400 protein-coding genes, 11 tRNA genes, 3 rRNA genes, 7 pseudogenes and 1 riboswitch (1 of these 422 only partly in view) are annotated in these 461,373 nt (G+C 42.1%); of the genes and pseudogenes, 166 read left to right on the top strand and 255 right to left on the bottom strand.

The features are described from left to right. From miaB to CDG62_RS04975, 4 genes are all read left to right on the top strand, one after another. Nucleotides 1–853, top strand: the 3' portion of a protein-coding gene (miaB, locus tag CDG62_RS04990) for a tRNA (N6-isopentenyl adenosine(37)-C2)-methylthiotransferase MiaB (protein WP_087527412.1). The gene continues 605 nt to the left of window position 1, outside the view; 853 of the gene's 1,458 nt are visible here — the last part of the coding sequence; the start codon falls outside the window, past its left edge; its stop codon occupies nt 851–853. A gap of 38 nt (nt 854–891) precedes the next feature. Next, nucleotides 892–1,968: a PhoH family protein gene (locus tag CDG62_RS04985; protein ID WP_087527411.1), complete on the top strand. Its 1,077-nt coding sequence runs from the start codon at nt 892–894 to the stop codon at nt 1,966–1,968. A 57-nt stretch (nt 1,969–2,025) separates the two neighbouring features. Further along, the gene (ybeY, locus tag CDG62_RS04980) at nt 2,026–2,505 is read left to right on the top strand and encodes an rRNA maturation RNase YbeY (RefSeq protein WP_087527410.1); all 480 of its coding nucleotides are present in this window, start codon (nt 2,026–2,028) and stop codon (nt 2,503–2,505) included. Nucleotides 2,506–2,606: 101 nt separating this feature from the next. Next, nucleotides 2,607–3,017, top strand: a complete 411-nt coding sequence (locus CDG62_RS04975; protein ID WP_087527424.1) for a hypothetical protein — start codon at nt 2,607–2,609, stop codon at nt 3,015–3,017. A 250-nt stretch (nt 3,018–3,267) separates the two neighbouring features. Here CDG62_RS04975 and CDG62_RS04970 read toward each other — a convergent pair whose 3' ends face one another. Next, entirely contained in the window at nt 3,268–5,460 is a 2,193-nt protein-coding gene (locus CDG62_RS04970) for a TonB-dependent siderophore receptor (protein WP_087527409.1), read from the bottom strand. Nucleotides 5,461–5,748: 288 nt separating this feature from the next. After that, a complete protein-coding gene (locus tag CDG62_RS04965) occupies nt 5,749–6,606 on the bottom strand; it encodes an energy transducer TonB (RefSeq protein WP_087527408.1) in 858 nt (285 codons plus the stop codon). 260 nt (nt 6,607–6,866) lie between these two features. On the opposite strand from CDG62_RS04965, the gene CDG62_RS04960 reads away from it, so the two are divergent. From CDG62_RS04960 to CDG62_RS04940, 5 genes are all read left to right on the top strand, one after another. Beyond that, on the top strand, nt 6,867–7,544 hold the full coding sequence (locus CDG62_RS04960; RefSeq protein WP_087527407.1) for a hypothetical protein: 678 nt from the start codon (nt 6,867–6,869) through the stop codon (nt 7,542–7,544). A gap of 154 nt (nt 7,545–7,698) precedes the next feature. Then, on the top strand, nt 7,699–8,409 hold the full coding sequence (locus CDG62_RS04955; protein ID WP_087527406.1) for a DUF3108 domain-containing protein: 711 nt from the start codon (nt 7,699–7,701) through the stop codon (nt 8,407–8,409). 91 nt (nt 8,410–8,500) lie between these two features. Beyond that, entirely contained in the window at nt 8,501–9,076 is a 576-nt protein-coding gene (locus CDG62_RS04950) for a xanthine phosphoribosyltransferase (RefSeq protein WP_004691243.1), read from the top strand. Between the two features lie 277 nt (nt 9,077–9,353). Continuing rightward, entirely contained in the window at nt 9,354–10,406 is a 1,053-nt protein-coding gene (locus CDG62_RS04945) for a sensor domain-containing diguanylate cyclase (protein ID WP_228254420.1), read from the top strand. 212 nt (nt 10,407–10,618) lie between these two features. Beyond that, nucleotides 10,619–10,993 (top strand): hypothetical protein, encoded by a 375-nt coding sequence (locus CDG62_RS04940; RefSeq protein WP_087527405.1) that lies wholly within the window; start codon nt 10,619–10,621, stop codon nt 10,991–10,993. Nucleotides 10,994–11,034: 41 nt separating this feature from the next. On the opposite strand, the gene wrbA is transcribed toward CDG62_RS04940, so the two are convergent. Beyond that, nucleotides 11,035–11,628, bottom strand: coding sequence for an NAD(P)H:quinone oxidoreductase (gene wrbA, locus CDG62_RS04935; RefSeq protein ID WP_087527404.1), 594 nt, complete (start codon nt 11,626–11,628; stop codon nt 11,035–11,037). 115 nt (nt 11,629–11,743) lie between these two features. Between wrbA and CDG62_RS04930 the strand changes: the two genes are divergently transcribed. Continuing rightward, nucleotides 11,744–12,994, top strand: a complete 1,251-nt coding sequence (locus CDG62_RS04930; protein WP_087527403.1) for a YihY family inner membrane protein — start codon at nt 11,744–11,746, stop codon at nt 12,992–12,994. Nucleotides 12,995–13,076: 82 nt separating this feature from the next. On the opposite strand, the gene CDG62_RS04925 is transcribed toward CDG62_RS04930, so the two are convergent. Next, the gene (locus tag CDG62_RS04925; RefSeq protein ID WP_087527402.1) at nt 13,077–14,012 is read right to left on the bottom strand and encodes a DMT family transporter; all 936 of its coding nucleotides are present in this window, start codon (nt 14,010–14,012) and stop codon (nt 13,077–13,079) included. A 104-nt stretch (nt 14,013–14,116) separates the two neighbouring features. Here CDG62_RS04925 and CDG62_RS04920 point away from each other — a divergent pair, with 104 nt between their 5' ends. Continuing rightward, complete coding sequence (locus tag CDG62_RS04920; protein WP_087527401.1) at nt 14,117–14,929, top strand: AraC family transcriptional regulator; 813 nt, start codon at nt 14,117–14,119, stop codon at nt 14,927–14,929. A 53-nt stretch (nt 14,930–14,982) separates the two neighbouring features. On the opposite strand, the gene CDG62_RS04915 is transcribed toward CDG62_RS04920, so the two are convergent. The 6 genes from CDG62_RS04915 to CDG62_RS04890 form a co-directional block, all read right to left on the bottom strand. Then, complete coding sequence (locus CDG62_RS04915; RefSeq protein WP_087527400.1) at nt 14,983–15,627, bottom strand: fumarylacetoacetate hydrolase family protein; 645 nt, start codon at nt 15,625–15,627, stop codon at nt 14,983–14,985. A gap of 42 nt (nt 15,628–15,669) precedes the next feature. Beyond that, nucleotides 15,670–16,167 (bottom strand): YcxB family protein, encoded by a 498-nt coding sequence (locus CDG62_RS04910; RefSeq protein WP_087527399.1) that lies wholly within the window; start codon nt 16,165–16,167, stop codon nt 15,670–15,672. Nucleotides 16,168–16,439: 272 nt separating this feature from the next. Beyond that, nucleotides 16,440–16,516, bottom strand: a tRNA-Arg gene (locus CDG62_RS04905). A gap of 275 nt (nt 16,517–16,791) precedes the next feature. Next, nucleotides 16,792–16,868 (bottom strand) — tRNA-Arg (locus tag CDG62_RS04900). A 48-nt stretch (nt 16,869–16,916) separates the two neighbouring features. Beyond that, nucleotides 16,917–16,993: transfer RNA gene (locus tag CDG62_RS04895), tRNA-Arg, on the bottom strand. 14 nt (nt 16,994–17,007) lie between these two features. Then, nucleotides 17,008–17,097: transfer RNA gene (locus CDG62_RS04890), tRNA-Ser, on the bottom strand. A 264-nt stretch (nt 17,098–17,361) separates the two neighbouring features. Here CDG62_RS04890 and rnr point away from each other — a divergent pair. From rnr to CDG62_RS04865, 5 genes are read left to right on the top strand one after another with little or no spacing between them, the layout of a single operon-like run. Beyond that, the gene (gene rnr, locus CDG62_RS04885; protein WP_213070689.1) at nt 17,362–19,800 is read left to right on the top strand and encodes a ribonuclease R; all 2,439 of its coding nucleotides are present in this window, start codon (nt 17,362–17,364) and stop codon (nt 19,798–19,800) included. 56 nt (nt 19,801–19,856) lie between these two features. Next, nucleotides 19,857–20,738 (top strand): VanW family protein, encoded by an 882-nt coding sequence (locus CDG62_RS04880; RefSeq protein ID WP_087527422.1) that lies wholly within the window; start codon nt 19,857–19,859, stop codon nt 20,736–20,738. Nucleotides 20,739–20,790: 52 nt separating this feature from the next. After that, entirely contained in the window at nt 20,791–22,833 is a 2,043-nt protein-coding gene (locus CDG62_RS04875) for a M3 family metallopeptidase (RefSeq protein WP_171405731.1), read from the top strand. Between the two features lie 52 nt (nt 22,834–22,885). Next, nucleotides 22,886–23,098: a YheV family putative zinc ribbon protein gene (locus tag CDG62_RS04870; RefSeq protein ID WP_171054267.1), complete on the top strand. Its 213-nt coding sequence runs from the start codon at nt 22,886–22,888 to the stop codon at nt 23,096–23,098. Between the two features lie 12 nt (nt 23,099–23,110). Beyond that, nucleotides 23,111–23,533: a hypothetical protein gene (locus CDG62_RS04865; protein WP_087527396.1), complete on the top strand. Its 423-nt coding sequence runs from the start codon at nt 23,111–23,113 to the stop codon at nt 23,531–23,533. Nucleotides 23,534–23,952: 419 nt separating this feature from the next. On the opposite strand, the pseudogene CDG62_RS19815 reads toward CDG62_RS04865, so the two are convergent. From CDG62_RS19815 to CDG62_RS04840, 6 genes and pseudogenes are all read right to left on the bottom strand, one after another. Then, a pseudogene (locus tag CDG62_RS19815) lies at nt 23,953–24,492 on the bottom strand (TRAP transporter large permease subunit); the annotation flags it as partial. Between the two features lie 65 nt (nt 24,493–24,557). Continuing rightward, nucleotides 24,558–26,235: pseudogene (locus CDG62_RS04860) on the bottom strand (hypothetical protein); the annotation flags it as partial. A 181-nt stretch (nt 26,236–26,416) separates the two neighbouring features. Continuing rightward, nucleotides 26,417–26,989 carry a rhombosortase gene (rrtA, locus tag CDG62_RS04855; protein WP_087527394.1) on the bottom strand — a complete coding sequence of 191 codons (573 nt, stop codon included), beginning with the start codon at nt 26,987–26,989 and terminating at the stop codon, nt 26,417–26,419. 70 nt (nt 26,990–27,059) lie between these two features. After that, nucleotides 27,060–28,097, bottom strand: a complete 1,038-nt coding sequence (locus CDG62_RS04850; RefSeq protein ID WP_087527393.1) for a hypothetical protein — start codon at nt 28,095–28,097, stop codon at nt 27,060–27,062. Between the two features lie 520 nt (nt 28,098–28,617). Next, nucleotides 28,618–29,004 carry a protein YgfX gene (locus CDG62_RS04845; protein WP_087527392.1) on the bottom strand — a complete coding sequence of 129 codons (387 nt, stop codon included), beginning with the start codon at nt 29,002–29,004 and terminating at the stop codon, nt 28,618–28,620. Nucleotides 29,005–29,009: 5 nt separating this feature from the next. Continuing rightward, on the bottom strand, nt 29,010–29,267 hold the full coding sequence (locus CDG62_RS04840) for a succinate dehydrogenase assembly factor 2 (protein WP_087527391.1): 258 nt from the start codon (nt 29,265–29,267) through the stop codon (nt 29,010–29,012). Between the two features lie 192 nt (nt 29,268–29,459). Here CDG62_RS04840 and CDG62_RS04835 point away from each other — a divergent pair, with 192 nt between their 5' ends. Continuing rightward, a complete protein-coding gene (locus CDG62_RS04835) occupies nt 29,460–30,632 on the top strand; it encodes an acyl-CoA dehydrogenase family protein (RefSeq protein WP_087527390.1) in 1,173 nt (390 codons plus the stop codon). Nucleotides 30,633–30,667: 35 nt separating this feature from the next. Here CDG62_RS04835 and CDG62_RS19585 read toward each other — a convergent pair whose 3' ends face one another. The 32 genes and pseudogenes from CDG62_RS19585 to CDG62_RS04680 all read right to left on the bottom strand — a co-directional run bounded on the left by CDG62_RS19585 (nt 30,668) and on the right by CDG62_RS04680 (nt 47,838). Further along, nucleotides 30,668–31,114 (bottom strand): alpha/beta fold hydrolase, encoded by a 447-nt coding sequence (locus CDG62_RS19585; RefSeq protein ID WP_228254419.1) that lies wholly within the window; start codon nt 31,112–31,114, stop codon nt 30,668–30,670. Continuing rightward, nucleotides 31,066–31,458, bottom strand: coding sequence for an alpha/beta fold hydrolase (locus CDG62_RS19580; RefSeq protein ID WP_228254418.1), 393 nt, complete (start codon nt 31,456–31,458; stop codon nt 31,066–31,068). The genes CDG62_RS19585 and CDG62_RS19580 overlap by 49 nt, the downstream gene beginning before the upstream one ends. 138 nt (nt 31,459–31,596) lie before the next feature. Next, entirely contained in the window at nt 31,597–33,087 is a 1,491-nt protein-coding gene (locus tag CDG62_RS04825) for a flavin-containing monooxygenase (protein ID WP_087527389.1), read from the bottom strand. A gap of 194 nt (nt 33,088–33,281) precedes the next feature. Then, complete coding sequence (gene rplQ / locus CDG62_RS04820; protein ID WP_004691290.1) at nt 33,282–33,647, bottom strand: 50S ribosomal protein L17; 366 nt, start codon at nt 33,645–33,647, stop codon at nt 33,282–33,284. Between the two features lie 18 nt (nt 33,648–33,665). Beyond that, on the bottom strand, nt 33,666–34,673 hold the full coding sequence (locus CDG62_RS04815) for a DNA-directed RNA polymerase subunit alpha (RefSeq protein ID WP_004691292.1): 1,008 nt from the start codon (nt 34,671–34,673) through the stop codon (nt 33,666–33,668). Nucleotides 34,674–34,689: 16 nt separating this feature from the next. Next, nucleotides 34,690–35,316 carry a 30S ribosomal protein S4 gene (rpsD, locus tag CDG62_RS04810; protein WP_004691294.1) on the bottom strand — a complete coding sequence of 209 codons (627 nt, stop codon included), beginning with the start codon at nt 35,314–35,316 and terminating at the stop codon, nt 34,690–34,692. A 12-nt stretch (nt 35,317–35,328) separates the two neighbouring features. Next, nucleotides 35,329–35,715, bottom strand: a complete 387-nt coding sequence (gene rpsK, locus CDG62_RS04805; protein ID WP_001040166.1) for a 30S ribosomal protein S11 — start codon at nt 35,713–35,715, stop codon at nt 35,329–35,331. 19 nt (nt 35,716–35,734) lie between these two features. Then, the gene (rpsM, locus tag CDG62_RS04800; protein WP_087527388.1) at nt 35,735–36,091 is read right to left on the bottom strand and encodes a 30S ribosomal protein S13; all 357 of its coding nucleotides are present in this window, start codon (nt 36,089–36,091) and stop codon (nt 35,735–35,737) included. A 107-nt stretch (nt 36,092–36,198) separates the two neighbouring features. After that, nucleotides 36,199–36,315, bottom strand: coding sequence for a 50S ribosomal protein L36 (gene rpmJ / locus CDG62_RS04795; RefSeq protein WP_000867907.1), 117 nt, complete (start codon nt 36,313–36,315; stop codon nt 36,199–36,201). A gap of 19 nt (nt 36,316–36,334) precedes the next feature. Further along, nucleotides 36,335–37,654 (bottom strand): preprotein translocase subunit SecY, encoded by a 1,320-nt coding sequence (gene secY / locus CDG62_RS04790; RefSeq protein ID WP_171054269.1) that lies wholly within the window; start codon nt 37,652–37,654, stop codon nt 36,335–36,337. A gap of 45 nt (nt 37,655–37,699) precedes the next feature. Continuing rightward, nucleotides 37,700–38,140: a 50S ribosomal protein L15 gene (gene rplO / locus CDG62_RS04785; RefSeq protein WP_087527387.1), complete on the bottom strand. Its 441-nt coding sequence runs from the start codon at nt 38,138–38,140 to the stop codon at nt 37,700–37,702. A 3-nt stretch (nt 38,141–38,143) separates the two neighbouring features. After that, complete coding sequence (gene rpmD / locus CDG62_RS04780) at nt 38,144–38,320, bottom strand: 50S ribosomal protein L30 (RefSeq protein ID WP_004691302.1); 177 nt, start codon at nt 38,318–38,320, stop codon at nt 38,144–38,146. 6 nt (nt 38,321–38,326) lie between these two features. After that, complete coding sequence (gene rpsE, locus CDG62_RS04775) at nt 38,327–38,824, bottom strand: 30S ribosomal protein S5 (RefSeq protein ID WP_004691304.1); 498 nt, start codon at nt 38,822–38,824, stop codon at nt 38,327–38,329. 2 nt (nt 38,825–38,826) lie between these two features. Then, on the bottom strand, nt 38,827–39,177 hold the full coding sequence (gene rplR / locus CDG62_RS04770; RefSeq protein WP_004650473.1) for a 50S ribosomal protein L18: 351 nt from the start codon (nt 39,175–39,177) through the stop codon (nt 38,827–38,829). A 14-nt stretch (nt 39,178–39,191) separates the two neighbouring features. Next, a complete protein-coding gene (gene rplF / locus CDG62_RS04765; protein ID WP_004691306.1) occupies nt 39,192–39,725 on the bottom strand; it encodes a 50S ribosomal protein L6 in 534 nt (177 codons plus the stop codon). A 13-nt stretch (nt 39,726–39,738) separates the two neighbouring features. Beyond that, nucleotides 39,739–40,134, bottom strand: a complete 396-nt coding sequence (rpsH, locus tag CDG62_RS04760) for a 30S ribosomal protein S8 (RefSeq protein ID WP_004691308.1) — start codon at nt 40,132–40,134, stop codon at nt 39,739–39,741. A 12-nt stretch (nt 40,135–40,146) separates the two neighbouring features. Beyond that, nucleotides 40,147–40,452 (bottom strand): 30S ribosomal protein S14, encoded by a 306-nt coding sequence (rpsN, locus tag CDG62_RS04755; RefSeq protein WP_087527386.1) that lies wholly within the window; start codon nt 40,450–40,452, stop codon nt 40,147–40,149. Nucleotides 40,453–40,461: 9 nt separating this feature from the next. Further along, nucleotides 40,462–40,998: a 50S ribosomal protein L5 gene (gene rplE, locus CDG62_RS04750; RefSeq protein WP_087527385.1), complete on the bottom strand. Its 537-nt coding sequence runs from the start codon at nt 40,996–40,998 to the stop codon at nt 40,462–40,464. 15 nt (nt 40,999–41,013) lie between these two features. Then, entirely contained in the window at nt 41,014–41,331 is a 318-nt protein-coding gene (rplX, locus tag CDG62_RS04745; protein ID WP_004691313.1) for a 50S ribosomal protein L24, read from the bottom strand. A gap of 9 nt (nt 41,332–41,340) precedes the next feature. Continuing rightward, a complete protein-coding gene (rplN, locus tag CDG62_RS04740) occupies nt 41,341–41,709 on the bottom strand; it encodes a 50S ribosomal protein L14 (RefSeq protein ID WP_004657680.1) in 369 nt (122 codons plus the stop codon). A 92-nt stretch (nt 41,710–41,801) separates the two neighbouring features. Further along, nucleotides 41,802–42,059 (bottom strand): 30S ribosomal protein S17, encoded by a 258-nt coding sequence (rpsQ, locus tag CDG62_RS04735; RefSeq protein ID WP_004691314.1) that lies wholly within the window; start codon nt 42,057–42,059, stop codon nt 41,802–41,804. Continuing rightward, nucleotides 42,056–42,253, bottom strand: coding sequence for a 50S ribosomal protein L29 (gene rpmC, locus CDG62_RS04730; RefSeq protein ID WP_004650482.1), 198 nt, complete (start codon nt 42,251–42,253; stop codon nt 42,056–42,058). Before rpmC ends, rpsQ begins: the two co-directional genes overlap by 4 nt. Next, on the bottom strand, nt 42,253–42,666 hold the full coding sequence (rplP, locus tag CDG62_RS04725; RefSeq protein ID WP_004691317.1) for a 50S ribosomal protein L16: 414 nt from the start codon (nt 42,664–42,666) through the stop codon (nt 42,253–42,255). The genes rpmC and rplP overlap by 1 nt, the downstream gene beginning before the upstream one ends. After that, nucleotides 42,606–43,422, bottom strand: a pseudogene (gene rpsC, locus CDG62_RS04720) (30S ribosomal protein S3). The gene rplP and the pseudogene rpsC overlap by 61 nt, the downstream one beginning before the upstream one ends. Nucleotide 43,423: 1 nt before the next feature. Further along, nucleotides 43,424–43,753, bottom strand: coding sequence for a 50S ribosomal protein L22 (gene rplV / locus CDG62_RS04715; protein WP_065994096.1), 330 nt, complete (start codon nt 43,751–43,753; stop codon nt 43,424–43,426). A 9-nt stretch (nt 43,754–43,762) separates the two neighbouring features. Continuing rightward, complete coding sequence (rpsS, locus tag CDG62_RS04710) at nt 43,763–44,038, bottom strand: 30S ribosomal protein S19 (RefSeq protein ID WP_004281508.1); 276 nt, start codon at nt 44,036–44,038, stop codon at nt 43,763–43,765. Between the two features lie 19 nt (nt 44,039–44,057). After that, nucleotides 44,058–44,882 (bottom strand): 50S ribosomal protein L2, encoded by an 825-nt coding sequence (gene rplB / locus CDG62_RS04705; RefSeq protein WP_004691322.1) that lies wholly within the window; start codon nt 44,880–44,882, stop codon nt 44,058–44,060. An 11-nt stretch (nt 44,883–44,893) separates the two neighbouring features. Then, complete coding sequence (rplW, locus tag CDG62_RS04700) at nt 44,894–45,214, bottom strand: 50S ribosomal protein L23 (protein ID WP_004691323.1); 321 nt, start codon at nt 45,212–45,214, stop codon at nt 44,894–44,896. Next, nucleotides 45,211–45,813, bottom strand: a complete 603-nt coding sequence (gene rplD / locus CDG62_RS04695; protein WP_004691326.1) for a 50S ribosomal protein L4 — start codon at nt 45,811–45,813, stop codon at nt 45,211–45,213. Before rplD ends, rplW begins: the two co-directional genes overlap by 4 nt. 11 nt (nt 45,814–45,824) lie before the next feature. Beyond that, the gene (gene rplC / locus CDG62_RS04690; protein WP_010327592.1) at nt 45,825–46,463 is read right to left on the bottom strand and encodes a 50S ribosomal protein L3; all 639 of its coding nucleotides are present in this window, start codon (nt 46,461–46,463) and stop codon (nt 45,825–45,827) included. A 60-nt stretch (nt 46,464–46,523) separates the two neighbouring features. Next, nucleotides 46,524–46,835: a 30S ribosomal protein S10 gene (gene rpsJ / locus CDG62_RS04685; protein WP_000070912.1), complete on the bottom strand. Its 312-nt coding sequence runs from the start codon at nt 46,833–46,835 to the stop codon at nt 46,524–46,526. Nucleotides 46,836–47,097: 262 nt separating this feature from the next. Beyond that, nucleotides 47,098–47,838 (bottom strand): type 1 glutamine amidotransferase, encoded by a 741-nt coding sequence (locus tag CDG62_RS04680; protein WP_087527383.1) that lies wholly within the window; start codon nt 47,836–47,838, stop codon nt 47,098–47,100. Nucleotides 47,839–47,999: 161 nt separating this feature from the next. On the opposite strand from CDG62_RS04680, the gene CDG62_RS04675 reads away from it, so the two are divergent. The 8 genes from CDG62_RS04675 (at nt 48,000) to CDG62_RS04640 (ending at nt 57,009) form a co-directional block, all read left to right on the top strand. Further along, complete coding sequence (locus CDG62_RS04675; protein ID WP_087527382.1) at nt 48,000–49,208, top strand: PLP-dependent transferase; 1,209 nt, start codon at nt 48,000–48,002, stop codon at nt 49,206–49,208. A gap of 8 nt (nt 49,209–49,216) precedes the next feature. Beyond that, complete coding sequence (locus tag CDG62_RS04670; RefSeq protein WP_087527381.1) at nt 49,217–50,797, top strand: helicase HerA-like domain-containing protein; 1,581 nt, start codon at nt 49,217–49,219, stop codon at nt 50,795–50,797. Nucleotides 50,798–50,993: 196 nt separating this feature from the next. Next, nucleotides 50,994–51,824: an oxidoreductase gene (locus tag CDG62_RS04665; protein ID WP_087527380.1), complete on the top strand. Its 831-nt coding sequence runs from the start codon at nt 50,994–50,996 to the stop codon at nt 51,822–51,824. A gap of 53 nt (nt 51,825–51,877) precedes the next feature. After that, nucleotides 51,878–52,873, top strand: coding sequence for an AraC family transcriptional regulator (locus CDG62_RS04660; RefSeq protein WP_087527379.1), 996 nt, complete (start codon nt 51,878–51,880; stop codon nt 52,871–52,873). Between the two features lie 340 nt (nt 52,874–53,213). Next, nucleotides 53,214–54,422, top strand: a complete 1,209-nt coding sequence (gene hmpA, locus CDG62_RS04655; protein ID WP_087527378.1) for an NO-inducible flavohemoprotein — start codon at nt 53,214–53,216, stop codon at nt 54,420–54,422. An 88-nt stretch (nt 54,423–54,510) separates the two neighbouring features. After that, nucleotides 54,511–54,960 (top strand): RrF2 family transcriptional regulator, encoded by a 450-nt coding sequence (locus tag CDG62_RS04650; RefSeq protein WP_087527377.1) that lies wholly within the window; start codon nt 54,511–54,513, stop codon nt 54,958–54,960. A gap of 103 nt (nt 54,961–55,063) precedes the next feature. Next, complete coding sequence (gene yihA, locus CDG62_RS04645; RefSeq protein ID WP_087527376.1) at nt 55,064–55,924, top strand: ribosome biogenesis GTP-binding protein YihA/YsxC; 861 nt, start codon at nt 55,064–55,066, stop codon at nt 55,922–55,924. A gap of 140 nt (nt 55,925–56,064) precedes the next feature. Continuing rightward, the gene (locus tag CDG62_RS04640; protein ID WP_087527375.1) at nt 56,065–57,009 is read left to right on the top strand and encodes a metal-dependent hydrolase; all 945 of its coding nucleotides are present in this window, start codon (nt 56,065–56,067) and stop codon (nt 57,007–57,009) included. A gap of 55 nt (nt 57,010–57,064) precedes the next feature. Here CDG62_RS04640 and CDG62_RS04635 read toward each other — a convergent pair whose 3' ends face one another. Then, nucleotides 57,065–58,324 (bottom strand): dicarboxylate/amino acid:cation symporter, encoded by a 1,260-nt coding sequence (locus tag CDG62_RS04635; RefSeq protein ID WP_087527374.1) that lies wholly within the window; start codon nt 58,322–58,324, stop codon nt 57,065–57,067. A 205-nt stretch (nt 58,325–58,529) separates the two neighbouring features. Further along, nucleotides 58,530–59,402 carry an acyl-CoA thioesterase gene (locus tag CDG62_RS04630; protein WP_087527373.1) on the bottom strand — a complete coding sequence of 291 codons (873 nt, stop codon included), beginning with the start codon at nt 59,400–59,402 and terminating at the stop codon, nt 58,530–58,532. 292 nt (nt 59,403–59,694) lie between these two features. Between CDG62_RS04630 and plsB the strand changes: the two genes are divergently transcribed. Further along, nucleotides 59,695–62,268, top strand: coding sequence for a glycerol-3-phosphate 1-O-acyltransferase PlsB (gene plsB / locus CDG62_RS04625; protein ID WP_087527372.1), 2,574 nt, complete (start codon nt 59,695–59,697; stop codon nt 62,266–62,268). Between the two features lie 160 nt (nt 62,269–62,428). Here plsB and CDG62_RS04620 read toward each other — a convergent pair whose 3' ends face one another. Together CDG62_RS04620 and CDG62_RS04615 are read right to left on the bottom strand one after the other, a co-directional pair. After that, entirely contained in the window at nt 62,429–64,348 is a 1,920-nt protein-coding gene (locus CDG62_RS04620; protein ID WP_087527371.1) for an acyltransferase family protein, read from the bottom strand. Between the two features lie 262 nt (nt 64,349–64,610). Beyond that, a complete protein-coding gene (locus CDG62_RS04615) occupies nt 64,611–65,426 on the bottom strand; it encodes an NAD-dependent epimerase/dehydratase family protein (RefSeq protein WP_087527370.1) in 816 nt (271 codons plus the stop codon). 33 nt (nt 65,427–65,459) lie between these two features. Here CDG62_RS04615 and recG point away from each other — a divergent pair, with 33 nt between their 5' ends. Both recG and CDG62_RS04605 read left to right on the top strand, forming a co-directional pair. Next, nucleotides 65,460–67,505, top strand: a complete 2,046-nt coding sequence (recG, locus tag CDG62_RS04610; protein WP_087527369.1) for an ATP-dependent DNA helicase RecG — start codon at nt 65,460–65,462, stop codon at nt 67,503–67,505. Beyond that, on the top strand, nt 67,492–68,139 hold the full coding sequence (locus CDG62_RS04605) for a ComF family protein (protein WP_087527368.1): 648 nt from the start codon (nt 67,492–67,494) through the stop codon (nt 68,137–68,139). The genes recG and CDG62_RS04605 overlap by 14 nt, the downstream gene beginning before the upstream one ends. On the opposite strand, the gene CDG62_RS04600 is transcribed toward CDG62_RS04605, so the two are convergent. Both CDG62_RS04600 and CDG62_RS04595 read right to left on the bottom strand, forming a co-directional pair. Beyond that, on the bottom strand, nt 68,140–68,544 hold the full coding sequence (locus tag CDG62_RS04600) for an NUDIX hydrolase (RefSeq protein WP_087527367.1): 405 nt from the start codon (nt 68,542–68,544) through the stop codon (nt 68,140–68,142). It abuts the gene before it with no gap. Further along, nucleotides 68,541–69,140 (bottom strand): TIGR00730 family Rossman fold protein, encoded by a 600-nt coding sequence (locus CDG62_RS04595; protein ID WP_087527366.1) that lies wholly within the window; start codon nt 69,138–69,140, stop codon nt 68,541–68,543. Before CDG62_RS04595 ends, CDG62_RS04600 begins: the two co-directional genes overlap by 4 nt. Before the next feature lie 152 nt (nt 69,141–69,292). Between CDG62_RS04595 and CDG62_RS04590 the strand changes: the two genes are divergently transcribed. Further along, complete coding sequence (locus CDG62_RS04590; protein WP_086208973.1) at nt 69,293–70,306, top strand: CorA family divalent cation transporter; 1,014 nt, start codon at nt 69,293–69,295, stop codon at nt 70,304–70,306. 102 nt (nt 70,307–70,408) lie between these two features. On the opposite strand, the gene CDG62_RS04585 is transcribed toward CDG62_RS04590, so the two are convergent. The 8 genes from CDG62_RS04585 to dxs all read right to left on the bottom strand — a co-directional run bounded on the left by CDG62_RS04585 (nt 70,409) and on the right by dxs (nt 79,488). Next, a complete protein-coding gene (locus tag CDG62_RS04585; protein WP_087527365.1) occupies nt 70,409–70,696 on the bottom strand; it encodes an STAS domain-containing protein in 288 nt (95 codons plus the stop codon). A gap of 11 nt (nt 70,697–70,707) precedes the next feature. Beyond that, on the bottom strand, nt 70,708–71,343 hold the full coding sequence (locus tag CDG62_RS04580; protein ID WP_087527364.1) for an MlaC/ttg2D family ABC transporter substrate-binding protein: 636 nt from the start codon (nt 71,341–71,343) through the stop codon (nt 70,708–70,710). Nucleotides 71,344–71,363: 20 nt separating this feature from the next. Further along, nucleotides 71,364–72,038: an outer membrane lipid asymmetry maintenance protein MlaD gene (locus CDG62_RS04575; RefSeq protein ID WP_087527363.1), complete on the bottom strand. Its 675-nt coding sequence runs from the start codon at nt 72,036–72,038 to the stop codon at nt 71,364–71,366. After that, nucleotides 72,038–72,817 carry a lipid asymmetry maintenance ABC transporter permease subunit MlaE gene (mlaE, locus tag CDG62_RS04570; protein WP_087527362.1) on the bottom strand — a complete coding sequence of 260 codons (780 nt, stop codon included), beginning with the start codon at nt 72,815–72,817 and terminating at the stop codon, nt 72,038–72,040. The genes CDG62_RS04575 and mlaE overlap by 1 nt, the downstream gene beginning before the upstream one ends. Next, nucleotides 72,814–73,632, bottom strand: coding sequence for an ABC transporter ATP-binding protein (locus CDG62_RS04565; RefSeq protein ID WP_087527361.1), 819 nt, complete (start codon nt 73,630–73,632; stop codon nt 72,814–72,816). The genes mlaE and CDG62_RS04565 overlap by 4 nt, the downstream gene beginning before the upstream one ends. 402 nt (nt 73,633–74,034) lie before the next feature. Further along, nucleotides 74,035–75,897 carry a DEAD/DEAH box helicase gene (locus CDG62_RS04560; protein ID WP_087527360.1) on the bottom strand — a complete coding sequence of 621 codons (1,863 nt, stop codon included), beginning with the start codon at nt 75,895–75,897 and terminating at the stop codon, nt 74,035–74,037. A 742-nt stretch (nt 75,898–76,639) separates the two neighbouring features. Beyond that, the gene (locus CDG62_RS04555) at nt 76,640–77,470 is read right to left on the bottom strand and encodes an inositol monophosphatase family protein (RefSeq protein WP_087527359.1); all 831 of its coding nucleotides are present in this window, start codon (nt 77,468–77,470) and stop codon (nt 76,640–76,642) included. A gap of 116 nt (nt 77,471–77,586) precedes the next feature. Continuing rightward, the gene (gene dxs / locus CDG62_RS04550; protein ID WP_087527358.1) at nt 77,587–79,488 is read right to left on the bottom strand and encodes a 1-deoxy-D-xylulose-5-phosphate synthase; all 1,902 of its coding nucleotides are present in this window, start codon (nt 79,486–79,488) and stop codon (nt 77,587–77,589) included. A gap of 305 nt (nt 79,489–79,793) precedes the next feature. On the opposite strand from dxs, the gene ribA reads away from it, so the two are divergent. Further along, a complete protein-coding gene (gene ribA / locus CDG62_RS04545; RefSeq protein ID WP_086208982.1) occupies nt 79,794–80,396 on the top strand; it encodes a GTP cyclohydrolase II in 603 nt (200 codons plus the stop codon). 61 nt (nt 80,397–80,457) lie between these two features. On the opposite strand, the gene hemN is transcribed toward ribA, so the two are convergent. Further along, complete coding sequence (hemN, locus tag CDG62_RS04540; protein ID WP_087527421.1) at nt 80,458–81,822, bottom strand: oxygen-independent coproporphyrinogen III oxidase; 1,365 nt, start codon at nt 81,820–81,822, stop codon at nt 80,458–80,460. Nucleotides 81,823–82,088: 266 nt separating this feature from the next. Between hemN and hemF the strand changes: the two genes are divergently transcribed. The 3 genes from hemF (at nt 82,089) to aroE (ending at nt 84,412) form a co-directional block, all read left to right on the top strand. Further along, nucleotides 82,089–83,030 carry an oxygen-dependent coproporphyrinogen oxidase gene (hemF, locus tag CDG62_RS04535; RefSeq protein ID WP_087527357.1) on the top strand — a complete coding sequence of 314 codons (942 nt, stop codon included), beginning with the start codon at nt 82,089–82,091 and terminating at the stop codon, nt 83,028–83,030. A gap of 285 nt (nt 83,031–83,315) precedes the next feature. Next, nucleotides 83,316–83,522, top strand: coding sequence for a hypothetical protein (locus CDG62_RS04530; protein ID WP_087527356.1), 207 nt, complete (start codon nt 83,316–83,318; stop codon nt 83,520–83,522). A 101-nt stretch (nt 83,523–83,623) separates the two neighbouring features. Next, nucleotides 83,624–84,412 (top strand): shikimate dehydrogenase, encoded by a 789-nt coding sequence (aroE, locus tag CDG62_RS04525; protein ID WP_087527355.1) that lies wholly within the window; start codon nt 83,624–83,626, stop codon nt 84,410–84,412. Nucleotides 84,413–84,455: 43 nt separating this feature from the next. On the opposite strand, the gene CDG62_RS04520 is transcribed toward aroE, so the two are convergent. Continuing rightward, nucleotides 84,456–86,873, bottom strand: a complete 2,418-nt coding sequence (locus CDG62_RS04520) for a hypothetical protein (RefSeq protein WP_087527354.1) — start codon at nt 86,871–86,873, stop codon at nt 84,456–84,458. A 231-nt stretch (nt 86,874–87,104) separates the two neighbouring features. Between CDG62_RS04520 and CDG62_RS04515 the strand changes: the two genes are divergently transcribed. Next, nucleotides 87,105–88,928, top strand: coding sequence for an acyl-CoA dehydrogenase C-terminal domain-containing protein (locus CDG62_RS04515; protein WP_087527353.1), 1,824 nt, complete (start codon nt 87,105–87,107; stop codon nt 88,926–88,928). A 62-nt stretch (nt 88,929–88,990) separates the two neighbouring features. Here the strand turns inward: CDG62_RS04515 and hchA are convergent, their stop codons facing one another. The 4 genes from hchA to hemW form a co-directional block, all read right to left on the bottom strand. Beyond that, the gene (gene hchA / locus CDG62_RS04510; protein WP_087527352.1) at nt 88,991–89,860 is read right to left on the bottom strand and encodes a glyoxalase III HchA; all 870 of its coding nucleotides are present in this window, start codon (nt 89,858–89,860) and stop codon (nt 88,991–88,993) included. Nucleotides 89,861–90,327: 467 nt separating this feature from the next. After that, a protein-coding gene (locus CDG62_RS04505; protein ID WP_085940648.1) for an IS4-like element ISAba1 family transposase occupies nt 90,328–91,418 on the bottom strand; the annotation gives its coding sequence in 2 pieces (ribosomal slippage) (nt 90,328–90,878 and nt 90,878–91,418; 1,092 coding nt in all). A 566-nt stretch (nt 91,419–91,984) separates the two neighbouring features. Beyond that, the gene (locus CDG62_RS04495) at nt 91,985–93,289 is read right to left on the bottom strand and encodes a DUF1254 domain-containing protein (protein WP_087527346.1); all 1,305 of its coding nucleotides are present in this window, start codon (nt 93,287–93,289) and stop codon (nt 91,985–91,987) included. Nucleotides 93,290–93,586: 297 nt separating this feature from the next. After that, complete coding sequence (gene hemW / locus CDG62_RS04490) at nt 93,587–94,741, bottom strand: radical SAM family heme chaperone HemW (protein WP_087527345.1); 1,155 nt, start codon at nt 94,739–94,741, stop codon at nt 93,587–93,589. 124 nt (nt 94,742–94,865) lie between these two features. Between hemW and CDG62_RS04485 the strand changes: the two genes are divergently transcribed. Both CDG62_RS04485 and CDG62_RS04480 read left to right on the top strand, forming a co-directional pair. Further along, the gene (locus tag CDG62_RS04485; protein WP_087527344.1) at nt 94,866–95,327 is read left to right on the top strand and encodes a DMT family transporter; all 462 of its coding nucleotides are present in this window, start codon (nt 94,866–94,868) and stop codon (nt 95,325–95,327) included. Between the two features lie 101 nt (nt 95,328–95,428). Beyond that, nucleotides 95,429–96,730, top strand: coding sequence for an MATE family efflux transporter (locus CDG62_RS04480; protein ID WP_087527351.1), 1,302 nt, complete (start codon nt 95,429–95,431; stop codon nt 96,728–96,730). Nucleotides 96,731–96,775: 45 nt separating this feature from the next. Here CDG62_RS04480 and CDG62_RS04475 read toward each other — a convergent pair whose 3' ends face one another. Further along, a complete protein-coding gene (locus CDG62_RS04475) occupies nt 96,776–96,985 on the bottom strand; it encodes a DUF1737 domain-containing protein (RefSeq protein WP_087527343.1) in 210 nt (69 codons plus the stop codon). A gap of 193 nt (nt 96,986–97,178) precedes the next feature. Between CDG62_RS04475 and CDG62_RS04470 the strand changes: the two genes are divergently transcribed. Both CDG62_RS04470 and CDG62_RS04465 read left to right on the top strand, forming a co-directional pair. Next, the gene (locus CDG62_RS04470) at nt 97,179–98,477 is read left to right on the top strand and encodes an ABC1 kinase family protein (RefSeq protein ID WP_087527342.1); all 1,299 of its coding nucleotides are present in this window, start codon (nt 97,179–97,181) and stop codon (nt 98,475–98,477) included. A 133-nt stretch (nt 98,478–98,610) separates the two neighbouring features. After that, nucleotides 98,611–98,865 carry a type B 50S ribosomal protein L31 gene (locus CDG62_RS04465; protein ID WP_086208998.1) on the top strand — a complete coding sequence of 85 codons (255 nt, stop codon included), beginning with the start codon at nt 98,611–98,613 and terminating at the stop codon, nt 98,863–98,865. 117 nt (nt 98,866–98,982) lie between these two features. On the opposite strand, the gene crcB is transcribed toward CDG62_RS04465, so the two are convergent. Beyond that, complete coding sequence (gene crcB, locus CDG62_RS04460) at nt 98,983–99,360, bottom strand: fluoride efflux transporter CrcB (protein ID WP_087527341.1); 378 nt, start codon at nt 99,358–99,360, stop codon at nt 98,983–98,985. 221 nt (nt 99,361–99,581) lie between these two features. On the opposite strand from crcB, the gene CDG62_RS04455 reads away from it, so the two are divergent. Continuing rightward, nucleotides 99,582–99,914: a HopJ type III effector protein gene (locus tag CDG62_RS04455; RefSeq protein WP_087527340.1), complete on the top strand. Its 333-nt coding sequence runs from the start codon at nt 99,582–99,584 to the stop codon at nt 99,912–99,914. Nucleotides 99,915–100,126: 212 nt separating this feature from the next. Here CDG62_RS04455 and CDG62_RS04450 read toward each other — a convergent pair whose 3' ends face one another. Next, nucleotides 100,127–100,687, bottom strand: coding sequence for a hypothetical protein (locus CDG62_RS04450; protein WP_087527339.1), 561 nt, complete (start codon nt 100,685–100,687; stop codon nt 100,127–100,129). Between the two features lie 174 nt (nt 100,688–100,861). Between CDG62_RS04450 and CDG62_RS04445 the strand changes: the two genes are divergently transcribed. Then, nucleotides 100,862–101,506 carry a class I SAM-dependent methyltransferase gene (locus CDG62_RS04445; RefSeq protein ID WP_087527338.1) on the top strand — a complete coding sequence of 215 codons (645 nt, stop codon included), beginning with the start codon at nt 100,862–100,864 and terminating at the stop codon, nt 101,504–101,506. A gap of 63 nt (nt 101,507–101,569) precedes the next feature. Here CDG62_RS04445 and CDG62_RS04440 read toward each other — a convergent pair whose 3' ends face one another. Further along, nucleotides 101,570–102,043: a Holliday junction resolvase-like protein gene (locus tag CDG62_RS04440; RefSeq protein WP_087527337.1), complete on the bottom strand. Its 474-nt coding sequence runs from the start codon at nt 102,041–102,043 to the stop codon at nt 101,570–101,572. A 123-nt stretch (nt 102,044–102,166) separates the two neighbouring features. On the opposite strand from CDG62_RS04440, the gene CDG62_RS04435 reads away from it, so the two are divergent. From CDG62_RS04435 to CDG62_RS04415, 5 genes are all read left to right on the top strand, one after another. Beyond that, nucleotides 102,167–102,811 carry a ParA family protein gene (locus CDG62_RS04435; RefSeq protein ID WP_004977991.1) on the top strand — a complete coding sequence of 215 codons (645 nt, stop codon included), beginning with the start codon at nt 102,167–102,169 and terminating at the stop codon, nt 102,809–102,811. A gap of 137 nt (nt 102,812–102,948) precedes the next feature. Continuing rightward, the gene (locus tag CDG62_RS04430) at nt 102,949–104,070 is read left to right on the top strand and encodes an AI-2E family transporter (RefSeq protein WP_162904056.1); all 1,122 of its coding nucleotides are present in this window, start codon (nt 102,949–102,951) and stop codon (nt 104,068–104,070) included. Nucleotides 104,071–104,215: 145 nt separating this feature from the next. Further along, nucleotides 104,216–104,767 carry a superoxide dismutase family protein gene (gene sodC / locus CDG62_RS04425; protein ID WP_087527335.1) on the top strand — a complete coding sequence of 184 codons (552 nt, stop codon included), beginning with the start codon at nt 104,216–104,218 and terminating at the stop codon, nt 104,765–104,767. 215 nt (nt 104,768–104,982) lie between these two features. Continuing rightward, entirely contained in the window at nt 104,983–107,133 is a 2,151-nt protein-coding gene (gene yccS / locus CDG62_RS04420; RefSeq protein WP_087527334.1) for a YccS family putative transporter, read from the top strand. A 133-nt stretch (nt 107,134–107,266) separates the two neighbouring features. After that, nucleotides 107,267–107,566, top strand: coding sequence for a DUF3817 domain-containing protein (locus tag CDG62_RS04415; protein WP_087527333.1), 300 nt, complete (start codon nt 107,267–107,269; stop codon nt 107,564–107,566). A gap of 113 nt (nt 107,567–107,679) precedes the next feature. Here the strand turns inward: CDG62_RS04415 and CDG62_RS04410 are convergent, their stop codons facing one another. After that, on the bottom strand, nt 107,680–108,909 hold the full coding sequence (locus CDG62_RS04410; protein ID WP_087527332.1) for an MFS transporter: 1,230 nt from the start codon (nt 108,907–108,909) through the stop codon (nt 107,680–107,682). Nucleotides 108,910–109,185: 276 nt separating this feature from the next. Next, on the bottom strand, nt 109,186–110,523 hold the full coding sequence (locus CDG62_RS04405) for an MFS transporter (RefSeq protein ID WP_087527331.1): 1,338 nt from the start codon (nt 110,521–110,523) through the stop codon (nt 109,186–109,188). Between the two features lie 435 nt (nt 110,524–110,958). Between CDG62_RS04405 and CDG62_RS04400 the strand changes: the two genes are divergently transcribed. Further along, entirely contained in the window at nt 110,959–111,528 is a 570-nt protein-coding gene (locus CDG62_RS04400; RefSeq protein ID WP_162904010.1) for a LuxR C-terminal-related transcriptional regulator, read from the top strand. 96 nt (nt 111,529–111,624) lie between these two features. Here CDG62_RS04400 and CDG62_RS04395 read toward each other — a convergent pair whose 3' ends face one another. Together CDG62_RS04395 and CDG62_RS04390 are read right to left on the bottom strand one after the other, a co-directional pair. Further along, the gene (locus tag CDG62_RS04395) at nt 111,625–111,996 is read right to left on the bottom strand and encodes a hypothetical protein (protein WP_087527330.1); all 372 of its coding nucleotides are present in this window, start codon (nt 111,994–111,996) and stop codon (nt 111,625–111,627) included. Nucleotides 111,997–112,136: 140 nt separating this feature from the next. Beyond that, the gene (locus tag CDG62_RS04390; protein WP_086209010.1) at nt 112,137–113,546 is read right to left on the bottom strand and encodes an FAD-binding oxidoreductase; all 1,410 of its coding nucleotides are present in this window, start codon (nt 113,544–113,546) and stop codon (nt 112,137–112,139) included. A 364-nt stretch (nt 113,547–113,910) separates the two neighbouring features. Between CDG62_RS04390 and serA the strand changes: the two genes are divergently transcribed. The 3 genes from serA to CDG62_RS04375 all read left to right on the top strand — a co-directional run bounded on the left by serA (nt 113,911) and on the right by CDG62_RS04375 (nt 117,207). Further along, complete coding sequence (gene serA / locus CDG62_RS04385) at nt 113,911–115,143, top strand: phosphoglycerate dehydrogenase (protein ID WP_087527329.1); 1,233 nt, start codon at nt 113,911–113,913, stop codon at nt 115,141–115,143. A 138-nt stretch (nt 115,144–115,281) separates the two neighbouring features. Next, nucleotides 115,282–116,157, top strand: a complete 876-nt coding sequence (locus CDG62_RS04380; protein ID WP_087527328.1) for an EamA family transporter — start codon at nt 115,282–115,284, stop codon at nt 116,155–116,157. Between the two features lie 177 nt (nt 116,158–116,334). Next, a complete protein-coding gene (locus CDG62_RS04375; RefSeq protein ID WP_087527327.1) occupies nt 116,335–117,207 on the top strand; it encodes an EamA family transporter in 873 nt (290 codons plus the stop codon). Between the two features lie 42 nt (nt 117,208–117,249). Here the strand turns inward: CDG62_RS04375 and CDG62_RS04370 are convergent, their stop codons facing one another. The 3 genes from CDG62_RS04370 to truB all read right to left on the bottom strand — a co-directional run bounded on the left by CDG62_RS04370 (nt 117,250) and on the right by truB (nt 119,572). Continuing rightward, entirely contained in the window at nt 117,250–117,708 is a 459-nt protein-coding gene (locus CDG62_RS04370; RefSeq protein WP_087527326.1) for a hemerythrin domain-containing protein, read from the bottom strand. Between the two features lie 157 nt (nt 117,709–117,865). Beyond that, nucleotides 117,866–118,633, bottom strand: coding sequence for a sulfite exporter TauE/SafE family protein (locus CDG62_RS04365; RefSeq protein ID WP_087527325.1), 768 nt, complete (start codon nt 118,631–118,633; stop codon nt 117,866–117,868). A gap of 33 nt (nt 118,634–118,666) precedes the next feature. Beyond that, nucleotides 118,667–119,572 carry a tRNA pseudouridine(55) synthase TruB gene (gene truB, locus CDG62_RS04360; RefSeq protein ID WP_087527324.1) on the bottom strand — a complete coding sequence of 302 codons (906 nt, stop codon included), beginning with the start codon at nt 119,570–119,572 and terminating at the stop codon, nt 118,667–118,669. Between the two features lie 154 nt (nt 119,573–119,726). On the opposite strand from truB, the gene CDG62_RS04355 reads away from it, so the two are divergent. The 3 genes from CDG62_RS04355 (at nt 119,727) to CDG62_RS04345 (ending at nt 122,925) form a co-directional block, all read left to right on the top strand. Next, nucleotides 119,727–120,761, top strand: a complete 1,035-nt coding sequence (locus CDG62_RS04355) for a lipase secretion chaperone (protein WP_087527323.1) — start codon at nt 119,727–119,729, stop codon at nt 120,759–120,761. A gap of 67 nt (nt 120,762–120,828) precedes the next feature. Further along, nucleotides 120,829–121,782, top strand: a complete 954-nt coding sequence (locus CDG62_RS04350) for a lipase family alpha/beta hydrolase (protein ID WP_087527322.1) — start codon at nt 120,829–120,831, stop codon at nt 121,780–121,782. A gap of 171 nt (nt 121,783–121,953) precedes the next feature. Beyond that, nucleotides 121,954–122,925: an esterase/lipase family protein gene (locus CDG62_RS04345; protein ID WP_087527321.1), complete on the top strand. Its 972-nt coding sequence runs from the start codon at nt 121,954–121,956 to the stop codon at nt 122,923–122,925. A gap of 60 nt (nt 122,926–122,985) precedes the next feature. Here CDG62_RS04345 and rplS read toward each other — a convergent pair whose 3' ends face one another. The 12 genes from rplS to ispH all read right to left on the bottom strand — a co-directional run bounded on the left by rplS (nt 122,986) and on the right by ispH (nt 133,819). Further along, a complete protein-coding gene (rplS, locus tag CDG62_RS04340; RefSeq protein WP_004974529.1) occupies nt 122,986–123,357 on the bottom strand; it encodes a 50S ribosomal protein L19 in 372 nt (123 codons plus the stop codon). A gap of 140 nt (nt 123,358–123,497) precedes the next feature. After that, complete coding sequence (gene trmD / locus CDG62_RS04335) at nt 123,498–124,238, bottom strand: tRNA (guanosine(37)-N1)-methyltransferase TrmD (protein WP_087527320.1); 741 nt, start codon at nt 124,236–124,238, stop codon at nt 123,498–123,500. 27 nt (nt 124,239–124,265) lie between these two features. Next, nucleotides 124,266–124,814, bottom strand: a complete 549-nt coding sequence (gene rimM, locus CDG62_RS04330; protein ID WP_087527319.1) for a ribosome maturation factor RimM — start codon at nt 124,812–124,814, stop codon at nt 124,266–124,268. A 28-nt stretch (nt 124,815–124,842) separates the two neighbouring features. After that, on the bottom strand, nt 124,843–125,100 hold the full coding sequence (gene rpsP / locus CDG62_RS04325) for a 30S ribosomal protein S16 (protein ID WP_004718284.1): 258 nt from the start codon (nt 125,098–125,100) through the stop codon (nt 124,843–124,845). Between the two features lie 145 nt (nt 125,101–125,245). Next, nucleotides 125,246–125,704: a type IV pilin protein gene (locus CDG62_RS04320; protein ID WP_087527318.1), complete on the bottom strand. Its 459-nt coding sequence runs from the start codon at nt 125,702–125,704 to the stop codon at nt 125,246–125,248. Continuing rightward, complete coding sequence (locus tag CDG62_RS04315) at nt 125,705–126,178, bottom strand: type IV pilin protein (protein ID WP_087527317.1); 474 nt, start codon at nt 126,176–126,178, stop codon at nt 125,705–125,707. A 13-nt stretch (nt 126,179–126,191) separates the two neighbouring features. Then, nucleotides 126,192–130,106 carry a hypothetical protein gene (locus CDG62_RS04310; protein WP_087527316.1) on the bottom strand — a complete coding sequence of 1,305 codons (3,915 nt, stop codon included), beginning with the start codon at nt 130,104–130,106 and terminating at the stop codon, nt 126,192–126,194. An 11-nt stretch (nt 130,107–130,117) separates the two neighbouring features. Continuing rightward, on the bottom strand, nt 130,118–130,840 hold the full coding sequence (locus CDG62_RS04305) for a pilus assembly protein PilX (RefSeq protein ID WP_171405702.1): 723 nt from the start codon (nt 130,838–130,840) through the stop codon (nt 130,118–130,120). Beyond that, nucleotides 130,840–131,745, bottom strand: a complete 906-nt coding sequence (locus CDG62_RS04300; RefSeq protein ID WP_087527315.1) for a prepilin-type N-terminal cleavage/methylation domain-containing protein — start codon at nt 131,743–131,745, stop codon at nt 130,840–130,842. The genes CDG62_RS04305 and CDG62_RS04300 overlap by 1 nt, the downstream gene beginning before the upstream one ends. Next, the gene (gene pilV / locus CDG62_RS04295; protein WP_087527314.1) at nt 131,745–132,245 is read right to left on the bottom strand and encodes a type IV pilus modification protein PilV; all 501 of its coding nucleotides are present in this window, start codon (nt 132,243–132,245) and stop codon (nt 131,745–131,747) included. Before pilV ends, CDG62_RS04300 begins: the two co-directional genes overlap by 1 nt. Then, nucleotides 132,242–132,703, bottom strand: coding sequence for a GspH/FimT family pseudopilin (locus CDG62_RS04290; RefSeq protein ID WP_087527313.1), 462 nt, complete (start codon nt 132,701–132,703; stop codon nt 132,242–132,244). The genes pilV and CDG62_RS04290 overlap by 4 nt, the downstream gene beginning before the upstream one ends. Nucleotides 132,704–132,868: 165 nt before the next feature. Then, the gene (gene ispH / locus CDG62_RS04285) at nt 132,869–133,819 is read right to left on the bottom strand and encodes a 4-hydroxy-3-methylbut-2-enyl diphosphate reductase (RefSeq protein ID WP_004978047.1); all 951 of its coding nucleotides are present in this window, start codon (nt 133,817–133,819) and stop codon (nt 132,869–132,871) included. Nucleotides 133,820–133,953: 134 nt separating this feature from the next. Here ispH and gmk point away from each other — a divergent pair, with 134 nt between their 5' ends. From gmk to bfr, 6 genes are all read left to right on the top strand, one after another. Beyond that, nucleotides 133,954–134,577, top strand: a complete 624-nt coding sequence (gene gmk, locus CDG62_RS04280) for a guanylate kinase (RefSeq protein WP_087527312.1) — start codon at nt 133,954–133,956, stop codon at nt 134,575–134,577. A 77-nt stretch (nt 134,578–134,654) separates the two neighbouring features. Beyond that, a complete protein-coding gene (gene rpoZ / locus CDG62_RS04275; RefSeq protein ID WP_086209029.1) occupies nt 134,655–134,936 on the top strand; it encodes a DNA-directed RNA polymerase subunit omega in 282 nt (93 codons plus the stop codon). 223 nt (nt 134,937–135,159) lie between these two features. Then, nucleotides 135,160–137,259, top strand: a complete 2,100-nt coding sequence (locus CDG62_RS04270) for a RelA/SpoT family protein (protein WP_087527311.1) — start codon at nt 135,160–135,162, stop codon at nt 137,257–137,259. A 69-nt stretch (nt 137,260–137,328) separates the two neighbouring features. Continuing rightward, the gene (locus CDG62_RS04265; RefSeq protein ID WP_004691470.1) at nt 137,329–137,712 is read left to right on the top strand and encodes a RidA family protein; all 384 of its coding nucleotides are present in this window, start codon (nt 137,329–137,331) and stop codon (nt 137,710–137,712) included. A gap of 154 nt (nt 137,713–137,866) precedes the next feature. Continuing rightward, nucleotides 137,867–138,061 (top strand): bacterioferritin-associated ferredoxin, encoded by a 195-nt coding sequence (locus CDG62_RS04260; protein WP_087527310.1) that lies wholly within the window; start codon nt 137,867–137,869, stop codon nt 138,059–138,061. Nucleotides 138,062–138,314: 253 nt separating this feature from the next. After that, a complete protein-coding gene (bfr, locus tag CDG62_RS04255; protein WP_087527309.1) occupies nt 138,315–138,779 on the top strand; it encodes a heteropolymeric bacterioferritin subunit Bfr in 465 nt (154 codons plus the stop codon). A gap of 191 nt (nt 138,780–138,970) precedes the next feature. Here the strand turns inward: bfr and CDG62_RS04250 are convergent. From CDG62_RS04250 to CDG62_RS04170, 17 genes and pseudogenes are all read right to left on the bottom strand, one after another. Then, nucleotides 138,971–139,899 (bottom strand): annotated as a pseudogene (locus CDG62_RS04250) (IS5 family transposase). A gap of 141 nt (nt 139,900–140,040) precedes the next feature. Then, nucleotides 140,041–141,624 carry a PglL family O-oligosaccharyltransferase gene (locus CDG62_RS04245; RefSeq protein WP_087527308.1) on the bottom strand — a complete coding sequence of 528 codons (1,584 nt, stop codon included), beginning with the start codon at nt 141,622–141,624 and terminating at the stop codon, nt 140,041–140,043. Nucleotides 141,625–141,751: 127 nt separating this feature from the next. Next, entirely contained in the window at nt 141,752–142,231 is a 480-nt protein-coding gene (locus tag CDG62_RS04240; protein ID WP_087527307.1) for a pilin, read from the bottom strand. A 194-nt stretch (nt 142,232–142,425) separates the two neighbouring features. After that, nucleotides 142,426–142,986, bottom strand: a complete 561-nt coding sequence (locus CDG62_RS04235) for a TPM domain-containing protein (protein ID WP_087527306.1) — start codon at nt 142,984–142,986, stop codon at nt 142,426–142,428. Then, nucleotides 142,980–144,053 (bottom strand): TPM domain-containing protein, encoded by a 1,074-nt coding sequence (locus CDG62_RS04230; protein WP_087527305.1) that lies wholly within the window; start codon nt 144,051–144,053, stop codon nt 142,980–142,982. The genes CDG62_RS04235 and CDG62_RS04230 overlap by 7 nt, the downstream gene beginning before the upstream one ends. Before the next feature lie 38 nt (nt 144,054–144,091). Next, nucleotides 144,092–144,682 carry a LemA family protein gene (locus tag CDG62_RS04225; protein WP_087527304.1) on the bottom strand — a complete coding sequence of 197 codons (591 nt, stop codon included), beginning with the start codon at nt 144,680–144,682 and terminating at the stop codon, nt 144,092–144,094. A gap of 149 nt (nt 144,683–144,831) precedes the next feature. Next, entirely contained in the window at nt 144,832–145,710 is an 879-nt protein-coding gene (locus tag CDG62_RS04220; RefSeq protein WP_087527303.1) for a metal-dependent hydrolase, read from the bottom strand. Between the two features lie 223 nt (nt 145,711–145,933). After that, nucleotides 145,934–147,355: an FAD-dependent oxidoreductase gene (locus tag CDG62_RS04215; RefSeq protein WP_087527302.1), complete on the bottom strand. Its 1,422-nt coding sequence runs from the start codon at nt 147,353–147,355 to the stop codon at nt 145,934–145,936. Nucleotides 147,356–147,427: 72 nt separating this feature from the next. Next, nucleotides 147,428–151,903 (bottom strand): glutamate synthase large subunit, encoded by a 4,476-nt coding sequence (gltB, locus tag CDG62_RS04210; protein WP_171405701.1) that lies wholly within the window; start codon nt 151,901–151,903, stop codon nt 147,428–147,430. Between the two features lie 447 nt (nt 151,904–152,350). Continuing rightward, entirely contained in the window at nt 152,351–153,190 is an 840-nt protein-coding gene (locus CDG62_RS04205; protein ID WP_087527300.1) for a hypothetical protein, read from the bottom strand. Between the two features lie 7 nt (nt 153,191–153,197). Beyond that, complete coding sequence (gene aroB / locus CDG62_RS04200) at nt 153,198–154,283, bottom strand: 3-dehydroquinate synthase (protein ID WP_087527299.1); 1,086 nt, start codon at nt 154,281–154,283, stop codon at nt 153,198–153,200. 30 nt (nt 154,284–154,313) lie between these two features. Continuing rightward, nucleotides 154,314–154,796, bottom strand: coding sequence for a shikimate kinase (locus CDG62_RS04195; protein ID WP_265088291.1), 483 nt, complete (start codon nt 154,794–154,796; stop codon nt 154,314–154,316). An 88-nt stretch (nt 154,797–154,884) separates the two neighbouring features. After that, nucleotides 154,885–156,963 (bottom strand): type IV pilus secretin PilQ, encoded by a 2,079-nt coding sequence (gene pilQ / locus CDG62_RS04190; RefSeq protein WP_087527297.1) that lies wholly within the window; start codon nt 156,961–156,963, stop codon nt 154,885–154,887. 18 nt (nt 156,964–156,981) lie between these two features. Beyond that, nucleotides 156,982–157,509 (bottom strand): pilus assembly protein PilP, encoded by a 528-nt coding sequence (locus CDG62_RS04185; RefSeq protein WP_087527296.1) that lies wholly within the window; start codon nt 157,507–157,509, stop codon nt 156,982–156,984. Beyond that, nucleotides 157,509–158,246 carry a type 4a pilus biogenesis protein PilO gene (locus CDG62_RS04180; protein ID WP_087527295.1) on the bottom strand — a complete coding sequence of 246 codons (738 nt, stop codon included), beginning with the start codon at nt 158,244–158,246 and terminating at the stop codon, nt 157,509–157,511. Before CDG62_RS04180 ends, CDG62_RS04185 begins: the two co-directional genes overlap by 1 nt. Next, nucleotides 158,243–158,899 (bottom strand): PilN domain-containing protein, encoded by a 657-nt coding sequence (locus tag CDG62_RS04175; protein WP_087527294.1) that lies wholly within the window; start codon nt 158,897–158,899, stop codon nt 158,243–158,245. The genes CDG62_RS04180 and CDG62_RS04175 overlap by 4 nt, the downstream gene beginning before the upstream one ends. Further along, on the bottom strand, nt 158,899–159,957 hold the full coding sequence (locus CDG62_RS04170) for a pilus assembly protein PilM (RefSeq protein ID WP_087527293.1): 1,059 nt from the start codon (nt 159,955–159,957) through the stop codon (nt 158,899–158,901). Before CDG62_RS04170 ends, CDG62_RS04175 begins: the two co-directional genes overlap by 1 nt. Nucleotides 159,958–160,122: 165 nt before the next feature. Here CDG62_RS04170 and ponA point away from each other — a divergent pair, with 165 nt between their 5' ends. After that, a complete protein-coding gene (gene ponA, locus CDG62_RS04165; RefSeq protein ID WP_087527292.1) occupies nt 160,123–162,651 on the top strand; it encodes a penicillin-binding protein PBP1a in 2,529 nt (842 codons plus the stop codon). Nucleotides 162,652–162,682: 31 nt separating this feature from the next. Here the strand turns inward: ponA and CDG62_RS04160 are convergent, their stop codons facing one another. From CDG62_RS04160 to CDG62_RS04120, 9 genes are all read right to left on the bottom strand, one after another. Then, nucleotides 162,683–163,489, bottom strand: coding sequence for a putative RNA methyltransferase (locus CDG62_RS04160; protein WP_087527291.1), 807 nt, complete (start codon nt 163,487–163,489; stop codon nt 162,683–162,685). 69 nt (nt 163,490–163,558) lie between these two features. Further along, nucleotides 163,559–164,677, bottom strand: coding sequence for a phospho-N-acetylmuramoyl-pentapeptide-transferase (gene mraY / locus CDG62_RS04155; protein WP_087527290.1), 1,119 nt, complete (start codon nt 164,675–164,677; stop codon nt 163,559–163,561). Continuing rightward, complete coding sequence (locus tag CDG62_RS04150) at nt 164,678–166,087, bottom strand: UDP-N-acetylmuramoyl-tripeptide--D-alanyl-D-alanine ligase (RefSeq protein WP_087527289.1); 1,410 nt, start codon at nt 166,085–166,087, stop codon at nt 164,678–164,680. 9 nt (nt 166,088–166,096) lie between these two features. Further along, the gene (locus CDG62_RS04145) at nt 166,097–167,593 is read right to left on the bottom strand and encodes a UDP-N-acetylmuramoyl-L-alanyl-D-glutamate--2,6-diaminopimelate ligase (protein ID WP_087527288.1); all 1,497 of its coding nucleotides are present in this window, start codon (nt 167,591–167,593) and stop codon (nt 166,097–166,099) included. A gap of 7 nt (nt 167,594–167,600) precedes the next feature. Beyond that, complete coding sequence (gene ftsI, locus CDG62_RS04140; RefSeq protein ID WP_010327652.1) at nt 167,601–169,424, bottom strand: penicillin-binding protein PBP3; 1,824 nt, start codon at nt 169,422–169,424, stop codon at nt 167,601–167,603. Between the two features lie 12 nt (nt 169,425–169,436). Continuing rightward, nucleotides 169,437–169,769, bottom strand: coding sequence for a cell division protein FtsL (ftsL, locus tag CDG62_RS04135; RefSeq protein ID WP_058870427.1), 333 nt, complete (start codon nt 169,767–169,769; stop codon nt 169,437–169,439). Continuing rightward, entirely contained in the window at nt 169,769–170,692 is a 924-nt protein-coding gene (rsmH, locus tag CDG62_RS04130) for a 16S rRNA (cytosine(1402)-N(4))-methyltransferase RsmH (RefSeq protein WP_004978100.1), read from the bottom strand. The genes ftsL and rsmH overlap by 1 nt, the downstream gene beginning before the upstream one ends. 187 nt (nt 170,693–170,879) lie before the next feature. Continuing rightward, nucleotides 170,880–171,899, bottom strand: a complete 1,020-nt coding sequence (locus tag CDG62_RS04125) for a sulfate ABC transporter substrate-binding protein (RefSeq protein ID WP_087527287.1) — start codon at nt 171,897–171,899, stop codon at nt 170,880–170,882. 252 nt (nt 171,900–172,151) lie between these two features. Continuing rightward, on the bottom strand, nt 172,152–173,150 hold the full coding sequence (locus CDG62_RS04120; RefSeq protein WP_087527348.1) for a sulfate ABC transporter substrate-binding protein: 999 nt from the start codon (nt 173,148–173,150) through the stop codon (nt 172,152–172,154). Between the two features lie 388 nt (nt 173,151–173,538). Between CDG62_RS04120 and CDG62_RS04115 the strand changes: the two genes are divergently transcribed. The 5 genes from CDG62_RS04115 to CDG62_RS04095 all read left to right on the top strand — a co-directional run bounded on the left by CDG62_RS04115 (nt 173,539) and on the right by CDG62_RS04095 (nt 177,095). Continuing rightward, on the top strand, nt 173,539–173,823 hold the full coding sequence (locus tag CDG62_RS04115) for a hypothetical protein (RefSeq protein ID WP_087527286.1): 285 nt from the start codon (nt 173,539–173,541) through the stop codon (nt 173,821–173,823). Nucleotides 173,824–173,971: 148 nt separating this feature from the next. Continuing rightward, entirely contained in the window at nt 173,972–175,480 is a 1,509-nt protein-coding gene (gene gltX, locus CDG62_RS04110) for a glutamate--tRNA ligase (protein WP_087527285.1), read from the top strand. Between the two features lie 92 nt (nt 175,481–175,572). Beyond that, a tRNA-Glu gene (locus CDG62_RS04105) sits at nt 175,573–175,648 on the top strand. 152 nt (nt 175,649–175,800) lie between these two features. Continuing rightward, nucleotides 175,801–176,142, top strand: coding sequence for a membrane protein (locus CDG62_RS04100; RefSeq protein WP_010327661.1), 342 nt, complete (start codon nt 175,801–175,803; stop codon nt 176,140–176,142). A 149-nt stretch (nt 176,143–176,291) separates the two neighbouring features. After that, complete coding sequence (locus CDG62_RS04095) at nt 176,292–177,095, top strand: DUF4198 domain-containing protein (RefSeq protein ID WP_087527284.1); 804 nt, start codon at nt 176,292–176,294, stop codon at nt 177,093–177,095. A gap of 57 nt (nt 177,096–177,152) precedes the next feature. Here CDG62_RS04095 and ettA read toward each other — a convergent pair whose 3' ends face one another. Beyond that, nucleotides 177,153–178,814 (bottom strand): energy-dependent translational throttle protein EttA, encoded by a 1,662-nt coding sequence (gene ettA, locus CDG62_RS04090; protein ID WP_086209193.1) that lies wholly within the window; start codon nt 178,812–178,814, stop codon nt 177,153–177,155. Nucleotides 178,815–179,110: 296 nt separating this feature from the next. Between ettA and CDG62_RS04085 the strand changes: the two genes are divergently transcribed. The 3 genes from CDG62_RS04085 (at nt 179,111) to CDG62_RS04070 (ending at nt 182,440) form a co-directional block, all read left to right on the top strand. Further along, nucleotides 179,111–180,388 carry an O-acetylhomoserine aminocarboxypropyltransferase/cysteine synthase family protein gene (locus CDG62_RS04085; protein ID WP_087527283.1) on the top strand — a complete coding sequence of 426 codons (1,278 nt, stop codon included), beginning with the start codon at nt 179,111–179,113 and terminating at the stop codon, nt 180,386–180,388. 307 nt (nt 180,389–180,695) lie between these two features. Continuing rightward, nucleotides 180,696–181,583, top strand: a complete 888-nt coding sequence (locus CDG62_RS04080; RefSeq protein ID WP_087527282.1) for an SDR family NAD(P)-dependent oxidoreductase — start codon at nt 180,696–180,698, stop codon at nt 181,581–181,583. Nucleotides 181,584–182,122: 539 nt separating this feature from the next. Further along, the gene (locus tag CDG62_RS04070) at nt 182,123–182,440 is read left to right on the top strand and encodes a hypothetical protein (protein ID WP_087527280.1); all 318 of its coding nucleotides are present in this window, start codon (nt 182,123–182,125) and stop codon (nt 182,438–182,440) included. A 57-nt stretch (nt 182,441–182,497) separates the two neighbouring features. On the opposite strand, the gene CDG62_RS04065 is transcribed toward CDG62_RS04070, so the two are convergent. Continuing rightward, entirely contained in the window at nt 182,498–184,849 is a 2,352-nt protein-coding gene (locus CDG62_RS04065; protein WP_087527279.1) for a Tex family protein, read from the bottom strand. A 337-nt stretch (nt 184,850–185,186) separates the two neighbouring features. Here CDG62_RS04065 and ompR point away from each other — a divergent pair, with 337 nt between their 5' ends. The 4 genes from ompR (at nt 185,187) to CDG62_RS04045 (ending at nt 189,925) form a co-directional block, all read left to right on the top strand. After that, nucleotides 185,187–185,951: a two-component system response regulator OmpR gene (gene ompR / locus CDG62_RS04060; protein ID WP_004691545.1), complete on the top strand. Its 765-nt coding sequence runs from the start codon at nt 185,187–185,189 to the stop codon at nt 185,949–185,951. A gap of 241 nt (nt 185,952–186,192) precedes the next feature. Beyond that, nucleotides 186,193–187,653: an ATP-binding protein gene (locus tag CDG62_RS04055; RefSeq protein WP_087527278.1), complete on the top strand. Its 1,461-nt coding sequence runs from the start codon at nt 186,193–186,195 to the stop codon at nt 187,651–187,653. Nucleotides 187,654–187,859: 206 nt separating this feature from the next. Further along, nucleotides 187,860–189,377 (top strand): acetyl-CoA hydrolase/transferase family protein, encoded by a 1,518-nt coding sequence (locus tag CDG62_RS04050; RefSeq protein WP_087527277.1) that lies wholly within the window; start codon nt 187,860–187,862, stop codon nt 189,375–189,377. 128 nt (nt 189,378–189,505) lie between these two features. Continuing rightward, on the top strand, nt 189,506–189,925 hold the full coding sequence (locus tag CDG62_RS04045; protein WP_087527276.1) for a GNAT family acetyltransferase: 420 nt from the start codon (nt 189,506–189,508) through the stop codon (nt 189,923–189,925). Nucleotides 189,926–189,935: 10 nt separating this feature from the next. Here CDG62_RS04045 and CDG62_RS04040 read toward each other — a convergent pair whose 3' ends face one another. From CDG62_RS04040 to CDG62_RS04025, 4 genes are all read right to left on the bottom strand, one after another. After that, a complete protein-coding gene (locus tag CDG62_RS04040; RefSeq protein WP_087527275.1) occupies nt 189,936–190,688 on the bottom strand; it encodes a class I SAM-dependent methyltransferase in 753 nt (250 codons plus the stop codon). A gap of 142 nt (nt 190,689–190,830) precedes the next feature. Then, nucleotides 190,831–190,906 (bottom strand) — tRNA-Phe (locus CDG62_RS04035). Nucleotides 190,907–191,042: 136 nt separating this feature from the next. Further along, a tRNA-Phe gene (locus CDG62_RS04030) sits at nt 191,043–191,118 on the bottom strand. A 175-nt stretch (nt 191,119–191,293) separates the two neighbouring features. Next, nucleotides 191,294–191,671 carry a GNAT family N-acetyltransferase gene (locus tag CDG62_RS04025; RefSeq protein ID WP_087527274.1) on the bottom strand — a complete coding sequence of 126 codons (378 nt, stop codon included), beginning with the start codon at nt 191,669–191,671 and terminating at the stop codon, nt 191,294–191,296. Between the two features lie 92 nt (nt 191,672–191,763). Here CDG62_RS04025 and hisB point away from each other — a divergent pair, with 92 nt between their 5' ends. From hisB to hisA, 5 genes are all read left to right on the top strand, one after another. Continuing rightward, the gene (hisB, locus tag CDG62_RS04020; protein ID WP_004691554.1) at nt 191,764–192,357 is read left to right on the top strand and encodes an imidazoleglycerol-phosphate dehydratase HisB; all 594 of its coding nucleotides are present in this window, start codon (nt 191,764–191,766) and stop codon (nt 192,355–192,357) included. Beyond that, the gene (hisH, locus tag CDG62_RS04015) at nt 192,357–192,974 is read left to right on the top strand and encodes an imidazole glycerol phosphate synthase subunit HisH (protein WP_087527273.1); all 618 of its coding nucleotides are present in this window, start codon (nt 192,357–192,359) and stop codon (nt 192,972–192,974) included. Before hisB ends, hisH begins: the two co-directional genes overlap by 1 nt. Before the next feature lie 276 nt (nt 192,975–193,250). Continuing rightward, nucleotides 193,251–193,763, top strand: coding sequence for a DUF805 domain-containing protein (locus CDG62_RS04010; RefSeq protein ID WP_086209073.1), 513 nt, complete (start codon nt 193,251–193,253; stop codon nt 193,761–193,763). Between the two features lie 112 nt (nt 193,764–193,875). Next, the gene (locus CDG62_RS04005) at nt 193,876–194,544 is read left to right on the top strand and encodes a 3'-5' exonuclease (protein WP_087527272.1); all 669 of its coding nucleotides are present in this window, start codon (nt 193,876–193,878) and stop codon (nt 194,542–194,544) included. Nucleotides 194,545–194,623: 79 nt separating this feature from the next. Continuing rightward, nucleotides 194,624–195,355, top strand: a complete 732-nt coding sequence (gene hisA, locus CDG62_RS04000) for a 1-(5-phosphoribosyl)-5-[(5-phosphoribosylamino)methylideneamino]imidazole-4-carboxamide isomerase (protein WP_086209075.1) — start codon at nt 194,624–194,626, stop codon at nt 195,353–195,355. Nucleotides 195,356–195,427: 72 nt separating this feature from the next. On the opposite strand, the gene CDG62_RS03995 is transcribed toward hisA, so the two are convergent. After that, on the bottom strand, nt 195,428–195,976 hold the full coding sequence (locus tag CDG62_RS03995; protein ID WP_087527271.1) for a helix-turn-helix domain-containing protein: 549 nt from the start codon (nt 195,974–195,976) through the stop codon (nt 195,428–195,430). A gap of 91 nt (nt 195,977–196,067) precedes the next feature. On the opposite strand from CDG62_RS03995, the gene CDG62_RS03990 reads away from it, so the two are divergent. Then, entirely contained in the window at nt 196,068–196,967 is a 900-nt protein-coding gene (locus CDG62_RS03990) for a DMT family transporter (RefSeq protein WP_087527270.1), read from the top strand. A gap of 71 nt (nt 196,968–197,038) precedes the next feature. On the opposite strand, the gene CDG62_RS03985 is transcribed toward CDG62_RS03990, so the two are convergent. Both CDG62_RS03985 and CDG62_RS03980 read right to left on the bottom strand, forming a co-directional pair. Continuing rightward, a complete protein-coding gene (locus CDG62_RS03985) occupies nt 197,039–198,451 on the bottom strand; it encodes an NAD(P)/FAD-dependent oxidoreductase (RefSeq protein ID WP_087527269.1) in 1,413 nt (470 codons plus the stop codon). Nucleotides 198,452–198,491: 40 nt separating this feature from the next. Beyond that, nucleotides 198,492–199,793, bottom strand: a complete 1,302-nt coding sequence (locus CDG62_RS03980; RefSeq protein WP_087527347.1) for an APC family permease — start codon at nt 199,791–199,793, stop codon at nt 198,492–198,494. A gap of 92 nt (nt 199,794–199,885) precedes the next feature. Between CDG62_RS03980 and CDG62_RS03975 the strand changes: the two genes are divergently transcribed. Beyond that, complete coding sequence (locus CDG62_RS03975) at nt 199,886–200,818, top strand: IS5 family transposase (RefSeq protein WP_087528927.1); 933 nt, start codon at nt 199,886–199,888, stop codon at nt 200,816–200,818. A gap of 174 nt (nt 200,819–200,992) precedes the next feature. Here the strand turns inward: CDG62_RS03975 and CDG62_RS03970 are convergent, their stop codons facing one another. From CDG62_RS03970 to CDG62_RS03960, 3 genes are read right to left on the bottom strand one after another with little or no spacing between them, the layout of a single operon-like run. Beyond that, nucleotides 200,993–201,385: a DUF4870 family protein gene (locus CDG62_RS03970; protein WP_087528658.1), complete on the bottom strand. Its 393-nt coding sequence runs from the start codon at nt 201,383–201,385 to the stop codon at nt 200,993–200,995. 28 nt (nt 201,386–201,413) lie between these two features. Further along, nucleotides 201,414–202,043 carry a DUF1294 domain-containing protein gene (locus CDG62_RS03965; RefSeq protein ID WP_087528659.1) on the bottom strand — a complete coding sequence of 210 codons (630 nt, stop codon included), beginning with the start codon at nt 202,041–202,043 and terminating at the stop codon, nt 201,414–201,416. Nucleotides 202,044–202,056: 13 nt separating this feature from the next. Beyond that, nucleotides 202,057–203,007 carry a homoserine kinase gene (locus tag CDG62_RS03960; protein WP_087528660.1) on the bottom strand — a complete coding sequence of 317 codons (951 nt, stop codon included), beginning with the start codon at nt 203,005–203,007 and terminating at the stop codon, nt 202,057–202,059. Nucleotides 203,008–203,117: 110 nt separating this feature from the next. Here CDG62_RS03960 and hisF point away from each other — a divergent pair, with 110 nt between their 5' ends. Then, on the top strand, nt 203,118–203,879 hold the full coding sequence (hisF, locus tag CDG62_RS03955) for an imidazole glycerol phosphate synthase subunit HisF (protein WP_308463950.1): 762 nt from the start codon (nt 203,118–203,120) through the stop codon (nt 203,877–203,879). Nucleotides 203,880–203,982: 103 nt separating this feature from the next. Continuing rightward, complete coding sequence (locus tag CDG62_RS03950) at nt 203,983–204,444, top strand: hypothetical protein (RefSeq protein WP_087528661.1); 462 nt, start codon at nt 203,983–203,985, stop codon at nt 204,442–204,444. A gap of 343 nt (nt 204,445–204,787) precedes the next feature. Here CDG62_RS03950 and CDG62_RS03945 read toward each other — a convergent pair whose 3' ends face one another. Then, nucleotides 204,788–205,426 carry a hypothetical protein gene (locus CDG62_RS03945; RefSeq protein WP_087528662.1) on the bottom strand — a complete coding sequence of 213 codons (639 nt, stop codon included), beginning with the start codon at nt 205,424–205,426 and terminating at the stop codon, nt 204,788–204,790. A 110-nt stretch (nt 205,427–205,536) separates the two neighbouring features. Between CDG62_RS03945 and CDG62_RS03940 the strand changes: the two genes are divergently transcribed. Both CDG62_RS03940 and aqpZ read left to right on the top strand, forming a co-directional pair. After that, nucleotides 205,537–206,538 (top strand): AraC family transcriptional regulator, encoded by a 1,002-nt coding sequence (locus CDG62_RS03940; RefSeq protein WP_087528663.1) that lies wholly within the window; start codon nt 205,537–205,539, stop codon nt 206,536–206,538. Between the two features lie 131 nt (nt 206,539–206,669). Then, entirely contained in the window at nt 206,670–207,356 is a 687-nt protein-coding gene (gene aqpZ / locus CDG62_RS03935; protein ID WP_087528664.1) for an aquaporin Z, read from the top strand. A gap of 78 nt (nt 207,357–207,434) precedes the next feature. Here the strand turns inward: aqpZ and CDG62_RS03930 are convergent, their stop codons facing one another. Together CDG62_RS03930 and CDG62_RS03925 are read right to left on the bottom strand one after the other, a co-directional pair. Further along, the gene (locus CDG62_RS03930) at nt 207,435–207,680 is read right to left on the bottom strand and encodes a hypothetical protein (protein ID WP_087528665.1); all 246 of its coding nucleotides are present in this window, start codon (nt 207,678–207,680) and stop codon (nt 207,435–207,437) included. Nucleotides 207,681–207,755: 75 nt separating this feature from the next. Then, on the bottom strand, nt 207,756–208,844 hold the full coding sequence (locus CDG62_RS03925; RefSeq protein ID WP_087528675.1) for a DNA/RNA non-specific endonuclease: 1,089 nt from the start codon (nt 208,842–208,844) through the stop codon (nt 207,756–207,758). 257 nt (nt 208,845–209,101) lie between these two features. Here CDG62_RS03925 and CDG62_RS03920 point away from each other — a divergent pair, with 257 nt between their 5' ends. Beyond that, the gene (locus CDG62_RS03920; RefSeq protein ID WP_087528666.1) at nt 209,102–209,713 is read left to right on the top strand and encodes a hypothetical protein; all 612 of its coding nucleotides are present in this window, start codon (nt 209,102–209,104) and stop codon (nt 209,711–209,713) included. A gap of 61 nt (nt 209,714–209,774) precedes the next feature. Here the strand turns inward: CDG62_RS03920 and CDG62_RS03915 are convergent, their stop codons facing one another. Beyond that, entirely contained in the window at nt 209,775–211,652 is a 1,878-nt protein-coding gene (locus tag CDG62_RS03915; RefSeq protein ID WP_087528667.1) for a potassium transporter Kup, read from the bottom strand. Nucleotides 211,653–211,773: 121 nt separating this feature from the next. Here CDG62_RS03915 and CDG62_RS03910 point away from each other — a divergent pair. Further along, nucleotides 211,774–211,864 (top strand) — tRNA-Ser (locus CDG62_RS03910). A gap of 180 nt (nt 211,865–212,044) precedes the next feature. Continuing rightward, nucleotides 212,045–213,211 carry a tyrosine-type recombinase/integrase gene (locus CDG62_RS03905; protein ID WP_087528676.1) on the top strand — a complete coding sequence of 389 codons (1,167 nt, stop codon included), beginning with the start codon at nt 212,045–212,047 and terminating at the stop codon, nt 213,209–213,211. A 65-nt stretch (nt 213,212–213,276) separates the two neighbouring features. On the opposite strand, the gene CDG62_RS03900 is transcribed toward CDG62_RS03905, so the two are convergent. The 5 genes from CDG62_RS03900 to hsdR are packed head-to-tail and all read right to left on the bottom strand — an operon-like array spanning nt 213,277 to nt 222,529. Beyond that, nucleotides 213,277–214,416 carry a hypothetical protein gene (locus CDG62_RS03900; protein ID WP_087528668.1) on the bottom strand — a complete coding sequence of 380 codons (1,140 nt, stop codon included), beginning with the start codon at nt 214,414–214,416 and terminating at the stop codon, nt 213,277–213,279. Further along, the gene (locus tag CDG62_RS03895) at nt 214,416–216,056 is read right to left on the bottom strand and encodes an AAA family ATPase (RefSeq protein ID WP_087528669.1); all 1,641 of its coding nucleotides are present in this window, start codon (nt 216,054–216,056) and stop codon (nt 214,416–214,418) included. The genes CDG62_RS03900 and CDG62_RS03895 overlap by 1 nt, the downstream gene beginning before the upstream one ends. Beyond that, entirely contained in the window at nt 216,056–217,432 is a 1,377-nt protein-coding gene (locus tag CDG62_RS03890) for a restriction endonuclease subunit S (RefSeq protein WP_087528670.1), read from the bottom strand. Before CDG62_RS03890 ends, CDG62_RS03895 begins: the two co-directional genes overlap by 1 nt. Then, nucleotides 217,432–218,994, bottom strand: coding sequence for an N-6 DNA methylase (locus CDG62_RS03885; protein WP_087528671.1), 1,563 nt, complete (start codon nt 218,992–218,994; stop codon nt 217,432–217,434). Before CDG62_RS03885 ends, CDG62_RS03890 begins: the two co-directional genes overlap by 1 nt. Nucleotides 218,995–219,013: 19 nt before the next feature. Further along, nucleotides 219,014–222,529: a type I restriction-modification system endonuclease gene (gene hsdR, locus CDG62_RS03880; RefSeq protein ID WP_087528672.1), complete on the bottom strand. Its 3,516-nt coding sequence runs from the start codon at nt 222,527–222,529 to the stop codon at nt 219,014–219,016. 248 nt (nt 222,530–222,777) lie between these two features. Here hsdR and CDG62_RS03875 point away from each other — a divergent pair, with 248 nt between their 5' ends. Further along, entirely contained in the window at nt 222,778–225,963 is a 3,186-nt protein-coding gene (locus CDG62_RS03875) for a DEAD/DEAH box helicase (RefSeq protein WP_087528673.1), read from the top strand. Between the two features lie 60 nt (nt 225,964–226,023). Further along, nucleotides 226,024–227,934: a hypothetical protein gene (locus CDG62_RS03870; protein WP_087528674.1), complete on the top strand. Its 1,911-nt coding sequence runs from the start codon at nt 226,024–226,026 to the stop codon at nt 227,932–227,934. Between the two features lie 4 nt (nt 227,935–227,938). Here CDG62_RS03870 and CDG62_RS19570 read toward each other — a convergent pair. The 3 genes and pseudogenes from CDG62_RS19570 to CDG62_RS03855 all read right to left on the bottom strand — a co-directional run. After that, nucleotides 227,939–228,160, bottom strand: a pseudogene (locus CDG62_RS19570) (HNH endonuclease); the annotation flags it as partial. Between the two features lie 53 nt (nt 228,161–228,213). Then, entirely contained in the window at nt 228,214–229,146 is a 933-nt protein-coding gene (locus CDG62_RS03860) for an IS5 family transposase (RefSeq protein WP_087528927.1), read from the bottom strand. Nucleotides 229,147–229,681: 535 nt separating this feature from the next. Beyond that, entirely contained in the window at nt 229,682–230,284 is a 603-nt protein-coding gene (locus CDG62_RS03855) for a TetR/AcrR family transcriptional regulator (RefSeq protein ID WP_087526729.1), read from the bottom strand. Between the two features lie 499 nt (nt 230,285–230,783). Between CDG62_RS03855 and CDG62_RS03850 the strand changes: the two genes are divergently transcribed. Beyond that, the gene (locus tag CDG62_RS03850; protein ID WP_004691623.1) at nt 230,784–231,011 is read left to right on the top strand and encodes a hypothetical protein; all 228 of its coding nucleotides are present in this window, start codon (nt 230,784–230,786) and stop codon (nt 231,009–231,011) included. Nucleotides 231,012–231,186: 175 nt separating this feature from the next. Next, nucleotides 231,187–231,262, top strand: a tRNA-Thr gene (locus CDG62_RS03845). Nucleotides 231,263–231,328: 66 nt separating this feature from the next. On the opposite strand, the gene CDG62_RS03840 is transcribed toward CDG62_RS03845, so the two are convergent. From CDG62_RS03840 to CDG62_RS03830, 3 genes are all read right to left on the bottom strand, one after another. Further along, the gene (locus CDG62_RS03840; protein ID WP_087526728.1) at nt 231,329–232,159 is read right to left on the bottom strand and encodes an SAM-dependent methyltransferase; all 831 of its coding nucleotides are present in this window, start codon (nt 232,157–232,159) and stop codon (nt 231,329–231,331) included. A 3-nt stretch (nt 232,160–232,162) separates the two neighbouring features. Beyond that, nucleotides 232,163–233,461, bottom strand: coding sequence for an FAD-dependent oxidoreductase (locus tag CDG62_RS03835; protein ID WP_213070686.1), 1,299 nt, complete (start codon nt 233,459–233,461; stop codon nt 232,163–232,165). A gap of 414 nt (nt 233,462–233,875) precedes the next feature. Then, complete coding sequence (locus tag CDG62_RS03830) at nt 233,876–234,757, bottom strand: pirin family protein (RefSeq protein WP_087526727.1); 882 nt, start codon at nt 234,755–234,757, stop codon at nt 233,876–233,878. A gap of 332 nt (nt 234,758–235,089) precedes the next feature. Between CDG62_RS03830 and ycaC the strand changes: the two genes are divergently transcribed. Next, the gene (gene ycaC, locus CDG62_RS03825; protein ID WP_087526726.1) at nt 235,090–235,716 is read left to right on the top strand and encodes an isochorismate family cysteine hydrolase YcaC; all 627 of its coding nucleotides are present in this window, start codon (nt 235,090–235,092) and stop codon (nt 235,714–235,716) included. Between the two features lie 128 nt (nt 235,717–235,844). Next, nucleotides 235,845–236,768: a LysR substrate-binding domain-containing protein gene (locus tag CDG62_RS03820; protein WP_087526725.1), complete on the top strand. Its 924-nt coding sequence runs from the start codon at nt 235,845–235,847 to the stop codon at nt 236,766–236,768. A gap of 97 nt (nt 236,769–236,865) precedes the next feature. Here CDG62_RS03820 and ahpC read toward each other — a convergent pair whose 3' ends face one another. From ahpC to CDG62_RS03800, 4 genes are all read right to left on the bottom strand, one after another. After that, on the bottom strand, nt 236,866–237,429 hold the full coding sequence (gene ahpC / locus CDG62_RS03815; protein WP_087526724.1) for an alkyl hydroperoxide reductase subunit C: 564 nt from the start codon (nt 237,427–237,429) through the stop codon (nt 236,866–236,868). A gap of 278 nt (nt 237,430–237,707) precedes the next feature. Beyond that, nucleotides 237,708–238,199 (bottom strand): flavin reductase, encoded by a 492-nt coding sequence (locus tag CDG62_RS03810; RefSeq protein WP_162904055.1) that lies wholly within the window; start codon nt 238,197–238,199, stop codon nt 237,708–237,710. An 81-nt stretch (nt 238,200–238,280) separates the two neighbouring features. Continuing rightward, the gene (locus tag CDG62_RS03805) at nt 238,281–239,327 is read right to left on the bottom strand and encodes a methionine synthase (protein WP_087526722.1); all 1,047 of its coding nucleotides are present in this window, start codon (nt 239,325–239,327) and stop codon (nt 238,281–238,283) included. A gap of 36 nt (nt 239,328–239,363) precedes the next feature. Further along, complete coding sequence (locus CDG62_RS03800; protein ID WP_087526721.1) at nt 239,364–240,356, bottom strand: DUF1852 domain-containing protein; 993 nt, start codon at nt 240,354–240,356, stop codon at nt 239,364–239,366. 905 nt (nt 240,357–241,261) lie between these two features. On the opposite strand from CDG62_RS03800, the gene CDG62_RS03790 reads away from it, so the two are divergent. Beyond that, nucleotides 241,262–242,560 carry a dicarboxylate/amino acid:cation symporter gene (locus CDG62_RS03790; protein WP_087526720.1) on the top strand — a complete coding sequence of 433 codons (1,299 nt, stop codon included), beginning with the start codon at nt 241,262–241,264 and terminating at the stop codon, nt 242,558–242,560. Nucleotides 242,561–242,694: 134 nt separating this feature from the next. Here the strand turns inward: CDG62_RS03790 and CDG62_RS03785 are convergent, their stop codons facing one another. After that, nucleotides 242,695–243,585: a LysR substrate-binding domain-containing protein gene (locus CDG62_RS03785; protein WP_087526719.1), complete on the bottom strand. Its 891-nt coding sequence runs from the start codon at nt 243,583–243,585 to the stop codon at nt 242,695–242,697. 134 nt (nt 243,586–243,719) lie between these two features. On the opposite strand from CDG62_RS03785, the gene CDG62_RS03780 reads away from it, so the two are divergent. Next, nucleotides 243,720–245,138, top strand: a complete 1,419-nt coding sequence (locus CDG62_RS03780) for an aspartate ammonia-lyase (RefSeq protein WP_087526718.1) — start codon at nt 243,720–243,722, stop codon at nt 245,136–245,138. Nucleotides 245,139–245,346: 208 nt separating this feature from the next. Here the strand turns inward: CDG62_RS03780 and ssb are convergent, their stop codons facing one another. From ssb to CDG62_RS03765, 3 genes are all read right to left on the bottom strand, one after another. Continuing rightward, nucleotides 245,347–245,931 (bottom strand): single-stranded DNA-binding protein, encoded by a 585-nt coding sequence (ssb, locus tag CDG62_RS03775; protein ID WP_087526717.1) that lies wholly within the window; start codon nt 245,929–245,931, stop codon nt 245,347–245,349. Between the two features lie 51 nt (nt 245,932–245,982). After that, on the bottom strand, nt 245,983–247,347 hold the full coding sequence (locus CDG62_RS03770) for an MFS transporter (RefSeq protein WP_087011846.1): 1,365 nt from the start codon (nt 247,345–247,347) through the stop codon (nt 245,983–245,985). A 159-nt stretch (nt 247,348–247,506) separates the two neighbouring features. Next, entirely contained in the window at nt 247,507–248,586 is a 1,080-nt protein-coding gene (locus tag CDG62_RS03765) for a DUF475 domain-containing protein (RefSeq protein ID WP_058870674.1), read from the bottom strand. 211 nt (nt 248,587–248,797) lie between these two features. Here CDG62_RS03765 and tenA point away from each other — a divergent pair, with 211 nt between their 5' ends. The 4 genes from tenA to CDG62_RS03745 all read left to right on the top strand — a co-directional run bounded on the left by tenA (nt 248,798) and on the right by CDG62_RS03745 (nt 254,572). Continuing rightward, nucleotides 248,798–249,472: a thiaminase II gene (tenA, locus tag CDG62_RS03760; protein WP_087526716.1), complete on the top strand. Its 675-nt coding sequence runs from the start codon at nt 248,798–248,800 to the stop codon at nt 249,470–249,472. Between the two features lie 162 nt (nt 249,473–249,634). After that, the gene (locus CDG62_RS03755; RefSeq protein ID WP_087526715.1) at nt 249,635–250,009 is read left to right on the top strand and encodes a hypothetical protein; all 375 of its coding nucleotides are present in this window, start codon (nt 249,635–249,637) and stop codon (nt 250,007–250,009) included. Nucleotides 250,010–250,333: 324 nt separating this feature from the next. Next, on the top strand, nt 250,334–253,165 hold the full coding sequence (gene uvrA / locus CDG62_RS03750; protein ID WP_087526714.1) for an excinuclease ABC subunit UvrA: 2,832 nt from the start codon (nt 250,334–250,336) through the stop codon (nt 253,163–253,165). Between the two features lie 72 nt (nt 253,166–253,237). Next, the gene (locus tag CDG62_RS03745; protein WP_087526713.1) at nt 253,238–254,572 is read left to right on the top strand and encodes an anti-phage deoxyguanosine triphosphatase; all 1,335 of its coding nucleotides are present in this window, start codon (nt 253,238–253,240) and stop codon (nt 254,570–254,572) included. Nucleotides 254,573–254,755: 183 nt separating this feature from the next. Here the strand turns inward: CDG62_RS03745 and CDG62_RS03740 are convergent, their stop codons facing one another. Continuing rightward, the gene (locus tag CDG62_RS03740; protein ID WP_087526712.1) at nt 254,756–256,465 is read right to left on the bottom strand and encodes a GGDEF domain-containing protein; all 1,710 of its coding nucleotides are present in this window, start codon (nt 256,463–256,465) and stop codon (nt 254,756–254,758) included. 1,085 nt (nt 256,466–257,550) lie between these two features. Here CDG62_RS03740 and omp33-36 point away from each other — a divergent pair. Then, the gene (gene omp33-36, locus CDG62_RS03730) at nt 257,551–258,438 is read left to right on the top strand and encodes a porin Omp33-36 (RefSeq protein WP_087526710.1); all 888 of its coding nucleotides are present in this window, start codon (nt 257,551–257,553) and stop codon (nt 258,436–258,438) included. Nucleotides 258,439–258,488: 50 nt separating this feature from the next. Here omp33-36 and CDG62_RS03725 read toward each other — a convergent pair whose 3' ends face one another. The 4 genes from CDG62_RS03725 to CDG62_RS03710 form a co-directional block, all read right to left on the bottom strand. After that, nucleotides 258,489–260,456 carry a BCCT family transporter gene (locus CDG62_RS03725; protein ID WP_087526709.1) on the bottom strand — a complete coding sequence of 656 codons (1,968 nt, stop codon included), beginning with the start codon at nt 260,454–260,456 and terminating at the stop codon, nt 258,489–258,491. 157 nt (nt 260,457–260,613) lie between these two features. Next, complete coding sequence (locus CDG62_RS03720) at nt 260,614–261,303, bottom strand: ion channel (protein ID WP_087526736.1); 690 nt, start codon at nt 261,301–261,303, stop codon at nt 260,614–260,616. Between the two features lie 236 nt (nt 261,304–261,539). Continuing rightward, nucleotides 261,540–263,255, bottom strand: a complete 1,716-nt coding sequence (locus CDG62_RS03715; RefSeq protein ID WP_087526708.1) for a cation acetate symporter — start codon at nt 263,253–263,255, stop codon at nt 261,540–261,542. Continuing rightward, complete coding sequence (locus CDG62_RS03710) at nt 263,255–263,587, bottom strand: DUF485 domain-containing protein (protein ID WP_058870483.1); 333 nt, start codon at nt 263,585–263,587, stop codon at nt 263,255–263,257. The genes CDG62_RS03715 and CDG62_RS03710 overlap by 1 nt, the downstream gene beginning before the upstream one ends. 186 nt (nt 263,588–263,773) lie before the next feature. Between CDG62_RS03710 and CDG62_RS03705 the strand changes: the two genes are divergently transcribed. Both CDG62_RS03705 and CDG62_RS03700 read left to right on the top strand, forming a co-directional pair. Beyond that, nucleotides 263,774–267,271, top strand: a complete 3,498-nt coding sequence (locus tag CDG62_RS03705) for a PAS domain-containing hybrid sensor histidine kinase/response regulator (protein ID WP_087526735.1) — start codon at nt 263,774–263,776, stop codon at nt 267,269–267,271. A 403-nt stretch (nt 267,272–267,674) separates the two neighbouring features. Beyond that, nucleotides 267,675–268,442 carry a hypothetical protein gene (locus tag CDG62_RS03700; RefSeq protein WP_087526707.1) on the top strand — a complete coding sequence of 256 codons (768 nt, stop codon included), beginning with the start codon at nt 267,675–267,677 and terminating at the stop codon, nt 268,440–268,442. Between the two features lie 58 nt (nt 268,443–268,500). Here CDG62_RS03700 and CDG62_RS03695 read toward each other — a convergent pair whose 3' ends face one another. Beyond that, a complete protein-coding gene (locus CDG62_RS03695) occupies nt 268,501–269,151 on the bottom strand; it encodes a response regulator (protein WP_004691689.1) in 651 nt (216 codons plus the stop codon). Nucleotides 269,152–269,528: 377 nt separating this feature from the next. On the opposite strand from CDG62_RS03695, the gene msuE reads away from it, so the two are divergent. The 5 genes from msuE to CDG62_RS03670 all read left to right on the top strand — a co-directional run bounded on the left by msuE (nt 269,529) and on the right by CDG62_RS03670 (nt 273,433). Continuing rightward, nucleotides 269,529–270,257: an FMN reductase gene (msuE, locus tag CDG62_RS03690; RefSeq protein WP_087526706.1), complete on the top strand. Its 729-nt coding sequence runs from the start codon at nt 269,529–269,531 to the stop codon at nt 270,255–270,257. 27 nt (nt 270,258–270,284) lie between these two features. Beyond that, nucleotides 270,285–271,391, top strand: coding sequence for a dimethylsulfone monooxygenase SfnG (gene sfnG / locus CDG62_RS03685; protein WP_087526705.1), 1,107 nt, complete (start codon nt 270,285–270,287; stop codon nt 271,389–271,391). A 127-nt stretch (nt 271,392–271,518) separates the two neighbouring features. Then, on the top strand, nt 271,519–271,929 hold the full coding sequence (locus CDG62_RS03680; protein ID WP_087526704.1) for a DoxX-like family protein: 411 nt from the start codon (nt 271,519–271,521) through the stop codon (nt 271,927–271,929). After that, nucleotides 271,926–272,759, top strand: a complete 834-nt coding sequence (locus CDG62_RS03675) for an SDR family NAD(P)-dependent oxidoreductase (protein WP_087526703.1) — start codon at nt 271,926–271,928, stop codon at nt 272,757–272,759. The genes CDG62_RS03680 and CDG62_RS03675 overlap by 4 nt, the downstream gene beginning before the upstream one ends. Nucleotides 272,760–272,818: 59 nt before the next feature. Continuing rightward, on the top strand, nt 272,819–273,433 hold the full coding sequence (locus CDG62_RS03670) for a riboflavin synthase subunit alpha (protein ID WP_087526702.1): 615 nt from the start codon (nt 272,819–272,821) through the stop codon (nt 273,431–273,433). 311 nt (nt 273,434–273,744) lie between these two features. On the opposite strand, the gene CDG62_RS03665 is transcribed toward CDG62_RS03670, so the two are convergent. Continuing rightward, nucleotides 273,745–274,452 carry a GntR family transcriptional regulator gene (locus CDG62_RS03665; RefSeq protein WP_087526701.1) on the bottom strand — a complete coding sequence of 236 codons (708 nt, stop codon included), beginning with the start codon at nt 274,450–274,452 and terminating at the stop codon, nt 273,745–273,747. Nucleotides 274,453–274,475: 23 nt separating this feature from the next. Between CDG62_RS03665 and lhgO the strand changes: the two genes are divergently transcribed. Together lhgO and CDG62_RS03655 are read left to right on the top strand one after the other, a co-directional pair. Further along, nucleotides 274,476–275,684, top strand: coding sequence for an L-2-hydroxyglutarate oxidase (gene lhgO, locus CDG62_RS03660; protein WP_087526700.1), 1,209 nt, complete (start codon nt 274,476–274,478; stop codon nt 275,682–275,684). 30 nt (nt 275,685–275,714) lie between these two features. After that, nucleotides 275,715–277,019, top strand: coding sequence for an MFS transporter (locus CDG62_RS03655; RefSeq protein ID WP_087526699.1), 1,305 nt, complete (start codon nt 275,715–275,717; stop codon nt 277,017–277,019). A gap of 80 nt (nt 277,020–277,099) precedes the next feature. Here the strand turns inward: CDG62_RS03655 and acs are convergent, their stop codons facing one another. Beyond that, complete coding sequence (gene acs, locus CDG62_RS03650) at nt 277,100–279,043, bottom strand: acetate--CoA ligase (RefSeq protein ID WP_087526698.1); 1,944 nt, start codon at nt 279,041–279,043, stop codon at nt 277,100–277,102. A gap of 452 nt (nt 279,044–279,495) precedes the next feature. Here acs and CDG62_RS03645 point away from each other — a divergent pair, with 452 nt between their 5' ends. Further along, the gene (locus CDG62_RS03645; RefSeq protein WP_087526697.1) at nt 279,496–280,467 is read left to right on the top strand and encodes a mechanosensitive ion channel family protein; all 972 of its coding nucleotides are present in this window, start codon (nt 279,496–279,498) and stop codon (nt 280,465–280,467) included. Here CDG62_RS03645 and CDG62_RS03640 read toward each other — a convergent pair. The 5 genes from CDG62_RS03640 to prfB form a co-directional block, all read right to left on the bottom strand. Continuing rightward, nucleotides 280,453–281,163: a 16S rRNA (uracil(1498)-N(3))-methyltransferase gene (locus CDG62_RS03640; RefSeq protein ID WP_087526696.1), complete on the bottom strand. Its 711-nt coding sequence runs from the start codon at nt 281,161–281,163 to the stop codon at nt 280,453–280,455. The two genes, CDG62_RS03645 and CDG62_RS03640, sit on opposite strands and share 15 nt — an antisense overlap. A gap of 226 nt (nt 281,164–281,389) precedes the next feature. Then, nucleotides 281,390–282,670: a 3-deoxy-D-manno-octulosonic acid transferase gene (locus CDG62_RS03635; RefSeq protein ID WP_087526695.1), complete on the bottom strand. Its 1,281-nt coding sequence runs from the start codon at nt 282,668–282,670 to the stop codon at nt 281,390–281,392. A gap of 99 nt (nt 282,671–282,769) precedes the next feature. Beyond that, nucleotides 282,770–283,849 (bottom strand): alkene reductase, encoded by a 1,080-nt coding sequence (locus CDG62_RS03630; protein ID WP_087526694.1) that lies wholly within the window; start codon nt 283,847–283,849, stop codon nt 282,770–282,772. A gap of 27 nt (nt 283,850–283,876) precedes the next feature. Beyond that, on the bottom strand, nt 283,877–284,176 hold the full coding sequence (locus CDG62_RS03625) for an ArsR/SmtB family transcription factor (protein ID WP_062031993.1): 300 nt from the start codon (nt 284,174–284,176) through the stop codon (nt 283,877–283,879). Between the two features lie 140 nt (nt 284,177–284,316). Continuing rightward, nucleotides 284,317–285,412 (bottom strand): peptide chain release factor 2 gene (gene prfB, locus CDG62_RS03620; protein WP_119496088.1). Its coding sequence is split into 2 segments (ribosomal slippage): nt 284,317–285,339 and nt 285,341–285,412, totalling 1,095 coding nucleotides; the frame shifts between segments, so codons are not numbered across the junction. A 483-nt stretch (nt 285,413–285,895) separates the two neighbouring features. Between prfB and CDG62_RS03615 the strand changes: the two genes are divergently transcribed. Continuing rightward, a complete protein-coding gene (locus CDG62_RS03615; protein ID WP_087526692.1) occupies nt 285,896–286,672 on the top strand; it encodes a putative porin in 777 nt (258 codons plus the stop codon). A gap of 169 nt (nt 286,673–286,841) precedes the next feature. Beyond that, nucleotides 286,842–287,678, top strand: coding sequence for a putative porin (locus CDG62_RS03610; protein WP_087526691.1), 837 nt, complete (start codon nt 286,842–286,844; stop codon nt 287,676–287,678). Nucleotides 287,679–287,723: 45 nt separating this feature from the next. On the opposite strand, the gene recJ is transcribed toward CDG62_RS03610, so the two are convergent. The 10 genes from recJ to CDG62_RS03560 all read right to left on the bottom strand — a co-directional run bounded on the left by recJ (nt 287,724) and on the right by CDG62_RS03560 (nt 301,244). Continuing rightward, nucleotides 287,724–289,430 (bottom strand): single-stranded-DNA-specific exonuclease RecJ, encoded by a 1,707-nt coding sequence (gene recJ, locus CDG62_RS03605; protein WP_087526690.1) that lies wholly within the window; start codon nt 289,428–289,430, stop codon nt 287,724–287,726. Continuing rightward, nucleotides 289,431–290,087: a pyridoxamine 5'-phosphate oxidase gene (gene pdxH, locus CDG62_RS03600; protein WP_087526689.1), complete on the bottom strand. Its 657-nt coding sequence runs from the start codon at nt 290,085–290,087 to the stop codon at nt 289,431–289,433. A 13-nt stretch (nt 290,088–290,100) separates the two neighbouring features. Next, nucleotides 290,101–291,432: a phosphoglucosamine mutase gene (glmM, locus tag CDG62_RS03595; protein ID WP_087526688.1), complete on the bottom strand. Its 1,332-nt coding sequence runs from the start codon at nt 291,430–291,432 to the stop codon at nt 290,101–290,103. A 122-nt stretch (nt 291,433–291,554) separates the two neighbouring features. Next, nucleotides 291,555–293,021 carry an IMP dehydrogenase gene (gene guaB, locus CDG62_RS03590; RefSeq protein ID WP_004691717.1) on the bottom strand — a complete coding sequence of 489 codons (1,467 nt, stop codon included), beginning with the start codon at nt 293,019–293,021 and terminating at the stop codon, nt 291,555–291,557. A gap of 222 nt (nt 293,022–293,243) precedes the next feature. Further along, complete coding sequence (locus CDG62_RS03585) at nt 293,244–293,609, bottom strand: YkgJ family cysteine cluster protein (RefSeq protein ID WP_087526687.1); 366 nt, start codon at nt 293,607–293,609, stop codon at nt 293,244–293,246. Nucleotides 293,610–293,703: 94 nt separating this feature from the next. Next, a complete protein-coding gene (locus CDG62_RS03580; protein WP_004978265.1) occupies nt 293,704–294,501 on the bottom strand; it encodes an MBL fold metallo-hydrolase in 798 nt (265 codons plus the stop codon). Between the two features lie 182 nt (nt 294,502–294,683). Continuing rightward, nucleotides 294,684–295,259 (bottom strand): TMEM165/GDT1 family protein, encoded by a 576-nt coding sequence (locus CDG62_RS03575; protein WP_087526686.1) that lies wholly within the window; start codon nt 295,257–295,259, stop codon nt 294,684–294,686. A 76-nt stretch (nt 295,260–295,335) separates the two neighbouring features. Beyond that, nucleotides 295,336–295,474: riboswitch (yybP-ykoY riboswitch) on the bottom strand. Nucleotides 295,475–295,616: 142 nt separating this feature from the next. Beyond that, nucleotides 295,617–297,578: a 2-oxo acid dehydrogenase subunit E2 gene (locus tag CDG62_RS03570; protein ID WP_087526685.1), complete on the bottom strand. Its 1,962-nt coding sequence runs from the start codon at nt 297,576–297,578 to the stop codon at nt 295,617–295,619. A gap of 2 nt (nt 297,579–297,580) precedes the next feature. Then, nucleotides 297,581–300,283, bottom strand: coding sequence for a pyruvate dehydrogenase (acetyl-transferring), homodimeric type (gene aceE, locus CDG62_RS03565; protein WP_087526684.1), 2,703 nt, complete (start codon nt 300,281–300,283; stop codon nt 297,581–297,583). A gap of 277 nt (nt 300,284–300,560) precedes the next feature. Further along, the gene (locus CDG62_RS03560; protein ID WP_087526683.1) at nt 300,561–301,244 is read right to left on the bottom strand and encodes a M23 family metallopeptidase; all 684 of its coding nucleotides are present in this window, start codon (nt 301,242–301,244) and stop codon (nt 300,561–300,563) included. Nucleotides 301,245–301,352: 108 nt separating this feature from the next. Here CDG62_RS03560 and CDG62_RS03555 point away from each other — a divergent pair, with 108 nt between their 5' ends. After that, complete coding sequence (locus tag CDG62_RS03555; RefSeq protein WP_058870506.1) at nt 301,353–301,793, top strand: hypothetical protein; 441 nt, start codon at nt 301,353–301,355, stop codon at nt 301,791–301,793. Nucleotides 301,794–301,890: 97 nt separating this feature from the next. Here CDG62_RS03555 and lpxC read toward each other — a convergent pair whose 3' ends face one another. From lpxC to CDG62_RS03510, 9 genes are all read right to left on the bottom strand, one after another. Then, nucleotides 301,891–302,793 (bottom strand): UDP-3-O-acyl-N-acetylglucosamine deacetylase, encoded by a 903-nt coding sequence (gene lpxC / locus CDG62_RS03550; RefSeq protein WP_087526682.1) that lies wholly within the window; start codon nt 302,791–302,793, stop codon nt 301,891–301,893. A 123-nt stretch (nt 302,794–302,916) separates the two neighbouring features. Next, the gene (gene ftsZ / locus CDG62_RS03545; protein WP_087526681.1) at nt 302,917–304,113 is read right to left on the bottom strand and encodes a cell division protein FtsZ; all 1,197 of its coding nucleotides are present in this window, start codon (nt 304,111–304,113) and stop codon (nt 302,917–302,919) included. 163 nt (nt 304,114–304,276) lie between these two features. After that, on the bottom strand, nt 304,277–305,539 hold the full coding sequence (gene ftsA, locus CDG62_RS03540; RefSeq protein ID WP_004691727.1) for a cell division protein FtsA: 1,263 nt from the start codon (nt 305,537–305,539) through the stop codon (nt 304,277–304,279). A 66-nt stretch (nt 305,540–305,605) separates the two neighbouring features. After that, a complete protein-coding gene (locus CDG62_RS03535; RefSeq protein WP_087526680.1) occupies nt 305,606–306,460 on the bottom strand; it encodes a cell division protein FtsQ/DivIB in 855 nt (284 codons plus the stop codon). After that, complete coding sequence (locus CDG62_RS03530) at nt 306,461–307,390, bottom strand: D-alanine--D-alanine ligase (protein ID WP_087526679.1); 930 nt, start codon at nt 307,388–307,390, stop codon at nt 306,461–306,463. A gap of 56 nt (nt 307,391–307,446) precedes the next feature. Continuing rightward, nucleotides 307,447–308,895 (bottom strand): UDP-N-acetylmuramate--L-alanine ligase, encoded by a 1,449-nt coding sequence (murC, locus tag CDG62_RS03525; RefSeq protein ID WP_004691731.1) that lies wholly within the window; start codon nt 308,893–308,895, stop codon nt 307,447–307,449. A gap of 12 nt (nt 308,896–308,907) precedes the next feature. Further along, nucleotides 308,908–309,969 carry an undecaprenyldiphospho-muramoylpentapeptide beta-N-acetylglucosaminyltransferase gene (murG, locus tag CDG62_RS03520; RefSeq protein ID WP_416232138.1) on the bottom strand — a complete coding sequence of 354 codons (1,062 nt, stop codon included), beginning with the start codon at nt 309,967–309,969 and terminating at the stop codon, nt 308,908–308,910. Nucleotides 309,970–310,485: 516 nt separating this feature from the next. Beyond that, nucleotides 310,486–311,430, bottom strand: coding sequence for a glutathione synthase (gene gshB / locus CDG62_RS03515; RefSeq protein ID WP_087526677.1), 945 nt, complete (start codon nt 311,428–311,430; stop codon nt 310,486–310,488). A 216-nt stretch (nt 311,431–311,646) separates the two neighbouring features. Continuing rightward, nucleotides 311,647–312,129 (bottom strand): glutathione peroxidase, encoded by a 483-nt coding sequence (locus tag CDG62_RS03510; RefSeq protein WP_087526676.1) that lies wholly within the window; start codon nt 312,127–312,129, stop codon nt 311,647–311,649. Nucleotides 312,130–312,305: 176 nt separating this feature from the next. Here CDG62_RS03510 and CDG62_RS03505 point away from each other — a divergent pair, with 176 nt between their 5' ends. The 4 genes from CDG62_RS03505 (at nt 312,306) to CDG62_RS03490 (ending at nt 316,439) form a co-directional block, all read left to right on the top strand. Next, nucleotides 312,306–312,749: a MarR family winged helix-turn-helix transcriptional regulator gene (locus tag CDG62_RS03505; RefSeq protein ID WP_087526675.1), complete on the top strand. Its 444-nt coding sequence runs from the start codon at nt 312,306–312,308 to the stop codon at nt 312,747–312,749. A 9-nt stretch (nt 312,750–312,758) separates the two neighbouring features. Beyond that, nucleotides 312,759–312,956 carry a DUF3565 domain-containing protein gene (locus CDG62_RS03500; protein WP_087526674.1) on the top strand — a complete coding sequence of 66 codons (198 nt, stop codon included), beginning with the start codon at nt 312,759–312,761 and terminating at the stop codon, nt 312,954–312,956. Nucleotides 312,957–313,152: 196 nt separating this feature from the next. After that, nucleotides 313,153–315,390: a TonB-dependent receptor gene (locus CDG62_RS03495; protein ID WP_087526673.1), complete on the top strand. Its 2,238-nt coding sequence runs from the start codon at nt 313,153–313,155 to the stop codon at nt 315,388–315,390. Nucleotides 315,391–315,578: 188 nt separating this feature from the next. Then, a complete protein-coding gene (locus tag CDG62_RS03490) occupies nt 315,579–316,439 on the top strand; it encodes a bifunctional transcriptional activator/DNA repair enzyme AdaA (protein ID WP_087526672.1) in 861 nt (286 codons plus the stop codon). A gap of 38 nt (nt 316,440–316,477) precedes the next feature. On the opposite strand, the gene pyrE is transcribed toward CDG62_RS03490, so the two are convergent. Further along, nucleotides 316,478–317,128 carry an orotate phosphoribosyltransferase gene (gene pyrE, locus CDG62_RS03485; RefSeq protein ID WP_004691742.1) on the bottom strand — a complete coding sequence of 217 codons (651 nt, stop codon included), beginning with the start codon at nt 317,126–317,128 and terminating at the stop codon, nt 316,478–316,480. 39 nt (nt 317,129–317,167) lie between these two features. Here pyrE and CDG62_RS03480 point away from each other — a divergent pair, with 39 nt between their 5' ends. Together CDG62_RS03480 and CDG62_RS03475 are read left to right on the top strand one after the other, a co-directional pair. Next, entirely contained in the window at nt 317,168–317,986 is an 819-nt protein-coding gene (locus tag CDG62_RS03480; protein WP_087526671.1) for an exodeoxyribonuclease III, read from the top strand. 449 nt (nt 317,987–318,435) lie between these two features. Further along, nucleotides 318,436–318,786, top strand: coding sequence for a Spx/MgsR family RNA polymerase-binding regulatory protein (locus tag CDG62_RS03475; protein ID WP_087526670.1), 351 nt, complete (start codon nt 318,436–318,438; stop codon nt 318,784–318,786). 50 nt (nt 318,787–318,836) lie between these two features. Here CDG62_RS03475 and CDG62_RS03470 read toward each other — a convergent pair whose 3' ends face one another. Continuing rightward, a complete protein-coding gene (locus tag CDG62_RS03470; RefSeq protein ID WP_005401494.1) occupies nt 318,837–319,274 on the bottom strand; it encodes a DUF2147 domain-containing protein in 438 nt (145 codons plus the stop codon). Nucleotides 319,275–319,429: 155 nt separating this feature from the next. On the opposite strand from CDG62_RS03470, the gene CDG62_RS03465 reads away from it, so the two are divergent. After that, nucleotides 319,430–320,341, top strand: a complete 912-nt coding sequence (locus CDG62_RS03465; protein ID WP_087526669.1) for an alpha/beta hydrolase — start codon at nt 319,430–319,432, stop codon at nt 320,339–320,341. Between the two features lie 72 nt (nt 320,342–320,413). Here the strand turns inward: CDG62_RS03465 and CDG62_RS03460 are convergent, their stop codons facing one another. Further along, nucleotides 320,414–320,980, bottom strand: coding sequence for an FMN-dependent NADH-azoreductase (locus CDG62_RS03460; protein ID WP_087526668.1), 567 nt, complete (start codon nt 320,978–320,980; stop codon nt 320,414–320,416). Between the two features lie 245 nt (nt 320,981–321,225). Between CDG62_RS03460 and CDG62_RS03455 the strand changes: the two genes are divergently transcribed. Beyond that, nucleotides 321,226–322,461: a GGDEF domain-containing protein gene (locus tag CDG62_RS03455; protein WP_171405700.1), complete on the top strand. Its 1,236-nt coding sequence runs from the start codon at nt 321,226–321,228 to the stop codon at nt 322,459–322,461. On the opposite strand, the gene CDG62_RS03450 is transcribed toward CDG62_RS03455, so the two are convergent. The 5 genes from CDG62_RS03450 to CDG62_RS03430 form a co-directional block, all read right to left on the bottom strand. Beyond that, entirely contained in the window at nt 322,458–323,096 is a 639-nt protein-coding gene (locus tag CDG62_RS03450) for a glutathione S-transferase family protein (RefSeq protein WP_087526666.1), read from the bottom strand. The genes CDG62_RS03455 and CDG62_RS03450 overlap by 4 nt on opposite strands. An 18-nt stretch (nt 323,097–323,114) precedes the next feature. Beyond that, nucleotides 323,115–324,875, bottom strand: a complete 1,761-nt coding sequence (gene dsbD / locus CDG62_RS03445) for a protein-disulfide reductase DsbD (protein ID WP_416232137.1) — start codon at nt 324,873–324,875, stop codon at nt 323,115–323,117. 84 nt (nt 324,876–324,959) lie between these two features. Beyond that, nucleotides 324,960–325,730 carry a transporter gene (locus tag CDG62_RS03440; protein WP_087526664.1) on the bottom strand — a complete coding sequence of 257 codons (771 nt, stop codon included), beginning with the start codon at nt 325,728–325,730 and terminating at the stop codon, nt 324,960–324,962. Nucleotides 325,731–325,744: 14 nt separating this feature from the next. Continuing rightward, nucleotides 325,745–326,287, bottom strand: coding sequence for a hypothetical protein (locus CDG62_RS03435; RefSeq protein WP_004978318.1), 543 nt, complete (start codon nt 326,285–326,287; stop codon nt 325,745–325,747). Nucleotides 326,288–326,428: 141 nt separating this feature from the next. Further along, nucleotides 326,429–326,803: an HPF/RaiA family ribosome-associated protein gene (locus CDG62_RS03430; protein WP_004691760.1), complete on the bottom strand. Its 375-nt coding sequence runs from the start codon at nt 326,801–326,803 to the stop codon at nt 326,429–326,431. A gap of 690 nt (nt 326,804–327,493) precedes the next feature. On the opposite strand from CDG62_RS03430, the gene CDG62_RS03425 reads away from it, so the two are divergent. Together CDG62_RS03425 and CDG62_RS03420 are read left to right on the top strand one after the other, a co-directional pair. Further along, entirely contained in the window at nt 327,494–328,225 is a 732-nt protein-coding gene (locus tag CDG62_RS03425) for an outer membrane protein OmpK (RefSeq protein ID WP_087526663.1), read from the top strand. Between the two features lie 96 nt (nt 328,226–328,321). After that, nucleotides 328,322–328,828, top strand: a complete 507-nt coding sequence (locus tag CDG62_RS03420) for a GNAT family N-acetyltransferase (protein ID WP_087526662.1) — start codon at nt 328,322–328,324, stop codon at nt 328,826–328,828. On the opposite strand, the gene CDG62_RS03415 is transcribed toward CDG62_RS03420, so the two are convergent. Continuing rightward, nucleotides 328,817–329,323 (bottom strand): DUF1877 family protein, encoded by a 507-nt coding sequence (locus CDG62_RS03415; RefSeq protein ID WP_087526661.1) that lies wholly within the window; start codon nt 329,321–329,323, stop codon nt 328,817–328,819. The two genes, CDG62_RS03420 and CDG62_RS03415, sit on opposite strands and share 12 nt — an antisense overlap. Nucleotides 329,324–329,677: 354 nt before the next feature. Between CDG62_RS03415 and CDG62_RS03410 the strand changes: the two genes are divergently transcribed. Next, nucleotides 329,678–330,388, top strand: coding sequence for a phospholipase D family protein (locus CDG62_RS03410; RefSeq protein ID WP_087526660.1), 711 nt, complete (start codon nt 329,678–329,680; stop codon nt 330,386–330,388). Nucleotides 330,389–330,468: 80 nt separating this feature from the next. Here the strand turns inward: CDG62_RS03410 and urtE are convergent, their stop codons facing one another. The 7 genes and pseudogenes from urtE to CDG62_RS03375 all read right to left on the bottom strand — a co-directional run bounded on the left by urtE (nt 330,469) and on the right by CDG62_RS03375 (nt 338,935). Next, a complete protein-coding gene (gene urtE / locus CDG62_RS03405) occupies nt 330,469–331,167 on the bottom strand; it encodes an urea ABC transporter ATP-binding subunit UrtE (RefSeq protein ID WP_087526659.1) in 699 nt (232 codons plus the stop codon). 10 nt (nt 331,168–331,177) lie between these two features. After that, entirely contained in the window at nt 331,178–331,996 is an 819-nt protein-coding gene (gene urtD, locus CDG62_RS03400; RefSeq protein WP_087526658.1) for an urea ABC transporter ATP-binding protein UrtD, read from the bottom strand. Further along, nucleotides 331,993–333,066 (bottom strand): urea ABC transporter permease subunit UrtC, encoded by a 1,074-nt coding sequence (gene urtC / locus CDG62_RS03395; protein WP_087526657.1) that lies wholly within the window; start codon nt 333,064–333,066, stop codon nt 331,993–331,995. The genes urtD and urtC overlap by 4 nt, the downstream gene beginning before the upstream one ends. Nucleotides 333,067–333,070: 4 nt before the next feature. After that, nucleotides 333,071–334,585: pseudogene (urtB, locus tag CDG62_RS03390) on the bottom strand (urea ABC transporter permease subunit UrtB); the annotation flags it as partial. A gap of 213 nt (nt 334,586–334,798) precedes the next feature. Further along, on the bottom strand, nt 334,799–336,082 hold the full coding sequence (urtA, locus tag CDG62_RS03385; protein ID WP_087526655.1) for an urea ABC transporter substrate-binding protein: 1,284 nt from the start codon (nt 336,080–336,082) through the stop codon (nt 334,799–334,801). A 382-nt stretch (nt 336,083–336,464) separates the two neighbouring features. Beyond that, nucleotides 336,465–338,345 carry a DNA topoisomerase IV subunit B gene (gene parE / locus CDG62_RS03380; protein WP_087526654.1) on the bottom strand — a complete coding sequence of 627 codons (1,881 nt, stop codon included), beginning with the start codon at nt 338,343–338,345 and terminating at the stop codon, nt 336,465–336,467. Between the two features lie 14 nt (nt 338,346–338,359). Next, nucleotides 338,360–338,935 (bottom strand): YqiA/YcfP family alpha/beta fold hydrolase, encoded by a 576-nt coding sequence (locus CDG62_RS03375; protein ID WP_087526734.1) that lies wholly within the window; start codon nt 338,933–338,935, stop codon nt 338,360–338,362. Between the two features lie 240 nt (nt 338,936–339,175). Between CDG62_RS03375 and CDG62_RS03370 the strand changes: the two genes are divergently transcribed. After that, nucleotides 339,176–340,507 carry a hypothetical protein gene (locus CDG62_RS03370; RefSeq protein ID WP_062031880.1) on the top strand — a complete coding sequence of 444 codons (1,332 nt, stop codon included), beginning with the start codon at nt 339,176–339,178 and terminating at the stop codon, nt 340,505–340,507. Nucleotides 340,508–340,562: 55 nt separating this feature from the next. Here the strand turns inward: CDG62_RS03370 and CDG62_RS03365 are convergent, their stop codons facing one another. Then, the gene (locus CDG62_RS03365) at nt 340,563–341,078 is read right to left on the bottom strand and encodes a disulfide bond formation protein B (RefSeq protein ID WP_087526653.1); all 516 of its coding nucleotides are present in this window, start codon (nt 341,076–341,078) and stop codon (nt 340,563–340,565) included. Between the two features lie 19 nt (nt 341,079–341,097). After that, the gene (gene gshA, locus CDG62_RS03360; RefSeq protein ID WP_087526652.1) at nt 341,098–342,675 is read right to left on the bottom strand and encodes a glutamate--cysteine ligase; all 1,578 of its coding nucleotides are present in this window, start codon (nt 342,673–342,675) and stop codon (nt 341,098–341,100) included. Between the two features lie 225 nt (nt 342,676–342,900). Between gshA and CDG62_RS03355 the strand changes: the two genes are divergently transcribed. From CDG62_RS03355 to CDG62_RS03335, 5 genes are all read left to right on the top strand, one after another. Continuing rightward, the gene (locus tag CDG62_RS03355) at nt 342,901–343,440 is read left to right on the top strand and encodes a DUF924 family protein (RefSeq protein ID WP_087526651.1); all 540 of its coding nucleotides are present in this window, start codon (nt 342,901–342,903) and stop codon (nt 343,438–343,440) included. A 38-nt stretch (nt 343,441–343,478) separates the two neighbouring features. Continuing rightward, nucleotides 343,479–344,048 carry a CC0125/CC1285 family lipoprotein gene (locus CDG62_RS03350; protein WP_087526650.1) on the top strand — a complete coding sequence of 190 codons (570 nt, stop codon included), beginning with the start codon at nt 343,479–343,481 and terminating at the stop codon, nt 344,046–344,048. A 16-nt stretch (nt 344,049–344,064) separates the two neighbouring features. Further along, on the top strand, nt 344,065–345,372 hold the full coding sequence (locus CDG62_RS03345) for a DUF445 domain-containing protein (RefSeq protein WP_087526649.1): 1,308 nt from the start codon (nt 344,065–344,067) through the stop codon (nt 345,370–345,372). 112 nt (nt 345,373–345,484) lie between these two features. Next, on the top strand, nt 345,485–346,642 hold the full coding sequence (locus tag CDG62_RS03340) for a methionine aminotransferase (protein ID WP_087526648.1): 1,158 nt from the start codon (nt 345,485–345,487) through the stop codon (nt 346,640–346,642). A 124-nt stretch (nt 346,643–346,766) separates the two neighbouring features. Next, nucleotides 346,767–348,134, top strand: a complete 1,368-nt coding sequence (locus tag CDG62_RS03335) for an MATE family efflux transporter (RefSeq protein ID WP_087526647.1) — start codon at nt 346,767–346,769, stop codon at nt 348,132–348,134. Between the two features lie 101 nt (nt 348,135–348,235). Here CDG62_RS03335 and CDG62_RS03330 read toward each other — a convergent pair whose 3' ends face one another. Beyond that, the gene (locus tag CDG62_RS03330; protein WP_087526646.1) at nt 348,236–349,075 is read right to left on the bottom strand and encodes an SDR family NAD(P)-dependent oxidoreductase; all 840 of its coding nucleotides are present in this window, start codon (nt 349,073–349,075) and stop codon (nt 348,236–348,238) included. A 203-nt stretch (nt 349,076–349,278) separates the two neighbouring features. On the opposite strand from CDG62_RS03330, the gene CDG62_RS03325 reads away from it, so the two are divergent. From CDG62_RS03325 to phoR, 3 genes are all read left to right on the top strand, one after another. Beyond that, nucleotides 349,279–349,977, top strand: coding sequence for a TetR/AcrR family transcriptional regulator (locus tag CDG62_RS03325; RefSeq protein WP_087526645.1), 699 nt, complete (start codon nt 349,279–349,281; stop codon nt 349,975–349,977). 215 nt (nt 349,978–350,192) lie between these two features. Continuing rightward, entirely contained in the window at nt 350,193–350,903 is a 711-nt protein-coding gene (gene phoB, locus CDG62_RS03320; RefSeq protein WP_004691794.1) for a phosphate regulon transcriptional regulator PhoB, read from the top strand. 9 nt (nt 350,904–350,912) lie between these two features. Next, nucleotides 350,913–352,271: a phosphate regulon sensor histidine kinase PhoR gene (gene phoR, locus CDG62_RS03315; RefSeq protein ID WP_004691795.1), complete on the top strand. Its 1,359-nt coding sequence runs from the start codon at nt 350,913–350,915 to the stop codon at nt 352,269–352,271. Nucleotides 352,272–352,366: 95 nt separating this feature from the next. Here phoR and asd read toward each other — a convergent pair whose 3' ends face one another. The 3 genes from asd to pncB form a co-directional block, all read right to left on the bottom strand. Then, a complete protein-coding gene (gene asd / locus CDG62_RS03310) occupies nt 352,367–353,218 on the bottom strand; it encodes an archaetidylserine decarboxylase (protein ID WP_087526644.1) in 852 nt (283 codons plus the stop codon). Further along, the gene (locus CDG62_RS03305; RefSeq protein ID WP_087526643.1) at nt 353,215–354,063 is read right to left on the bottom strand and encodes a sulfurtransferase; all 849 of its coding nucleotides are present in this window, start codon (nt 354,061–354,063) and stop codon (nt 353,215–353,217) included. Before CDG62_RS03305 ends, asd begins: the two co-directional genes overlap by 4 nt. A 162-nt stretch (nt 354,064–354,225) precedes the next feature. Beyond that, a complete protein-coding gene (gene pncB / locus CDG62_RS03300; RefSeq protein WP_087526733.1) occupies nt 354,226–355,437 on the bottom strand; it encodes a nicotinate phosphoribosyltransferase in 1,212 nt (403 codons plus the stop codon). A gap of 301 nt (nt 355,438–355,738) precedes the next feature. Between pncB and dtd the strand changes: the two genes are divergently transcribed. Then, nucleotides 355,739–356,179, top strand: a complete 441-nt coding sequence (gene dtd / locus CDG62_RS03295) for a D-aminoacyl-tRNA deacylase (RefSeq protein ID WP_087526642.1) — start codon at nt 355,739–355,741, stop codon at nt 356,177–356,179. A 106-nt stretch (nt 356,180–356,285) separates the two neighbouring features. On the opposite strand, the gene CDG62_RS03290 is transcribed toward dtd, so the two are convergent. The 3 genes from CDG62_RS03290 to serB all read right to left on the bottom strand — a co-directional run bounded on the left by CDG62_RS03290 (nt 356,286) and on the right by serB (nt 358,883). Beyond that, on the bottom strand, nt 356,286–356,765 hold the full coding sequence (locus CDG62_RS03290) for an SCP2 sterol-binding domain-containing protein (protein ID WP_078388280.1): 480 nt from the start codon (nt 356,763–356,765) through the stop codon (nt 356,286–356,288). Nucleotides 356,766–356,915: 150 nt separating this feature from the next. After that, nucleotides 356,916–357,251 (bottom strand): ciprofloxacin tolerance protein AciT, encoded by a 336-nt coding sequence (gene aciT / locus CDG62_RS03285; RefSeq protein WP_087526641.1) that lies wholly within the window; start codon nt 357,249–357,251, stop codon nt 356,916–356,918. 411 nt (nt 357,252–357,662) lie between these two features. Further along, entirely contained in the window at nt 357,663–358,883 is a 1,221-nt protein-coding gene (gene serB / locus CDG62_RS03280; RefSeq protein WP_087526640.1) for a phosphoserine phosphatase SerB, read from the bottom strand. 77 nt (nt 358,884–358,960) lie between these two features. On the opposite strand from serB, the gene CDG62_RS03275 reads away from it, so the two are divergent. Continuing rightward, on the top strand, nt 358,961–360,214 hold the full coding sequence (locus CDG62_RS03275) for a hypothetical protein (protein WP_087526639.1): 1,254 nt from the start codon (nt 358,961–358,963) through the stop codon (nt 360,212–360,214). A gap of 54 nt (nt 360,215–360,268) precedes the next feature. Here CDG62_RS03275 and ppk1 read toward each other — a convergent pair whose 3' ends face one another. From ppk1 to pncA, 3 genes are all read right to left on the bottom strand, one after another. After that, entirely contained in the window at nt 360,269–362,332 is a 2,064-nt protein-coding gene (gene ppk1 / locus CDG62_RS03270; protein ID WP_087526638.1) for a polyphosphate kinase 1, read from the bottom strand. 145 nt (nt 362,333–362,477) lie between these two features. Continuing rightward, nucleotides 362,478–363,452, bottom strand: coding sequence for a bile acid:sodium symporter family protein (locus tag CDG62_RS03265; RefSeq protein ID WP_087526637.1), 975 nt, complete (start codon nt 363,450–363,452; stop codon nt 362,478–362,480). Between the two features lie 69 nt (nt 363,453–363,521). Beyond that, complete coding sequence (pncA, locus tag CDG62_RS03260) at nt 363,522–364,160, bottom strand: bifunctional nicotinamidase/pyrazinamidase (protein WP_087526636.1); 639 nt, start codon at nt 364,158–364,160, stop codon at nt 363,522–363,524. A gap of 584 nt (nt 364,161–364,744) precedes the next feature. Here pncA and dapA point away from each other — a divergent pair. The 8 genes from dapA (at nt 364,745) to CDG62_RS03220 (ending at nt 371,419) form a co-directional block, all read left to right on the top strand. Further along, nucleotides 364,745–365,644, top strand: a complete 900-nt coding sequence (gene dapA, locus CDG62_RS03255; protein ID WP_087526635.1) for a 4-hydroxy-tetrahydrodipicolinate synthase — start codon at nt 364,745–364,747, stop codon at nt 365,642–365,644. A gap of 13 nt (nt 365,645–365,657) precedes the next feature. After that, complete coding sequence (locus CDG62_RS03250) at nt 365,658–366,266, top strand: lipoprotein-34 precursor (NlpB) (RefSeq protein ID WP_087526634.1); 609 nt, start codon at nt 365,658–365,660, stop codon at nt 366,264–366,266. 36 nt (nt 366,267–366,302) lie between these two features. After that, a complete protein-coding gene (purC, locus tag CDG62_RS03245; RefSeq protein WP_004691818.1) occupies nt 366,303–367,022 on the top strand; it encodes a phosphoribosylaminoimidazolesuccinocarboxamide synthase in 720 nt (239 codons plus the stop codon). Between the two features lie 242 nt (nt 367,023–367,264). Next, nucleotides 367,265–367,921 carry a YrbL family protein gene (locus CDG62_RS03240; RefSeq protein WP_087526633.1) on the top strand — a complete coding sequence of 219 codons (657 nt, stop codon included), beginning with the start codon at nt 367,265–367,267 and terminating at the stop codon, nt 367,919–367,921. 443 nt (nt 367,922–368,364) lie between these two features. Continuing rightward, complete coding sequence (locus tag CDG62_RS03235; RefSeq protein ID WP_087526632.1) at nt 368,365–369,150, top strand: ABC transporter substrate-binding protein; 786 nt, start codon at nt 368,365–368,367, stop codon at nt 369,148–369,150. A gap of 84 nt (nt 369,151–369,234) precedes the next feature. Then, a complete protein-coding gene (locus tag CDG62_RS03230; protein ID WP_087526631.1) occupies nt 369,235–369,924 on the top strand; it encodes an ABC transporter permease in 690 nt (229 codons plus the stop codon). Then, nucleotides 369,921–370,634: an ABC transporter permease gene (locus CDG62_RS03225; RefSeq protein WP_087526630.1), complete on the top strand. Its 714-nt coding sequence runs from the start codon at nt 369,921–369,923 to the stop codon at nt 370,632–370,634. Before CDG62_RS03230 ends, CDG62_RS03225 begins: the two co-directional genes overlap by 4 nt. 8 nt (nt 370,635–370,642) lie before the next feature. Continuing rightward, nucleotides 370,643–371,419, top strand: a complete 777-nt coding sequence (locus CDG62_RS03220) for an ABC transporter ATP-binding protein (protein ID WP_087526629.1) — start codon at nt 370,643–370,645, stop codon at nt 371,417–371,419. A 134-nt stretch (nt 371,420–371,553) separates the two neighbouring features. Here CDG62_RS03220 and CDG62_RS03215 read toward each other — a convergent pair whose 3' ends face one another. Continuing rightward, nucleotides 371,554–372,012 carry an Lrp/AsnC family transcriptional regulator gene (locus tag CDG62_RS03215; protein ID WP_087526628.1) on the bottom strand — a complete coding sequence of 153 codons (459 nt, stop codon included), beginning with the start codon at nt 372,010–372,012 and terminating at the stop codon, nt 371,554–371,556. Between the two features lie 95 nt (nt 372,013–372,107). Here CDG62_RS03215 and CDG62_RS03210 point away from each other — a divergent pair, with 95 nt between their 5' ends. Continuing rightward, complete coding sequence (locus CDG62_RS03210; protein WP_087526627.1) at nt 372,108–372,722, top strand: LysE family translocator; 615 nt, start codon at nt 372,108–372,110, stop codon at nt 372,720–372,722. Nucleotides 372,723–372,836: 114 nt separating this feature from the next. Here the strand turns inward: CDG62_RS03210 and CDG62_RS03205 are convergent, their stop codons facing one another. After that, nucleotides 372,837–374,111 (bottom strand): replication-associated recombination protein A, encoded by a 1,275-nt coding sequence (locus tag CDG62_RS03205; protein ID WP_087526732.1) that lies wholly within the window; start codon nt 374,109–374,111, stop codon nt 372,837–372,839. Nucleotides 374,112–374,209: 98 nt separating this feature from the next. Continuing rightward, complete coding sequence (locus CDG62_RS03200) at nt 374,210–374,662, bottom strand: YcgN family cysteine cluster protein (RefSeq protein ID WP_087526626.1); 453 nt, start codon at nt 374,660–374,662, stop codon at nt 374,210–374,212. A gap of 201 nt (nt 374,663–374,863) precedes the next feature. Here CDG62_RS03200 and CDG62_RS03195 point away from each other — a divergent pair, with 201 nt between their 5' ends. The 8 genes from CDG62_RS03195 (at nt 374,864) to ahr (ending at nt 380,030) form a co-directional block, all read left to right on the top strand. Then, the gene (locus CDG62_RS03195; RefSeq protein ID WP_004647174.1) at nt 374,864–375,022 is read left to right on the top strand and encodes a DUF1328 domain-containing protein; all 159 of its coding nucleotides are present in this window, start codon (nt 374,864–374,866) and stop codon (nt 375,020–375,022) included. 166 nt (nt 375,023–375,188) lie between these two features. Beyond that, entirely contained in the window at nt 375,189–375,929 is a 741-nt protein-coding gene (locus CDG62_RS03190; protein ID WP_087526625.1) for a dienelactone hydrolase family protein, read from the top strand. A gap of 74 nt (nt 375,930–376,003) precedes the next feature. After that, the gene (locus CDG62_RS03185) at nt 376,004–376,366 is read left to right on the top strand and encodes an HIT family protein (protein WP_087526624.1); all 363 of its coding nucleotides are present in this window, start codon (nt 376,004–376,006) and stop codon (nt 376,364–376,366) included. A 108-nt stretch (nt 376,367–376,474) separates the two neighbouring features. Continuing rightward, nucleotides 376,475–377,509, top strand: coding sequence for an A/G-specific adenine glycosylase (gene mutY / locus CDG62_RS03180; RefSeq protein WP_087526731.1), 1,035 nt, complete (start codon nt 376,475–376,477; stop codon nt 377,507–377,509). An 84-nt stretch (nt 377,510–377,593) separates the two neighbouring features. Continuing rightward, nucleotides 377,594–378,136 carry a M23 family metallopeptidase gene (locus tag CDG62_RS03175; protein ID WP_171405727.1) on the top strand — a complete coding sequence of 181 codons (543 nt, stop codon included), beginning with the start codon at nt 377,594–377,596 and terminating at the stop codon, nt 378,134–378,136. 15 nt (nt 378,137–378,151) lie between these two features. After that, complete coding sequence (locus CDG62_RS03170) at nt 378,152–378,397, top strand: hypothetical protein (protein ID WP_004691836.1); 246 nt, start codon at nt 378,152–378,154, stop codon at nt 378,395–378,397. Nucleotides 378,398–378,416: 19 nt separating this feature from the next. Then, the gene (locus CDG62_RS03165; RefSeq protein WP_087526622.1) at nt 378,417–378,971 is read left to right on the top strand and encodes a DNA-3-methyladenine glycosylase I; all 555 of its coding nucleotides are present in this window, start codon (nt 378,417–378,419) and stop codon (nt 378,969–378,971) included. A 36-nt stretch (nt 378,972–379,007) separates the two neighbouring features. Continuing rightward, nucleotides 379,008–380,030, top strand: coding sequence for an NADPH-dependent aldehyde reductase Ahr (ahr, locus tag CDG62_RS03160; protein WP_087526621.1), 1,023 nt, complete (start codon nt 379,008–379,010; stop codon nt 380,028–380,030). Between the two features lie 29 nt (nt 380,031–380,059). On the opposite strand, the gene CDG62_RS03155 is transcribed toward ahr, so the two are convergent. Further along, entirely contained in the window at nt 380,060–381,511 is a 1,452-nt protein-coding gene (locus CDG62_RS03155) for a PLP-dependent aminotransferase family protein (RefSeq protein ID WP_087526620.1), read from the bottom strand. A gap of 99 nt (nt 381,512–381,610) precedes the next feature. Here CDG62_RS03155 and CDG62_RS03150 point away from each other — a divergent pair, with 99 nt between their 5' ends. Then, nucleotides 381,611–382,012, top strand: coding sequence for a hypothetical protein (locus CDG62_RS03150; protein ID WP_087526619.1), 402 nt, complete (start codon nt 381,611–381,613; stop codon nt 382,010–382,012). A 49-nt stretch (nt 382,013–382,061) separates the two neighbouring features. On the opposite strand, the gene CDG62_RS03145 is transcribed toward CDG62_RS03150, so the two are convergent. Both CDG62_RS03145 and dapB read right to left on the bottom strand, forming a co-directional pair. After that, on the bottom strand, nt 382,062–382,709 hold the full coding sequence (locus tag CDG62_RS03145) for an START domain-containing protein (protein ID WP_087526618.1): 648 nt from the start codon (nt 382,707–382,709) through the stop codon (nt 382,062–382,064). A gap of 59 nt (nt 382,710–382,768) precedes the next feature. Further along, nucleotides 382,769–383,590 (bottom strand): 4-hydroxy-tetrahydrodipicolinate reductase, encoded by an 822-nt coding sequence (gene dapB, locus CDG62_RS03140; RefSeq protein ID WP_087526617.1) that lies wholly within the window; start codon nt 383,588–383,590, stop codon nt 382,769–382,771. Between the two features lie 197 nt (nt 383,591–383,787). Here dapB and CDG62_RS03135 point away from each other — a divergent pair, with 197 nt between their 5' ends. After that, nucleotides 383,788–384,027 (top strand): hypothetical protein, encoded by a 240-nt coding sequence (locus CDG62_RS03135; RefSeq protein WP_087526616.1) that lies wholly within the window; start codon nt 383,788–383,790, stop codon nt 384,025–384,027. 64 nt (nt 384,028–384,091) lie between these two features. Here the strand turns inward: CDG62_RS03135 and dnaJ are convergent, their stop codons facing one another. The 4 genes from dnaJ to CDG62_RS03115 all read right to left on the bottom strand — a co-directional run bounded on the left by dnaJ (nt 384,092) and on the right by CDG62_RS03115 (nt 390,063). Beyond that, nucleotides 384,092–385,210, bottom strand: coding sequence for a molecular chaperone DnaJ (gene dnaJ / locus CDG62_RS03130; protein WP_087526615.1), 1,119 nt, complete (start codon nt 385,208–385,210; stop codon nt 384,092–384,094). 104 nt (nt 385,211–385,314) lie between these two features. Continuing rightward, nucleotides 385,315–385,692, bottom strand: a complete 378-nt coding sequence (locus CDG62_RS03125; protein ID WP_087526614.1) for a hypothetical protein — start codon at nt 385,690–385,692, stop codon at nt 385,315–385,317. 130 nt (nt 385,693–385,822) lie between these two features. Further along, complete coding sequence (locus CDG62_RS03120) at nt 385,823–388,960, bottom strand: efflux RND transporter permease subunit (RefSeq protein ID WP_087526613.1); 3,138 nt, start codon at nt 388,958–388,960, stop codon at nt 385,823–385,825. A 2-nt stretch (nt 388,961–388,962) separates the two neighbouring features. Further along, nucleotides 388,963–390,063, bottom strand: coding sequence for an efflux RND transporter periplasmic adaptor subunit (locus CDG62_RS03115; RefSeq protein WP_087526612.1), 1,101 nt, complete (start codon nt 390,061–390,063; stop codon nt 388,963–388,965). A 150-nt stretch (nt 390,064–390,213) separates the two neighbouring features. Between CDG62_RS03115 and CDG62_RS03110 the strand changes: the two genes are divergently transcribed. The 4 genes from CDG62_RS03110 to CDG62_RS03095 all read left to right on the top strand — a co-directional run bounded on the left by CDG62_RS03110 (nt 390,214) and on the right by CDG62_RS03095 (nt 396,396). Beyond that, the gene (locus CDG62_RS03110) at nt 390,214–390,846 is read left to right on the top strand and encodes a TetR/AcrR family transcriptional regulator (protein ID WP_087526611.1); all 633 of its coding nucleotides are present in this window, start codon (nt 390,214–390,216) and stop codon (nt 390,844–390,846) included. A gap of 195 nt (nt 390,847–391,041) precedes the next feature. Beyond that, the gene (ppc, locus tag CDG62_RS03105) at nt 391,042–393,726 is read left to right on the top strand and encodes a phosphoenolpyruvate carboxylase (RefSeq protein ID WP_087526610.1); all 2,685 of its coding nucleotides are present in this window, start codon (nt 391,042–391,044) and stop codon (nt 393,724–393,726) included. A gap of 301 nt (nt 393,727–394,027) precedes the next feature. Beyond that, entirely contained in the window at nt 394,028–395,329 is a 1,302-nt protein-coding gene (locus CDG62_RS03100; RefSeq protein WP_087526609.1) for a solute carrier family 23 protein, read from the top strand. Between the two features lie 161 nt (nt 395,330–395,490). Further along, a complete protein-coding gene (locus tag CDG62_RS03095; protein WP_087526608.1) occupies nt 395,491–396,396 on the top strand; it encodes a LysR family transcriptional regulator in 906 nt (301 codons plus the stop codon). Here CDG62_RS03095 and CDG62_RS03090 read toward each other — a convergent pair. The 5 genes from CDG62_RS03090 to ilvD (CDG62_RS03070) all read right to left on the bottom strand — a co-directional run bounded on the left by CDG62_RS03090 (nt 396,393) and on the right by ilvD (CDG62_RS03070) (nt 404,776). Continuing rightward, entirely contained in the window at nt 396,393–397,130 is a 738-nt protein-coding gene (locus CDG62_RS03090; RefSeq protein ID WP_087526607.1) for a sulfite exporter TauE/SafE family protein, read from the bottom strand. The genes CDG62_RS03095 and CDG62_RS03090 overlap by 4 nt on opposite strands. Before the next feature lie 161 nt (nt 397,131–397,291). Continuing rightward, entirely contained in the window at nt 397,292–399,394 is a 2,103-nt protein-coding gene (locus tag CDG62_RS03085; protein ID WP_087526606.1) for a TonB-dependent siderophore receptor, read from the bottom strand. Between the two features lie 130 nt (nt 399,395–399,524). Beyond that, the gene (locus tag CDG62_RS03080; protein WP_087526605.1) at nt 399,525–400,823 is read right to left on the bottom strand and encodes a hypothetical protein; all 1,299 of its coding nucleotides are present in this window, start codon (nt 400,821–400,823) and stop codon (nt 399,525–399,527) included. Between the two features lie 71 nt (nt 400,824–400,894). Then, nucleotides 400,895–402,580: a dihydroxy-acid dehydratase gene (ilvD, locus tag CDG62_RS03075; protein WP_087526604.1), complete on the bottom strand. Its 1,686-nt coding sequence runs from the start codon at nt 402,578–402,580 to the stop codon at nt 400,895–400,897. Nucleotides 402,581–402,946: 366 nt separating this feature from the next. After that, nucleotides 402,947–404,776 (bottom strand): dihydroxy-acid dehydratase, encoded by a 1,830-nt coding sequence (ilvD, locus tag CDG62_RS03070; protein WP_087526603.1) that lies wholly within the window; start codon nt 404,774–404,776, stop codon nt 402,947–402,949. A gap of 471 nt (nt 404,777–405,247) precedes the next feature. On the opposite strand from ilvD (CDG62_RS03070), the gene fmt reads away from it, so the two are divergent. After that, nucleotides 405,248–406,207: a methionyl-tRNA formyltransferase gene (gene fmt / locus CDG62_RS03065; protein ID WP_087526602.1), complete on the top strand. Its 960-nt coding sequence runs from the start codon at nt 405,248–405,250 to the stop codon at nt 406,205–406,207. Continuing rightward, nucleotides 406,207–407,511 carry a 16S rRNA (cytosine(967)-C(5))-methyltransferase RsmB gene (gene rsmB / locus CDG62_RS03060; RefSeq protein ID WP_087526601.1) on the top strand — a complete coding sequence of 435 codons (1,305 nt, stop codon included), beginning with the start codon at nt 406,207–406,209 and terminating at the stop codon, nt 407,509–407,511. Before fmt ends, rsmB begins: the two co-directional genes overlap by 1 nt. Nucleotides 407,512–407,597: 86 nt before the next feature. Here the strand turns inward: rsmB and CDG62_RS03055 are convergent, their stop codons facing one another. From CDG62_RS03055 to CDG62_RS02975, 17 genes are all read right to left on the bottom strand, one after another. Continuing rightward, nucleotides 407,598–408,149, bottom strand: a complete 552-nt coding sequence (locus CDG62_RS03055; RefSeq protein WP_087526600.1) for a hypothetical protein — start codon at nt 408,147–408,149, stop codon at nt 407,598–407,600. Continuing rightward, a complete protein-coding gene (locus CDG62_RS03050) occupies nt 408,149–414,163 on the bottom strand; it encodes an SdrD B-like domain-containing protein (RefSeq protein WP_228254417.1) in 6,015 nt (2,004 codons plus the stop codon). The genes CDG62_RS03055 and CDG62_RS03050 overlap by 1 nt, the downstream gene beginning before the upstream one ends. Nucleotides 414,164–414,255: 92 nt before the next feature. Continuing rightward, on the bottom strand, nt 414,256–416,958 hold the full coding sequence (locus tag CDG62_RS03045) for a DUF11 domain-containing protein (RefSeq protein ID WP_087526599.1): 2,703 nt from the start codon (nt 416,956–416,958) through the stop codon (nt 414,256–414,258). Between the two features lie 46 nt (nt 416,959–417,004). Continuing rightward, nucleotides 417,005–417,499 (bottom strand): hypothetical protein, encoded by a 495-nt coding sequence (locus CDG62_RS03040; protein ID WP_004978444.1) that lies wholly within the window; start codon nt 417,497–417,499, stop codon nt 417,005–417,007. 502 nt (nt 417,500–418,001) lie between these two features. Next, a complete protein-coding gene (locus CDG62_RS03035; protein ID WP_087526598.1) occupies nt 418,002–421,805 on the bottom strand; it encodes a DUF11 domain-containing protein in 3,804 nt (1,267 codons plus the stop codon). Beyond that, a complete protein-coding gene (locus tag CDG62_RS03030) occupies nt 421,792–424,449 on the bottom strand; it encodes a DUF11 domain-containing protein (protein ID WP_087526597.1) in 2,658 nt (885 codons plus the stop codon). Before CDG62_RS03030 ends, CDG62_RS03035 begins: the two co-directional genes overlap by 14 nt. Nucleotides 424,450–424,464: 15 nt before the next feature. Next, complete coding sequence (locus CDG62_RS03025; RefSeq protein ID WP_087526596.1) at nt 424,465–427,110, bottom strand: isopeptide-forming domain-containing fimbrial protein; 2,646 nt, start codon at nt 427,108–427,110, stop codon at nt 424,465–424,467. A gap of 310 nt (nt 427,111–427,420) precedes the next feature. Beyond that, entirely contained in the window at nt 427,421–427,564 is a 144-nt protein-coding gene (locus CDG62_RS03020) for a methionine/alanine import family NSS transporter small subunit (protein WP_087526595.1), read from the bottom strand. 9 nt (nt 427,565–427,573) lie between these two features. After that, nucleotides 427,574–429,052 (bottom strand): sodium-dependent transporter, encoded by a 1,479-nt coding sequence (locus CDG62_RS03015; protein ID WP_087526594.1) that lies wholly within the window; start codon nt 429,050–429,052, stop codon nt 427,574–427,576. 962 nt (nt 429,053–430,014) lie between these two features. Then, nucleotides 430,015–430,575 carry a DUF4256 domain-containing protein gene (locus CDG62_RS03010; protein ID WP_162904053.1) on the bottom strand — a complete coding sequence of 187 codons (561 nt, stop codon included), beginning with the start codon at nt 430,573–430,575 and terminating at the stop codon, nt 430,015–430,017. A gap of 141 nt (nt 430,576–430,716) precedes the next feature. Next, nucleotides 430,717–432,075 (bottom strand): MFS transporter, encoded by a 1,359-nt coding sequence (locus CDG62_RS03005; RefSeq protein WP_087526592.1) that lies wholly within the window; start codon nt 432,073–432,075, stop codon nt 430,717–430,719. Between the two features lie 375 nt (nt 432,076–432,450). Continuing rightward, a 5S ribosomal RNA gene (rrf, locus tag CDG62_RS03000) occupies nt 432,451–432,565 on the bottom strand. Nucleotides 432,566–432,765: 200 nt separating this feature from the next. Then, nucleotides 432,766–435,659, bottom strand: a 23S ribosomal RNA gene (locus CDG62_RS02995). Nucleotides 435,660–436,008: 349 nt separating this feature from the next. Then, a tRNA-Ala gene (locus CDG62_RS02990) sits at nt 436,009–436,084 on the bottom strand. 68 nt (nt 436,085–436,152) lie between these two features. Beyond that, nucleotides 436,153–436,229 (bottom strand) — tRNA-Ile (locus CDG62_RS02985). Nucleotides 436,230–436,290: 61 nt separating this feature from the next. Further along, nucleotides 436,291–437,828: ribosomal RNA gene (locus CDG62_RS02980) — 16S ribosomal RNA — on the bottom strand. Together the 16S, 23S and 5S rRNA genes with 2 tRNA genes alongside form the textbook arrangement of a ribosomal RNA operon. A 427-nt stretch (nt 437,829–438,255) precedes the next feature. Further along, nucleotides 438,256–438,825: a peptidylprolyl isomerase gene (locus CDG62_RS02975; RefSeq protein ID WP_087528445.1), complete on the bottom strand. Its 570-nt coding sequence runs from the start codon at nt 438,823–438,825 to the stop codon at nt 438,256–438,258. A gap of 96 nt (nt 438,826–438,921) precedes the next feature. Between CDG62_RS02975 and CDG62_RS02970 the strand changes: the two genes are divergently transcribed. Beyond that, the gene (locus CDG62_RS02970; protein ID WP_087528446.1) at nt 438,922–439,590 is read left to right on the top strand and encodes an acetoacetate decarboxylase family protein; all 669 of its coding nucleotides are present in this window, start codon (nt 438,922–438,924) and stop codon (nt 439,588–439,590) included. A gap of 47 nt (nt 439,591–439,637) precedes the next feature. Here CDG62_RS02970 and CDG62_RS02965 read toward each other — a convergent pair whose 3' ends face one another. Further along, nucleotides 439,638–440,711 carry an alpha/beta hydrolase gene (locus tag CDG62_RS02965; RefSeq protein WP_087528447.1) on the bottom strand — a complete coding sequence of 358 codons (1,074 nt, stop codon included), beginning with the start codon at nt 440,709–440,711 and terminating at the stop codon, nt 439,638–439,640. 198 nt (nt 440,712–440,909) lie between these two features. On the opposite strand from CDG62_RS02965, the gene CDG62_RS02960 reads away from it, so the two are divergent. Beyond that, nucleotides 440,910–441,482, top strand: a complete 573-nt coding sequence (locus tag CDG62_RS02960) for a hypothetical protein (protein WP_087528448.1) — start codon at nt 440,910–440,912, stop codon at nt 441,480–441,482. Between the two features lie 110 nt (nt 441,483–441,592). Here CDG62_RS02960 and CDG62_RS02955 read toward each other — a convergent pair whose 3' ends face one another. Continuing rightward, entirely contained in the window at nt 441,593–441,820 is a 228-nt protein-coding gene (locus CDG62_RS02955) for a hypothetical protein (protein WP_087528449.1), read from the bottom strand. A gap of 925 nt (nt 441,821–442,745) precedes the next feature. On the opposite strand from CDG62_RS02955, the gene grpE reads away from it, so the two are divergent. The 5 genes from grpE (at nt 442,746) to CDG62_RS02930 (ending at nt 447,777) form a co-directional block, all read left to right on the top strand. After that, on the top strand, nt 442,746–443,294 hold the full coding sequence (gene grpE / locus CDG62_RS02950; protein ID WP_087528450.1) for a nucleotide exchange factor GrpE: 549 nt from the start codon (nt 442,746–442,748) through the stop codon (nt 443,292–443,294). Between the two features lie 119 nt (nt 443,295–443,413). Continuing rightward, nucleotides 443,414–445,354, top strand: a complete 1,941-nt coding sequence (gene dnaK / locus CDG62_RS02945) for a molecular chaperone DnaK (protein ID WP_087528451.1) — start codon at nt 443,414–443,416, stop codon at nt 445,352–445,354. Nucleotides 445,355–445,468: 114 nt separating this feature from the next. Continuing rightward, nucleotides 445,469–446,293 (top strand): OXA-211 family carbapenem-hydrolyzing class D beta-lactamase, encoded by an 825-nt coding sequence (gene blaOXA / locus CDG62_RS02940; RefSeq protein ID WP_087528452.1) that lies wholly within the window; start codon nt 445,469–445,471, stop codon nt 446,291–446,293. Between the two features lie 82 nt (nt 446,294–446,375). After that, nucleotides 446,376–447,287 carry a matrixin family metalloprotease gene (locus CDG62_RS02935; RefSeq protein ID WP_087528453.1) on the top strand — a complete coding sequence of 304 codons (912 nt, stop codon included), beginning with the start codon at nt 446,376–446,378 and terminating at the stop codon, nt 447,285–447,287. 115 nt (nt 447,288–447,402) lie between these two features. Next, nucleotides 447,403–447,777, top strand: a complete 375-nt coding sequence (locus tag CDG62_RS02930; protein ID WP_005401765.1) for a hypothetical protein — start codon at nt 447,403–447,405, stop codon at nt 447,775–447,777. 60 nt (nt 447,778–447,837) lie between these two features. Here the strand turns inward: CDG62_RS02930 and erpA are convergent, their stop codons facing one another. The 4 genes from erpA to CDG62_RS02910 all read right to left on the bottom strand — a co-directional run bounded on the left by erpA (nt 447,838) and on the right by CDG62_RS02910 (nt 451,800). Continuing rightward, a complete protein-coding gene (gene erpA, locus CDG62_RS02925) occupies nt 447,838–448,173 on the bottom strand; it encodes an iron-sulfur cluster insertion protein ErpA (protein ID WP_086210890.1) in 336 nt (111 codons plus the stop codon). Between the two features lie 118 nt (nt 448,174–448,291). Beyond that, a complete protein-coding gene (locus CDG62_RS02920; protein ID WP_171405726.1) occupies nt 448,292–449,293 on the bottom strand; it encodes a putative solute-binding protein in 1,002 nt (333 codons plus the stop codon). 230 nt (nt 449,294–449,523) lie between these two features. Then, entirely contained in the window at nt 449,524–450,534 is a 1,011-nt protein-coding gene (locus CDG62_RS02915; RefSeq protein ID WP_087528455.1) for a putative solute-binding protein, read from the bottom strand. 255 nt (nt 450,535–450,789) lie between these two features. Further along, entirely contained in the window at nt 450,790–451,800 is a 1,011-nt protein-coding gene (locus CDG62_RS02910; protein WP_416232133.1) for a putative solute-binding protein, read from the bottom strand. A 231-nt stretch (nt 451,801–452,031) separates the two neighbouring features. On the opposite strand from CDG62_RS02910, the gene CDG62_RS02905 reads away from it, so the two are divergent. After that, a complete protein-coding gene (locus CDG62_RS02905) occupies nt 452,032–453,969 on the top strand; it encodes an ATP-binding cassette domain-containing protein (protein ID WP_087528456.1) in 1,938 nt (645 codons plus the stop codon). Between the two features lie 604 nt (nt 453,970–454,573). Here the strand turns inward: CDG62_RS02905 and CDG62_RS02900 are convergent. From CDG62_RS02900 to dnaA, 5 genes and pseudogenes are all read right to left on the bottom strand, one after another. Continuing rightward, nucleotides 454,574–454,942 carry a hypothetical protein gene (locus CDG62_RS02900; protein WP_086210886.1) on the bottom strand — a complete coding sequence of 123 codons (369 nt, stop codon included), beginning with the start codon at nt 454,940–454,942 and terminating at the stop codon, nt 454,574–454,576. Between the two features lie 170 nt (nt 454,943–455,112). After that, nucleotides 455,113–457,584, bottom strand: coding sequence for a DNA topoisomerase (ATP-hydrolyzing) subunit B (gene gyrB, locus CDG62_RS02895; RefSeq protein ID WP_087528457.1), 2,472 nt, complete (start codon nt 457,582–457,584; stop codon nt 455,113–455,115). A 52-nt stretch (nt 457,585–457,636) separates the two neighbouring features. After that, nucleotides 457,637–458,719 (bottom strand): DNA replication/repair protein RecF, encoded by a 1,083-nt coding sequence (recF, locus tag CDG62_RS02890; protein ID WP_087528458.1) that lies wholly within the window; start codon nt 458,717–458,719, stop codon nt 457,637–457,639. A gap of 15 nt (nt 458,720–458,734) precedes the next feature. Then, nucleotides 458,735–459,883, bottom strand: coding sequence for a DNA polymerase III subunit beta (gene dnaN / locus CDG62_RS02885; RefSeq protein ID WP_087528459.1), 1,149 nt, complete (start codon nt 459,881–459,883; stop codon nt 458,735–458,737). Nucleotides 459,884–459,996: 113 nt separating this feature from the next. Further along, nucleotides 459,997–461,324 (bottom strand): annotated as a pseudogene (dnaA, locus tag CDG62_RS02880) (chromosomal replication initiator protein DnaA); the annotation flags it as partial. Between the last annotated feature and the right edge of the window lie 49 nt (nt 461,325–461,373).

Below are 461,373 nucleotides of genomic sequence, written 5' to 3'. Positions count from 1 at the left end.
AGTGCCCTACACTCGTGGTGAAGAAGTTTCTCGCCCATTGGATGATGTTTTAGCTGAAATTGCCACCTTAGCCGAAAAAGGCGTACGTGAGATTTCTTTGTTGGGTCAAAACGTCAATGGTTACCGCGGTGAAACGTTCGAAGGCAATATCTGTACTTTTGCAGACTTGTTACGTCTTGTTGCAGAAATTCCAGGAGTTGGTCGTTTGCGTTATACCACCTCACATCCACTTGAGTTTAATGATGACTTGATTGAATGCTACCGTGATCTACCACAAATGGTGTCGCATCTACATTTGCCCGTACAAAGTGGCTCAAACGATGTATTGCAAGCCATGAAGCGTAACCACACCATTGATGTGTATATCGACAAAATTGCCAAATTACGCAAAGTTCGTCCAGATATGCATTTATCCAGTGACTTTATCATTGGCTTCCCAGGTGAAACCGATGCACACTTTGAAGAAACTTATCAGTTTATCAAAGATATGGACTTTGACCACTCCTACAGTTTTGTCTATTCAAAACGCCCAGGTACACCAGCATCTGAACTTGAAGACACCACACCTGAGGATGTGAAAAAAGAGCGTCTCAGTAAAGTTCAAAAATGGATCAAACGCTCAAGTATTGACAAGACTGATGCCATGCTTGGCACGATTCAACGCGTTTTGGTCGAGAAAGTTTCGGATAAAGATCCAAATCTACTGATTGGTACGGCGGATAACACTCGCTATGTGAGTTTTATTGGTGATCCAGCATGGGTCGGACGTTTCGCCGAAATCGAAGTGACAGAGATTAAAACTTTGAATTTTGTTTATGGTGAACTCTTGAATCTTGAGCCTGACGTGGCGTAATGTAAGGGAATAGATTCTGACTACTTAAAGGAATTCTCTTGACTGCAGCGATTCGACGTACAGTAACTTTTCCTGGGGTTTCAATAGAACGTTTAAAGAGCATGCTCGGTGCTTATAACGGTCATTTGAAACAAATCGAACAGCGTTTAGATGTCACTATTTCCCATCGAGGTGATGCATTTTATGTCGATGGTGAAATGGATGCAGTTGAGAGAGCAGAAGGTCTGCTCCATCGCCTGCATGAAGAAGCAGAAAATACGGCACAAATCAGTGCTGATACCTTACACCTCATGATTCAAGGCAGTCAAACTGACCGTGAATTGCAAGAAGACTTCGACGGGCAAGAGCACACTGGTTTAGATGAAGTGTGGCTCCAAACCCGTAAAGGTCGTATCAATCCACGCGGTGCCAACCAAAAGCGTTATGTGCAGCGTATTCTACAAAGTGATATTTCTTTTGGTATTGGGCCTGCGGGTACAGGTAAAACTTATCTCGCAGTTGCAGCCGCAGTCGACATGCTAGAACGCAATGAAATTCAACGAATCTTATTGGTTCGCCCTGCTGTTGAAGCAGGTGAAAAACTGGGTTTTCTACCAGGTGATTTAAGCCAAAAAATTGATCCGTATTTACGTCCGCTTTACGATGCCTTGTATGAAATGCTTGGCTTTGAAAAAGTGGCTAAACTGATTGAACGTCAAGTGATTGAAGTGGCACCACTGGCTTATATGCGTGGGCGAACTTTGAACCACTCTTTCGTGATTTTAGACGAAGCACAAAACACCACGCCTGAACAAATGAAAATGTTCCTCACACGCTTAGGCTTCGGTTCACGTGCAGTGATTACTGGCGATATCACACAGGTCGACTTACCGCGTGGTCAGCAATCTGGTCTGGCGCATGCTTTGCGCATCATCGACAAGATCAAAGAAATTCACATCACCCGCTTTCACTCTCGTGATGTGGTCCGTCATCAATTGGTGCAAAAAATTGTTGAGGCCTATGAGGGATGGGATGCAGAACAACATCGCTTAACGGCTGAAGCGCGTGCTGAACGCAAAGCGCGTCAAGAAGCCTTAGTGGCTGAAAATGATGCTGCTGCCGATGCTCAGCATTAAGTTAAAGTCTGCGGGCATTTTAACATGCCCGCAGATGTCATTATTTAAGGATCTATTTTGAAACTGAGTCTTTCTCTACAGCAGGACTTTCAAGCCCCTGAGTTGGTCTTGAAACGTGCATATATTAAAAAGGTTGTAGAAACTGTTTTACGTCATATTGGCACACAGAGTAACTGTGAAATTGGCATTGCGTGTGTCGACCATGATGAAAGTCACAAATTGAATTTAGAATATCGTGGCAAAGATAAATCAACCAATGTGTTGTCTTTCCCTAGCGATTTACCTGATGAAATGGCGCAGATTCTTGACTCATTTCCCATTGGTGATTTGGTCATTTGTATTCCTGTGGTGTTGTCGGAAGCAAAAGAACAAAACAAAGTACCACTGACGCATTTCACTCATATGTTGGTCCATGGCACTTTGCACCTCATGGGCTATGACCATGAAACGTCAGAAGCAGATGCTGAAGAAATGGAAAGTATCGAAATTGAAATTTTGGCTAAACTCGGTTTTGAAAACCCTTATTTAGAACAGTAACTATTAGATTTGAAACAACTTACCCGATTCATTTCGATGTATCGGGTTTATTTATGCTAAAAATAAAGCAAGATGAAAAAATAGATGAAGAGATTATAAAAATGCATACACCAATTTCAAAACTACTCTGCATGATCACCCTATCCTGCACCACGCCACTTTATGCTAATAGCAATACTGAAAATCAAACATCCTGTCAGGAAGTGAAGTTTTTAGACTCGGCTCAGGCTTGGGCTGGACATTATTATTTACACGGCGTGATGGAGGTCGGTTCCGAACTTTTACTAGAGCCCAACGGTAAATTTAAATGGTACTTAGCTGTCGGCTCTTTAGACCAGTATGCCGAAGGGACATGGTGGAAAAATGGCGACTGCATTGGTTTAAAGGCACTGCCGAAATATAGCAAGCAATTAGAAATTTTTCCTAACCGCCTAGATGTGGAAGAGTCTCATTTAAGCGTGACTTGGATGGGTGGACGTCAAGACGGTACCTATATCCGCGCAACCCAATAAACTGAGTTCGCCCAAATAATCAAAGCCTGATTAGAAATGCACAGCTCAAGGCACTTCAAACTCTGCCTCTGCTGGGTCAAAGACCACATAGCATAACAACTGAAAAACAATGACACAGCCATTTAAAGTTGAAGTCTGAAACTTTGAACGTGCTGACTCAAGTCAAAACAGCATGTGAATAAGCCTAGACTTATCCACATTTACAATACAAAACGGCTGTTAATAAGCCGTTTTGTATTTCTCAAGATTTTTAGAATTGATAGCGGAAAGTGAGCGTTGCATTGCGTGGTTCACCGTATACCATACTGTTTGCACCTATACCTTCATAATACTTTTTATCAAATAGGTTATTGATATTTAATTGTGCTTTAATATTTTGATCAATATCATATGCAACCATTAAATTAGCTAAAGCATATGCATCTTGCATAATTTTTTGGCGTCCCTCACCAGTATAGAATGCACTCTTATAGTTTACTCCACCACCAACGCTCCACTTATCCAACGTATATTTGGTAAATAGATTTGCCGTTGTACGTGATGCAAGCGTTTCAACTTTTTTACCGGCTGCATCTTCTGCACTAAAGTGAGTAACACCAAAACTCAGATTCCAGTTTTTTGTAAGTTCACCATCAAGTTCAAATTCAACACCTTTGCTTTCAACCCCATCAACACTACGATAGGCTTGTTCTTTAGTTGGATCGCCATTTGCATCAGGAATAAAGACATTATCAATTGCTTCCGCAACATTGTCTTGCTGTGTTTTAAACACTGCCAAACTGGCATTCAATTGACCATCTAAAAACTCGCCTTTTAGCCCTGTCTCTAAGCTATTACCATTACGTGGATCTAGATACTCACCATTTACATTTCTTTTATCTTCTGGTTTGAAGATTTCGGTATAACTCGCATACCAAGAATAATCATCTAAGAAGTCAAAAACCAAGCCTGCATAAGGCGTAACTTCATTATTAAATTTACGGTTATTTACACCATCTTCACTTTCATACTTCCAATTTGACACGCGCACCCCTGTAATCAACTTTAAGGGGTCAAGCAAAGTAAATTTACCTGCTAAATATGCTCCAGTTTGTGTCGTTTTATTAGGTACCTGATAAAGATTTGAATTAGAAATATCACCCGCTAATGGCATATTGATATTATCAAAATCAATGGTTGCCCCTGAAAGTGTTGGCGAACCCGAATACCAAGTGTCATCTTTACTTTGGTTATACATAAAACCCGCAACGACTTCTTGCTGTAAACCACCCAACGTAAACGGTGCCGAAATAAAGGTATCAATATTATTTTCTGTGGTTTTGGTGCGATCAGACCATGTCGATAATGAACCAACACCTTGATTTGTCGCCTTATCGACTGTTCCAGTATTAGGAACCGTGCCCCCATTAGCATAGCTTGGTCCAAAATACAAAAGCGCAGTTTCTTGCTTTAGTTCTCGATAAGAGTAATTAATATTTAAATTAACATCCTTAAACAACTTTTGTTTCATTGTCGCAAAAGCTGAAATCGTATCAGTGTCCCAATAGGTCCAATCTGAAGAAACAATTTTTGATCGATCAAAATTCGTTCTTGTCCCATCACTGTAGAAAGCTGGTAAGCCGCCCCATCTCACACCATCACGTTCAAGGTTTTGATAGCTTGCCCCCACAGATACATAAGTGCTATCTGTCAAATCCGCATCAATTACACCATAAAGAACATTATTTTCTTTTTCATATCCATCCATGAATGAATCTTTATTTTCATGTTTCACAACTAACCGACCTCGAACATCGCCATCACGAGTTAAAGGCGCAGAAATATCAGCAGTAGAGCTATAATTGTCCCATGAACCAAAAGATGTACTTAAGCGCCCTGTTAATTCTTTTGAATCTGCATGTTTTCGGATCATATTAATGGCAATTGCTGGGTTTCCTGCCCCTGTCATTAAACCATTGGCACCTTTTACCAATTCAACTCGGTCATATATGGTGAGATCTGGGTCACTTGCATCCATACCCACTGTGCTAGGAACACCATCAAATAAGTAATAATCCACGTCAAAACCACGAGCAGTAGGGTATTGACGCTCATCCCAACGATTTGCAGCTAAACCTGTGACAGTATTTAGCATATCTTGGAAAGAATTAATATTTGCATCATCTAAATACTCACGAGTTAAAACTTTAACCGACTGCGGTGTTTCACGAAGTGACAAATTTAATTTGGTCGAAGTACTGGCACTCTTAGCCGTATAACTCTTTGTTCCTTCTGTTACGGCTGGATTCTCTTCCTCAGCCTGAACAGTGATGGTTTCAAGCTGGGTGCTTTCATTGTCTATTGCTGCTGCAGATACCAACGTCGGGAGAAATACTGTTGCTGCCGCCATAGCCAACATCAGTGGGCTAACTTTAAAACGATTTAATGTTGGAGAGTTGTACATAAAACTATGTCCTTATAACAGGGATCGAATATTTAAATGCATGCACGCTCTTACCCCGTCGCTTCGCTATAAAGAAAGATGCTTCTATGCTCAAAAATATTTAACAAAAAACACACTGCAAATGATAATTATTTTTATTATCAATTCAAGTTTAAGGAGGTAAATTTAATTTATTGTTTTTTATAATTTAAAATGATTAAAAAACAAAACAAGAAAATAACAAATTGTTTTTAAAAAACTTATTAATTTAAATTAATTATAATAATTTCGCATAAAGAAGTGCACAGCTCAGTGCACTTCAAATTCTGCCTCTGCTGGGTCAAAACGCCATGTGCGCACAATACGTAGCTCAGAAATATCCTTCATTTTGGCATCAAATCCACCGAATGGTGCTGCCTTACGTACCGAGGCTTTTGCAGCTTCATCGAGCATTTCATGACCTGAACTATCAATCAGGCGTATAGCGCGAATGCCTCCTGACGCATTTAGAATCACCATTAATCGTACTTCACCTGCCAGTCGCTGCTGTTTAGCTGCTTCCGGATAGTAACGATTGCCATAAAATTCTACTTTCTGACGGAACTTTTCAAGATAAGCTGCCGAAATATCTTGCTTGGCTTGAATACCATCGACAGTTTTGATTTTTTGCTGACGACTAAAGTTTTGTTGGCGTTGTAAATATTGTGCTTCAAGACTGGCCACCATTGCAGCTTTAGCTTGAAACTGACTATTCATTTCTTCCATAGCTTTTTTGCGCTGGTTATCCTCAGCTTGTTTTTGCCAACTTAAAGTCGTCATCAACAGCTTTTCTTCAAAATTCAGTTCACGTTTTTGTTGGATCTGTTCTAAAGTCTCACGCTGCTCTTCGCCTGTGCTTTGCTCAAGCATCGGTGCAGGCATATCACTCGACATGCGATGTGACTCACGAAAAGTCCCTGAACCCTGTTGATCGGCTTGTGCCAAAAAATCTGCGTTTTCAATTTTTTGATCAGAAGGGCGCAAAGTAACAGCAATTTCTTTCACTGCCGCATCATTTTCTTGAGGCATAGTAAATTGCAGAGTCAAAATCACGAGATGCAAAAATACCGCCAGTACTACGGTCGCTGTAAAAATTGGGTCTTTCCACCAATTATGAGCCAAAGGCATTACATTTATTTTTCTAAGCATCACACCAAACCGACAATTTGTCTTGTTCTCCAAAGCGCAAGCGCGCAGTATAAAATAGACACAGTCTTCATTTTATTGCGTAGAATGAGACCTTGTGCCCTTTAGATTCACTGTTTCATAAAATCATGAAAATGGTGCAATTAATTTTGCTAAACTGCAAGGTTCATGAGCAGTATTTTTCAAACATTTCGACCAGAGATCTGATCGCTCAAACACGTTGATTAGCTAGGACGCCTCTTATGCAAACGCTTATTTCCAACATTTCTAATCGTTTACGCCAAGTTTATCAAAAGGCGGAAGGATTTATTGAGGATGAGCGCGAGTTTCCAATGTCTCAAGTCTTTTTAAATGCCACTTTTCAACGTTTTGTAACCGACAACGTAAAAATGTTGAAAGACCTGCATGCCGACTTACATGATGATTGGTTGCGTTTATATGCCACGCTCGACTATAACGGACTCAAACTCACGCTTTCGGTAGATTTAAAACTGGCACAAATGGAGTTAAATAAAAAAACGCAGTTAATCGTATTTGAGCAAATCAGCGATACCAGTGTTCTAGATGCTGAATATCCGACGGTTTTTCATAAAATGGGCGTACGCTGTGCTCTATTCTTTTATCAAAAAATCCTGAACCAAGACCCTTTAGGCATTATTTTAGAAAAACTGAATGTGATTAAAGTCAAAGATGATCTACTGCATTTGGATCTGAATCGCTGGTTAGGAAAAAATCGTTCTATTATCGATACCTTAGGTAAAGTCCATGTCAATCATGCCGTGTTGCGTGAAGCAGAATTAGTAGTGATCGGTAATGTCAACTTAACAGCGTTATTTAATAAGTTTTCGCAAACCTCGATCGATGACTTGATTGAACCCAATCTAGACGAAAGCACGGTCTCGCCAATTCGACAAAAATAACTCGGGATGCTGCGACTAAATGTGTCTTAAGGTGGGTAAAAGAAACATAAAACTACAGTTTGCCCTATGTTTCGAATTTTTTCTTCATCATCAACGTGCATAATATTTCTATGCAAAAAATTTGTGCCTACAACTGAATAGGAAACTTTTTCTTATGGCTAAATCAATGTTGAAAACAGTCGCAATGGCAACAGGGGTCAGCACCTTGCTATTTGTCGGTTTCTCAAGTCAAACCTTTGCCATGAGTCCATTCCAAGCCAGTTATCAATTTAACTATAATGGCAAAAACATGGGCTCAGCGACACGCACGTTATCAAAATCGGGCAGCAACTGGAGTTATGTCTTTGTCGCCAAAGCAGGAGGTATCGCCTCTGCAACCGAAAGCAGTCGCTTTAGTTTCAATGGCAAGCAAATTCAGTCCAGCAGTTTTAGCCGTAGTAGTAAAATTTTGGTGCATAACAACACCATGAGTATTAACTTCAATCCAGCAGCAAAAACCATCAATACCAAGAAAGACAAAGAAGCGCGTTCTTTCGCTTGGAAAGCTGGCGTACTGGATGAACTGAATGCTGAATTACAACTTCGTGAAGACATCAAAAATGGCGGTTTAAAATCGACTTATTATTTGGCCGATGCCAAAGAAGTGGAAGCACGTAAATTTGTGAAGCAAGGTTCTGAGTCAATCAAAACCGATTATGGCACCTTTGACACCATTAAAGTGGTTATGAAACATGATAAACCTGGTCGCGAAACCATTTTCTGGTTAGCACCTAAATTGGACTACCTTCCAGTCAAAGTCAGCCATGTGGATAAGAAAACATCCTATGGATTGCTATTAACGAGTTATAAAGGTGCAAGCAATTAGTCATTTTGACGAATTTTACTTGCATTTTTTCAGGTGCTTCCTAAAATACGCTTTTGCTTGAAAAAGCACCTGCCCCCTAGAGGATTCTCCCGTGTACGCACTAGAACAGAAAATCTTAAGCGAAGGTATCGTTCTATCTGATGAAGTTCTGAAAGTTGATGCTTTCTTAAATCACCAAATCGATCCGGTTATGATGCAATTAATCGGTAAAGAATTTGCTGCTCGTTTTAAAGATGCAGGCATCACTAAAATCATCACGATTGAAGCATCAGGTATTGCACCTGCAATCATGGCAGGTTTAGAACTGGGCGTGCCCGTTATTTTTGCGCGTAAATACCAATCTTTAACCTTAAAAGATGACCTTTACCGTTCAAAAGTCTTTTCGTTTACCAAACAAACCGAAAGCACGATTGCGATTTCAAATAAGCACATCAGCTCAGCAGACAAAGCTCTCGTGATTGATGACTTCCTGGCCAATGGTCAAGCAGCCTTGGGTCTGATTGACTTAATTCACCAAGCGAAAGCAGAAGTTGTTGGTGTGGGGATTGTGATTGAAAAATCATTCCAACCTGGTCGTGACATTTTGCTTGAAAAAGGCTACCGCGTTGAGTCTTTGGCACGCGTAAAGTCATTGGCAAATGGTACTGTTGAATTTGTTCGCGACTAATCACGGCATTCAACCTCAAAAAAGAGCACTTTAAGTGCTCTTTTTTTGTCACTCAGATGACCCGCAGGTCATCTACATGTAAATGCCATATTTGCGTTATAAGTTATTTTTAATTTCGAGTAAAAATATATCGTTTTTTTTTCAATTTAATTACACATTGAAGTTGGAGAAATGCAATTTCTATAGCATGATCAAATCTAAAAGGTAATGTCCACTTTCTAAGAGCAAAACAAACGAAGACTAAATTGGATACTATTTTATAGAGATACCGAATTGAATGATAAACAAGAAACAATTAACTGAACGATCATTTACCCCAAGCCAACTATCCGGCTTTGATGGCGTACACTCTATTCAGCTTCCCGTAGACTTCATTCACGATTTGAGTAAAGCAGACTCCTTGCAAGCTGTTTTAGATACCATTGCTTACTGGATTTCTCACGTGTTTGATGCAGATCGGGCCAGTATTACCCTGCAAGATACTGAAGAATACCTCAAGCTATATTCAATCTCAGGCAATCATGCAATTCCAATGGATTTTAAAATTCCGATTGGTCAAACCTTTGTCGGGCGCGTCTTTGCCCAATCGCAACTGATCATTTGCGATGACCTCGCTTTGTCAGATGAACTCGATTGTAAAATGCTTTCAGAGCACGGCATGGGAACCTGCATGGATGCGCCCATGATTCACAATGGCGTGTGTATTGGTACCTTAAATGTGGCAGATCAACGTAAACATCACTACACCCTCCAACAAGCGATTCTTTTACAGAGCCTCGCCACATGGTTAGCTTTAAACATTAAATTGCATTTACAAGTGCAAGAAATGGCGGTCTTAGCGTCTACAGATGAACTCACAGGAACCTTTAATCGTCGGGTATTTGTGCAAGAAAGTAATCAAACCATGCGGCATTTCAGCCATAGTCGCGTGCCATTTACAATAGGCATCTTAGATATTGACCATTTTAAACAGCTGAATGACTGTTATGGACATACCGCAGGTGACCATGTGCTGAAAAAGATGGCCAAACAAATCCACAGCATACTGCGTGACGAAGACTTTTTAGCGCGCATTGGTGGTGAAGAATTTGCGATTATTCTACCTGCCTGCTTAGGTGATGAAGCCATGCGGGTCTTTAAACGAATCTGTTCAACCATTGAGGCGATGGAAGTCCACTATGAACAAGAAGTGCTGTGTTTCACGGTCAGTATAGGGGTCGCTGAAGTCGGTAAACATGACGCTGATGCAGAGGATGTCTTTAAACGCGCAGATAAAGCCTTGTACTGTGCCAAACAAGCAGGAAGAAACCGAATTCACTTTGCCAACTAAACCATATTTAAAAACACAGCATAAAGTCCTTAAGAAAATTACACGTTTAATAAATATTATTGCTACAAGTTCAACTAAGATCTACTCTAGATTTAGTTGTTTAGATCTTTCAAATCAAAGCGCAAAACACGGTTGTTCTGCGCAACGTGTCATCCACACCGTAAAAGGGCGACTAGCTTCAATCACTGGTCATCCGAATAGGCCAATAGACTATGGAAAATACAATTCTCTGCCCCAAATGTGGCTCTAGTGAGGTTGAAAAGCGCAATCACGAGCAGCAACTGACTAAAATTGGAGGTGTATTGCTCAGTTCAGCAGGCGCAACTGCTGGTACTGTCGGTGGTGCAGCATCTGGGGCCTCTATTGGCGCTGCCATCGGCGCAGCGGCTGGGCCTCTTGGGGTGATTATGGGTGGCACCATTGGCACTTTTGTCGGCGCAGTCAGTATTGGGGTAACTGGTGGATTTTTAGGACATCGTTTTGGTAAAAAAGCAGGTGTAATTGTCGATAAAAATGTATTTCTTGACTATAAATGTCTCAAGTGCGGTACAAAATTTAAAGAGCAACATCTGACGCCAGCTCCATAAGAAAAAGCCCATCATTGATGGGCTTTTTTATGTCTCAATGACTAGGCGTGTAGTTTCTTCACAACTTCCCCAAGACGCTTACCTTGAGCTTCACACAGCACTTTTTCATCTTGGCTTAAACTCTGATCATGTCGAGGCCCACTAACATGGCTCGCACCATACGGTGTCCCACCTGTCTTCGTATTTGACAATGCCGGAATGGCATTGTTCAATCCTAAAATCATCATGCCATGATGAAATAACGGTGGCAGCATGGTCAACAACGTGCTTTCTTGACCACCATGCATCGAACCTGATGAGGTAAACACACAAGCAGGCTTGCCATGCAGTGCTCCATTGAGCCAAAGACTGGTGGTCTGATCGAGGAAATATTTCATTTCTGAAGCCATGTTGCCAAAACGGGTCGGTGAGCCTAGCGCCAAACCAGCACAGTTTGCCAAGTCCTCTAAACTACAATAAATATCGCCTTCTGCAGGAATACTCGGCTCTGCTGCCTTCACCACGGTCGCAATATTTGGCACTGTTCGAATTTTAACTGCAACACCGCTGGCTTCAATTCCATTTGCAATCAGATGTGCCATTTCACGGGTACTGCCGTATTTGCTGTAATATAAAACTAAAACATAGGTTTGCATGAATAGAGTTCGGAGACAGAAAAAATAAAACTATACGGTATTTTTCCTATTTTTTGGTTAAGCTTAGAGTGAAAAATGTAGAAAAGATGAAGAAAACAAAAGAGATACTTTGCCTATGTTAGAACAGTACTTAAGAAAACTTCCTTTCTATGAGAAAACTTGGTTTCAGTTCGTTTTATTTGTACTGCGCCGCTTTGAGGCCGATCGATGTCGTGAACAAGCGGGGGCACTAACCTATACCACCCTGTTTGCCGTCGTTCCGATGCTGACCGTTTTTTTGGTGATCATTTCCTCAATCAAAGCGCTTGAACCTGCACGACAGCAATTACAACAACTGATCTATAGTAATTTTTTACCGAAAACCACGATTGCTTTTGATAAGGCCTTAAATGCGTTTACCGATAAATCCAGTAATTTAACCATTATTGGAATCTTATTTTTATTTGTCACCACCGTCATGATGCTGACCAGCATTGAAAAAGTCTTTAACCGTATTTGGCGAGTCCGCGAAACCCGCGGCGGCATTATTGGTTTTATGCGCTATTGGACCATTATTTCTTTGGGCCCTATTCTACTCGGTAGTGCCTTTGTTATTTCATCGACAATGGCTTCCCTCAATGTTTTGAGCAATAATTTTGCAGGCTATGAACTCAATGGCGCATTTGTCCTGTGGTTGATTTCTTTCTTCCTAACTGTTTTAGGCTTTTTTATCCTAAATTGGACTATTCCAAACCGAAGTGTCCCGATTAAATCCGCTTTGATTGCAGGCTTATTTAGTGCCATCGTGTTTGAACTCCTGAAAAATTTGTTCGGCTTTATCATGTCAAACTTCACTAGTTATGAAGTAATTTATGGTGCCTTTGCTGCGATTCCTATTTTCTTATTATGGATTTTTTTGTCGTGGAATATTGTCCTGATTGGTGTTGAAATCAGCTACGCACTCACCGCATTTACTGCCCACAAAGAACAAAAGCGCCATCCTGTGATTATGTTGCTCGACCTGATGGAACTGTTTTATAAAAAGCAACAACACGGACTAAGTGTTTCCGATGATGAAGCTTTAGATGTTTTAGGAAGAGATGAAATTGGACGTTGGCCGAGTTATGTATTGATGCTTGAACAGCAGAACTTAGTTAAACGTACCGATGACAACCAATACGTGCTGGTGCGGAATTTATCCCAAGTCGATTTTTGGAGTTTCTATACTCAGCTTCCCTATCCATTACCGAAGCGCCGCGACTTAAACAACGTGCATCATGACGATCTTTGGATCAAGAAAATTGGTCCAGCATTAGTAGAATCAGATGATTACTTGGCAGCCAAACTTGCCATTCCGCTGTCTACAATTTTTGATGATAAATCTTAATACTTCATATAAAAAAACGTGTCCAAGACACGTTTTTTTATATTCTGAATCAAAGCAGTCTGAGCTCAAGCTTACTCTGTATTTACTGCAAAGCCACTTTAAATGCCTGTACATAATGCTTAATTTTATGATGCAAACTCACCACTACTACCCCCATCAACACAAAGCATGTTCCCACCAAAAAGTTGAGTTCTAACTGCTCATTGAGTAACACCACACCAAAGCACATCCCAAAAATCGGGGTCAAAAAAGAAAAGACGCCCAACTGTGAGGCCAAATATTTTTTCAACAGCCAAAACCAAATCAGATAACTGGCAAATGACACGACAACGGTATGGAAAAGCAAACTTGAAACGGATAATACAGACCAGTGAATCGTCGCTTGTCCCATGAAAAAAGCCACAGGCAATAACACTAAAAATGCGATAAACAGCTGATAAAACAAAGTTTGGGTCGCAGGTGCTTCAGCCAATTTGGTCAGCCGAACAGCGATCGTGGTGGCTGCCCATAAAATCCCTGCTAAAAGTGCCAAGACATCCCCCCATAAAGCCGATGTGACTAAAGCTTGAGAATCAGAAGGATGAAATAAAAAGGCGATTACAATTCCAAAGAATGCTAATCCAATTCCTAACCACTGTATGACCGACAAACGCTCAGACGGCAGTTTCCAGTGTAAACCCAATGCCACAAAAATAGGGGCGGTATACAATAAAACCACGGTATGCGAAGCAGAGGTAAAACGTAAAGCTTGCGCCACTAAAAAAAATTCGGCTGCAAATAATACCCCCACCAAAATGCCTGCAGGTAAGTAGTCTCGCCCCCATAAAGATGTGCCCTTTGCCAACCTAATCATGGGGTAAACCATCAACGCTGAGAGGCCTGAGCGAAGTGCAATTTGCATCACTGCAGAAATATCGGGGGCAGCAAGCTTTAACACCACTTGTTGTAATCCCCACAAAATACACAGCCCAAACATAATCCCTGAAGCCTTACTGTCCAGCACTTGACGACTACTCACGACCTGCTCCGCTGAAAAAGATCAAAGCTCACTATAGATTTGTCTGAAATAAAACATATAATTTAAAACAGACAATAGATCTTCTTATTCAGGCAATTTCAGCCATGCCCCAACGACAACAAAAAAAGAACGCGCCACTTAAACAATTACCGACCAATGACCATATTGATAAATTATTGTGGATCAGCTTCCGCGAGGACCCTGCGCAGTCGGTTTATCCTGTGCATGGACATGCATGGGGCGAATTTGTATATGCCTTTAATGGCGTAATGGAAGTGAATATTAACCAGATTGACTATCTTACCCCACCCCCTTATGGCATTTGGCTCCCACCAAATATAGCCCATAGCGGTTTAAATCGTACCGATGTTTCGCATGGCACCTTATATATCCATGAAAGCTTATGTACTCATCTACCTCAGCAAGCAGGTATTATGCTCAGCTCACCCTTAGTCTCAGCGCTTTTTAAGCACTTGAGACAACATAGCTTGCCAGATGATGCACCTGAGCACATGCGCTTACTCTATGTCTTGCTTGACCAATTACATCATGCAGAATTGGTCAGCAGTTATTTACCCCACTCTGAACACACTGCCCTAAAAAGCATTTTAGATTTTTTACATCTACACCCTGCGGACAACAGTTCTTTACAACAACTGGCAATACAGCACAATATGACTGAACGCACACTGGCACGTTATAGCCAAAAAGAACTAGGCATGTCATTGAATGAATGGCGACAGCGCTTAAAAGTCATGAAAGCCATGAGCATGCTGACGGAAGGAAAAAAGGTCGAAAGTATCGCGCTGGATTTGGGTTATGCCAATGCGTCGGCCTTTATTAATATGTTTAAACGCTGGATGGTATATACCCCCGATCAGTTCCGCAAACTGTACCATAGTCACCAACAACGCTAAAAAAAGATCACCGAAGTGACCTTTTGAATGATGTAGGTTTGAAAGTCTGCAAATTAAGCTTTGACAAAGGTATTCCAAGAATAGTCTTGCTTTTTACCTTTTAGGGTCATTTTCAACTGCTCACCCGCCTGTAGTGCAGCCACCCCAGCAGGTGTACCTGTCATGACCACATCACCTGCTTCCAAAGTGAAGACTTGGCTAATGTCGGCCAGCAAGGTCCCAATATCAAAAATTAAGTGTGCGGTATTGCCCGCTTGACGCAGCTCGTCATTGACATGAAAACTGTAATGCACATCATCCCAGTCCTGTACCACATCGGAAACAGCAACCCAGTCTGCCAGCACACACGAACCATCAAAGGCTTTGGCACGTTCCCACGGCTGACCTTTGCCTTTCAAATCATCTTGCAAATCACGTAAGGTTAAATCTAAACCTAAAGTCACAGCACCCACAGCTTGCAGGGCTTGAGCTGAATCTGTTGCTTTGCTGAGGCGATGGTCAATACGTAAAACCAATTCACACTCATAATGGCAACTACCCCATGCAGGATTCCAAGAAATACCCGCATCTAAACTAAGTAAACTGCTCGGTGGTTTGATAAACAAAACAGGACGATCAGGAATCGCATTGCCTAATTCTTTGGCATGGTCTGCATAGCTACGACCGACACAGACAATTTTAGATGGAATTGTACTCATGATCTTCCTCTGATTTTTTGATGGTGTTATGGAGCAAAATGCTTATTTTTTGAAAGTATTTTCAAATTTTGCTTGATCCGCACTATCGGCCAATGCACGCTTAGGCACAATCACCACAGTACGGTTTTTCAGCTCAAGCATATAAGTCAACTTGCCACTAGCAAACTTTTGTACTTCATTATAATGGACCACTTGCTTGCGACCATTGGCATAAATTTCCGCATAATCTTGGTATAGATCGATGCCTTGCTCACTTTTACCAAATTGATATTTCACAAATTGGCGCTTAAACATCATAGGCAGGAACCAATAGCGCATGAGAATTTGTAAAACCAAGAAAAATATACCCAATGCCACATAGTAACGACCGACGCCTGAGAAGCCGAGCATAAAGCCCCATACAATAATCCCGAAACTAATCAACGGCGTAATAAAACGCGTCATTTGCTTTTTACCAAAAGTCGCTAAGGCAAAACCATCTTGAGATTCTTCTAAAGTAAGGAAATAACGTGTCGATAATGCAGGCTTGTTCTCTGACATAGGGTCATATCAAATAGCTAAAAATATTGTGCTCAATACTACAACACAATCGATCATTTTTTTTAGAACTTTAATAGATCGATGTTGATTCGTTGATTATCAACTCAAGCCAAAGTAATCCCCATATAGCAAAGTAACATCATCAAACAGAGACGCAAGAAACAACTGCATACATACAACAAAAGATCCATCCATGCTATGGATTTTTACTGAACAGAAAGTGCAGGCACAAAAAAACCGCAACATGTGCGGTTTTTCAATATTAATCAAGTTGGTGCGCTCAGAGAGATTCGAACTCCCGACCCCTTAGTTCGTAGCCAAGTGCTCTATCCAGCTGAGCTATGAGCGCGACGTCTTGATGGGGTGAATTATACGTGAATCTTATTTTTTGTTAAGTCTTATTTTCATAAAATCCGATCAACTGCCCAGTTATTAAGCATAGTAGATATAAAACGCTGCATAAACCAACAGATTGATCATTCCATACAAACATAGCTGGGGGAATCACTCAAGAATAGCGCTTTATTTATATCGGATTTTTCTTAAGGAATGTATTACTGAAGTGAAGTACTACATTTTTTCAGACACAAAAAAACCGCAACATGTGCGGTTGATTGTTCAAGTTGGTGCGCTCAGAGAGATTCGAACTCCCGACCCCTTAGTTCGTAGCCAAGTGCTCTATCCAGCTGAGCTATGAGCGCATTACTTGTGTGCCAATTCAGGCGATACGTTACATACAGTTTACTTATTGGTGCGCTCAGAGAGATTCGAACTCCCGACCCCTTAGTTCGTAGCCAAGTGCTCTATCCAGCTGAGCTATGAGCGCGACATAAGTAAAGTTGGCGGTGAGAGAGGGATTCGAACCCTCGGTACAGTTACCCGTACGCATCCTTAGCAGGGATGTGGTTTCAGCCACTCACCCATCTCACCGTAACGTGCGGCCATAATACAAACTTCATGCTAGCACTGCAAGCACAGACACTCAATTTTTTGCATATTTTCGTTCAATTAAATACTTTTTAAACAATTTAGGGCAGATTCATCCGAATTTCTTCTTTTCTCTATATCTGCATGTTGAATAAAACAGCAGATATTCTAAATTACCGACATAAAACACAATATTGCAATCATTTGCGTGCAGTCTGTCTTCGCATGACTTATGCTAATCCTATCTACTGACATACAGCCAAAGACATTATGAAAAATTGGGTCGATCCTGAAGCAAAAGCTGAAGCTGAACGTTATGACAACCCTATTCCGAGCCGCACGCTCATTTTAGAAACCATCGAAGAAAAAAAGACGGCTTTATCACATGCGGACTTGGTCGAATTTTTTGAAATTGCAGATCAAAAAAGCATTGAAGCACTCAGCCATCGCTTAATTGCGATGGTTCGTGATGGTCAACTGATGAAAGATGGCTTCAAGTTTCAACTTGCCGAAGAGCAACCTGAACATGAAGCAACGGTTTACATTAACAGTAAAGGCTTTGGCACGGCGAATATTGCAGGGCATGAAGACTTACTTCTACCTGAACGCGAACTGCGCCAAGTGTTTAATGGTGACCGTGTTAAAGTTCGTCAAACCTCAGTAGACCGCAAAGGAAAAGCTTGGGGCTTTATTACCGAGGTAGTACAACACCGTGTGAAGCAAATCATTGGTAAAGTGTCGATACATGACGGTGAATACTTTATTCAGCCAGCAAATCCCAATGCGCACCAACCAATTACCTTAGAAAAAGAGTTAATCGAACACGCACAAGTCAAAGTGGGTGATTCGGTTCGTGTCGCAATTGATGACTACCCAACCAAAGATGAGTTAGCGACAGGTCATATTGTGCAATCCATGGCAGACAAGGCCGACACTGAAATTATTATTCCGCAAACCATTTTAGAGTTTGGTTTACCGTATGAATTCCCAGAAGAAGTGATTAAAGAAGCAGAAAGCTTTAAAGAGCCTTCAGCGCAGGACCGTGAAGGTCGTATTGACCTACGTGATTTAGCCTTAGTCACTATTGATGGTGAAGATGCACGCGACTTTGACGATGCGGTCTATGCAGAAAAACGTCCAGGTGGCGGTTACCGTGTAGTTGTGGCCATTGCAGATGTCAGCCATTATGTCCGTTCAGGCAAACCGTTGGATGATGAAGCCCAGGAACGCGGTACATCGGTGTATTTCCCGCACTTTGTTTTACCGATGCTACCTGAAGCCCTGTCGAATGGCTTATGTTCACTCAATCCACATGTTGACCGTCTGTGTATGGTCTGTGATTTAAACCTGTCCCGTGCCGGTCGCGTCACCAAGTTTGAGTTCTATCCATCAGTCATGCATTCAAAGGCACGTTTAACCTATACCAATGTTGCTCAATACTTTGAAGGTGACAGCAGCGCCATCCCAGAAGACCGTGATGTGCGCAAATCCTTAAACACCCTGTTCCAACTTTATCAAGTCCTCAAAGGTTTACGTGCAGAACGTCATGCTATGGAATTTGAAACCGTTGAAACCTACATGACCTTTGATGAGCTAGGTGGGATTAAGGAAATTTTACCGCGTACACGTAATGATGCTCACAAGCTAATTGAAGAATGTATGTTATTGGCAAACGTGGCTGCGGCTGAATATGCACTCGAACATGACGTGCCAATGCTATACCGTATTCATGAGCCACCTGAGTTCTCACGCATTCAAAAGGTACGTGACTTTGTCAAACTACTAGGTCTACCGTTCCCAGAACAGCCGACTCAGAAAGACTATCAGGCCGTAATTGATGCAACCAAAGACCGGATTGATGCGCCTAGCATCCATGCCGTGCTATTACGTTCGATGATGCAAGCCTACTACGGTGCGAATAACGCAGGTCACTTTGGTTTGGCTTATGAAGCGTATACACACTTCACTTCTCCAATTCGTCGTTACCCAGACTTGTTGTTACATCGTGCCATTAAAGCCAAGTTAAAGCATAAACCTGCGCCTCTTTCAGGGGCTGCTTTGGATGATGCGGGTCAACATTTCTCAGCAACTGAACGTCGTGCAGATGAAGCGTCTCGTTCTGTCACCACATGGTTGAAATGTCATTATATGCAGCAGCATTTGGGTGAAGAGTTTGTCGGCACCATTTCTGCCGTAGCAGAATTTGGTCTGTTTGTAACGCTCAAAGACTTATATGTTGATGGTATGATCCATGTCAGCCAACTGGGCGATGACTACTTTGTCTATGACCAACCAAGTCAGAGCTTGATTGGGCAAGCACGCGGTCAAAGCTTTAGCTTGGGCGATGAAGTAAAAATCAAAGTTGCAGCAGTGAATTTAGAAGATCGCAAAATTGATTTTGAATTATTGCAACAACTCTCACATGGTGGTCGGCCCATACGAAGTCGAGCACCCCGTGTTGGCAAAGCCAAAACAGCACGAAGCGAAAGTAAAGAAGAAGTCTTTAGCGAGTCGACAAACACCTCTCCCAGTAACAGTGGAGACCAGCCCATACGACGCAAAAAAGATAAATCCCAACCTAGCTCCTACAGCAAAAAGTCTGGTAAAAAATCTTCATCAAAGTCTGAAACAAAGGTTAAAGATAAAGTGAAGAAAAAGTCGAAACCTAAAAAGAAAAAATCCAACGCAAAAGCGAAAACTGAGTAATGGAAATAAAAGGTGCGAGAACGCAATGTTTTCGTACCTTTTTTCATAGGGCCAACATGAATTTTTTGCGTTTATTTTTAAGCAAACCCATCAGCCAATATCATCCCCTACTTTATTTCATGGCTACACGTAGCCGACGTATGATGCGCTATTGGCAGTGGAAAACAGATGGGAAAGACTATGCACATTCATTTTCTAACATTCCTTTGGCTTTTCGCGTCAAAAAGCATCAGTCCGTTCTAATTCGTAAATTAGGCGACAGTGATCAACACTGGCAACACAATAAAGTCATCAATCTCAAAATTGCCAGTCCATGTATTTCTGGGATTTTAGTCCATCCACAACAAACGTTTTCTTTTTGTCAGTTGGTGGGACAACCAACAACTCAAAAAGGCTATGTCGAGGGAATGGAACTTAGCTTTGGGCAAGCTCGTGGTGGTATTGGTGGCGGTATTTGCCAAATTGCCAACCTCATCCACTGGCTTGTCTTGCATAGCCCGTTACAAGTGGTACAACGTTCACAGCATTCCTTTGACCCTTTTCCAGATCATGGTCGAGTACTCCCTTTTGGGAGTGGCGCTGCAATTTTTTATAACTATATTGATTATCAATTTTACAACCCCACCCCACATAGCTTTCAAATTCGGCTTTGGTTTAGTGAGAAATGCCTAGAAGGTGAACTGCGCTGTTCCTCCGATTTAGGCTATGTCTACCATGTATTTGAGCAACAGCATGCCTTCCTTAAAATCGGGACGGATTACTATCGTCAAAACGAAATATGGCGACACCGCAAAGAAAAATATAAAAGCGGTGAAATCTTAGCAACTGAATGCATGACCCGTAACTTTGCCAAAGTGCTTTATCAGCCCTCACGCATTGATCAGCACTATGTATCATGGACTGAATTTCAAGCGACACAAAACATCAAAACCAATTAAAACTTGATTTCCCACGGTATCACCCTTACATCTAGTGATAACTCAACATTTTATTTGGCTTAACAGCATGACATTAGAAAAAGCAACTTTGCCTGTTCCACAGTTTGATCAAATTACCTTAGTACAACTCCAACAACAGATTGAACAAGCCATTCAACAGGGTCAACATTTCTTAAAAGATCTGACCTTGGTTCCTGAGTTAAATGAAGAGCAACTCGCCGTCTTAGCGCAAGTCGATACTCTAGAAAACAATATGAGCGAAGTGTGGGGCGTACTGTCTCACCTCAATGCCGTGATGAACAATACTGAAACCCGCGAGCTCTATCAGTCTTTATTACCTGCATTAAGTGAGTACTATACCGAACTGGGTCAGCACACCGTACTGTATCAAACCTATCAGCACATTCATGATGCTACACAATTTGATCACCTCTCAGAAGCCCAACAAAGCGCGATTAAACTTGCACTGCGCGACTTTAAACTGTCGGGCGTAGCTTTAGAAGGTGAAGCCAAAAAACGTTATGCAGAAATCTCAGCTCGCTTATCACAACTGTCATCGGACTTTTCCAACCATGTTTTGGATGCAACACAAGCCTACTTCAAACCATTAACGGAAGATGAACTGGCAGGCCTCCCCCAAAGCAGTGTTGAACTTTTAAAACAATATGGTCAACAACGCGAACTGGATCAACCCGTTGCCACTTTAGACTTTCCGTCGTATTTGGCGATTATGACCTACGCAGAAAACCGCCCTTTACGCGAAGAGTTATATCGTGCCTATACTACACGTGCATCTGACCAGTCTGAACATGCTGAGTTTGATAATACTGCCGTGATGGAAGAAATCTTAAGCCTGCGTCAGGAAATGGCAGCACTGTTAGGTTTCAACAACTATGCCGAGCTTTCATTGGCCAGCAAGATGGCGCCAAATGTAGCCACAGTCGATCAATTCTTACGTGATTTGGCTGAACATTCACGTGCCCCTGCGCTCAAAGAAGTAGCAGAGCTAAAAGCCATTGCCGCTGAAGATGGCATTGAAGAGTTAAAACCGTGGGACAGCACGTATTATTCGGAAAAACTGAAAGTCCAACAGTTTAATTTATCTCAAGAAGCGCTCAAGCCTTACTTCCCTGCACCTAAAATTTTGCAGGGCTTATTTAGTATTGTGAACCGTCTTTATGGGATTCAAATTGTGGAGCGTGAAGCCCCAGTGTGGCACCCAGATGCGCGCTATTTTGAACTCGAAGATCAAGGCACTGTGGTCGGTGGATTTTACTTTGACCTCTACGCACGTCAGGGCAAACGTGGTGGCGCATGGATGAGTGGTTTCCGCTCTCGTACCCAAACAACGCATGGCCTACAAAAACCGATTTGCTATATGGTGTGTAACTTTACGCCACCTGTAGGGGATCAAGCAGCACTACTGACCCACGATGAAGTGATCACATTGTTCCATGAATTTGGACATGGTTTACATCATATGTTGACAGAAGTTGACAATATTGCGGTTGCAGGCACACACGGTGTGGCATGGGATGCGGTAGAGTTGCCAAGCCAATTCATGGAGTTTTGGGCATGGGATACCGAAAGCTTAGACCTGCTCAGTGCTCATATTGAGACCCAAGAAACCTTACCAGAAAACCTTCTCAAAGCCTTGCTGGACGCACGTTTCTTCCAATCAGGCATGCAAAGTTTACGTCAAATTGAGTTTGCCCTGTTTGACCTCAGCATTCATAAAGCAGCTCCTGCTTTGAAAGCGGATCAAGTCCAGGCCACCTTAAATGAGATCCGTGCACAGTATGCTGTTTTAGAAACTACCCCTTATAACCGCTTTCAACATAGCTTCAGCCATATTTTCGCAGGTGGCTATGCGGCGGGTTATTATTCTTATAAATGGGCGGAGGTTTTGGCCAGTGATGCCTTCGATCGCTTCGAAAATGAAGGAGTTTTTAACACCACCACTGGCAAAGAATTTCGCCAATTTATTCTAGCAGTTGGCGGAAAAGATACAGCGCTTGATGCATTTATCAATTTCCGTGGACGCGAGCCAAAAATAGATGCTTTACTTCGTCATCAAGGTTGGACGAACCGCTAAAAAAGTGAGTAAACTAGGCGCCTAAATTGTTCAGAAGGTAAGTCTAATGACTATTAAACGTCGTTTCATTGCAGGTGCAAAATGTCCTAAATGTCAGGCGATGGATCGCGTTGTTATGCTTACCTCGAATGACGATGAATGGATTGAATGTATCGACTGTGGTTATTCTGAAAATCGTCCAACTCATGTAGACGAGCCTCAGATCCCAGCTATCCCCGACGAAGTTGGGGTCATTCAATTTAAACCACGTCAATCCAAAGAATAAAGGTTGAATCGAATGTCGTCCGCACAACAACACAACAATCCTAAATTACTCTGGGGTATTACAGCAGGTTTGATCGCAATCATTGCGATTTTCGCACTTTATCAGTGGTTGTTTGCTGCACAAGAGCCTGCAACACCAGTGCACCAAGCAGAGTTGATTCAACCAACCGTGAAGGCTCTTCCAGAAGCTGAAAAAGCAGCTTCAACTGCTATGGCTGACAACACCATTAAATTGGTCGAAGAAGATATTTTAAAAGCACCTGTACCTGAAAATGCCACACTTGCAAAAGAAGAAGTCGCGAAACTGGATGATATTCAAAGCCAGTTGAAAGAACAGGAAAAAAGCTTACAAGCACAGCACAAAGATGCCGATGAACTCGTAAAGCTCAAAGAAGAACAAATTAAACTGTTAGAAGCCCAATTGGCTGCTCAGTAAAATACGGTTGTTATTTTTAAGGACGTTAGCCTATCGACAGATACGCTAACGTCTTTTTGCCCTGCTGTTTCAGTCATTTTTACAATCAGCACCAAGCGATTACACAACTCATTATTCTTAGCTACCTCACTCCATGAATGACATTGCATTTGTTATAGACCTACTCCTAGCTATACCAAGAGCTTCTTTTAGAAGGACTTTATGGGCCGATTAATTCGTTTCATTGAGCTTAACTGCGGGCTGATTTTTTAAGATGGGACGCTTAACAATATCGTTGTATGTTGCTTTGATATCCGTGGCATTTTGTATGGGTAACTTCTACAAAAGAAACTATTTTCCTGACCAGCATCGTCAATAAAATCTAAAGTATAAAAAAGCATCCGAAGATGCTTTTTTAATGTTCCAAGTTTATTTAAATCTTAGTGATACCAACCGAATAACTTAAAGAAGTATGGCACATAGGCAATGATCAGCATTGCTGGGAATAGTACAATTAAAGGCAAAATCCAGCGCTCATAACGATAATAGAAAGACAAATGACGCACTTCCTCATCAGCCTCATTCACCTCGGCATCACCAATGGATTGCCTTGCTAAAAGATGATTGAGTGCCACAGGCGGTGTCACATAGCCCAACTCAAAACCAATCAAGGTGATCATCCAGAAATGGACAGGATGAATACCATATTGATAAGCCACAGGTGCAACCGTCGCAGAAATCAAAATCACGGCGCCAAACGGATCCATAATCATCCCAACAAAGACCATCAACCCCAAAATCAGAGTAATAACCAAGAACGTACTGCTAATATCAGTCGGGAAGAAACTCATTGCCTCCGTACGTTCAAGCAATCCCCCCACACTTACCGACAGTGCCATTAAAATGACTAAAGCACCAATATGTCCAACGGTTTCACTGGTCGAGATATGCATCGATTTCCAAAAACCAACTTGGCGTAATACATCCATAGTGCTCGATTGAACCACCCCATGATTCACCACCTGTCCATCATCTACAGCATTGCCATGTAATCCTTCACGGTATTCTGCATGGGTAACTTGCGCACCCGCTAAGGCAGGCTCAGTACTTGAATTATAATTTGCACTGAGTGTCTCATCCCAATGACCAACAGCAGGCAAAGGTGCAGGCTGATGACGCAATTTATCAAACAACACGATCATCAATAAAATAACAGGCATCATGACTGGTGCGGTAAATTCATTTAAATTAGTGTCTAATAAGTATTTATAGAACATCCACGTGAGTACAAAAATCACGATATACGGCACAACCGCTAGAAAAGCACGCCCAGATTTAGGCGCTGCCAAACTCGGTGCCGCGATGCGAAATTTACTCTCTGCAAAGAATAGTGAAACCACTAAAAATAGCGTTGATGTTAGTAGGAACGTATACACACCATATTGATAAAGTAAGTCCGTCGTGACTTCTTTATTTAACGATGCCACTACTACAATCAATAAACACGGACGTAGCACGACACCTAGCGAACCAGACATTGCTGTTGCAGCGAGAGCAAACTGGCGACGACCACCCGCATTCCAGACTTCTTTATAAATAATCGCCCCTGCTGCAATGACAAAGATCCCTGAAGCACCTGTATATGCAGTTGGTAAAGCCGCAGCGATTAAAATCAACCATGTGAGTGTTTCAGGTGCCAAATTCCATGGACGTAAAATATTTAAAAATAAATCCACAACACGGGTTTGTTTCAGTAACATCCCCGCCCAAATAAATAATGCTAAATTTAGGAAAATACTGGAGAACTCAACCAATTGGCCCAAGTAAATTCCTTGCCCCATTGGATAGTCCATGAAGAAAATAAATGCCACACCCGTAATCACCGCCATGTAGGCATACAGAGGGACACTCAAGAAAGCAAAGCCTAGACGTCCGCCAGCTTTAGCCTCTTTCGGTGGGCTAAACAGCTGCCACACACTTATCAAGGTAAGTACCGAAAACAGAATCATCCACAGCCAATAAATCAGCTGAGTTTCCCCATTCATCGGCACACCCGAGTCTTTCACTGAGTTAAATTGACTCATGCTTGAGTAGGTTAATAGACCATTACCCAAAGTCATCAAGAGACTATAAACCCGATAATCCAGCTTGGTTGCAGGACCACGTAAACCAATATGATGGATTTTTAAGGTGGCACTAATCGCAGCTAAGACCACCATGAAAATCAATAGAATGGCGCGATTTTCTGTTCCGAATTTAAAAATACCGAAAAAGGTGGTTTCAAAGTTACGATAGGCACGAATACTTGGGTGTGCATCCATATGTTGCATGGCTTTATCATAAAACTGATACTTTTCTTCACACTGCTGCACACCCGCCAAAATGGACGCACGCACATCCGCTTCCGAAGCCGTACCAAAAAAGTCTGCGAACTCATCTGCAGCGTTGGCTTGCATTTGGGTTTTGACCATAGCATCCACATTAGGCTGACGATTACACTCTGGCTTGGCAGGCTCTGCCCTTAAAAAAGAATACTGCATACCTGTGGCTGGATCGCCATATAAGCGTTCACCCATACGCAACAATTGGCCATGGATCATTTCACCTGTACCAATTAAAAGCGTAAGTAACAGTAAAATCAGAATGACAAAAGTAGAAATCCACTCGGTCCATATATACTTCAGCAGATCGAGTCCTGATCTGCGCTGTCCATGATTCTGCATGTTGTTTCCTATTTTTATTACAGTTCTGTCTAGCGTATACACCGTAGAACATGTCGTATTAATCGGCTCGAGCTTGTCCTTACTCTATGCCTTTAGATTTTTGTTTTGTTTATCTTTGCATCAAATTTATATTTTTGAATATGACAATCTAGATTTTCTTTTTAGAATTTAGGTCAATCCTCTATTCATCAAATAGATTCACCCCGATTAAATATAAAGCTGCAATCACAATCCCCCAGATCACGCCCAACAAATGCGCTTCGACCAAAACAGGACTACCGATCAGTTCAGCCGTCGTGCTCCCACCAAAGGTGTTTTCCCAAATCAGTTTGCCCAAAATGAGAAACAGCACCAAACTCGCAAACATCCGTTCCTTACGGTACAGCAAATGGACAATGGCTATCACAGTAAACATCCCATGCAACACACCAGACAGTCCTGCATAGGCTTCAATATCCGCCAAAAAATAATAAAAACTAAGACTGATCAACGGCGGTAAAATCAGCAATAGCGCCACAAAATGCCAGACGCGTGCGCGTGGAAAAATAAAAGGCAAACACATAAAAGCCAGCATATTGAGTGCAAAATGGATCCATCCCACATGCACCCAGTGCGCTGTCCACAAGCGCCAAATTTCAGGAAAAATATCAACCCGCCAATAAATAAATTGATCTTTAAAAATCTGTAGGCATGCCGAGAGCGACACGACAAACGCAATCAAAATAATTTTTCGAGTCAGAAATTGATCATGCATCACATATCCTTATTGTGTTGCTCATTCATTATTGTTATTTTTTCTGCACTTCAGCTCAGTTTAAAAATGGTTAACTTTCACTAAACAGCTCATCTAGCTCAGAGCGGTCTTCTTTTTCATCCCAGAAATGCGCCATACCACCATCCCCAGTTCGTGTTCCCGTGTGTTCAGTCCAATAACGATCTGAAATCCCTTGGACCATACTCGAGGCCATACTATCAATCAGTTTAAATTGAGGATTGCTCTGCTTTTCCTCGCTATAGGAAGTCGCATAGCTTTTCAATGCATCACGGATTTTGGCATCGTCACCACTGGCTTGAGCCGCTACAGCATACATTGCATGAGATAAACGAACCCCTTTTTGCTCTCCGATTTGCATCGATTGTTTCAAGGTCTGATACGGATCAGGTTTACCCTCACCCGCACCTGGTAATAAGGTCCAAATCACCGCACGTGTTGCATTCGGCGCACCCCAAAATTTTTCATTGTCTAGACATACCATCCCACGCTCAACAATAGCCGCAATGTCTTTAGGAACATTGACTGCACCACCTGAGTTAATATCATTGGTCATAGCTTGTAGCCCACTCAACATTCCCAGCAGATACACAGTCTGATCCAGATCGCTGTTCATTCTTGGACAGCCTTCACCCAATGGTTTCTTATATTTCTTTTCCCAGCGGTTTTGAAAAAGCTGATAGCCAGTATATTGGCGTTGTGCTGCAGTCGCCGCCCAACGCTTTTGTTCAATCCGAGCATCCTGTGCTTCAGAGACATTGCCCGCTTTCGAGGCACGTAAATAACGTAACTCAGCCTCAAGCGCCTGATTTTCCGCACAAATACCTGATGCTGAATAAAGTAGAACGGCAACACGCGTTGGATCTGCCCCCATATCTTTGGTCGACATAATCGCAGGCGTCAAAGCATTGCCTGAGTTACACACCATCTCAGCATCTTCCATGGCTAAGATAGGCGGTACAATATGTTTTTCACTAAACCCGAGCGCAACATTGGCGCCTGTTTTAACCACTTGTGAACAACCCGAAAATAATAAACTTGTAAGCGCTACAACAGCCACACCTTGGCCTATTTTTTGGACTTGCGACATTTTCCTGTCCTCTATTTGTATAATTGTATGTGTCCATGCTGACAAACATAGCAGAAGCATTTTCCGAAGAAAAGAGTATTTACTCTAAATCAGACCACTACTCTGCCATGAAATAAAAAGCGGAAAATTGACTAAAATGACGCCTCAACTTTTTTTTAGGCAAAAAAAAGTAGCATAGCGACGGTTCGGCACATGCTACTTATCAACTGGGAAGCCTAGCTAGGCTTTGTTTGGTGCAAATCGTTCCTTCAGCACAGTTCCTAATCGTCCTATAACAATCGCTAACACAATTGCTACCACTAGAAACATCCAAGTTGGGATCATCATACGATTTTCCTTGTTTGCTGTTGGTGATTTGAATGTACATTTTAAGATCAAAAATCTGTAGAAAAGTTGTCTGACAATCCTAAAAAGCACATCAATTTCTTCAGATATGTCAGACAAAGTGAGATGAGATACGTATATATGTATTATTTTTCAATTAATTAAATAAATTGTGAAAGTTGAAATTGTCCAACAATTATTGCATTTTGGTGAGTATTTTCAGGGCTTTCCATTGTGGGATTGGTAGCTGATCACACCAAACCAACATCGGTTTTGCTCTAAAGTGTTGAAAATAAATCACAATATAAGCGCGATGATCCACAATATGACTGATCTGTACCCGCTGTACATTGGTTTGTTTCTGATGTGACAAAGACCAATCACGACCATCTAAATGCTGAAGCTGAAAATGTTGCGGCCCACGTAGAAAAAACAAATACAGCACAAAGCCAGCAACTAAAGCGATCAGCCACACTCCTAAAGGAAGTAGCTGATACAGGACAAACATTAGAACGGCATAAATCGACAACTGAAACACATAAGCCACACGACTGGGTTTAAGTTGAAAATAACGATGTTCCATTGCACTTATCCGTGTACATAGTGTTTTAATTTTTGAATCAAAGTTTTCATTTCAGAATGCGGTGGCTCAGAGACTTCCATAAACCAATCCAGCAAATCTGGATCTTCCTGTTCAACCAAAGCAGCAAACATGGCCTTTTCCGCAGGATCCGCCTGAAGATAATAATTCTTCACATAAGGGTCAAAATACACATCAATTTCTTTTAAACCACGACGTGCGCGATAGATTACTTTACGTTCTTCCAAGCTCATTTCTTCAGTCATTACATTCCCCAGATGAATTGAAACAGCTTAGTTTAACCGATCACACCTCACTCGCCACTAGTTAAATGTCGCAATTTTAACAACTGGCAAAACTCATCAAAAAATCAAATAGATTTGAGCATTCAGTCCATTGTCGCATGTCCTACTTTTCACTAATCTGTTATCAAAATAACAACATCAGGATGAGCTTCCATGCAATCAGGCGCAATTCGCCCTTTAAACAATATGCTGCCGCGCAACTTATTTAATGCTGAACATGAGGCATTTCGAGAAACAGTTAGAAAGTTTTATGCCAAGGAAGTCGTTCCAAATATTGAAAAATATGAACAACAGCAGCATGTCGATCGTGAGCTATGGAATAAAGCAGGCGCCATGGGTCTACTGTGTGCCACCATGCCTGAAGCTTATGGTGGCTCGGGTGTAGACCGTTTGTACAGTATGATTTTGATTGAGGAACAAGCCTATGCCATGGATTCCTCGACAGGGTTTTCACTACACTCGGACATTGTCGCAAACTATATCAATAACTTTGGCAGTGAAGCACAAAAAAATTATTGGTTAACACGGATGGCTTCAGGTGAAACCGTCACCGCCATTGCGATGACTGAACCTGGCACAGGCTCAGACTTGCAAGCGGTACGCACAACAGCTGTTTTAGACGGGGATGACTATATCATTAATGGTTCTAAAATCTTCATTACCAATGGCTATCTGTGCGATATGGCAATTGTGGTGTGTAAGACGGGCGACAGTGAAAAAGGTTCAGCCAACCTCTCATTAATCATCGTTGAAGCTGATCGTGCAGGCTTCAGTAAAGGAAAACCACTTAATAAAATTGGTATGAAAGGACAAGACACCTGCGAATTATTTTTTGATCATGTCCGAGTTCCCAAAGAAAATTTACTGGGCATGGAAGGCATGGGCTTTATGATGCTGATGAAAGAGCTGGCTTGGGAGCGTATGTTGGTGGCAATTATCTGCCAAGCCGGTGCAGAAGCAGCACTAGCGCATACGGTTCAATATACCAAAGAGCGCAAAGCTTTTGGAAAAACGATTTCAAGTTTTCAAAATACCCGTTTTAAACTGGCGGAGTTACGTACAGAAATCGATTTTTGCCGCACTTACCTCGACCGTTGTATGCAATTACAACTGGAAGATAGTCTCGGTATTGATGCCGCGGCAGCAGCCAAATATAAAATTTCCGAAATGTTTTCTAAAGTTGTCGATGAATGTCTACAACTGCATGGTGGTTATGGCTATATGATGGAATATCCGATTGCACGAGCCTATCTAGATAATCGTGCCAATCGTATTTATGCAGGAACCAATGAAATTATGAAAGAGTTAATTTCCCGTTCACTCTAAGACCAAAAAGCCTATCTAACGATGGGCTTATACTTTTAACACTGTGTTTGATGAAATTCAGCAATCAGAGCAACCACCAATTCTGGCTGCTCCTTATGTGGCATATGATGTAGACCTTCTAAAATATGCAATTCAGCCTGCCCAGACACCCCTTCAAAAATCTGCTGAGGTTGTGCAGTACTGCCGTACTCATCCAGTTCTCCATGAATAACCAACGTCGGACAACGGACACCGCTTATTATCTCAGCCAGATTCCAATCCTGAAAAGCGGGAGCCAACCATGTTTCAGTCCATGCATCAAGCACCCACTGCGCCTTGTCAGGGTGATATTTATCTAAACGTTCCATCTGTCCCGCTTGTTGAAAGCCAGCTTTTGCCTCTCGAATGCCTGCTAGAGCCAGTGCTTCAACCGCATATTGTGCAGAGATTGAAATTAATCTTTGGCAACGCTCTGGATACGCCGCAGCAATCGCAACAGACATCCCCCACCCACGCTATGTCCTAGGATGACAAAGTTCTGAATCGAAAAATAATCCAATACAGATTTAAAGGTCTGCTCTGCTTCAGTGATGACAAAACTATACGCCAGTGGCTGTGTACTCGTATCCGATAAACCAAAACCTAGTCGATCATAGGCATAGACCACGCGCGCAGTCGCTTGTGCCAGACGGGCAGGAAAATCCCGCCACAAAGCCACACAACATAATGAATCGTGCATTAAAATAATCGGAGCTAAAGCATGATCTGTTGCAGCCGTGTGCCATTTTTTGGCATGAATCATATTTGATGCAGATGGGACTTGGTAACTTTGTTCTAAGAAATTCAAAATATTCCCTATTCATTATTTTTTAAGTTTTCAAAATCATCCAATAGTCCTACAGTTTAAGAAAGTAAAAATAGAACACCCTAAAGTCATTTCCTTAAAAAAAGGAGCATTACGCTCCTTTTAAATCAACCCTTCAACCTAAGACACCAGTTTAGGTTTCTGATCCAATGCTGCATCACGTTTAGCAAATTTCAGTACGCCATCCTCAAAAGAAGCACTTTTCAATGTCTTCCGATCCGCAAGATAATTATTGCTCACTTTCCATGGCGCATGTTTCCCCTGTTTTGGCATTACATTGGCAGCACGTGCAATATAACCCGAACTTAAACTGCCCATGACCGTATCTTGCATAAGCTCTGTCGCATCCCCTTGCGGGATTACTTCAGCCCACTGCTTTTGATCCATATAGTTGAGTAAGCGGCAAATGTACTCAGCTGCAATATCCACCTTCAAAGTCCATGACGCATTAATATAGCCAATAATCATCGCCATATTCGGTACATCACTGACCATCACCCCCTGATACAACATATGTTTAGAGGTATCTAACGGTTTTCCATCAATGGTTGCTTGAATGCCGCCCAAAATTTGAATTTCTAAACCTGTCGCTGAGACAACAATATCCGCCTCCAAATGCTGACCAGACTTTAATTGAATACCCGTCTCAGTAAAGCGTTCAATCTGATCTGTTTCAACACTCGCTTGCCCTGAACGAAGAATTTTAAATAAATCACCGTCAGGCACCACACATAAACGTTGATCCCATGGATTATAGTCTGGGGTGAAGTGTTTCATGTCCACTTTACCTTTGAGCTGCATCTTAATCGACTGTAGCAGCAGTCGGCGGAGTAATTTCGGTTGCTTCTGCGCAAGTGCATAAATCCCACGTTGCATCCCAATATTACGTGCACGGGTCAGTTTATAAGCCACATCTTCAGGTAACACTTTACGCATTTTGTCATATACAAAATCGATCGATGGCACTGAAGCAATATAAGTTGGAGAGCGTTGTAACATAGTGACATGCGCCGCCCCACCTTTGGCCATCGCTGGCACAAGTGTAATCGCTGTCGCACCACTACCAATGATCACCACTTTTTTCCCCCGGTAATCTAAACTTTCAGGCCATAGCTGTGGATGAATAAACTCCCCTTGAAAAGCGTGCTGATCTGGAAAATTCGGCTGGAAACCATGGTCATAGTTATAATAGCCTGTACAGCCAAATACAAAATTTGCAATCCAGTTTTCTTTTTTACCTTTTGCATTCTCAATTACCACCTGCCACTTTTTCTGAGCAGAATCATAGTTGGCACTCAGCACTCGATGCTTAAAATGAATTTTTTCTTTGAGTTTCTGTTCTTCAATGACTTCCGCCAAATAGCCCTTAATCGAAGAACCATCTGCCAAAACGCTGGCTTGTTGCCACGGTTTAAAATTAAAACCAAAGGTCGACATATCTGAATCAGAACGAATCCCTGGGTATTTAAATAAATCCCATGTTCCACCAAAGCTGTCACGACGTTCAATGATTTCAAACGAACGTTGTCGGCAATGCTTGATTAAATGTGCCGCAAGACCAATGCCAGAAATACCAGCACCCACAATGAGCAGATCGACGTGCTTATCCATGTTGTTTTTATCCTGTCTTATATTCTGTTCTTATTAAACCATAAAACTGACAATACACAATGTCAAGTTTAAGCAGATATTTTCTAAAATATGTCACTACAGGCCAAAATACAAAGATTGTCGAACAAAACCCATAAAAAAAGACCAGTGAAACACTGGTCTTTTTCTAAGAACAACTGAATAGTTCTACGAAATTATTTAACTTCGCGATCTACTAGTTCAACGTAAGCCATCGGCGCAGCATCACCTGCACGGAAGCCCGCTTTAAGAACACGTAGATAACCGCCGTTACGTTCTTTGTAACGAGGGCCAAGAACGGTAAATAATTTACCAACAGTTGCTGCTGAACGAGTACGAGCAAACGCTAAGCGACGGTTTGCAACAGTATCGTTTTTAGCTAAAGTGATTAAAGGCTCAGCTACACGACGTAACTCTTTTGCTTTAGGCACAGTTGTTTTGATCAACTCGTGCTCAAACAAAGAGTTAGCCATGTTTTGAAACATCGCTTTACGATGGCTGCTTGTACGGCCTAATTTCACACCACTATTACGATGACGCATGGTGATAGTCCTACTTAATTAACGGCTACGATAGGCGAAACGATCGTCCATACGGAGACTAGCTGGTGGCCAGTTCTCTAAACGCATGCCGAGTTGTAAGCCTTTTGAAGCCAGAACATCTTTGATCTCAGTAAGCGATTTTTTACCAAGGTTAGGAGTTTTGAGTAACTCAACCTCAGTGCGCTGTACAAGATCACCAATGTAGTAAATGTTTTCTGCTTTCAAACAGTTAGCAGAACGAACAGTAAGCTCTAGATCATCTACTGGACGAAGCAAAATCGGATCAACTTCTTCACGAGGTTCTTGAGCAACAGGAGCTTGATCTTTCTGAAGGTCAACAAAAATTGCAATTTGTTGTTGCAAGATTGTCGCCGCTTTGCGGATCGCTTCTTCAGGATCAACTGTACCGTTGGTCTCAAGATCAATGACCAATTTATCAAGGTCTGTACGTTGTTCTACACGAGCATTTTCTACTGTATAAGACACACGTTTGATAGGGCTATAAGAAGCATCTAACTGTAAGCGACCTACAGGGCGAGTTTCGCCTTCTGGGAAACGCGAGTCAGAAGTTTCATAACCACGACCTTGAGAAACTTTCAAGCGCATTTTTAATGAGCCTGAAGCACTTAAAGTACCGATCAAATGTTCAGGGTTAACCACTTCAACATTATGAGGTAAACGAAGGTCAGCGGCAGTTACGTCGCCAGGACCTTGCTTCTCTAATGTCAAATAAGCTTCATTTTGATCGAACAGCTTAATAGACAATCCTTTTAGGTTCAGCAAGAGCTCGACGATGTCCTGCTGCAAGCCTTCCAAAGTACTGTACTCGTGCTCGACACCTTCAATCTCAACTTCAACCACAGCAGCGCCAGGTAAAGAAGAAAGAAGGATGCGACGTAAAGCATTGCCCAGAGTATGACCAAAGCCACGCTCTAAGGGTTCTAGAATAACTTTTGCCGAGGTCCCGCTAACCGCTTCGACCTTGATCGCTTGCGGAGTTAGAAACTCATTTGCAGTACGCGTCATATTGCTACCTCAAGGATTATTTAGAATACAATTCTACAATCAAGCTTTCGTTGATTTCAGCAGGTAAATCTGAACGATCTGGTGCAGCTTTAAACGTACCTTCCAGCTTAGAATGGTCGATTTCCATCCAAGAAGGAATACCACGTTGTGCAGCTAATTCAACTGCGTTTTTAATACGCAATTGTTGTTTAGCACCTTCATGCACAGCAATTACATCACCAGCTTTAACTTGGATTGACGCGATGTTAACACGACGGCCATTCAAAGTGATCGAGCGGTGAGATACAAGCTGACGAGCTTCTGCACGTGTAGAACCAAAACCCATGCGATAAACGACGTTATCAAGACGGCTTTCAAGCAGTTTCAACAAGTTTTCACCAGTTGCGCCTTTCACACGAGCAGCTTCTTTATAGTAATTACTAAATTGACGTTCTAAAACACCGTACATACGACGTACTTTTTGTTTTTCACGTAATTGTAGTGAGTACTCAGATTGTTTGCCACCACGCGCTCCGCCATGTTGGCCAGGAGCTTTAGCAGCTTTTTTAGTTTTGACGTCAAATGGTTTAACGCCAGATTTTAATTGCAGGTCTGTCCCTTCGCGGCGAGAGAGTTTGCATTTTGGACCAATATAACGAGCCATGAATGTTTCTCCTTACACGCGACGTTTTTTAGGTGGACGGCAACCGTTGTGCGGGATTGGCGTCACATCGGTAATGCTGTTAATTTTATAACCCACTGCACCTAAAGCACGAACCGCAGATTCACGACCAGGACCAGGACCTTTTACAAGGACGTCCAAGTTTTTCAAACCGTAATCCAAAGCAGCTTTACCAGCAACTTCAGCAGCTACCTGAGCAGCAAACGGTGTTGATTTACGTGATCCACGGAAGCCTTGTCCACCAGAGGTAGCCCAAGCCAGTGCATTACCTTGACGATCGGTAATAGTCACAATGGTGTTATTAAAAGAAGCGTGAATGTGTGCAACACCTTCAGAGACGGTACGAGTGACCTTCTTGCGTGTGCGAGTATCTTTAGCCATCTTTTAGCTTCCAGAAATCTTATTTCTTAATAGGTTTGCGCGGACCTTTACGGGTACGTGCGTTAGTTTTGGTGCGTTGTCCACGGACAGGCAAGCTGCGACGATGACGAAGACCGCGGTAGCAGCCTAAATCCATTAAACGTTTAATGTTCATGGAAATTTCGCGACGTAAATCACCTTCGGTCGGAACCTTAGCAACTTCTGCACGAATCGCATCAAGCTGAGCGTCATCTAATTCACGGATCTTTGTAGTCGGCGCGATACCAACAGTAGCCAAGATATTCTTAGCAGTGTGGCGACCTACACCAAAGATGTACGTTAGAGAGATAACAGCATGCTTGTTATCCGGAATGTTTACACCGGCAATACGAGCCATTCAATTTTCTCCAAAAAGGCAGTTAAGACAATCAACCGCCCCACAAAAATCTTGAGGGGCGGATAATAACCTAATTAGCCTACTGAAATCAACAGGTCTTGATCAGATTAACCTTGACGCTGCTTATGACGAGGTTCTGCGCTACAAATTACGCGAATAACCCCATTACGACGGATAACTTTACAGCTACCACAAATTTTCTTTACAGAAGCTTGTACTTTCATGATGAAACCTCAAGTGCGCTTATCCCTTAGGATGAGCAGTCGTTTTTCTCATTAACGTTTGATTATCGTACTGATGCGAGGTCAGATGAGCTTGCAGCTGAGCCATAAAGTCCATCACTACCACCACAACAATAAGCAAAGATGTTCCACCTAAAGAGAATGGAATACCAAATGAGCTTTGTAAAATCATCGGCATTAAGCAAATGATGGTGATATAAATCGCGCCAATAAATGTCAAACGGTTAAGAATATGATCTAAGTAACGAGCAGTTTGCTCACCTGGACGAATACCAGGTACATAAGCCCCGCTGCGTTTCAAGTTTTCCGATACTTCTTTCGGGCTAAATACAAGCGCTGTATAAAAGTAACAGAAAAAGATAATTAACGCACCAAAGAGCACCAAATACAACGGCTGACCAGGCGAAAGCACCAATGCCAAATCTTGCAAACTACGTTTGATAATACCCGCATTCGGATCTGCACTACCCACCCATTGCCCTAAGCTCGCAGGGAATAAAAGCAATGAACTTGCGAAAATCGCTGGGATCACACCAGCCATATTAATTTTTAATGGCAGATGCGACTGTTGTGCAGTAAATACACGACGTCCTTGTTGTTTTTGAGCATAGTTTACTGGAATACGACGTTGCGCCTTCTCAATAAACACAATTGCAGCTAATACAGCCAGAGACAACACGCCAAAAATAACCAAGCCGATTAGACTGGTTTGACCATTATCTACTGATGATATTGATTGCAGAATTAAATTCGGCAAACCTGCAACGATACCGGCGAAGATGATCATGGAAATACCATTACCCACCCCACGTTCGGTAATTTGTTCACCTAACCACATCAAGAACATTGTACCTGCAACCAAAGAGGTTACAGCTGGTACGTAGAAAGCCAGACCTGCAGTTAAGGTAATCCCTTGACTGATCAGACCAGCACACATCCCAATTGCCTGCACGAGTGCAAGGAACAATGTACCCTGTCGCGTATATTGATTAATCTTACGCTTGCCTTGTTCGCCTTCTTTCTTTAAAGCTTCCAGCGAAGGAATAACTGTAGACATTAATTGCACGATAATCGATGCAGAAATGTACGGCATAATCCCAAGAGCAAGAATGGACATACGCTCTAATGCACCACCTGAAAACATGTTAAACAAACCAAGGATCGTGCCTTGGTTTGCATTAAAAAGATTTTCAAGTGCGGCATTATTAATGCCTGGTACTGGAATATGTGCTCCTAGTCGAAAAACCAATAATGCACCGATGAGAAACATCATGCGGCGAATAATTTCACGGTATTTCACATGAAATGGCTGGCCTTTCATCATATTGACATGACCTGAAGAACTAGGAGACATAGACACTAGCGATTACTCCTCGACTTTACCGCCAGCAGCTTCAACAGCAGCTTTAGCGCCTTTAGTCACAGCAACACCTTGAACAGTGAATGCACGAGTAATTTCACCAGAAAGTACGATACGAGCACGTAACATATCTTTACGTACAACGTTTGCAGCTTTTAAAGTTTCTAGGCTAACGATGTCGCCGTCCACTTTAGTAAGCTCAGATAAACGTACTTCAGCAGTTTTTAAAGCGATTTGGCTAGTGAAACCGAATTTAGGTAAACGACGATATAACGCTGTTTGACCGCCTTCAAAGCCTGGACGAGTACCACCGCTCTTACGTGAATTCTGACCTTTGACACCACGGCCACCAGTCTTACCAACGCCAGAACCGATACCACGGCCTAGACGACGATTTTCACGTTTTGCACCTTCAGCAGGTGCAAGCTCATTTAAACGCAGAGTCATGGCTTATTCCTCTACACTAACCATATAGTAGACTTGGTTGATCATACCACGGTTAGAAGGCGTATCTTGCACTTCTACAGTATGACCAATACGACGCAGACCTAAACCTTGTAGGCTAAGCTTGTGATTTTTCAAGCGATGCGCAGAAGATTTAGTCTGGGTAACTTTAATCGTTTTCATGATTGATTACCCTTGAATTTGTTCTACTGTAAGACCACGTTTCGCAGCAACCTTCTCAGGAGAAGTCATATCACGCAGACCGTTAAAAGTCGCGTTTACTACGTTCGCAGCGTTAGTAGAACCATAACATTTTGTTAATACGTTACGTACGCCTACAGCTTCTAGAACTGCACGCATAGCACCACCAGCGATTACACCAGTACCCTCAGAAGCAGGCTGCATGTAAACACGGCTTGCACCGTGACGCGCGTTAATAGGGTGCTGTACAGTACCGTTAACAAGGTCAACAGTAATCATGTTGCGACGAGCAGCTTCAAGTGCTTTAGAAATAGCAGCTGGAACTTCACGTGCTTTACCACGACCAAAACCTACACGACCATTACCATCACCAACCACAGTCAATGCTGTGAAAGAGAAGATACGACCACCCTTAACAACTTTGGCTACACGATCAACGGCAACCAGCTTTTCAACAAGACCTTCGTTTTGTTCAACTTTAGCCATGATTAGAACTCCAAGCCGTTTTCACGAGCAGCATCAGCCAAGGCTTTGATACGACCATGATATTTGAAACCAGAACGGTCAAATGCAACTTTAGTAACACCAGCTGCTTTAGCGCGTTCTGCGATTAAAGCACCTACTTTAGTAGCTGCTTCAACGTTACCAGTTGTACCAGCACGTAAAGTAGCATCTAAAGTTGAAGCTTGCGCTAAAACTTTGCCACCATCTGCTGAAATAACTTGAGCATAGATGTGACGCGGAGTGCGGTTTACACACAAACGAGTCGCACCCAACGCACGGATGTGCAAGCGTGTGCTTTTCGCACGACGCAAACGGGATTGTTTCTTTTCGTTCATAAGAACCTCGCGCCTTATTTCTTCTTAGCTTCTTTACGAAGAACAACTTCGTCAGAATAACGAACACCTTTACCTTTATAAGGCTCTGGTGGACGGTAACCACGGATATCTGCAGCAACCTGACCTAAACGTGCTTTATCAGCAGATTTAAGAACAATTTCAGTTGCTGTAGGAGTTTCAGCAGTTACACCTTCAGGAAGCGTATAGTCGATCGGGTGAGAGAAACCAAGGTTAAGGTTAACAATGTTACCTTTAACCGCAGCTTTATAACCAACACCGATAAGTTGTAACTTACGTTCGAAGCCTTCGCTCACACCTTTTACAAGGTTGTTAAGCACAGCGCGAGCAGTACCAGCTTGCATCCAAGCGTCTTTCGACTCAGCTTTTGGAGCAATTGCTAAAATACCGTCTTCCTGTTTAAGCTCGACCAGCGCATGCAGGGTGAAAGACAAAGTACCTTTGCTACCTTTCACTTCGACCTGCCGGCCGTTCTGAGTAACTGTTACACCGTTAGGTACAGTTACTGGGGCTTTAGCCACACGAGACATGAGGAATCACCTATTAAGAAACAAAAGCAATAACTTCACCACCGATACCTGCAGCACGTGCAGCGCGATCAGTCATGATGCCTTTGCTTGTAGAAACAATTGCAATACCTAAACCTTGCTTAACGCTCGGAAGTGCATCTTTACCGCGATACTGACGTAGACCTGGACGGCTTACGCGTTTCACAGTTTCGATAACTGGCTTGCCTTCGAAATACTTTAAAGTCAAAGTAAGAGTTGCTTTACCTTCAGCATCAGCAACTTCTACATTTGAAATGTAACCTTCTTGTTGAAGAACGTTTGCAATAGCAACCTTCAACTTAGAGTTAGGCATAGAAACTGTTTGTTTCTTTGCCATTTGCGCGTTACGAACACGAGTTAACATGTCGGCAACGGTATCTTGCATACTCATCTATAGCGCTCCTTACCAGCTTGCCTTAACAACGCCCGGTACATCACCTTGCATTACTGTATCGCGTAATTTGTTACGGCTTAAACCGAACTTACGGAAGTAACCATGAGGACGACCAGTTAAACCACAACGGTTACGTAAACGTACTGGAGACGCATTACGTGGTAATGCTTGGAATTTCATCATCGCTTCGAAACGCTCTTCGTCGCTAGCATTTACGTTTGCAATAATAGCTTTTAATTCAGCACGTTTTGCAGCGTATTTAGCAACAGTAGCTTCGCGTTTCAATTCGCGATTAATCATACTTTTCTTAGCCATATCGACCTCTTATTTGAACGGGAAGCCGAATGCACGCATAAGCGCACGGCCTTCGTCATCGGTGCGAGCAGTCGTAGTGATGGTAATATCCATACCACGAATACGATCAATCTTATCAAAATCGATTTCAGGGAACATGATTTGTTCCTTAAGACCCATTGAGTAGTTGCCACGACCGTCAAATGATTTCGCAGAGAAACCACGGAAGTCACGGATACGAGGGATCGCGATTGAGATCAAACGGTCTAAGAATTCGTACATACGTTCGCCGCGTAAAGTAACTTTACAACCTATCGGCCAACCATCACGGATTTTGAAACCAGCGATTGATTTGCGAGCTAATGTAAGCACTGGTTTTTGACCAGCGATTGCTTGCATATCAGCAAGAGCACCATCAAGGAGTTTTTTGTCAGCAGCAGCTGCACCAACACCCATGTTGATCGTGATTTTAGTAATGCGAGGGATATCCATCACATTTTTAACGCCTAAAGTCTCTTGTAATTGAGCTTTAAGTTCGTCATTGTAACGCGTTTTAAGTCTGGCCATTGCCTTCTCAACCTATTACTTCGCTACCGCCACTGATTCACCATTTGATTTGTAAACGCGAGTTTTCACGCCTTCAGTCACTTGGTAACCAACACGGTCAGCCTTTTGGGTTGTAGCATTAAAAATTGCCACGTTAGAGATATGAAGCGAAGCTTCTTGTGTAACTACAGCGCCTTCAGCACCTGTTGCACGGTTCGGCTTTTGATGCTTCTTAACCAAGTTAAGGCCTTCAACCATAACACGGTCATTTGAAACAGACAGAACAGTACCCTGTTTGCCTTTTTCTTTACCTGCGATCACAATAACTTGATCGCCTTTTTTAATCTTAGCCATGATTGCCTCTTATAGAACTTCAGGAGCCAGTGAAATAATTTTCATGAACTGTTCAGTACGAAGTTCACGAGTCACTGGTCCGAAAATACGAGTTGCAATCGGCGCTTTGTTGTTGTTCAAAATCACAGCAGCATTATCGTCGAAACGAATTACTGAACCGTCTGGACGACGGATACCGAATTTTGTACGAACTACAACAGCATTCATCACGTCACCTTTTTTAACACGTGCGCGTGGAATAGCTTCTTTTACAGTAACTTTAATAATGTCGCCAACAGAAGCATAACGACGGTGTGAACCACCAAGTACTTTAATACATTGTACGCGGCGAGCACCACTATTGTCTGCTACGTCTAGCATACTTTCGGTTTGAATCATTGCCCTACTCCAAAACCGAGCATCACCGGTCACAATTTCGAAAGGCTCAAAGAGTACTCGAAATTAACCGATGATGCAACAGATACGTCTAATTACTCAGCAGCAGCTTCAACAACTTCAACTAGAGTCCAAGACTTAGTTTTAGAAATTGGGCGGCTTTCTTTGATAGTCACAACGTCGCCAGTTTTAGCTGTGTTGTTCTCATCGTGAGCATGTAATTTAGTTGAACGGCGGATTGATTTGCCATACAACGGGTGTTGAACGCGGCGTTCGATAAGTACGACAATAGACTTGTCCATTTTGTCGCTTACTACTTTGCCGGTTAACGTGCGAACTGTTTGTTCACTCATTGTCCGTTCCCCTGTTTTTCGGTAAGGAGTGTCTTAATACGAGCAATTGTCTTACGAGTAAGCGCAACTTCGTGCGATTTACCCAATTGACCAGTTGCTTTTGCCATACGAAGACGGAATTGGTTAAGCTGTTGCTCATCAAGCAAAGCTGTCAACTCTTCTACCGACTTTTCACGTAGATCTTTAGTTTTCATTACATTACCGTCCGAGTCACGATAGTGGTTTTAAACGGAAGTTTAGCAGCTGCAAGCGTAAACGCTTCGCGAGCCAATTCTTCGTTAACACCATCAATTTCGTACAAGACTTTACCTGGTTTGATTTGACAAACCCAGTATTCCACAGAACCTTTACCTTTACCCATACGCACTTCAAGAGGCTTAGAAGTAATTGGCTTGTCTGGGAAAACACGGATAAAGATCTTACCACCACGTTTAATACGACGGCTGATTGTACGACGCGCTGCTTCAATTTGACGAGCAGTCATTTGACCACGCTCAACAGATTTAAGTGCGATTGTACCAAAAGATACCGAGCTACCGCGGTGAGCTAGACCAGTGTTACGGCCTTTCTGCACTTTACGGAATTTAGTACGTTTAGGTTGTAACATGGATTATTCTCCTTTTTCAGCAGAACGATCATTGCGACGACCACGACGCTCTTGACCTTCACCACGACCACGACCGCGTTTAGCTGGACGTTCTTCAGCTGGAGCTGGGTTCATGACTTGTTTCATGCCACCCAAGATCTCACCACGGAAGATCCAAACTTTAACACCAATCGTACCGTAAGTCGTTTCAGCACGCATAGTTGAATAATCGATGTCTGCACGAAGTGTATGCAAAGGTACGCGACCTTCACGATACCATTCAGTACGAGCAATCTCAGCACCACCTAAACGGCCTGATACTTCAACTTTGATACCTTTAGCACCAGCACGCATTGTGTTTTGAACCGCACGCTTCATAGCACGACGGAACATTACACGTTTTTCTAATTGAGAAGCGATAGCTTCAGCAACTAAACGAGCGTCTAAGTCTGGGCGATCGATTTCATTGATACTTACTTGCGCTGGAGTACCCATAATTTGAGTAAGTTCACGCTGTAGTTTCTCAATGTCTTCGCCTTTTTTACCGATAACGATACCAGGACGTGCAGTGCTAATAGTTACTTTAGCAGCGCCCGTAGGACGTTCGATAAGAATATTGCTGATCATTGCATTCTTAAGTTTTTTAGTTAAAAACTCACGAACTTGAAGATCTTTAAGCAAGTATTCAGCGTATTGTTTCGGACTCGCATACCAGTTGGCGTTATGACGTTTTACAACACCAAGGCGGATACCGATTGGATGAACCTTCTGACCCATATCAAACCCCTACCTTAACGGTAATGTGACAAGTACGCTTAGTAATACGATCTGCACGGCCTTTAGCACGTGGCATAATACGTTTAAGGCTCATACCTTCATCAACGTAAATCGTAGTAACCTTAAGGTCGTCTACATCTAAACTGTTATTGTGTTCAGCGTTTGCAATTGCAGATTCCAATGCTTTTTTAACCAAAACTGCAGCTTTTTTGTTGCTGAAGTTAAGAATATTAAGCGCGTGAGCAACAGATTTGCCACGGATTAGGTCTGCAACCAAACGAGTTTTTTGTGCCGAGATAGCGGCACCGCGTAATTTAGCAGTAACTTCCATCATAGCACCTTAACGTTTAGATTTCTTGTCAACACCGTGACCACGATAGGTACGAGTTGGCGCGAATTCACCAAGTTTGTGACCAACCATATGTTCAGATACGATCACTGGAACATGGTTACGGCCATTATGTACAGAAATTGTTAAACCAACAAAATCTGGGAGGATCATCGAACGACGCGACCAAGTTTTGATCGGCTTACGGTTATTAGCCGCGATAGCCGCTTCAACCTTAGCGAACAAGTGCGCATCGACGAATGGGCCTTTTTTCAGAGAACGAGGCATTGTCAGATTCCTTTACTTGTTACTTAACGCGACGGTCGCGAATAATCATCTTAGTCGTACGCTTATTGGTACGTGTCTTGTACCCTTTAGCTTTTTGACCCCATGGGCTTACAGGTTGAATACCTTTGCTACGACCTTCACCACCACCATGCGGGTGATCTACTGGGTTCATCGCCATACCACGAACGGTAGGACGAACGCCACGCCAGCGCGCTGCACCTGCTTTACCAAGTGAACGAAGGTTGCTTTCTTGGTTAGAAACTTCACCAAGAACTGCACGGCACTCAACGTGAATTTTACGCATTTCACCAGAACGTAAACGAACGATAGCGTAAGAACCGTCACGACCCAACAACTGAACTGAAGTACCAGCAGAACGAGCTAATTGCGCGCCCTTACCGATTTTAAGTTCGATGTTGTGAAGAGTAGAACCGATAGGCATGTTGCGAAGCGGCAAACAGTTACCTGGACGAATTGGAGCATCGTTACCAGATTGAACTTTATCGCCAGCGCGAAGGCCTTTAGGCGCAATGATGTAGCGACGCTCACCATCAGCATACAATACTAGTGCAATGTGTGCTGTACGGTTAGGATCGTATTCAATACGCTCTACAGTTGCAGGAATACCATCTTTGTTACGTTTAAAGTCAACTAAACGGTAGTGCTGCTTGTGACCGCCACCAACGTGACGAGTCGTGATGTGACCGTTATTATTACGACCACCAGTACGTTTTTTAGCTTCAACCAACGGAGCATAAGGCGCGCCTTTGTGAAGATGGTCGTGAACGACTTTCTCTACAAAGCGACGTCCAGGAGACGTTGGCTTACATTTTTGAATTGGCATAATTCTCGTCCTTATTCCGCTGCGCTTTCAGCGGTATCGCCCAAGTCAGCCATTTCAACATCTTGGCCAGCTTTCAGGGTGACGTATGCTTTTTTAACATCAGAACGGCGTCCTAATGTTTTACCAAAGCGTTTAGTCTTACCTTTAGTGATCGTTGTGTTAACTTTAACAACCTGAACACCAAACAATTGCTCAACTGCTTTTTTGATTTCAAGTTTGTTTGCATCAAGTGCAACTTTAAAAACTTGAACACCAGCAGTTTCGCCTAAAACTTGTGCTTTTTCTGAGAATACAGGTCCTTGTAGGACTTGATAGATACGTTCGTTGTTCATCCGAGTTCTACCTCAATTTTCTTAGCAGCAGCTACAGACATAACAACTTTATCGAACGCAATCAAGCTAACAGGATCGATAGCAGCAGCATCAACCACATCAACGTGTGGAATGTTGCGCGCTGCAAGGTATAGATTCTCATCTACAGATTCTGTAACGATCAATGCACGAGTAGCATTCAAGTCGTTAAGTTTTGCAAGCAACTCTTTAGTTTTTGGAGCAGCAACAGCAAACTCTTCAACCAATACAAGACGATCTTGGCGAACAAGTTCAGCTAAGATACATTGCATTGCACCGCGATACATTTTGCGGTTAACTTTTTGAGACCAATCTTGTGGGCGAGCAGCAAAAGTTTTACCACCACCTACCCAGATTGGGCTACGAATAGAACCAGCACGAGCGCGACCAGTACCTTTTTGACGGAATGGCTTTTTGCCACCGCCAGAAACGTCTGCACGTGATTTCTGAGCTTTTGAACCTTGACGGCCACCAGCTAAATAAGCTGTAACAACCTGATGTACAAGAGCTTCATTGAATTCACGACCGAACGCAACTTCTGATAATTCAACAGCAGAGCCGGAAACAGTATTTAAATTCACGTTATTTCCCCTCAGGCCTTGATCGTAGGACGAACAGTTACGTCACCACCAGTAGCGCCAGGAATCGCACCCTTCACTACTAAAACTGAACGTTCTGCGTCGATAGATACAATTTCTAGACCCTGTACAGTTACGCGTTCAGCACCTAAATGGCCAGCCATTTTTTTGCCTTTGAACACGCGACCAGGAGTCTGGTTTTGACCTGTAGAACCTAGAACACGGTGAGAAACTGAGTTACCGTGAGTAGCATCTTGCGTACGGAAGTTCCAACGCTTAACACCACCTTGGAAACCTTTACCTTTCGACTGACCAGTTACGTCAACTACTTGACCAACTGTGAACATGTCTACACCGATAGTTCCACCAACTTCACGACCTTCAAGATCAGCTTCTGTTGCACGGAATTCTTGAACTAGACGACCAGCAGCAACACCCGCTTTCGCAAAGTGACCTTTCTGAGCGTTAGTTACGCGAGATTCGCGACGTTCACCAGTAGTGATTTGAATCGCTTGATAACCATCAGTTTCAAGCGTTTTGATTTGAGTGATGCGGTTAGGATCAACCTCAATCACTGTAACAGGCACAGAAACACCAGCATCTGTAAAGATACGTGTCATACCGCACTTGCGACCGACTAAACCAATAGCCATGTGCATAAACCTCTAAAAAAGCGGCCTAATTAACTTAGAGCGTTAATTAACCCGAAAGCCTTAACCCAATGCGATCTGAACATCAACACCAGCTGCAAGATCTAACTTCATCAATGCATCTACAGTTTTGTCTGTAGGTTGAACGATGTCGATCAAACGTTTATAAGTGCGGATCTCGTATTGGTCACGCGCATCTTTGTTAACGTGTGGTGATGTTAAAACGTTAAAACGTTCAATGCGTGTAGGCATTGGAATTGGACCACAAACTTGTGCGCCAGTACGTTTTGCTGTTTCTACGATTTCTTGAGCTGATTGATCAATTAAACGGTGATCAAAAGACTTCAAACGGATACGAATTCTCTGGTTAGACATACCAGTTAACTCCAAGCCAAATATATAAAGAATCACTCCTGACGCATCTCACCCCACTATAAAGGTAAGTGTCAAGAGCAGTGAAATATCACTAAGGTCATGATCGATGCCACGACTGTCACGATGTTAACTACTTTATTCGCAGTTAACCCCCTTTCATTAAAGGGTCGCTCATTATAGCCATTGTTTAATGCATAAGCAAATCCATTTTTGATTTTTTACAATATATTCAATTTGTTTGGATTATCAGTAGCTTAAAAAATCATCGACAGACTGTTTGCCGCAACACATAATCAATTGCACTATTAAGAATCTGATTTCCCTCAATAAAATTTAATTTCGATGATTTTTTCAATTCGGTTTCCGTTGCCACGTATTGACCTGAAAACTTATTCAATTCATCATCATTTTCTAAAAAGAGTGCCAAGGTTTCTGGCACCATCTCTGGGTGAAATTGAAAACCCAATACATTCTTTCCAATTTGGTACATTTGATTACGACAGACTGTATTTTCAGCCAAATGCACCGCACCTTTTGGAATTTCAAAGGTCTCGCTATGCCATTGCATCACATTAAACTGTTCAGGTAACTCAAAGCATTCTGTTGGGACGTGCTGGATTTTACGTACTGTCGCCCAACCCAACTCCTGTTGTTCATTACGACTGACCGCAGCACCGAGTGCATTGGCAATCAGTTGCCCACCCAAGCATAAACCAATCGCAGGTTTTCCTGCAGCCAAGTAACGTCTTAACCAACGCTTCTCAATCTTTAACCATGGAAAATTCGCTTCGTCATTCACACTCATTGTGCCCCCCATAATGATGAGTAAGTCCACATCCTCAATACTCGGTAAGGCTTCTATCTCTAAAGCTTGGTCTACAGGTAAAGCAAAAAACTCTGTTGCACTGATCACTGCACCTTGTTGTTTTAAATACGTATAGCAACTGCCGAACCCTTCACCAGCAATATGCTGAAAATAATGTACTTTTAAATGCGACGTCATGCGCTTATGCCTTCTTTTTACTATCCTTATAGATGATTTAGCAAAATTGAAGCCAACTTTTTATTTTGCTTACCTTTATTCACATTTACTCAATTTTCTCGCCTATTTAGAAACTTTCTCTTAAGCTAAAAACAATTTATCGCTTTATGATGAGTCGATTCGTGAAAAAAAATCCGCAAACCACCTTGGTTCATGCACCAAGACAAGCGCCTCAGTACATTTCAACAGTTCAACCTCCCTTGTATCGTGCATCGACAATTATTTTTGAAGATACCAATGCACTGTTTAATCGCCATTGGACCGATGACTATGACTATAGTTATGGCACCCATGGCACCCCTACAACTTTTACATTGAGCGATAACATTGCACAAATTGAGGGTGGAACCTACTGCTTACTGGCGCCGAGTGGATTATCTGCCATCAATCTGGTGAACTCATGTTTTTTAAGTCATGGTGATGAAGTCTGGGTGGCGGATAATATTTACGGGCCAAACATGGAGCATCTTCGTAATCTAGAAAAACGCTACGGCATTGGTGTTCGTATTTATAACCCTATTGATGTGTCTTCTTTCCAACCGACGAAAAAAGCAAAACTGATTTGGCTAGAAGCCGCAGGATCGGTCACACTAGAGTTTCCAGATTTGGTCGGATTGGTGAAAAAAGCACAAGCGCATCATGTGCTCACTGCTCTAGACAACACTTGGGGCGCAGGCCTTGCCTTTAATGCTTTCGATTTTAGTGATGCGCACTTAAGTGTAGATGTGACGGTACATGCTTTAACCAAGTACCCAAGTGGCGGTGGAGATATTTTAATGGGCTCAGTCGTGACACGCGAGCGTGCTTTACATCATCAACTCTTTCGTACGCATGCCATTCAAGGCATTAGTGTCTCTGGGGATGATGTTGCTCAAGTCCAACGCAGTCTAGCCTCAATGCGCATTCGTTATGCTGCCCAGTCTGAAAGTGCACTACAACTCCTAACATGGCTAAAACAACAACCGGAAATTGTGCAGGTCTTACACCCTGCTGATTTGAGTTCTGCGGGTCATTCATATTGGAGAGACATTTGTGTCGATCAACACAGTGCAGGTTTAGTCAGTGTCATTTTCAAGCCCGAATTTGATCTACAGGATATTCGTCAATTTTGTGATGCCCTGTCACTCTTCAAACTCGGCTTTAGTTGGGGTGGTCCTGTCAGTTTGGTGATGCTGTATGACCTCAAAGACATGCGTACACTTGAGCATACACATTTACAACAAGGTTTATTGGTTCGCTTTTGTATAGGACTAGAACATCCTGTCGATTTAATTCAAGATATAGAAAATGCACTAAAACAACTGAATAACCATCACAAAAAAATTGAATAGGAAGAAGTATGAGCACCCCGATCACCATTGCTAAGAAAACCACGAATACCCAACAAGATATTGTTCTACACTCAAAGTTTGCCAACCGTCATGGCTTAATTGCAGGAGCAACAGGGACGGGTAAAACCGTAACCCTGAAGGTGTTGGCTGAAAGTTTTTCCAGACTCGGGGTGCCCGTATTTTTAGCCGATGCCAAAGGCGATGTATCCAGTATCGCTAAAGCTGGTTCGACCAGCACAAAGTTTGAAGAACGTCTGAAACTTCTTGGTATTGATAGCGTACCATTTGCCGCCTCACCAACTGTTTTTTGGGATTTGTTTGGTGAACAAGGTCACCCGATTCGCACCACCGTATCTGAGATTGGTCCGATTCTATTGGCACAAATGCTCAATCTGAATGATACACAGGAAGGTGTATTATCGGCTGTCTTTCGTGTTGCTGACGATCAAGGCATGCTACTGATTGACTTTAAAGACTTAAAATCCATGCTGACCTATGTCAGTGAAAATGCATCCGAACTCAAAGCAGAATACGGCAACCTCTCTCCTGCCAGTCTCGGGGCGATTCAACGCAATCTACTCGCACTTGGCGATCAAGGTGGCGATGATTTCTTTGGCGAACCAAGCTTAAATATTTTAGATTTTATTCAAACTGATGCTAATGGCTTAGGTTACATCAATCTGCTCGCTGCAGATAAGCTGATGAATACGCCAAAGCTGTATGCCACATTCTTACTATGGATGCTTTCAGAACTGTTTGAACAACTACCTGAAGTTGGCGATATGGAGAAACCAAAACTGGTGTTCTTCTTTGATGAAGCGCACTTATTATTTGACAACGCTAGCCCTGCCTTGCAGGAAAAAATCGAACAAGTGGTTCGTCTCATCCGCTCCAAAGGCGTCGGGATTTACTTCGTCACCCAAAGCCCATTAGATATTCCTGAAAGTGTATTAGGTCAACTGGGTAATCGTGTGCAACATGCCCTACGTGCATTTACACCCAAAGATCAAAAAGCCGTAAAAACCGCAGCGGATACCTTCCGTGCCAACCCTGAGTTTAGTGTCGCTGATGCGATTACCCAGCTTGGTGTTGGTGAAGCATTAATTAGTTGTCTCGATGCACAAGGCACACCGCAGATCGTAGAGCGTGGTTGGATCATGCCACCATATTCAGCATTTAGTCCAATCACACCTGAAGAACGCAAGGCATTCATCGCAAATAGCATCGTTGCAGGCGTTTACGAACAGGTCGTCGACCGTAATAGTGCTTATGAAATGCTCAATAAAAAAATGGCTAAACTCGAACAACAAAAAGCCGCTGATGCAAAAGCTACTGAAAACGCCAAAGCACAAGCTGAACTGGCTAAGCAACAAGCCAAAGAAGCGGAAGCAATTGCCAAACAGCAAGCGCGTGAACAGGAGCGTGTTGCCAAAGAACAGCAAAAAGAAGCTGAACGCTCAGCTAAACAACGGGATAAGCTGATTCAAGACACAGTCGGAACTTTTGCCAAAAGTGCGGCACGTAGTCTTGGTGGCAGTACTGGACAGAAAATTATGCGTGGGATTCTCGGGTCTATTTTCGGTAAGTAATACTCGCCTATCCACTTCAAACCATCATCGAACGTCACCAACTTTTGGTGACGTTTTTTATGTACGACGATTAAATACTCTATTACAACATGACGTCATCCGCATATAACTTGGCACGATCGGATGTCAGAAATCTGGTCTCAATTACTAAAATTCAATCATCAAGTTAGATCAACAAAGTATTGAGGACAGCCAAATGAATAAAGCCCAAGAACAAGTGGTATTAATTACAGGTGCATCATCAGGCATGGGTAAAGCTTTTACACACGCCTTATTACAACAAGGCGCCATCGTATATGCTGTAGCACGTCGTCTTGAAGCAATGAATGAGCTAAAAATGCTCGGCGCTCGCACATTAAAAATGGATATCAGCCGATCTGAAGACATTCATCACGTCATCCAACAGATTGAACAAGAAACCCAAAGTGTCGACATCCTGATTAACTGTGCAGGATTTGGCTTATACGGTGCTATGGAAGATACGTCGATTGCAGACGCCCGCTATCAATTTGAAGTGAATCTGTTTGGCATGGCTGAATTGACACAACAAGTTTTGCCCGCCATGCGCCAAAAAAATAAAGGGCGCATCATCAACATTTCCTCAATGGGTGGAAAAATTTATACGCCGCTCGGTAGTTGGTATCATGCCAGTAAACATGCTGTTGAAGGCTGGTCAGATTGCCTACGTCTAGAACTGAAAGCTTTTAATATTGATGTGGTGGTAATCGAACCCGGTGCGATTAATACTGAATTTGCCGATGTCATGGTCCAACCCATGCTTTCACGTTCAGGTACAGGTGCTTATGCCCACATGGCGCAATCGGTTGCCCATGCTACCAATGAATCGGTGCGTAAAGGTGAGCTCTCAGATGTACAAATCGTGGTGGATATGTTGATAAAAGCCGTTAATGCAAACCAACCAAAGACCCGATATGTGGGTGGCAAGTATGCCAAACTCATGATTTTTGTGCGCAAATGGTTTGGGGATCGTATTTTCGATATGATGGTCATGTCAGTCGTTAAATAAACCCAGCGACTCATTCACATAAAATCGTAATATCTAATGCAGGGGTTGCCACCATGAAATATACAACAAAGTTTGTACTGCAACCTAACTGGAGGCTTTTTTTGATTGATTTAGGCATCCGACCTGAAGATGTAGTGCGACAAGCTGCCCTGCCATTAGATGCGTTTAACCGTGAAAAAATGGAACTTACGCCACAACATTATTTTCAATTTTGGGAAGCTGTTGAACATATTGCAAATATTGAGCATTTACCACTTAAAATCGGGCAAATGCTCTCAGTAGAGCTCTTCGATCCCGCCATTTTTGCGTGTATATGCAGCCCCAATTTAAGCGTTGCTTTGGAACGCATAGCGCTGTTTAAAAAATTGATTGGCCCTATTCATCTAAATACAGCAACCGATGCTCAGCAAATGCGCTTAGAGATTGAATTATATCAAGTCAGTGAAGCCATTCCCCAAAGTCTGATACTGACAGAATTGGTCTTTTTTACGCAGTTAGCACGATTATGCCTGCGTAGTCATATTGTGCCACTAGCAATCACTTTACCCAAACTCCCCGAACAACTCGCACCCTATCAAGACTACTTTGGCATCACTCCAAAGAAAGGCTCAAAAATTTCGATCAGTTTTTCACACGTAGACTGCACCAAACCCTTCTTAACAGCAAACCCAACCATGTGGGCATTTTTTGAGCCCAATCTCAGACAAAATCTGCTGAATTTAAACAATGCGGTGCAAACACAAGAAAAAGTTAAAACGATTTTACTGGAGAATTTACCTGTTGGGTTGAGCCGAATTGAGGATGTCGCAGAAAAACTGGCGCTCAGTAAACGTAGCTTACAACGACTTTTAGAGGAGGAGCAGACCAACTTTCAAAGCATTTTGGATAATACGCGACAAGCTCTCGCCGAACACTATCTCACCCGCTCCTCAATTAGCCCCAGTGAGGTGTCCTATCTACTCGGCTTTCAAGAAGTGAACTCTTTTGCACGTGCATTCAAAAAGTGGACAGGCGAAACGCCCAATGCTTTTCGACATCGCTATTCGTAATCAAATGTTAAAAAGACCTCTTGATAAATTAATACCTCAAGCTTCACAACCACTCAACAATAAAAAAAATCTATTTAAGCCGTTAAAGAAACACTAAATGAAACAGCAATTCCATATAATGTTTCTTTGAAATATAAAAATATCCCTATAGCCGCAATAAGAACGATCTAAAAGGAGAAAATCAACATACTAAAAATATTAAATAATTCATAAACATACCGAAATTTTTTATTATATACCTGAAAATATTTTATCCTTTACTTTAAAGATGTATTTACATTACATCTTTAAAGGTGTATTTTTAATACATCTTATAAATGATAGCCAAGAGAGATCAAAAATGACTCCGCAGCAAATTGAACTTGTAAAAGCAACTGTTCCCGTCCTTCGTGAAAACGGTGTCGCACTCACAGGTTATTTCTATAACCGTATGTTAGGCAATAATCCTGATTTAAAAGAAACTTTCAATATGGGCCATCAACGCAGTGGTGCTCAAGCACAAGCTTTGGCGGGTGCAGTGTTGGCCTATGCAGAAAACATTGAAGACCCTTCAGTATTGCTTCCTGTGGTTGAGCTAATTGCTCACAAACATGTCAGCTTGAATATTCAAGCACCCGACTACAATATTGTTGGGGAAAACCTCCTTCATTCGATTAGTGAAGTTTTAAGTATTTCAATGGAAGATCCGTTGATTGATGCTTGGGCTGCGGCGTATGGTCAATTGGCGGATTTATTCATTAACACTGAAAAAGCGATTTATGAGCAACATCAACAAACCAAAGGGAGCTGGTTAGGCTGGCGCAACTTTAAAATCGCGAAAAAAGTGCTTGAAAGTGAAGAAATCACGTCGTTCTACCTTGCCCCTGTTGATGGTGGTGATTTACCAAAATATGAAGCGGGTCAGTACATTTCAGTACGTGTATTTGTTGAGGAACTTGGTTTAAAACAACCACGCCAATACACCCTTTCAACTAGCCCTCAAGCAGATTATTTACGTATTTCGGTCAAACGCGAAGACGAAAAAGGCGATTTGGCAGGAGGCTGGGTGTCAAATACCCTGCATGGTTTAGCTGAAGGTGCTGAAATTGAAGTATCTGCACCAACAGGTAACTTCTACCTGATTGATCCAAACAAGCGCAATGTCTTTATTAGTGGTGGTGTTGGCCTCACACCTATGGTAGCGATGCTGAATCAGTTAGTGACTTTGGATATGCCAGAGCCTGTGACTTTTATACACGCCTGCCGCAGCAAGCAAGTGCATGCTATGAAACAACACATTCATGACTTAAAAGCCAAATACCCACGTTTAAGCACCTATACTGCATACGAGTTCCCACATCAAAGCGATGTATTGGGTCAAGATTATGATGCGAAGGGTCGCCTTGATTTAAATACTATCGATAGCGCGATTCTACCTGTAGAAGCGGATTACTACTTATGCGGCCCAATGCCATTTATGGCAGAGCAACAAAAAGCCCTGATTGCACGTGGTGTTCCTGCCGAAAATATTCACAGTGAAGCTTTTGGCACAGGTGGTGTCCATCACTAACCCATGCCAGTGGCATAAAATAGAGAGGGTTAGTCAGGTTATGCTAGACTAGCCCTTTGTTTTTTGCTTATCAACGATTAATACCCTCATGCAGCTCAATAAATTTACAGATTATGCTTTGCGAATTCTGATGTATGTCTCTCAGCCGAAAGCGCTGCCACATACCATTGCAGAACTGGCACAAGCACTTCAAGTGTCTGAAAATCACTTGATGAAAATCGTGCATTTTATGGCAAAGCAGCAATGGATTATTACCGCACGCGGTCGTGGTGGTGGGATTCGACTCAACCCAGAAACCCTACATTTAAGACTAGGACAGATTGTGCGGGTTTTACAAGCCGATCAAAACATTGTTGAGTGTAATAGCCCGCCCTGTGTACTCCGCTCTAACTGTGGTCTGAAAGGTATTTTAGATAATGCCTTAGATGAGTTTTACAACAGCTTAGACCAATACACCCTAGCTGATGTGCTTGGTACCTCTTCGCAGAATAAGTTTGCAACACACTCCCCGATTAGCCTAATCAATCTTGTAGATTAAAATCTTTTCTCGACAAGATTGCCGACTTTATGTTGCAAAGGTCGATTGCCTGCCCGACTTCTATTATAATGGCTGATTGTAGATCATAAATTGAAGTTGAGTTATGCACCACAGCCGAGGAAAATCCAAAAACAGTAAGATTGCTGCTGCCCCAAAGCAAAAAATTAGCTATGAAAAAAAGGTAGATTCTGCAGTTACTGAATATGCTGTGCGCGCTCTCAACTGGTTGCGTAAAGCAGAGTTTTTAATGAGTGCTCCGAAGCTCAATCTTTGCGTTGAAGATACAGGCTATGAAATTGCCTTTGCAGGTCGTTCAAATGCAGGTAAGTCTAGTGCTATCAATGCCTTAACTAACCAAAAGCAATTGGCTCGTGCCTCGAAAAAACCAGGTCGCACGCAGATGATTAACTTTTTCAGTCTAGGTAATCCTGACCAGCGTCTGGTCGACTTACCTGGCTATGGTTATGCAGCTGTGCCTGAAGCAATGAAAATCGTATGGCAAAAAGAGTTAGAAAACTATCTGATTCACCGTAAAAGCTTACAAGGCTTAGTCTTATTGATGGATATTCGTCATCCGCTACAACACTTTGACGTGATGATGTTGGAGTGGGCATATTCACGTAAATTGTTTGTGCATGTGCTACTGACCAAGTCCGACAAACTCAACCGTGGCCCTGCCTCTAAAGCATTACAAGAAGTTAAAGCCCAATTGAAAAAGATGAAACTTGATTTCTCAATTCAATTGTTCTCCTCCCTCAACAAGCAAGGCCTAGAAGAACTGGCAAGTGTGATGGGTGGACGCCTGAATTTTACTTTAGATCAAGCCCAACACTTTGACTTAAGCAGCATTCCAGATGCAACAGCCGATGAGCTAGATGCAGAAGAATTCGATGAAGATACTGAAGCCGATATGAATATTGACGCTGAAGACAATGCTCAGGCCAAACCACAGCCCGAGGCATAACTTTTAAACGCCACTCGATAAAAGCATCATCTATTGCTGTATACGTGTCCTCTATTGCTAATTGCGATCGGGGACTTTTTTTTATACTGACTTTATTCAGCTCGTGAAAAAGTTCAACACATATAAAAATAGGTCAGTATATGAAATTATGGTCTCGATTGAAAAAAAACAAAATTCGTTCCTCTATTGCCTACACCATTAAGCCCCGCAAAGTTAAGTTTGAGTGGCAAGACAGTCCGATTGATTGGATTCCCAACCAACCTTTTGCCAGCTATTTCATCAATGAAATTAATATGATCCTGCCTGCAGGCGAGTTCTGGTTCTGCCGCCTCTATAACAAAGTCTTACCGCAAATTAGTGATGAAAAGCTGAAGCAGGATGTACAAGCCTTTATCCGCCAAGAAGCCATGCATGCGCAAGCACACAACTCAGCCAATAAAGAGTATCTCAGCCAAAGAAAGATTGATGTCTCCCGTAATCTAGAATTGATGGATTTCTTATTTGGAAAATTACTGGCCGATAAACCCCTTGATCTAACTGTACCCAAAGCACTTGAACACCAGTGGGATCTGTTTCGACTTGGCATTATTGCGACGGTGGAACACATGACCTGCGTGCTTGGCAAATATGCACTATATAACACTGAATGGGAGAAAATGGGCGCAGACCCTGCCATGCTAGACTTAGTGAAATGGCACGGCGCAGAAGAAATTGAACACCGTACTGTCGCATTTGATTTGTACAGACATTTAGGCGGTGGCTATATTGCACGTTATTATTTGAGTCTCGTCGTAATTGCTGCCGTTCTCGGTTTATGGGTCGATGGTGCAGCCCAGATTATGAAACAAGATGATCGTTTTAAGTCGATTCAACCCAGTCTGTTTAAACCTTGGATTTGGCGTGAATGGTTCTCTATTTCCAAGCGGAATCATCAAGTACTACCAAGCCCGCTCTGGTTAGTGTCACAACAGTTCGGCTATTTGGTGCCATGGTATGACCCTGTACACGAAGCCAAAACAGAAGATGCGATTACCTACTTAGACCAATCCCCAGCAGCTAAACGTGCCATGCTCAAAGTCGCTTAAATTCCAAAATAAAAAAAGCAGCTCAATCGGCTGCTTTTTTATTCTAGAGCAAGACTTAAGATGAATTTGATAAATTCGGTAAAGGTGCATCCATATCTTGGGTATGTCGATCGACCACCACACTAATCATCATGTCACCTTGTACATTCACCACAGTACGCACGGTATCCAGTAAACGATCAATCGGCAATAAAATCGCAATCGCTTCAGCAGGAAGCCCGACAGACTGTAATACCATAATCATGGTGACCATGCCTGCACTCGGAATCCCCGGAGCACCTAAAGAAGCAATCATCGCCGTCAAACACACCACCAACTGTTGACTCAAGGTCAAATCGAGTCCCATCAAGTTGGCAATAAACAAAGCCGCTGCCGCCTCATACAGCGCAGTACCATCCATATTGAGCTGCGTCCCCAATGGAATCACAAAACCCGCCGTTTGCGGACGTACACCGAGATTTTCTTGCGCACATTTCAATGATAAAGGCATAGTCGCCGAGCTTGAACTGGTGGCAAAAGCAGTAATTAACGCCACACGCGTGCCTTTAAAAAAGGTGATCGGATTCATCTTGCCAAAAATCCACAGCAATAGTGGCAAAACCACCAGACCATGAAAAATGGTGGTGCCCGTTACCACAGCCGCAAACTCAGCCAAACGGCTCAATACCGAAATGTCTTCAGTGGCAATCAATTTGGCGAGTAAGGCAAAAATTCCCAGTGGTGCCAGTTTCATCACCCACCCAATCATCAGCATCATGATGTCAAAGAACTGTTGACTGAGCTTACGCACCGTACGAAATTTTTCTCCCCCTTTGACGAGCGCTACACCTATGAACAATGCAAAAACCACCACCGCTAAAACATTACCTTCGGCAAAAGCTTTGAACGGGTTAATCAGCGTATTTTGAATAAAGTTGGTGAAGAAAGAAGATGGCGTGAGGGTATCGGGAGTTTGATGAGAGGCCATGGCATCTTGAAACATGGCAATATCAACCCCTTTGCCGACTTCAAATAAATGCGCGCAACTTAAACCCAATATCAAAGCCAAAGTCGTGGTGGTGACACAGCATGCCAGCGTAATTTTCCAAACACGGGAGAGCTGGCCGCCTGCTTGTAAGTTGGATACTCCCACCACAATTGAGCTAAAAATGAGGGGAATCAGGAGCATTTTTAATAGACCAATAAAAACACTGCTGATCACCCCGATTCCATACAAACTCATTTCTAAAAAAGCGGTTTCAGGAAATAGATTTAAAACAAACCCGAAGATGACCCCGAAGATCGCTGCAATTAGAATTTGCGTGTTTAAGCTCATAGCTTCATGCTTTTCAAAGATTTCTTTGAGAAACTATGCCATGTGAATTGGCTAGAATCGAGGATTTTTTTGTCACAAGTACTGCACATTTCCCCATATGCCTATCACCAAAGGTGAGACCATGACAATGTAGCTCAGCTCTGACCACCTTTCAGTCATAAAAAAAGCTGAGTCATTTCACTCAGCTTTTTCTTATACTCAAGCTTTATTGGGCTTCGATTTCACGGAGCCGAATCAAACCTTCTTGCGTAGTACTACACACCAGCTCACCGTTTTGCCACATCCGACCAAAGTTTAAACCACGTGAACTGGCACTCACTGTGGCGTCCATGTCATATAGCATAAACTCATCTACACGAAATGGTTTATGGAAATACATAGCATGGTCGATACTTGCACACTGCAAACTTGGAGACAAATAGCTTAAACCATGCGGACGCAGTGCCGTAGTCATTAAGGTAAAGTCTGAATAGAATGCCGCAATCGCTTGATGTAACGAAACCTCATCCACCTCAGTTGCAATGCGATCATGCGTACGAATATAGTGTGCATAGACAGGCGCTTCAGGCTGTGGTTGATATGGATTTTGTGGATTGACGGGACGAATTTCCACGTGACGATCCCGCATAAAACTTGCGCGCACATTTTCGGGCACAAATTCTACCATCATCTTTTTCAGTTCTGCCTCAGACTTTAAAGACTCTGGTGCTGGATACTCAGGCTCACCGATTTGATAATTTAGCCCTTCTTCATTGTCAGCAAAAGACACCATGCACATAAAAATGGTTTTACCATGCTGAATCGCGCGTACTTGGCGACTGACAAAACTACGCCCATCTCGAATCCGATCGACTTCATAGATAATCGGTGCGTTCACATCGCCACCAAACAAAAAGTACGCATGTAAAGAATGGGCCGGGCGGTCTGTGGTATATGATGCCGCACGCAGGGCCTGACCTAAGACTTGTCCACCAAAAACACGCTTCCCAACCAAATTACGGCTTTGTCCACGAAAGATATTTTCCTCAATTCTTTCGAGGCTCAGTAATTCAACCAACTCTTGGGTTAAAGCATTCATAAACAACCTACTTAATGGTGAGATACCCAATATTTATGTAAAGTGACAGGTATCATATATAGAGCATAAATTCTATTTTGCCATAAATTCAGACTAAAACCCTATAGATTACTTGACTGAGTTGTCATCAGTTTTTTTCGTTATTTCCGACTAAAAATACGATTTTTAACGATAAAATTCACCATATAAAACAAATTTGTCAGGAAATGACATACGGTTTATGTTTACAATTACGCAAAATAAATACCCCTTCAGACAAACTGCGGGATTGGTCATTTAAGCAGGAGTGTATATGTCCAAAAGTGGCTTTGGTCAAATGTATAGAAAGCTTTCAAGTAAGCTTCTTGACCTCATCGTAACCCCACATGTATTGGGTGAGGTTCCAACAGAACCGACAGCAACCGATGCTGACTCTGCAGCTTCAGGCCATCCAAAAAAAATTGTCTGTTATGTGCTTCAAAATCACTCACGCAGCAATGCGCTGTTGGTGGATGGTGAAACGCGTCGTTTAAAGCTCGCTCCTGCACTAGACCCTTTAGTCTTGGGTACACATCAAGAAAAAGCATCAATCGTGTTTCTACAACATAACGATGAAAATAATTTACTTAACGCTCCATCCCACACCTTTCCACCACGTCTTTTACGTTTGGTGGAAGCTTTAGAAAAACAACCCGACTTAGACGTTGAACTTGTCCCCGTGACAGTGCTTTGGGGGCGTTCACCAGATAAAGAAGACTCTTGGTTTAAATTGTTATTTACTGACACTTGGGCGACACCAAGTACAGTGAAACAGCTGATGAATATTGGTTTACATGGTCGCCAGTCATTTTTAGAGTTCCATGAAAGTCAGTCTTTACGTGCTTTAATTGACTTTGCAAAAACCACCTATCCGAACTTATCGCCTGCAACGTATATTCTAAATACCCTAAATAATCAGCTCGATGCACACCGTGAAGCAGTACTCGGCCCTGACCTTTCAGATCGCCGCAACGTGATGCATTCTTTGATTAAAGCCAATGATGTACAAGATGCCATTCGTCGTGAAAGTATCCGCGGCAAAATTAGCATGTTGGATGCAGAGCGTCGTGCCATTGGTTATGTCAATGAAATCGTATCGGACTATTCACATTCCACCATCCGTTTTGCTGAAATGGCGCTAGCACGTTTATGGACGCAGCTCTATGACGGGGTTGAAGTCCATAACTTCAATACGGTTCGTGAGTTGGCAAAAGATTATGAAATTGTGTATACCCCATGTCACCGCAGCCATATCGACTATTTACTGCTGTCTTATGTTGTGTATAACCGTGGTTTGATGGTGCCTTATATTGCCGCGGGCGATAACCTGAATATGCCATTTGTTGGGCAAATTTTACGTGGTGGCGGTGCATTCTTTATTCGCCGTACCTTCCGCGGTAACGCACTCTATACTTCGGTCTTTAAAGAATACCTATACAGTATTTTGTCGCGTAACACGCCTTTAGAATACTTCATCGAAGGTGGTCGTTCACGTACAGGTCGTCTGCTACCACCGAAGACAGGCATGTTGGCCATGACAGTGCACAGTCACTTGCGTGGTCGTGCCAAACCGATTGTCTTTGTTCCGACCTATATCGGCTATGAACGCTTGATGGAAGGTGCAACCTACGTTGGTGAGATGAACGGTAAACCGAAAGAAGCTGAATCTGTCTTTGGGATTCTGCAAACTTTACGCAAAATTGAACGTATTTTTGGGAAAGTCCATCTCAACTTTGGCGAACCAGTCTTCTTAGATGACATGCTGAAAAAGCATGGCGCTGAGAATGTACAAATTGCTAAAAATGATGATCCGATTCCGCAAGAAGTCTCTGATGCTGTAAATAGTTCTGCACATGCGATTTTAGAAAATATTAACCGTGCCGCTGTGGTGAACCCTGTTTCATTACTGTCTTTGGTTCTATTGGCCACTGAGAAGCATACGCTTGATGAAGAAATCTGTATCAAACAGCTTGATACCTATCGCAAGTTGTTGACCACACTTCCTTATGATGAGCGCCTCTTGGTCACACCATTATCAGGTAAAGAAATCATTGCTTATGGTTTAAAGCTGAAACTGATCAAACGTGTCAATCACGTACTGGGCGACATTATTGCAATTGCGGACAATCAAGCGGTACTGCTAACCTACTTCCGTAATAACATTTTGCATGCCTTTGTATTGCCATCACTCGTTGCCGCTTTGGTTGAACACAATGGAACCATTGGCCGAGGTGATTTAATCAATGTGATTCGCACGCTCTATCCATTCTTAAAAGCAGAATTGTTTTTAAAATGGGAAGATGCTGAACTCAAAGATCAAATCTGTGCCTATGTAGATGGTTTGATTCAAGCCAAACTGATTTCTGAAGATGCCGAAGGCCACTTGATTTCCCCTGCTCCAAACAGTGAAGATCATAACCAGTTGGTGGTATTGGCAGCGCCAGTCATGCAGAGTCTTGAGCGTTACTACATGACGCTTGCGTTAATTACACAGCGTGGTTCTGGGAATATTTCAGCGCGTCAAGTGGAAGAGCTCAGTCATTTGGTGGGTCAGCGTTTGTCTGTCCTATATGAGTTCAATTCACCAGAATTCTTTGATAAAGCCTTGTTCCAGAGCTTTATTAAAGTGCTCACGCAACAGGGTTATATCAGCACCAACTCAGACAACGCGATTGTGTTTGATGAGAACTTCCAAAACGTTGCACAATATGCCAACTTGGTACTAGATGATGTCACACTACAAATGTTGCAACACATCACCACTTTCAGCGATGAAGAGCTGAAAGACACGCTAGACAAAGTGGCTGCTGAACAAGCGAAGAAGCGTTTGAAACGTAAGAAGAAGTAATTTCTTTTTAAAAGCATAGGTATCTACAAAATGTAGGTGCCTATGCTGTAAGTCTATGAATAAAACCTATTTCGCATAAGAGATTTTATGTTAAATGCATAAAAAATAAGAAGCCTAGAAAATCTAGGCTTCTTATTTTATTGAATGAGGAGCCTGTAAATTACTTTTTTAAAGCTTCTTTAAACATAGGTACTAATAATTTATTGCCATACTCACTTAGATGATCCCCATCCCGATAAATAGGTCTGTTTTTATATGTGAAAATGCATTCACCATTTTTACATAAAATTTTAGAAGGATCTAAAACTTGTACATTACATTGATTAGCACTTCTATTAATAATTTTCCGCACTTCTTCAGATCTGCTCAAATAACTATCATATGAGATAGATGTTTTTTTCTTTATCCCCCCAAAAGAATCTTTTACAATTTTTTTCGGAGCATTAAAGCCTAGTTCTGGAACAGGTTGAATAATATAAAGTGGATTATTTATAGAAACTTCACACAAAGTTTTCCTTAGATTCTTCTCAAAAGTATTTAATCTTTTACTTTGAGTCATTTCAGTATTATTTTCAAAATAAATTAAAGGCTTAGGGCCCTCAGGCGGTATGCGGTCTGGATCGTTTTCTCCTATTAGATAGCTAGAGTACCTTCCAGCTAAGATAATCGGAATATTTTGATATTTTTTAGATTTTATGAGATCTAATCTTTGTTGGTTAATTTTAGGACACAGTTGTTTTTTATCATAGTATTGTAAATTTTCAATTAAAGGACATGAAGATGTAGATAAAGCAATAATTCCTTCAGAGTTTAAATTAAAAATAGATGCCAGAGATGTTGTTAGTGACTCAGCATGACTATCTCCTATAATGATTGCTTTAATATTAGATGAATTTCCTATAACACATTCATATAATTCATTTCTTATACATTTATAAGGGTTTGAATTGGATCTTTCTTTCTCTGCTATTTTTGATATTTCCGAAAGACGTGATTCTATTCCATCAGTTTTGCTTATAGTATATCCACAGCATAAAATAACTAAAAACATATATAAAGGTTTAACTTTATATATGTTTTTCCATGATGAATATCTTGGAAAATTAATCATTTCAATGAATTGATAGCTTAAGAATCCAAGTAAGATGGATAGTGGAATGCCATATAACCACCAATTTTCAAATGAAAAATAGAATCCTAAAACGACTAAAGGCCAATGCCATACATAAATAGAATAAGACCATTTCCCTATATAATTAAAAGCGGGGTTATTGATGATGGGATTATTTTTGAAGTTACTTACAATAATTAAATATGCACCAAGTACAGGTATTAGTGCCATATAACCGGGCCATAATGTATCTTTTGACATTAAGAAATATGAAACAAGAATAAGTGTAATGCCTAACAATTGAATTGTAACTTGCTTAATTTTCTTTCGAATATGCCAAGGATATAGGAAAGCCAATCCACCGAGTAGCATCTCCCAAGCTCGGCTTGTTAGTAAGAAATAAGCAGTTTTACTATCTTTGTAGGTTGCATAAAAACAGTAGATAAAACTTGCTAGAAATAAACTTATAACGACACGTTTTAAATTGTTGAGGCTTAAATATTTTTTAAGAGCAATAATTATTATTGGAAAAAAAATATAGAATTGCCATTCAACAGATAAAGACCAAGTGTGAAGAAGCCACTTAGTATGCTCTGCAGTATCAAAATAACCTCCACCTTTTGCAAACAAAAGGTTTGATATAAATAAAGAGCTTTTTTCAACTTGATGGCCTAAGTCACTATAGTCACTTGGAATTAAATAGAACCACCCAAATACGAGTAAAATAGCTGACATTGCAGCTAATACAGGAACTATTCGGTTTGCTCGAGCATTATAAAATTTGAATAAACTAAAAGTCTTTTTTTCTACACCATTAAAAATAATGGATGTCATTAAAAAACCTGAAATAACAAAAAAAACATCAACCCCAGCAAATCCACCCGGTAACCATTGTGGGCTAAAGTGAAAAACAACAACAGCAAGAACGGCTATTGCTCTAAGCCCATTTATATCGTATCTAAATTTCATATAAAACAAGTGGTAAAGTTATAATTTTCACATTTTATTACTTAATGAAATTGAAATCAGAATTAATGATTATTTTAAAAGTTTTCTAAAATTAACATAATACACCCCATACGAAACTATTGAAATTTTTACATAATAATCAATATCTTAGTAAAATCCATTCTAGCATTCAGCGCACTAGAACGGATTTGTCATGAATATTCACGTTCCACAGCCATTTCCCAAACGATGCTTCACATTTTTTATGAGTGAAAGTAAAAAATTATTTTGACTCACGCTCTTCTAACAATGCCAAATAATCATCAAAACAATGTGGATGCTGTAATTCAAAATTCATCTGCTGCATCCGCGTAGCATAAATTTGCTTGCCTGATGGAACATCACTTTTCAAAACCAAAGCTGGTAGTCCTAACTGCTGTTGAAACCATTGAATAATTTCATGCAAAGGCAGTGGTTGGCTATTGCTACAAAGATAAGACTTTTCAGTATGTTCCACGTGAAGCAAGTGCGCTAGAAAACCCACCAAATCCTCAATATGAATTCGGTTTGACCAATGTAGTTTAGGATAAGTTTTTGTGATTTCTGCAAGTTTTATCATACGACTAACTGAGGTTCCATAAATGCCTGTTGGACGTACAATCACACATTCAGATGGATAAGCCTGTTGCCACAAAGTTTCCATATTCAATAACACCTGCCCTTGCGCATCGCTCGGCTGGGGACATGTGTCATCATCAACTCGCTCACCTGCACTTTCACCATAAACGCGTGTGGAAGAAACCACGATCACTTTTTTTAAAGGATGACTTTTTAAGGCGTGTAGCATGGGTGCAATCGAGTCTACAAAAGTTCGCTGATACGCCTCCACCGTACTGCCCTCAGGCGAGAGTAAGACATACACAGCATCAACCGGTGCGATTTGGGACAGATCCAACTGATGAATATCTTGAGTCAAATGCTCAGCCCAATCATCGGATTTCGGACTTCGGCTAATTGTGGTAATTTGGTGGCCTTGCTGAAATAACTGTTTAGCAACACGCTGAGATGTTTTACCATAACCGATAAATAAAATATGCATTTAGCACCAAATCACAGACAAAGTTGAGGGGACATGGCTGCAGTCCATCAGTTGCAGGGGGTCGGAGCTGCCTCTGCTGTACTACTTGAAAAGTTGAATCTCTTCACTACAGATGATCTGTTGTTTCATCTGCCACGAGACTATGAAGATCGTAGCACGATCATCCCCATGAACCAATTGACTGTGGGGCGTAGCTACTTACTCGAAGGCACGATTCAAGGTGTGGACTTTCCACCAGGTAAACGAAAATCAATGGCGATTGGACTGCAAGACGACTTTGGCAAAGTGACTTTACGCTTTTACCATATTTATAAAGGCTTAACGGATCGCGCAAAGGTTGGCAACCGTCTGCGTATTTTTGGTGAAGTCCGTGTGGGCGCGCGTGGTCTGGAAATGTATCACCCTGAAATTCAACTCATTACAGAACATACGCCGCTTCCACAAACTCAACTGACTGCGATTTATCCCAGTACAGAAGGGCTGACTCAACCGAAGTTTCGTGAATACATCAAACAGGCTCTCGCCAAGCACAGTGATGATTTACCTGAACTACTGCCCGCAAAATTTACCAATGGCTATGCACTTAAACAGGCATTGGATTACATTCACCATCCCCCAGTCGATGCCAATATGCTGCAATTGAGTCAAGGTTCGCATCCAGCCCAGCAACGTTTGATTTTTGAAGAGTTGGTTGCGCATCAGGTCAGTCTATTAAGCCGTCGTGCCTATATCCAACAGATTGAAGCCCCACGTATTTCTGCCAGTCGTCAGTTTGCCAAACAACTGCTCAGTAGCCTGCCTTTTGACATGACCAATGCACAAAAGCGCGTCTCCAAAGAAATTGTACACGACTTAAAACTCAATAAACCGATGCTACGTTTGGTTCAAGGCGATGTCGGTGCTGGCAAAACCTTGGTCGCAGGCGTCGCAGCCTGTCATGCTTTAGAAGAAGGTTGGCAAGTGGCGTTAATGGCACCGACTGAAATTTTGGCTGAACAGCATTATCTCAATTTTAAAAAATGGTTTGAGCCTTTGGGACTCAGTGTATCTTGGCTCTCAGGTAAACAAAAAGGCAAAGCCCGTGCCATAGCCGAACAAGCGATTGTCGACGGCACAGCGCATCTGGTGGTGGGTACACATGCCCTGTTTCAAGACAATGTCCGCTTTGCCAAACTCGGGCTCGTGATTATTGATGAGCAGCACCGCTTCGGGGTCGATCAGCGCTTAGCCCTGCGTAATAAAGGTGCGCAGAATATGACCCCACATCAATTGGTCATGACCGCAACGCCGATTCCACGAACTTTAGCCATGTCCGCCTATGGAGACTTAGATACGTCCATGATTGATGAACTTCCACCTGGACGAACGCCGATTCAAACCGTGACCATTCCACTCGACCGCCGTGAAGAAGTCCTGCAACGCATTGCGACCAATTGTACTGAAGGTAAACAGGCCTATTGGGTCTGCACACTGGTCGAACAATCGGAAACACTGGATGCACAAGCCGCAGAAGCCACCTTTCAAGAAATTCGGGAGCGCTTTCCCGAGCTGAATATTGGCTTAGTGCATGGAAAAATGAAAGCCGATGAAAAGCAAGCGGTGATGCAACAGTTCAAAGACAACCAATTACAACTGCTGATTGCCACCACGGTGATTGAAGTGGGGGTTGATGTACCGAATGCCTCGATCATGGTAATTGAAAATGCGGAACGTTTAGGACTGTCTCAATTACATCAATTACGTGGCCGTGTCGGTCGAGGTGCCAAAGCCAGTTTTTGCGCTCTGCTATATAAAAGTCCACTGTCCCAAAATGGGCAAGAACGCTTGCGCATCATGCGTGAAACCAATGATGGCTTTTTAATTGCCGAAAAAGATTTGGAAATCCGTGGCCCGGGTGAATTACTCGGCACCAAACAAACGGGGGATATGGGCTTTCGTGTAGCGAAACTAGAACGCGATGATCATTTGCTCAATCAAGCCCACTTTGTCGCAGCTCAGATTTTAAAAGACTATCCACAAAATGCTGAAGCCTTACTGAAACGCTGGCTGCCTGAAGCACCACGCTATGCCTATGTTTAGTCATTTACTGCACACCGCCAAACAGTTGCTACACAGAGCACAGCCCTGTCAGTTGTGTGGCATTGTCCGTGCAGATCTGCATGCGGTCTGTCTGGACTGCTGGCAACAGCTTCCTCTGCATCCACAAACCATTGAAAAGCAAGCGTTGAGTATTCATGTCGCAGGACAGTATCAATATCCTTTAGATCACCTGATTCAGCAGTTCAAATATGAACAACAACTGCATTGGCAACCTTTACTTTCAGGCATTCTTCAGCAAATACGCTTACCTAAAGTGCAAGCAATTGTTCCGATGCCGATTTCGAGCCAACGTTTAGCGGAACGTGGCTACAACCAATCAATGATCCTCGCCAAAGACTTAGCCAAGCAGCTAAATGTTCCCATTTGGCAACCTGTGATTCGACTGCATCAACATTCGCAAAAAGGACTCAGTCGACTAGAACGCTTAGATCAAATTCAACAACAGTTTAAAATTGATCCACAGCAACGCCAATATGCAAAACGTTACCGACGTGTTTTGATTTTGGATGATGTCGTGACCACAGGCAGCTCGATTCAGGCCCTGACTTTAGAACTTGAACACTTAGGTTGTCATAAAGTCAGCGCCGCGTGTATTGCCTACGCACAGGAATAGTTAAACGACTTCAATCAGCAAATGTTCTCGCACCCAAGGGATGACCACCTCTGTAGTTAACGGTGCAAGTGCAGTCTGTTGATCATCCAAGTTCAGCCACTTCATTTCCGCAATTTCAGCCGCAATCTGTGGCACTTGCTGAAGCTGAACATGGTAAACATAACTGACCAATTTAAAATCAGGCTCGTTAGCTGTGGCTGTTTCAAAACGACCGACAAACTGTTTAATAACCGCATCTGTGCCTATTTCTTCCTCAATCTCACGCAGCATGGTTTGCTCAGGTGCTTCATTTGGCTCAAGCTTACCGCCAACTTGCATAAAACACGTGGTATTTTGCTTGCGCACCAATAAAAGCTGCTGTTGTGCATTTACGATAATGGCTGCAGCAACCGTAATCACCTTCATGCTTTGACATCCAACAACTCAGGATCAACCATGCCCCACTTCGGTTCAGGCGCTTGGAATTGATCCATTTGCTTTAAAATTGTTTTCACTGAGTCTGATACAATCAGGCTGTCGGTAAAACGTGTATGGGTAAAACCTTTGCTGGTTGTCATTTTTAGAAACTTGATTAAATCATCATAAAAGCCATTTACATTCAAAAAGGCATTTGGCTTAAGGTGGATCCCGAGCTGAGCCCAGGTCCATTGTTCAAAGATTTCTTCTAAAGTCCCAGCACCGCCTGGCATTGCAATAAATCCATCCGACAAGGCTGACATTTTCAGTTTACGCTCTTGCATGTCTTTGACTACATATAACTCGGTGAGGCCTTGATGTGCCAATTCACGATCCACCAGCACGTGTGGAATCACACCAATCACTTGACCACCCGCTTCTAAAGCACTATCAGCCACGATACCCATTAAGCCTGAGCGACCACCACCATAGACCAAGGTTTTGCCTTGTTCAGCGATGGTGTGTCCAACCTGACGAGCTGTTTCTGAAAAGATTTGATCTGAACCTAATGCGGAACCACAAAAGATCGCAATTGAATTTGTCATTTTTTACTCTGATATTTAATTGTCATGCAACTTCACTAAAATGAATGGATATTTTTTAGCAATTTAACCATTCGATCAGTGTTTTTATTGCAATCCTTGTCTAAAATACACCCATCCACCTCAACCATTACTGCGCAAAGGAGAAAGACGGCATGCTTGAAGCCTTTTACGCCACAGAGCGCGGTAGCTTAGAAGACATCACCATTAATGGCGATTTCGATCTTCAGCCCGATTTGGTCTGGCTTGACCTCATTGCTCCCTCACAAGAAGAACAACAGTGGATTTTAGATGCATATGAACAAAATTTACCTACGCTAAAATCACTCGAAGACATTTCATCTTCAGCTCGATTCTACCGTGATGATGATGGTATTTTGCATATCAGTACGTATTTTTTAACGAAAAATAAAAATTACCAAGTCGATGGCGAAACTGAAGAAAGCAACGGAGCGCTTGCCACAGTACAAACCGTGGCTTTCATTTTGCATAAAGAACGACTCTTTACTCTTCGTGGTGAAAAATTGGTCGCATTTCGGGCATTTCGTGCGCGTGCACGCCGCAATGACTACGAAATCGACTATAAAGACCCGACATGGATCTTGCTTGGTTTACTTGAAGCCAAATTGGATGAGCTTGCGGATATCTTAGAAGATATCCACAAGGACTTGGAAAAGTATTCCACAGAAGTACTGAATAACCGACATCGTGAGATGATTCTCGACTTAGATGATATGATTACCCGTCTTGCACACTTGGAAGATATGCTTGGAAAAGCACAGCTGTGCTTGATTGACTTACGTCGTGTACTGACCTTTTTATCACGTCCACGTGCTTTGGGCAGTCATATTTATGATGCGGATATTCGAGAGCTCAGCGAAGACGTCCGCTCGCTGGTTGAACACGATGCCTTCTTGTTCCAAAAAGTACGATTCTTGCTCGACACCACCTCGGGCTTCATTAACACCGAGCAGAATGACACAATCCGTCGCTTCTCCATCTTACCGAGTATGCTTGCTCCACCAATGCTGATTGCCAGTATTTATGGGATGAACACCGATGTGTTGCCTTTTGCAAGAGGAACGACCAGTTTTGTGATTGTCAGCTTAATTTTGGTAGCTTTCTTGATTGGCCCGCTGATTTACTTCCGTTGGAAGAAATGGATTTGAACACGTTTTAATACTTTGCTAAAGCTATATACAAAGCAAATATCCTTTCACAAGCTACATTTCTTGAGTCATAAAAAAAGCACCTTAAGGTGCTTTTTTTATTTAAGGGATTAACTTGAGATCATCCTGTAAATGACAGGCTTGAATGATTTTCATCATTTTTTCAGGCACAGCTTTAAAATGCAAACTGTGCGCATTTGGTGTTTGACGCAACCAACGTACTAAAACCGCCAGTGCCAATGTACTACCATGCTCAAGCTGGGCCAAATTCACCACCACAGGATAAGACTGTGACTGCATCACCTTCAAACCTTGTTGATAGTAGCTTTCAGCATTGTCATAGGTAATCTGACCTGAAAGCTGCATTTCCTGATTGCTAAAGTTAATCACCTTTCACCTACTTATTTTTTCTTTTCAACCGCTGCTTCTGCATCAGGTTGGAAGTTTGCAATCGCTTTATCTAGGTCGCCGCCATTACGTTTAACCGTTGCCGCGAACTGATTACGGAACTGTAAACCAAGGTCGATACCCGACACATTGATATTACGGATTTTCCATTGGTTGCCTTTATCCGCCAACTGGAAAGATACAGGAATCTTCTCGCCTTTGTTATTAAAGTCGATCGTCACCACAGGGTTCTTGCTATTGGTTTCTTTATACGGACGGATGGTATATGTCTGATTACTAAACTTCGCAAATGCAGAACCGTAGTTTTCAATTAGTGTTTCACGGAAATTGTTTTCAAATTTCGCGCGTTGTGCTGCTGTACTGTATTGGTTGGTTGCATAAGTCCCCATCACAATACGAGAAAATGCTTGTGAATCCACATATGGGTCTAAGTTTTGACGAACAATCGTTTTCACTGCAGCTGGGTTGTTTTGGAGCTTGGCATGATCTGCTTTTAAACGGGCAATCAAGCCATCTGCCACTTTTTTAACAAAAGCAGGTGGTGCTTCACTTGGTGCTGCAAAAGCAGTACCCGCAAACATTGTAGTTAAAATGCTAGCTGTCAGTGTTTGTTTCAATAAAGTATTCACTACAATTGGTCCTCTTCAAATCATTCAACAAATGACACGTTGGCATCTGCTGTTTCAGCGGTTTCAGGTTGCTCAGTTGTTGCTGAGGTATCTTTCGATTTACCTGCACCGCCCGTAATAAATTTAGTAATTAAGTCTTCTAGGTCCATTGTGCCTTGGGTATTGCCAATGCTTTCACCACGTTTAACGTAGTTCAAACCGCCCCCTGGAACAATTTTCAAGTACTTCTCACCGAGTAGACCATTGGTTGCCACCATAATATAAGCATCTTCATCAATGCTGGTGATGGACTTCATGTTCGCAATAAGTTGCTTTTCCATTTCTTTTTGTTGCGCAGCATCCGCAGCGCTATAGTCACTACTATAACGAAGCTCTTCAAGTGCATTCTTTTCAACTTCTTTGAGTTGTGCTGCATTAAAGGTCGTTAATTTACCATCTAAAGAAAAAGAAACCGTCGCTAAACGTGTCACAGGGTCTAAGCTTATTTGATCGACTTGACCAATTTTCACCCCACTCATCGTCACTTTCGCACGTGGTTTTAAACCATTTACATTATCAAAGGTTGCACTCATTTCATAACGATCACTGAGATTTGATCCCACCAAGCCACTCACTCGCATCGCAATAAAAAACAAAGCGATACCGAATAGAATGACAAATATGCCGACTGCCAGCTCACTTGCACGTGATTTCATTAAACACCTCCAAACATGACCGCAGTCAACACAAAATCAAAACCTAAAACACAAAGCGATGAATACACCACAGTGCGTGTGGTTGATGTCGCAATACCTTCAGATGTCGGTTCACAGGCATAGCCTTGATATACCGCAATCCATGTACAAATTAAAGCAAAAACAAAACTTTTAATGATGGTGCCATTCAGGACATCTTTATAGAACTGTACGCTACTTTGAATGCCACTCCAGTAAGAGCCTTCATCTGCACCCAAGAAGTCCACACCCACCATTTTACCGCCCATAATCCCGACCGCAGCAAAGATGACAGACAGCATCGGCAAACTAAAAATACCTGCCCAAAGTCGCGGTGAGATTACTCGTTTAAGTGGATCAACCCCGATCATTTCCATACTGGACAACTGCTCAGTGGCTTTCATTAAGCCAATCTCAGCCGTCAATGCAGAACCGGCACGACCTGCAAACAGCAATGCCGCAACCACAGGTGCTAACTCACGAAGCAAGGTTAAGGCAACCGCTGTACCCAGCATCGCCTCACTACCAAAGGTCACCAAGATGCTATACATCTGTAACCCGAGTACGGCACCAATAAATAGCCCTGACACCACAATAATGAGCAGCGATAAGACCCCAACACGGTACATTTGGTAAACAAATAACCGAACACCTAAAGCAGTGGGCATCGAAAATAAAATTTGTAATAACATCAGGCTGGCAACACCAATGCCGCGAACCCGTTCAATCACGCGTCGACCTAAGAGGGCTATCGCATTCATGCTTGCACCTCAGTACTTAGATATGCCTTTTGGCTAAATTGATAATCGACAGGCCCTTCAACTGCACCTGTTAAAAACTGTTTAACAAATGGAGAGGCATTCGCTTGTAGTTGTTCAGGTGTGCCTTCACCTTGCACCTTGCCTTCAGCAACAACATAGATATAGTCTGCAATCGATAAAGTTTCAGCCACATCATGTGAAACAATAATTGTTGTTAAATCAAGTGCTTCTCGCAACGATCGAATCAAACGTGTAAGTACACCTTTCACAATTGGATCTTGTCCTGCAAATGGCTCATCGTACATGATCAGCTCAGGATCCAGTGCAATTGCACGTGCCAAAGCTACGCGACGGTTCATTCCGCCTGAGAGCTCAGAAGGCATCATCTGTTCTGCGCCACGCAAGCCGACAGACTCTAACTTTAAAGATATAATTTCTGACAGTAAATGCTCAGGCAGCTTGGTATGTGCTCTTATTGGAAAGGCCACATTTTCATAAACCGACATATCGGTAAACAATGCGCCACTTTGAAAAAGCATACCCATACGCGCACGCGCAGCGAATAACTCTTTGCGTGACATTTTCGCAATATTTTGCCCATCAAAAAGCACTTCACCTTGGTCGGGAGTCAATTGACCGCCAATTAAACGCAGTAAAGTGGTTTTACCTGTACCCGATGGTCCCATAATGCCCGTAATTTGACCCTGTCGAATTTTTAAATTGACCTGATCATAAATGACACGTTCCCCTCGTTTAAAGCTCAGGTCTTTGACCTCAATGAGGGCTTGAGCAGTCAGAGGCGCTTGATTATTCATAGCTGTGCGTTTTCCTGCATTTTTTCAGCATGCATACTATAAAGGATTAAAAAACGATATGTTAGCGTATTCCGTGTCTAATTTTGTGCACGAATTGATTCCAGTTGGTTGTATTTATATTTATTTGAACGGCGAAAACAAGCTACATAAGATGAATTACTTCATCCATAACGACTATAAACAAAGAAAAGGATATTACAAATCAATAAAAAAAAACCGAGATAATGTGCCATATTGACCTCTTTCACGTCAGGGAGTGTGACGATTGGTTCAACCTCATTATTGTGCATCACTATTATCAATACAATTAAAATATGACTCAGTATACATTTTAATTTATTTTTTTACAGCTGTAGACAAAAAAAAACCAGCGTTTCCACTGGTTTTTTTATTTATTCAGAATTAGTCGTTAAACTTACGACGTGGACGGTCAAAACCACCTTCAGTGCGTGGACGATCTGAGTTAAATTCACGCTTAGGACGGTCTTCGCCACCAAAAGTACGCTTAGGACGGTCATCACCGAAAGAACGTTGTGGACGATCACCAAAATCACGCTTTGGACGGTCGCCAAAACCACCTTCGCGACGTTGTGGACGATCACCAAAATCACGTTTTGGACGGTCACCAAAAGAACCTTCACGACGTGGTTTGTAGTCTACACGATTACCGCGGTTGTCATCATTTGAGTCAAAACGCGGCTTATCGTTGAAACCACCTTCGCGACGCGGGCGATCGTTGTTAAATTCGCGACGTGGACGGTCTTCGAAACCACCTTCACGACGTGGACGATCATTGTTAAATTCGCGACGTGGACGATCTTCAAAACCACCTTCACGACGTGGACGATCGTTGTTAAATTCGCGACGTGGACGGTCTTCAAAACCACCTTCACGACGTGGACGATCATTGTTAAATTCGCGACGTGGACGATCTTCACCACCGAATGAACGGCGTTCGCCATCACGACTACCTTCACGACGTTTAAAGTTGCTTTCGCCTTCAAAACGACGACCGCCACCAAACCCGCCACGACCGCCATCACGACGACCACCGCCATTGCGACCACGACCACCATCACGACCAGAACGTGCTGGAGGTGGAGATGGCTCTAAACCTTCAATTTCAGATACTTCTAAACGTGCATCTAAGTAGTCTTCTAAAGCACGGATTTTACCGCGTTCACGGTAAGTTGCTAAAGTAATTGCTTTACCAGTACGACCCGCACGACCTGTACGACCAATACGGTGTACATAGTCCTCATTCTTCATTGGAAGCCCGAAGTTAATGACGTGTGAAATTGTTGGTACGTCTAAACCACGTGCAGCAACATCAGTTGCAACCAAGATTTTTGCACGACCTTCGCGGATGCTACGTAAACGACGGTTACGTACGGTTTGTGGCATTGCACCGTGAAGTGCAACCACTGAGTGACCTGCTTCAGCTAATTCTTCAGCAAGCATGTCTGTGTCTTCTTGTGTAGACGCGAAAACAACTGCTTGATCAAGATCTTCTTCGCTCAACCAGTGAGTTAAAAGTTTTTTCTTGTGCTCGAAACCATCAGTCCAGTGTAAAGTCTGAGTGATGTCTGTATTTGTAGAATGACCTGTTTCAATTGCAATACGTTCAGGATCATTCATCATGCGTTCAGCAAGTGTGATGATACGTGGTGCAAATGTTGCAGAGAACATTAAAGTTTGTTTACGGTTTGCAGCAAGGTCACTAATCGCTTCTAAGTCTTCAGAGAAACCTAGGTCAAGCATACGGTCTGCTTCGTCCACAATTAAAGCATCAACCAAATCAAGTTTGATTTGACGACGGTTCACAAGGTCAAGTAAACGACCTGGTGTTGCAACAACAACTTGCGCGCCCTTTAACTGTTGGATTTGTTTACCAAATGGCATACCACCCATGATCGCTGCAATACGTGCGCCTTTCATGTGGCGAACAAATCCAATTGCGTCTTGGCTGACCTGTTGTGCCAACTCACGTGTTGGGCAAAGAACCAGAATATTCGGTTGAGTAATTGCTTTCATACGTTCTTTGAACGGAACGAAAGTTTCTTGACCTGCAAGTGCATTTAACGTTGGTAATAAAAACGCTGCAGTTTTACCTGAACCAGTTTGGCTCGATACTAAAAGGTCTTTACCGTCTAAAGCTGCAGGAATAGATTGTTCCTGAACTGGCGTAGGGGACGTAAATCCTAGGCTTTGTAGAGCTTGTTGTAACGATTCGTGTAAAGGAAATTCAGCAAAAGTCTTGCTCATAGAGTATTTCACCCGAAAAATGGGTGCTCCATTAAAAATAAAATCAGATGGACATCGGCAAAAAGCGGCACAGCAATAATCGCTGAAAATATAGAATCAGCGGCGATCCGAGAACGACGATGCGTATAACGCACATTTGATTACAGCCGCAACCTGAAGGAATCGCTTAAGCGATTGGGTGGGGCGCGAAATAATGTCCTCTCTTTGGACCGGACGCGCATACACAATGATAGAAGAGAATGTTCAGGTAATGAACGAAATTTAGTGCGTGGGCGGATTATAGCAGGATATTTTCAAAAGTCACCTCTTTTCTTAAAATTGATACAATATTTTTATCAAACATTGAATAAATACAGGTTTTCACTTCAATTTTTTTGACCATCTAGAAAAATATTGAATAGTATTCTTTGCTATTTCCTCAACTTGACTAGCATGAGCTGCAATTCATTTTACGAACACTTATTCTAGTACTATCACGATGTGGCAAGGTAACACAGGTCAGTAATACTGCCTTAAAGAGCAAACTTAATAGGTGCCTTTGGCTGATTCTAAGCTACTTTATTTATAGCGTGATCTCGATTAAGCGCAGATCAGAATTTGGTACTGCCCATGATTTATCATCTAACAGCGGTTAAAGCCATAAAGTAAATCACTACAAAGGCCTTTATTTTTTTCATCCTTATCAAAGAAAAAGCCCTCTTATGAGGGCTTTTTCATGTCTTAAAACACGATCTGCATGCTATTACTTAGCAGCCTCACCCCAAGCAGGTACAACTGCTTTCATTAGAGGCTTCAACAGCTTCATAGAACATGCCAATACTTGGCCATTTTCCATAGATTCGCTACCACCACGTGCATCAACCACGGTACCGCCCGCTTCTTTCACGATCAACTCACCAGCTGCGATATCCCAAGGCTTTAAGCCAAGTTCGAAATATGCATCGAAACGACCCGCTGCCACATATGCCAAATCTAATGCCGCTGAACCTGTACGACGGTATTGCGCACCAGCTTCAGTCACATTTAACAATGATTCAAAATGATTTTTTGCATAAGAAATCACTTCACCATTACGTTTTGCACGATAAGCATGCCCCACAGACATGAATGTATTTTCAAGGCTGTCTTTCACATTTACACGAATACGGCGTTGGTTCATCATGGCACCACGACCACGACTCGCAGAGAACAACTCATCTTTCACAGGGTCATAAATTACACCGTGTTGAGTAATGCCTTTATGTTGAACTGCAATAGAGATACAGAAGTGAGGAACACCGTTAATGAAGTTTAAAGTGCCATCAAGTGGGTCAATAATCCAACACCAATCTGCGTCGTGACCTTTACCTTCTTGGAAACCAAACTCTTCACCAAGGAAGCTGTGATTTTTATAGCTTTTACGTAGGGTATCGATAGCCAATTGTTCCAAATAACGGTCTACACGCGTTACAGGACCATCAATTCCTTTTTCTTCGACTTGTAGATCGAGCTTATGACGATTTTGATGCGCTTTTAAAAGCTCTTGACCGACTAATTGAGCCGCACGCGCAGCCATCACCACCATAGGTTCCATTGAACACCCACTACAATTTGAAGATATTGATAAAGAATAATGCATAAAAGCCCGCGTATCTTACCAAAGATCGGGGCTTTTAGGTAAAAAATGTTTCTAAAATTTAAAAACGGCGCTTAAACCACATGTACAAGTTTCGACCAAGCTTGGCGCACCGAGCTTTCAATGCCTTCCGCATCTAGTCCCGCCTGATGCAACATTTGCGCATGCGTGGCTTGATGCATGAAGGTATCCTCTAAACCGAGATTTAACATTGGTTTCACGATTTGAGCCTGTGCCAAATATTCATTGACTGCACTGCCCGCACCCGCCATCACCGCATGTTCTTCAACTGTGACAAATAAAGCTGTTGATGGTGCTAAAGTCGCTATCATCTTTTCATCAAGCGGTTTCACAAAGCGCATATTCACCACACGAACCGCTAAATCTTGTTCAGCCAATTTCTGTGCTGCCTCTACTGCGGCCTGAACACGACTACCAAAGGCAAGAATGCTAATAACGTCATCTTGGGCATCATTAAAACTCGCGACAATTTCAGCCTGACCAATTTCCATTGGGGTCATCTGTTGTTGAATCTCCACTCCGAGACCATTACCACGTGGGTAACGCACTGCGGCAGGACCATTGTATAAATAAGCAGTATGCAACATTTGACGACATTCATTTTCGTCTTTAGGTGCCATAAGCACCAAATTCGGTACGGTGCGCATGAAGGCATAGTCATAGGCCCCAGCATGAGTCGGCCCATCTTCACCCACTAAGCCTGCACGGTCGATACCAAAAGTGACATCTAGGTTTTGTAGGGCCACATCATGAATCAATTGATCATAGCCACGTTGCAAGAAAGTCGAGTAGATTGCAACCACAGGTTTTAGGCCTTCACACGCCATGCCCGCTGCCAAAGTTACAGCATGCTGTTCTGCAATCGCGACATCAAAAAAGCGCTCTGGATACTGTTTCGCAAAACCTACCATACCTGAGCCTTCGCACATGGCAGGGGTAATCGCTAACAAACGCTCATCTTGTGCGGCTTCATCACATAACCACTGACCAAAGACATCTGAATACTTCGGTGCAGTATTGCTAGATGCTGTAGCATTTATTTTTGTAATTGCATGATATTTAATTTGGTCAGCTTCAGCTGGGGCAAAGCCTTTGCCTTTTTTGGTATAGACATGAATTAAACGTGGCCCTTTACGTTTTTTTAATGCGGTAAAGACTTGTGTCAACTGCTCGACATCGTGCCCATCGAAAGGCCCAAAGTAATCAAAACCAATCGCTTTAAAAACGTTGTCGGCCGCATCTGTGGCTGCACTATGCAGACGCGAGTTATAAGTCCATTCAGGATGTGGCTGCACATAAGCTTCGCCATCATCTGAGATATTAATGGACTGTCCACTTTCCCAAATCGAAGCCAGATGTTTTGCAAAACCACCAGTGCTGCACGAAATCGACATATCGTTGTCATTCAGCACCACCATCACGTCGGCATCATGTGCGACTGCATCGTTCATGGCTTCAAAAGCCATACCTGCAGTCATCGCCCCATCGCCAATGATTGCGACCACTTCACATGGATCATTTTGATAACGACGTGCCAGTGCCATCCCCAAACCTGCTGAAATCGCGGTCGAAGAATGTCCAACACCAAAAGTATCAAATACCGATTCATCACGTGCAGGAAAGGCAGCTAAACCATCTTTGGCACGAATCGTCGTCAGCTGTTCACGACGCCCAGTCAAAGCTTTATGCGGATAGGCTTGATGACCGACATCCCAAATTAAGCGGTCATTTGGTGTGTTAAAACAATAATGCAATGCCACGGTGAGCTCGACCACACCAAGGTTTGCACCAAAGTGTCCCCCACTTTGTCCTGCGGCATACAGAATAAATTGACGTAGCTCGTCTGCCACTTGTGCTAATTGACTTTGCTCAAGCAAGCGAAGTTGTTGAGGATGATCAATCGTATCCAACAACGGTGTTACAGGGCGATGAGCTGGTATTTCTGTATACAACATAATATGGCAAAGCCTTCTAAAGCCTGGCAAATCTAGCTAGGTCAAATGGGTAATTCGATCATATCGTCGAATGCTATCACCTTCAATCAGCCATATTTCTAGCGATGCAGTTTTGAGCAGTGCTCTCACTGGGTGTTCGTTTAGTGCAGGTGATTATCCTGAATAATCTTACTATTTATCAACTATTATCGTTCGCTTTATACAAAAAAGAAAATCTTCTGCATAAATTCATGGATGCAATTCTACCAATGTCGATGCATTACGCTATACTTTAGCCAATTTCTGAACTATTTACAGGTTTAGCTGTGCCGATTGAATTTGTTGCTACATCCCGTTTACCGACTGCTTTTGGTGAGTTTAACATCACCGTATTTCAAGATCCTAAGACCGGTGAAGAACATGTTGCACTCTCAAAAGGTCTCGATCAGCCGATCACAGAACCCGTTTTAGTCCGTGTTCATTCAGAATGTCTCACAGGCGATGCCTTTGCGTCCTTAAAGTGTGACTGTGGCCCACAATTGCAGGCCACTCAAAAACTGATTAATGAAGCTGGACAAGGGGTGATTCTGTATTTGCGTCAAGAAGGTCGTGGCATTGGTCTCACCAATAAAATTCGTGCTTATGCGCTACAAGACCAAGGGCATGACACTGTTGATGCCAATCTCATGCTCAACTTACCTGCCGATGCGCGTCGTTATGACATGGTCAGCATTATGCTGAATCATCTGAAGATTCAACAGGTGCGCTTGATTACCAATAATCCACTGAAGATTGCAGCACTGCAAGAACAAGGGATCAATGTGGTGGATCGTGTACCATTGACGGTTGGTTTAAATCCCTTCAATGAAGAATATTTAAAGACCAAACATGAGCGCATGGCGCACTTGTACAAGAAAGATGATTTTTAAACGTTGAAAACATGCTCTAAGCCTGCTTTTTTAAAGGGCGACTTAGAGCACTCCAATCATATTAGATGGTCATGGAGAAAATACGACTCTCGGGTCGGCGGCGTTTTAAATGCAAATCAAACGCCATACAAATATTGCGTACAAAGGCTTTGCCTTGCTCAGTCACCCGTATACTTTGTGGCTTAATCTCTAATAAACCATCGTCCTGCATTTCTTCCAGTTGTCCCAAGACCTCAACCAATTCTGGAAATTGCATCTCTGGTTCTGCCCACGACGTTTGAAAGCCACACATCAAATTTAAAATATGACGACGAATCATCAGATCTTCGGCACTTAAAATATGCCCACGATAGACAGGAATTTCATTGTTTTCGAGTCTCGCATAATAATCTTCGAGTTTTTTTTCATTTTGCGCAAAGCTATACCAACTGTCGCTGATTGAGGAAAGCCCTAAACCAATCATCACTTGGGTTTTCGAAGCGGTGTAGCCCATAAAATTGCGATGCAAAGTGCCTGCCTGAAATGATTGGTACATCGCATCACTTTCTAAAGCAAAGTGATCCATGCCAATTTCATGATATCCCTGTGCCAGTAATTTATTCTTTCCTTCTTCATAGCACTGGCGTTTTATTTCGTCTTTCGGCACATCATGGTCTTTAAAACCACGCTGTCCATTGCCCTTAATCCAAGGCACATGCGCATAACTATAAAAGGCCAAACGGTCTGGACGTAAACGATTGGTTTGATCAATGGTGTTGAGGACATCATCTAAGTTTTGAAAAGGTAAACCAAAGACCAAATCATGTGAAATTGAGCTATAGCCTATTTCACGTGCCCACTGCGTCACTTGCTCGACATGTTCAAAAGGCTGTATCCGATGAATGGCTTTTTGAACCGTTTCATTATAATCCTGCACCCCATAACTGACACGGCGAAAGCCTAGGTCATACAAGGCTTGCAAATGCGCCCGTGTGGTATTGTTGGGATGCCCTTCAAAGCTAAACTCATATTGTTCAGCAATCTCTGCTTGCGCAAGAATACCTTCAATCAATTGAGTTAAATGCGCTGGAGAAAAGAAAGTGGGCGTCCCTCCACCCAAATGAATTTCTTTAATGCGCGGTTTGTCTTCAAGCAAGTCACAATACAGCGACCATTCCTTTAAAACCGCCTGAATATAAGGCTGCTCCATCTCATGCTTTTTAGTCACACGTTTATGGCAGCCACAAAAAGTACAGAGACTTTCGCAAAAAGGCAGATGAATATACAGACTGATGCCTTCAGTCGAATTCGATTCAACAAACGATGTTTTCAGCGTCTGTTTCCATTGCTCTAAGGAAAACTGCGCCTCTTCCCAATACGGCACCGTTGGATAACTGGTATAACGTGGACCAGGAACATTGTATTTTTGAATCAATGAATCGCGCATATTTACCATCAGCTTTTCCGCATTCAGAAGATGCAGCCCATTCTGCATCGCCAAACTCGGGTCTGTACTTGGGTTATTCTGCTGAGCTTAGAATCAGAATTCAACCTAGCGAATTAGTCAGGTTATTTTTCACATAGCAACATTTCATTTTAAAATGCTTCACGACATCGAATACTGCGGTAGGACTCTTCGGAAAATATTCTTAATCTTTTTGCTATTTTATGTTTTGATGTAGGCAGTTTTCATCTCTTCCCTTGAGGCTTTTCATGCAGCACCCAACGTCTGCGGATATCCAATGTGTTCGCGAATTTCTCCTCGACTTACAGGCTCGTATTTGCTCTGCACTTGAGCTGCAAGAACATACTGGCGGTGGAACAGCGCAATTTGAAATAGATGACTGGGAACGTCCTGAAGGCGGTGGCGGTCGTTCACGTGTTTTACAAAATGGCACAGTGATTGAAAAAGGCGGAGTGATGTTCTCACACATCAACATTTCTAAACTCCCCGCTTCAGCGACTGAACGCCATCCGCAAATTGCAGGTGCTAAAGCACAAGCCATGGGTGTGTCCTTGGTGATCCATCCGAAAAATCCGAATGTCCCGACTTCACATGCCAATGTGCGCTTATTCGTGGCTGAAAAAGAAGGGCAAGATCCGATTTGGTGGTTTGGGGGAGGCTTCGATCTTACCCCATTTTATCCCAACGATGAAGATGTACTGTCATGGCATCAGACGGCGCATGACTTATGTGCGCCCTTTGGCGCTGAAGTCTATGCCGAACATAAACAATGGTGCGATGACTATTTTTACCTAAAACATCGTGATGAACAGCGTGGTGTCGGTGGATTGTTCTTTGACGATCTCAATCAATGGGACTTTGAAACCTGTTTCCAATATATTCAAGCCGTGGGCAATGGCTACCTAGAAGCTATTCTTCCGATCTTCCAACGTAACCAAGACAAGCCCTATAGCGAAGCACAGCGCGACTTTCAAATCTATCGTCGCGGTCGTTATGTCGAATATAATTTGGTTTATGACCGCGGTACACTTTTTGGTTTACAAACGGGTGGTCGAATTGAATCAATTTTAGTGAGCTTGCCAAATTTGGCGGGTTGGTCATATCGACCTGAATGGGAGCTTGATTCTGCTGAGAAAAAACTGACTGACTTTTACCTCAAACCTCAAGATTGGCTCAAGCTGCTCAAATAGACACACAGACTTACAATTCTAAATCCCCCACGCATGCCCTTTTCACCAGATTAGGGCAGCTTATCCATTAAATTTTATATATTTCCTGATCAATTCCCCGTAGAATAACGACTACACAAAGCGTCATTTCTTTGCATTTATTAAAGCATTGTCACAGGTTTAACACAGCTATTGGGTTCTTTTGAATTCACGAAAACCGTAAGCTAAATTAAGTCATTTGCAATACATTCATTTTAATGACATCAATATTTAATATCCTCCTTTGTGTTCTATGAGGCCCCAAACATGTTCGCAAAAAGAGTTAGCTCGACCACCATGGTTCTTTTCTGCTTTGCTATTGTGTTGCTAAGCTCGATCAGTACCACGATTTTTTCGGAAAGTGCGTTTAATGACAATGCATCCATCAGCATCACCGTCCTTGCAGGTATCGGCTTAACCCTGACCGCAGCAAAATTATTGTTTGATACGATTCACAGCATCTGTAATCCGTAAGCCGCTTTTCTTTTCTCTGTTGATAAAAAAACCACTGATTGCTTTAGCCTGCATGTAATTTGCCGTATATTGAACAGCATTTCTCACATGGATTTGGTGCGATGAGCAAACAATTCGCTGTCATTGGCAACCCAATTGAGCAGTCTCGCTCACCTGAACTTCACCATGCCTTTGCACAAAAAATGGGGCTCGACCTCAACTACAGTAAACGTCTTGCACCACTGGATGGCTTCCTTGCCAACATCCAAGAATTCTTCTCGCAGGATGGCATTGGTCTTAATGTCACTGTGCCATTTAAAGAACAAGCCTTTGCCGCCTGCGCAGTCCTCACTGAACGCGCTAAAATTGCAAAAGCTGTGAATACTTTATGGATGGTCGATGGTCAACTGCATGGAGACAACACCGATGGACAGGGCTTAGTCGATGCCATTCATGCTTTAGACTGGAACTTAGAGCAAACTGATGTATTGATCATCGGTGCAGGTGGTGCAACTCGCGGTGTTATTTATCCACTGGTGCAAGCAGGGGTGAAAAAAATTGTGATTGCCAATCGTACCCTTGCCCGTGCAGAACAACTGGTGAGTGACTTAGCGTCGACTGTCCCACAAGCTGAACTCCAAGCCATCGGCTTAGATGCACTCGAAGGTCTGTTTGATTTGGTGATTAATGCAACCTCAGCCAGCCTAAGTGGCGATGTCTTAGTTCTGCCTGAAGCTTTGCAATTTCAACATGCTTATGAAATGGCCTATGGCAAACCTTCGACCTTTTTAGATCAAGCCAAAGCTCGCGGTGTACCCACTTCTGAAGGCTATGGCATGCTCGTTGGTCAGGCGATTGAATCTTTTTCGATTTGGAATGGCGTCAAACCTAATCTTAAAGATTTTTTATAAACGCAAATAAAAAAGAACCTCCGTAGAGGTTCTTTTTTTCAGATTAGTTCATGTGTTTCTGTACAGCCTTATAGGTCTCGTAATAAATCGAGTCGCTAAAGAAGTCATCATGTTCAAGCTTCAAACCTTGCAACGATTTTTCTGTCAATTGACCTTTTAAATCATCTGCAAATGCTTTAGCAAGGACTTGTGCAGTCTGAGTCAAATATGCGCTCTGCTCTTGGTCAATTTCATAAGTATCGGTAAATTTGTCTTGATAAACATGTGCGAAGAGTGCCTGCTTGGTCTTGTATTTTTTAACCAAGTCTTTCCATTGCTGACTTTCTTGTGCTTCGTCTAGGGCATCTTCAACAATATTCGCGACACGTTCGCCCAACTCGTCAAAGTCTTGTTCATATTGTAAAGCATGTTTTTGACGTAACTGATTCAGACGTTTAAGTGCTGCACCCTTCAGCTCTGCAATATCCATGAACTCGTAGGCATACACTTCTGAAATTTCATTGATGGTCGCTGAGCTATAGTAACGAATATATTCTGGACGCTGTGCAGCAAACATCAAAGCAAATACCGCTTGGTACGCTTTGACTTCAGAATGCTGACGTGCATAGCTTTGCTGTGCTGCCTGCTGATAATAATCTGAAATAGACTTAGGTAATTCTGTTATGCTTGATGATGCGCTCTCTGTACTTGATGAATCTGCCCCTAACGGACCCAGCATGCCTTTCACTACATTTTCCAGCAGTGAACCTTTAGACACTTCCTCAATCGATTTCGCATTTCTTAATGCTTGACGGTCAATCGTTGTCGCACTGCCATAATTAAACACCTGATTGGTGCTCTTAATTTGTAGCTTACCAATTTGCTCATCGCTAATCACAATGTTGTAATCCATGTTCTGTGCACGACCTTTTTGATCGAGTCCAACATCCATCACAAACGGTGAACGCTCGCTACCCAGTTGTGCCATTATCGGTGTAATTTCAGCCTGATGTTTTTGCCAAAGCTGTCTAAAGCTTTGTGCATCTACCAGTTGTTCTGTTTGATACGCAGTAAAGAGTGGCTTCAACGCTTCCAAAACATTGGTCGCCGCTTGTCCAAAGCTCTCTTCATCTACAGATTCATTGGTTACTTTAGGTGCAAGTACATCAATATCTTGATAATCACGGCATGCGGTCACTTTACCAATAGGAATGTTCTTGCTGTTGATGAGAGCATCGCAAGCTTCTTCAGACAGTGTATTGGGTGCTGCAGAAGTAGACACTTCAGTTGCTGTATCATCAGCATCTTCTGTCGTGGCTTGCGCATAAGCCACATCTGCTGCTGCATCAACCGTAGCATCGGCGGTGACACCTACAACAATTTCTTGTTCATCACTATGCCCATAACCACTCAGTTTCTGCATTTTTTGGTTTACCAAATGACTAACACGTTCGAGTGAATCATAGGCTGGGTCTTCACTTGCACTACTTGCAGCCATCTCGGCTGCATCAGCCGCTTCTGCTGCCACATCCGCTGCGCTTGGCGTTTTAGCAGCGTCTTCGATCAGACTCTCAGCATCAAAAGCTTGTATCTGTTGGGTATAGTGCAGTTTATTGACGTATTCAAATAAGCCCAATTGTACTTGTGCTGTTTCTAAGTCACCCATATAGCGAATTTTTTTGCTTAGCCCCGCTTCTTTTTCTGACTTGCTTAAATCCACACTATGCACCTGATTTGGCTCTGCCAATGCATAAGGTAAGGCATTCATTTGCTTTAAATATTCTGCAAATTTCTTAAAATCAATATGGCCAAATGCATCTTTATGCTTAGAAAAGTCAATGTAGGCAAAACGATCCTGACTTTCACGGTTCACCATGAACGGCATAAAAGCAAAGTAGTTGGTGTAAAACTTATAATCATTAAAATCAACCACCATCGGCAACTGTGCTTGCACTTGTAGGGTTGGTTTTTGATAACTTAACTGTAAAGTTAATGCCGCCAATTTTTGACGGAAATGCACAGAGCCTTGATAACTAAACTGTAAATCATTGAGTAAATTCACCAATGATTCTGCAATTTGCGTGCGAGCTGAACGTGATTCACCACTGCCATACAGCGATGCATACGGATTTTGTTCACGCGCAAGAGCATCATACAAAGCTTGTTTTTCTTTGGCTGTAAACGAAATCTTTTGATTTTTTAATAATTGATCTAACTGCTTTTTCAACTCTGGGTCTAAATTAGCCCCATTTGACTGAGTATTCGACTTAGAATTTGTCTTGGGTTCATTAAAATTAAAGTCAGATTGAATAGAAAACTGACCTTTAAAATCATAGCTAGCATTTTCAAACATGGCATTAAGGCCATGCGTAGCTTGTTGCCCCAACTGCTGATCTGAAGAGGCATTGGATTTAATGACATGCTGAGTACACCCACTGATACTCAAACCCAATAAACAAAGTGTTATATATTTTAAGCGCATAATACTTGCTGAAAACCTGAGTTAATTATAGTTTATTAAAAAAGTACATGATCAAAAGACCATCGAGTCAGTGTAACAGAACTGTCTTTTTAGATTGATGATTTTATCTACCAATTCGCTTTTCTGACATTTTCTCAAGTCGGATCTATCAATGTATTTTGATACGATGTATGAATAATGAAATGATCGATTTAAATAATCCAATACTATTTCTAAATTAGGATTACACACATGCCTGCATATAAAGCTCCCTTACATGATATTCGCTTCTTAATGAATGAAGTGCTGGACTATCCTGCACATTATCAAACCCTATCGAATGGTGAGGCTGCCGACGCTGATACGGTAGATATGATCTTAGAAGGCGCAGCAGATTTTTGTGAAAATATTTTATCTCCTTTAAACCAATCAGGTGATGAAGAAGGTTGTACCTTCGACAATGGTGAAGTAAAAACACCAAAAGGCTTCAAAGACGCTTATGACCAGTTTGTCCAAGGTGGCTGGCAAGGTTTGTCTTTCCCTGAAGAATTTGGCGGTCAGAACCTACCGCAATCATTAAACCTGATTAAATCGGAAATGATGGGCACAGCAAACTGGTCTTTCCAAATGTATCCAGGTTTAAGCATCGGCTGTATGAACACCATTTTACAGTTTGGTACAGACGAACAGAAAAATCTGTATATGCCGAACTTGGTAGCAGGTACATGGTCAGGCACCATGTGTTTAACTGAGCCACAGTGTGGTACAGACTTAGGGCAAGTGAAGACCAAAGCAGAACCAAATGCTGATGGCACTTATAACATCTCAGGCACTAAAATCTTCATCTCTGCGGGTGAGCAAGATTTAACTGAAAACATCATTCACATCGTACTTGCGCGTCTTCCAGATGCACCTGCAGGCACCAAAGGAATTTCACTGTTCATTGTGCCTAAATTCTTAGTCAATGCAGACAGCAGCCTCGGTGAACGTAACCCTGTGACCTGTGGTTCAATTGAACATAAAATGGGGATTCGTGCTTCTGCAACCGCAGTATTGAACTTTGATAATGCTGTCGGTTACTTGATTGGTGAGCCAAACAAAGGCTTACATGCCATGTTCACCTTCATGAACACCGCACGTATTGGTACAGCAATTCAAGGCATTGCGCATGCTGAGCTTTCTTTCCAAGGTGCACTGCCATATGCCAAAGAACGTATGTCAATGCGTGCACTTTCTGGCAAGAAAGACCCTGAAAAAGTCGCTGATGCCATCATTCACCATGCTGACGTTCGCCGTATGTTGCTCACACAAAAAGCGATTGCTGAAGGCGGTCGTTCAATGATTTATTATGCAGCACAAATTGCCGACAAAATGGCGGATGCGCTTGAGCGTGGCGATACTGCTGCATTTGAAGCACATGATGATCACTTAGGTTTCTATACCCCAATTTTAAAAGGCTTCTTAACTGAATTAGGCTTGGAAGCTGCAAACCACGGTATGCAAGTCTATGGTGGTCATGGCTACATTAAAGAATGGGGCATGGAGCAAATTGCACGTGATGCACGTATTGCAACACTGTATGAAGGCACCACAGGAGTTCAAGCGCTGGACTTAATTGGTCGTAAAGTACTGCTAACCTCTAAAGGTAAAGTGATTCGCGACTACACTGCTGAAATTCTGAAATTCTGTGGTCAACATGCTCGCAACAAATACATGCGTCGTTTTGCTTGGGATTTAACTAAGCTTTGCGCGCAATGGAATGCTTTAACTGTTCGCATCATGCTGGCGGCTCGTAAAGACCGTGACATTGTGTCATCTGCATCTGTGGATTTCTTGATGTTCTCGGGCTATGTAATGATGGCTTACTTCTGGGCTCAACAAGCGGCTGTAGCTTCTGCTAAATTGGCATCAGGTGAAGGCCAAGAAACACCTGAATTCTATAAAGCAAAAATTAAAGTTGCAGACTTCTATTTCGAACGTTTATTACCACGTACCCAAGGACATGCTGAAGCAATGGTCAATCCTTCAAAAACCATGACGTCATTGGCTGCTGAACACTTTAGCTTTGATTACTAATTAACAGTATCAGACCGATAAAAAAGAGCGCCTAGGCGCTCTTTTTTATGAAGCATATAATTTTACTGAACTTCAGCCAAAAGTGCTTGAGCAGCCATTTTACCCAAAGTATTTGAGGCCAAAGGACTATCTCCCGTAATTAACTTACGGTCTTGAATACACTGTCCCGACATCTCTTTATTGACCACTTCAACACCCAACTTTTCTAAGCGATCTGCCAGTAACCACGGTAACTCCCCCGGCATATAACCAATGTCTAGGTTTGCCCCTTGATCGAGTGCATCGGGGAAAACACACATTTTATACCCTTTAAAAATATAGTTCTCGGGGGCTTCATTAACCGCGGCTGCCAATAAGCCGGCTGGCCCATGACACAACGAAATAACAAATTTATCTTTTGCCACCGCCCACTTCAATAAGGTTTTTAAGTCTTCACTGTCAGGTAGACCAATTAAAGCACCATGCCCACCGGGAATAAGAACAGCCAAATAGGGAGAGTCATCACCCAAACTGTTTTTCAGTACATCTACCAGTTTTAAAGGTTTCTTAAATTGGGCTAAGTATTTTTGGAATGTTGCAGGTACGACAGCATCTTCATGGGGCATCGCCCACATTTCAAGTTTAACGGGATTGCCCGAGAGTGTGGCAATATCAATATCAAAGCCCGCACGGTCTAAATGATACATCGGCAGTAAAGTCTCTACAGGGTGGTTGCCTGTGGAGAAGAATTTGCCATTTTTCATCAGTAGATAACGCTCATCGCTTGCGACCATCAAAATTTTTTTATGCCCAATATAGGGTGTTGGATAGTCGGTTCCATCAAAGTCCGTTTTACTGGCGGTGTATTGGGAAAGTGAATAAGGTGATGGAAAAAACGCATTATCTTCAGCTAAATCAGGGCTTGGATTACGGTCTTGGTTGGTCTGTGCCATGCTGATTCTCCTTTATTATTGCTTGGTTATTTTCAGTTTTACAAACCTATAGTTCTGTACTACAGCTCATTTATTCAGCATAACAAAGTTTCAAAATGGCTCTGTTTTAAGATGTAAATATAAACTTGTGCTTATGGCAAGACAAAAAGTCGGACAATAAAAAACCCCGACATCCTGTCGAGGTTTTTCGTATTAAGTGCTGAGGTATAACTCCTGTCCTACCTTCATCCTTGAGCTGATCTTTATTGTTATTCTATTGGAGCATCCTGCTCTCTATGGTTGTATTTTAGAAAACTGACAGGCAGACGTATATACGCAAAAAGCGGGAATTGATGTAAGCCAATTCATACAAATGAATCAAAAATAGTTGACCATTTAACAACTGATGATTACTAACTTACTTAATTCCACACGCAGGTATTCTTTAGCCTTTATGTTTTAATTCATTTCTCTGTACACGACAAATTTCACAGAACCCTTATCCTATCAGGATTCTGCTTTCTTAAAATTGCCAAAATTTCCTTAAACTCTTCTTTTTTCCCAAAACCAATTAAACGCTGAATCGCCATTTGAACATAGTCTAAACCATAGCGAAATAAACTCATTGAGAGTCGTCCATGCTTCTTTATTTTTATCGCTTTTTTTTGATTATGTTGCCATTCACCCGTTAAGTAACACCAACAGAAGCTTATAGCTAACACCGCAATCAATTTTTTCACTCGTCTAGGGTCTGTCAAGCGCGTATTTTCAAGATTAAACCCGCGTCCTTTGAGACAACTGAATAAGGTTTCAATTTCCCAGCGTAATGCATAATCCTGAATAGCATTGGCATTAAACTGAGGAGAAACGACGAGTAAAAGCTCTCCATTTTCTAACTGTAGTGCACTTATATATAGTTTCACCCGACCAACCAAAATCCGTCGTTTACGACATTCAATTTGACCAACTTTAAGATGGCGAAATAAATCACTAATTTTATGATTCTTTCCTAAATGATTGGTGACAATGAAGTTTTTTTAACACGAATGCAGAAGTTGATGTCTTGTTCAATTAACCATGTAAACCACTGCTCACCGATAAACTCTCTGTCTGCGAACACATTCACAATACGGTCTTTACCAAAAATGGCTATAAAGCGTTGAATCAAAGCAATACGCTCTTTCGTATCTGAATTTCCACGTTTATTAAGCAATGTCCAAAGGATAGGTATCGCTATTCCACGATAAACGATTGCGAGCATCAGGATATTAATATTTCGTTTTCCCCATTTCCAATTGGTTCTATCTAAAGTCAGTTGCACTTGGTCGAATGAAAACATATTGAAAATCAACTGAGAAATTTGACGATAATCAAAATACTGACCTGCAAAGAAGCGCTGCATACGTCGATAAAATGATTGTGGTAAACACTTGATGGGCAAGGCTTTAGATGCAGAAGAAAGATTACATGTTTGCTTTAAAATAATCACAAGCATGATGAGCGCAAAGCACTTTAAATGTGACTTGTTCCATTTTAGAGATTTGTTTAAGATAAGATATAACTCATTGAGATGTGTCATAGTATTCGTCGTTAGAAAACAATTATTGTGACATTATTTCAATGAGTTATCTATTTTTGTCGTGTACAGAGAATTCATTTGAATATTTAGCTGGGTTTAAACCTGATGAGAAAGCAATATCATTTTTAAAAAATTTGAAAACGATATTCATATTTGAGATATCAATCGCTTGATCGAACTCGCTCAACCCGTTCAAGTCAAACAAGTTCCGCTATCAAACATCTGGGATAGAAGAAGCTTATTGGTATCCAGATGTCACCCAACCACTCAAGACATTATTGCGCATATGTAACTTCTAGAGGCAGATTTAGCTTACCTCGTCATTTTATGTGCTCAAGGCCGATTAATGGGTGGCACGCATAGAGTGGGAAAAGCAAAATTTTAGGCAAGAAGTATTTTTTTGCGGTTCAATTTGATACAAATCCGTAGCCTGACTTTATCAATATCCATGAAGATGATCTGATCTATGATGATTTAATGAATTAAAAATAGTTGGAATTAATACAAGATTAAAAAAAGCCCAGAACTAAAGTCTGAGCTTTTTAAAAGATTATTAAATAAAAGTCTTATTTCACCACTTGGATGACTGGCATTGGGTACTTACCATCTTTAATGTCTTTATCAGGACCGTACATACGTAAAATGATATAGCTGTCTTTATTCGGAATTGGTAAGTAGTTCGGATTATTGGCATTGGCTTTTTCATCTGAACTTAAATCAATGGTGTACATACCATCTGCACCTGGTTTAAGGGTACGGTCACCACGGCTATGACGGTTCATTTCATTGTGTGCCATGAGTCGGTCATCCGAGCCATAGACAGTGAATGACCAGAACTGGCTCACGTTTGGTGCTTTGAAATGGATTTTGTATTTCTTACCATTTGAGCCATTAATTTTTTTACCATCTGAACCAAGTTCAGTTTTTAAGTAAACGGTTTCATCTGGTGGTAAGCCCCATTGACCTAAATACGTACCTTCAGCAAATAGATCGCGTTGCATATCACTCAATTGTGCACGCGTACCAAGTAATTTACCTGAGTTGGTCATTTTCGGTGCAAGATCCACAATATGCTTCATACCCAACTTTTCACCGACTTTGGCAGCTGCCAGTTGCTCTTGAGTAAACTTATAATTACATGGCGCAATCCCCATCGCCTTGTATTGGCTAACCCATTTCTTGTCGGCTTCTGCCATGGTGCCTTCACATAACATGAAGTTAACACGCTCTAACCATGAAGTTTTGGCAGGGTCTGGATAGGTTCTGACTTTTTGCTCTGGTCCAGCTACACCTAAATACTCAGATAAGGTACGGATGTTCCATTGATCCATGTAGTTAAGGGCTTTTTTCTCATCTTCTTTGTTGGTCGCCATAATACGACCCATCATTTTTTGTAAATCAGATTCAACATAAATCACTTCATCTACGCTGTCTGGTACAGTGCCTTTCCAGTTTTTAAGCGCAAACATGAAACGACCACCTTTGGTACCGCGTGTACGTGCACCAATCATGGCTGTGGTGTAGTGCCCCATATCCATGGTATGTAGAATCCAGTAACGGCCTTTATCAAAATCAGGAATACTCACAATGACAGGTTCTGCACCAACGTCCAACCAGCCCATTAAATGCAGAGTGTCGTTATTAATGGTTGGATGTGCTTTATAGGTATCATCGGCAAGATGGCGAATGTTTTGGAAACGGTTTAATGGTGTTTTGGTTTCAACTGCTGTTTCATAGAAAAATTTATAGGCTTCATCAATTGAGTAACCATATAAATAAGCATCTTCTGCTAATTTGTCAGGAATTGCTGCATTGGACATAGAACTTACCGCTCCAAGCATCATAAGGGAAAGAAGTGCTGTTTTTTTCATGTTATCACCTTTGTTTTATAAATTTTATAGTCAGCTTATCACTTTTTTTTTCTGCTTCACTATCCAAACGAATGGTTTTAAATCTAAATGAAAAGTTTTTCATCCAAGATTTTATGATTTTTCTAAACGTAGTCTTTGCCATTTTCTTCTGTTAAAAGTTCGTATTAAACTTTTGATTAAATGAAAAACGGCATATGTATTCCCTCCATATATGGATGAATAAATATGCCTCATTAAAAAGTAGACTACTTTAAAACTCCTATCATCGTAGATTTGAGTTTTTGGCATGTATAAGGCTTAGATAAATTCTTCCAATATTGAGTTTAAAAATACATGCCCCTGCTCGGTGCACGCTAAACGCGTCACATCATCCACCATTAATTTTCGACTGCGCAGTGCGTCTAACGTTTCAGCCAAACTATCCACATTCAAACCTGTCCGCTGCGCATAATTTTCAACTGCAACCCCATCATTTAAACGCAAAGCATTCATCATAAATTCAAACGGTAATTCATCTGCTTCGATCCTTTTCCACTGCACATGCTCCGCAGGGACTTTAGCCAAATAATCTTTAGGCAAACGAGTTTTTTGGAAACGATAGACCCCATCTGGCCGGGTCACTTTAGCATGTGCACCTGCACCAATCGCCAAATAGTCGCCAAACTGCCAGTAATTCAGGTTATGTGCAGAAGGTAATTCCTTACGCCATGCCGAAACTTCATAGTTGATAAATCCCTGCGCTTTTAAATAAGTTTCACCCTGGGTCTGAATCTCTTCAAGCACGTCATCCGCTGGTAAAATCGGTTGGGTTCTAAAAAACACCGTATTCGGCTCAATTGTGAGTTGATACCACGAAATATGGGTTGCACCATTGTCCACGGCAAGCTTCAAATCAAGTAGAGCTTGCTCTAAAGTCTGCTCAGGTAAGCCATGCATCAGGTCGACATTAATACGTTTAAAACCAGCATCACGCGCTAAACCAATGGCTGAAATAGCATCACTATTGCTATGAATACGCCCCAATTTTTTTAAGTGTTCCGTGTTAAAACTTTGCACCCCAATCGAAAGCCGATTAATGCCTGCTGCCAAATAATCTGCAAAAGGGTCATGTTCCACTGTACCCGGATTGGCTTCTAAGGTAATTTCACAGTTCGTCTCAAACGGCAGTAATGCTTTGAGCTGAGCAAATAACCATTGATACCCTTGCGCTGAAATGAGGGACGGTGTTCCGCCGCCAATGAACACACTATGAATGTGACGCCCTTGAGCAAACTCAAGCTGAGTTTTAAAGTCCTCAACCAAAGCATATAAATATTCTTGCTCTAGATCTAAAGACAGTTTGCCATCTGGGACTGCGTGCGAGTTAAAGTCGCAATAAGGACACTTACGCACACACCACGGCATATGAATGTATAAAGACAACGGAATATTTGCAGGATATAAATCAGTCAAGGAAGGGACTCTAAAGCACAGCGGTAATCTTGCATATTTTAACATGACTGCATCAAGACACTTATGAAATCTGTGTAGATTTGGATTAGACTGATAAAAAGACAAGAAGAATGAATGGTTTAAAATGATGAAAATATCGAGCCAATTGCTGTTTATGTTACCACTGGCCTTTGGTATTGGCATTGCTATGACTTTTCAAACGGCGCTAAATACACAACTCCGAGAATATTTATACTCCCCGCTGCAAGCCGCATTATTATCTTTCTTCATTGGTACCTGCGTTTTAGCGGTTTTGGTTGCACTCCAACCCGTCGATAAACCACAGTTACATGATTTTTCCAATATTCCTTGGTACTTATGGCTAGGTGGTTGTTTAGGGGTTTATGCCATCAGTATAAGCATCTATACTGCGCCTAAATTAGGCTTTCTCACGTTTTCAGGTTTGGTTATTTTTGGACAAATCCTGACTTCGATGATTTTTGACCATTATGGTCTACTGGGTACCGAAAAAACGCCTGTAAATTGGCAGCGTTTACTTGGTGGCGTCGTAATTTTTATTGGTGTGCTTCTCACTTTACAACGCTGAATTTATTTAGACCAAGCACATGATGAATATGAGTAATTTTTGTGTCGACTACAAATAAAATCACCTCCCATCGTTTCGAATTAAAAAAGTTATTGGTGTTAATGCTTCCCATCCTGATCACGCAGTTTTCTCAAGCGGGTCTCGGATTGATTGATACCATCATGGCAGGGCATTTATCTCCGACCGATTTAGCCTCAATTGCTGTCGGGGTCGGTTTATGGATCCCCGTAATGTTGCTGTTCAGCGGCATCATGATTGCCACCACACCATTGGTCGCCGAAGCCAATGGCGCACGTACCCCTGAAAAAATCGCCACTATTGCCCGTCAGTCACTTTGGGTGGCCTTTATTTTGGGAAGTATTGCAGGTTTAATTTTACAAAGCATGCCACTGTTACTGCCCCTCATGGGTGTACCTGCAAACTTACTGCCTAAAGCCAGCCTATTTTTACATGCCATTGGCTTTGGCATGCCTGCGGTAACGATGTATGCAGCACTGCGTGGATACTCAGAAGCACTCGGCCACCCACGTCCTGTGACCGTCATTAGTTTAGCCGCTTTGGTTCTTTTGGTTCCGCTGAACTTTGTGTTTATGTATGGGTTCGGCCCGATTCCAGCGCTGGGTTCGGCAGGCTGTGGATTTGCCACTGCCATTTTACAGTGGATCATGTTTTTCACCTTGGCCACTTACATTTTTAAAGCCTCAGCGTACCAAAAAACTCAAGTATTTAGCACTTGGGAGAAGATGGATCGTTATTGGATCGAGCGTATTTTAAAACTCGGTTTACCCATTGGTTTAGCTATTTTCTTCGAAGTCAGTATTTTTAGTACCGCTGCAATTATTCTCAGTCCACTGGGGGAAACCATTGTAGCCGCGCATCAGATTGCAATGTCAGTCACCTCTCAACTGTTTATGATTCCGATGTCCCTTGCCATCGCCCTGACCATTCGTGTTGGGACTTACTATGGCGAAAAAAACTGGATCGCAATGCGAAAGGTGCAAAAACTCGGACTCGCTACGGGTACAGTTTTGGCGCTGATGACCATGTTGCTGATTGCACTGTTTCGTCCTGAAATTGTGGCAATTTATACCTCTGATCATGAAGTATCAGAAGTTGCGATGTATTTACTGCTGTTTGCACTTGCCTACCAGCTAATGGATGCTTGGCAAATTAGTGCCGCAGGTTGTTTGCGTGGTATGCAAGACACCAAAGGCCCAATGTGGATCACCATGATTGCCTATTGGATTGTGGCTTTTCCAGTCAGCATTTATTTGGCACGTTATACCAACATAGGTGCAGCAGGCGTATGGATTGGGTTGATTGTGGGTTTAAGCGTAGCATGTGCCCTACTCTTGCTTCGACTTTATAACAACAATAAACGTCTCAGTCAGGACTATCACTAAAACCTTGATTTGAATAGGAGGGTTAAATACTCTCCTATTCATCTCTTACAGTTGTGCCAAAGCATCTTTCAGCCCCTGTGGTACTTCACTTTCATTCTCTACTTCTTTGACCACCACCTGCCCTACGATTACCTCATTGCCATTAAAGGTCATGGTGGGTGAACCATACAAACTATAGCCTTCATTCAATGCTTTGGTCACGCGCGCACAAAACTGCACATCATCCTTACCTGTAAAATAACGATAAACTTTCATTTATTTCATACTCAAAATTCTTCGCACAGTGTAACGCGATTTTTAAATATAAAGGCATCCTGTGTACAATTCACTCAACTGACCACTATTATTTAAATAGAAACATCAGCTTAACAATTTAAAGTAGGCAGTTTAGCATTTGTCGCCTATGATCAAATCTGAGATGTAATGAAAATGCCCCGAGGAATATCGCATGGCAAATACGACTCGTACGCCCAGTCGTCGCTTTATGAAACTTGCCAGCATGACGGCAAGTATTGCAACCAAGACTGTGACCAATTCAATTAGAAACTTCAATGCCGATGAAGATAAAAAAAATGCGGCGCGCAGTCAGCTTTTTCAGGACATTGGACTTCAAATTGCAGATACCTTAGGTGAAATGAAAGGTGCTGTAATGAAAGTTGGGCAAATTGCATCTCAGTACAAAGACATTTTCCCACCTGAAGTGGCACGCGCGATTAGTAAATTACAACGCCAAGCGCCAGCGATGCCTTTTAGCGAAATCAAAGCGCAGGTAGAAAAAGAACTGGGTAAACCGCTTAATCAAATTTTTACAGCCTTTGAAGAACAACCCTTTGCCGCAGCCTCAATAGGCCAAGTGCACAAGGCCACTTTGCCGAGTGGTGAACAGGTCGTGGTTAAAGTTCAGTATCCAGGTGTAGAAGAAGCCTGTGAAAGCGACTTAAAACAAGTCCGTTTAGCGCTCCGCTTAATGGGTGTACTCAAAATTGACCGTAAGCTACAAGATCAACTCTTTAAAGAAATTCAGGACAGTTTAGACAACGAACTAAACTATCAAATAGAAGCGCAAAACTTAGAGGTCGCACGCACCTTTCATCAGGCCCTAGACCATAAGATTATTATTCCTCAAGTCTATAAAGATTATTCGAGTCGGCATATTTTGACCTTAAGCTTGGAACAAGGCGAAAGCATTGAAACTGCCAGTACCTGGTCACAAGACACCCGGAATGAACTGGGACGTCGTTTATTCCGTGCCATTGGTCGTGAGATTTTCTTTTTAAAGCGCTTTCACTGTGATCCACATCCGGGCAACTTTGCCTTTCGTGAGGATGGTAGCGTGATCGTGTATGACTACGGCGGTGTCAAAACCCTATCGACTGAAATCGTGATGCATTTTAAACAGCTGATTCAAGCAGCGCGTGACAGTAATATCTTGGCCATGGAACAACAACTGACCGCTTTGCACTCCATGTCTGAACAAGGAAAATTTCCTGCCGAACTGTATGAAGCATGGTTAGAGGTATTGATGCGTCCCCTTACGACCATGTATGACTTTGCTGAGAACTCCGCGCATCATGATGGTATTGAACTGGTCAAACCATCGCTGAAATATTGGGATGTATTTAAACCTTCCCCCGATACGCTGATGGTCAATCGTACGGTGTCTGGACATTACTGGAACCTGATTCATCTCAAAGTCCACGACAACCTTAATGATCTATTCGAAGAGTTGGTACCGCCCACAGCTTAAATAATGACGATAGCTGAGAACAAAGCCAATGCAACTCCAATAAACCCAGTTACATAAAGTCATTGGGTTTATTTTGACTTTAATATTGTTATATTATAACATTTCAAAAATAATAGATTTAAGGAGATGCCGTATGCGTGCCAATATTCATCCAGAGTACCGCGAAGTGCTATTTCACGACACCAATGCCGATGCATTTTTCATTATCGGTAGTACATTACAAAGTAACCAAACCCGTGAGCATGAAGGTAAAACGTATCCTTATGTCAGTTTGGATATTTCAAGTGCTTCACATCCGTTTTATACCGGTGAACAACGTCAAACCAGTAATGAAGGTCGGGTTGCAAGCTTCAATAAACGTTTCGCGCGTTTCAAACGCTCACAATAATTTCATTTTTCTTTAAGCTATACGCGTTATAGTAAAGATATCAAGAAGCCTAAGACCTCCTCCAGCTTAGGCTTCTTTTTTTATGCCTTCAATTGCGACAATGACGGTCTAAAATATTTAAGGCTTAAAAAGGCTGTCGAGTAAATAGAATCCTATTCCAAGTACAATCACGCCCACCACTAAACTTGATAATGCATAACTCAAAGCGAGTAGCATTTGCCCCTGTCTCAGTAATTGAAACGTTTCGAGGCCAAAACTCGAAAATGTCGTAAAACCACCCAATATGCCCACCATCAAAAATAAACGCACTTCTTGTTGAAGTACTGGATATTTTTGACTGAGTGCAAAAAATAGTCCCGCAGTAAAACAACCGATAATATTGATCCACCACGTCGGCCATGGAAAGCTCATATTCGGTTTGAAGAGCAATAAGCCTGCACCATAGCGTAAACAGGCCCCTATTCCTCCCCCCATTGCCACCAAGATCCAATTCATTTAATTGCCCTATTTTTCGCAAAAGCTGTATGGATAAGTCCAAAGTTATCCACAGTTCATCAATACTAGACCTATTAAACCCGAATCAATCTACCAACATCAAGGCTTTTCAAGCTTAAGCCGATTCTTAAAATAAGCTCAAAAGTTTTCTCAAATGCAAAACTCCCAAACATGCAATTTTTGGGTATGATGTGGCCATAAATTTAGTCGGAAATAGACGTATGGCACAGGTATTATTGGCTCAGCTTGCAGCGGGCGAAGCAAAATTTTCAGATGTATTGGCTTTTATTGAAGCAGCCTATACACATACACCAACTGCATTTAAAAATGGTTTGCAGCACAATGCGGCAACTGAAAACCAAGGCAGCGCAAAAGTGTTTTCGTTTGCACAGCTTCACGGTCTCGATCAAGCGCAAACTTTAAGCCTATTTGCAGAACACTATGTTTCTGTTTTAGCGACACCTGATGCAACAGATCATCAAAATATTCGTCAGTTCATGTTGAATGGGTGGGATGGTATTGAGTTTGACGGTACGGCTTTGACTGCAAAATAAAGATGAAAAACCACGTTCAAGCAACTTGAACGTGGTTAAAAAAATATAAAATTAATTTTATTATCAGTTATTTATAAAAACCATTAACATTGATACATCTATAAGCATCCACAGATTTGACAAATAAGTTTCACGTGGAGCAATAATTCTATGGTTATTAATTGCCTAAAAATTAAAACAGCACGATGAAGTAACTCAGCACTACTTCCACATTACCCCTTTACCCGTTCGATCCATTGGATTGAGCTAACCCGAAATACTTCACATGCACCATCGCCCGTATCGGTCGGGGTTAAGGATGAAGTCCAAACCATATCTTTGTCTTTAATTTCAACCAACTCACCTTTTAAACGAACCAAGTCACCACGTTTTACATCCTTAATTTGTTTCGCAATTTCAGGATTGGCTGGAATGATGTGCATATTCGAAACCATCTGCATCGCTTGCTCAGCAGGGACAGGCAGACGATCAATTTTCCAATTGAGATAACGGTCGTATTGATTCACAGTAATATGTCGTGCAATTTCAGGCTCAGCAAATAACCCCCAACTCACGGCATAGTCAATTGGGGAGAACTTCGCTTGCTCATCTTCCGAATAGGTCTTTGAACCCAAAATTCGAAAATCCCCTTTAAACGGTTTCAATACAGAAATAGATTGATCCTTTGATGCTGGTGCAAGACCTTTAGCAATGTTGTAATCTACAGTGGCACTGGCACTAATCGGCAACAGTAAACTTGAGAGTAAACTGAGTAAGATAAATTTAGATTTCATTGCACACCTCATTCCTATCAACCTAGGAAAATACGAACCTATTTTCATCTTAGTCGAGTTTCCTGAAAAGAAGCTTATGAACTTAGTAACATTGTGAACGAATTATGCAGTCTACTTTGAGCCACGGCATTTTTAAGTTAGGCTAGAGCTGAAGACCAGCACTCCAAAATAATCATGCTTTATAAATATTATCAACAACACATTTTTCCACATATATTAAATCAGGTCATGCAAGTGCCCAGTTTAATGGACAAGCGTCGTGAACTACTTTTACCAATTCAAGGAGAGGTATTGGAAATTGGTTTTGGTACAGGGCTGAATCTGCCTTTTTATCAAAATATCGATACGGTCTTTGCCCTTGAACCCAGTCCTGAAATTTATCATTTGGCTTTAGCGCGAGTACAAGCAACAGCCTTTGAAGTACACCATGTACAAGCCCGTGCGGAAAAACTACCTTTTGCTGACCATAGCCTTGAACATGTAGTCAGTACGTGGACGTTGTGTAGTATTGCTGAGCTTGAACAAGCTTTGGCCGAAATATATCGGGTACTGAAACCGGGTGGCACCTTACATGTGGTTGAGCACGTATTAAACACCAATAATCTGTATATTCAGCGCCTACAACAGTTACTCACGCCTGTGCAAAAGCATTTAGCCGATGGCTGCCATCTCAATCGAAATATTGAACAGGCCTTAAAAGCAGCAGGATTTAATATAATAGAACAGCACTACTTTTATGCCAAAGGTATTCCGAAACTCGGACAACTGATGTTTTTTGCACGTGCGCAAAAGCCACATTCAAGCAATAAACTATCTTAGCTATGTAAAAAAGCATCTGCTCTCTCTCAAGCAAGATGCTTTCATTGATAGTCATCACGAAGCTTATTCGACTGTATCGAAGTCAATGCGGACCGTTTCAAAACGAACCCGTCCTGCTTGAATCGCTTGTGCAATGGCCACTTGTCCTTTGGTTAGCCTCGCCCCACCGCTTTTAATATCAATGAGAACAATTTCAATATCCTCTGGTCGCCCCTCACCATCACGTAGGTCGGTATAGCCATCAAACACCACATAGTCGACAGGATCACCCAAAAACTTGGCATCGCTGGGTAAGTATTCAAACTGCGGCATAATCGGTGCCAATTGCTCCGCCATTTTGCCTTTAAGCACCGCACGACTGGTATTGACACTGCGCTTTTGTGCCTGAGCCAAAGCCTGCTGATGCTCTAATTCTAATTCAGCTATGTAGCGCTCATATTCTGCTTTGATGCGTCCATTTCGGCTGTGACTTAAAACAAGGGTGGTCAAAACCACACCAATTACTGCACCGATCAACATTGCCATCCATATGGACATGGTTCTTTCCTAACTTTGTGCTACAGGTAGCAAGATTTAAACTTACGACTTTGGTTTGGTGCCATATGCGACACACAAAAGAATGATATGCTAGGGGTGAGCAGAATAAAATCATTTAAGGTCATGAAAACGATATTAATTGCAAACCAAAAAGGTGGCTGTGGCAAAACGATAACCGCAATTAATTTAGCGTCAGCACTTGCACAGAAAGGTTATAAAGTCGCTTTGGCTGATGCGGATAATCAAAAATCTGCTCGTCAGTGGTTAAAACAACGCCCAGAGCAAGTGGCACATATTCAAAGTTTAGATTGGCGCCATGAAAAATCCATTGGTGAAGTGCCTAAAAATATTGAATATTTAATTATTGATGCGCCAGGCGCACTGTCTGGTGAACATGCCGAACAACTGGTGAGTGAAGCACATGCGATTGTGACGCCACTGCAACCCTCGTTTTTTGATATTGACAGTACCCGTCGGTTTTTAAAGCATTTACAAGACATTAAACGCATTCGTAAAGGCAAAGTGCAAATTTTGCTTTTGGCCAATCGGGTTAAAGCCAACAGCGCCAGTGCCAAAGACATTCAGGACTTTTTTGCAAAAATTGAACAGCAACCTGTTGCATGGATTTCAGAGCGTACTGCGTATGGCCAATTGGCAATGCAAGGTTTAAGTGTATTTGATAAAACACAAAAGAATTACCTCTCTATTCAAAGCCAATGGCAGCCGCTGCTCAACGCCATTGTCGATGACCCAAGTGCTTGGTTCTAAAATATTTTGCTATAGATAAAGCAGAACTATTTCCTATTTAAAGTCGGTTATTCACGAGAACTTACTAAGGGTACGTTCTCGTGCGCATTTTTTTCAGTTAATATGACTTTGACCTTAGAGATATAGCAGTGAATACCGTGCAACGATACGCACCAGCCTTACAAAAAGTATTATTATTTGGACTGATTTTTATTCTGTTCTATTTGAGCTTCCAAGTCCTGAAATACTTTATTGTACCTGTGCTTTGGGCTACGATTATTGCCTACATCACATGGCCTTTATATCACTCAGTACAGAAACTTTGTGGACCACGTCCAACCTTAAGTGCCACCATTATGATCAGTATGGTGGTATTGGTTGTTGGTATCCCACTGACCTTTGCTATCTTTATGTTACAGCATGAAGGCCGTAACCTGTTTTATGAACTACAAAGACAAGTATTCTCAGGTCATTTAGATGTCCCGCAATTTATTCGGGACTTGCCGATTATTGGTAAAGAGGTCACTCGTACTTTAAAAGAAATTAATACCGATCCAAACAGTATTATACAGAATGTCTCAGGCTGGTTCCAAAGCCACTTAAGCTATGGACGTTTGGTGTTGAGTGAAATCAGTAAAAATATTTTTAAACTCTGTTTTGCAGTAATGTCGTTGTTCTTCTTCTATCGTGATGGACAAACCATTTTAAATCAGGTCAGTAAAGCACTCGAAATGGTGATTGGACCACGTATACACCACTATTTAGATACTATTTCCGAAACTACACGTGCTGTAGTCTATGGGGTTGGCCTAACTGCAATTGCGCAAGCACTTTTGGCAGGCATCAGTTACTTTGTTGCAGGCGTTCCCAATCCAATGGTACTGACCATTGTCACCTTCTTATTTGCACTGATTCCATTTGGCCCTCCTGTCGCTTATAGTGCCGTATCACTGTGGTTGTTCTCACAAGGCCAGACCATTGAAGCGATTGGGGTGATGGTGTGGGGAGTTTGTGTCGTCAGCACAGCAGACAATGTGATTCGTCCTTTGGTGATCTCAGGTGCAACGCAAATTCCATTCTTACTCATTATGTTTGGTGTGTTGGGTGGTTTAGCCAGTTTTGGTATGGTCGGCCTATTTGTCGGACCCGTGATTCTAGCGGTACTGTTAGCCATTTGGCGCGAATGGTTACATGAACAAGTCAATGAACCGCTGATGATGCCAAAAGCGACCTTGGCTTATGATCCACCTGAAGAGCCTTTAGATACACCCAAAAAATAAGTGCAGTGAAATGACTTGAACGCATGCTTTTCTCGAAAGTATGCGTTTTTTTATGTCAGATACAAAAACACTCTACGGACAACATTGAACCGAAGCCCTGCCTTTGTTTGAATGGTTCTGAATTTTAAGGAAAAAAGGATCCAACATGTTGTCTTCTGCTTTCAAACTCAGCGCACTTATGACTTTAATCGGTTTAGGGACTGTGGCATGTACGACTACACCCACTGAAACCAACACCATGGTCAAAGACGTCGATGTACACGCCGTTTCAACTGCGGGTGTGGGACAAAAAATTGGTACTATTCGTTTTACTGACAGCCCTGCTGGCCTAGTTATTCAAACCAATTTAAGCCAGCTTCCGCCGGGCCCACATGGTTTTCACATCCATGAAAAAGGCTCATGTGATGTGGCTGAAAAAGAAGGGAAACCAGTTGCAGCTTTAGCTGCTGGCGGACATTTTAACCCCGAAAAAGCACCCAATCACGGTACACCGCTCAACGGTCATATGGGTGATTTACCCATCTTGAATGTCAACTCAGCAGGTAATGCAAAAGTTAATTTACTCGCTCCTCGCTTAAGTTTAGCTGACATTGAGGGCTTGGCTGTGATGGTACATGCGGGTGGCGATAACTATTCAGACACCCCTAAACCACTTGGCGGCGGCGGTGACCGTATCGCATGTGGCGTGATTAAATAAATCTATTGTTCCATGCACTGTGAAAAAAGCAGTGTTTTTCCCTCGTACCTGTGGATAAGTTTCGACTTATACGCAATGCAGCGGAGCCATGCTCTGCTGCATTTTTATTGTCATAGGTGAGTTTTTGATGCAATGGACCACAGCATTAAATTGACAGTGCCCTGAAAAAAGTTCAGGCTAAAACCAAAATAAAACTAAGCCTAGACTATTACATCGTGAACAATCTTCGTCAGTGGTTTCAGTCCTTTCAGTCCAATGCAATTTTTATGTATTGCTTGCAAATCTTGATTGTGCTGAGTGGTACAACCTTAGGGCTCTACTTTTTAGGACTGGGACAACTGATCGTACCGACGACGTTAGGTGCGATTGCAACTGCCTTAACTGACTTCGATGACCGACTTAGTATTCGTCTCAGAAACCTAGTCTATGTCTGCGTGCTGTTCTTTAGTGTCAGCAGTATTTTAGATTTCCTGCATCCCTATAAATTCATATTCATCATTTACTTATCGCTTTCTAGTGCCTGTTTTATCTTACTGGGGGCACTTGGACAACGCTATGCAGCGATGAGCTTTGGCACCATTTTACTCTCCTTATACAGCATGTTTGGCTTAGGAGAATATTCAGTTTGGTACTTTCAACCCAGTTGTTTTGTCTTGGGCGCATTGTGGTATGGCTGTACCGCCATTGTGTTTTATCTGCTAAAACCAACTTTGGCCGTTCAGGACAATCTAGCACGCTGTTTTAATCAAATTGCCGATTTGCTCAACGCAAAAGCACGTTTGTTTGACCCTGATAATCAAAACAATGTTGAAGCATTACTCTACGACTTATCCTTACAAAACAGCACAATTATTCAAAGCTTTAATAGCACCAAAAGTTCGCTGCTCACTCGACTAAAGGCCTCACGTGCCAACCAAAAGACGATTTATTGGCTGAATTTATACTTTCTGGCTCAAGACATTCATGAGCAAGCCAGCTCTAATTATTTACACTATGAACAGCTACATCAGAACTTCAGCCGTACAGATCTTATTTTCCGTATTCAAAAAAATATTCGGCTGCAGGCCCTTGCCTGTCAGGCATTGGCACGCTGTATTCTCAGCAATCAAATCTATGTGTCAGATCCCAATACGAATCAAGCATTGCTGAATTTACACAGTTCCATGCAAGACTGGATTCGAGACAATCCACATAATATTGAAGTCAAAAATCTACAACTGATTTTAAATAACTTAGACAGTGTGCATGAACGCTTTCAACACTTAAATGAACTGCAATTACGCCAAGAGCAACGCTATCAAGAACACATCGACAACCTCAACTTATACGATGATGATATTCATGGTTGGCATGATCTGTGGCTCAAACTCAGCCAACATCTCACCCCGCAGTCGGCACTGTTTCGACATGGGGTACGTATCGCCTTTGTCTTTACTGTAGGTTATGGCATTTCTCTTCTGCCTTTTGCCCAACATGGCTATTGGATTTTGCTCACCAGCTTATTTGTTTGCCAAATGCGTTACTTTGCCACCAAAAGTCGCTTAAAAATGCGAACCTTGGGCACCATTTTAGGGGTGATGTTAGGTATTCCTCTGCTGTATTTCGTCCCAAGTATTGAAGGGCAATTACTGCTGACCATCATTTTTGGGGTGTGCTTTTTCTATCTCAGTTCCAAGAAATATGCTATGGCAACTCTAATGGCAACACTCATGGTACTGCTGATTTTTAATTTAAAAGGTGCAGGTTATGCCATTATTTTACCGCGTATTATAGATACCCTCATAGGCTGTGCCATAGCTTGGTTCGCAGTGAGTTTTATTTGGCCCGATTGGGACTTCCGCAATATTTCCAACACCATTAAAAAAGCATCTGATGCAACCCTCAACTATTTCGATGCCATCTGTGAGCAATATCAACACGGCAAAAATAATAGTCTGGCTTACCGCAGTGCGCGTCGTACTGCGCATAATACCCAAACCGAACTGGCAAATATGATCTCCAGTCTCAGTACTGAACCGAATCCAAACCCAGAACTGATACACCATGCTTTTCGCTACTTGGTATATAGCCACAGTCAACTCAGCTATATTTCTGCTTTGGGCAGCCATCGTGAACTGGTACAAGACAACCAAGTACTGGAACTCATGCTCTGGTGTAAAAACACGCTGAATGACGTACTACTTCAGCATAAGACCTTACCTGAACTCGATATCCAGCAAAAACTGGCAGAGATTAAACACTTAAATACACAAGAAACAATGAGTCAGCACTTGCACTTGGTCCTCAAACAAATCAGCCTACTACTGGAAACCCTACCAGAATTGCTCAAATTGAAAACCGAACTACTCACCCGAGATATTAAATGAGTCATTAAATAATCCATCTCATACGAAGCCCTCAAAATGTTTCAATTTGGCCCAAATGGCTCAGCGTCTTAAATAGTTCATTTTTATTTCATTCTTGAGTACACTCGAGCTTCATTCTCATAGATTTTTGACCATGAACATTCAGACATTACGTGTTGTAGGATTTTTAGAAGGGATTTCTTTTTTACTGTTGTTATTTATTGCGATGCCAATGAAATACATCTTTGATAACCCGATCCTTGTCAAATACGTGGGTATGGGGCATGGCGTTTTATTTATCCTGTTTCTCATCGTGCTGTTTGTAGTCTGTGAAAAGCAAAAATGGTCTTTGAAGATGTTTATTTTAGGTCTGATCGCTTCGATTTTACCTTTTGGGCCTTTCGTGTTTGATGCCAAAATTAAAAAATTAGAACCTGAGCAAGCTGAAGCCTAAGTTTAAAAATACTGGCTTTAAAAGGATTATTTAAAGCCGTAATAAAAAAGCGCCCATTCAAATGAATGTGCGCTTTTTTGATGTGAACTTCGCTAAATTCAGCGAATAAAATCTTAGTAAACACCACTTTCAAGACGGCTTTGCATCACTTTTTTCACGGTCACACATGGAAAGCTAAACCATAACGCAATCAAAATGAAGCAGACCAAACTGTAGGCCCAAAGACCAAATGCCACATACGCCATACGCACCAGTTCAATCACGAAGAAAAACGTAAACATCATCAGTACCGAAACGGCTGCGGCAACTGTTCCTTTAGATACTTCAGATGACATCAACGCAAAGCGGTATAACACTGAAAAACTAATACCTTCACCAAAGCTCACCAAAGTCATCCCTACAATCAGTAACGGCAAGAAATAGCTTTGGAAAATCGTGCCGAGCACCACCAACAGCGTACCGATGAACATCAAGGGCAAACCGAGTAACACGGTTTTACCCAGTGCCATTTTGTCGATGACTTTAATCAGCACAATATTACCTAGAATTAGACCACCCAAGACAGGGAACTGCGCCAAGCCGTATTGCATACTGCTCAAGCCAAGTTCCTCGACCAAGATTACGGGTGACAGTGCAATCCACAACATCAATGGCATGGCCACCATAGGCAAACCAAAGGTGAGCGCCAAAAAAGTCTTATTTTTATAGACCGTTTTATAATCATCCCATATATAACGTAGTGGCTTTTTAGGAATACTGTGCTGTGCCGCAGGCATTTTGGCTTTTAAACCAAACCAACTTAAAAAAGCCAAAAAGGCGATGCCAATAAAACCCCAATGCCATGACACATGGTCAATCATAAACGCCCCGACCACAGGACCAAGTAACGGTGCTAGCAAAGAAATATTCGCCATAAGTGCCATGACTTTAATAGCATCACGCTCTTCAAAACTTTCCTGTACTGCGGCATAACCCACCGCAGAAATCATCGACAGCCCAACACCTTGTAAAAAGCGGAGTGCCAAAAAAGACTCAATATTTTGAGTGAGTAAAATTGCAAGGCAGGTCAGCACAAAAAATGCCACACCCGAGAGCAGCACTTTTTTACGGCCTAAACGGTCTGAAAGTGGCCCAAGCAGCCATGCGACACAGGCACCGCCCAGTAAATAAAAGGACATAGACGATGGTGCCCATGCACTGCTGACCCCAAAATCTTGGGCAATGGCGAGCATGGCAGGTTGGACTAAATCATTACCGATATAGACCGAAAATTCGAATAAAACCAATGCCAAAGGAAACATCAATGTGGCACGGCTTAACTTTAAAGTTTGTACGTTTTGCATTGTTATCTACATATAAAATGCGTACAAGCCTGAGCGAAGTCCGTTGGAGGGAGAGACGACTAAGCCCAATGGCAAGCACTGAGAAATTTATTAAATTACGTTTTTTGAATGCGCTGAGATTTCGCGGCTTAATACACCGTATTCACAAGGTGTCTAAGATAGATCAAACGATTTCAGTTGTGAGATTTTTATAACTCAAACTAATACACCCACTAGTTTAAGTGGGTGTATTTTAGCAGTTTATAACTTGAGAAATTGTAATTTTTCTTACAGTCGCTAAGCTGAGATTTCAGTTTTGACTTTTATCGTGTTTGGTTTACGAGTGAGATGATCTGGCTTCATAAAGAAAGAACAAATGATTGCAAATACAGCCATCCCCACAATATAACCAATGATTAAATGCGGGCTACCATCGCCAATACTCAAAAGTTTAGTGGCAATAAGTGGAGCTAAGCCTCCTCCTAGTACACCTGCAAATTGCACAGAAATGGAAATACCACTATAACGAATCTCGGCGGGAAATTGACGGGCAAATAGCTGAGCTTGTGGCGCATACATAATGGGGAAAACCACCCCAATACCTAACACAATTGCCGTCCAAACCAATATTGGGTCTTTGGTCCCCAACATGGTGAAAAATGGATAGCAATATAATGCCAAGATCAAGAGACCAAACATAAACATATTTCGTTGCCCGACTTTATCCGATAAGTGACCACACAATGGCGTCATCACCATAATTAAGCCTGCACCACAAATCGTTGCAAATAAAATATCCTGACGGGGAATTCCTAACTTGGTGGTGGTATAAGCTAGGGCAAATGTAGAAGCAATGTAAAACCAAGCATTTTCTGCTGCGCGGGCAAAAATAATCGTCAACAACTCACGTGGATGATTTTTAAAAACTTGCATAGCAGGTACTTTAATTTCGTGCGCCTGCTCTTTCACTTTTTCGAAGTCAGGTGATTCAGGCACCTTGACACGAATATACCAACCAACTCCTAATAGCAAAATACTGGCAAGGAATGGTAAACGCCATCCCCAACTAAATAAGCTAGCTTCAGGCAATAGAGAAACAGCGCCTAAAGCAAGAGAAGCCAGTAATAAGCCTCCTCCTGCACTGGCCTGAGGCAAACTTCCCCAGAAACCTTTGCCACCTTCGGGTGCATGCTCAACTGCCATCAAAACAGCACCGCCCCACTCCCCCCCCATCGCCATACCTTGAATAAATCGAAGAATGACCAAACAGAAGGTTGCCCAATAACCAATACTTTCATAAGTCGGTAACAGCCCAATCAAAACAGTTGGAATTCCCATCATAATCAAGGTGGTTAACAACATGGTTTTACGACCAATCTTGTCGCCAAAGTGTCCAAAAACAATCCCACCCAGCGGTCGTCCGATAAATCCCACCGCATAAGTGGCGAAAGCTGCTAATACCCCAGTTAAAGGGTCTAAATTGGGGAAAAACAATTTATTAAAAATCAGCGCCGCAGCGGCACCATAAATAAAAAAATCGTACCATTCTATAGTCGTTCCCACCATGCTAGAGATTCCAGCCAAACGGTGAGAAGACTTTTTATGTGGAAGACCCGATCCTTGTATCTGCTCCATATCCACCTCTTGCAATTCTTAGTATTGTCTGCTTTCTGTCACGTTAAAAATCTGTCCTGATTTTTAAACCACGTGACTATAACGATATTGGTTATGATTTCATGCGCTTTAAAGCTATGACGACTCATAACTTTAAGAAAAATATTATAAAAGTGAACTAAAATTCACTAATTTATTAATGTGGATTAATCTTGAAATAGAGTCAATCTACTTAATTACTTAAGTAGTTTTTATGAACTATTTTCTATTTAAATTACATTCACTTAAAAATAAATTGCTGCTTTTTAAGTGCTGATGAAGCACTTAGCCACCCCAATATTTGAATCAGAAACGCATCATTGAAAACAATAGAAAGGATAAAAAGGTCATTTTTTACAATTGCTAATTCAGCACAATTTACTATATTGCTTCATATACTAAGTATGGATACTTATTATGATTCACTATAATAAATTGGCTTTTGATTTTAGCCCTGCACCTATCGTGGTGCTCAGTAATAGGCATATGGTCGAAATGAATCACGCCTTTACTCAGATGTTTGGTTATGAGCGTGAAGAACTTCTTCATCACTCCATTATTAAAATTTTCCCCAGCATTGAAGACTATGAGAAAGTCGGAAATGATGCTTTGCAAAGCCTATTGCAAAAAAATAGCCTGCATTATTCGGATCAACGCTTTATGCAGCATAAAAGTGGAGAAATTTTCTGGACACATACCCATGGACGTACACTCACCCCTGAAGACCCTTTTCAATTGATGGTGTGGCATTTTGAACGTAAAGAACAGCATCCGCTGACCAGTAAACAGAAGTTAACCAAACGCGAGTCTGAGATTACGCAACTCATTGTAAATGGATTAACCTGTAAAGAAATTGCACGAAAACTTTCCTTGTCACATCGTACAGTCGAGGTTCATAAAGCCAATTTAATGAAGAAGCTAGGTGCTCATTCTAAAAGTGAGCTCAGCTCTAAAATTATTATTCAGAATCGACTGACCCATTTTTAAGACGCCATCTTTGCTTGAATAATTCAACATGACCATATGAAAAGGCGTAAACCGAATACGCCTTTCTATCAACAGTAAAAGAAGTATCTATTTCAATCAAGAACACTTTGCTGTTTGGAAGTTTTTGGTGTTTTTACCGCGCGCACATTGGTAAGAGGTTTTCGTCGCGGTTTTTTCCCAGTCGCCACCAACCAATTTAAAGTTATACACAGTACGCACCGACTTCACTGAGTCATCCAACAAACCTGTTTCTGTCACTTTAACTTCTGCCGCAGTCGGGGACTCAACTGTATTAAAGTATTGACGGATCTCAACCGTAGCTAACTCATTGCGCAAATCTGGACGCTCTTTGAGTACCTGAGCCAACGGTGTATCTGACGAACCGACTTTATTTACTAACTCTTTGGTCGTCGCACAGCCTGACAATAATCCCACACATACGGCTGAAGCTAAAATAAGACGCAACATAAAATCCACCCAAAATTCATTATTTATCAGTCCATCATGCCTTTTTTGTGACCATTACACTATTTAGTAAATGTAATTCGGTCCCATCAACCATAAAAAAGCGCATCACGATGAATGCGCTTTTAAAACCCAATTTGAACTTAAAGGTCGAATAATTTACCCGGGTTCATAATGCCGTTTGGATCGAAAACTTGCTTCAAGGCTTTCATATATTCAATCTCTTCCGCCGAACGGGTGTAGTCAAGGTATGGCTTTTTGGTCATGCCGACACCATGTTCCGCAGAAATTGAACCGTCGTATTTTTTCACGGTTTCAAAGACATATTTATTCACCACCTGACATTTGGCAAAGAACTCATCCTTGCTTAAGTCCGCAGGTTTTAAAATATTTAAGTGTAAGTTCCCGTCACCGATATGACCGAACCAACAGATTTCAAAATCTGGATAGTTGCTTGCCACAATGGCATCAATTTCTTTAATAAATGCAGGTACATGCGTAATCAGAACTGAAATATCGTTTTTGTACGGTGTAAATGGTGCAATTGACTCAGAAATGTCTTCACGTAAACGCCATAAGCTTTCCACTTGATCTAGGCTTTGGCTCAATACACCATCCAGCACCCAGCCTTGTTCCATGCAGTGCTCAAAAATTTCCATCGCCTTGTCCATAATTGGCTCAAACGGCGCTTCAAATTCTAACAATACATAGAATGGACATTCGGTTTCAAATGGACGTTGCACATGACCATTTGCCAACACTTTTTGCATTGCTAGTTCACCAAAGAACTCAAATGCAGTCAGGTCAATTTTGGCTTGGAAAGCATGCAGTACAGGCATTACAGCATCAAAATCAGGTACACCCAATACCATTACTTGAAGGTCTTGCGGTTGGCGTTCCAGTTTGATTTCAGCTTCAGTCACTAAGCCCAGTGTGCCTTCACCACCAATGAACAAATGTTGTAGTGCATAACCCGTTGCGTTTTTGATCATGCCTTTGTTTAGACGCAGCACATCACCCTTACCTGTGACTACAGTTAAACCAAGTACCCAGTTACGCGTCATGCCGTATTTAATGACTTTGATACCGCCAGCATTGGTGCCAATGTTTCCACCAATTTGACTCGAACCCGCAGAAGCAAAATCTACAGGGTAGTACATGCCTTGCTCTTCCGCATAGTTTTGCAGCTGTTCAGTCACCACACCTGCTTGGACACGAACCATACGGTCTGCTGGAAAGAATTCCAAGATTTGGTTCATCTTGTCCATGCTCACCACAATTTCACCATTGGCAGCAACTGCACCAGCAGATAAGCCAGTACGACCACCCGATGGTGTAATCGCAACATTAAACTCATTTGCAAGTTTTACAACCGCTTGCACTTGTTCTGTGCTCGATGGAAAAACGATGACTGACGGGTTTGGATCAAAATGTTTGGTATGATCGCGCCCCCAATTTTCAAGGCTATCCGCATCGGTTTTAATGCGGTTTTCACCTACAATTGCTGTCAATTGGGTCAATAACTCTGGGGTTAAAGCGACTGGAGCATTCATCGTTTTCAGACCTTGCAAGAAGTAAACAAGTTGTTTGTGGCGCTAGGGTTCTCTGCATGAAAAGCGCTTCATTTCAGTCTTTCCATGCCCTAAGGCTCAGGCAGTTCGTGAGGATTTAAGCAGCAGTGTGCAACTGGCTTATTTTCACGGAGTCATATTATAAGGCATTTTTTCTGTTTCCCGCAGAAAAAGCTGTTTTATTCATGATACCTTTGAAATGATTAGTTTAATTAGACCAAAAAGCCTTTTTTACGCACTATAGCGACTAAAAATACCCAATAGAGTCTGTATAAAGGAAATGTATATCGGGCGCGGTACGTGCTATTATATCGCCACTAAATTTGGCCTTTGTAGCGGAGCCGTAATGAGCCAACATCTTTCACTTCCTAAAGATAAAATTCGTTTCTTGTTGTTAGAAGGCGTTCACCAAAACGCAATCGACACACTAAATGCTGCCGGATACACCAACATCGACTATCGTAAAACTGCGCTTGAGGGTGAAGCGTTGAAAGAAGCGGTTAAAGATGCACATTTCATTGGTATTCGTTCCCGTACACAACTCACTGAAGAAGTGTTTGAAGCTGCGAATAAATTAATCGCGGTCGGTTGTTTCTGTATTGGTACCAACCAAGTGAACTTAAATGCTGCGATGGTTCGTGGTATTCCAGTATTTAACGCACCATACTCAAATACACGTTCAGTGGCTGAACTTGTACTTGCTGAAGCAATTCTTCTTCTTCGTCGTGTACCTGAAAAATCAACAGATACACATGCAGGCGGTTGGAACAAATCAGCTGTTGGTTCGTTTGAAACGCGTGGTAAAACTTTAGGGATCGTCGGTTACGGTTCAATCGGTTCACAACTTTCTGTACTTGCTGAAAGCATGGGTATGAAAGTGATCTATTTCGACACAGTGACCAAGTTGCCTTTGGGTAATGCACGTCAAGTCGGTTCAATGGGTGAACTTCTTGCAAATGCTGACGTGGTTTCTTTACACGTGCCAGACGTTCCGTCTACACGCAACTTCTTCGGTAAAGACCAATTTGCACAAATGAAAGAAGGTTCAATCTTCATCAATGCTGCACGTGGTACATGCGTACTTATCGAAGATTTAGCAGATGCCTTGAAATCAGGTCATGTTGCTGGTGCTGCGGTTGACGTATTCCCGAAAGAACCGAAAGCCAATGGTGAAGAGTTCGTTTCTCCACTACGTAACATTCCAAACGTGATCTTAACCCCTCACGTGGGTGGTTCAACCATGGAAGCGCAAGCGAACATTGGTTTAGAAGTGGCTGAGAAATTTGTTTCTTATTCAGATAAAGGCATGACTTTATCTGCAGTAAACTTCCCAGAAATCGCTTTACCATTGACTGAAGGCAAACATCGTTTACTTCACATCCATAAAAATGTGCCAGGCGTGTTGTCAAAAATCAACAACTTGTTTGCTGAACACGGCATCAATATCTCAGGTCAGTCTCTCATGACCAAAGGTGATGTTGGTTACTTGGTGATGGATGTAGATGCAACTGCATCTCAAGAAGCTTTAGATACTCTACAAAACGTTGAAGGCACAATCCGCGTTCGCGTATTGTTCTAATTCGACTCTTTTTAAAAACCACAGCTGCCAAGCTGTGGTTTTTTTATTTTTGAATACTTGTTAAAATTTTATGTGCGACCCAAGCACATTCTCCGCTACTTTTTCCAAGTATTCATTTCTCTATCTAGTATTCTAATAATGCCAAATCTAAAAAGTACTCCCCACCTCCAAGCGACCTTTTTATTGCTGATTGCGATGCTCAGCTTGCAAAGTAGTGGTTCATTGGCCAAGGTGCTGTTCGATCAATTTCCCATTTTAACCGTTTCCGCCATGCGCTTGCTGTTGGGATCAATCATTTTGGCCGTATTGTTTAAAATTTGGCAGGTTGATTTTAAGCAAGTTAAATATAAAGCCATCATCAGCTATGGTTTTGCTTTGGCAGGCATGAACCTATTGTTTTATTTATCCATTGCTCGCCTGCCGCTCGGCATTGCAGTGTCGTTTGAGTTTATTGGCCCACTCAGTGTCGCTCTGTTTTATGCCAAACAACGCTTTGACTTTGTTTGGGTCGGGCTGGCTATTTTAGGCTTAGTTTTACTATTTCCTTTCGACCAAGCAGCTCAACCTTTAGACCCGCTTGGGATCGCATTTGCACTGGGTGCAGGTGCATGTTGGGCCTTATATATCGTAGCGGGACAGCGCCCATCGGGTGTTTCGGGCAACCATACCGTGTGCTTAGGTATGTTTGTCGGCATGCTGATATTAATGCCGCTCGCCCTATTCAGTGGTTTACCCACAAATGTGTTTGAACCCTCAAACCTGATCTATTTCGTGGCTTTGGCAGTTTTGGCCAGCGCTTTGCCTTTTAGCTTGGAAATGATTGCACTACGCAATTTAACTGCTTTAAGTTTTGGGACGCTCATGAGTCTTGAGCCTGCTATCGCAGCACTATCTGGTTTTGTCTTTCTAGGCGAGCAACTATTGTGGTCACAGTGGCTTGCGCTCAGCGTGATTATCATGGCATCTATTGGTTGTACCTATACAGCCCAGAAAAACCGAAAAACTGCAGTTTAAACGATCTAATCCAGCGTTTGAATTTAGTTTTTAAATCCAAAGCTATATCAATTACTTTTAAATTCATGTCGTTGCATTAAAAAAATTCAGCTTATTCAGCATCCAACTTGGGTGCTGAATCGTTATACTAATCCACCGTCTTAAAATAACAGGTCGCTATGACCTGATGTGTGCATGATGCCTAATTCCCAACTGATGGCAGTGATGTTCATGGTCTTGTCCATGCTGTCCTATCAAATCAGTGCTTCTTTTGCCAAGCAGTTGATTTCCGTGCTGGATCCCCTCACCGTGGTGACCCTTAGACTGTGCTTTGCCGCAATTTTAATTGTGCTAATGTTCCGCTCATGGAGCATCATTAAACGCCTTCCGCATTTAAAGTGGAAAGATTTACTCAGCTATACAGCAGCCTTATGCCTTATGAATATTTTATTCTACGCTTCGCTGGGTAAACTACCGCAAGGTATTGCCGTTGGTTTAGAGTTTTTAGGCCCTTTAACTTTAGCGCTACTCTCGATCAAGCAACGTCGTGATTATATTTGGGTCGGATTAGCGATTTTAGGCATTGCACTGATGGTGCCGTGGCATCAAGCCAATGCAACCAACTTCTCCTTCTTAGGTGCAGCATTTGCGGTTTCAGCGGGTGCGTGTTGGGCGCTGTATATTTATTTTGGGCAAAAAGTCGTCCGTCAAAATATCGGCATGCATGCCCTCAGTATTGCCATTACGATCTCAGCCTTGGTACTTTTACCCATTAGTGCCACGCATAACCCAACTGCGCTGATGCAGACAGAATACTGGCCCAAAGCCTTATTGATTGCACTACTTGCCACAACCATTCCTTATGCCCTAGACCTCATGGCTTTAAAACGTTTGAGTAAACTCAGCTATGGTACGCTTTCAAGTTTGTCACCAGCTTTAGCAGCCTTAGCAGGTTGGTTACTACTGAAAGAACAAATTAGTATGTGGCAAACGTTGGCGCTGGTTTGCATTATGATTGCCTCTGTTGGTGTTACCTTTAGAGCCAAACTGCAAAGTGATGACGCGCTTTAAATCACAAAAAATGGTACTCGCCATCTTTTGTTTAAAATGAACTTAAACCAAACTGTCTTTTTCAATTTTTTTGTACTTTTTGTACTCCTGCTGATACTGCTTGGCAAGCGCAGTCTTTTGAGCATCGAGTAAAATTTTTCCTGCTTGCTGGAAGAAACCATGCTCTTCTTCTTGTAAGTGATGATGTACGGTTTCCGATAATTTTTTTGCAATTGCCAACCAGCCCGGATTTGAGAATTCTGTCTCCGTCAATTGTTCCAATAACTCATCCATTTTATGGTGTTCTGCCAAAGCATGGCGGGTAATGTTGAGGCCCGAATCAGTCATCATTAAAGGGATATAAAAATAACGGTCTTCTGCCACAGCATGGGCAAATAATTCATTTTTAAGCCGTTCAAACAGCTCACGGCGCTCAGGTGTATCCCCTGAAGTTTGGAGTAGTTGTTCAGCCAAATTTCGTTGTATAACGTGACTTTCTCTTAAGACTTCAAATATATTCATTCTATGCTCCAGTTAAGTTCAACTTAAAATATCATTTTTTATTGAAAAACTTCTTGGCACAGCATTGAGTGCGCTGCATTGATCATAAATGCAATAAACGAGAAATGAGGTCACAGACTACGCGTTTTTTGTAATGAAGTTTTAAAGGGTCGCACCATTACATTAAAAACATTTGATAGCTCAATCTTACAATCAGAATCGTCACCAAAATAAGAAATAAGATACGAATAAAGCCACTACCATATTTCAGCGCCATTTTTACCCCACAAATAGATCCGATCATATTTGCGACCGCCATCGTACCTCCAACAGCAAAGAGCACATGTCCCGAGGGAATAAAAAAGCTTAGTGCAGCAAGATTGGTCATCACATTGCCAATTTTAGCCAGTGCCGCCGCATGTAAAAAATCAACGCGTAAATAGCGAATAAAATAGAAAATAAAGAAACTGCCCGTACCTGGGCCAAACAAACCATCGTAAAAGCCAATGGCTAAACTTCCGATCCCTGCCAGCAGCAAAATTTTAGGTGTCACACGCTGCGCCATATGCACTTGCCCAAATTGTTTCTTCATGAGGGTATATACCGCCATCACAATCAACATGACCAAGACAAAGGGTTGAAGAACTTCTTTTGGAATCATGGCCACACTGGCCGCGCCCCCAAATGAACTGATCGCTGCGCAAACCGCGACTACTGCTAAAAGTTTCCATTCAAAGCGGACTTTACGTGCAAAGGAAACGGCTGAAGTGGCGGTACCCACCACTGCCGCTAATTTGTTGGTGCCAAATAAAGTGGCAGGTGCCATCGACGGAAATGCACTCATCAAAGCGGGAATTTGAATGAGCCCACCACCACCGACGGCAGCGTCAATTGCGCCTGCACAAAAGGCAAAAAAGATCAGACTGATAATAATGTCAATGTCCACGCCTTGTCCTTTTTACCGAGTGATATATTTTGATTATAGATTTAAAACCCGCTTTGGAACCAATCTTTTCTTATCAGTAATTTCAGCCAAGCCTAAGCATTTTTCCCCATCGAAAACCAAGACCTGTGCTTCCGCTGTATACTCAATATTACTTTCCATACCGCGACTAAAGTATTCACTGCGTCCTTCTGGCACTTGTACTTTAGGAAAATGATCTACAGGTGCATACACAGGTAACAACAGTGCTTCGCGCTCTTGTTCAGACAAGCTTTCCAAATACTCAAGGGTATAACTTGGAATCAGATCAAAATGACCCGTTTTAATGCGATGTAAATAAGTCAAATGACCATAAGTACCCAATGCCTTCGCAATATCTTCGCCTAAGACACGAATATATGTGCCTTTCGAGCAGGTAATATCAAGAGTGACACTGTCTACTGTGAATGAAAGCAGCTCAATCGCAGAGATGGTAACTGGACGTGCTTCACGCTCAATCTCAATCCCTTTACGGGCTAGCTCATATAAAGGGCGACCATCTTTCTTCAACGCGGAATACATGGGCGGTACTTGCTGAATATCACCCATAAACTGAGCCAAAACGGATTGAATCAAATCTTCGGTTAACTCAGGTACAGCCTGCTCTAACAACCGTTCGCCTTCTACATCACCTGTGGTGGTACTGTGACCCAGCTGAATGGTGGTTTGATAACGCTTCACCGAGTCCAACAAAAAGTGCGAAAACTTAGTTGCTTCGCCCAAACAAATCGGCAGCAGTCCTGATGCCAATGGATCGAGCGCTCCTGTATGCCCCGCCTTTTGCGCACGGTATAACCAGCGCACTTTTTGCAATGCCGCATTTGAACTGATCCCCAATGGCTTATTTAATAAAAATACACCATTCACGGCACGGCGTTGGATTTTTGAAGCAGATGATTTCATAACATGGACACGTCTTAAAGCTGCCGCAATACTATCAACCGTCTGTCTAGTTTTACAACTTTTCTGTTGTTTATTTGCCCTTTTGTTTCAGAATAAATCGAGTTCAGTCATATGAACGCAATAAAAAATACAATAGGGATGTTAGGCATAGGATATGCAAAAAAAGAAATTATGGCTCATTTTCGCCGTGATCATCGCTGTCATTCTCGGTTTTCTCATCTGGCTTGCACCCAATGCAACGGTCGGATCAAACACCGCACCCATGACCAACAGCTCTGGGCAGAATAGCTCCAATTTACTGTCTGCTGCATCGGACTTGCCACATGCAGCAGGATTAACTTTCGTCAGTGATAGCCAACAAGACACCGAAGTCAATTGCCAACTGGTGCTCGACCAAAGTAATCGCTTAGTTGTAAATGAGCAGACTCGTAATTGTTTTGAATATTTTATTACTCAATATGGGGAAAAAAATATAGATCAGATCAAGCAAGATTTTAAAGCCTATATCCAGCAAGGTTATAAAGAACCTGCCCTTAAACAAATTCTAGATCTTTGGACTCGTTATTTAAATTATCGTGTGCAATTGGGTAGTCTGAAGGAGCCAAACTTAGATAAAGAAGACCCTGAGTACTATCGTAAAATTTTTGCTTCGATGAAAACCCTACGCAGCCAGTTCTTTTCTGACTATGAAATCGAAGGCCTTTTTGGCACCGAAAATACCTACCATGAATATACCTTAGACCGCATGAGCATCATGGCAGATCAGTCCTTAACTGAAGTACAAAAAGCGCAGAAACTGAAAGAGCTGTTTGCTGAACTACCTGAAGATTGGAAGGAAAACTTAGAACAACTCTCCAAACTAGAAGATCTGCGTAAACTGACCTCAGATATTAAAGCGCGTGGCGGCTCTGCCGAAGAAATTCGCCAAATGCGCCAGAATCTTGTCGGTGCCGAAGCGACAGTACGCCTAGAAAAACTCGACCAAGATCGACGCAATTGGAAATCTCGGGTCAATACTTACTTAGAACAACGCGACAACATTCTCAAAAGCAATATGACCCAAGATGCGCAGCAGCAAGCCATTCAAAAACTACGTGATCAACAGTTTAATAATTCACAAGAACAACTTCGACTAGGAGCCTTTGAAACCACATATGACACGGGAGGAAAACTTCCGTTCGCAGATTAAAGCTATACCGTGTTTGACTTTTTCAGGATGAAAAAAAATGTTTATAACGAAAAAAATGATACAAACAATGTCACTCGTAGGTCTGGTTACCAGCCTTGGACTCAGCGCAACCACAGCCACAGCTGGATTACAGACCGTGACTGCAAGCGTAAAAAGTAATTATGCACAAACCAAATATCCATTGCTATTTACCCATGGCATGTTTGGGTTCAGCAGAGTGGGCGTTGCCGAACTTGGGCTAGATTATTGGTATCAAATTTTACCCGACTTGGCTCGAAATGGCGCAACCACCTTTGCAGCACAAATTTCCCCTCTAGAATCAACTGAAGTACGAGGTGAACAGTTACTACAACAAGTTGAAGAGGTTATTGCCCTGACTGGCAAGCCCAAAGTTAATTTGATTGGGCATAGCCATGGTGGACCAACCATTCGCTATGTAGAAGCGGTTAAACCCCAATACGTGGCCTCACTGACAGGTGTAGGAGCAACGTTTAGAGGTTCAAAAGTGGCAGATCAGCTACTTGCTAATCAAGGCGGAACACAACTACTCAGCCTAGCGGCGGATTATATTATAGGCCCTATGCTGGCTTATGGACAAAGTAACCCTGCATTAAAAAGCAATTTAAAGGCATCACTCACCTCAATTAGCGAACAAGGTTCCCTTGTTTTTAATCAGAAATATCCAACAACAGCACTAGCTTCAGACTGTAACAAGAGCGGTGCAACATCCAGCAATGGCGTGTATTATTATTCGTGGACTGGTACGTCTCAAGTCACGAACATTCTCGATGTTGCAGATAGTGCGATCGCACTATTAGGGCCTTTGGCATATGGCCATTTAGACAATGATGGTTTAGTGGCGCGCTGTAGTACACACTTCGGTAAAGTGATCCGTGATAACTATGATTGGAACCATTTAGATGAGGTCAACCAAGTTATGGGGCTACGTGGTCTATTTAGCGCAGACCCAGTTGATGTCTATCGCCAACATGCCAATCGCTTAAAAATGCAAGGACTCTAGTTCTATTTTCCCTTCGAATCTTTAACGTTTCGGAGGGATGCCTCCTAGAATTATCCAGTTACAAACTGTATTTAATTTAATCGGATTTCTCTACGCTCTTCCCCCCTCACCCTTATACTCATTTTTGACAACTTAAATTGTCGTCATAAAAAATAAAAATGAGGATGATCAATGAAATATGGATTATTGATAGCTGGGCTGCTGTCGACCTGCACACTTGCAGCTACACAAACACAAGCAGCTGCTTCACAAATTAAGTCAAACTACGTTACCTCTAGTTATGCAAAAACCAAATATCCTTTGGTTTTTGCACATGGTATGGGGGGCTGGATTCGAGCAGGAACTGATGAACTTGGAGTGGATTATTGGTATCAAATCTTGCCAGATTTAGCCCGTAACGGTGCAAATGCTTGGGCAACACGTGTTTCTCCATTTAACACATCTGAAGTTCGTGGTGAACAACTGCTGCAACAAGTGGATGAAATCTTAGCAATTACAGGAGCACCAAAAGTCAATTTACTCGGACATAGTCACGGTGGACATAGTATTGCTTATGTCTCGAATGTTATGCCCAATAAAATTGCATCTGCAACAGCCATTTCCAGCCCGTTAAAAGGCTCTCCTGTGGCAGATCTGATTATTTCCGCGCAAGGTACGCCACTAGAACAACCGCTGGTGGGCTTAATCAACTTTGGGTCCAAGGCTATTGTTTGGGCACAACAGCAAAATCCAAACTCACTTCCACATGATGCACTCGGTGCTGGTAAAAGTTTAAGTCAAGCTGGATCAAAGGCTTTTGCACAAAAATATCCATTGGGTATGCCAAAAACAAGCTGTGGTGAAGGCTTAGCAAAAGAGAATGGGGTCTATTTTTACTCTTTCTCTGGCAACTCAACATTAACGAACGTGCTTGATCCAGACTCATTATTGGGTGCAACAGGCTTACTCATGCAAGCCCCCAATGATAACGATGGCTTAGTTTCACGTTGTAGTGCCAAATATGGCAAGACCGTGCGTGATAACTATAATTGGAACCATTTAGATGTGATCAACCAGTTCTTTGGTCTACGTGCGATCTTTGCCCCAGATCCTGTAGATGTTTACCGTCAACACGCCAACCGCTTAAAGCTTCAAGGCCTCTAAAGTTTAGGCATAAAAAATGCGCCATTTGGCGCATTTTTTTGCAAATAAGCAAAGTTAAAATTAACCTTGTTTACGAGCTGGTAACTTTTCACGAATACGTGCAGCTTTACCAGACAATTCACGTAGGTAGTAAAGTTTAGCACGACGAACGTCACCACGACGTTTCACTTCGATTTTAGCAACGATTGGAGAGTGAGTTTGGAAAACACGCTCAACACCAACACCGCTAGAAATTTTACGTACTGTGAACGCAGAGTTCAAGCCACGGTTTTTCTTCGCGATTACAACACCTTCAAATGCCTGAAGACGCTCACGGTCACCCTCTTTTACTTTAACCTGAACGATAACTGTATCGCCTGGTGCAAAAGCTGGAATGTCTTGTTTAAGCTGTGCATTTTCAACAGCTTGTACTAAAGGATGCTTACCGCTCATGGGGTATCTCCAATATGTGCGGGTCAGAAGAGGTCTGATATCCGCTGGGTATAGAGGCTAAATCGCATAGACCCGATTATCTTTCTCTTTATGCTTGACCACTTCAATGCACAAAGAGCCTATTAAAAGAATACTCTGAATTAAGTATTCAAATCTGTTAGCCATTTCCTTTGCTGCTTCGTCAACTCCACATTTTCCACCAACTCAGGTCGGCGTTGTTGTGTTCGTTGATAACGCTGCAAAAACCGCCATTTCTCAATATTGGCATGATGTCCCGACTTCAATACTTCAGGGACATCCAAACCTTCAAAATGGTCTGGCTTGGTATATTGTGGGCAGTCCAAAAGACCATCCACAAATGAGTCTTGCACATGAGACTGTTCATCAGACATTGCACCCGGAAGTCTCCGAATAATACTGTCTAATAAAACCATCGCAGGAAGCTCTCCACCCGATAAAACGTAATCCCCTATCGACCATTCCTGATCAACATATTTTTGGATCAAACGTTCATCAACCCCTTCATAACGACCACACAACACAATCAATCCATCATAGTCGACAAACTGTTGCACTGCTGGCTCATTTAAGGTTTTTCCTTGCGGTGACATATACACCACAGGCACATGAACTGCACCTGCTTGCATGGCAAGCTCTTTGGCATGTTGAATTGCTTTTGCCAGAGGCTCAGCCATCATCACCATACCTGGACCACCACCAAATGGACGTTCATCCACTCGTTTGTAGTTGCCCTCAGCATAATCACGAGGATTAATACAAGTCACTTGCACTAACTCATTTTTTGCTGCACGCCCGCTAATACCGTAGGCTGTAATCGCTTCAAACATTTCAGGAAAAAGCGTAATGACTGCAAAAAACATCGCAGACTCCCGTATTCCCAAAAATAATTAGTAATCTACGCCCCAATTCACGTAGATACGACCAGCTTCGAGATCAACACGTTGCACCACATCTTTATGCCATGGAATCATACGCTCTTCAGTATCAACGCTGTCTGGTGTTGCGTGAACCACCATCACATCATTGGCACCTGTCTCAAACATTTCATGGATTTTTCCGAGATTTACTTCTTGTTCTTCATCATCCAAACCTAACACAGTTAAGCCTTTCAAATCCGACCAGTAAAACTCATCCATTCCTGCTTTAGGAAGTTGCGCTTTTGAAATCCAGACATTTGCGCCAACTAAGCTATCTGCTGCAGTGCGATCAACGACGCCTTTGAGCGAAACAACTAAGCCTTTGCCATGCGGTTTCCAACGTTTTACATCTATGGTTTGCCAACCTGCTTTGGTTTCAATGTACCAAGGCAGATAGTCAAAGATGTTGCTCATTGGTTCTGTATTGGAATAGATCCAGAGCCACCCATTTAATCCATATGCTGAACGTAACTGTCCAATCTGAATACGATCTTCGGGAACATTCTGTGTTGGTGTCATGGGCTACCTACTACTTAATTAGCAAAAATTATGCAGTAGCTGCAGCTTTCTTAGCTTGAGCAGCTAAAGAAGCAACACGTTCAGATGGTTGAGCACCTTGAGCAACCCAGTGTGCAAAACGGTCAGCATCTAAACGAAGTTTTTCTGCTTTACCTTGAGCTGTTGGGTTGAAGAAACCAATACGTTCGATGAAACGACCGTCACGTGCATTACGGCTATCAGTTACAATTACTTGATAGAACGGACGTTTTTTAGCACCACCGCGTGCAAGACGAATAACTACCATGATACAACCTTATAGTTTTTACGGATTATCCCTGCTCCGACCACCGGAACATTTCAAACCCCTTTCATAGAGGGCAGTATTTTACGTTATCTTTACTACGAAAGGAAGATTAAAATTTGTTTATCCACAGTTTTGAATTTGGATTTTATTTGCCGTCCCAGTTGGATGTGCCACTTAGGGCACAAGTCGATGCACCTTTGGTCCAGCATTTTTCCCCGCGGTGATTTAAAATACTAACCCCATCATTTTCCTGAATGCTTCCATTAATAGGAGTCGCTGTTAATGTCCATGTATTTGCCGCAACATTTGTTAAAGATACTTCATACAATGGATCACTACCTTGAGGAATTTCAAGATTATCGTTTGCATTGAGTGTATAACCTAATGTTCCCAATGTGATCGGGTTACCATTCGCCAATAAAAACCTAAAGTTGGATACTTTATAACGCTGAATTTGGTTAGCTAGGGCAACCAGTTCAGCCTGAGCTTCTACACGCTTTGTTTTTCGTACATGCTCTTGATAAGATGGATATGCGATAGCAGCCAAGATACCAATAATTGCAACCACAATCATGAGTTCAATAAGCGTAAATCCTTTATTCATTTACCACTCCTCACTACCATTTGCAGTACTGCCACAGCTCTCAAAGTCAACATTTGCTGTAGTTTTATTCTTACAACGCATCCCTGTACTCGTAAGTAGCATCGTATAATTCTTATCGTCCGAACTCACAGCTTGAATGGCCCAATTCCGACCTGCCGCTTCATCATCTGTTAAATCTAAATCTGGATCATTTCCATCTCTGATCGTCAATGTATATTTAATCGCAGAGCCAGTTGCGCCTACGGGTAATACTGCACTTGTCGTCGTAAATCCTCGATAACTAAAATTACGCGCTTTATGTCGGTCTAATAAAGTCGCTAATCGCTGCACCTCTTGTTGTGCCTGGCTAGCGACCGCGCGGCGCACATACTCTTGGTATGACGGTATAGCAATTGCTGCGAAAATCGCAACAATTACTACAACAACCATTAACTCAATCAATGTAAACCCAGAGGAGTTTATTGTTTGTTTCATAGCTCCTCCTTAATTAACGTCGATCGTACCAACGCTGAGGAATCAGTTTATTCCCAGTATTGTAACGTTTATCTAAAATAGCATTGCCCGTGATCCCTGATGTATCTACGTTTGCAACAATAAGTCGCTGCATCCCACTACCATCACCTGCACCAACAGCACCACCGACAATCCCTGCCCCCATACTTAACCTATAAGAAGTAGATGTCCCGCCATTACATTGACCATATGGCATACAGAATAAAGTCATGAAGCTTTCACCCTTTACCCCTGCTCCACAATCTCCAGACATTCCATTTCGGCTTCCATCAAAAGTGGTTACAAACATGTCATTATTGATAACCAATGGTGTCGACATCACCTTTTCACTCTGTACGAAAGAGGACTTAAATAAGTAGTACCAACCCTGAGTTAAGGCATATGGCGCTCGATACGAGGTAATAGCAAATCTATTCGTATTATCAAGAGCAACAAGTTGATTAATAGAAGTGGTTCCAACACTACTTCCCTCCGCCAATAAGTTCACACCTTTGGTATGTAAATCATTTGACGTAACACTATAGGCATTTGCACTCGTTAAGTTAAATAAATCACTTCTCGCTACGTCTTTATCATATAAGTTAAAAACACCATCGTGTTTATAACTAGTGCCTGTACTATATTCTGCGAGAGGTTGACTTCGGTTTCCACTTCCAATCGATACAACACCAAAAATTGTTCCACCTTCTGAATATGTCGAGAAACCAGGCATTTCGTAGAAACGTGGGCTGTATGCACCATTATTTAAATTAAGAACTTTTGTAGGCTGTTTAGCAAATAATGCTGTATTTGTACCAGCTTTATTATTTAAATCGATACGCCAAACCTGACCACCTAAATCACCAAAGTATAAATGATCACTTAATCCATCAGAGTCTCGATCTACAGCTTTAATCTGACCCACCACACTATATTTCATGTCTACATCGTAAGAGCTAGCTGTACCATTTGTTGGGGCATAAGTCGGGCCAGGGTTTGCTGTTGTTGGTGATGTATGCACTGTTGCATTCGCACTTGCCCACCACAACAAACTACCATTGAGTGCATCAAACATATATACACCAGAACCAATTTTATTGGTTTGAACATAGTCATTGTATTCATAACCACGGTAATATTTGATTTTTGCTTGTTTTGCTGCGCGTTCTGCTGCTGTAGTCTCCGGCATATTACTAATAGAGGTTGGTAACCCTTCAGCATCATAACCACCACCTACTAGCATGACGAGTTTTTTCGTTCCTTTCCAATTGATCCAAGTCAATGTAGGCTTAGACCAACTTTGCCCCATACACGCAAGTGGATTCGCACTCGAACACTGACTTAATGCAGGCGGGGTTATAGTAAACTTAAGTGTTGGATTATTGATATCAGCTAAGTCCAGCGCATAATAATTACGCCCACCCATACGTAAACCGCCATAAACAATCTGTTTACCTGATCGACTATTTAAACCAGCCCCAACAGTTAACATATCATCTGCCGCATTCACATATTCAGTATAAGAAGTCCAAGGACCATCAATGCCATAATACAACTTATCCATACCACCAATCGTGGTATCAAAGTTTAACAATGCATCCTTTTGGTTTTCCACCATACTATTCGGTAAAAATGCGAATTTTTCTTCTCCAGTATCTGCGTCAACTATATGCAAAACACCTTGTGTGGTTCCAAATAAAATATAGTCATCCCGCTCTTCAGAACCCAGAACACCATTTTCATATGTCACTTTCCCTTGATTGGTCAGAAGTAATGGCGACGAATGCATGACAGCACCTACCTGACGCAATTCTTCCGCTTGAGCAATCGACGTATTTGTAATAGTTTGAGGTTGTTTGGCATTTACACGATAACCAAGTAATGAGAGTAAATACCCTCTAGCTGGATCCGTACTGTTGACCAAACTTAAATCCAACGCTCTTAAAGTAGTTGCGTCCAAATATTCATTATTTGTTGCTGTTGCAGGCCTGTCTGTTAATATTTTTCGCTGTATTGCACCATTCGTACTTGAACGTAGTTTTAACCGTGATTTGACACCACCAACCAATCTATTTTTATTGCTACCAAGAATAGATTCATCATCCTGATTTACACCCGTAACCGCATCGGCAGACCATAAATCGTAGTTATCACCAATTTTACCTTGGCTATTGACAAAAATATCATCGTTTTTATCGACCAACGTACCTGTACTCGTCACTTTATACTTTTTCAGGTTACCTGCCCATAATTGATAGCTCTTATCAGGCGTTGGTTGGAACTGTGGATAATACGCATAATTTTGCAATGCAGTAGGATTTAATTGATCATTTGGGATCGTTGATGTTCCTGTTGTTACAGCTGGAATTTCTGTTGACAAGTTATTAATAAAATCGTTTACGCTATCAATAACGTCTTGAGAACTGGTACCCGCATACCAACCACCTTGACCACGAATACCCCAACGTGCTGCACGTTTTTCGTCATTATCATCATTCACCGTGCCTAGTAATGCGATATTTTCTTCTTCAGATAAGTTTTTATTATACGAAGGGATTGAGTTATAAGCTGAACCGAATCCAACAACAGCTGTTTTGAGTTTTAAATCACGTGGACTAGCATTGGTTGTTTGATTCAAGATACGTGTATTAAATTTTTCTACACAATCCCATCCACCACTTGAACCAGAACAGGTAAAAGCACTACTGCCAGCTAACGCAGTTTGCATTAAACTTTGTGCCGAATTATTCCCATTTGGCACACCATCGGTTAGAACATAAATACCCTGACCACTACACTGCTTGGTATCCGCATTTGGCTCTAACTGTGCAGATAAAGAGGTTGGCATTTGATATTTTGAGCGATCTGTTACTAACACTCCGCTACCTGCCGCATATTGACCAGATGCTGAATTATTAGCAGCGTAGTAACATGTAGCACTATAATTATTATTACCAGACCGATATGTACAACTATGCGCACCAAAATATCCACCTGGAGTATTATAATAGTAGCCATCACTTTGGCAGTTGTTTGTTGTACTAGAAGTGGTACATCCATACCAAGTTCGATCATAATATGCGTATTTATACACTCCTCCTGAAGTAGAGGTTCCTAACATATAAGCAGCCGCTTCTGCATAGGCATTTGCTGTTGGTGTTCCCCCACTAGCTTCCAAGTTAGCTACTTCAGTCATTAAATTTTTACGATGTGTTTCAGAAGCTAATGTCGCTTCCGTATCCAAACCCAACCGCTGAACAGGAATTCGGACTTGCCCCCGAGTACCATCACCATTAATAGAATAGGTTGTCAGTCCAAAAAATTTATCTTTACCAATGGCATTTGCACCATATAAAAGCTGGTACATTGCATCTTTAACTAAAGTGATACGATCATAATAAGTAGAGGCTGCTCCATTTCTATAATAGTATTGCGGGTTGCCACCACCATCATCATCAAGTCCAGAAAGACTTGGTTCACTAGTTAGCGCATAAGTACAATCCGTTTTATTTACTGAGGTACTCCCAGTCGCACTTCCTCCACAACGATACCATTTCCGGTTATTTCTCCCACCAGATCGCATGTAATAATATTCACGACTGCTAATTTCACAGTAACGTCGGGTATAAGAAATACCATTCGCGCTGTCTGAAAATGTTGTTGTACTTGCACCACCACTACAACTCGTCAACTCTTGATTATTTGCATCGAAATATCTCATACTTCCTGAAATATCCAACACAAACATCAAAGAGATATTTCCTGAGCGTGCTTGTTGATAAATCTCAATATCACTCGCATACGAAGCAGTTGCACTAAACACAAATCCTGTCATAAGCGCTGATAGGCTCACAGCCAATGCTTTCTTTAAAGGATGAGCTACAAGTTGTTCTTTCTTTTTAATTTTCATTTCATTCACCCTTAAAGAAATGCCTGACCTAACGTATATTCAGTGACATGTGTAGTAAAAGGTACATTTAAATCCGATAGACAATTTGCTACACCATTCGTCGAACTATTACTAATATGACTATCTAAACAGTCATCAATATCATCTGTATCTGCTGAAGTAAGTGTAGGCATCAGTGAAGTCGTGTTCACAATCACTCGATCTGTTTTTTGAATTTTAGACAGTTCTTCATCTGTGCCACGAACTGAGTCTTGGAATGGCGTAGATGATACCGAATTTGTAAAACTGACAGATACTTGAGTCATGACAGCTCTACGTTCGCTGGTAAAAAAGTTTGCATTATTCGCACCTGTTCGACAGAAGCCACTTACTCCTTGATCCGTATTCACGATATTGCCACTGTCATTCACATAGACCATGCTCGCTTGCGACAAAGTAAAGAATTGAGCTCGGCTGCCTCTATAACAAAACACTAACTCTTTACCTTTGTTTTCAGGACCTCTAATAAACCCAAACATGCCATCGGCTGCTAAACTGCGTAATAAATTATTTGTGTCTTCAACGTTAAACGTTGCAGCATCAGAGTTTTGAATCATGAGTTGTTGAGCTTGGCTATTGGTTGCAATATTTAATGACACCATACTTTGACGAATAGCCAATGTACCAATAATAGTGATCGCCAATAAAAGGATTAATACGACGATGAGTGTCGAGCCATGTTGTTGTCTAATCATCAGTCTCTCTCCCCTAACGCATTACGTATTGCAACCTCTTGAGTTACGACCTGACGAATAAAACCCTGTGGATTACCATTGGCTCCAATTGTTACATTTTGATCCAACACGACAAAAGCATTGTTTTGTGCTGTCGACACATCTTGGCCCGTAGACTGGCCTGAGCGTGCGAGCACGCCTAAACTCACTCCTAAAATACGCGGTTTAGTCCCTGTCAATGCCATATATTCGTGGATACCGATATACCGACGGTTACCAACAGCATTACTCACATTCAGCAATACACGAAAATGATCAACGCGTTTCATAATGATTTCACCAGCATCTCCATAGCGAGCAAGATTGGTGTCACTATAGTTACCAGCATCACATGCTAAAGCTAAAGGATTCGCTTCCCCAGCTCCCGCATTTGCATCTGCCCGCAAAAAATAACGCTGAATAATCATCCGATCTACTGTCGTGATTTCACGCCCTTCACAATCAAAACCACCTGTTTGTGCAGGCTTATACTGAATTACAAGTTGATCACTGTTTTGAGTTACATTCGATGCACCAGTCCATTCATCATCGCTACCCACTGCATCACCATTACTTCGGCTTAGTAAAGTAGCATTCACATTTGCTCGAATTCCTGTGGGTAGATTGGATTGACTCAAAACAACACCTCCATGAAGTAAGGCATCATTCATTGCAGCTTCAACAGTATCTAAATTGGCCAATCTAAGATCCTGAGTGATATAGTTAAGACCAAAATTTGCATTGTCTTGTAAGTCCGCCATTCCTTGTTGTACTTGACTACTTTTCACCCCTGTCAAAAACAACATTGCTGCTGCTGCAACTACAATAAGCCCAAGAGCTAGTGCAATCATGAGTTCAATCAGTGTAAAGCCTTTTTGTATTTTCATTAGTAGGCCTCCATGACAACGCAGGTTGATTCATCACGGTAAGCACCTGCTGTGGTACAGTTATTTAAACCATCCGCATTGGTTGCAGCTGTATCGCCCCATGCCACATAAATGCATCTTCGACCATTGCTCACTTCTGGGCAAGTAAACATATTGACTGTCATCCCTACCCGTTGAGCAGACAAATTTGTAAGTGCTGCATCAAAACGCGCCATTTGTGTTGGCGTACAAAATGCTGTGTAACAGTTCGGATTGGTGATATTGGTTGCATTTCCCGCAACAGCCGTAGCATACGCGCCCAACTGCTCACGATTAACACGAATTTTTTCAGCTAAATCTCTTGCCAAATTAATTGCTTGTACACGGTTAGCCCCCTCACTCGATGCCTCAATTGCTCGATATTGCAACGCTACAAAACCAAGCACCCCAACCGCAAGAATCAGCAAGGCAACCAATACTTCTATTAACCCAACACCGGCTTGCTTTTTTATAGTTATCATGAACAATCCCCTTCAACGATCTGCTGGATCGTCCCCATTTTAGATATCGTGACCACTCTGGAATATTTAGGATCAGAAGATGCATCACAAATTTCAAAACTCGTATCTGTAGCAATGATTTGATTTGCTGCTGGATCTCTCACTAGGCCTGTCGGCATAAAAACTATTTCTGTCGCACGACCACTTTTTAAACTCGACTTACCGACTGGCATCCAATTCAACGTATCGTCAGTATTTTCATCCGCAGACAATAATTCAACTGTAATTTCTCTGCGCTCTAAAGCAGCTTTTGCCCTTGCCTGATTTAAAGTAGCAACCAATTCTTTTGTACTTTTATTTAAATTTTGGCGCTGTAACATATCCCCAAAAGAAGGAGCAGCCATCATCGCGATAATTGCCATAATAGCAATCGTCACCATCAGCTCAATTAAGGTGAACCCTTTATGTTTATTTTGCATACTCCCTCCCCAAGGCAACAAAACTTTACCCTATTTAAAATCATATTCTAATTCTTTACACAATCAGCACAATACAGGATAAAAGGCATAAAAAAACAGATGATTGCCAATTTACAATCATCTGTCAATTTTTCAATAAAATTAGAATGTTAACCAATCCACCTTTTAGGCTTGAGTTACCGCAATACGTAACTCTTTTGGCAAACTAAAGGTAATATTTTCTTCCGTTCCAGCAAGCTCTTGCGGTGGTGTTGCCCCCCAATCTTGCAATCGTTGAATTACTTGTTTAATTAAAATTTCAGGCGCAGATGCACCCGCTGTAACGCCAACTTTGGCGATATTTTCAAACCATGCTTGTTGAAGCTCATCGGCATTATCGACCAAATAAGCGGCTTTACCCATTCGCTCAGCCAATTCTCGTAAACGGTTCGAATTCGATGAATTTGGTGAACCGACCACCAACACCACATCGCATTGGGTTGCTAAATCACGCACCGCATCTTGACGGTTCTGTGTCGCATAACAAATATCATCCTTACGTGGTCCTTGAATCTCAGGAAATTTCGCCCGTAAAGCATCAATCACTTTTGCAGTATCATCAATTGATAAAGTGGTTTGCGTAACAAAAGCCACACGCTCAGGATGATGCACCTGAAGCTCAGCGACATCTTGTTCATCTTCAACCAAATAAATCGCACCACCATTTTTCAGGTCATATTGCCCCATGGTACCTTCAACTTCAGGGTGGCCTTCATGACCAATTAAGATGGCCTCAACTCCTTCACGAGCATATTTAGTGACTTCAATATGCACCTTAGTCACCAATGGGCAGGTTGCATCAAAAACTTTTAAACCGCGACGTTCAGCTTCGATCTGTACCGCTTTAGAAACCCCATGCGCACTAAAAATCACAATATTGTCATCGGGCACTTCATCCAGTTCATCAACAAAAATTGCGCCACGTTGACGTAAATCGTCAACCACAAATTTATTGTGTACCACTTCATGCCGTACATAAATGGGTGGATTAAAGCACTCAAGCGCACGATTTACGATGGCAATCGCACGGTCAACACCTGCACAAAAACCACGTGGATTGGCCAATACAATTTCCATATGTTCCTCGATACCACCTTTCAATCAGCGGAAACTAATAAAATAAATGCAAACAAAGTGACGGCTTGCTATTTCGTTTAAACCTTGTCTGCTCTAAAATAGAGAAGATATTTTATCATATCAGGAAAAATATCATGTCGGGTCTCTTGTTTGTCGTTTCTGCAGCTTCAGGAACAGGCAAAACATCCCTCGTAAAAGCCCTCCTTGACCGTGTAACGAATCTTCACGTTTCTGTTTCTCATACTACACGTGGGCAACGTCCCGGCGAACTTGATGGTGTACATTACCACTTTACCGAAAAAGACTCATTTTTAGCCTTGGTTGAACAAGGCGGATTTATTGAATACGCTGAAGTCTTTGGCAATTACTATGGCACAGCACAAGCCACTGTGAAAGAACAACTGGCGAAAGGTCATGATGTTCTATTAGAAATTGACTGGCAAGGTGCACAGCAAGTTCGAAAGCTTTTTCCTGACTCTAAACAAATTTTCATCTTACCGCCAAGCCAGTTTGACTTACGTCAACGTCTGTCTAACCGTGGTACAGACTCGATTGAAGTGATTGAGCGCCGTTTAGGCTGTGCAGTTGAAGACATGCAACAATATGTTAACTTCGACTATGTCATTATTAATGACGACTTTAATAAAGCTTTGCATGATCTTGAGTCTGTGATTATTGCTAATCGTTTAGTCATTACACAGCAAGCGCGCCGTCATCAGAAAATGATTTCTGAACTGATCAGCCCTGTTGAAAAGTGATTAAAACTTGAGTCTACAGACAAAGCACCTTATACTGCACAGTCTGTTTAATTTTAGCCTTTGTAACGAGAATTCTTATGGCACGCGTAACCGTTGAAGATTGTTTAGACCATGTAGACAACCGCTTTGAGCTTGTACTAGTGGCAAGCAAACGCGCGCGTCAATTGGCACGTCAGGGTATTGAACCTACTGTTGAGTGGGACAATGACAAACCGACTGTTGTTGCATTACGTGAAATTGCAGTAGGTCATGTTTCTAAAGACATTTTGAAACAACGTGAGCAAGACTACCAAACTTCGAGTCTTGATCTTGCACTTTCTGCAAACAATTTGAATTTAGATGGTTTTTCTTTCCAATAAGAAAAATTTATCGCTTAAAAGCCTAGTTTTTAACTAGGCTTTTTTATTGGATAACTTTTATATTTGTGCAATACACGTTATAACTAGAAGATAAGCTTCATCGTGGTTTAGGTGTATCTTTTTTGCTTTTCTCTCAATGAATAAATTGACAACTCATGCAATATGTTTTTCATTAGAGGATCAGTAAAATTTTATTGTAATTGCTACGTCTTAAAGGTGTTTTATGCCAGGCCCAATGGTCAGCCAAGCTAAACAACAGCTCAAAACTATTATCGATGCTTACTTAACTGAAAGCGATGTCGAGCGTGTGCTTGCGGCCTGTGATTATGCGGATATTGCCCATGATGGTATTACACGCAAAAGTGGCGAACCGTATATTTTGCATCCGATTGCGGTCAGCTGTATTTTAGCGCATATGCGTCTAGATGCAGAGACACTCATGGCAGCCCTTTTACACGATGTCATTGAGGACACAGACTTTAGCAAAGAGGATATTGCAGAAAAATTTGGAAAAACCGTTGCAGAACTGGTTGATGGTGTCACTAAACTTAGCCAATCCAGTGATAAAGAATATAATAAAGCCGCTTCTTTCCGAAAAATTCTGCAAGCTACACTACAAGACCCACGTGTCATTATTATTAAACTGGCAGATCGCTATCACAACATGACTACCTTGGAAGCACTTCGGCCCGATAAGCGCGCACGCATTGCTCAAGAAACCTTTGATATTTTTGTCCCAATGGCACGTATCGTTGGCATGAATGAGATGGGCGATAACCTCGAACATCTGTGTTATCAAAACCTCGATCTCGACATGTATAACAATGTCCAAGAAGCGCTCCTGCAAACCAAACCCAAACGCTGCGAATACCAAAGTAAGTGGGAACATAATCTAACCGAATTACTGAAAACCCATCAAATTTCAGGTCGTATTAAAAAGAAAAATAACAATATCGAACTGCTTCGACACTTTGTCAAAAATGACATTGATCTACATGAACTCACGCATAGTCATGCCTTTGAAATTATTCTAAATAGCATTGCGGACTGTGACCGCTTAGCCGAAGTGTTACGCGAGAGTTTTAAAGTTTTACACTTTGCAGACCATATTCGTAAACCACTCCCAGGTGGCAACCAATCGTTACTACTGCGCTTAAAAGGTGAAAACACAACACTATCTGTCACTATTCAGACCGAACTGATGCGTAAAGCTGCGCGTTTTGGCGTGGTACTAGGCGACAGTGCACCACAAGCTTGCCGCTCTGCGATTCAAGCCTCGATGCAGAACTTAAATGTCTTGATCGATGGTGCTTGTGCCAAAACCACCTTTAGTGAACTACTCGATTATTTACACCAAGAGAAAATTTGGGTGTACACCCCACATGGTCATTTACACGAATTACCACAAGGGGCAACGGTGGTCGATTTTGCCTATTCGGCCAGCTTATTTTTAGGTAACCATGCGGTAGGTGCGAAAATCAATGGGGAAACCAAACCCCTTTCTACACCATTACACAGTGGTCAGGTGATTGAAATTATTACCGATGTGTTGGCCACCCCAAATCCAGATTGGCTCAGCTTCGTCAACACGCAGAAAGCCCGTCGCGCCTTGCAAAATATACTGCGTGAGCAAGATATCGAAGAACAACGCCTCGTTGGACAGCAAGCTTTAAATCGCGCTTTAAAACTATTCAATGTATCCATTAAAGACTTAACCGAATCAGACTGGTCAGAACTTTTACAATGGCGACATATCGAAAATAAAGACCAATTATTCGAGCAAATTGCTGTGGGCGATTTACTACCACAATTGGTTGCGAATCATTTATTTGCACATGACCAAAGTGCCCAGGAATCTGACCGACTCATTCAAGGTACTGAAGGTGTCGATGTCAAATACGCACATTGTTGTAACCCGGTGTTGGGTGACCCAATTCAAGGGCATTTATCCCGCCGTGGTCTTATTGTGCATCGTGCACGTTGTCATAATCTCTTGCATGAACAACATCTACACCCGGAAAACATCATGCCGTTGCAGTGGAGCAATGAGAACGAAGAAGAAATTAGTTTTACTGCATATTTATTGATTAACATGGCAATGGATGACGAACAAATTTCCGACCTGATTTACCAATGTCGTAAAGAAAAAATCGGGGTCGAAATGGTACGTAATCAAGACGACAAGACTTATGTCAATGTAGTGGTACACAACCGTAAGCAAATTGCAAAAATCATTCGCGATCTACGTATGCATTTTGGCTTCCCGCGTATCAGTCGATTGGCTCAACCAGTGAGCATTACAGAAACATCGATTGCGAGTTAATTGTTTAAATCCGCACCTTTTAATATCAATCTAGGCTATGATTGACGGTGAATATAATAGGAGAACACGATGTCCCGCCAAGTAATTCATACTGAAAATGCCCCTGCTGCGATCGGCACTTATTCGCAGGCAATCTTAGTCGGCAATACACTTTACCTTTCTGGTCAGATTGGTTTAGACCCATACAGTATGGAGTTGGTTGAAGGCATTGAAGCGCAAATTCGCCGCGTGTTTGATAACTTAAAAGCTGTCTGCGAAGCCGCTGGTGGAACACTGGCTGATATCGCGAAGTTGAATATTTTCTTAACCGATCTTTCAAACTTCCAGTTGGTCAACCAAATTATGGGTGAATATTTCGCACAACCTTACCCTGCACGCGCAGCGCTCGGTGTGGCCAGCCTACCTAAAAATGCATTGGTTGAGATGGATGGTATTGTGATTATTAATCAATAAGTTATATTTTTTAAAAAAAAGCCACCGATTGAGTGGCTTTTTTTTATCCAAAACTCCAATAAAGACAAATGAGATTTCAAATGATTTATATTGACAAACGATAACAATTATCAATAATATCACTTATCTTATTCCTTTTATGTGGCTTGCTGAAATGTACGTGTGCTTATGCCGTGGTATTACAGATCAAGATATTAAAGACGCTGTTGAAAATGGTGCGGCTAGTTATCGCGAAGTCCGTGAGATGCTCGACCTCGGCACATGCTGTGGTCGTTGTGCGCCTGAAGCGCGCTCAATCATCAGTGCAGAAGTATCTGCGATTGCCTCACGCTTAGCCATAGCTGCCTAGATATTTGATTCGCTTTTAGAATAACCATAATTATAAATTTACTCTTTATGAGTAACTCCTCCCCCGCTTATGACTCTAGGCGGGTTTTTCTTTTTTAAATTTCTAAAAGTATAATTTCCATCCCGCATGCTTTTGATTGCGATTTTCATTTGCTGTTCTATAAATTACTCGCCAAAAACCACTTTGTTGTTTAAGATATTTCTCATAAGTTATTGATATTATTTTTAAGCCGCAGTTTGAATGGAGTTTTCTCATGAAGGGCAATCGTGATGTAATTAATCAGTTAAATCAGGTGCTTTATCATCATTTAACTGCCATTAACCAAAATTTCCTGCACTCTCGTATGTTTAATGACTGGGGGATTGAGCAACTCGGTTCAGCTGAATATAAAGAGTCCATCCGTCAAATGAAGCATGCTGACAAAATCATTGAGCGCATTCTTTTTTTAGAAGGTCTACCAAACCTACAACACTTGGGTAAACTCTATATCGGTCAACATACCGTTGAAGTCTTGAATTGCGATGTCCGTAAAACCAAAGAGAACATTGAATCCATTCAAGCCGCTGTGAAGCTCGCTGAAGAGCAGCTCGACTATGTCACTCGTGATCTTGTGCAAGAAATCTTAGAAAAAGAAGAAGAATGGTTAGACTGGACGAATACGCAACTCGATTTAGTTGAAACCGTCGGTGTAGAGAATTATATTCAGAGCCACATCTAGAGGCTTATAAATACTAAATTTGTATTACAACACTATATTCGTGTGATCATATCTGAGTCAGACTTGCACATTCAGGTCTTTTTTGCGTAATTATTCAATCGCCGAATGATCAACAAAATAGAATTTTACTCATGCAGACCACTTTATTGCATAAAGACTTTGAAGGTAAAGTTTTCCTAAGTTGCTAAAATTTAGGTTACAACTTGGGTATGAGGTCTGCCTAATTCTGTAAATTTATTTAATACGCCTACACGTGCATAGATCTCATTCACTTGACTGTCGAAATTCCTTGAGCAGAGTTTGTCGCCTAACAATTTTATGCAATGCATCTTGGTTTCGACCAAACTTCGCCGATGATAACCAGACCATTTTTCCAAAGTGTTCTCCCTAGACGCTTAACTGTTTTCAATAATTCATTTCTCTCTAAAGGTCCCAATTTCTTATCTTCCCATGGTCTTGCATTTTTCCTCGGAGGAATTACGGCATGTGCTTGCCTATCTGCAATGATCTGTCGGCATTGTTTCGTGTCATATACTCCATCTGTATAGACAGAATCAATACGTTCATCAGATGGGATTTGATTCAGCAGAATATTCAGGACTTGGAATCACTGACATTATTTGTTGTGAGCTGTACTGCTCGTATTTGCAAAGTTTTAGCATCTATACCAATATGCAGTTTACGCCATTGCCGACGATATTCAGGCTGATGTTTCTTGCGTTTCCCACTCACCTTCGCCTAAAAACCTAAGGCCAGTTGAATCTATCAATAGATGTAATCCTTCATGACTTTTTTGATAGCTGGTCGCAATATCAATCTGCTTTTGTCATCGGCAAAGTGTGGAATAATCCGGTGCTATCCACCTTACACCGAGTTGAATTAGGCTTCGCACAAAACCTGTGACCATACGCAAAGAAACTCGATAGATAGATTTGATCATCAAACAGTACTGAATTGCTGTATCAGAATAGGCCTGATTTCTTCCATGTTTAGCTTGTGGCTGAGCATACCATTTAGTCTGAGGATCGAACCAAATTGAAATATTTCCTCGCTTGATTAGAGCTTGGTTATAAGAGGACCAATTCGTTGTACAATAGATTTTGAGTGTAGGCTTCTTCATCTGGAAATTATATTGATGAAGAAGCCTTTAAGGATAGCTTTGTGCAACAAAGCCGATCCAATTAAATTACCAGAATATAGAATTAAACATAACATTATTCAATAAAAAACATCCAATTTGAAACCTTAATAAATAAAAATATTACTTTAAATAATATTTCATTTTCAAAACATCATCCAAACTATATTGAACAATATATCTACTATTGTATTTAATTAAAAGACTATCACGCTTTTCATACTCACCAATTTTATGATAAAAATAAATTAATTTAAGTATATTATTTGATGATGGTCTTCTTAACAATGCAGTCTCGAAATAATAAATATTATTTACAGAAATATTATTCTTACAATTAATAATAGCTAAATTTTCAAACTCATCAAAAAATATACTTTTATTTTCAACCTCAGCACAATAACCCAAATATAAGGTCCGATAAAAAATCCTGTTTTTTTCAAAATTTTGGATATAAAAGAAACTTAAACCGATAACCAGAAATGAAATAAAATAAAATATAAATTTATTAATTTTCAAATAAAAAAAGTAGCGAGAGTACTTCTTCTCTAAGCTAAAATACAAAACACAAAACACAAATAAAAAATAACTATAAAATAATGGGAACTCAAAAAGAGAATGATTAATCAAAACAGATAACATAAGAAAAATAATCAAGTCATTTGAATTTTCTATTCTAAAAAAAACCAATAACAATTTTATAAATATATATATAAAAAAAAACGCTCCAAATAAACCAAATACCACTATTAAATCTAACAATAAATTATGATAAGAAGAAAGATAGCCTGAAAAATTTTCCCCATACTGAAATTGATAATATTCAATATTTTTCCATCCAACACCAAATAAACCAATATGTGGTAAAACATTGAAAAAATCTTGCCATATAGCTAAACGCTCAAAACCACCATTTATTCGACCAATAACGTCATTTTTTTCATATATTTTACTTAGAAAATGCGCCATTATGATATATAAAAAATTAAGAGAAAATAATATTAATTTTATACTATTAGCTAAAACCCGCCATTTAATACAGGAAATAGTTGTAATAATTATTAATGCAATCATTGCAGATCGAGACTGAGTCAAAACCAAAGAAAAAACCAGTATAGGAATAAAAAATAATACTGGTATTATTTTAAACTTGTTAAAAAAATATATACAGGATAGGACTGACAACAACAATAGAGTTGAAAGATGATTAGGTTGGCCTAAATTTGCGGAGACGCGAGATCCAGTTGATTTGTACAACCAAAAAAACTCTGTCGAAAAATCCATCCATTGATAAATGGATAAAATCGATGATGTTGCCCCAGCTAATACTAACGAAATTAGAATTCCGTCTAATAATTTACCATTTTCATCATGAAAATTACACAATGCAACACATAGGATAATTAAATTAATAAGATATATATTAAATAAAATAAAATATTGATTAAAGTAATAGTATGGATAAGACAAAATTGAACACAACAACAACAACAACAACAACAATAAATTTGTATTTAAAACAACTTTAATCGCATTACTAGAAATAAAATATAAAACAAAAAAAGCTGATAAATAGAAAACATATTTCTCAGAATCATACGTCGTCCATGGATAATAATGATTATAATTTACAAAACTTAAAAACAATAGAAAAATTATCACATATATAAATCTATTTTTTATATAACCATATAATAAATTTTCCATTCAGGCTATTCCTATCGACCTCAAACAGAAATTATAAAAAATAGGATAAATATTATTTAATCAACCATAATGCTTACATGAAAATAGAGGATATTATACCTCTATTTTCACTATATTTTATATACTATTATATAGCTACACAGCTTTTTGGAGCTAAAGATGGTGCTACGTCTGTCTTACACGTCCAAGAACCTGTAGATTCAGAAACAGCCGAAGATGTTGACGTTCCTGCTGATGCATTGGTGTCAGCAGTGCGCTCCCATTGCATTAGCTTTCCTGCAACCTTAGCACTTCCTGCAATAGTACATTCTACTAGAGATGTGCCATCAGCTGCTACTTCAACAGTAATCGCAGAACAAGCACTTGTACTATTTTTAATACCAACAGATTCACCTGTAGTAAGAGCTGCAGCTGCAGCTGCGGTAAGACCTTCTGATAATTTAGCTTCAATATTCACTTTTGCACCACTAATATCGGCTAATGCTACAGATGCTTGAGATTTAGCTGTATAGTTCTGATAAGCAGGAATCGCAATTGCAGCAAGAATACCGATAATTGCAACAACGATCATTAATTCAATGAGAGTGAAACCCTTTTGAGCGTTCATAACATTCTCCACAAATGTTTTGTTAGTTTTTTATAAGCTTTTTAAGCTACTTTGTAATTAGCATGTATTATGCCAACTTTTATTATATTTATTTTCAAATAAAAAACAGCACTTTATTTCACTATTTAAAAATTTATTTTTGAGCATTGTATTTTTATGTAAAAAACTGACAAATATTGTCAGTTTACTTCTTTCTAGTTCAACATAATTGGCGCATTGCTCAATTCATCAGCTTTGTCTTGTATTTTATTGGCATAGAATTGATCCAAAATAGTCCCAATTTGTGTAACACCATCGACTAAAGCTTGGCGATACTGTTGCTGTGCCATTTTTTTAATAATGCTCTGACAGACCTCGTTCCATACCTGCTGTGTGGTGGCTTCCTGTATCCCACGGTCAATCACAATCTCGACTTTACGTTCACACAAATTAAGGTATAACAAAATCCCACTATTCAGCTCAGTATCCCAGACACCAAGTTCAGCGAAAAGCTGTTTTGCACGTCCACGAGTATCTAAATAATAGGCTTCGCGTGCAGGCATGTGTCCTTCAATCACCACTTGAATTTCACCAATGTGCCCATGTTCAGCATCTGATACGGCTTGTGCAATCGCATGTTGATCTTGTTGATTAAAAAAGCGTTTACTCGCTGGCATATGCAGTAAATGCTTTAACCATCGCTTAAAACTCGGTTGCATGACTTCATCCAGCTTGGGTTTCGTGACGATATCCGTCGTTTCAGTTGTTGTTACCATGACCCTGATGCTCCTCCACCGCCGAAGCCGCCGCCCCCGCCACTATATCCACCTCCACCAAAACCGCCGCCGCCACGACCTCCTCGTCCACCGCCCCCACCAGAGGAGAGAAATAGCTGAAAAATCGTTTGGGCTAAGGTCGTGATGAGTAAAAAGAAAATCCCGCCACCAATCAGTAAACTGGTGACTAAACCTGCTCCATTGACCAAACCTGCCACGGTTCCAGCAACTGCAGCCGTCGAGGCACTTAAACGCTTACCCACTACAAAAGATCCAATTGCACCAGCAATTAAGATAAATAAAGCAGTACTCAATGTTTTACTTTTGGCTTCCTGCTCTCGAATAGCTTGCTCTTGGCGCTCTTGTAGTTCTTGTGCCGCTTGGGCTGCAACTTCTGGATCAAGATTTAAAATCCGTTCTATTTCAGTCAGTCCTGCGTTGATCCCTCGGGCATACTGAGCTTGCTTAAAGTACGGTGTGATTTGTTGGTTAATAATATGGTTGGCAATAATATCCGGAATGACCCCTTCCAAGCCATAGCCTGTAAGAATCTGAATACGTCGATCGCTAATAGCAATTGCAATCAGCAAACCATTGTCTTGTTTGGCCGAACCGAGCTGCCATTGGTCTGCAATACGCATGGCAAAACCAAAAATATCCTCTTGACCTGTGGTCGGGACAATCACTACGCCTATTTGGGCTTTTCCTGTGTCATGCAAGGCACGAATTTTTTGGCCAATGGCTTGTTTATCTTCAGCACTTAAAATATGTGCTTGATCGATCACGGGTTCATTTAAGGTCGGTAATGCCCGTATCGACTCGCCCTCTGCCATATCATTCGCAACAAGCGGTTGAGATACAGCATTAGCGCTTTTAGAAGTGACGTTATTGGAGGTCTCTGCTTGCTGATCTTGAATCACCTTTCCAGCGATGACTGTTTCAGTAGCGCTATCTGTTGCAGTCGCAACCTCTGCCCACGTTAATGAACTTAGACACAACAGTCCTGATAAAATGAATGCAACCATCCATTGATACGGAAACCGTTTCCCCTGTTGTGCTCCCTTCATTCATTCACCCTCTATTCATAACTACAGGAAAACCCGACTTAGTTAAATGATACCGTTGGTGCTTTTTGTGCACTTTGCTCCGCACTAAAGTTCGGTTTGGTATCCATACCAATCACCTTCGCGGTCATGACTTGCGGGAACTGACGTGAATAGGAGTTAAAGTCCTGCACCGTAGTAATATAGCGATTACGTGCCACAGCAATACGGTTTTCAGTACCTTCAAGCTGAACCTGTAGATCACGGAATTGCTCATTGGCTTTTAAATCGGGATAGTTTTCTGAGACCGCAATTAAACGCGACAATGCACCCGTCATTTGCGCCTGCGCTTCTTGATATTTTTGGAATAATGCAGGGTCTTCTAATACTTGTTTATCAACTTTTAAACCCGCAACATTAGCACGAGCTTGTGTAACTTCGGTCAGGACTTGCTCTTCATGTTTGGCATAGCCCTTCACCACATTCACCAAGTTCGGCACCAAGTCTGCACGACGTTGATATTGGTTTTGTACTTCTGACCATGCTGCTGTAACCGCCTCATCTTTGACCTGCAAGGTATTATAACCACAGCCCGATAGGGTTAACGTGCTCGCAAGGGCAACAACGACAGCAGTTTTTTTCATAAAATTCATTTAGCTATCCTCTTTCTTTTGTATTTGTTGCAATAACCTGATTGTAAACACATTTGATTATCATTTTGTTGCTTTTAGTTAAAGTATCAAAAAATGAAAAACCGAGTGATCTTCACTCGGTCTTTATCGCTCTTTTCTGATACTCAACACTAAATTACCGCGTACAACTCCTGCTGAAAACTTTCTAATTGATAATCTTCTGCCAAACGCGTTTTCCAGTATTTCAACAATTGGCTGTAATCAATATCTGAGGGATGAAAGTTGCTTTTGTAATAGGACAGATATTCGGGCAGCAATTGCGCAAACATCTTCGCCAGTAAATACAAGCCAAATAGATTCCCACCCAACTTCGGCATACTCTTTTTACGGTCTTGTAAAAATAAACGGCTGGCCGAGTAAAACGTTAAACTGGCAAAACCTGTTGTTACACTGCGCATAATTAAACGGCGAATCTTGTCATCACCATACACATCTTGATAAACATCAAATGCCACCGCACGATGCTCAATTTCTTCAATGGCATGCCAGACCCAGAGTTTCACTGCATCATCATCCAAGGTACTCAACACCTCAGGATGCCTTAAAATATAGCCGCCTAAAAGTGCGGTAAAATGCTCAAAAGCACAGGTAATTGCAAGCTGAATTTTAGGATGCAGGTTTTTCACATAATCATCTTTACGCGCCAACCACGCCTGAAAACGATCGAGATTATAATCATCCCGTCGCCAAGCAGCGTTAAATGCCGTGTGTGCTTGAGAATGCATCGCCTCTTGACCAATAAATGCCGAAATCTGCGCTTGCAGATTTTCATCCTTCACTTGCTCACGGACATTGCGCACACTATGCACAAAGAACTGCTCACCTATGGGAAAGGTCGAAGACAATGCTGTCAGCAAATGCGACATGACTGGTGAATTTGCAAAATAATGCCGACGGATGGCTTTGGGGTTGAATTGCAAACGTCGAATTGTAATACCCTGAGCTTTTGGACGATGTTGATATAATTTTTCTGTCGTCACTTGAGTCATGTCCTTTTCCTAACATTTAACCGAGCGATCTTCAGTATCTAAATTTAAAGGCCGTTCACATATGGCAAAAATGCTTAGTGCATTTGCAAATTCATTCATTTTTATCGGATTCTCCGCCAGATCTTTTTCGATTTATCCCGAACCATCTCATTCATATCATCTCAAGCAAATAGTGATCATAAAAAAACCCGCCGAAGCGGGTTTTTGTGTTGAACGATTTAGATTAAATGTCTAAATAATCCAAAATACCTTCAGCCGCTTGGCGGCCTTCCCAAATCGCTGTGACAACAAGGTCTGAACCACGAACCATATCACCACCCGCAAAGATTTTCGGGTTTGAGGTTTGGAATTTATAGGTTTGCTGTTCAGCTGCAACCACACGACCTGAACCATCAAGGTTAATATTCACATTAGTAAACCAATCCGCAGGACTGGTACGGAAACCAAAAGCCAATAACACCGCATCTGCAGGTAAAATTTCTTCTGAACCCGGAATTGGTTCTGGACTACGACGACCACGGCTATCAGGCTCGCCAAGTTGAGTTGTAACCACTTTTACACCCGTGACTTTGCCATTTTCGCCAACGATTTCGATTGGTTGACGGTTAAACAAGAAGTTCACGCCTTCTTCTTTGGCATTTTGCACTTCACGACGTGAACCTGGCATGTTTTCTTCATCACGACGGTATGCACAGCTCACCACTTCTGCACCCTGACGAATAGAAGTACGGTTACAGTCCATTGCAGTGTCACCACCACCTAGAACAATCACCTTTTTACCTTCAACACTGATGTACTCGCTTGGGTCTTTTTCCCAACCTTGCGTACGGTTGACATTGGCAATCAAGAAATCTAATGCATCATAAACACCATCAAGATCCTCACCTGTGAAGCCACCTTTCATGTAGGTATAAGTACCCATACCCATGAACACCGCATCATATTCTGCAAGCAGTTGATCAATAGTGACATCTGTACCAATTTCAGTATTTAAACGGAATTCCACGCCCATACCTGTGAAAATTTCACGGCGACGCTTCATTACATCTTTTTCCATTTTAAATTCTGGAATACCAAAGGTTAATAGACCACCAATTTCAGGGCGTTTGTCGAATACAACAGGTTTAACCCCGTTACGCACCAAAATATCAGCACAGCCTAGACCCGCAGGGCCTGCGCCAATGATCGCGACTTTTTTATCCGTCCACTTCACATTTGACATATCTGGACGCCAGCCGAGTGCAAACGCAGTGTCATTGATGTATTTTTCAGCGTTACCAATCGTCACTGCACCAAAACCATCGTTTAAGGTACAAGCCCCTTCACATAAACGGTCTTGCGGACAAACACGACCACACACTTCTGGTAGCGTGTTGGTTTGGTGACACAGCTCTGCTGCTTGGAAAATACGACCTTCAGCAATCAACTTTAACCAGTTTGGAATGTAGTTATGTACTGGACATTTCCATTCACAATATGGGTTACCACACCCTAAACAACGGTGGGTCTGATTTGCTGCCACTTCCGCTGTAAAAGGTTTATAAATTTCCACAAACTCTGCTTTGCGGACCTGAATCTCTTTTTTCTCTGGATCTTGGCGTGCTACATCCAGAAATTGAAAGTCATTGTTTAGGCGCTCTGCCATGTCTCTCTCCGTGGGTAGGTACAGCCCGTTTATCTATCGTCTGCACCTGCCTATGTATCAGCAGTAGTGGAATTATTGTGGATCAGCTTGAGTCGTTTTCAACAAAGTCTGTAAATTGGCAGCTTTTGGTTTCACCAACCAGAATTTACGACTGTAGAAATCAAACTCGTTACGGATCTTGTACGCCCAAGCACTACCAGTCTCAGCAATGTGTTCATCTAAGATACGGCTTAAGAACTCTTTATGTTCTTCCATCGATTCAGTCGAAATACGATTCAACTCAATCAGCTCGTGGTTGTAATGATCAACGAAGTCATTATCAAGGTCAAGAACGTAAGCAAAACCGCCTGTCATCCCTGCACCGAAATTGTGACCCACTTTGCCAAGTACAGTCACGATACCACCTGTCATATATTCACAGCAGTGATCGCCCGCACCTTCAATCACGGCAAAAGCACCCGAGTTACGTACCGCGAAACGCTCACCTGCCGTACCTGCTGCGAACAATTTACCGCCCGTTGCACCATATAAACAAGTGTTACCAATAATCGCAGTTTCTTGAGTTTGGAAAGGCGAACCTTTTGGTGGGAAGATCGACACACGACCACCTGCCATACCTTTACCTACGTAGTCGTTCGCATCACCCTCTAAACGAATGTGCAAACCACCTGCGTTCCAAACGCCGAGAGATTGACCCGCAGTCCCCACCAAGTTCATCTTCACTGGGTGCGCTTCCATGCTGAGGTTGCCATAACGACGCGCAATCTCACCTGAAATACGTGCACCAATTGAACGGTCACAGTTGCCAATGGTGAAGTGATATTCACCAGTGGTTCCAGCTTCAATTGCTGGCAACATTTCTGCCACCATTTTCTCAGCAAGCAAGCCTTTATCAAATGGTGCGTTGCCTTCAACTTCACAGTACTGTGCCTTACCTTGCGCAGAAGGATGGGACTCAAGTAATGCGCTCAAATCAAGGTGTGCATGTTTTTCAGTTTCACCAGGAAGCATTTCAAGCAAGTCTGTACGACCAATCAAATCTTTAAGGCTTGAAACACCCAATGCCGCCAACCACTCACGTGTTTCTTCAGCAATAAACGTGAAGAAGTTGATGAGCATTTGTGGCTCGCCAATATAATGTTCTTGGCGTAAATGATCTTGTTGAGTCGCAACACCCGTTGCACAGTTATTTAAGTGACAAATACGCAGGTATTTACAACCCAAAGCAATCATTGGCGTTGAACCAAAACCAAAGCTTTCTGCACCTAAAATCGCTGCTTTCACCACATCCAGACCTGTTTTCAAACCACCATCAGTTTGAACGCGGACTTTACCACGTAAGTCATTGACACGAAGTGCTTGATGCGCTTCAGAAAGACCCAACTCCCAAGGCGAACCTGCATGGTGAATTGAAGACAATGGCGATGCTGCTGTACCACCGTCATAACCTGAAATAGTAATGAAGTCAGCATAAGCTTTTGCTACACCCGCCGCAATCGTACCCACGCCCGGCTCAGACACCAATTTCACTGAGACCATCGCTTGAGGATTGACTTGCTTTAAGTCAAAGATCAATTGTGATAAATCTTCAATTGAATAAATATCATGATGCGGTGGCGGAGAAATTAAGGTCACTCCTGGTACCGAATAACGTAAACGTGCAATTAAGCCATTCACTTTACCGCCTGGTAATTGACCACCTTCACCCGGTTTAGCGCCTTGCGCCACTTTAATCTGTAAGACTTCAGCAGAGGTTAAATACGCAGGCGTTACACCAAAACGACCTGAAGCAATCTGTTTGATTTTCGAGTTACGAATGGTGCCATAACGTGCTGGATCTTCACCGCCCTCACCAGAGTTTGAACGACCACCAATGGTATTCATCGCAATCGCAATCGCTTCATGCGCTTCTGGAGACAATGCCCCCAAAGACATGCCTGCAGAGTCAAAGCGCGGTAAAATCGCTTCTACAGATTCCACTTGATCTAGAGCAATCGAGTTGTCTGTCTTTAACTTTAACAAATCGCGAATTGTCGCCACTGGGCGGTTATTCACCAATTCAGCATATTCTTTAAAGTCTGCGTATTGACCAGAACGCACTGATTTATGCAAAGCATTAATCACATCTGGGTTGAATGCATGGTATTCCTTGTCGAAGACAAATTTCAGCAAACCACCTTGATCGATTGGTTTACGTGTTTTCCATGCAGTTTCAGCCAGTTTCTTCTGATCATTTTCAAGATCAACAAAGGTTGCACCTTTGATACGGCTCGGTACACCAGTGAAGCATTTTGAAACCACTTCTTCAGACAGACCCACAGCCTCAAATAGTTGACCACCACGGTAAGAGGCCACCGTAGAAATCCCCATTTTTGAAAGTACTTTTAACAAGCCCTTTTCAATGCCTTTACGGAAATTCACTTGTGCTTGAATTGGGTCACCCAATAGCTCGCCTTTTGCAACCAAGTCATTGATTACATCATAAGCAAGATATGGATAAATCGCCGTTGCACCAAAACCGAGAATAACTGCAAATTGGTGCGGATCACGTGCCAGCGCTGTTTCAACAATAATATTGGCATCCGTACGCAAACCGACACTAATTAAGTAGTGATGCACAGCACCTGTTGCCATTAACGCATTTGCAGGTAAGAAACCTTGGCGGATTTTCTTATCAGACAATACCAATAAGGTTTTGCCGTCACGAATTGCCTGTGCTGCTTCTTCACAGATACGCGCAATCGCTGCTTCTAGACCTTCAAATTCTGCATAATTTAAATCAATATCTGCAATTTCATAGCCTGTACGACCTAACGTACGAATTTGATGCATTTTCGAATTTGACAACACTGGACTTGAAATAATCAAACGATCTGCATGCTCAGGACCTTGTTCAAAGACGTTCTGTTCACGCCCCAAACAAGTTTCCAATGACATCACAATTGATTCACGCAATGGGTCGATTGGTGGGTTGGTGACCTGAGCAAACTGTTGACGGAAGTAGTCCGACACATGACGTACTTGGCGAGACAAAACTGCCATTGGCGTATCATCACCCATTGAACCTACTGCTTCCTGACCGCTTTCAGCGATTGGACGAAGCAATTGATCACGCTCTTCAAAGGTCACCATAAACATTTTTTGTGATGCTTTCAGGTCATCACCTTTTAAGCCTTGATCACATAAATATTCTTCTAGCTCTGGACTACCTTGTACACGAACTGAGTTTTCGCGTAACCATTCACGATATGGACGCATTTTTTTCAAATGCGTGCTGACATCTTTAGTATCAAGCATTTTACCTGTAAAGGTATCAATCACTAGGATCTGACCTGGACCAACACGACCTTTAGAAATCACATCTTCAGGCTCGTAACCCCATACACCAATTTCAGATGCCAATGTGATGTAACCATTTTTGGTAATCACCCAACGTGCTGGACGTAAACCATTACGGTCCAACATACAAATTGCATGACGACCATCTTGAATCACGAGACCAGCAGGACCATCCCACGCTTCCATATGCTTCGAGTTAAACTCATAGAATGCACGTAAATCTGCATCTAAAGTTTCAACGTTCTGCCATGCTGGCGGAACCAACATACGCAATGCACGGAACAAGTCCATACCGCCACCCACAAGAATTTCAAGCATGTTATCTAAGCTTGAAGAATCCGAGCCAGTACGGTTCACGATTGGGTTTAAATCAGTTAAACCAGGCAACAATGGGTTTTCAAACTTTGGCGTACGCGCCATCGCCCAGTTACGGTTCGCAGTAATGGTATTAATTTCACCATTATGCGCAAGATAACGGAACGGCTGTGCCAAAGGCCAACGCGGCAAAGTATTGGTCGAGAAACGTTGGTGGAACACCACAATATGTGACTCAAGACGCGGGTCTGCCAAGTCTGTATAGAAGTCAGCAATTGCTTCAGGCATCATCAAGCCTTTATAGCTAATCACTGTTGAACATAATGTAGTGACATAAAATGATGAGTCATTGCTGAGCTGCTGTTCTGCACGGCGACGTGCCAAGAAGAGTTTACGGTTAAACTCAACTTCAGAAACGCCCATTGGGCAGTTCACAATAATTTGCTCAAATGCAGGAAGTGACTGCATCGCAATCGAACCCAAAGCATCGTTATTGGTCGGGACCACACGCCATGCCAATACTCGACAGCCTTCAGATTCAATTTCTTTACTTAGAATTTGTTTTGCATGTGCTGCAATCGCTGGATCGAGGCTTAAAAACACCGTACCGACAGCAAAAACTTCACTGAGTGTAATATCACTGAGTTTTTTCGCTTCTTCACGGAAAAACTGTTTTGGCATTGCTAAGAGTAAACCGCAACCATCCCCTGTCTTACCATCTGCAGCAATACCACCGCGGTGGGTCATACAGCTCAGACTGTGCATAGCAGTCTTGACAAGATCATGGCTTGCATCACCCTGCATATGGGCGATTAAACCAAAACCACAGTTATCTTTAAACTCATCCGGTTGGTATAAACCTTGAGCGGGAGCTACAGTATTAGGCGATGGCATGTGCATAGCGTACCCTTCTTTCTACAGGCCCTGTCGGGCGTCTAACAATCTAATTACTTCTTGCCGATTCGTTCAATTGACTCATATTCAGATTCTGATTGAAGTACAGCATTTTTTCTTCACACCCAAGATAGACTGATTTTCGTCTTTATGCATGTCTTAATTGAAAAAATGTATGCAGCAGTCACGCACTTATTTAAGGCACTTGGCCGCTACTATTTCGCTCATAAATCGAATCTTTTTTGCGCCAAAACAGTGACATCAACTCAATTCATGCACCATTAAAGCAAGTTTTATGCCAATTATTTATTTTATGTGTTAAGCGCTTTAGTTTTATTAAGTTTGTGCTTTTTACGTAAAAATTCTGTTCGAATACAATTAAATTATTGCACTATCTTTGTGCATATACCAAAGTTACATTTTTTGATGCGCCATAATGAATCAATTTTAATTAAATGGGTCGGTCACTTCAGGTTCATTTGTTTTATTTTGTGGCGTACTCTCTACGGTCGTTTGTGACTTTTGCACATCAACCACATTTCCATCCGCATCACGACGAGTAACCGTCGTCGATGTTGTCGATTGTTGATTTTGTGCGACTGCCGCACGTGCCGCTTGTTGACGCGCAGCAAGCATGGCTTCATCAATCACGGGTACAGCAGCTGGTTTCAACTGCACGGCATAGAGCTTATTGCTAAGTCCAAGTTCATCAGAACCAAGATCATTGACATATTCAGCATAACTTTCAATTTTTCCAACTTTGGGTTGCACCGACTTTGGCAACGTCAGTTTTAAATCCGCCAATGCTTTTTGCGCCTCATTGGCATTTTTATATACGCCATAAATCAGCACATATTGCTCAATTTGGTTTTCACCCGTCAGTCTTAAGTAACTAAACGCTTGACGATCAGATTGCCTCTGCAAAAAACGCTTAATAATTGCTTCTTCCGAAACTCTAAACAGTTCAATTGTACTGTTCTTTTTATTTTCCTGAATAAACTTAGTACCACGGAATTCAGCTTCATGCTGCGCAATGGCCACCACACGAGTCGTCATATCCAAAGGTTTTACTTCATCGAAGAATGAACCTAAATGGGCGGTGGTTGCGACTTTTTCTGGCTGAATTTGTAACTCAACTTCGGATTCAGCTTTTTTTTCAACTTCAACCACAGTCTCTTGATCTGTAATAGCCCAAAAGACTAAGGCGCCAAACAAGCATGCCCCTCCGAATGCAAGCCAAATATAATTCTGCTTTGTCTGCCACTGGGTTCGAAGGGTTGTTGCCATAATAAAGTTATGCCTGCTCTTGGTTGGCTAAAATCGCCTGTTTCATCAATTCTACATCAAATGATTTGGTAATGATGGCCTGTCCTACCGTTTGCATCAAAACCAAACGCAGTTCCCCGTTCAAGACTTTTTTATCATGAGCCATATACGCCAAAAAGTCATCGAGGGGAATCTGCGGACATACTATCGGTAAATTCGCGCTTTGAATGATATTTTTTGTACGCGCCAAATCTTCTGCACTGATCCAACCCATACGCTGAGAGAGATCCGCCGCCATCACCATACCTGTTGCAACAGCTTCACCATGGAGCCATTCGCCATAACCTAGATAGGATTCAATCGCATGACCAAAAGTATGCCCAAGATTCAATAATGCACGCTCACCTTGTTCTTTTTCATCATTAGCAACAATACGAGCTTTATGGGCACAAGAACGATAAACAGCTTCAGCCAGTGCAGCCTCATCCCCCTGCACCAAAGCATCCATATGTTGTTCCAACCAAGTAAGAAAGTCAGCATCACCCAAGAGTGCGTACTTAATCACTTCTGCCAAACCTGCTGATAACTCACGTGCTGGCAGCGTTTTAAGTTGAGACATATCTGCCAAGACCACTTGCGGTTGTTGAAATGCCCCGATCATGTTTTTACCCAGCGGATGATTAATCCCTGTTTTACCACCGACACTCGAATCCACCTGTGAAAGAAGTGTCGTTGGCACCTGAATAAAATAGACCCCACGCTGGAAGCATGCCGAAGCAAAGCCCGCCATATCACCAATCACACCGCCACCTAAAGCTAAAACTGTACAATCACGGTTGAAGCCTGACGCTAACAATGCATCAAAAATCAGGTTGAGGTGCTCAATATTCTTATATTTTTCACCATCGGGCAAAATACACGTTGCAACTGTTTTTCCCAACGCTTCAATTGCTGCCACGTAACGCGCTAAATACAAAGGCGCGACCGTTTCATTACTCACAATCATCACTTGGCGCCCGTGAATATACGGCTCAAGTAAAGCTTTCGGATCTAGATCACTGCCAATAAAGATCGGGTAACGGCGTTCGCCAAGTTCAACATATAAGGTTTGCATGGATCAAATCACTTCAAAACTGAATCAAAACTACTTTACAAGAATCAAGTTTAAGATACGCTGCGCCAGGTCTCGTGCAGCCCCTTGATTGGTCTCGATAATATAATGGGCAACTTCACGATATAAAGGATCTCGAACGCTAAGTAAGTCACTTAACTTTTGTTCAGGATTCTCCACTTGAAGCAATGGGCGATTTTTATCACGATAGGTTCGCTGTAGTTGAATCTCTACAGGAGTATAAAGATAAACAACGATACCACGTTGTTTAAGAAATGCACGATTTGGAGCCTGAGTCACCGCCCCACCCCCTGTGGCCAAAACCAAGTTAGGTCGAGAGGTTAACTCATCAATCACAACTGTTTCACGACTCCGAAACCCCAGCTCTCCCTCTTTTTCAAAGATCCATGGAATCGTTGCCCCTGTTTTTCGCTCAATCTCATGATCACTATCAAGAAATTCACGCCCTAACAGTTCAGCTAAATGTCGTCCTACCGTTGTTTTTCCAGCCCCCATAGGCCCTACCAAATATATATTTGGTAGGGTGTCAAACTCTTTGCTTGGCAAGGAGTCACCTTTTAGATTTGTTCAAATTGAAAATATATTAATGATTTCTTGAAACACTGTCATTAACAATTCGTGGTGTCACAAAAATCAATAACTCCGTTTGTATCGTCGTTTTGACATTATTCTTAAATAAATTACCTACCACAGGTAAATCACCCAAGAATGGCACTTTTTGATAGTCATTACGCTTCGTATCATCAAAAATACCACCCAATACGACAGTTTCACCATCATCTACCAACACATTGGTTTGTAATTCGCTGGTGTCAATCGCAATACCATCATTGGTAATGTCACCAATTGAGTCTTTCTCAACCATGAGCGCCATTTGAACTTTACCATCTGGAGTAATACTTGGCGTCACTTCTAACTTTAAGTTAGCCGCGCGAAACTCGGTTTTTAAACCTTCTGTCGCACTCCATGTTTGATAGGGAATCTCTGTACCACGCAAGATATATGCTTTCTGTTTATCGCCAGTAAGTACTTTAGGCGCTGATAACACTTCACCATGACCATCCGCTTGAAGTGCACTTAACTCAAGGTTCAACATATAGTCTGAAATTTTCAATAAACCAAAGTTAAATGTACCCGCAGTATTTGTTGCCAAATCTACACCCAAATCAAAACTTGGCTGGAAATCTCCGCCCCAGACTGGGCTATTACCCAGCTTCTTCGCACTCCACTTAATCCCCAATTCACGAGAAAAGTCTGTTGATGCTGTGACGATACGGGCTTCGACCATCACCTGTTTCACTGCGACATCCAACAAGTCAATCATGCGGCGGATCTTGTCAATATTTTGCTGTGTATCATTAATAATTAAGGTATTGGTACGTGAATCAGAAACCGCACTCCCCCGTGAACTCAATAAGCTTTCTAAAGCCAATGACTCTGAACCCGCTGTACGATTCGACACACTCCCCTTACTATCACGAGAGTCTTCTAACAATTTCAATACATCTGCCGATTTTGCATAACTCAATTGAATATAATCGGTTTGAATCGGTGCAAGTTTAATGCTTTGTGCGATGGCTTTGGCTTCATCTTCCTCAGATTTAATCAATTCTGCTACAGGGGCAATCCAAATCACATTACCATTGCGACGCTTATCCAAATTCTTGGTTTTCATAATAATATCAAGCGCCTGATCCCACGGGACATCTTTAAGGCGTAAGGTAATATTACCTTGTACCGTGTCCGAAGCCACCATGTTAACGCCTGTAAAATCAGCCAACAGCTGTAATACACGACGCACTTCAATATCCTGAAAATCTAAAGAAATCTTTTTGCCCGTATAAGCACTTGGTGCTTTAGGCTTCATTGGATTTTTATCTTCAGGACGCTTCAAACTAATGGTGAGCTTATCTTCTGCCTGATAAGCCATATATTCAAAACTACCATTCGATTGAATTGTGATCAGACCATTACTACCATCGTTTTGTGCATCAATGGTCGATACAGGGGTTGCGAAATCATTCACATTGAGACGACGTGATAAATGTGCAGGAATTTTATTCCCCAAAACGCGCACTACAATTTTACTACCTTGCTGTTTTACATCGACAGGGGTATTACTGCCTTTTAAATCAATGACAACTTGGCCTTCTCCATCTGAACCACGCTGGAACCCAATATTTGAAATCCCTTGCTCTGAACGTGCCGCAGCAACAGGTGTTACTGCTGTTGGGCTCGCTGAGTTAATTTTCAGAATAAAAGTATTACCTTCAACACGTGTAGTAAATGCACCTGCATCCGCCAAATTTACAGTTAAACGTGAACGTTGTGCATCTGAAGTCACATCCACAGTACTGGCTTCAGCCGTTGCAACTGCAATACTGCCTTGTTTTAAGCTCTGCTGTGCTTTATCGAAATCTAAAACCAGACGTGATGGCTGTTCCAACTGATAGGCTTGCGGTTGAGGTGGCAAACCGTTGAACATGACCCGAATTTCTGTTCCCTGTCCTGGAATTTGCATCGGCACAATATTCGTAATACTGACTTGTGCACTTGCAGCCTGCATTACCGCCATTGCAATTGCACCCATTGAAAACTGACGGAACATATGGTTCATCGTATTGCCATCCCCAAAAATAAAATCTTTAGCACTATTTTTCATTTTTATTCCTTTTCCTTTTTAAGGCGCCAACCCAATTAATACTAGGCTTCTCGGGCGTTCGACATAGCCCTCACGCCCATCCGGAATAATTTCAATCAAATCAATTTGTGTGGCGGTAATATTAGTCACACGACCATGATTCATTCCCAAATAACTACCGCGCTGCACGCGTTCAATTTCACCATCAGGTGTTTGAATCAACGCCAAAATTTGTCCATTTTGTCCGCGCATGCTGCCTTTCATGTTCAGCGATTCAATCGCATAACTTTCTAAGGGTTGTAATTGGCGAGATAAGTTTGGATAAACACGCTTTCCAGCCATGATTTTCAGTTCAGCAGCTAGCGAACTTGGCATGAATGGGCTCTTTAATTGATGCGCTGCATAATTAAAAGTCGGCACAGGTGGGAAATCTGGCGCAGGCTCAATCGGCAATGGTGGCTGATTGCGAATTTCAGCCATTTGCATATTGACCGCATCAATACGTGAATCACAACCAACAAGGAGTAGTCCTACGCAAAGACTAAGTAAGAGGTTTTGATATTTCATTACTTGGCACCTCCCGCATCGGCTTTCTTATCATTTTTTGTATCTTTTACATCAACATCCGTTGTAGCTGCCGCCCCGACATAACGGTAGGTTTTCGCTTTTACACTGTATGAAATTTGTGGAATATCTGTCTTTTTATCATTGTTACTTGATGCTGAGATATCGAAGTCATGCAAGGTCACAATACGCGGCAAAGCTGCAATTCCACTGACAAATGAACCAAAAGAATGATAATCACCCGTCGCTTCAATAGAAATCGGCTGTTCGATAAAGAACTCTTGTCGAATTTCTGGCTCTAAACGAATATTCTTAAACTTTAATCCAGAATTTACGCCACTCACGTTGATATCTTCAACCAAACCCGGAATTTCAGTTTCTTTCGGCAACTGTTCTAACTGCTGATTGAAATTCGCTTCCATTTCTTGCAACTGTGCTTGATATTGCTGCAAGTTACGTAATTTTGAATCTTTTTCACGAAACTCATTCAGTAAATTTTGTTCTTGTGCATGTGCATTTGAAATCGCATCAAGCTTCGGCTTAATCACGACAAAATAACCCAATGCCCCAATCACTAAAATGATAAAGATCCAACAAGTCAATTTGACTGAAAAGGGCCAACTACCGTAATTGTTTGGATCTAAAGTATTAAACTGTTGAAAAAACTTATCAACTGTCATTTTTTTCTTAGTTACAGCATGGTTTTCTGATGTTAATTCTTCAAATTCATCGCGACTCATTGTGCTGCCCCCGCTGTTGAATTATTAACTGTGCTTGCTGCTTCAGGTGTGGTCGCATCAGGCCCTACTGGCTGAGCAATCTCATCTAAATCTGCTGTTACAACAAAGGTGCCATAGGTTTCTTCAACACGCGGCACAATGGAGCTTGGTGCTTTATCTTTTTTCTCTTCAGCAACCAAGAATGAATTCATAAAGGCATTACGATACCACGCCGATGCCTCTAGGTTACGTAAAAATTCCGCAACTGTATTCGGGCTTTCGGCTTTCCCTTCAATGGTAAATTTATCGCCCGTGCGTACAAACTTAGTAATGTACATATTACTTGGAGTAACACGTACCATTTCATCGACCAAACGAACTGCTACAGGACGTTGACCTTGTAAACCTTGGATCAACTTCATCCGCTCAACAATCGCATTGCGCTGCTCTTGTAGACCTTCCAATGACTTTAGTTGAACATCTAAGTTTTGATTGGTACTCACCACCAACTGATTGGCCTGTTCTTGATCTTCAAGTTTTTGACTGTAAAACAACCAAGCTAAAGCAACAGCTAAAACCCCAACTAATGCAGCCCCAACACAATATGCAATAAATTCTTTTTTTCGTTTCTCTCTTAACGCATCACGCCAAGGGAGTAGGTTTATTTTTGCCATTAATCAAAACTCCTCAATGCCAATCCACATGCCACCATGAGTGATGAAGCATCATTTTCAATTTTTTTAATGTCGATTTGTGGAGAAAAGCCCATTTGTAAAAATGGGTTGGCAATGGTGACCCGATAACCTAATTTTTGTTGTAATAACTTCGCTAGTCCTGGAATATTGGCATTCCCCCCTGCCAATAAAATATGATCGATCTCATTAAATTGAGAGGACGAAAAGAAGAACTGCAAAGAACGTGCTGCTTGTTGCACTACCGCTTCAAGAAAAGGCTCAAGTACTTCAATATCATAGTCGTCAGGCAGGGTACGGCTTTTTTTAGCACGTCCCGCTTCTTCAAAAGACAACCCATAACGGTTTTGAATTTCTTGAGTCAATTGTTTACCACCGAACACCTGTTCACGAGTATAAATGACTTTATTATTTTGCATAACGGACAAGGTGGTCATGGTATGACCAATGTCTAAAATTCCAACGGTGTTTACGCCCATTGGAAGCGTATCTGAAAAGACTTTGAATGCATTTTCAATGGCGAAACTTTCAACATCGGCAATCTTAGGCGTTAAACCACCCAGCTCCAATGCTTCTGCACGCGCCTCTACATTTTCAATGCGGGTTGCAACGAGGAGTACGTTGACACGATTGGGATTGGCTAAACGGTCTGGAAGAACTTCAAAATCCAAACTCGCTTCATCTAATGGGAATGGAATATATTGTTCAGCATCATCACGAATCTGAATCTCACGTTCGTCATCGTTCATATCTGCATCCATTTCAATGATTTTAGTAATCACCATAGACGTCGGAACTGCCAGCGCTACCTCCGTCGATTGAACATTGGCCAAATTTACCGCACGCTCAAGGGCATCACCAACTGCTTCTGGATTCAATATATTTTTTTCGACCACACTTCCTTCTGGTAATGGGACTAGTGCATAGCTCTCCACCCAGTACCGATTGTTTTTAACAGAAAGTTCCAATACCTTAACAGAAGTCGAACTAATATCTACTCCTATTAACCCCTTACTTGGCTTACGATATAACCTGAGCACAGTATCATTCCTATTATTTTTTTATCCCCAAAAAAAGTAACCCACTAATTAGTCCGCGTCTATAATTTTATACGGATACAATAACTCATCTAACATTCCGTATGTGTACAGGATATACTGACCGCTAATTAGTTTGCCATTAGCTCTTATTAAAACTTACTTGTTATGAAAAAGCTATCTTGTTCGGGCCGTGTTCATCCATTTTTTTTGATCATTATTATAATGTTGGTCTCAATTCCAATGGGTTTTTATGGCATGTATCTCTATATTGCCCCATCTTTGCCGCAAATGACAACTCTAAAAAAGGCGCCATTACTAAAACCTTTACAAGTTTATAGTGCGGACAACCAACTCATTTCGGAATACGGTGGCAAGCTATCTGTACCCGTAGATTACGATCAGATCCCACAAAGTTTTATTCATGCCTTTTTAGCAGCAGAAGATTCTTCTTTTTTTGAGCATAGTGGCATCAGTTTTAAAGGCTTAGGCCGTGCTGTGAGTGAGAGCATTACAGGCTCAAATGTACAAACGGGTGGTTCGACCATCACCATGCAAGTGGCAAAAAACTATTATCTTAGTCCAGAGCGTACGTTAAAGCGTAAGCTGACTGAGGTTTTTCTAGCACGGAAAATTGAACAGAATTTAACCAAAGAGGAAATCTTAACCCTCTATGTCAACAAGATTTTTCTAGGTAAAAATGCCTACGGGATCGCAGCAGCAGCTAAAATTTACTACAACAAAAGCTTAGATGAACTCAGCATTGCACAAATGGCGATGATTGCAGGTCTACCTAAAGCGCCGTCTAAATACAATCCTGTGGTGAATCCAGAACGTGCTTTAGAGCGTCGCAACTGGATTTTGGGCCGTATGCTCCAGCTAGGCTATATCAATCAAAGCCAATATGAAAAAGGCATCGCTGAACCGATTAACCTCGATATGCCTGATCGTGGGGTAAGCAACCGATTTCCCTACATCGGTGAAATGGTCCGCAGCGAACTGATCGAAAAGTTCGGCGAGCATGCGATTGACTCAGGTTATAAGGTTTACACCACCATCAACAGTGAACGCCAAGCCTACGCAGAACAAGCGGTACAAGATGGCTTAGAAGCCTATGATCGTCGTCATGGTTGGCGTGGTGCGGAAGCCCATGACAAACCCTTAAGTAGTTTTAGTGCGTTTGCCAACACCTTCCCTGCTGAAGTCACTCGTGTCAATCAAAATAGTTTTGATGCCTTAATGCAAGATGGCTCAACGGTGACCGTGCCATGGTCTGGCATGTCTTGGACACGCCCTTATCGCAATGCGAATGCGGTAGGCGGTGCGCCATCAAGAGCATCCCAAATTGTTCAAGTGAAAGATATTGTACGCCTGCGCCCCAATGACAACAAAACCTCATGGGCTTTGGTACAACTGCCTAAAGTTCAGGGCCAACTGATTGCACTTAACCCAAACAATGGTGCTGTAGAAGCACTGGTTGGTGGTTATAATTTTTATCAATCTAAATTTAACCGAACCACACAAGGCTGGCGCCAACCAGGTTCGATTATTAAACCCTTTGTCTATGCACTCGCTTTAGAGCGCGGTATGACACCATATAGCATGGTCAATGACAGCCCGATCACCATTGGGAAATGGTCACCACGCAATGCTGATGGCCGCTATTTAGGCATGATCCCACTGCGTCGTGCCCTTTATTTATCGCGTAACACCGTTTCAGTTCGACTCCTGCAAACCGTGGGCATTGAACGTACACGCCAATTGTTCATGGACTTCGGCTTAACCGATGAACAGATTCCGCGTAACTACACCATTGCACTCGGAACACCTCAGGTTTTACCAATTCAAATGGCCACAGGTTACTCTGCCTTTGCCAATGGCGGTTACCGTATTCAGCCACACTTCATCAATCGGATTGAAGATGCCTATGGTAAGGTCATTTATCAGAACAACCCTGAATATGCATGTATCAGTTGTATCTCTCAACAAGAATCAAATCCTCAATCTGCTGACACCATCACACCTGATGATGAAGTAATTGAAGTCACCAACCAAGATCTAAACCCCACTGAAAAATCGGAAAATCCTGTTGAGATCAACAGTGACTATCGTCAAGCGCAACGTATTTTAAAATCCAGTTCTGCTTATGATATGGCGAATATTTTAAAAGACGTAATTCAACATGGTACAGGCCGTGCTGCGCTACGTATTGGACGAGATGACTTGGGCGGTAAAACAGGAACTACAAATGATGCAAAAGATGCTTGGTTTGCTGGCTTTAATGGCAAATTGGTGACTATAACATGGGTCGGTTTCGACCAACCTACGACTTTAGGGCGCCGCGAATATGGTGGTGTGGCTGCGCTCCCGATTTGGACAGACTTCATGGGCAAAGCCTTACAAGGCACGCCTTCGGCTTGGGTTCAACTCGATGCCAAAGCCAAAGCACCGATCCAACGCCATCAGAAAGAAGCTCCTCAGAGCAACTTGGGGCCGACCCCACCATTGGCGCAGCCTTTGTATCGCCCTGCACCAGTGGTGGTTCCACGTGCTCCTGAGCGTGACTTTGATGATTTGCCGGGTGAAGAAGAAACGTTGGTTCCAAAGAACAGCACCCCACCCACCATGCAAGCACCCAAAGAACAACCGAAACCTAAAGCGGATGCGCTCGATCATTTGATTGATCAAGTCCAATAATTAAAGCCCGCATCTGCGGGCTTTTTTATACTTATGCTTTTTTCTGAAACAGTAAAATTTGATACTGGGCGTGTAGTTCAAAAGCTGTTTGAGCCTCTAAAGCTTCACGGCGCTCTTGTTTCGCCTTATAGGCATATGGCGTCATCGCAATCAGGTTTTTTAAGTCCTGCTGATTAAGCTTAAGTTCAGCATCGACGACATCATCACTCACCAAGTCAAATGCATCACTCAACTGTTCTACAAATTTGCTTGGTTCATGTGGCTTGACCTCTTCGAACAAAGCCTCACGAATTGCATATAGATGCTGAGGCGCAGGGGTTACCACCAACAAGTATCCTTGCGGCTTGAGCACCCTTAAAATTTCCTGTTTTGGAATCGGACTAAATAAACTGCTACATAAATCAATTGACTGATCCAGTACAGGTAAGGTCGCCCCTGTCCCCACCACCCACGTGATATTTTTATTGATTTTCGCAGCCACTTGCACTGCATTTTTCGCAATATCGACACCAACACATTGCAGCACTTCAACCTGCATCGCGTCTGTGTAATAACCTTCACCACAGCCAATATCCAGTAAGTTTTCAATCCGAAGCTCGCGTACTTTGTTCACCACTGCTTGCTGTAAAGGCGCATAATATCCTGCACTTAAAAATGCACGGCGCGCTTGTACAGACGCTGGTGTATCCCCTGGGTTCTTACTGTGCTTGTGTTGTACGACATGCAGATTGACGTAGCCTTGTTTTGCCACATCATAACTATGTGAATTCGCACAGCGCCATGTTCTTTCGTTTAAAGTTAAAGCCTCACGACACACAGGACACATGAGCAGATTCATTATTTTCTCCAAGACATTACCTCAGGTATAAAAAAAGCCGGCAAATGCCGACTCTTTTCATCCTTTTGCTTAACGCAATTTTAAGGTCATTAGGCCTAAAACTACCAGCATAATTGTGATAATCCAAAAACGAATCACCACTTGGGTTTCACGCCAGCCTTTTTTCTCATAATGATGATGTAATGGTGCCATTAAGAACACGCGTTTATTGCGCATTCTAAGGGAGCCAATTTGCAAGAAGACTGAAATCGCTTCGACCAAAAACACACCAGCCATAATAGCAAAAACAATTTCCTGACGAACCATGACCGCAATTGTACCGAGCATTGCACCCAATGATAATGCACCCACATCACCCATGAAGACCTGTGCAGGATGTGCATTAAACCAAAGGAAAGCTAAACCTGCACCAATCATCGCAGCACAAATCACCACCAACTCTGAAGCAAAGCGCACATAAGGAATATGTAAATAATTGGCAAAACGGACATCACCTGCCAAATATGCAAATACGCCTAAACCAGCTGCAACCAGAACCACTGGCATAATCGCTAAACCGTCCAATCCATCGGTCAGGTTCACGGCATTTGATGCACCATTAATCACCAAATAGGTGAAAATGATAAAACCAATACCCAGCGGAATCACCGATAAAGGAATACTTAAATCTTTAAAAAACGGGATCAGCAAATCCAGCATATTTGCAGTATGCACAGGATTGCCCTGTTGCTGTGCAATCACATACAGTGCAATACCTGCCCCTAATGACGCAACTGATGTCCAAAAGAATTTTTTACGGGCAGGTAAGCCGGCATTGTCTTTATAGCGAATCTTGATCCAATCATCGGCCCAACCTACTGCACCAAAAATCACCATCACTGCCAAGACAATCCATACATATGGGTTGGATAGGTCTGCCCACAACAGGGTGGAGATACCTATCGAAAGCAAGATCAGCACCCCACCCATGGTTGGTGTGCCCATTTTTTTGGCATGATTTTCAGGAGCATATGAACTCACGGCTTGACCATATTTGAGTGCTTGCAACTTGCGAATCATCACAGGACCGAGCACTAGACCAATGGTCAGTGCGGTTAAAACACTGAGCAAAGAACGCAATGTTAAATAACGAACCACCTGAAACGAACTATGGTAGCCCGCCAGTTGTTCAAATAACCATAACAACATTTAGAGTTTCTCCATCAAATCAGCCATCAACGTTTCCATATGGGTATAACGAGAACCTTTAAACAGGAAACTCATAGACTGGGGTTGATGTGTTTCAATTAAACTAAGTAAGAACGGCAAAGCCTGCTCTTGATTCAAAAAAGCCTGCATTTTTTTGCCATATTGGGTGCTGCGTGCGCCTTCTTGTGCCGCAGGTGCAAATTCACCAACAGCCACCACGAAGTTCAGCCCTTTCACTGAGACCAAATCACGCCCCAGCATATAGTGCTGCTGTGCAGCAGAGCTACCTAGCTCACCGATATCACCCATCACCATTACTCGAACCCCCTCTTGCTGTGCAAGCACTTCAGCAGCGGCACGCATAGAGGTTGGATTGGCATTGTAGGTATCATCAATCAACAAATGATGGCCTTGTTGAATAAAGTTCAAACGCCCTTTTGCACCGACCGCTTGCTCAAGGCCAATCACGATATCATCCAAGCTAATACCAATCGCTAAAGCAAAAGCTGCCGCAGCAGTTGCATTCTGAACATTATGCTCACCCGCAAATGGTAAATTCACCTGATGCGCGCCTTGCGGGGTATTTAGCTTAAACGTTGCCGATTGTGCCTGTAACTCAATCTCAGTGGCAAAGATTTCACCCCCCACACCAAAGCTGAGCACCTGTTCAGTTTGTACTGCTTGGCGAATGCTATCAGCAAAATCATCGGCTGCAGGAACAATAGATGTGCCATTTGGAGCAATATGCGCATAAATCTCAGACTTAGCACGGCAGATGCCATCGCGTCCACCAAACTCACCCAAATGTGCTGTGCCAATATTGATAATGCCTGCAACCAAGGGCTGGACCAAATTCGAAGTATAATCAATTTCACCCTGATGGCTTGCACCCAATTCCATCACTGCGTATTGATGCTCAGGACGTAATTCCAGCAACATAACTGGCACACCCAAATCGTTATTCAGATTGCCACGGGTCACCAACGTCGGCGCTATACGTGACAAAATACTGCCTAACATTTCTTTGGTGGTGGTTTTACCACTACTGCCCGTCAGCGCAATCACTTTCAGCTGCGGGTTTTGTGCACGGCGATAAGCCCCCAGTTGCCCCAATGCCAAACGTGTATCGGGCACCACCAACTGACAAATATCTGCATCAATAGGTTGACTCACAATGGCCACTTGGCAGCCTTGTTCAGCAACTTGCATAATAAAAGCATGCGCATCAAAACGTTCGCCTTTGAGTGCCAAGAAAGCATCACCTGCTTCTGCATCACGCGAATCCGTCAAAATACGCTTAATCTCAGTATTTGGCGCTTGATCATTTAGCCAATAACCTTGGGTTGCTTCGAGTAACTGTGCGGCGGTCCATGACACTAAAGGCACTGTGCTAGTTGTTGAGGTATGCATACGACTTCCTTAGTGTGCAGGATAAGCAGAATCAGTAGTGTGGTGCTGTGCATCTATCGAGGATTGCACTTCGACAACATCGTCGAACCAATGCCGAACACCCTCTATTTCTTGATAGTTTTCATGACCTTTGCCAGCAATCACGACAATATCACCCGCTTGGGCATGTTGAACGGCAAACTTAATCGCTTCACGACGATCATGGATTTCATGAACCATACGATTTGAGAAATCAACGCCCGCTTTCATATCAGCAAAAATTTGCTCAGGATTTTCAGTCCGTGGGTTATCTGAAGTCAACAACACCACATCCGCTCCATTTAAAGCTGCTTGGGTCATAAGTGGTCGTTTGCCACGGTCGCGGTCTCCACCACAGCCAAATACTGCCCACAGTTGCTGTTCAACATGGCGCTTTAAGGTACTTAAGACTTGCACCAAAGCATCAGGCGTATGCGCATAATCAACTACAAATAAACGCGCATCATCACGAATCACTTGCATACGACCTGGTGCACCCTTGAGCTGTGCTGTCGTAGCAATCACATCAGCTAATTCAAAACCCGCTTGTTCAACCATAATTAAACTTGCGACCAAGTTTTCAATATTAAAATGTCCCAATAATGGATTCTGTACCTGATATTCCGCCTGTTCCGTACACAAGCTAAAGTTCGCACCCGTCAGGCTATATTGAATATTCTTTACCTGATAGTCAGCAGACTGCGTGGTTGAGTAGGTTAAAATTTTCGGTTGGGCTGGATTATTTTGTGCCGCTTGAATCATGACTCCAGCATGCTCATCATCCAGATTAATCACAGCGACCTTCAATGATGGAAATTGAAACAAACGAGATTTAGCTTCGGCATAAGCCTCAAGCGTGCCATGATAGTCAAGATGGTCGCGACTTAAGTTGCTATATGCAGCAATTTCAATCTCACTGCCCGCTAAACGACCTTGTTCCAAACCATGCGAAGAGGCTTCAATCGATGCAAATTCAGCACCTTGCTGGGCATAAGTATGTAGTGCATTTTGTAAATGTAGCGCATCTAAAGTGGTATGCGACGATGCTTCTAAATTGGGTAAAATGCCATTGCCTGTCGTGCCCATCACCGCACATGATTTGCCTTGGAGCATCAACAGTTCTGCGACCAAACGAGAAATCGTGGTTTTACCATTGGTTCCTGTCACCGCTAAAATACGAGCAGGCTGTACATGACTAGTGGCCAACAAGAATTGCTTTTGCCAGTCTCCCATCAAGTGACGTACATTTGGCACCACAATACTGTTTGCAAGTCCAAGCTCTGTTTCACTCACCACCGCTAAAGCCCCTTTATCCAAGGCTATTTGTGCAAACTGCCCTGTTTTTTCAGGTTGTGAAAGCGATGTCAGCGCAATAAAAACTTGCCCTGTCTGTACTTTACGACTATCAAGAACAAAACCTTGAAATGGCTGCGCCATCCATTCAGCGCTTTGGTTAGCGGCGTAAAGTTGTTGAAATGTAATCGACATTCATCACCTATCTCTTGATTACAGGAGCATCTAAGGGTTTATCTAAAGGCACGTTCATTAAACGTAAGGATTCTTGCATAACACGGGCAAATACAGGCGCGGACACCGTACCACCATAGTAGGTTCCTTGCGGGTTTTCGACCACAACCACCATCGCTAAACGCGGGTCGCTAACAGGTGCTACACCAGCAAAAAGTGCACGATATTCATTGGTTGAGTAGCCTTTACGGTCAGCACGTAACTTATGCGCGGTTCCTGTTTTACCCCCCACACGGTAACCCGGAATAGTCGCACGCGTCGCAGTACCACCGGGTAAGGTTGCCGTTTCCATCATCAACAAAACTTGATCCGCAATTTTTGGATCAATCATTTGTTCACCACGAGGCGGCGCATCTAACTTATACAAACTCAAAGGCATTTTCACACCTTTGTTGGCCAACATGGCATAAGCATCCACCATTTGCAGCACAGTCGCATTTAAGCCATAGCCATATGCCATGGTCGCCACTTCCGATACATTCCATTTACTTGGTGGCAGAATTAAACCACCACTTTCACCTGGGAATTTAACAGCTGAACGCTGACCAAAACCGAGACGTTTGTAAAAAGTCGGTAAAGTTGCATAAGGGAGAGACAATGCAATTTTAGCCACACCCACGTTAGAGGATTTTTGAATAATCCCACCCAAGGTTAGTGGACCATAGTTATGCGTATCTCGAATGGTATGATTACCGACTCGCATCGAACCCGGAGTGGTATTGACCACAGTATTCGGCATATATTTGCCACTTTCCAAAGCCATTGAAATGGTCAAAGGCTTCATGGTTGAACCTGGCTCGAAAGAGTCAACCGCACCACGGTTCCGCATGGCATCTTTATTAGACAAACTGTTTTTATCGTTCGGATTGTACGACGGCCACGATGCCATCGCTAAAATTTCACCTGTTTTCACATCGACCGCAATTGCTGTTGCAGAACGTGCATTATTGGCTACACCCGCAGCGGTCAGTTCACGGTACATAATGTACTGAAGGCGCGAATCAATACTGAGCGTAATATTTTCGCCCGGCTCAACTTCTTTAACCACCTCAGCATCTTTAAAACGATTGCCCTTTTTATCTCGGACAATTTGCTGCTCACCATCAATACCCGACAAGCGTTGATTCAGCTGCATTTCTAAACCTTCAATGCCCGAACCTTCACTGTTGGTCAAACCAATAATTTGCGCATTCGGTTGTGGTTGAGGGTAGTAACGCTTGTAGTTCTTTTCAGTGTAAACTCCTTGGAACTCACGTTTTGCAATCAGCTCCGCTTGCTGAGGTGGCACTTCTTTTTTCAAGACCAAATAACGCGAACGCGGACGTTCATTCAACTTTCGCTTCAGCTCCGCACGATCCATACCTACGGCATCAGCCAGTTCATCCAGATTTAAGTTTTTATCTGGTAATTGACGCTTCAATTTACGATTGTGCGGGTCTTTGGCTAATTCAGCGGTGATTTCATCAAACAGTTTTTTATTATCAAAATAATCACGCGGGTCAATCACCACTTTCATGATCGGCGTACTGATCGCCAAAGGCACACCATGACGGTCATAAATTACACCGCGCATGGCCTTAATTTTTTCAGTTCTTAAAATATTGGCATTGGCTTTGTTTTGCAAAAATTCGGTATTAATAACCTGCACGTAGAAAGCACGTCCAACCAAAGCAATAAAGCAGGCTAAAACCACCGCCCACATAAGATAAAAGCGCCACATTTCAACCTGTAGAGCAGATTTTTCAGTCACCGCTTGCTGTTTTTTTCGAGTGGGTTTACGCTTTTCTACCATGTTACAGCGGCCTTATTTTTTGTCTTCTGAAGTCGTGGGTAAAGAAATCACTACGGTTTGCGCCGCAGGTGGCGAATACATCCGCAGTTGCGTCACCGCGCGCGTTCCAATTTGTGCAGTTGCGCCAAAAGTTTGCTGTTCAATCAACAAACGGCCCCATTCCGCATTTAAATCATCACGCTCGCGCATAAAAGAGCTCATTTCGCGATAGTCATGGCGATATTCAAACACTTGGAACACCACCATCATGGCACTGATAAACACCAGCACCAATAAAATGGCATATGCAATTAGCTTCTTAAACTTTAACTTTGTTGGAATTTTTTCAACGACTTCAGTTTTCATTATTCGCCTTTAAGTGCTAAGCGCTCTGCAACTCTAAGCCATGCACTACGTGAACGTGGATTGGCTTTAACCTCGGCATCACTTGCTTTCACACGTGATACTTTCTTTAAACGACGTGTATCTGGTCGCTGTTGTGGCATCCCCCAACCCATGTCTTCCTCAAGTGTCGACTCTTTTTGAATAAATTGTTTAATTAATCGATCTTCTAAGGAATGGAAGCTAATCACAGCTAAACGACCATTCGGTTTTAATACCTCTACCGCTTGCGGTAGGAAAACTTCAATATCTTCTAATTCTTTATTAATGGCAATACGAATTGCTTGGAAAGTTCGTGTTGCGGCATGTTTATTTTTTTCCCATTTCGGGTGCGCCACTTTCACAATTTCAGCTAACTGCGCTGTGGTTTCAATCAACCCCGCCGCTTTAATGGCTTTGGCAATACGACGGCTATAACGCTCTTCACCATATTGGAAAATAATATTGGCTAACGCTTCTTCCTCAATATTGACCAGCCACTGCGCTGCAGTTGGACCTTTTGAATTGTCCATACGCATATCCAGTGGTCCATCTTTCATAAAACTAAAGCCACGCTCCGCCTGATCAAGCTGCGGTGAAGACACGCCCAAATCGGCCATAACCCCATCGACCAAGCCAATGCCACGTACTTCTAACTCATGTTTAAGGTCAGCAAAGCTGGCATGGATAATTTTAAAACGTGGGTCTTCTTGTTCTAAAATCGCGGCTGTTTCCAGTGCTTGCGGGTCTTTATCAAAACCATAGACACGTGCATTTTCATCCAGCTTAGACAACAGCAAACGCGTATGTCCGCCACGACCAAACGTCCCGTCAATGAAAATCCCTGTATTGCGATCTGCTACCAAAGCATCAACAGTTTCGTGAAGTAATACAGAAATATGCGACATAAAGACTCAATATGATCGGAAGGAAAAATGTAACTGCACATTATTACCTTGTTTTAACAAAGCTCCAAACGACTTTTTGTAGGGAAATATTACTTTTCATAGACAAAACCGTTTTTAAGAGGCTTTCATTATCAAAAAAGCCTCCCAAGGGAGGCTTTTTAAACAATAGCTAAAATAATCAACTGAATTATTTACGACTATTATAGATTTGGTCGAAGGTCGCCCCATTCACAAAGTGGGTCTTTTGGGCATTGGCCCAACCACCAAAGACTTCATCAATGGTGAAAGTTTTTAACGGTGGAAATTGCGCTTTATATTTTTCTAAAACTGTGGCATTACGCGGACGATAGAAGTGCTTCGCTGCCATTTCCTGACCGAGTGGTGAATATAGATAGTTGATATAACCCTGCGCTAACCACTTGTTGCCATTTTTCGCTACAGTCTTATCCACGATTGCCACCGAAGGCTCAGTTAAAATTGAGATCGATGGATAAACAATATCGAATTGATTTTTACCTAAAGTTTTTTGCGTCACTAAGGCTTCATTTTCCCAAGTCAACAACACATCACCAATGCGACGTTCTGCAAAGGTGGTCATAGACGCCCGTGCCGCAGAGTCCATAACTTTCACATTATGGTACATTTTACCCACAAACTCTTTGGCTTTGGCCTCATTACCACCGGGTTGTTTCAGTGCATAACCCCAAGCTGACAGATACACCCAACGTGGTAGACCGCCTGTTTTAGGATTAGGCGTAATAATTTGTACACCCGGTTTGGTTAAATCAGACCAGTCCTTAATTTTTTTCGGGTTGCCTTTGCGTACCATGAACACAATGGTCGACGTATAAGGTGCAGAGTTATTTGGGAACTCTTTTTGCCAACCCGGCTGGATTTGACCTGATTTGACAATTTCTTCAATATCATTGGCTAAGGCCAAGGTCACCACATCCCCTTTTAGACCATCCACGACCGAACGGGCTTGTTTACCTGAACCACCGTGTGACTGTTTAAAATCGACCGTTTGTCCTGTACGACTTTGCCAATAAGCACCAAAGGATTTATTGAACTCATCGTAAAATTCGCGTGTTGCATCATAGGAGACATTGAGCATAGTACGGTCAGCCGCTTGAGCTGATGTCATACTGAATGTCAGGCCTGTTGCCACTACGGCAGCAGCCCAGAGAGATTTCAAATGCGTTTTCATGGCGTATTCAATTAAATATCAAGAATTATGCTAAATATATGAAACAAAATCATAAATCGCAATTCACTTTTGTTTTTTAAATACTCGTTATTTTAGAATCACTGAGACTTAATGAATTGTTTTTATTTAAAATAACAGCAAACACTTTACTTATTCCTATTATATAAATTTTTATGCTTAAAATATAATAAAAGTGGATATACACATATCCACTTTTATGTCCTAACGTGATCTCATCAAACCACAGCACGTTTATTTTTCAGTATAAATCTGATCAAAGATCGCACCATTGACAAAGTGAGTTTTCTGCGCTTTTGCCCACCCTCCAAAGACATCATTAATATTAAAGGTTTTTTGCTTTGGAAATTGTGCAAGGTATTTGTTCGCCACTTGTTTATTACGTGGACGGAAGAAATGCTTCGCCGCCAACTCTTGTCCTTTTGGCGAATACAGATAATTTAAATAGCCCTTGGCTAAATTTCGATTGCCATTTTTATCCACGGTTTTGTCTACAATCGCAACCGACGGTTCCGCTAAAATCGAAATCGAAGGATAAATAATATCGTATTTGTCTTTACCTAGACCTTGGGTCGCCAGTAAAGCTTCATTTTCCCAAGACAACAACACATCACCTATACTTCGTTCAGCAAACGTAGTCAATGAACCTCGCGCGCCTGAATCAAGGACTTTGACATTTTGATAAAGTTTTTTCACCAATTCTTTGGCTTTAGCATCATTACCTCCCGGTTGTTTTAATGCATACCCCCAAGCTGATAAATAGATCCAACGCGGCGCACCGCCTGTTTTTGGATTAGGGGTAATGATCTCAACCCCCGGTTTGGTTAAATCATTCCAGTCTTTAATTTGTTTGGGATTACCTTTACGCACTAGAAAAACAATGGTTGAAGTATAAGGTGCAGAATGATTTGGAAATTCTTTTTGCCAGTTTTTATCAATTTGTCCAGTATTTACAATTTCATCAATATCATTGGCCAAGGCCAAGGTCACCACATCTGCTTGTAGACCCGTTGCAACGGCACGTGCTTGCTTGCCCGAGCCACCATGAGACTGTTTAAAGTTGACCTCCTGCCCAGTTTTGCTTTTCCAATACTGTCCAAAGGCTTGGTTATATTCTTGATAAAACTCACGGGTCGGGTCATAAGACACATTTAAAAAATCTTTTGCCGCATAAGCACTGGCTGCAAAGCCCCCAAGTAATACTAAAATAGATGTCGCTAATATTTTTTTCATTGCTTTATACTCGAACTGAATTTGCCCACTATATAAACAACAAATAACCAACACAATCATATAGTTATAATTAATTATGGCTTTTATATCTGATAAAAAGATATCTTTAAAAGGACTATTTTGTGCAGTTTTAAGGATAAGCCCATATCCATGCTCCACAGATCAAGCTCAAAATCTCCATGCTATCTCCACAGTTATTTGGTACAAAAAGCCAAATGATTTATATTTGATGTTTAAGTGTCAATTTAGCCCAAATTTGTTTATAATTTTGTAAATTGTGTGACACAGTTCTACTTTTTTATTTGTAAAAGCGGTTAATTTGAAACTAGATTACCAACGACTTTAATAAAAATCTGTTCCAATACCATGTTGAGAGGGGGAAAAGGACATGAAAGCAACATTTTTACATACCGTTACGTTAAGTATAGGTTTGGCTTGTTTTAGCCAACTGGGACATAGTGCAGCCATTCAAAGTAATGACAAAGCAACGATGCCTACAGAGAAAACATCATTGATTGAAAAAGCGCTCAGCCAACAAAAAGGCAGTGATCGAACCACAACGACGGATAGTGATTTAAAAATCATGACATCAATCAAAGTTGCACCGACACAAAATTTCTTTGCTACACAAAACCAGCGCTTTAGCCGTTTTGTGCAATCATTGTTCCTCTAAACTAAAAACAAGCAATAGCGTCATAACCTCTCTCAAGTTATGACATTTGCCCATAAAAGCCTGATCACTGAATGTTGAATTAAGCATTAAGTGGCTGGGCTTTTTCGTTATAATAGACCTCAATTTACATTCTGAATCATAATTGGCTATGACTGTTCGTACTCGTATTGCACCCTCTCCAACTGGCTTCCCGCATGTGGGCACAGCGTATATTGCGTTATTCAACTTATGCTATGCCAAGCAACATGGTGGTGAATTTATTCTGCGGATTGAAGATACCGACCAACTTCGTTCGACTCCTGAATCGGAAAAAATGATTTTAGATTCATTGCGTTGGTTAGGACTGAATTGGTCTGAAGGTCCAGACATTGGAGGGCCACATGCGCCATATCGCCAGTCTGAACGCATGCATATTTATAAACAATATGCACTGGATTTGGTTGAAAAAGGTCATGCGTTCTACTGCTTTGCGACGAGCGAAGAATTGGATCAAATGCGTGCTGAGCAGCAAGCCCGTGGTGAAACACCAAAGTATGATGGTCGTGGTTTAAAACTATCTGCCGAAGAAGTTCAAAGCAGACTTGCTGCAGGTGAGCCACATGTGATTCGAATGAAAGTACCTGAAGATGGTATTTGTACAGTCAATGACTTGCTACGTGGCGACGTAGAAATCCCTTGGGCACAAGTGGACATGCAAGTTTTACTGAAAACAGATGGTTTGCCAACCTATCACCTTGCCAATGTGGTCGATGACCATTTGATGCAAATTACCCACGTTTTCCGTGGTGAAGAATGGTTGCCTTCTGCACCTAAACATCAGTTGTTGTATCAATACTTTGGTTGGGAAATGCCTGTTTTGGGTCATATGCCATTACTACGTAACCCAGACAAATCAAAACTGTCGAAACGTAAGAACCCAACCTCTATTAACTACTACAAAAATATTGGTGTCTTGCCTGAAGCTTTGTTGAATTACTTAGGCCGTATGGGCTGGTCTATGCCAGATGAACGTGAAAAATTCACATTGGCAGAGATGATTGAACACTTTGATATTCAACGTGTATCCCTCGGTGGGCCAATTTTTGATGTGGAAAAACTGAATTGGCTCAATGGTCAATGGATCAAAGGCTTAAGCCCTGCTGAACTGTTAGATACTTTATTAGCATGGAAAGCCGATCGTAAGATGCTCGAAGACATCGCAGCAGCGATTCAACCTCGTATCAACTTACTTTCAGAGGCGGTGAACTGGTCTGCACATTACTTTAACCAGTTCCCAAGCTTGACCAAAGAACAATTTGAAAGCAAGAAACTGAGCGAAGAACAAGTTCGTCAAAGTCTTCAATTTGCGATTTGGCGTTTAGAAAGCATGTTCACATGGAACAATGACACTGTAAGTCAAACATTGATGGACTTAGCCAGCCAAATGGAAATTAAGCTCCGTGACTTTATGCCAGCCTTCTTTATTGCCATTGCAGGTTCGACCGCTTCGACCCCAGTCATGCAAACTATGGTCACCATCGGCCCTGACTTAACTTTCGCGCGCTTACGTCATGCCCTTGAAATTGTGGGTGGTCCAAGCAAAAAAGAAGCAAAAGTTTGGGAAAAACTCAATGAAAGTCTAAAATTGCCGAAAAATGACGCAGTTGATGAAGCTTAATTGATTTTTTAGTTGACGCATGAGCGTTATATCCCTAATATAGCGCTCACACAGAGAGACGGTGTTAACCAATCAATGTGATGCCTCAATAAGTCCCTATCGTCTAGAGGCCTAGGACATCGCCCTTTCACGGCGGTAACCGGGGTTCGAATCCCCGTAGGGACGCCATATTTAAGATGGCAACATCTGGTAAAAAACCCAAGCATTATGACTTGGGTTTTTTATTGCCTCAAAATTATCAGCAATTCATTACCACGCTTTTTTGGCTTTCTGCTTTAATCCGATTAGAATACAGCATAGATTCGAATTTTGGAGTTGTAATGCAATATCGTTGTCCTCAATGTCAAAGCCCAAAAATTATGCCGGTTGCTCAAGCAGGAGCTCCAGCAACGCGTCCTGTTGTGCCTAAAAGTCTGGTTTTTTTGGTTCCAGCCATTTTTGTATTATTACTTTTGGTGCTCATTAGCATCGCAATGTGGCTATTTGGGGATGGCGCTGGCTCAACACTACAAATTGCAACGGTTGTCGTGTTTATCGTGTGTGTAATTGCGGGTTTCTTGTTTTACCGAGATCTTCCAGATTTTAAGATTTCAATGCAAGGCTTCATGCAGTCTCAGAAAAAATGGAAATGCCGTGAATGCGACCATGAGTGGGAAATCTAAGTTTTAACTTAGAACCCGCATCCAAAAAGGGAGTCTATGCGCTCCCTTTTTATCTACCTAAATAATAAATAATAATTATTATCACCTGTAAGTTTTTCTCGATATAATCAATAACCACATCTTACGAAATATTTTTAGGCCTAGTCTCTATGAAAAATGCTCTACTCTGCACACTCTTATTCTGTTCAGTGGCTCAAGCGCATGAACCCTATGTCGCTCCACTGGCGTATCACACCGAAAATACCCAAGTCCCTGTATTGAGCGCCTATGCAGAACAAGCCTTTCACCCTGAATATGCCCTAAAAGATATTTCATTCAGCGTTTTCCAGCCAAACCAAACACAGACTACGATTCAAGCACAGAAGCACTTAGAATCTGCAACCGCATTTGATCTTAAGCTAGCTGAAAAAGGCACCTATACCATTTTCGCCAAAACCTCATACCAAATTGAATATGTACAACATAATCATCAATGGAAAATATTTGCCGATGTCGCGGCAGACAAAGTCCCAGCCCTAAGCGAGCGTGACTATGTCATTCCAAGTGACTTTAAAAGAAAAGTGCCAAGCATGATCTCTACAGTTCGCGAATGGAGCATTCAAAGCTATGTGAGTAAAGACAGCACCTCACCTGTTGCTGTAACACCAGCCCCAATTCAAGTCGACTTCAAAACCCATCCAAACCAAATCACGGCGCAACAGCCAGTACAATTACAAATTATGCAAGCAGGCAAAGCTCTTGCACATGCAGAACTTATGGTTCGCGCTCAAGGTGAGTTTGAGCAGCAAGCGAAAAGTACACCTGTTGATGCACAAGGTAATGCCACGCTCACTTTTGAACAGGCTGGACAATACTTGATTGAAGTGAGCGAAAAGGTCGATGCCAAAGCAAAACCTAAAAATCAGTATTACACCATTATCAGCTTACAAGTGAATGCGCCTAAAACACCTTAAGAGGCAATGAATAAGCATAAAAAAACCAGCCCGAAGGCTGGTTTTTATTGGTTGAAATTAACCACCAATCTTTTTGTATTTAGTACGTTTTTGTACTGCATCTTCACCTAAACGCGCCAAGCGATATGCTTCATATTCCGCATAGTTACCTTCGTAGAACTCAGGTTGTTCATTTTCAAATGACAAGATATGCGTTGCAATACGGTCAAGGAACCAACGGTCATGCGATACCACCATCACTGTACCTGGGAAGACTAAAATTGCATCTTCCAATGCACGTAAAGTTTCAATATCCAAGTCGTTCGATGGCTCATCCAGTAGGATCACGTTCGCGCCCATTTGCAGGATTTTCGCCAACTGTAGACGGTTACGCTCACCACCTGACAACTCACCTACACGTTTCTGCTGGTCTTGACCCTTGAAGTTGAAACGACCGATGTAAGCACGCGATGCAATTTCATATTCGCCAATTCTTAAGATATCTAAACCGCCAGAAACTTCTTCCCACACAGTTTTGTTGTTATCTAAAGTATCGCGAATCTGACCGACATACGCCACTTTAACCGATTCACCTAAAGTCACCGTACCTGTATCAGGCTGCTGTTCGCCCGTCATCATACGGAATAAGGTGGTTTTACCTGCACCGTTCGGACCAACAATACCCACAATCGCAGTTGGTGGCACAGTAAAGCTTAAGTTTTCGTACAGTACGCGACCATCAAATGATTTGCTGATGCCTTCAACTTCAACCACTTTATTGCCTAGACGCGGGCCAGGTGGAATATAGATTTCTGAAGTTTCGTTACGTTGTTGGAACTCACGCGAGTTAAGCTCTTCAAAACGCTCCATACGCGCTTTGTTTTTCTTTTGCTGACCTTTCGCATTTGAACGAACCCATTCAAGTTCTTTTTTCAATGCTTTCGCAAAAGATTCTTCTTGCTTCTGCTCTTGCTCTAAACGGGCATTCTTTTGTTCTAACCAAGCAGAATAGTTGCCTTGATATGGAATGCCCATACCGCGGTCAAGCTCAAGAATCCATTCAGCGACGTTATCCAAGAAATAACGGTCGTGCGTAATCGCCACAATCGTGCCCGCAAAGTCTTTCAAGAAGCGCTCTAACCAAGATACAGATTCTGCATCCAAATGGTTCGTCGGTTCGTCAAGAAGTAACATATCTGGTTTAGAGAGCAATAAACGGCACAGTGCTACACGACGGCGTTCACCACCAGAAAGTAGTGTTACGTCTGCATCCCAAGCTGGAAGGTTCAACGCAGCAGCAGCTTGATCCATCTGGTTGCTAAGGTTATGTGCATCCCATGAATGGATAATGGCTTCTAATTTTTCTTGCTCTTTCGCTAATTTATCGAAATCAGCATCTTCAGCCGCATATTCAGCAAACACTTCATCCAAACGTGCTAAAGCATCAAGTGGTTCACGCAAACCATCTTCAACGTTACCACGTACATCTTTATTTGGATCTAAAGGTGGTTCTTGCTCTAGGTAGCCAATTTTGATACCCGGTTGCGCACGAGCTTCACCAGAGAAATCTTTGTCTACGCCAGCCATAATACGAAGCAAGGTTGACTTACCTGCACCGTTTAAACCTAGGACACCAATTTTAGCACCCGGGAAAAATGACAAAGAGATGTCTTTTAAGATTTCGCGCTTCGGCGGAACCATCTTAGACACTCGGTTCATCGTATAAATATATTGGGCCACGTAGGACTCCTCAATAGAAAAACCAAAAAATCGCAAAACAGCGAAAAAATATTTGCGGGCATTATACGATGAATGCGCTGAAAAAATAAGGCATTAAACCGATCTTCAATGCAATGTTACAACTTTCAGTGCGGTTATTTTTTAAACACCCTTTTTATCTCACTTTTCCACAGACAAGAAGCTGTTCGTAATTCATCTTTATGAATTTTTTAGATAAATATTCATTATTTTCACACTTTCACTCATATTCATTGATGGTAGACTGTGCAATATTTAACTCACGCAGATGAAGTCCCATGACCTATAAAGATGAAACTTTGGCTATCCATGCTGGTTATAGCCCCGAAGCCACCACCAAAGCAGTGGCCGTACCGATTTACCAAACCACCTCTTATGCCTTTGATAATACGCAACACGGCGCGGACCTATTTGACCTGAAAGTGCAAGGTAATATTTATACCCGAATTATGAACCCGACCACTGCGGTGCTAGAACAACGATTAGCCGCACTCGAAGGGGGCATTGGTGCGTTGGCCTTAGCCTCTGGCATGGCAGCCATTACTTATGCGATTCAGACGATTACCGAAGCGGGTGATAACATTGCTTCCGTATCGACCTTGTACGGTGGCACTTATAACCTGTTTGCCCACACTCTACCGAAACAAGGTATTGAAGTTCGTTTCTTTGATTATCAAGACCCTGAAGCCCTCCGCGGTTTAATTGATGAAAAAACCAAGTTGGTCTTTGTTGAATCCATTGGCAATCCACTCGGCAATATCATTGACCTAGAAGCGATTGCCAAAATCGCCCACGAATATGGTGTCCCTGTGGTGGTCGATAATACCGTTGCAACGCCTGCACTACTGAAACCCTTTGAATATGGGGCAGACATCGTGATTCATTCCCTGACCAAATATATTGGCGGGCATGGCAACTCGATTGGCGGTGCGATTATCGACAGTGGTAAGTTCCCTTGGGGCAATTATCCTGAGCGCTTTAAAGTGCTAAATACGCCAGATCCAAGTTATCACGGTGTGAATTATGTTGAAGCCTTAGGTGAAGCTGCTTATATCGCGCGTGCCCGCGTAGTGCCATTGCGTAATACTGGCGCTGCGATTAGTCCTTTAAGCGTGTTTTTGATTCTACAAGGCTTAGAAACGCTAAACCTACGTATGGAACGTCATACCTACAACGCACAGAAAGTGGCAGAATATTTACAAGCCCATCCCAAAGTGAAATGGGTCAACTATGCAGGCTTGAAAGATCATCCTCAACACGGCTTGGCACAAAAATATGTCAAAGGTCAGCCCTCTGCGATTTTATCCTTTGGCGTACAAGATGGCCGTGAAGGTGGTACCCGCTTTATTGACGCCCTACAACTCTTCACTCGCTTGGTCAATATTGGCGATGCCAAAAGTCTGGCCTGCCACCCTGCTACCACCACACATCGTCAACTGAATGAAGCTGAATTAAAGTCTGCTGGAGTAAGTCTTGATATGGTGCGTTTATCTGTAGGAATTGAACATATTGATGATTTGATTGCAGATTTAGAACAGGCATTGGCCCAAGTGTAAAATACAGACCGCCAAACTTAAAACCTCAATCACATGATTGAGGTTTTTTATACGCTTGTCTTTTATATTTATACCCTTTCACTTCGCTTGAATTCATGTTAAAAACAAGTAATTAGAACCAATAGAATAGAGTTTTTACTCTAAAATTATTTATTATTTCAATAACTTATGCCGTGATATTTTTAAGCAGTTTAGGTATTATACCGTGAAGGAAAGCCGCTACATTTCTCCGAAAATGTAGCCTAAATAATCGAATACAAAAACAGCCATAACCCTCAAATATTTGACTTAGATCAGGAATGATAACGTGAATTCAAGAATAGATAGACTTTTTAAAGAACGCGTAAATGGAAAAACCGTCTTAATTACAGGTGCTTCAAGTGGTATTGGTTTAACCGTCGCACACAAACTGGCTGATGCAGGAGCACACGTCCTTTTAGTTTCACGCACCAAAGAAACATTAGAAGAAGTTAAAGCAGAAATCGAAGCCAAAGGGGGTTCAGCCTCTGTTTTTCCATGCGACTTAAATGATTTAGACTCGATTGATGAAGTTTCTAAGCAGATTTTAGCATCAGTCGATCATATTGATATTTTAATTAATAATGCAGGTCGTTCAATCCGCCGCGCAGTGCACGAGTCAACGGAACGCTTCCACGACTTTGAACGCACCATGCAGCTCAATTACTTTGGTGCGGTACGTTTGGTCATGAACATCCTGCCGCAAATGATGATTCGCCGTGATGGGCATATTATTAATATTAGTTCGATTGGTGTATTAGCAAATGCCACCCGTTTCTCGGCGTATGTAGCATCTAAAGCTGCTTTGGATGCGTTCAGCCGTTGTCTCTCAGCCGAAGTACACTCACATAAAATTGCGATTACTTCGGTTTATATGCCTTTGGTACGCACCCCGATGATTGCACCGACAAAAATTTATAAATACGTCCCGACCCTTTCGCCTGAACAAGCAGCAGATCTGGTTGCTTATGCGATTGTGAAGCGTCCGAAGAAAGTCGCAACCAACTTAGGTCGTTTAGCATCGATCACTTATTCAATTGCACCAGACATCAACAATAAGCTGATGTCTATTGGTTATAACTTATTCCCAAGTTCTACTGCGTCGGTAGGTGAACCGCAAAAACTCAACTGGGTACAAAAAGCGTATGCACGCTTGTTCCCAGGTGAGCATTGGTAAGTTTTCTTACAATTTACCCAGCCTTTGATTAAAGGTTGGGGAACCAAACTTTCACTACTCTTTTATAGTTCTTAATATTCGCTTAAGAAAAAAAGCCCATCATGAAAGCAATTATAAAAAGGGGGAAAAAGAAATGCGGGCACTTTATTTATTCAAGCTTTTTTGCTTCATCTTTGTGGGAATCACTGCTTTTAATCTGTATACAGAACTTACCCGTTCTTATATTTCAATCTGGCAAGTGCTGATTCATGGCGGTTTGCTTATGATATTACTCGAATTTGGCTTTAAGAGCCAACGTGCGCCGCAACAGACAAGTGAAATACGCTCGCTAGAAACAGAAACTAGGGCAACCTCACACCCCTCAAGCATGTATAGCAATATTTTTTCAAAAATAGGTTTAATCTCAATTTTTTCTAGCCTAATCGCACAAAGCCTAATCAGTTAAGGCTCATACTTTTTTTGTGGGCAAAAGATAAAGACGACGTGACCCTTCTACTTTTTGTGTTATAAACAGCCGTCTTTTTTTATTTTGTGAATTTATGCGCGCTTTTACTTTCGTACTGCAATATGTATGTATCGCTTTTGCGATTTATCTCTGCTACCGAGTAGGCATTAGCCTGTATTTACAAGATTATGTGATGATGGATATCGTGGCCAATGTCGGGACGATTCTAATCTGTATCGATCTTGCTGTTTTTCTGTGGCATAGCCGCAGTACACAAGCCATAAGCCTCAAAGATTATGCGACGAGACTGGAACAACCCGCTCCAACTTTTGTCAAAGTTTGCCGAAAGCTTGGGCACTTTGGCATTATGCTGATTATCACCAGTTGGATCGTGCCCATCATCAACGGATAAAAGTAACCATAAAAAAACCTCCCACTTGGGAGGTTTTTTTTATTCAAATCCTAAAGATTACTTTGAACCTTTAATCCCTGCTTGAAGCAACAATGCACCTAAACCGCCAATTTTATTGTCTTGAGGTTTAGCTGTTTGCGGCTTCTTATTTGTTTGAGCGCGCTCGCCTTGCGGACGTGCTTGTTGTGGACGTTTACCTTGAGGTTTACGTTCACTACGCTCTGTATTTTCACGACGTGGTTGACGCGGAGCTTTAGGCGCTTCAGCACCTTCAGGACGCATCGATAAATTTACACGATTACGCTCTGCATCTACAGTGAGTACACGTACTTGCACAATTTGCCCCGGCTTCACCACTTTATGCGGATCTGCAACGAATTCATTGGCCAATTCTGAAATATGCACCAAACCGTCTTGGTGTACACCAACATCCACAAAAGCACCGAAGTTCGTCACATTGGTCACGACACCTTCAAGCTGCATACCTTCAGCTAGTTGAGCAACTTCTGTAATGTCTTCACGGAATTTTGCTGTACGGAACTCTGGACGCGGATCACGACCTGGTTTTTCCAATTCAGACAATACATCTTGAATGGTTGGTAAACCAAATTTCTCATCAGCAAATTCTTCAGCATTCACTTGACGAATGATTTCCGAGTTACCAATGATGTCTTTCACGGTCGTCGCTTTCGCTTCAACAATTTTACCGACCAGCGCATAAGACTCTGGGTGAACAGCAGAAGCATCCAGTGGCTCTGAACCATCTTGAATACGTAAGAAACCTGCCGCTTGTTCAAAAGTACGCTCGCCTAAACGTGGCACTTTCTTCAAATCTTGGCGGTTGTCAAAACGACCATTTTCTTTGCGGAAATCGACAATTTGCTGTGCAATCGACTTATTCAAACCTGCGATATAACCCAAAATAGCAGATGATGCAGTATTAACATCCACCCCCACCGAGTTCACACAGTCTTCAACCACCGCTTCAAGCGTTTTTGCCAAACCCGTTTGGTTCACATCGTGTTGATATTGACCCACACCAATCGATTTTGGATCAATTTTTACTAGCTCAGCCAATGGATCTTGTAAACGACGTGCAATCGACACTGCACCACGAATCGACACATCTAGCTCTGGTAACTCCGCAGAAGCCAACTCAGACGCTGAATAAACTGAAGCACCCGCTTCAGATACAGAAACACGGGTCAGTTTTAAATCACTGTTTGCAGCCATCATTTCAGCCACAACGCTTTCTGTTTCACGGCTTGCTGTACCATTGCCAATGGCAATCAGGTCAACATTGAACTCGCGACATAAACGCGCCAGTTCTGCAATTGAACCCGCTTTATCTTCTTTAGGTGCAAATGGATAAATCGTGCTATGTGCAAGTACATCACCCGATGCATTCACCACAGCCAATTTCACTCCTGTACGGATGCCTGGATCTACACCTAAGGTTGTACGTGCACCCGCAGGAGCAGACAACAATAAATGACGTAAGTTTTCAGCGAAAACATCCATGGCTTCAGATTCAGCTGCAAGACGTTTTTCAGTGAGTAACGAATGTTCGATACTTGGACGAACCTTGCCTAACCAGAACAATTTAGCTGTTTGTTTTAAGTAATCTTGACGTGCTTGCGGCTGTGCAGTTTCAAGGCTGTATTCAGTTTCAATACGTGCCAATGGTGCATCATCTTCGCCATCAACTTTTAAACCTAAAACGTTTTCTTGACGACCACGTAACATCGCCAATAAACGATGTGATGGGACTTTGTTTAAATTTTCAGAAAAGTCGAAGTAATCACGGAACTTTTTGCCAACTTCTTTTTTCTCATCACTTGCCACTAAACTTTTTAAAGTGGCTGTTTTTGCAAACATTGCCTTAAGTTCAGTTGTCAGTGCAATATTTTGCGCCCAGTCATCAATTAAAATATGTTGAATCGCATCCAATTGGCTTTCCAAATCTGGGTATTCTTCATGACTAAAACCCGCCAATGCTTCACTTGGCTCAACTGCTTCTTGAAAGATTTTTTCTGCAATTGGACCTAAGCCCGCTTCTTTTGCTTTAAACGATTTACTGGTACGCTTTGGGCGATATGGCGCGTAAATTTCTTCTAAAGCATTTTTGGTTTCAGCAGCATTTACACGTGCCAATAAATCATCAGACAATTTGTCTTGTTCTTTTAATGATTCAATTACCTTTTCGCGACGTTCAAATAAGTCACGTAAATAAGCCAAACGTGTATCGAGCTGACGTAACTGCGCATCATCTAAGCCTTGCGTGACTTCTTTACGGTAACGCGCAATAAATGGAACGCTAGCACCTTCATCAATCAACTTGATGGCAGCCTCAATTTGATTTGGACGTACGGCAATTTCTTTTGCCAACTGCTGAACTAAGTCAGTCATCGTATGTGATCCCACAAGGATATGTACTAAAAGCCATGATTATAAAGACCAAGACTATAAAATCCACAACTGTTTTTATTAATTTAATGGCTTAAATGTGACATATTTCAGGCAAATTTCATAAATCCATCTCATTTTCAGTGTTAAATCTTATTTTTAGGTATTCTTTGCCATTTTTTTCTATGGGCTAAGATGTATACATTTGGTATCTATGTCTTGATTTTACCTGCAATATTTGTTGCTTTAGAGCATAGTAAAGACATACAAATGAGTCGTATACTCAAAGACTATCCCGACTTTTGTTTACGATGACAATAAAGAATAAAGGAGCACTTCAATGAGTTTAGTTGTACCTGCTGAAAAAACAGATGCTGTACATAGCGACGCTGATCGCGTTGAACGCATTTTAGTGGTAGATGACGATGTGCGTTTACGTACGCTACTTCAACGCTTTTTAGAAGATAAAGGCTTTGTGGTGAAAACAGCGCATGACGCAACCCAAATGGATCGTCTCTTACAGCGCGAACTGTTTTCACTGATTGTGCTCGACTTCATGCTCCCTGTTGAAGATGGTTTAAGTATCTGCCGTCGTCTACGCCAATCCAATATTGATACACCTATTATTATGCTTACCGCACGTGGCAGTGACTCAGACCGTATTGCAGGTCTAGAAGCGGGTGCAGATGACTATTTACCAAAACCATTTAATCCAAATGAGTTGTTAGCACGTATTCGTGCTGTACTACGCCGTCAAGTCCGTGAAGTTCCAGGCGCACCAAGCCAACAAATGGAAGTGGTCAGCTTTGGGCCATGGTCACTTGATTTATCAACACGCACCCTAACGCGTGAAGGTCAAGTCGTAACCCTAACTACAGGTGAGTTTGCAGTACTGAAAGCCTTGGTACAACATCCACGTGAGCCTTTGACTCGCGACAAATTGATGAACCTTGCGCGTGGCCGTGAATGGGGTGCAATGGAACGTTCGATTGATGTTCAAGTATCTCGCCTACGTCGCCTGGTAGAAGAAAACCCTGCTCGTGCGCGTTATATCCAAACCGTTTGGGGTGTGGGTTATGTCTTTGTTCCAGATGGCGCGGAATAATCAGTTCCAATAATGTAAACGTTCACCGAACTTATTGTCCCTAAAAGCCATTCGTTGCTGTTTGAGCCAATTTAACTTTCAAGGCTCGTCAACTTTAATTGCGAGTTCAGCGAATGGCAAAAGTTTTGGTTACTTTTTAAAAAGTAACAGAACGAGCTCCTTCTATTACTGATAAATACGGTAAGACTCCACCGTGTATATTTCAGTAATATTGATAAAAAATAGTCCACAGGAAGCTGGCGTGAAACTCGAACCCATCGACCCTCAAAAATTTACAGATTACGAAGCTTACTCAGAGAGAAAGCGCACGCGTTGGGAACGGTTTCTCGACAAAATTAAGCCACGCTCTGCTGCCATGCGTACCACTGTCCTTGTTCTGTTTGTGGTGTTCTTTAGCTTGTTCATGTCTTTGTGGTTCTTTTGGCGCACCTTATATCTTCCAGAAATCCAACAACATGCTCGTTATCTTGCTGTTGAAATAGAAATTCTCAACAACCCCGATTTACGGATTTATCATCAAAATACTGAAGTCGATGTCGATGACTGGCTAAGAAGCCGCGTCGGGATTGAATATGTCACCAACCCCAAAGAATATCCAAATGTCAAAGACAAGGTGATTGCTGAATTCTTTACCAACCAAATTGAAGCCAAGCTCGCCAAAGAGCTCAATGTAGAACATGCTACAGTTTATTTTCAATTTAAACCGAGCCCGCGCATTTGGATTCAAACGCCTGAAATGAACGGTAACTGGGTCCGCGAACCACTGAAAACCTATGCCAACTACAGCCCTGAATTAATTTTCGGCTGGTTACTTGGCGTACCGCTTATTGCAGCAGCCATTATTTTAACCTTAGTTCGTCAGCTCAATCGCCCACTGCGTCGTCTGCAAAATGCCGCAAACAGCTATAGTAAAACAGGCACAGCGCCGTATTTAGAGACCAATCACGGCCCTCAAGAAATCCGTGAGGTCAATCAGGCTTTTAACCACATGATCTATACCTTAGATCAAACTGAACGTGACCGTCGAATTATGTTGGCAGGGATTTCCCACGACTTACGTACACCATTGACCCGTATCCGACTTAGTGCGGAAATGATGCCCGATGATGATTTTTTAAAAGAAGGTCTGATTTATGATGTCGAGGACATGGATGCGATCTTAAATCAGTTCATTTCCTATATGCGCGACGGTTCAGATGAGGAAATCCAAGACACCGATTTAAATATACTGTTACAAGAATTGGTGGTGCAGTTCAAACCTCTAGATATTCGTTTTGACGCAACAGAACTTCCCATTATTCAAGCACGCAGTTTATCTCTCAAACGTCTAATCGGTAATCTCATCAATAATTCAAAACGTTATGGTGCTGAACCTATTGAACTCTCCGCAACACTTGAAAATGAACACATTTTAATTAGCGTAGCAGATCATGGCGAAGGGATCCCAGAAGACCAAATTGAAGAGCTCATGCAACCTTTTGTCCGTGGTAATGAAGCCCGAACCGTACAAGGTAGTGGCTTAGGTCTCGCCATTGTGAAGCGAATTGTGGATATTCACCAAGGTCAACTGACTATTCATAATCGGGAACAAGGCGGTCTTGAAGCGATTATTTCGCTGCCACTTCATCACAATCAAGATGCTGAAATTTCAAGCAATAACCCACTCGAAAAATTAAAGCAAACCTTAGTTGAGCATTTTTAAACTTTGTACAATAGTTGATCAAATGATTTTGTTCAACTATTCAACAATTTAATTTTACCAAATATATTTCAAACACTTACAAATCATCAGAAAAGCTTATACCCACATTTTTTCAAAAAATTAGACCTTAGCCTAACAGGTATGCACAATGTCGTTCTTGATCGGTACAATCGGTGCCAGATCCAGAATATTAACGAGAGTAAACCATGTCTTTAGATCGTATCCGTTTAGCTTCACTTCACGATAAAGTCATCAGTGCAGAAGAAGCGTCTGCTTTTATTGAAGATGGCATGACTGTAGGGATGAGTGGCTTCACTCGTGCAGGCGAAGCAAAAGCTGTACCTTTGGCATTGGTTAAACGTGCACACACAAATCCTTTAAAAATCACACTAATTACAGGCGCTTCTTTAGGTAATGACCTAGACAAGCAATTGACTGAAGCGGGTGTATTGGCACGTCGTTTACCATTCCAAGTGGACAACACTTTACGTAAAGCCATCAACAATGGCGAAGTGATGTTCATTGACCAACATTTGTCTGAAACTGTTGAGCAAATGCGTAACCTTCAGTTGAAAAAACCAGATGTAGCAATCATTGAAGCGGTTGCAGTCACTGAAGATGGCGGCATCATTCCAACAACGTCGGTAGGTAACTCTGCAAGCTTCGCAATTTTTGCTGAGAAAGTGATTGTTGAAATCAACACCAACTTAAGCCCAGCATTTGAAGGCTTACACGACATCTATATTCCAACTTACCGCCCAACACGCCAACCGATTCCACTAACTCAAGTCGATGAGCGTATTGGTACACATGCGATCAATATCGACCCTGCAAAAATCGTCGGTATCGTTATCAACAATGACTTGCACGACTCTCCATCAACGGTAACTGCACCAGATGATGAAACTCAAGGCATTGCAGACCACTTAATCGCCTTCTTTGAAAAAGAAGTGGCTGAAGAGCGTTTACCGAAAAACTTAGGCCCATTACAAGCAGGGATTGGCTCAATTGCCAATGCTGTACTTACAGGTCTTAAAGATTCAAACTTCGAAGACCTCGTCATGTACTCAGAAGTACTGCAAGACTGTACTTTCGAATTGATTGATGCAGGTAAAATGAAGTTTGCTTCAGGTTCATCAATTACCCTTTCAGCTAAATATGGCGAGAAAGTATTTAACAACCTTGAAGCCTACAAAGATAAGTTGGTTTTACGTCCGCAAGAGATTTCAAACCACCCTGAATTGGTTCGTCGTTTAGGTATTATCGGCATCAACACTGCACTTGAATTTGACATTTACGGTAACGTGAACTCAACTCACGTTTGCGGTACGAAGATGATGAACGGTATTGGTGGTTCAGGTGACTTCGCACGTAATGCGCACCTTGCGATCTTCGTGACCAAATCAATTGCGAAAGGTGGCGACATCTCTTCAATCGTACCGTTTGCATCGCACATCGATCACGCAGAACATGATGTTGACATCCTGGTAACAGAACAAGGTTTAGCAGATCTTCGTGGTTTAGCACCACGTGAACGTGCTCGTGCGATTATCGACAACTGTGCACACCCAATGTACCGTGATGCCTTAAATGACTACTTTGATCGTTCATGTGCAAAAGGTGGTCATACACCTCACCTTCTACGTGAAGCGTTGTCTTGGCATTCTAACTTTGAAGAAACAGGCCACATGCTTCCTGTTCAAGCAGAAGCAAAATCGGCTTAATTCAAAGCTCTAAAAAACGCCCAGTTGGGCGTTTTTTTATATCTGATGAAAAGTGTAATAAAACGCTTATCAAAATAAAAAAACTCAATTAATCTAAAGGCATCCAAAAAAATAAAAATGCCAAGCTCATGTTCATTATTCGCCCCTATCTCGAAACAGATTTAGAAGACGTCATTGCACTTTGGGAGTTATGCGACCTCACTCGCCCTTGGAACAACCCTGAAATTGATATTTTTAGAAAAACCGCGCAAAAAGATGGTTTATTTTTATTGGCCGTTAAAGATGAACAACTCCTCGCAACCTTGATGGGTGGTTATGATGGCCATCGCGGCTGGATTAATTATTTGGCAGTACATCCACACTTTCAACGCAATGGGGTCGCAACTGCACTCATACAGCAGCTTGAGAAGCGCCTGATTGCGTTAGGCTGTCCCAAACTACAACTGCTTGTACGTAAAGAAAACATCGACGTGCAAAGCTTCTATGAGCAATTGGGCTATGAGGAAATCGAAGTCGTATGCTTTGGTAAACGTCTGATTGCCGATTAAGCTCAGACACTCAATGCGCCGATACAGGTAGGCGACCCAATCTTAAAAAAATTGGAAATTTAAGCTCAAAAACTTGGTTCACGTGATCATCCAACGCAAAAAATGCTTTGAACTCATATAAGGGGTCATCTGAATTTTTCGCTCGATAATGTTTCAGTGCAGACCATGTGCTTAAATAATCTAACAATTGAGCAGCAGACCATTGAAATGACATCGACAATTCAGGTGTTGTTATTTTTTTAAATGGAAAAGGAATGGTTTGATAGCCCTCGTCTATATATCGTCGTTCTGCATCCCAATAGCCCTTCAAAGTCTTAAAATAAAGTCGCTCAATGCAGCCCTGTAACTCAGGATGCTGTAACTGAATTAAACCATAGCCAATGACCGCCAAAATTCCCTCAGGCCGTAAAGTCCGCCGCACTTCTGCATAAAACCCATCAAAGTCAAACCAATGAATGGCTTGGGCCACCGTGATTAAATCAAAACTCTGTTCAGCAAAACTGGTGTGCTCTGCAGACTGGACTTGATAACTGACATTTTCAAAATAAGGTGCATGCTGCAACTGATGCGCACTGATATCTGTCGCCACCACGGCATCAAAATAAGGCACCAACAATTGAGTCAATTGCCCCGATCCTGCACCACAGTCCCATGCGAATTGAGGCGTCGCTACATGCTTGAGTATTTCTTGGATCAAACTCGCTGGATAACGTGGCCGTGCGAGTTGATAAAGCTGACTTCCTGATGAAAAGCGGTCTTTCATAAGCCATTCTCTGTCTTATTTTTGACTCAAAATTAGCACATTATCCAAGAGCCGAAGCGTGATTTTGTCCAACATCTTATATGATCGCACTTTTTATACGACAAAAAAAAGTCTCAAATATTGTTTGAGACTTTTTTAAATATGGTGGCGAGACCCAGGATCGAACTGGGGACACACGGATTTTCAATCCGTTGCTCTACCTACTGAGCTATCACGCCGATGCCGTGTATTAAGCCGTATCTCAGATGAATAGTCAATAAAAATCATCACTTTTTTATTTGATCGGATAAATTTCAGGCAAAAAAAATCCCTGATGGGATCAGGGATTGAAATCTTTAAATAAGATTTTGAATATGGTGGCGAGACCCAGGATCGAACTGGGGACACACGGATTTTCAATCCGTTGCTCTACCTACTGAGCTATCACGCCGATGTCGCGTATTAAACAGTTTAAGCGAAGCAGCGTCAAGTCCGTTTTCAAAAAAATCTTTTGAGTGTTTACTTTTACAGCAAACCTAGCACACTTCGTATAATTTTTGCACTGAAAGCACATCACTATGGCTATTCATGAAAAAAATCAGCCCAAAGTTTGCTTTAAAATAAGCTTAAATTTTACCAATATGCTCTAAGCAACGGTGAATCGCACCACAACCCGGTTCGAATACTTTGACACCTTTTGCTTCTTCCATACGGCAGACTTCTTCAACCAGTCGTTCCGCAACCCCTCGTCCACGGTTTGCAGGATGTACCACGATGTATTCTAAAGTTTTATTTTCACCCTGCCCACTACACCAAAGTGCACCAATGACTTTAGTATTAAATTCTGCGGTATAAAGTAAGGTATACTGAGCCAGATTCTGCTCAAGTTGTTCTACGGCATCATGCCCATCGCCAAATTCAGGACTGGTGTCGTACAGTCGCTCTAGCTGGCTGCGCAACTCTTCTTTTTCTAGTGAAGTATAAGCGTGTACGGTAATAGGCATTGATAAACCCTCCTGAGCAATCTAATATGCGGTGACTTCGTTACGGCGAAACATTTTACATCAATTATTTGACGTCTTTGAGGAACGTGTCTATGACAGAACGTATCAGTGAAGTGGTAAGAAATACCAACGAAACCAAAATTCGAGTTCGTGTAAACCTCGATGGTACGGGTCAAGGCACGCTCAACACAGGTATTCCCTTTTTAGATCATATGATTGATCAAATCAAGCGACATGGCTTATTTGATATTGATATTGAATGTGATGGCGACTTGGAAATTGATGATCACCACACGGTTGAAGACTGTGGTATCACACTTGGACAGGCTTTTGCCAAAGCTTTAGGTGACAAAAAAGGTTTGCGTCGTTATGGTCATTTTTATGCACCTTTAGATGAATCTTTGAGCCGTGCTGTGGTGGACTTATCAGGCCGCCCAGGTTTATTTATGGATATTCCATTTACCCGCGCCATGATTGGTCGTTTTGATGTGGATCTATTCTCTGAGTTTTTCCAAGGCTTTGTGAACCATGCGCTCATGACGGTGCACATTGACAACCTCAAAGGTAAAAACAGTCACCACCAAATTGAAAGTGTGTTCAAGGCTTTTGCCCGTGCGCTTCGTATGGCCTGTGAAATTGACCCACGTGCAACCAACACCATTGCTTCAACCAAAGGTAGCTTGTAATGACCCGTATTGCCCTTCTTGACTATGGTATGGGTAACCTACACTCAGCAGCAAAAGCGCTTGAACATGTCGGTGCAACAGTCGATGTGACCAATGACCCTAAACTGATTGCTCAGGCCGATAAAATTGTCTTCCCTGGCGTAGGCGCCATGCGTGACTGTATGCAAGGCATGCATGAAGCAGGGATTGATGAAGTCGTTCGTCATGCGGCATTTAATAAACCTGTCTTGGCGATCTGTGTCGGCATGCAAGCGCTGATGCAACGCTCTGAAGAAAACGGCGGTGTCGATGCTCTCGGTATTTTTGAAGGATCGGTAAGACTTTTTCCAGATGTAGACGGCTTAAAAGTACCACACATGGGCTGGAACCAAGTTCATCAAGCTGACCCAAGCCACCCAATGTGGAAAGACATTGAACAAGATGCACGTTTTTACTTTGTTCACAGCTTCTATGTTGAACCGAAGAATAGCGACATTGTGGCTGCAACTTGTGACTATGGTTTAGAGTTCTGTACCGCGATTCATCAAGAAAATTTATTTGCAACACAGTTCCACCCTGAAAAAAGTCATACCGCAGGTTTGCAACTGCTAAAAAACTTTGTGGAATGGAAAATTTAATTTATCTCTACATCTGTTGTAGTAAAAAGCTCAACTTCGGTTGGGCTTTTTTATTCACGATTCACTCAACTTCGGTAATACCGCAAAAATGCTGTGCATAAGCTTTCATCTTTTTTACTATCCCCTTAGCCTGTAAATTTTTGATTTAAAACACACTAACATATTCAGCCTTGTCGTAATGACTTTCCATTGTCACCAAATTTGATTATGATTTGCCTGCTTTTTAGACATTTTTATTTATAAAAAATTTAATTTACAACGATAAGGTAAGTCACTATGACTCAATATGTACAAGAATCTGCGCTGAACGCCGCAGGTCGCTTCGGACGTTTTTCATATCTCGCATGGAACTGCCTCCTTGCCATCGTCGCTGTGATTATCATTGGTATTTTTGCCGTGATTTTTCCAACGACTTTCATCAACATGGAAACAGGCAACTTTGGTGGCGGCATGATTTTTCTTGCTGTGATTTATATAGCAATTTTCTATTTCACCTTCGTATTTACCATTCGTCGCCTACATGACCGCAACCATACGGGCTGGTTATCGCTGCTAATGCTGGTACCTCTTGCTAACGTGATCTTAATGCTTTACCTGATTTTTGCACCAGGTGATGATCGTAGCAATAGCTATGGTTCGCCACGCCCAACCGCAGGTTGGGAAACAATTCTAGCGTGGATTTATATCCTGCTATTTGTCGTTGGTATTTTAGCAGCAATTGCTTTGCCTTCTTATCAAAGCTATATACTGCGTGCCAATCAATCACAGATCGAAATGCAACAGCAATAAAAATGCATTCTGTTATCTTGGATTGTACTTAAAACCTGCTTCTTGCAGGTTTTATTTTGCCTTTAAAATCAAAAACCACTAGTCTGAGATAAAAGCATGCCTCAGATATAACATGAATAATTCCCTACCCAGTCTCCCTATCCCCAACAAAGAACACATTCGAATTTTGCCTCGTTTTCAAAATTTGCCAATGCAAGCGATTCATGTCATTCAGAACGTAGAACAGTGTGAAGCCATTCGCACTGAACTGGAACAGATTGCCATCTTCGGTTTTGATAGCGAGTCCAAACCGACCTTTCAAGTGGGAGAAGTCTCTACTGGGCCACATCTCATTCAACTGGCCAGCGTCGAGCGTGCTTATTTGTTTCAAATGAGCCCACCCATTTGGAGTTTTCTTGCGCCATTTTTGGCGAATCCCGTCCAACTCAAAGTGGGTTTTGGTTTAAAAAATGATGCCCATCTGTTCCGCAAAAAAGGCTTTGAGCTAAATGGTATCGTTGAGCTGTCAAAATGCTTTGCCAGCTTTGGGTTGAGCAACCCTGTTGGCATTAAAAATGCCATCGCCCTGCTGTTTCAACTCAACTTCCCGAAAAGCAAAAAGGTCAGCACCTCAAATTGGGCAAGGAAAGTCCTTACGCCTGAACAAATTGACTATGCTGCTGCCGATGCCTATGCCGCATTGTTGGTTTTTGAAGAATTGCGGCATTTAGAACAACTACCGAAAGAGATTTTGCAAAAACTGGAAAATATCATAAAACCTCCTCGTCATGAAAAGCTGTAACAGGTGCTTAGAAAATTGCCAATACTTTGCTAAGATGACGGACATTGATTTTATTTAAGATTTGGCTAGGAGCGAAAGCATGCTGATCATCCCTGCAATTGACCTGAAAGATGGCAAATGTGTTCGTTTAAAACAAGGTCGTATGGAAGACGATACGGTTTTTTCTGATGATCCTGTTGCAACTGCACAGCACTGGGTAAATGAAGGCGCGCGTCGCTTACATTTGGTCGATTTAAATGGTGCTTTCGCGGGTACGCCAATTCATAAACCTGTGGTTGAAGCGATTGCTCGCGCACAACCTGAACTGCCCATTCAAATCGGCGGCGGTATTCGCTCACTAGAAACCATCGAACACTACCTAGAAGCGGGTGTATCTTTTGTCATTATTGGCACCAAAGCAGTTCAAGAACCTGAGTTTGTTGAAGAAGCTTGTAAGAAATTTGCAGGTCATATCATTGTCGGGATTGATGCCATGAATGGCATGGTGGCCACCGATGGTTGGGCCAATGTGACCGATGTGAAGGCAACTGATTTGGCCAAACGTTTTGCCGATGCAGGCGTATCAAGCATTGTCTATACCGACATTGCACGTGACGGCATGATGCAAGGGGTCAATGTTGAACAAACCGTTCAACTGGCACAATACTCTGGCCTACCTGTGATTGCATCAGGTGGTGTGACCAACCTTGATGACGTACGTAACCTCAAAGGTCAACCTGGTATTTTAGGTGCAATTACTGGTCGTGCGATTTACGAAGGCAGTTTAAACCTACGTGAAGCACAATTGCTATTAGATGAACAATCGCTCTAATTGTAGAATTTAAAAAAGAGGTCTATTGACCTCTTTTTTATGCGCTAATTATCAGTATCTAATATCTGCATTTTAATAAATCGCATTACGAATGAACTTTAACGATACATTGCCACGGTTGATATATTGGTATTCAATGGCACTGGAAAAAACGATCGACTCTCCTACACCCAAGACTTTTATGTCGCCTGCCAAATCCAAAGTTAGTTCACCCTCCATCACATAGAGCATCTCACGCCAGCCTTCTGGGTCAGGTTCAGCACTATAGTGTTCATTTGGAGCAAGTACCCATGTCCATAGCTCTACTTTTTGTGTCGCTGCCGCTGAAGCCATTAATTTTGCTTCACTGTGTGCTTGTGTGCCCTGCCAAGCCAAAACGTTTACCACCGCTTGCCCTTGTTGTTCAGGCGCAGCAATAATTTGTACAAAATCGACCTCAAGCACATCGGCTATCAAGCTGAGCTTTGCCAGACTAATATTGTCCTGCCCAGATTCAACCCCAGCTATCATACGACGGCTTAACCCAGCTAAATCAGCGAGTTGCTGCTGACTCAGGCCTTTTAAACTTCGATAATGACGCACATTTTGACTGACGTGTTGTAGCACCGCAGGAGAGTTCATACAGATAAATTAAAAAAATGTTGAGCAATATATTGCACAAAAAAACAAAGCATGACAAGCTATGTGCAGTATATTGCACATTAGTTTTTTTATGTTGAATGCTCAGCTCGGTTCTAAAGCGCCTGTGATTGCGCTGATTCTCATTACTTTTATTTGGGGCGGCACCTTCTTGGCCGTGAAATATGCCTTAAATTTCAGTTCACCTATGTTCTTTGTCGGTTGTCGCTTCGCCTGTGCCGCGACCATTATTGGCTTATTTTCCTATCAGCATTTAAAACACATCACCCAACAGGATCTGTGGGCGGGTGCACTCATTGGCTGTATGGTCACGATTGGCTATGGCACACAAACGGTCGGACTACAAACCGTCAGTAGCAGTGAATCTGCCTTTTTAACGGCTCTGTATGTCCCCCTAGTCCCCGTACTATTGTGGTTGATCTTTCGTAAAGTGCCCCATTTTATGATTTGGATTGGTGCACTCTGTGCGTTTATAGGCTTAGTCCTGCTCACAGGCAATAGCCTGAACTCAATCTCATTGAATTTTGGCCAGACCTTAACCCTGCTCGGTGCAATTGCTATAGCAATGGAAATTATTCTGATTGGTTATTTTGCCCCAAAAGTTGATATTGGTCGGGTGACGGTCATTCAACTGGCGGTTGCCTCCGTGCTCGCCTTTGCATGTATGCCACTGGCTGGTGAGCAACAACTACCTGCTTTTTCATGGCCATTATTAGGCATTGCTTTTGGATTAGGGCTTGCCAGTGCTGTGATTCAATATGTCATGAATTGGGCACAGCGCTCAGTCAACCCATCACAAGCAGCGATTATTTACGCAGGAGAGCCAGTGTGGGCAGCACTATTTGGGCGCCTTGCAGGAGAACGTTTAGCACCACTGGCTTTGTTGGGCGGTCTCTTGGTGGTGTTTGGCATTATGATAAGTGAATGGAAACCCAAACTGTTGAAATCAAAAAAAGAAGCTGAACAGCGCTAATTTAACGTTCAAATGCGGTGTCTGCTGAGCCTAAACATAAATTGTATAGATTCAGCAGCACAAGTTCATGTTTAGAACGATACCATCTTACCCGGATTAATCATTGCTCCTAAACCATACATACTTTTGGCAATTGGAATCACTAACGGCGCCAGTGCACGACCAAAAGGAATGTTCTGATGTTGAATACGGGTCAACATATTAAAATCATCACATTGACCACAGAAATCATCGGCAATGGCTTTACCAATACGCACCGTTTGCGCAACACCATGTCCACTCCACCCCTGAACAGCATAGATTGGATATTGGCTACCAAATTTCCGACTGTCTGCCGCACCATTCACGGTTAAATCTGTCGTTCCACTCCACACAAAGTCAAGTGCCACCTGCTCTAGCTGAGGAAATACATGCTGAATACGTCCCAGCAAATAGTCATGGGTTTGTTCAGGACTCCAACACGAGCCAGTGCCTTCGCCCCCAAATAACAATCGGTTTTTTGAAACTCCACGGTAGTAGTCAATTTGAAATTGCGTATCGTATACAGGCAGATCCGTCGGCAATAGCTCTTTCAAATCTAATGCTAAAGGTGCTGTGGTACACACGTAAGTATAAAAAGGAATGGTGGTTTGATTGCGTTCTTCTAATAGTTTAAATGAGGCATGGTGTACAGCCATCACCACGCTTTTACGTGCTTTAATCACTCCTTGGGCTGTGGTCACATAAATACCATCGGCACGTTCTTGGATTGACTGTACTTCCGTCTGTTCATAAATCGTGCCGCCGTTTTGACAAAAGCCGTACGCTAAACCACGCGTCAGCGCTAAAGGATGAATATGCCCCCCGAGCTGATCCAATTGACCTCCAAAATAGTTATCCGATTGCACATGCTCTCGTAATTCCTCTTGGGTCAGCATTGAGGTATTTTTTTCATCTAAGTACTGGCGTGCTTGCATGCCTTCACGCAAGGCATCTAAATGCCCTGGGTGTACTGCGGCCGTTAGATGTCCACGTTTACGTTGTAAATCTAAATCATATTTTTCAGTAATGTCATCAATCAAAGCCATCGCTTCAGTTGAGGTAAAGTGCCATAACTTTTTTGCCTCTTCAAAGCTGAAGTGCTCAATCATGGTTTCAGCTTCCCAACGGGCCAACCCCGGTGTGAGTTGCCCACCATTGCGCCCTGAGGCAGCACTGCCCACTCGGTTCTTTTCAACCAAGACCGTATCCACACCCTGCTCTGACAAATGCAGTGCTGCCGAGGTTCCCAGTAAGCCACCACCTATCACTACGACATCACATTCGATATCTGCATTTAAAGCATCAAACTCATGCCATACATGCATTGAACTTTCATAGTAATTGGCAGGATGATCAAACAAACCATGTTGCGGGTTTAACCAATTCCACTCTTTGCCACTTTGTACAGCAAAACTGGCTTTGTATTCTACGTCATCTACAAATGTCGGCTTATTCATATTCATTTCATTTACACTCAATTTCTATCTCATTTTCATGCAGGTTTTAATATGCATTTCCAATTACAATGTTTTGCTTTTTCAATTTCTTATAAATAAATAGCCCAATACCAATTGCTAGCCAAGAGCACCCAAAAATCAGGGCATTTCGTTCTAAGTTGACCCACAGGCAAAGCATCACCAATACGGATAACAGAGGCAGGATCAAATTGAGACATTTGTTTTTGAAGCCTTGAGTTTGTTTTTCCAACAGATAAAACTTTACAAAAACCGAGAAGTTCACCGCCGTAAAGGCAATCAATGCACCGAAGCTAATCATGCTGACCACGGTCGCAAGATCTAAGAAAATGGCAGACAATGAGATCAAGCCAATGCTCAATACCGCGTACAAGGGGGTACCCAGTCTTGCATGTAATTGTCCAAAGGTTGCTTTGGGGAAAATGCCATCTTTCGCCATAATATGAATTAGGCGTGAAGCACTCGCATGAGTCGCTAAACCTGAAGCAAAGGTATTCATGATTTGAGCACACAGAAATACGGCTTGGAAAAGTGCTCCCCCCACATAGAGGACAATTTCAGGTAAAGCTTCGTCAGGGTTGTTAAAACGCACATTCGTTGGGAAGTACAACTGAATAAACCATGATGCTGTGATAAAGATGGCGCCCCCTGCCAATGTAGTAAGTAAAACCGCACGCGGAATGTTCTTTTGCGGATCTTTGGTCTCATGCGACATGGTCGTAACTGCATCAAAACCCAAAAATGAAAAACATAAAATGGAGGCACCCGCAATCAAAGGTAAAATAGAGCTGTCCCCATTAAACAATGGCGCTAAAGTCAGTACATGATCATAGCCTTGCGCTGACCCCACCCCTTGAATGACCAAATAAATAAACAGAACCATCAACAGTAAGGGCAACAGCACAAACACCAAACTCAAGTTCGCTAAAATATTGATTCGGAAGCAGTTGATTAGGGTGACTAAACCCGTAAATAAAACCACCCAGACCCAATAGGGCACGCTCGGAATGACAGCTTCCAAATAAATACCCGCCAGTAAAGCATTCACCAAGGGCAACAAAATATAATCGAGCAGTGAACACCACCCAACAAAAAAGCCCGCTTTAGCTCCACAGGACTGTGCGGTGTAGTTATAAGCAGAGCCTGAGTCACCGCTGACCCGACTAAAACGTGCATAACTAAATGCAGTCAGTAACATTGCAAACAACGCCAGAATATACGCCAATGGCACACGACCATCGGTGATCCCAGACACGATACCAAAAGTATCGAACACCACCATCGGGGTCATGTAGGCCACACCAATAATGACCACTTGCCATAGTGACATTTTCTTTAAAGAAAAATCTGCATTTTTCACCGAAATCAGGCTTTGTTGCACAAAGCTGTTCTTAAGGGCTTCTTCAGCAATATAATTTCCAAATGAAGAAGCCTACACACAAAATCTACCGCACAACCAATTGGCCCGCATATAACCGAGCTCTCATTAATCGTGGGAATATTGCCATTTGGTTCGATCCAAAAACACAATGGTATGCAGAACCTCAAGGCAAACAAGGTCGAAGTCAAACCTACTCCGACATAGCGATTCAATGCTGTTTGATGATCAAATCTCTATTTAGACTTACTTTACGCATGGTCACTGGCTTTGTTCAAAGCTTAATTAAACTTTGTGGATTAGATTGGACAGCACCAGATTACAGTACGCTTTGTAGAAGACAAAAGCATATTGATATTGCAATTAGTTATCAGAAAAACAGTGATGGGCTTCATCTACTCGTAGACTCTACTGGCTTAAAGTTTTTGGGCGAAGGTGAATGGAAACGTAAAAAGCATCAGTCTGAATATCGTCGCCAATGGTGTAAACTTCATATTGGTATAGATGCTAGAACCCTGCAAATACGAGCCGTTCAGCTCACGACCAACAATGTAAGTGATTCACAGGTGCTTGGGGATTTACTCAATCAGATTCCATTGGATGAGCAGATTGACTCCGTATATACCGATGGCGCTTATGACACCAAGCAATGCCGACAGGTCATTGCAGATCGGCAAGCACATGCAGTGATTCCACCTAGAAAAAATGCCAAGCCTTGGAAAGATAAAAAAGTTCATTCGCTAGAGCGAAATGAATTACTTCGCACTGTTAAACGTTTAGGCAGGACACTATGGAAAAAATGGTCGGGCTACCATCAGCGAAGTCTGGTTGAAACCAAGATGCACTGCATCAAATTATTAGGCGATAAACTCAGTGCTAGGAACTTTCAAAGCCAAGTCAACGAGGTACATGCTCGTATAGCCATTTTAAATAGATTTACAGAATTAGGCCGACCTCATACCCAAGTTGTCACTTAAATTTGAGCAACTTAGGAAAGCTCTATCTTTAAGGGCTTTATGCAACAAAGCCACGCCTGCGCAAAAATAGAGACACTGCTGTATCAGCTTGGCTCATCTCGGTGCATAAACCTTGTTCTAAAAAATAAAGTCATAAAAAAAGGGCAAGCTGCCCTTTTTAAATCCTATCACTTGTTATTGATACATCGGCTCATTGTCATTTAAACGAATAATGCCTTTAATAGCACGATATACAATCCACACCCAAGACAACCCAATCACAGCCACGCAGAAGGTTGAAGCACCAAGTGCGACACCTGCGAAAGCGGTCGCATTTTCACCCGTAAAGAATAAAAACATAAATGGCACAAAGGCAATCACGTTCCAAATCAAATACCACCAAAAGGTGCGAATCTGCCAAGTAAAATGGCTTTCAAAAATGGAACCACGCACAGCACCACGCTTCACATAATTAATCACTAAAGCAATAATGGCTAAAATCCCTGCTGAAAAAATCGCAACAATATACAAAATATAAAGAATAAAGGTCAGGCTACGATTCGGATCTTGATCGACTGAATAATTCATATTATCCCTCGTGAAGTGGGCTTGAACTTTAAATAGGCAAACTATTAAAAGGAGAAATAAGCCATAAAATTAAAAGAATATTGAAAAATATTGTACAAAAGTAAATCTTTCTAAAGGGTTGTTTTTGTGTTTTATGGCGTAGCTTTTGCTGTGCTAACCATGCTACAGGCCACCCTCCTAAAAATGAAAGGAGATGCAATGTATTTTCAGGTACACGGCGCTGCCCATTTTGTGCAGCTTCTTTATCTTGCGCATAGAACCAATAACTGGCTGCATTCATTAAACTAATAAAGAGCAACACCAATCCACTTAAACGCCCCAGCAACACCAACAGTGCCAAAACAACAATGTACACCACCGACGCAATTTGCATTGGACTCCAGCGCTGACCCGGCTCGGTCTTTTTCAGGGAGACTTTTTGGGTACGACTCTTTTGGGTTTGTGATGCTTTTAAATAACTGACTTGCTGTGCACGATAACGTCCTTGCGCATCCACAATCACGTTGTATTCCAATGCACAGCCTAAAATAGGACGAGGACCTTGCCGAGCAAAGTCCTTGATATGTAAAAACACGCGATCTTTACTGTCATCGTTGGGTTGAATAAAGCCATAGCCTTTTTCATCAAACCATTCAACGAGTCGTCCCTGGTCACGCATTTTTCTTTCCTATTTAAGCAGTTACAAATTTTAAGCGGTCAATCACCATATTACGCATTTCGGCAGGATTTTTCTGCAAAATGTCATCCCCCGTACGGCCTTGTTCTGCATTTTTTTGTGCCACCTGTAGACGCATCATCCAAAAACGTGCAGCAGCCATTGCCAGATACAGCTCTAGGCAAGATTTTTCATCGGCAGTTAAAGGACGAATGCTTTCATAAGCGTTTAAAAATGCGATGGCCTTGTCTTCATTTAAGTGGACACTTGGATATTCGGTACAGAAGTCATTTAACGTAATCGCAATATCAAACAAGAACTCATCTTTATTCAGTTCATAGAAGTCTAAAATGCCTTTAAGCTGATTGCCCTCGAATAAAGTGTTGTCACGGAATAAATCCGAATGGATGAAGCCCTTGGGACGATTCGGATAAACCACCGATAATGCATCATACAGACCCAATAACTTACTCAGCAGTGCTTGATCAGCCTCACTTAATGTCGGTTTCATCTGTAACGCTACAGCAAGCCAGTAGTCATGGTCACGGTATTCTGCACGCTCTAGTGGAAAATCTTGCAGTGCGACATGCATTTTCGCTTGTGCAACCGCAATCGCCTCGGCTTGCTCAAGGGTCGCAGGCATGGGGTGTTTGCCCATCATCCGTGGGGCAATTTGCGCAGGTTTATCTTTTAAACTATGAATGGCTTTGCCTGAGTGACTTAAAGGTACAGGAACCGCTAAACCAGCCTGACCTAAATGCTCAAGTACAGGAACCAACTCACCTGCGCCCTGTTCATCCATTTCTTCAAATACAGTCAATACGTACTGAACAGCATTTTCACACACAATAAAATAGTTCGTATTTTGAATACCGCCTTGAATTGGGATCAGATCGATTACCTCAAGTCCATAAGGTGCTGCAAACGCCTGAACTTCCTGTGAAGTCAAAGTGGTATAAACCGACATATAAAACCTGCAAAAAAACTTACATAAGTTTGATAGAATACCCGCTCCGACTATTAAGGTGTAGCATCTAAGTCGCGAAGTTTCATAATCGGCTGTTATTTTTGGAAAAAATTATGCTAGCTAAACGTATTATTCCTTGCCTCGACGTAGACAACGGTCGTGTAGTGAAAGGTGTTCAATTCCTTGATATTCGTGATGCAGGTGACCCAGTAGAAGTAGCACGCCGATATAACGAGCAAGGTGCTGATGAAATTACCTTCTTAGACATTACCGCAACTTCGAATGGCCGCGACACAACATACCGTACCGTTGAACGTATGGCTGAAACGGTTTTTGTTCCCTTAACCGTCGGTGGTGGGGTACGTAAAGTTGAAGACATTCGTCTCTTACTCAATGCTGGTGCAGACAAAGTGAGTATTAACTCAGCAGCGGTGTTTAATCCTGAATTTGTCCAAGAAGCATCGCAACGCTTTGGCGCACAGTGTATTGTGGTTGCCATTGACGCAAAAAAAACGGGTGAAAATAAATGGGAAATTTTCACTCATGGTGGCCGTAAACCAACAGGCATTGATGCGATTGAGTGGTCAGTAAAAATGGCTAACTTTGGCGCAGGTGAACTGTTGATTACCTCAATGGATGCCGATGGCACCAAAGCAGGATATGACTTAGAGCTGATGCGCCAAATCAATGACCGTGTCACCATTCCAACGATTGCTTCGGGCGGTGTCGGCAACCTACAGCACTTGGCCGATGGTATTTTAAAAGGTGGAGCCGACGCCGTACTGGCTGCTTCAATTTTCCACTTTGGGCAACACACCATTCCTGAAGCGAAGAAATACCTTGCGGAACAAGGCATTGAAATGCGTTTGTAATTGACAGCATCTTTCTGAAATGATTAAAAGAGTATCGAAAGATGCTCTTTTTTTATGACTTAGTTTTTTATAACTATTTAGAACAACAATTAGAGATCAAACAGTGCAAGACTTACAGGTTATTTTACTTATCTTTGGCATCGTTTTCTTATTTCTATTACTGTACATATTAAGAAAATACACAGATCATCCTTTTACCATGTTCGCCATTTTCCCCTGCTTAGGCTTATGCATGTATAGTTATGTGATGTTCTCAGAATACCAACTCACACAGTATTATAAAAAAGCCTTTACCTCTCCTGAACAAATTCGATATTGCGGTATCTTTAGGCAGTGGGTAGAGCTTACACATCAAGGTCGATACGATAATATAACCGAAAAAGTTTTTTATTTTCAAAATGATCGACAAGGCTTTTTATTTAGCAATAGTTCAGAAGCGCAGCAGCGCTTTCCTGAACTCAAAAATTTAGCCATCAACGATCGAATCTGTTTCCAGTTTTCCCCAAAATATAAAGATGAAATGGATCGCTATATTTTAACCGACTTTAAAAAACAGGCGAATTAAAAGGCTCGATCACACTGGATTTAGACACGGCTTAACCAACACGAAGTCGGATAGTACTATCGCTTGCAATACACAATGGATGTGAAAAATGGAGATCATCACTGGTTTTTGACCGAAGTTGCACTCTCAATTTTCGAGATAAAAAAAGGGAGTCTTGCGACTCCCTATAAACCTAGAATAACTACAACATTGTCTTGTTAAACTGAAAAATGAAAAATGACGTACTAGTGTTCATGAGATGATTTCACCTCATCAACAGCTTTACTATAGAATGTTCAAATGACGAAATATTGACAATACATACCAATATTGTTGACAAATCACGACAAAACATCCCATTCCGTTATCTGTCAACCATTTCCGTCGCCTGTGCTGAGTTCAACGTAATCGCTTTTGGTGTCTGAACCCACTTTGCAGGGAAGACCTGATTGACCCACTGGGTAAGCTTATTCGACACCACATGTGGTAACGCAATACCCAATGGATTTTGCTCTTGCAAATCTAGCGAGGAAATGACCCGTGTTCCTAAAATATAATCAAACCACGGTTTGGTCACACACCAGTTGGCATCCTGATTGGAGTTCATATGATGGTCATAATGCCAAGGAATCTTACGCATTGCCCAGTCTGGTTCTAAATGTGCACGGCGGTGGATGTAGTAATAATTTCCTGCACTGTACAACACAGATAAAGTCATGCCTTTGGAGACAGGATAAAATAATGTCCCAAACACACCCGCCACGACAGCGAGTGACACGATTTCATTTTTAGTACGCCAATTGCTCCAACCTTCAACATAACCATGATCGTGAAAGGTGGTTTTCCGTACTTCTCGATGATGCTCCCAATGCGATTTCATGCTGTCAGGCACAGGGCTATAGCGTGGCTTTCCAGCACGGTGTGTTCCATGCAAAATATATTTATGTGCAACCCACTCAAACGCATTGGCAACCACCAATCCTGCAATAAAACCCTTCCACATGGCAAATTCCTCCTATATTCAGATTGAATATAATGTGGAAACTATGCTAAATATTGACCCTAGCATTCAAATTCATTGACAAATTACGACAAGAACAATAGAGCCAATAAATGCAACATTTCAAAGATTACACAGGTTCTGTCTACGGTGGACTGGGACATTTACTCTATGCCTATTGCCAAGCCGTAGGTTATCCAATTTCTGAACAGCTTGAAAAAGCACAAAACTTAGAACGTTTTGATTATGCCCTGTGGCTAGAGTTATTGGGTGATCTTGACAGCCATCTGCACATCCCTGCGCTCGGACTCGAGATTGCAAAATATGTACAGCCCAAGCATTTAGGCATTTTGGGCTATATTGCACTGTCCTGCGAAAATTTAGGCGAAGCGCTCACCCGTTATCATGACTTTCACCGTCTCATTTATGATGGCAGTTCACTATATGTTGCAGTTGAAGGTGAAAATCTATGCTTTGGTTGGGTCGAGATGCCAATTGAACTCACCACACAACTCAGCAATGAAGTGGCGATGGCGCTGATCATTCAGTTTATGAAGCACTTTGTCGCCCATGATGACATCCAGCTCAGCGAGGTTCATTTTACTCACCCTGCACCGAAAAATACGGCACTGTATGAGCAGTACTTTAATTGTAAAGTTCGCTTCTCTCAGAGCCGGCCGATGATGATGATTCCCCTCAGCGAATTATCCATGCCCTTTCAGCAAGGTGATCAAACCCTGCAAAAGCTGCTTTTACAGCAAGCTGAAGCCATACTGGAAAAACTTCCCAACTCCACCCACATCGACCAGCGCTTACAGCATGCGATTTTAACTGGGTTACAAAAAAACCAGTATCAAATTGAACATATTGCTCGGCAACTGAATTTTTCAGTCCGACAGTTGCAACGTTACTTACAACAACAAGGGACGACTTACCAACAGCGGATGCAAGAAGTTCGACGTATTTTGGCGGAGCAATACTTAAAAGATCCACACCTCAGCTTACAGGAAATTTCACTGTTGCTAAGTTACTCTGAACAAAGTGCTTTTCAACGGGCCTTTAAACAATGGACCCAAGTCACACCTCAGCAGTGGCGTATCCAGCATTTTCACTAAAATCTGATCTGTTTGATCCACATCAACAGGATGTCATACTTTTTTTGTTAAATTGATTGAAAAACGAGCACTTTCTCGTTAAATATAAAGTTCTACGCGAATAAAACATCAATAACTACAAAAGGCGCATTATGAATAAATATCTTGCTGAATTCATCGGAACGTTTTGGTTGGTCTTCGGAGGCTGTGGCAGTGCCATTTTTGCAGCAGCTTTTCCTGAGTTGGGCATCGGCTTTCTTGGCGTTGCGCTTGCCTTTGGTTTAACCGTTTTAACAGGTGCCTTTGCACTTGGACATATTTCTGGCGGGCACTTTAACCCTGCTGTCAGTGTCGGCTTATGGGTTGGTGGTCGCTTTGATACCAAAGATCTGATCCCCTATGTGGTCTCCCAAGTGGTCGGGGCAATTTTAGCCGCTTGGGTGTTATACCTGATTGTCCAAGGACAAGCTGATTTTGCCGGCACAGGAAGCTTTGCGACCAATGGTTATGCCGAACTCTCACCAGGAAAATACTCTTTAATCTCCGCTTTAATGATTGAAATTGTACTGACCGCGATGTTCTTGATCGTGATTATGGGTGCCACAGATAAACGTGCGCCTGCTGGTTTCGCGCCAATTGCGATTGGTTTAGCCCTAACTTTGATTCACCTGATCAGTATTCCTGTGACCAATACCTCGGTTAACCCTGCACGAAGTACAGGTGTTGCAATATTTGCTGAAACAGCCGCATTAAGCCAACTCTGGTTGTTCTGGGTTGCTCCGATTGTCGGTGCCATTATTGGTGCTATTATTTATAAAGTTTTAGAAAAAGAGGATTAATGAATCCTCCATTCATTAAAAGAAAAGCCCACACATTGTGGGCTTTTCTTATTGTTCCATGTGGAACATAGGCTTATGTTATAAAAACGGATTGTCAATTTCACCCGATTGCGGATGTTCAATTTTCTCAGGGAGCTGAGCTTCACTTTCAAGCTGTTGCACAATAGCATTCAGATATGCCTGCAATGCTTTGGCCGCAACTAAACCAGCTTGGTCTTTGGTGAGTTGTAAATTGCCATAAATACTGACACAGTCCGTGTCATTTTCAAGGGTCAAGTCATGAATGGCATGGGACTCATTGCCATGTACAAAAGGTTTAAACATTTTATTTTTACTCTTGTTTATTTTTCAGGCATTGGGTAATGCAGTTGAATGCCTACACATCCAACTGCCTAAACTTTAACGTAACAGCTGCAAAATATATTGCAATAAGGCGTCAACTAATTGTTTCACAATCGCATCTTGATCCACCGCATCAATACCCGTGCCCTTTGTTACGGTGCTACCACTACTCGACTGAGTAGAGCCCGATTTAAAGTTTTTTTGTAAGGCTTTGAGCTGATCGGATGAAACCTCTTCTGCACACTGACTTTCCGCATCCCAATGTGAGTATTGAATTGCACTGTTGGCTTTTACCGCCGTTGCTGTCAACGGTAGTTTATAGGTATTACGTTTTTGCTCTTCTGTCAGTTGAGGAAATAAATTCACACCCAACTGCTCTTCCAAATAGCAGACACTGACAATTCTTACCTGCTGTGAATTATCATTCGGTGCGTAATAAGCGCCGATTGCACCCGTTTTTGGCATATAGACCGCTTTGTAAACCGCACTCGGAACAATCACTCCCTGACCAATGGTTTTGAGCTTTTTGCCCTGAAATACAGGCCCAGTTACCACAAAAACATCCAGCTTTTGCTTGGTCACAAGCGCCCGTGTAGCTTCTTCCAATTCACGCCACACTTGCTGATTATTTTTAGGGGCTTGTGGCACCATGTTGGCCAAAGAAAAACTGTCGAATTGTGCGGCTTTGTTGGGCATATCAGCATTCGGTGCCATATGTCCACGGTCATAGCCTGAACCACGGTAGTCCGACAATGTCGCTCGATGTTCGGTTGCAACATTATTTTCTTCGTGAAAACTATCTTCACGTGGAATTTTTTGACTCAGGCGCTGCGGTGTCAGAGCCTCTGCAACCCAGAGGGGGGTTTTGGACACGCCCGAATACATCACATTAAAACCGTTAAAGCACAGTGCATAGCTGTGTTTACTTAAACTTTCTTTGAGTAAATAAGGCGGAATTTCCCGATAAAATTGTTCTAAACAGGATGAATTTGAGCTTGGGCTTAAAGACACGTATTGCTGAATTTTTTCTTGACCAAAGGCAATCGCAAAACTTCCCGTTGCCACCAATCCTAAAATCACTTTCAGGCCATTTTGATTAAACATGTTAAAGACTGACTTACCTGAACTACTTTTCTTCTTCGCCATCACAACTACAATAAACATCGGTTTTTCACGAGCTTAACAATCAGCGTATACGAAGTATATCGCTCGAGTTCTATTCGCATAACAATTAAACAAAACTCTATATTTAGATGATTTTGCATGTAACAAAATGTCTTTTTTGTAGAGTTTTTCTACGGCAACGTGATGCGATTGCGTATCTTTCATTGCTGTCGCTTCAAAAAATATGCCAAGGTAAAAATGAATCGAATGAAATAATACATGTAATTTACGGAGTTCTTATGCATTCTAAGATTTTAGCTTCTCTTGGTTTAATCGGCACAGTGATAAGTGCTTCAGCCTTCGCCGAGCCCCCTATCCAACCGGGTGATACCTTAGAAAGTCTCTCTCAAGCCAAAGTCACTACTACTGTGAATGGTCAACCGGGTTCTATTCAAGAACTCGTAAGCTCAGGGCAAATTAAATTGCTTGATCCAAATGCAGCAGCTATCAGCCCAGCGGGCCAAGGTGTATCCAATGACCAAGCAGTGATGCCAACAGCACCACAGAGTGAAGCCCCTGTTCAACAAGCCGCACCTGATGCCACTGCACAACAAGACGTCGCAGCAACAACTCCAACGGAGCAACATCCGCTGGCACCGAATGCAGAACTCTCAGCACAACAAGCTGAAGCGGCCTTGAATGATGCTGTCGTACCCACGGCCAATGCAGATATGAATACTGCCCCAGCTGCTGCACCTGCGTTAGATTCATCAGCAGAAGCACCCGTCAATGCGGTTGAGCCTGATTCACTTCCATCACCAAATGCCCCTGCACAGGCACTTCCTGACACTTCAGCAGAACAGCCTGTCCAAGCGATGCCTGAAGCACCTATTAATGATCCAATGAACTAAGACTTCAGCTGATTTATCCTCCAAAAAAAACCAGCATATGCGCTGGTTTTTTTTGGAGGTTTTAAATCTCGATCTGACTACCGAGCTCAACCACACGGTTAGGTGGAATCTGATAGAAGTCACTCACAGGACTGGTATTCCTTTGCATCGAAATAAAGAGCTTTTCACGCCACGGCGCCATACCATCCCCCACAGTACTGATAATCCGTTCACGCGATACAAAGAAGCTGATCTGCATTAAGTTATATTCCAGCTCAATCGCTTGATACACCGCTTCAAGCGCTTGTGGAATATTCATTTCATCTTTAAAGCCATAGTACAATTCAAGACGATAAAAATGCTGATTCATGGTTTCGACATGGAAGCGATTGGACTCTTCCACATAAGGGACATCTTGGATTTTAACGGTGAGAATAATGTTCTTTTGATGCAGTACTTTATTGTGCTTCATGTTGTGCAACATGGCATGTGGCACAACAGTTGGTGTCCCTGTTAAAAAGACGGCTTCGCCTTCAACCCAATTGGCTTGTTCACCAATACTTTGTACAAATAAATCGAGTGGCAGCGTATCTTGCTGAAGCTTGGCAAAAGTTAACTCGCGACCTTGTTTCCATGTCATTAATAACATGAATGCAATACCGCCAATCAGCAATGGAACCCAACCGCCCGATAATACTTTAAGTGAGGTTGCACTCACCAAGACCAAATCTAAAACAAGGAATGGAATAATCAACATCACCAATTTTGGCATGCTCCATTTCCATGTATAACGAATAAATACTGCAATCAATAAGGTGTCACATAGCATGGTCATGGTGACCGCCAGACCATAGGCATGTGAAAGCTGTGAGCTGGTTTGGAAGATTAAAATTAAGACAATAATCGATGCCAACAATATCCAGTTCAGTAAAGGTACATAAATCTGCCCCTGTTCCGAATCTGAAGTATGCTTCACATTTAAACGTGGTAAATAACCCAATTGAATGGCCTGACGTGCTAAAGAGAAGACCCCTGAAATTACAGCCTGTGAAGCAATAACGGCAGCCATAGTGGCCAAGAAGATCATTGGGTACAAGCCCCACTCTGGCACCAACAGGTAAAATGGGTTTTCAATCGCAGTCGGATCACGCAAGAGCAATGCACCTTGTCCTGCATAATTGAGCAGTAAACACGGCAAAACCACAATAAACCAAGCCAAACGAATAGGCACAGGGCCAAAGTGGCCCATATCTGCGTAAAGAGCTTCGCCACCTGTGACTGTCAACACCACTGCACCCATAATGAAAAAGGCCATTAAAGGGTTGGTCACGATAAACTGAAATGCCCAATGTGGGCTCAGCATACCCAAAACCAAAGGCGTTTGAATAATGCTCGAAATTCCAAGAAGACCGAGAGAGAAGAACCACAACAAGGTCAGTGGACCAAAGAACTTACCGACAAAGGCCGTCCCATACTTTTGCATGACAAATACAGCAGTGACGATGCTAATCGCAATTGGCACAATATAAGGGTCAAGTGCATCGGTTGCGATGGATAAGCCTTCTACGGCAGATAAGACTGAAATGGCTGGGGTGATAATCCCATCCCCAAAAAATAGTGACGCCCCAATAAAGCCAATCGAAATTAACAGTAATTTTTTCCGATGGCTAAAATTGGTATTGCGCAAGTTCAATGCAAGCAAAGCCATGATCCCACCTTCACCATTGTTATCTGCACGCATGACAATTGCAGAATATTTAATGGTAATGACCATGGTCATGGTCCAGAAGATAATGGACAAAATACCCAATACATTTGCAGGTGTAATGCCCAAGCCATGTGCAGCGTGGAAGGATTCTTTCAATGCATAGAGTGGACTGGTTCCAATATCCCCAAACACGACCCCTAATGCTGCCAAAGTCATCGCAGGCAAGGCGGCTTTTTTTGCAGTACTTTGCATAAGCTTGTCTTCAATTATCGACACTATTTTTGCGAATCATATCATTGAGCTAAAACTTTTGCTCGAATTCAATTGTTTCACCTTGTCGATAGCTATGTTTTTCGATATTATCCTCCGCCATGGTGAAGTGTCCGAGTGGCTGAAGGAGCACGCCTGGAAAGTGTGTAAACGTTTATAGCGTTTCGAGGGTTCGAATCCCTCTTTCACCGCCAAATTCAATTCTTATGGAATCTCATAAGGCCTAAAAAAGCTTAAATCTAAATGGTTTAGGCTTTTTTTACGTCTCATACAATCTACTTGATCTATTGCAAGCTTGATACAATTGGGGGTATAACTGGGGGTATAATATTTTACCCCTAAAATTATACCCCCAATTCTGCGGAATTATTGCCATGCTTACAGATGCTCAAGTCAGAAAAATAAAACCTTTAGAAAAGAAAACTAAATACTCTGATGAAAAAGGCATGTATCTAGAGGTCACTCCTTCTGGAGGAATGCATTGGCGAATGAAATTTCGTTTGAATGGAAAAGAGAATATCTTCAGTATTGGTACATACCCTGAAACTACGCTTGCACAGGCTCGCCGTGCTAGAGATGAAGCACGATTAAAGCTTAAAGATGGGATCAATCCGAATGAAGAGAAAAAACAAAAGAAACAACAAACTGATGAAAGTATTCTTTTCAAAGCACTTGCTATGCAATGGATGGAAGATCGTAAGGCCGTCATTAAAGAAGGGACTTACTTGCGTGACTTATCTGTCTTTGAAAAAGACCTTTTCCCTGCGTTAGGCGATATACCTATTGATCAGATTAAAGGGAAAGATGTCCTTGCTTGTGCTAAGCAAATTGAAGCACGTGGTGCTCAGGAGATGGCTAAACGATCTATTCCTTTAGCTGGGCGTATCTTTCGTTATGCGATCCGTAAAGGACTAATTGAGAATGATCCAACCCCTCACCTTCAAGAAGCTCTCAAACCTCGTAAAGTAAAGCATATGGCCCGTTTAGATATTTCTGAGTTTCCTCCTTTCTTAGAAAGGATGGATCGTTATCACGGTAATATTTTAGTTAAAACTGCCTTACAAGTAATGACTTTAACTTTTGTAAGAACTGCTGAACTTATCAATATGGAGTGGAATGAGATTGATTTTGAGAATCATTTATGGAGAATTCCAGCCTATAAAATGAAAATGGCTTTACCTCATATTGTTCCTTTATCAAGACAAGCTCTTGAACTCATTCAAGCTCTACAGCCACTCACAGGTAACAAGCAATATGTTTTCTATAATCACAGTACTGCAAAACCGCTAAGCAACAACGCCCTATTAAGTGCCATTCGCACTATGGGCTATACAGGTAAAATGACGGGGCATGGTTTTCGTGGACTTGCATCCACTACCTTACATGAGCAAGGCTATATGCATGACGCAATTGAAATTCAATTAGCACATACAGTTGGTAACGCTGTATCTCAAGCGTATAACCATGCCCAATACCTTGAATATAGGACTAAAATGATGCAAGAGTGGTCGGACTTTATTGATGGATTGAGGGGCAAATAACTCAAACTATTCCCAATACTTTTCAAAATAAAGACTATAAAAATCATCGATTTCTTAATATTTTACTAAGAAGGACTATTTGTTTGATTTAAAATATAAAAAGCTCCTTCTTCTGCTATTTTATGAAAAAATCGACTTCTTTCCCAAAAAGCTACTTTATCATCTTCATGAATTGAATCTAATTCACAAAAAAATTTATGATACCAATATGCCCATGGTTTTGATTTAAGAGTTCTTTCACTTATAGATCTAGTACGTCGTTGAACTTGTTGTTGAAAATCATCAAACTCTGTAGGATCTATTTCATTTTCAATAATTTGCTCAATATTACTAAAGTGTCCCTCAGCCCTATTTTTAATTTCATAAACATCATCCCAAGTATCTAATTTATTAACTAAACGACCTTCTCTAGTATTCCATTCTACTTTGACTATAGGGCTAGGATCTCTTAAGTTTTCAATCGTCAATGAGACATAACTATTGGCTTCTTCTGAAAATGGATAAAAACTATATCTGAGACTTGTATCTTCTGCGACAAATAGATTTTTTGCTTTTTTTGCGTCTTGGTTACACACATCGCATAATGGAATCAAATTGTCTGGATGAACAGCGAATAATGGATATTTAGATTTACATAACTGATGATCGTAATCTGCTCGCCATTGATTCTCTACACCAATATTTGCTCTAAATGGTGCAAGTTGTCCCATGCCGCAAGCTTTGCAAATATTACCGTTTAAAGTTCCTAGACGGAAAGCTTCAAAATGTCTATGTATATTTACTCCACCACCAGCATCAATGATTGGCTGTAAATCTTTAGTTGCTCCATATAAATGAGCAGCCAACACCTTAAACGCTTCAAAAGTATTCGGATGAAGAAAGTCTAACAAAGCTGGATTAGGTGTTAGAAAAAATGATGATAAATCTTGATTATCAACTACTATCCGATGTAATTGTTCACGAGTAGCCTCTGTCTCACTTTTTAAATTTTCAAATAATTTTTGAAATTTATCTCGAGTTAAATTATTCTTTTCTGGAGAACTTTTAACATTGCTCCAACAGGCACGACCTACAAGCTTACGACTAAATAACCCTTTCCCAAAAGTCTTTTGCTTAATAGATTTGTTTAAAAAATAAATTAATTCCTGATTTAGAAGTACAAAAACCTGAAATTTAGGGGTATCTGGATGTAATTTAAAAAGCATTAACCACTCAACTTTTTAATCAAATATGCACGTTCAGCTGAAAGACCTAAATTGTCTTCAATCCATTGTTTCGCTTGAGCATCACCAAGTTTTAATTGCTCGCGTATCTCATCAATGACACTATGAGAGATCAAAGACTTCAGCCCAAAATACTTCTTAATAATCACATCAAAAGAAGCGCCATAAGTTTCATCAGCTACTGGCTCTAGATCAATTAAACCATTATGATTTCGCTTAAAGAACAGAACATTTTCCTTTTTTAGTGAGGAAATCATAAAAGGTGAATGTGTTGATAGAAATATCTGAGAATCTTCTGCTCCCCCATCATTTACATTCAATGCATTTTGAAGATAGGTATGGAAATATGTCCGCCACAAAGGATTAAGGTGTGTTTCTGGCTCATCAAATAAAAAGAGAGACTGCCCAAGACCAAAAATCGTTGAAGCTGCTAACACTTGCATAAGTTGAGCTTCACCATCAGAAAGATCATCAAAACATACTTCCTGATTCTTATTATTCAGGAATCTCAGCTCAACCACACTTAAAGGCAACTGAGTTTTTAAGGGTGTTTTGACAGTTCCAATAAAGTCATCTTTTGCTAATTTTCTTCTATTAGTAATAGGCCACTTTTTATTTCCTAATTGTTGTAATTTCAACAATCTTAGGAAAAATGATCTAGGATCATGATAATTAGCTTCTCGTAAATTATTCAAAATATTCGAATTACTAAAATCAAGCTCAATTATACCAGCTAGAAAATTTAACTCATATTGATCAAATTGATCATTAGTCGTTCTATTTCCAATAGGAGTTATATTATTTTCCCCAATAGACCGTACAAGCATTTTTACATCACGGATCGCATCTGTATCAATAACCCCTGATCTCAAATCATAATAGATCTTAGCCTTTATAGGATATTTAAAGCCTAACTCGCCAAATATTTGTTCAACTTTTTCTAAAGGTAATAGAACGAGACTCAACAACAAAAGGCTTGTGCTATCGTAATCCAGATATATAAGATTACTTAGCTGTGGGTTAACTTCTCTAAGGCTTAAATAGTTCTCTTGATCGTAATCTTCAGAATAGAAATTTTTGAATATATGAGGGTATTTCTTAAGAAATTTTTGATTAATTTCAGAAATTTGCTCTTCGTTGATATGCTCAGTTAATTGTTTTTGACGCTGCGCACTTATTCTTTTAATTTCAAAATATTGCAAATAATTTTTCATAAAAGCACGCTGAAGATTTTCATTCAGCCCAGATGCATAACCCACGATATAATCAGGTAATGGAGCCCCTAAAAGCAATAGATGTCGTTCACCATCATTAGTAATCTTATAAGACTTGACATCATCCTTATTAATATTCACCAAAATCATTTCTTCAGTTTGATTCTGATTTTTTATTGCATACTGAATATTTACCCCAAATGGTAATGAGGTACGAGTAACAAAATCTTCACGCTGCCAGCGTTCCAAATAAGCAAAAGTTTCTGCAATTAGTTCAAGAAGCTGTGATTTTCCAGAACCATTCAGACCAATCAAAGCAAGAATATTCCCTTCAGTATTTCGAAAATCAAAATACTGATCTTTTAACCCCTTATATTGCCCAATAAGCTCTAAAGAAAGTAACCGCATTATGCTTTACCTCGACCACGCTTTGTAACAGCTTTAGCTGATCGCTCTGCTTTAATCCTTTCCAATAATGCTTCAGCACTGTTTTCACCACTGATTAACTCTGGATTACTTTCACGCCATTCAGCAGTTAACTCTCCACGGAAAGCTTTGGCTAGGGTAGATTGTGTAAGGTTGTTTACTCGATCTAAAGCTGATTGGACTTGTTCTTCAATTACAACAGTGTATTTAAATAAATTACTGACACGTGAAACGACTAACTCTTGTTCTTGAATTGATGGAAGTAATAGCTCCAATCCCTTGATAGAACCCTGATTAATTGTATTCTGACCAGCACTTGTAGATAGACTGTTCTTTAGATAATGTCGACCATCTCCGTGGTTAGCAACAAATGTCAAATAAGTAGAATTTACTCTGCTCGTATCCAACCGAATACGAATGAAATGATCACAAAATCCCTCCATCTTGTCATATGGAGTGTACTCAATAAATCTTCCAGCTAAATCCACACTTCCATTGACCCGGATAATTAAGATATCCCCTTTCTCTAAAGCGTATTTCTTTTTCTCTTTTTCATCTAGCTTAATAACTCTTTCGTTACCATGTACACGGACTGCATCTTTAAAATCAGCCAATCGTAATATGGTAACTTCATCACCTGAGACGCCAGTCCGTTTTGAAAGCCCATTGGCTGACTCAAGTATTAATGAATCTAAAGTTGTAGTAGCCCAATTTGCTAATTGCTGCTCCTCCCTCCACTCCTCAGTCAATTTCCCACTCACAGCAGCAGCAAGTATGGACTGACGAAATTGTTTAAGAATCTCAGGGATACGTTCTAAACGAGCTTTAATACTTTCTACTTGAGCCAGTAAAGTATCAAGCTTATCTGCAATGACTTTTTGTTCGGCTAGTGGTGGGAGTTGAATCTCCATATTCTCAATAGCTTTTCCCGAAATATTAGGCTGTGCCCCACCATAAGCCTCTTTAAGAATATTCTCGCTTAATGAAGCAATAAGATAGTTCCTAAATCTCGTACTGCCTAATTTATCTGAGCGTAATTTTAAATTACCAACTCGCTGATTCTGGAACGCTGGCTCTTTGCCTTTATATACTCCAATTTTTCCGGTTGTTGCCCCAGACATTGCTATCAGCAAATCGCCTTTACAGACTTCGAACCCAACCACAGGGTCCGAAACGTGTATCGCATCCGCATCTGATGCATACATGCCATCAATATCAGAAATGCGAATAACAGGATATGTCACATCATTAGGTTGAACATAACTATTACTTTTAAAAGCAAACCCATTCTTCAAAAATAAATAATCACCGACCTTCGCTATCACCCATCCATTAGGCAACCATTCTTTCTGACTCATCAATTAACCCCTAAAGCAGCTAATAACGAATCTAGCTCAGCCAATGCAGCTACCAGTTCCTCTTTAGCTTCACGTGCCAAAACCTCTGGTTCAGGCAAATTCGCAGCATCAACACTATCTTTATCTTTTAGCCAGCTAATATCTAATGAATCACTCTTGTTCTTAGCAATCCACTCACGGCTAAAACAGCGCCAACGGCTATGAGCTAACTCTTTATCTACATTTCGGTTTGCATCGTCATTTGCCAACTCTACCGACAAAGCATCAAAACTGTACTCACCTTCTTGTCTTGGGCTCGTACCTTTAGGGTCATCACCATATACCGCTTCAAATGGCTTTAAATGTTGCTCTGTAAATGGTGTACGTTTACCAAAACTTGGCATGTTTGTACGCAAATCATAGACCCAAACTTGCTTAGTACAATTCTCTTCTTGGTGCTTGTCTTCAACACTACCTTTAGTGAAAAACAGCACATTCGTTTTCACACCTTGTGCATAAAAAATCCCTATTGGTAAGCGTAAAATCGTATGAAGATTACACTTGTTCATTAAATCACGGCGAATTTCTGTACCAGCACCAGACTCAAACAAAACGTTATCAGGCAATACAACTGCTGCACGTCCACCTGGTTTCAAACCACGATAAATATGTTGTAAGAATGCTAATTGTTTATTACTGGTTGGATAAGTTAAATCATCACGAGTAATACTTGCCTCACCACCTTTTGATGTACCGAATGGAGGGTTTGCTAAAATAACATCGACTTTCGGCAAATTTGCCCCAATTTGACCTAAAGAGTTCCCTAGGTGAATCACACCTTCATCATCACCTTCCATACCGTGCAGTAAACAGTTCATTAAGGCTAAACGACGTGTACTAGGAACAAGCTCAACACCAACGAAAGCCTTATTCTTTTGAAATTTTTGTTGATCAATAGTTAAATCATACAAATCATCTGTTTGTTCTTTAATATATTGGTCAGCGGCAATTAAAAATCCAGCAGTACCCGCAGCAGGGTCTTGAATTGTTTCTCCAGCTTGTGGTTTTAAACAACGTACCATGCTGTTAATTAATGGACGCGGAGTAAAGTATTGTCCTGCACCAGATTTTGTTTCAGAGGCATTCTTTTCTAATAAACCTTCGTATAAATCACCTAAACCATCTTTCGTGGCACTAAACCAATCAATCTGATCTAGAGTCTTAATCATTTGTTCTAAATGGCGTGGCTCTCGCAAACGTGTCTGCGCATCTGCATAGATAGCAGAAATTAGAGGGTCTTCATGAATCTGCATTCCATCATGGTCTTTACCAGTTGATAGGCTCAATAAAATACGCTTGTAATCATTAAGTAGATTTAAACCAGATTTTCCTTTTAAATCTTCCCAACGACATCCCTCAGGTAAAGGATGACTCCTTAAAGTGCCAGCTTCAGTATTTTCATGAACCATTTTAATAAATAATAATAAAACCAGTTCAGTCACATAATCTGAGTAATTAATGCCATCATCACGCAATACGTCACACAGATTCCAGAGTTTTTGAACAATATCATTATTTGTCATGGTCAATCCAAATTAAAAATTACGCACTTTGCGAAAGCCAAATGGCTTCGCTCAATTGATCTAAAACAGTATCTAGCTGATTACCTAGTACTTTGTCCATCTGTTTAGCACCACCCTGATCACTAAAACGGTTATTAACAAACTCACGATCAATAATGACTTCATGTACAAGTTGTTTTGCTAAACGTTCTAGCCATTTACGTTGGGCTAATGTCCAAGGATGCATACTATAGATTCGCTGCATACCTTGCATTACACGTTGTTCAAATGGAATTAATGCCTCGCCTAAAGCTGCACGGCGTATGTGTCCAACAATACTCGCAGCAATATCTTGATTGGTTTGCTGGAGAACTGCGCTCCGCAAATTGGCTTCATTATATCCGTTGCCATCCAACAACAACTTAACTTCTTTTAACTGCTCTCGAGTTAAATCTTTAGGCCTATTTACCACCACACCTAAAGCAACAGACTGATTCAACTGCTCATTAATAAAGTGATGAAATTGATCTAGATAATCTTCAGGTTTTTGATTTGCCCCATAAGTCTGTTCTCGATTGACCAACTCATCTTGATGCTCTGAAATAATTGGCTTTCTATCAGAGCCGAGGAGTTCATCAACACTAGCTAACTGATTGACCAAACCTGAATGTTGTATCATAAATTCAGCAGCTTTTTTAGGACCAAGGTCATGTAAATACTGATGAAGTTTCTTAGGTTCAACATCCCATTGTTGCTGTAATTCATTCAACTTCTGCTTCAATAATGGCTTATTTTCTGCCTTTTTCTCAGCTTTACGTAAAACTCTCATTAATTTTTGACTTAGCTGGCTAAGAACAACATCCGCATGTGTTTCTCCTTCCTGCTCTCCGGGACTATTTAAAGCTATGCCCAACAGTTCAGGATCAGTTAACTCATCAACAAGCTGCTCTAGAGTTACATTTGGATCTTTGATTAATGGCTTCATGGTATTTACATCCTGCAAAGCGGCATAAATATCCACAGGATCATAGATACGGAAAACAGTTTTACCAATCTCATCGCAACGACGGGTTGCACGACCAATCATTTGTTCATACAAAATACGAGACTTCACTCGGCGCATGAACACAAGATTACAAATTTTGGGTACATCAATTCCTGTAGTAAGCAAGTCAACAGTAACAGCTATACTTGGATACCTCTCATTTTTATATTGACGAATCAGTTGGTTAACCTTATCACTTTTACCTGTAATCTTGGCAACTGCGGCTTGGTTATATTCCCCATTGTAAAGTTCTTTAAATGCGTTCCCTAAAAGATTCACTACCATATCAGCATGAGCATCAGTCGCACAGAAGATCATGGTTTTCTCATCACCAAACGGATCAATTTCTTGGGCTAATTGTTCGCAGATTACTCTATTAAAGTTTTTAGTAATCACTTGACGGTTAAAAGCATCAATTTCGAAATTGACCTCATCCTCTAATTCAGCACTTTCAATTGAGCCTGTTTGTGTATTTATCGCACTAACCATTTCACCCTTGGTAAATTTAATCCCATTTTGGGTCAGCAATGTTTCATAACGGATTGGAGCTTCATGATCAATTAACCAATCTTCTGCAACTGCTTCTCGATAAGAGTAGGTATAAACGGGTTTACCAAAAATCTCGCTAGTATGTTTTGCAGGTGTTGCAGTTAGCCCCACTTTGACTGCATCAAAATAGTCCAATACTCTTCGATAGCTAGATAAATATTGAGCCGCATCACGAGTTGCAATTTCGCCTTCGGTCATTTCCTGATCTAGGGCATACCCCCGATGGGCTTCATCCACAATAATACAATCGAATTGGTCAACTGGAGGTGGGTTATCACTCTTAAATATGCGATTGACCATTGCCTGCACCGTTGCCACTTGTACACGTGTTTCTGCCTCAGCAGTCATATCACCCAGCTCAGCTACATTATAAATTTTAGATAATGTGTAGTTTTGCTCTAATGGTGCTTCATTGAATGTATCAAGAGCTTGTTGTCCTAATGCCTTACGATCGACTAGAAATAAAATACGTTTAAATCTTTCTACTTTTAAGAAACGATACATTAACCCAATGATTGTTCTTGTTTTCCCAGTCCCTGTTGCCATCGCTATCAGAGCTGAACGAACACCTTGAGACAAAGCATTTTCAACTGCAATAATCGCTTTTTGTTGATAATCACGAACTTTTAGATATCCAAATGGCTCATCTTTTAATTTTTGCTGTGCCTCTTCTTTACTTCGTTTGAGAATATCTAATAAACCTTCTGGACTATGAAAGGATTGTAATGGGCGTTTAATGTTACTCAAACTTCGTACATCTCTAAACCAAGTTCCAGACTGCTCTGCCGATTGTTTGAAATATTCACGACCATTACAAGAATATGCGAAAGGAATATGATAGAAGCTATCAACACCATCAGACCAAGGTTGTGATAATCCTTCTAGTAGCCAAGCACCTTGAAGTGGTGCTTCTATAATTAATCCTCGACTGTAGCGCTCAGCTTGAGTGATAGCACCAGCCACATTAAGATTTTCTTTTTTTGCCTCAACCACAGCAATTGGCGTTAATCCTGAAAACAGCACATAATCAGCACGTTCACCTTTAATATTTCCTCGCATAGGCCATTCAGCAATTGCCATATTTCGCCCTTTCTCAGGTCGAGCACCTTTACGATAATCTAGTTCTTGTGTATCGGCATCCCAACCAGCCTCTTGCAACTGCTGATCAATTAAAATACGAGTCAATTTTTCATCTAATACAATAGATTGACTTGCTGTTCTTGCATTACGACCAATCTGTTGTCGTTTGACAGAAACTTCTTTTTCATTCTTACTTAAAAGTTGTTGCTGTAACTCTTTAACCTTTTCTTCATATTCTCGTTGCTGCTTTGCAAGCGCATCTTCATGGGCTTTAGCTTGGATAGCAAATTTCTGAGCAGCCTCATCCATTGCTGAAGCTAATGCTTTAAACTCTGCTTTTTCTTTAGCAATTAATTCATTCAACTGCTGACTAGAATCCACTTGAACATTAGTGGCTTGTAAGTCATTTTTTAATTTAGATATTTCAGCCTGCAACTCTCGCAATTGTACACTAGGATCAACAGGAGGAACAAAAGGTGTTGGTTTGAAATCTGGTCCAGCCTTACCAAAAGATCGATGAAACCAAATTGCTAAATTACGCGCTACAACTAAACCACTAATAGCTTCTTTATGTTTGGTCTTAAATTGGTGATTTGCTTTGTTACCCTCAATCCGTAAAGTATGAAATAAATCACGTACAACTTTATCTAATTTTAGCTCACCGTTTAACTTATAAATTAAGTCTGCCTGAGTGGTTTGCTCACTAAATTCAATACCAAGTGTTGCCGCCATATGTTGTGCGATAGCTTCCCCTAACTGACGAAGCTTAATTAAAGTTGTATTAGGATCACTATAAAAGGCTCTTTCAGCTGCCCCAGCCAATTCAACGAATAAAGGGTCGTACTCAACCAAAAAACCAAAATTTGTCGATTCAAGTGTCACGCTAAATCTCTCAGTCTTATTTTTTATCAAAGGTAATAACTAGATAATCAAATTATAATGACATCAGTTTAAAAGTTTATGCCAAACAACTATCTTTTATATTAGCCTAACAACCACTTATATAGTTCAATAAATTATAAATATTTCCCAGGAGAATAGATCTGATTTCATTTAGAATTTAGGCAAGCAAATTAATTGCTAAGAACTAAATTAGTTGTTAAATTCTATTTTATTTTAATACAAAGAATATGAATTCACATTCTAATACTAATCAATATTTATTGTTTGAAGAAGAATACTCAACTAAAGACTACCTTTTTGTTTCTAAAGAAAAAAGTAAGATAGGCAGTATATCTTGTTTAGCTTTACCTCAAAAAGAAAATATATTTTTTATTCAAAAAAAAGAAAATTGTACCTATACACTAATTCATCAAGAGTCTGGTCTACAATTTGAAGCTGAACTCACAAAGTATAAAAATAGCTATAAAATAAAGAATAATCTTTTATTTCCAAAATTTGAGTATGATAAGAGTTTAACCGACGTACAGCTTTTACCTCAGAATGCAACAGAAAAAAGCCTTCGTCCCGCACAAATTGGAGCCATTCACTCTCTCTTATCACATTGGTCTTTAGAAAATGGGGTAGCCACAGTTGTGCTCCCTACGGGGACAGGCAAAACCGAAACAATGCTCCTAACAAGTATTGTAACGCAAGCTATTAAAACGTTAGTTATTGTTCCAACTATAGATTTAAAAGAACAAATTTTTGAAAAATTTCAAAACTGGGGGATGCTTAGAGAACTTGGGGTAATCCCTTACAATTTTAAAAACCCCAAGATTATCGCACTCGAAAAAATAATAACAACTGATGATGATATAGATGTAATAAATTCGGCCGAAGTTGTTATTACAACACCTGCATTATTGGCTCGCAGCCCAATTAAACTACATAATAAACTTCAAAAACTTTTTAGTAATGTTTATTTTGATGAAGCTCATCATGTCAAAGCACGTGAATGGGATCTGCTAAAAAAATTGTTTAAAAAATCTAGAATTGTTCAATTCACTGCTACACCTTACAGACATGATAGGCAGCCTATAGAGGGTAAAGTAGTTTTCAATTACCCACTTTCCCAAGCTTTAAAAGATAAATGCTTTTCAAAAATTTCACTTATCGCAGTGGATGAAAGACATCCAAAAAAGAAAGATTTAGCTATCGCCCAAGCCGCTGTACAAAAGTTAATAGCAGATCGAAAACAAGGCTGGAAAAACCATAGAATTATGGTTCGAGCTAATAGATTGGAAAAAGCTACCGAGCTTTTAGCACTATATCAAAGCTGTTTTCCAGATGAGAGAATTACACTTGTTCACTCTAACTCCCCCCAAAGAAAAAGAATTATTGAAGATATAAAAAGGGATATGTATGACATTGTAATTTGTGTAGATATGCTTAAAGAAGGTTTTGATTATCCTAATTTTAAAATTGCTGCTGTTCACGGTATGCATAAATCTATCTCTGTCTTACTACAGTTTATTGGTCGTTTTACCAGAACACAGGAGGGACTTGGAGATGCCTCGTTCATTGTAAATTATGCTGAAGAAAACATGTCTCTAGAATTGGAGAACTTATTTCAAGAAGGCACTGGATGGGAACATGTTATTAGCCAAATTGCAGATGCTAGAAAAGCTCAAGCTGAATCTCTCCTTTCATTTTTACAAGGATGTCAACCATATGCTAGCTTTGACTCTCCCGATATCACATTAAATCCCAAGTTAGTATACCCAGCTTTAAGCTGCGTTTGTTTTCATGCGGATAAAGTAGATTGGCTTAAATTTAAAGATGCATTTAACATAAATAAATATGCTATTTCCCAACCCTATTTTAATCAATTAGAAAATGTTTTTTATTTCACCACACAAAGTCGGGACAAAGTAAAATGGGCTCGTTCAGATAAAATTAGGGATCAGACTTGGGGGCTTGTTGTTCTACATTACGACATTTCAACTAAACTTCTTTATTTAGGATACTCAGACAAACTACTTGATATAGAAAATTTAATTAAAAAAATTAGCCTAGATACAGCAGTTCAAATTAAAGATGATAATGTTTTTAAAGCTTTTCACAATATAAAAAGATTAAGTATTGTCCATGCAGGTATCTTCAAACCAGCTAATCATCTACATCGCTACTCTCGACTAAGTGGGGCTGATGTAACTGCTGAGTTAAGCAAATGGAAAGAAGGAAATAGATGCAAGAAATCAGATTTTGTTGGTATCGGTTTTAAAGAAGGTAAACCTATCAGCATAGGAGCATCTATTAAAGGTAAAGTCTGGAGCCCTTCTAAAGCTGCTGATCTAAAAGAGTGGAAAGAATGGTGTATTAATATTGGAAAAGTAATTACAGATCCCAACATTGATGCGAATCAAATTCTAGAGGACTCAGCTGAAAAAATTCAGCTAGAAGAATATCCTGACAATATGATTGTTTTAGGTACAGATTGGGCAGAAGATCTTTATGAAAAAATACATAAGCTAACTTTAGAGGTAGATGGAATTTCTTATCTACTCTCTGAAGCAAAAATTAATTTTATTAATTTTACTACCCAGACAGCTCATTTCAAGATATCTATTTATGAAACTGAAATCTTATTTTCACTTACGTTAGGCGGAGAAAAAGGGTTCCAAATTGAAAGATTAGATGATAAAAAAATATATATTTCAGGTTTAAAAAAAGATGAAATACTATTAAAAAAATTCTTAGAAGACTACCCGCCAACACTTTTTTTAATTAATAGTGATACTATCGCAGGATGTATCCACACAAAATTTAGTGATAAACCAGAATATCGAATTCCAAAAGAAAGAATGGAAGCTTTGGAATGGAATGATGTAAATTTTAAGATTGAATCTATCTATAAAGATGGAGGAATGCGTACAAATTCTATTCAAGAATTTATGATGAAAAAATTTATTTCTGAGGGAGCCAATATTGTCTTTAATGATGATAATTCTGGAGAGGCCGCAGATATTATTGCAATATTCAAAGAGGAAAATCTTATTCGTTTTGAACTTGCTCACTGTAAATATTCTAAAGAAAAGGCTGGAGCAAGGCTATCCGATCTATATGAAGTATGTGGACAAGCAATAATATCTTTACGTTATAAATGGAGACCTGAAGAATTAATACGACATTTATTACGCCGCAATCAAACAGGTGTTCTTGCTGGAAAGAGATTTTACTATGGTGAGCAAGATGAGCTAAACGAGATCAATAAAGCACTAAAGTACACAAATGTTGAGTTCGTTTTCTCAATAGCTCAACCAGGAGTAAACATTTCTTTAATGACTACAGATATGTATGATTTCTTGAGTTCCACCTATTCTACTGTTATTGATATGACTGAGACTAAACTTAAATGTTATTTCAATAAGTAATTCTTCGTGTATAAAATCAAAAAAGGTTAAAAAATATACAATTTTATAAAAAATTAATCTATGAAAAATTATATTCCATTCGATGCTACTGCATTACCATTTACACGACTTACCAGCGAGCAATTTGAACAATATTGCGAATGGTTACTTATTAAAGATAAAAATTTAAATAATGTTCACCGTGTTAAAGGTAATGGACACTATCAGGGTGGGCTTGATATTTGTGCCAATTTTGTAAAATCCCCTAAAAAGCTAGCTGTATATGAATGCAAATGCTGGGGAAATTTATCAATTCAAGAACTAGATAAAACTATAAAAAAGTTCAAACAAAACGACTTACTCCCTAACATAAATAAATATGTAATTATCCTTGCGCAAGAAGAAGTACCTAGAAACATTTCGAAGAAATGGCATGAGATACACCAAGAACTACATGCTTTAGGAATTGAGTCCGAGTTATGGACAGCCGTAACTTTAACCACAATGTCACAACCCTATCCAGACATTGTTAGCAAGTTCTTTCCAATGGCTCCTGAAAGTCAGTTTTACAATGAATGGATGCTTAGAACTCACTTTATTGAGACATTACATAAAGCGTTAATTGATCCTGATGAAAATAATCGAGAAGCGGCTAAAGAATTTCTTGATTTCTCTTCATTAAATTATTCAGATTTTGACGAATCCTTTTTTGAGGATGGCAATTGGAAAATTAAAAAAAAGTGGATTGAAATTTCGGCTTTATTACCTACACAAAACCATGTCGGCTCTGCCACTATTACGGTCAAAACGCATGATGCTCATGGGGTAAGTGTTCTTCTAGAAAACAAATGGTTGTTAGAAAATTTCTTAGGTAACTTAGGACAACCTATCCGCTCTCGGTATAGACCATTTTATATTGATAACCCATCAAATCAATCAGAAGTTATAGACTTACAAAACTGTCGTTTTAATCTACCAATCGAAGTTGTTCAACAAATTACAGAAGTCGCAGACAATCTTACTATCGCATACCTCGGGGCAATACAAAAAATTGAAGCCATATGGAAAGCTTATAATTTTCCTTTTACTTCATGGAACGGTCGAACATATGTTGCGTTATGTACATTGCCCAAGCAAATTTGGGACCTAATGATTAAGTTTACGAACGTTCATGATGTAGATAACGGAAACACTGAATGGCACATATTTTCAGCATCTCGAAATTTCATACAACTATATACTGGTGAAAAATATAAACCTGTAGAAGATGTTTATCACGGTATGTTTTGGGCAGAAAATATTGAAGATATCAACGGTAAAGATGAACTTACCTTGTTATGGGAACCGCCCTTTAGCAAAATCCCTGTATCCGAAGAACAATGGTGGCCTTGTCAAACTTCTTTTGAATGGATAACTGAGAAACTTATTCCTGAAGCTATTAATTGGAATAAAAAGAAGAACTTTTTTTCCTACTTTAGTTACTCAAGCAAAATCAGAAATTTAAAAGATCTAAAGGACTTTGGTTTCATGAGGGATATTCGTAAATTTGCGTTACTCAAAGATCATTACTATCGAAGTTTAGGTGTATTAAACACAATCGAGATCTTGCAAGCTTTTTATATTTCCCCCAAAAGTAGCCGTGCCTATTTCACTACGAATGAGATTTCACAACTATATCTTTGTCTGATTTCTTTGGTCGAAAATGCAAAAGGTTATTTTTCTTATATCTCTTCAAAGCTTGATTTTTATAATGAAGAATTTTCAAATTTTGAGGAACTTCTTAATGCGCTTAGAGGTAGAGTAGAAGAAGAGAGCTTTTTAATGAATAATCATGAAATTGAACTTATTTTCAGAGCCATGGGCGAATGTATCTATCTTGATGATTCATGGATAGATATCAAATTAAAAGAAGAAATTTACTTAGCCCTTAAACCCTTTTTAGAATTTCATGACCATCAACTACTTATAGATAGATACTCTAAATTTATGTAAATGCTTAGGACTTATTTGTCCACAATAAATACCCATTCTCTTCAGCCTGCCGATAGGCCCAGCTCGCAACACGATGTGATCTCTCAATATCAGTCAAAAAACCCAACTTTGATAACTCATCTGTAATGATGCTATTAAAGTTTTGATTTCGCTCTTGCCATTGTAATAAAAATTCCTCTGAGGCTAAAAAATCACTTTTAGCAGAATTGCACTTTTCATCCGCGAGCGGCTTTGTTGCATAAAGCCCTTAAAGATAGAGCTTTCCTAAGTTGCTCAAATTTAAGTGACAACTTGGGTATGAGGTCGGCCTAATTCTGTAAATCTATTTAAAATGGCTATACGAGCATGTACCTCGTTGACTTGGCTTTGAAAGTTCCTAGCACTGAGTTTATCGCCTAATAATTTGATGCAGTGCATCTTGGTTTCAACCAGACTTCGCTGATGGTAGCCCGACCATTTTTTCCATAGTGTCCTGCCTAAACGTTTAACAGTGCGAAGTAATTCATTTCGCTCTAGCGAATGAACTTTTTTATCTTTCCAAGGCTTGGCATTTTTTCTAGGTGGAATCACTGCATGTGCTTGCCGATCTGCAATGACCTGTCGGCATTGCTTGGTGTCATAAGCGCCATCGGTATATACGGAGTCAATCTGCTCATCCAATGGAATCTGATTGAGTAAATCCCCAAGCACCTGTGAATCACTTACATTGTTGGTCGTGAGCTGAACGGCTCGTATTTGCAGGGTTCTAGCATCTATACCAATATGAAGTTTACACCATTGGCGACGATATTCAGACTGATGCTTTTTACGTTTCCATTCACCTTCGCCCAAAAACTTTAAGCCAGTAGAGTCTACGAGTAGATGAAGCCCATCACTGTTTTTCTGATAACTAATTGCAATATCAATATGCTTTTGTCTTCTACAAAGCGTACTGTAATCTGGTGCTGTCCAATCTAATCCACAAAGTTTAATTAAGCTTTGAACAAAGCCAGTGACCATGCGTAAAGTAAGTCTAAATAGAGATTTGATCATCAAACAGCATTGAATCGCTATGTCGGAGTAGGTTTGACTTCGACCTTGTTTGCCTTGAGGTTCTGCATACCATTGTGTTTTTGGATCGAACCAAATGGCAATATTCCCACGATTAATGAGAGCTCGGTTATATGCGGGCCAATTGGTTGTGCGGTAGATTTTGTGTGTAGGCTTCTTCATTTGGAAATTATATTGCTGAAGAAGCCCTTAAGAACAGCTTTGTGCAACAAAGCCTGTTACACCCTCATAAACGAGCATAATTTAGCCACAATTTAGCAAAATAATACTACTCAGTTTAGTTATACGCAATAAAAAATAGAAAATAGTCACAAAAAATCCTTATAAATTTCATTTAATGCAAAAATAAATATAGATTATTTAAACCATATGGTTTAGTATTTATTCTGCGACATCAAATCGCGAACCTCACAGGTTGGGTGCTTTGCTATCCCGACCATTTCGACCATCGTGCTGTAGTTGTCTGGTCCACCCCATACCACATAGGTATGGGGTTTTTTTGACCGAAATATGTAGTCTTCTATAACTAATATTAAGTATTTCAATACGATATCTTTAAACCATATAAATCCCAAAGTCAGCGTTCAAATCTGAATATAGACAAGGCATGCAGGCTTAATCATAAAAAAAAGCCCCTCTAGGGGCTTATATCAAATACAATCATAACTCTTGATAAATCAACTCATAACTGTCGGCACTAAACACCATAAATTTTTAAAAAATGTTTAACGGCTGTTTCCGTCTGTTTATGGATTTCTTCCTCTGTCCACGTCAATTTCTGCCCCCACAATGCCAACTCTTGAAATTCTGCCTCACACAGTGCTTTAAAATACTTTGCCAACACAGATGGGCTTTCATCTTGTAAAACTCTCGTTTTCACTGCTTTTTCCATCACATAAATAAAAGTCGAAACAACTTTCATGACTCCCTGCTCAAAGTAAATTTTAACAATTTCGGGTTGTCGTTTTGACTCACCAATGACCAGTTTATTCAGAGCAATAATATGAGGCGATAAAAGCTTGTTAATATAGGTCAAGCCCAATTGATATAAGGTTTTATCAATTGTGGTGGTAAAGGTGATGATTTCATTTAATTCATTCATAAAATCCTGAGCCGAGTCGATAATATACGCCTCAAACAAATCATCTTTGGACTTAAAATAGTTATAAAACGTGGGTTTTGAGCTTTTCGAAGTCTTTACTATGGCATCGATTGTCACCGAGGCATAATCCTGATTTAAAAATAACTCTTCAGCAGCGGTGATAAAACTTTTACGTTTTTTACTTGTTTTAACGCGCACTCTACACCCCTATTAACATTAAATTAAAGAACTAGAAATAGTCTAATGGATTCAGCCATTATTCACCAAACTTCGCAATGAAGCAGTCAATATCCCGCGCGTCCTATTTCAGGATGAAATATTATTCATCCCTCAGGCTTTACACACACTTGATCAGGACTACAGTTGAATCCACAACACTGCGACCAATCAACATCAATTTGATTCCCATAAAGTGGAATCATCCACTTTATTTGTTGACGAATCCAATCTTGGCACAAAGTCTGCTTATTTAACACTACAGATCAGGTCAAAGGAGAAATGTATCCTCGATTAAATCGATCGATCAGCAAGAAAGACTTGAACCTAGTCCTAAGTTGGGCTAAAACAATTTCTAAGGGAGGTAAAAATAAATCATCCATGATCATCTAGATGCAATGTTTATGAAGCACAATTCATTTGTGGTATATAACTAGCGAAACACCAAATTGACCAATAAAACTGCTATTCGGGAGTCAGAATGAATAACAGCACCAATTATGTCAAACAAATTAAAAACGCTAAACGAGGCGGTTATACCCCAACTCTTGCAAAGGATGTCAACAAACATAAAATTCAAAAAGCAATTCGTCTGATTGAACAATGGAGAACGCTGGCCAATGAACTCAAACCTCAAATGCAACTCGACATGGCTTTTACGTTGGAAGAATGTGCCCAAGACCTCGATCAAATTTTAAGGAGCAAATAAGTTCCATGTTTTCAGTTAACCCTATTTAAAAAAAGTTTCATCAGTCCCCAAATTTTATTCTTAGCTTTCACCCACTCTTTGGTGGGTGAAGTTTGCACAAAAAAATATGTGTATTTCAATCGCTCACTTTTTGGCTTGCGTTTTCAAGAAAATCCGCTATTATTCTCACCACGTTGCCGGCATAGCTCAGTTGGTAGAGCAACTGACTTGTAATCAGTAGGTCCACAGTTCGAATCCGTGTGCCGGCACCATTTTATACTTAGCCTCGCTTTTTAGTGAGGCTTTGTTGTTTCTGGCCTTTTGTTTTTTATTTCATTTTAAACGTCTTTAATTGCCGTAATTTGAACATAGCGCACGACACCCTGTTCAAATAATTTTTGGCAAAGTTTTGCCGTCATTTTAATTTTGAAATGATCCAAGTTTTGAGCAGCCTGTTGGGCTAAATACACATGATAATAATGAGAAAAACCAGCCAAAACTGCATCTGATAAATCTTCAATAGCAACTCGCTGATAGCCTTGTGCTTCTATCGAATGCTCCAAATTGGCTTTTAACTGAAGATGTTCCAAATGAACATTGGCTGCTTTTAACAGCATTTTCAGTTGAAGCTTCTCAAAGCGATTTAAATTCAAAAATGCATCACTCAACATCAAATAATGAAAACCAATCCGCCCTTTTGAATTTAAAACAGAATGAGTTGATCTTAGAAATGAATTTAAATCACTGTGATAAGCGGCATCGAGGCACAACACCACATCAAAAGGTACTGAAAATAGCTTTGAATTTAAATTTAAAAATGACGTTTGAATGATAGGAACATTTGAATTTAAAGTGTGTTGTATGCGCTGAACACATTCTGCTTGTAATTCAACCGCGCAAAGTTGCTGAATATAGTAATGCTGCTGCCACAGCAATAGACTCGCACCCTGTCCACAGCCCAAGTCTAAAACACGGTCATTTGATTTTAGCTCTAACCGATCAGCAAGATGCGTTGCCAGTGTTTGACAAGCCTCAGGATAGGAGGATTGGTTATTTTCCCAATACCCCAAATTGCTCCAAGCCAATACAGCGTGATCTCCCAATTGTTTTGCATCAATTGCATATTTATGTTTGGGTAGATGTCGCTGTAAGCTTTGGAGCCATTTCATGCTTTAGTAGCCGAGTTGTGGGGCAACCTCAACTTTAGGTTTTAATCCAACAAACGGCAATGGTGCACCGAAAATTTCTGCAATATGCATCGCTGAAGTTACGGCAGACTCTAAAATAGGCAGACCATCGCACGACCATGAACCACAGAAGAAGACTTTTCGGTTGACACTTTTATGACGTTGTTGTAACTCTTTATTTAAAGCCACAGTTTGCGAATCTACCACCGCACGTGTCAAAGTTACTGTTGAAATCACTTTTTTCGGGTCAATCTCGGTCACAGGCTGCCACGTTTGGAACACGGCGTTTTTACCAACCAGACTTGGTTCGACTGAATTGAGCCAAACCGTAAACTGTTGGCGGGTAAACTTACGATCCATCATATAACTCAGTACTGACCAATCTTTACGCTTAGGTGGCATCACGGAAGGATCAGTATGGATCACCAGTTGACCTTGCTCAAAACGGAACTGTTTTAACAGCGCAATATCATCTGCAAACTGGACAGGATCTAAAAACTCTTCAATTTTTGTGGTTGGCGTTGCCACCACCACGCGGTCAAACAGTTGTTGTTCGCCCTTGTTATTTTCTACCAAAACCTTGTCACCTTGTTCAGTGACTTTGCGAATAGCCGATCCACTTTGGATATTGATGTTTTCAATCAATTTATCGACTAAAGCAGGTGTTCCACCTTGTATACGCAATAAAGCATCACCATCCGTCAACTGACGTAAAAAGATCAGCAGTGGTTTCGCTGGCCATTCGCCAATCGTTTTTGGATTACAGGTACAGATGGTATAGAGCACAGGCATAACTGCGCCATGCCAAAACACTTCTTCAATGTCATGCTGGTTGATAAATTCAGCCAAGGTAATGTCTTGATCTTTAGATTTGAAGAATTTAGCAATCGCGGTTTTAAGCTGCAACATGCCTTTAACCAAGCGCCATCCATACTGCTGTAGGCCTTTACGGTTATTGATAATTGGGAAATTGCCAATGCGGCTACGCGTCGTAGTTAACCATGTTTCTGTACGGTCTTCAAACAACCAACTACATGCCATGTAGGTGCGTACTGGATAGGTTTTAATGCCTAAATAAGTCGCAAGACTTAAGGTATTTTTCCATAAGTGTGGGTTCATGACACGTAACGGAGCATCAATCAATCCACCTTCAAACTCTGTACTGTGGCTATCCATCCCTCGCCCAGTCAGTGCTTCGAAAATAGTAATATTATGCCCAGCATCCTTTAGAATTCTTGCGGTAGCAAGACCGGCCATGCCGCTACCAATAACTGCAATATCCAAAATTATGATCCGTCAGTCTGACTTATATTGACTGAAATTATGACCCAATGTCGAAAAAATAGGGCTATTAAAAAATACCAGAATCACATTTTTTCATGTGGTGCACCGATAGGAAGATATCTGCTTAAATTACACCTCATTACACTAAAAAACCACTCAAATAAGCACACGTTTTTTATAAATTTTATTTTAAATAAAAATATAAACTGTTTAAAAACAAAGTATATAAATTAACCATTTTTATAATATCTGTTTTACAAACCAACAAAAAGACGCTAAGATACGCCCCACACAAAAACGACAACTACATCACATAATAAACTATGACCAACTATGCAAAACAAGAAGTCTACAGCGCCTAAAAAATCCCTACCCTTGACCGAGTAGGGATTTCTTCTTTTTAGCGACAGGATTTTAGTCCACTACAGCAACGGGGATTTCACCAAACTTGCCACGATTAAAATCGTCAAAGGCCTGCACAATTTCCGCTTTGCTATTCATCACAAATGGACCATAACCTTGAATTGGCTCATTGAGTGGTTCACCAGTCAACACCAAGAACTTAGTGTCTTGCAGCGCTTGTAGTTGAATTGCAGCTTCGCCATCTTGAGCAAACATCACAATGGAACTATCTACCACTTTTTGCGTGCCATTAATTAGTACTTCACCACTGAGCACGACCACAATCGTGTTATGTGTGACTGGCACATGGATAAAAGTTTCATACTCTGCTTTTAATTCACCATCCCAAACATTGACGGGACTATACGTTTGAGCAGGGCCATGATGACCACCAAACTCACCTGCAATCACACGTATGTGTCCAGCATTGTCATCCATTTCAATACGTGGAATATCCGCCACGGTCAAGGCTTGATAACGCGGTGTAGTCATTTTGTCTTTGGCTGGCAAATTCACCCAAAGTTGTACCATTTCAAACAGGCCACCATGCTCAGCAAAGGCTGGAGAATGAAACTCTTCATGCACCACACCTGAACCCGCAGTCATCCACTGTACATCGCCAGTATTGATGGTACCACCGCCGCCGCTAGAGTCTTTGTGTGTCACTTCACCGCTATAGGCGATGGTAACCGTTTCAAAGCCACGATGCGGGTGTGAACCCACACCACGTTGCGATGTGGTTGGATCAAATTTGTAAGGTGCAGCATAGTCCAAAAGTAGAAACGGACTAATCGCTTGTCCTAAGCGGTCATATGAAAAGAGGTTTTTGACAGGAAAACCATCACCCACCCAATGCATGTCTTGATTACGATAAACACCAATTACTTTTTTCATCTTGGAACTCCTATATCGATAGGATGAATATGCAATCTATACTACCCCTTTCCTCAGCCGCCTTATAGCACTGCGCTAACACACACAATCACACAGATAGGACAATTTCGCTAAAATCATCTCATCTTCATAAAAAATAATTTAAAAACAAAGCCATTCTTAATTTTTATGGCATATTTTTGCTCAAATTTTCCTATTTTTAAGATTAAGCATCTCGTTTGAGTTATTTTATTGTCTCATTTTCCTACCTATGATGATGTTCAATCTCAAGGCCATAACCTTCTTACTGATTGCCTTGGGACTCGACTGATAATCACAACGAGGACAGAAAAATGGCTAAACCTTATATTCGTTTAGACAAAGATAATGCAGCGGTTCTTTTGGTGGACCACCAAGCGGGTCTCCTTTCATTGGTCCGTGACATTGACCCAGACAAATTTAAAAACAATGTACTCGCACTGGCTGCTGCCGCGAAATATTTTAATCTTCCAACCATTTTGACCACCAGTTTTGAAGATGGTCCAAACGGCCCTTTGGTCCCTGAATTGGTCGAAATGTTCCCCAACGCACCTTATATTGCACGCCCTGGGCAAATCAATGCATGGGATAATGAAGACTTTGTTCAAGCGGTGAAAGCCACAGGTAAAAAACAATTGATTATTGCCGGTGTAGTGACTGAAGTCTGTGTGGCCTTCCCTGCACTGTCGGCGCTTGAAGAAGAGTTTGATGTCTTTGTGATTACCGATGCATCGGGAACCTTTAACCCCATCACTCGTGATGCAGCATGGGATCGCATGTCTCAGGCAGGCGCACAGCTGATGTCATGGTTTGGGGCAGCTTGTGAATTACACCGTGACTGGCGCAATGATATTGAAGGCCTCGGTTCACTCTTTGCAGCGCATATTCCAGACTATAAAAACCTGATTCAAAGCTATAGCAAAAATACAGCGCAAAAATAATCAGACCTCAGTAAAAGCGATCTTCGGATCGCTTTTTTTGTCGTGTGCAATCGTTAGCGATGATACAGTATCAAATCATCCACCACAGACTGCCTTCGGTCATCAATCAATACAGGCTTGAACTCATCATGCATTCATTTGACGACTATTATTATTTTTATCTTGTGGTCAAGCACGGTGGTTTCAGTGCTGCAAGCGATGCTTCGAACATCACCAAGTCTAAACTTAGTCGCCGCATTTTAGACCTTGAAGCCAAGTACAATGTGACCCTAATTCAGCGTTCAACACGACATTTTAAAGTCACACCTTTGGGACAAGAGCTATTTGAAGAATGTCGTCAAATCATTCAGCAAGTCGAAAGTGCACACAATGTTTTACTGAAACAGAAAAGCGAACCGCAAGGTTTAATCAAGATCAGCTGCCCTTCTGTGATGATGCGCTATCAAGTGCGAGACTTACTCCATCATTTTTTAAAACAATATCCCAAAGTCCAAGTAGAAATGGAGCTGACCAGCCGTCGTGTGGATGTCTTGCATGATGACATTGATCTTGCCATTCGGACCAATTTTAGTGCCAATGAAGACTCGAGCATTGTAGTCCGTGATGTGGTCAAAACCACACATTGTTTGGTGGCCAGTCCTGACCTGCTACAAGGCCATGAAATTCAATTTGCCACCGAGTTGAATGATTTTCCAACGCTGGCTCTAGGAGTACAAAAATCCAATTATCAATGGTTATTGCATCATACCCAGAGTGATGAACAGATTGTGATTCCTTTAGAACCACGGGTCAAAAGTAATGATGTCGCAGGCGTGTATTACTCGGCGCTAGATGGGCTCGGCATTGCCAACCTGCCTTACTTAACGGTAGAGGCAGATATTGCTTCAGGTCGCCTGATTCACATTTTGCCCGACTGGTGTTCCAATATTGGAACCGTACAGCTGGTCTATGCTTCACGTAAAGGACAACGCTTGGTCATGGAAAAACTGATCGAGCATTTGATCCAAGGTTTAAGAAACTTTGCCAGCACCAGCAAGGGTTACTATCTGTAAAAGCTAAAAGAACATTGCATAAAAAATCAGCCACTTGGGCTGATTTTTTACAGGTATCATGCTCATGACTCAGCACAATGCAACCATCGAGGGTGACTTAAATTTTACCAACCAAGTCGATTGACGGCGCAAGCGTTGCTTCGCCTTCTTTCCATTTTGCAGGACATACTTCGCCTGGGTGCGCATGTATATATTGTGCTGCTTTCACTTTACGTAATAGTTCAGATGCATCGCGACCAATCCCGCCAGCATTAATTTCAATAATTTGGATTTTACCTTCAGGATCAATCACAAAAGTACCACGGTCTGCGAGACCTTCAGTTTCAATCAGCACGTCAAAGTTTTTAGACAAAGTCCACGTTGGATCGCCAATCAATGGATATTGAATTTTACCAATCACATCTGACGTGTCGTGCCATGCTTTATGGGTAAAATGGGTATCGGTCGATACGCCGTAAATTTCCACGCCGAGTTTTTGAAATTCAGCATAGTGATCGGCCAAGTCGCCCAATTCTGTTGGACATACAAAGGTGAAATCAGCAGGATAGAAAAATACGACAGACCATTTGCCTTTTAAGTTTTGCTCAGACAACTCAATGAATTCACCATTTTGGTAAGCTGTTGCATTAAATGCTTTAATCTCAGTATTGATTAAACTCATGTATTCGTCCTCAAAAAATTTGTGAGAGTGCTTATGTGATGAAGCAAGAATACGCACAAACCAAAAATTGGTAAAACAGTAAGTTTTTATTATTTTTATCGGATTTTTAGATTTATTATTTCCCAATACTGTTGCCCGATTTTCACCATCTTGTGGTCTAAATGAAAACCTTTCGATTTTTCAAATGAGCCCAATACAGTCAAATCTTGAGTCAAGTCGAGGAAAATCTATGATTTAGGAGGTCATTGCAGCACTTTGATGTTCAATATAAAGTGAATTTAAGCCGTTTCGGTCTGCCCTACCTGATGATAAGCACGATTAAAATAAACCAAACTTTGCTCATGCTGGCTTTGTTGAATCGCGACAATACGACACATAAAAACTGTGTGTGTTCCCACTTCTTGAATGTCATCAATTTCACAGTCAAAATTGACTAAAGCATCCTTTAAAACAGGTGCGCCCGTTTCTAGTTCGGTCCAAACACCATGTTTAAAACGCTCTTCAGACGTCATTTTAGATGCAAAGACATTCGAAATATGCTGATGTTGTGCGCCTAACACATTCACAGTTAAAATTTTATTATCGACAAAATGTGCATGTGAACGCGATGCCTTATTCATACAGACCAATAATGTCGGGGGTGTATCCGTCACACTACACACCGCAGATGCTGTGAACCCATGACGATCAGCCATGCCTGCCGTAGTTACGACACTCACTGCACTGGTTAACAAAGACATTGCATTTCTAAAGTCTATTGCTTCAATCATCATTTTATTCCTCAGTAACGGACACATGCTTGTACTCGGATAAGAGCTCCCGATTTGGTCAAATTGGGGAGCTCTTTCACATCATGCGCTTGCTGCGTATGAAGCCGAGAGTTCTTTACGAATAATTTCTGCACCAGCGCTTAAGGCATTCAGCTTACCGCGAGCAACATGACGCGCTAAAGGCGCCATACCACAGTTGGTTGATGGATATAGTTTATCTGCATCGACAAACTGTAGGGCCTTACGTAATGTATTTGCCACTTCTTCTGGTGTTTCAATGGTATTGGTTGCCACATCAATCGCACCGACCATGACTTTTTTACCGCGAATCAATTCAATTAAATCCATCGGCACACGTGAGTTTTGGCATTCAAGTGAGATGATGTCAATTTTAGACTGCTGTAGTTTCGGAAATGCTTCTTCATATTGACGCCATTCTGAACCTAAAGTCTTTTTCCAATCTGTATTGGCTTTAATACCGTAGCCATAGCAAATGTGTACTGCTGTTTCACATTTCAAACCTTCAAGCGCACGCTCTAAGGTTGCTACGCCCCAGTCATTGACTTCATCAAAGAATACATTAAATGCAGGTTCATCAAACTGAATGATGTCCACACCCGCTGCTTCTAACTCCAATGCTTCTTGATTCAAGATTTTGGCAAATTCCCAAGCCAATTTTTCACGACTTTTGTAGTGACCATCATATAAGGTATCAATCATGGTCATTGGGCCAGGCAATGCCCATTTAATTGGTTGAGTGGTTTGACTGCGTAAAAATTTCGCATCCTCCACAAACACTGGCTTTTGACGTGATACGGCACCTACCACCGATGGAACGCTTGCATCATAACGATTACGGATACGAACCATTTCACGCTTTTGAAAATCCACACCATCCAAATATTCAATAAATGTGGTCACAAAATGTTGGCGAGTCTGTTCACCATCACTCACGATATCAATGCCTGCATGCAATTGTTCTTGCAAAGACAAACGTAAAGCGTCTTGTTTCGCTTCAATCAGTTGCTCACCCTCAAGTTTCCAAGGTGACCATAGTTTTTCAGGTTCTGCTAACCACGATGGTTTCGGTAAACTGCCCGCAGTTGATGTTGGTAATAAAATGGCCATTTTAAATCTCTATTTCAATATTCTATTTCAGTTAAATTAAGCAGCGTTGCTGTTTACGGTGTAATTCGCAGCCCATTGTTCAAGGATGTCTTGATACGGCTTAATAAAGTTCTCTTCCGTCCATTTACCTTGTTTAACCGCTAACTGACCACGTTCAACACGGTCATATACAATTTGTGTTAATGAGTAATCTGGATACTCTAAGCTGGCTTGATACACTTGCGCTGCCGATGAATTTGCATTGTAAATTTCAGGGCGATAAATCTTTTGGAAGGTTTCCATGGTGCTAATCGCGCTGATCAATTCAAGATCGGTATAATCACGCAGTAAATCACCCGCAAAATAGAATGCTAAAGGTGCAGCACTCCCTTTTGGCATAAAGAAGCGAACCTGTAAGCCCATTTTATGGAAATACTCATCGGTACGTGAGTACGCATCTTGTTTATACTCAACGCCTAAAACGGGATGCTCATTGGCAGTACGGTGATACTTCTTCGCGGTTGAAACGCTCAAGCAAATCACAGGTTGTTGATTAAACTCTGCTTTAAATGTTTCCGAGTTCACCAGATACTGATAAAGCTTACCGTGTAATTCACCAAAACCTTCAGGTGCATACGACGTCGAATTCTCTTTATTATGTTCTTTCAACACCACGCTAAAATCGTAGTCACGTACATAAGATGAGAAGCTATTGCCAATCATGCCCTCAATACGTTGATGGGTATGATGATCGGTGATCGTGCTTTTCAGCATTTCAATAATTGGGAAAGATTTTCCATTCCCTTCAACATCTAAATCTGCAGAAATAATATCGATTTCAAGCGAATAACGATCACCATTCGGGTTATCTGTTTGTGCTAAGGCATTGAAGCGATTATTAATCATACGAAGTGTATTACGTAGGTTCTGCTCACGGCTTTCACCACGCGCCAAGTTAGCAAAGTTCGTCGTTAGACGTGTGTTATCTGCTGGTTGATAGTTTTCATCAAAACGAATGCGTTTAATTGAACATGCAAACTCTGTACTCATGGCGATCTGTTACCCTATATTTCTGCGATAAAACTGAATTTCTTTCATGCTCTTTCTAGACGTTCCAATTTTATTTTTGGATCTTTCTAGCGAATCGTTTTTCTAACCTTTTCAGTTTTTTCTGAACATCAGGCTAAGAAGCAACGATGAATATCAACTATCGTTAAGAGCGTGGTTTAATTTATACCTGAATGATCACATGAATAAAAATGATTTAATCTCACACCAAAGTGAACTAAATTCATGTTTTAAAATTTTGTCGCTTTAACAATGGAATGCGCATAGATAATTTTTTATGGGTGTACGAAAGGAAAGGATGAAAGCATAAAGCCCTCGTGCGTGTGCTGTGAAAAATCATGAAATGACTCAACGTTGCTCAGTTAACAACATCAACACGATAGAAATTTAATTTAATTATCTATTTAGATCATAAACTTAAAATCAAAAGCTGATCATTAAAATATTGGATAACACGGACAATTCAATGGTTTTGTCCGTGGCAAAATGAAGAGCACAAGCTCAGTTTTGAGTTTTTGTATTCATTAACTTTCGCTTCACTCTCAGCTCTTCACTCTGCCTCACAGAATCAGAAAATTTAGTATCTTTCCTATCACCCATCAGAATTAAAACAACAAACATTTGGTCTTACTCTCAAGAACAGCGCACCTATATCAAGTAAAACTAAAGAATCATCTCATGCATTTTTTGCATAACTGAATTAAAAATTGCATTGTCGTTTTTTTTAAAAAAAAGTAACACTTGCCACAGTTAAATCCCAACCGACGATTTAGCACTCAATACCTCAAGTAATGCCTCTATAAATTGATCAACATGGAATGTCATCAAGGCCTTGCTACATCAGGTCAAAAGTTGATGAAAAGAAGATTAAAGAAGGAACGATAAGTATGAAACAGAAGAAACTACTGAAATATATTCTGATTGCCATGATCTCTGGAATACTAATTGGTTGGGCTTTTCATAGCACTTTAACAACTGCACAAACCACAGAACTTGCCGCCTATTTTAAAATAGTGACCGATGTATTCTTAAGATTAATTAAAATGATTATTGCACCCTTAGTTTTTGCAACAATCGTTTCTGGTCTGCTCTCAATGGGAAAATCCTCATCGCTGGGATCAATTACCTTAAAAGCCATGAGTTGGTTCATTGGTGCATCATTTATTTCACTTTTACTGGGCATGGGCTTAGCCAATTTATTCCAACCTGGTGCTGGAATGAATCTCACCGTTCCTCAAACAGCGGTTGATATTGGTGTAAGTGCGACAAGTCTGAGCTTAGAAACCTTCATTACGCATATTTTCCCGCGTAGTTTTGCGGAAGCCATGGCCAATAATGAGATCTTACAGATTTTGGTTTTCTCAATTTTCTTTGGTTCTGCACTTGCCTATGTTCAACACCAAAGTGAAGCAACGGTCATTGGTAAAATAATTGATGAACTCTGTAAGGTGATGTTCCGAATTACAGATTATGTCATGGCATTTGCACCTATCGCCGTTTTTGCAGCCATTGCTTCCGCGATTACCATCCAAGGCCCTAAACTGATTATCGATTATAGTATTTTCATTGGGCAGTTCTATGTGGGATTACTGGTACTTTGGACTCTCCTGATTGCATTTGGCTATATCTTCTTGAAAAAAGATATTTTTAGATTGATGCGAATCGTGCGTGAACCCACTATGTTGGCATTTGCGACCGCAAGTAGTGAATCGGCTTATCCAAAAACCATGGAAGCTTTGGATAAATTCGGTGTACCTAAGCGTATTACCAGTTTCGTGCTCCCTCTAGGTTATTCATTCAACCTCGACGGCTCGATGATGTATATGGCATTTGCCGTGTTATTTATTGCACAAGCCTACAACATTGATTTAAGTTTTTCCCAGCAAGCACTCATACTCTTTACCCTCATGATTACGAGTAAAGGGATTGCAGGTGTTTCACGAGCATCCATTGTGGTGATTGCCTCAACACTGGCTATGTTCAAGCTTCCTGAAGCCGGTATTCTATTAATTTTAGCGATTGATCAGTTTTTAGATATGGGTCGTACGGCAACCAATGTGATTGGAAATAGTATTGCAACTGCCGTGATTGCACGTACTGAAGGTAATAAAGATGAACTTATGGAGCAAGAAGGTATCATGGTGAATAACCTTCCTCCCGCAAACCAATTGGCCGATAACAGTTAGAATTATTTATCGAGAAAATATAAGGTGATTTTTAAATCGTAAGTAAAGTCCTTTATTTGCTCTTTATAAAATCACCTTATTTATTATTTAAATATACCTCAGAGCGATTAACTAAAATAACCCATAAAATCCAATTATTTATTTTTATGAATCAATATATTCCAAATATAATTAATTCGATTTGAAAATGACATTTCACGCTTAACCAGATAGACATCTTGAAATAAATAGTACTGCTCACCATCCAGTACTTTTAATTTATTTTCTTGGATTTCTCTTTCAACCAATAATTTAGGCAACCATGCCACACCTAAACCTTGCAGCACTAACTCTTTTAAATCCCCTGCATTATCCGTCTCATATAAAGTTCGATAATCCAACTTATTTTCAATCGCTTCATCCACACAATTTCTTAAATATGCTTGTTTACTATAAGACAACAAAGGAAAAGACTGATCGAGTGAATATTTGGCAGTCCCCTCCTGATCTAGGGCCGTCACAGGGAGTATTTCCATTTCAACAATTTTATGAAATTCGAATAAAGAACGATCGAATTGTTCTAATGTTTTTTGATCACAATAACTGATTAAAAAATCACACGAGCCATCTTTTAATAAGCGCATGCCCTGTTTGAAATTCGACGCAATAATTTCCAGTTTTAAGTCCGTCATATCCATCGATAACTCATGAATAAAGCGGGGGAAAAACTGGGTAATGAGCGAGTGTGACACTGCAAACTTGACGGTTAACTCATCATGTTTCACATTCTTTTCTAAATATTTTATTGTTGCAGTAAGTTGATTTTGTATGTTTTTTGCCGAAGCGAGTAAAACTTGGCCTGCTTCTGTGAAATCAATATTTTTACTATATCTTTTCAAAATTTGGAAACCCAATGAGTTTTCAATGTTCTGAATTCTGCGTGTAAAGGCAGACTGCGTGACATGTCGTAGAGCTGCTGCTTGAGATATCGATTTTTCTTGCTCTAACGCAAGTAAATCTTCAATCCATCGAATTTCTAAAGTCATAACTCATTCTTCACTCATCCTTTGATCAATTATAATCTATTATGCAAAAAATGCATGTAGTAATATTTTTTTACATTAGAAAAAAAACCGTGCCCACCTTAATATCGATTTATTCGAGATTAGAGTCTATTTAAATGAACATTAAGATTAACACACGCGTTGAAAAGGATTTATTAGGACATAAAGAAATTCCTGCGCATTGCTATTATGGTGTACAAACTTTAAGGGCTTTAGAAAACTTTAATTTAAGTCCAAATAAACTCAATCAATTCCCTGTTTTTATTAATGCACTTGCAATGGTTAAAGCAGCATGTGCAGAAGCAAATTTTAAACTCAATAAAATTGAAGAAAATAAATACAATGCAATTCAGTATGCATGTGAACAGATTATTAATTATAAATATCATGACCAGTTTCCAATTGATATGATTCAAGGTGGTGCTGGAACGTCCACCAATATGAATATCAATGAAGTACTGGCTAATATTGGATTAGAACATTTAGATCACTTAAAAGGCGAATATCAATATTTACATCCAAATAATGATATTAATATGTCTCAGTCAACCAATGATGTCTATCCAACGGCAATTAAAGTGGGTTTAATTTTTGCAATAGAGCAATTGAACAGCCCGTTTCAAAATTTAATTGAAAGTTTTAAGAACAAGTCAGATGAGTTTTCGCATATCTTAAAAATGGGGCGTACCCAATTGCAAGATGCTGTTCCAATGACCTTGGGTCAAGAGTTCGGCGCATTTGCAAATACTTTACAAAATGATTTAAACAAGCTCAATGACATCATGCCGTCTGCTTTAAGTGTTGTAAATTTAGGCGGAACAGCTATTGGAACAGGGATCAATACCGAAGTTAAATATCGCGAATATGCCATCGCAGCATTGTCTGAAATTACGCAAAAGCAGATCAGCAGTTCACCCGATTTAATCGAAGCAACCTCAGATATGGGTGATTTCGTTTTATTATCGAGCTTCTTAAAGCGTACCGCGACTAAACTTTCAAAAATTGCCAATGACCTGCGTTTACTTTCTAGTGGTCCTCGTACTGGTCTGAATGAAATTCATTTAGAACCGCGTCAACCAGGCAGTTCAATTATGCCTGGAAAAGTGAACCCTGTTATTCCAGAAGCAATGAATTTAGTGTGTTTTCAAGTGATTGCAAATGATTTAGCCATTACTTTGGCGGCCGAAGCAGGTCAGTTACAGCTCAACGCGATGGAGCCATTAATTGCATTTAAACTGTTCGAATCGATCGATTTGTTAGGTAAAGCTATGCAAATGTTCCAATATAAATGTATTGAAAACATCCGTGCCAATGCTGAACACTGTCAGGCAAATGTAGATAATTCAATCGGCATTATTACTGCACTCAACCCATATTTGGGCTATGAAACAACGACTCGTATTGCAAAACAAGCGAATGAGACTGGTCAAAGTGTATTGGCTTTAATTAAAGCTGAAAACCTATTGTCTGATCAACTTTTGGCTGATGTGCTATCGATCAAAAATATGGTTCATCCTCAGCAATCTTTATCATGATTTATTAGCATTTCGTATTTCTAAAAAGGGATCTCTTCAGAGGTCCCTTTTTTTAGAGAGGAAAAGTATGCTATGTCACTCACATGAGATAAACATTTTTATTCTATAAAGTTCTTTTTTAAAAACAAAGTTTTCCGAGTCAAAAAAAATAAGAACTCAATCTAAATCAAGTTCTTATTTTAAATAAAATATTTACATATTGTACAAGTTAGAATGGAAGATCATCATCCATATCTGCTGGTGCTGTTGCAGGCGCAGACTGAGGTGCTGCTTTTGGTGCAAAACCACTTGGGTTATTGTTCGCATAACCACCTTGTTGGTTGTTGCTATTGCCCGTTGCTGGATTGCCGCCATAACCGCCTTGGTTGTTGTTATTATTATAACCACCACCTTGGTTATTGTTGAAACGTGGTTGTGCATAACCATCATTTCCGCCTTGCATTTGCTCACCTTGCTGACGGTTGTTGTCAAGCATCTGCATTTGCTCACCACGAATTTCTGTGGTGTAGCGTTCTTGACCATTTTGATCTGTCCACTGACGTGTACGCAGTGAACCTTCAATATAAACTTTCGAACCTTTACGTAGGTATTGTTGCGCAATTTCACCTAGACGGTTGTGTAACACAATACGATGCCATTCAGTTTGCTCTTTACGCTCACCTGTACTTTTATCTGTCCAAGAGTCGCTCGTTGCAATTGAAAACTGTGTCAACGAACCACCATTTGGAAAAGTTTTCGTCTCTGGATCTCGGCCCAATGTGCCCACTAAAATAACTTTATTTACACCGCGCATCTGATGTTTACTTCCTATCTATTTCTATTATTTACTTTATAAGAGTTATGCTTAAATGGCTACCTCTTTCCCCAACAACTGCGTTAAATCTTGTCGCGTAGCATCATCTATTTGCTGCTTATCGACTTTTACATACGCTACTTGCTGATCAGACATCACCACGACCTCTTCAATACCACGAATCGCTAAAAGCTGTGAAGTCCATTCGTCTGTTTGTTTATGTTCAGGTAAACGCAACACCATCGAAGACAAATAGCGTGGTTGTGCCAAGCCAAAACTAATCAATAACCAAATAATGGCAAGTCCAGTTAGAATACTCCAACCCAAGGCCGTATTGTTTAATAGCAACAACTGACCACCTGTAACACCACCAAAAAAAGCGCCTAAAAACTGGCTGCTGGCGTTGACGCCCATCGCGGTGGCTTTAGACTGAATTGGTGCGGCTTTCGATAACCATGAGGGCAACAACGCTTCCATGACATTAAAAGCAATAAAGAATAGGCCCAAACCTGTGAGCAAAATATACTTTGACTCAAAACCAAAAATTAGGATGCCTAAGCCTAAAATAATACCGCCAATCGCCGTTAAAAAGATGCCTCGCATTTTGCGATATTTTTCAGCCAATACAATGCTTGGAAAGGCAAAAAATAGGCTAATCACCAACAATGGCAAGTACACCCAACCATGCGAATTGAGTGGAATTTTTGCAAAATCGATGAGTTGCGATGGGACATAAATAAACATTGCTGTCAGCAATAAGTGCAAGCTAAAAACCGACACATGTAGACGGTTCAGATCGCCCATTTTTAAGACTTGTTTGAGCTGGGCCAAATAACCTTGTTGGTAATTACGATGATGACGGGTGACTTTCGGCACCAAAAACAACATCGAAATGGCTGCTAAACCCATGATGGTCGTTACCCAGAATAATCCTGAAATCCCCACGAGACCGGTAAGCCACGGCCCCAAACTAAAGGCTACAGCAAAAGAAACTCCGATACTCATACCCATGGTTGCCATGGCTTTCATTCGGTTTTCTTCACGGGTCACATCTGCCAGTAGAGCCATTACCACCGCAGATACGGCACCACCACCCGCGATGGCGCGACCAATAATCACCCCATAAATGGTGTCTGACATTGCGGCAATTGCACCACCCAAAGCAAACAGGAGTAGCCCAAAAACCACTAAAGGCTTACGGCTATAACGGTCAGCAATCAAGCTAAAAGGAATCTGTAAAATGGCCTGTGTTAAGCCATAAATCCCCACAGCCAAACCGAGCAACGCAGGCGTTGCATATTCATAGGTCTGCCCTGCCACAGAAAAGACAGGGATGATCATGAACAAACCCAACATGCGTAAGGCAAAAATACTGCTTAAGGCAAAAGTTGAACGACGTTCTAAAGCATTCATCATAAACGAGGACAGACTGTATTGAATTAATCTTGGATCAAGATTATAGGCTATTCAATCCGACTAGCGGCATGAATTTTATGTTTAATAAAAGCCTTCCTGATCTGAAAAACAAAAAGCGCAACCTGAGCTGCGCTTTTCTTCGATTTAAAACAATCTGCTTTAAGCCGCTTGATGTTTTTTGTATTGAATGGAAGCAATCACAGCCCAAACAATAAAAGCCACACCAATTAAACCTGTGACGACTTCTGGTACATGTAGACCTGTACCACTTGCCAGCATAATGAATGCTAAAGCACCAATCGCGTAGTGTGCGCCATGCTCAAGGAAGACATAGGCATCCAAAGTACCTTTTTCGACCAAGTAAATCGTCATCGAACGCACGAAGATCGCACCAATCGCGAGACCCAGCATAATAATCACGACATCCGAAGTAATAGCAAACGCGCCAATTACGCCATCAAAACTGAACGATGCATCGAGTACTTCTAGGTAGAGGAAACCACCAATACCTGCTTTGACCACACCTGTGGTTGCTCCATTGGCATCATGCGTAACCGCATTGCCGTCTTCATCAACTTCAGGTTCACCACCCAACAAATGACTCAAGACTTGTACGCCAATATAAACCACAATGCCCCAGATGCCCGCCATGGTTACTACCAGACGTTTGGCTTCATCGACATTGGCCGCCATCACCAAAAGTGCAATCAGTGCAAGGAAGACCGACATTGCAGGAACATTGGCTAAGTTGGTCAAACGGCGTTCTAACCAGCGGAACCAGTGTGTGTCTTTCTCTTCATCTAAGAAGAAATTTAAGAACACAAGTAACAAGAATGCACCACCAAACGCAGCAATTTCAGGGTGGTGATCCATCAGACGTTGTGAGTAGGTTTTTGGATCATTCAAAGCCAATTGTACGACTTCAACAAAGCCCATATCTGCAGTTACAGCTACAATTGCGACAGGGAAGATTAAACGCATACCAAATACAGCGACTAAAATACCCACGGTCAGGAACAACGTTTTCCAGAAATGATCCCAACCACGTAACACAGATGCATTGACCACGGCATTATCAAAAGATAACGAGACCTCCATCACCGCTAAAATTGCAGTAATGGTCAAAGCAGTAAACATGGTCTTTAAGCCCGCTTCTGGTCCATGGGTAAAACCCCAGTACGCAGACAACGCAAGACACACGATCGTAAAAATGATAGAGAAACCAAAATGTTTCATCATGACAGATCGACCTATAAAAAATTTGGAGATGAACGAAAACTTAAAAAACAGGTTGAGTTTTATGGCCGCAATTATGACGCTTTTTGCGCCTGAAACCAAAACATCTTCGTTAATTTTTACTTATCTCACCGATGTACGGAGATAGATTGTTGTTCCGCACAAACTGTTGTTATAGTCTTGCCCATATTTGGGCTTCCCTCAGGATTGAATCATGGCTTTTTCTCAAGACGTTTGGCAACGTAATGTAGATTTATATCAAAAAACACTGACCTTACCTTTTAACCAAGAATTGGCCTCTGGCACACTTAATAAAGAAGCGTTTTGCCATTATGTCATTCAAGATGCACATTACTTGGTCGCTTATGGTCGTGCACTCGCCGTATGTGGTGCCAAAGCGTATGATGCTGATGACATTATTCAGTTTAGCCAAGGGGCCAAAGAAGCAATTGTAGTTGAACGCAGTTTGCACGATGGTTTTATGAAAAACTTTGGTATTTCAAAACAACAATTTGAAGAAACCCCTTTGACTTTAGCTTGTCACCATTACACTTCTTTTTTAACCGCAACAGCATGGTCTGAAAGCTATCCTGTGGTTTTGGCGGCACTCTTACCCTGCTTTTGGATTTATGCTGAAGTCGGTAAAGACATTGTAGGTAACTCTATCGCCAACAACCCGTACCAAGCGTGGATCGATACTTACGCAGGTGAAGAATTCAACCAAGCCGTGCGTAATGTGATTGCAACCATCGATAAAGTGGCTGCGCGTTGCGATGCAGACACCATTGAGAAAATGCATAAAGCCTACCGTAAAGGGGCTGAACTCGAATGGTTGTTCTGGGACAGCGCTTATAAACAGCAGCAATGGCTCGGTTTAGACCACGCTTAAAAGCACAACTGATTCAAAAAGCCCTGAACCCTTCAGGGCTTTTTTATTGACCGAACATCGTATTTTTTTAGATGGTGCAATTGCTATTTTAGGCATTTAAAACTAAACTTCCATAATGATAATAATTATCATTTGCATAATTAACTTTCGAGGGCCATTCTCATGCATCCTGATACTCTAGGTACTGAAGCCATTCGTGCATTTTTTACCGTACAATGTTGCTGGCTAAATAACGAAGAAATTTACCTTGAAAAAGGCTGTTTACACTGCGGTTCTGCCGCGACCTATCTCATTTACTATACCAATCCACACATTCAAAAACTGATGTTGGCATTTATTAAAAAATATCATTGCATTTTAAGTCGAGAACAAGACTTACTCGACCTGCCAGACTTTGAAGATGATTACGATGCCTTCTTACAAACTCTTGAGCATGAGGTTAATTTTTATGCGCGAATTCATCATGACATCGCGCGTCCTTTTGCTTTTGAAACAGTCGATTCAATCTTTGAACATAGCTATGCCATCGCATGTTAGTCGTCGCATAAGAGCATAACTATTACGATCTCACTCAGGCGTATGACAAGCGATATAGACAACAGCATTTTAGCTTTGCCATACACCTGACATTTTTAATGTTTCTTCTATTCCTATTATTTAAATCAAATTTTTCATCCCCAACTCTCAGCCTGTCACTCTACTTTGAGACTTGTCTCGACCATCAAATCTAGCTACAGTCTATCAGCAGCATTTTTCTTCTAGCCGACATAATTTGTCGCTATAAAATCATCTGTAATACTTGAACAAAGCATAAGTCGTTATCATATACCTCCTTCATCTGCACAATTTCGAGATAGTTTTATGAGCCAAAGTCATATCCGTATTCGAGGCGCACGTACCCATAACTTAAAAAATGTGAACCTTGATATTCCCCGCGACAAATTCGTGGTGATCACGGGACTTTCTGGTTCAGGTAAGTCATCACTTGCATTTGATACACTATACGCCGAAGGTCAGCGTCGTTATGTCGAATCGCTCTCGGCCTATGCGCGCCAGTTTCTATCACAAATGGAAAAACCTGAAGTTGACTCAATTGAAGGCTTAAGCCCTGCAATTGCAATTGAACAAAAGTCGACCAGCCACAACCCACGCTCTACGGTGGGCACCATTACTGAAATTTATGACTATTTACGTCTACTCTACGCACGTGTCGGCACACCGTTTTGTCCAGAACATGATTTGCCGATGGTGGCTCAGACTGTGTCGGAAATGGTCGATGCAGTAAAAGGATTAGATGAAGGGACAGCGCTGATGCTACTTGCCCCTGTGGTACGTGAGCGTAAAGGCGAATATTCCAACCTATTTGAACAACTACAAAGTCAGGGTTTTGTGCGTGCCCGTGTCGATGGTGAGATTGTTGATCTCGATCCAATTCCAGAACTCGATAAAAAGAAAAAACACACCATTGAAGTAGTGGTGGATCGTTTTAAAGTCCGTGATGACCTTGGCAACCGCATTGCAGAATCTTTTGAAACGGCTCTACGTCTCGGTGGTGATATTGCCATTCTCTCGTGGATGAACGGTGAACATCCCGATCGGGTCTTTTCAGCTAAACACTCGTGCCCTGAATGTGACCGTGCCGTTGCAGAACTTGAGCCACGTTTATTTTCATTTAACAACCCCTTTGGTGCTTGCCCAACCTGTGACGGTTTAGGGACTCGTAGTCATTTTAGTGCTGAAAAACTCATTCCAAGCCCTGATGTTTCGATTAGCCAAGGCGCGATTCGTGGTTGGGACAGACAACGCCCATACTACTACAGCATGATTGAAAAAGTGGCGGCGCATTTTGGTTTTTCTTTGGATACGCCTTGGAATGAACTAGATGCCGATACCAAAAAGAAATTCCTCTATGGTACAGGCAAAGAAAAAGTTGATCTCAGTTACATAGATGAGCGTGGTCGTAAACATAATCGTGTGCAACCTTTTGAAGGAATTTTGCCACATTTAGAACGTCGTTACCGCGAGACTGAAAGTAACTATGTACGTGATGATTTGTCACAGTATTTATCTAATGCGGCCTGTGATGCCTGCGGTGGCTCACGTCTCAACGAAATTTCACGCCATGTTCGAGTGAAAGACAAAACCATTGCCCAAATTACTAAAATGTCGATTGGCGATGCTGAAAGTTATTATCAGGACTTAAATCTTGGTGGTGCAAAAGGCGAAATTGCCGATAAGATTTTTAAAGAAATTCGTGAGCGACTACATTTCTTAGTCTCAGTAGGTTTAAATTATTTAAGTCTTTCTCGATCAGCAGAAACATTGTCTGGTGGTGAAGCGCAACGTATTCGTTTGGCTTCGCAAATCGGTGCAGGTTTGATGGGGGTGATGTATGTACTCGATGAACCATCCATTGGTCTGCATCAACGTGATAATGATCGTCTATTGGAAACCTTAGTTCGTTTACGTGATTTAGGGAATACAGTGTTAGTGGTTGAGCATGATGAAGATGCGATTCGTGCAGCAGATCATATTATCGACATTGGCCCAGGTGCAGGGATTCACGGTGGTCATGTGATTGCTGAAGGGACGTATGATGAAATTCTCGCGAATACAGACTCGCTCACAGGTCAGTACTTATCAGGTAAACTGAAAATCGAAGTCCCGAAAAAACGTACTGAACCACCAAAGCCTGATGAACAAATTAAGCTCATGGGTGCTGCGGGACATAATCTGCAAAATGTAGATTTAACCATTCCTTTAGGTGTGATGACCTGTGTCACAGGTGTGTCTGGTTCAGGTAAATCAACGCTGATTAACCGGACTTTATTGCCTTTGGCAGCGACTCAACTGAATGGTGCAACCACTTTAACCGCAGAAAAGTTTGACTCGATTGATGGTCTGCAATTCCTTGATAAAGTGGTTGATATTGACCAAAGCCCGATCGGTCGTACACCTCGCTCCAACCCTGCGACGTATACGGGTTTATTTACCCCGATTCGTGAATTATTTGCGCAAACACCTGAAGCCAAAGCGCGTGGTTATGCTGCAGGACGTTTCTCGTTTAACGTGAAAGGCGGTCGCTGTGAAGCCTGTGAAGGTGACGGCATGATCAAAGTGGCGATGCACTTCTTACCTGATATGTATGTGCCTTGTGATAACTGCCATGGTAAACGTTATAACCGTGAAACCTTGGAAGTCGGTTATAAAGGCAAAAATATTTCGGATGTGTTGGAAATGACGGTGGAAGATGCCATGCATTTCTTCGACGCGATTCCTGTCATTCATCGTCGTTTGGAAACCTTAAATCAAGTCGGTTTAGGCTATATTCGCTTAGGCCAGTCTGCAACGACGCTTTCAGGCGGTGAGGCACAGCGTGTAAAACTGGCGCGTGAGTTGGCAAAACGTGATACGGGTAAAACCTTGTATGTACTGGATGAACCGACGACTGGTCTGCATTTCCATGACATTGCCAAGTTGCTCGACATCCTGCATGAGCTACGTAACAAAGGAAACACCATTGTGGTGATTGAGCATAATTTGGATGTGATTAAAACCGCAGACTGGATTATTGACTTAGGTCCTGAAGGTGGTGCGGGTGGTGGTCAGATTATTGCCGAAGGTACGCCTGAAGCAGTGGTGAAAAATAAAGTTTCGCATACAGCAAGGTTCTTAAAACCGTTGTTGAAATAAACAAGAATTATTTCACTTATTATGATAAAAACGGTGATTCATTCACCGTTTTTTATTTTTTAAGAGGGTAAAATGCTAGATCATCAACTATTACAAGAAAGGGTTAACTCCAATGTGTCTAAAGATGAAGATTGGAATTCAGAATCATCCGATACGCCTTACCAAATTGATCGTGCTCGAATAATTCATTCGGCATCCTTTCGACGACTACAGGCTAAAACACAAATCTTAGGTATCGGTGATAGTGACTTTTATCGTACCCGATTAACACACTCTCTAGAAGTTGCTCAATTGGGTTTTGGAATAACAGAAAGTCTAAAATCAAGATATAAAGATGATCCGCTTATCGATTTAATTCCATCTCAAAATGCTATTGAAAGTATTTGTTTAGCACATGACATAGGACATCCAGCATTTGGTCATGGGGGTGAAGTAGCACTCAATTATTGCATGATTAATGATGGTGGTTTTGAGGGGAATGGGCAAACTCTGAGAATTGTGTCTAAACTAGCTGAGTACACTCCTGAAAATGGCATGAACTTAACTAGAAGAACGTTACTAGGCCTCATTAAATACCCTATTCCGTATTCCAAATTTAATCTACCTTACCCTGAAAAAAAGCAAGACCAACACTTAAATATCCCTCTTCAATTAACAGAATACTATCCTCCGAAATGTATTCTAGATACTGAAGCTGATTTATTTACAAAATGGGTCGCAAAAATTTTCTCTGAAGAAGATCTTTCAAAATTCATGACAATCAACCCTAAGAAAAAGACAAAACCACTCTATACGTCTTTTGATTCATCTATTATGGAATTAGCAGATGATATTTCATACGGAATTCATGACCTTGAAGATGCCGTTGCCTTAAAGTTGGTAAATGAAAATCAATGGCGAGAGCAAGTAGTTTCAGCTATTAAAAATATTAATGTAGAACTTAATAATGATTTGGAAGAAATCACCAAACTACTATTTGGTTTAACAAATAGAGACCGCAAACACGCTATTAGCAAACTAATCCGCTACTTTTTAAAGAAGGCACATATCAGCAAACAAAACCTATTTGAACACCCTTTGTTAGACTATAATGCGGGTTTAGAAGATGAAGAAAATACAAAGGCTTTAGAAATAATTAAAACTTTTGTAATCAATAATGTAATTAAACAGCCTGAGATTCAAATTCTAGATTACAAAGGGCAAAAAATCGTGGTTGAATTATTTGAAGTCTTATCTAACAATCCTAAAAACCTTTTACCTTCCTCAACCCTGCAACAATATGAAAAGGCTGAGAATAAAAATAGAATTATTTGTGACTATATTTCGGGTATGACAGATGCTTACGCATCCCGACTTTACCATAAATTATTTACACCTAATATGGGATCAGTTTTTGATCGCCTCTAAATTAAATTTCAAACTGTGCTCAAGGGACTGAGCACCAGCCAAAAGTAAGGCAACTCCTGCCCAATGGAAAGACAAAATATTAAAATGCGCTAAAAACAAAGAATTTAAATGTTCATTAAGTATGAATGTGAGTAAGCCATTTATATTTTTACTCATTATGTGGATATAAATATCTCCGATACATTAACTCGCCACCTTATTTTTCCCCTGTTCTTTGGCTTGAAACAAAGCACGATCGGCTTTCTCCAACAGTTCAGTCCAACTCGCGGCTCCAATCGCAACACCAATACTTATGGTCACACTCAAATCTGGACTACGTGTAGAATCCATTGAAGCTGCCTCATAAATTTCACAGCGAATCTTCTCAGCAATTTTTAAAGCACGTTCCATGCTAATGTTTTCAATGAGTACAATAAATTCATCGCCACCATAACGCACCAGCAAATCGGAAGTCCGAATATTATCTTTTAATTTCTCAGCCACAAACTGAATGACTTGGTCACCCACCAAATGCCCGTGGACATCATTCACTTGCTTAAAATGATCAATATCCATCATCATTAAACACGTCTCTGAAAACTGAGTCGGCTGATTTTCCAAAAGCTTAATGTATTCATTCAGCGCATAACGGTTTGCAACCCCCGTTAGTGAATCCAAATGTGCAATATTTTTGAGTCGAAACTCCAACGCATCTCGCTGCTGAAGCATCTGCTTTAACTGCTGAATCGCTGTAAACAATGTATGTACATTGGCTGGTTGATCTTTGGTATCCATCGAATTGGGGCGAATACTGGAATGGGATAAATCAAACAGAATTTCACGCGCTTCAATAAGTGGACTAAACACTCTCTTGCGTGCATAGATCATGGTAAACAATGCTGCAAAAATTGAAATGAGTGAAATACTTACTGTTGTGAGCAAAATATTTTGTGCTCTACGCTTTTCAATTCTGGCTTTTTCAACACTATATTTGAGTAAATAGTTTTGTAACTCCACCACAGTGGAAAATTTATCAACAATTGCTTCAGTTAACTGTGTCCCTGACAAATAATAGGGTCGATGATAAATACTTTCATTCATCAAACGCTCAACAATTAACAGCCCTTTGGCTAAAAACTCGTTATAGACCGCTTTATGCAGCACTTTAAATTCTTCGGTTTTATCACGCTCTGGCTGTAAAGTATCAATGAGTTCCCACAAGTACATCACTTGCTTACGTGTTTGTAATGAACGTGCTAAATTGGTTTCAGGAATCGGTTGTTCAAAAGCTACATGTGCAATCACATTGGACGCTGCACGACCTGCCTGATCGCGTAAGTCTGCTAATAATAAAATTTGGACATAGAAATTTGAAACAGCTGTGTCTTTACCTTCAGATACAGCGATTACGTCTTTTAAAATATCATGGCTACGATCCCAAGCACTAAACATTTTTAGAATGGCTTGATCCATAGTCTCAGCATTACGTTGCTCACGTGGTAGAGCTGCATAAGCATCTACCTGTTGTCTGCCTTGTGTTAAAGCTTCAGCTAGACGGTCAAATAAACTTAAATCTAAGTTAGGGAGATTGGAATGCTTTAAAACCTCTAAGGTCTTTTGCATCTGCTCATCTACCGTGAGTCGGTACAGTTTTAACTCATGCATATGTTTAGCAAAGTCTTGCTGATTACTCGACATGAGTTTGTTGGCTGGTGCACGCTCTCGTGAAATCTTATTGGCCAAGTCTGCAACAGCTTGTAGGGCTTGTATTTCAGTTAAAGCCTGGTTGGTTTTGATGTAATCGCGATAACTTTTGACCATCAAAGGTATGGATAAGCTACACAATGACAAAATAATAATGCTCATTGCAATATACAGCTTTTGACTCAAATACTCCGAGCGTATTTCTCGCATACTTCAACCACGCCCCCATTTCAGAATAAATGACAATCAAATTAGCTGTTCATTATACAAACAGTATATCGTGTATTTAAGTGATTAATTCGTTGTTTTACATCGTTTTAAGATTTCATCTTCCCTAAATGATTACAAGCAAGATGTCACCTATCTGTTAAAGCTAAGTAAGTCAATCCTTAATAATATTCATGTTTAGTGTGAATTTCATTCAATATTTTCGGATTTTTCTATTTTTTAAAGTACCTATATTTACACATGCAACATTTAGGTGCATAATGCACAGTATTGGGGCGAATTAGAGTATATCCTCAGCAGTTATTCTAATTTTCCCACAAATTTTGGCGAAAAAAACCAACTTCTTCTAGGGGTTGGTTTTTTTTTATCCAAAGAAAAGGATTTTATTAAAAATATAAGTCCATATTTGCATCATTATAATGCATTAAATTTCAATATATTGTTCAAACAAGAAGATATTTCTGAATTTTAAATAAAAAAAAGCCCAACCTTGGGGAAAGTTGGGCATATAAACAAAAACTGTTTGAGGAGAATTAGCTTCTCAGAAAACAACAATATTGTTAAATGATTCGCTAAAATTATTATGAAATAAATCCGTTCACTTGTAAAGCCAACCAAAGCACTATGGATTAATATAATCCTATAATTATTGTGAAAATTATCACAAATACTGAGAGGATATGTACATTATGTAAGCAAAAACCGAGTTTTTTGCTCTAATTTAAGGCGTTTTTTAGACTTAGGACACAAAAACGCCTATATTTGAGATGTCTTATTGAACTTTTTTACCGTTTATACCGACCGATTCAATCTAATTTATCAATTAAAAATCAAGTTCAGTACAATTCGATATCGCGCATTCTCTGTTTTCTAAATAGGTATACCCTATTGTTCTGCTGTAAGTTTTTTTTGGTTGACATGGATACGTTCAATTGACCAATTTTTAACCCATAACATAGTTAGAGTAATTACTCAATAATGTAATACCATTAGAGTTCATTGACTTAATAAATTGTTACAATAGAATAGCCTTAGTTTAATCCAATGTTAACAATCTGGTAAATATCATGAAAAAACTCGGTTTAGCCACTGCTTTATTATTAGCCATGACCGGTGCTCAAGCATACCAATTCGAAGTACAAGGTCAATCAGAGTACGTAGATACGACTGAAAACGACAAAAACTTCACTGGTGCTGTGCAAGGTACTTACTACTTCAAAAACGTTGATTCATCTAAAGGCCCTTTAGCTGAAGCTGCTTTTTTAAACCAAGCATCAAATGTATCTTTAGCTTACCAATATGGCCAGTATGATGCTCCTGTAGATGAAGGTCGTTCTGACATCGAATCTCATGTTTACGGTGCTAAAGCTGAAGCTTATATCCCGACTAAATTCGTGCCTGCTTATGCAAGCGCATCTTATAGCCACACTCATACTGATGGCAAAAATGCAGTAACTCGTGATGACAATGGCGACCGTTATGCATTAGAACTTGGTGCAGTCGTAGCACCTAACTTCTTGGTTGCTGTAGGTTATACTAGCGTTGCTGATCAAACCGCTCTTGATGCATTCGGTATCATGAACAATGGCGTGGTTAAAACTTTTGGCGAAGCAACTACTATTGCTGATGACCAAGACGCGATTACTGCACGTACTAAATACGTAGGTAACATCGACGGTACAAACATGGCGCTTGGCTTAGAAGCTGGTCTTGTTTATGGTGACGAAACTGCTTACCAATTAAAAACTGACCTTTACCTAACGCCTGCATTAAGCGTTGGTGCTTCTTATGCAGAATCTAGCTTTGACGACTTACCAAACAAAGCTTGGGGTGCGAACGTAAACTACTTCATCACTCCAGCGATTGCTGTAGGTGCTAGCTATGTAAATGCTAATGCTGAAAGTGCAAATCTTGATACACAATCTGTTGGCGTAAACGCTAAATTCCGCTTCTAATTCAATTTAGAATCTGAATACAAAAAAAGGACGCTTAAAGCGTCCTTTTTTTAGTTTGTAGCTCTGACTAAATTTAAGAAATGTAAATGACGTTCGTACTGGTCAATAATATCTTGCAATAGATCATCTAAAGTCCAATCCATCACATCATAGTTCTGTCCACCTTCTCTTAAGAAAACTTCAGCTTGATAAAACTGCTGTTCTTCGAGTCTATCTGCCATAAAACTGGGTGGCTGGGTTTCACGGGCAACCACCTGATAGATGAAGTTAATTTCATTATGATGATCCACACGTAACTGCAAACCATGCTCAATTGGTTGAATGGTCACGTCAAGCTGACGGCGCTGAAATTCCTTTTGTACCGCCGAAAAAGCAGCTTGCACCCGCTGTTCAATAAACTGCTCCACCTCAAGCTGAGTATGCGGATAATGCATAATCAGACCTAGACGTTGTTGCCAACTGCGTGGATTCTGAATTGCACGTGGCGTTATTCGTGCATCTTGTAGTGCACGCATTTTGGTAACATCCAAACGCAGTGCTTTCAGTAAACCCCAGCAGACCAACAGCATAATCAAAGTAAAGGGTAAGGCACTCATAATTGTGGCCGATTGTAAGGCCGAAAGTCCGCCTGCCATCAGTAAGATAATCGACAGTAACGCAATCAGAATAGTCCAAAACAACCGTTGCCATAAAGGTGAGTTTTCTGTTTCTGCGGTTAAGTAATCAATGACCAATGAGCCTGAGTCGGCTGAAGTCACAAAGAATAGCACCACCAGAACGGTCGCAATCAGGCTCGATATTTGTGCAAAAGGTAAATGGGTCAAAAATTCAAACAGTGCGACGGATGAATCTTGTTGTACCGCTGAGATTAAAGAAGTGTGTCCATCTTGAATAATACTGAACAGCGCTGCATTCCCCATGAAGCCCATCCAAATCAGGGTAAAACCTGTTGGAATGAACAACACCCCGACAATGAACTCGCGAATGGTTCGACCTTTAGACACTCGGGCAATAAACATTCCAACAAAAGGCGACCACGAAATCCACCAAGCCCAATACATAATGGTCCAACCACCAATCCAACCATTGGGTTGATAGGCATATAAGTTGAAGGTCATCGTGAAAAGATTAGATACATATTGCCCTGCATTTTGAATACTAGTTTGTAATATATAAATGGAAGAACTGGCAAAAAACACAAATAATAGTAAAACCAGTGCCAGCACCAAGTTCAATTCAGATAACCGTTTAATGCCTTTATCCAAACCAAAACCGACCGACAGCGAAGCTAAAAAAGTGACAAAGATAATCAGCCCGACCTGAATACCAATACTTTGCTGGATACCAAATAAATAATTCAGTCCCGAATTAATCTGAGTTACCCCAAAACCAAGTGTGGTCGCAACCCCGAAAATAGTGCCTAAAGTTGCAAAGGTATCGACTGCATCTCCCGTTGCACCATAGATTTTTTTGCCCACCAAAGGATATAAAGCAGAGCGAACTTTTAAAGGCAAATTATGTCTGAAAGAGAAATAGGCCAGTGACAAGCCCACAAGCGCATAAATGGCCCATGCATGTAATCCCCAGTGGAAAAAGGTGATGCGCATTGCCTGTTGTGCGGCATCTACAGTTTGCCCATCGCCCGTGGGCGGGTTGACATAGTGCATCACGGGTTCAGCAACACCGAAGAACATCAGACCAATCCCCATCCCTGCGGTAAACAGCATGGCGAACCAAGAACCACTGCTATATTCCGGCAGACTATGATCAGGACCGAGTTTTATTTTCCCCATATCGGAGAGCGCAATAAAGATCAGCACTATGAGAAATAATGCGACAGATAAAACATAAAACCAGCTAAATGAATCAATAATCCATTGATTTAAATGTTTGGTTAAAGCCTCAAAACCACTTGGGTCAAAAAGAATCAAGGCCAGAAAAAGCACCAGAATCACGACAGTGCTGAGAAATACATTCCGTTTGATGTTTGCAAACAGCGATGGCTTTATGGAAGGCATAATTCCCCCAGAAAATTATTTTTAGTACAAAGATATAACCAAAATGGTTAATTAGACGAATCTAATAAAGAGTGAAGAATGAATAGCTTAAAATTTAACAATTCTGTTTCATCATAATTTATGTTGAAAAATAAGGCAGTGCGAATCCTGTAACAGTTTAATTTTCTTTATGATCATTGGGCCGATGCTGAATATACTGCAAGGCAATCAAGCGTGAAACGACTAAAGCCAAATACATCACCCCACAAAACATCTGTAACATTGCGATCATACGAGTCAGTGGTGTTAATGGCATTAGATCGGACAACCCTGTCGCTGACTGTAGACTAAAGCTTAAAAATAATAAATCGAGCCATGACTGTGCACCTGCTACATTGGGATTTAAAAAGCTATTGGGTTCTAGAATCTGGCAAATGCTATATAAAAAGGCAAACCCCCATGCAATAAGGGTAAACACTGCCCCTGCAGCAAATAGCTCATCTTTGGTCAAATAACGGTCTGCAAACATATAACGCAGCAAACCATAAGCCGCAATAAAATAGGCCATCGCCTCAAAGGCATGACTAATCACCAAAAGTATCGGATTTCGCGCACCCAGCAAAATCAGTAAGGAAAAGAACAATGCGCCACCGACAAAACTCAACCCAAGAATGGTGAACACGGGGGTTTGACGAATGACCTTGGCAATGAGTAACAAGACCAAAACACCTAGGCCCCAAACCAATACACGTAAGGACAGGCTATGGCCGCTCAAAAGCGCCAAAACCAGCATAATAAATTGCAACAGCAGTAACCATGCTGAAGGCAGTAGACGGAAGCCTTTCCAAAATTCGACAAATACTTGCATATGCAGCCTGTTGTTTTTAAAGCCAAGTTTGATTGGTTCTTGTTCTCGCTGTTTTAACTTAGCATGAATGGTCACTGAAACCGATGCTTTTTATTCGTGTCAGCCGATTCATTTTGCCCAACAACTTAAGTACTAAATGTCACTAGGCCTTTCAGCATTCAAAACCAACACCATTAGGATATTTAACACCATAAAAAAAGCCCCAATGAATGGGGCTTTTTTAGTTCAGGTTCAGATTAGTGATCTGAAGCACCTGAGATACCAATACCTGTTTGTGAGCGTACATACTGCGCATCAAATGCTTTACGTTCTGCTTGTGCACGTGCTGAGTTATCAGTCACAGAGAACAACCAGCAGCAGAAGAATGCCAATGGCATAGCAAAGATTGCTGGACCATTGAATGGGTTCACTGGAGTTTCAGAGATTGCGAACGTATCTACCCAAACTGCTTTAGATAGTACAATGAGTACCACAGCAGTCGTTAGACCAACCACGCCACCAATCACCGCACCACGTGTAGTTAAACCTTTCCAGAACATTGAAAGTACAAGTACTGGGAAGTTTGCACATGCTGCTACAGAGAATGCTAGACCCACCATGAAGGCAACGTTTTGCTTCTCGAACAGAATTCCTAAAATCATCGCAAAAATAGCAAGACCTAAAGTCGCGATTTTAGACATACGAAGTTCAGATTCAGGGGTTGTTTGACCTTTCTTGAATACGTTTGCATACAAGTCATGTGAAATTGCTGAAGCACCAGACAATGTCAAACCAGCTACTACGGCAAGAATTGTTGCGAATGCTACCGCTGAAATGAAGCCCATGAACAAGTCACCGCCAAGAGCGTCAGACAAGTGCACCGCAGCCATGTTGTTACCACCTACAAGCTCAAGCTTGCCAGTTACTGCCATTTTCGCAACATCAAGGAACTGAGGGTTATTCGATACATAAAGGATCGCACCGAAACCAATGATGAAGGTTAAAAGATAGAAGTAACCAATGAAACCTGTTGCTACAACCACTGATTTACGTGCTTCTTTAGCATCTTTTACTGTAAAGAAACGCATCAAGATGTGTGGAAGACCCGCAGTACCGAACATCAATGCAAGACCTAAAGAAATGGCATCAATTGGGTTCGCTGCAAGTTTACCAGGGCCCATGATATTGCCCGCTTCTGCTAAAGAAATGTCATGTACTTTAGAGAAAACTTGAATTGACTGTGTGAACATTTCAGAGAAGCTGAAGCCTACGCCTTTCATGACCATGAAAGCCATGAATGTCGCGCCAGACAAAAGCATCACAGCTTTAATAATCTGTACCCAAGTCGTTGCCAACATACCACCGAAGATTACGTAAGCCATCATCAGAAGGCCAACAATCACGACAGCAATATTGTAGTTCAAACCAAATAACAGTTTGATCAACTGACCTGCACCCACCATCTGAGCGATCAGATAGAATGCAACAACAACCAATGAACTTACTGCTGCAAGCGTACGTACTGGTTTTTCCGCTAAACGGAATGACACTACGTCAGATAAGTTGAACTTACCTAAGTTACGTAGGCGTTCAGCCACCAAGAACAATACGATTGGCCAACCGACCATGAAACCCAATGAATACAGTAAGCCGTCGAAGCCAGAACTGAAAACCATTGCGGAAATACCCAAGAATGACGCTGCGGACATATAGTCACCCGCAATCGCTAAACCATTTTGGAAACCTGAGATGCCGCCACCCGCTGTATAAAAGTCAGAAGTGTTGGTGGTTTGTTTTGCTGCCCATTTGGTGATGAGCAAAGTAAATCCGACAAAAATACCGAACATGATAATGGCATGCCAGTTTGTCGCTTGTTGTTGAGCCTCACCCAAATCTGGGCCTGCAAGTGCGAGGCTTGAAGCCAACAGTGCTGTAGCAGCGACTGCAAGCGCTTTCAATGAATTCCATTTCATTAGTGCTGTCCTTTCTCTTGCGCAATGGCTTCGACTTCACGCATTGCTTCTTCATTTAATGCGTCGAGTTTGTTATTCGAAATATACGAATACACACCACATAAAAGGAAAGACAATACAATAATGCTTAGACCCAATGGCATGCCAATTGTGGTCACGCCACCACTAACTGAAGTCATTAAAAATTCTTTGTTGTAGCCGACCAACAACATGAAACCAACGTATACAACCAACATAATGGTTGTCAGTGTCCAGCTCAGTTTACTTTTACGACTAACCATTTCCTTGAATTTGGGATTTTGTAGAATCTGTTCTACTTGTCTCTCATCCATAACCATACTCCTGTCTGTATCCAACCGTAGATACAATTTTTTAATTCGAATTATTACATTTGCTAAAGTAGCAAGCTTCTGTATTGGTTGTAATTTAGACTTTGGTCTGTAAATTTTAAACAAGCTCAGCAGCCACTATCCGAGATGCGCTATGATGGCCGAGAGGAAGGAAAAACTTTAGGTAAAATGAACAGCTGGCTCATTATCGGGGTATTGGCCCTCTATATCGTCTTACTCTTTATCTGCGCGTTTTTTGGTGAGAAACACGCCAGCCGCCTGAGCACGCGTGGGCGCATGCTATTGTTTAGTTTAACTTTAGGGGTCTACTGTTCATCATGGACCTTTTATGGCGCCACAGGTGCAGCAGTTCGTGAAGGCATTATCTTTCTACCGATCTACCTTGGCCCACTACTCTTCGTCGCACTGGGCTATGATATTTGGCGTCGTTTAGGCCGCGTCCGTCAGCACCATGCCATTTCATCAATTGCCGATTTTGTCGCTGCACGCTATGGCAAAAGTGGGCCTCTAGCCTCAATGGTGACTATCCTCGCCGTCATTGCCATTATTCCTTACCTTGCCCTTCAGCTGCGGGCCATTGCCCTCAGTGCCGCGGTAATTTTAGAACCAACAGCAGGCAGCATCGCCTCAACTACTAACGGTGTGCTATTCCTCACTGGTATTTTGGCGATTTTAGCCATGATTTTTGGGACAAGGCAGATTGCCAATACCGAACAACATGGTGGTCTGATGTTGGCGGTAGCCTTCGAGTCTTTTGTTAAACTGTTTGCTTTGCTGTGTGTCGCGCTCTTTTTCGTGTTTGCTGCACCTGAAAACATTCATCAAATCTCTAAGGATGTCGCAGAAACTTTCCATCAAGTACAACTGATTGGTGTGCCCGATACATTTTGGATTCAAACCTTGTTGGCTGGACTAGCGATCATTTGCTTACCGCGTCAGTTCCACGTCGCTGTGGTCGAATTGCGTGATGAAAAACATATTCGTGGGGCACGGCGCTGGTTCGCAGTCTATTTGGTTTTGACCATCATTGCCATTATTCCGATTGCCAGTTGGGCACTGCACGCAACGCCAGGTTACTTAGCGATCCCCGATGTAGCTGTTTTGTCTTTACCCCTAAGTTATGGCCAAGACTGGCTAACCTTATTAGCCTTTTTAGGCGGCTTTTCAGCCTCTACTGGTATGCTGTTGGTGTCTTCAGTGGCCCTATCAATCATGCTCAGTAATGACTTGATCATGCCTGCATTATGGCGTACCAATTTACTGTCCCGCCACGATAAACGCTTACCTTTGGTGCTTAAATTTACCCGTCGGGTCTGTATTTTAGCCGTCATGTTATTGGGCTTTTTGTTCTTCCATTTCTTTAATGACATTGACCAACTTTCAGTCTTTGGCTTGTTGGCCTTTAGTGCGGTAGCCCAGTTCTCGCCTGCCCTCATAGGTGGTTTGTACTGGCGTGGCGGCAGTAAACAAGGTGTCTATGCTGGTTTATTGGCCGGATTTGGTATGTGGGCCTATACCCTGTTGTTACCGACTGTACTGCGTAGTTTACCTGCTGAATATTCACACTTTACCGAAAGTTTTCTTAATGTCGGGCCCATGGGCATCAACTGGTTACGTCCTGAAGCCCTGCTCGGTTTTGAATCCTTTGCCGCACTCACTCATGGGGTAGTATGGGCACTCGGACTAAATATTATTTTATACATTTGGATTTCTCGAATTTTCCGCCCCAGTGTGGCCGAACAAATTCAAGCAGAAAGCTTTTTTTATTATGAAACCAAACCACTACCAACGCAGAGCACCTCTACAGATATCAACTACATTCATCATGATGTTGCACGCTTAAAAGTCGGTGATTTAATCACCTTAGCCAAACGGATTACAGGGGATGGCGCAACTATGCGCGCTTTCCAACAGTTCTGTGCACAGAACAATGTAGTGCTGAATGAAAACAGCAATGCCAACGGCATGTGGTGGCGTTTTACCGAACAATATTTGGCAGGCACTATTGGTGCTGCGTCGGCACGTACCCTGCTCACCACAGCAATGGTCAACAATGGCCTCGCTTTGGGGCAAGTAGCAAACATTTTAGACCAAGCCTCACAGTGGCAACGGTTTAATCAAAACCTGATCATGACCATGATTGACCACATGACCCAAGGGGTGAGTGTGGTCGATGAAAATATGTGTTTGGTGGCATGGAATAACCAATATTTAAAACTGTTTGATTATCCAAAAGACATTGTCTATGTCGGTTGTCCAATTTCCGATTTGATTCGGTATAACGCAGAGCGTGGCGAGTGTGGCCCAGGTTCGGTCGAAGAACATGTACGGAAACGGATGCACTGGATGCAAGTCGGTAGCGCGCACGAGTTTGAACGGATTCGTAAAGATGGTCGTGTGATTCAGATGCGCGGTAACCCAATTGAAGGTGGTGGATTCGTCACCACCTTTGCTGACATTACCGCTTTCCGTGAAAATGAAGCCATGCTAGAGGCACGTGTCCAAGACCGAACTCAACAGTTGGCAGATGCATTGACAGAACAACAACTGGCGCGTGAACAAGCCGACAAAGCCAATATGTCGAAAAGCCGCTTTATTGCCGCGGCCAGTCATGACTTATTGCAACCAATGCATGCCGCGCGTCTGTTCAGTACCGCTTTAGAACAAAGTGTACAAAATGAAGAAGACCGTAAAACGCTACAACAGCTTGATCGTGCCTTACACGGTGCTGAAAGTATGTTATCTGCCCTACTGGATATTGCCCGTCTTGAAGGTGGCACCATTCAACCCAACCGTCAGGCTTATCCACTGCATGATTTACTCAGCGACCTTGAATTGCAGTTTAAATCCATTGCTGCACAGCGTGGTATTCGTTTTAGCGTACATGATGCTCAGTTCTGGATTGATACTGACCCACAATGGATTCGCCGTATCATTCAAAACTTTGTGAGTAATGCCCTACGCTATACCGCCAAAGGCAAAGTGGTGGTGGGTGTACTTCGCTCCACGGACAAACCACGCCATATTCGAATTGGCGTATGGGATACTGGACCTGGGATTGCAGAAGAACAACGGATTAAACTATTCCAAGAGTTTGAGCGCTGTGGCCATACCTCACCGTGGGGTGAGCAAGGGCTTGGCTTGGGTTTGGCCATCGTACAACGGATGACCAGCCTGCTCGACTACCCAGTACATGTCTATTCAGAGTATGGGAAAGGTTCATGCTTTATGATTGAAGTCCCGATTATAGACCCACCAAAAGTCGTAGCAGCGCCTGTACAAGCGGTTCCACTCAAAACCAAAGCCTATAAGATTTTGTGCTTAGACAATGACGAAACCATTTTAGAAGGGATGTCGACTTTACTGACAAAATGGGGCTATCAAGTGTTTAAGGCAACTGAACCTGAACAGGCTTTTGAGATGATTCAACAAGAAAACATTCAGGTCTGGTTGGTCGATCAACACTTAAATCATGACAAAATTGGTTTGGACTTTATTTTGGCCAATCGCCAAGAAAATGTACCTGTCGCTTTGATTACCGCAGACTCAGATCCTGAACTGCCACAACGGGTCAAAGATATGAATATCGTGCTTTTGAAAAAACCATTAAAACCCGCTTCTTTACGTGCATGGTTATCGGGTTTAAAAATTTCAAATCCTGAATAAATTCACTACATTCGCTCACAAAACCCAAGCCACCTGACTTGGGTTTTGTCTTTTTTAGGCTCTGTATATACGGCAAACTGACTAAAGTTTTAAGGGTTTCGACCAAAGTGCTCATTTACAGCGCGTTAAAGCCTAACAATCTTGGCTAAAAATTACACATCTATTTTTGCTATGGCAAAATACACCACTTACATTAGTGAACACTTGTATACTTGGTTACAATTTTTCAAACATTTGTTTTATATAAACTAAATGCACATGAAAATACAAACTACGACTTTAGTCGTATTCATCTCCATAGGGGATTGGCAGATAACTAGGACTAAGAAAAGATCAGTTTTGCCTTAATGTGTGTCTTCAGATCAAGAAACTGATCATCCATATCTCATATTGGAGTTTTACGATGAACATTTCTAAAGCAATGCCACATGGCTCAGATCAGTCACAACAATTTTTGCGTCAGTATAGTGCCAATGCCTTTTTACCCAGTATCGACTGGGCTCAACTCTTTAAACAAAGTAAACTCAGCGAGACACATGTTCAAGCCCTAGATACGCTGTATCACACCGCCATTCCCCTTGCATTACAAGTATTTGAACAACTCGACTTTGATGTGTTTCGACCAGCTGCCTACCAACCACAAGGTTTAGGGCTTTTTGAAAAACTTCAGCAACAAGAACACCCGTTCTTGCTGGCATTGGAAACCGAAGCTAGCGGACTGAGTGAAGATGTACGCCATCAAATTTGGAGCATGCTCCTTCGCGGCGGTGCAGTTTTGGTGTTTAAAGCATGGCTCGGTAAAGTCAAAACCGATCAGGATCAACTCGACACCACCCAGTTTGACCAACTGTCGGATCTGCTCTTTATTAAAACACCACCACAAATCTTGGCGGATCGTTTAAGTATTGATGCCCAAGGGGCACAAGATCATATTTTCCTCATGTACGATAACGAAATCTATTTAGACCGTTTCAATAGCTTGGAAACGGCAGCTTTATTTGTCGATCTTGGGGTATATGATGCGGCCTTTTTAAGTCTACGTGATGACCGCGTTGCCGCTTATTTGAAACAATTGGGCTATGTCTCTGAAGAGCAAATTGATGATCTGCAATGTGCTTTAAATCCTTTATTTTGTACCGATGTCACGAGTAAACAAAACTGCTTGGCTTAAACTTAAGACCGAAAAAAAGCGCTGACCATTCAGCGCTTTTTTTATTCAATAGATCTGGTTACATGCGTTTTTCTTCAATATTTAAAGCATTGATCGCGAGTACCGCTTGAGTTCGGTTTTGCACCCCGAGCTTACGGAAAATCGCGGTCACGTGTGCTTTAATTGTTGCTTCTGAAACATCAAGTTCATATGCAATCTGCTTGTTCAGCAAACCTTCTGCTACCATCATCAATACACGGAACTGTTGCGGCGTTAAGGATTGAATCCGCTCAGCCAGTGCAGTTTCATCGGCGGCACGTGGGTCAAAGTTCATGTTGGCAGGTAAATTTGGTGGCAACCAAATTTCACCATCTAAGACTTCACGAATTGCTTCGCCAATATGACTTGGATGTGCCGACTTTGGAATATAGCCCATTGCACCATGCGCAATTGAACGCTGAATGATCGACGTCTCTTCATGTGCTGAAACGACAATAATCGGTAAAGATGGATACTGGGCACGAACGTGTACCAATGCAGAAAAACCCGAAGCACCTGGTAAGTTTAAGTCCAATAGCACCAAATCAGGTTCAGGACCTTTTTCAAGGCGTTCATAAAACTCGTTTACTGCGGCTGTTTCATGAATTTGAGCTTGCGGTAAGCTATAACGAACAGCTTGGATTAACGCATGGCGAAACAGCGGATGGTCATCAACGATTAATATATTCATAAGCAACGAGAGATTTCGAGTGCACTAGTCTTAGCTATTCTAACCATACAAGTGCCGATAAGGATATGCAAAGTCTAACTTTTTTTCACTTTATCACGCTTTCAGCAGGAAAATAGCCTCAATTCCAAGTCGATCTTGAAATATAAATAACTAATCACATTTTGATATAAAATTTATCAGCACATCGGAAAAGGTTATGTCTTTTAAATATATAATTAAAATACAATAATTTAGTATAAATTTAGACAGCCTTTTTCAAGTTCAACAAATATATCTTAAAATCAGATAACTTAACGCTATTTCTTTATTTTACAGACCAAATGTAGATATTAGATAAATAAGTCCATTCCGAGATACAACATTTTAGGGCTGTCCTTATGTCTACTTTACTGCAAAAACCGCTCAATATTGTCGCTGTGTCAGGCGGTTTAAATACCCCGTCTAAAACTGAGGCGCTAGTACAAGAAATATTGAATGAACTGGGGGAAGCAACCCCAATCAATGTACATTTTATTAAATTCAGCGAAATTGGACATCTACTCGGTGGTGCGATCTATCGCAACCAACTGCCACAACGTGTGCAAGATGACTTAGCTGCGGTTGAAGCTGCCGATGCGTTGATTGTTGGAACGCCAGTTTACCGTGCCTCATTTACTGGTTTATTCAAGCACTTTTTCGACTTTGTTGAGCAAACGGCGCTGGTCGATGTACCAGTACTGCTTGCAGCCTCAGGTGGCAGTGAACGCCATGCACTGGTACTGGAACACCAACTTCGCCCACTCTTCAGTTTCTTCCAAGCGCAAACTTTACCCATTGGCGTCTATGCCACAGACAAAGACTTTACCCCAGCGTATACCATCCACAGTGAATTATTACGAGATCGCATTACTCTTGCGGTAGCTCGTGCTTTACCCATCCTAGAATGGGCACCTGCCAAAGGTCAGCGTGCAGAAGTGGTGAAAGAAAAAACCCAACTTGCCAATCAGAACTTGGGCATCAACACACAAATCGAACAAGACGATGTACTGCCTTCAGCTGCGGTCCCAAATTTAGATGCAGCCGAGTCTCGTTTGCATCAGAAAAAAGCCAAATCACAGGTCGCTTGACGCAAAAAGCATGGAGAGGGTTTTCACATGTCACAACAGAATAAAAATATTACGTTTGCTTATTGGGTTCCCAATGTCAGCGGTGGCTTAGTGGTAAGTAATATTGAGCAGCGCACAGATTGGAGTTATGACTATAACGTCCGTTTAGCGCAGGCTGCGGAAAAAAATGGCTTTGACTATGCTCTAACGCAAATTCGTTTTACGGCAGGTTATAATGCAGAAAACCAACATGAGTCAGTCAGCTTTAGTCACGGTATCTTAGCCAAAACCAGCAAACTCAAAGTCATTGCCGCTATTTTACCTGGCCCGTGGAAACCCGTGCTTGCCGCAAAACAGCTTGCAACCATCGACCATTTAACTCAAGGACGTATTGCGATTAATGTGGTCAGTGGTTGGTTCCGCGGCGAATTTGATGCCATTGGTGAAGCATGGCCTGAACATGACCAACGCTATGCCCGCTCGGAAGAATTTATTCGTGCATTAAAAGGTGTTTGGACCCAAGACAACTATAGTTTCAATGGAAAATACTACCAGTTCAAAGACTACACCTTATCACCCAAACCCGTGCAGAAGCCACACATTGAAATTTTCCAAGGCGGCAGTTCTCGTGCTGCACGGGATATGGCATCGCGGGTTTCAGACTGGTATTTCACCAATGGCAATAGCCCGGATGAGCTTAAAAAGCAGATTGATGATATTCGTGCAAAAGCCCAACAGAATGGCCATCAGGTCAAAATTGGGGTGAATGCTTTTATCATTGCCCGAGATACCGAGGAAGAAGCGAAAAGTGTTCTGCAAGAAATTATTGATAAAGCGAATATTCAAGCGGTTCATGCCTTTGGCGATGCCACCCGTGAAGCGGGTGCAGCAACACTTGAAGGTGAAGGCAACTGGGCCAAATCGACCTTTGAAGATTTAGTTCAATACAATGATGGCTTTAAAACCAATTTGATTGGTACACCACGCCAAATTGCGGAACGTATTGTGGAATTAAAAGCCGTCGGTGTAGATTTAATCCTTTCAGGTTTTTTACATTTTATCGAAGAGGTTGAATACTTCGGTGCCAAAGTGTTGCCATTGGTTCGTGAGTTGGAAGCTCAACAGCAATCCGTTGAGACTGCCCAATCTGCTTAGCTCGGTAAGCAGCAGACACGAACTAAAAAATAATAATGATAGGTGACTCTATTCTTCCCTCAAGGCTCGGCTTGAGGGTTTTTTTATTGGTGTATAATCCGCACAAAGTAAAAAATAACCCCTTGATATGAACAACAACCCACTCTTGAAATTCATCAATCTCTCTTTGGCCTTTTTATGGGGCTATCAGGGTTTAGTCCCTAAAATTCTCTTTATGAATCCCGATGAAATTGCCATTTGGCAAACTTTTGGGTTTTCCTACGCACAGGCCCAACTGGCAGGTCAGCTCTCAGGTATGCTTGAGTGTGTTTTTGCTTTATTGCTTCTGTTTAGCTCCAGTAAATATCTGCATTACCTCAGTATCTTCAGCTTAGTATTTCTCTTCGCATTGGTCACTTTTCTGATCCCAGACAGTCTTGTTCGTGCTTTTAATCCTGTTGTCATGAACCTTGCCATGATCAGTCTATCCATTTGTTATTGTATGCTTCGCAATCAGGAAACGGCTTGCTTTAGTACACAAAATAAAGGTTCAATATGACTTCAAAATCAGGTTGCATCGTCATTACAGGCAGTTCTAAAGGTATCGGCTTGGGTTTAGTTCAAGCCTTCTTAGAACAACAACAAGCCGTGGTAATATCTGGTCGAAATAGCACAGATTTGCACAGTGCCCTGCAACAGTTGCGATATCGCTTTCCCACTGCGCAGATTCATGCCGTCACGTGTGATGTCACGCAGATCCATGAAGTACAAACGCTTTGGGATGAAGCCATTCAACAATTTGGCGCTGTTCAGATTTGGATTAATAATGCAGGCAGTTGTACAGCGACTCTGGACTTTAAAGATCTCGCAGCAGCAGACATACAGACGGTGGTTCAAACCAATATTTTAGGCAGTATGTTCGGCTCACAAGTGGCCTTAAACGGCATGCTGGCACAAGGCTATGGTCAAATTTTCAATATGGAAGGTTGGGGTACTCGCGGCGAGTGGAGTGCGGGTATGACTGCCTATGCCACCACTAAACGTGCCGTAGGGTACTTTAGTCAAGCTCTGTTTAAAGAAACTAAACAGACCAATATTCAAGTCGGTACGCTCAGTCCCGGAATGGTGGCAACTGATCTACTGATATCCTCTTGGCAAAATGGCAATGTGCAGCATTGGAACAAAATGAAACGGCTATTCTTTTTTATTATTGATCCGCCTGAAGTGGTCTGTCGCTATTTGGCCCAACGGATTTTAGAGAATAAGCGTCGCCATAGTCGCATCGTATGGATGACGCCATTACGTCTGTTGCTCCGATTCTTACGACCCTATTATTGGCGTCGAAATCCAATCAAAGATACAGCTTTAGCACATCTCAACTCAAAATAATGCCACATCAAGTTGTAGATCATTTACATTAAACATCCCTCGAATTAGGAAGACTTCTGATGTACACAGGTATCGTACAAGGCTTAGAAAAAATTTTAGATGTCCGTCAAGGTGATGGCTTTAGCACCCTAGTGGTTTCAAATACCCACAACTTTTTTCACGATGTCTTCATCGGTGCAAGTGTAGCCATTAACGGCACCTGCTTAACCGCGACGCATATTGATCTTACCGCCAATCAAGTCCATTTTGATGTCTCGGATTTGACTCAACGTCTGACCACTTTAGGGACTTTACAGGCAGGAGATGAGGTCAATATCGAACGTTCAGCCAAAGTCGGAATGGAAAATGGAGGACACAACTTGTATGGACATATCGAAGGAACGGCTGCGGTAAAGCAGCTGAGCCGTCATGGCGAGACCTTGCATGTGGATCTCCATATTCCAGAAGGCAATATCAAATACTTTTTCTTAAAAGGTTTTATTGGTCTGAATGGTTGTAGCCTTACCGTCAACCGTGTTGATCGTAACAGCCATGAAATTTCAGTTGATTTGATTCCTGAAACCTTACGTTTAACCACGTGGGCATCGGTAAAAGTGGGGGATGCGGTCAATTATGAAATTGATCAAATGACACGGACGATGGTCGATACTTTAGAGAATATCCATCAGCGTTAAGCTGTATTTATTTTTGAAATTATGGCTGAATACAAGCGCCTGACTCAGGCGTTTTTGCATACTTCAAAAAAATAATCTTAATTAAAGTTATATTTATCAATAATATATAAATATTTATTAAATATTATCGTCACTCGACTTGCCGATGCACGAGCCCTTTTAATTCTCCTCAGTGTAAGTTTCTAAGGCCTAAACTCAATATTTCACATCGATAATAGCTGCCAAAAACTACGACTAAAGTCGTATAAAATTTCCTCGTCGTAATCATTGCTCAAAATTTACATGTTGCATGCAACATGCTACCATCAATTTTAGATCCAGTTGAGATAGTCATTGGTACTGTAATCTGACCAGTTTTCACGTTTTTCTGATTCTTGGTTTATCAGTAGCGTTGCGGTATTTATTATGTGAGCTTTCATCAAGTCAGCAGCTTGTTGAGCATCTCCACTCACAAATGCATGATGTAACTTTAAATGGTCATCAAAGGTCTGCATACAATTTCGAGAATGCGGAATAGTTGCAGAACCTGCGATTAACACTTGGTTACGTGTATTACTAATAATATCAATCGCTTTCTGATTACCCACAATTTGTAACAACGCTAAATGATAATCCCGGTCAGCTTTTAGAGTCCCTGTAATGTCATTTGAGGCCGCCTTCACTTTGAACTCCTCAAAAATAGCATTCAAATGTTCAATATCTTGCTCTGTTCTGACCTTAGTTGCACGGTAGACCAGAGGAACCTCCAGCATCAATCGGATTTGAAAGGATTCAATCATTGTGGTGAATGTTGTCGGAATAATACGTATCCCTTTATTTTTCTCAATTTTCACAATACCAATCTTTTCAAGCATTTGTGCTGCTTCACGTACAGGTGTGCGTGAAATGCCGCCAAGCATCTGACCCAATTCGGTTGCTGAGTACAAGACATTGAACTGTAAGTGATTATTGATAATTGCATCCTGCAAAATTTCAAAAGCTTCTTCAGTTAATGTTTTTGGTTTTTGGATCAGTTTCATGAGGTTTTACAAAGGGAATCAATATGCTGAATAAACATTATGCCATCATCGGGGGGGGAATCAATGGATTGGCTGTTGCCCGCCAACTTCTATTGGACTATCCGTATGCCCGTGTCACGGTATTTGAAAAAGAAACTGATGTTGCCATGCATCAATCTAGCCATAATTCAGGCGTGGTACATGCTGGGCTATATTATGAACCGGGGGGCTTAAAAGCCCGTTTATGCCGTCGTGGCGCGACATTAGTTCAACAATACTGCACAGAAAACCAAATTCCCTATGATGAATGTGGCAAGGTCGTAGTTGCGCTCACTCCAGATGAAGAAGGTCGTCTCGACGCAATCTACAAAAAATCGATGGCCAACCAAGTTCCTGATGTCCGTATTCTACAAGCGGGTGAAATTCAAGACATCGAACCGAACTGTATTGGTACCAAAGCCCTCTATTCCCCACGTACCGCAATTGTCAGCTATGGTGCAATTGCCAAAAAAATTGCAGAAGAAATTAAACAAAAAAATGGCACATTGGTATTAGGTCGAAAAGTCATTAATTTGACAGAAAAAAATAATAAAGTCAGCGTGCATTTTGACGATCATGAGGTCTATCCAACCCAATTTGACTACGTCGTGACCTGCGCCGGTTTACAGTCTGACCGACTTGCGAGCAATTCAGGTGATATTGCCACACCAAAAATTGTCCCATTTTTTGGTCAATACTATGTGATTGATGAACAATTCAAAAATCATGTCAAGGGTCTGATTTATCCTGTACCCGATCCTAAATATCCATTTTTAGGGGTGCATTTCACCAAACGCATTGATGGTCAGATGACGATTGGGCCAAATGCATTTATTTCTTTTGGTCGTGAAAACTATACGGGTAATAAATTTAACCTTACTGATATTTACGACTTCCTCACTTACAAAGGATTTTGGAAATTCTCCTCTAAAAATATGCCCGCAGCGGTACGAGAGCTGAGAACGGTCCTCAGCCAAACCAATTTTGTCGCAGAAGCAGCCAAATACGTGCCTTCTCTGGCAAATGTCTCTGTTGAACCTGCAACACGTGGCATTCGAGCTCAAGCTATGGAAGCTGATGGCTCATTGGTCGATGACTTCGTCATTCGCAAACAAGGCAATATCACCCATATTCGTAATGCCCCGTCTCCGGGTGCGACCTCCTCTTTAGCGATTGCCGAATATATTGTGCGCGAAGTCATGTCTCACCACTAATAAAAACTGACTCTCATAAAGGAATATCAAATGAGCAATACTCATGAAACAGAATTAGAAAAAAAGAAGCGACTTAAAAAAGTAGCAACCGCAACGATTGTCGGTTCCATGTTAGAGTGGTATGACTTCTATCTGTATGCCACCATGGCCTCAATTGTCTTCGCTAAAGTATTTTTTGACACTTCAGACCCAGGTAGTGCCAGTCTAAAAGCCTTTGCAACTTTTGCGATTGGCTTTATCGCACGTCCTCTTGGGGGGCTATTCTTTGGTTATTTTGGCGACAAATATGGCCGAAAAAAGATGCTTTTTGTTACCTTCTTATTGATGGGGCTATGCACTACGGCTATTGGACTCATTCCAACTTATGAATCTATCGGCATCTGGGCAGCAGTACTATTGGTAACATTCCGTATTATTCAAGGGTTGGGCGCTGGGGCTGAATTTGCAGGGGCTGCGATTACCTCGTATGAACATGCTTCTGAAGATAAACGCGGCAGTCAAGGGGCATGGCCTGCTTTGGGGCTAAACTTAGGTCTCCTACTCTCTTCACTTACGGTCTTTTTATTAACCTTAAATGGTGATGAGTTCTTAATTAATGGTGGCTGGCGTATTCCATTTATTCTCAGTTTTGTACTGGTGATTGTTGGTTTATGGGTACGTAAGAGTTTGCCTGAAACACCTGATTATGCTGAAGCACACGTCGAAAAATCGACTGAAAATCCTTTTAAACAGATCCTAAAAACCAATATGAAAGGTTTAAGTGTGGTCTTTCTGATTGCAATTGGCTATAACGCCTTGAGTTATATCTTTAAAACCTTCTCTTTGGCTTATTTAACTCAATTCCAAGGTGTAACGGCACATGTCACTTCATTATCCGTGACCATTGCAAGCTTAGTTGCGATTTTTACTGTCCCATTTTTTGGTTGGTTATGTGACAAATGGAACAGCAGAAATGTTCTGATCTTAGGTGGTTTTCTCTCGATCCTGTTCGCCTATCCATTTATGAAATTACTGGAAACTGGTGACAATACTTCAATCTACATCGCTTTAGCGATTGGGACAGGTATTCTTGCCCCAATGATGTTCGCACCACAGGGATCTTTTCTCAGTCGTCAGTTTGCCGTGGAAAACCGTTCTACTGGCGTGAGTACCGGTCGCGAAATTGGAACAGCAATTGCAGGGGGCTTAGCACCTTTAGGTGCCTTGTCATTAGTCGCAGCTTCACCAACCCATTCAACGACAGGCGTGATTCTGATTTTGGCTTTAGCAGGTTTATTTGTGGTCTTAACTGCTCTTTGCGATCAAGGCTATAAATTCTCAAAACATAAAAACTAAATATTCGAACAGCTCTTCGTTCACAAAGACAAAGCCCATGTCTAAAATTTAAGACATGGGCTTTTAACGTCAGCGAGCATTTATCCGTTTGGATACACCTCTTTAATCAGCACTTCGACCACTTGTGGTTCAGCCAGCGTCGATGTATCGCCCAAACTATCTAACTCGTTCGCCGCAATTTTTCTTAAAATACGGCGCATGATTTTGCCTGAACGTGTCTTCGGTAAAGACGGTGCCCAATGTAAGGCATCTGGGGTCGCCACAGGACCAAGTACTTTTCGCACCCACTGAATCAGCTCTGCACGGAGTTCTTCCGTTTGCGGTGTGCCTGCTTGTAAAGTGACAAAGGAACAAATCCCCTGTCCTTTGATGTCATGTGGCATTCCCACTACGGCAGCCTCAGCCACCGCTTCATGTGCCACCAAAGCACTTTCCACTTCGGCCGTACCCAAACGGTGTCCTGACACATTCAGCACATCATCCACCCGTCCCGTGATCCAGTAATAACCATCTTTATCACGGCGAGCGCCATCACCCGTGAAATACGTTCCTGGATAGGTTGCAAAATACGCTTCGATAAACCGCTCAGGATCCCCCCAAATGGTGCGCATTTGTCCCGGCCATGAGTCCTTAATCACCAGATTGCCTTCAGCCGCTCCTTCTAACTCGTTACCTTCAGCATCGACCAAAGCGGGTTGAATTCCAAATAGAGGACGCGTTGCAGACCCGGGTTTAAGTGGAGTCGCACCTGGAAGTGGAGAAATTAAAATCCCGCCTGTTTCGGTTTGCCACCAAGTGTCCACCACTGGGCAACGGCTTTCTCCCACCACCGTGTAATACCAATTCCATGCTTCAGGGTTGATCGGCTCTCCAACAGAACCAATTAAACGCAAACTGCTACGATCACTCTCACGGACAAAGGCATCTCCTTCACGCATCATGGCACGGATCGCTGTCGGGGCCGTGTATAAAATCGTCACATTGTGTTTGTCAACAATATGCCCTGTACGTGCCCAACTTGGATACTGTGGAATCCCCTCAAACATCACGGTCGTTGTCCCATTCGATAAGGGTCCATACAGCACATAAGAGTGTCCCGTAATCCAGCCCACATCGGCGGTACACCAAAACACATCATCTTGTTTTAAGTCGAATACTTCACGGAAGGTGCTATTCACATAGGTTAAATAACCCCCTGTGGTATGCAGTACGCCTTTCGGTTTACCCGTTGAACCTGATGTATATAAAATAAACAGTGGATCTTCTGCATTCATCGGTTCAGGTGGACAGATCTCGTTGACGGTCATGATTTCCATGTGATACCACAAATCACGTCCTTCTTTCAGCGTGATCGGATTACCTGTTCGGTGCACCACAATCACGTTTTGTACCGAGTCTGTCCCAGGTAAATTTAATGCCGCGTCTACATTTTCTTTCAACGGAATGGGTTTACCCCCGCGCATTCCAGAGTCTGCGGTAATCACAATTTTGGCTTGGCTGTCATCAATTCGGCTCGCCAATGAGTCAGGTGAAAAGCCACCAAACACCACACAATGTACTGCACCGATTCGGGCACAAGCCAACATTGAAATGGCTGCTTCTGAAATCATCGGCATATACAACACCACACGATCACCCTTCACCACACCATGCTTTTTCAGGACATTGGCAAAACGACACACTTCGTCATACAGCTCAGCAAAGGAAATAATTTTATGACGCGACGGATGATCACCCTCCCAAATAATGGCGGGTTTATACGGATGCTCTTTCAAATGACGATCAAGACAGTTAGCACTTAGGTTCAACTGACCATCGGCAAACCATTCAATTTTAAAATTATCTTTGTCATAACTGGTGTTTTTAACTTGACTAAACGGCTTGATCCAATCCAGCTTCAAAGCTTGTTCAGCCCAATATTCGTCAGGGTGTTCTATCGATTTTTGATATCGTTCAAAATATTCTTGTTCATTGGTGCGCGCAGTTTTTTCAAATTCAGCAGGTACAGGATAGACTTCTTTCATATCATACTTCCTTATATTCTGACTCTCATCGCGAGAGTTCATGCCACAGTTATTGGTTTTTTATTAGACTGCATAACCACAGTATGACGATTGTTTTTTAGACAGATCAACACGGCTTTGGTCGTATATTATTTCTACAATTTAAAACACATTTTATAGTGATCATTCAAGGAGATCCTGTGTTTAATCCGTAACATAAACAAAGTCTGCCTCAGTAAAGCAGCTCGATCTACGCTTTTTCAAGCATATTATTATACTTCAGTCGGTGCTCTTTCACGTATAAGGAGCATGACCCAACACCTTCAATCAAAAACTAAAGCGTTTAAAAACATAATATTGGTTTTTATCCGCTTATCAATCATTCAGAAGGCGATAATTTCATACGCTTTTCTCTATTAAATGCACACATTTTTCAGGCAAAATATACCAAATTTTCAGCGATTGGAGCACCAGTGTCAGAACAAACCAATACCTTGAGTGAGGTTGCTCAAGGTACGTCAGAGATGCTACATGACGCGACAGCGAAAACCACGCAAAGTGTAATTGCACATACGGCAAAATATAATGACGCCTATTCCACCATCGACAAATTTGTCGATAGTTTTTGGGAGCGTATGCCTTATTTTTGTATTGCGCTGATTACCTTCGTCATTTTTTATTTGCTCTCCAAACTGTTTAAGCTTTTTGTTCGTAAAGCACTGTCTGATCGTTCTTATACCAAGCAAAACCTTGTTCTAGTCCTGAATCGTGTCGGCAGTTCAGCCATCGTCTTTATTGGCTTCCTGATTGCCATGGTGATTGCAATTCCAGGTTTCACACCCGGTCAGTTGATGAGTGCTTTGGGGATTGGCTCGGTTGCCATTGGTTTTGCATTTAAAGATATCTTCCAAAACCTTCTTTCAGGGATCCTGATTTTACTGGGTGAACCGTTTAAGATTGGCGATGACATTATTGTCTCGGGTATGGAAGGCAACGTTGAAGATATTCAAATTCGTGCCACTTACTTACGTGCGCCAGATGGTCGTCGTATCGTGATTCCGAATGCAACCGTGTATACCAGTGCGGTTACTGTCAACACCGCCTATCCACGTCGTCGCTGCGAGTTCTTGGTCGGTATTGGTTATGAAGATGACATCAAAAAAGCCAAAGATATTATTTTAGGCATTTTAGACCGAGATACGACCATTTTAAGTCAACCCGGCTTTAGCGTGAACGTCGCTGCACTTGCAGACTTTTCAGTGAACCTCAAAGTCCAATGGTGGGTCAACACCACAGAAACTACGGTATCTGGCTCGATCAGTTCGGTACAAGAATATGTGGTTCAGGCCTTTGCTGAGCAAGGGATTTCTATTCCTTACCCAGTCCAAGAAGTTCGCGTCGCAAAAAATGACAGCTACCCGACAGAAGCCTCAACCGCTAAATAAGCGTCCTAAAACATAAGGGATCACGGTTTCAGTCCGAATAATACGGTTGCCTAAGCTCATCACTTGGCAGCCGTTTTTTACAAGTAGGTCAACTTCGTAAGGGATAAATCCACCTTCCGGTCCGATCACAACCGTACAGGGATGCTGAATCGCAAAAGGCATTTTGGCATCGCTATAAGGATGTGCCACATAAGCAGGACAATCGGCTGAAATCAGACTTGGCAATTGATCTTCAACAAAAGGCTTAAAGCGTTTATAAATTTCAATTTTGGGTGCAACCGTATCCCCTGCCTGCTCTAGCCCCAAAGTCACATATTGGTCCAACTGTTGTAAAAACGGGGTTTGCCAATAACTTTTATCGACCCGATAGCTGTGTAGCAAAATGATTTTTTCAACCCCTAAAGTCACCGCATCCATCATCAAACGACGCAGAACTTTAGGACGTGGCATCGCGACAATTAAAGTCACTGGTAGTTTGGCTGGTACAGGTTCTTCATATAAAGGTTTTATACGTACAACTGTTTCGGAAACCTCAACCACTTGCGTAAGATGACGCTTTCCGTTTTGTATCCCGACTTTTAAAGTATCACCGACTTTAAGCTCTAAATGACGATGCAAATGTTCAAGCTGACGCTTAGCGCTAATGGACCAGAGTTCAGATTCGGTTTGTCGCGGGTCTAAGAGAACGATATTCATAATTTAAGCAAGCCACTTTAAACTTTGAGAACCCGTGATATTTAACAGCTCGCTCATTCATAGCCGCAAATCACAATATAAATTTAAAGCCATTGTGTAGGCATCACCCAACTTTTGAAAGAGCAAAAGTTGGCAAAACTCTTTGTTAGGCTGATGGTACATCCCTATACCACAGCCTAACGGTGGCATCCCTGCCACCTCACCGTTCCTATTTATTATGAATAGCCTATAAATAACCATCAATCACTTGAATATGCTTGGCTAAAGAACCCGTATTTAACTGCATAATCTTTTGTGCAGATTGATTCAGTGTATTCGCTTGCTCAATATCCTCTAACAGTGTCATCAACACTGCGGCAGCCTGTTCAGCATCATCAACAACTTTCACCGCATCCGCTTGTACAAACTCATCAACAATACTTTGGAAATTAAAATAGTTTTTGCCCAAAACTGTTGGTACATTTAACGCAATCGGCTCTAAAATATTATGTCCACCACCTGGTTCATTCAGCGAGCCACCGACAAAACAGGTATTCGATAAGGCATACCATAACCACATCTCTCCCATTGAATCGGCTAAATAGACTTGAGTTTTTGCTTCTATTCTTTGTCCCGTACTTCTCCGCGTGGTGTTTAAATTTAAACTTTGCGTGACATTAAAGACCTCATCAAAACGCTCTGGATGACGCGGTACCACAATACACAACAGTTCAGGCTGTGCATCCAAATATGGCTTAAACGCACTTAACAATTTTTGTTCTTCAGGTGCATGAGTACTGGCCATAGTAATGATCTTACGTCCAGCCAATGACCATTCTTGCCTGAGCTGAGCCGCCTGTTTAACAAATGATTCAGGCGCATGAATATCAAACTTAATACTCCCCACCACCTGCGTCTTTGACTGAACTGCGCCAAGCTGAATAAAGCGCTCCGCAGTTGCCCGATCTTGTGCCAAAAGCTGATCTAGCCCATGTAACATGGGCTGAGTCAGGCTAGACACTTTGGCATAGCCTTTGGCCGATTTTTCAGAAAGACGGGCATTAATCAAGATACATGGCACTTGACTCTGCCCCGCTTGGGCAATTAAATTTGGCCACAGTTCCGTCTCCACCAAAGCCAAGAGTTTAGGCTGATACAATGCAAAGAATTGACGAACTAAGGGCTTTTGATCTGCAGGTAAATATACTGCTTGGAACAGGTCTAAATAAGGTGCTTTTAAAAAGAGTGATTTGGCCCGTGCCTGCCCTGTTTTGGTGGTATTGGTCACCAAGACTGGATGACCCGCTTTTAAGTAATGTTCGATGAGAGGCTGCGCTGCATTGGTTTCCCCCACAGATACCACATGGAACCAAATCGCTTGGCGATTTTTAACAGGTTGAAATGGCCCAAAACGTTCGAGACATTCTTGTTGAAACTGTTCTGTAGTCTCTGCACGTTTTTTTATTTTAGACTTATACAGCGGTTTGATCAGCGCAAGTGCTGCGTTATACCAAAAAGGAGTAGCCAAATACGTGCTCCAAAAATCAATGCAAAAATAAAACAGCGCAACTCATGCCATGAAATGAATTGCGCTGTTATCTTGTCGCGAATTTAACGGAAAAGCAATTTAAACCGCAGCAGTTTCCATTTCAGCTAAAGTCGGATAGTCCACATAGCCTGCCGCGACATCAGTTCCAATCATATTTTCCAGTTTCAGTTCATTCAGTGGTGCATCTTGTAGTAGACGCTCATATAGGTCTGGATTGGCAATATAGTCTTTACCCCAAGACACTGCATCAGCCTGACCCGATGCCAACAGATCAACCGCATCTTCACGGCTTAAACGCATATTAGCAATCAATGGTACACCACCTGAACGTTGTTTAAGGTAGGTACTGATACTGTCATCAGCCAAATATTCACGGGTAAAGAAGAACGCAATCTGACGTTGACCCAGTTGCTCCAGTGCATAACCAAAGGTTTCACGTGGATCATCATCGCCCATGTCATGCTCATCACCGCGTGGAGCTAGATGCACCCCAACACGACCTGCACCCCAGACTTCAATCAATGCATCCACCACTTGAAGCAACAAACGCGCACGATTTTCTACGCTGCCACCATATTGATCTTTACGTAGATTGGTTGAGCTTTGTAAAAACTGATCAATCAAATAACCATTGGCCGCATGCAGTTCCACTCCATCAAAGCCCGCCGCTTTAGCATAAACCGCTGCTTGCTTGTACTGCTCAACAATGCTTTGAATTTCAGCAATCTCTAATGCACGAGGAACCACATATTCACGTTTTGGACGTAATAAACTGACATATCCCTTTTGTTGTACGCTACTTGCAGAAACTGGGGTTTCGCCATCCAATAAATCAGGGTGAGATACACGACCAACATGCCATAACTGCGCCACAATTAAGCCCGCTTGGTCGTGTACCGCTTGAGTCACCTGTTTCCAGCCTTCAACTTGCGCTTCATTAAATAGCCCCGGTGTATTCAAATAGCCATTGGCTTCTTCAGAAATCACGGTCGCTTCAGAAATGATCAAACCTGCACTTGCACGCTGTGCATAATACTCTGCCATCATGGCTGTTGGCACACGGTCTGCCGTTGCACGACTACGCGTTAATGGAGCCATAATGACGCGGTTTTTTAAGTGTAAATCACCCAAAGTTAAAGGAGTATTCAGTTCAGCCATAGTCGCCTCGATCGCCACTTTTTTCAATTAAAGTGAACGTTGCAAATGTTCGATATATTGCTGAATCAACGCTTCATTGCGCGAAAAATAAGACCATTGTCCATATTTCTCGACTTGAATTAAACCGGCCTGCTGTAACACAGACAAATGGTTCGACATCGTCGATTGCGATACTTTTCCCAACCGTTCGATATGACCTGCACATACGCCCCGTCTAAAGTCACCACATTCGTCACTCGATAAAAATTGTTCCGGTTTTTTTAACCATTCCAAGATTTGGCGACGCGTCGGATTAGCCAAGGCTTTAAAAATTAAATCTATATCCATACTCAAGACACGTTTAATGGGCAGCAAAGCGTTGTCAGCTTGTTTCACTTAATATATCGCATTTTTTCGATTTTAATATCGATTATCTTAGATATATTGTAAAATAACTGATAACACTTTGCTTTCATTCATCATTTAAATTACAAACCCTGTTTTAAGCTTGCTTCAATAAACTTATCAAGGTCACCATCTAGTACTGCACCTGTGTTGGAGTTTTCAACACCTGTACGTAAGTCTTTAATACGCGAGTCATCCAAAACATAAGAACGAATCTGACTGCCCCAACCAATATCCGACTTCGAGTCTTCAAGTGCTTGAGCTGCTTCGTTGCGCTTGCTCATTTCCAACTCATACAACTTCGCACGTAACTGTTTCCAAGCATGGTCACGGTTGGCATGTTGTGAACGTTGGTTCTGACATGCCACCACAATCCCTGTTGGCGCGTGGGTTAAACGGACTGCAGAGTCTGTTTTGTTAATGTGCTGACCACCTGCACCAGAAGCGCGGTAGGTATCGGTACGCACGTCAGATGGGTTGATATCAATTTCAATGTTGTCATCGACTTCTGGCGAGACAAACACCGCAGAGAATGACGTATGACGGCGGTTACCCGAGTCAAATGGCGATTTACGCACTAAGCGATGCACACCCGATTCGGTACGCAACCAACCATAGGCATATTCACCTTCAACACGAATCGTTGCAGACTTAATCCCAGCCACGTCGCCGTCTGACTCTTCCATCAATTCAGCTTTAAAGCCATGACGTTCAATCCAACGCATATACATACGCAGTAGCATTGACGCCCAATCTTGCGCTTCTGTCCCACCTGAACCCGCTTGAATTTCCACATAACATGGATTTGGGTCCATTGGGTTACTGAACATACGACGGAATTCAAGCTTCGCCAACTCTTCTTCAGCAGCAGTCAATTCAGCCTGTACATCAACCAACAGACTTTCGTCATCTACTTCGACTGCCAAATCAAGCATTGCTTGCGCATCTTCAAGCTGTGTCGCCAAACCATCTAATACATTTAAGACGTTTTCAAGTTCGCCTTTTTCTTTCGCCATGGCTTGTGCACGGCTTTGATCATTCCAAATCGCTGGGTCTTCTAATTCACGGAGAACCTCTTCTAAACGCTCTTTTTTCAGATCGTAGTCAAAGATACCCCCGTAGTGTGAGACCACGGTCGTTTAAGTCTTTTAATTGGTTTAGATACGGATTAATTTCCACGTGAATTACTCTCAATCAATATAAAGCGAAAAATAGCCGCTGATTATATCACAGTCGACGGCGGGGATTATTCATCTCAAATTCGACAAAATCACATCCTTCTTTCTAGAGCTTAAAATTGTTTAGTCTCCGAAAAAGCATTCGCTTGATCCAAAATCAAGCTGTATATAAATGCGAACCACCCCACAAAATACATACCTGAGAAGTTTTCCCAACAGACGAATGGACTAAACATTTTGAGTTGAAATTGGTTAAAATAGCGTCAAAAATTATGAAATCCACAGAATCTACACAATTTTAATAAAACAAAACATTATTAAAATGTAATTTACTATCAATTACTTAGATTTAAAAAATTACATTATGTAACCTTGGATACAGAGCATTAACTTTCCTTCAGTTGACGCTTTTTTATTTTGCCCTAAACTGAAGTTGTAACAAAAAATTAATGAAATACGGGTCCACTTACGAGGGGTACATACCATGAAAAAATTAGCAATTGCTTCAGCATTACTTTCCGCTCTAGCGATCACAGGGACTGCACATGCATACCAAGCAGAAGTGGGTGCTTCAGCTGGCCTAATTGATCCAGACAACGGTAGTTCAAGCGGCTCTTTTGGTGTAGATGGCACATACTATTTCAACCCAGTTCAAACCCGTAACGCGCCTTTAGCAGAAGCGGCATTCTTAGACCGTGCCAGCAATGTAAATGCTCACTACGCTTATAACGAAGTCGGTGATGACGAAGTGAATAACTACGGTGCTGGTGTTGAATTCTTCGTACCTAACTCAGATTTCTACTTAAGCGGTAACATTGGCCGCCAAGATATTGAACACCGTTATGGTCGTGACCTAGATACCACACTTTACAGCGCAGAAGTCGGTTACTTACCTGCACCAGGTTTCTTGGTGGCTGCTGGTCTAAAAGGCTATGACAACGACTATGATGATGGCGTAGACCCAACTGTACGCGCAAAATATGTCACTCAACTCAGCAATGGTAAAGACATCAATTTAGAAGCTGGTGCTTCTTTTGGTGACCTAGATGAGTACAACCTTGCTGCAGACTACTTCATTGATAAAAGCTTCAGTGTTGGTGCAGACTACTACAGCAATGACTTGAGCGATGTCAACGAATTCGGTGTGAATGCACGTAAATTCTTTACACCACAAGTTAGCCTTGAAGGTCGTGTAGGCTTTGGTGAAGTCGGCAACAATGACTACAACAAATTTGGTGTCGCAGCGAAATACCGCTTCTAAGACCAGTCAATAAAACCTTACATACAAAAAGCCCATTTTCGAATGGGCTTTTTTCATTTCTATAAAGCATTGTTATAAATAAAGATTGACTCCCTGCTACTTTTTCGTACACTTCGTTACAACTGTCATAGAACAGTCATATTTTTATAACAAAGAGAGAACCTCTAAAATGCTTAAACAACTTGCACTTACTACCGCGCTTATTGCGAGTTTCGGGGCTGCACATGCTTACCAAGCGGAAATCAATGCAAACTACGAAAATACAAGCTTTGATGGTGACAGTGAAGACCTTGATACTTTTGGCATCAGTGGCAAGTACTACTTAAATGGAGTGAACACTAAAAATTCGCCACTTGCAGAGGCTGCTTTTTTAAGCAAAGCAAGCAACATTGGTCTTGGTTATGCGAACTCAAGTATTGATGAAGACGGCGCCGATTTAGAAATTGACACAGTCGGTTTAAATGGTGAATTTTTCATCCCAAACTCTCAATTTTATGTTTCTGGTAGCCTCAACCGCTCTGAAGTAACGGTTGAAAGTGAATTTGGTAAAGCATCAGATGATAATGTGGGTTATGCATTAGAAGCAGGTTACCTGCCTGTCGATGGGCTACTCATTGCGGCTGGTGTAGCCAAAGAAAATCTTGATCCAATGTATGTTTCAAAAAATGGCTTCATTGATACATTCTCAAATATCTCCACAGTAGCAGACGATACAGCTGTGACCTTACGCGCTAAATATGTGACTCAAATTGGTAACCATTTTACCAATTTTGAAGGTGCAACATACTTTGGCGATGAAACTGCTTACCGCTTAGGTGCCGATTTATATATCGATCCAACCTTAAGTGTTGGTGTTTCATTTATGGATACAACATTCGATGACTTTGACACTGTTTGGGCTGTTCGCGCGCAAAAATTCTTTACGCCTGCTATTGCTGTTGGCTTGAACTACACAACAACGGAAGATGCTGATTCATACGGTATCAATGGTACATTCCGCTTCTAATTGAAACAAAAATGTATTAAAAAAACCGCTCTATAGAGCGGTTTTTTAGTGTTGTTCTAAATGCAAAATGCGAAGTTGTACGCTGACATTGCCACGAAATTCATTTTTATCCAGCTCATAGACCAAACGAACGTGATGATTCATCTCGTTGAACTGGTATTTGTCTGCCGCATTAAAAGCAATAGCATCCACGATCTGCCCGTTGTCTAAAGCAACTCGTAATTTTAAATGTACTTCTTTCAGCCAGCGGAAATCTAAAATTTGAAAATTTCCTTCAAAAATAGGCGCTGGAAACTTTTGCCCCCATGGACTAATCTGCTGTAGAAGATCGACCGTTTCAACCTGAATATTTTCTGCGGGGAGCTCACCGTCAGTCCATAAAGTCGCAGTAAATAAACGTTCATCCTGCGCTGCCATCAATGCTTCAAAGGCCTGTTTAAACGCTTCAAAATGTTTTTTTTGAATGGTTAAACCCGCTGCCGCGGCATGCCCACCAAAGTGGCTGACCAAATGGGGATATTGCTCAGCAACACACTCAATAGCATCGCGAATATGCACGCCTTCAATCGAGCGTGCAGAACCTTTGATATGCATCCCATCTTCATCTGCAGCAAACACGATACTCGGACGATGAAACTGTTCTTTTAAGCGCCCCGCAACAATACCTATCACCCCTTGATGCCAATGCGGCTCGAACATGATTAAAGCTGTAGGTAAGGCTGTATCATCTAGTTGAATTTGATCCAAGGCCGTTAAAGCCTCTTGTTTCATCGCCGCTTCCACTTGACGACGCTCCATATTCAACTGATTCAGTTGTTCTGCCAATGGATAAGCAGTAGCAAAGTCCTGTGCCAATAGACATTCAATCCCAATATCCATGGTTTCCATACGACCTGCCGCATTAATACGTGGTCCCAGTACAAACCCCAAATCTTGCGCTTTTAAACTTGCAGCCTCTCGACCTGCAATCTCCAGTAAAGCACTAATGCCGGGACGACATAAATGCTGTTGAATGCGCTTCAGCCCGACATCGACCAAGATGCGATTGTTATAGTCAAGACTCGCAACATCGGCATAAGTCCCCAAGGCCACCAAATCCAGATACTGACTCATGACTGCCGAAGACTTATTCAGCTTTTTACGATAGCTCGATAAGTTGGCTAAAACATAAAAGGCAACCCCCACCCCAGCTAAGGCTTTACTTGGAAAATCACAGCCCAACTGGTTCGGATTCACTACCGCTTGGGCACTGGGAGTTGGCTTGGTTGTCAAATGGTGATCGGTAATAATTACCTGCATACCATGATCTTGCGCTTGTTTCACGCCGTCATGACTGGAAATACCGTTATCAACCGTAATCAATAAATCAGGTGTAAAAGTGGTAAATGCCAAATCCGCAATCGCAGGGGTTAAACCATAACCATATTTAAAGCGGTCTGGCACCAGATACTCTACCTGCGCTCCCATTTCTCGCAAAGCCAAGATCATCAAAGCGGTACTGGTTGCACCATCTGCATCATAATCGCCGACAATGACGATTTTGTGATGCTGATCAATTGCAACATCCATCAACTGAATAGCTTCGTTTAAGCCTTTCATATTAGGTGCTAGTAGATGCTTGAGCTTTAACTCCAGCTCCTGCTTTGACACCATCCCACGACGGGCTAAAATTTCTGCAAGAAATGCAGGAACATCCTGAAATAATTCAGGACGGGTAATGAAGGGTCTTTGCTTAATTTGAATGGATGACATTTAAGGCATCAAACGCTTTAGTGCCCAAACATCGTGCTGTTTTTCATAACTTAAACGATCATGCAAACGGTTCGGACGCCCTTGCCAAAATTCATAATAGTCAGGCTCAAGACGATAGCCGCCCCAAAAGACGGGTTTATTTAGCTCTGACTTACCTTCAACTTGGTTCTGCAATTGCTCAAAACGTTGTTGCAAGACTTCACGGCTTTCAATCACACCACTTTGGGGTGTACTAATATGTGCCGCAATTTGGCTATCTCGTGGACGCTTATGGTAGTAGTCCGTCGATTCTGCTTCAGAAATTTTGACCACTTTACCACCAATGCGAATCTGACGTTCCTGCTCTTGCCAATAGAACAATAACTCTGCATATGGGTTTTCTGCCAGATCATTGCCTTTTTGACTGTCATAATTGGTATAAAAATCATATCCTACTTCAGTTGCACCACGTAGCAATACCGTGCGCACATGTGGACGACCCTGCACACTTGCTGTCGCCAGTGACATGGCATAAGGCTCGTGCAGTTGAGCCTCTAAAGCATGATTAAACCAAAGCAAGAACTGAGCATGCGGATGGGCTTCTACCCGATCTTCACGCAACTCACCTTTTTGGTAACTTAAACGAAGCTCACTGAGATCTTTAATTAAATCAGTCATTTTTCACTCCCAATTAAGCCGCGTTCGCACGTACAGCATCAGCCAATGCATGAGCTAAAGTATTGACTTCATCAGGGTCATCCCCTTCCACCATGACACGAATCACAGGCTCTGTGCCTGATTTACGAATCAACAAACGACCACGACCTTTAAGTTGCTGCTCGGCTTTATCAAATTCAGCCACCAAAGCAGGCACCGCATAAGGGTCAAACATCGCCTCTAAACGTACATTCACCAACACATTTGGTAGAAGCTTAAAGTCAGCAACCAATTCATGTAGCGCTTTCTTCTGCTCGACCATCACAGTAAGCACTTGTAGGGCGGCAATAATGGCATCCCCAGTGGTACTTTTATCCAAGGTTAAGATATGCCCTGATGGCTCACCGCCAATAGCCCAGCCTTTTTCTTCTAGGCCTTGTAGGACATAGCGATCACCCACTTTGGCACGTAATAACGCTACACCAGCTTTTTCTAAAGCCAGCTCTAAAGCCATATTTGACATTAAGGTGCCCACTATTCCAGCAGGCTTTTTAGCGCTCTGTGTTGCCAAGATATATAAAATATGGTCGCCATCAATTAGCTTGCCATCTTTATCCACCAAAATAACGCGGTCTGCATCCCCATCAAAGGCAATCCCCAGATCAGCTTTGTGTTTCACTACGAGTTGCTGCAAATGCTCAGGATAAGTCGAACCACATTGCTCATTGATATTTACACCATTAGGCTCATTATGAATGGCAATGACTTTGGCACCGAGCTCACGAAAAACCGATGGACCCACGTTATATGCAGCACCATTTGCGCAATCCACCACAATGGTTAAATCATTCAAGTCTAAATGGTATGGAAATGTGGATTTACAAAATTCAATATAGCGGCCATTGGCATCTTTTACGCGGACACTTTTACCTAAGTTTGCCGTGTCTTCAATCACTAATTCTTTTTCAAGTTCCTGATTAATTTCTTCTTGGATAGCATCTGGTAGTTTCTTTCCTTCACTGGAAAAGAACTTAATTCCATTATCAAAATAAGGATTATGTGATGCTGAGATCACAATGCCCAAACTTGCATGTAAAGCACGAGTCAAATGCGCAATCGCAGGGGTCGGCAATGGGCCCAATAAATGTACATACACCCCTGCTGCATTTAAACCTGCTTGCAATGCTGACTCCAGAATATAACCGGATAAACGTGTATCTTTTCCGAGTACCACCAATGGTTTTGATTTTTTACTGTGGCGTTTTAAAACTTTCCCTGCGGCAAAGCCTAATTTGAGTGCAAATTCAGGGGTAATAGGGAGGACGCCAAACTTACCGCGAATACCATCGGTACCAAAATAACTCATGTTCTACTCACTTCTTAATGGTGATCTATATCATCACTTTTTTACTCACGACACTTTACACCAAAACGAAAAAGCCGTCATAAAAATGACGGCTTTTACATTCAACAATTCGTATAACTTTATTAGCCAACGCGATAGTTTGGTGCTTCTTTGGTAATCGTTACGTCATGAACATGTGACTCAGACATACCTGCCGAAGTAATTTTCACAAACTTCGCATTTTGGCGAAGATCTTCAATCACAGATGAACCCGTATAACCCATAGAAGAACGTAAACCGCCCATCATTTGGTGCACAATGTTACCCATTGGTCCCTTGTATGGCACACGACCTTCGATCCCTTCAGGAACAAGTTTCTCAGCACCTGCTTTAGAGTCTTGGAAATAGCGATCTGCAGAACCTGTTGCTCCTGCCATCGCGCCCAATGAACCCATACCACGATACGCTTTATAGTAGCGACCTTGGAAGAATTCCACTTCACCTGGTGCCTCTTCAGTTCCTGCAAGGAGTGAACCAACCATAATCGTACTCGCACCCGCGCCAATCGCTTTCGCCATATCGCCAGAGAAACGAATACCACCATCGGCGATCAATGGAATTTGATCTTTCAGTGCATTAGCAACACTATCAATCGCAGAAATCTGCGGCATACCAATACCAGCCACAATACGTGTGGTACAGATTGAACCTGGGCCGATACCGACTTTGACCGCATCTGCACCTGCATCAAGCAATGCCAATGCTGCATCACCAGTTGCAATATTACCGCCAATCACTTGGACTTGTGGGTAATTCGCTTTCACCCAACGTACACGCTCGATCACACCCGCAGAGTGACCATGCGCCGTATCCACGACAATCGCATCTACACCCGCTTCAACCAAAGCTTCGACACGGCTTGGTGTTTCTACACCTGTACCGACTGCAGCACCTACGCGTAAGCGACCAAGGTCATCTTTACAGCTACTTGGATAGCTTTCCGCTTTACGGAAGTCAGTAACTGTAATTAAGCCTTTAAGTTCGTTGTGTTCACCCACAACCAGAACTTTTTCAATGCGATGCTTTTGTAGCAATGCTTGAATGTTTTCTTTCGATTCACCTTCACGAACAGTCACAAGGCGGTCTTGACCAGTCATGATGTTGCTTACAGGTTGCTCAAGGTTGGTTTCAAAACGTGTGTCGCGACCTGTCACAATACCGACCACTTTGCCATCTTTCACAACAGGTACACCGCTGATGTTGTTGGCTTGTGTAATTGAGATCAATTCGCGTACTGTAGTTTCAGGTGTCACAGTGATTGGATCTTTCACCATCCCTGCTTCAAATTTTTTCACACGACGGACTTCTGCAGCTTGTGCAGCAATATCCATGTTCTTGTGCAAAATACCAATACCACCGTTTTGCGCCATCGCAATCGCCATACGTGATTCAGTCACCGTATCCATTGCTGCTGAAACAAGGGGGATATTTAAATTAATGCCGCGCGTGAATCGTGTCTTTAATGAGACATCTTTTGGGAGAACAGTAGAATAGGCAGGGAGTAATAGGACATCATCAAAAGTTAACGCGTCTTGAACGATGGTCAACATGGCAGTCTCACTGGTAATTTCCGTGCGCTATTATAAACAAATATGAACTTAAATTTCATTTCAATTGAAAATTTATTTTTTTATCTTAGAAAATAAAGTGATAAAACCCATATTTTATGTGAGACCTTCACTTTCACCTTTATTTTTTATTTCTTGTTTTAAGATGAATTTGATTTACTTTCAAAAACTATAAAAGCAGAGCCTTGACTCTGCTTTTATCAATTAACACACTTGATCAAAACCTTCATCATTGACGGCAATGCTCGCGTCCAATTGCACAAATGGAATCATATTGTGCGCACGTCGGGCTTTGTTGCACTGATCATCAGCGATTTGAACTTCTTTACATGAAGAGCTACGCTGTTCATACATCCCACAACTAACGTGCTCACCAATGGTGCCTTGCAGTGCGATACAGCGTGGGCTGGCTTGATTGGTTCCAACCATGCATGAATACACAGCCGTCACTGGCTCTGTGTAATGTTCAGGCATGGAGATGCCTTCAGTCCAATAAAATGAGACTCTAAAAAAGGCACAACATGCCCCGCAGCTTAAACAGGCATCTTCCGTTGGAACTTGAGACAACATCCTTTATATTCTCATTTTCAAAAACTTTTTTTGGAAGAAAATATTAAAAAAATTGTGGTTGCCAAACAAGCAAAATTTACGACTATTTTGTCACTTAAGTTGGACAGGTAAAAACACTCTCATCCATCAAGTCTGTACCGCACTCCAAAGTTTCAATCCAGTCTAAAAATTGATGAATCTGCTCGTGACCAATAAATGGTGTCCCATGCTGCGGTACAATCATTTCGACATCCATCGTACGAACCATATTGACCCATAAACGAATCACTTTGTTATTGCACATATAACGCTGATGAAACCCTTTCATTTTAGGAATATGCGCAGCAAAGTTTTCTAAAGGTTTAGATGCATCCTCTACCATCGATGCCCCCATATCGCCTGAAAATAGAATCTTGGCAATTGGGTCATAAAACTGAAAATTACCCACCGAATGTAGAAAATGCGCAGGCACAGCAATAATCGAAGACTGCCCCAACGTAATCACCTGACCGTGGTCAGGCAGCTCCACCAAACGATCCAGCCAGTTGCCTTTCATCCGCTCACTCATAAAAGCAGAGTTCAAGTGGGGTAAAAATCGTGCCCAAAGTTTAGAAGCCACCACTTTCGCTTCGGTATAGACCAACCAACGCGGCATTGAGGTAATAATGTCAGGGTCTTGGTGTGAGGCCATCACAAAATCAAGATTGGTCAAACGGGTATATTTATTCAACTCCATGGTCAGTGGCACATAGGTTAAATCCCCCCCTGGATCTAAGACCGCAGCACGCTCATGGTCAATAATTAAAAACTGATTTGCCTGTACACCCTCGCCTTTGACCAAGCTGGTAAAGCTAATACACTTATGTGTGCCATCATCATATAAAACCTGTGACGTTGTGCGGTCAAATGCCATGCCCATCCCCTCAAAATGCTGTTTTTCTTAAAAGACTTTTTAATACCTACAACATATATGGATTTACACAAACTTACAATGCATTTGCGACCAATATCATTTGATATATCAATAAATTGAAGATCATTATTCAATAAAAAATCCCGATTTTTTAGGTCGGGATTCTTTTTTTCTACAGTGAATTAGAAGAAATAATGCTGGATAAGTGTCGCAACACCAATGACCAAGAAAATGGCAGCACCAATTTTATGAATTAAGGCAATTGGCAACTTGGTCGCCAACTTATCGCCAATAAAGACTGCTGGCGCATTGGCCAACATCATCCCAAAAGTCGTACCCAACATCACCCAAACTATACTGTCAAAACGTGCCGCTAAAGCCACTGTCGCAATTTGAGTTTTATCACCAATTTCGGCCAAGAAGAACAACACAAACGTTGCGCCAAACACCCCAAGTTTCTGCCATTTCTTAATGCTACCAGACTCATCATCCAATTGATCAGGAATCAACATCCAACCCGCCATAGCAATAAAACCAATCGAGAGAATCCAGATCAGCACATCAGGGCTTAGAACCGTGGTAATCCATTGGCCTAAAACAGCTGAGACACCATGGTTAATAATGGTCGCCAGCAAAATAGCCAATAAAATTGGGATAGGTTTACGGAAACGTGCAGCAAGTAACAATGCAAGTAGTTGGGTCTTATCGCCCATTTCAGCTAAAGCCACGATGGCTGTAGAGAGGAGGAATTCATACATGATGTCTTTCTCTGGCTAGCATAACAAATACCAATGACTCACCGCTCCTGCTAGCCAAAAATCTGCAGAGTGGTAAATCAAAGGTCTTGCCAACAAAAGAAAGCTCTTTAGAAGCTCATTTGGTTCTTTGCTATGATGACCATGCTCGTTTTAGAACAAATATGTTGACCATCACCTGTTCTTACGAACAGCGGCTACTCCCCAATGAAGTAATGCCATGTTAGGCGAAAATACGTTTTTTGGCAATCTCTAAATAGAAAAGACCCTGCCGAAGCAGAGTCTTTATCGAAGTATTTTTTCAGAATTTCCAGCCTTTCTCTTTTGATAAGAGAAGCCAGCAGGGTAAAAACTAGATCATCAGATCAGCAAAGTACGGATGTCTTTGAGCAACTTGGTCAGCTTATTGGTAAAGCGTGCGGCATCAGCCCCATTAATCACACGGTGATCATAAGACAATGACAACGGCAACATCAGTTTCGGATCGAAACTTTGACCATTCCATACGGGTTGCATCGTCGCTGGGGAAATACCCAAAATCGCGACTTGTGGCCAGTTCACCAGTGGTGTAAATGCTGTACCGCCAATTGCACCTAAGCTTGAAATCGTGAAGTTTGCACCTTGTAGGTCTTTAGGGGAAAGTTTCTTATCACGTGCTTTCTGACCCAATACACCAAGCTCCACCGCAATGTCTTTAATCGACTTCTGGTCTGGATTCCGTAGTACAGGAACAGTTAAACCATCTGGTGTTGCTACAGCAATGCCCATATGGATTTCGTTACGCAACAGTACAGACTTGCCATCATCAGCCAAGTGACCGGCAAAATCACGTTCTTCTTTGAGTAAATGCGCAACAGCTTTAATAATGAAAGCCATAATGGTCAAGCTAATGCCATCTTTCTTAAAGTTACCTTTAAGATCATTACGCCATGCTTCCAGCTCAGTAATATCCGCCAAATCAAACTGAGTGACTTGTGGAATAAAATTATTTAAAGACAACTGTGGAATAGAGACTTGTTGCAAACGTGTCAGCACTTTCTCTTCTACACCACCAAACGCACTAAAGTCAGGCAGTTTCGGTAAGCCCGCGGCGGCAGCAGCCGTCGCAGCAGGTGCAGTTTGCGGTGCTGTTAAGCGACCTTTCACATAAGCAAAAATGTCATCTTTCATTAAACGCGCATGCGGCCCAGAGGCCTTTACTTCTGCCAGCACTACGCCCAATTCACGCGCCAGTTTACGTACCGCAGGACCCGCGTAGACTTTAGCATTGGCTGCATTTTGCTCTTTGGTTAGCTTATCTGCACCCTGAACTGCTGGTGCAGCCTGTACAGTAGATGCTACCACTGGCACAGTTGCAGCTTGAGCAGCTGTAGGTTTCGCTGGTGTCTGAGTAACCGCTTGTGCCACTGATACAGGGGCTTGGCCCTCAGCTTCAATGGTCACTAAAGCCACACCTTCCGATACATTTTGTCCCAATGCAACATGAATGGCTTTAATCACACCTGCTGTTGTACTTGGTACTTCAACCGTTGCTTTGTCTGACTCAACCACGATGATACTCTGGTCTTTTTCAACCGTATCACCGACTGACACCAAAATTTCAGCAACAGCCGCTTTGTCTACACCCAAGTCAGGCACTGCAATTTCAACCGCACCTACAGGCGTAGCAGCAACTTGTGGTGCCGCTTCAGCAGGCTGAGCTTGAGGTGCTACAACTGGCTTAGGCTCAACAGTCACTGGTGCAACTGAAGCTGCTGTTTTTACAGTCAGAATCACCACACCCTCTTTAACACTATCACCCACTTGAATGCTAATTGATTGCACTGTACCTGAAACCGTACTCGGGACTTCAACGGTGGCTTTGTCTGACTCAACCACAAGAATGCTTTGATCGACGTCAATTTGATCGCCAACTGACACCAAAATTTCACCAACGGTTGCTTTTTCCACACCAATGTCTGGCACTTGCACATCAATCACTTGTGATGCTGTAGTCGCAGCGGGTGTAACTGTTTCAGCAACAGCAGCGGGTGCTGTCTTTTCTTCAGCTTGTACAACTTCAGTCTGTGCTTGTGCTAATGGCGCTTCAGTTTGTCCCTCGGCTTCCAGCTCAATCAGTGCTGCACCTTCGGCAACCGAATCACCTAAGTTCACCAAAATACTCTTCACCACGCCAGTTGAAGTGCTCGGCACTTCAACAGAGGCTTTGTCAGATTCTAGTAAAATAATGCTGTCATCAACACTAATGCGATCACCGACTTTTACTAAGATTTCAGCGACGGTCGCCTTATCTACACCAATATCAGGAGTCGTAATTTGCATGATTATTTCTCCTCTTTGTAGTCTGCAACAGCATGCACTTCAGGTGTTGCTTGCGGTGCCCAAGCCACAGGACGGTCCGTATCTAATTCAAAATTAGAAATAGCATCTTTGACTAAGCGTGCATCTACTTCACCTTCATCAGCCAGCTTCTTCAACGTTGCAACCACAATGTGTGCCGCATCTACACCGAAGTAACTTCGCAGGTTGGCACGCGTATCTGAGCGACCATAACCATCTGTACCCAATGCAACAAATGGGCGACCATCTGGTAGATACGCACGGATTTGTTCGCTATAGGCACGCATATGATCTGTTGCAGAAACAACAATACCAGCTTTGCTACGTAACTGTTGAGACACCCAAGCTTCTTTTACATCTTCAGTTACAGGGTGTAAGCGGTTGTACTCTTCACATGCCATACCATCACGTGCTAACTCGTTGAAGCTGGTCACGCTCCACACGTTTGAGTGAATTTGGTATTCATCACGTAAGATTTTCGCAGCCTTAATCACTTCACGCAGAATTACACCTGAACCCAACAGCTGAACCGTAGCTTTTTCATCTTCTTGGAACAGGTACATACCACGTTTGATGCCTTCCTCAGCACCCACTGGCATCTCAGGATGCTCGTAGTTTTCGTTCATGACTGTTAAGTAATAGAACACACGCTCTTGGTTGACATACATACGTTGTAAACCATCATGCACAATGACCGCTAACTCATAACCGAAACATGGGTCATAAGAGACACAGTTTGGAATCGTGTTCGCAAGGATATGCGAGTGACCATCTTGGTGTTGTAAACCTTCACCGTTTAGCGTGGTACGACCTGCTGTTGCACCCAATAAGAAACCTTGCGCTTGTGCATCGCCTGCTGCCCATGCAATGTCCCCAATACGTTGGAAACCAAACATTGAGTAGTACATGTACATCGGAATCATTGGCAAGTTATTGGTTGAATAACTGGTTGCCAACGCCGCCCATGCACTCATCGCACCCGCTTCGTTGATCCCTTCTTGTAACATATGACCGTCTTTGGCTTCACGGTAATGCATCAATTGTTCTTGGTCTTCAGGTGTATATTTTTGACCGTGTGCGGCATAAATACCCAACTGACGGAACATACCTTCTAAACCAAACGTACGCGCTTCATCAGGAACGATTGGCACAACACGGTCTTTAATCGCTTTTTCTTTCAAGAGTGAAGAAATCAAACGCACCATCACCATGGTGGTTGACTGCTCCTTACCTGCTGAGCCTTTTAACACTGCATCAAACACAGACAGTGCAGGAATAGCCAGCTGCTCGCTTTCTTTACGACGTGCAGGTAAGTAACCACCCAAGGCCTCACGACGTGCCTTCATGTATTTCAATTCAGGGGAGTTTTCGCTTGGGCGATAGAACGGAACTTCTTCTAATTGCTCATCGGTAAATGGCAAGTTGAAACGGTTACGCACGTATTTCAATGAATCAATCTGCATCTTTTTGATTTGGTGCGTTTTATTGACCGCTTCAATTTCTTCAGATAAACCATAACCTTTTACCGTTTTCGCCAGAATTACGGTCGGTTGGCCTTTGGCTTTCATCGCTTCAGCATAAGCTGCAAACACTTTGTATGGATCGTGACCACCACGGTTCAGGTTATCAATATCCTCATCGCTGAGATCTTTGATTAATTCTTTCGCTTCAGGATACTTGCCAAAGAATTTCTCACGCGTGTAAGCACCACCTTTGACTTGGTAGCGTTGATAGTCACCATCTACCGCTTCTTCCATCACTGCTTTTAAAGCACCAGTGCTGTCTTTAGCAAGTAACGGATCCCAATGACGACCCCATACCACTTTAATGACACGCCAGCCTGCACCACGGAATAGAGATTCTAATTCTTGAATGATTTTACCGTTACCACGGACAGGACCATCCAGACGTTGTAAGTTACAGTTCACCACCCAAATCAAGTTATCGAGTTTTTCACGTCCAGCCAGTGAGATTGCACCTGTACTTTCAGGTTCGTCCATCTCACCATCACCTAGATACGCCCAGACTTTACGGTCTTCTTCTTTGATCAAACCACGGTTCATCAAGTACTTTTGAATATGTGCTTGATAAATCGACATAATTGGTCCTAGACCCATTGATACGGTCGGGAACTGCCAATAGTCAGGCATTAAATACGGGTGCGGATACGAAGGTAAACCAATCCCTCCGACTTCGCGGCGGAAATTATTTAAATGTTCTTCAGTTAAACGACCTTCAAGGAATGAACGTGCATAGATGCCTGGCGCACAGTGACCTTGATAATAGATCATGTCCCCGCCAAAATTGTCGTTATTGGCACGGAAAAAGTGGTTAAAGCCGACATCATATAAAGTTGCTGAAGATGCAAAGCTGGCCAAGTGACCACCTAAATCATCACCCGTTTTATTGGCACGGAGCACCATCGCTAGCGCATTCCAACGAATCAACGCACGGATACGACGCTCCATGTCTTGATCGCCTGGCATTGCAGGTTCTTCAGCCACTGAAATTGTATTTAAATAAGGCGTGTTTAAACGCTGAATAGGGACATGTTTAGCGATTGCTTGTTGATACAGTTTTTCCAGTAGAAAAGCTGCACGCTCAGTCCCCATGTGTTGTAAAACGGAGTCAAACGCATCTTGCCATTCTTGCGTTTCTTGCGCGTCAGTATCACCATAAAACGCCATAATTCACCTATTTCGATATCCTAATCTTATACGCTAATATGTATCATACTTTCGTCCTATAAGAGTATCGCTACAGCTGAATATGGCCAAGCCCTACTATTTAGCAACTAAATAGTCATTGACCATTCGTTACCCAAGATAACAAAAAACCGCCAATATAGGCGGTTTTTTATACATTTAATGCTGTTTTTTAATGCTAACTTAGATTTCGTCAGAGCTGTATTCCTTTTTCAAGCATCAGACCAACAGTAAGTTCGGATCATCCGATCAAATCGGATCAAGGCAACATTGCTAGATAAGTTGATGGATTTTTGCGTTGACCATCTTTCACTACTTCATAGTGTAAATGTGGACCAGTACAACGACCTGTACAACCTACATTGGCAATATGTTCACCTGCGTCAACACGGTCGCCAACTCGAGCGATTAAACGTGATGCATGGGCATAGCGTGTGATGTAACCATTGCCATGGTTAATTTCAACATATTGACCATAGCCCGTACCCCAACCTGACTTGGTCACAATTCCCGGACCTGTCGCATAAATCGGTGTACCGCTTGGCGCAGCAAGATCTAGACCTGAGTGGCGCTCAGCACGACCATTCATGGTACGACCACCATAACTTGAGCTCACACGTGCGCTTGGAAGTGGGTGTGTCACTAACCACGAATATGGATTATTTGAAAAACTTTTTGCAGAGGATTCCGAACCGTATTTTTTCGCCAATGAGGCGTTGTTGAGTTCAACCGTTTTTTCACGGAGCTGAACGGTCATTTTCGTTTCGGCAGGAACATCAATATCATTCGATTCAGCATAAGCACCTTCCGATAAAGTGCGTGTCAATTGCTCAATTCGATCCGAAGATGCATTATTTGTATTGAGTTCTACCAAATCTGCGAAGGCTACTGAAGCAGCCGATGCCGCAAAAGAAAAAGCCAACAAAATACGTCGCATATGCATAAAAAACCTCTTAAAACTGTTCTTACGAATGTTTCTTGCGTGATCTCGTCCTTGATATCTACCGAAAGAAGCGCATAAGATTAAGACATTAACATGAAGGAAATATGTATGTCCGAACCAGTGAATCTCTTTCAACAAACCAGAAAACACATAAAAACAGGAAACTTAACGTTTCTCTCAAAGCAAGTGACTGCATGGCAGAAACTTACAAAACTGATTCAACCTATCCTACCGCAACCAGAGCAGTGGCAGGTTGTTTGTTATCAATATGGTATTTTGACGATTACCGGCGAAAATCAAGCGATGATTAGTCAACTTGGTTACCTTCAAAAACAATATATTGCACAACTGTCGGAACTTGATGAGTTTAAAGACCTACAGAAACTCCAAGTTCGTTTGAGAATCCCCTCTCAAACACCCGCAAAGATACAATCTATTTCAAGATCGCTAAGCACCGAAACTCAAGACTTAATTCGAGGTGCTGCTGACTTTGTGAGCGACCCTAAGCTTAGCCAAGCAATGCGCCGTTTGGCAAGCAAAAAAAAGTAACCTTGCCTCGACCTGCTTCAGAATTACATTTTTAAAATGATAAATTCATCACATTTATGTTTGTTACAATATAACATCACGCAATAAAGACAATGACTTAAGTCACACTCACATAAGGAATTGGACACTGATCTTCGTCATTAAATGTTACAATTTCATAACTGCTTGGATCACTTTGGACATTGCGCAATAATTGATTATTTAAAGCATGACCAGACTTATACCCATCAAATTTGGCAATAATTTGGTGACCGAGCAAGTATAGATCACCCACTGCATCTAATATTTTGTGACGAACAAATTCATCTGAGAAGCGTAAACCTTCTTCATTCACCACCCCCGTTTCATCAACGCCAATAGCATTGTCTAAACTTGCCCCCAAAGCGAGATTATTGGCTTTAAGATAGTCCAAATCTTTCATAAAGCCAAAAGTACGCGCTTCGCTGACTTCATAAACAAAGGTTTCAGTTGAAAAATCGATTGTGGCAGACTGATATTCTTTCTTAAAAGCGGGATGGTCAAAGTCAATGGTGAAGTTGAGTTGAAAACCCTCATGCGGGCGGAAAATGGCGCGTTTGTCGTCGATGAGTGCTTCAACAGGTTTGAGTATTTTTATAAATTTTTTAGGAGCATCTAATTCTTTGAGGCCACCTTGCATGAGCAAGTAAATAAACGGACCTGCACTACCATCCATAATTGGGACTTCAGAGGCAGACACTTCAATGATTAGATTATCAATACCTAGACCTGCTATTGCACTCATAACATGTTCAATCGTACCGACTTTAGCATCTTCTTGAACTAGGTTTGAACACATGAAGGCTTCTTGGATCAACATCGCATCTGCCCGAATGTCGATTGGTGGATTGAGATCGATACGACGAAACACAATTCCTCCGTCCGCATGATGTGGCACAAAGTTAATTAAGACTTTTTGACCACTATGCAAACCGATGCCGCTCGCTTTAACGACACGTTGTAGAGTTCTTTGTTTCAACATGTTTCATATCATCTCACCACTAAACCGCTATACGTTAGCATATTTAGCCATTGATAAAAAACAAAAAGGTAGTCATAGACTACCTTTTCTTCACCACATGCAGCTTAACCACATGGACAAATACTACTTACGTTGTTGATTTTTCAAATAATCTTGAATACTCATTGGTGTTGGGCGTGCAGCACTCACTGTCGATACAGAACTCGCTGCAGTAGCCACGTCTTGGTTCTGACGCTGGATAGCAGGCACATCATCATCTTCAACAACCGCTTGCGTTGTATGCCCATGTTGTGCTACCTGCACATGTGCATTTGGACGCTTCACTGGCTCAGCAGAATCTGCTGAATTTCGGGTTAAACCTGTTGCAATAACAGTGACACTGATTTCATCACGCGCATCTGGATCAAATACAGTACCATAGAAGACTTGACCTTCATCTAGATCGACAATTTGGTTCACAACGTCGGTAATTTCTTCAATTTCACCAAAGGTAACGTCATCACCACCAGTCACATTAATCAAAATCCCTTTGGCATTCATAATGGTCACATTATCTAGCAATGGGCTACGGATCGCTTGCTCGGCTGCTTGACGTGCACGGTTTTCACCACGACCTAAACCCGCACCCATCATGGCATAACCACGTGTACTCATCGCAGTTTTCAAGTCAGCAAAGTCAAGGTTAATATGACCTGGGCGTACCACCAGATCAAAGATACTACGCACCGCATTTAGTAAAACATCATCCGCTTTTTTGTAGGCATCTTTCATTGAGATGTCACGGAAAACTTTTAACAAGCGTTGGTTTGGAATGATAATCAAAGAATCAACATGCGCTTCTAATGCTTCAATACCTTGCTCAGCAGACTGAAGACGACGTTTACCTTCAAAGTTAAACGGTGTCGTTACCACGCCTACGGTTAAAATGCCCATTTCTTTGGCAATTTCTGCAACCACTGGCGCAGCACCTGTACCTGTACCTCCACCCATACCGGCAGTGACAAACACCATGTCGGTGCCTTCAAGGTGTTGACGAATCAAGTCACGGCTTTCTTCAGCCGCTGCTTGACCCACATTGGGATTGGCACCTGCTCCCAGACCACGGGTACTTTGCTCACCCAGCTGGATTTTGAATTGTGCATTCATACGGTCTAGCGCTTGCTTGTCCGTATTGGCACATACAAATTTTACACCTTGAATATCTGACTCAAGCATGTGTTGTACGGCATTGCCACCTGCACCACCAACACCAAACACAGTAAAACGGGCTTGACCGTTGCTATCGGTTTGATCATCTTCTAAAAATTCAAATGAGGCCATGACCTATAGATTTCCTAATTCGTTATTGGCAGTCACTTAAGCCCGTATACTGCCTTGATCTTAATAAACAAAATTGCTTTTAAGCATGCTGTGCAAGCCATAGCTTGTCAAGTTTAAGCGATGTGTTGTACAACTTCTTAACAATATTCCAAAAAAATTCAACTTAAAAAACAGATTTCAGCTTTTCATTGAGTCCAGACCAAGCACGTCCAACGCGCTTAATCAAAGAAAGTTTTTCTGTATCTTCTGGTTCCACTATGGTTTCTTGTGTTTCGCTCTGACTAAACATCAACAAACCTGCGGCAGTGGCATACTGAGAGCGACGCAGTGCGGCAATATTTTGCTCATCTGCTGTCACTTGTACAGGCGGATTACCCAAATGCGCAGACACGCCTAACATACGACGGGTCAACGTCACCATGCCTTCGATTTGACTGGCATCACCAGTTAACACCACACCGTGATACAAACCATGAATCGCACCATTACGCTCTAGCTCCTGGCGAACTTGGCCTAAGATTTCTTCATAACGTGCAATCACGATTTCAGTCAACTCAATACGGCTAATCGTTTGTGGACCATCAATCCCTTGGATCTGAATCATATGGTCCGGTTTAACCGACTTAATGTCGACACACCCATAGAGTAATTTAATTCGCTCAGCTTCTTCAGTGGTGGTTTGTAACACAGCAGCAATATCACGCGTCACATGCTCGCCACCACGCTGCAAAGTATGTGTCAACGCCAAACGACCATCCAAATACACCGCAATGTTGGTGGTACCTGCACCAATATCAACCAAACAGACACCATACTCTTTTTCATCTTTGAGTAGGCTCGCTTCTGCCGTTGCCAAACAAGACACCACCAGTTTCTCCACCCCAATGTTCGCCCCCTTCAAGGCCCGATCAAGGTTTTGCATAGTGCTAATCGGTAGCATCATCAACTGATAATGACCAATCATGCTGTGTGCAGACATCCGTATTGGGTTTTGTACCCACTCAGTGGAGTCATCTAGCTCAAAGCCCAGTGGAACAGCACTGACCAAATAATGATCCGAGGTCATGTGGCTGGCTTTAGCCAACTCTAATGCACGAACCACTTCACTTGTTGTAATTGTATGGTCAGTATTTTCAACTGGCGTGCGTCCAGATGCATAAAAGCTTTTTAACTCGGCACTTGGGATTGAGACCCACGCGGAATGGACACGGCATTCAGCCATATCTTCTGCTTCTTGCACGGCATTTTTTATCGCTGTAATGACTTTATCAAGACTTACAATTTTTCCTTTATTCATGCCTCGGTTACGAGCAGTTGCCATTCCTATCACTTGGATATTGTCTGGCGCATGTACCTTACCAATCAAAACTGAAACTTTGTGCGTCCCAATGTCAATCGCAACAACTGAGGGAACCGCTTCATTCATTATTTACTACTACCATCACATGTTTGTTTAATTTATGGCTTTATGCCTCTGTTTTAAAGCCAAGTATTATGGCTTTGCTGCTGCTCCACCTGCAATGCTTGTGTCATCAATCGTTACAACAAAATGACCATTTGCTATCTTTGGTGCAGCAGCATTCTTCCATTGGATGGCCAAGCCATTCCGATAACGCAAATCAATGGCAGATACTTTGGCCCAAACTGGCTTCAAATCACTTTGAGCCAAATAACTCAAACGTTGCAGCTTACTCATAGTTTGATCCTGATCTACGATAACACGTAAACCTGAATCGAACTGCATAAACCAAGTCATACGCTCCGTTAAATATAGTTCTTTTAAACGGAGATTGACTGGCTGGAATAATTGATTAATTTCATTATAACGGCGCATCATCATTTTAGACTGACTGATTGGGCCGTGTAATAAAGGCAAATTCTGATTATTTTTCGGCGTCACTTCGCTAAATACATCACCACTGTCACTTAAGAGACGCCCCGTCCCCCAACGTGCAATTGCATGCCTTGGCATAACACGAACGCGAATCGCATTCGGCCATGCTCGCGAAACCACCACACGATCAATCCAAGCCAACTCTAAAGTTCGATCGCGAATGTCTTCTAAATCTGAGGTGAAATAGTTATGGGTGATGGTCGGTGAAACATGTCCCATTACCTGATTTTTTTCTGCCTCAGAACGTACGCCTACTACATCAAGTTCGGCCACACGTGCATCTGTCATGACTTGATATAAGCCATAAATACCAACCAACAGCACCGCCACGGCAACGACCAACATCACCCAACCACCAAAGTTGGCAAGCTTTTCCTTACGCGTCGGTGGTTTATCGTGTATCGAGGTAATCGCTGCGCGTTTACGGCGCATAGAAGCGGGTAATTGCGCCATTTAGTGAGCCGCACCTGTCAGTGTTTGCTCTAAAATTTGGACACAAAGTGCATCAAAGCTATAACCCACTGCATTTGCTGCTTTTGGCACCAAAGAGTGACTAGTCATACCAGGTACTGTATTCACTTCAAGTAACCAGAAATTGCCTTGCTCATCTTGCATCGCATCAATACGGCCCCAACCACTTGCACCTACCGTTTGGAATGCACGGAGGCACAGCGCTTGTAACTTTTGCTCTTCTTCAGCACTTAAGCCACACGGAATTCCGTATTCCACATCATTACGTTGATATTTCGCTTCATAATCATAAAAAGCCACATCCGCAGGCGGTTGTAGACGAATCACAGGTAACGGTTGACCATTTAAAAATGAAATCGTGAATTCACGTCCCGTAATCCATTTTTCAGCCATCACCACAGCATCGTGTTGGGTCGCTTTGGCAATTGCCGCTGCTAAATCTTCTGCTTTTTCGACTTTACTCATGCCGACACTTGAGCCTTCGTGTACTGGCTTGATAATCAGTGGAAGACCCAAATTCGCCACCACTTCAGCCAAATCTGACTCTTGGCTAATGATGCGATAAGGCGCTGTTGGTAAGTCTGAACCCTGCCAAATTTGCTTGGTTTTAACTTTATCCATACCAATGGCAGAACCCTGTACGCCTGTTCCGGTATACGGGATGTTGAGCCACTCTAAGACACCTTGGATTTGACCGTCTTCTCCACCACGACCATGCAACACAATAAACGCGCGGTCATAACCGACCAATTCGGTCACACTACGCTCTTGCGGGTCAAAAGCTTCTGCATTTACACCCGAACGAACCAATGCTTCAAGTACAGCTGCACCACTATCTAGAGAAACCTCACGCTCAGCAGACTTACCACCAAGCAACACCGCTACTTTGCCGAATTTTGAAGCATTTGACACGTTGATATCCTTAAACTTTATAACTGTTTTATTCATTGAGTAATCACAAAACGTGATTATTTTAAATATAAATGATTGCTTGCAAGCTCAACCGAGATAGCCCCCACATTACCTGCGCCTTGCGTCAATAACAAGTCATCTGCTTGTAACACTTTTTTCAACGCATGCTGCAAATTACCTTCGACTGGATCGATCAAAATCGGCTCTACATCGCCACGTAAACGAATACTACGCGCCAATGAACGACTGTCTGCCCCCACAATCGGTTTTTCGCCCGCAGGATAGACTTCAAGCAACAATAACTGATCGACATGTGACAATACATCCACAAAGTCATCGAAACAGTCACGGGTACGGCTAAAACGGTGCGGTTGGAACATCATCACTAAACGACGGTCTGGATGGCTTGCACGTGCAGCTTTAATGGTCGCTTCGACTTCTTTTGGATGGTGACCATAGTCATCCACCAATTTCACATTGCCACCTTCAATGTCAAATTCGCCCTGTACTTGGAAACGACGACCTACACCACTGAAACTCTCCAACGCACGTGCAATCGCAGCATCAGATACACCTTCATCGGTTGCAATACCGATTGCTGCAAGTGCATTTAAAATATTATGTAAACCCGGCAAATTGATGGTTAAACGCAAAGGCTCACGATCTTTACGCAATACGGTAAAGTGCGACTGCATGCCTTCTTGTTCAATATCCACTGCACGAATGTCATTGTCTTCGTTAAAACCATACGTGATCAATGGACGACCAATGCGCGGCATGATTTCACGAATATTGGCATCATCGCCACAGACCACAGCCAAGCCGTAAAACGGTAGTTTTTGTAAGAACTGTACAAAGGTATCTTTTAAAACATCGAAGCTACCACCATAGGTGTCCATATGGTCTGCATCAATATTGGTCACAATAGTGGCCATCGGTTGCAAATGCAGGAATGATGCATCTGATTCATCTGCCTCTGCCACGATAAAACGACTCGCACCCAGCGCAGCATTCACACCGGTACGGTTCAGCAAACCACCAATCACATAGGTTGGATCGAGATTTTCTTCTGCCAACATGCACGTGACTAGACTTGTGGTCGTGGTTTTACCATGTGTTCCCGCAACTGCAATCCCATGACGATAGCGCATCAGCTCACCCAGCATTTCTGCACGGCGAACCACAGGTGTACGCGTTTCAATAGCCGCTTTAATTTCTGGGTTTTCTGCATCAATTGCAGTCGACACCACAATCACGTTTGCACCCTGAATATTTTCAGCAGTATGCCCGATATAGACTTTGATGCCGTTTTCTTCAAGCTGAGCCGTGGTTTTTGATGCCTTGATATCTGAACCTGAGACTTTATAGCCTTGGTTCTTGAGCACTTCGGCAATACCACACATACCTGCACCACCAATCCCAATAAAATGGATGTGCTTAATACGGCGCATTTCTGGCACTTTAATTAACTTTTTTGCTTGATCAGCAGGCGTAGATGGCGACATAAAATACTCGGTTTACAATGCTTGAATTAAACGAACCACATGTTGGGTTGCATCGGGTTGTGCTTGCTGACGTGCTTTCACTGCCATTTCAGACAATAACTGACGGTTCATCAAGGGTAATAATAATGCTTTTAAACTCTCGGGCGTCATGCTTGCTTGTGGGCAAATTTTAGCTGCACCGATATTGGCTAAAAACTTTGCATTGGCCGTTTGGTGATCATCCACAGCGCTTGGCAGTGGAACAAATACCGCAGCCACACCAGCAGTTGCAATTTCAGTCACGGTTAACGCCCCAGCACGGCAAATAATTAAGTCAGCATCGCTATAGGCTTGAGCCATATCTTCAATAAAAGGTTGAACCTCAACTTGAAGCTGTTCAGGTGCATCGGCATAGCGCGCTTGTGTCGCCTCTGCATGGTTTTGACCACACTGATGATAAACGCTTAAAGGCACATTGAGTTGCTTCAAGGCTTCAGGAATGCGTTCATTTAACGCTTGTGCACCCAACGAGCCCCCCACAATTAACACTCGCAGTGGCAGACCTGTTTTTTCACGTTCTTGATAACGCCAAGACGGATTTAAAATTTCCGTAATCTCTTTGCGGACGGGATTACCCGTGGTCACAATTTTATCTTGTGCAGCAAAGGTATTTGGAAACGCCTGACACACTGTTTGTGCAATACGTGATAACTGCGTATTGGTAAAACCCGCAATCGCATTCTGCTCATGAATAATCACGGGGATACCCAGTGCGCGCGCAGCCAATCCCCCCGGCCCAGCAACATAGCCCCCAAAGCCCGCGACTGCATCAACTTTGAGCTGCTTCATGTAGCGCATTGCGCTTAAAGTAGCTTTTAAAATTTTAAAGGGTGCCAATACTTTGCGGACTAAGCCATTGCCGCGCACACCTTGAATATCAATTTGATAAATCGGGATATCGTGATTTTTAAGCAGACGGTTTTCCATACCTGTAGGCGTAGCAAGCCACGAGACTTGGCAGCCTTGTTTCTGTAATTCCTTAGCCACAGCAAGTGCTGGAAAAACATGTCCACCCGTTCCGGCAGCCATCATCATTACATGTTTCGGCTTTGTTTGTGTTGCTTCGGTCACAGTCTAATTCTTCAATTCTAAAATATGGAAACAAAATTCAATTTTAAGCGATCAATTGTAATCACAAACGCATAACCGCGAAAGATTATTTACTTTTTTTCAACAGGCATTTGATTGTTTTTTTCTACTGATTTTCAAGTTTAAACTAGATTTGTTATCAGATGTGCATTTTTACTCAAACTACAGCACACAATCAGGCTCAACAGCGCAATTGGTTAGATTTAAAAATAAAACAATGAAGATGATTTGAATCAAATACTTAATATAATTCTAAAGCCCAATTTGCGTCATTTTAGCGCTTAGAAATACAATCTGAACTCATACATTGGAGCAAGATGAAAATTTGTAGTATCTGGCAACATAATCCGCTTTATATTCAACCAAATTGATACACTTTGCAGTAAGCCATGTCCTTATTTCAAAACTTCCCTATTCATTGAGATAAAAAAGGAACCTTTTCAGGTTCCTCTTTCTGTCGATTTAGCTGGCTTTACCTGCTTCCAAGACATCAAATAAAGTATCGGCAATCGAAGTACCAAATTGTGCATCAATCTCACGAATACAGGTTGGACTGGTGACATTAATCTCGGTCACATAGTTGCCAATCACATCAAGCCCGACAAAAACCAAACCTTTTTCACGTAAGAAGGGTCCCACTTTTGCGGCAATCGCCTTGTCATTTTCAGTCAAGGGACGGGCTTGACCCAAACCACCTGCGGCCAAATTCCCACGCACTTCACCGTTTTGTGGAATCCGCGCCAAGCAATACGGAATAGGTTCACCATTGACCAGCAAAATACGTTTATCCCCTTCCACTATTTCAGGAATATAACGTTGCGCCATAATCGGACGTGTGCCCATTTCCGTCAACATTTCCAAAGTTGAGCCAATGTTCACACCATCTTGATATAAACGGAAAATTCCCATACCACCCATACCATCAAGAGGCTTCACAATCACATCACCATGTTCTTTGATAAATTCACGAATCAGGCTTTGTTGTGAAGTCACCAATGTAGGGACTTGGAGTTCGGGGAACTGCGTGGCAAACAGTTTTTCATTACAGTCACGTAAGGACTGTGGTTTATTGATAATCCACGCACCTTCACGTTCCGCTTGTTCCAAGATATAGGTGGTGTAGACAAAGTTCATGTCGAACGGTGGATCTTTACGCATCAAGATCACATCGTAATCCGCCAAGGACTCTTTTTGTTGTTCACCTAAATCATAATAATGATCGTAGTCTTCAAACACTTTTAAGGGAGAAATCAGACCAAAGGCTTTGCCTTGATCGATATATAAATCGTGTTGTAATGCATAACCCAGTTCATGTCCGCGACGGCTTGCTGCCCATAACATTGCCATCGTAGAATCTTTTTTTAGATTCACCGTTTCAATCGGGTCCATCACTACCAGTACACGCATAAGTCTCACGCTCATATTTTTAAAACTTGGCAAAAAGTATAGCGAAGTTTTCAGCTTTGGGCACAACAAGTTGTGTATTAATTAAAGATTAAAAAATCTATTTTATTCAATTATCTACAACACATTAACATTATTAAATAAATTCAAAGTGCTTACTTGGTGGAAAGAAACAGTAAATCTACTGCTATTTCCACTTTCCTCGCAAATGGCTTCAACTTAAGCCAAAAGGCGTTGAATATCCTTAGCAATTTTTTCAGGTTTAACGATCGGCGCATAACGTTTCACCACCTGCCCTTTTTGATTAATCAGAAACTTGGTGAAATTCCACTTGATGCTTTGACTACCTAGAATGCCTTTCGCCTCAGACGTTAAATACTGATACAGCGGATGCGCAGCAGGACCATTCACATCAACCTTAGCAAACATCGGGAAAGAAACCCCATAATTACGCTGACAAAAACTGCCGATCTCTTCATTACTCGCAGGGTCTTGCTGCGCAAATTGGTTGCAGGGAAAACCTAAAACTAAAAGACCTTGTGGTTGGTAGTCCTGATATAACTGTTCCAAACCTTCAAACTGTGGGGTTAAACCACATTGGCTCGCGGTATTCACCACCAATAAAACTTTGCCCTGATAGTCGGCTAGATTTTTTTGCTCGCCTTCCAACAGTTCGGCCTGAAAATCATAAATTGTGGTCATTACATCTCTTCCATTCATCAAAATATCATTCGTTAAAGTCGCTTCAAGGGTTGACCTATAGCGGTAAAACAATATTGCACACAATTAACTTGTGTGCAAGTTTATTACGTACAATATACTTCCACCTCCATTTCATTTATACTGTTTCTAACTACCAATCCTCAAGGACATGCAACATGGCTGACACCCCACTTTTAGAAAACCGCGTGTGTTTTGCCATGTATTCCGCAACCAATGCTATGGTCCGTCAATACCGCCCACGCCTACAAGCCTATGATCTGACCTATCCTCAGTTTATTGTTTTATTGACTCTATATGAGCAGGACAATGTGACGTTGACTGAAATTGGACAAAAAACTTTTTTTGACTCTGGCACCTTAACCCCTATTATTAAGAAGCTAGAAGAAAAACAATTTTTAAAGCGTGTCGCAGTCAAGGAGGATGAACGTATGAAAAAAGTCGTACTTCTAGAAAAAGCACTCCTAGCTAAAGACAAAATTATGGCCATTCCATTTGAGCTGGCGTGTTCTTTAAGTCTAGATCCGGATGATTTGGTAGCCATCCATCAACTGTGTCAGCGTTTTTTAAACGGCTTAGAACAGCCTCAACCCGACAGGTGAGATACTTAAGTGCAACAAGCGATTGTCGGTTTTCATCTCGATGCTGAACAGCATTGGGTGGCTGAGCTTGCTTGTGGCCACACACAGCATGTCCGCCATACGCCACCATGGCAAAACCGTCCTTGGGTACAAACTGAGCAAGGACGCCAAGAAAAAATAGGCGTTCTTTTAAACTGTAAAAAATGCGTGGAAAATGCACAAAAATAATTCTTTTGCATTCTCTTCAAATTTTAATGCTTATTTATCAATTTTTTATAAAAATTAAAAAGCCTGTGCAGCTGTACTTTCCAACCAAGTAAAACTATGTAGAAAAAATGAATATTACCGTAAGTCTTGTTCATTTTTAGTAAATGATTATACTTCTCATTTTTATTAGTAATTCAGTCTCTCCGAGCCTTATATCATGATTAAATTTTCACCACAGCCGCCTTGTGGTTCTAACCTATTCAAATATAGCCTTCTCAGCTTTATGATTTTAAATGTACATACAGCCTATGCGGATGAAGTAACGCTACAAAATAATGAGAACCCTTCTTCTCAAGCGACGACAAACAAATCAAATACAACAGCAGTTTTGCCTACCCTAAAAATTGAGGCAATGAGTGAACTTGATCCAATCAAAAGCTATGTCGATTATGATCAGGCCAATGTCACCCGTAATGGCTTAAAGAAAAAAGATATTCCTCAAACCATCGACACCATTGATGTACAGAAATATAAAGTCTATGGGTCTAACGACCTCAGTGTGATGCTACAAGGCACACCGGGAGTATCCACCAGCTACGATACGCGTGGTGATGGCATCACCCTCCGTGGTTTCTCTGCCGACTCGGGTGATATTTACCGTGATGGTATTCGTGAAAGTGGCCAAGTCCGTCGCAGCACATCCAACATTGAGCGGATCGAAATTTTAAAAGGTCCAGCCTCGGTACTTTACGGTCGTAGTGCTGGCGGTGGTGTGATCAATATGGTGAGTAAATACGCCAACTTTGACTCGAAAAGTTCCGTCGGTACTTATGTAGGCTCATATGATAACTACGGTGCAACAGCAGATATCAACCAAGTGCTGAATGACAACTGGGCTGTGCGCTTAACGGGTGAATACGGTGAAGCGGATAGTTTCCGCTCAGGCATTGACAGTAAAATTGAGATGATCTCGCCAAGTTTCACGTATAAAAATGATGATGAAACCCTTACGTGGACCACACAATATACTTACGACAAATTAAATCGAACCCCTGACCGTGGGCCTTCTTATAGTAATTTACCTGCGGGTGTTTCAATCAAGACTGGCTTTGCTCAAGAAGGCGATTTTATTGAAGATGAATTACAAGTTATTCGTACTGATGTGAAATATCAATATGCGCCAAATTGGAAATTCCACTGGGCGCTCAGTTATCGCCAAGCTTATCAGAACTTTGACAACTTCTTTGGTGGCACCTATTGCAACAATAATCTCACTTTAGAAACAACGCCGAAAGCATGTACTTGGAATGGTTACGTACGTCAAAGCTATGCATGGCAAGAAACCATGAATAAAACCATTACCAATACTTTTGATATTTCTGGCTCATTCAAAACGGGAGCTGTAGAACATCAGCTCCTCGTCGGTGCAGATGTCAGCCGTGAAGACCGCTCACCAAAACTAGGAAATTACTCAAGTGGCTCAGGTGTTCCTCGCTACTATGGTTTTATTAACCCCTACAATCCAACAGACCAATATAATACGTTGCCAAGCTCGGAACGCCTCCCTGTAACCTCGGAAAATCATCACGTAGGTGAGTCAATGGGGTTCTTCGCTCAAGATTTAATTAGCCTGACACCTGAACTCAAAATGATGTTAGGTATGCGCTATGATCAGTACAATTTCAAATCGACCAATCATACCCAGAACATTTCAAAACAATATGATGATACGACCTTCAGCCCTAATATTGGCCTTGTATGGCAACCATCAGAACAACACAGTTTTTATACCTCATATAATAAGAGCTTCGCCCCTTATGGAGGTCGTGGCAATATTTCTGTTGATGTTAATACTGATCCTAAATACTATGATGCTGAACCTCAATACAATGAACAATATGAAATTGGGGTTAAAAGTGACTGGTTAGACCAACGTTTAAACACACAACTTTCTGTTTATGACATTCGTAAAAAGAATATTCGTTATCAACCTGATGCCAAAGAACAACCCTTCCTTTGGTCTATTGGTGGTGAACATCAATCTAGAGGCTTAGAATTTAGCTTTATTGGTCGTGTACTGGACAATGTATTTGTCCGTGGTGGTTATGGTTATACCGATACTGAAGTGAAAAAAGATAAGGAAAAACCACAGAATGTAGGGAATGCGCTAGCAAATACCTCTAAAAATACAGGCAACCTATTTGTGCGCTACTTACCTACAGAAAAGCTTTATGGTGAAGTGGGTGTGACCTATGTTGGCTCTTATTACACAAACATCAATAACTTGAACAAAATGGAAGGCTTCAACCGTGTCGATGCTGCCATTGGTTATAGTGCTGACCCATGGAACGTGACTTTAGCTGTCAGCAACCTGACCAATAAAGAATACTGGCGTTCGGACTCTATGCCAGGTACACCACGTAGCTTCCTCATGCGTTTGAACTACCAGTTCTAAACCCCTTCAGTTAAAACGCGATCTCAAGCGGAACAGGTCACTGTTCCGCTTTTTTATGCTTACTAAGGAGTGAATAAGTCAATCGATGCATGCTTCTAACCTTTTCTGATAAAGCGCAAGAAACGGATTTTCAGGCCTGACTGGATTTGTTACTGTTTTCTTAAGTTAAATGATTTCCGCGAGTAATCATGACAGAGCATAGCAATTACGCACGTGTGGCAAAGGCAATTGAATACATTGAACAAAACTTCAAACAGCAACCCAGTTTGACCGAGATTGCAGAACACGTGCATTTAAGTCCTACACATTTTCAGCGTGTCTTTAGCGAATGGGCAGGTATTAGCCCGAAAAAATTTCTGCAATATATTAGTGTGGAATATGCAAAGTCAGTTTTGAGCAATCACACAGAGCATAATATCTTTGCAGCTACCTTTGACACTGGCCTTTCCAGTACCAGCCGATTGCATGATTTATTTGTCCAAATCGAAGGTATGACACCCTCAGAATATAAACAGGGCGGTGAAGCACTCCACATTCACTATAACTTTGCCGAAACCATTTTTGGCTCCGTCATGATCGCCTCAACCCCTAAAGGGATTTGCCATATGGCCTTTACCGAAGCAAATCGGGATGCATTGGCCTATCTAAAAAAACAGTTCCCACGCGCAACATTTATTGAAGGTCAGGATGAATTACAACGCAAAGCACTCGCAATTTTTCAGCAAGATCAAAATGACCTATCAAAGATTAAACTACATCTAAAAGGCACCGACTTTCAGCTCAAAGTTTGGCAAAGTCTGCTTAAAATCCCCATGGGGCGGCTCAGCAGTTATGCAAAGATTGCTCAAGAGATTGGGCAAGAACGTGCCTCACGAGCGGTCGGAACAGCCATTGGTAACAATCCCGTTGCCTTTTTAATTCCCTGCCATCGGGTTATTCTGTCTTCAGGGCAACGTGGTGGCTATATGTGGGGAACAACACGCAAAACTGCAATGATTGGCTGGGAAGGTGCGCATAGCCAAACATCAACCAAAAAAGAGAGCGAATAAAAAAGGAAGCAGTAGCTTCCTTTTTTTTATTTCAACGTTCAGACGCCATATTTCACGCGGTAGGCTTCCATTTTTGCTAAAGCTTCAGTCTCACCTTTAGCCTCTAAATAATTCATCAAATCTTTCATGGTCACCAATGCATGCACAGGAATTTCCAATTCTTTTTGCACTTCTTGGATCGCAGACAGTTCACCTTGACCTTTTTCTTGACGGTCTAATGCCACCAACACACCTGCAATCTGCGCACCTGCATTTTTCAAAATGGTGACTACTTCACGGATCGCTGTACCCGCAGTAATCACATCATCAATAATCCAGACTTTTTTACCTGCAACGGACGCACCAACCAAGACCCCGCCTTCACCATGATCTTTGGCTTCTTTACGGTTAAACCCCCAAGGCACACTCACGCCATGATTTTGTGACAAAGCCACTGCTGTTGCAGCCACAAAAGGAATCCCTTTGTACGCAGGACCAAAGACGACCTCAACATTGTTGCATTCTGTCAGTTTGGCTGCATAGCCAGACGCCAGTAATGACAAGGCTTCACCGTCATTCAGTAGACCTGCATTAAAAAAATAAGGACTCACACGACCCGATTTTAAAGTAAACTCACCAAATTTAAGCACACCACGTGATAATGCGAGTTCGATAAAAGCTTGAGGGTTAAATGTCGCTTGCGTTGTCATGCAGTGCTCCGTATTTTCAAATTGAGGTAAGACTTGCGCATGATACCAAAGAGTAGCTATCCAAGTGATCAAAAAATTTTACGTGTGGTTTCAATTAACGTAAATGGTCTACGTTCTGCAGAAAAAAAAGGGATTTTTGATTGGATTGCCACATCAGATGCTGATGTAATTTGCATGCAAGAATCTCGCATCACCCACGAACAATGGACCGATAAATTTAAACCTGAAGGTTGGCATACCCACCTGTTTCCTGCTGAACGTCCAGGTTATGCAGGCACCGCCATTTATAGCCGTTTGCCCTTTGTTTCAGTCACGGATGGACTTGGTTTTGAATTGGCCGATTCTCAAGGTCGCTTTATTTCCGCTGAGTTTGACTTAGGCTTAGACCAAAACGTACATATTTGTTCACTCTATTTACCATCGGGTTCTTCTGGTGAAGAAGCACAAGTACGTAAAGATCACTTCTTAGAAGAATACAAACAAATTTTGAAACAATGGCATGATGAAAATAAATCTGTGATTGTCTGTGGTGACTACAACATCGTGCATAAACGCATCGACATTAAAAACTGGTCAGGCAATCAAAAAGCCTCAGGCTGCTTACCGCACGAACGCGCTTGGCTCGATCATATTTATGATGAACTTGGCTATGTCGATACTTTCCGTGAAGTGCGTCCAGAGGCTGAGCTTTATTCATGGTGGTCAAACCGTGGACAGGCCCGTGCGAAGAACGTAGGCTGGCGCATTGACTACCAAGCGTGCTCACCTGACTGGAAAGCCCGCACAGTCAATGCTTGGGTCTATAAAGAAACATGGTTTAGCGACCATGCACCTGTCATTATTGACTACAAAATTTAGAAAAATTTAAGCATTTAGCTCCTATTCAGTGAACATTTGTTTACTGAATAGGAGCTTTTAACCTACATTATCTGCCGTTTTTTGAGTCTTTTTCTGATCAATCAATCAGTGCATTATATTTCCACGGCAAAGGGACGATGTCAGGATGACAGCACAAGGACAGGACGCCGTAGGATAAAATTAAAACGAACTATGGAAATAGTTGGTTTTCAAGGATGTGACAATGGACGTTGTAATGAGACCCGCATGATCAGGATGATTAAATGCGGGTTTTCTCTTTTTTAGTCTCTGCCTTTTTAATTCTTCTTTTTATATTCTATTTTTCTTTGATTTGATTCTAAATCGCTTTTATGACAAGACGATGACGCTTTAAGCTTAAATCCAGACACTAGAGCTCCTGTGCTTTTTCCGTTACTCTAAACCCAGCTTAAAATTCAGAAGGGTTTTCCATGTTAATCGTGTATGGCATTAAAAATTGTAATTCAATGAAAAAAGCATTCGACCTACTGAATGAGTTAGGCTTAGCCTATGAGTTTCATGATTATAAAAAACAAGGTATTGATGCTGCGACTGTCAAAACATGGCTCGATCAGATTGGGGCAGATGTGGTTCTGAATAAAAAAGGTACCACTTGGCGTAAGCTGACTGAAGCAGAACAAGACACTGCTTTGGCTTCAGAGCAAGGACTGATTGATGCTCTCACCAAACATAACAGTCTCATTAAGCGCCCCGTGATTGCAACCCCAAATGGTTTTATTGTGGGTTTCAATGAAGATGAAATTCGTGCCCTAAAGGCATAACAAAAACAAAAAAAGCCGAGCAATTGCCCGGCTTTTTTTGTTGGATGGGATTAGTTCGCACGAATCCAAGTTTGGTTACGGCCTAATGCAGCCACACCAATGTAGCCACGAAGCTCTAGTTTTTTACCACCAGCCGCAATGTTGCCTTTTAGTTTATAAGTTTTACCTGTTTGCGGATCTAAAATTGATCCACCGTCATAGCTTGTACCACCCACATTTTTCAGACCATGTACAATCGTTAAACCTTTCAACGATTTATTTTTGTATGGCCCTTCACACTTGGTACATGCATTTTCTTCACCTGGCGTCAAAATACCTTGAATACTTGCAGTTAAAGTTCCATTTTTTTGCTCAGTGAATTTAACCAAGGCTTTCGCTTGTTTAGTTTTGTCATCAATCGTTTTCCAAACAGTGCCATTCAGCGGATCTGCTGCATGAGCTAGAGCGGTTAATCCTAGTACGCTTAACGCAAGTGCAATTTTTTTCATTTTTGTCATTTCCCTAGTCTAGTATAGACGACTATCATTATTAAAAAGTCACAACAATTTTTCAATTTTTCAATGTGACCAATTAGTGTAACCTTGTAAATTATGTTGGTAAATACACAAACTCAAGGTAAAACAAATAACAAAATGGAATAACTATGAAGATTGCCGATCCGTGGAAACAAATCATTACAGAGCAGTTTTTAAAAACCACGATTCGAACCCCTAGTCGCTTTAGTCTCCCACCCAGTAGTCAGCGTTTTTTTCTTGAACAAATGTGTCGTGCATTTCCGCTCAATAAGTCGGTCCAGATTCGCCCTCTACGTCTTGCTGGCCTGCGTGCAGAAGAGTTAAAACCTGAAACTGAAGCCACTCAGCTCATTTTGCATATTCATGGTGGAGCTTTCTTTTTAGGTTCAATGAATACCCATCGCGCTTTTATCTCAGATCTTGCAGCTAGCACACAAATGCAAGTCATTCACCTTGACTATCCTTTGTCACCCGAACATCCCTATCCTGAGGCCATTGACGCACTGTTTGATGTTTATCAGTTATTATTGGAGCAAGGGATACAAGCCAAAGATATTATTTTATCGGGGGATTCATGTGGTGCAAACTTAGCGCTAGCCTTGGCGCTGCGCATTCGTGATGAGCAACGTCCTCAAGTCAGTGGGCTGATTCTGCTTTCGCCATTTTTGGATTTAAGCTTAACCAGTGAATCTATTCGCTATAACAGCAAGCTCGATGCACTGTTATCCATCGAAGCCCTCGAAACAGGCATCGACTATTATGTTCCAAAGCAAATCGACCCCGCCGACCCGCTTGTTTCACCTTTATTTGACGATTTAGCAGACCTCCCACCGACCCTTGTGCAAGTCGGTTCGAAAGAAATTCTCTTGGACGATGCACAGCGGTTTAGAGATAAAGCAATCAAGGCGGGCGTAGATGTAACATTTAAACTATACACAGGCATGTGGCATAACTTTCAAATGTTTAATGCATGGTTTCCAGAAGCTAAAATGGCGTTGGATGATATCGCAACGTTTGCTCAAGCACTCGATCAAGACTAGACCCATCCCGCGTAAAAAAAGGTCAGCTTAACGCTGACCAAATGAGGAATCATGGGACTACAGTTATTGTTATTAAATCGTTTGCACCTGTGCTAAAGCTGCTGCAATGGCTTTGTCTTTCAGCTCTGGACCCATATTCACGCCTTCAGCACGAATGATTTCAACATCTGTCACACCGGTAAAATTAAAGACGGTTTTTAAGAAGCCTTCTTGGAAGTCAACAGGACTATTTTCACCATAGATACCACCACGACTACTGGCAATATAGGCTTTCTTGTCACCAGCCAAACCGACCGGGCCATGTTCAGTATATTTGAAAGTACGACCTGCAACACTAATACGGTCAATCCACGCTTTTAAAGTCGACGTAATCCCGAAGTTATACATAGCTGCACCAATCACCACAACGTCCGCATCTAAGTACTGTTGAATAATACGTTCGCCCAGAGCCAATTGTTCTACATTTTGACCCATTAAAATTTCTGCGTCTAAATGTGGAATCGGTTGCGTTGCCAAATCCAAATATTCAACTTCAACTTGCGCATGCTTTTCACTGAGTTGCGAAACAATAGCTTGGCTCAACTGACGAGACACAGAAGCATCCGCCATAATACTTGAATCAATGTGTAAAACTTTCATGGAGTGTTCCAACATAATCTTTATAGAATAGTTGCATTTTAAAATAAGATTATTCTTAGAATAATAGACCTATTCAAAACACTATGTTCTAAAAATAGAATGGTCTTCCCTACTGAACTACGTACTCAGTTCGTCACCTTTGATACCGTCTTTTTATAAGATTGTGATATGTTGAAAGCAATGTATAAGAAATCAATCACATTATTTAAAAAACAAAGCGGATATATCAAGGATGAAACGTTTGAATGAGTTCGTGGTTCTCAATACCTAAACAGCTAAGCAACGGCAAACTTTCTCGTTATCTACTTGAAGAGGAAGTGATTATGAACTGGGATACCTTGAAAAAGTGTATTTTAATCCTTGTTCTCGGCTGTTGTGTCAATTTGATCTGGTTAGTTTGGGAGACTTTTGTACTATTCAACTCAGAATATTGGCATGTCGTTAATGTTCAGCTTTTGCGCCACAAATTGGTTATTAATTCTATTTTTTTCATCACATTATTGGGTTTGATATACCCTTGCTATGCTCTACAAAAACACACTTGGGTACAACGATTCCTGCCCTATATTGCGATTGGATTTTTAATCATCTCACTTTGCTATAACGGATATATGATTGGGGTGTTTAGCCCTGTCACTATGGTGGTCTATATTTGTCTTATCGCTGTGGGTTTGGTGTTGTTTGAGCGAAAGATTGTGTATGTGATGTTAGTTCCTGCTACAGGCTTCTTAACCTTCTCAGGCTACCTCAGTTTTATTGATGTGATTCCTTATGCTCCTATTTTTCAGATTGATGGCCAACTCTTTCTCAATGGGTTTTGGCTCCTGTCGATGCTGTATTTCGTTATCCCTATCCTAATCACTTGTCTAATTTTATTTGAAATTTTACTTAGCCAATGGCGACATCGTGAACGACTCATTCAACATTTAAGTCAGATCGATCCACTGACCAATACATTTAACCGTCGCCGTATTAGCCAAAGTCTGGAGTATTTGCATCAGCAAGATCCGCATAGTCCATATGCTGTCGTCCTCTTAGATCTCGATCATTTTAAAAGCATCAATGACAAATTTGGACATCATATGGGAGATAACGTGCTCATCGCTGTGAGCCAAGAATTAAATGACCAAATACAAAAACATGACCTAGTGGGGCGCTTTGGCGGAGAGGAGTTTATCCTTATTTTAAAACATGCTTCACTCCCTAAAGCCTATCAAATTGCGGAACGTTGTCGCTCAGCCATCGAGGCTTTAGTCATAAACAATGATGAAGGTCAATCCATCCGCGTTACAGCCAGTTTTGGTATTGCACAATCTCACCATGAACTCAGGCCTCAGCAACTCTTGAGTCAAGCCGACAAAGCACTCTATGCAGCTAAAGCCAGTGGACGCAATCAAGTCAAATGTTATCTGGAAATCAATCCCTGTGAGCTCAAATATAGCGCTGCATGTGGTGACACACAGCACATTTCACCTAACTAAGCGGCTTCTGCCCGTGCCGCGTCGACCCATTGTATGACCGCAAAATGCTGCATAATGTGTTGCATATACTGCTGGCTACGTTCAGATACAGGCAGCGCATAACTCTTGAAACGCATCACTACAGGGGCATAGAAGGCATCGGCTATAGAAAAATCACCAAATAGAAAGAGATGCTCATCCGAACGCTGTACCCAAATCTGTTCAATTCGTTCGACATCTGCTCTTAATTCAGCATGATGCGCCAACAGAGCTTGGCCCTCAGCTATGCTGTACTGTGTTTGAATATGCATTGGACACAATTGGCGTAGTGCCATAAAACCACTGTGCATCTCACCACTGATACTACGTGCTTCTGCTCTCAAATGGTCAAGCTTGGGCCACAGGGCTAAATCTGGATTTTGCTCGGCCAAATACTCACAGATGGCTAAAGAATCCCAAATTTTAAATTCACCCACATCCAATACGGGCACTTTAGCATTAGCATGAATCTGAGACAGTTGCAGTTTAAAGGTCGGGTCTTCTGCATCAAAGCGAATGAGGATTTCTTCAAAATCCAGATCAAATGCAGTCAAGACCAACCATGCTCGCATCGACCAACTAGAGTAATTTTTATTGGCTATATATAAACGCTGCATACCCGCTCTCCCTCAGGTTTAAAAACGTTTTAATTGGGCTAGCAGTTCGGCCTCAGTAAATGCACCCGTTAAACGTAAACCACGAATTTCTTGTTGTGAGGTATCTAAGAATAAATAGGTCGGTGGTCCTAAAATATCCCACTGGTTTAAAAGCACTTGATGGGTTGCATCGTAATGACTCAAATCCAATTTAATCAAATAATACGGCGCAAGCGCTTGCTGTACGGTTGCCGATTTTAATATACGGTGTTCGATTGGCTGACAAGCAACACACCAATCAGCATAGACATCGATAATGATTTTTTGACCTTTGGGTGCTTGTGCCAAGAGCTGCTTAAACTCCGCTGCCGTCGTTGCCACATGCCAACGTGCAGATGCAGCCACTGGTGCTTCAAAGAAGCGCTGACTCTGCTGATATTGGCTATAAACAATATACGTCCCACCAATGACTAAAGCCACGATGTATAGCATACGTAACTGGGTTTTATGCCACATCAAACGATACAATACATAGATAATAAAGCCTAAACCCAGCAGCAGACTCAGTGCTTGCATCCATGTTTCAGAAAGCAAAGGACGCACAAAATACAGCGCCAAAGCCAACATAATGAAAGCAAAGAATACTCGAACCTGATTCATCCACAACCCTGCGCGAGGCAATACCTTAGCACCCAGTACGCTTGCCAATAACAATGGTGTCCCCATACCAAACCCTAAGGTGAACAGCAAAATAGCCCCTTGCCACTGGCTTTGTGTCTGCGAAATAAACAGTAAAGCGCCTGCCAATGGGGCCGTCATACAAGGTCCAACCAACAACGCAGAGATCATGCCCATAATCGCAGCACTGATCAGGCTTCCACCCTTTTGCATAGACTGGATATGATCGAGTTTATTCACCACAGCCTGCGGCAGTTTAAGTTCAAACAAACCAAATAGATTGAGCGCGAATAAAACAAAAAGAATGCTAAAAGCAATCAGGGTGGATGGCTGTTGTAGCCAACGCTGGAAGTTCAACCCTGCAGATGAGGCCACCAAGCCTAAAATGGCATAGACCATGGCCATACTGCTCACAAAGACCAAGGCAATCATCCATGCTTTGAGGCCTTTGCTATCGCGAATAATTAAAGAGGTTAAAATCGGCAACATCGGCAAAGAACACGGCGTAAACGCCAGTAATATTCCGAGGCCAAAGAACAGCAATAAACCATAAGCCAATGAGCTTTTGGCTAACTCTTCAGACCAAATTTGATCTTGCGCAGCAATCGCATCGGAAGCTGTTGTGACGGGTTCAGTAGTGACTGTTGGGTTGATCGGCTCAAATTGCGGATTCGATTGCGTGGCTAAATCTAGCAGTCGTTTTGAGCTACCTGCTTGGTCTTGTAGGCTGACCAAGCCATTGATATCAGTTTTAAACTCAATACTTTGCGGTGGATAGCAAATGCGATCTTTGGCACAACCCTGCCAAGTCACCTGATAAGTTTGCGAAGCTTGTGTATTTAAATCAAATTGTACTTGTTGATAATAAACTTGGGTATGCCCATAATTTTCATCATATAAATCATGGGCTGGAGGTAGCTCTAACTTAAGCGCCTGTCCTGCCTGTTTCACTTCAAATTTGTGCTGATACAAATAATACTGTTCAGGAATATTCCAGTGCAATTGAGCCGTATGCTCAGTTGTGGATTCCACTGTAAATGGAAAAGCCTCTTCAGCTGAAAGGAGTGGAGTTTCTGCATGAACGTTTAGGATACTGGCCCAAATACACAGATTGATGATCAATACTGACAATGCCAAATACCACGTTTTGCCGCTCATCCCCTGTTTCAGATGAAGATGCTTTTTCATAATATGTTCTTTTTCTAATTAAAATAAGTATGAGACGCCAAGGCCTGAATAATAACTTTTATCTGAACCATTTAAGTCGACACCAACACTTGCATCCAACTGCATCCGATTATTCACCGCATACATGACACCTGTACCGAGCGCATATTCATTGTCTTGACTTTCTGCTTTACGGTAAACCAATTCAGAGAAACCACTGAGTTTATCGGTAAATTGGTACTCTAAAGTCGGAATCGCAGAAATGGCCCAATCACTATTTTGTACTTCATAACGCATGGTGATAGATGTCGACACGAGGTCGCTATAATCGTATGCCACCACAGATGACAGGCTATAAATATCATCTTCATTGGTGAAACCATCATTACCTGTGGCAATAATCGCTTCAGCTAACACTGCCATGCTCAAGCGTTCATCATCCAGTGGAATTGCCGCTTTCACCCCCACACTGACATCACCCAAACCATCTGTTTCAGACTTATTGCCTGCCACTTTCACTTGCTGCCACGACGGACCCGCCCAACCCAGTTGCAATTCGATGTTTTCAGCCAACCCTGTGCGCAATAACATATCTGCATTTAAGTTGGTGGTTTTGACTTTTTCACCATCAGCCGTGGTCGATTCAGCATAGTGCGCATTGGCCAAGCCCTGCTCCCAAGCCAACTGCCCCACAGGCGTAATCCCTGTCCCTATGCCCGAACCCGGACGGTCAAAGGAAAAATCTGCGGCCATCACATTCATACTGAACCCAGCGGCTACACATAAACCTAAATGTTTTAATTGCATCATGATGATCTCGCTGTTTAAGCTAATTCTTTTGTCATTTTTGCACCATGCTGACGAAGCAACTCTAAGGTTTGCTTTTCTTCAGCCAATGCTTCGGCCCAATTAATTTCGTCAAACTCACAATCAAAGAATAGATCGCTAATGGAGGATAAAATAGTTAAGCCATCTTCATCTTTGGTGTTTGGATCGACTTTTTCGTCCAACAAACGTTTGACCGCGGGCGCACACGCCGCACTTGCAGCATCCCAAAGTGGGCCATAAATTTCTTCTGTATCCCACAAATGCAAGTTTGCTTTGCCATGAATCAGTTGTTCTAAAATGTCTAAATGTACCGCTAGAGTCTGTTGTTTTTCTTGTTCTGACAGTGGTGCGCCTGCTTCATACGCTTCGCAAATCGCTTCCCACCATTTGAATAAGCCATCTGACCATACAGAAATCACAGGTCCTTTTTCAGGATCGATAAAATTGAGACTTAACCCATCAGTCAATAGACGTTGAACTTGTTGAAGATCTAATTCTTCAAGTGCTTGCACGAAAGCTTGTTGTTGCGCGGTTAACATGGAGATGACGCTCTTCAATTCAGTTTATTCTATTATGCCGAATAAACGGCACATTTGTTATCTGTAATGTTGGATAAAAGTGAGTATACCCAGCATTAAAAAAGCCCCTTAATCAGGGGCTTTTTTTAAATTCGGTGAGGTTTAATCTTCCTCATCATCAACTAGGCCATCATCCTGATCTGCATATACAGGTTGGCCAGCACGTGGTTTATCATTTTTTTCAAAGGTATGTTCTAAACTACGTTTAAGGCGATCGATCGCGCCATGAATCGCGGTATCAACATTATGACCTTTATGATTTACAACCACGGGTTTTAAACCTGCTGGACGTGCTTCAATCATGCATTGAATATCGTCATCTCCGCCTTTATGGCTATTGGCATCACTTAAATGCACTGAAAAATGGGTAATGCGCTCACTGTGACGTTGAAATTCTTGATTCAACTCTTCGCGTATATAACTAATTAAACGGTCACTATTTTGAATGTTTTTATCTGTACGGATTTCTATGTTCATAAAATAACATCCTCTCTCTTTCTTTATTCGACTCTTTTTTGCACGAAGAATTTTATCTCTTGGTACACTTGTAACGTACTGTTTTAACAGTATTCGACCATCTTCAATTGCTTTGGAATGCGACCTCCATCGATTGAATGATGAACACTTTTGAGTCTGCAGATCTGTGTCCTTCTCCTTTGAATATCGGGCCTAACTGAAAATTATGCAAGTGATATTTTTAAAAAAATATGAAAAGGATACTTATTGTGACAAGCCCTTACTTGTATAGCCAAAAACGAATGGATTAGATTCCACCTTCTCGCTATTCGCATGACTTCATTGACGATAATGAACAAAAAAATCTCATGATTATGACAACTTCAATTACAGCAGGAATGACTCCAAACATCGACAACTCATTCTTTGCAAACATCTCCAAATAAGTGCAAAACTTGTTCCATTTTAGGGTTCGCTCGAGCTGTATCATGTCGATATTGCTAAATTTATTATTTAATTACTTACCATTTTCGCCAAGAGAGCTCATATCAAATGTAAGTGTCATGCCTGAAAGGCAACATTAAACCATTTGGTAAAAAAAGTACAAAAAATGACTCATTTTTAAGTTTATTTTCCATGACGTTCGTCAAATTTGGCTTTATTTTTGCTTAATAATCGGTATCCTGTATCCGATTTTTTGGGGAAATATTCATGAAACTGACTCAAATTGCTGCTTTTGTAGCATTATCTTCTGCTGCGGCAATCTCTCAAGCTGCGCCGATTTGGCAAGACTTTAGCTTCACTGGTTTATATGGTGAAAACTACAAATCACCATTTGTGACTCAGGACGAAAAACTTGAGCAAACAACTATTACTGCAGAATATGCAGCAGGTTTCAAATATGGCGATTTTTTCGCTTTTGCTGACCGCACCAACAACGATGCTGATGGCAATGAAACTTACTTTGAAGTTGCGCCACGTTTCAGCTTAGGTGCAATGACAGGGACTAAACTTGAGCTTGGGCCAGTTAAAGACGTGTTAGTTGCAACAACATGGGAAGGCGGTGAAGGTTTCAACAACTACCTCTATGGTATTGGGTTTGCCTTAAACGTGCCATATACACAATATGCAAACATCAACTTTTACAAAGCAGATAACGACCTGACTGAAGATGATTATCAAATGACCATCACCTATGCAGTACCGTTCAAACTGGGTTCTGAAGACTTTTTAGTTGATGCCTTCCTAGACTGGTCAACTGCCGAAGATGACCATGCAAGCGAGTTAAACTGGACTAGTCAGTACAAATGGAATGTAGGTAAACACATTTCTCCAGATACACGCCTTTACGTAGGTATCGAGCACTCAGTTTGGAATAACAAATACGGCTATAAAGGCGTTGACCAAAATGACGTAAGTGCGTTAATCAAATACCACTTCTAATTCACTTTTGTGAATATCCAAAAGCAAGACTTCTGTCTTGCTTTTTTTTATGCAAAAGCAGCATGATAAAGCCCCCAACGATACAACCTTACCGTCATGTCTTTTCTCATTCGTCCAGCCACTGAACGCGATCTGCCCACGATCCAAAATATTTATAATGCAGAAGTTTTACATGGCATGGCCACTTGGAATGAACATGCCTATGATTTAGCGCATTTCCAAAGACAATTACTACACTTTCAACAAAACCAATTTCCATTTTGCGTGGTGGAAGACCAAGAAACGCAGGCCATTGCAGGTTTTGCAGATTATGCCACCTTCCGTAATTTTTCAGGCTATCGTTATACCGTTGAGCACTCGATTTATATTTCACCCAACTATGCCCGTCAGGGCTTAGGTCAACAGCTTTTAGCCTATTTGATTGAACAAGCAAAAATGCAGCAAATGCATGTCATGGTTGCAGGGATTGACCACGCCAATCTGGCTTCAATTGCTTTACATGAAAAGTTTGGCTTTGTACAAACTGGCTATATGCCCCAAGTCGGACAGAAGTTTGGGCAATGGCGTGATCTGGTGTTGATGCAACTGCTGTTAAATCAGTGAGGTCGGGACTAAATTGTCACTGGTGACACTAATTACGGCATAGGTATGCTTGGCCGCATGTTCATAAAAGTTTTTAAGCTGAGCAAAGAGTAAACTTAACTCGGCAAATTGCAATTCAATCGATTCGGTCTGGATGCCATGTTCCTGTTCTAAGCGTTTCAAACACGTGTTTTGCATATGTTTTTTAAAGTCATCGATATCCAGTTTTTCTAAAGCCTCTTGGACTTCAACCACACGAACCGCGGTGTTATAACGCACCTCTGTAAGTTGTTTTTGGCGCTCTGCCAAATAATGCTCGGCTTGCACACTCAAAGCCAGTAATGAAGTGCCAGACTTAAAACTGCCTTGCAATAACGTCTGTAAGATTTTCCAGTTTTTACCTAAAAGCAAATGTGACTCGATGTACTCCGAATTCAGCACATCGTCGACAGAAATCGATTCTAAAATCAACGTTTCCAACGCATTGGGCGGAATACTTAATAATAATGTGTCCATATGGCTGCTCTTATTGTTGTTGCTTTCCATTAGCTTAACGCGTCTAAAAGCACACTGCTCAAACAATTTGTATGAGTAATTTTTCATACAAAGTGAAAGATGACCAACCTTTACTTCAAAATCAAGAACTAGAAAAACACATACTCCAACGGACCAGTCTGAGTAAATATGCATATTGGCGATGAAATCACGGATTTCCCAAGTGCTTTGGCATTTTTGGTTGGATTATGCAGGACGTAATTGTGATATTTTTCAGCTTAGTGGAAAAATTTAAATTGCGGTTCGAGGTCATCCTCAACCCTACCTTTATGCGTTATTATCTTATTTAATTATTCAAAATAATCAGAGGGTTCAATGGCAAAATTTTTAAACACCAGTGGTACAAATTTTTTTCTTGAGGAACTCATTAAAAATGCAAAAGAACGCCTTATTTTAATTAGCCCTTACCTACGGTTAAACGACCGAATTAAAGAATTACTCGAAGATAAAGATCGTCTCAAAATTGATATTCGTATTGTTTATGGAAAAAGTGATTTACATCCAGATGAAATCAAATGGATGCAAAAACTAGATTATGTACGGGTTAGCTTCTGCAAAAACTTGCATGCAAAATGTTATGTCAATGAAAGTGAATGCATTATTTCAAGTCTAAACCTTTATGAATTCAGCCAAGTGAATAACAATGAAATGGGCATCTTGGTTCGTAAATACGAGGATGCTGAAGTATTTAAAGATGCTTATGAGGAAGCGCAGCGAATCATTCGAATTAGTGATGAAGTCCGTATTACTTTAGACGAAGTAAAAGTAGAACCTGCTTCGGCACTAGAAACTAAAGAAAATGAAGGGGAAATTACGACTTTTACTAAGTTAACTACAGCAAAACTTGCTGCCAAAGTTGGTATTAAAACCCCAGACTTATTAGAAAAGTTAGTCAATAAAGGCTATTTAAACCTAACAGACAATGGAAAGCACTTACTTACAGATTCGGGGAAGTCTATTGGGGGTGAATTTAGAACGGGGCAATATGGTATTTATTTCCTATGGGATGAAAATACTGAGATTTAAAAACAGTAAATCCCTCCAAACCTCCCTTTAAAAAGGGAGGCCTTCTCTCTCCCAAAAGAAGTGGGGAGAAGTGAAGCAACTTAAATCGCCACCAATTCTCGAATCCCTTTTGCAGGCATTTCACAGCCTGCACCTTGCGCAATCACTTGCCCACGGGCCATGACGGTATATGCATCGGCCAGCTCCTCGGCAAAATCATAAAACTGCTCGACCAAAACCACCGCCATCTCGCCACCATCCGCCAGTTGACGAATCACTCGGCCAATATCTTTGATAATAGAAGGTTGAATGCCTTCTGTAGGCTCATCCAAAATTAACACCCGAGGCTCTGATGCTAAAGCACGCGCAATAGCCAGTTGCTGCTGCTGCCCCCCTGATAAATCCCCACCTCTGCGGTGCTTCATTTCATCTAAAATTGGGAAAATTTCATACAAATGCTCAGGTACTTTTCGAGTTTTAGCACCTTTAAACTTGGCCATACCAATCAGGATATTTTCTTCAACTGTTAAGGTCGAAAAAATATCACGGCCTTGTGGCACATAAGCCAAACCTGCACGAACACGTTGTTCAGGGCTCATTTTCGACATGTCCTTGCCATCAAGTAAAATCTGTCCAGACTTGATCGGTAAAATTCCCATTAAACATTTCAGTAAAGTGGTTTTCCCTACGCCATTACGCCCCAGCACCACCGAGCACTCTCCCACAGGGGCCTGAAATGAAACATCTCTTAAAATATGACTGCCACCGTAAAACTGATTGACGTCTTTGACTTCTAACATGGTCGGCTCCTTAACGCCCTAAGTACTTCTCAATCACATCTTCATTGGCCTGTACCTCGGCCAATGTACCTTCGGCTAAGATCGCCCCTTGAGCCAGTACCGTCACTTTTTCACTGATGGTGTCGATAAAGCTCATATCATGCTCAACCACCACCAAAGTATGATTTTTCTTCAACTCTAAACACAGCTCAGCCGTACGTTCTGTTTCGGCATCAGTCATGCCTGCCACAGGTTCATCAAGTAGAATCAGCTTAGGACGTTGCATAAGCAACATGCCGATTTCCAGCCATTGCTTTTGTCCATGTGACAACAGCCCTGCCGGTTTATGTACCCACTCTTCTAGCCGAATTTGCGCCAAAGACTCATCTAAAGCCAACTGCGCATCTGGATCCAGTTTACTGAAGAAGCTTTTTTTGACGCGCTTATCTTTTGGTGCCGCGAGTAGCAAGTTTTCCATCACTGTAAAATTTTCAAATACCGTTGGTTTTTGAAATTTACGCCCAATGCCTGCTTCCGCAATTTGCTCGGTACTCATCTTGGCCAAATCATAGTTTTGCCCAAAAAAAGCGGAGCCTTCGGTCGGTCGGGTTTTGCCAGTAATTACATCCATTAGGGTGGTTTTACCTGCCCCATTGGGCCCAATGATGCAGCGTAGCTCCCCTTCTTGAATGTACAGCGACAGATCATTTAAGGCACGAAAAGCATCAAACCAAACACTGACTTTTTCCAAGTACAGTGCAATCCCATGGCTAAAGTCGGCACCTTGTTCTTTGGGACGTCCATAGCCGTCTGAAGCATGGCCACCATGAGGTTGTATTAGCTCACTCATTCGCTACGCTCCTTTTTAAAACGGTCAAATAAACCGATGACACCTTTGGGTAAGAAAATGGTGACCACAATAAATAAAGCACCCAAGATTAATAACCATGCTTCTGGATAAGCCACAGTGAAATAGGTTTTCACGCCATTAATTAACCCAGCACCTAAAATGGGGCCAATCAACGTCCCACGCCCACCCGCAGCCACCCATACTGCCATTTCAATCGAATTGACCGGGTTCATTTCACTCGGGTTAATAATGCCAGCCTGAGGCACATACAGTGCTCCTGCAATACCTGCAATCACTGCGGACAGCACCCATGCAGAAAGCTTGTACCACAGCGTGCGGTAGCCCAAGTACTGCAAGCGGTTTTCACTGTCTCGAATCGCACCTAACACCCGACCGTAGGGTTTATTCATTAAATGACGCAACCCCACAAAGCACAGCATCAACACCAAAGCTGTTAAGGAACATAAGGTGGCACGCATGGGTGCAGACGTGATGTCCATGCCTAAAATAGTCTTAAAGCCTGTAAACCCATTGTTTCCGCCAAAGCCTGTTTCATTGCGAAAGAACAACAGTGCCGCAGCAAATGTCATGGCCTGCGTAATAATCGAGAAGTACACCCCTTTAATTTTGGAGCGAAAAGCAAAGAAACCAAAGATGAAGGCCACTACACCAGGCACCAACACCACCAAGGCCAAAGCCCATAAGAAATGATTGCTACCCACCCAGTACCACGGTAGTTCAGTCCAGCTTAAAAAACGCATAAAGTCAGGCAAGCTGTCACCCGCTGTCTGGCGCATCAGATACATACCAAACGCGTAGCCACCAAGTGCAAAGTACAAGCCATGGCCGAGGCTTAAAATGCCTGCATAACCCCAAACCAAGTCCAGCGCCAAAGCCACCAAAGCCAAACACATGATTTTGCCAATCAAGGTGACCCAATACGCTGAGAGATGAAAGGGTGAATCTACTGGTAGTAAATGTAACCAAGGCAGGATCAACATCACTGCAAAGCAGACCTCAATAGCAAGCGCACTATAAGGTTTATCGGAAAATAAAGAAGTGATTTTCATGCGCTTACTCCACAAAACGGCCTTTGATGGCAAACAAACCTTGTGGACGTTTTTGAATAAACAAAATCACAAGAACCAGTAGAATAATTTTTGCAAGAACAGCCCCCATCCCAATTTCAAGGACTGTACCGCTGATCCCTAAACCAAGCGCCGCCAGCACAGCTCCCCAAACTTGTCCTACACCACCCACCACAACGACCAAAAAAGCATCGATAATATAGTTCTGCCCCAAATCAGGCCCAACATTGCCCACTTGTGCTAAGGCACAGCCTGCTAGACCAGCCAGCCCAGAACCCAGCCCAAAGGCCAACATATCGATACGGCTAGAGCGAATACCAACAGCACGTGCCATTTGACGGTTTTGTGTCACGGCACGAACAAACAGACCAAAGCGGGTTTTATTGAGCAGATAAACCAACAGCAGTAGTACCGCAACTGTAAACACAATAATGGCAATCCGGTTATACGGCAGCATCAAACTTGGGCTTAAGGCAATCCCACCCGATAACCAAGAAATATTCGAGACTTCAACATTTTGTGCGCCAAAAATCATCCGCACCAATTGCATCAAAATCAGACTGACCCCAAAAGTGGCCAACAAGGTTTCAAGCTGACGACCATATAGTGGCCGAATCACCGTCCGTTCAATCAACATGCCAATTAACGCGCTCACCAAAAAGGCTGAAGGAATGGCAGCAATCAAATACCAATCGACATAGCTACCCAAGTAGGTCTTAAACAGACTTTGCACCACATAGGTGGTATAAGCCCCAATCATAATCAGCTCACCATGTGCCATATTAATCACACCAAGCAGGCCATAAGTGATGGCTAAACCGAGTGCCGCAAGCAGTAAAATGCTGGCTGTACTGAAACCTGAAAACACATGTCCAGCCCATTCACTGGCTTGGATGCGGGTTTTGATCTTACTTTTGGCATCCACCAACACAGCTTTGAGTTCTGGGTTCAAATTTGATTGAGTTAAAGCCTGCTCAATCAGTGCCAGCACATCGGGGCGGTTAGAATCGGCAAGAACTTTAGCAGCCTGAATTTGGACTAAAACATCTGGACTTTCAAAGTCGAGGCGCGCTTTAAGCTGTGCCAAGCGCTGTTTGACTTTATTATTTTGTTCATGCAGATAGAGCTGATTAATCTGCGCAACATTCAGTTCAGACAGATTATTTTCTAAAATATCAATGGCTGCTAAACGTTGGGCAGATTCTTCAGATTTTAATTTGGCCTGTGCCTGTCCAAAGTTTAAGGCTTGACGTAAAGTGTTGACCAATGTCACTTGAGACAAATCCACTGGCCAAGTTTCAATCACTTGCTCATCAGGATAACGCAATAATTTTTCATTATTTTTTAAAATATACGTCGTGCCTGCGCTGTCCCGATACAGCTCATCACTGTCGATCAGTGCCACCAGTCGATCAAATTCTTCAATCGTGCCCGGCCATTGGTTGAGCATGGCACGGCGCTCAGCAAATTCAGCTTTCACAAACCGTTGAATCGTATCATTCGATGCTGATACGCTTTGGGTCTGAGCAGAAAGTTGAGCCTCTTCAGCACAAACACTGCTACTCACGAGCTGTGCCATTGCGCACAACAGTGCAGCACAAAAAAATTTAAGATTCATAATATGACTTCCTTAAGCTTGCTTAAAACATCCCACATCGGGACGTGCTTACTGAAAAGCCCACAGCGATCGCAGCAGGCTCAACGCTTAAGAAAATTATTTAGGAATATATGGGCTCCAAGGCTCTGCTTTAATCACACTTGGTGTTTTATAGACCACATCAAACTGACCATCACCACGAATTTCACCAATCATCACTGGTTTTTGTAGATGATGATTTTCAGCATCCATTTTTAAGGTATAGCCTGATGGTGCTTTGAACTCCTGACCAGCCATTGCTTCACGAACCTTATCAACATCGGTCGTTCCTGCTTTTTCAACCGCTTGCTTCCACATATTGATGCCCACATAGGTGGCTTCCATCGGATCATTGGTCACGATTTTGTCAGCATTCGGCAACTTATACTGCACCGCATACTGCTTCATTTTATTGACAAATTCGGTGTTGGTTGGATTTTTCACCGACATGAAATAATTCCATGCAGCCAAATGTCCAACCAATGGTTTGGTATCAATACCACGGAGTTCTTCTTCACCCACAGAGAAGGCCATAACAGGAATATCTGAAGCTTTAATGCCTTGGTTACCCAGCTCACGATAGAATGGCACGTTAGAGTCGCCGTTGATGGTTGAAATCACCGCAGTTTTCTTACCCGCAGCAAATTTCTTCACATTCCCAACAATGGTTTGATAGTTACTATGACCGAAGGGAGTGTACTCTTCCATAATGTCCGCATCGGCCACACCTTTGGACTTCAAGAACGCACGTAAAATTTTATTGGTGGTACGTGGGTAGACATAGTCCGTACCAAGTAGAACAAAACGCTCTGCTTTACCGCCCTCTTCGCTCATCAAATATTCCACTGCAGGAATCGCTTGTTGGTTTGGCGCGGCTCCTGTATAGAAAATATTTTTCGACTGTTCCTGTCCCTCATACTGCACAGGATAGAACAATAAACCATTCAATTCTTCTACCACAGGTAGCACAGACTTACGCGAGACCGATGTCCATGAACCAAAAATGACTGCAACTTTGTCTTGGGTAATGAGTTGACGTGCTTTTTCAGCGAATAAAGGCCAATCAGATGCTGGATCGACGACGACAGGTTCTAATTTTTTACCCAGTACCCCACCATTGGCATTAATTTCATTGATGGTCATTAAGGCCGTATCTTTGAGTGAGGTTTCGGAAATTGCCATGGTGCCTGAGAGCGAGTGCAAAATTCCGACTTTGATGGTGTCACCACTGCTCACTGCCGCTGCTGGCTCAGACGTTGCTGTTTCCGCTTTCTCCGCAGGTTTTGAACAACCTGTCAAAGCAATAGTCCCCATCATTGCAGTTGCAAGGAATGTTTTCATGAGTAATTTTTGTTGGAACATCTTGATTTTCTCCAAACTTGAAACTTAGGGTGCATTTTGAAATGCATGATTGTTATTTGCGCTATGAGTGCCAATTCAATTTCTATGCCAAGCGAGATTTCATGATGTGAAAATAACCATAAAAAAATTTAATTATTTTAATATTTATCAATTATTTATTAATTTTTATATACATTGTATTTTAGATAGATTTATACCCAAATGACCACTTTTCTGCATACAAACTTGTATACATCATGTGTTCCAAATCAATTCATTTCGCCTAGTTCAGTCAATTGATTTGGGAAATTGTGCACAGATTAGGCGCAATTTTATTGCTCATCTGTGCAGCAAAAAGCCCGCAATGTAATGTGCGGGCTTTTTATTTTGTGCTTAACCTTGTTTAAACCACCAGTTCGGCCAAATTACCTTTCTGCTCTAACCATTCCTTACGGTCACTTGAACGTTTTTTTGCCAGTAATTTATCCAATAAACCTGCGGTGAAGTGACTGTCATCCAAGTCTAATTGGACCAAACGACGTGTGTTTGGATCCAGTGTAGTTTCACGCAGTTGGCTAGCATTCATTTCACCCAAACCTTTAAATCGAGTGATTTGCGGGTTCTTGGTTTTGCATTTTTTTAACATGCTTTCGAGTTCGTCATCGTCCAAGGCATAGTGCACATCTTTGGCATCATCAATTCGATACAGCGGTGGCATCGCCACATACAGATGTCCTTCTTCAACCAAGACTGGAAAATGTTTCACAAACAAAGCACACAGCAGCGTCGCAATGTGTAGACCATCGGAGTCAGCATCGGCCAAAATACAGATCTTGCCATAACGTAATTCGGATAAATCATCCGACCCCGGATCGACCCCAATCGCAATGGCGATGTTATGCACTTCTTGCGAAGCCAAGACTTCATCAGAAGAGACTTCCCACGTATTTAAAATTTTCCCACGAATAGGCATGATCGCTTGGAAGTTTTTATCACGCGCCTGCTTGGCTGAACCACCAGCAGAATCCCCTTCCACAATAAACAGCTCAGACTCTTCTAAGGTATGTCCAACGCAGTCTGACAGTTTTCCAGGTAACGTTGGCCCTGCCACAATTTTCTTACGTTCGACCTTTTTCGCAGCTTTCAGACGACGACCCGCTTTTGAGATCGCCATTTCAGCCAACTGCATGGCAATATCGGAGTTTTGGTTCAACCACAGTGCAAAAGCATCTTTAGCAATGTTCTGGACAATGCCCGATGCTTCACGGCTAGATAAACGTTCTTTGGTTTGACCTGAAAACTGTGGCTCTTGGAACTTCAACGATAAAATATAGTTCACACCATCCCAAACGTCTTCAGCCGACAGCTTCATATTACGTGGCAGCAAATTACGCAGTTCACAAAACTCGCGCATCGCATCGGTCACGCCTGAACGTAAACCATTCACATGGGTTCCGCCTTGCGCCGTTGGAATCAAGTTCACATAGCTTTCTTGGACTAATTCGCCGCCATCGACATTCCAACAAATGGCAAATTCGGCACTGGCACGCTCAGCATCTCCTGTTGCCACAAAGGCCGGATGAGGCAGAATCTCACGATCTTCAATTTCATCCATCAAATAATCGACGAGGCCATTTTCAAACTGCCAAACGATTTTTTCGTCATTGATTTGGTCGACGTAATTGATTTGCAAACCTGCCGCCAAAACTGCTTTGGCTTTTAAGTTGTGCTTCAGCGCTTTCAGAGCAAATTTCGGTGAATCAAAATATTTAGCTTCAGGCCAAAAGTGAACGGTGGTTCCTGTCGCACGCTTCGGAGCTTTACCTTCTAATATCGCCAAGGGCGCAGTCGGTTCACCTTGCTCAAACGCCATTTGGTAGAGGTTGCCTTGACGCTGCACTTCTACTTCGACTCGGCTAGATAAAGCATTCACCACGGAAATCCCAACACCATGCAAACCACCTGAAAACTGGTAGTTGTCGGTACTGAATTTACCACCTGCATGAAGTTTGGTCAGGATGATCTCGATCCCGCTTTGACCGTATTCTGGGTGAATATCGACAGGCATACCGCGACCATTGTCTTCCACCGACAGCGAACCATCTTTATACACGGTGACGGTAATTTTGTTGGCATGACCGGCCAGTGCCTCATCGACTGCATTATCAATAACCTCTTGCGCCAAATGGTTTGGCCGTGTGGTATCGGTATACATACCGGGACGACGACGTACCGGATCTAAACCAGATAATACTTCAAGCGATTGAGCCGTATATTGAGACACGTTGTACTGTTTCCTTATTTTAAGCAGTCCGATAAAAACTGTAATGCCATCGGTATTTTGTCTGCGAAATCTTCCATCGCATGATTGCCTTGCGTTTCCGAGATCACGAGCGCTGCGCCATTATAATAGCGCTGTGCTTCACGATAATCCAAAACTTCATCGCCTTGTTGCAATAACACTAAAATTTTGTCTGCATCTTGCACAAATGGCAGCTCAATCTGTTCTAAATAGTCCAATTGCGCATCATCAAGTGTCCAATGCTCATTGACTCTATAGGGCAGTTGCGTCGCACCAAATAGATCTCGGAACAAGTGCCATGGTTGCATAGCCGGATTGATCAGCACAGCTGGTACTGCCAACTTCGCGACCAGTTGTGTCGCATAAAACCCACCTAAGCTACTGCCCACCAGCACCACTTGATCCAACTCCTGAATCAAGGCGGTCAATTTTTCTAAGGCCAAATGTGGCGGCATGTTCAAGTCTGGCAAATGCACATGCCACTGCGGACGAGATTCGCAATAGTGTTTCAGCAATTGACCTTTCATCGATAAAGAACTGCTTTGAAAGCCATGTAAATAAATAATATTCATGCTGTACATTTACTCTTCTACATCATTTTTATTGAACTCAAAAGAGATGGCTTCAGCCGACTGTATTATTTTGTATGGATATAAAAATTGTCAGACAAAAAAATAAGGTCATCTGCTTATTCATCGCTATTGTAAAAGTTGTTCGAGATGAATTAGATAAGCTAGAGTGCTAAGAATTTATACCGTGATCGTTGAAAAAAATAAAGTCCCTTTGGACACAGAAACACAAGGGTAGAAAAAATGCCAAGTTTAACGCCTCTACACGAGACCTATTGTAAATGGGACCGTACTCCTCCCAGCCAAGCCGATCTGCTTGAGGGGATTGCTCAGTTGGTGACAACCCGCTTAGGCGATGTCGTCCACGATTTAATTCAGGCCATTCAGCGTGAAATTTTAATCAGTTTATTTGGGATGAATGAAACCAGTTCCAAGAAGTTTCTGTCGACACGGTCAATTGAAAAAATTTACCAGTTTTCCTTCAATACCCTACAAAACTACGGTAGCTATTTATTGGCGCCAAGTTTGCGTCATATCATTGAAAAATTTCCAAATTTACATCGCAAACCCTTAACTCCAACCATGCATTATTTAGTCGGTGCAATCAATGGTGTTTTGGGCGACTATTTACTGAAATATCACAACCCTGTGGCGCTACCGATGGTGTTTTACGACCATTATGGTGCTATCCAGCAAGGCGAATTGTCTGGTCGCGTGGTGATTATGGTTCATGGTCTATGCATGAACCATTTGTACTGGAGCACGGCGCGTTATGGCGGTATAGGGGAAAAACTGCTAGCGCAACGTGCACAAAATACCATGCTATATCTCAACTACAACACAGGTCGTCGTATTTCAGCCAATGGACGTAGCTTTGCCAACTCACTACAAGACTTACTCAACCGTAACCCGCGTATTAGCTCAATCGATCTGATTGGGCACAGTATGGGTGGACTGGTTTCACGCAGTGCGCTGTTCTACGGCAAACAAAATATGCAAAGCTGGATTCATGTGGTGGAAAACATGGTCTGTATTGGCTCCCCTCATCATGGCGCGGCTTTAGAACGTTTTGGCTTCCATTTACAGGACAAACTAGGACGTTTCCCTTTCGTCAAAATTATTGGGCATATCGTCAACATTCGCAGCAACGGTATTTTAGACTTACGCCATGGCAGTGTGCGGGATGATGACTGGGAACATAATGAAGCACGTATTGGTCATGTTGATGACAACCGTAAGCCAGCCCCGTTACCCTCCCATATCAATACCTTCTTGGTCGCAGGTACCATTGAGTTTGAACATCGCAAATATCGCGCGCTGAATGTGATTGGGGACTATTTGGTCAGTGTGAAAAGTGCCTTAGGCGAGCACATGAATCCACGCTTTCAACTGAAAGTCCCCGATTCACATAAGGCCATTTTCTACGGCTTAAACCATTTTGAGCTACACACCCATGCCAGTGTTGCCGAACAAATCGTCAATTGGTTCTATCCAAATCCAACCGAAACTGAATATGGTCAAGTGCATGAATACATGATCGGGCTGGATGACTTAGAGGGCATTGCGCTCACCTAGGCCCCTCATTCACCTCATAAAAAAAGCCAACATCACGTTGGCTTTTTTTTCTTTATTATTTTTTCTTCGCGTGGCTTGGATATTTACGCAACAGTTGCCATAGGCTAATCAACGCCAGTGCCACAAAAAACACCAAAGACCACACAGGTAAAGACTGACCCAAGAAAGTCCAGTCTACCAGTGCACATTCACCTGAACCTGTCAGTACCTGTTCAAACACAGAACGCAAAGGCAAGGTGTCTAACCAATAATCCAAACCTGGGCCACAGCTCGGCACTTGATCAGGCGGTAAGCTCTGTAACCACACGTGACGTGCTGCCACACCAGCCGACCATATGATCGAGAGGCTGCCTAAAAATGCAGAAAAGCGTTTAAAACCATTCGATGTAGGGTTATGCAAAAAGGCAATCAGCGAAATTAACCCGAGTCCAATCAGCCCCACACGTTGGAACACACAAAGTGGACATGGGTTTAACTGTAGCGGACCATGCTCTAAATACAAGGCAAAGGCCATCCCAATGATACTGGCTAAAACCAAAACACCACTCACGAAGCGATAACTCCATTGCATGGTCAATCCTCTTAACTTTTTATCTAAATTGTGCAAGGTACTGTTCAAAACTCAGTTGACTGTCTTGCTCTAATTGCTGTTGTTGTTGCAGTGATTGTGAGGCTAAATCGTCAAAATAAGCCCATGTCTCTGCACTCAACTGATGACGCTCATAACTCGATGCATGTTGTGCGGCCATTTGGCTACCAAAACCCCATGTCCCACCCGCTTCCAGAGTATCTTCAATCATCTGCGCCGACAAAGTATCATCAACTTCGGCAACTCTCTGTTGCATGACTGTCATCGCCTTGCTATAGAGTGTGGTGTCATAGCACTGATCCAACAATACAACCAATTCTTGCATCGCCTCTAAATGAGACTGGCTCCATGCTTCAATTGGGAACGATTGCTCACCCACAGCAATTGTAGCATTTGGTGCGCGACCACGATTGACCACTTCCGCTTGGTTTTTCTCGATTTGATCTTGCTCTGCAGGTAATAAATCTGGACTATCCAGCAGTAAGCAATACAGTGCCAACACTTCTAAGAAACCTGCGGTATCTTCATTGATCCCAATCGGGCTATACGGGTTCACATCCACCGCACGCAGTTCTACATAACCAACACCTCGATTGCTCAGCGCTTGTGATGGCGTTTCACCTGCTTGCGGTACTTGCTTTGGCCGCACCAAACTGTAGTACTCATTTTCAATTTGCAGGACATGATCATTAATTTGAATCGGTTCGCCCTGCGCATCGTTGAGGCCTAAGCGACTAAACGGCGCATAAGCCGTTTTGACTGCTTTTTGTAGACCTTCGAGATAACCATCGATATTGTTGTAATGAATACCGAGCTGCTTTTGTGCTGAGTTTTGATAACCAAAACGTCCCATTCGCAAAGCAGTCGCATACGGTAAATACAAAGTCCCGCGCAGCAATGGCAACAGATGATGTTCACGTCCTGTCATAAAACACTGGCAGACCGATGGGCTTGCCCCGACCAAAAACATCACCAACGGCGTAAGGCGAATAAAGTTACGGATCAAACCAAAATAGCGGTGACTACGATAGTCTTGTGCAGATAAGGCTTTTAGTACCTCATCTGTTTCATGTTGTTGTAATTGTTCAAACAACTGATCAGGAAAAGATAAATTATAGTGTAAACCTGAAATGGTTTGCATACGGCGACCATAACGTACCCCTAAACCGTGGCGGTACAAAGTCTTGAACTTCCCAATATTTGAGCTGCCATATTGGGCTAAACGAATTTTATCGTCATTATCATCCAACATGCACGGCATCGATAACGGCCAGAGCTTTTCACCATGTTCCAGATGACGATGCGCCACGCTATGAATGTCTTTTAAATAGTGCAATGCCTCAGTAATGCTGGGCTTCGGTGGTGTAATAAATTCTAATAAAGCTTCTGAATAATCCGTCGTGATGTGCGGATGAGTCAGCGCAGAACCCAAAGCTTGAGGGTGGTCGGCTTGTGATAAAAAGCCATCACTTTGCATGCGTAGACTTTCACGCTCAATCCCGCGTAACATCCCTTGCAAAAGTGATGAATTGACCCAAGTCGGTAACACAGCTGTAGATTTAGATGCGGGTTGACCCATTACAATCTCACTTTTAGGAAGAAACAATTACAACGACGAATAAAATAAAATCATCAGTTTATATCAGTATAACGTGATTTTAATTCGGCACATTACACCCAGTCCTATTTTCAAGTAAACCATCTGTTCTATTTTTTCGGAAAATATTTATCACAAAGTTATGCTATTAGACATGTCAAAAGTGTGATTGTATTGAGGAATAAATGCTAAAGAATTGTAAACTTTATGAATTATCAAGAAATTTTAGATTTTTGGTTCGATCCCAAAAACCAAAGTTGGTGGTTTAGCCAAAATGATGCGTTCGATGCATCCATCGAAGAAAAATTTAAGACAATTCATCAACAAGCGGCACATGCTGAGCTGTGGTCTTGGCGCAGTAGCGCTGAAGGCCGTTTGGCTGAAATTATTGTACTAGACCAACTGTCGAGAAACCTGTATCGCAACAGTCCTTTGGCCTTTGCTCAAGACGCTTTGGCCTTGGCTTTGGCGCAAGAAGCTATCACGCTAAAACTGGATGTAGCACTGCCCCCAATTCAACGCAGCTTTTTATATATGCCCTTTATGCATAGTGAATCAAAACTTATTCATCAATATGCTTTAAAATTATTCGAAGACTTAGGTAATCCGATTAACCTCGATTTTGAACAGCGTCACAAAGTGATTATCGATCGTTTTGGACGCTATCCGCATCGGAACCAAGTCCTTGGCCGCAACTCAAGCCAAGAAGAACTGGAATTTTTGACTCAGCCCAACAGCCATTTTTAACTGTTCGGCTTCTCCCTCTGTGCTAAGGAGTCTATCTCATGAAGAAAATTTTAATCGCCTGTGCACTGGCGTCGGGTTTGAGTTTAGTCGGTTGTGCCTCTACCCCTTCAAAGCCCTTAACCTTCGACCAATTGGGTCGCTTTAGTAATACGCCTTTAAACACCTCGACTTATCGCATCAGCTTCCAAGCTCGCCCAAATATGAGCTATGGCACGGCTGAAGAAATTACCCTAGTCAAAGCTGCACAAACCACAGTGCAAAATGGTTATCGCTTCTTTAAAGTGCTGAATGACCCAAGTAACCAAAATCAACCCCCAAGACAAGCCGTAGTCTACTCAAACCCAATGCCTTATTACCCATATGGTTATTATTCTCGCCATCCAGCCTTTTGGCCTGACCCGTTCTACGATGTACCACGTGTCGTCGACATTGACCCCGTGCAAGTGTCATACAGCATTCAATGCTTTAAAGACCAAAAATCGGCACCAAGCGATGCCTTTGATGCTACGCTGATTTTAAAATCACTGGGCGGAAAATACGGTTTGAGTCCTACCGGTGAAGTCCTACCGCCACCCGAACCAAGCAGTCCAACATCGACCAGCAAATAAAGCATAGAGCCTGCCTATGAATGAACCTCAAGCCGCCCCCTCGAGTCTGAAACGCAGTAAACGCTTCGCCACCATTGCCCTGATCACGGCGGTGGTGACATGGCTGCTGCTGATGGTCGTGGCCAAGTTTGTCCCCACAGACAAGGTCTGGATCATTCATATTTTAATGTTATCCGCAGAAGCAGGTGTAGTCGGCGGATTGGCTGATTGGTATGCCATTACTGTGCTTTTCCGTAATCCCTTTGGAAAAATGCCCATTCCAAAGTTTTTACGTGATCACACCGAAATTATTCCCCGTAACAAAGACCGTATCGCAGAGTCTATGGGCCGCTTTGTACAAGAAAACTTTCTTTCTCCGCAAGTGGTGGAGAAAAGCCTGCAAAGTACCGACCTGTCTTTGGCTGTTGGTCAATGGCTCGCCAATCCTCAAAACAATCTGCAAGTCACCCAAGTCATCCAACAAACGGTGCCTAAAGTCTTTGAGTTTGTGGGCCAAGAACAAATCGGACGCTTTATTCAAAGTAACAGCGTGCAATGGGTGCGTAACACTCAGGTCAATCATTTGGCCAGTGAAATGCTGCGTGCAGTACTGGAAAATGATTTCCATCAGGATGTATTACAACGCGGACTCGACTTGGCGCATGACTGGATGACCCAACATCCTGAACAAAGTCGTGAGTTGACCCGAACCTTGTTCAAAGAACTCGGGGTCTGGAAACTGGCCAAAGGAGCCAGTTGGATTGGCATCGATGTGCAGCAAAGAACCATCGACTCACTCATTCAACGGGTCGAGTCAATGTTGGCTGATCCTGATCACCCGTGGCGTCAAAAAATTGAAGCGATGGGACATGCGCTTATGCTTGAACTGGCAGACACCAACAGTAAGGCCAGTCAGCGTTTAAACCAAACCAAAGATGCCCTACTGGATAGCCCACAAGTGCTGAATTTTATTAGCGGTGCAGTGGTCATTTTATGTGATGCTATTAAGCAAGACTTACAAAAACCAGACTCTGGGATTGCTCACAATATCCGTGTATCCATTCAACAAATCGGGGAAAACATCATCTCCAATCAAGCCGTCAGAGACTTGCTCAATCAACGACTCAGTGGCATTGCGGTCAATCTCAGCGACCAATATAGTGAAAAAGTCATTCGTTTTATCAGTGAACGTATTCACGAATGGGACTCCAGTGTGATGATTGATAAGATCGAAAATGAAGTCGGTGGCGACTTGCATATGATTCGGGTCAATGGCGTAGTGGTCGGTGCATTTATTGGTTTAGCGCTGGGGATTATTCGCGCGGCGGTTGAACTGTTCTTATAAAAGCAATCCACAAAAATGCATACTTCCCCCCTGCCCTACATGCAAAATTTGCATAAGTAAAAGGGGATGAATATGCTATTTTGGGCTGATATTTAGACACTTTTAAGCATTCATGATTCAGTTGCCTTCATCTAAACTGCCTGCTCAAGGCGTCACTATTTTCAGCACCATGACTGCCATGGCACAGCGCTTAAATGCCCTAAATCTATCACAGGGTTTTCCAGACTTCGAAGCCCCCGCGGAACTGCTGGATGCTTTAGCACAGGCCACACAAAGTGGTTTCAACCAGTATGCCCCAGGCGATGGGGTCTGGTTGTTACGCGAGCAACTGGCGCAGCAATTTGCACAGCGCGATCAGATTCAGCTCGACCCGATGACTGAAATTACCATCACTCCGGGCGCAACCATTGGCCTTTTTGCCACTATTCAAGTCGTGGTTCATGCGGGCGACGAAGTCATCATTTTTGACCCTAGTTATGACAGCTATGCGCCAAGTGTGGCTTTGGTCGGGGGTAAAGCCATTCATATTGCGCTCCAAGCACCGCATTTTTCAGTCGATTGGGAGCAGGTCAAATCAGCCATCACGACCAACACCAAACTGATCATTATCAACACACCACATAACCCGAGTGGTGCTATTTGGAGCCAGCAAGATTGGCTCACCCTGATTGAACTGATTCGCGACACCAATATTTTAGTCCTGTCTGATGAGGTTTATGAACATCTGGTATTTGATGGTCAACGTCACTATTCGGCTTTGTCTTTTCCTGAACTACGTGAACGCAGTGTAGTGGTGGGTTCCTTTGGCAAAACCTTTCATGTGACGGGTTGGAAAACGGGCTACTGCGTTGCTACACCTACGCTGATGCAACTGTTCCGTCAAGTCTATCAGTTTGCCAACTTCTGCGGAGTCACCCCAGTACAACTGGCTTTGGCCAATTATATGCAGCAACATCCTGAACATATTCAAAACTTAGCGGGCTTTTATCAAGCAAAACGCGATCGTTTTATTGAGGGTTTAACTGGTTCACGCTTTCAATGGCTGCCTTCGCAAGGGACTTACTTTCAAAATGTCGACTACAGCCACATTCGTCCCGATTTAAACGATATTGAATTTTGCCGCTTTCTGGCACAACAGCATGGCATTGTTGGCATTCCAGTTTCAGTGTTTTATCAGCAGGTGCCAGAGGCTTTGCGCATGATTCGTTTTTGCTTTGCCAAGACCGATCAAACCTTGGCTCAAGCAGCTGAAATTTTGCAAAGCGTTTAAACCTTTTTCAACATTTCTTTTGTACAAAAACAGGCCTCGCTTACTGAAATACATCGGCTTTTCAGCACCGAACTATGCTAGGGTAAAACTTAGAAGTGTAATAAAAATAACCTCAGGATGACTTATGTCAGCACACACCCGATTGGTGCAACAGCAAAAGCTATGGAAAGCCTTTTTTATTTTCCTGATGCCTTTGATTGCCACCAATATTCTGCAAAATCTGTCGGGTACAATTAATACCATCTTTGTCGGACAGATGATGGGTGTGCAGGCTATTGCAGCGGTTGCTGTGTTCTTCCCCATCTTGTTTTGTTTAATGGCCTTCGTGATTGGTTTATCTGCGGGATCGACCGTCTTGGTTGGTCAAGCATGGGGCGCACAGAATATTGAAAAAGTCCGTGCTGTGGTCGGCTCCACTATTTTTATGACCCTCATTGGTGGCAGCTTTATTGCGTTTTTAGGGGTGATTTTTGCGCGACCAATTTTATCGGCTTTGGGTATCGATGAAGACGTCATGCATCTCTCTCTACCTTATGTTCAATGGATGTTGGCAGGTAGCCCCCTCCTGTTTGTATATATTATTTATACCTCAATTTTACGCGGTGTCGGAGACAGCACGACACCACTGATTGCATCTGGCATGACCATTTTGATTGGGCTTTGTGTCACACCCGTTCTGATTGCGGGTTATTTTGGCTTTCCCAAATTGGGGATTGTTGCGCCTGCCATTGCGACCATTTTAGGCTTTATTTCCGTGCTGACCTTTTTATATTTCTATTTGAACTATAAACAGCACCCACTCAGGCTCGATGCACAACTGCTACGTCATATTCGCTTTGACCGCCAGCTGAGTAAAATTATTCTCCGCTTAGGGGTTCCAACAGGCATTCAAATGATCACCACCTCGGTTGCAGGTCTTGTGATTGTTGGTCTGGTCAACCGCCATGGTGCCGATGCGACCGCAGCTTATGGTGCGGTCAATCAGGTCCTGAATTATATTCAATTCCCCGCTCTGTCAATTGCCATTGCTGCATCGATTTTTGGTGCACAAGCCATTGGCGCAGGAAAATCCGAGCTATTGGCCAAAGTCACACGTACCGCACTCGGCATGAATATGATCATTACAGGCTTCTTGGTGGTCTTGGCCTATCTTTTCTCCAAATATCTCATGGCACTGTTTATCACTGACCATGCGGTGGTTGAGCTGGGACAGCAGTTGTTGTTTATTGTGCTGTGGTCCATTTTATTCTTTGGTGCCAGTGCCATTTTCGCCTCCATTATGCGAGCCAGCGGTACGGTTACCATGCCTATGGTCATCAATATCATTGCGATTATTGCGATTGAAGTGCCCTGCGCCTACTTATTTAGTGAATGGTGGGGACTGCAAGGTATTTGGTATGCTTATGCGCTGGCCTTTGTCAGCTTATGCATCATGCAAGGGCTTTATTATCAATTTGTTTGGAAGAAAAAGACCATTGAAACGCTGATTTAAAGTTAAACAAATATTTAATAAAACAGTTTTTTGATCATGACACTCTTTAAAATTAAGCAAAAAAAAAACCCGCCAAAGCGGGTTTTTTTTACATCACGACATTAAGACTTTCTTTGGCTTAATTTGGTCGCAAAAGCAGTCACTTTTTGGTAGCCTGTCGGTAAAATACGCTGAATCAAATCTAGCGTTTTCGCATCATTGCCAATCAATAAACGACGCTTGTCTTTTTGCACTGCCTCTAAAATTTGACGTGCCGCTTCTTCGGGTGGGCAACGTAATAATTTATTAAAGGTCTGCGCAGACTTCTCAGGATTCATCCCAATGCTACGCAAGCTGTCATTCACTTTGGCAGCATTGGCAATATTGGTTCGAATCCCGCCTGGATGCACACACAAAGCACTCACACCAGAGTTTTCCATATCCAACTCTTGGCGTAGTGACTCGGTAAAACCACGTACTGCAAACTTAGTGGCATTGTAAGCAGACTGGGTCGGTTGAGCAGTCAAGCCAAATAAACTGGAAATATTGATGATATGCCCATCACCTGTTTTTTTAATATAAGGCAGAAACTCTTTGGTGCCATAGACCACACCCCAGAAGTTGATCCCCACAATCCACTCCAGCTCTTCATAGGATGCACCTTCTACGGTTGACCCCAAAGCAACGCCAGCATTATTAAAAATCATATTCACTGAACCATGATTCTGTACCGTTTCTTCAGCCCATGCTTGCATCGCCAAACGGTCCGAAACATCTAATTTTTTCGTGGTAACACGTACATTGCTGCCTTGCAGCAGTTCAACCGTTTTCGTCAAACCTTGCTCATTGACATCACTCAATGACACATGACAGCCCGCTTGAGCCAATAAAACTGCCAATTGTTGTCCAATACCCGACCCTGCACCTGTAATGGCTGCGACTTTATTTTTAAAATTCTTCATGAGATTGTGGTTATCCTTTATCTTTGTACATCGACTGTAGATGCTTTTTTTATAATTGACAATATCAATTGTCATAAATTTAATAGCCAAAAGTGTCAAGTTCATGAAAACCAGCTAGAGATTAAAGCCTACGCATAGGTAGAGTCGCGGTTTATTGCTAAACTATGCAAAACCTTGGCTTTAAAATAGGGCGATGAAATCTGATGACGGCATCTGAAGCAGTACAACAAAACAGCGATAATAATAAAACCAAAGAACGCCAATTCAAGGGCTTATCACTTTCTGAACGTAAACAGCTCCGTCGTGAAAAACTGATTGAAGCTGGAATTGAAGCCTACGGTACTCATGGCTTCTTTGCCGTGACCGTGAAAGATATTTGTAATGAAGCCAAGCTCACCGAACGTTATTTTTATGAATCATTTAAAAAAAGTGAGCAGCTGTTTCAAACCATTTTTTTAAAACTGATCGATGAGTTACAGCACAATGTCATGCAAGCTATCATGCAAGCCTCTTCAGATCCACACAAAATGATTGATGCAGGACTACGTGCCCTACTCACGACCTTAAAAGACAATCCCCGCATGGCGCGTATCATTTATATCGATGCAATGTTAGTCCAAGAATTACATAACCAAGCCACCATTCATGAAACCATGACCCGTTTTGACCGGATGATTCAAGCCTTTGTGATGCTGATGATGCCGCAAATTAACCGTTCTGAGCGAGAAATTTCTCTGGTCGCCACAGGTCTCAATGGCTATGTCACACAAATTGCGATCCGTTGGGTGGTCAGTGGATTTAAACAATCCTTTGAAGAAGTTTTATCCTCCAGCCGTATTGTGTTTATTTCACTTTTAGAAACCTTTTCGGATCCAAATACACGTGCAAAGCTAGATGTATAAGATGCTCAATTTGAATTCCATCTGCACTTTCTAAATAAATTTTAGATTAAACTTCCATTAATTTTTAATCCCAATATGACGATTTTTTGTCACATTTTTTTGCAAATTTCATCAATCGTCTGTTTTTTGCAATGATACTGTCATAATTAATCTTTGTAATAAGCCTGTCATAAAATTAAAACGGCCTGCCGTTACCTACAATAGGATATTGCGTTGTGAAAGATGACTACATTTTAATCGTCGATGATGAACTTCCCATTCGAGAAATGATTCACACCTCGTTGGATATGGCAGGCTTTCAATGCTTACAAGCAGAAGATGCAAAACAAGCCCACCAAATGATTGTGGATCAGCGTCCTGCTTTGATCTTGCTCGACTGGATGATGCCTGGTGGCGTCAGTGGTGTAGACTTATGTCGCCGTCTCAAGCGCGATGAAAACCTCTCTGAAATTCCCGTCATTATGCTCACGGCGCGTGGTGAAGAAGACCATAAAGTGCAAGGTCTGGATGCTGGTGCAGATGACTACATGACTAAACCATTTTCGACCCGTGAATTGGTTTCACGGATTAAAGCAGTTTTACGCCGCGCTAACGCACTCAGTGGTGAAAAATCAATTGATGCCAATGGCTTAATTTTAGACCCTGTGAGCCAACGGGTGAGCTTTGGCAACAATTTCCTCGACATGGGGCCAACCGAGTATCGTTTACTGGCCTTCTTCATGACACATCCTGAGCGTGCCTACACCCGTGCACAACTTCTTGACCAAGTCTGGGGCGGAAACGTGTATATTGAAGACCGTACCATCGACGTGCATATTCGCCGTTTACGTAAAGTGCTTGAGCCTTATGCCGCAGATCGCTTTGTGCAAACAGTTCGCGGCACAGGTTATCGATTCTCTACACGTGCGGATATCGCCCTAGGTTAATTTTGTTTTATGTATGAACCCTACCCGGTCCCTGAACTCGCACGCGAGCATAAAAAAACGCGATACAGCAGTTTATGGGGCTTTGCCAAACAGGACTTACGTCTCCTTGCCTTTTTCTTGCTGATTGCAAGCTTAATAGGCTTTGGCGTCGGTTATTTTTGGACGTGTATCTCCTTTGCTTTTGCCGTTTTTTTTATTCTGCAAATGCGCTCTTTATATTTGGTCAATGACTGGATTTCCAATCGTCCCTACGAAGTTCCACCCAACCTTGGGGGCATTTGGGGGGCATTATTGTTCAACGTCTATCGGGCACAGCGCCAAGAACGGATTGTGCAAGCGGAAATGGTCGGGTTGATTGATCGGGCGCAGTCCTCATTGGTCGCTTTGCAAGAAGCTGTGGTTCTGATTGACGACATGCAACAAATTGAATGGTGGAACCCTGCTGCAGAACGGTTATTAGGCATTGAACAAAATGACCGTGGCCGTAATATTTTGACTTTATTACGCCAGCCAAGTTTTGTGGATTATTATAATAATATTGATGCTGCACCAGATGGCTTGAAAATGAAGTCATCTAGTTTTGATGAACATTATGTTCAAGTCAAAATGACCCGATTTGGTGGTGAAAGTCGCTTACTGGTCGCCTATGACGTGACCCGCATGCACAATCTCGAACAAATGCGAAAAGACTTTGTCGATAACATTTCGCATGAACTACGCACACCGCTGACGGTACTCAGTGGTTATATTGAGACCTTTACAGACCAAGAAGACCTCAACCCACGTTGGAAGCGAGCCTTTGACCAAATGCAGGCACAGGCCAAACGCATGAATGCCTTAGTGAATGATTTGCTATTACTGTCACGCCTAGAAAATGACAAGCAAATTGCTAAAAATCAAATCATTGATATGCCGAGCTTAATGAACCAACTTTATGACGATGCGCATGCCTATAATATTGATTATGGACATACGCTCAATCTCGATATCGACAGTCACTGTGACTTGATCGGTTCAGACATGGAGTTAGCCAGTGCTTTTAGTAATCTGATTACCAATGCCATCAAATACACACCGAAAGGCGGAACGGTGACCATGGGTTGGCATGACAATGGTGAACAGGCTTATTTTACTGTGGAAGATACTGGCATAGGCATTGATCCTAAGCACTTGCCTCGTTTAACCGAACGCTTCTACCGTGTCGACAGCGCGCGCAGTCGACAAACAGGTGGCACAGGCTTAGGGCTCGCAATTGTGAAACATGTGTTAATGCAACACCAAGCACATTTAGAAATTGAATCCAAAGAAAATCAAGGCTCTATTTTTAAAGTGATTTTTCCCAAAGAACGTACCTACAATCCTGAATGAACCTTTCTTCAAGAGTATGAAAAAAGCACCGATATCGGTGCTTTTTTGTCTCTCACCTTCCGTTTAACAAGGATGGAGATCGAGAGCTGAAACGATTAAAGCGTATGCCCCATCGCTTCACCCATCACCACAGTCGAGTTGGCTTTAAAGGCTGCATCCCATGTCATTTTGTCTTTTTCAAACAGTACCACAGCGGTTGAGCCTAAGTAAAAGCGACCCAGTTCAGCACCTTTGTCCAAGACTAAATGATGCTGATTTAACTCTAAACGCCCAGTAGGTTTCACTTTTCCTGTTGCAACCGTTTCAATCCCCGCCACAATCATGGCACCAACGAGAACCACAGCCATACGACCAATTTCTGTATCAAATAAACAGACCATACGTTCATTGCGGGCAAATAGGCCTGGAATATTTTCAGCCGTGGTTTGATTGACCGAGAACAATTCACCTGGCACATATAAGGTTTCAGTCAATGTGCCTGCAAATGGCATATGCACACGGTGATAATCTTTAGGCGATAAATACACGGTTGCAAACTGACCATTTTTAAACGGTTCCGCCAACTGCGGATCTGCAATTAAATTATCAACGGTGAATTTCTGCCCTTTGGCTTGGAAAATATCACCTTCTACAATTGGACCCAACTGTGAAATTGCACCATCCGCAGGCGATACAATACTGGTCGCATCAGTATCAATATCACGCACACCCTCTTTTAATGCACGGGTAAAGAACTCATTAAAAGACTTAAACTTCAGCGCATTGCTCTGCTCAGCAATCGACATATCAATGCCGTACTGTGCTTTAAACGCAGTGATGACCGCATTTTTCACAATCGGATTTTCGCTGGCTGCGACTTTGCCCACGACACGTGATAACTGATGTTGGGGTACAACACGTTGAGCTTGAATGAAAATTTGTTTTTTTAAGCGTGATGTGAGGCTCAAGACGGCATCTCTCCGGTAATGATAGGACTGTCGAGGCGGTTGCCCCATTCACTCCACGCACCATCATACGCCTGAATATTCCAACCCAATAAACGACCTAAAATATAAGCCAGTCCTGAACGGTGATGTGACTGACAGTACACCACCACAGGTTCATTTAAGTTAAAACCCAATTGCTCTAAGCGTTGCTGCGTGCGTTCTAAAGGGTGCAATCTTAAATGATTTTCACGGTTAAGGGCAGTACTCCATTCAAAATGTAGTGCATTTGGAATGTGACCGCCGCGTCGCGCTGCAAGACGTAGCCCCGTATATTCGTCTTCTGTTCGGCAGTCCCAGAGTTGGACTTGGCTGCTTTGAACTTTCTCTAATAACTCCGCATATTCAATTCGATACTGCTGTATTTTTGCTTGATCGACCTGCACCAAAGTATTGACAGGTTCAAACTGTTCCTCTTCGGAAGTGGTTGGAAGTCCTGCTGCAAGCCATGCATGAATTCCACCATTCAGCAGACTGGTATTTTCAAAACCTAAGCAGTGTAAATTCCAAATCAAGCGCCCTGCCCAAGCGCCACCTTCATCATCGTAAACCACCACATGATGCTCGGGTGAAATATTTAGATAACGAATCAGCTCTTGTAAACCTTCTACATCGGGAAGTAATCCCGTGGCTTGTTCATCTTGGCGCACCAAAAATTTCGGTTTTAAATGCAAAGCATGTGGAATATGTAACTGGTCATAGACTGAGGCTCGGCTTAAATCGACGATGCGTAATTTCTCATTCCCTAAATGAGGAACCAACTGCTCTGTGTCTATCAATAAGCCAAAATCAAAGGCAGAATGTGTCATATTATTTCGTATGCTTTCAGATCATGCTTTGATCTTAGCACAACTCATTTTTACAATTATTCTGATTTTTTGCATTCTTTTAGCAGAATTATAGATATCACTATTCACCAGTTTTTGAATGCACAATGCCAGAACGGATTCTGGCATTACATATGTTATGAACTAATTGGTTTCTGCTTCAGTAATCTCAAAAACCTGACGTAAATACGCCAAAAAGGTATCGTTATCGGTCATGGTTTTGCCTGGACTGTCTGATATTTTCGCAACCGACTGGCCATTACACTCGACCAATTTAAGCACAATATTTAATGGTGTTTGTCCCATATCATTGGTCAAATTGGTGCCAATCCCGAAGCTGACTTGGAAGCGGTCTTTGAAATAATTGTGCAGATCCCATGCTTTCTCTAAATTCAGTCCATCACTAAACGTGAGCATTTTGGTTTTACTGTCAATTTTCAGCTTTTTATAGTGAGCATAGGCCTTATCTCCCCATTCATATGGGTCGCCACTGTCATGACGCAAACCATCGAACAGTTTGGCAAAATACAAATCAAAATCACGCAGGAATGCATCCATTCCCACCACATCCGTCAAAGCAATACCTAAATCACCACGGTACTCTTGTACCCACGTTTCCAACGCTGATTTTTGAAAATTACGTAAACGTACATCCAACGCTTGGAAGGCTTGTAGGAATTCATGCGCCATGGTACCAATCGGGGTTAGACCCAATTGCTTCGCAATTAAGACGTTGCTGGTACCACGGAAAATATGCGGTGCAGCTTGATTAAACACTTCAATCACATGTTTTTGCCACGCCAGACTATAACGGCGACGCGTACCAAAGTCAGAAACTAAAAATGGGGGATCATTTGGCGTTTGCGATGTTTCATAGTGTTTTAATAAGGCCACTTTAGCATGTAAGCGGCGCTCGCCTTCAGCCATGACCTCATCTGTCCGAATACGACGGAAATACAACTCATTGACGATGGCAAGCACAAAGATTTCAAACATCATGGCTTGAACCATCGGTCCTTCAATACGAATATCTAAACGACCTTGCTGATCAATACTGGCCACAATAAAACGACGTTTGAGTTGAAACAACTCTAAATAATCGACAAAGTCACTTTTGATAAAGCGCAAACCGCGTAGATACTGTAGTTCATCGTCTTGAAAACGAAGTTGGCAAAGCAAATCTAATTGGTGATTTAAATCATTCAGAATGTCGACCAAAGGATAAACCGTGTCATCCAAATTACGGCAACGAAACTGGTACACACTATGTGCTTGAGGGAACTTATGCAGGACCACCTGTAGCATCGTAAATTTGTACAGATCAGTATCTAATAAGGATTGGATGATGGCAGACATATCATTTTCGGTTTTTAGCAACTTATTGCATTAAAGCACATTTTTTTAAACTGCATAGCCATGTTTTGGTAATTCGGTCTTTCTATTCGACCAATTACTCGGTATGTCCCTTGTTTCTCTTGATTCAGAATACAAGAGTTGATGTCTATGCTGCCATCGCTCTTGGCTGATATTCTTTTACTTAAACATTGCTATGAATATCAACTCAACGACCTTGTTTTTTCAATCAATGCCTCTCCTGTACTGCACTTGGTTTGCTACAATTCCACTTTGCATAATCAAGCGATAGATCAAATTAATCATGCGAGCCTTATTACAACGCGTTCTAGAAGCCAAAGTGGTCGTCAATGGTGAAACCACAGGCGAAATTCAACACGGTATCTTGGTTTTCTTAGGTCTTGGGAAAGAAGACTCTTTAGACAAAGGCAAAAAACTGATCGACAAGATCTTGAAGTATCGTTTTTTTGACGACGAACAAGGCAAAATGGGCTGGAATGTCAGCCAAGCTGGTGGTGGTATTCTTCTGGTGTCTCAATTCACCTTGATGGCGCAAACCCAAAAAGGCCTACGTCCTGACTTTGGACCAGCCATGCCACCGAATGATGCTGAGGCCTTATACGAACAACTGGTTGAGTATGCCAAGACCCAGTTTGAGCATGTGCAAACTGGTATTTTTGCTGCCGATATGAAAGTACATTTGATCAATGATGGACCCGTGACTTTCAATTTAGAAGTCGAATAAAAACACCATACATAAAAAAAGCCCTCAGTTGGGGGCTTTTTTTATTTCATCACTCTCAATCTCCATTTTATAAAGGAGACGGAATCGAGACGTTTAAAAAATCTTTTTACTTACCCGTTTTTTCTTTCAAAAACGCACGAGCAGCTTTAATTTTTGCTTTCACTGGCTTTGGTAGCTTTGGTGGAACCAATTTTGCAACTTGGTTAAACCACACCAAGAGACCAAAATCACCTTCCATTTTAATGCTGCCGTTTTGCATGCCCGTCATAAATGCGGTTGGGTCACCTTTGATTAAAGTTTTCACACCCTGCTCACTGTCCGCAAACTGTAAAATAAAATCAGCTTTTTCAACATCACCCGAAACGGTATCAATCTGACCATTGTTTACAATAATTTGGCGAGCCATACCCAGATCCGTACCAATTTGAATACGGAACTGGCGTTCATGAACTAATTCAATAAATTTTGGACTGGTACGCGCCAACTGTTTCATACGAAGTGCCAAACCAGTAACCATTAAATCCAGCGGATCCGTGCTGACATCAACCAATGGAAGTTTAACCACAGGAATTGAAGATAGTTTCATGACATGAAAGCCTATTGTAATTGTTGATAAATTGACTGTTTTCAATGCTACCACAAGTTGCCATTTTTACTGCTAGGCTTTGTATAACAATCATGTAAGAACGTAAAAAAGATGCACAGGGCATCTTCTTTTACGGTATGAGGTTATGACTTAGCGGCTAGAGTACTGCTGTTGGTCATCTTCATATACAGGAGTATGTTCAATACAACGGCGCTGCGCCAGTGCACGTTCTGCGCGACGGTCTTCACGTAGAAGTAACATCGTCACAATAAGCATCGCTGAAGTTAAAGCAGTTAAGTAGCTATAAGTGATCGGCATTTCAAACACTGCTTGCACACCTAGGCGAATGACTTCCAAGATTCCCCAAAACACCATACCCGCCACCATAAAACTCAACCAGCGACGATAAGGCGAAAAGAAAACAGCAATTAACGCAGCGGCGACTAAACTTAAGCCAACGATGGTTGCTAAATTCGCTGTTACCATAAAAACCTCCGTCTAAGATAAATTCAAGCACTGAATATGCTGTGCTGAACTCATCCCCGATACCGTTTAAAATTAATGGATTGTGTAGCTTTCAAACTCTATGCATGCATTATGAGTAGTTTTGAAAAGAAAAAAAGGCTTGTATTTTTAGAATGCGACATACGTTGTCGCCATATTATATTGTCATTACATTTTTTTAGATTTGAACTTTTCCAAAACAAAGACGCGCTCAGTCTTGGCGTGTCATTACAAAATAAAACCCGTATTTTCAGCGCTTAAAAATATTTTTTCCAATTCTGTTGATCGTTGTTTTTATCGACATTTTTCACTGACCACTCATCGCTTTTTGCTTAAATTTGCAACAAAAAAAACGCAGCTCAAGGACTGCGTTTTTTATCCTCACAAATGCTATTAGGCACGATTCAAATCTTTATCGTGCACACCCAATAAATACAGAACACCATCTAAACCAACACTTGAAATCGCTTGATTGGCGTTTTGTCTTACCAATGGTTTCGCTCGGAAAGCTACACCTAGGCCAGCAATCGACAGCATCGGTAAATCGTTTGCACCATCGCCTACAGCAATGGCTTGTTCAAGCGAAATCCCCATCTTTTCAGCTAATTCACGCAGCAATAATGCTTTACGAGCACCGTCGACAATGTGGCCTTTCACTTCGCCTGTGACCAACCCATTTTCAACGTCTAAGATATTGGCATGCACTTCATCAATGCCCAGTTTGGCTTGTAAATACTCAGCAAAGTACTGGAACCCACCCGACAAAATCGCGGTACGGTAACCTAATGCTTTTAAAGTTGAGATCAAACGTTCAGCACCTTCTGTGACAGTCAGACGTTCTGCAATTTTAGGTAGGACAGAGGCATCCATCCCTTTGAGCAGTGCGACACGTGCGCGGAAGCTTTGCTGGAAATCCAGCTCACCCTGCATGGCACGTTCTGTGATTTCAGCGACTTGCGCGCCGACACCTGCTTCAATAGCTAACTCATCAATCACTTCTTGCTCGATTAAGGTCGAGTCCATATCAAAACAGACCAAACGACGGTTACGGCGGTAGGCATTATCTTCTTGTACCGCTACATCGACATTCAGTTCGTGTGACAAACGTAAACAAGCTGCACGCATGGCTGCGGCATCCAGCATTTGCCCACTTAAACCAAATTGAACACAGGCGCGTTTCGGCCCATCGACTTCGCCATTTAACACTGGACGACCGGACAAACGGGTCACAGTTTCGATGTTGAAACCTTGGTTGGACACAATATTTGTAACTGCTTGTAAGTGAGACGCCTCAAGCTCTGGCGCTAAAGCTGTGACTATATAGCGCGTCCGTCCACCTTCGCTCACCCACTGGTCGTATTCAGTTGTAGTGATTGGTTTAAAACGTACAGTTAAACCAATATCATGTGCTAAAATTAGAATTTCCTTCATTGCCAAAGCTGTTGCGGTTTGGTCATCTGAAGAAATAACAATACCTAAGGTCAATTGGTTATGAATAACTGCTTGTCCGACATCTAGAATTTGTAATGAATGAGTGGACAATACCTGCATTAATCGAGTGAACTGATTAGGTTGGTCTGGTCCTAAAAATGAAATAAGAATGATTTCTCGCATGAATTGACTCGGGTCTGAGCTACGACTATTGTTAGAATCATAATCGAAATTGAATATATTTTCTTTGGAAGTTTACGTTGAATGCGCCTAGACAAGGGCTATTTGCTAGCCTATTAATTGTAAGTTTTGCTTTACATACCTTTTTATTGGTGTTGGCAACGACTCATCAACTGAATGAAAACCGTGCCAACCAAGGCCAGCTCATGACCTCTCAATTGGTGACAGACAGTCTTGCAGAGCTGGAACCAGCCAACACGGTTTCACTTGCGCTTTTGGTCGATCGCTATGCGACCAATCCAAGCGTAGCTTCCATTCGTATTTTGGATGCCAATAATCAAGTCCTAGCGACAGGTGGCCAAGTTCGAACACGTGATGGCGAAGTGTTTGTCCGTGATGCGCTGCAAAATGAAAAGAAAGTGGGTAGCATTGAAATCACGCTCATTAAACCAAGTATGGGTGAAATTTTACGTACTCAGTGGTTAGCGATTTTATTGTCCTTAGCGATTCATGGTTTATTGTGGCTGGCCTATCGCGCCATTGCGCGACCAAGCCGTACCGAATATTTGGCACGGATCAATAATGAATCTCGCTTAAAACACGAAATTCAGGTGTTAACACAAACACTAGAACAGGAAAAACACCATACAGCAGTCGCGATTGCCCAAGTACAACAACAAATCAAAACCAGTGCGAAGCCTAAAGAACAGAAACCTGTGATCGTGGACAATCATTCGGTTGCGCTCAATATTCAATTTTATGACCCGAAACAACTGATGGACTCGGTGAATACAACCGTGTCTATCCCATACTTTAATTTGTGTCAGATTTTTCTCAATAAAAGCACAGAACTGTGTTTAAAACACTACAAACTCAACAGCGCAGACATCACTACAGTTCAATCCTTTAATGAGCATGGTGCTACCCTCAGTATGTCGACAGACACACCGAATGCGGTACCGTGTTTAATGATGATCAGCAGTGTATTCCAACTGCTTTCTGAGGTTTTGTATAAACGTTACCGCGAAGAAAAGCGCTTTGTTTTGCAAACGCGCTGTGGCATTTCAACCGCAGTCGATGCAATGCAGCTGTCTGCAAATCAAGCTGCTGAGCGTTTGGTCCAACAGTTGTCTGCTAAAGAAAGTGCCATACATTTAAGCAACGAATTATTGAAAGACATTTCTGAAAGTTACCAACTGGTGAATTTACCCAATCCCACCAATGTCTTGACCCGTCATGCCTTTATGGTCAATGGCATGGGTTCAGAGTCTGCAGAGTTGGCACAAAGCTTAAGAACGGAAATTTTAAAAGCAAAACAATCTAAAGCCTCTTAATTAAGTTCAATCATAAAAAAGCCTGACGCATGTCAGGCTTTTTTATGGCAACTGTTAAATTTTGAGTTGCTTTTGTGCAATCAAATGTTGCTGCGCACTATACCTTTGCTCCGGATCGGTACAGGCCACTTTAAGCCAATGACCATTGGCCTGTAGCTCCCAAGCATTCAAACAATCATTTAAGTAACTGATTAATCCGTCTTTATAAATCTGCTTTTTCAAAGTGCGATCCAATATAGGAAAGCAAGTTTCCACACGCGAAAATAAATTACGGCCCATCCAATCTGCGCTGGCACAGTACAGATTTTTCTCACCGCCATGCTCAAAACAATACACGCGGGTATGTTCCAGAAAACGGCCCACAATCGAACGTACACGGATATTTTCAGACATGCCCTGGACCTGTGGAATCAAACAGCAGATCGAACGGATAATCAGATCAACCTGCACCCCTGCTTGTGACGCACGATACAGTGCGGCAATTAACTGAGGCTCCGTCAAGGCATTGACTTTAATGATGATGCGTGCCTTTTGACCAGCTTGCGCAAACTGAATTTCTTGCTCAATCAGTTTTAACAGTTCACTGTGTAAGGTAAAAGGCGCATGTAACAACGCCTTCAATTTGGCCATTTTGCCCATCCCCGTCAGTTCTTGAAACATACGGTGTACATCTTCACAAATATCAGGCTGTGTAGTCATCAGGCCATAATCGGTATACATACGTGCATTACCCGCATGATAATTGCCTGTGCCCAGATGGGCATAACGGATCAGCTGAGCATTTTCACGGCGTACAATCAAAATCATTTTGGCGTGGGTTTTATAGCCGACAATACCATACACCACCACTGCCCCCGCTTCTTGCAAAATATTGGCCACAGTAATATTTGACTCTTCATCAAAACGAGCACGTAACTCAATCACTGCCGTGACTTCCTTGCCATTTCGTGCCGCCTCTGCCAAGACCTGTACAATTTCCGAGTCAGGTCCGCTACGGTAGAGCGTTTGTTTAATTGCCAGCACATTCGGATCTTTCGCAGCTTCTTTTAATAGGCCAATCACAGGCTGAAAAGAATCAAAAGGATGATGCAACAACACATCCTGTGCTTTTAAGGTATCAAAGGTACTTTTTTGTTTGCGCAAAACTTTGGGAATGACTGGGATAAACACGGGATGCTTCAGTTCAGGTCGGTCACAACTGGTACTGAGACGTGAAAGATTGATCGGCCCATTAATACGATAGAGTTCCTGCTCAGTTAAATCAAATTCCTTGAGCAGATAATCAATCACCGCTTCGGGGCAGTCATCCTCAATTTCTAAACGCACCGCGCGACCAAAACGACGTGAAGACAACTCATCTTTGAGTGCCACCGCCAAATCGTCAACATCTTCCGACAAAATCAGATCAGCATTACGTGTCACACGAAAAGCATAACAACCCGTGGCTTTCATCCCTGGAAACAGATCACTGATGTGCTGCTGAATCATTGCGGTTAAAAAAATCTGCGTGTCGATATTGCCTGCCACGTTTTTCGGCATCTGAATTAAACGCGGTAATGAGCGCGGCGCTGGGACAATCGCCATCTCAATGCTTCGTCCAAAAGCATCTTTACCTTGTAAACTCACAATGAAATTCAGACTTTTATTCACGAGGCGAGGAAAAGGATGTGACGGATCTAAGCTGATTGGGGTCAAAACGGGTTGGATTTCTTTGGCAAAATATTCTGCAATCCACGCTTTATGTTTTTCTAAAATATCTTGGAACTGGATGAACTGAATACCTTGCGCTTGTAACTCAGGTAAAATCGAATGATTTAAAATTTCAAACTGTTTTTTGACGGCACAATGAATGGATTCGGACAGGTCTTCTAATATCACTTCAGTGGGAACAGCATCAGGGGTTCGTGCTATCACATTCATATCGCGTTGTTTCATCAAGCCCGCAATACGAATTTCAAAAAACTCATCTAAATTACGTGAAAAAATAATTAAAAAAGTTAAGCGCTCCAGCACAGGCAAACTCGGATCTAATGCTTGTGCTAAAACCCGCTGATGAAACTCAAATAACGATAGCTCTCGGTTAAAATACGTCGCCGATGAATGCTGAAAATTATCCATACCCTCTCAATGCTGTTTGCAACAGTCTGTTATGAAGTGTTTGGCAGGGATGTTAGGTAGTCTTTATGACAGTTTAGTTACAACCTCATGCCAAATAGAAAATTCATCCTGACTTTATGTTTAAAGCTGCAACAGCGTACAGTATTCAAACTGACATATGTTCCTTTTCACTTTTTTCCTTGGCAGTGCCGTCTTCTTTCGCGGCCCAATAACTGGCTAAAATTGGCCCTGAAATATTATGCCACAAACTAAAGATTGCGCTAGGTACAGCCGTAATTGGCGAAGCGGAAAAATGCACAGCAGCCAAAGCCACGCCTAGTCCTGAGTTTTGCATACCGACCTCAATCGAGACCGCCTTACAGTCAGCATGTGGCAAATGAAACATTCGTGCAGCGCCAAAGCCAAGTAAATAACCAATCGAGTTATGTAATGCCACCACAGCTAAAATCAATAAGCCTGATTCTAAAATTTGTGCTTTTGAGCCGCCAATAATCGCTGCCACTATCAGTACAATCGCCACCACAGAAATTAAGGGCATCACCGAAATATAGCTTTCGACTTTCTGTTTCAGCACGGCGCGTACCACCAGCCCTAAAATGATCGGGAACAGGACCACCTGCAAAATTGAACTCAGCATCGACCATGCATTAATTTCAATCCATTGGCTGGCCAGTAGATAGAAAATGGCGGGAGTCAACACGGGTGCCAATAAAGTCGATACCGTGGTACATGCGACAGACAAAGCCGTATTGCCTTTCGCCATGTAAGTAATCACATTGGATGCCGTGCCACCCGGACAGCAACCCACCAAAATCACCCCGATCGCAATTTCAGTCGGCAAGCGAAATAATAAGCACAGCAGATAAGCCACGCTTGGCATCACCACAAACTGAGCCGCTACCCCAATTGCAACCGCTTTAGGACTTTGCATCACACCTTTAAAATCTTCCAGTGTCATGGTCATGCCCATACCAAACATAATCAGGCCCAACATCCACGTGATATAAGCTTTCAGCCAGACAAAAGTTTCAGGGCTCAGGAGCGCAATGCCTGCAAATAACACCACCCACAGGGCAAAGGTTTTTTGAATCCAAGCGGTAAATTTTAAAAAAGTGCCCATGACCTTTCCCTATTGCATGTTTTTATAATGTCGATATGGTGATTAAGATGAGCCGATTGGTTCAGCGCATCAGTTCACAGCATATTGTTGCACAATATCTTTGCAATACAGACGTTTTACACCATGGGCCAGCATCTCTTGCCATGCATGTTGTAAAGAACCGTGTAAATCAATGCCTTTAGTGGCATCGGCAATCACATAAGTTTGGAAACCGAGTTTACAGGCATCCATTGCTGTCCATGCCACACAAAAGTCAGTTGCAATCCCAACAATAAACACGGTATCAATCCCACGCTCTCTTAAATAACCTGCAAGTCCCGTTTGGGTCTTGTGATCCGCTTCTAAAAAAGCAGAATAACTATCAATGTGCGCATGACATCCTTTGCGAATGATCAACTGCGCTTTGGCAAGGTCGAGATCAGGATGCAGTTCAGCATCTTGTGTGCCTTGTACACAGTGACGTGGCCAGAGTACTTGTGTGCCATAGTCCAATTCAATGGTTTGAAAGGCTTGTTGATCGAGGTGATTGTCTGCAAAAGAAATGTGATTTTCGGGATGCCAATCTTGGGTGAGTACAATATGGTCAAAATAATCACCCAACTGATTAATTTTAGGAATAATTTGATCTGACCCTGCTACCGCTAAATTTCCACCAGGCGTAAAACCATTTTGTACATCCACCACAATCAGTGCCACATTCTTCTGCATTCTTCTCTGTCCTTTTTGTTTTTCGCTCGAAGGCCAAGCATAGCTTAATTTATAAAACAGTATTCATCCTCGCGGGTCAAAATTAAATGACTGTATCCTTGAGTGCAATGGGTATTGCGGAAAATTGAATATAGAACAAAATGCTAGATATTGATTTATAACGTTAAATGAATAGTGTCATCGCTGTTTAGAGAAATAGTGTAAGCGTTAAAAGCGCTTCAATCCTGACCTTGCATCCCAATAGTCAGTTTGATCGGGTTCTAAGCCTCAATTGAAATGAAGAGATTCTTTCTTTAAATACCTCAATCCACGGCCATAGGTTATGCAAAACACTCTTTTCAGATGCAAAGTGAAAAGCATTTCTTTGTCTAGCATTTGAACAAGCCGTATTTTTGTAGCGAAAGATAAAGATTTTATACACTTTGACTAAAGCATATTGTTCTTCATGTTGTGTTCGTTCATAATTTGCATAAGCATTATTCAATGCATCAGCGCTTTGAAAATGCTATAAATTAAAATACGCACCCATCCAATCTTATGTTTTTCTGGCCTAACTGGATGGACAAATAGGATATTTTTTTAAAATGACTCAGCAAGCACAGACCATCCAAGGCTCAATTGTCGCAATCGTCACCCCTATGTTTGAAGATGGCAGCGTAGATTGGAAGGGTCTAGAGAAGCTCGTTGAGTGGCACATCGCACAAGGCACAAATAGCATTGTTGCTGTCGGTACAACGGGTGAAGCGTCTACTCTAAGCATGAAAGAGCATACACAAGTGATTAAAGAAATCATTCGTGTCGCGAACAAACGCATCCCTATTATTGCGGGGACTGGCGCGAATTCAACGCGCGAAGCCATCGAGTTGACTAAAGAAGCCAAGGAACTTGGTGCAGATGCTGCTCTTTTGGTTACCCCTTATTATAATAAACCGACCCAAGAAGGACTATATCAGCACTATAAAGCTATTGCTGAAGCTGTTGATCTTCCTCAAATTCTGTATAACGTACCTGGTCGTACAGGTGTCGATATGGCGAATGAAACGGTCATTCGTTTGGCCGATATTCCTCAAATTGTGGGCATCAAAGATGCCACAGGTGATGTACCTCGTGGTCGAGCACTGCTCGAAGGCCTTGCTGGCAAAGCGATGACCGTCTATTCAGGTGATGATGCAACAGCTTATCAACTGATTCTGTCGGGAGCAAAAGGCAATATTTCTGTGACTGCAAACGTTGCACCAAAAGAAATGAGCGATGTTTGTGCGGCAGCACTGGCAGGCGAAGCTGAAAAAGCTGAAAACCTAAATACCCAAGTTGCAAATTTACACGAAATTCTATTTTGCGAATCAAACCCAATTCCTGTGAAATGGGCACTTCATGAAATGGAGTTAATCGAAACGGGTATTCGTTTACCATTAACACCACTTGCAGAACAATATCGCACACCGCTCCGTGAAGCACTCACAACGGCGGGTGTCATTAAATAAAGAGCACATCAATATGCAGTTACGTTTAGGTCTTACTCTCGCACTTTCAGTCGTCAGTTTAGCGGGTTGTAGTTCCCTTGCAGTCAATAACGGTAGTTTGGACTATAAAGAAACCGCAACCTTAGAACCTCTTAAGTACCCTGAAGGCTCTATGGTTCGACCTGCAACGCCGTTGTATCCAGCTCCAACGGTTGAAGCGCTCGCTCGTGAACATGCACCTATACTTGAAAACAAGCGCGGAAACCGTTTTGCAATGCCGCGCCCTCAAGCTGCTCAAGTCATGTCCAATGCAGAATCAACAGAAACAGTTGATACAACTATGAGCCACCCTCAATTGATTATTGACGGAAATAAGAATCCACTGCTCAAAATTGAGGGAAATTCTGCTACAATTTGGCAATATACGCTTGCCACCCTCAGCAGCCTCAACCATCAACTCGTTGGTCAAAGCAAAAATGGTTATGAAGCAACCATTAAAATCGATCAACAGGTCTATGTGTTAAGACTGACCGCGGTTGGCAGCAGCAACAACCTCGCTGTGTTCAATGCCGATAACAGTTTTGCAGCGCCTGAAAAAGCCACAGAATTGTTAACCCAGATTTACCAAAATTGGCCAGCCTAGTCGTACTAGGCATTTTTTTTTGAAAAAGGTTCCCTCATGTTAAAACAAACCTTGCTCTATACTGGTAAAGCAAAATCTGTCTATGAAACAGACAGTGCAGACCACCTGATTTTAGTCTTTCGTGATGATGCTTCGGCATTCAATGGTGAAAAGATCGAACAACTAGATCGTAAAGGTAAGGTGAACAACCGTTTTAACGCCTTTATCATGGATAAATTGGCTGCAGCTGGCATTGAGACTCACTTTGAAAAACTTCTTTCTCCAACAGAAGTTCTAGTGAAAAAACTCAGCATGATCCCTGTTGAATGTGTAATTCGTAATTATGCAGCAGGTTCCTTATGCCGTCGCTTAGGTGTAGAAGAAGGCAAGGAATTAACTCCGCCTACTTTCGAATTATTTTTCAAAGATGATGCGCTTGGTGACCCAATGGTCAATGAGTCTCAAGCAATTGCTTTAGGTTGGGCAACTGCTGAGCAGCTTGAGCAAATGAAAGTCCTCACTTACCAAGTAAACGAAGTGCTTAAAAACTTATTTGACCAAGGTGGCATGCTACTTGTGGACTTCAAACTTGAGTTTGGTGTATTCCACGACCGTATTGTTCTTGGTGATGAGTTCTCTCCAGACGGCTGTCGTCTATGGGACAAAGAAACTAAGAAAAAACTCGACAAAGACCGTTTCCGTCAAGGTTTAGGCGGTGTGGTTGAAGCTTACGAAGAAGTTGCTGCACGTTTAGGTATCGACCTTTCTGATATCTAATCTGTTACAGATTCAAAAAACCGAGTTTAAACACTCGGTTTTTTTATGCTTCACATTTTAGATCAATGCCTTGTTATAGCTGCAACACAAGCCTTTAAGTTCTTTTTAATCCTCCATATACAACATGAATATTAAAGTTTAATGAAATTTTATTTATTTTTTTGTAAAATAGTCATTTCCATCGCATGAAATATCACATTTCTAATGATGTCTTTCTTGTATATCTCCTGATAGAAGGCCCTATGATTTATCAATTAGATGAACTGCAATGTATCGGACAAGGCTGTTCAAAAATGGTGTTTCAGCATCCTGAGGATGAAAACAAAATCATCAAAGTCATGAATCCAAATCGAGTGGATGAAGATGGTGGCTGGAAAGGACATGGCAAACTTAAACGTAGAATGTCGCAAGGCGTTTATCGCCAATTCCGCCGTGAATTATTGCAATATCTACAGCTATGTAAAAATCATTATAAAAATAACATCTTTAGCTTTCCTGTCGAAATGCCTTATGGTTTTGTGAAAACTTCTGTAGGCTTGGGTTTTGTGACTGAGAAAATTGTCTGTCCAAGTGGTGAAGGTATGACTTTATTTGAGTTGTGCAAATCACGTCAATTTGAGGAAAAACACGCCAAAGCTTTAGATAACTTTTTTGAGCTTTGCTGCGACTTACATATTATCTTCGGTGAAGTAAACATCGCAGGGATTATGTATACAGAGCAGCGAAATAATAAGCCCGAATTTGTCTTGGTCGATGGTATGGGTGAAAAATTATTTATTCCAATCCGAGCTATGAGCAAAAGAATTAATGCACATAATGTACGAAAAACTGAGCGAAAAATTCGTGCCCAAATGCAGCAAATGCTGAACTTAAAAGATGAGCTTCTTCCTCTAAGCTAATGCCACTTCTTTAAGTGTCAGTCATTCAAAAAGACCGAGCCTAACTGCTCGGTTTTTTGTTTTCAGCTCCACAGCTATACAGTACTTCAGCTTACTTATAAACTATTCAGCACTGGGGAATAGTCTTGTAAAACATTGATCCACTGTTAAAAAATCATCAATTCTGTACGTCATAGCGCACAAGACTTCAGGTATTTTTCAACTATGTCTCACCTTCATTTTTTCATATGATAAAAATATATGAACAGGACGTTCTCAGATAAAAATTATTCCAACCGAAAAATACCTTTATTTCCTCATCTCTCATGGTGACAAGATCCATCGATCTCCTAAGAGTAGAAAGCTGGTATAGATGTTGCTTTTATTCAAAAGTACTCAGTAGGGTAAATTCTATCTTCGTCTTATTTTCTAGATTTGATTTTTTATGGATGACTATATTTAAAATGAAAAACTGGCAAAAAAAATTACTCCTTTCGACCACATTCGTACTCACTGCGTTGAGCGGTTCTGTTCAAGCCAAAGAATGGAAAACTATTCGTTTTGGTACAGAATCCGCATACGCTCCTTTTGAATATAAAACCCCTGACAATAAGCTGGTCGGTTTTGACATCGACCTGGGCAATGCCATTTGTGCCAAATTAAAAGCCAAATGTGTCTGGGTAGAAAACTCCTTTGATGGGATGATTCCTGCACTCAAAGCGAAGAAATTCGACGGCATCCTGTCTTCAATGACAGTCACTACGGATCGCGCAAAACAAATCGCATTTAGTAATAAAATTTACAACACGCCTACCCGCATGGTCGCGAAGAAAGGTTCTCCTTTACTCCCTACACCAACCTCTTTAAAAGGCAAACGCGTGGGTGTACAGCAAGGCACCATTCAAGAAGGCTACGCAAAAGCTTATTGGGCACCTAAAGGTGTCAATGTGGTTCCTTATCCAAACCAAGACGTGCTTTACCAAGACATGGTTTCTGGGCGTCTAGATGCAACTTTACAAGATGCGATTATGGTCGATGCAGGTTTCCTAAAATCGGCGAAAGGAAAAGGCTTTGCTTTTGCAGGCAATAATGTGGTCGATGCCAAAACACTCGGTGTGGGGGCTGCAATCGGCTTGCGTAAAGAAGATGCTGATCTGAAAAAGAATATTGATAAAGCGTTAGCTGAAATTATTGCCGACGGTACCTATAAGAAACTCGAGAAAAAATACTTCTCCTTCAGCATTTATTAATCTATAGGGTGTTGGTTCAACACCGACACCCTTTACATATTGCTGATTTATAAAATTTTATATTTTTACTCGGAGAAACTGAGTATGTTTCTGTCTGGCTATGGTCCCGTATTACTCAGTGGCACTTGGATGACCATACAGCTTGCTTTGTTATCACTGGTACTTTCGATCATTATTGGATTGTTTGGGGCAAGCGCCAAACTCTCTCGTATTCAAATCTTACGTCATGTGGCAACCCTCTATACCACACTCATTCGTAGTGTTCCTGATCTGGTGATCATGTTGTTGTTGTTCTATAGCCTGCAACTTGGATTGAACTCGATTACCGAATCGATCCATATGGAACAAATTGACATCAATCCCTTTGTGGCAGGGGTGATTACTTTAGCTTTTATTTATGGGGCTTATTTTACAGAAACCTTTCGTGGCGCATTTCAAGCTGTCCCTAAAGGTCAACTTGAAGCTGCATATGCCTATGGCATGACCCCATTTCAAGTCTTCAGGCGTGTCCTCTTTCCACAAATGATGCGTTTTGCCTTACCAGGGATTGGCAATAACTGGCAAGTCCTTATTAAAGCCACCGCCTTGGTGTCCTTAATTGGTTTGACCGACATCGTCAAAATTACCCAAGATGCAGGTCGAAGCAGCATGCAAGTGTTCTATTTCAGTATTGTTGCAGCCGTCATTTATCTGGCCATCACCACCCTTTCGAATTTGATTCTCATGTTGCTGGAACGTCGTTATTCTGCTGGTGTGAAGAAGGGACAACTATGATTGAGATTATTCAACAATATTGGCAGTCCTATTTGTGGACCGATGGTTTTCAAATGACTGGGGTCGCCATGACCGCGTGGCTACTGGCCTTATCAATTGCGATTGGTTTTGTTCTGGCTGTGCCTTTGTCAATTGCTCGAGTTTCTGAGCATGCTTGTGTACGTGGACCTGTTTGGTTTTTTACTTATATTTTCCGTGGTACTCCCTTATATGTACAGCTACTGATTATTTATACTGGGATTTATAGCCTTGAATTTGTCCATGCCCATGAACGGCTCGATGAGTTCTTTAGAGAAGGGCTTAATTGCACCATTTTAGCGTTTGCACTCAATACAGCAGCTTATACCACTGAAATTTTTGCAGGGGCAATACGTTCGATTCCCTACGGCGAAATTGAGGCAGCAAAAGCCTTTGGGATGTCGCCTTGGAAACGCTATACCCGCATTATTATTCCGTCGATGCTACGTCGAGCACTGCCGTTTTATGGCAATGAAGTCATTTTGATGCTGCATGCAACCACCATTGCCTTCACTGCAACTGTACCTGATATTTTAAAAATTGCACGGGATGTCAATGCTGCCACTTATGCCACGTTCGATGCCTTTGGCATTGCTGCCGTGCTGTATGCCTGTCTGGCATTTATCCTTATTTGGATCTTTCGTAAATTGGAACAACGCTGGTTGGCGTTTTTAAAACCATCGAATCATTAGGAGAAACAATGGAAAATTCAGCAAAACTGGTGATTCGAGATCTTTGTAAAAGTTTTGGCGATCATGAAGTTTTAAAAGGGGTTTCCCTAGAGGCACATGCAGGTGATGTAATTAGTATAATTGGTTCCTCGGGTTCAGGTAAAAGTACCTTTCTTCGCTGTATCAATTTTCTAGAGCAACCGAGCCAGGGCAGCATTCAACTTAATGGCGAACAGTTAGAGACTAGCTTGGATAAAAATGGCAATCTCAAAGTCACAAATCCCAAACAACTGCAAAAAATGCGCACCCAACTGATGATGGTCTTTCAACATTTTAATTTATGGTCGCATATGACGGTATTAGAAAACATCGTTGAAGGGCCCATTCATGTCTTGGGGCTAAAGCGGAGTGAGGCGGAAGAGCGTGCACGAAAATATTTAAGAAAAGTTGGGCTTGCAGAAAGTGTCGAAAAGAAATATCCATCTTTTTTGTCAGGAGGGCAACAGCAACGCGTCGCGATTGCCCGTGCCTTGGCGATGGAGCCGGAAGTGATGTTGTTTGATGAGCCGACCAGTGCTCTAGATCCTGAACTAGTGGGGGAGGTGTTGAAAGTGATGCAAAGTTTGGCCGAAGAAGGCCGAACCATGATTGTGGTGACTCATGAAATGGGCTTCGCACGCCACGTGTCCAATCATGTCATTTTCTTAGATCAAGGCAAAATTGAAGAACAAGGTGATCCAAAAGAAGTTTTGATTTACCCGAAAAGTGAACGCCTAAAACAGTTTTTAGAGGGTAACTTTAAATAATTGAATAGCCTTCAAGAGCTTGATTCAACATTCAATGCTTAGTTAAAAAGATAAAGTGTATCCCGTAAAGTGATATGTATTCAGATAAAGACCGAGCAGTTTCGCTCGGTTTTTTTACCTTTCCACTTCAGCTTTTATAGATTGGTATACCGATTTTTAGTGGTATCCATCACTAAAAAGCTGGTGATCGAGCTAATGGCTGGAATCGTTCCCAAAACATCAGTATGAAACTTTTTATAAGACTTAATGTCTGCCACTTCAATCCTAAGCAAATACTCAACCGAACCTGTAATGGTATGGCACTCTGTCACTTCATCCGCAGCAGAAATCACATCCTCAAATTGACTCAAGCTCTCTTTTGAGTGGCAAGACAGCCCGATAGTCACATAAACCGTTAAACCAACCCCCAAAAGCGAACGGTCGATCACCGCTTTATAGCCTCGAATCACACCCATTCTTTCCAACTCTTGCACGCGTCGTAAACAGGCCGAAGGCGACAACCCTACACGTTCTGCCAGTTTAATATTGGTTAAATGTGCATCGCGTTCAAGCTCACACAATATTTTTCGGTCTAAGCGGTCAAATTCAATCATTTATTGCATAAAATTCATTTTTAAAGATCAATATACAATCAAATTGTTCTAGATCAACAATAAAATCATATTTATTTGATTAACCCATCCCCTTTATGAATGCATCACTGCTTGTCTCTTATCTATTGTTCTGTGTCGTGATGACCTGCACACCTGGACCCAATAATGCACTGGTTATGCTGTCTGGTGCACGATTTGGTATCAGTAAAACCCTACCTCTGGTTTTAGGCATTGCCTTTGGTGTGGCTGTGCAACTCTTCGCCATCGGCATCGGATTGAACCAAATTTTCCTTACTCTGCCTCAGCTTCAATTTATTTTAGGTTTTATTGGTTTTATGTATATTCTTTGGCTTGCATGGAAAATTGCATCTAGTGGGCCACTCAACATCGAATTAGAGCAGAAACCATCCATGAGCTTTCTGCAAGGTGCGTTATTTCAGTGGGCCAATCCCAAAGCATGGATCATCTCTATCAGCACAGTCTCGACTTATTTTGCTTTAAATCCTCCTGTCAGCGACATCTTTTATGCTGCCCTGATTTTAATGGGGGTATCCATTCCATGTGTAGGGGTTTGGGCAATCGGTGGCCTTTTCTTACGCCAATATTTGATGAAACCGCGCTTTGCCTGGAGCTTTAATATCACAATGGCAATTGCCTTATTAGCCGCGGTGTTACCTGCCGCATTGAAACTGATGAATATGTACATCTGAACATAAAAATACTACAGCGCTTCAAGAAAATAGCAGTCAAACGATATGACTAAATCCTAAGTCCCAAAAACAAAAAGCCTGATTTTTTTTCATCAGGCTTTTTTACTACTACTACTACTGTTGTTGCTGTTCTTGTTGCCAACGGCGCTGCTGTAACCGCTCACCCTCAACCTCACGCTTATTGCGTGCCGACTCATACAATTTGGTTCCTTTGAGCTCAGGGGGTAAATACTCTTGCATCACAAAATGCTCTGGATAGTTGTGCGGATACAAGTAGTCGACGCCATAACCCTGCTCTTTCATTAACTTGGTCGGCGCATTTCTTAAATGTAGCGGCACAGGTAAATTTGCTGTTTTTTCGGCCAAATCCAACGCTTTGTTAATCGCAAGATAAGTACTGTTACTTTTGGCACTGGTCGCCAAATACACTGCACACTGCCCAAGAATAATTCGGCACTCTGGCATGCCCACCGCTTGAACAGAACGGAAGCATTCTCCAGCCAGCAGAAGTGCATTGGGGTTTGAGTTGCCAATGTCCTCAGAGGCTGCAATCAACATCCGACGGGCAATAAAAACGGGATCTTCTCCGCCTTTGAGCATACGTGCCATCCAATACAGGGTAGCATCGGGATCACTTCCCCGAATCGACTTAATAAAAGCCGACACCAAATCATAATGCTGCTCACCCGACTTGTCATAACGGGCGATATTTTGCTGTGCAACTTTGACCACCATTGCATTGGTCACGATATTTTCAACGTCAGGTTCGAAGGTGCCCGCAATGAGTTCAATTAAATTCAAGGCTTTACGGGCATCACCTGCGGCAAACTGCACCAGTGCTTCAAATTCCTCAATCTGAATATAACGCTCTTTTAAAAACTTGTCGTTCTTAATCGCTTGCAGTAATAAAGTTTGAATCGCATCGGCATCGAGCGCATTTAAAGTATAGACCTGACAACGCGACAACAAGGCACTGTTGACTTCAAAAGAAGGATTCTCGGTAGTAGCACCAATGAGGGTAATTTTGCCTTTCTCCACAGCATTGAGTAAGGCATCTTGCTGTGATTTGTTAAAACGATGAATTTCGTCAATAAACACCACAGGTGGCATTAAATCTCCGCCATCGGCAATGATCTCACGGAGTTCTTTAACCCCCGTATTCAGTGCGGATAAGCTGACAAAAGGTCGATCGATCGCTTGCGCCAACAATAATGCAATCGTGGTTTTACCCACACCTGGCGGCCCCCAAAAAATGATCGATGGCAAATGCCCTTGATCAATCATTTGGCGGAGCGGTGCCTGCTCACCCAATAAGTGATCCTGCCCAATAATTTCAGATAAATCACGCGGGCGTAAACGTTCAGGCAGTGGAATATTGCTATCGGACATAGGGCTAAGACTTAAATGCATTCATCGAATGCTTATGTTATGGCAAATTCAGGCAAATGACACAAGCTTTTCATGCAATTTGATTGTGCTTTTATCGGCTAGCGAACCCAACGCACAATATAGTCTTCGATGTCGTTATCCTGAATATCTTCTTCAGAAATACAACGTCCTGCCGCAGACTTTTTCGCTTTCAGAATACTTTGACGTGAGCCCGTGTTCAGATAGTGCCATCTGGGTAAATTTTTACCTTCATGCAGACGGCGGTAAGCACAGCTCGGAGGTAACCAATGAATTGTGTCTAAAAGTTCTGGCGTAAGCTGGATACAGTCGGGCACATGCTGCTTACGATTCGGATAATCTCGACAACTGGCTGTTTGACAGTCCAGCAGTTTACAGGCCACTTTGGTATAGGCGACTTCTTGACTTTCTTCATCTTCAAGTTTCACCAGACAACATAGACCACAACCATCACATAACGCTTCCCACTCTGCTGGGCTTAGCTCAGTTAGAGCATAATGCTTCCAAAACTCTGGTCGTAATTCGTTGGACATGACGCTTGCCGATAAACACAATAGCGTATTATACCCTATAGTAACCGTACTTTTCAGCACCATATAATTTTCAATATTTACATCATATTCATAAACTTAAAATACAAATAGAACACTTTTTAAACAAAAGCAACACAGTGTGTCTGAACCTTGTTTCTATACTAATAGAGTAATAAATAAGAACATCTATGGAGAAAAATTATGTTTCGTTGGGCGATTATCTTCGCAGTGATTGCACTGATTGCAAGTTTACTTGGTTTTGGTGGCGTAGCTGGTTTATCCAAAGACTTTGCGATTATTTTATTGGTGATTGCTGTGATTCTTGCGATTGTCGGATTTTTATCCCGTGGCAAAGTCTAAAGTACGCGACTCTTAATAAAGAAAAAGAAGGATTCAGATCCTTCTTTTTTTATGTGTGCCTTTAAAAATAATTTCTCACACTTCTCATATACATTGGAATATTTTTCAAATCCTTGTAAAACTTTTTATGCTTTAATCAAAGTAGATCATCTATCAGGATTTGAGCATGACAATCAGTATTCAAACTCGAGAAATTCAATATAACGCCGCCGATGGGCAACGCTTAATCGGTTATTTTGCAGCACCAAGCTCTCAAACACCGCATGCAGGTATCATCGTTGCACCCGAATGGTGGGGCCGAAATGAATATACTGAACAACGTGCTCGCGAACTGGCTGAACATGGTTATGCTGCTCTGGCGATTGATATGTACGGTGACAAAAATGTCACCACAGATGCGAAACAAGCCTATGAATGGATGATGCAAACTTTTGCGGATGCAGACACCATCGTCAACCGGGCTCAAGCAGGTTTAGATACGCTTGTTGCCCAGCCTGAAGTGAATGCCGATCAACTGGCGGCGATTGGTTTTTGTTATGGCGGTAAAGTGGTTTTAGACTTAGCTCGCTCAGGCGCACCACTTAAAGCTGTGACGACTTTCCATGCAACATTGGCACCCAAAGCCCCTGCGGTCGAAGGTCAAATTCAAGGTGAAATTTTAGTTTTACATGGTGAGTTAGACAGCATGGTCACGTTGGATGATGTTGCCAGCTTCCGTGAAGAAATGCATGCTGCCAAAGTGGACCATGAAGTCATTATTTTTGAAGATGCGAAGCACGGTTTTAGCAACCCATTGGCCGATGAGCGTGCCAAAGCCAATGGCGTAGACTTGGGCTATAACCCAGAAGCAGAAAGACAAGGGCTAGATGCAATGTATGACTTGCTAGAACGCAATCTCAGTGCTTAACTAGAGCTGAAAAATCAAATATTTGATTTTTCAGATCCAACAGGATACATAATTAGATTTTAGAGGAGATAACAATGACTGAGACCCACTGCCAATATTGTAATTTTGATGAATATGACGTGCTTGATAAAAATGACTTTGGGGTAATTTTGCCCGAACCCAATGCATTGTCTAAAGGTCACTGTGTCATTATCCCTCTACGTCATGTGAGCTCATTTTTTGACATCACCGACAAAGAACGTAAAAGTTTAATGTCTTTGCTGGAACTGGCACGTAATGAACTCCAATTACGTCATCAACCTTCAGGCTTTCATATTGGTTTTAATGACGGTGAAATATTTGGGGATGTATCTGAACACTTACATATCCATATTATTCCACGCTACAAAGACCAAGAGCTAAAACTCGATGCACGTTGGGGTATGACCAAAGACTAAGTTTTTATGGTTTGAAATGGCGCATAAGCGCCATTTTTTATGTGCAAAAACTCGGGCTCAGAAAAGACATTCAGTTATACTAAGTCGAATTTTTTGCTTGTGCCTCAGATGTCCCCTTTCTCTTTTTCAGATGCATTACTGACTTGGTTCGATGTTCATGGTCGACATGACCTGCCATGGCAAGTAGTCGATGATCCCTACAAAGTCTGGGTGTCGGAAATTATGCTGCAACAGACCCAAGTCAAAACCGTACTGCAATACTTCGAGCGTTTTATCGAACGCTTCCCAACCGTTGCAGCTTTAGGGACAGCATCATGGGATGAGGTCGCACCCTACTGGGCAGGATTAGGCTACTATGCCCGAGCACGTAATCTACATAAAGCTGCAGGAGTCGTGGCACGTCAGGGGCACTTTCCTCAAACTTTAGAGGACTGGATTGAACTGCCAGGCATTGGTCCATCTACCGCAGGTGCGCTGATGTCTTTGGGTTTACGTCAGTACGGCGTCATTATGGATGGCAACGTGAAACGCGTGCTCGCACGCTTTTTTGCCATTGAGGATGATCTGAGCAAACCTGTGCATGAACGCAGCATGTGGCAATTGGCCACTGAACTCTGTCCAACTGAACGCAACCATGACTATACCCAAGCCATCATGGATTTGGGGGCAACCGTCTGTACCCCTAAAAAACCGCTGTGTTTATATTGCCCAATGCAGCAACACTGTAAGGCTCATGCGCAAGGGCTAGAAACTGAATTGCCTTTTAAAAAACCGAAGAAAGCTGTGCCTGTGAAGTCTGCCCAAGTTTTGGTACTGCGTCATCACAATCAGTGGCTGTGGCAACAGCGTCCCAATAGTGGACTGTGGGGTGGTTTATGGTGTTTACCTATTTTTGAAAATCGTGATGAACTCATGCAACTGTGCCAAAGTCTAGGACTGAAACAAGTCTCGCAACGCGCTGACATTTCGCATAGTTTCACCCATTTCACTTGGCAACTGGAAGCGCTTTGCTTTGAGGTCGATGCCGACCAACTCGAACATTTAAGTATAGAATTGGCCAGCACATGGATAGACATACAAAACGTCACAGAAATGGGCATCCCAACTGCGATGAAAAAATTGATCTCAGCAATTCAACTGTGACATAGTTGGGTAATCGATTGGGTTCACCCTAGCACTTTAAAATTAGATCACTGAAATAATAAAGGATTGTTCGTGCGTTATTGTTTGCCTCGCCTTTCTGCGCTTGTCAGTTTAAGTTTTGTGATTCTGTTACTCGCAGCTTGCCGTACCACGCCGCCTGCGCCGAGTGGAAGCCAGTTACCTGCCTCACAAGTTCAACAGCTGAAAAACTTGCGTTTAGCTAAGCAGTTGCCTGTACCTGTTCAAGGCATTAAACGTCATGGACTCACAGATACTTGGGGTGCATCCCGCAGTAGCGGACGAACACATGAAGGCATCGACATTCTTGCTCCACGTGGAACAAAAGTTTTTTCTACCACAGAAGGGCTCGTCGCAGACTTACGCAATAACAATTTGGGTGGTAAAGTGGTTTGGATTATGGGGCCAGCAGGCACTTGGCATTACTATGCTCATCTTGATGATCATAAACGTGGCTTAAGTGTCGGTGACTATGTCAAAAAAGGCGACCTGATTGGCTATGTCGGCAATACAGGCAATGCGCGGCATACAGCCCCACATTTGCATTATGGACTTTATTTACAAGGTAAAGGCCGTGGTGCAGTAAATCCCTATCCTTATTTACGTTAACTTTAGGAATTTTTCATGTCAGAAGCGTTGATCAACCGTCTGGTCGAATTTGCTGAATCAGGCAATCAACAAAAAATCATCTTGGCTGGACAAAACCACCAAGGTTGGATCATGGAAATTACTGAAGATGCACTTTTAATCAGCACTGGATTTGCTGAAAAAACAGGAAAAGATGTCTGGATTAATTTTTCCGACCTCGAACACGCCCAATTGTTTTATTGGGACAATCAACACGACCAATGGGCACCTTTCACCCTATAAAAAGATCAGGAGCATGTTCATGACCACTCAACGCTGCGGATGGTGCTCCTCAGACCCACTTTACATCGACTACCATGATCATGAGTGGGGTAAACCGCTACATGATGAAAAGCAGTTATTTGCAATGCTCTGCCTCGAAGGTCAACAAGCTGGGCTGTCATGGATTACCGTTTTGAAAAAGCGTGAACATTATCATCGCCAGTTTTTTCAATATTCCATTGAACAGATTGCGGCTTTAAGTGATACAGACTTAGCCGAAAAAGTCCAAGATATCGGCTTAATTCGCCATATCGGGAAGCTGACCGCCATTCGTGACAATGCGATTGCATGGCAAGCCCTGAAAAAACAAGGCATTAACCCCGTTGAGTGGCTCTGGAACTTTGTCGAGCAACACGCAATCAACAATGATGTCCCTGACTACCGTACAGCACCTGCACAGACACCTCAAAGCCAAAGCATGTCTAAAACCCTAAAAAAACAGGGCTTTAAATTTGTCGGACCCACTACCTGCTATGCCTTTATGCAAGCGGTTGGTATGGTCAATGACCATGAAAATAGCTGTCATTTTAAATAAAAGTACATCAAAAACAGGAAAATAAGGATATAGAATATGACGGATAACACCATTCGTGCCTATGCAGCCTTGCAAGCAGGCGCAGCGTTACAACCCTATCAATTCGATGCAGGTGAACTGCAACCACATCAGGTCGAAGTGCAGGTGGAATATTGCGGACTGTGTCATTCTGATGTTTCGGTCATCAATAATGACTGGAATTCATCGGTCTACCCTGTGGTTGCAGGCCATGAAATTATTGGTACCATCATTCGCTTAGGTTCAGAGGCCAAAGGCTTAAAACTGGGGCAACGTGTAGGTATCGGTTGGACAGCGGAAAGCTGCCAACACTGTGACCCCTGTGTATCGGGTCAACAAGTGCTCTGTACAGGTGGGTCAACAGCAACCATCGTCGGTCATGCAGGTGGCTTTGCCGACAAAGTTCGTGCAGGTTGGCAGTGGATCATTCCTTTACCAGAAGATCTGGATCCTGAGTCGGCTGGGCCTTTGCTATGCGGCGGGATTACTGTTTTTGATCCAATTTTAAAGCACCAAATTCAAGCCATTCACCATGTTGGCGTGATTGGCATCGGTGGTTTAGGCCATATGGCCATTAAGTTACTTCGGGGATGGGGCTGTGAAATTACAGCGTTCACCTCGAACCTCGACAAAACGGAAGAACTCAAGGCTATGGGGGCAGACCATGTCGTAAATAGCCGAGATGTGGATGCACTTAAAGCACAAAGAGGCAAATTCGATCTGTTGCTCAGTACGGTGAATGTCACGCTCAATTGGCAAGCATATTTAGCAACACTTGCTCCGAATGGTACGGTACATATGTTGGGACTGCCCTTAGAACCGATGCAAATTTCCGCGGGTAGTCTAATTGGTGGAGCCAAATCGATCACAGGTTCACCGACAGGATCTCCGGCGGCATTACGCCAACTCCTCAAGTTCGCTGCACGTAAAAATATTGCGCCGCAAATTGAACTGTATCCTATGTCACAGTTGAATGAAGCACTGGAACGGTTACATTCCGGAAAAGCTCGTTATCGTATCGTCCTAAAAGCCGATTTTTAATCCATAAGCGCCTCAAAAGAGGCGCTTTTTTATACCGCTTGTTTGACCAATGTCGAACTGCTGAGTTGCGCTTTCACCCAATCGGCCAACAAGGTGACTGCCGCACGAATATCTGTTGAAAGTTCATGACCTGCATTGAGACGGATACAGTTTTTATAACGCTGCCCTTCACCAAAGACTTCGCCTGGCACAATATTGATGCCATGCTGCTGAGCAAAATAGTACATGTCTAAACCATCAATACATTCGGGCAACTGTAACCACAGCGCATAACCACCTAAGGGTTGATTAATACGTAACTCAACTCCGTTAAAGGCATGCTGAATCATATGTCGGTATTGCTCAACTTGCTGTTTCAAAATCGGCTTTAACTGCTGTAAATGTTCGCGATAGGCACGACTATAAATGAGATCGGCCAGTGCCAACTGCAAGGGTGTATTCACTGTAATATTTTGCATCAGTAACGTAGTCTTCAAATGTGCTAAACGCTGCGGAATACAGAACCAGCCTACGCGATACGCAGTTGAAAGGGACTTGGAAACCGAACCACAGAAAATCACATAGCCCTGCTGATCCCAATACTTAATCGGCAGCGGACGACTCGAGCTGAAACTACATTCACCATAAATATCATCTTCAATCACATAGCATTGATAGCGCGCCGCCAGTTGTGCAATTTTTTCTTTTTCTGCATTGCTTAAGCAAAACCCCAAGGGATTTTGATAATTGGCCGTGAGTAAACACGCTTTTGCGCCTGAACTCTGCATGACCTGCTCTAAACGCTCAAGATCAAAACCTTGGGTATCGGCTGGAATTTCAAGAATTTTTCGCTTTAACCCTGCCAGCATTTGCAACTGACCATTAAAATTTGGGGTCGGTACAATTACACTGTCGCCTTCCTTACTGAGGTGTTGGATCATTACCGACAGCGCAGGCATACAGCCATTGCTGATGTAAATATCATCCTGTGAAATATAAAAGCCATCTTCAGCCCAATGCTCAGACAAAGCCTGTCGCAAACGAATATGGCCTTGCTTATCACTATATAAAAAATCTTCAGGTTGGCTGTGTTTTAAAGCGCGTTGAATGGAGCGACGGAGCGCTTCTACAGGCACATGTTTTGGAGAAAGCTGAATCGCTCCCAAATGGATAAGGCGGCTATTAATGGAAGACTGTTGAATTTCCAGCTGTAGCTCTAAATTGGAAATATCACGCGCTTGGGACTGAAAATCAGGATGTTGTGGTACAGGAATAGATGGGCTGATATTTTTTTGATAACTGACAAAATAGCCCGACTTATTTTTCACATGAATATGGCCCTGCGACTCGAGTAGCTCATAACAGCTCTTGGCGGTATTCAAGCTGACCTTTTGTAAATTGGCAAACTGGCGTAGCGACAACAGTTTTTGCCCTGCGGGTAATTCAGCATTTTGAATTTTTTCAAGCAACTGTGTAGCCAAGCTTTGATACTGAAATGTCATTCATCTGTACCTATTTTTTTAAATTTTATGTATCTGTATCCATTATGCCAACAGAATTATGCTCCTGTCATTCGTTCACAACCATAAATAGGCACTTTTATGAAAAAAATAATCATATCTCTGTTTTGCTTATTGAGCTTATCGGCTTGCCAACCACCACATGTTTCACAGCAGGTACAGCAGCAGCATTTTATTTGTAAAGCACTGATTGAAGGGTTTCTCAAAACTCAAAATTTAACTGATTATCAGTTTTTAAGTTTAGCGCCGAGCTTGACTGAAACCTCGCCCCAACGAACTTATCAATATCGGTTAAACAATGAACGTCAAATGCAGATGAACTTGCCTCGCCAGAAAAATCTACAGTTTCAATGTGACCAAAGCAGTGCTGAAAACTTCAAGATTTCACTCACTGGTGAAGGACATGCCATGCTCAGTTTAATCCAGTTAGACTTACCTAAGGCTTCAACCTTAGAGCTGCTGAATGCTTATCAACAGCCTTAAATTTTAAAACATAAAAGAAGCCCGCATGTAGGCTTCTTCGTATTTGAAATTAACGTAGGACTGCTGGTAAGTGGGCAGGTGTCCCCTCTTGTTCCAGCAATTGATTTTTCATTTTTTGCAGCATTTGATAGGGTTGTTGTTGGACAAACATATTCACAAACTTCAGTGGTATCGATCCCTCAGGGTTGGCATAACCCGAGGTCGAAACCTTGACTTTATTTGGTCCCAGTTTCTGAAAGACCCAATCGCCCTCATAATGATTTAGGCGCACATAATCTGGATTTTTAAAGATGTTTTTATCAATCGCTTTATTTTTAATGCTAATGATGCCCTGACTGTCCTTGGTCATTTTCCCCTGCACCACCAAGTCACGGTCTTTTAAAGGAAAAGGGAAATCCAGCACCATATACAGTTGAAACTCGCCTTTTTTATCATCACGCGACAAAACTTTCACACTGCCCATATATGGCACCCATTTCACTGCATGGTCAACATCTAAGATCAGTGACACTGCTTTTTCAATCGGCACATCAAACGTGGTTTCTGCCTTATATAAAAAGACTGGGTTCTGCGCATTTTGATAGGTCCAAACTTTAATATTATTCTTATGAATACTGAGTTTGGCTTGATCCATAGGTTTGGCTTGTGCTGTCGTCATCACGGCAACAACACAAGCCATATACATGACTTTTTTCATTCTATTCTTCGTCTTATTTTCGTTTTTTATCTTGTTTTTATGGCGAATGAAACAGGTTCTTAAACTTGAATGTCGTTAAAACCCAGTACATCTTTCATGTCATATTTACGTGCTTCACGTCCTACCACCCAAGCCGCAGCACGTACCGCACCCGAAGCAAAATTCATACGGTTGGTTGCTTTATGAGTAATTTCAACACGCTCACCATCGGCAATAAACATAGCCGTATGTTCACCGACAATATCGCCACCACGAATGGTTTGGAAACCAATACTTTGACGCTCACGTGGTCCTGTATGACCTTCACGGCAATACACCGCATCGGTTTTCAAGTCACGCCCTAAAGCACCTGCAATTGCCTCACCCATCATCAACGCTGTACCTGATGGTGCATCGACTTTATGACGGTGATGCGCTTCAATCACTTCAATATCCACGGTGTCGCCAAAGACTTTCGAAGCTAATTCCAACAGTTTAATCGAAACGTTGACCCCCACAGAATAGTTGGCTGCATAGACCACAGGTGTTTGAGTCGCAGAGTCATCCAAATAGGCTTTTTGTTCGTCATTCATGCCCGTAGTCCCAATGACAATGGCAACTCCAGCTTCACGACAAATTTTTAAATGCTGAACAGTCGCTACCGGTGCAGTGAAATCAATCACCACATCACAATCTCTCACGATCGCTTCAAGACTGCCCACCACCTTCACGCCTAGGCTACCAATGCCTGCAAGCTCACCGGCATCCGCACCAACCAAAGAGCTTTCAGGGCGTTCCACTGCTGCAGTCAGTTGATAGCCTGCTTCATGTACCGCTTGAATAAGGATGCGACCCATACGACCGCCGGCACCTAAAACACCAATGCGTGGAGCTGCTGACATAACATATTCCTAATCTAGCTTCAAAATTGCTCTTACTATAGCAAAACTGATTGCCCAGACTAAGGTTTGTTGGCCATTTTCATCGAAAAAATCGCTTTATTTTCAGGCATGCTTTCTCTAGCTTTTCACAAATTTGCAATCAATCTTACGCAGACTAGGTTCGCGTTTAAAAACTACTTTAAAATGAGGAAAATAGAATGAAAGCAAAGGTACTTTTTCTAGCGATGGCGTTTGGGGGGAGTTGGGCACAGGTTCAGGCTGAACCCGCTGTTCAAGCAGGCGACACCTTAGAAAGTTTGTCACAGGTAAAGATCACCACCAGTACACATCCCAAAGCGCAGGTCGAGCAACAAGTACCAGCCACTGCACCTATGGCAGAAGAAATGGTGTCAGTCGAAGAGATCGATCAACCTGAGCTGCCAGCAGAAGTGCAATAACATAAAAAAAAGCGGGAAAATCTTCCCGCTTTTTTCAATCTTATTTAACAGATATGACGTTTTATCAGTCAAACAGACGGTCAAAGAAAGATTTTTTCTTCGGTGATGATTTGTGATCATCACCATCCAAGGTTTCTTGCAACTCTTTTAACAACTCACGTTGACGTGCTGTTAAGTTGACTGGTGTTTCAATCACGATACGGCAGAGTAAGTCACCTTGCATACTGGTACGTACAGGTTTAACTCCTTTGCCACGTAAACGGAACATTTTACCCGTTTGTGTGCCCTCAGGAATCTTCAAACTCACACGACCTTCAAGTGTTGGGATTTCAATTTCTTTACCCAAAGCAGCATCGGCAATGCTCACAGGGACATCCATATACAGGTCTGCACCATCACGTTGGAAGATTTCGTGCTCACGCACCACCACTTCTACATACAAGTCGCCTGACTGACCATCACGAATCGCTTCGCCTTTACCCGTTAAACGAACGCGGTCACCGTTGTCGACGCCCGCAGGAATCGTCACTTCTAAGGTTTGTTGACGGTCTTTAACACCTGAACCATGACAGGTATTACATGGGTTCTTAATGATTTTACCCTGACCGCGACAGGTGCTACAGGTCTGCTGTACAGAGAAGAAACCTTGCTGCATGCGAACCTGACCTGCACCATGACAAGTTTTACAGGTTTCAACATCGTTCGGGTTTTTAGAGCCCTTTCCATCACAGGTTTCACATGGCGCTGGTGCTGTAAACGTGATGGTTTTCTTCACCCCTTTTACCGCTTCTTCCAACGTCAGTTCCATCACATAACGCAAGTCTGAACCACGACGCGCACGCTGTTGACCACGACCACCGCCGCCGCCAAATGCACCACCGAAAATGTCACCGAATTGACTGAAAATGTCTTCTGCGCTGAAACCACCACCGAAGCCGCCTCCGCCGCCCATACCACCTTCAAAGGCTTGATGCCCCATACGGTCATACATGCTGCGCTTTTCGCTATCCGATAAAACTTCATAAGCTTCAGCCGCTTCTTTAAATTTCTCTTCAGCTTCAGTATTGTCAGGGTTGCGGTCCGGATGATATTTCATCGCCAACTTACGGTAGGCTTTTTTAATTTCATCATCACTAGCGGTTTTAGCAACACCTAAAACCTCATAATAATCACGTTTAGCCATGTCTGGCGATGCTCCTCACGGAATTTATTTAATACTCAACTGTGGTCTGAAATTGGGTTCAAACCAAGTTTTACAAGGGGATGTTTGAAAAAAAATCAGTAGAATTAGAAAACTGCTTTATTTTTCAAAAATTTAGATAGGCCTTTAAACCACGCATTTAGAAGAAAGAGAAATGCGATACAGCTAAAAATCACACCTGCAACCGTGCATCCAGTCACCCACAATGCACTGTCCCAAGTGAAGAAAATAAGAGGAATAAACCACAATGCTGCAAATAACGCCAAAATACTATAAATCACGATATTGCGCATCACCCAAAGTGCTTGCGCTTGTAACCACACTTCAGCATGATCAATTTGCGTGACTTTTCGGGCATACCAATAGGAAAATGCGCCACTAATCACAGTAAACAAAGCCAAAAACATGAAGACATAAGAAATCGCGATAGAACGGCGATACTTGGTTACATTGTCTTGCATCATGCGTTTAACCTCATTTGCCACATCGTTTATTTTTTAATGTGTAGCAAAAACTGCTTTATAAAAATGCCATAAATTTCAGGTGCTACTATATTGAAATTTTCAACGTTTCGCACCTGATATTGGCATAAATTTACAGCTTATGGCTAATTTTTTTTACTTTAAACCACTGCGCGTACAAGGCCGGTAAAAAGAACAGGGTTAAGAGCGTCGCCACAATCAGTCCGCCCATGATCGCAACGGCCATCGGTCCAAAGAAAATACTTCTAGACAATGGGATCATCGCCAAAACTGCTGCCAATGCCGTCAGCACAATTGGACGACAACGTCGCACCGTCGCATCGATGATCGCATCCCATGATTCATGCCCTGCTTGAATGTCTTGCTCAATCTGATCAATCAAGATCAGCGAATTACGCATGATCATGCCCGACAAGGCAATGGTACCCAACATTGCAACAAAGCCAAAAGGCTTATTGAACAACAGCAGGAACAACACCACACCAATTAAGCCTAAAGGTGCGGTAAGCAGTACAATTGTCGCACGCGACATACTGCGCAGTTGAATCATCAGCAAGGTCATGACCACGGCCAAGAACAAAGGCATGCCCGCTGCAACCGATTTACCACCACGTGCAGACTCTTCCACGGTACCACCCACTTCAACCAAATAACCATTTGGCAATTCTGCACGCAGCTGATCCATCTGTTCAGCCATTTCATCCACTACAGTGGCAGGCTGTAATTTGGTTCGAATATCTGCACGCACCGTAATGGTCGGTAAGCGGTTACGGTGCCAGATTAATCCATCTTCAAAACCATAATTAATTTTCGCAATTTGCGCGAGTGGCACTGTGCCACCACTTGAGGTTGGAATAGCCAGACTGGAAAGGGACTCTACTTCAGCCCGTTCCGCTTGGTCTCCGCGTAAGCGGATCTCAATCAGTTCTCGCTTTTCACGGTATTGGTTAATCGTGGCACCCGAAATAGAACTGTTCAAGAAATTGGCTAAATCTAAACTAGACACCCCCATTTGGCGGGCACGGTCTTGATCAATCTCTAAGCTAATCACCTTACTTGGCTCACCCCAGTCAAGGTGTACATTCGTTGTGTTCGGGTTTGTGCCAATAAGCGCAGCTACTTTGTCCGCCCAGGCGCGAACCTGTGTCAAATCTTCACCTGATACCCGATACTGGATTGGATAACCAACAGGTGGCCCATTTTCAAGCAGAGAAACGCGAGTACGAACATCTGGCAGTAACTGACGGATTTGTGTATCTAAAGACTTGCGAATTTCATTTCGATCATCCAATGAAGAGGCCAAAACCACAAACTGTGCAAAACTTGCCTGTGGCAGTTGCTGATCGAGCGGTAAATAAAAGCGCGGTGAACCTGTGCCCACATAAGCCACATAGTTATCAATCCCCTTTTGCTTCGATAGGAACTGTTCGACCTTTTTCACTGCATTTTCAGTTGCGGTTAAAGATGCACCTTCCTCGAGTTTTAAATCGACCAAAATTTCTGCGCGATTCGAAGGCGGGAAGAATTGTTGTGGTACCAATTTAAACATGAGCACCGAGAGCACAAAGATACCAACCGTTGTCGCAATGACCGTTTTTCGATAAGTCACACACAGATTGACCCAACGACGAAAACCTTGATAGAACTTGGTTTGATAGGGATCATGCTGCTCACCAGGATGATGCACCGTTGACTGTGGCTCAGGCTGCTTGCGCAATCGTGCCCACAACCGGCTATACCACGGTGCTTTTTGGATGAGATCCTTATTGAAATCAGGCAATAATTTGTCGCCCAAATAAGGTACAAACAATACAGCCGCAAACCACGACACAATTAAAGCAATGGTCACCACTTGGAAAATAGAACGCGTGTATTCACCTGTACTTGAGGCTGCTGTTGCAATTGGCAAAAAGCCCGCAGCGGTAATCAATGTTCCCGTCAGCATTGGGAAGGCCGTGGTTCGCCACGCATGCCCCGCGGCTTGTAGCCGACTATAGCCCTGCTCCATTTTAATGGCCATCATTTCGACTGCAATAATGGCATCATCAACCAACAGTCCCAGTGCTAAAATCAAAGCCCCCAACGAAATTTTATGCAAGCCAACATCAAAAATATTCATGCCTGCAAAGGTCATCGCTAAGACCAGTGGAATGGAGAATGCCACCACCAGCCCAGTACGGAAACCCAGTGAAAAGAAACTCACTAGCAGGACAATAATGACCGCTTCTGCAAGCACTTTCATAAATTCGTTGACACTGCGCTTCACCGCAACTGGCTGATCTGAAACTTTTTTCAGCTCCATCCCCAAAGGCAAAGTTTTTTGCAGATTAGAAAACTCAGTCTCTAGGTTTTTACCCAAAGCCAAGATGTCGCCACCTTTACGCATCGAGACCGCAATCCCGATACCATTTTCGCCCATAAAACGCATACGGGGTTGAGCTGGCTCACTAAAGCCTCGATAGACATCAGCAACGTCACTAAGCTGGATGGTTTTTCCATTGACCAAGAGTGGCATACGTTGCAGTTCTGCAACGCTTTTAATCTGCCCTGTGACTCTAAGTTGAATGCGGTCAGACTTCGTTTCAAAGAAACCTGCACTGGCCATGGTATTTTGCTGTTGCAACGCTTGTTGAATAGCTGTGACGGGAATACCTAACTGCGCAGCTTTGGTGTTGGAAATTTCAATCCAAATTTTTTGGTCTTGTAAACCAACAAGGTTCACCTTAGCCACATCTTTGACACGTTGTAGTTGTAACTGTAAGCGGTCGGCATATTCTTTCATCACCGCATAGTCAAAGTCTTTACCAGTCAATACATAGATATTACCGAAAGTGTCACCAAACTCATCGTTAAAGAAAGGACCCTGAACACCGTCTGGGAGTTCATGCTTAATATCATTGACTTTTTTACGAACATCATACCAAACATCAGGTATTTCACTCGAGCGCATGGCATCACGTGCCACAAAAGTGACCATGGACTCGCCAGGTCGTGAATACGCCATAATACGTTCGTATTTACCCGTGGTCATCAGTTCTTTTTCAATACGATCTGTGACTTGTTCCGATACCTCACGCGCAGTTGCACCAGGCCAGTATGTCTGCACTACCATGACTTTAAAGGTAAAAGGCGGGTCTTCACTTTGAGCAAGTTTGGAATAAGACACCACCCCAATGATCCCGAGTAACAACATAAAATAGAGGATCAAACCTTTATTTTTAAGTGCCCATTCGGACAGGTTGTAGTTCATGCTTAACTCCCTGCCGCAATCTGGACCGCTTTGTTATCACGGCTAATCGGTTTAATTTTCTGTTTTTCACGTAGTAAATGGACTCCGCCCACCACCACATAGTCTTTTGGCTGTAACCCTGAGCGAATAGTGACCGTATCGCGACCATACTCGCCAACAACCACAGGCACCTTACGAATACTGTTATCGCTGTTTACCACCCAGACATAGGCATTTTTCCCGCTCGCTGAAACACTGGCTAACGGCACACTCAGCACATTGCTTTCAGTTGAGCTGAAAAACACTCGTGCACTCTGTCCCAGTTGGATCGTATTTTGCCCTTCACGCAAAGCCACTTTGACACTAAAAGTTCGTGACTGATCTGCGGCAGGCGAAATTTCGCGGACGTAGGCAGCAAAACGCTCATCGGGTTTAGACCACAAGGTTACGATTGCATCCTGTCCAACTTTAATCTGAGCAATGGCTTGTTCAGGCACACCAATCACCACTTCACGATCGCCTGAAATGGCCAGTTGAAAAGCTGGTTGTCCTGCTGAAATCACCTGCCCAATTTCAATATTACGCTCGGTAATCACACCGTTTTTATTGGCGATCAGTTGGTTATAACTGGTTTGGTTTTGCGTAACGTTATAATTGGCTTGAGCTTGTTTTAAGCTCGACAGTGCGGCTTTGTATTGATTTTCAACGCTGTCATACTGTGAACGACTCACAGCATTACTCGGTAATAATTGTTTAAAACGTTTGAGTTCATCCTGTGCATTTTTTTCAGCCGCTTGGGCACTTTCTAGCTGTGCTTTGGCTGCATTGAGTTGTAACTGAGCATCTTGCACATCTAAACGCGCTAAAACTTGCCCAACTTTGACTTGGTCACCCACATCGACCAGACGCTCCGTGACTTGTCCCCCCACGCGAAAGGACAGCGCCGTTTGTTGGCGGGCTTGCACTTCGCCTGCATAGCTTTTTTGTTCTAGATGCGTGGTATTCGGTTGGCTCACCATCACCAAAGGCACCGACTCTGGTTCGGTCGTGTCTTTGCTACATCCCCACAAGGTGATACTACACACCACCATCATACTTGCCACAAGGGTCTGAATTTTGCTCATGAAGTCTGCTCTTCTTCCATAACCACCAATTAATCAGGCACAATATCCAGGCTTAACTTGGTTATTTTTTAATTAATATACTGCATAGCACACTAATTAAAGATATGCTCAGATGTAAATGACTTTTTGAACTTTTTTTTAGGAAAATGTGTGCAAGCTTCAGCAGGACGTCCCAAGGATTTAGAAAAACGGCAACGTATTTTGGAGGTGGCACGTCAGTTGTTTTTACAACATGGCTACCACGGCTCTAGCATGGACCATATTGCCAAGGAAGCGCACGTCACCAAACTCACGGTGTATAACCATTTTCAGGACAAAGCCAATCTGTTCAGTTGTGCAATTGAGGAAACCTGTGAAAAGCTCATGCTAGGTCGTTCATTTAAATTACAACGTGCCGAAGACTTTGTGCCTATGCTTGAACAGATCTGCGCACTATCAATGCATATTATTAACCTACCTGAGGCCATCAAGCTGGAGCACCTGTTATTACAACTGGCCGCTGAACAAAACCCATTGCTAGAGAACTTCTATAAAGCCTCTCATCTCAAAATGCGGGCGATTTGGGAACAGTTCTTTGAGCAAGCTCAAGCTTTAGGGGTTCTTCGGTTTGAGCAAGTCAACGAGGTCATCACCTTATTAATGTCTTTGCTGTTTGGATATCGTCACCAAGAAATGTTACTGGGAATGAATGAGGTGCCAAATGCTGAACAACGCGAGCAACTGATCCAAGAAGCCATTGCGATTTTTTTATTAAAATACCCCATCCAGCATATGGGATCGTAGCTGACTGGATTTATTTGTAATAATTAATTCAATCACTTGCTATAAACCCTCGTCTTCATGTTAAAAACCATGTCGATATCAGCCGTTTATTTGTTTCAAAATTCAGCAATTAAGCCCCTACTTTTGTCTGTCCCTACTTGGATTGTCATCGAATCGGGGTATAGTCAGATTTAGAACAACGAGGGAATAATAATCATGATTCAACAAATTGATGCTCCACTACGTGAAGATGTCCGATTACTCGGTAACCTATTGGGTGAAACCCTCAAGGAGCATGCAGGACAAGATTTGTTTAATCAGGTCGAGCAAATTCGGGCCTTATCCAAAGGGGCACGGGATGGACAAGTTGAAGCTGAAAAACAGCTCGAACAACTGTTTTTAACCCTTGAAGATGATGAAATTCTGCCGCTGACGCGTGCCTTTACCCACTTTTTGAACTTTGCCAATATTGCGGAGCAATACCATGTGGTCCGTAGCCGTCGTCAAAGTGAGTTTGATGAGACCGCACCTTCTCCAAATCCGCTCGACCACCTCTTTACTAAATTTAAAAATAATGACATTTCAACTGATACGCTGTTCCAGCAAATCTGTGATTTAAATATTGAACTGGTTCTTACCGCTCACCCCACTGAAGTCAGCCGTCGCACCCTGATCCAAAAATATGATGGTATTAACGATGCCTTATTTAAAATGGATCAGCAAAAACTGACCCCTCGTGAGCGCCAAACAGTCCTTGAAGACTTAAAACAACTGATCTGTTCAGCGTGGCAGACCGATGAAATTCGTCAACACCGTCCAACCCCTGTCGATGAAGCAAAATGGGGCTTCACCACCATTGAGCAAACCTTATGGAATGCTGTCCCGAAGTTCATGCGTGAACTAGACGACATGGTGATTGAACACTGTGGCCAACGTCTGCCTTTACATGTGGCACCTGTACGTTTCGCTTCATGGATGGGTGGTGACCGTGACGGCAACCCGAATGTGACACACAACATTACTCAAGAAGTCCTGTGGCTATCACGCTGGAAAGCGGCTGATCTTTACTTACGTGACATTGAAGATTTGCGATGGGAACTGTCAATTCAAAGTTGTAGCAATGAACTGCGCCAAGCCTTAGGTCAAGACCATCCTGAACCGTACCGTGAATATTTACGCGATACCCGCGAACGTTTAAAAGCTACGCGCTATTGGCTCGCAGAAAAACTGCGCGGTGCCGATACCGATGACAGCTTGGTGATTAAAGCCAAAAATGAACTGCTGCAGCCTTTACTGCTGTGTTATCGCTCTTTGATTGCCAGCAACCTGCCTGAAATTGCAAATGGCAAATTGCTGGACTTTATCCATCGGGTGAACTGTTTCGGCATTGAACTACTAAAACTGGACATTCGCCAAGAGTCAGGACGTCATCGCCAAGCGATTTCAGCCATTACTGAATATTTGGGTCTGGGTAATTTTGAAACATGGACCGAACAAGCACGTCAAAACTTCTTATTGCAAGAGCTACAAAGCAAACGTCCACTGTTGCCGAAGCATTTAAATGAGCCTGCACAAAGCTTAATTGAACAACCTGAGGTACAAGAAGTATTTGCTACCATGCGTACTTTAGCGGCGCAGCCTCAAGAAAGTTTAGGTGCCTACATCATTTCGATGGCTGAATATCCAAGTGATGTGTTGGCAGTACTGCTTTTGCAAAAAGAAGCAGGCATCCAACACCCATTACGTGTGGTGCCATTGTTTGAAACATTGAAAGACTTAGATGGTGCTGCAGCCACCATGAATACCCTATTCAATATGCATTGGTATAAACAGCATATTCAGGGCAAACATGAAGTCATGATTGGCTATTCGGACTCGGCAAAAGATGCAGGCTTTATGTCAGCCAATTGGGCACAGTACCGTGCGCAAGAAGAATTAACCGCAATTGCGAAAACGCATGGCATACAACTCACACTATTTCATGGTCGTGGCGGTTCCATCAGCCGTGGCGGTGCGCCAACGCAACAAGCCCTGTTTTCACAGCCACCTGGCTCGATTTCAGGTGCAATTCGAGTCACTGAACAAGGTGAAATGATTCGCTTCAAGTTTGGCCTAGAAGGCATTGCGCTGCAAAACCTAGAGATTTATACCGCTGCCACTTTAGAAGCCACTTTACTGCCGCCGCCCGTCCCAAAACCTGAGTGGCGCGAGTTGATGCACAGTATGACCGATTTGTCAGTACAGGTATATCGTCAGACCGTGCGAGAAAACCCGCACTTCGTCAAGTACTTACGCACCGTCACGCCAGAGCTTGAACTGCAAATGTTACCGCTTGGCTCACGTCCAGCAAAACGTAAAGTCACTGGCGGCATTGAATCCTTACGTGCTATTCCTTGGGTATTTGCATGGACCCAGATTCGTTTGATGCTACCCGCTTGGCTGGGTACAGGCGCTGCAATTAATCAAGTAATTGATCAAGGACATAAAGCCACCTTAGATGAAATGCTGGTGGCTTGGCCGTATTTCCAAACCCTGATTGATATGTTGGAAATGGTGCTCTCGAAATCTGATGCTCATGTGGCGCTGTATTATGAGTCGCACCTGACCGATGATGAGGACTTGAAAGTACTCGGTGAACATCTGCGCCAACGCTTAAAATATGCGGTACAAACCCTCTTAGCGCTTAAAGGTGAGTCTAAGCTCCTCAGCAGTAACGAAGTTTTAGATCAGTCGATGAGAGTGCGCAAACCGTATTTATTGCCCCTGCATTTACTCCAAGCAGAGTTAATGAAACGTCGCCGCCGCTACCTAGAAGAGCGTCAGGAAACAAATACACCTGTAGATCATGCGCTTATGGTCAGTATCGCAGGCATTGCAGCGGGTCTTCGTAACACAGGGTAAAACTTTAAGCCCCCTCCATTTAAAGCACATCAGCATGATGTGCTTTTTTATTGACCGCATGGTCAAACCTTTTATAATTTTTTTTATCAATCTAATCATAAATATTTATGAATGAGCGATTGGCTAAACTTACCAATTAAACCTTGATTTATCATTATTTTTAAAGAAAGAAAGTTTTACCATGCGGTAAAAAGACCTGAAAAGTCATAAGATTAGTTTGAACAATTTTTTGTATCACTGATTAAATCTTCTAAAAAACAAGAGTATGATGTGCACAATTTATCTTTAGAGTGCTCAAAAAATGTCCAATTGGTTTCCCAAATGGCGCCCGTACGAAGGCACTATCGATGCACGCCCTGTTGGCACAAGTGAATATCTCCCTGCTTCACAAAGTGCAATTTTAGGTGTGCAGCATGCCTTTGCCATGTTTGGAGCAACGGTTCTTGCACCTTTCTTGATGGGCTTCGATCCCAACCTTGCCATTTTAATGTCAGGGATTTGTACCATCTTGTTCTTTATTATGACGGGTGGACGTGTTCCAAGTTATTTAGGTTCAAGTTTTGCCTTTATTGGGGTCGTGATTGCAGCAACGGGCTATACCGCCTCTGGCACAGGAGCACTCAATACAAATTTAGCCATGGCGGGCGGGGGTATTATTGCCTGCGGCGTGCTCTATACATTGTTTGGCTTTATGGTTATGGCAACAGGTACCAAGTGGATTGAAAAACTGATGCCACCTGTAGTGACAGGTGCTGTAGTCATGATCATTGGTCTAAACCTTGCACCAGTGACGGTCAAAGGCGTTGCGGGCAATGCCTTTAATATGTGGATGGCACTGGTTACTGTATTATGTATGGGCTCGATTGCAGTCTTTACCCGTGGCTTATTGCAACGCCTATTATTATTAATTGGTTTGTTACTGTCTTACTTGGTCTATTTCATCGTGACCAATGTCATGGGCTATGGCACAGCCATTAATTTTGCACCCATTCAACAAGCCGCTTGGTTTGGTTTACCAACTTTCCATGCGCCTGAATTTAATGCCAATGCCATGATGATCATTGCACCGATTGCGTTAATTTTGGTGGCAGAAAACCTTGGTCACATTAAAGCTGTAAGTGCGATGACCGGTGAAAACCTTGATCCGCACATTGGTAAAGCATTTGTTGCGGATGGTGTAGCAACGACATTAGCAGGCGGTGTCGGCGCTCCAGGCATGACCACCTATGGTGAAAACATTGGGGTCATGGCGGTCACACGAGTGTATTCGACCATCATTTTTGCCATTGCAGGTGTCTTTGCCATTTTCTTGGGCCTGTCGCCGAAGTTTGGTGCCATCATCCATACCATTCCGACCGCCATTTTAACCGGTGCGTCAATTGTGGTGTTTGGTTTGATTACCATCGCAGGTGCAAAAATCTGGATTGAGAACAAAGTTGATTTTTCACAGAACAAGAACCTGATGGTCGCTGCAGTCACCATCATTTTAGGTACAGGTGATTTTGCCTTACAAATTGGTAGCTTTAACCTAGGTGGTATTGGTACTGCAACCTTTGCAGCATTGTTCTTGAACTGGTTCTTCAGCCTAGGGCAAAAAGATTAACCTGCTTTATCTTTTGAGTGTTCATTTTTGATCGCAGCCTTCGGGCTGCTTTTTTTTGGTCGAATACTCTGACTCTGATTACACACACCACTACGCTAAAAGGATGTCTCAAAACACAAAAAGGACTAAGATAAAGCAACATTTTCCGCTTTGACCCTGCCATGCGCCTTGATTTTTTTGATCTGCAATTGTTTATCAATATCCTGAGTACAGGCAGTTTGACCAAAGGTGCAGAACGTTCCGCCATTTCGTTACAGGCCGCCAGTGAACGGATTAAAAAATTAGAACAGCATTTTGAAGTCAGTTTATTTACCCGCCATGCAACCGGGGTGAAAGCGACCCTTGCTGGACAAACCTTTGCGGAACATGTGCAGCACTTACTGCAACAACAGCAGCAATTACAACAGGCCATGTTGCCCTTTGCCCACAGTGCAACGAGCAACATTATATTGTGGTGCAACTCGTCGGCGCAGAGTGAGTACTTACCGCATCTATTGCCACAGTATTTAATGGAAAATCCGAAGCTCCATATTGACTTAAAAGAAGCTGAAACCAATGACATCATTCAGGCCCTCAGTACAGGCACTGCACAGTTGGGGCTGATCTCCGGTTTTTTTGATGTGGGACAGCTTGAAACTCAAGAGTTTGCCGAAGACCCTTTGGTATTGATCTGCCCGAGCCAGCATTCACTTGCCACTGCGGCTCAACTGGAACTGGGTGAATTACTGCAACATCCTTTTGTGGGCCTTATGCAATATCACTCCTTACAACAGTCCATAGAAGCGCAAGCCAAACGCTTAGGCTGTGACATCCACTATCGTCTACGGGTCCCGAACTTTGCCGCGATCGCCCAAGTCGTTGCCAATGGCGTAGGCATTGCAATTATTCCAAAACGGGCAGCCCTGCGTTTAAAAGCGCAGTATGACTTTCAGCAGATTGAACTCTTAGGCAAATGGGCCAACCGCAAGTTGCTGTTGGCAGCACGGTGTTTTGATCAACTCCCTGCAGATTACCAACGCTTTAGTCAATTCCTCTTGAGCCAACATGATCAACTCATGCTGCATTAAAGCCAGCCCAATTGATGTAAAACCATATAACTGCCAAATAGCACTAGGCCCACAAAGAACACCTTACGAAAGGCTTGCTCAGGGATGCGGTAGCGAATTTTAGTGCCCAACCACATTCCAAGCAATGCAGGAAGCAGTGCGATCAACGACAGTTGATAGTCAATTGGGGTGTCTTCAACAGGATTTAGATGTAAATACATGGCCAGACACAAAGTTGAAACGGTAAATGCAAGGCCAAGCGATTGTACCAAATCATCCCGCTTTAAATGCAAAGACTGCAAATACGGCACCACGGGAATCACCACCACTCCTGTAGCCACCGTCAAAGCACCGCCCAAATAGCCCATGATCGGTGATAAATATTTTTCATACGGGGCTAAGTTGGGCATGTTTTTGGCAAACAAACCATATAGACCATAAATGGCCAGCATCCCGCCCAACAGCGCTTCACTTTGAAATTCGCCATGTCCAAGTGTAGGAAAAATACTCCAAACTGAACCAAGGATCATGCCCACAAGCAACGGCCAAAAGCGTTGTACCAGTCGCAGTACACGCCCTTCTGCAAACAATTGCCAAAAGTTCGTGACCATGGAAGGGATAATCAGCAAAGTTGCCGCTTGAAACGGACTAATCACCAAAGATAAAAGTCCCATCGACACGGCGGGCAAGCCTAGGCCAATGGTGCCCTTAATCATACCTGCGACAGCAAAAACAAAAATAACAAAAGCAAGCATGACACTTCTCTCTAAACACTTAGCGCCATGCTATAAAATTTAAATCTGGGCTCATATCACTGTTTTTAGAAGTAAGCCTCAATTAAAGATTGAGGCTTACTGGAAAGCATGCTCTGGACTTAACTGTTATTGAATCCAAATATAGGGCTGTGTGATTCCACTTAGTATTTGAAATTTAGGCTGAAGCGGAAAGTACGTGGATCGCCCCAATTCACCAATTGCGCATTTGGCGTGGTTCCGACTAAATACTCTTTATCAAACAGGTTTTTTACGCTGAATTTTGCGCCCCAATTTTTCGCTTCATAACCTGCACTGACATCGTAGAGTGTATAACTCGATAGTGGCACATAAGAAGTCCCGCGTTGCGCTGTACGCTCGCCTTGATAATTCGCACTGGCACCAATATTCCAGCCCAGTTGATCACCACCAAAGAAATATTGAGTTGATAAAGAGGCCGCATTTTTAGGCACATGGTTAATTCGCTTGCCAATATCACTGCTGGTTTCACTTTCAGTAATTTTGGCTGTAGGAATATAACTATAGGTTGCGGTCAGGTTCCATTGATCCGTCAAAGCTGCGGATAACTCTGTTTCATAACCCTTGGTCTTTTGCTCGCCAATTTGTACAGAATAATCACCTGTTGTATCCGTCTCGGTTACGTTTTGACGGGTTAAATCATAATAAGCTACATAACCTTGCAGTCTTTGATTCAGCCCTTGGAACTTCACACCAACTTCATATTGTTCCCCTTCTTCTGGGTCCAGCAGCGTACCATCTGCACCAGCATCACTCACAGGAAAGAAAGAGGTTGCATAACTCACGTAAGGGGCAAACATATCATTAATCTGATACATCAAAGATGCATTACCCGTAAAGGCATTATCTGAATTTTTTGATTTCGTATCATTGAAAAGATCATCGACCTCTACTTGAGTCCAGTCATGACGACCTGATAAGCCCACGATCCAATGATCATCAATTTTAAAATTATTACGTAGATATACACCCATATATTGGGTATCGGTAATTTGATGAGCAATTGTTGTTGTTGCTTTTGGAATCGCAGTGTAAACAGGATTATTGGCATTAAAAGATGACAAACTATTGCGACGGCGTTCATAATCACTACGCTCATGCATCATGTCCAAACCGATCATCAAATCATATTGTGTTTTGCCCCAATCGAAATGACGCGACAGATTATGATCTAGTGCAAAATTCACATCGTCTTTAATCTGTCTTTCCACCGTCCGTTTGATGGTCGGTAATGTATTATTACTCCCCGCCAATACAGGATTATTATCTGCATCGGTTGTAGTGACTGCAAAATTTTGCTTAAAGGTCCAGCCATTATCAAAATAATGTGCATAGTTCGAACCTAAGCGCAAAACATCAACCGTATTGCTTAAATTCGGCGCGCCAAAAAACAAACTCGGTGAATAATTTTTATAAGCGCCATTGCTATAGGGAACCCCTTGCTGGCGAATAAAATCCCGATGCTGATAGCTGGCAATCACAGACAGTTCGTCTTTTTCGCCTAAATCAAAATTATAAGAGGGCGCAATATAATAATTTTTATAATAAACATAATCTGTTGGATCGTCCTGATCAGAGGCATGACCCACCACACGAAACGCCCCTTTTTCGCTGTCATTTGGTGCATAGTTGATATCAAATGTGCCATCTACAAAAGCATTACTGCCATAGCTCACACTACCCCGAGAAAAAGTTTCAGATTCAGGACGTTTGGTGGTTAAGTTAACTAAGCCGCCCGGTAAGGCAAAGCCAAAACCAGTCGATGTCGGCCCTTTCACCACCTCAATTGACTGTAAACTACTGATGTCTTCTGAACGTAGGGCATTATCAGAAGTTTGAATACGCAAGCCATCGACATAGGTCTGTGCACTGGAAACCTGCCCACGAATAATAAAGTCATCCCAACCACGGCGACCATACTGTCCTGCAGTGACTCCCGCTACGCCCTGCAAAGCTTCAGACAGTGTTTTTGCTTGTTTCTGTTCGAGTTGTTTTTCACTAATCACGCTGATTGATTGTGCTGTTTCAAACAGCGGTGCATCAGAACGTAGCACGGCTGAGGCCGTTTTGGCTGCATATGCCGCTTTTTCATCTGCGTCTTGGGCTTCAAATTGCAAAGTCGGTAAAACTTGGGATGATGCTGTTTCCTGTGTCTCGCCCTGAGCAAACGCTGCTGTAGTCATCACGGCCAAAATGGATAAGCTCAAAGAAGAAATATGAAAACGCATAACATCGATCAACAGACAGAAAGAATGCCAATTATAATCATTTTCATTTGTAAGCCTATTTATTAATAAAATTTAACAATGAATTTAATTGTTAAACATCATTAACATTATTAATAAGCACTTTAATGACTCAGCCTTCGCTTTCATCCACAGGATCGGTTTTATACTGGTCTTCGAGCACATTACTGAAAATACTTTCAATCATCCAGACACGATACAAACTATTAAAGACATAACATTGCCCATCCACGCGCAGTTCAATCACGGGAAAATCAGGCTGGGACTTCATTTCACAGAGCATGTCATTTTCTTGAAGCTTGGCTTCTACATCTTCGGTGATCAATGCTGTGATTTCCAATTCTTGCATCAGTTGATCAAAATGCGACTTAAAGGATACATCTTTGCCTTGGGTCCAAACGGCTTTCAATATCCGATACATAGCATCAATGCGCTGCTCTTCAGGCACGCTATAAAATAACTGCGCCATCGCCAAAGTGCCCGCTTGCGTCGGGCGGCAAAACGGTGTGAATTTGATTTCTGCACGTTTGGATAAACGCGTTGCCAAACTCCAATCAAATCCGTCTCGACCATGATAGCTGAGCGGGTAGACATTGAGCTGAATATTATAATAGTCGGCCAGTTCTTCTTTAATATAAGCCAATAACAACCATGAAATTGGATCTTCCAGCGCAACATATAAATCTAACTCTGGATCGAGCGCCTGAATTTCATTTAACTCTTCAGCATCACTAATCAAATGCTCACGCCAATCAATATGATTGATCAAGAAAATGGGGTTATCGGTAAATAATTTTTGTTGTTTTAAACGGCGCGTTAAACGCAGCAGATCATCGACGGCATGATACTGACGGTCACCGAGCTGGAAGTAACTGGCCAGTACCGCATCATCATTAAAAATACGTTCTGGAAAATGTTGCTCTTGATGGTGACGGCTGGCCATCGCATATAAGGTGCGCAGCTTACCCTCTTGTTTTTGCCACAGCATGTGAAACACATCTTCCAACAAATACAAAAAATCCTGTCCTCGCAGCGGGGTATGTCGCAAGATAGTTTCCGCTTGGCTCAGCGCCTCTGAACTAGGTTGTTCTGGCGTTTCATGAAAGCTAAAACGGTGCTGACGCGACAGAATTTTGGCATCATTTAAACAATAAGTTTGCCACTCCAAAGCCGACATTTGGTTCGGAGGTTCAGCAGCCCGACTGGAAATCACCACCTTCAATGGTTTCAGTTCGTCCGCTAAAATTTCTTCAATTTGTGGTAACTGCTGAACCGCTAAATAGCTATATACATCGTCGAGGCGTAAATGAATACTCAAGCCTTGTTCTGTAGATACGACCGTTTGACGAATCGGTTTTTGGTAAAACCAACGCGATCGAATCGGATCGAACCATCGACGCAACAGTGACATGAGCAAAGCCTCTACATTAAACCCTTGAAAGTACTACAAGGGTTTATATCAATTCACAGCAAAATGATCAATTAGACATCTAAATTTAGATCAGTTACCGCGCCTTTTTCTGCGCCAGTGGTCAGTTTTGCAAACTTGGCCAAGGCCCCATAACGATAATTCGGCTGCGGTTTCACCCAAGCCACTTGACGTGCGGCGATCTCTTCTGCCGAAACATGCCACGTCATTTCGCGGGTTTCTGCATTGATTGAGATTTTATCGCCATTTTGCACTAAACCAATTGGCCCACCTTCATAGGCTTCTGGGGTGACATGTCCAATGACAAAACCATGACTGCCGCCAGAGAAACGACCATCCGTGATCAGGGCCACAGATTTACCGAGACCTTTACCAATAATCGCTGAGGTCGGTTTCAGCATTTCTGGCATGCCCGGTCCGCCTTTAGGCCCTTCTCCACGAATCACCACCACTTCACCCGCTTGAACTTCGCCGTCTAAAATGCCGCGCATCGCACCGATTTCACCTTCAAAGACACGCGCGGGCCCTTCAAAGTACAGGCCTTCTTTACCCGTGATTTTAGCCACAGCACCTGTTGGAGATAGGTTACCTTTAAGCACCACCAAGTGAGAGTCTTTTTTAATAGGCGCGTCGAATGGTAAAATAATCTGCTGGCCTTCAGGGTAATCTTCCACCTCCGCCAAATTTTCTGCCAAGGTCTTGCCCGTTACCGTTAAACATGAACCATCGAGCATGCCAGCATCCAGCATGCGTTTCATCAACGGTTGAATTCCCCCAATCGCAATCAGCTCAGACATCAAATATTTACCAGATGGGCGTACATCTGCCACTACGGGAATATCTTGCCCGATACGAACAAAATCATCCAAACTCAGTTCAACCCCAGCAGTATGTGCCATTGCCAGTAAGTGCAGCACACCATTGGTCGAACCACCCAAGGCTATTAGCACTTTAATCGAGTTTTCAAATGCAGCCTTAGTCATAATGTCGCGTGGCTTCAAGTCCAAGCGTAGCAAATTCATCACTGCTTCGCCTGCCTTTTGACAGTCAATCCGCTTGTCATCAGAAACCGCTTCTTGTGCAGAGGAGCCCGGCAAACTCATGCCCAAAGCTTCAATCGCAGAAGCCATCGAATTTGCAGTGTACATGCCACCACATGAACCTGGCCCCGGCAGTGCCACTTCTTCAATCTGTTTGACTTGAATGGCACTGATTTCACCTTTGGCATGCTGACCCACAGCTTCAAAGACTGAAATCATGTCAGTATGCCCTGCGCCCGGCTTGATTGTCCCGCCATAGACAAACAAACCTGGACGGTTTAAACGGGCTAAGCCCATGATACAACCTGGCATATTTTTGTCACAACCACCAATGGCAATCACCCCATCATAGGCTTGACACCCCACCACAGCTTCTATCGAATCAGCAATAATTTCACGGCTCAGCAATGAATACTTCATGCCTTCGGTACCGTTAGAAATACCATCTGAAATGGTGATGGTATTAAAAATAATGCCTTTGCCGCCAGCTTGATTGACCCCTTTCTCAGCCTCACGCGCCAGTTCATTAATATGCATATTACACGGCGTGACATTGGCCCACGTAGACGCAATACCGACAAAGGGACGGGTAAAGTCGGAATCTTTAAAGCCTGTTGCACGCATCATGGAACGTGCAGGCGCATTTTCAATGCCCTCATAAACAGGGGCTGAATGTTCGCGGATATTGTCTTTACTCATTGTATTTGTCCTTAGCGATGGCTGCGTATTGCTCTACAGTCTTGGCAATTTTTTCTGTTTTTATTGTATAGAAAGCAGGCTACACATGAAAGCGACTCGCTGGGTATTACATGAAACCATTTATTGTTGTTTACCCAAATCAGGTCACCTGATGAAGCGATATGGATGTCGCTGTTTCAATGTATGGCAAGGATGCCATATCAGGGAAACAAAGGCGTTTTGTTACCTTTATGCGGTCAAAAGTAAAACCTCGTCTATGCAATAAAAGTGCAAATCGTACTGTAAAATGTGGCTGCGCTATTTTCATCCATCCATAAAAAAGCACCCCAAATGGAGTGCTCTTTTTAATCATTCAAAGACTAGCGATTAAATTTCACGTACTGCACCTTTCGATGCACTGGTGGTATGCATTGCATACGCCTTTAATGCTTTAGACACTTTACGTGGACGCGGTTCAGCTGGCTGCCAGCCTTTGGCTTCTTGTGCTTCACGGCGCGCTGCCATGGTTGCATCATCTACGGCCAAGTGAATGCTACGGTTTGGAATATCAATCTCGATACGGTCACCATCTTCAACCAAACCAATCGCACCACCTTCAGCTGCTTCTGGCGAAACGTGACCAATAGATAGACCCGATGACCCACCAGAGAAACGACCATCAGTGAGTAAAGCACAATCTTTACCCAAACCTTTCGATTTTAAATAGCTGGTTGGATACAACATTTCTTGCATGCCTGGACCACCACGTGGACCTTCATAACGAATCACCACTACATCACCAGCGGTGATTTTGCCACCCAGAATCGCTTCTACCGCAGCATCTTGGCTTTCAAATACGCGCGCTGTACCGTTGAATTTCAAGATTGAATCATCTACGCCTGCTGTTTTGACAATACAACCATCCAACGCGATGTTGCCGTAAAGTACAGCTAAACCACCATCTTGAGAGAACGCATGTTCAGCATTACGAATCACACCGTTGTTACGGTCGCCATCCAAACGCGAGTAGTAACGGTCTTGTGAAAATGCGGTTTGTGTTGGTACGCCACCTGGTGCTGAACGGAAGAACTGATACACCTCTTCGTCTTCAGTGCGGATGATGTCCCATTTATCCAACGCATCTTTTAAGGTTTTTTCATGTACAGTCGGTACAGAAGTATCTAACAAGCCAGCACGGTCCAACTCACCCAAGATTGACATAATACCGCCTGCACGGTGAACATCTTCCATGTGCACATCTTGTTTTGCAGGGGCAACTTTACACAGTACAGGTACTTGACGTGATAAACGATCAATATCAGTCATGGTAAAGTCAACGTCTGCTTCATGCGCTGCCGCCAACAAGTGAAGAACTGTATTGGTTGAACCGCCCATTGAAATATCAAGGGTCATGGCATTTTCAAAAGCGGCTTTGGTGGCAATTGAACGTGGTAATAAGCTGTAATCGTTTTGTTCGTAATGGCGTTTAGTGATCTCAACGATCAATTGACCTGCTTTTTCAAATAATTTTTTACGATTTGCATGTGTCGCTAAAGTTGAGCCATTACCTGGAAGTGAAAGACCCAAAGCTTCGGTTAAACAGTTCATTGAGTTCGCGGTGAACATGCCTGAGCATGAACCGCAAGTTGGACATGCAGAACGTTCGTATTCAGCCACTTCTTCATCGGTGAAGCTGTCATCTGCTGCCACAATCATGGCATCGACCAAGTCAATCGCGTGTTCATTGCCACGGATTTTCACTTTACCCGCTTCCATTGGACCGCCAGAGACAAACACCACTGGAATATTCAGACGCATAGACGCCATCAACATGCCTGGTGTAATTTTGTCACAGTTTGAAATACAGACCATAGCATCGGCACAGTGTGCATTGACCATGTATTCTACTGAATCGGCAATCAAATCACGTGATGGCAATGAATACAGCATGCCGTCATGTCCCATTGCAATCCCATCATCAACGGCAATGGTGTTGAATTCTTTCGCCACACCACCTACAGCTTCAATTTGACGTGCCACCAGTTGACCTAAGTCTTTTAAATGAACGTGACCCGGTACAAATTGAGTGAATGAGTTGACTACCGCAATAATCGGCTTACCAAAGTCTTCGTCTTTCATCCCCGTTGCGCGCCATAAGCCACGCGCACCCGCCATGTTTCTTCCGTGTGTTGATGTTTTTGAACGATAGTCAGGCATTGTACTTTTCCAACATAGTTGTGCTTGAGATGAATGTCCACATTCACTCTGGCTAAAATCTGAGTTCTGAGAGTGTCAAACTGTCAAAAATTTAAACATAGTATATTCACATTCTGCGTAAATCTCGTTTTGAGGCATCTCGACCTAAAATACGGACGGCAGTATGTTTGCGCGCTACATTTTAACCGATGAGCTGACATTCAATTGCATATGGAAACTACTATAACCCGTTCAATCGCCTTGCAATACAAAACTTCTATGAATAATTTTTAAATTTTGCATGAGTTTTATTTATATGAAATACAAATTTTGAGCGATATGCCATTAAGGATCCTTTCACTATTTTTTGAATAAAACTCTCGTACATGATCCAGTTAGAACTGCTCTATCGGCTTTTTATGCAGGATAAATCTGTAGTTGCTCGAGTTTTGCTATAATTGTTTTAATCTTCTCCTTTTTTCCGAGTATTTCTTGAAAATCATCTTTGCAGGCACACCCGAATTTGCGGCTGTGGCCTTAGACGCTCTCCTAAAAACAGAACATGAAATTGTAGCCGTCTATACACAACCTGACCGTAAAGCAGGTCGTGGGCAGAAACTTACCGCTTCAGCCGTGAAGCAGTTGGCTTTAGCGCATAATATTCCTGTGTATCAACCGCTGCATTTTAAGTCCTCAACTGAAGAAGGTTTAGCGGCTCAGGCTGAATTGAAAGCCTTAAATGCAGATGTCATGGTAGTGGCGGCTTATGGCCTGATTTTGCCGCAAGTGGTTCTGGATACGCCTAAATATGGCTGTTTAAACATTCACGGTTCGCTGTTACCACGCTGGCGGGGTGCAGCACCTATTCAACGTGCAATTTCTACTGGAGATACCGAAACTGGGGTCACCATTATGAAAATGGCCGCAGGCTTGGATACGGGCGATATGATGTATAAAACCTACTGCCCAATTGAAGCCACGGATACCTCTGCAAGCTTGCATGACAAATTGGCACAACAAGGGGCCGAAGCGACGGTCAAGGTTTTAGCCTCTGAAAGCACATTGCAGCACTATTTAGATAACCGTGAAGTGCAAGATGAAGCTCTGACAGTGTATGCACACAAACTCTCTAAAGCTGAAGCACAAATTGATTGGACTTCAACAGCGGTGCAAATCGACCGCAATATTCGCGCATTTAACCCATGGCCTGTCGCATTTATCGCACTGGATGAAAGCAATAATCTACGCGTTTGGGGTTCGATGTTGTCTCAAGAAAATGCCCAAGCTCAAGCTGTAGGCACCATTTTAGCCATTGATAAAAACGGTGTTCATGTCGCTTGTGGCGATGAACACGCGGTGTGTTTAAGCTCTCTGCAATGGCCAGGCGGTAAACCCTTAAATGCCGTACAAATTTTACAAACCCAAAAACTGAATATTGGACAAATTTTATAATGAAACAATCTCTCCACGCCTCAGGTAAGACGCTAAACTTACGTGCTCAGGTTGTTAAAACATTGTTGGCTGTCCAAAATGGTCAATCATTGGCGTCGGTGCTTCAGCAACACATGGCGATTGTGTCTGACAAAGATCGTGCCTTGTACCATGAATTAGTTCTTGGCTGTTTACGCCAATGGCATGCGCTTAAACAAGTGACTTTACCGTTGTTGACTAAGCCATTGGAAAATCAAGTCGTTGAAACCTGTTTATATGTGGGTTTATACCAATTGCTGTGTACCCGTGTTGCAGCGCATGCTGCAATTTCTGAAACTGTAGAAGCAGCCAAACAATTGGGTATGGAAAGCTTAAGTGGTGTAGTGAATGCTATTTTGCGCCGTGCAACACGTGAAACTGAACAGTTCTATGAAGTGCTCGAACAAGCCTCGAATCTGCCAAGTTGGTTAGCGAAGCGTTTGAAAAAGGACTGGGGTGAACAACTAGCTGAAATCAGCTATGAGCTGAAACAAGTTGCGCCCTTAACCTTGCGCGTTAACACCTTACAAGTTAGCCGTGATGAATATCTTGAAATTTTAGAAGATGAAGGCATTGAAGCACACGCGTGTGAACTTTCGAATGTGGGTATTGTGCTGGATGAAAGTCTACATATCCCAAGCCTACCGGGTTTTGAAGTAGGTGGTTTTTCAGTACAAGATGAACATGCTCAACTCTGTGCAACCTTGTTACCTGACTTAAACGGCAAATTCGTCATTGATGCCTGTGCAGCACCTGGCGGCAAGACAGCGCATATTTTAGAGAAGTATCAGCCGAAAAAACTGATTGCGCTCGACCAAGATGAAAAACGTTTAAAACGTGTGTCTGAAAACTTAGAGCGTTTGGCTTTAAGCGAAGAGCCTGTGGAAATTATCACTGCCGATGCAGTGAAATGGACGTCGCCTGAACTGGCAGATTGTATTGTCCTCGATGCACCCTGTTCTGCCATTGGAGTGATTCGTCGCCATCCCGATATTCGTTTACTGCGTCAGTCGAGTGATATTGCCAAAACGGTACAGCTGCAAAAGCAAATTCTTGAAAATATGTGGCAACAGCTCAAAGTGGGCGGCACATTGTTATACATCACCTGCTCGATTTTAAAAGCAGAAAATGAACAGCAAATGGTCGACTTCTTTGCCCAGCATTCTGATGCCAAAGAAATTAAAATTGATGCCGATTGGGGGATTGAGCAGGTTCATGGTCGCCAACTACTCCCACAGGTAGGGCGTGGCGATGGTTTTTATTATTGTCGTATTGAAAAGATTTAAAAATTAAAGGAGCTGAAAGGCTCCTTTTTTCATGTGTGTACTGATTGCAGTTACTGCAATTTTTCTAAAAAGCGAACTGCGTTAAGTTAAAGTGTGCCACAGTTTTCAGATAAATAAGTGGCTTGATCCATCAACCGTTCTGCTGAAGCAAAAATCTCACGCGAATGATGCCAACCTAATTCACGGTATTCAGCAGCCGCCCAAACCAAATTCACTTCAGCTTGTGCAAGTTCTTTATAAGCACACTGAAATCCAGTCTGTGTTTTTATGGTTGCGACACGCGTCCATAAGTCACGGCGCATCAGTTGGGAAAACGGTAGTATTGGTGTTTCTACACTTAACGTTGCACGCTGATCCGCATATACAATGTCTAAGACCTGCTGATAGATCAGATCAATATTTTGACGCTTCGCTTTTTCACTATATTCATGGTCAGCATAACTCAGCCATGTTCGTGCTTTTTCTAATTGGTACTTGTCCCGTACGTCCGTCGCTCGCTCAAATGCAGTGTGTAATTGCTCATGCACCTGTTGCTGCGAAACTCGATAACTTGAACTAACAGGACCCTCTGTAGCATGCGCCACTACAGTACCTAAAGCCAGAAGCGACAACACATGTTTAGTATGGTGTTTCAACATTATTTAGGCTCCAAGGCTTTATTGACTGAAGGCTTATTTTTGTTAAATAAGTTTTCGTCAAATTTGAAGCGGAAACGGAAATATGCACCATCCATCGTTGTATCACTATCGATCAGATCTTTATCTTGATAACCTACAAAGTTATATCCACCTGAAACCCAAAGGTTTGAGGCTAGTAGATAACCCACTTCAACCCCTGCCATCAACTTGGTTCCATCCGAAACACTGTTCCACATCACGCCAGCATTCACCCCTGCATCCCAACGCTCATTAATGTCGTACATAAAACGGCTGTTGAGCATTTGAGTCATACCACTGGTTTGCAATAAATCATAGGTTTCATCCAAATATTTAACCGCATATTGCCCTGATACATGTACCGAACGTGTTGGATGATAATTCATATGATGAGACATGATGTAAACATTGCGCTCATATGGATCATTCAGACTTGTTTCATTTTTCTCGTAGCGATATTCAATTTTGCTCAAGGAGTCAAAACGATTGGTTGCCAAATCACGATATGCTGCACCGAGCTGAACACGGTCAATCACGCGATCACCAGAATCTGCAGACTTATTGTCCGTAATATTCAAGACATTTTTAGCCAATAAAGTCACTTCGTCTGAATACTTGTACGCTGTACCTAAAGTATTTAAATAGCTATCACTTTGATTAGACCAGCGCCCTTCTATACGTGCCACATTTTTCCAACGTGGATTGGAAAGGTGTTCAAAGCCCAAAGTCGCAGCAGTGGACTCTAGTGAATCTTTATTTTCACCTTCAAAGACTTTTACTTTTTCAAAACTGGTATTAAAGAATAGACCCTCTTTAAGTTGCCAACGGTTACGCACACCCATCGCGGCTTCAGCTTCACGAGCACTCATACCATCACGTACACGGTATTCACTAAACACTGAACCATCACGCATATATTCACTGTCTAAACCAAAAACGGTCGTATTACGTTTTTGCGTGTCGTTCAGCTCATATAATCCGCCTATACTTGAAATGAACTCATGGCGCGCATAGGCATGAATATTTTTATAAACTTGTGCATCACCACCTACAGCAAATACACGGCGGTCACTATCCGCGATGTCTTGTTCATATTCAAGGAAAGCACTTGAACCATCAAAAGGAAGTGCAGTTTTTAATTTAGCGCGCACAGTGGTGCCATCATATGGCGTTTCAACATTCTGGGTGGAAGCACTGGCTGCATTGGCTGACTCATTATAATAACGTGCACCCAGCTCTAAACTTACAATACGGTTAATCGCTTTCTCAATCGAAGCGCTCACGCCATGGCGAACACCTTCATTCACGCTATCTTCAGTTCTGACCGCTTCAACACGTAAAATACCAAACTGATCTAAACGTGCATTCAGTTTGACTGCACTTTCTTTGCGCCCTGAACTGATTGAAGACGCTGCATTACGGAAACCTTCATCTGCTTGTTGATGGTAAGCACGTAAATCGACCTTGTCATTTTTGTATTCCAATTCAACACGTGCTGCTGTGCCATCACCCGAGGTGTCTGTACTATTTGATGCATTCACATCAGTCAATTGGTCAAGGTTCAGGGCATCGTGGTCAGAATATGCATATTCTGCAATCAGTTTGGTCTTATCGTTCCAATGAATGACGGTATTAGCACTGGCAATTTTCTCTTGATCCATTGGATCATCATTTTGCACATAAGAACCACCCACTGTCACTTTATCATTGAGCTTATAACGGCCATTCACACCAGCAACGGTATATTCCTGTCCCCCTTGATCCGACTCTACCGTAATCCGTAGATAAACAGGATTCAGGTTTTCATCAATACTGCTCAATGGTGAGGTCAGGTAAATACTGTTGGTATAGGTATCTACTTGGTAGTCGCTGAAGCGATTTAAAGTACGCTGCGCAATAATCAAACCTGGATTGTTACGATCACGAACAATCACTTCCACCTTTTCACTATTTTCTAAAATATCGTCAGTATCGATACCTAAAGAATATGGGCCAGAAACCCCCATTGCACGTAATTCATTCACGATTTGCGTTGCATTGGTTCGTGCTGCGAAGCCCGAAACTTGGTAACGATCCCCTTCAACAGTTGACTTTAGACCTGTCAATGAACGGCTGTATTGCCCCAATGAAAGCCCTTCGTCATTTTCAGTACGTGTAACATAGTCCCCATACATGGCATAAGAACGGCCCTTATCCACGCGTACATACAGTTTACTGGTGGACTGCGCATCAAACCCTTTTGCCGATGCATCACCATACACGGGGTAATATTCATCTGGGCGAATATCACGGAATAGACGCTGATTATTTTCTTTACTTGAGTCATAAGCCAAAGTCAGTAAATAATCCCCACGTACCTTGCCTTTCAGGAACAAGGCTGCACGACCACGAATCGCAGTTTCACCATCGCCTGAACTGGACAAATCATTCAGTTCTTCTTCGAAGCCATCTTGTGTTGAGCTTTGCGATAAATTTTTTGGGTCAAATTTGTTCAATGCAAATGAACCTTCGATAATCCCCGCAACCAACATTGGTCGTAATTCTGCTAAAAAGTGAACTGGAACAGTCTGCTCATAAATACCACTACGAATACGTAGCACACCTGAACCCGCTTCTAATGGTGCAAGAACTGGGATAACCAGTGAGCCACCTTCAGCAAAAACTTGAATACCCGGTTTATCTGGATCTAAATCTTTGAGTTGAATCGTTCCCACCGATGTTTCTATCGTGATAGGGGTACGTGTTGCAACAGCCGTACCATTACGGTCAAGCACCTTAACAACAACTTGATAAACGTCTTTGCCATTGGCATACACCACTTGTTCAACAGGCTGCGTAGCCAATTGACTCATCGCATCAGGTGCGATCACTGTCACTTGCTGTTGGTCACGTAAATTGCCAAAGCTGTCGTACTGGCGAACTGCGACTGTATTTTTACCTGCAAGCAACGGCACACCAATAAAGTCTAAACCTGCAACACCATGCTCCTGATAAGCTGCTTTTTTACCAATACGTTTTTCAGAAATTTGCTCATCATTCACAAATAAACGGATGTCAGTTCCTAAAGCACCTTTCACCTGAATGGTTGCTTGTTGAGCAGGTAGTACTTGCTGTTCATTTAAGTTCAAAATTGCAAGTTGGTTCGACTCAGAACGTTGTAGTTCCTGTTCTAAATCTAATATCGTTGGTGTTTTAACGGGTTCAACTTGAACCGTTTTAACCTCTTTAATCTGTTCTTTTTTATATTCAATATTACAGTTTGCCGAAGCCCCTGAAGCACTAATACAACCACTTGCTGGCTGACCTTGAACATCAGTCACATAACTGCTCAGTGGATCTACCGTTAAGTCCTGACGTAAGGTTTGTTCAAGTGCATCCAGTTGCGCATCTATTTTACTACGGCGTGCATCAATTTGTGTGGCCAAAGCTTGACTACATTCGCCTGCGGTATCTGCAATCGCGAAATCGGCACGGTGCAATTCACCACGTTTTAGGTCCACAAATCGGCTGGCTGGATCACCCGCTTGACGGTTACTAATCAGTACCAATTCGGCATTATTTGGTAAAGTAGTATTGTCAACTTTTAGCACATGCGTAATGGGTTTAATGCCATAGAAGTTATATTTCCCTTCACGGTCAGTGACCACAAAGTTCCCATCTTCCATGTAAATACGAACGCCTGGTACGCCCAGCTCACCTGCATCTTGTACCCCATTGCGGTTACAGTCGGTAAAGACTTTACCCACCACAAAACCATCTGGACTAAATACTCCCGGTGTCACTTTGACTGCCGCTTGCGCTTCATTTGATGTGGTATTTTTATTGTCCTGCGCATAAACGCGGTTAATCCCATCGCCACTTAAAGCATTTGGCCCGACATACACACGGTATTGAACTTTCGCTTCTTGTTTCGGTGTCAGTGTCCCTAAGCCTAAAGTTAAATAAGGACCTTTGCCACCCTGAGGGTCGTTACTCTTTTGACCATTGACCCGTGTAGTGCCTGACACATACACAAAGCCACGTGGCAAAGTATCTTTCATATTGACGTCATACAGTGTTGAATCACCCATATTGGCAACCGTCACCATATAATCTTTAAAGTCACCAATCTCAGCTGTTTTATCGCCCACCACTTCTTTTTTAATGACCAATTTGTCATTGATTGGCGTCACAATATCAACTGGGTCGATTGGGATATCAATATTAAGTGCAGCATCACCTGTTTTTAAAGTGAAGTTTCCGCCATAAGACCATGACGCATCAACCACACGCTGATCAAAATTATTATAAATGGTTTTATCACTGGTAAATTTATAGCGGGTTCCACCTGCAATCGTAGAGGTGTCGATATATAAGCTATAAGTACCGTTTTCGACATAAGGGTAAATAAACTCACCATCACTATTGGTGACCTGCTTTGCAGGAATAACAACTTTGTCCCCTGTGGTTTCATCTAGTTTATAAGCAACATTTTCAGCAGGTTTACCATTGGCATCCAATAGCGTCACGGTTGCACCCGCAACAGGTTGATTGGTTTTGGCATCAAAAACCACGCCATATGGATCAATGAGTACATTGGTGTCCACATCACTGATACTGGTTGTGGAGTTCCCATTTTCATCCAAGCAATCCGTTAAGCTAACAACCACTTGATCGCGCTTAATCGTTTGTAGAATTTGATCATTCTGTTTTGCTGTCGCAGACTCCTGCGTAGGTAATGAAAAACGGAATATGCCTGTGTTGATGCCTGTTTCAACACCCTGTACATATTCAATATCACCGGTTTTCATCGATTGAACTTTGATTTTAACTTTATCTACACTGCTGCGCGTGGCATTACACATGGCGCTATTTGCAGCAATATACAACGGCTTAGTTAAACTGCCAGTCGCTAAAATATTAGAATAATCTTTGCTGTTATTCGTGATGGAAGAGCGCCCACCCACCGTGGTGACCACTTCATTCGACAGCGTCTTTTTAATATTTGAGACTAGGCCGTGCTCTACACTAAACACATTGGAAACCGAAGTATGGTTAATATTCGAGTTCATCGTCACAACCAGTTCGACCGTTTCAGTCGCATTGGCTGCTAACGCTTGCGGATAAGCCACCACTAAAGTATTAATAAGTGATTTATCGTTCGGGATCTGCTGGGTAAATTTATCTTGACCTAATGGGTATAGCACTAAAGCTTTTGAGTTAGTTGCTTTTGCTGATTTAAACGTAGTATTGGCTGGTAACTCGTCCAATAACACCACAGCATTAATGGTTTGACCATCCACTTCAATTGGCTTAGTACCCGAATTACGCGTAGATGTATTTTTTACGTTTAAGGTATAAGTTAAATCGTAAGACTGACCAGCTTTTGGTTCGAAACTACTTTTATCGACAGCTTTGGTTGCCGTTAACTGAGGTAAAAAACTAATTAAGCCATTAACAGCATCTGCAATAGCTGCTGGATCTTGAATAACATATGCACGAAGTGGTAAATCAACTTGTTGACTATCATTTAAAGAGCTCGATGAATCAGCGATGACCCATAGGTCAACTTTTTGACCACTTTCTAAACTCAAATGCCCTGTCACCAATAAGTCTGAACGATCAAACTCGCCATTTTGATTACTGTCGACATAAATTTTTATATTGGATAATTCTGGAACCGAATTTTTATCAATTGCAATATCGGCTTGTGTATTACTGTGATTGGTTAAAGTGTTTAACCAAATAACTTTTGCACCCGCATTAATTTCCTGACGAGCTGGTGAAGTTAAACTAATGACATATAAGGGATTAATCGTGACTTGAACAGTATTGGAAACGGCCTGACCAATCAAACCGTCCTTTTGTACAAAACTTGCATATGCAGTATTGGTGATATTTTGCCCAGCAGCAGGCATCATAGCATAAGCATGATTTACCAAAGCCATAGCGGTTGCTAAGCTTGAGAAAATGAGCTTGATCTTATGATTATATAGCGGCTGAACTCGTTTAATCACGAAAATACCCCAATACCAAGTAAAACAAGGTTAAGGGATAGGCATTTTGACAATGCCTATCCACAAAAATAGTTATTAATGTTATGACTTAATTATTGTCCATCGACCTTAACGCTGAACTTCATTGTGACCGTTTCAGAAGGTGCTAAAGCAAACTCAGTTGATTTCAAATTGTTTGCTGTATTCGATACCGTACCTTTTGATGCAGGATCTAGTGCAGCTGCTGGTGTTGTACCTAAAGTGGTATAACTTGGCACAGCATCCGTGATCACAACTTTAGTTACTGCTTGGTTACCATCATTTACCGCCTTAATTTGGTAAATGATACAAGCACCTGGTTTTGCTTGAAGCGTCGATGTTCCGAAGTTCCCTTCTTCAGCGCCATTACAATCAGCGTCTAGCGCTTGTAATTTTTCCAAACGGACTTGACCAATGTTCACTGTAGTTTTATCAGTTACAGTGACAGCAGCTGGGGCAGCAATACTGTTCAAGTCACCTGTCGGAGTGATGGTTACAATAGATAGATCGGCCTGACCTGCAGTTGCATTACTAGGAGCTTCAACCTTCACCAAGATACTTACACTTTCATTTGGCGAAAGACCATCTTCACCATTCGTCGCTGTTAGCCACGCATTAAGATCAGTGCCAGTAACCAACTCATTCGCGTCAGCAACACCATTATTGTTTTTGTCCACATAAACTGAGGTTACAAAGCCACTATTTGATGGGTCATGCGTGATTGCAAATGGAAGTGTACTTCCCCCTGTCACACCTTCTACAACGTTACCGTTGTTGGTCAAAGTATGCTTATAAACAATCGTACCGCCTGGAGCGACCTGACCTTGTTGATCAGCTAAGAACGACAGTCCACGAACAGCTTCTACAACAAGACGATCTTTCATCTTGTCAGTTAAGCCAGTTGCAGGAGAATTAATCGTGAAGACAATATCTTGGCTATTTGCAGGCGTTGCATTTGCAGAAGGCGTCACTTTTGCACAGAAATAAGCCGTTGCATTTGGCTGAATTGCACCTGTGTTGGTCACTTTAGTTGAAGAACACACACCAGTTGCGTCAGCAACAAAGTACTCAACGGTCCAACCTGATGGTAATGGTTGATCTGTACCAAAGTTATAGTTGTCTGCAGTTGAACCACCATTGGTCACAGCTATCGGGAATGTCCCTGCAACACCAGGTTTAGTCGTTACTGTCGTTACAATATTAGCCGCAACATATGCGCCTTCACCTGTAAGTGCAGTATCATTCTCTATATAGTCTTTATTACCCTTACCATTACTCAAATCGACTTTAGAAGTAGTGATGTCAGTAATACGTAAAGTGATCTTATCTGATAGAGTTCCATGTACAGGTGTAATGGTTAAGATCGTATCTAGGCCAGGAGCTGTAATCGGCCCTGTATACCCATTTGGCAAAGTAATACGTGCAGAAATTTCAAGATGACCACCAGAAGCCAATGGACCACTATCTACACTTGCGTCACCATTGGTATCCGTTAATGGTGTATTACCATCCGACTTTAACAATTCAACAATAGAACCTGCTGGTAACTTAGATTTATCGACTTTAATGTTATATGTCTCAGTCACATTACCTAGGTTATGAATCCAAATATCTTCAGTTGAGCTTGAAGCACCAAATAAGATAGGTGAACCTTGAACAGCAGTGGTAGAGATTAAGTCATCTTTAGAACCCGCGACTTCAGCATCTGAGTAAGGGTCTGTTGCTAAATCATTGATCGTACCAATATAAGTCGACTGAACTGTGACATCATACGGGTTAGTAGGTTGAGGACTTTCTGTACCTGGACCATCCGGGTCAAATGTTGCAATGTTGGTAATTTTACCGGCTGGTGCGCTTGCGTTGACTGTTACTTGGAAAGTTAATTTTCCTGTGCTGTTACGTGGTACTGATGCCAATACCAACTGCGCTTTACCATTGGTAAATTCGTACTTCGCTGCTGTTTCGTCACCAGTAGCATCTGTCAATGCCGCTGTTTGACCACTCCAACGCGCAGACCCCGCAACGTACGTCACACCTGCTGGCAGGATATCTTCAATGGTTAAATTTGTTGCGTCAGCATTACCTGTATTTTTATAGGTCAACTCATAAGTCACCGTATCACCACGAGTTACAGCAGTAACATTGGCAGATTTCGTGACTTGAATCACTGCGCCGCCCACGATTTTCACTGTATCCGTGTTAACTTTGATATCACTTGAACCGATGAACGTACTCTCTGCTGATAAAGTCAATTTACCCAAGTCATTTGCCTGAGCTGTTGATGCCGTTGTACCCACAACAACTAAACCTGCAGACTCACCCGCATTTAAAGTAATAACTTGTCCCATTAAATTGGTGTTGTTATCAGGCACACCGTCTTTGTTCGCATCTAAATAAATCGCAATATTTGAGAAATCAAATGCATCACCAGCGATGTTTGCCAAACTTAATGTGAACTTATCTGTTCCATTACCCGTATTGGTCAAGACGTGTGATAGGGTCACTACACCGTTCGGATTCGCAGTCGCACTACGGTCTTGTTCAAGTGTGAAACTGCCCACTTGTAAAACAGTCGTTTTGACTTCATTCGAAGTGACAGTACGTGTAGTCGACGTACCATCCACATACGATGCTGTTGCAATGTTACTAATATTCGTACCTGCAGCTGGCGCAGCCGCATATGTGGTGCCTGTAGCAAAGAAAGCAAACCCACCTAAGACTGTCGCAATTGACAAATAAAGGTTATTTCGCTTTGTTGTTTTCAAATTCATAGACATGAAAGTCCCCCGACTCCATCGGAATGATGTGTGTAAAATTTAGAAATTAATCGTTTGAAGTATTTACTTTGGCTTGAGCACTAACCGTTACGGACTTTTTCGCTGGTAACTCTGCAATCTGCCACTGTAAAGCACGGTATTCTTTCAATGGAATATTGACCAACTTGCCATCTACTTTTTTCTTTAATGGCATTGCTGCAAAGTTGACACCATCCGTGCTTCCCAGTGCACCAGAAGGCAAACTTGCACCCAAATATTGGGTATCGGCTGGAATCGGTAATGTCGCCTTTAAGCTTTTGATATTACCTGTGGTGTTGTTGGTATAAGTCGCACGATACTCAATCACATCCTGCGGTTTAATTGAGTCTGCAGCTTTGAATTGCGCATTCCCCTTATTGTCTACAACTTTTTTAAACGCTTTAAGCTGAACAGAGACAGGCTCATTATTGGTCGCTGCAGTTGCCACCATCGCACTGGCAGCAACCCCAACAAACATCAAACTAATTGTCATTTTTTTCAGCATAGAATTTTTGTTTAACATGATTTTATCCACTGCGAACCAATGCGATTTTTTTGTGACACTAATCACTTTTTTATAAATTAATGCAACAAATCTCAAAGCAATATTAAACAAAAATCACACAAACAACCATACATTATTTAAAAAAAATGTTAACTAGTTCACCTTAGGTGATTTTCATTAGATACAATAAATCACACAAAATAAATTAAGATGCTGATATATAATATATTTTAAACTTAAGTTAAAATTACATAATGAAACATTTGTAAAAACTACCAAAAATGATAATTCCTAAAAAAAATTTTAATGCTCTTTAAAAGTCCTAAATGTTATTTTTCTGAGAGAACTATCTGGGAAAAATAGGGACTATAACTGTCTTTAAATTATTCAATCCACGCTTATCATTTAATATATTTTTCAAGTAAATACATAAAAAAACTACATCTCCCATTTATAAAAATGAGCAATAAAAAACCCCTTCTTGTAAATCCCAGAAGGGGTTTGCCATATCAAAAATTAACTAATCGGGAATGCGTACACAGAAACCTACCTGTCCCTTTTGTTTCGGTGCCAAGACACCAGGTATTGTCCATTTCAACTGCCCTGCATTTGCCTCAGTTTGACAACCTGTAGCTGTACATGACATCGTTCCATAAACTGTACCCACGGGAACACTATCTTTTAAAACAACATCAACTAAGTTTTTGTTTGAGTTATTGGTATAGGTGATTTGATATTCCAAATAATCTCCTTTCGCAGCTTGGTTTGACACAGTAAATGGCGTCGTATTATTGCTAGGTGCAGGACATGTAGATGTTTTTCGAACCAACTTACTGATGTTTAAACCTGCTGTCCCAATAGTCGTAATGTCATTCACACTATTACTTTCTTTTGCCGTAGCAGCGCTATAAGTTCCTTTTCCATTGACCTTAAAGCTCGCAATAAACCGATCACCACCTTGCGCTGTGGTTGGTGAAACCACTCTCTGAATTAAACAGACTTTTTCATTGGCTTTGATGGTGCGACTCGACAGTAAACTCTCCCCTTGATCTAACTGTGCATTACAGTTGCTATCCACATAAACTAAACTTTGCCAAGGCTGATTATTTGCAGGTTGCTGCTCTTTGCTTTCCGTTAAATTGAGCACATTCATCACACTTTTAGCTGTCAACTCATGTGGATAATCCACCACATCTCCAGCTACAATAGTTTTTTGTCCATTTTGGCTTAAGATCAATTGCAACTCAGCATCACCAAATAAGAATCCCTCATAACTCGTGACATTATTCGCTTTGGGAATAGTGAACTGATCATTGCTACTATCAACGGTCGCTGTGACCGTGCTTGCTTTTGCAGAACTTACTGAATCATAGCCTGTCACATTACGTTGCACGAGACAGACATTACTGCGCCCAGAGAAGACATCCTGTAAAGTCTGTATTCTAAAATCACCATTAGCATTGGATGTTGCCGATGCTAAGACTGCCTGAGTTGAACAATCTTGGAGTTCAACTACACTGCCAGCAATACCTAGTTCACCAACATCTACGCTTCCGTTATATGCCTTTGAAATATCTGAAGATGTACCACCGTTATCATTAAAGACTCGTCCAGAGAATACATAGCCGGCTTTTTTACTATTCGTTACGCGGCATACAAGCTTGGATGCAAATTTCACATTGGCTGCAGGAATGGTTTGAGTCATACCATTTACACCACCCAAATTCCCCGTGCCGTTCCCTGAAATTGAAGCATTAGTATCTGTGCATTCAATGCTTTTAAGAGAATATAAAGTTGAAGCAGACTCAGTAAAGCTAATCGCGGTGTTTGGTATTGCGTAAACTACTGTTGCACCTTGCTCTATAAGCGATGTACTGGTTTTCAAACGCACAGATTGCGCAGCACCAATAACCGTCGTGACCACTTCACCGCTAGTAATGGTTTCAGCGTTGTTATTTGTCAAATTTGAGAACGCGTTAAAGTTAAAGCTATCGGTGCCATTTTCAGATACTTTGTTCATTTGGAACGTTGGCTTTAAACACGCATTCACGTCATTTAAACCAATACCAATATCATCACCTGCTACACCCGAACCCGCATAACTCTGGAATTCGGTACGTACAACTTTGATACTCGTTACAGAAGTAGGTAGTGTAATCGTAAAATTAATACTTCCTGGATCTGTTTGATATGAAGTTAATGAATAATCTGATTGTGAAACTTGAGCACCATTTAAGGAATTGAATGACGCTGTTGTATTTGAACTTTTACCTGGAGTAATCAGCACAGCATAAGCTATTCCATCTACCAAGACACGAATGGTCGCCCCTGTTGTGTTACTGCGCGGGTAACCATAGGACCAACTCAGCCGCCCTCGCACTTGCAAAGCACCATTTGCTCCCGTGCCATACATGACGCTATTCGGAAGTACTGTTGGACTACTCCCCGCTGTTTTTAAATTATTATCAAAAGCTGCCAAAGTATTGTCGGCATCATATTTTCTAAAAGTCATATCAGAAACAAGATTTACCGCTTGACTCGCTGAACACTGATTTTGCGAACTTCCAGTAGTAATTGGCGTATTCTGTGTAATCGTCATGTTTGCTGTGGCACTATTATTAGCAGAGTTTCGATCAAAAACACTAGTAGAAATAGATGCAGTATTGGCAACTGAACCTGCTTTATAAGCTAGGCCCGTTATAATGAACTCTAAATAATTGACATCTTTTCCATTGGCAGGAAGGTTTAACCCAGTTGCGCTGAGACTGTTGCTGCTTTCTGAAGTCACCATATTTGCAGTTGTTGGGCATACTGCCGTCCCATATTTGGCACATGTCCAACTTAAACTCGAAATATTTGTAGGAACTAAATCCGTTAATGTTGCATCGGTAACCGCAACACCACCATTATTCCAAGCCTTAATCGTATATTTCACGACATCACCTGTATTGTATATCGTTTTATCAGAAGTTTTCGAGACTTCCAAATCTGCCGATGCCAATACCGTGTCTTGATCTGTTGTTGTGCAAGCACCAGTGGTTTGGTTAAATGAACGTGTAATACCTCCACTATTTAAAGCCGTACAACTAGCTCCTGTAGAGGAACCTAATGTAGGCACTTCTACTGTCGCTGTATTTGACACAGTACTGCCCACTGTAGCATCCACACGTGCTGTAACTAAAATTTCGTAGAATTCGCCAGAGGCTAAACTCCCTGTGTCAATAGAAGCCAAACTGCTTAAAGCTGGAGCTGTAGTACATTTATTATTGGCAACTGTACTACAAGATACAGCTATCGCCGTTAATCCTGTACCGACCACATCCTTAAGTAATGTTCCAGTATAAGTGTCAGGGCCGTTATTCGAGACACGTACGGTATAAGTGGTTGTCCCACCTGAATAGACTTGGGTTACATTATTCGTTTTAGAAACAACCAAATCGCCAACCATAGAGTCAACGCTAGCTGCACTAAAAACAAAAGCATCGCCAGAACTCCCCCAACCAACCCCAGAACTTGCATCAGAAGCAAGATAAACCCCGAACCTTAATGATGTTATCGTATTCGAATTTTCAACTTGCACACTTCCACTGGCACCACCACTGCCCGTTGTTGCTCCATAACTACCTGCATTATTTCGGATATCACTTCCAGAAATAACTAAATTTCTTCCTGAAAGTAGTCTGATCGTTGTACCAGATGGAGCACTTGATAACCTAAAATTAGCAGTAATACCAACTCCACCAAAAGTTCCCCCCATGCCTGATAAATTAATGACTGGATTTTTAACTGGTCTATTAAAATTTACGACTACGTCACCAAAGTAAACTCCCAATCCACTTGTAACTCGACTAACATTACTTGCCAATATGCTCGAGTTTAAAACAACACGTGTGCCGTAATTATTCGTAATGCTAATTCCTGTCCCCATAGAAGGATTTAGACGACTTGAGGTAAAATCATTGTCTCGGGGAGCACCTTGATCACCTATAGGAATAAAAATACTTCTTTCAGCTGCTGTACCTGTATTATCACCAAAAAAGAGACCGCTATTATTTCCATTTGGATACTGCTGATTTTCAAGTGTGTATGTCACTGTTGTTTTAGGAAAGTAGCTTTGACTAAAGGTATTTGCCGTTGGGTTATCAGCATTAAATAAATATGTATTTGTTTGAGACGCTGTGGTTGGCCCCGTTCCAGCCGTACCACTTGCAGAAGATATCTCCAAAGTGGGTACAGCAGCAATTGCTACCGAATTTAATATCAGCCCCAAACCTAGACTTGCTGAGAATGCAATAATGCGCTTCATTGACTTAGTTCCCCACATATTTCACCCCAAACTCTAAGCTATGACTTTCATTGCTTTTTATTGCAGCAACTGAACCCTTAATTGCACCCGACTGTCCAAGTGCTGGTGCAGTTAATGAACCCACTTCACACGTTGTACAACTTGGCGCTTTACTCATCACCATCGCCTCAGGCGTGTAATCATAAAAATTAAATCGCCCAATGGCCGAAGCCCCCAAGTTCTTCACTGTCAATTGGTACAAAACACATTGCCCCGAACCATCTGCATTACGTGTAATCGGTAACACATTTGAGGTATACGCCGTATCCGCGACACCATCGCAATTATTATCTTTGGCTTGTAACTTGCTCAAACGGACTGGTGCACTGGTTATGGTTGTAATATCTGTTGCCGTATCCAATATCGTACCAGCACTATTTTTTAGGCTAATGATGGAAGTATTCACGACTCCAACAGTGTTATACGCGGTATTTTCCACTTTATTAAAGATACGAAGCTGTGCTTTACTGCTGAGAATTGCAGCACTCACAACCGATAAATTTTGAATGATCGGATCGGACGCATCTAACTGCCCATCGTTATTGGCATCATAATAAAGGGTTGTGGTAAAGCCAATTCGATCATTGGCAACACTGAAATTATCCGTTGCGGACAATGCAGATGTTCCCCACGGCTTTAATGTGTGGGTATACACAATACTGCCACCTGGTGCGATTTGCCCACGCAAATCAGGTTCTAAACTCACACCACCTTGACTCGCATTCGAGTTAATCGTAATGGCATTTTGAATTACATCATAGCCATTGTTTGGTGCTGAGGTAGGCAAACTAGAAGAAGCCACTTTAAAATAAATTGGAATCGGCTGAGTTGTGCTTTTTGCGTCTGCTCGAATTTCCACAACCGCACAATAAAGCTGAGACTCCCCATTATTCAATAACCGCGTTGAAGTAATTTCTGCTCCAAGTACCGAGCAGTCTATGGTTGATGAAGCAAAATAGCGCACAGAACTAACATCGCTTGGCAAAGCAACCGTCGCAAAATTGTTATCAGCATCAGCACTAAAGTTATAACTCGTCGCTTGACCCGTATGGCGTACCGTAAGCGGGAACACCACCGTTTGGTTATTCACCCCCGCCAAGGTTTTCCACGGCGAACTGCCATTCGACACATTGCCATTTCCTGTCCCATTTGCTGTGGTTTCAGGGCTATTGATCAAGTCCACTAAGCGAGAGGCCGCATTTTGTATCAATGAGGTCCGATCTTGTACCGTATCTGTTTTGGTATTGTCTGTTATCGACTGTGCTTTAGGCACAATGTTATATGTGGTATTGGCTGTATCAATATAGTCTGGTGGGAACGTAATTTTCACAATTATCGGAAGCTTAGCACCAGCATCTAGCGTTCCCGTATCAACAATCCCGTCATTATTGCTATCAAATAATGGCGTAACACCATCTGCACGATAGAACTCCAGCACACTCCCTGTCGGTAAATTATGGCTAGCAAAACTTAAATTGAACCGATCTGCCGCTGTTCCAGTGTTCCAGACATAGTTTTCAAAGCTAACTGTACCACCACTACTTACAGCAGATTTAGTCAGTAAGTCTGCACCACTCACACTATTTACATCCGCATTAATCACCACCCCATAAATCGGTTTAATGTTTAATACTGCGGTGTTTGACTGCGTGGTTAAATTTGCTGTAGTAGACAACCCATCATGGTCATAGTCCATATTGGCAAAGTTGGGGATCTCACCTGGTGCAGTACGTGCCACGCGAACACGGAACTCAATATAACCTTGTGCATTCGCAGGCACATTGGTGATTTGTGCACGAATGGTTTTACCATCCGCATCCAGATAATAGTTTATTCCTGTCGGGTCATCATTATTTGATGCAGCATTGAGTGCTTGCCCATTCCAGTTTTCATTTCCCGTCACATAGGTCAACTGTGTGGTATCTAGCAGGTCGCTGATATTCACTACACCACTGGTATTGCCGTTATTAAAATAGGTTAAACGGACTGTTGCGATATCCCCATTTACTACAATTGTTTTATCAAAACTTTTGGTTAAGTTTAAAACTGCCTGATCCGTGATGCGAGATGTATCAATATTATTTTGAGTCAGGCTCGGCTGTTGTGTAGAGGTCGCTGTGAGTTGAATCTGACTGGTGCTATTTACGGCTGCTGTTGAAGGGATGATGGCTTTAATAATCAGTGCAACTGTCTCTCCAGCATTTAAGCCATATTGGCTAATTGGAGTATTACTATCAGCGACACCATTTCGATCGGCATCTAAATAAATTTCAATATTACTATGGTTAAAACTGCCCCCTGCAATTTGACTGCTCACCAAGTTATAAAGATCGCGTTCGTTCCCTGTATTAGTTAAAACATGATGATAGTAAACAGCCTGCCCCGGACGTACATATTCCGTTCGGTTATCTTTCAAACTGAGGTTATACACAGGAATAACAGTGGTTTGAACCAAATTGGAACGTGCCACTTGAACCACAGTAGAACCTTCTTCTTTGTATTCACCCACCGCCATGTTACTGATGACCAGCGCATCAGCAAAAACCCAAGTCGATGCTGTTGCCCCCAATAAGCTCAGCATGGCAATACGCATATTTCGAATGATTTTCTTTTCTGCAAACATTTTCCGAGCCTACTCTTAAGGGTTAACACGAATAACAAAGTAGAAATTGGCTTCTTGGCTTGGATCTAAACTACTCACCAAAGCAGAAACTTTGTCACCAGAAGATAAATTTGTACCTGACGGAACAATGACAGGCGTTCCTACTAGGCTGGTATAAGCTGGAACAACATCATTAAATTGCACATTCTTCACCACCGAACTACCATCATTTTTAAGGGTCAGCTTATACACCACACATTGATTTGGCTTGACCGAAACCAATTGGGTGGAATAGCTCAGAGCTGCTAAATTAGTGGTGGTACAGCTACTATTCGCTGCTTGTGTTTTAACTAACTGTAAATGCCCCGTTGCAACCGTGGTCACATCTGTATTTTTTAAGTTATCTAAATGAATGCCGTTAAAGTCTGACACTTCAACCACGATATCTGCCTGACTCACCACCCCTTCTGTTGCCGAAGGTGCTGCTTGAACTTTGAGTAACAACTGAATATCAGCCTGAGCCACTAAACCTGCACTACCCAAAAGCTGATTTAAACTGGTGGTTGCGCTAATAATTTGGTCTGCACTATCAATCTGACCATTTTTATTCGCATCATAATAAAGGGTATAGACAAAGCCATCATTTTTCAGTGGTACAACTTTTAGATTAACCTGAGAACCTGCATTTGCGCCTTCTGCCATATTGCCCAAATTCTTTAAAGTATGTGCATAGACAATTGTGCCGCCCACACTTACCTGTCCCTGCTGATCATTGGTCAGAGTGAGTAAACGTGCGACATTACTTTCAATTTGGTTCTTAATCGAGTCCGCTTGTTGATTAACAGGTGATTGAATCGCAAACCAAATCGGTGCTGTAAAATTCTGTTGACTGGCGTCAACCTCAATCACCGCACAATAGCTCTTGCTTGCTCCAGCGCCTAAGGTTCCCGTATTGGTAATTTGCTTACCCACCGTTTGACAGCTTGCATCACCTTCATAAAATTTGACGCTAAAACCCGTTTTAGCGGTAAGTGCAATATTGGCTACATCGATCGCGCTAAAGGATGCATACAAATTATAGTTGTTGGCTTGAGTTGAATTATTCTTTGCCACCAAAGGAAAAACCGCTTTTCCCGAAGTAACTTTAACTGTACGTAATGGTTGACCGGCGTTATCCACAATCCCCACACCTAAACCAGATTGGTCAGCATTATATAAATCACTACTGCTAGATGCAGCGGCTAAAGCTGTAATTTGGTTACGAATCGGGTCAGAGGCTGTACTTGAAGCAATGGATGTTGCAACCACATCAATATTGATATTGCTGACACTGCTGGTACAGCCTGTAGAGGCTGATACCCCAACCTGAATTTGTTTTACCGCAGCATTTGAAATCGAGCCTGTATCGACTTTACCGTCACCATTGGTATCCGTAAATAATGTTTTTCCATCCTGCGTGTAAAAATTAACTTTGACACAGCTAGGCAAATTGTTTGAGCTATAACTTAAATTATAAGTATCTGTGGTATTACCAACGTTCCAAACATAGTTATTAAAGAAAACTTCTTGCCCTGGTTTCAAACTGGCTTGAATCACCAAGTTATCAGGACTGTTATTCGGGTTACCAACGTTCGCTGCTGAACTGGATTTATTATTTAAAACCACCCCATAGACAGCAGCCAAACTGTAGATCACGGTATTGGAGAAACTGCTCAGTTTTACCGTGGTATTATCCATGTCATATTGTACAAAACCTGCCGTGTTTGGAATTTTATTGGCAGCACCTTGTTTCACTTTGGCTTTAAAAGCCAATGTGCCTGATGTGAGCGGTGCAACAGCTGTAATACTGGCTTCTAGACTCTTCCCATCAGGTTTAAGCTGGTAGGCAATTCCTGTATTGGCAGATCCTTCTGTATCATTTGCATCGGTGAGTGCTGTGCTATTTTGATTCCAAACTGCTGACCCAGATACATATTCTAAAGAATCATCCAATACATCTTGCAGCACAACACGACGTGTTGCTGTCCCTGTATTCCGATAGGTCAAAGTATAGGTGATCAGGTCACCAATATTACCTTCACTTGCACTTTGCGCTTTAACGAGAGAAATCACAGCATCATCTACAACGCGAATCGTATCTGTGACTTGTGCAGAAAGTGTCGTATTTTGCTGGCTTACAGCTTTGAGATCTAAACTACTGAGCTGATTAAAAGAGACATTGGTCGGGATACTGCCTACAATCACGACTGCTAAAGATTGACCCGCATTGAGCTCAATTGATCCCACCAATAAGTCTTCAGTATTATCTGGTAAACCATTTTGATCGCGGTCTGCATAGACCTTCACATTACTTAAATCAAAATTATCCGTGCTACTTTGCACTAGCCCCAATGTATATCGATCAGCAGTATTACCTGTATTGGTTAACACATGTGGCAGATTCACAGCCCCACCGACCACACCATATTGGTTTTGATTTTGTACTAAAGTCAGTGAGTACGTTTTTTGCACTTCCAATGCCACAGGATTGGAATTGACCAATAAAACATTCCCCATCTCATCGGTATAGTCCCCAGATGCAACGTTAGAAATATAGCTTCCCGGTTGTGGAAATGCATGTGCTTCTAATGAAAAAAAAAATAAAAATGACAGAGCAGAAAATTTCTTTTTGTTAATTTTCATATGAATTAGCCAGCAAAAATACAAACTGTGTCACAATTCTATACTATTTTGTATCATAGTTGTTATTGTGATTGCATATTTATTAGATAAAATTTGTACAGCATACTTTTTGGCCCTTTAAATTCTTATTTATTTCGAGCCAAATGGGCGTGAACAATAACTCCAAATCAATTCATCAAAAAAAGCTTATCGAAACTGCTGAAGATGCCAACTCATCTACCCTTAGAAAAAAATAACGCCCAATGAAGCTCATCGGGCGTTATTTTAAATAGTTAAATACCTATTTCAGGGTTAAATTTTATATCAGGTATTACAACGTATGCTGGTCTTTCACATCGTCAAGAACATCATCGAGCTCTTCTGGATTTTTCATCAAGTGGAGAATAGACAACACAAGTCCTCCCCAAACAAACAACATTGAAATCACCATCATTACGATTGCTGAAGTATTCATTTTTTTCTCCTAGCGATCTTTAACTTTGCTGAGTACGATTGCAATAACGGCACAGAAAATCACACTGCCCCAACCAAATAGCCCTTGCAGACTCATGCTATAGGTATCGTAACCATTTTTCACCAAATTAAATAACGTCATACTCAGCGTCGTTAATAACACGAGTGAAGTAATTACGGTCAAGGTAAATGCCCACCCCTTACCGAGTTGAATTGTGGAAATACGGTTTACGTGATCACGCAACTCAATCAATGCAGAACGCTTAAACCACGTAATACAAAGGATTGAAACAAGCGCGCCACCCACAATGCCAATGTTATTAATAAAGTGATCGACAATATCAACCAATTTAATCGCATTCACACTTGAGAAAAGAATAACTGAAACTAAAGCACTACCACCACCAATAATGGTCACTGCTTTTTTACGGCTCCATTTTAACTTATCCTGCATCGCTGCAATTGGCACTTCCAAGATACTCACCATGGAAGAAATACCAGCAACAAATAATGATGAGAAGAACAATAGACCGAATAAATCAGCACCCGCACCTAGACTTGAAATGATTTTCGGGAAAGCAATAAATGCCAGACCGATACCACCACTTACCACATCTTGGACTTCTTTACCTGCGGCATGCGCCATAAAGCCTAATGCAGCAAAAATACCAATACCCGCCAAAATTTCAGTTGAAGCGTTGGCAAAACCAACGATTAAACCTGAGCCTGTCAAGTTGGTCTTTGGCTTTAAGTAAGATGCATAAGTCACCATAATCCCGAAACCCACAGAAAGTGAGAAGAAGGTATGGCCATACGCCGCTAACCACACTTTATAGTCCATCATCGCAGACCAGTTTGGCGTAAAGAATGCATTTAAGCCTTCTGCTGCACCAGGTAAACGAAGTGATTGCACCACTAAAATGCTGAATAAAACGAATAGCAAAGGCATGAAAATCTTATTTGATAATTCAACACCTTTTTTAACTCCACCAAAAAGGATAATTAAGGTCAGTGCCCAAATTCCCACGATTGGCCAAAATAAATGGCTTACAAACTGTAAATCGAAACCTGTTGCTTTCGAAGTTTGTAAGTAGGTGTTAAAGAAGAAACTTTCAGGGTCACTGCCCCAAGTCTGGCCAATCGAGAAGTAAACATAACTTCCCGCCCACGTCAGTACGCTGGCATAGTACAAACCAATGATGATACACACACAGACTTGCCACCAACCCAGCGTTTCACCGCCTTTAAACAAAGCTCGATAGGCTTTAGGTGGTGACCCAGAACTACGATGTCCCGTTGCATAATCTAAAAATAACAGAGGTAAACCAGCGGTAATTAACGCCAATAAATAAGGAATAAGAAAGGCACCGCCGCCATTTTCATAAGCAACATAAGGAAAACGCCAAATATTACCTAAACCTACAGCCGAACCTACAGCTGCAATAATAAAACCAGATCGTGATGTCCAGTTTTCACGAGTTCCTGACATAAAACACCTAAACCTAGACACTTTTTAACTGCTTTTTATTTGCTTATCTCGCAAGTAAAAAGTGCCATACAATATTAATCTTGAGTGTTTGATTTAGCTTCGACCTTTTGGGTGCAAGGTTCTAAATGACAAACAGAGGAGTTTTCACAAAACCTTGGTTAAAGTGTGTCGATTAAACTTCCCTTTTATATGGTTCAACAATACTCACTTTTATAAAAATATTCTGTAATTTCTACTTCAAATATTCCATTTTTATAATGTGTTCTGATTCAACCGTTCAATTAATCAGCTTATTTATTGTACAAAATTAGTTATAAATTAACAAACTTTTTGGAATGATTTATTGCACCTATTTCGCTACATAAAATTTTAATATCCCTCAACGATGTTCAACCTACTAAAAAAAATAATCTAAGGGATGCTCAAGCCATAAATTGTATGTATAAAACATTACTTTTCACATTTTATTCAAATATTCATTCCATCACAGAATATTGACCATGTTTCTGATGAACATCACATGCATGAATATGGCTTTTAATTTTGTTCTGTATTGATCGCGCAGTCGTATTTACAACTACGCTGTACCAGTGATGCTCTATATTTAAAAGAGAAACTGCTACAACCAGTCATTGCGTAGAACATCAACAGTTTCAGTAGATCAATCCAGCATTTGGCAGGCTACTTAAAAGATGCTGATTTAAAGCGGTAAGCAAAAATTATATAAGCTATTTGGATTTGTCAGCTTAGGCTTACAAATAACGTAGTTAAAATGCTGTATGAACAACAGCCACCGCCATGTATATTTAAATCATTAGGAAACAGGACGTTTCCCAAACTTAAAACAACAATAATCAGTTTGAGCATCAGGACGTGAGATATGACAGGAGTTGTACCTAAGCACTGAAATACAAAGAAACCTCGACAGGATGTCGGGGTTTCTTTTTATCTCTATTTCGCAATTAAAGCTGAATATAAGTCCGAAATCCTCGACTCGAATAGTACGAAGCAGCGCCATTATGATAGGTAAACGTACGACCATAACGCTGATCACAAAAGATCGCCCCACCTTGCTGACGTAATTCAGCTGGCGTCTCAACCCAACTGGATGTTTTCAAGTCGAAATTAAAAATCTGCTGTAAGGCATAATACTGCTTTTCCGTCATTAAGCTTAAGTCATAAGCCTGTACCCAATCTAGTACTGTATTTTCAGGCGGATGGTCTTTACGACTCAATAGTGCCTCTCGGTCATAACACATGCTCCGTCGCCCTTTTGGGGACTCAATTGAACAATCAAAAAAATACACATCTTGTGTATTCGGTAAAGCGACAACATCGGGCTCACCACCACTTATTTCCATTTGTTGTAACGCATATAGTTTTTCAGGAGACTGCAAAAGTTGTTCTCGGACAGAGGCCCAACTAACTTGCATATGACGTTCAGTATGCTGTTGAAACCGTTGTTCTAAGGTATTGAATAAACGTTCAGTTTGCTCAGGTTCGAGTTCTTTCTGCTGCTTAATCATTGTTATTATACTGCCTTATTTAATGCTACCTTTAGCATAGCACTCTCTTTCAAACACAACCAAATATCACCCAGCGGTATACCGATTTTGCAAAAATAAAGGCCCTCAAAATGAGAGCCTTTTATTTTTAGGGTTTGATTAAGAAGATGCTTTGATTGAACTCGAAACTTTCACCTGAGTTTTAACTGCTTCTTCAGCACTATTTAAACGGATAAAAGAAACTGCTATCGCAGCAAGTACCGCAGGAATCGCCACAGCAATAAAATTCAACTTATGTGGTAATTCCATGCCCAACAATACCCCAATGACGATTGGACCCACGATTGCCCCCACACGACCAATCCCCGATGCCCAACCCAACCCCGTTGAACGAACAGCCAATGGATAATATTGCGCCACATAGCTATATAGTAAAATACTACAACCGATTGAAGCGGCTCCTGCAAGTGCAACCAATAAATAAATTACAGGTTGTGGAGAATTAAAACCTAAACCCACCAATGCAAATGCCCCGACAGTCAACATGCTAATAATGACAGGTTTCAAGTGGAAACGATCTGCAAGCACACCACCACCTGCAGTGCCAATCACCGCGCCAATGTTCAAAGAAAGAAGGAACATTAAACTGCTGCCCATCGAATAACCCGCAGCCATCATCAGTTTTGGTAACCAGCTGCCTAGGGCATAAACCATCAATAAGCACATGAAAAAGCAGCACCAAAATAGAACTGTACCCATACCACGACCATTTTTAAACAAAGCAACGACAGATGCATCAGGGACTTTAGCTTCGTTCAGCACTAGAACCGTATCTGAAGTTACAGTCTCTTCAGGTACCAGACGTTGAATAATACTGCGAGCCTTTTCTGTTTGCTGGTCTTTCACTAAAAAAGTGACTGATTCTGGTAAGAATTTCCATAAAATCGGAATAAACAGTAATGGAATACCTGCAATGAAAAACATGATCTTCCAGCCAAAGGTTGGTGTAAACGCAACACCTAGCAGTGCTGCCATAATCCCACCCATCGCATAGCCACTAAACATTGCGGTCACTAAGGTACTACGAAACTTCTGCGGCGCATATTCCGAAGTTAAAGCGACCAAATTCGGTAATACACCACCAATCCCAAGACCCGCGATAAAGCGTAAAATACCGAATTCAGTCGGGTTTGATGCAAAGCCACCCGCAAAAGTGAACCCACTGAACAAGGTGACACAAATAATAATGACTTTTTTACGGCCAATTTTATCAGCCAACATTCCAAATAGCATTGCACCAAACATCATGCCTGCTAAGGCCGTACTGGCTAGCATTCCCGCTTGAACAGCCGTCATACCCCACTCTTTCATTAAAAGCGGTAAAGCCACACCGTTAATTGCTAAATCATAGCCGTCAAACAAGACGACGAATAAGCACCACAAAACAACCGTTAAATGAAAAGGCTTAAACTTAGCCTGATCGATTACAGCATTTACATTCATTGTTGTCGCTGTCATTTTTCCCTCACCTCCAATTGTGAGCTTTATTATAAAAAGTGAATCCAAATTCACTTTTACATAAAATGAATCATAATTCAGTTTTTGTCTATAAATAAAACAATTGAAACGGCTTTTTTTGAGAAAACTAGACTAAAGTTGTATAAAAATAATGCAAATCGATTTGCACTTCTTTGGATTCTTTGATAAATGATAGATGTTTCACATAATTTTAATTTATATAAATCTATTTTTGTATAAATTATCGGCGCATTCTAGGCTTTTCTCTTTTTTGTAGTTATTTTTCCCTCTTAAAATTTCACTTTTTCTTTATTGAATCATTTCATGATAAAAAAACCCCCTCTGCATTAAGCGGAGGGGGTTTTTGAATTAATGAGCTGGCGATGACTTACTCTCACATGGATAACTCCACACTACCATCAGCGCTAAGAGGTTTCACTTCTGAGTTCGGGAAGGGATCAGGTGGTTCACTCTTGCTATTGTCGCCAGCACAACTGTTTATGGATACTCGCTAGGTCTTATGATTGCCTCGCTTTCTACCAAATCTTGCACTCGTTCAAAGCAGTGCTTTGAACATCGTTCATAACAGAACATCTGAGTTAATTTAATTTGCACATTCTACTTAGCTTTATAACTAAATCAAGTTGTTTGCAGTGATTTGAACCACAACACCAACTGTTTGGGTGTTGTATAGTCAAGCCTCACGAGCAATTAGTATTGGTCAGCTTCACATATCACTATGCTTCCACATCCAACCTATCAACGTCGTAGTCTTCAACGGCTCTTTAGAGGACATAAAGTCCTAGGGAAATCTTATCTTGAGGTAGGCTTCCCGCTTAGATGCTTTCAGCGGTTATCCCTTCCGAACATAGCTACCCGGCGATGCGACTGGCGTCACAACCGGTACACCAGAGGTTCGTCCACTCTGGTCCTCTCGTACTAGGAGCAGATCCTCTCAAATTTCCAACGCCCACGGTAGATAGGGACCGAACTGTCTCACGACGTTCTAAACCCAGCTCGCGTACCTCTTTAAATGGCGAACAGCCATACCCTTGGGACCTGCTTCAGCCCCAGGATGAGATGAGCCGACATCGAGGTGCCAAACACCGCCGTCGATATGAACTCTTGGGCGGTATCAGCCTGTTATCCCCAGAGTACCTTTTATCCGTTGAGCGATGGCCCTTCCATACAGAACCACCGGATCACTAAGACCTACTTTCGTACCTGCTCGACTTGTGGGTCTCGCAGTTAAGCGCGCTTTTGCCTTTATACTCTACGCGTGATTTCCGACCACGCTGAGCGCACCTTCGTACTCCTCCGTTACTCTTTAGGAGGAGACCGCCCCAGTCAAACTACCCACCAGACATGGTCCTCGTCCCGGATAACGGGACAGAGTTAGAACCTCAATATTACCAGGGTGGTATTTCAAGATTGGCTCCACCGAAACTAGCGTCTCGGTTTCAAAGCCTCCCACCTATCCTACACAAGTAAGATCAAAGTTCAATGTCAAGCTGCAGTAAAGGTTCACGGGGTCTTTCCGTCTAGCCGCGGGTACACCGCATCTTCACGGCGAATTCGATTTCACTGAGTCTCTGCTGGAGACAGCGCCCCCATCATTATGCCATTCGTGCAGGTCGGAACTTACCCGACAAGGAATTTCGCTACCTTAGGACCGTTATAGTTACGGCCGCCGTTTACTGGGGCTTCGATCAAGAGCTTCGCTTACGCTAACCCCATCAATTAACCTTCCAGCACCGGGCAGGCATCACACCCTATACGTCCACTTTCGTGTTTGCAGAGTGCTATGTTTTTAATAAACAGTTGCAGGGGCCTGGTTTCTGTGGCTGCCAATAGCTCAAGGAGTAAATCCTATCACCGTCGGCAGCGTACCTTCTCCCGAAGTTACGGTACCATTTTGCCTAGTTCCTTCAGCAGAGTTCTCTCAAGCGCTTTGGTCTACTCGACCTGACCACCTGTGTCGGTTTCGGGTACGATTCCTATGTAACTGAAGCTTAGAGACTTTTCCTGGAAGCATGGTATCAGCCACTTCACTGTACAAGTACAGCTTGCTATCAGTTCTCAGCATAGAGTACCCCGGATTTGCCTAAGATACATGCCTACAACCTTCCACCTGGACAACCAACGCCAGGCTGACTTAACCTTCTCCGTCCTCTCATCGCATTACATAGAAGTATTGGAATATTAACCAATTTCCCATCGACTACGCCTCTCGGCCTCGCCTTAGGGGTCGACTCACCCAGCCCCGATTAACGTTGGACTGGAACCCTTGGTCTTTCAGCGTGCGAGTTTTTCACTCGCATTGTCGTTACTCACGTCAGCATTCGCACTTCTGATACCTCCAGCATACTTCTCAATACACCTTCATCGGCTTACAGAACGCTCCCCTACCACTTGCAATAAATTGCAAATCCGCAGCTTCGGCATATAGTTTTAGCCCCGTTACATCTTCCGCGCAGGCCGACTCGACTAGTGAGCTATTACGCTTTCTTTAAAGGGTGGCTGCTTCTAAGCCAACCTCCTAGCTGTCTATGCCTTCCCACATCGTTTCCCACTTAACTATAATTTTGGGGCCTTAGCTGGCGGTCTGGATTGTTTTCCTCTTGACTACGGACGTTAGCACCCGCAGTCTGTCTCCCGGATAGTACTCATTGGTATTCGGAGTTTGCATCGGTTTGGTAAGTCGGGATGACCCCCTAGCCGAAACAGTGCTCTACCCCCAATGGTATTCGTCCGAGGCGCTACCTAAATAGCTTTCGGGGAGAACCAGCTATCACCGAGTTTGATTAGCCTTTCACCCCTATCCACAAGTCATCCCCTGGCTTTTCAACGACAGTGGGTTCGGTCCTCCAGTTAGTGTTACCCAACCTTCAACCTGCTCATGGATAGATCACCCGGTTTCGGGTCTACACCCAGCAACTAAACGCCCTATTAAGACTCGATTTCTCTACGGCTCCCCTATACGGTTAACCTTGCTACTGAATGTAAGTCGCTGACCCATTATACAAAAGGTACGCAGTCACCGAACAAGTCGGCTCCCACTGCTTGTATGCATGCGGTTTCAGGATCTATTTCACTCCCCTCACAGGGGTTCTTTTCGCCTTTCCCTCACGGTACTGGTTCACTATCGGTCAGTCAGGAGTATTTAGCCTTGGAGGATGGTCCCCCCATATTCAGACAAGGTTTCACGTGCCCCGCCCTACTCGACATCATCATATAAGCCCTTTCGTGTACAGGACTATCACCCACTATGGTTGCACTTCCCAGAGCATTCCACTAGAACTTATATGACTTAATGGGCTTTTCCCCGTTCGCTCGCCGCTACTGAGGGAATCTCAATTGATTTCTTTTCCTAAGGGTACTGAGATGTTTCACTTCCCCTCGTTCGCCTCGTATGACTATGTATTCATCATACGATACCTGCCTTATGACAGGTGGGTTTCCCCATTCAGAAATCTCCGGATCACAGGATATTTGCCGCCTCCCCGGAGCTTATCGCAGGCTATTACGTCTTTCATCGCCTCTGACTGCCAAGGCATCCACCACATGCACTTAATTACTTGACTATACAACCCCAAACAGTCGTTAATCCCTACAAGTAGGATTAAGACAGTCTATGATGATTCCTCATCACTTCCTTACAGTTTGTTGCTCTGTGTACTTAAACACTGTACAGCTTCAATTCAATTCACATACCAAAACGCTTGATTCAGTTAATTTCGCTAGTAACTCATTTCTCCAACCTTCATCAATCAGTAATAAATCACTGTTAATGTCGATCTTTAAAACGAGTATGAACAAATTATTTCAACTCAAATATATTCTGTTAATGATTTTTCCAGCCTTCGTCAGGTCAGGAAACTGTGATAAATCACAGAAGTTAATAAGCTTTAACTTACTAAATTCTATAATCTATGGTGGAGACTAGGAGAGTCGAACTCCTGACCTCCTGCGTGCAAAGCAGGCGCTCTACCAACTAAGCTAAGTCCCCAGCTTATCAATAAGTCAATGTTTCTGTTTTTCTGTATTCAGCATTTAATAATACCGGTTAGTCAGATTTGGTGGGTCTGACAAGACTTGAACTTGTGACCCCACGCTTATCAAGCGTGTGCTCTAACCAACTGAGCTACAGACCCTCAGATACATCGTCATGAAGAACAACTTGTTGTGGATTCTTACCAATCGTCAATCTTTCGTTAAGGAGGTGATCCAGCCGCAGGTTCCCCTACGGCTACCTTGTTACGACTTCACCCCAGTCATCGGCCACACCGTGGTAAGCGTCCTCCTTGCGGTTAGACTACCTACTTCTGGTGCAACAAATTCCCATGGTGTGACGGGCGGTGTGTACAAGGCCCGGGAACGTATTCACCGCGGCATTCTGATCCGCGATTACTAGCGATTCCGACTTCATGGAGTCGAGTTGCAGACTCCAATCCGGACTACGATCGGCTTTTTGAGATTAGCATCCTATCGCTAGGTAGCAACCCTTTGTACCGACCATTGTAGCACGTGTGTAGCCCTGGTCGTAAGGGCCATGATGACTTGACGTCGTCCCCGCCTTCCTCCAGTTTGTCACTGGCAGTATCCTTAAAGTTCCCGGCTTAACCCGATGGCAAATAAGGAAAAGGGTTGCGCTCGTTGCGGGACTTAACCCAACATCTCACGACACGAGCTGACGACAGCCATGCAGCACCTGTATGTAAGTTCCCGAAGGCACCAATCCATCTCTGGAAAGTTCTTACTATGTCAAGACCAGGTAAGGTTCTTCGCGTTGCATCGAATTAAACCACATGCTCCACCGCTTGTGCGGGCCCCCGTCAATTCATTTGAGTTTTAGTCTTGCGACCGTACTCCCCAGGCGGTCTACTTATCGCGTTAGCTGCGCCACTAAAGCCTCAAAGGCCCCAACGGCTAGTAGACATCGTTTACGGCATGGACTACCAGGGTATCTAATCCTGTTTGCTCCCCATGCTTTCGTACCTCAGCGTCAGTATTAGGCCAGATGGCTGCCTTCGCCATCGGTATTCCTCCAGATCTCTACGCATTTCACCGCTACACCTGGAATTCTACCATCCTCTCCCATACTCTAGCTTCCCAGTATCGAATGCAATTCCTAAGTTAAGCTCAGGGATTTCACATCCGACTTAAAAAGCCGCCTACGCACGCTTTACGCCCAGTAAATCCGATTAACGCTCGCACCCTCTGTATTACCGCGGCTGCTGGCACAGAGTTAGCCGGTGCTTATTCTGCGAGTAACGTCCACTATCCAAGAGTATTAGTCTCAGTAGCCTCCTCCTCGCTTAAAGTGCTTTACAACCAAAAGGCCTTCTTCACACACGCGGCATGGCTGGATCAGGCTTCCGCCCATTGTCCAATATTCCCCACTGCTGCCTCCCGTAGGAGTCTGGGCCGTGTCTCAGTCCCAGTGTGGCGGATCATCCTCTCAGACCCGCTACAGATCGTCGCCTTGGTAGGCCTTTACCCCACCAACTAGCTAATCTGACTTAGGCTCATCTATTAGCGCAAGGTCCGAAGATCCCCTGCTTTCCCCCGTAGGGCGTATGCGGTATTAGCATTCCTTTCGGAATGTTGTCCCCCACTAATAGGCAGATTCCTAAGCATTACTCACCCGTCCGCCGCTAGGTCAGTTACCGAAGCAACATCCCCCGCTCGACTTGCATGTGTTAAGCCTGCCGCCAGCGTTCAATCTGAGCCATGATCAAACTCTTCAGTTAAAATCATTAGTAGCTTATGGCTACAAATCTTGGCTCATCAATTTTCTGACATTAATTTCTCAAATAAACTTCGAGTAATTTCTACCATTCAATCAATGAAATATTTTCGATCGATCAATCAGTAAAAATCCACACAAGTTGTTCTTCATAATCTCTTAATGATCTTTCTATTACCTCGTCAGTGATAGAAGCTGGACTCAATATACTCAACAACTCAGCACTTCGTGCTTCGTTCGTTTCTGTCTATCTCGTCGGTATGGGGTGCATTCTAGACCATTTCTAAAGCTTTGCAAGTGCTTTTAACTGGTTGTTTTATCGGGTGTTGTATTTTTATGCACTAAAAAGGTTCAAAAACATACAAACATACATTTAACCCCATAATTTTAAAGCAGAAATATAGATTTAATATTTCTGCTCTCTTTTTTCATTACTTTTGCACTGTTGCTGCTTTAATATTCACACTGAGAATTTTAATGGGTTGTTTCGGTACATCTTGATGTGGCCCTGCACGTCCTGTCGGTACTTTAGTGATCTTATCCACCACATCCATACCTTTAGTGACCTGACCAAAAACCGCATAACCTGCGTTATTGGTACTTCTATCTAGAAAGTTATTATCCACCACATTAATAAAGAACTGACTAGTTGCAGAATGCGGTAGGTTGGTTCGTGCCATCGCCAAAGTGCCACGTTTATTCGATAGACCATTGCTTGATTCATTTTGAATGGCTGGTCGTGTTGGCTTTTCCACAAGGTCAGCAGTCATGCCCCCACCTTGCACCATGAAACCTGGAATGACTCGATGAAAGATCGTGCCGTTATAAAACTTAGCTTTCGTGTAGTCTTCAAAGTTTTTTGCTGAGATTGGTGCTTTATCATTAAACAGTTCAATTTCGATGTTGCCCATTGATGTTTTCATTTCAACAATCGTGTTATTTGCCATGACCGCCATACTCATATAAGTAGCCGCCACTGCAACTAAACTCTTCTTTAACATTTCGTTACTCACAGCATTCAGATGTTATTAGATTTCGGTATATTAATCGTTCAGTATAAATAAAACACTACTTCTTCTAAGAAAACGAGAATAACGATGAATGAAGCTTTAACCCTATCCCAATTGAATCAATTTCCACCTTGGCACTTACAAGGTGAAGCCTTTATTTTGAATTATTGGATCAGTCCGCAATTTATCCGACAATATAAAGCGTTTCGTATCGCACCCTCCCCAATTGGTCGTGTGGTTCAAGTTATGTTGGTTCGTTATCATCAATCCCCTGTTGGCCCTTATGACGAACTGCTTTTACTTGACCACCCTTTACTGAGCAAACGGCGGTTAAGTTCAATTCCTAAAATTTATGTATCTACACAGATTTCAGTTGAACATGGTCAACAGCTTTGGGGTATTCCGAAAGAGTTTGCTCAGTTTGATTGGTATACGCAGAATGAAACAACACAATGCCAACTCAGTACTCAAAACCAAACTCTGTGTTTAACACTCACCCAATGTAAAAAGGCACATCCGTTTTATATTAATAGTCATCACATTCCCCGCTCCATGCTCAAAATACAGCAAGCATGGCAAGGTCAACGTTATGAGTTTTCTCCACAGTTTCGCGCAAAGCTAATGAAACTGAAAATATTTGAATGGCAAAACAATACCACCCTCTTTCCAGACTTTGGACAAGCCAAGGCTCTACAAAGTTTTTATGTCCCGAGCTTTCAGCTCATTTTTCCAGAAGCCAAAATCCGCTCTAAATAAAAAAAGAATGTTCCACGTGAAACATTCTTTTGAAAATTCATGCTTTTTTATTTGGCATTCTTATCCCAAAATTTTCTAAAATCCTTTGCCATTTCTATGGTGATTTTTTTTGCTCGACGAGAAATGATGGTGAAGTTCACAAACCCATGGGGTTGATCTAGATAATTCTGATAATAAACCTTATTACCCTGCTGCTTTAATTTGATGGCATAAATTTCACCTTCATCATGCAATAAATCATGACCCGCTGTAATGACATAGGCAGGAGCCAAACCTTTTAGCACTCCATAGGTAGGAGAAACTAGCGGGTCATCTAAAGCCACCTGATGTTGTTCAGCATACACTGATGTCACCCTATCAACATCTTGCTCCGTTAGGGTCAGTCCTTCTTTATATGCAAAGAATGATGGATGGCGACTTTTGAAATCGACCACAGGATAAATTAATAGTTGTGCACTTGGCGCATAAGCTTTTGCAGCAGTTCGCTGCGCCAGCACCGCACAGATATTACCACCTGCACTATCGCCAGCCACCGCAATTCGGTTTTTCAAAATTTTAAGTTGACGTCGGTTTTGATACACCCAAGCTAAAGCGTCTTCACAAGATTGAATCAATAGTTGCGGACTAGCTTCAGGAGCTAAAGGATAATCAATACTGAGCACCTGCACTTTGGCATGGATTGCCAGTAAACGACAGACTTCATCATGGCTATCGAGGCTGCCGACTACAAAGCCACCGCCATGATAAAACACCAGCATCGGAAGTTTCTTGTTTGGTGCAGGATGATAATGCCGCGCAAATACAGTTCCACTTTGTAAAGGTAGACGTAAATCTTCCACTTGTTTTACAGTACTGGATTTCGTGGTCAAAATTTGAATTTGATGATCAAACAATTTACGCGAACGATGGTAATCTTCAAAAATAAAGCCCGATTTGCCCTGCTTATATTGGGCCGCCATTAAGCATTTAATAAAGGGGTCTAATTGTTCAAACTGGTAAGGATAACCCAGTGCTTTAACTAGGCCTTCTTGTGCTAGCGTCGGTAAGTGATCAATCACCCGAGCGGTACTGCCTTGGCCTTGTTCCATCCATTGTTGTAAAGTTTGATTCAAAACGCCCATGTCAATAATATCCTTTTATCGTTCTTCATATTCTCTACATGATCAGCACTTACGTGACCATTCTCTTATATAAGTCTTCACATCAAGATACATAGCAATACGCCCTATACGCTAATCTTCTTTTAAGAGCTTGTCATTGACAATTTTTATGCTGATTTAGGAGTGTTTTGCTACTCCGTTTTATTAAGGAGACCTGTCATGACTAAAAAAATAATATTCCTCTCGCTCATCAGCACCTTGTTTGTTGGTTGTGTGGCTTTTCCTGAGGATAGCTATTATGACGGACGCTACGACCACCGCTATGATTATGATGATCGGCGCCACGACCAGCATGACCGCTATGAACGTGAACGAGACCGCCAACGTTGGGAATATCAACAACGACAAAACCGCATCGAACGTGAACGTCACGAGGCAGACCGAAACCGCCAAAAATATGCTGAATGGGAACGCCAGAACCGCGAACAAGAACGACAACGCATTGAAGCTGAGCGTCAACGGGTTGCCAATCAACGTCATCAAGACTGGCAACAGAAAAAGCGTGAGCAAGAGCGATTAAATCAAGAACGTAAGCGTTATGATACTGAACGTCAACAACGACAAAATGCCGAACGCCAACGTCGTGAGCAAGAGCGTCAACGGACTGAAGATCGACGTAAACAATCCAATAACGATCGTAAGCAACGTCCCGATGATCAACGCCGCGATCAAAACAAAGGTTGGGATAACTCGCGTCAAGATCGAGGAAATCGTTATCGCACATCAGACTGATGAAATAACACGGCTGAACAGTTTGAGTGATTTATCCTCTAAAAAAGCCTTCACGGTATCCTGTGAAGGCCTTTAACAAAGCCAGTGTAAGAGAAGTTCTCTTTTAAGCTTTATTGTTGTGTTGTCGCGGGCGCAGATTGGATGGGTTCAACCTGAGCAGCAGGATCTGCTTGAACCTCTACTCCAGCACTTCCCTCAGCGGTTGCTGTTGCATCTGGTGCAGTGGTCACTTGAGCGGCCTCAGGCGCTGTAGTGGTTTCATTTGAGCTACAGCCCACAATGGCAAAAGCTGAACCTAAAAGCGCTAGAGACAATAATGCAGTTTTCTTATTTAACATTCTTTCATTTCCTTTTACGTCATACAAAAATAGCAAAGCCAAACTTTGCCCTGCCTATCTTTGTCAAATCCGAAAACTTTTACACACGTCCTGAGTTGTAGTTTTTGCAGACTCGAGTACAACTTGTGCAATTTTTTATTAATTGGGCACAAATATCACCTTAGCGCTACATCTCCACAGCAACGTAAGTTAATGTGCTGATTCTTCATTGTTTCTCTCTTTGATTAGCAGCACAAAAGGAACTCTATGCTTAGCCCATCAACTCTTCAGCATTGCAGAACTCCTGTATGCTGATACACGATTAAATAATGTTATTTTTAAATTTGAAGCAAAAAAAAAGCTTAACCCAAGGCGGATTAAGCTCGAAAAAGCATATAGAAATAAAGAAACCACAGTCTTAAAAATCGAATTTTGAGCGCAAAGCTCGAATCATTCTGACAGTATTATACCTTTACACTGAATAAAGTAGTTTTGGGAGACGTACTATTCAAAAACCTAAATCTCTAAATTAGGAGAGTTTCCCTCAAGCTATACAAATAGGTTGCAGTCACCATACTTTACTCTTTCCACAAAGTATGATCACCGCTGATAAATTCATTATGTAGACAATCGAAAAATTAGTAAAACAGATAAATTTAATTAAAATAATTCAATGTAACGATTAGACTTTTTCAACATAAAAAAACTAAAGCTGGATTGGAAATGGACCTTCACACAGAATAAGCGCCAAGAAAGCGTGATTTCAGCAATTTTTCACCAAAAATACATGAATTAATCACTGAAGCCGCTTGAATTTTTGACTGTTGCCCCGACCTTTTGTAGTAATCCTGAATTCAATAACGCATGGCAGTTCAGATTAACCCAGTTAACACTGATGCCTGAAGGACTGTACATGTTTAAGAACCCATTTAAACGGAGTAAATCAATGGCGACTGAGCACAATCAAGACGCTCAAGATCTAGGGCAAGAGCAAGCGGATTCACAAACAACGCAAACTCAAGCTGAAACGGAGCAAGCTGAAGTTTCAGTTGAGGATTTACAAGCTCAAATTACCAATCTTGAAGAAAGCTTAAAGCTTGAAAAAGCACGCACTGCAAATGCTGTATACGAAGCACAAAAAAGTGTAGAGCGTATTCAACGTGAATCAGATAAGCATAAAGACACCGTTCTAGAAAAATTCGCAAAAGAGTTACTTGACTCAGTGGACAATTTAGAACGTGCCATTAGCGCGTCGGGTGAAGAAAAAACACCAATGTTTGAAGGTGTGGAACTGACGTTGAAATCGTTACTGACTGCACTGGAAAAATTTGGTGTGGTTGCAGTTGATACAGCAAATGGTTTCAATGCGGACTTGCATCAAGCAGTCGGGATTGATCCAAATGCAAAAGCCAACGAGATCGGAACGGTATTGCAAAAAGGTTATACCTTAAATGGTCGTTTGCTCCGTCCAGCAATGGTCATGGTTGGCGCATAAGCCCTATAAATTCGAGAGTTTGTAAAATTTTTTCGTGATTATCACTTGAAAAAAATTGAACGGCTCTCATATCGAATAACAAGCAAAAACATTGCAAAAATTTTTGAGGAATCATCCAAATGGCTAAAATCATTGGTATTGACTTAGGTACAACAAACTCTTGCGTCGCTGTACTTGAAGGCGACAAAGTTAAAGTGATCGACAACGCTGAAGGTGCACGTACAACACCATCGATTATTGCGTATAAAGATGGCGAAATCTTGGTGGGTCAGTCTGCAAAACGTCAAGCAGTGACTAACCCTAAAAACACATTATTCGCGATCAAACGTTTGATCGGTCGTAAGTATCAAGACCAAGCGGTTCAAAAGGACATCGGTCTTGTACCTTACAAAATCATCAAAGCAGACAATGGTGATGCTTGGGTTGATGTAAACGACAAGAAACTTGCACCACAACAAATCTCTGCTGAAATCTTGAAAAAGATGAAGAAAACTGCAGAAGATTACTTAGGTGAAACAGTAACTGAAGCGGTGATTACCGTTCCTGCTTACTTTAACGATGCACAGCGTCAAGCAACCAAAGATGCGGGTAAAATCGCAGGTTTAGAAGTTAAACGTATCATCAACGAACCAACGGCTGCTGCACTTGCGTTCGGTATGGACAAAAAAGAAGGCGACCGTAAAATTGCAGTTTACGACTTAGGTGGTGGTACTTTTGACGTATCTATCATTGAAATCGCAGACCTTGATGGCGACCAACAAATCGAAGTGTTATCAACCAATGGTGATACCTTCCTTGGTGGTGAAGACTTTGATAACGCGTTAATTGAATTCTTGGTTGAAGAGTTCAAGAAAGAACAAAACTTCAACTTGAAACAAGATCCACTTGCATTACAACGTTTGAAAGAAGCCGCTGAGAAAGCAAAAATTGAGCTTTCTTCATCAAATGCAACTGAAATTAACTTGCCGTACATCACGGCGGACGCAACTGGTCCTAAACACTTAGTGATCAATGTAACGCGTGCAAAACTTGAAGGTTTAGTGGCTGATTTGGTTGAACGTACAATCGAACCTTGCCGTATTGCACTTAAAGATGCAGGTCTTTCAACTTCTGAGATTTCTGATGTGATCTTGGTGGGTGGTCAGTCTCGTATGCCACTTGTACAACAAAAAGTACAAGAGTTCTTCGGTCGTGAGCCACGTAAAGACGTGAACCCTGACGAAGCGGTAGCAATGGGTGCTGCGATTCAAGGTGCGGTATTGTCTGGTGACAAAACTGACGTACTTCTTCTTGACGTGACGCCGTTGACACTTGGTATCGAAACCATGGGTGGCGTGTTAACAGCAATTATTGAGAAAAACACCACGATTCCTGCGAAGAAATCTCAAGTGTTCTCAACTGCTGCGGACAACCAACCTGCTGTAGACATTTCTGTGTTCCAAGGTGAACGTAAAATGGCACAGCAAAACAAATTGTTGGGTAACTTCCAATTGGGCGACATTCCACCAGCTCCACGTGGTGTGCCACAAATTGAAGTATCGTTCGACATCAATGCTGATGGTATCTTAAAAGTATCAGCTAAAGATAAGAGCACTGGTAAAGAGCAATCGATCCAGATTAAAGCAAACTCAGGTTTGTCTGATGCTGAAATCGAAGCAATGATCAAAGACGCTGAAGCGAATGCTGAAGAAGACCGTAAGTTCGAAGAACTAGCGAAAGCGCGTAACGAAGCAGATGCATTAGTATCTTCTGCTCAAAAAGCAGTGAAAGATCTAGGCGAGCAAGTAACAAGCGACGAAAAAACTGCCATTGAGACTGCAATTGCTGAGCTTGAAACTTCGACTAAAGAAAATGATGTAGAAGACATCAAAGCGAAAACTGAAGCTTTACAAAACATCATTATGCCGATCACGCAACGTGCGTATGAAGCTGCGCAAGGTCAAGGCGGTGCTGAAGGTTTCGACCCAAATGCATTCGGCGGTGACGCTGGTCAACAACAAAAAGCGGACGATGGCGTTGTAGATGCTGAGTTCACAGAAGTAAAAGACGACAAAAAATAATTTGTCTCTTTAATAAAAAACCGCGCGAAAGCGCGGTTTTTTATTACCTAAAGCACGTTGTGTCGTATTCCACTTTTACATTAGCCTGATAAAAAATTTAGAATTTAACCACCCATGAAAACTTTACAGTTGGGCCTCATCGCCCTCATTACAACCTTCGGTTCTGCTTGTACCACAATAAACCCCTCCGTAGAAACAGCTAAAAACCAGCAGCAGCAAGGTGCGCAACAGCAGATCCAACAAGCCTTCAATCAACTCCAAACCACGGGGGTGATTGTCATTAAGGATCAACATGGCTTACACAACTACGGCAATGACCTAAGCCGCGCTCAGACACCGTATGTGCCCGCTTCTACCTTTAAAATGCTGAATGCCTTAATCGGACTAGAACATGATAAGGCAACCATTAACGAGGTATTTAAATGGGATGGTCAAAAGCGTAGCTTTCCTGCTTGGGAAAAAGACATGACTTTAGGGCAAGCCATGCAAGCATCTGCTGTTCCAGTTTATCAGGAGCTAGCACGGCGCATTGGTCTAGAGCTGATGCAAAAAGAAGTGCAACGCATTGGATATGGCAATCAACAGATTGGCACCGTTGTCGATAATTTTTGGTTAGTCGGCCCACTGCAAATTACGCCTGTTCAAGAAGTCCTTTTTGTCGAAAAGCTGGCAAATAAAAAGCTTGCATTTAAACCAGAAGTGCAACAGGCGGTACAAGACATGCTACTGATTGAACAGAAACCGAATTATAAACTCTATGCAAAATCAGGTTGGGGCATGGACATAGAACCGCAAGTTGGTTGGTGGACAGGCTGGGTAGAATATCCCGATCGTGAAAAGGTCTATTTCTCTTTAAATATGCACATGAAAACGGGAATTCCAGCCAGCGTACGTGAGCAACTGGTTAAACAAAGCTTGACTACATTGGGTCTAATTTAAAGCCCTTAATCTGACGCATTTTTATTTAGCAATCATCCTTTTTAAGCTAAAGTAGTTAAAAACAACGATCTATGAATAAAATATGCGTCTCATTGTATTGTTTGCTCTACTTGGCTTTTTAGGGATGATTTTTTATCAAAATCTGCAACATCCTCAACTTCGGCTCAATCCATTGTTAGATCGCATCACCCACCCTTTTGATCAACGTATTCGCTATCGGATTGCAGAAGTTGACCCTCGTTTTAACCTAAGTGAAGTAGAACTAAAACAGATCAGTCAACAAGCCACCGATATTTGGAAACAAGGTCTCGGAAAAGACTATTTTGTTTATGACCCTGATGCTCGGCTCAGTATTCATCTCATTTATGATCAAAGACAAGATGAGTCGGTACAACGCCGTGATCAACTGACTAAACTCACGCATAATGAACAAGGGCTGAGTCAAAAAAATACTGAACTCAAAGCCATGCAAGAAAATCTGGCACGTAACGAAGTAACTTTAGATATGCAAAAACAGAGTCTACAGGAACTTAGCCAAAACTATAATGCAATGATCCGTCAGTATAACCAGCACGGCGGAGTCCCTCCTTCGCAGCAAGCTGCTGTACAACAGAGTTTGGCGCAGTTGCGTCAACAGCAACAAGTTTTAGACCAACAAATTGCCAGCTTTAATCTACAAGTGAATGCCTACAACCAAAAGGTAGATGAGCTGAATCGTTTAGATCAAGGCCATAATCTCGCCATTGACCAGTTCAACCAACGCTTTCAACCCCGACTATTTGATAAAGGACTGTTTAATGGGCGAGAAATTCACATTTATGAGTTCGAGTCAGAAGATGACCTACGCATGACCTTGGCACATGAATTTGGTCACGCCCTCGGCATGAAACATCATAATGATCCGAAAGCCTTGATGTATCCAATGTTAGATGCACAAGATATGCAGCATTTTCGTTTACAAAATGCAGATATTGCGTTGTTTAATACCCGTTAAAATGATGGATTACTAAAAATAATCCCCTATTTTTAATATGTGTATGAAATACAATCAAAGTACGTCTTGACTCAGGTTCGTGTTATTGTAAATAATTGAATATCCACTAGAAGCTTTGGAGACGAATGTGAGTTACTACCATATCTTAATCGAAGTAAATGACCACATCAGTACGATTGAAGAAACTCGTGATATCGAAATCTTTGATATTGTTGAGATTCAACCTTATCTCCATTCTATTCTATTGCCTTATTTCAACGAGCAACTGTTAGAACTTGAAGATGAAAATTTAGAGTTTAAAGATGTTTTACATCTGGAAGTGAAACAGACGCTTTTGCCGATCAATGATTTGATTGAAGAAGAGCAGAAACTGTTACCGAGTGACACTGATGTCACCATTACTGCCTATGAAGTTTTTAATAACCGTGACTTAAGCCAAGATGTCACCACGATTATTTTTGACTTACTCGATGCGATTAAACTCGATTGAAAGTGAATGTTTGCACATAAAAAAACCCTCATCATGAGGGTTTTTTTAATTAGGTCAGGTTTAGATCGAGAAAGATGAACCACAACCACAGGTCGTTGTTGCATTTGGGTTTTGCACAACGAAACGTGAACCTTCCAAACCTTCAATATAATCCACCACTGAACCGACCAAATATTGATAACTCAATGAGTCAACCAACATTTTCACATCACCATTGATAAATTCTGCGTCGTCTTCATTTTGGTTTTCAGCAAAGTTAAAACCATAAGAAAAACCTGAACAACCACCGCCCGTAACATATACACGGAGCATTAAATCTTGATTCCCTTCACTGTCACGTAATTGACGTACTTTATTTGCGGCATTGTCGCTTAGTTCAAGTGCTTGGGCATTCATCTTAGATTCCTCAGTTCGGTTCAGCTGTCTTTCAAATCAAAAAGACCATATTTCGAGTATAGCATACTCAATATATGGTCCCTATTTGAATATTTAAAGTCAAATCAGACTAATTTTATCAAGATTGTTTGTAATTCTCATCTTGTAAGCCACATTCAAAGTTTTTCGCTGCTTGCTTACAACGGAATTGCCATAACAGTTTCATCATTCGCTTATCATAAATACCGCGGTTGGTGAGATCAATCCGAGCTTCACGCATCATCTTTTGATAGCCAGATTGATCGGCTGCAGGCACCTGCATCCAATATTTTTGTGGGATTTCGGCTTTCATTTTACCCAAAATACCAAATGCACGCGGTAACTGTCCTTTGACCCATTCCCGTGATTTTTGTCCATAACCTGCTGGGAATTTATCCGGGCGAATAATGATATTCCCTGTGACCTGTAAAATCGGATAATTCACAATGGCGCCTTTCGTTCCTAAACCTTTATGTAACTCTAAGGGCTTAAAAACCGCAGCAGGCGCACCAATAATGTCGACTTGGCCGTTATTAAACTTTGCGCCAAAGTTAGTGACATCGGCACTGACAGCTTGTGCACCAATTTGCTGAACCATGATCTTCTGCGCTTGATCATAGTCTAAAACGGCAATTTTCTTACCCGCCGCTTTGGCCACGGTATTGATGCTACGGTCATTCACCATTAAAAAAGCGTCTCCAACGGGGATTACACCTGCAACTTCATACTTGCCATTGACCATATGTTTAGCAAAAGTTGGGCTGGCTAAGCCTTGCATGACTTTCACTGCTAAATTGAGGTCGGGAATCGCGCCAATCGCGTCGAGTGAGCCTGTAAACGCGTTAAATTGGCGCCCACGCATACCTGTAACACTAATGGCATCACACTTTCCTGCTTTAAAATCCTCAGCAATCACGGCTTCGTTTTGTCCGACCCGCAGTTCAATATCCGCGCCCCAGTTTTTAGCCGCTAACTGATAATCTTTCATCAGACTATACACATCACCATTTTTACCAACCAAGTCGAATACACAAACCACTTGTTTAGCCTGTGCCATCGCTGTTGCAGAAATGACTAATGTCCCGACACCGAGGCCTTTCATCCACTGTTTCATACATCTTCCTTTTGACTTATTGTTGTTTATTGTGATGAGACACTCACTTGTGCTCTTTGTTATTTTTTAATGCCCCGAATGACACTTCGCTCGGTTCAAAACCACTCATTTCCTACGCACTATACAAATTAGCTGCGTCAAATCCATTTAAATCGGTCAATTAAAATCAAAAAAGAAAGCCCATTTAAACTGAGCTTTCTTTAATTACACTCAGTAAATTACTCACCGCCCAGTGAGCATTCAAAATTGGCTTTATCCACCGAGCAACGGGCTTTCTTCAAGACCGACATCATTGCTGGATCATAAATGCCTCGTTTGGTCATATCCATCCGACCATCACGCAACATTTTTTGATATTTGGTTTTGTCTTCTGCACTGAGATTCATTTTGTATTTTGCAGGAATGCCTGCTTCTAAACGGCCTATCATCGCGATGCTTTTCGGTAGGTTTTTCACAAACCAATCTCGCGATTTTTGCCCAAAGCCTGCGGGAAATTGATCAGGGCGAATCACAAAGTCAGCAGTCACTTGTAATACAGGGAAGTTAAACATGGCACCATTTGTGCCTAAACCTTTATAAATTTCTAGGGGTTTATAAGCATAAGCAGGTGCGCCGACCATATCGACTTGACCATTATTAAACTTCGCCACAAAGTTAGATACATCGGAAATCACTGCTTGAGCACCGACGCGTTGTACCATGATTTTTTGCGCATCGTCATAGCCCAAAACCGCAAACTTTTTGCCCGCCGCTTTTTCAATGGAATTAATGCTTTTATCTCGTACAAAAATAAAAGCCGAACCTAAAGGTGCAATCCCAGCCACTTCGTATTTTTTACCTCCAAGATTGGTCACCATTTTTGTCGCATTACGCTGATCCAATGCAAAAGTAATCGCACGTTGTGCAATGGCATTGCTTGGAGCACCGCCCAATGCATCAATAGAACCGACAAATTTATTGTACTGCCGTGCACGCATAGCGGTCATAAACACGCCATCACACTTACCTGCTTTAAAATCGTTGTCTGCAACGGCTTCATCTTGACGAGGGATTAAATTAATTTCAGCCCCCCAGCCTTTTGCAGCTAGAGCCCATTCTTGCGCCATTTGATAGGACTCACCTGATTTGCCAAGCAAGTCAAATACACAGATGTCCACTTTAGCCGCTTGTGCCGTCGACGCCACACCAAAAGCAGAAAAAGCAGCGAGTGCGAGTGTTAGTTTTTTCATTGTTATGTCCTTGTTCGTTTTGTTGTTTGACAGGTGTCCATACACATGCAAAATATTAAGCAAGTTAAAATTAAAAAAATAGAGCATTTACTCAAAAATAACTGTCAATTGGGCAAATTTTTTTGCTTTTCTCAATCTCTTATTTTCAGATGATTTATAAAACCAATTTAAATTCATCATTTTAGAATAAAAAACCAGTATCATCCGCTTTACATGAATAATGCTTAATATTACAAAGAAATACAGCTTTTCACCTTATTCACCACCCAATGAACATTCAAAGTTGGTACGTTCAACCGTACAACGGGCTTTTTTCAGCACACGCATCATGCCTGGGTCATAGACTCCTTGTTTGGTTAAATCAATGCGTCCTTCCCGTAGCAAGCGCTGATACTTTTCTTTGTCTTCCTTGCTGAGTTGCATTTTGATTTTGTTTGGAATGGCTGCTTCTAGTCGCTGCACCATAGCAAAGGATTGCGGAATCTTTTGTAAAAACCATTGCCGCGATTGCTCGCCAAATTGGGCAGGAAAACGCTCAGGTCTTACAATTAAATCTGCAGTGACATTAACCACAGGAAAGTTAAGCATAGCACCTTTAGAGCCTAGACCCTTTTCAATTTCTAAAGGCTTATACGCATAAGCAGGTGCCGCAACCACATCGACTTCGCCTGTATTAAATTTTTTTATAAAATTGGAAATATCTGACATTACAGGTACAGCGCCCACTCGCTCCACCATCACCCGTTGTGCCCGGTCATAATGCAAAATGGCAAATTTTTTACCTTGTGCTTTTTCGATGGTATTTAGAGTTCGGTCTTTGACAAAAATATAGGCTGAACCAATCAAGCCAATACCTGCCACTTCATAGTTTGCACCTTGTAATGTAGTGGTCATGCGCTTGGTATTTCTAGGATCCAACACATATTCCACCGCCTTTTGTGCAATTTTATTGCTTGGCACTCCGCCTAAAGCATCAATCGAACCTGCGAACTTGTTATAGGTGCGCGCGCGCATTGAGGTCATATACACCGCATCGCATTTATCATTTTGAAAGGCTTTATCGGCCAAGTCTTCATCCTGAAACGAAATCAACTGTACCTGTGCGCCCCATTTTTTACTGACCAAAGCCCATTCTTCTAAAAATTTATAAGACTCCCCTGCTTTACCCAGTAAATCAAAGACACACACCTGCTGCTTCGCTTGCACCATATTGGAGAAAGCACACAGTGCGAGCGTCGATAAAATAAAAAATCCTTTTCTTTTCATTATTATCCCTTCATATTTTTTGTTTTACTGGGAAAATATATCTGCGTACTATTCCTCAATATAGGTCAAAAAAGGTCAATTTTTAGCTTTCCGACCAAAGGTCAAATGGTTTCATCCTCCCGTTATAAAGAAACGCTGAGAGATTTCAGTTCAGATAAATTTTGAATGTTTAGTCTTTTGCTGACGCTTCCATTAGAATAGGCGCACCTTTTTCTGATATTTGATAGTTCCATGATTCAGCTTGATCAAGTTTCATTGCGCCGTGGTGGACGAGTGTTATTTCAAAAAGCCTCCATGCAAATCCATCCGGGTTGGAAAGTTGGTCTTACCGGTGTCAACGGTGCTGGAAAATCAACCCTGTTTGCTGCGCTCTTAGGCTCAATCGTTCCTGATGATGGCACTCTGAGTCGCCCTGCCGTATGGACAGTGGCGCACATGGCGCAGGAAGTAAAAGCCTTAGATATGGCCGCGATTGATTTCGTCCTGACTGGTGATGAAGAATATTGGAACATTCAACAACAGCTCAACCATCCTGAACAGTTAACTGACACTGAACTGGCTGATTTACACGGCCGATTCGACGAAATTAACGGTTATTCGGCACCTGCTAAAGCCGCTCAACTTATGGCGGGTCTAGGTTTTATGGAACATCAAAACCAACTCTTGGTTTCGAGTTTCTCAGGTGGATGGCGAATGCGTTTAAACTTAGCACGAACCCTGATGAGCCGTTCGGATTTATTATTACTCGATGAACCAACCAACCACTTAGATCTCGATGCTATTTTATGGTTAGAAGATTGGTTAAATGCCTATACGGGTACCCTGATTTTAATTTCGCATGACCGCGATTTCTTAGATGCCATTACCAACCGTATTTTGCATATAGAAAATCAAGAACTTACCCTCTATAGCGGCAACTATTCTACCTTTGAAACCACGCGTGCAGAACGTTTGGCACAACAACAACAAGCCTATGAAAAGCAGCTCGAAACACGGGCGCATATTCAAAAATATATTGACCGCTTTAAAGCCCAAGCCACTAAAGCACGTCAGGCACAAAGCCGAATTAAACAACTGGAACGGATGCAACTGCTTGCCCCTGCACATGTCGATACTCCGTTTACCTTTAGCTTCCGTGAACCCACTAAAATGAGTTCACCACTGCTCACTTTAGAGCAGGCTGATATTGGTTATGGCGACAAACTGATTGCCACCAATATCAACCTACAAATCACCCCGACGAGCCGAATTGGCTTATTGGGGATGAATGGTGCAGGTAAATCAACTTTAATCAAATCCTTGGTCGGCGATTTACCTTTATTGGCAGGACAACGCAAAGCCTCAGAACTGCTGAATATTGGCTATTTTGCACAGCATCAAATGGATTCACTGGATGAGTCGGCTAGCCCAATGCTGCAATTGGCACGAATTGCAGATAAAAAAATTAGTGAAGCGACCTTACGTGCCTTTTTAGGCAGTTTCGGCTTTAGTGGCGAACGGATGGATACCCCATGCGAGAGCTTCTCTGGTGGTGAACGTGCACGTTTAGCACTGGCTTTAATCGTGTGGTTACGTCCTAATGTATTGATTCTAGATGAACCGACCAACCATTTAGACCTAGATATGCGCCATGCACTGACCATGGCTTTACAAGACTATGAAGGTGCTGTGGTCTTGGTTTCACACGAACGCCAACTAATTGCCAGCGTATGTGATGACCTCATTTTAGTCCATGCTGGAAAATCGACAGAATTTGAAGGTGATCTACACGATTATGCCAACTGGTTACGGCAAGCGCGCTTAGAGATGATTAAACAAGGTGGAATCGTGGCACCGATCATATCTAAAGTCAGCACGCAAAAAACTATCGTGTCTAAAGTTGATAAAGAAGCACAGCGTAAATTGGCTGCACAGCGCCGTGAACAAACACGCCCGATTCGTAAAAATATCGAAAAATGTGAAAGCCTGCTGGCAAAACACCAGCCACGTTTAGTCGAAATCGAAAGCTTACTCGGTGATTCTGGCCTATATGACGTTGCACGCAAAGATGAACTCATGAAACTGATGAATGAGCAAACCGAACTTAAAAACCAAATCAGTGAAGCCGAAGAACAAATGCTAGAGCTGATGATGGAACTTGAAGAGCTCGAAAGTTCATTCGAAGACTAAAACATTCTATCTAACACAGCTACCACTGCCCGTGATGCACAAGCATCGCGGGTTTTTTTATGCTTTTTCATTTTTATCGGCGGACTTTGGCTGAATGTTTTTCAAACACTCTCCAAACGGACCTCTTTGATATAAAAATCAATCCAGTTTTCCATCAAGAAAATTATATTTTTTTTAAATAAAACATATACTTATAAAAAATAATAACTATTATTTAGATATTCTTAAAAAGTGATTTTTCGATTATTTAGTTCTGCTAAATTAATAGAATATTCAATCATGTAAACTCAAATAAACTTAATTATGCGTGTCCAAAGCACAATTTTCTGTAGCAAAACATCTCGGCCACTAAACAACAACATTTCAAATTATTCAAAAACAGTTTGTTTTGAATTTAAAAGGACAAGGTAAACAGGAAAGCAGTTTTAAATTCAAAAAATACCACAACTTTTAAATTTAGATTCTTCAGACCACATCCATTGTGGATAAAATTATACGTATTTTGACACCTAATATAAAGCGTATTTATATTTTATCCACAGCTTGGTGATGCTTATTTATTCGATTATTTTAGCTAAAGTTAACCCTTTTTAGCCGTTTTTCTTTAATTTAAAACGGCTCTTTTCGCCTTTAAAAAACGTAATTCTTGTATTTTCCAGCCCCGATCAAAGATCCATGTTTCTTGGATTTGTTGGCGATTTTCAACCAAACCAATCAAAACCTGACAGCGTGTTTGGTCTCGGTTAAACTCAAATTCTTCAAATTCGACATCAGGTTTTTGAGGTTTCCAAACCCCATTTTTCACCGCATGTGCGATCTTTTCATAGCGTGTATAGTTGCTTTCTACACGATCAGCTTGTTCATAGACCACTTTAAAATGCTCATCTTCATATTGAGCTAAAACTTCATAATTACCGGTGAAAAATGCATTCACCCAAATGTCGCGTACTTGTTCTAGTTGGTTATCCATCATAATGACCTCACATTTTGCACTGTGCAAAAAGACTTGATACTTACATCATGACATCGCTATAAGTCAGTTTAATAACATTGTACATTGCTTATATTTTATTCAAAAGCATAAAAATGCTGTAAAAAAAAGCACTCTAACGAGTGCTTTTTTCTATGTATTTTGTAATGCGTTTAAGCATCAATATCCGCATTCAGTGCATTCTCTTCAATAAATGCACGACGTGGTTCCACGTCATCACCCATCAAACAAGAGAACATACGATCAGCCTCAATCGCATCCTCAATCGTCACTTGCAGCATGTTGCGGTTTTCAGGATCCATGGTGGTTTCCCAAAGCTGATCCGCATTCATCTCACCCAAACCTTTATAGCGCTGAATCATCATGCCACGACGTGAATCAGACAAAATATGTTGCCAGACTTGATGGAAGTTGGTGACTGCAATTTTACGATCACCTTTTTGCAAGTAAGCACCGTCTTCAAGCAGTGTGAACCAGCTCTTAGAGTTTTTCAGCAAGCGTGCATATTCACCTGAACCCAATAAACCTGCATCTAGTAAATAACTATGCGGTAAATTGTGTACATAAATCGTGATACGAGGCAAATAAGTCTCGATCTTTTGACCATCTGCCAGCTCTTTTTCAAACGTTTCTAAGCTCAGCTCAGGACGCAAGCTTGGCTGAATTTCTGCCACAGCGCTACGCACTTGCTCAGCCCACTGCTCGACATAAGCTCGGTCATGATTGTGATCAAGCTTAAAGCCTTCCACAGAAATCAACGCATCTAGAACACTGGCAGGATAACGAACTGTTAGACGCTGCAAGCTCTTCTGAGACGTTTGATAATCCGCAATCACATTCGCCAAAGCTTCACCACGAATTGCAGGTGCAGCCTCACTAACGTGTAATTCAAGCTCATCAATTGCGTTTGAAATTAAATAGGTTTCAAGCGCATCATTATCTTTAATATATTGCTCTTGTTTGCCTTTTTTCAGCTTGTACAACGGTGGCTGTGCAATATAGATATAACCACGTTCTACCAGCTCTGGCATTTGACGGAAGAAGAAAGTCAACAATAAGGTACGAATGTGCGAACCGTCCACGTCCGCATCGGTCATGATGATGATTTTGTGATAACGCAATTTGTCCGGATTGTACTCTTCACGACCAATACCACAACCCAATGCCGTAATCAGCGTGCCCACGTCTTGAGATGAAATCATCTTGTCAAAACGCGCACGTTCCACGTTTAGGATTTTACCTTTCAATGGTAAAATCGCTTGCATCTTACGGTTACGACCTTGTTTCGCACTACCACCCGCAGAGTCACCCTCGACCAGATACAATTCAGACAATGCAGGATCTTTCTCTTGGCAATCCGCCAATTTACCAGGTAAACCAGCAATATCTAAAGCACTTTTACGACGCGTCATTTCACGCGCTTTACGCGCCGCATCACGGGCACGAGCTGCATCAATAATTTTGCCTGCAATGGCTTTTGCCGCTTGTGGGTTTTCAAGCAAATATTCAGAGAATGATTTATTCATTGCCTGTTCAACCGCCGGTTTCACTTCACTTGAAACCAACTTTTCTTTGGTTTGTGAAGAGAACTTCGGATCAGGCACTTTCACTGAAACAATCGCAGTTAACCCTTCACGTGCATCATCCCCTGAAACGGCTACTTTCTCTTTTTTGAGTAAGTTTTCATTTTCCATGTAGCTGTTTAAGCCACGGGTTAAGGCTGCACGGAAACCTGCTAAATGCGTTCCGCCATCTTTTTGTGGAATGTTGTTGGTGAAGCAACGGACATTTTCTTGATAAGTATCATTCCACTGCAATGCCACTTCAACACCAATGCCATTTTCCGCCTGTACGGTAAAATGAAAAATGTCATTTAGATGTGTTTTGCCTTGGTTAATATATTTCACAAACTCAGACAGACCGCCTTCGTAGTCAAACACATGTTCCGCATGAATACGCTCGTCACGCAAAACAATGCGCACGCCTGCGTTCAAGAAAGACAATTCACGTAAACGGCGTGCCAAAATATCGACATTGAAAATAGTCTGACTAAACGTTTCAGCACTTGGCCAAAAACGGACAGTTGTCCCTGTCGTATCCGTATCCCCCACAACAGTCAATGGATAAACAGGATCACCGTGTTTATATTCTTGTTGGTGAATATGACCTGCACGATGAATCGTCAGTTCCAACTTATGTGACAAAGCATTTACTACCGATACGCCCACACCGTGTAGACCACCTGAAACCTTGTAGCTATTGTCATCAAACTTACCACCCGCGTGCAGAATGGTTAAAATCACTTCTGCGGCAGAAACCCCTTCTTCAGGGTGAATATCGGTCGGAATACCGCGCCCATTGTCAGATACACTTACAGATTCATCTTCGTGAATCGTCACCAAAATTTCATCACAGTGACCTGCAAGCGCCTCATCGATCGCATTATCCACCACCTCAAACACCATATGGTGTAAGCCTGAACCATCATCCGTATCACCAATATACATACCCGGACGTTTACGTACTGCGTCCAATCCACGTAATACTTTGATACTAGAGGAATCATAAGCTTTTTCTGTGGTTTGTTCCGTTTGAGAAGCAGCTTGTTGATCTTCTGAACTCATGGTTTCTCCCTAGCGAAAAATAGGTCTATCCCGTGATGGGTAAAATCTAAAATCATTGTGCGACAACTTGAACTTGACCGTTTTCAACACAGAATAATTGATAAGAAATAGATAAATCATGTAAGTGATTTTTGACTGATTCATACTCTAAAGTGGTAATAAAAACTTGACTACCTAGTTGGCTCAATCGCTCAATTAAACGTTGTTGTGCTGTTAAATCTAATTCTGCTGTCAGATCATCTAATAATACCACAGTTTCCTTATTACAAGCATGTAGCATTGCAATCTGTGACAGTTTTAAGGCTATGATTAACAGCTTTTTTTGTCCACGTGACAGTACAATATCAGCATCGCCAAGGCTTGTTTTTAAACGCAAATCTGCCTTGTGTGGACCATACTCGGTATAGCGCCGTTCAAGGTCTTTTTGATGGTGACTTTGCAGGTCATACAGCAGCCCTAACTCGGTATGAAAACCAGGGCTATATTCTAACTGAACCTCGAGATCTGGTAGCAAGTGTTTTAAATCTTGCTCAAAAAATCCCGTCCACTGCTCGACAATACTAACACGCTGTGAGTGCAGCATTTCTCCATAATCACTGAGCATTTTGTTCCACGGCTCCAAATCTGTCAGACTTAGATTCCGTCTTGTTTTCAGTAAACTATTACGCTGTTTTAATGCCCGTGAATAATACTGCCACGCATGATAAAACTCAGGTTCCACGTGGAACATCAGCCAATCTAACAACTGCCGTCTGGGCTTAGCCCCATGGTCAATAATATCGGTACTTTGCGGATCAATCAGTTGCAAAGGAAGAATTTTAGCTAACTGCCCTTGGGTGGCAATGTTGTCGCCATTAACCTTGATGAGCTGTTCACCAGACAACAGCTTTTGCATCCCAATTTTTTCAGAACTGGATTGGGCAAACACAATCGCGTCTTGGGTATCAGTTTGAATATAGTGTTTCGGAATATGTGTACGAAAGGAACGCCCTGTCGCCAGCAGATGGATTGCTTCTAAAATAGAGGTTTTACCTGAACCATTTTGTCCATAAAAAACATTAAACGGTTGCAATCCATGGAGAGCAACCGTTCTGAGATTTCGAACACGTTCGATGTTTAAACGCGTGATTTGCATGCCTGAACCTAGAGCTTAAACACGCATTGGCATGACTACATAGGTCTGATCTTGATGGGCTGGGTCTTGCACGAGAACCGATTGATTGGCTTCAGTCATCGTCATTGAAACATCATCACCATCCAATGCACCTAAGACTTCCAAGATGTATTGAGCATTGAAAGACATTTCCATTGGCGCATTATTATATTGAATCGCCAAATCTTCTATGGCCTCGTCTTGCTCTGGGTTATTGGCACGTAGCTGCAAAGTATCAGCGGCAAAATTTAAGAACACACCACGTAGTTTTTCATTACTTAAAATCGAAACACGTTGTAAAGATTGTTTAAAGACATCATGTGCAATTAACACATTTTTATCACCACCACGTGGAATCACACGGCGATAATCAGGGAATTTTCCGTCAATCAATTTTGTGGTGAAACGAACAGTCGTATCCCCTTGTTCTTTGTCACGACTGGCAATAGAAATGGTCACATTCAATAGTTCACGACCAATCAATAACGCCAATTGTTCATCTTCAATGCTTAATAGACGTTGTAATTCACCCACTGCTTTACGTGGGACAATTGCTTGAATCAGTTGAGTTGCATTTGAGCTGGCTACAGTTTCACATAACGCTAAACGGTGACCATCTGTGGTCACTGCACGCAGTTGATTATTATCAATTTCAAGCAAGGTTCCCGTGAGATAAAAACGTACATCCTGCACAGCCATAGCAAATGCAGTTTTTTCAAATAGGCGCTTTAATTCACGCTGTGTCACCGCAACTTGCGTGCCTTGAGTGTTCTCTGTGGTCAATAATGGGTAATCTTCAGCGGGTAAAGTACCTAACACAAAACGACTATTACCAGACTTTAAAATACAACGTTGATCTTCAGTAATTTGTAAATCTATCAGCGCTGCAGTCGGTAAAGATTTACAAATATCCATCAACTTACGTGCAGGAACAGTGGTTTCACCCGCTTGTAAACATGCCCCTTCTGCAAGAGGGGTACTTGCAACCAATTCGACTTCCAAGTCTGAACCTGTGATCGTCAACGATGCTTGGCTTACTTGTACTTTAACATTTGAGAGAATATTTAAAGTATGGCGACGTTCAACCGCTCCTACGACATGTGATAGAACATTAAGTAAGCTTTCTTTCGCGATTTTTAAACGCACGATACATTCCTCGAAAAACTGAAGATAAAATAATAAATAAATGTGTTTTTAGCAGTGTACTATGCGGCAGAACATGCCGCATTGCAAGAATAGAATTTGAGCAATTTCGCTTAACTTTGCAGCAAGCGTTGTAAGTTTTTATAGTCCTCATTGAAGATCGGATCTTCATCACGCAGACTTAAAACTTTTTCACAAGCGTGCATGACGGTACTGTGATCTCGACCGCCAAAGGCCATACCAATTTCAGGGAAACTATCTCCCGTTAGCTCACGTGCCAAGCCCATTGCCAATTGGCGCGGACGAGCATAAATACGGGTACGCTTGGGCCCAACCAACTCTTTAAGTGGGATTCTAAAGTACTCACTCACCACACGTTGAATATTTTCCGTGCTGATGGTTCGTGCACGAATGGCCAAGACGTCTTTTAATGACTCACGCACAACATCCAAATCAATGGCTGTCCCCTTAAAACGTGAAATAGCCACCACTTTATTCAGCGCACCTTCTAATTCACGTACGTTTGCAACCACTTGTTGTGCAATAAATAACGCGCAGTTACGCGGTAACTCCACGTCATTGCTTTCCGCTTTTTTCAGCAAAATTTCTATACGGGTTTCAATATCTGGCGGCTCAACCCCAACCGACAATCCCCAAGAGAAACGTGAAACCAAACGTGGATCCAACTCCGTTAATTCTTTTGGATAGCGATCTGAAGTCAGAATAATTTGCTTAGATTCATCTAAAAGTGCGTTAAAAGTATAGAAAAACTCAACTAAACTCGCCTCTTTACCCGCCAGTAAATGAATATCATCAACCAATAATAGATCTAAAGATCGGCAATTTTTCTTAAATTCTTCAACTTTTCCTTGTTGTAAAGAACTAACAAAATCTTGAACAAAGCTCTCAGCCGTCATATACATGACACGTGCATTGGGCTTAGCTTGCAACAAGGCATTCCCCACTGCTTGCATTAAGTGTGTTTTACCCAATCCAGTCGGCCCATATAAAAATAAGGGATTGTGCTGAGAAGCACCTAACTGAGTTAGAACCTTACGACACGTTTCAGCAGCCATTTGGTTTGAACGACCTTCCACAAAAAGTGAGAAGGAAAATAAAGGATTTAACTGGCGTTTACGGCTATTTTTAGAATTAGCTTCTTCTTTTTCTTTTTTCGGACGCACAACAGGCGATGGAGCAGACTCTAAAGCAGCAGTCGTCGTTGCAGGTTGCTCACTCGCAGATAAAATTGCACCCGGGCGTGAATCAACCAAAATTTCAACTTTACGTACGCGCCCTTCAGAGAGCTGCTCCACTAAAATTGTAATCAGTTCTAGGTGATGTTCTTGAATGTAACGTGTCCAATAGGGATTCGGAGCATAAAGACGTAGTGTGTCATGTAACTCTTCTGCAACTAAAGGGCGTATCCACATTGTAAAGACATTCCCAGAGAGCTCTTGTCGCAAGCGAGTTAAGCAGTCCGTCCAAAGCAT

It is taken from the genome of Acinetobacter sp. WCHA55 (assembly GCF_002165305.2).
In the GTDB taxonomy this organism is placed as follows: domain Bacteria; phylum Pseudomonadota; class Gammaproteobacteria; order Pseudomonadales; family Moraxellaceae; genus Acinetobacter.
This window is presented reverse-complemented; position numbering and strand designations above follow the sequence as displayed.

Bases quoted from the DNA above. Each gene is read 5' to 3' on its own strand.
- CDG62_RS03055 (WP_087526600.1), bottom strand. From the start codon at position 408,149: ATGTTGAAACACCATACTAAACATGTGTTGTCGCTTCTGGCTTTAGGT.
- CDG62_RS03115 (WP_087526612.1), bottom strand. From the start codon at position 390,063: ATGAGCAAAATTCAGACCCTTGTGGCAAGTATGATGGTGGTGTGTAGT.
- CDG62_RS03005 (WP_087526592.1), bottom strand. From the start codon at position 432,075: ATGACAGCGACAACAATGAATGTAAATGCTGTAATCGATCAGGCTAAG.
- rpsQ (WP_004691314.1), bottom strand. From the start codon at position 42,059: ATGAGTGAACAAACAGTTCGCACGTTAACCGGCAAAGTAGTAAGCGAC.
- CDG62_RS03930 (WP_087528665.1), bottom strand. From the start codon at position 207,680: ATGTTTAAACCTTTTGTACATGGCAATGAGTCCCATGCCATTCATGAC.
- sfnG (WP_087526705.1), top strand. From the start codon at position 270,285: ATGTCACAACAGAATAAAAATATTACGTTTGCTTATTGGGTTCCCAAT.
- mraY (WP_087527290.1), bottom strand. From the start codon at position 164,677: ATGTTGTTATGGTTATTTGAACAACTGGCGGGCTACCATAGTTCGTTT.
- CDG62_RS03135 (WP_087526616.1), top strand. From the start codon at position 383,788: ATGAAAGCAAAGGTACTTTTTCTAGCGATGGCGTTTGGGGGGAGTTGG.
- CDG62_RS03210 (WP_087526627.1), top strand. From the start codon at position 372,108: ATGAATGCATCACTGCTTGTCTCTTATCTATTGTTCTGTGTCGTGATG.
- CDG62_RS03860 (WP_087528927.1), bottom strand. From the start codon at position 229,146: ATGAAGAAGCCTACACACAAAATCTACCGCACAACCAATTGGCCCGCA.
- CDG62_RS04560 (WP_087527360.1), bottom strand. From the start codon at position 75,897: ATGAGCAAGACTTTTGCTGAATTTCCTTTACACGAATCGTTACAACAA.
- rplX (WP_004691313.1), bottom strand. From the start codon at position 41,331: ATGGCTAAGATTAAAAAAGGCGATCAAGTTATTGTGATCGCAGGTAAA.
- rplR (WP_004650473.1), bottom strand. From the start codon at position 39,177: ATGAACGAAAAGAAACAATCCCGTTTGCGTCGTGCGAAAAGCACACGC.
- tenA (WP_087526716.1), top strand. From the start codon at position 248,798: ATGGCTTTTTCTCAAGACGTTTGGCAACGTAATGTAGATTTATATCAA.
- pdxH (WP_087526689.1), bottom strand. From the start codon at position 290,087: ATGACTGATTTAATTAAAGATCTCAGTGAGCTTCGTTTAAGTTACCAA.
- CDG62_RS03035 (WP_087526598.1), bottom strand. From the start codon at position 421,805: ATGTGGGGAACTAAGTCAATGAAGCGCATTATTGCATTCTCAGCAAGT.
- CDG62_RS04150 (WP_087527289.1), bottom strand. From the start codon at position 166,087: ATGCATACCTCAACAACTAGCACAGTGCCTTTAGTGTCATGGACCGCC.
- CDG62_RS04670 (WP_087527381.1), top strand. From the start codon at position 49,217: ATGAGCACCCCGATCACCATTGCTAAGAAAACCACGAATACCCAACAA.
- CDG62_RS03025 (WP_087526596.1), bottom strand. From the start codon at position 427,110: ATGAAAATTAACAAAAAGAAATTTTCTGCTCTGTCATTTTTATTTTTT.
- CDG62_RS03875 (WP_087528673.1), top strand. From the start codon at position 222,778: ATGAATTCACATTCTAATACTAATCAATATTTATTGTTTGAAGAAGAA.
- CDG62_RS02970 (WP_087528446.1), top strand. From the start codon at position 438,922: ATGAATGAAGCTTTAACCCTATCCCAATTGAATCAATTTCCACCTTGG.
- CDG62_RS04220 (WP_087527303.1), bottom strand. From the start codon at position 145,710: ATGACTCAAGTGACGACAGAAAAATTATATCAACATCGTCCAAAAGCT.
- guaB (WP_004691717.1), bottom strand. From the start codon at position 293,021: ATGTTGACCATCGTTCAAGACGCGTTAACTTTTGATGATGTCCTATTA.
- CDG62_RS03150 (WP_087526619.1), top strand. From the start codon at position 381,611: ATGAAAAAAATAATCATATCTCTGTTTTGCTTATTGAGCTTATCGGCT.
- CDG62_RS03435 (WP_004978318.1), bottom strand. From the start codon at position 326,287: ATGTTAACCGCGCAACAACAAGCTTTCGTGCAAGCACTTGAAGAATTA.
- CDG62_RS03640 (WP_087526696.1), bottom strand. From the start codon at position 281,163: ATGAATATCGTTCTCTTAGACCCGCGACAAACCGAATCTGAACTCTGG.
- CDG62_RS04495 (WP_087527346.1), bottom strand. From the start codon at position 93,289: ATGAAAAAAACAGCACTTCTTTCCCTTATGATGCTTGGAGCGGTAAGT.
- CDG62_RS03585 (WP_087526687.1), bottom strand. From the start codon at position 293,609: ATGTTGTCTCAAGTTCCAACGGAAGATGCCTGTTTAAGCTGCGGGGCA.
- CDG62_RS03985 (WP_087527269.1), bottom strand. From the start codon at position 198,451: ATGAATATGAATAAGCCGACATTTGTAGATGACGTAGAATACAAAGCC.
- CDG62_RS02905 (WP_087528456.1), top strand. From the start codon at position 452,032: ATGATTCAGCTTGATCAAGTTTCATTGCGCCGTGGTGGACGAGTGTTA.
- CDG62_RS03450 (WP_087526666.1), bottom strand. From the start codon at position 323,096: ATGCAGCGTTTATATATAGCCAATAAAAATTACTCTAGTTGGTCGATG.
- rpmC (WP_004650482.1), bottom strand. From the start codon at position 42,253: ATGAAAACTAAAGATCTACGTGAAAAGTCGGTAGAAGAGTTGACAGCT.
- CDG62_RS03710 (WP_058870483.1), bottom strand. From the start codon at position 263,587: ATGGATGAGAGACAAGTAGAACAGATTCTACAAAATCCCAAATTCAAG.
- CDG62_RS02920 (WP_171405726.1), bottom strand. From the start codon at position 449,293: ATGAAAGGCCTCGGTGTCGGGACATTAGTCATTTCTGCAACAGCGATG.
- ycaC (WP_087526726.1), top strand. From the start codon at position 235,090: ATGGCTAAACCTTATATTCGTTTAGACAAAGATAATGCAGCGGTTCTT.
- rplS (WP_004974529.1), bottom strand. From the start codon at position 123,357: ATGAGCGGTAAGCATCCTTTAGTACAAGCTGTTGAAAATGCACAGCTT.
- rpsJ (WP_000070912.1), bottom strand. From the start codon at position 46,835: ATGTCTAACCAGAGAATTCGTATCCGTTTGAAGTCTTTTGATCACCGT.
- glmM (WP_087526688.1), bottom strand. From the start codon at position 291,432: ATGAGTTATTTTGGTACCGATGGTATTCGCGGTAAGTTTGGCGTCCTC.
- ilvD (WP_087526603.1), bottom strand. From the start codon at position 404,776: ATGCCTGACTATCGTTCAAAAACATCAACACACGGAAGAAACATGGCG.
- CDG62_RS03790 (WP_087526720.1), top strand. From the start codon at position 241,262: ATGAAACAGAAGAAACTACTGAAATATATTCTGATTGCCATGATCTCT.
- dnaJ (WP_087526615.1), bottom strand. From the start codon at position 385,210: ATGGCTAAACGTGATTATTATGAGGTTTTAGGTGTTGCTAAAACCGCT.
- CDG62_RS04440 (WP_087527337.1), bottom strand. From the start codon at position 102,043: ATGTCCATATGGATGGCAATGTTGATCGGTGCAGTAATTGGTGTGGTT.
- CDG62_RS04445 (WP_087527338.1), top strand. From the start codon at position 100,862: ATGCTTTATAAATATTATCAACAACACATTTTTCCACATATATTAAAT.
- CDG62_RS04400 (WP_162904010.1), top strand. From the start codon at position 110,959: ATGATTCACTATAATAAATTGGCTTTTGATTTTAGCCCTGCACCTATC.
- CDG62_RS03625 (WP_062031993.1), bottom strand. From the start codon at position 284,176: ATGGATATAGATTTAATTTTTAAAGCCTTGGCTAATCCGACGCGTCGC.
- dtd (WP_087526642.1), top strand. From the start codon at position 355,739: ATGCGAGCCTTATTACAACGCGTTCTAGAAGCCAAAGTGGTCGTCAAT.
- CDG62_RS04465 (WP_086208998.1), top strand. From the start codon at position 98,611: ATGCGTGCCAATATTCATCCAGAGTACCGCGAAGTGCTATTTCACGAC.
- CDG62_RS04650 (WP_087527377.1), top strand. From the start codon at position 54,511: ATGCAGCTCAATAAATTTACAGATTATGCTTTGCGAATTCTGATGTAT.
- rsmB (WP_087526601.1), top strand. From the start codon at position 406,207: ATGAAACAATCTCTCCACGCCTCAGGTAAGACGCTAAACTTACGTGCT.
- CDG62_RS04085 (WP_087527283.1), top strand. From the start codon at position 179,111: ATGACCTATAAAGATGAAACTTTGGCTATCCATGCTGGTTATAGCCCC.
- CDG62_RS04965 (WP_087527408.1), bottom strand. From the start codon at position 6,606: ATGCCTTTGGCTCATAATTGGTGGAAAGACCCAATTTTTACAGCGACC.
- CDG62_RS03895 (WP_087528669.1), bottom strand. From the start codon at position 216,056: ATGCGGTTACTTTCTTTAGAGCTTATTGGGCAATATAAGGGGTTAAAA.
- CDG62_RS04380 (WP_087527328.1), top strand. From the start codon at position 115,282: ATGCCAAATCTAAAAAGTACTCCCCACCTCCAAGCGACCTTTTTATTG.
- CDG62_RS03965 (WP_087528659.1), bottom strand. From the start codon at position 202,043: ATGCGTGACCAGGGACGACTCGTTGAATGGTTTGATGAAAAAGGCTAT.
- CDG62_RS04815 (WP_004691292.1), bottom strand. From the start codon at position 34,673: ATGACGCGTACTGCAAATGAGTTTCTAACTCCGCAAGCGATCAAGGTC.
- CDG62_RS03215 (WP_087526628.1), bottom strand. From the start codon at position 372,012: ATGATTGAATTTGACCGCTTAGACCGAAAAATATTGTGTGAGCTTGAA.
- CDG62_RS03580 (WP_004978265.1), bottom strand. From the start codon at position 294,501: ATGGCATTTGACCGCACAACGTCACAGGTTTTATATGATGATGGCACA.
- CDG62_RS04300 (WP_087527315.1), bottom strand. From the start codon at position 131,745: ATGAAAATACAAAAAGGCTTTACACTGATTGAACTCATGATTGCACTA.
- CDG62_RS04315 (WP_087527317.1), bottom strand. From the start codon at position 126,178: ATGAAACAAACAATAAACTCCTCTGGGTTTACATTGATTGAGTTAATG.
- gshA (WP_087526652.1), bottom strand. From the start codon at position 342,675: ATGGGTCAACCCGCATCTAAATCTACAGCTGTGTTACCGACTTGGGTC.
- CDG62_RS03770 (WP_087011846.1), bottom strand. From the start codon at position 247,347: ATGATGAATGCTTTAGAACGTCGTTCAACTTTTGCCTTAAGCAGTATT.
- CDG62_RS03020 (WP_087526595.1), bottom strand. From the start codon at position 427,564: ATGAATACTTCAGCAATCGTAATGATGGTGATTTCAATGTTGTTTGTT.
- crcB (WP_087527341.1), bottom strand. From the start codon at position 99,360: ATGAATTGGATCTTGGTGGCAATGGGGGGAGGAATAGGGGCCTGTTTA.
- CDG62_RS04660 (WP_087527379.1), top strand. From the start codon at position 51,878: ATGAAATATACAACAAAGTTTGTACTGCAACCTAACTGGAGGCTTTTT.
- CDG62_RS04270 (WP_087527311.1), top strand. From the start codon at position 135,160: ATGCCAGGCCCAATGGTCAGCCAAGCTAAACAACAGCTCAAAACTATT.
- aroE (WP_087527355.1), top strand. From the start codon at position 83,624: ATGAGCAAACAATTCGCTGTCATTGGCAACCCAATTGAGCAGTCTCGC.
- CDG62_RS04395 (WP_087527330.1), bottom strand. From the start codon at position 111,996: ATGTTGCGTCTTATTTTAGCTTCAGCCGTATGTGTGGGATTATTGTCA.
- CDG62_RS03630 (WP_087526694.1), bottom strand. From the start codon at position 283,849: ATGGCTGAACTGAATACTCCTTTAACTTTGGGTGATTTACACTTAAAA.
- CDG62_RS03495 (WP_087526673.1), top strand. From the start codon at position 313,153: ATGATTAAATTTTCACCACAGCCGCCTTGTGGTTCTAACCTATTCAAA.
- CDG62_RS04265 (WP_004691470.1), top strand. From the start codon at position 137,329: ATGTCCCGCCAAGTAATTCATACTGAAAATGCCCCTGCTGCGATCGGC.
- yihA (WP_087527376.1), top strand. From the start codon at position 55,064: ATGCACCACAGCCGAGGAAAATCCAAAAACAGTAAGATTGCTGCTGCC.
- CDG62_RS04920 (WP_087527401.1), top strand. From the start codon at position 14,117: ATGCCCCAACGACAACAAAAAAAGAACGCGCCACTTAAACAATTACCG.
- CDG62_RS04010 (WP_086209073.1), top strand. From the start codon at position 193,251: ATGACTCAATATGTACAAGAATCTGCGCTGAACGCCGCAGGTCGCTTC.
- CDG62_RS03040 (WP_004978444.1), bottom strand. From the start codon at position 417,499: ATGTTAAACAAAAATTCTATGCTGAAAAAAATGACAATTAGTTTGATG.
- hisA (WP_086209075.1), top strand. From the start codon at position 194,624: ATGCTGATCATCCCTGCAATTGACCTGAAAGATGGCAAATGTGTTCGT.
- CDG62_RS03120 (WP_087526613.1), bottom strand. From the start codon at position 388,960: ATGAACTACAACCTGTCCGAATGGGCACTTAAAAATAAAGGTTTGATC.
- CDG62_RS19585 (WP_228254419.1), bottom strand. From the start codon at position 31,114: ATGTCTGTTGCGATTGCTGCGGCGTATCCAGAGCGTTGCCAAAGATTA.
- CDG62_RS03805 (WP_087526722.1), bottom strand. From the start codon at position 239,327: ATGGCCATTTTATTACCAACATCAACTGCGGGCAGTTTACCGAAACCA.
- CDG62_RS03190 (WP_087526625.1), top strand. From the start codon at position 375,189: ATGACAATCAGTATTCAAACTCGAGAAATTCAATATAACGCCGCCGAT.
- CDG62_RS03785 (WP_087526719.1), bottom strand. From the start codon at position 243,585: ATGACTTTAGAAATTCGATGGATTGAAGATTTACTTGCGTTAGAGCAA.
- CDG62_RS04240 (WP_087527307.1), bottom strand. From the start codon at position 142,231: ATGAACGCTCAAAAGGGTTTCACTCTCATTGAATTAATGATCGTTGTT.
- CDG62_RS04435 (WP_004977991.1), top strand. From the start codon at position 102,167: ATGAAAACGATATTAATTGCAAACCAAAAAGGTGGCTGTGGCAAAACG.
- CDG62_RS02935 (WP_087528453.1), top strand. From the start codon at position 446,376: ATGCGTCTCATTGTATTGTTTGCTCTACTTGGCTTTTTAGGGATGATT.
- recF (WP_087528458.1), bottom strand. From the start codon at position 458,719: ATGCAAATCACGCGTTTAAACATCGAACGTGTTCGAAATCTCAGAACG.
- blaOXA (WP_087528452.1), top strand. From the start codon at position 445,469: ATGAAAACTTTACAGTTGGGCCTCATCGCCCTCATTACAACCTTCGGT.
- CDG62_RS03560 (WP_087526683.1), bottom strand. From the start codon at position 301,244: ATGCATATGCGACGTATTTTGTTGGCTTTTTCTTTTGCGGCATCGGCT.
- CDG62_RS04530 (WP_087527356.1), top strand. From the start codon at position 83,316: ATGTTCGCAAAAAGAGTTAGCTCGACCACCATGGTTCTTTTCTGCTTT.
- erpA (WP_086210890.1), bottom strand. From the start codon at position 448,173: ATGAATGCCCAAGCACTTGAACTAAGCGACAATGCCGCAAATAAAGTA.
- CDG62_RS03290 (WP_078388280.1), bottom strand. From the start codon at position 356,765: ATGAAACTATCTTCAATTCCTGTGGTTAAACTTCCATTGGTTGATGTC.
- CDG62_RS04040 (WP_087527275.1), bottom strand. From the start codon at position 190,688: ATGAAAGACCGCTTTTCATCAGGAAGTCAGCTTTATCAACTCGCACGG.
- CDG62_RS03045 (WP_087526599.1), bottom strand. From the start codon at position 416,958: ATGTCTATGAATTTGAAAACAACAAAGCGAAATAACCTTTATTTGTCA.
- CDG62_RS02910 (WP_416232133.1), bottom strand. From the start codon at position 451,800: ATGAAAAGAAAAGGATTTTTTATTTTATCGACGCTCGCACTGTGTGCT.
- aceE (WP_087526684.1), bottom strand. From the start codon at position 300,283: ATGGCGTTTTATGGTGATACTGACGCGCAAGAAACGCAAGAATGGCAA.
- CDG62_RS03470 (WP_005401494.1), bottom strand. From the start codon at position 319,274: ATGAAAAAAATTGCACTTGCGTTAAGCGTACTAGGATTAACCGCTCTA.
- lpxC (WP_087526682.1), bottom strand. From the start codon at position 302,793: ATGTTGAAACAAAGAACTCTACAACGTGTCGTTAAAGCGAGCGGCATC.
- CDG62_RS03695 (WP_004691689.1), bottom strand. From the start codon at position 269,151: ATGAATATATTAATCGTTGATGACCATCCGCTGTTTCGCCATGCGTTA.
- CDG62_RS02900 (WP_086210886.1), bottom strand. From the start codon at position 454,942: ATGATGGATAACCAACTAGAACAAGTACGCGACATTTGGGTGAATGCA.
- mlaE (WP_087527362.1), bottom strand. From the start codon at position 72,817: ATGAATGCGATAGCCCTCTTAGGTCGACGCGTGATTGAACGGGTTCGC.
- serB (WP_087526640.1), bottom strand. From the start codon at position 358,883: ATGCGAGAAATCATTCTTATTTCATTTTTAGGACCAGACCAACCTAAT.
- CDG62_RS03080 (WP_087526605.1), bottom strand. From the start codon at position 400,823: ATGTCACTGTTGCGTCGATGGTTCGATCCGATTCGATCGCGTTGGTTT.
- rpsH (WP_004691308.1), bottom strand. From the start codon at position 40,134: ATGAGTATGCAAGATACCGTTGCCGACATGTTAACTCGTGTTCGTAAC.
- CDG62_RS03085 (WP_087526606.1), bottom strand. From the start codon at position 399,394: ATGCGTTTTCATATTTCTTCTTTGAGCTTATCCATTTTGGCCGTGATG.
- CDG62_RS03225 (WP_087526630.1), top strand. From the start codon at position 369,921: ATGATTGAGATTATTCAACAATATTGGCAGTCCTATTTGTGGACCGAT.
- lhgO (WP_087526700.1), top strand. From the start codon at position 274,476: ATGCTGAATAAACATTATGCCATCATCGGGGGGGGAATCAATGGATTG.
- CDG62_RS03665 (WP_087526701.1), bottom strand. From the start codon at position 274,452: ATGAAACTGATCCAAAAACCAAAAACATTAACTGAAGAAGCTTTTGAA.
- CDG62_RS04940 (WP_087527405.1), top strand. From the start codon at position 10,619: ATGGAAAATACAATTCTCTGCCCCAAATGTGGCTCTAGTGAGGTTGAA.
- CDG62_RS03510 (WP_087526676.1), bottom strand. From the start codon at position 312,129: ATGACCACAATTTATGATTTTCAGGCCGAACTGTTGGAAGGCGAGCAA.
- CDG62_RS03810 (WP_162904055.1), bottom strand. From the start codon at position 238,199: ATGATTGAAGCAATAGACTTTAGAAATGCAATGTCTTTGTTAACCAGT.
- dapA (WP_087526635.1), top strand. From the start codon at position 364,745: ATGACTCAGCAAGCACAGACCATCCAAGGCTCAATTGTCGCAATCGTC.
- CDG62_RS03980 (WP_087527347.1), bottom strand. From the start codon at position 199,793: ATGTCACTATGGCAAGTGGTCATTATTGGTGTGGCCTACATGACCCCG.
- CDG62_RS03885 (WP_087528671.1), bottom strand. From the start codon at position 218,994: ATGACAAATAATGATATTGTTCAAAAACTCTGGAATCTGTGTGACGTA.
- CDG62_RS04850 (WP_087527393.1), bottom strand. From the start codon at position 28,097: ATGTCGCAAGTCCAAAAAATAGGCCAAGGTGTGGCTGTTGTAGCGCTT.
- CDG62_RS03375 (WP_087526734.1), bottom strand. From the start codon at position 338,935: ATGAATATTATTTATTTACATGGCTTTCAAAGCAGTTCTTTATCGATG.
- acs (WP_087526698.1), bottom strand. From the start codon at position 279,043: ATGAAAGAAGTCTATCCTGTACCTGCTGAATTTGAAAAAACTGCGCGC.
- CDG62_RS04045 (WP_087527276.1), top strand. From the start codon at position 189,506: ATGTTCATTATTCGCCCCTATCTCGAAACAGATTTAGAAGACGTCATT.
- CDG62_RS04100 (WP_010327661.1), top strand. From the start codon at position 175,801: ATGCAATATCGTTGTCCTCAATGTCAAAGCCCAAAAATTATGCCGGTT.
- CDG62_RS03715 (WP_087526708.1), bottom strand. From the start codon at position 263,255: ATGAAATGGAATTCATTGAAAGCGCTTGCAGTCGCTGCTACAGCACTG.
- rpsK (WP_001040166.1), bottom strand. From the start codon at position 35,715: ATGGCTAAAGATACTCGCACACGCAAGAAGGTCACTCGTACCGTCTCT.
- CDG62_RS03095 (WP_087526608.1), top strand. From the start codon at position 395,491: ATGCGCCTTGATTTTTTTGATCTGCAATTGTTTATCAATATCCTGAGT.
- CDG62_RS03670 (WP_087526702.1), top strand. From the start codon at position 272,819: ATGTACACAGGTATCGTACAAGGCTTAGAAAAAATTTTAGATGTCCGT.
- CDG62_RS04835 (WP_087527390.1), top strand. From the start codon at position 29,460: ATGCAATCAGGCGCAATTCGCCCTTTAAACAATATGCTGCCGCGCAAC.
- CDG62_RS04880 (WP_087527422.1), top strand. From the start codon at position 19,857: ATGAATTTTTTGCGTTTATTTTTAAGCAAACCCATCAGCCAATATCAT.
- rplW (WP_004691323.1), bottom strand. From the start codon at position 45,214: ATGAACAACGAACGTATCTATCAAGTCCTACAAGGACCTGTATTCTCA.
- CDG62_RS03220 (WP_087526629.1), top strand. From the start codon at position 370,643: ATGGAAAATTCAGCAAAACTGGTGATTCGAGATCTTTGTAAAAGTTTT.
- ftsI (WP_010327652.1), bottom strand. From the start codon at position 169,424: ATGGTAGAAAAGCGTAAACCCACTCGAAAAAAACAGCAAGCGGTGACT.
- serA (WP_087527329.1), top strand. From the start codon at position 113,911: ATGAGCCAACATCTTTCACTTCCTAAAGATAAAATTCGTTTCTTGTTG.
- CDG62_RS03535 (WP_087526680.1), bottom strand. From the start codon at position 306,460: ATGGCGCAATTACCCGCTTCTATGCGCCGTAAACGCGCAGCGATTACC.
- dapB (WP_087526617.1), bottom strand. From the start codon at position 383,590: ATGTCAGCAGCTCCACGCATTGGTGTTTTAGGTGCCGGCGGTCGTATG.
- CDG62_RS04355 (WP_087527323.1), top strand. From the start codon at position 119,727: ATGCAAAAAAAGAAATTATGGCTCATTTTCGCCGTGATCATCGCTGTC.
- CDG62_RS03555 (WP_058870506.1), top strand. From the start codon at position 301,353: ATGTCCGAACCAGTGAATCTCTTTCAACAAACCAGAAAACACATAAAA.
- ftsL (WP_058870427.1), bottom strand. From the start codon at position 169,769: ATGAAAACTGAAGTCGTTGAAAAAATTCCAACAAAGTTAAAGTTTAAG.
- rpsS (WP_004281508.1), bottom strand. From the start codon at position 44,038: ATGCCTCGTTCTCTGAAAAAAGGCCCATTCGTCGATGCGCACTTGTTC.
- CDG62_RS04160 (WP_087527291.1), bottom strand. From the start codon at position 163,489: ATGAATCTGCTCATGTGTCCTGTGTGTCGTGAGGCTTTAACTTTAAAC.
- ahr (WP_087526621.1), top strand. From the start codon at position 379,008: ATGACGGATAACACCATTCGTGCCTATGCAGCCTTGCAAGCAGGCGCA.
- CDG62_RS04970 (WP_087527409.1), bottom strand. From the start codon at position 5,460: ATGTACAACTCTCCAACATTAAATCGTTTTAAAGTTAGCCCACTGATG.
- CDG62_RS03355 (WP_087526651.1), top strand. From the start codon at position 342,901: ATGAATTATCAAGAAATTTTAGATTTTTGGTTCGATCCCAAAAACCAA.
- CDG62_RS04175 (WP_087527294.1), bottom strand. From the start codon at position 158,899: ATGGCAAAAATAAACCTACTCCCTTGGCGTGATGCGTTAAGAGAGAAA.
- gltX (WP_087527285.1), top strand. From the start codon at position 173,972: ATGACTGTTCGTACTCGTATTGCACCCTCTCCAACTGGCTTCCCGCAT.
- dxs (WP_087527358.1), bottom strand. From the start codon at position 79,488: ATGTTGTATACAGAAATACCAGCTCATCGCCCTGTAACACCGTTGTTG.
- gyrB (WP_087528457.1), bottom strand. From the start codon at position 457,584: ATGAGTTCAGAAGATCAACAAGCTGCTTCTCAAACGGAACAAACCACA.
- CDG62_RS03915 (WP_087528667.1), bottom strand. From the start codon at position 211,652: ATGCAAAGTACTGCAAAAAAAGCCGCCTTGCCTGCGATGACTTTGGCA.
- CDG62_RS04230 (WP_087527305.1), bottom strand. From the start codon at position 144,053: ATGAAGGGAGCACAACAGGGGAAACGGTTTCCGTATCAATGGATGGTT.
- CDG62_RS03195 (WP_004647174.1), top strand. From the start codon at position 374,864: ATGTTTCGTTGGGCGATTATCTTCGCAGTGATTGCACTGATTGCAAGT.
- CDG62_RS04910 (WP_087527399.1), bottom strand. From the start codon at position 16,167: ATGTCAGAGAACAAGCCTGCATTATCGACACGTTATTTCCTTACTTTA.
- rpoZ (WP_086209029.1), top strand. From the start codon at position 134,655: ATGGCACGCGTAACCGTTGAAGATTGTTTAGACCATGTAGACAACCGC.
- CDG62_RS04005 (WP_087527272.1), top strand. From the start codon at position 193,876: ATGAATAATTCCCTACCCAGTCTCCCTATCCCCAACAAAGAACACATT.
- CDG62_RS03995 (WP_087527271.1), bottom strand. From the start codon at position 195,976: ATGAACTCTCCTGCGGTGCTACAACACGTCAGTCAAAATGTGCGTCAT.
- CDG62_RS03440 (WP_087526664.1), bottom strand. From the start codon at position 325,730: ATGATGCAATTAAAACATTTAGGTTTATGTGTAGCCGCTGGGTTCAGT.
- CDG62_RS04615 (WP_087527370.1), bottom strand. From the start codon at position 65,426: ATGCATATTTTATTTATCGGTTATGGTAAAACATCTCAGCGTGTTGCT.
- CDG62_RS03455 (WP_171405700.1), top strand. From the start codon at position 321,226: ATGAGTTCGTGGTTCTCAATACCTAAACAGCTAAGCAACGGCAAACTT.
- CDG62_RS04640 (WP_087527375.1), top strand. From the start codon at position 56,065: ATGAAATTATGGTCTCGATTGAAAAAAAACAAAATTCGTTCCTCTATT.
- hisB (WP_004691554.1), top strand. From the start codon at position 191,764: ATGACAGAACGTATCAGTGAAGTGGTAAGAAATACCAACGAAACCAAA.
- CDG62_RS03765 (WP_058870674.1), bottom strand. From the start codon at position 248,586: ATGATGAAACATTTTGGTTTCTCTATCATTTTTACGATCGTGTGTCTT.
- rsmH (WP_004978100.1), bottom strand. From the start codon at position 170,692: ATGTCGCATATTTCTGTATTACTTCACGAAACTGTTGATGCTTTGGTA.
- CDG62_RS02955 (WP_087528449.1), bottom strand. From the start codon at position 441,820: ATGTTAAATAAGAAAACTGCATTATTGTCTCTAGCGCTTTTAGGTTCA.
- CDG62_RS03330 (WP_087526646.1), bottom strand. From the start codon at position 349,075: ATGAAGAATTTTAAAAATAAAGTCGCAGCCATTACAGGTGCAGGGTCG.
- CDG62_RS04065 (WP_087527279.1), bottom strand. From the start codon at position 184,849: ATGACTGACTTAGTTCAGCAGTTGGCAAAAGAAATTGCCGTACGTCCA.
- CDG62_RS03745 (WP_087526713.1), top strand. From the start codon at position 253,238: ATGCTAGATCATCAACTATTACAAGAAAGGGTTAACTCCAATGTGTCT.
- rrtA (WP_087527394.1), bottom strand. From the start codon at position 26,989: ATGCATGATCAATTTCTGACTCGAAAAATTATTTTGATTGCGTTTGTC.
- CDG62_RS04945 (WP_228254420.1), top strand. From the start codon at position 9,354: ATGATAAACAAGAAACAATTAACTGAACGATCATTTACCCCAAGCCAA.
- rplQ (WP_004691290.1), bottom strand. From the start codon at position 33,647: ATGCGTCATCGTAATAGTGGTGTGAAATTAGGCCGTACAAGCAGCCAT.
- CDG62_RS03240 (WP_087526633.1), top strand. From the start codon at position 367,265: ATGATTTATCAATTAGATGAACTGCAATGTATCGGACAAGGCTGTTCA.
- CDG62_RS04390 (WP_086209010.1), bottom strand. From the start codon at position 113,546: ATGAATGCTCCAGTCGCTTTAACCCCAGAGTTATTGACCCAATTGACA.
- CDG62_RS03015 (WP_087526594.1), bottom strand. From the start codon at position 429,052: ATGTCAGGAACTCGTGAAAACTGGACATCACGATCTGGTTTTATTATT.
- pyrE (WP_004691742.1), bottom strand. From the start codon at position 317,128: ATGACAACGCAAGCGACATTTAACCCTCAAGCTTTTATCGAACTCGCA.
- hchA (WP_087527352.1), bottom strand. From the start codon at position 89,860: ATGGCACAGACCAACCAAGACCGTAATCCAAGCCCTGATTTAGCTGAA.
- CDG62_RS03700 (WP_087526707.1), top strand. From the start codon at position 267,675: ATGAACATTTCTAAAGCAATGCCACATGGCTCAGATCAGTCACAACAA.
- CDG62_RS04205 (WP_087527300.1), bottom strand. From the start codon at position 153,190: ATGGCAACAACCCTTCGAACCCAGTGGCAGACAAAGCAGAATTATATT.
- rpsP (WP_004718284.1), bottom strand. From the start codon at position 125,100: ATGGTAGTTATTCGTCTTGCACGCGGTGGTGCTAAAAAACGTCCGTTC.
- hemN (WP_087527421.1), bottom strand. From the start codon at position 81,822: ATGCGCGATTCATTGATTCAAAAATACAATGTTCCTGGTCCACGTTAT.
- CDG62_RS04955 (WP_087527406.1), top strand. From the start codon at position 7,699: ATGGCTAAATCAATGTTGAAAACAGTCGCAATGGCAACAGGGGTCAGC.
- trmD (WP_087527320.1), bottom strand. From the start codon at position 124,238: ATGTTTTTTGCAGTCATTACGCTTTTTCCTGAAATGTTTGAAGCGATT.
- CDG62_RS04605 (WP_087527368.1), top strand. From the start codon at position 67,492: ATGCCTATGTTTAGTCATTTACTGCACACCGCCAAACAGTTGCTACAC.
- urtD (WP_087526658.1), bottom strand. From the start codon at position 331,996: ATGAGTGAGCTAATACAACCTCATGGTGGCCATGCTTCAGACGGCTAT.
- CDG62_RS04840 (WP_087527391.1), bottom strand. From the start codon at position 29,267: ATGACTGAAGAAATGAGCTTGGAAGAACGTAAAGTAATCTATCGCGCA.
- CDG62_RS04245 (WP_087527308.1), bottom strand. From the start codon at position 141,624: ATGGAAAATTTATTATATGGTTATATAAAAAATAGATTTATATATGTG.
- ispH (WP_004978047.1), bottom strand. From the start codon at position 133,819: ATGGAAATTGTATTGGCCAATCCACGTGGTTTTTGTGCAGGTGTTGAC.
- rimM (WP_087527319.1), bottom strand. From the start codon at position 124,814: ATGACACCAACACAGAATGTTCCCGAAGATCGTATTCAGATTGGACAG.
- CDG62_RS03990 (WP_087527270.1), top strand. From the start codon at position 196,068: ATGTTGAATGCTCAGCTCGGTTCTAAAGCGCCTGTGATTGCGCTGATT.
- ahpC (WP_087526724.1), bottom strand. From the start codon at position 237,429: ATGAGTTTAATCAATACTGAGATTAAAGCATTTAATGCAACAGCTTAC.
- CDG62_RS03230 (WP_087526631.1), top strand. From the start codon at position 369,235: ATGTTTCTGTCTGGCTATGGTCCCGTATTACTCAGTGGCACTTGGATG.
- CDG62_RS03325 (WP_087526645.1), top strand. From the start codon at position 349,279: ATGACGGCATCTGAAGCAGTACAACAAAACAGCGATAATAATAAAACC.
- ppk1 (WP_087526638.1), bottom strand. From the start codon at position 362,332: ATGGATAATTTTCAGCATTCATCGGCGACGTATTTTAACCGAGAGCTA.
- gltB (WP_171405701.1), bottom strand. From the start codon at position 151,903: ATGCCATCGCCTAATACTGTAGCTCCCGCTCAAGGTTTATACCAACCG.
- phoR (WP_004691795.1), top strand. From the start codon at position 350,913: ATGTATGAACCCTACCCGGTCCCTGAACTCGCACGCGAGCATAAAAAA.
- CDG62_RS04235 (WP_087527306.1), bottom strand. From the start codon at position 142,986: ATGGTAACAACAACTGAAACGACGGATATCGTCACGAAACCCAAGCTG.
- CDG62_RS03430 (WP_004691760.1), bottom strand. From the start codon at position 326,803: ATGAACATAGAAATCCGTACAGATAAAAACATTCAAAATAGTGACCGT.
- CDG62_RS04975 (WP_087527424.1), top strand. From the start codon at position 2,607: ATGCATACACCAATTTCAAAACTACTCTGCATGATCACCCTATCCTGC.
- CDG62_RS04195 (WP_265088291.1), bottom strand. From the start codon at position 154,796: ATGGGGGCTGGAAAAACAACGGTAGGACGACATTTAGCTGAACTGTTA.
- CDG62_RS04450 (WP_087527339.1), bottom strand. From the start codon at position 100,687: ATGAAATCTAAATTTATCTTACTCAGTTTACTCTCAAGTTTACTGTTG.
- CDG62_RS04375 (WP_087527327.1), top strand. From the start codon at position 116,335: ATGCCTAATTCCCAACTGATGGCAGTGATGTTCATGGTCTTGTCCATG.
- CDG62_RS04125 (WP_087527287.1), bottom strand. From the start codon at position 171,899: ATGAAAACGCATTTGAAATCTCTCTGGGCTGCTGCCGTAGTGGCAACA.
- sodC (WP_087527335.1), top strand. From the start codon at position 104,216: ATGTTGTCTTCTGCTTTCAAACTCAGCGCACTTATGACTTTAATCGGT.
- gmk (WP_087527312.1), top strand. From the start codon at position 133,954: ATGTCGGGTCTCTTGTTTGTCGTTTCTGCAGCTTCAGGAACAGGCAAA.
- rplC (WP_010327592.1), bottom strand. From the start codon at position 46,463: ATGGCTATTGGTTTAGTCGGTCGCAAGTGCGGTATGACACGTATCTTT.
- CDG62_RS04825 (WP_087527389.1), bottom strand. From the start codon at position 33,087: ATGGATAAGCACGTCGATCTGCTCATTGTGGGTGCTGGTATTTCTGGC.
- CDG62_RS04960 (WP_087527407.1), top strand. From the start codon at position 6,867: ATGCAAACGCTTATTTCCAACATTTCTAATCGTTTACGCCAAGTTTAT.
- CDG62_RS03490 (WP_087526672.1), top strand. From the start codon at position 315,579: ATGACAGAGCATAGCAATTACGCACGTGTGGCAAAGGCAATTGAATAC.
- rplV (WP_065994096.1), bottom strand. From the start codon at position 43,753: ATGGAAGTTACTGCTAAATTACGCGGTGCCGCTATCTCGGCACAAAAA.
- pilV (WP_087527314.1), bottom strand. From the start codon at position 132,245: ATGATAACTATAAAAAAGCAAGCCGGTGTTGGGTTAATAGAAGTATTG.
- rpsN (WP_087527386.1), bottom strand. From the start codon at position 40,452: ATGGCTAAGAAAAGTATGATTAATCGCGAATTGAAACGCGAAGCTACT.
- wrbA (WP_087527404.1), bottom strand. From the start codon at position 11,628: ATGCAAACCTATGTTTTAGTTTTATATTACAGCAAATACGGCAGTACC.
- ponA (WP_087527292.1), top strand. From the start codon at position 160,123: ATGAAAAAGCTATCTTGTTCGGGCCGTGTTCATCCATTTTTTTTGATC.
- CDG62_RS04370 (WP_087527326.1), bottom strand. From the start codon at position 117,708: ATGAATATATTTGAAGTCTTAAGAGAAAGTCACGTTATACAACGAAAT.
- CDG62_RS03905 (WP_087528676.1), top strand. From the start codon at position 212,045: ATGCTTACAGATGCTCAAGTCAGAAAAATAAAACCTTTAGAAAAGAAA.
- rplB (WP_004691322.1), bottom strand. From the start codon at position 44,882: ATGCCAATTCAAAAATGTAAGCCAACGTCTCCTGGACGTCGCTTTGTA.
- CDG62_RS04455 (WP_087527340.1), top strand. From the start codon at position 99,582: ATGGCACAGGTATTATTGGCTCAGCTTGCAGCGGGCGAAGCAAAATTT.
- plsB (WP_087527372.1), top strand. From the start codon at position 59,695: ATGTCCAAAAGTGGCTTTGGTCAAATGTATAGAAAGCTTTCAAGTAAG.
- CDG62_RS03800 (WP_087526721.1), bottom strand. From the start codon at position 240,356: ATGAGTACAGAGTTTGCATGTTCAATTAAACGCATTCGTTTTGATGAA.
- CDG62_RS04350 (WP_087527322.1), top strand. From the start codon at position 120,829: ATGTCACTCGTAGGTCTGGTTACCAGCCTTGGACTCAGCGCAACCACA.
- CDG62_RS03145 (WP_087526618.1), bottom strand. From the start codon at position 382,709: ATGAAAAAAGTCATGTATATGGCTTGTGTTGTTGCCGTGATGACGACA.
- CDG62_RS03900 (WP_087528668.1), bottom strand. From the start codon at position 214,416: ATGCTTTTTAAATTACATCCAGATACCCCTAAATTTCAGGTTTTTGTA.
- rpsE (WP_004691304.1), bottom strand. From the start codon at position 38,824: ATGGCTAAAGTTGAACAAAACGAAGGTCTTGTTGAAAAGCTGGTTGCC.
- CDG62_RS03265 (WP_087526637.1), bottom strand. From the start codon at position 363,452: ATGGGCACTTTTTTAAAATTTACCGCTTGGATTCAAAAAACCTTTGCC.
- CDG62_RS04050 (WP_087527277.1), top strand. From the start codon at position 187,860: ATGTCTTTAGATCGTATCCGTTTAGCTTCACTTCACGATAAAGTCATC.
- CDG62_RS03960 (WP_087528660.1), bottom strand. From the start codon at position 203,007: ATGTCGGTTTATACCACTTTGACTTCACAGGAAGTTCAGGCGTTTGCA.
- CDG62_RS03365 (WP_087526653.1), bottom strand. From the start codon at position 341,078: ATGCAATGGAGTTATCGCTTCGTGAGTGGTGTTTTGGTTTTAGCCAGT.
- CDG62_RS03830 (WP_087526727.1), bottom strand. From the start codon at position 234,757: ATGAAAAAAGTAATTGGTGTTTATCGTAATCAAGACATGCATTGGGTG.
- CDG62_RS04595 (WP_087527366.1), bottom strand. From the start codon at position 69,140: ATGACAAATTCAATTGCGATCTTTTGTGGTTCCGCATTAGGTTCAGAT.
- urtA (WP_087526655.1), bottom strand. From the start codon at position 336,082: ATGTTCCAACAAAAATTACTCATGAAAACATTCCTTGCAACTGCAATG.
- CDG62_RS04290 (WP_087527313.1), bottom strand. From the start codon at position 132,703: ATGCAAAATAAACATAAAGGGTTCACCTTAATTGAGCTGATGGTGACG.
- CDG62_RS04480 (WP_087527351.1), top strand. From the start codon at position 95,429: ATGCTTCCCATCCTGATCACGCAGTTTTCTCAAGCGGGTCTCGGATTG.
- CDG62_RS03705 (WP_087526735.1), top strand. From the start codon at position 263,774: ATGAACAGCTGGCTCATTATCGGGGTATTGGCCCTCTATATCGTCTTA.
- CDG62_RS03155 (WP_087526620.1), bottom strand. From the start codon at position 381,511: ATGACATTTCAGTATCAAAGCTTGGCTACACAGTTGCTTGAAAAAATT.
- CDG62_RS04260 (WP_087527310.1), top strand. From the start codon at position 137,867: ATGTACGTGTGCTTATGCCGTGGTATTACAGATCAAGATATTAAAGAC.
- CDG62_RS03415 (WP_087526661.1), bottom strand. From the start codon at position 329,323: ATGGACACATTATTATTAAGTATTCCGCCCAATGCGTTGGAAACGTTG.
- CDG62_RS04310 (WP_087527316.1), bottom strand. From the start codon at position 130,106: ATGAAAATTAAAAAGAAAGAACAACTTGTAGCTCATCCTTTAAAGAAA.
- hemF (WP_087527357.1), top strand. From the start codon at position 82,089: ATGCAGCACCCAACGTCTGCGGATATCCAATGTGTTCGCGAATTTCTC.
- omp33-36 (WP_087526710.1), top strand. From the start codon at position 257,551: ATGAAAAAACTCGGTTTAGCCACTGCTTTATTATTAGCCATGACCGGT.
- CDG62_RS03425 (WP_087526663.1), top strand. From the start codon at position 327,494: ATGAAACTGACTCAAATTGCTGCTTTTGTAGCATTATCTTCTGCTGCG.
- CDG62_RS04345 (WP_087527321.1), top strand. From the start codon at position 121,954: ATGAAATATGGATTATTGATAGCTGGGCTGCTGTCGACCTGCACACTT.
- CDG62_RS03680 (WP_087526704.1), top strand. From the start codon at position 271,519: ATGAACAACAACCCACTCTTGAAATTCATCAATCTCTCTTTGGCCTTT.
- CDG62_RS03475 (WP_087526670.1), top strand. From the start codon at position 318,436: ATGTTAATCGTGTATGGCATTAAAAATTGTAATTCAATGAAAAAAGCA.
- pilQ (WP_087527297.1), bottom strand. From the start codon at position 156,963: ATGAAAAATAGTGCTAAAGATTTTATTTTTGGGGATGGCAATACGATG.
- CDG62_RS04320 (WP_087527318.1), bottom strand. From the start codon at position 125,704: ATGAATAAAGGATTTACGCTTATTGAACTCATGATTGTGGTTGCAATT.
- rplN (WP_004657680.1), bottom strand. From the start codon at position 41,709: ATGATTCAAACCGAAAGTATGCTAGACGTAGCAGACAATAGTGGTGCT.
- uvrA (WP_087526714.1), top strand. From the start codon at position 250,334: ATGAGCCAAAGTCATATCCGTATTCGAGGCGCACGTACCCATAACTTA.
- CDG62_RS03465 (WP_087526669.1), top strand. From the start codon at position 319,430: ATGAAGATTGCCGATCCGTGGAAACAAATCATTACAGAGCAGTTTTTA.
- rpmJ (WP_000867907.1), bottom strand. From the start codon at position 36,315: ATGAAAGTACAAGCTTCTGTAAAGAAAATTTGTGGTAGCTGTAAAGTT.
- CDG62_RS04575 (WP_087527363.1), bottom strand. From the start codon at position 72,038: ATGAAATCACGTGCAAGTGAGCTGGCAGTCGGCATATTTGTCATTCTA.
- secY (WP_171054269.1), bottom strand. From the start codon at position 37,654: ATGAAAGGCCAGCCATTTCATGTGAAATACCGTGAAATTATTCGCCGC.
- CDG62_RS03420 (WP_087526662.1), top strand. From the start codon at position 328,322: ATGTCTTTTCTCATTCGTCCAGCCACTGAACGCGATCTGCCCACGATC.
- CDG62_RS04115 (WP_087527286.1), top strand. From the start codon at position 173,539: ATGAAAGCAACATTTTTACATACCGTTACGTTAAGTATAGGTTTGGCT.
- CDG62_RS04470 (WP_087527342.1), top strand. From the start codon at position 97,179: ATGGCAAATACGACTCGTACGCCCAGTCGTCGCTTTATGAAACTTGCC.
- rpmD (WP_004691302.1), bottom strand. From the start codon at position 38,320: ATGAAAACGATTAAAGTTACCCAGACTAAATCTTCTGCGCATCGCTTG.
- CDG62_RS04415 (WP_087527333.1), top strand. From the start codon at position 107,267: ATGAACATTCAGACATTACGTGTTGTAGGATTTTTAGAAGGGATTTCT.
- CDG62_RS03100 (WP_087526609.1), top strand. From the start codon at position 394,028: ATGTCCAATTGGTTTCCCAAATGGCGCCCGTACGAAGGCACTATCGAT.
- grpE (WP_087528450.1), top strand. From the start codon at position 442,746: ATGGCGACTGAGCACAATCAAGACGCTCAAGATCTAGGGCAAGAGCAA.
- CDG62_RS04515 (WP_087527353.1), top strand. From the start codon at position 87,105: ATGCCTGCATATAAAGCTCCCTTACATGATATTCGCTTCTTAATGAAT.
- urtC (WP_087526657.1), bottom strand. From the start codon at position 333,066: ATGAAAATCACTTCTTTATTTTCCGATAAACCTTATAGTGCGCTTGCT.
- recJ (WP_087526690.1), bottom strand. From the start codon at position 289,430: ATGTCATCCATTCAAATTAAGCAAAGACCCTTCATTACCCGTCCTGAA.
- purC (WP_004691818.1), top strand. From the start codon at position 366,303: ATGTTAAAACAAACCTTGCTCTATACTGGTAAAGCAAAATCTGTCTAT.
- ftsZ (WP_087526681.1), bottom strand. From the start codon at position 304,113: ATGGCCTCATTTGAATTTTTAGAAGATGATCAAACCGATAGCAACGGT.
- murC (WP_004691731.1), bottom strand. From the start codon at position 308,895: ATGTCGCCATCTACGCCTGCTGATCAAGCAAAAAAGTTAATTAAAGTG.
- rplF (WP_004691306.1), bottom strand. From the start codon at position 39,725: ATGTCTCGTGTGGCTAAAGCCCCAGTAACTGTACCTAACGGTGTAACA.
- CDG62_RS04600 (WP_087527367.1), bottom strand. From the start codon at position 68,544: ATGAAGGTGATTACGGTTGCTGCAGCCATTATCGTAAATGCACAACAG.
- CDG62_RS04590 (WP_086208973.1), top strand. From the start codon at position 69,293: ATGCTTGAAGCCTTTTACGCCACAGAGCGCGGTAGCTTAGAAGACATC.
- CDG62_RS03165 (WP_087526622.1), top strand. From the start codon at position 378,417: ATGACCACTCAACGCTGCGGATGGTGCTCCTCAGACCCACTTTACATC.
- CDG62_RS04930 (WP_087527403.1), top strand. From the start codon at position 11,744: ATGTTAGAACAGTACTTAAGAAAACTTCCTTTCTATGAGAAAACTTGG.
- urtE (WP_087526659.1), bottom strand. From the start codon at position 331,167: ATGTTAGAAGTCAAAGACGTCAATCAGTTTTACGGTGGCAGTCATATT.
- CDG62_RS03820 (WP_087526725.1), top strand. From the start codon at position 235,845: ATGCATTCATTTGACGACTATTATTATTTTTATCTTGTGGTCAAGCAC.
- CDG62_RS03030 (WP_087526597.1), bottom strand. From the start codon at position 424,449: ATGTTTGCAGAAAAGAAAATCATTCGAAATATGCGTATTGCCATGCTG.
- msuE (WP_087526706.1), top strand. From the start codon at position 269,529: ATGTCTACTTTACTGCAAAAACCGCTCAATATTGTCGCTGTGTCAGGC.
- CDG62_RS03335 (WP_087526647.1), top strand. From the start codon at position 346,767: ATGTCAGCACACACCCGATTGGTGCAACAGCAAAAGCTATGGAAAGCC.
- CDG62_RS02965 (WP_087528447.1), bottom strand. From the start codon at position 440,711: ATGGGCGTTTTGAATCAAACTTTACAACAATGGATGGAACAAGGCCAA.
- CDG62_RS04025 (WP_087527274.1), bottom strand. From the start codon at position 191,671: ATGCCTATTACCGTACACGCTTATACTTCACTAGAAAAAGAAGAGTTG.
- CDG62_RS03570 (WP_087526685.1), bottom strand. From the start codon at position 297,578: ATGCAAATTACGACTCCTGATATTGGTGTAGATAAGGCGACCGTCGCT.
- CDG62_RS03675 (WP_087526703.1), top strand. From the start codon at position 271,926: ATGACTTCAAAATCAGGTTGCATCGTCATTACAGGCAGTTCTAAAGGT.
- CDG62_RS04070 (WP_087527280.1), top strand. From the start codon at position 182,123: ATGCGCGCTTTTACTTTCGTACTGCAATATGTATGTATCGCTTTTGCG.
- CDG62_RS04225 (WP_087527304.1), bottom strand. From the start codon at position 144,682: ATGAATTTTATGAAAAAAACTGCTGTCGTTGTTGCCCTTGCGAGCACG.
- CDG62_RS03850 (WP_004691623.1), top strand. From the start codon at position 230,784: ATGAATAACAGCACCAATTATGTCAAACAAATTAAAAACGCTAAACGA.
- dnaK (WP_087528451.1), top strand. From the start codon at position 443,414: ATGGCTAAAATCATTGGTATTGACTTAGGTACAACAAACTCTTGCGTC.
- rpsM (WP_087527388.1), bottom strand. From the start codon at position 36,091: ATGGCTCGTATTGCCGGTGTAAACATTCCGGATAACAAGCATGCTGTT.
- rplP (WP_004691317.1), bottom strand. From the start codon at position 42,666: ATGTTACAACCTAAACGTACTAAATTCCGTAAAGTGCAGAAAGGCCGT.
- CDG62_RS03125 (WP_087526614.1), bottom strand. From the start codon at position 385,692: ATGATGCAAGACAATGTAACCAAGTATCGCCGTTCTATCGCGATTTCT.
- CDG62_RS03970 (WP_087528658.1), bottom strand. From the start codon at position 201,385: ATGAATTATTCAGTCGATCAAGATCCGAATCGTAGCCTGACCTTTATT.
- ompR (WP_004691545.1), top strand. From the start codon at position 185,187: ATGAGTTTAGTTGTACCTGCTGAAAAAACAGATGCTGTACATAGCGAC.
- CDG62_RS04145 (WP_087527288.1), bottom strand. From the start codon at position 167,593: ATGTCGATTACATTTCAACAACTTTACGCCGCTAACCAAAGCGCTGAA.
- CDG62_RS04215 (WP_087527302.1), bottom strand. From the start codon at position 147,355: ATGGCAGAGCGCCTAAACAATGACTTTCAATTTCTGGATGTAGCACGC.
- CDG62_RS02975 (WP_087528445.1), bottom strand. From the start codon at position 438,825: ATGTTAAAGAAGAGTTTAGTTGCAGTGGCGGCTACTTATATGAGTATG.
- rpsD (WP_004691294.1), bottom strand. From the start codon at position 35,316: ATGGCTCGTTATATTGGTCCAAAATGCAAACTCTCTCGCCGCGAAGGG.
- CDG62_RS04620 (WP_087527371.1), bottom strand. From the start codon at position 64,348: ATGAAATTTAGATACGATATAAATGGGCTTAGAGCAATAGCCGTTCTT.
- CDG62_RS04185 (WP_087527296.1), bottom strand. From the start codon at position 157,509: ATGAAATATCAAAACCTCTTACTTAGTCTTTGCGTAGGACTACTCCTT.
- CDG62_RS03945 (WP_087528662.1), bottom strand. From the start codon at position 205,426: ATGTGGAAGGGTTTTATTGCAGGATTGGTGGTTGCCAATGCGTTTGAG.
- aqpZ (WP_087528664.1), top strand. From the start codon at position 206,670: ATGAATAAATATCTTGCTGAATTCATCGGAACGTTTTGGTTGGTCTTC.
- CDG62_RS04555 (WP_087527359.1), bottom strand. From the start codon at position 77,470: ATGGAACCTATGGTGGTGATGGCTGCGCGTGCGGCTCAATTAGTCGGT.
- CDG62_RS04665 (WP_087527380.1), top strand. From the start codon at position 50,994: ATGAATAAAGCCCAAGAACAAGTGGTATTAATTACAGGTGCATCATCA.
- CDG62_RS03345 (WP_087526649.1), top strand. From the start codon at position 344,065: ATGAATGAACCTCAAGCCGCCCCCTCGAGTCTGAAACGCAGTAAACGC.
- aroB (WP_087527299.1), bottom strand. From the start codon at position 154,283: ATGCAAACCTTATATGTTGAACTTGGCGAACGCCGTTACCCGATCTTT.
- CDG62_RS03505 (WP_087526675.1), top strand. From the start codon at position 312,306: ATGGCTGACACCCCACTTTTAGAAAACCGCGTGTGTTTTGCCATGTAT.
- CDG62_RS04565 (WP_087527361.1), bottom strand. From the start codon at position 73,632: ATGAATAATCAAGCGCCTCTGACTGCTCAAGCCCTCATTGAGGTCAAA.
- CDG62_RS03840 (WP_087526728.1), bottom strand. From the start codon at position 232,159: ATGAAATGGCTCCAAAGCTTACAGCGACATCTACCCAAACATAAATAT.
- CDG62_RS03870 (WP_087528674.1), top strand. From the start codon at position 226,024: ATGAAAAATTATATTCCATTCGATGCTACTGCATTACCATTTACACGA.
- gshB (WP_087526677.1), bottom strand. From the start codon at position 311,430: ATGCGTGTACTGGTAGTGATGGACCCGATTGAAACGGTGAATCTAAAA.
- pncB (WP_087526733.1), bottom strand. From the start codon at position 355,437: ATGTCTGCCATCATCCAATCCTTATTAGATACTGATCTGTACAAATTT.
- CDG62_RS03755 (WP_087526715.1), top strand. From the start codon at position 249,635: ATGCATCCTGATACTCTAGGTACTGAAGCCATTCGTGCATTTTTTACC.
- CDG62_RS03370 (WP_062031880.1), top strand. From the start codon at position 339,176: ATGCCAAGTTTAACGCCTCTACACGAGACCTATTGTAAATGGGACCGT.
- ftsA (WP_004691727.1), bottom strand. From the start codon at position 305,539: ATGAATGAAGCGGTTCCCTCAGTTGTTGCGATTGACATTGGGACGCAC.
- recG (WP_087527369.1), top strand. From the start codon at position 65,460: ATGGCTGCAGTCCATCAGTTGCAGGGGGTCGGAGCTGCCTCTGCTGTA.
- CDG62_RS03890 (WP_087528670.1), bottom strand. From the start codon at position 217,432: ATGAGTCAGAAAGAATGGTTGCCTAATGGATGGGTGATAGCGAAGGTC.
- aciT (WP_087526641.1), bottom strand. From the start codon at position 357,251: ATGGTAACAGCGAATTTAGCAACCATCGTTGGCTTAAGTTTAGTCGCC.
- CDG62_RS03205 (WP_087526732.1), bottom strand. From the start codon at position 374,111: ATGTCCGATAGCAATATTCCACTGCCTGAACGTTTACGCCCGCGTGAT.
- CDG62_RS03725 (WP_087526709.1), bottom strand. From the start codon at position 260,456: ATGCCTTCCATAAAGCCATCGCTGTTTGCAAACATCAAACGGAATGTA.
- ppc (WP_087526610.1), top strand. From the start codon at position 391,042: ATGATTCAACAAATTGATGCTCCACTACGTGAAGATGTCCGATTACTC.
- CDG62_RS03920 (WP_087528666.1), top strand. From the start codon at position 209,102: ATGCATTCTAAGATTTTAGCTTCTCTTGGTTTAATCGGCACAGTGATA.
- pncA (WP_087526636.1), bottom strand. From the start codon at position 364,160: ATGCAGAAGAATGTGGCACTGATTGTGGTGGATGTACAAAATGGTTTT.
- hisH (WP_087527273.1), top strand. From the start codon at position 192,357: ATGACCCGTATTGCCCTTCTTGACTATGGTATGGGTAACCTACACTCA.
- CDG62_RS04095 (WP_087527284.1), top strand. From the start codon at position 176,292: ATGAAAAATGCTCTACTCTGCACACTCTTATTCTGTTCAGTGGCTCAA.
- CDG62_RS04475 (WP_087527343.1), bottom strand. From the start codon at position 96,985: ATGAAAGTTTATCGTTATTTTACAGGTAAGGATGATGTGCAGTTTTGT.
- CDG62_RS03615 (WP_087526692.1), top strand. From the start codon at position 285,896: ATGAAAAAATTAGCAATTGCTTCAGCATTACTTTCCGCTCTAGCGATC.
- CDG62_RS03305 (WP_087526643.1), bottom strand. From the start codon at position 354,063: ATGACACATTCTGCCTTTGATTTTGGCTTATTGATAGACACAGAGCAG.
- CDG62_RS03350 (WP_087526650.1), top strand. From the start codon at position 343,479: ATGAAGAAAATTTTAATCGCCTGTGCACTGGCGTCGGGTTTGAGTTTA.
- bfr (WP_087527309.1), top strand. From the start codon at position 138,315: ATGAAGGGCAATCGTGATGTAATTAATCAGTTAAATCAGGTGCTTTAT.
- CDG62_RS03200 (WP_087526626.1), bottom strand. From the start codon at position 374,662: ATGTCCAACGAATTACGACCAGAGTTTTGGAAGCATTATGCTCTAACT.
- CDG62_RS03170 (WP_004691836.1), top strand. From the start codon at position 378,152: ATGTCAGAAGCGTTGATCAACCGTCTGGTCGAATTTGCTGAATCAGGC.
- CDG62_RS03185 (WP_087526624.1), top strand. From the start codon at position 376,004: ATGACTGAGACCCACTGCCAATATTGTAATTTTGATGAATATGACGTG.
- CDG62_RS03235 (WP_087526632.1), top strand. From the start codon at position 368,365: ATGAAAAACTGGCAAAAAAAATTACTCCTTTCGACCACATTCGTACTC.
- CDG62_RS03720 (WP_087526736.1), bottom strand. From the start codon at position 261,303: ATGCAAGTATTTGTCGAATTTTGGAAAGGCTTCCGTCTACTGCCTTCA.
- CDG62_RS03780 (WP_087526718.1), top strand. From the start codon at position 243,720: ATGAACATTAAGATTAACACACGCGTTGAAAAGGATTTATTAGGACAT.
- CDG62_RS03610 (WP_087526691.1), top strand. From the start codon at position 286,842: ATGCTTAAACAACTTGCACTTACTACCGCGCTTATTGCGAGTTTCGGG.
- CDG62_RS04520 (WP_087527354.1), bottom strand. From the start codon at position 86,873: ATGCGCTTAAAATATATAACACTTTGTTTATTGGGTTTGAGTATCAGT.
- CDG62_RS03250 (WP_087526634.1), top strand. From the start codon at position 365,658: ATGCAGTTACGTTTAGGTCTTACTCTCGCACTTTCAGTCGTCAGTTTA.
- rplE (WP_087527385.1), bottom strand. From the start codon at position 40,998: ATGGCCAGACTTAAAACGCGTTACAATGACGAACTTAAAGCTCAATTA.
- CDG62_RS04410 (WP_087527332.1), bottom strand. From the start codon at position 108,909: ATGCAAAACGTACAAACTTTAAAGTTAAGCCGTGCCACATTGATGTTT.
- CDG62_RS03575 (WP_087526686.1), bottom strand. From the start codon at position 295,259: ATGTATGAATTCCTCCTCTCTACAGCCATCGTGGCTTTAGCTGAAATG.
- CDG62_RS04405 (WP_087527331.1), bottom strand. From the start codon at position 110,523: ATGGAGCAGATACAAGGATCGGGTCTTCCACATAAAAAGTCTTCTCAC.
- CDG62_RS04485 (WP_087527344.1), top strand. From the start codon at position 94,866: ATGATGAAAATATCGAGCCAATTGCTGTTTATGTTACCACTGGCCTTT.
- rplO (WP_087527387.1), bottom strand. From the start codon at position 38,140: ATGACTCTGCGTTTAAATGAGCTTGCACCTGCTGAAGGTGCAAAACGT.
- CDG62_RS03740 (WP_087526712.1), bottom strand. From the start codon at position 256,465: ATGCGAGAAATACGCTCGGAGTATTTGAGTCAAAAGCTGTATATTGCA.
- CDG62_RS04845 (WP_087527392.1), bottom strand. From the start codon at position 29,004: ATGGAACATCGTTATTTTCAACTTAAACCCAGTCGTGTGGCTTATGTG.
- CDG62_RS03655 (WP_087526699.1), top strand. From the start codon at position 275,715: ATGAGCAATACTCATGAAACAGAATTAGAAAAAAAGAAGCGACTTAAA.
- CDG62_RS04305 (WP_171405702.1), bottom strand. From the start codon at position 130,840: ATGATTAGACAACAACATGGCTCGACACTCATCGTCGTATTAATCCTT.
- CDG62_RS03460 (WP_087526668.1), bottom strand. From the start codon at position 320,980: ATGAAAGTTTTACACATTGATTCAAGTATTATGGCGGATGCTTCTGTG.
- CDG62_RS04630 (WP_087527373.1), bottom strand. From the start codon at position 59,402: ATGAATGCTTTAACCCAAGAGTTGGTTGAATTACTGAGCCTCGAAAGA.
- mutY (WP_087526731.1), top strand. From the start codon at position 376,475: ATGTCCCCTTTCTCTTTTTCAGATGCATTACTGACTTGGTTCGATGTT.
- CDG62_RS04915 (WP_087527400.1), bottom strand. From the start codon at position 15,627: ATGAGTACAATTCCATCTAAAATTGTCTGTGTCGGTCGTAGCTATGCA.
- CDG62_RS03940 (WP_087528663.1), top strand. From the start codon at position 205,537: ATGCAACATTTCAAAGATTACACAGGTTCTGTCTACGGTGGACTGGGA.
- ssb (WP_087526717.1), bottom strand. From the start codon at position 245,931: ATGCGCGGTGTAAATAAAGTTATTTTAGTGGGCACATTGGGCCGAGAT.
- CDG62_RS03340 (WP_087526648.1), top strand. From the start codon at position 345,485: ATGATTCAGTTGCCTTCATCTAAACTGCCTGCTCAAGGCGTCACTATT.
- CDG62_RS04865 (WP_087527396.1), top strand. From the start codon at position 23,111: ATGTCGTCCGCACAACAACACAACAATCCTAAATTACTCTGGGGTATT.
- CDG62_RS03480 (WP_087526671.1), top strand. From the start codon at position 317,168: ATGATACCAAAGAGTAGCTATCCAAGTGATCAAAAAATTTTACGTGTG.
- CDG62_RS02915 (WP_087528455.1), bottom strand. From the start codon at position 450,534: ATGAAAAAACTAACACTCGCACTCGCTGCTTTTTCTGCTTTTGGTGTG.
- CDG62_RS03090 (WP_087526607.1), bottom strand. From the start codon at position 397,130: ATGCTTGCTTTTGTTATTTTTGTTTTTGCTGTCGCAGGTATGATTAAG.
- CDG62_RS04120 (WP_087527348.1), bottom strand. From the start codon at position 173,150: ATGAAAAAAATATTAGCGACATCTATTTTAGTATTACTTGGGGGCTTT.
- murG (WP_416232138.1), bottom strand. From the start codon at position 309,969: ATGATGATGGCTGCCGGAACGGGTGGACATGTTTTTCCAGCACTTGCT.
- CDG62_RS04635 (WP_087527374.1), bottom strand. From the start codon at position 58,324: ATGAGCTTAAACACGCAAATTCTAATTGCAGCGATCTTCGGGGTCATC.
- CDG62_RS03410 (WP_087526660.1), top strand. From the start codon at position 329,678: ATGGCAAAATTTTTAAACACCAGTGGTACAAATTTTTTTCTTGAGGAA.
- truB (WP_087527324.1), bottom strand. From the start codon at position 119,572: ATGAAATCATCTGCTTCAAAAATCCAACGCCGTGCCGTGAATGGTGTA.
- ilvD (WP_087526604.1), bottom strand. From the start codon at position 402,580: ATGAGTAAAGACAATATCCGCGAACATTCAGCCCCTGTTTATGAGGGC.
- CDG62_RS04180 (WP_087527295.1), bottom strand. From the start codon at position 158,246: ATGAGTCGCGATGAATTTGAAGAATTAACATCAGAAAACCATGCTGTA.
- CDG62_RS04680 (WP_087527383.1), bottom strand. From the start codon at position 47,838: ATGACGTCGCATTTAAAAGTACATTATTTTCAGCATATTGCTGGTGAA.
- CDG62_RS03975 (WP_087528927.1), top strand. From the start codon at position 199,886: ATGAAGAAGCCTACACACAAAATCTACCGCACAACCAATTGGCCCGCA.
- hmpA (WP_087527378.1), top strand. From the start codon at position 53,214: ATGACTCCGCAGCAAATTGAACTTGTAAAAGCAACTGTTCCCGTCCTT.
- CDG62_RS03925 (WP_087528675.1), bottom strand. From the start codon at position 208,844: ATGGCGAAGAAGAAAAGTAGTTCAGGTAAGTCAGTCTTTAACATGTTT.
- CDG62_RS02960 (WP_087528448.1), top strand. From the start codon at position 440,910: ATGACTAAAAAAATAATATTCCTCTCGCTCATCAGCACCTTGTTTGTT.